Source organism: Thermobifida alba (assembly GCF_023208015.1).
Taxonomy (GTDB): Bacteria; Actinomycetota; Actinomycetes; order Streptosporangiales; family Streptosporangiaceae; genus Thermobifida; species Thermobifida alba.
This window is the reverse complement of sequence record NZ_CP051627.1, coordinates 1,708,894-2,170,266: the sequence shown is the minus strand read 5'-3', so window position 1 is coordinate 2,170,266 and position 461,373 is coordinate 1,708,894. Positions and strand designations below refer to the sequence as shown.

Below are 461,373 nucleotides of genomic sequence, written 5' to 3'. Positions count from 1 at the left end.
GCGTTGGCGGCCGCCGTCGGGCTGGACGGCCCCCTGCGGCCGCTGGACCCCGACCCCACCGACCCCGCGGGCCGCCGCGGCATCGGGCGGATCGGTGAACTCGCCGAACCGGTGACGGTGCGCGACTTCGCCGCCCGGGCGGCGCGCGGCCTGCCCGCCACCGCCACCGGGCTGCGCGTGGCCGGAGACCTGGACCGCACGGTGCGCACGGTGGCGGTCTCCGGGGGAGCGGGCGACTCCCTGCTGGGCGCGGCCCGCGCCGCGGGAGTGGACCTGTTCCTCACCGCCGACCTGCGCCACCACCCGGCGTCGGAGTTCGCCGAACACGGCGACATCGCGCTGGTCGACGCCGCCCACTGGGCCACCGAGTGGCCCTGGCTCGCCGACGGGGCGGAGCGGCTCCGCGACGCGCTGGGCCAGGCGCGGGCTAACGTGGAGATCCGCGTGTCCACGATCGTCACCGACGCCTGGCAGCAGTCGTTCGGTGCCGCCGTCCCCGCCTGACCGGGGCCGGCGCCGACACCGTCGTCTTCGAGAACAGAACAGAGGACCATTGAGAGCAGAACCCGCCCACCAGGTCCGCCTGCTCGACCTGCAGGAGGTCGACACCGAACTGGACCGGCTCAACCACCGGATGCGCGCACTGCCGGAGCACGCACAGCTCCAGCAGCTGGACGCCCGGCTGACGCAGTTGCGCGACCGGTTGGCGGTCGTCGAGACGGAACTGCGCGACCTCGACCGGGAGCAGCGCAAGGCCGAACGCGACGTCGAGCAGGTGCGCATGCGCGCCGAACGCGACACCCAGCGGCTGGAGGCCGGCCACGTCTCCTCGCCCAGGGAGCTGGAGAGCCTGCAGTCGGAGATCGCCTCGCTGGCGCGCCGCCAGAGCGAACTGGAGGACATCGTCCTGGAGGTGATGGAACGCCAGGAGAACGCCGAGGAGCGCCGCGCCGCACTCGCGCGGGAGGTGGCCGAGGCCGAAGCCGAGCGGGAGACCGCCGACAACCGCCGTTCCGAGGCGGTGCTGCAACTCAGGGACGAACTCGACTCCGCCACCCGGCGGCGCGCCCGGATCGCCGAGGAGATCCCCGACGACCTGCTCGACCTCTACCGGAGACTGCGGGAGCAGAACGCGGGCATCGGGGCGGCGGCGCTGCGCTACGGCCGCTGCGAGGGCTGCAAGCTGGAGTTGAGCACGGCCGAACTGCGGGAGATGCGCACCGCCCCGCCGGACGAGGTGACGCGCTGCGAGAACTGCCGCCGCATCCTGGTGCGCGTCGCGGACTCCGGACTGTGACCGCGGCGGAACGAGGGAGGCAGGGATGAGCCGCAGGCTCGTCGTCGAGGCGGACGGCGGATCGCGGGGCAACCCCGGTCCGGCGGGCTACGGCGCGCTGGTCCGCGACGCCGGGACCGGTGAACTCCTGGCGGAGGTCGCCGAACCGATCGGGGAGGCCACCAACAACGTCGCCGAGTACCGGGGCCTCATCGCGGGACTGGAGGCGGCGGCCGGCATCGACCCGGCCGCCTCCGTGGAGGTCCGCATGGACTCCAAGCTCGTGGTCGAGCAGATGTCCGGCCGCTGGAAGATCAAGCACCCGGCCATGCAGCCGCTGGCCCGCCGGGCACGGGAGCTCGCCGCGTCGCTGGGGCGGGTGTCCTACCGGTGGGTGCCGCGGGCGCAGAACGCGCACGCCGACCGGCTCGCCAACGAGGCGATGGACGGCGCGGCACGCGACCGCCGCACCGGGACGCACGAGCCGGTGCAGGCGGCCGAACCGGTCGAACCCCCCGTACGGAGGGAGGGGCCGGACGACTCCGCGCTGGGCTGGGGGCCGGTGGACACCGCGCCCACGCGGTTGCTGCTGCTGCGCCACGGCCAGACGCCGCTGTCGGTGGAGCGGCGCTTCGCGGGCAGCGGCGACATCCCGCTCACCGAGGTCGGCCACGAGCAGGCCAGGGCCGCGGCGCGGCGGCTCGCCGAGCGCCCCGTCGACGTGATCGTCTCCTCCCCGCTGCGCCGCACCCTCGACACCGCCCGCTACGCGGCCAAGGAGCTGGGGCTGGAGGTGGTGGTGGAGGAGGACTTCCGGGAGACCGACTTCGGCGCCTGGGAGGGCATGACCTTCGCCGAGGCGCGGCAGCACTCCCCCCGGGAACTGAACCGCTGGCTGGCCGACCCCGAGGTCGCCCCGCCCGGCGGGGAGAGCTTCGCCGCCGTGGCCCGCCGCGTCGCCGGGGCCCGGGACCGGCTGCTGGCCCGGTACCGCGGCCGCACCGTGCTGGTGGTCAGCCACGTCACCCCGATCAAGGTGCTGGTGCAGCAGGCCATGCTCGCGCCGTTGCAGGCGCTGCACCGGATGCACCTGGACGTGGCGTGCCTGTCCGAGATCCACTGCTTCAGCGACGGCCCGATGGTGGTGCGTGCTCTCAACGACACCGGACACCTGCGGCCCTGAGGCCGCCGCCGGGTGACGGCAGGAGAGGCGGGAAGGCCGTAGAATCGGGAGAAGGGGAGTCGGCCAGACGGTCGCGGCACCGCTTGCGCGGTGTCGAGGAAAGTCCGGACTCCACAGGGCAGGGTGGTCGGTAACACCGACCCGGGGCGACCCGCGGGACAGTGCCACAGAAAACAGACCGCCGCCCCCCCCGGGGGGCGGTAAGGGTGAAACGGTGGTGTAAGAGACCACCAGCGGCCGGAGTGATCCGGTCGGCTCGGTAAACCCCACCCGGAGCAAGGTCAAGAGGGGGACTCCGGTCCCCTGCACGGACGTTCGAGGGCTGCCCGTCCGAGGTCCGTGGGTAGACCGCACCGAGGCCGTTGGCAACAGCGGTCCCAGATGGATGGCCGTCCGGCCCGCACGGGCTGACAGAATCCGGCTTACCGGCCGACTCCCCCTCCCTCTCCCGGTACGGCCGCAGGGGGTCTCCCGGCGCGCTGCCGGGACGCCGACGGCCGGAGAGGCCGGTGGTCGGACCCCCGGACGCGGCCGGGGACCTCCCGACCCCTCCTTCGGCAACCGCCGTGTCCCGGACCGGACCGCTTCCCCGCGCCGTCCTCGCCTTCCGCGGCCCCGTTTTCGGCCACTGTCGGAAAAACCGATTGCGGTTACCGGAAAAGACGTCGCCCCGCGGTGGGCTGAGCGGCGGATCCGCTGGTCGTGCCGCCCGCGACGGCCCCGCGGAGCCCGCACCGCCTCCGAAGGAGCGGTGCAGCCTGCGCAACGTCGGCGCCCGCCGTTACATTGGGGAGGTCGCAGCCGCCCTCCCCGATCCGAGATGGTGAACATGAGCCCCACGGTGTATCTGCTGATGTTCGGCCTTCCCGTCGTCGCGATCGTCGTCATCATCGGACTCGCCTTCTACCAGGCCTCCCCGGTGGAGAACGACGAACGGGAACCCGGGGAGCCCCAGCAGGACCCGGGGACGGAGTAGGGGCCGCTCCCGGGCCGTCCGCGGACGCTCCCCGGGCGCGGAACGGGTGACGCCGCGAGCGCCGGACGCCCGGTCCGCTCCTCCGGGAAACGCGCCCCGGGGCGATGCGTGTCCCGACCGGCTCCGGCGTCGCCCGGTCGTGTCCCCCGAGGGGGCCGAGCCGGCGCCGTCGCGTCCCGTCGGGCGGGGACGGACCGGCCCGCCCCAGGACCGTGGAAGGTCGTGCCCCGGGCCTCGGACCGGCTCCGCGTCTCCCGTCCCTCCAGAGCCCCGTCCCCCCGGGGATCCGCGCGGTGGAGGGCGCGAATCCGGTCCTGCCCGCACCCGGCCTGCAGACAGCAGGGGGTGGCGGCGCGTACCGCGCCGCCACCCCCAGCCCGGGCCGGACTACCGGTAGCGGTAGCCGTCGGGGTTGTCGTCGGGACGGCCGCCCGCTCCCGGCGACCACTCGCCGGGCCGGTCGTACCCCGGATCCCCGTAGCCGCCGGGCGGGGCCGGGGGCTGCGGCGGGTAGTCCCCCAGCATGTCGGGGTAGGCCGCGTACGGCTGCGCGCCGCCCTGCGGTGCGGGGGGCGGGTAGTCGGCGTGGTGGTGTGCGCCGGTGTCGTAGGAGCCGAGGGGGCCGGTGGTGTAGGGGGAGGGGCCGTAGCCGCCCGGCGTGCCGTCGGCGGGGGCGGGCGGGGTTCCGAACGCGGGCGGGGTGCCCCCCGGGTCGCGGAACGACGACTGCCCCCCGCCGGGGCCGCTGTTCCAGGAGGGCTGCTCCCAGGTGTCGTGGGCGGGCCGCGGCGGCTCGGGGGCCGGCTCGCCGCCCGCCGGCCCGAAGGGCGGGGACGCGTATCCGCCGCCCTGCGGTGCGGGGGGCGGGTAGTCGGCGTGGTGGTGTGCGCCGGTGTCGTAGGAGCCGAGGGGGCCGGTGGTGTAGGGGGAGGGGCCGTAGCCGCCCGGCGTGCCGTCGGCGGGGGCGGGCGGGGTTCCGAACGCGGGCGGGGTGCCCCCCGGGTCGCGGAACGACGACTGCCCCCCGCCGGGAGCGGAGCCGGGCGGAGGAGAGGACCGCTGGTAGGACCCCGTGTCCAGGCTCGACCAGATCGGGGACCCGGTGTCGGAGTCCGCGGCGGGGGGAGTGAACGACGGGTCGGTGAGCGGGTCCGGCGACGCGGACCGCGGCGCCGGACCCGCGGACGGCGCCGTGTCGTAGAAGCTCCGGTCGTGCGAGCCGCTGTCGAAGGAGGACGGGGCGGCACCGAACCCGCTCCGACTGTGCGAGCCGGTCGTGTAGGAGGGCGACGACAGCGGGTCGGAGGCGTAGGAGCCGTCGCGGTGGTGTGCGCCGGTGTCGTGGGCGGGCGGCCGGGGGGCGCTCAGCGGGTCGTCGTCCACGCGCGCGCCGGAGGCGGCGGGACCGGTCAGGTCGTAGGAGGAGCGGTGGTGTGCGCCGGTGTCGTGGGCGGGCGGCCGGGGGGCGCTCAGCGGGTCGTCGTCCACGCGCGCGCCGGAGGCGGCGGGACCGGTCAGGTCGTAGGAGGAGCGGTGGTGTGCGCCGGTGTCGTGGGCGGGCGGCCGGGGGGCGCTCAGCGGGTCGTCGTCCACGCGCGCGCCGGAGGCGGCGGGCCGCCCGGTGTCGCCCGGCTCCTCGGCAGGCGCGAGAGCGGCGGGGGCCGCCCCCTGGCCGAGACTGGCCAGGACCGCGAGGGAGTCGTCACCCGGAGCCGGCGCGGCGGGAGCGGCGTCCGCGTCGCGGGCGCGGCGGCCACGCGCGGGCGGCTGCTCCTCGTCGAGGTCGTCGTCCTCGTCGAGGACCGCCTCCATCGCCTCCGTCGACTCGTGGCGGGTGTCACGGCGCGGCGACTCGAAGGGGGCGTCGTCCGCGTCCGCGTCGTCGCTGTCCTCGTACAGGCTGGAGAAGTAGTCGTCGTCCCAGTCGTCGTCGCGGTTCTTGCGGGAGCGCGACTTGCGGGAGGCCCGCGGTTCGGACGAGCCCCGGGAACGCCTGCGGGAGCGCGGCGCCTCCTCCGGTTCCTCGTCGAGGTCGTCGTCCACGTCGTCTGCGCGGCTGCGGGAGGTGCGGTGCGCGGAACGCCGCGGACGCTCCTCCAGCTCCTCCTCCGCGGTCTCCTCGTAGTCGTCGTAGTCGTCGGACGCGGTACTCGCCCCCAGGGCGCGCAGCCCCAGGACGATGAGGAGGAGGACGATGACGACGATGACGGCGATGAGCGCGATGATCATGGTGAATACACCACCTTGGGCCCCGTGGCCTGGTAGAGGACAGAGACGGCACCGGCGGTGGTGATGGGAGCTGCCGGCGTCGGACCGTTCCTGCCTTGGCGGACTCCGCGCCAGGGGGACGGCAGGCGATACCGGGCGTGCGACACCCCGGGGGTGGTGTCCGGACGCCGTGGCCCCCGGACACGCCAGCGCACCGGTGGACGTGGAACGGATTCGGTCATCAAGAAATCAGCGGGGTGCACGGCCCCACTTTATGCATAGATGTGCCATCCGTGCAGAGGGGAATCGATCCCCCTCCGGTGACGGCGGCCGGACCGCGGGCCTTTGGACGGGGGCGTCACGGCACACTGGTCAGTCGTCCCCGGGCCAGGGTGCGGGTGGCGATGGCGCCGAGCGCCACGTCCAGGGGGGCGGCCTCGCCCAGGCCCAACGGTTCGGACAGGGCGTAGACGGTGAACCGGAACTCGTGCTCGTCGTCCTTCCCGGGGCACAGCGGCTCGTACCCGGCCGTCTCGAAGCTGTTCATCCCCTGCTGGGCGGGGATCGGGACGGTCCCCTCGGGCAGTTCGGGGTTGTCCGGGTCGAGGCCGTAGACCACCCAGTGCACGGTGGCGGCGCCCGACTCGCGGACGTCGTCCACGACCAGCGCCAGCGACTCGGTCGCGGCGGGCAGGCCGGACCAGCGCAGCGGCGGGGACATCCCCTCGCCGCCGCAGGTGTAGCGGTCCGGGAGTTTCTCGCCTTCGCGCAGCATCGGACTGGTGACGGTGATGTCGTCGCTCACTTCGCCGTTGTTGGGGCCGATCAGCACACCGCATCCCGTGGTCAGGACGAGCAACGCGGTCGCGGCGGCGCCGGCGGCGCCACGGCGATGTCGTGCGAGGGCGGACATGGGACTCCTGTGAGGAACGGTAACGTACGGGAGCCGCGGAGTTGCGCACGCGGCGGAACCCGCGCGAGGCCGGTGGGACGCGTCAGCGGTTCCACACGAACCATACTGCTGTCGTGGCCCCTTCGTCCCTCCTGCCAGCAATGAGCTGGAAAGAATGAGGATGTCGCCGCTGCCGTGCCGCGGTGCGCGAGACGCAGAACACACTGTTTTCGGGCGCTGCGCGTAGACTCGGGCGGGTGACCACAGTCCAACTGCGCCCTCCCGGCAACCGCGTCTCTCCCAGAGCCGTGTGGCTGTGGACGGTGACGAACGCGATCGTCGCGGTGCTGAGCACCGCAGCACTGTCCCTGGGAGCCTGGACGGTGGACTCCTTCCGCTGGTCCTGGCTGCCCGGCTGGGTCGTCGACAACGTCTGGCTGGCACCGCTGCTCTTCGGGACCTACAGCCTGGTCGAGACCGTGGTCGCGCCGCAGTGGCGCTACCGGGTGCACCGCTGGGAGGTCACCGGCGACGTCGTCTACACCCTTGAGGGCTGGCTCAACCGGACCTGGCAGCTGGTGCCGGTCGCGCGTATCCAGACCGTGGACCACACCCAGGGATGGCTGGAGCGCCTCTTCGGCCTGGCCACCCTGAAGATCCAGACCGCCTCGCACGCGGGCTCCTCCACCATCGAAGGGCTGGCCGAGGACCAGGCCCGTCGGCTCGCCGAGGAACTGGCCGCCCGGGCGGGCGAACTCCGGGACGACGCCACGTGAGCGCCGACCGCGACCCGCGGCCGGACCAGGCCGGACCGGAGCCCGCCGAGGCCGCCTCGACCGTCCCGGAGCCGAGCGCCGACACCGAGCGGCGGCTCAGCCCGCTCACCGTGGCCACCACCACGATCAACCACGCCCGCTCCGCGGCCGTCCCCGTCCTGGTGGCCCTGTTCGCGGGTGATTTCAACCCCTGGGTCCTGGGCGGCACGGTCGCGACCGCCGTCCTGCTGGTCGTCTCCGGCATCGTCCGCTACCTGACCGTGCGCTACCGGGTCACCGAGGAGCGGATGGAGATCCGCTCGGGACTGGTCTCCCGTACCCGGCGCACCATCCCCCTGGAGCGCATCCGGGGCGTCGACGTCACCTCCACGCTGCTGCACCGCCTCTTCGGACTGGCCGTGGTCCGCGTCGACGCGGCGGCGGGCGGAACGACCGAACAGGAGGAGGCCAAGCTCGACGCGGTCGCCGCGGCCGACGCCGAGCGGCTCCGCGTCGAACTGCTGCGCCGCCGGTCCCTGCTGGTCGAGCGGGGCACGGCCGCCTCCGCCGGAGCCGGGGCCGAACCCTCCGAGGAGACGCGTGCCGGCCCCGGCACCGCCGACGCCGTCCACTTCCGGATGCCGCCGCGCTGGTACTCCTACGCGGTGCTGAGCCCCGGCTACCTGCTCACCCCGTTCGCGGTGCTGGCGACCCTGTTCGGTTTCCTCAGCCAGTTCGTCGACTCCACCGCCGTCGGCGGCTACCTCGTCGACCGGGCCGACACGGTCTGGCGGTTCGTTGCCTCCGGGTGGGGCGCGCTGCTGGCCGCCGCCACCGGCGCGGTGGTGCTGCTGGCGGTGGCCATGCCGCTGTTCGCGGTGGCCTCCTACGTGATCAACCAGTGGCGGTTCACGCTGCGCCGGCACGGCGACGCCCTGATCACCGAGCGGGGGCTGTTCACCCGGCACAGCGTCACCCTGGAGTACCGCCGTATCCACGGCCACGAACTGCGGGACAACCCCGTCCAGCGGCTGTGGTCGCTGGTGCGGCTGTCCGCGATCGTCACCGGGCTCGGCAGGGCCGCCACGCGGTCGGCGCTGCTGCCGTTGGGGCCGCGCGCCGAGGTGGAGCGGATCGTGGCGCAGGCGCTGCGCCCCTTCGAGGGGCGACTGGTCGCGCACCCGTCCGCGGCGCGGTCCCGCCGACTGTTCCGGGCGGTGGCGCCGCCCCTGGTGCTCGCCGTGGCGGCCGCGGCGTTGGGCTGGCTCTGGGCGGCCGGAGCGCTGCTGGCGGTGGCCCTGCTGGGGGTGCCGTTGGGCCTGGACCGCTACCGGTCGCTGGGACACGGTTACGACGGTCGGCAGGTCAGCGTCCGCTCCGGTTCACTGAGCCGGACGCAGGCGACGGTCGCGCGGTCGGCCGTCATCGGCTGGCAGTGGCGGCAGAGCCTCTTCCAGCGCCGCGCCGGGGTGGCCACCCTGAAGGTCACCGTCGGCGCGGGCAGCGGCGGCTACGACGCGGTCGACGCCGACTTCGCCGAGTCGGTCGGGTTCGCCCGCGACGTCACCCCCGAACTGGTCGCCCCGTTCCTGGTCGACCCCCGGGCCGACGGGCGGGGCAGTGCCGCGGCCGGACCCCGGCTGCACGGCCGTTCCGACGGGTAGCGCCCCGACGGGACCGGAGGCCCGGAGCCCGGCCCCGTCGCACGCGGGCTAGTCGGACTTCTTCGACCCGAACATGATCTCGTCCCAGGACGGCACCGAGGCGCGGCGGCCGCGTCCCTTGCGGCGGGGCTGCTGGGGGGAGCTGGCGGTGGCCGCGGGCAGGGGCGGCTCGGGGCGGGACGGGCGCTGGGGGGCGACCGTGCTCCGCTGCGCCGGAGATCCGGCGGACGACGGAGCGGCGTGCGGGTCCGTGGCGGGGGGCGGACCGGAGTCGGGCCGGTGGTGGAGGTCGGGCGCGGTGGCGTTGCGAACCGGGTCCTCGGCGGGGTGCGCCCGTTCCGCGGTGACGGGGGTCCGGGGGCGCGGGCGCGCCGCGGCCTCCCGGGGCGCCGCGGTGGGGGCCTCGGGGGCCTCGGGGCCCAGGGGGGTGTCCCGGATGGAGCGGCGCGGCGCGAAGGGGGTGACGGTCGCGCCGGGGGAGGCCGGCGGGGGCGGCGCGTCGTGGTCGTCGGCTGCGGAGAAGCGCACCGCCTCCTCGTCGTAGGGGGTGACCGAGCGGCGGCGCGGCTCGTAGATCCAGTGGGCGACGTGCTCCTCGCCCATCACCCGGAAGGACAGCTTCACCTGCCAGGTGTTGTCCTCGCGCTTCCAGGAGTCCCATGTGGCCTCGCCCGACTCCAGCTGGGTGGTGCCGATCCGCTCGGCCACCAGGTCGCCGAGGGACGGGCCCGGGGCGGCCTCGCCCGGACGGCGGACCGGGGCCAGCTGCGCCTGCCGTGCCATGTACTCGCGCTCCTGCAGGACCGGACTTTCGAACCAGCGCACACGTTCGACGGGGATGCCCGCGGCCTGCGCGATGGACTCGGCGGTCTCCCCCGCGCGTATCCGGGCCTGGATCTCCTTGGGGCGCAACGGATTCTCCACTTCGATCTCGTACTGGCCGAGCCGAGAGAACTGTCCGCGCACGGCGGCGCGGAGTCGGTCGTCGACGGGCAGCATGAAACGGGTTCCGCGTCCGGTGCCGGCCAGCACCAGGTAGGTTCCGTCCTCACTGACGGCGACCAGGCGAAGCTCCTGCATCGCCCTCCCTTTCGCGTCCCGTCGAGGGGGTGGGAAACCCGGTATCCCCCAGTTCACAGTCTTGTCGGCCCGGGTTCTTCGAGCCAGTACCGCACCCGGCATGTTCACAGGCGCACGCCCGGTGCGGAGCGCGCCGCACTCCCCTATCGTGCCATCCCGACACGCCGACGAGGGCACGGCGAGGACACGGATTCGGACTCCGGTCCGTTTCCGCGAGGTCATGGCGGGAGCGGCCGCGCCGGCCGGCGACCGTGCCGGGAGTAGATCGCGCCCCGGCCCGGCAGTCGAGCCGACACGCCGGAGTGCCGCGGGACCGGGGCGCCGGCCGCGGCGGGGGGTCACCGCCCCAGCACGCGGTCGAGGTAGGCGTTGGCGAAACGCCGCTGCGGGTCGACCCGCTCGCGCACCTCCAGCGCGTCGTGCAGGCGGGGGTGGACCGTCTCCAGGTAGGCCAGGTCGCGGGTGTGCATCTTGCCCCAGTGGGGCCGCCCCGACACGGCGGTGAAGACCGCCTCCAGGTCGGCGAAGTACGCCTCGTGGGGGCAGCCCTGGTAGACGTGCACGGCCACGTAGGCGCTCTCCCGGCCGTAGGCGGGGGACAGCCACACGTCGTCGGCGGGGGCGAAACGCACCTCCACGGGGAAGCTGACGCGGTGCCGGCCGCTCGCGAACACCGCCCGCATCTCGTGCAGCACGTCGGTCAGGTGCTCGACCGGGATCGCGTACTCCATCTCCACGAACCTGACCCGGCGCGGGCTGGCGAAGACCCGGTAGGAGGCATCGACGTACTCGCGCGCGGTCAACGCCCGCGCCGAGACCTGGTTGATCGCGGGGACCAACCGGGGCAGGCGCCGCGCCGCCCGGTTGACGACCTCGAACACCGAGTTCGACAGGAACTCGTCGTCCAGCCAGGCGCGGAACCGCGGCAGGGGCCGGGCCGGGCCCGGGACGCGGTTGTTGCGTTTGGTGAGGGTGAGTTCGGTGTGCGGGAACCAGAAGAACTCGAAGTGCTCGTTGCCGGTGCGCAGTTCCTCCAGCCGGTCCAGGACCTCGCCCAGCTGCATCGGGGCCTCGCGCGCGTGCAGCAGGAACGCGGGTTCGACCGTCATGGTCAGGGCGGTCACCACGCCGAACGCGCCCAGTCCCGCGCGCGCCGCGTGGAACAGGTCCGGCTCCTCCTCGGCGGAGCAGGTGCGCACCGACCCGTCGGCCAGGACCAGTTCCAGCCGCCGCACCTGCGCGGCCAGCCCCGCCGAGGCGCGGCCGGTCCCGTGGGTGCCGGTCTGGGTGGCGCCCGCCACCGTCTGCACCGCGATGTCGCCCATGTTGGTCAGGGCCGCCCCGTGCGCGGCGAGCGCGTCGTTGACGTCGCACAGCCGCATGCCCGCCTCGACGGTCGCGCTCCGCCCGGCGAGGTCCACCTCGCGGACCGAGGCCAGCGCGGTGGGGAGGAGCAGGGTGCCGTCGGTCGCCGCGATGTCGGTGAAGGAGTGGCCGGAGCCCGCCATCCGCGCCCGGGACCCGGTCTCGGCCGCGGCGCGTACCGCCGCGGCCACCTCCGCGGTGCTGTTGGGGGTGACCACCCGGGCGGGGGTCATGCGGTGGGTGTCGGCCCAGTTGCGCCAGAGTGTGCTCGTCAAGGGGTCCTCAGCAGGGGGTCGGCCCGTGCGCCGGGGGAGCGCCATCGGACGGGATTCGCAGTCTGCGGGGCGCGCGGCGGAGTGTCAAGGGAAGGGGGCGGCCTGACGCGGGGGTGGTGCGCGGTCCGCGCGGAAGGCTGGTTTGATGGGGCCATGAGGTCCTACGACGCGTTCCTGCTGATCTCCTTCGGGGGTCCGGAGAAGAGAGACGATGTCATCCCGTTCCTGGAGAACGTCACCCGCGGGCGGGGCATCCCCCGCGAGCGGTTGGCCGAGGTCGGGGAGCACTACTACCTCTTCGACGGGGTCAGCCCGATCAACCAGCAGTGCCGGGACCTGCTCGCGGCGCTGCGCGTCGACTTCGCCGCCAACGGGGTGGACCTGCCCATCTACTGGGGGAACCGCAACTGGGACCCCTACCTCGCGGACACGGTGGCCGCCATGACCCGTGACGGGGTGCGCCGCGTGGTGGCGCTGTCCACCTCGGCCTACAGCAACTACTCCAGCCACCGGCAGTACCTGGAGGACGTCGAGCGGGCCCGCGCCGCGGTCCCGGGGGCGCCCGAGATCGACCTGATCCGCCCCTACTACGACCATCCGGGGTTCGTCGACGCCTTCGTCGACCACACCCGCCAGGCCCTGGAGCGGCTGCCCGAGGAGCTGCGCGCGGACGCGCGGCTGCTGTACTCGGCCCACTCCATCCCCCTGGCGATGGCGGAGAAGTCGGGGGACCCCCGGCGCGACTACGGTCCGCTGACCGCCTACGAGGCGCAGTTGGCGGAGGTGGCCCGGCTGGTCACCGAACGCCTCGGCGGCGGCCACCGCTACGAGGTCGTCTACCAGAGCCGCAGCGGCCCGCCGTCCCAGCCGTGGCTGGAGCCCGACATCAACGACCGGTTGGAGCAGCTGGCCCAGGAGGGGGTGCGGGCGGTGGTCGTGGTCCCGCACGGGTTCGTCTCCGACCACATGGAGGTCAAGTACGACCTGGACGTGGAGGCCCGGGAGACCGCCGAGAAGCTCGGCATCCGCCTGGAGCGGGCGGCCGCCCCGGGGACGCATCCGGCGTTCGTGGCCATGGTCCGCGACCTGGTGTCCGAACGGGCCGAGGGGCGCGCCCCGCGCGGCCTGGGCTCCATCGAGCGGTCCTGCCACGACGATCCGGCGGACTGCTGCCAGTTGCGCTGACTCCTCGGGACTGGAGCCGCGGGGGACGGGCCGGGGCGGGCCTGTTCCCCGCGGCCGGGAGCGGAGGAACCGCTCAGGGCAGCAGCCGGAGGCCGGAGCCCAGGTACTCCGCCCAGCCCCCGGGCGGGGACTGGCCGACCTCCAGGCGGGCGAGTTTCGCCACGACGTCGGGGTCCTGGGCCTCGATCCAGTCGGTGAACTGCCGGAAGGAGACCATGCGGACGTCGGATTCGCCGCCGATCTCGTCCATGAACTGCTCGACCGCGTCCATGTAGATCCCGCCGTTCCACCGCTGGAAGTGGTTGCCGACGAACAGCGGGGCCCGGTTCCCGTAGTAGGCGCGTTCGAACCCCTGCAGGTAGGTGTCGCGTGCCTGGGCGCGCCACCGGCTGTACTTGCTGCGGTCGCCCCGGGGCGTCTCGGACTGGTTGACCATGATGTTGTAGTCCATCGACAGCACCTCGAAGTCCTGGCCGGCCATGGGCAGCGACTGCAGGGGGAACTCCCACAGCCCGTGCCTGCGCCGGGGCCAGACCTGCAGCCCTCCGGGAGAGCTCGCGTCGTAGCGCCATCCGAGCTTGGCCGCGGTGGGCAGGAGCTGGTCGCGGCCCTGCAGGCACGGGGTGCGGCCGCCGACCAGTTCCCTGCGGTAGTCGAAGGGCAGGGGCGGCAGGTCGGTGAAGCCGGTGTTGGTCTTCCAGCTCATGACGAACTGCACGGCCTGCTGGATCTCCGACTCCCAGTCGGCGGGGGACCAGGTCGCCACGCCCCGCGGCCCGCAGAAGTGCCCGTTGAAGTGGGTGCCGATCTCGTGGCCCTCCCGCCAGGCCAGGTCGAGCTGGGTGATGGTGCGGTGGATCGACTCCTCGCTGAGGTAGCCGATGTCGGAGGCCCCCACGGGGTGCCCCGGCGGGCGGTAGAGATGTTTGCGGTGTTCGGGGAGCAGGTAGAGGCCGCTCAGGAAGAACGTCATGTGGGCGTTGTTGCGGCGGGCCACCTCCCGGAAGCGGGTGAACAGCCGGTCGCTCAGCTCTCCGGCGCCGTCCCAGGAGATGACGACGAACTGGGGCGGCGCCGAGGTGCGGTCGAGCGGGTCCACCGGCGGTTGGTGCGGTTGTGGTCCGGTGTCGGAGGTGGAGCCGTCGCCTATGACGCGGACCCGTCGCGGTGGGTCCGCGGGGGCGGCCCCGGTCCGTTCCGTCGAGCATCCGACCGTGCTCAGGGCGGCGGTGATCGCGGTGGCGGACAGGAGTGTGCGGCGCGAAATATCTCTCACTTGATCCTGTTTCCTTCGGCACACGAACGTGGCGGAACGGTGACCAGGAGAAAATTTATCACTTTAAGTAGTTCTTCAATCACATAGAGTGCCGAGTGTTGTGTGTTGTGTTCCTCCTCGGACCAGTGGCCGCAGATAGGCTCGAACATGATCAAGAGCGACAGACGGCGGTGTCCGACGGGGACAGGGACGCCTCCTCCGCCCCGGCCGGGCGGCGCGGTCGGCCCCCCGCGGCGCCGCCGGTCCGTGCCGCCCCGTATTCCGTCGTGAGGAGACGAACCGTGACCAATCCCGATCCTCGGGAACTGCTGGACCTCGCCCTTGAGGCGGCCCGCAGGGGAGGTGAGCTGGCCGCGCGCGGCCAGCACGGAATCTCGGTGCTCGACACCAAGTCCTCGCCCACCGACGTGGTCACCGAGATGGACCGCGCCACCGAGGAGCTGATCCGCGACATCCTGCTCGGCGCCCGCCCCGACGACGCGGTCCTGGGCGAGGAGGGCGGCGCCGCCCCGGGCGCGACCGGGGTGCGCTGGCTGGTCGACCCCATCGACGGCACCGTCAACTACCTGTACGGGCGCGCCGAGTGGGCGGTGAGCATCGCCGCTGAGTTCGACGGGAGGGTCGTGGCCGGGGTGGTGGAGGTCCCCGTGCGCGGTCAGACCTACAGTGCGGTGCGTGGGCAGGGGGCCCGCCGCAACGGCGAGCCGATCTCGGCCGCGGCGCCGGTGGACCTGGACATGGCCCTGGTCGCCACCGGGTTCGGCTACGAGGCGCGGCGCCGCAGCAGGCAGGCCCGGGTGCTGAGCACGGTCCTGCCGCGGATCCGCGACATCCGCCGGGTCGGCTCCGCCGCGATCGACCTGTGTGCGGTGGCCGAGGGCAGTATCAACGCCTACTACGAACGCGGGGCCCACCCCTGGGACTGGGGTGCGGGAGCGCTGATCGCGACCGAGGCGGGGGCGCGGGTGGGCGGACTGCGCGGCACCCCGCCCAACCACGACCTGCTGCTGGCCGCGGTGCCGGGCCTGTTCGAGCAGCTGCACGACCTGCTGGAGCCGCTGGGGGCCGACAGCGACGACTGACGGGGGCCCGCCGGCCGGACGGAGCGGGGATGCGGCGCGGCGCCGTGCGGGTGGGACGCCCCGCCGTGCGGCGGAGGTCCACGGCGCGCCGCCGCGTCCTTCGCCTCAGTGGGGAGTGCCGGCGGGAACCGAAAGGCCGGAGCGCCCCGCGGGACGACCCGGCCTTGCCCAGTTGCGCCGTTGTGAGGTCACACGCCGTTCGGGTCGATCCCGTGGCGGGCGGCGATGCGGTGCAAGTCCTCCAGCTCGGACGCGTGCGCGTCGGCAAGGAACTCGTCTCCAGCGGCCTGGGCCGCTTGGAGCGACGTGTAGGTCTCGTTGATCCGAACCTGAATCTCTGCCAGGAACTCGCCCATCATCACACCCCTCTCTGACCACATGGTTGGCGGTTGCCGACCATACCCATGTCCGTCCGCGCGCCAAACCTCCCGGCGGGGCAGGATCTTCTGCGGGGCCGAAAGTTCATCTCCCGGTAAACACGACGCTGTGCTCGGCGGGTCAGTCCGCGGACGGAGAACAACGATAACCCCGGCCTCCGAGGGCTTTGCAGGGGGACCCGGAAAACGGGGCGGCCGGTTTCCGAGCGGGGCCAATACCCCAGGATGGTCACGGAAAGGCCACGCTTATTTCTTTCTTATCCGTGCTGTGTCAAATTTGAGATGTGCGGGGTGAACGTCGCGGTCGGCGGTTGGGGGATGCGCCGGCCGCGACTCCGTTTTTCCGGGCCGCTGAGTGTACGCAGCGGTACGCCCCGTGTGCCGGTCAGGTCGGACCTCCAAGTATCATCGGAGGAGTACCGGCCTCCCGCCGGAAGTCGCGCTTCCGGCTGCGTGAGGTGCCTCGGCCGGGGACGGTCCCGTTCCTCCGGGGCGTGGACAACTGCAGGGCGCAGCCGGAGACAAGCGCCGCTGCCGGTGTGTTGGGGGATGCGCCGGCAGCGGCCTTTCACTGCCTCCAGGGAAGAAACGAAGGGCACAGTGCGCGTACTCGTAGTCGAAGACGAGCAGGTTCTCGCCGACGCGGTCGCTGTGGGACTGCGTCGCGAATCGATGGCCGTGGACGTCGCCTACGACGGCGACAGCGCCCTGGAGCGCACCAGCGTCAACGACTACGACGTCGTCATCCTGGACCGGGACCTGCCCGGAACCCACGGTGACGAGGTGTGTCGGTCGCTGGCCTCCGCCAGCTACCCGGGACGGATCCTGATGCTCACCGCAGCCGGGGAACTCGACGACAAGGTGTCGGGCCTCACCCTGGGCGCCGACGACTACATGGCCAAACCCTTCGCCTTCGCCGAGCTCGTCGCTCGGGTGCGGGCCCTGGCCCGGCGCGCCACCCCGCCGCTGCCGCCCGTGCTGCGGCGCCAGGGCATCACCCTGGACCCCGCCAACCACACGGTCGAACGGGACGGGCGGCCCATCTCGCTGACCCCCAAGGAGTTCGCCGTCCTTGAGGTCCTGATGCGCGCCAACGGGACCGTGGTGAGCGCCGAGGGGCTGCTGGAGAAGGCCTGGGACGAGAACGCCGACCCGTTCACCAACGTGGTGCGGGTCACCGTGATGACCCTGCGCAAGAAGCTCGGCGACCCCCCGGTGATCCGCACCGTGCAGGGCGCGGGGTACCGGATTTGACCGCCGAGGAACGGGACGTCGTCGCGGCCCCCCTCGGCGAGGTCCCTCCCACGCCTCCCGGGGAGACCGGAACGTGGCGGCGGCTGGCCCGGCCGCTGAACCAGCCCAAGAACACGGCCGCCCCCGACCAGGGGACGGCCGGCGGGAACGGGCACGGCCTGCGGCTCACCGACAACATCAGCCTGCGGATGCGGCTGACGCTCATCTACGGGATGCTCTTCTTCGCCGCGGGCTCGCTGCTGGTCCTGCTCAACTACGTGATCCTGGTCAGCGTCCTGGACAAACCCGACTTCACCGTCCAGATCGACGGCTACAACCTGGAGTCGGAGATCGCCGACGAGATCAAGGCCGTCCTCATCGACGGCATCGCCAACCAGGTGACCCGCTACTCGGTGCTGGCGTTGATCGTGGTGGGCGTCCTGGCCGTCGGCCTGGGGTACGCGGTGGCCGGACGCGCGCTGTCGCCCCTGCACAAGATCACCCGCACCGCGCGCCGGCTCTCGGAGCGCTCACTGCACGAGCGCATAGCGATGAGCGGCCCCGACGACGAGATCCGGGAACTCGCCGACACCTTCGACGCGATGCTGGAGCGGCTGGACCGCGCGTTCGACGGACAGCGCCGCTTCGTCGCCAACGCCTCCCACGAACTGCGCACCCCCCTGGCGATCAACCGCACCCTGCTGGAGGTGGCGCTCGCCGACCCCGAGGCCTCACCCGACCTGCGGACCATCGCCCGCACCCTGCTGGAGACCAACTCCCGGCACGAGCGCCTCATCGACGGCCTGCTCTTCCTCGCCAAGAGCGACCGCGAGCTGGACGTGCGCACCGTGGTCGACCTCGGCGAGGTGACGGCGACCGTGCTCAGCCAGCTCGACGACGAGATCGAGAAGTCGGGGCTGCGGCTGCGCACCGACCTGCGGGAGGCACGCGTCACCGGGGACCCGGTGCTGCTGGAGCGCCTGGTGGGCAACCTGGTGGAGAACGCGCTGCGCTACAACGTCGCGGGAGGCGAGATCACGGTGCGCTCCGGCATCAACGAGGGCGCCCCCGCCGTCCAGGTGGAGAACTCCGGTCCGGTGATCCCCGCCTACGAGATCGAGGGACTGTTCGAGCCGTTCCGGCGCGGTTCCGGCGACCGGGTGCGCTCCAAGAAGAGCGCGGGACTGGGGCTGTCCATCGTGCGCTCGGTGGTGCGCGCGCACCAGGGAACGGTCACCGTCTGGCCCCGGGCCGGGGGCGGACTGGTGGTGACCGTCCACTTCCCGGTGACCGGCCGCCGCGGCGAGGGCGACTCCTCCTCCTGAGCGGACCACGGCGTCCGGCGTGTCGGCCGGGGATGCGGCCCCGCCGTACCGCGGCCGTGATATGCATACGTGTCCGGTGAGACGAGCACCCTGGTACGGAGCACTCCCGGGAATGGGTATGCTCACCCGGGCACCGGAAAGGCGAGAAGCGTCCCACCCGGGTGTCCACGACTCCCTCCCGACCCTACGCGGGTCCTGGCTCCCATGCCCGAGGCGGGAGGGACGGCAAACGGGGGCGGAAGCCGTTCGGCGACGGGTCGCACCGGAAAGCGGGGTGTTCGCCCGACGCGAACACGAGTGGTCAGCGGGCGGTGCTGTCCAGAAGCGGCGGCCGGTCCGGGACACGGTCTCACGACGCCGAGGAAACTTTTCGGCCTGAACGGGCACAAGAGACGTCTCTGAAGCGTTACATTCGCGCGACGAGACTAGAGAGATGGATTGAGGGGGATGGAGTAAAGCCATGGCCACCGACTACGACAGCCCGCGCAAGACCGACGAGGACCTGGGGGAGGACAGCCTGCAGGAGCTGCAGGCGCGCCGGGTCGACAAGGGAACCAGCACCATCGACGTCGACCCGGACGAGGTCGCCGAGGGGCTGGAGCTGCCGGGGGCGGACCTGTCCGGCGAGGAGCTCGCGGTGCGGGTCCTGCCGCGCCAGGCCGACGAGTTCACCTGCTCGAACTGCTTCCTGGTGCACCACCGCAGCCAGTTGGCGGAGGAGCGCAACGGACAGCTCGTCTGCAAGGAATGCGCCTCCTGACCCGTGGAGCCCTCCCTGCTCCACCGCCTCTTCCGGTCGAAGAAACGGACGCGGCCCCGGACCCGGACCGGGGCCGCGTCCGTTTTCGGGTTCCCGAGGGCGGCGAACGGGAATGCCGCAACGGGGTCCGTTTGTCCATCCAAGGGGAGCAACGCCCCCGTGCCGAGGGAATGAGGACCGTGAGCACCGTGAACGAGGAGACCGACGGCGACCGGCGACCGGGAGCCGAACTCGTGCCCGTCGACCACCGGGTGGGCGAACTCGTCGCCGTCCTGGCGTCGGAGGAGACCGACCCGAAGCGCAGGGCCCGGCTGTTGGGGCGGCTCTCCGCGGCCCTGGCCGACAGCGCCCGGAGGGCCAGGGCGACGAGCGTGGCGGGCGGCCGCTGGCTGACCGGCCTGTTCGCCGAGGAGATCGCCCCCCGTATTCCGATCCGTGACCGCGAGACCCTGATCCGCCACCACCGGGGCCTGCAGGGCGAGGACCTCGCCGACGCGCTGGAACGCGTCGCGGCCAACACCACCACCGCTGTGGGCGCGGCCGGCGGCACGCTCGCCGCGGTCCAGTTCGCCGCACCCCCGCTGCTGCTCACCGCCCCCGCGCAGCTCGTCGCCGAGACCGTTGTCGTCGCGGCCGTCGAGGTCAAGCTGATCGGTGAACTCCACGAGGTCTACGGGACGCCGGCGCGGGGGAGCACACTGCAGCGCACCTCCGGCTACCTCGCGTCGTGGGCCCGGCGCCGCGGTATCGACCCGGTCAGGGGCGCCGAGTCGCTCACGACCACCCTGGGAGCGGCCGCCCGGACCGCGTTGCGCAACCGGCTCATGAGACTGTTCGGCCGCCACCTGACCACGCTGGGCCCCTACCTGACCGGCGCGGTGGCCGGGGGAACGCTGAACCGGTCGGGAACCCGCGCCCTGGCCAGGGCGGTGCGTGCGGACCTGCGCGCCTCCACGGCTCCCGGCGTCGCCGCGGCGGCCGGGACGTCCGCGCCGCGCCGCCGGACCGCGCCGCGCGGTGACGGGAGCTGATCCCGCCGCCGCGCGGCCCGGCCGGCTCAGAGCGGCAGCTGCTCGATGTCGCGGTGGCGGCGCGGCGCGAGCTGCTTGTGCACGGCGCGCACCGCCAGTACCCGGGTCACCTCCATGCCCACGCCGGTGACCACGGCCCAGCCCAGCGCCTCGCCCAGGCTGATGTCGGGCGACTCGGGGTCGGCCGGGGGCTCCTTGCCCACCGTCTTGGTCCACAGCAGGGTGAGGGCCTTGCGGGTCACGTAGGCGGCGGCCAGGGCCGTCACCCCCCCGATGATTCGAGCGGCCAGGTCGCCATCCTTGTCGGCCATGGGAATACGTCACTTCCGTTCCGGTGTCGGTCCTGGGCAAGCCCTGCCCGAAATACTGCCATGTTCCCCCCGTCCGACGCAGGGCGGCGCGGCCGGGGTGTCGGGCGCGGGCCTCGGCGGGACGAACGGAGCGACCAGGGTCGTGGGGCCAATACCATTGGCCTATGACCAACCGCTCTCGTTCCTTCAACGTGCCTGACAAGCCTTCGCTCGATGGTATCGAGGCGAAATGGGTAGACGTCTGGGACGAGTCCGGCGTCTATCACTTCGACCGCTCCAAGAGCCGCGAAGAGATCTTCTCGATCGACACCCCGCCGCCCACCGTGTCCGGCTCGCTGCACATCGGACACGTCTTCTCCTACACCCACACCGACACCGTCGCCCGGTTCCAGCGGATGAACGGCAAGGCCGTGTTCTACCCGATGGGCTGGGACGACAACGGGCTGCCCACCGAGCGGCGCGTGCAGAACTACTACGGTGTGCGCTGCGACCCGTCGATTCCCTACGACCCGGACTTCACCCCACCCGCCAAGCCCGACCCCAAGAAGCAGGTCCCGATCTCCCGGCAGAACTTCATCGAGCTGTGCGAGCGGCTCACCGTTGAGGACGAGAAGGTCTTCGAGTCCATCTGGCGCAGACTCGGACTCAGCGTGGACTGGCGGTACACCTACGCCACCATCGACGACAACTCCCGGGCCGCGGCCCAGCGTGCCTTCCTGCGCAACCTGGCGCGGGGCGAGGCCTACATGGCGGAGGCCCCCACCCTGTGGGACGTCACCTTCCGCACCGCCGTCGCCCAGGCCGAGCTGGAGGACCGGGAGCGGCCCGGCGCCTACCACACGATCACCTTCCACCGCGACGGCGCGGACCCGGTGCGGATCGCCACCACCCGCCCCGAACTGCTGCCCGCCTGCGTGGCCCTGGTCGCCCACCCCGACGACGAGCGCTACCAGAGCCTGTTCGGGACCACCGTGCGCACCCCGGTCTTCGGCGTGGAGGTCCCGGTCGTGGCGCACCACCTGGCCGACCCGGAGAAGGGCACCGGCATCGCCATGATCTGCACCTTCGGTGACGTCACCGACGTCACCTGGTGGCGGGAGCTGCAGCTGCCCACCCGGCCGATCATCGGCTGGGACGGCCGGATCGTCGCCGAGGCCCCCGAAGGGCTGGACTCCCCGGCCGGACGCGAGGCCTACGCCAAGCTCGCCGGGGCGACCGTGCACACCGCGCGCGAGCGCGTGGTCGAACTGCTGCGCGAGTCCGGAGACCTGATCGGGGAACCGGAGAAGATCACCCACCCGGTCAAGTTCTTCGAGAAGGGCGACAAGCCCCTGGAGATCGTCACCACCCGCCAGTGGTACATCCGCAACGGCGGACGCGACCCCGAGGTGCGCGACGGGCTGCTGGCCCGCGGCCGGGAGCTGGTCTGGCACCCCGAGCACATGCGCACCCGCTTCGAACACTGGGTCGGCGGGCTCAACGGCGACTGGCTGATCAGCCGCCAGCGGTTCTTCGGTGTGCCGTTCCCCGTCTGGTACCCGCTGGACGACGAGGGCAACCCGAACTACGACGCGCCCATCCTGCCCGAGGAGTCGCAGCTGCCGGTCGACCCCAGCTCCGAGGCGCCCCGCGGCTACACCGAGGAGCAGCGCGGCAAGCCCGGCGGCTTCATCGGCGACCCCGACGTCATGGACACCTGGGCCACCTCCTCGCTGTCCCCGCAGATCGCCGGCGGCTGGGAGCGCGACCCCGACCTGTTCGACCGGGTCTTCCCGATGGACCTGCGCCCGCAGGGCCAGGACATCATCCGCACCTGGCTGTTCTCCACCGTGGTCCGCTCGCACTTCGAGCACGGCTCGCTGCCCTGGAGCACCGCGGCCATCTCCGGTTGGATCCTCGACCCCGACCGCAAGAAGATGTCCAAGTCCAAGGGCAACGTGGTCACGCCGCTGGCCATGCTGGAGAAGTACAGCTCCGACGCGGTCCGCTACTGGGCGGCCAGCGGCCGGCTGGGCACCGACACCGCGCTGGACGAGGGGCAGATGAAGGTCGGCCGGCGCCTGGCCATCAAGATCCTCAACGCCAGCAAGTTCGCGCTGTCGGTGGCCGGGGAGAACACCGCCGCCGACCCGGCCGCCGTCACCGAGCCGCTGGACCGGTCCATGCTGGCGGTCCTGGCCGACGTCGTCGCGGACGCCACCGCGGCCTTCCAGGACTACGACCACACGCGGGCGCTGGAGCGCACCGAGCGGTTCTTCTGGGACCTGTGCGACGACTACCTGGAACTGGTCAAGGCCCGCGCCTACGACGCCGAGTCGCAGGAAGGCGCCTCGGCCCGCGCCGCGCTGCTCATCGCCCTGTCGGTGCTGCACCGCCTGTTCGCCCCCTTCCTGCCCTTCGTCACCGAGGAGGTCTGGTCGTGGTGGCAGGAGGGATCGGTGCACGCGGCGGCGTGGCCGTCGGTGGAGGAGTTCCGGGCCGCCGCGGCCGCGGGCGACCCCGCGGTGCTGACCGCCACCGCCGAGGTGCTGGGGATCATCCGCAAGACCAAGTCCGAGGCGAAGCTGTCCATGCGCGCCGAGGTCGACCGGGTCACCGTGCGCGGCAAGCAGGCTGAGCAGGCGCGCCTGTGCCGGGAGGACCTCGCCGCCGCGGGCCGAGTCACCGAGCTGGCCTTCGAGACCAGCGACGACACCGAACTGCGGGTGGACGTCGCACTGCCCGAGACCGAGGAGTGACCGGCGGTGAGGACTCCGGGCGCCCCGCGTACCGCGGGGCGCCCGCGCCGGACGCGGTAGGCTCGGCCGTTGTGAGCGACTTTTCCCCCGCCTCCGGCACGGTGCGGGTCGAGATCCGGCGACTCGACCCCGACCTCCCGCTGCCCCGGTACGCCCATCCGGGAGACGCGGGAGCGGACCTGGTCACCGCCGAGGACGTCGTCCTGGCACCCGGGGAGCGCGCGACCGTGCGCACCGGAGTGGCCATCGCCCTGCCCGACGGGTACGCGGCGTTCATCCACCCGCGTTCCGGACTGGCCGCGCGCTCCGGCCTGACCGTGGTGAACGCGCCCGGAACAGTGGACGCCGGATACCGGGGCGAGATCAAGGTGACCCTGCTCAACACGGACACCGCCACGCCGGTGAAGCTGACCCGCGGGGACCGCATCGCCCAGATGGTGGTCCAGCGTGTGGAACGCGCGGCCTTCGTCGAGGTGGCCGAGCTCGGCGACTCGGCGCGGGGAACCGGCGGGTTCGGTTCCACCGGCGGGCACGCCGCGTGGTCGGAGCGGGGCTGACCGTCTCCGGTTGACTTCGGGACTCAAGGAAGAGGTGTTGCGGCGTGTTCGGACGCCGACGCAAGAAGAAGGCCGGCAGCCGAGTTGACGACGTTCCCCCCGCCGTCGCGCCCCGGCACACCCCGGTGACCGAGCCGGTCAAGGAGGACGACAAGTACCGCGCCCAGGGGCCGTGGGACGTCTCCGAGGAGGTCCCCGAGATGCAGCGGGTCGACCTGGGAGCGCTGCGCGTCCCAGTCGGCCCCGACATCGAGGTGCAGGTCAACGTCGCCAAGCAGCAGAACCAGAACCGGGTCATCGGGGTGACGATCATCAACGGCAAGACCGCGATGCAGGTCCAGCCGTTCGCCGCGCCCAAGTCCACCGGGCTGTGGTCGGAGATCCGCGAGGAGGTCACCGCCGAGATCGCCCGGTCCGGCGGCAAGAGCGAGGAGTTCGACGGCACCTTCGGACCCGAGGTGCGCGCCATCGTCCCCGTGCCCGGCAGGACCAACGAGAAGGGGCAGCAGCTCGCCCAGCCCATGCGGTTCATCGGTGTGGACGGTCCCCGCTGGTTCCTGCGCGGGGTGATCCGGGGCGAGGGCGCGGTCCGCCCCGAGGCCGCCGCCCGTATCGAGGAGATCTTCGCCGGGATCGTGGTGGTCCGCGGCCACCAGCCGATCCCGCCGCGGGACCTGCTGGAGCTGACCCTGCCCAGGCAGGCCAGGCCGGTCCCGGGCAAGGCTCCCGTGACCGGGCCCGACGGGGCCTCCGGACAGCAGTGACGCCGCGCGCGGAGCACCCGCCGTCCCCGCGGGACGGCGGGGGACGGCGGGCCGGATGCTGATCCGCCGCGAGACCCCGGCCGACGTCGACGCGATCCGGTCGGTCACGGCCGCGGCCTTCGCCCGCCCGGGCGGGGGCGAGCCGTTCGAGGCGAGGCTGGTCGACCTGCTGCGGGCGCACGACAGCTGGCTGCCGCCGCTGTCCCGGGTCGCCGTGGACGGTGCCGGCCGGATCGTCGGGCACGTGCTGTGCACCCGGGCCACCGTCGACGGGGCCGCGGTGCTGGGGCTGGGGCCGCTGAGCGTGCACCCGGACCGGCAGCGTGCGGGAGTCGGCTCGGCGCTGGTGTACTCGGTGCTCGGCGCCGCCGACGCCCTGGGCGCGACCCTGGTCGGAGTGCTGGGCGACCCCGCCTACTACCGCCGGTTCGGTTTCGTGCCGTCGGGTGTCCACGGGATCGTCCCGCAGGTGCCCGACTGGGCCCCGCACTTCCAGGTGCTGGGGCTCGCCGCGGACACGCCGCGCGGGACGTTCCGCTACCCCGAACCGTTCTTCGCCGAGGGGTGAGACGGGCCGGCACGCCCCTCAGCGGGTCGGCCCGGGGTCCTGCGGGTCGGTGACCGAGCCGAGGAACAGGAGCGTGCCGCGGCGGCGCACCGCGACGTGGAAGGGCCGGTCAACGACGAAGCGGACCGGCTGCGGCGCGGACACGGCGCTGGCCAGCACCATCATCACCGCGGTGGCCGCCGCCCCCTCGGCACCCCGCTCGTCCACGCGGAGCCTGGCCTGGTGGACGACGGTGTCCACGCGCAGCGGTACGGGGGAGACGCCGGACAGGTCGGCGGCGTCGGTGAAGAGGGTGCGCACCCCCGAGGAGACCAGGGCCGGGGTGAGCTCCTGCCGGTGGGTCAGGTCGAAGCGGGGCAGCGCCAACTCCACCCTGGTGGAGGCGGCGTCCCGGTGCAGCGCGGCGAGCAGCGCCGCGTCCGGTGGTTCCGCGGCGGGGGAGGCCGCGGGGGGAAGCAGTACGTCGACGTCGACGTCGTCGTGCGCGTGCAGGGTGACCATCCGCCAGCCGTGCGCCTCGGCGTGGGGCATGTCCCCGGTGCGGTGCATCAGCGCGGTCCGCCGCGCTCCGCCGGGGGCGTGGAAGGTCCGGTCGCGGGTGTCGTGCACCTCGAACGGCACGACCCAGCGGGCCCGCACCCACAACGCGTTGACCAGGACCGACAACAGGTCGGGGGTGACGTTCTCCGGCGTGAGCAGGTCGCGGACCATGCCCCGGGTGGCCGCGGCGACGTCGGCGTTGACCGCGGTGCGCACCCCCTCGGGGTCGCCCGCGAAGTCCGCGGTCCGCACGTCGGAGTCGGGGCGGTCGCGCAGGAGCGCCTCGAAGGAGGAGCGGACGGGCACGTCCGGGCGCACCCACAGGACGGTGCGGGAGGCCAGGTCGGGGCTGTCGGCCGCGGCGCGGTCGAGTGCGCCGAGCAGGTCGTCCGGTGCGGCGCCCAGCAGTTCGGTCAACTCGGCGCGGGTGGTCGAGCGGGCCCCCGCGGCGAGCAGGCCCAGGGCGCAGGCCACCGAGTGGGGGGACCACACCACGTCGCCGTCGAGGGCGGCCCCGGTCAGGAGTCGGTGCAGGCGCAGGGCGAACGCCAGGTGGTCGCGGCGGAGGAGGGCGGCGGACATGGGGACTCCTTCGGGGCGGACACGCCTTCGCCTCCGAGCCTAGAACGATTCCGGAGGGGTTCCCAGCCCCGTGGAGCGCGGGTCCCCGCCGCTGGCAGGGGCCCGGCCGGGGGTGTCGGGCCTGTCGCGCCGGTCGCGGCGGTGTCACGGAGCGTGCCGTCCCCCGTGCGGGCGGTGGGGGACTACCCTGGGAGGGCGGCCCGCGGGTCGCCGAGCAGCGTGTCCGCAGCTACACCGTCCGGGAGTGACATTGACCGACCAGCGTCAGGCCGGGGTCTCCGAACACACCGTCGAGGAGGTCGTGCGCGGCCAGTTGGCCAAGGCCCTGGGCGGCAAGCGCGGCATGGTCGAGGCGGCGGTGCCCACGATCCTCTTCACCTGCACCTACCTGATCGGCACCCGCTACGGCTGGCAGGTCGCTGGCCTGGACCCGCTGCGGCTGGGGCTGGCACTGGGCGGTGTCGCCGCCGTGGTCCTGGCCGTGGTCCGGCTCGTGCAGCGCTCCTCGGTGCAGTACGTGGTCAACAGCCTGTTCGGGATCGCCATCGCCGCGTTCTTCGCGTTGCGCAGCGGGCAGGCCGAGGACGCGTTCCTGCCCGGAATCATCTACAACAGCGTCTACGCACTCGTGCTGACCCTGTCGATCCTGGTGCGCTGGCCCGCGATGGGGATGCTCATCGGCGCGGTCACCGGTGACCCGACCGGGTGGCGGCGGGAGCCGGCCGTGCTCCGCCTCAGTTCCCGGCTGACCTGGCTGCTGGTGCTGCCGTGCGTGGTGCGGGTGGCGGTGCAGTACCCGCTGTGGGCGGTGGGCGCGGTCGGCTGGCTGGGCGCCGCCAAGATCCTCATGGGCTGGCCGATCCAGGTCGCCGCGTTCGCCGCCATGGTGTGGCTGCTGGCGGTGGGGCGCACCCCGCTGGAACAGGGCGCGCAGGAGGACGCACAGGACACCGGCGCCGTCGAGGACTCCGGCGCCGACACGGGGGAGGCGGCGCGCACGCGTCCGCGGGGGTGAGCCCCGGTGCGGGCGGCCCGGCCCGGCGCAGGCCGCCCCGCGGGCCCTCACAGGTCGGACAGCAGGTCCTCGAAGGGGGTCGGGGACTCGTAGGGGTCGACCCGGCGCTTCGGGGGACGGTCGGCGACCAGGGCGGCGAGTTCCCCGGCCGCGCGGTCGATCCGCTGGGCGAGCGCCCCCTCCCCGTCGTCGCCCCAGTCCTGGGAGGCCGCGTAGACCCCGGTCGGCACGGTGGCGGCGCGCAGGTGGGCGAAGAGCGGGCGCAGGGCGTGGTCGAGCACCAGGGAGTGGCGCGGTGTGCCGCCGGTGGCCGCGATCAGCACGGGGGTGCCGGTCAGCGCGTCGGGGTCCAGCACGTCGAAGAACGTCTTGAACAGGCCGCTGTAGGAGGCGGTGAAGACCGGGGAGACCGCGACCAGTCCGTCGGCGTCGGCCACCCGGTCCAGCACCTCGCGCAGACCTCCGGTGGGCACTCCGGTGAGCAGGGCGTTGGTCAGGTCGTGGGCGTGGTCGCGCAGCTCCACCACGGTGGTGTCCGCGCTGGCCCCCCGGGCCTCCAGGGAGCGCCGGGCCGCCTCGGCGAGCCGGTCGGCCAGCAGCCGGGCGGAGGAGGGCCGGCCCAGTCCGGCGGAGACCACGGCCAGGGTGCGTGCGGTCAACGGGTCACCTCTTCCCGGTGGTCGGCGGCCGCGGCGGCCGCGCGGAGGCTGGCGTGGGTGGGGGCGTCGGGGACGTGCGCGGGTCTGCGGGCGGCGAACTCCCTGCGCAGCACCGGGACGACCTCCTCGCCGAGGATGTCGAGCTGCTCCAGCACGGTCTTGAGCGGCAGGCCCGCGTGGTCCATGAGGAACAGTTGGCGCTGGTAGTCGCCGAAGTACTCGCGGAACTGCAGGGTCCGGTCGATGACCTGCTGGGGGCTGCCCACCGTCAGGGGGGTCTGGGCCATGAACTCCTCCAGGGAGGGGCCGTGGCCGTAGACGGGCGCGTTGTCGAAGTAGGGGCGGAACTCCCGCACCGCGTCCTGGGACCTGGCACGCATGAACACCTGCCCGCCCAGGCCGACGATGGCCTGGTCGGCCGAGCCGTGCCCGTAGTGCTCGTAGCGGCGGCGGTACAGGCCGATGAGCCGCTGGAAGTGTTCCTTCGGCCAGAAAATGTTATTGGCGAAGAAGCCGTCGCCGTAGTAGGCGGCCTGCTCGGCGATCTCGGGGCTGCGGATGGAGCCGTGCCACACGAACGGCGGGACGCCGTCCAGGGGCCGCGGGGTGGAGGTGAAGGACTGCAGCGGGGTGCGGAACTTGCCCTGCCAGTCCACGACGTCCTCGCGCCACAGGCGGTGCAGCAGGTGGTAGTTCTCGATGGCCAGCGGGATGCCCTGGCGGATGTCCTTGCCGAACCAGGGGTAGACGGGGCCGGTGTTGCCGCGGCCCAGCATCAGGTCGACCCGGCCGTCGGCCAGGTGCTGCAGCATGGCGAAGTCCTCGGCGATCTTCACCGGGTCGTTGGTGGTGATCAGCGTGGTGGCGGTGGACAGGATGAGGCGCTCGGTGCGGGCGGCGATGTAGCCGAGCATGGTGGTGGGGGAGGAGGGCACGAACGGCGGGTTGTGGTGCTCGCCGGTGGCGAAGACGTCCAGCCCCACCTCCTCGGCCTTCAGCGCGATCGTGACCATCGCCTTGATCCGCTCGGCCTCGGTGGGGGTGCGGCCGGTGGTCGGGTCGGTGGTGACGTCCCCGACGCTGAAGATCCCGAACTGCATGTCCGCTCCTCAAGATCTTTTCCAGGAAGAATTGGAAATTTCAACTACTATGGCGAACTCCGACGGCCGGCGGACTATTCCACGCCCACGACGTGATCCCGGACCGCGACTCAGCCGGAACCGCTGAGCACCGCGTGCAGTTCGTCGTCGCTGCGGGCACTGCTGAGCAGGACCACCACGTCCCCCGCGGAGAGCACCGTCCCCGGCAGCGGGGCGCGCGCCTGGCCCCCCTGCACCACGGCGACCAGCACCACGCCCTCGGGCAGCACGGCGCTCAGCTCCTCGGCGCCGCGTCCCGCGAACGGCGACCCCTCGGTCAGCACCGACTCCAGCAGGTCGGCCCCGCCCAACGAGGCCAGCGGCACCGCCTCACCGGACCGGCCCAGCTCGGCCTCCTCGTCGTCGTCCACCAGCGCCGCCAGCAGCCGCGGCGGCGACACCGCCACGTCCACCCCCCAGGCGTCGGTGAACAGCCACTCGTCCCGGGGGTCGTTGACCCGCGCGATCACGCGGCGCACCCCGAACTCCCGCTTGGCCAGCAGCGACACCACCAGGTTGACCTTGTCGTCAGAGGTCGCGGCGATGACCGCGTCGAACTCGTCCAACCGGGCGTTCTCCAGGGAGCTGACCTCGCAGGCGTCGGCCAGCAGCCACTCGGCCTCGGTCAGCGCGTGCACGTCGATGGCGCGTGCGTCGCGGTCGATGAGCAGCACCTCGTGGCCGCTGCCCAGCAGTTCGGCCGCGATGGACCGGCCCACCGCCCCGGCTCCCGCGATCGCCACCCGCATCACCGCTCACCCCCGTCCGCACCGATCCGAGCCACCGTCTCCTCGACCGATCCGGCCGGGGAGACCACGTGCACCACGTCGCCCGGCCACAGCCGCAGGTCGGAGCGGGCCAGGTGGATCTCCCCGCCCCGGCTCAGGTAGACCACCCGCACCCCCAGCGCGGACTCCACCTGCTCGACGCGCCGCTGCGACCACGCCGTGCCCACCACCGCGTCCACCATGACCAGCGACCCCGAAGGGTCCCGCCACAGCGGTCCGGTACCCAGGAACTCGTCCCCGGGCACCAGGTGGCGCAGGATCATGTCGGCGGTCCAGCGCACCGTGGCCACGGTGGGGATCCCCAGCCGCTGGTACACCTCGGCGCGCCGCGGGTCGTAGATGCGCGCCACCACGTTGCGCACCCCGAACGTCTCACGGGCCACCCGCGCGGCGATGATGTTGGAGTTGTCGCCGCTGCTGACCGCGGCGAACGCGCCCGCGGTCTCGATCCCCGCACGCACCAGCACCTCGCGGTCGTGGCCCAGTCCGGTGACCGCGTGCTTGGCGGTCGCCGAGCGCAGCCTGCGAAACGCCTCGGGGGCGCGGTCGATCACCGCGACGGTGTGACCCGAGTCCTCCAGTGTGTGCGCGAGGGCGGAACCCACCCGCCCGCACCCCAAGATGACGATGTGCACGTCGTGTCCGCTCCCGGTATGCCTCATGGTGGCGGCCGCGCCGGCGCCGGCGCGGCCTGGGCTGGATATACCCAACCACAGTCGCGGAGTCCGCCGCACCGGACCGCTTCCGCATCCGGACCGGGCGTGTCCGCACCCCGACTAGAGTGGTCGCAGGAGGCGGCGGTGGGACCCGCCGCGGTACCGGACCGCCCCGTCCACCCGAAAGGTCGTGTGCTCATGAGTCGGCTCGGAACCCGCGTCGAGGTGCGTCTGGACGGGGTGGCGCACGGAGGCTGGTGCGTCGGGCGCCACGAGGGCCAAGTCGTGTTCGTGCGCCACGCCCTGCCGGGAGAACTGGTGCGTGCCCTGGTCACCGAGGAGACCAAGAGGTTCCTGCGCGCCGACGCGGTGGAGGTGCTGGAGCCCTCGCCCGACCGGGTGGAGCCGCCGTGCCCCTTCTCCGGTCCGGGAAAGTGCGGGGGCTGCGACTGGCAGCACGCCTCCCTGGACGCCCAGCGGCGGATCAAGGCGCGGGTGGTCGCCGAACAGCTGAACCGGATCGCCGGCATCGACCGCGAGGTCGTGGTGGAGGAGCTGCCCGGCACCCCGGACGGACTGGGATGGCGCACCCGGGTCCGGTTCGCGGTCGACGCGGACGGGACGGCGGGACTGCGCAGGCACCGCTCCCACAGCATCGAGCCGATCGACTCCTGCCCCATCGCGCACCCGGGGGTCGACCGCCTGGAGGTGCCCCGGCGGAACTGGCGGAACGTGTCGGAGGTCGAGGCGGTGGTCTCGGCCGGGACCGGCGAGGCGGCCGTCATCGTCACCCCGACCACGGCCAGGCTGCCCGAACTGCCGAAGCCGGCGGCGCCCGCCGCGGTGCTGCGCCGCTTCCGCAACGGACGGATCCAGTCGGTCCGCGGCCGGCGCGGGGTCGCCGAGGAGGCCGCGGGACGCCGCTGGCGGGTCAGCGCGGGGGCGTTCTGGCAGGTCCACCCGGCCGCCGCCGACACTCTCACCGGGGCGGTGCTGGAGGCGCTGGAGCCCAAGCCCGGCCAGACCGCCCTGGACCTGTACTGCGGGGTCGGGCTGTTCGCCGGGGCGCTGGGCGCCGCCGTCGGCGCCGAGGGCCGGGTGTTCGGTGTCGAGAGCGGCGCCGACGCGGTCCGCGACGCCCGGCACAACCTGCGCGACCTGCCGCAGGTGCGAATCGAGCAGGGGGACGTGGCCGCGCACCTGCGCCAGTGGGTGGACCTGCGGGTCGACCTGGCCGTGGCCGACCCGCCGCGTGCGGGCCTGGGCGCGGAGGTGGTGCGGTCCCTGGCGGCGCTGCGCCCGCAGCGGATCGCCTACGTCTCCTGCGACCCCGCCACCCTCGCCCGCGATCTGGCGGTCTTCGCCGAGAGCGGCTACCGGCTGGACGGGCTGCGCGCCTTCGACGCCTTCCCCATGACCCACCACGTGGAGTGCCTGGCGGTGCTGATCCCCGCCTGAGCGCGGCCCCCGACCGGCACGCCGGAACCCGCCGGTTGTCGCAAAACCGGCAAGCCGGGCGGAAGAATGGGGGCATGCGACTGAGGATCTTCACCGAACCCCAGCAGGGCGCCAGCTACGAGACTCTCCTGGCGGTGGCCAGGGCTGCCGAGGACCTCGGGTTCGACGCCTTCTTCCGCTCCGACCACTACCTCAAGATGGGCGACGTCAGCGGCCTCCCCGGCCCCACCGACGCCTGGATCACCCTGGCCGGCCTGGCCCGCGAGACCTCCCGGCTCCGGCTGGGCACGCTCATGACCGCGGCCACGTTCCGCGCTCCGGGGCCGCTGGCGATCAGCGTCGCCCAGGTGGACCAGATGAGCGGGGGCCGGGTGGAGTTCGGCTTCGGGGCGGGGTGGTTCGAAGCCGAGCACACCGCCTACGGCCTGCCCTTCCCCACCGACGCCAAGGAGCGCTTCGACCGCTTCGAGGAGCAGTTGGCGGTCATCACCGGGCTGTGGGACACCCCGGTCGGCGAGACTTTCGACTACCAGGGCCGGTACTACCGCCTGGCGGACAGCCCGGCGCTGCCCAAGCCCGCGCAGTCGCCGCGCCCGCCCGTCCTCATCGGCGGCACCGGGCGGCGGCGCACGCCCCGGCTGGCCGCGGCCTACGCCGACGAGTACAACGTCCCCTTCAACGTGCTGGAGGACACCCGGGCGGCCTTCGACCGCGTCCGGGCCGCGGTGGAGGAGGCGGGCCGCACCGCCCCCATGATCTACTCCGCGGCCCAGGTGGTGTGCGTGGGCCGTGACGAGGCCGAGGTGGCCCGCCGCGCCGCCGCGATCGGCCGAGAGGTGGACGAGCTGCGGGTCAACGGACTGACGGGCACCCCCAACGAGGTCGTCGACAAGATCGGCCGGTTCGCCGAGATCGGCGCGGAGCGGATCTACCTGCAGGTGCTCGACCTGTCCGACCTGGACCACCTGGAGCTGATCGCCGACAAGGTGGCGTCCCAGCTGAAGTGAGCGCGGCCGGTGGGAACACCCGGTGCACCGGGTGTTCCCACCGGCCGGACGGGTAGTGGAGCGACGAGAGACAGGCATTACTGACCGGTAGCTTGATGTCGAGATACATGTTCGATACCTTGATGTCGAGATAACAGCGCGAGCGAATCACTGGGCATGTGAGGTTCACCGCCACCGGCGGCCCCACCTGCTGTCGCGGCGCGGTGGGCTCCGCACTCCCGGAGGCGGAACCCGAGCCGTCAGCGCAGGTGGGCCCCGTTGTCCCGCGCATCACGGGGGAACCGCCCCGGCTCGGGAGTGATCTTGTAAGGGAAGCCTCAGTGACGCCCCGGCTGTGCCGCTACGGCAGGATGCTTGGAAAAAAGTGGCGAGACCAGGAGGCGACAACTGTGTCGGCGAACAGCTTCGGCAGCCGTGACACGCTCCGTGTCGGCGACGAGTCGTACGAGATCTTCCGCTTGGACGCCGTGGAGGGCGCCCAGCGGCTTCCCTACAGCCTGAAGGTGCTGCTGGAGAACCTGCTGCGCACCGAGGACGGCGTGAACGTCACCGCCGACCACATCCGCGCGCTGGCCAACTGGGACCCCAAGGCCCAGCCCAACCAGGAGATCCAGTTCACCCCCGCCCGGGTGATCATGCAGGACTTCACCGGCGTGCCCTGCGTGGTCGACCTGGCCACCATGCGCGAGGCGGTCAGCGACCTGGGCGGCGACCCCGCCAAGATCAACCCGCTGGCCCCCGCGGAGCTGGTCATCGACCACTCGGTGATCGTCGACGTGTTCGGCCGCCCCGACGCCTTCGAGCGCAACGTCGAGATCGAGTACGAGCGCAACCGCGAGCGCTACCAGTTCCTGCGCTGGGGCCAGACCGCCTTCGACGAGTTCAAGGTCGTCCCGCCGGGCACCGGCATCGTGCACCAGGCCAACATCGAGCACCTGGCGCGCGTCACCATGGTCCGCAACGGACAGGCCTACCCCGACACCTGCGTGGGCACCGACTCCCACACCACCATGCAGAACGGCCTGGGCATCCTGGGCTGGGGCGTGGGCGGCATCGAGGCCGAGGCCGCCATGCTCGGCCAGCCGATCTCCATGCTCATCCCGCGGGTCGTCGGCTTCAAGCTCACCGGTGAGCTGCCCGCCGGCACCACCGCCACCGACCTGGTGCTCACCATCACCGAGATGCTGCGCAACCACGGCGTGGTCGGCAAGTTCGTCGAGTTCTACGGCGAGGGCGTGGCCTCGGTGCCGCTGGCCAACCGCGCCACCATCGGCAACATGAGCCCCGAGTTCGGCTCCACCGCCGCGATCTTCCCGATCGACGACGAGACCATCCGCTACCTGAAGCTGACCGGCCGCAGCGACGAGCAGACCGCCCTGGTCGAGGCCTACACCAAGGCCCAGGGCCTGTGGCACGACCCGTCGGTGGAGCCCGAGTACTCCGAGTACCTGGAGCTCAACCTCGCCGACGTGGTGCCGTCCATCGCCGGACCCAAGCGCCCGCAGGACCGCATCGCGCTGTCCGACGCCAAGGCGACCTGGCGCAAGAACGTCTACGACTACGTGCACACCGACGGCATCGTGACCAAGGTCGACGAGGCCTCCGCCGAGTCCTTCCCGGCCTCCGACTCCCCGGCGATCTCCAACAACGACGGCGCGGCCAGCGGCAACACCACCAACTCGGTGGGCCGCCGTCCGCACAACCCGGTCAAGGTCACCCTGGCCGACGGCACCGAGACCGAGATCGACCACGGCGCCGTCGTCATCGCGGCCATCACCTCCTGCACCAACACCTCCAACCCCTCGGTCATGCTGGGCGCCGCCCTGCTGGCCAAGAAGGCGGTGGAGAAGGGCCTGTCCCGCAAGCCGTGGGTGAAGACCTCGCTGGCCCCCGGCTCCAAGGTCGTCACCGACTACTACGAGCGCTCCGGGCTGACCCCGTACCTGGACAAGCTGGGCTTCAACCTGGTCGGCTACGGCTGCACCACCTGCATCGGCAACTCCGGCCCGCTGCCGGAGGAGATCTCCAAGGCCATCAACGACAACGACCTGGCGGTCACCGCGGTGCTGTCCGGCAACCGCAACTTCGAGGGCCGGATCAACCCCGACGTCAAGATGAACTACCTGGCCTCGCCGCCGCTGGTGGTGGCCTACGCGCTGGCCGGGACGATGGACATCGACCTGGACAACGAGCCGCTGGGCACCGACCCGGACGGCCGGCCGGTCTACCTGCGCGACATCTGGCCCTCCCCGGAGGAGATCCAGGAGGTCATCGACTCCGCGATCGCCGCGGAGATGTACGAGCAGGCCTACTCCGACGTGTTCGCCGGGGACGAGCGCTGGCGCTCGCTGCCCACGCCCACCGGCACCACCTTCTCCTGGGACCCCGACTCCACCTACGTGCGCAAGCCCCCGTACTTCGAGGGCATGTCGCTGCAGCCCGAGCCGGTCGGCGACATCGTCGGTGCCCGGGTGCTGGCCAAGCTCGGCGACTCGGTCACCACCGACCACATCTCGCCGGCGGGCGCCATCAAGCCGGGCACCCCGGCCGCCGAGTACCTCAAGGCGAACGGAGTGGAGCGCAAGGACTTCAACTCCTACGGTTCGCGCCGCGGCAACCACGAGGTGATGATCCGGGGCACCTTCGCCAACATCCGGCTGCGCAACCAGATCGCTCCGGGCACCGAGGGCGGCTACACCCGCGACTTCACCCAGGAGGGCGCGCCGGTCAGCTTCATCTACGACGCCGCGCAGAACTACGCCGCCAACAACATCCCGCTGGTGGTGCTGGGCGGCAAGGAGTACGGCTCCGGCTCCTCGCGCGACTGGGCGGCCAAGGGAACCCGCCTGCTGGGCGTGCGCGCGGTCATCGCCGAGTCCTTCGAGCGCATCCACCGCTCGAACCTCATCGGCATGGGCGTGCTGCCGCTGCAGTTCCCCGAGGGGCAGTCCGCGGACTCCCTCGGCCTGACCGGTGAGGAGACCTACTCCATCACCGGCGTGACCGAGCTGAACGAGGGCCGCATCCCCGCGACCGTCAAGGTCAGCACCGACACCGGGGTCGAGTTCGACGCCGTGGTGCGCATCGACACCCCCGGTGAGGCCGACTACTACCGCAACGGCGGCATCCTGCAGTACGTGCTGCGCCAGCTGATCAGCAAGGAGTAGTCCCACGAACCCCCCGCGGGCCCACCAGGCCCGGGGCGACCCACAGGGGCCCGCCATCGTCCAGGAGACGGTGGCGGGCCCTTGGCATCGGCGGCAAACGGCCGCGGCCCGCACCCGCGGGGCTGACCGGGCTAGGCGAGGACCGTGTCCAGGCCGAACAGGGAGACCAGGGCGAGGGGGAAACTGAGGGCGTAGCCGGCGGCGCCGAGCAGCGGCCACAGCCACTCGCGGCGGCGCCGGCGCCAGGCCACGACGAACAGGGCCAGGGCGCCGAAGACGCCGAGCAGCCAGCCGGCCCACGGCAGCACGAGGCTGAGGAGCCCCCGCAGCGAACTGAGGCAGCCGGGAACGGTCTCCACGATCCCGTCGCAGGTGCCGAGCTGCACGAGGGTCGCCAGCGACGCGGCCGGCAGCAGGAACCCGCAGAGGAAGGTCGCGGTGAGGAACAGGATGCCGACGGTCCGGCTGACGGTCCGGGCGGTGGCGCGTGCGGGGGCCGGGGAGTCCGGAGGAGGAGGCGTCACGGCAGCTCCAGGGTGAGGTCACAATCCCCGGAATGATGGCACACCCCCCGGGGCCTCCGGGGCGGGCGGAGGGGCGGGAACGGCCCCCTGCCGAAAACCGGGACCGGTTGCGGACCGAAAAGCACGGGAGGGTCCTCCGAGTTTCGGGAGAGGGCGGAGGAAACCGCGCGACCGGAGGAGAAAACGCGGTCCACCCGCCGGAGGAACGCCGTCCTCATCACCTTTTCCAAGGATTTTTCCGACCCGTTCCTGCCGGAGCGCGAGAGAATTGACGGATTCCCTGACCGGGGATTTGTGCTGCCTTGGAAAAAAGAATGGGTTTGACATCCAGCGGAACATGGACATCCTTTTCCAGGGAACCGGAAGCGGTTTCCCGGAAACGAGTGGAAGGTGACGTCCATGACGAGTGCCAAGATCCGGCGGAGCGTCTCGGCGGCGGTCGCGGCCCTGCTCGTACCAGCGGGGATGGTGGCTACGGCGCTGCCCGCCCACGCGGGGGCCTGCCCTGAGAACTACGTGTGCATGTGGGAGGACCCCGGGTACACCGGCTCCCTCTACGTCAGGCAGTACAAGACGTCCGGCTACTACGAGATCGACGGCTGGGACGGCGACAACGAGATCAGCTCGGTGAAGAACTACACCGGAAAATGCATCCGCCTCTACGCCAACGACAACCACACGGGCAATTCCTACGTGATCCACAAGAACGTCCGCGAGATCTCCAACATGAAGCACGTCGGCTTCGACAACGAGGCGGAGAGCTACCGGATCTACTCCTGCTGACCGCCGCCGGCCCCGGCGGGGCACCCCGCCGGGGTCAGCGGAAGTAGGTGGCCACCCGCTGCCCGCCCAGGTCGTGGACGTCGATGTCCATGTCGAAGACCTCACCCAGCACCGCGGGCGACATCATGGTCGCCACGTCGCCGTCGGCGACCACGCGGCCGTGCCGCATCGCCACGATCCGGTCGGAGTGGGCGGCGGCGAAGTTGATGTCGTGCACCACCAGCACGACGGTCTTGCCGGTCTCGTCGGCCATGCTCCGCAGCAGCCGCATCATCTGCACGGAGTGCCGCATGTCCAGGTTGTTCAGCGGCTCGTCGAGCAGCACGTAGTCGGTGTCCTGGCACAGCACCATCGCCACGTAGGCGCGCTGGCGCTGCCCGCCGGACAACTGGTCCAGGTGGCGGTGGGCGAAGTCGGTCAGTTCGAAGTGCTCGATGGCGCGGTCGACGTGCTCCCGGTCGACCGCGGTGAGCCTTCCGTTCGAGTGCGGGAACCGGCCGAAGGCCACCAGTTCGCGCACGGTCAGCCGCACCGGCAGGTGGTTCTCCTGGCGCAGCACCGACAGCCGCTTGGCCAGCACCGGCCCCGGGGTGGTGCGCACGTCCATGCCGTCCACCAGGACCGTTCCGGAGTCGGGCTCCAGCAGGCGGCCGATGATCGACAGCAGGGTGGACTTGCCCGCCCCGTTGGCCCCGACGAGGGAGGTGATGCCGCCGGGAGGAACGGTCAGCGAGACGTCGTCGACCACGGTGGCGGCACCGTAGGACTTGGTGACGTTGCGGATCTCGATCACGATCGCGACTCCCTGATCAGCAGCAGGATGAAGTAGCTGCCGCCGATGAAGTTGATGATCACGCTCAGGCTGGTGGTGAAGTTGAACAGCCGGGACAGGATGAGCTGACCGCCGACCAGCGCGATCACCGAGACCAGTGCGGCGGCGGGAATCGTCCAGCGGTGGCGGAAGGTGCGGGTCAGCTGCCGGGCCAGGTTCGCCACCAGCAGTCCCAGGAAGGTGATGGGCCCCACCAGCGCGGTGGACACCGACACCAGCAGGGCGACGGCCACCAGTGCCTGGTTGACCACCGCGCGGTGGTTGACCCCCAGGTTGAGCGCGTGGTCGCGGCCCAGCGCCACCACGTCGAGCCTGCGTTGCAGACGCACCCCGTAGGCCACGACCGCCGCGACGAGCACCGCCGACACCGCCAGCAGTTCCTCGTTGACCGTGTTGAACGAGGCGAACATGACGTCCTGCAGGGTGAGGTACTCGTTGGGGTCGATCAGCCGGGACACGAAGGTGGACAGCCCCGAGAACAGGGTGCCCAGCACGATGCCGACGAGCACCATGACGTACAGGTCGCGGGAGCCGCGCCGGAACAGCAGCCGGAACAGCAGCACGGAGAAGGCCACCATCACCGCGACCTCCAGACCGAACTTGAGCCTGGGGTCGGTCTGGGCGAGCATCCCCGCACCGAACAGGAACACGACGACCGTCTGGATGAGCACGAACAGCGCGTCGAAGCCCATGACCGACGGGGTCAGGATGCGGTTGCCGGTCACCGTCTGGAACAGCACGGTGGAGTAGGCGATCGCCGTCCCCACCAGGACCAGGGCGGCCACCTGCCGGGAACGCAGCTTCAGCACGAACGACCAGGAGCCGACGACGTCCACGGTGAGGTAGCCGACCACGGCCGCCATCGCGAGCAGCGCCAGCACAGCCAGGACGACACGGCGGCGGCGCAGCTGCGCGGCCTCGTGGGACGCGGCGGCGGGGGAGACGGTGGGGACGGCCATGTCAGGCGGCCTTCCGGCGGTTGGCGAGGATCAGCGCGATGAACACGACGCTGCCGACCACGCTCACCACGGTGCCCACGGGGATCTCGTAGGGGTAGCGGATGGTGCGGCCGATGACGTCGCACACCAGGACGAACGCCGCACCGCCCAGCGCGGTCACCGGAAGCACCCGGCGCAGGTTGTCGCCCAGGGCCATGGTCACGAGGTTGGGGACGATGAGGCCGAGGAAGGGGATGGAGCCGACCACGACCACCACCACGGCGGTGGTCACCGCGATGATCGCCAGGCCCGCGTTGACCACCCGGTTGTAGGACACGCCCAGGTTGAGGGCGAACTCCTCGCCCATGCCCGCCACGGTGAACCGGTCGGCGAAGACGTAGGCGACGACGAGCGAGCCCAGGACCAGGTAGAGCAGTTCGTAGCGGCCGCTCAGGATGCCGGAGAAGTCGCCGGTGGACCAGGTGTTCAGCGACTGCAGCAGTTCCATCCGGTAGGCGAAGAACGTGGTGACCGACATGATCACCCCGCCGAACATGATGCCGATGAGCGGCACCACGATCATGTCGTGGAAGGTGACGCGGCGGACCAGGTGCAGGAAGACGAACGTTCCGGCCAGCGCGAAGGCGACCGCGACGCCCATCTTGGCCAGCACCGAGTGCGAGCCGAAGAAGACGATGGCGACCAGGACGCCGAGCATGGCCGACTCCACGGTGCCCGCGGTGGACGGGGAGACGAACCGGTTGCGGGTCAGGTGCTGCATGATCAGCCCGGCGACGCTCATCGCCATCCCCGCCAGCAGGATGGCGGCCATCCGCGGCACCCGGGAGACGAGGAAGACCCGGACCTTCTCGGGGTCGCCGGTGACCAGGTCCATCGGAGTGAGGTCGCGCACTCCGACGAACAGCGAGCCCAGGGCCAGCAGGGCGAGGACGACGGCGCCGGCGGTCAGGTGCCAGACGCGGATTCCGCCCCGCGGGCGGAGCCGCCGCGCGGGGCGGGCGGACCGGCTGCTCCGCCCGCCCCGGGACGGGACGCTCTTTCCCACGAGGGGGTGGGACGGCGACTCGGTGAGCGACATGGCGGATCCGATCAGGCGATCGCTTCGCGGACGGTGTCGATCTGCGCCTCGACCGAGGACAGCGCGCCGGGCGCCAGGTACCAGGTGAACAGCTCCAGGTAGACGATCTTGTCGTTCTTGGCGGCGTTGGTGCTGTTGACCAGTTCGTTGTCGAGGACCTGGGTGGCGTTGGGGCCGCTGGTGTCGCCGACGGGCGCCTCGCGGTCCTGGACGAAGATGATGTCGGGGTCGGCCTCGGCGATGAACTCGAAGGAGACGGCGTCGCCGTGCCTGGCGTCGGTCGCGAAGTCGTCCTCCACCGCGGTCAGGCCCAGCGGGTCGTGGATGATGCCGTAGCGGGAGCCGGGACCGTAGGCGGTGACCTCGGCGCCCTCGACCCGCAGGATCAGCGCCCGGCCCGCGTCGGGGGCGTCCTCGGCGACCTCGGCGATGTCGGCCTTGATCGCGTCGATGCGCTCGGTGACCTCGTCCTCCTTGCCGAAGATCTCCGCCAGCGCCGTGGTGCGCTCCTCGAAGCTGGCGAGGAAGTCGGCGTTGTCGATCGTCAGGTCGATCGTGGGCGCGATCTCCGACAGTTCCGGGTAGACCGCCGCAGAGCGAGAGGCGACGATGATCAGGTCGGGCTCCAGCGCGTTGACAGCCTCGTAGTCGGGTTCGAAGAGGCTGCCGACCTTGGCGACGTCGTTCCCGGCGTAGTGGGACAGCTCCTCGGGCAGGTAGCCGTCCTGCATCTCGGGCACGCCCACCGGTTCGACGCCGAGTTCGTCGAGGGTGGACAGCACGCCCAGGTCGAAGACGACGACCCGCTCGGGCACGCCGTCCAGGGTGGTCTCGCCCTGGGCGTGGGACACGGTGATCTGCTCGCCAGAGCCCTGCTGCTCGGGCTCGCCGGTGTCGGAGGAGCCGCAGGCGGAGAGGGCGAGGACGGCGGGGAGGAGGGCCGCGGCCAGGAGGGTGCGGGGACGAAGCTGTGGCATGGGAGTGCTCTTTCTGAGGGGATGGTCCCACTGACTGGGGGATGCCCCCCGCTGAATGAGGTCAGGCTTTCCTAAGTGCCCCCGGGGGAAGGCAGGGGAGAGCCAGGGGTGATGATTGGATGGTGATGATGGTTGTGCCTTCGCGGGTGACTATAGGGAAGTCGTCTGGCGGAAGCAAGGTGAGCCTAGCCTAATTTTCCCCTGGTGTGAGGGAGGTCACCGCGGCACGGTGCCGTCGACCACCACGTCGGCGTACTCCCAGGGGGTGTGCACGGAGTAGAAGGCCTCCTCCTGGCGTGCCCAGTCCTCGCGGTGGGGGGCGTAGGCGGCGGCGTCCTCCCGCAGGTCCAGCCTCCGGTGACGCACCTCGTCGGGGGTCTCGACCCACACCAGGGTGGACAGGTAGGGACGGATCGCCGCCGCTCCGCAGCCGCTGCCCTCGACGATCAGGCCGTCGACCACGGGAGTGCTGTGCCACCCGGCGGAGCGGCCGCGCGCCCAGTCGTACCGCCGCCATCGCGGGTCGGCCCCGTTGAGCAGCGGCATGATCACCCACAGGGCCAACCGGTCGGCCGCGGCGGCCAGTCCGCTCCACCCGGGGTACACGTCCTCCATGTGGAACACCGGCCAGTCGGTCGCCGCGGCGAGCGCCTCGGCCAGAACCGTCTTGCCCGCCCCGGAGCGCCCCTCGATCGCCACCACCCGCACACCCCCGGCCAGCGGAGGACGGGCCCGCGCCGTCTCCGCCAGGAGCATCACCGTTTCGGCATCCAACCGCCCACCACCAGTTCCTCGTCGGAGACAGCGCTGTTCACCGTGAAGTGATACCCGATCGGCGGAGCGGATCCGAGGCCGGGACCGCACCGGCGCGGCCCCCCGCCTCGACCGTCCGCCGTCCCGGGGGTTTCACGCCCTTCGGCGGTGGTAGGGACCTGTCCGGATCCCGTCCGCCGCCGGAGTCGAGGAGTGCACCGATGACCGCTCACGCCCCCGAACCGGTCGCGGCGGCGCGCCGCCTGCTGGCCGCGATCGCGGTCGCCCTGCTGGTGACGGGCTCCCTGGCCGCCTGCGACCTCAGCTCCCTCCTCGGCGGAGGCGACTCCCAGTCGCCCGGAGGCGGTTCGGAGGAGGACGGCGGGAACGGCGGCGACGGCGGCGATGACGACGGGGACGACTGAGCCCCGGCTCCGGGGCCTGGCCGTCGAGGGAGCGGGCCGCGGGGCGTTTCCGGAGCCGCAGTCCGGGTCAGCGCGGAGCGCGACGGACCGCTCCGTCGCGGTCGCCCATGCAGGCGCGCAGCCGCAGCAGTCCGTCGCGCAGCCGCCCCTTGACCGTGCTGAGGGGGACCCCCAGCCGCTCGGCGGCCTCCCGCTGGGTGTAGCCCGTGGAGTAGACGAGGCGGACCGCCTCGCGTTGCAGTTCGGTCAGCTGTCCCAGGCAGGAGCGGAGCCTCTCGCATTCCGCGAGGTGGATCACCCGTCGACGATCCCGTCGACGGGTGAGGAGCGCTCCTCCAGGGCTGCGGCGCGGCCGACGCGGTCCGCGGCGGACCGCTCGGCGCGGACCCGGTCGACCGCGCGGCGGTGGGCGATCGTCAGCACCCAGGAGCGCAGTCGGCCGCGGTCCGGGGCGTAGCGCTCGGCCAGGCGCCACACCTCCAGGAACACCTCCTGGACCACCTCCTCTGCGTGCGCGGGGTCGCGCAGGATGCGCTTGGACCAGGCCGGACACGGGGCCCACCAGGTCGTGGTAGACGGCCTCGAAGGAGGAGTCGTCGCGGACGAGGCGTGTCGCGGGCCGGACCGCCTGGTTGCCGGGATCGGGGGGTGCTTCGGGGGAGAGCGTTGCTGACTGCACGGACCACCGTCCTCGTCCGGTTGTCGGAGGCTTTCACTGTGCCCCTCGGAAAGTGGAGCCGGGGTCACCACAGCGTTCCAAAAATGTCGTTATTAAGACGTTATGTGGGTTCTGGTCACTTTTGCGGCTTCTGTTGCGAAGTAGAGGTGCGCCCAGACGTCGTGTCGGCCGCTTCCGTGCGAACGCGAGCTGTCAGGCGGGGTGTCGTCCGTTTCGACCACCGAGCGACCCGAGGAGTTCGCAGATGACCGTTCGTACCACCGAATCCACCACCGCGGCGCGCCGCCTGGTGGCCGCCGTCGCAACCGTGCTGCTCGCTGTGGGCAGCCTGAGTGCCTGTGACTTCACCCTGTCCCTCGGCGGCACCTCCCAGACCGACGGAGGCGGCTCCGGAGGCCAGGGCGGCTCCGGCGGGGGCGGCGGCTCCACGGGCGAGGAGTACACGGACGGGGGCGAGGAGTCCATGGACGGGGAGATGGGGGAGGAGTACACGGACGACGGGATGGACGAGTACAGGGACGGGGGTGACGACTACATGGACGAAGGTGGGGAGTACACGGGCGGCGACTCCATGAGCGACTGACCGGTCCCTCCCGTCCCGGGCGCGTCGTTTCGGCGCCCCCGCCCGGGACGGGAGCAAAACCCGCTTTTCCTCTCAAGCTGGTCGAAACCGTTGTCTTCAAGCCTTGTAAGCTCCTTTGCGACGGCTTGTCCACCGCCGCCAGAACAAGGAGCGCCAGTGACGACGGACGCCCAGGTCACGCCGGGATCGCAGGCTGCCCTGCGGCAGGCCAACCGGGAACGGGTGATCGCCGCGCTGCGCAGGAGCGGAACGCTCACCCAGGCCGAGATCGCCCGCGCCACCGGCCTGTCCGCGGCGAGCGTGTCCAACATCGTGCGCGACCTGCGCTCGATGGGCACGGTGTCGGTGCGCGAGACCTCTTCCAACGGGCGCCGGGCACGGGCGGTCTCCCTGCTGCGCCCCCCGGGGGTGCTGGTGGCCGTGGACTTCACGCACTCCCGGGTCACCGCGGCCCTGGGAGACACCCAGGGCCGCGTCCTGCAGGAGGAGAGCATCGCCTACGACGTGGCCGAGGACCCGGTGCGCGGGGTGCGGCGCGCGGTCTGGCTGACCGAGACCCTGCTGACGCAGGCGCGCGTGGACCGCTCCATGGTGTCGGGCGCCGCCGCGTCGGTCCCCGGGCCGGTCGACCCCGTCAGCGGCCTCGTCGGCGACATCACCTGCATGCCGCACTGGGCGGGGTTCAACCCCGGCGCGGAACTGCGGGAGCGCCTGGGGCTGACGGTGCAGGTGGACAACGACGCCAACCTGTGCGCCCTCGCCGAGGTCGCCGAGGGCGCCGCCCGGGGACTGGAGCACGTCGTCTACGTCAACGTCTCCCAGGGAGTGGGCGCGGGCGTGGTCATCGGAGGCCGCCTGTTCAGGGGGGCCAACGGCAACGCGGGGGAGATCGGGCACATCGGGCTGGACGAGCGCGGCCCGGTGTGCCGGTGCGGCAACCGCGGCTGCCTGGAGACCCTGGTCGGCGCGCCCTACCTGCTGGACATGCTGCCGCAGCAGGGCCGGGTCGGGCACGGCGCCGCGCTGCTGGACCTGATCGAGGCCGCGCGGCAGGGGGACCCCGGATGCCGTCGGATCATCGCCGAGGCGGGCGCCGCGCTGGGGCGGGGCGTGGCGATCGTGGTCAACATGTTCAACCCGCAGATGGTCATCGTCGGCGGTGAGATCGCCGAGGCGGGAGAGCTGCTGCTGGACCCCATGCGCCGGGCGATGGAACTGGGGGCCCTGGGCAACGCGCTCGCCGAGCTGCGTCTCGTCCCCGGGGAACTGGGACGGCGGGCCGCGCTGCGCGGCGCGCTGCGCTCCGCGCTTGCCTCCACGTTCTGAATCGATCGTGAGAGTCCCCCGCGGCTTTTCACAGCCCACGGCATCTGTTCTCAAGCCCGTTGACCTGCGTTTTCTTTGGATTCAAGGCGTGAATCCAAGATTCGTAACATTTCAGTTATGTGTTCAAGGCTTGACCACAAGGTTTCCAGCGGTTTGACTTCACGGCATCGGTTCACCGAGTGACCGGCGACACACAACGGCCGGGCCATGATCCCCCGACAACGGTGGGCCCCGAGGAGGTCACAGCGATGAGCAATCGGAACAGGTTCATCCGCCGCGTCGCGGTGGGAGCCGCCGCCCTGGCGGTGCTGGCCGCCGCCGGATGCGGCGCCGCAACCACCACCGGCGGTGGAGGCGAGCAGGCCGCCGCCTCCGTCGAGGAGGGCTTCACCATCGGTCTGCTGCTGCCCGATGCCAAGACCGCCCGCTACGAGAAGTTCGACCGCCCCTACTTCGAGGAGGCGATCGCCGAACTCTGCCCCAAGTGCGAGGTCACCTACCAGAACGCCGACCAGGACGTCTCCAAGCAGCAGTCCCAGGCCGAGGCCATGCTGACCCAGGGGGTCGCCGTGCTGGTCCTGGACGCCGTGGACGCCGAGGCCGCGGGCGGCATCGTCAAGCAGGCCCACGCCCAGGGCGTCCCGGTCATCGCCTACGACCGGCTGGCCCAGGGCGGGGTGGACTACTACGTCTCCTTCGACAACAAGACCGTCGGACAGGTCCAGGCCGAGGCGCTCATCGCGGGAATGGAGAAGGCCGGAACCGCGGACGAGGGGGAGATCGTCATGATCAACGGCTCTCCCACCGACCCCAACGCCGCCAGCTTCAAGGAGGGCGCCCACGAGGTCCTCGACGGCCAGGTCGAGATCGGCGCCGAGTACGACACCCCCGACTGGTCGCCCGACAAGGCCCAGCAGCAGATGGAGCAGGCCATCACCGCCGTCGGCGCCGACAACATCAGCGGCGTCTACAGCGCCAACGACGGCCTGGCCTCCGGCATCATCGCGGCCCTCAAGAGCGCGGGTGTGGACGAGCTGCCGCCCATCACCGGTCAGGACGCCGAACTCGCCGCCATCCAGCGGATCCTCACCGGTGACCAGTACATGACGGTCTACAAGGCCATCCGCCCCGAGGCCGAGATGGCGGCCGCGATGGCCGTCGCCGCCGCCACCGGGGAGGAGTACGAGGGCACCGCCGAGCACCCGCTGACCGAGGCCACCGACGGCGAGGGCAACACCGTCCCCGCCGTGCTGCTCACCCCCGTCGCGGTGACCATCGACAACATCGAGGACACGGTCATCGCCGACGGTTTCTACACCGTCGAGGAGATCTGCACCGACCAGTACGCCGACACCGACCTGTGCAAGGAAGCCGGGGCCTGACCGGGCCCCGGCCAAGCGGGACCCGCGGCCGACGCCCCACCCGGCGCGCCGCGGACCGCCGGGGCGGCGCCGGCCACGGCCCCCCACCCCCGGGGAACAGCCGGCGCCGCCCCGCTCCGCCTCCCCCAGGAGACCCGACCGGGACCGCTCCGCGCTCCCGAGCGGGTCGCCCGACCAGAGGAACCGCGAGGAAACGTCATGACGCAACCGATCCTGGAGCTGTCCGGGATTTCCAAGAGGTTCGGCGCGGTGCAGGCGCTCAGCGACGTCCACTTCCACGTCCACCCGGGCGAGGTCGTGGCGCTGCTGGGTGACAACGGCGCTGGGAAGTCGACTCTCGTCAAGGTCATCGCCGGAGTCAATCCCGCCGACAGCGGAGTGATCCTGTGGGAGGGACGGCCCGTCAAGGTCAACCGCCCCAGCGACGCCCAGCAGCTCGGCATCGCCACCATCTACCAGGACCTCGCTCTCTGCGACAACCTGGACATCGTGGCCAACCTGTTCCTCGGCAGCGAGCGCACCGTCGCCGGGGTGATGGACGAACTGGAGATGGAGCGGCGCGCCCAGGAGCTGCTGGACTCGCTCTCCGTGCGCATCCCCAGCCTGCGCGTCCCCGTGGCCTCCCTGTCCGGCGGCCAGCGCCAGATCATCGCGATCGCCCGCTCCCTGCTGGGCGACCCCAAGGTCGTCATGCTGGACGAGCCCACCGCGGCGCTGGGCGTGGCCCAGACCGCCCAGGTCCTCGACCTCATCGAGCGGCTCCGGGACCAGGGGCTCGGGGTCATCCTCATCAGCCACAACATGGCCGACGTCCGTGCCGTCGCCGACCGCGCCGTGGTCCTGCGCCTGGGCCGCAACGCCGGCGACTTCCGGATCGAGGACACCGGTTACGAAGAGATCGTGGCGGCCATCACCGGGGCCGCCGACAACCCCGTGTCCCGACGGTCCGGCCGTGCCGCGGTGCCGGGAACGGAGGAAGCGTGATGGCTCAGCAGACCACCGGTACGGCCCAGGGGGCGCAGATCGCGCGGGACCCCCGGCTCATCGTGGACGACGGCACCCCGCGCGGCCTGGTCAGCGGCGCGCTGAGGCGGCTGCGCGGCGGTGAGCTCGGCCCGGTGCCGGTCATCGTCGGGCTCTTCGTCATCGCCCTCGTCTTCTGGTCGCTCAACGACAAGTTCCTGTCCCCGCAGAACCTGTCCAACCTGACCGTGCAGATCGTCGCCGTCGGACTGATGTCCTCCGGGGTCATCATGGTCCTGCTGCTCGGCGAGATCGACCTGTCGGTCGGCTCGGTCGCGGGCGTGTGCGGCGTGGTCGCCACGGTCCTGGCGGTCCAGTACGGCTGGAACGAGGTCGCCGCAATGGCGGCGGCGGTCGTGGTCGCCGCGCTCATCGGCGTCATCCACGGCACGATCTTCGCGAAGGTCGGAGTCCCCGCGTTCGTGGTGACCCTGGCCGGACTCATCGGCTGGCAGGGCGCCCAGCTCTACCTGCTCGGCGCCGACGGCACCATCAACGTGCCCTACGACGGACCGATCGGCTACCTCACCCAGACCTACTTCGTCCCCGCGATCGGCTGGGGCATCGCGGCCGCGGCGGTCGTCCTCTACGCCGGCTTCACCTTCTACGGCGAGTCCCGCCGCGCCGCCGCCGGGCTGTCCGCCAAGTCCCCCACGGAGATCGTCGCGCGCACCCTGCTGCTGGCGGTCCCGGTGCTCGGCGGGGTGTGGGTGCTCAACTCCTACAAGGGCGTGCCGCTGGCGTTCCTCATCTTCGTCGGGATCGTCGTCGTCTTCGACCTCGTGCTGCGCAAGACCCGCTACGGCCGGATGGTCTTCGCGGTCGGCGGCAACGCCGAGGCGGCCCGCCGCGCCGGCATCAACGTCGACATGGTCCGGATCTCGGTGTTCGCGCTGGCCTCCACCCTGTCCGGGCTCGGCGGCATCATGTTCGTCTCGCGCAGCTTCGCGGTGAACCAGTCCACCGGCGGCGGCGACGCGCTGATGATGGCCATCGCGGCCGCGGTCATCGGCGGCACCAGCCTCTTCGGCGGACGCGGCAGCGCCTACTCGGCCCTGCTGGGCGGCCTGGTGCTGGGGGCGATCTCCTCGGGGCTGTTCCTGCTGCAGATGGACTCCTCAGTGCGGTTCATGATCACCGCGGTCGTCCTGCTCGTCGCCGTCATCCTCGACGCGGTCTCCCGACGCAGCAGGAAGACCCACGCCCGGGGCTGAACAGACGGCCCGGGCGTGCCGCGGCCGCGCACCGTCGACCGATCCGCTCCTCCAGGCGGCGCGCGGCCACCCCCGGCGGGGCCCGGAGACCCCCTCCCCTCCGAGCGCCCCGCGCCGTCCGCCCGTCCCGGTGCCCGCCGGGCGCGGGCGGACGGCTAGTCTCGCCTCACGTGACCGAGTCCGATCTGGTGTTCCTCGTCGTGGCCGGGGCCGCGGTCCTGGCGGGCGCCGCGGTGCAGAGCAGTGTGGGGCTGGGACTGGGGCTGGTGGCGGCGCCGGTCGTCGCGATGCTGGACCCCACCCTGATGCCCGGCACACTGCTGGTGCTCACCGCGGTGCTGCCGCTGCTGACCATCGGCGCCGAGTGGCGCCACGCCGACCTGCGCGGCATCTCCTGGGCGCTGGCCGGCCGGCTGGTCGGCACGGTGGCCGGGGTGTGGGTGGTGGCGCTGGCCGCGCCCGAGACCCTCGGCCTGGCCGTGGGGGTGGGCGTGCTGCTCGCGGTGGCCGCCAGCCTCACCGCGGTCCGGCTGCGTCCCACACCCGCCACCCTGGGCACGGCCGGCGTGATCTCCGGCGTCATGGGTACGGCCACCTCCATCGGCGGGCCGCCCGTCGCGCTGGTGTACCAGAACGAGCAGGGGCCCCGGGTGCGCGCCACCCTGGGCTGCTACTTCCTGGCGGGAGTACTGCTCTCGCTGGCCGCACTGGCCCTGGGCGGCCAGTTGGGGCTCCGCCAGGTCGCGGCGGGCGTCGCGCTGCTCCCGTTCATGGTGGCCGGGTTCCTGCTCTCCCGTCCGCTGCGGCGGGTGCTGGACGGGGCGCGCCTGCGGACGGCCCTGCTGGCCGTCGTGTCCGTGTCGGGGGTCACACTGATCCTGCGGGCCCTGCTCTGAGCGGGCGGAGGACGACGAGGAGGAAGCCGGTGGACGGACCGCGACGCAGACGCCCCAGCGCGGCGGAGTTGGCCGCGGCGCACGGAACCGGCGTCCCCGACGTGCTCGGCCCCGACCTGGACGTGCTGTTCTGCGGCATCAACCCCGGGCTGTACTCCGCCTGGAGCGGGCACCACTTCGCCCGTCCCGGCAACCGGTTCTGGCCCGCGCTGCACGCCGCCGCCCTCACCCCCCGCCTCCTGGCCCCCGAGGAGCAGCACCTGCTGCCCGGCCTGGGCCTGGGCATCACCAACCTGGTGGACCGGGCCACCGCGCGCGCCGACGAGCTGACCGGCGCGGAGCTGCGCGAGGGAGGGCGGGCACTGGCCGCGAAACTGCGCGTCCACCGGCCGCGCGTCCTCGCCGTGCTCGGCGTCACCGCCTACCGGCAGGCGTTCTCGAAGCCGCGCGCGCGGATCGGTCCGCAGGACCCCCGCGACGCCGTCGCGGGGGTGCCGGTGTGGGTGCTGCCCAACCCCAGCGGCCTCAACGCGCACTGGACCACCCGGGGCATCGCGGCCGAACTGCGCCGGATGTGCGAGGCCCACGGGATCGGCCGGGCCGCACGGGGGACTGCCGCCCCCACCCCGCCGGGGAGTGAATCGGCATAAGCTGTGTGCCTATGGTGGAGCCGGTTGATCGTGGTTCGTCCGGTTCCCACCACCGAGCCGTCGGGAGCCGGACACCGTGTCGGCCGTGTCGACCTCCAGAACCGGTCCGTTTTCCGCCCGCACGGGAGACGCCCGTGGTCCGACGGCCGACCTGACGTCCTGCATACGAGGGGAATGACGAGAGTGACGCTGCTCGACTCGGTGCACAACCCAGACGACCTGAAGAAACTCCCCGACGCGCAGCTCCCCCAACTGGCTGCCGAGATCCGGGAGTTCCTGATCTCCCAGGTCGCCCGAACCGGTGGTCACCTCGGCCCCAACCTGGGTGTCGTCGAGCTCACCATCGCGCTGCACCGCGTGTTCGACTCACCGCGCGATCCCATCCTGTTCGACACCGGCCACCAGGCGTACGTGCACAAGATCCTGACCGGGCGGCAGGACTTCTCCAAGCTGCGGCAGGAAGGCGGCCTGTCCGGGTACCCGTCGCGAGCCGAGTCCGAGCACGACTTCATCGAGAACTCGCACGCCTCCACGGCGCTGTCCTACGCCGACGGCCTGGCCAGGGCCCACGAACTGCGCGGGATCACCGACCGCACCGTGGTCGCCCTCGTCGGCGACGGCGCGCTGACCGGCGGCATGGCCTGGGAGGCGCTCAACAACATCGCCGAGGGCAAGAACCGCCGCGTCGTGATCGTCGTCAACGACAACGGCCGCTCCTACTCGCCCACCATCGGCGGCCTGGCCGAGCACTTCGCCAACCTGCGCATGACCCGCGGCTACGAGCAGATGCTGGCGACCGCCAAGAACGCGATCAACCGCGCCCCCGTCGTCGGTCCCCCGCTGTACGACGCCCTGCACGCGTTCAAGAAGGGCCTCAAGGACGCCATCCAGCCGCAGATCATGTTCGAGGACCTGGGGCTGAAGTACGTCGGCCCCATCGACGGGCACGACATCGCGGCGGTGGAGCGGGCCCTGAGCCGCGCCCGCGACTTCGGCGGACCGGTCATCGTGCACGTGCTCACCCAGAAGGGCAAGGGGTACGCGCCCGCGGAGAACCACGACGAGGACCAGTTCCACGCCCCCGGCGCGTTCGACGTGGCCACCGGGCGCCAGCAGGCCAAACCGGGGCTGAAGTGGACCTCGGTGTTCAGCGACGAGCTGGTGCGGATCGGCGCCGAACGCGAGGACGTCGTGGCCATCACCGCGGCCATGCTGCACCCCACCGGCCTGGCGGCCTTCGCCGAGGCCTACCCCGACCGCGTCTTCGACGTGGGCATCGCCGAACAGCACGCCGCCACCTGCGCGGCGGGCCTGGCCATGGGCGGCCTGCACCCGGTCGTGGCGGTCTACGCCACCTTCCTCAACCGCTGTTTCGACCAGGTCCTCATGGACGTGGCGCTGCACCGCCAGGGCGTCACCTTCGCACTGGACCGCGCGGGGATCACCGGCGACGACGGCGCCAGCCACAACGGCATGTGGGACCTGTCCATCCTGCAGGTCGTCCCCAACCTGGGCATCGCGGTGCCGCGCGACGCGGTGCGGCTGCGGGAACTGCTGCGCGAGGCCGTCGCCGTGGACGACGGCCCCACCGTGGTGCGCTACCCCAAGGGCGCGGTGCCCCCCGCCATCCCCGCCGTCGGCCGCCTCGGCGGCATGGACGTGCTGCGCCGCCCCGCCACCGACTCCCCGGACCTGCTGCTGGTCGCGGTGGGACCCATGGCCCAGACCTGCTGCGAGGTCGCCGACCGGCTGGCCGACCAGGGCATCGGCGTCACCGTCGTGGACCCGCGCTGGGTCAAGCCCCTGGACCCGGCGCTGGTGACCGAGGCCGCCCGGCACAGTGTGGTCGCCGTCGTCGAGGACAACGGCCGGGTCGGCGCGGTGGGCGACGCCGTGGCCCGCGCCCTGCGCGACGCCGACCTCGACCTGCCGGTGCGCACCTTCGGGATCGAACAGCGCTTCCTGGAGCACGCCAAACGCGACCGGATCCTCGCCGGGATGGGCCTGGACGCCCAGGGGCTGGCGCGCAAGCTCACCGAGATCGTGGCCCGGCGCGCCGAACACTCCCTGGAGGACGAGCCGGCGTCCTGACCCGGCCGGGACGCCACCGCGGCGACCGGGGGCGCGGTCACTGACCGCGCCCCCGGCGGGTAGGGGACGGGGACGGAGGACACCCCGGACACCCGGAGGACGACGATGGCCGAACGCCCCGCGGGCCCCGACTCCGCCTACCGGCGAGGGGCCGACTACGCCGAGATCTACCTGGCCGACGACTCCCGCCACGCACCCGCGGAGGTGGAGCGGCTGCGCCGGGCCCTGGCCACCCGCAACCCGCAGGAGCTGCGGATTCCGACCATCCTCGACTGCCTCGACGCGAGCGGCCGTCCCGACCACCCGGCCGTGGTCGACCCCGAGGACGACTTCTGGAAGGGGTTCCTCGACCGCGTCGACCGGGCGCCCCGGGACTGAGCAGGCCCGGTGCTGCCAAGGGAAGCCCCGCGGTTACCGTGTGCTCCGCCAAGGGGCCACAGGACCCTCCCTGACATCGAAAACCGGGTGTCGCATCCGTCACAATGGGGCGCATGAGCACTCCCGACCCATTGCGGGTAGCCGTGATCGGCTCCGGCCCCGCAGGAATCTACACCGCCGAGGCGTTGACCCGGCAGTCCCGCGAGCCGGTGTCCGTGGACGTACTGGACCGCCTACCGACCCCCTACGGACTGGTCCGCTACGGCGTCGCCCCCGACCACACCTCCATCAAGCGGGTGGCCCACACCCTGGCCCGTGTCCTCGAACACCCCGACGTCCGCTTCCTGGGCGGTGTGGAGTACGGCACCGACCTCACCCGCGCCGACCTGGCCCGCGCCTACCACGCGGTGGTCTACGCGACCGGGGCGAGCGTGGACCGCCGCATGGGCGTTCCCGGCGAGGAACTGTCCGGCAGCGTCGCGGCCACCGACTTCGTCAACTGGTACAGCGGCCACCCCGACCTGGAGGTGTCGCGGTTCGTGCTCGACGCCGAGGAGGTCGCCGTCGTCGGCGCGGGCAACGTCGCCCTCGACGTGGCGCGCATCCTGGTCCGCAGCGTCGACGAACTGCGCCACACCGACATCCCCGAACCCGTCCTGCAGGTGCTCGCGGCCAGCCGGGTGCGCCGTGTGCACGTGGTCGCCCGGCGCGGCCCCCTGCACGCCAAGTTCTCCGCCAACGAACTGCGGGAACTCGGCCAGTTGGACGGGGTCGACGTCAGGGTGGACCCCGGCGACGTCGACATCGACCCCAACAGCGAGGAGGTGGCGGCCGCGGCCCGCGCCGCCCGCACCAACCTGCGCACCCTCACCGAGTGGGCGCAGCGCCCCGGCGGTGGCACGGGCCGCCGGGTGGAGCTGCACTTCTGGCGCAAACCCGTCGCCGTGGTGGGGGAGGAACGGGTCGAGGGCCTGGAGGTGGAGCACACCGAGCTCGACGCCGAGGGGCGGCTCGTGGGCACCGGCCGACGCGAGACCCTGCCGGCGGGCATGGTGGTGCGCTCGGTCGGCTACGCCAGCACCCCCCTGCCCGACCTGCCGTTCGACGAGGTCACGCGCACCCTGCCGCACGAGGACGGCCGCATCCTCGACGAGGAGCGCACCCCGCTGCTCGGCGAGTACGTGGCGGGCTGGCTCAAGCGGGGCGCCACCGGGGTGATCGGCACCAACAAGTCCGACGCCGCGGCCACCGTCCGCTCGCTGCTGGACGACGCCCCCCGGCTGCGCGCCTCCCGCGCCCCGCAGACCAGCCTGGAGGACCTGCTGAAGGAGAAGGGCGTGAAGGTCAGCGGCTACGCCGACTGGCTGGCCATCGACGCCGCCGAGGCGGCCCTGGCCGCCCAGCTGTCCCGCGGGGAGCGGGTCAAGCTGAGCGGTTGGGCGGAACTGCGCCGCGTCCTGGCCGAACGGGACTGACCGCACCGAACCGGTCCCGGCGGTGCACCGCCCGCCGCCGGGACTACGGGACCGGCCGCAGGTCCAGGTACCGCGGCGGCACCCCGGCCACCAGCCACACCCCGTTGCCGCTCATCCGGAACTCGTAGCCGTCGGCGTGCATCCGCGCCGCGTCCACGGTCAACACGACGGGCTCCCCGCGACGGGTGCCCACCCGGAGAGCCGTGGCCTCGTCCGGGGACAGGTGCACGTGGTGCCGTCTCATGGGACGCAGCCCTTCGGCGAGGATCGCGGCCAGGAAGCGCTCCACGGTGCCGTGGTAGAGCACCTCCGGGGGTGTGCGTGCGGGCAGGTCCAGGTCCACCTCGACCGTGTGCCCCTGCTGGGCGCGGATGCGCCGGCCGTCGGCGCTGAACGCGAACCGCCGTTTGTCGTTGCGGGCGACGACCTCCGCCAGCTCGGCCCGGGTGAGTGGCCGCCCCGCCGCCCGGCAGCCGTCGAGCAGCGCGTCCACCTCCACCCAGCCCGAGGCGTCCAGAGTCACGTTGGCCACTTCCGGCCGGTGCCGCAGCACCAGGGAGAGGAATTTCGAGGCGCGTACCAGTTCCCGTGGGTCCACGCCGCGATTATGACCTGGCCGGAGCGCTCGCAGCCAGTGGTTTTCCGACCGCCGAAACGCGACGGCAGCCCCGTGGCCTCCGGGTGCGCTCCGTGCGCATCCGCCAACAGCACGTCCGAAAAATGACAGGATGGGTGCCTGCTGAGCAAGTGGCGGGTCTGACAGGAGAAATGATGACAAGCCAGGCGGGCGTGGACGGGCAGCCCACCGAGATCGGCGGCTACCGGCTGACCACCCTCCTCGGACAGGGCGGGTTCGGATCGGTCTACCTGGGAGAGGACGCCGCGGGACGGCGGGCCGCGGTGAAACTCCTGCACGGCGCGATCACCGACGAGGTGCGCGACAGCCTGGCCCGTGAGGTGGAGGCGGCCCGCAGGGTCAAGCAGTTCTGCATCGCCCGGGTGCTGGACGCCGACCCCTACGCGCCCCGGCCGTGGATCGCCACCGAGTACCTGGAGGGGCCCACGCTCGCGGTCCGGGTGCGGGAACGGGGACCGCTGGAAGACGCGGACCTGGAACGGCTGGCGGTCGCCACCGCCACCGCCCTCACCGCCATCCACCGGTCCGGAATCCTGCACCGCGACTTCAAACCCGCCAACATCATCCTCGCCCCCGACGGCCCCCGGGTGATCGACTTCGGTATCGCCAAGACCGCCGAACAGGCCCGGGTGATGGCCAGCGGAGTGGTCGGCACCCCCGCCTACATGGCGCCCGAGCAGATCCGCGGCGGTCTGCTCGACGACAGGCTGGACGTCTTCGCCTGGGGCGCGGTCATGGTGTACGCGGCCACTGGGCGGGACGCCTTCTCCGGCCCCCACCAGCAGGCCGTCATCCACCGGGTGCTCACCGAGGAACCGGACCTGACCGGCCTCCCCGCCACGCTGCTGCCCCTGGTGCGGCGCTGCCTGGACAAGGACCCGACCCGGCGCCCCAGCGCCCACCAGGTGCTCAACCGGCTGCTCGGCCACGGCGACGACGCGGCCGACACCGACACGGCGCTGCGGGAGGGGCGCACCGCGGTGCTGGACGGGGACACCCTCCCCTACACCCGCGAGGCCGCCCACAGCGGGCAGCACGAGAGCCCCCGGCCGGACCCGCAGGCCACGGTGCCGCCGCGCAGGGCGCCGGGCCAGGCCCCGCCGTTCGAGTTCGCCGGCACGCTCTTCCACGACCCCGGCGACCTCGCCGCGCAGATGCAGCGCCGCTGGGCGGAGGGCACGGCGCTGTTCGCCTCCGACAGCGAGCGCGCCGAACTGCTGAACTGGCTGGTCGACGACCTCGGGGACACCACCGTCAACCGGGGCCTGCTGCGCAGGCGGCCGGAGGACCCCGAACTGGCCCTGGCCCGGTTCGTCGCCGAGCTGCGCCCCGACCTGCCGCCGCGCTACCGGGGCCACGACATGCGTCCCGAGGCGTTGCGCGCCGCGCTGGAGGCGCGCAGCGGAACGGCCAGGACCGCCCTGCTGGCAGCGATCTTCGGCGAGCAGCGGATCCTGTCCCACGCCTTCACGCACATTGTGGAGGTCTTGCGGGTCATGGCCTCCCACACCGCTTGCCAGGCCGAGTACCGGGACCTGCTGTCCGCCTACGAGGCCTCGGCCGAACGGTTCGCGGTCGCCCAGCAGCGGATCAACGAGGTGTTCGCCCGAAGCGGCGCGGTCCGCGTGCTCCTTCCCCAGGGCGGCACGGCTGACCCGGGCCGCACTCGGACCGGTCCGTTGCACGTCTTCGAACCGGATCGTGCCGCCGCAGCGCTGCGGATCGCGGACCACCTGCTCACCCGTGTCCGCGATGGGGCCCGGCCGCAGCTGCCCGCGGAGTCGCAGGAGCAGCGGTGGCTGGCCGCCCTGGCCGAGGCCGTCGGGCCGGTCGGCGGCCCGGGAGCGGCGGGGGCCGCGGCGCTGCTGGAGGAGTGCGTGCCGCTGGCCCGGCAGCTGGCCGAGACCGAGAACGCCCTGCGGCACCGGCACGCGGAGTACGCCCAAGCGGCCGACCGGGCGTGGCGGAAGTGGCGGCGTGGCAGAGCGACAGGCAATGGAATCCTCACGGTCGGCTGTACCGGAGCCGTGATCATCCTCTTGGCCGGAGGAGGCGGGGGGATGGTTTTTGCGGCACTCAGCGACCCTCACAAGGCCCCCTTCGGGGGAACCCTCCTCGGCGCGAGTGTGATGATAGCCCTGCTCGTGACCGGGGTCACCTTGTTGATGCGGCAGGTGGCCACGGACGGTATCGGGAAACACCAGAGTCACGCCGACTACCTGCGGTCCGTCACCGGGCAGATCGAGACCGGCATCGCCCTGCTGACCGAGGCGCACCGGCAGCTGTCGGCGGCCGACCGGGGCGACACCCTGCAGCAGACCCGGACGCTGTGAACGCCGTGGCCCGTCCGCGCCGGCGCGGACGGGCCACGGCACGGGCTAGCGGACCAGTCCGGTGTCGGCGGCGAAGGTGTTGCACGCCTCCATGGTCTCCGCGGCCGCACCGGAGTCGAACCAGTGCACGCGGTTGTCGGCGCTGCCGTGCGTGTCGCTGTCCCCGGTGCCCTCGTTGAAGGTGCGGTTGACGAACGCCACGTCACCGCCGTCGTGGACGGAGAGCCTGGCCACGCCGGTGCCCGCCAGGCACTCGGCCTGGAGTTCGATCTGCCGTCCCACCTGGAGTTCCTCGGCCTCGGAACCGGCCTTGCGCTCCAGGGTGTAGGCCCTGTCGAGCAGCCCGGTCTCCCCCTGGACGTGGTGCCCGTACTCGTGGGCGACCAGGGCGAACCAGATGCGCTTGTCGTCCATGTTCGGGTACGGCAGGAGCTTGCGCACGTTGGGCACCAGGATGGTGATGCTCAGGTCGTACTCCATGTAGTAGGCGAGGGTGACCCCCTCCTCCTCCGACTCGCCGCGCAGGTCGGGCGGGATCTCGTCGGTGACCACGTAGTGCGGTTCCTCCGGGCGCAGCCCCATCTCCTCCAGCGACGGCAGCCACATCTCGTTCAGGCAGGGGCCGACCGCGTCGGTGAAGGCCTCCCACTCCGAGACGGAGGAGGGGTCGAAGTCGGGCAGGGCGCACTCGACGGTCCGGGGGGCGGGCAGGTCGTAGAAGGGGTGGGAGACGACGTCGACCGGGATGCCCCTGGCGGTGTGGAACCAGCTGTCCTCGTAGAGGACCTCCCGGTGCGGTTTCCCGGACGCCTGGGCGATGCCGCCGCCCAGCGTGGACACCGTCAGCGCCACGCACACCACCAGGGAGACCGCGGCGACGAGGGCCGCCCCGCCCGCGGTGAGCCACAGCCCCGCGCCGCCCCGGCGCGGGGGCGGCTGCGGGGTGAAGACGGGCGGCGGGGCCCATCCCTCGGCCGCGGCACCGGGGGGCGCGCCGACCGGGAGGGACGCGGTGGGGCGGGCTGCGGTGACCATTTCGGTGGCGGGGTGCTGCTGCGCGGGCGGGGCGGCGGGAAGCGGCCCCTGGAGGGTCGGCGGGCCCTGCGGCGGCTGGAGCGGCGGGTGGGGACCGGCGAGCGGGTGCTGCTGCGCGGGCGGGGGAGCGGGCGGCCCCTGGCGGGCCGGCTGGCCCTGCGGCGGCGGCCGGAACACCGGAGCGCAGGGGCGGGCCGGAGGCGCGCTCCGCAACCCGGCCGCGTCCTCCCGCGGCGGGGCCGGAGCCGCCGCAGGGCCCCGGGCCGCAACTGCGGGCTCCGCCGCCTCCCGCGAGGCGGCGGGAGCCGTCCGCGGAGGCTCGGGAGCGGGCTCCCGAACGGAGGGAGACGGTCCGGTGCCCTCGTGCGGCGGGTTCGGGGGCGGAGGGGTCGGGTCCGGGGCGGCTGCACCACCGCGAGACGTGTCCACAGGGGGTCCTTCATGGTCGGGGGGCTGACAGCGGAGGAGAAGTCAACACTATTCGGACATCCCGCGGAGGGGGAGCGGGAACCTCCGATCGGGCACCCCAGTCAGACGCCTGCGGGGCCCGCGGGGTTCCCGTCACCGCCGCGGTGGCCGGTAGTGGACGCCGACCGACGTCAGCAGATCGCGCAGTTCGGCTTCGAACAGCGGCTCCATGTCGTCCACGACGAAGGGCATGCTGCGGAAGACCTCCATGCACACCAGCCCGTACAGCCGCACCCAGCAGGCGGTGAGCACGCGCAGCGCCCCCTCGGTGGCGTTCTCGCCGTCGAAACCGGCGCACTCGGCGAACAGTTCCAGTTGGGGACGCAGCCCGGGCGGGAAGGAGGCGGGATCCGGCAGCGGGACCCGCCCCTCCACCAGCAGCCGGTCGAACAGGGTGAGGAAGGTCGCGGCGAACCGCTGTCCCTCCCGCAGGGCCTCTCCCGCGTGCGGGACGGAGGGGGCGACGGGCCCGCGCGGGCCGAACAGCAGGGCGAACTCGGCGCGGTTGGCCAGCGCCCAGGTGCGGAAGGCGCGCAGCGAGGCCAGGAGCCGGCCGTCCACGTCGTCGTCGGGCAGTCCCGTGCTCGCGTCGGTGATGTGGTCGCTCAACTCGGCGAAGAGGTCCGCCTGGAGGGAGAGCAGCAGGTCGCCGAGGCTGGAGAAGTAGCGGTAGAGGGCGGGAGCGGTCATGCCCATCTCCCGGGCGATCGCGCGCAGCGAGACCCCGTCCGGTCCGTGCTCGACGAGGTGGCTGCGGGCGATCGCCTTGATCTCGGCGAACGTTGCCTCGCGGATCCGCATTCGGCGTGGCTGCGGGGAGGGGGCGGGCCGTGCGTCGCGAGGCGCGGAGGAAGTCGCGTCTTTGGGCACGGAAAGTCCTTAACCGTGGAGTTTGTGAATGGTCTGAGGAGCCTTGTACAGTAAGCGCCGTACTTTTGAGTTAACGGCGTTTGCTGAGATTATCGCCGTTCACCCCAAATTAACACCCGAGGGAGACGTCCATGTTCTCTGCGCTCGGCCGGTTCACCTATCGGGGTCGAGTCTGGGTGCTCCTGGCCACGGCGGTGTTCGTCGTGTTCGCGCTCACCTGGGGCACCGGACTGTTCAGCGAGGTCAGCGACGGGGGCTTCGAGGACCCTGACGCGGAGTCCACCAGAGCGGCCGAGGTGATCGAGGAGGAGCTGGGTCACGACGCGGTGGACGTCGTGGCCGTGTACCGCAGCGAGGAGCTGACGTTCGACAACCCCACGTTCGCCAAGGCGGTGCAGCGGGTCGTCGACGAACTCCCCGACGAGTACGTCAGGTCGGCCACCAGCTACCTGGACGAGGGACTCAGCGACATCGAACGCGGCATCCTCATCTCCGAGGACCGGCACGCGGTGTACGTCCCCATGACCCTCGTGGGCGAGGACCAGGTCGAGCGGATGGAGTCCTTCCAGGCGATCGCCGACGACCTGGACGCCGGACCGCTCGACACCTACCTGGGCGGTCCCGTGGCGATCCAGAGCGAACTGTCCGAGCAGGCCGAGTCCGACGTCGTCCGCGCCGAACTGGTCTCCCTGCCGCTGCTGCTGGTCCTGCTCGTCGCCATCTTCGGCGGAGTGGTCGCCGCGCTGATGCCGCTGGCCGTCGGCGGCCTGGCGATCCTCGGCGCCATGGTGCTGCTGCGCGCGCTCACCCACGTCACCGACGTGTCGGTGTTCGCCGTCAACGTCGCCTCCATCCTCGGCCTGGGACTGGCCATCGACTACGGCCTGTTCCTGGTCAGCCGGTTCCGCGAGGAGACCCGCCGCACCGGCGACGTCGCCGCGGCCCTCCCCGTCACCCTGGCCACGGCCGGACGGACCGTCGCCTTCTCCGGCGTCACCGTCCTCATCGCCTTCGCCGGACTGCTGTTCTTCCCCCAGCCGATCCTGCGCTCCATCGGCCTGGGCGGCATCGCGGTCGTGCTGTTCGACCTGGTCGCCGCGCTCGTCGTGCTCCCCGCCCTGCTGGCGGTCATCGGCCGCCGCATCGACGCGCTGCGGCTGCCGCTGTTCGGTCGGCGGCGCTCGGGCACGGACGCCGACGACCGCGTGGGCGGCTGGTCGCGGCTGGCGCACAGCGTCATGCGCCGCCCGGTGCTGTACCTGCTCACCGTCGCCGCCGTGCTCGTCGCGTTCGCCTCGGCGCTCACCTCCCTCGACGTCGGCTCCACCGACCAGCGCTACCTGCCCGTCAGCGCCGACAGCCGCCAGGCCACCGAGATGCTCCGGGAGGACTTCCCGGCGGGCGGCATCAGCCAGATCGACGTGGTGGTCACCGGGCAGGTCGAGGAGGAGGACCTGGAGTCCTTCGCCGCGGACCTGGCAGACCTGGACGGGGCGGAGGGCGCCGGGGTCGGCCGGGTCGGGGACGGCGTCGCGCACCTGACCGTCGCCTACGAGGGCGAGATCGACGACGACTCCACCGCGGACCTGGTGGCGGCGGTGCGCGGTGCCGACGCCCCCGCGGGCGCCGACGAGGTGCTGGTCGGCGGCCCGGCCGCGCAGCAGCTCGACAACATCGACGCCATCGTCGAGACCGTGCCCGCGACCCTGCTGTTCGTCACGCTGACCACCCTGGTCCTGCTGTTCCTGGCGTTCGGCTCGATCGTGCTGCCGGTCAAGGCGGTGGTCATGGGCCTGCTGTCCCTGGGCGCCTCCCTGGGCGTGGTCATCTGGGGCTTCCAGGAGGGGCACCTGGCCGACCTGCTCGGCTTCACCGCGGTCGGCACCATCGACCCGACCTTCCTGGTCCTCATCATCATCGTCGCCTTCGGCCTGGCCATGGACTACGAGCTGTTCCTGCTCAGCCGGGTCCGCGAGGAGTACCTGGCCACCGGCGACAACACCCACTCGGTGGCGGTGGGCCTGCAGCGCACCGGACGCATTATCACCAGCGCCGCGCTGCTGCTCATCGTGGTGCTGGCCGCGATGGGCGTGTCCGACCTGCTGTTCCTCAAGATCATCGGCATCGGTCTGGCGGTGGCGGTGGTCGTGGACGCCACCCTGGTGCGCGCCCTGCTGGTGCCCGCCACGATGCGCCTGCTCGGCGCCGCCAACTGGTGGCTGCCCGGCCCGCTGCGCCGGCTGCACGACCGCATCGGCATCACCGAGGGCGAGGAGGCCGTGCAGCCCCGCCGCGAGGAGAAGGCGGAGGCGGGCGTCGGCTCCTGACCCCGCGCCGAGCCCGGATTGCCGACGGTCCCGCCCCCGGAGCCGCTCACACCGCCGAATGCGGCTCCGGGGGCGGAGCCGTGCGAGAAATCCGGAGAAACCTCTCCCTTTCCTCCGGGGGTCTGGTGTTAATTTCACTTCGGGACGCAGCAGATGGGATTCTCGCTGATCCGTCCCGATCTGGTCCGCTCCAGGAGAGGAAAGGAGATTTCCGTGAACGGCGACGGCAGCAACTAGCAGCGGAAACGAAGAACATGAGGGTTGGAGGACCAGGTCTTCCAACCCTCATGGAAATCTGTGTGAATGTGTTTTCACGACGTGTCTTCGCGGGCTGTCGCCCAGAGAAGAAAAGTTTTTCTTATCGCTTCGAGTTCCTGATGCGTTCGGCCAGCACGGCCAGTTCCGCATCGTCAGCGCGGGTGTGGTCGTGGGAGGACAGGTAGCCCCGGTACCGGTCGAAGTAGACGTCCACCGAGGAGCGCACCGCCCGCCAGGCCGCGCCCTCGTTGCCCGCGGTGCCGTGCATGGGGAACAGTTTCGCGTGGGCGTGGTCCACGCCGTATCCCTCGTACATGATCCCGGTGCGTGCCACGTCCGCGAACGCGGCGTCCAGGCACCGGGCCGCCTCGCGGGCGGCCAGGTGCAGGGCGAGGTAGGCGTCGGTGTCCATCCGGACCACGTAGCTGGGCCGGTGGGCCTTGGGGATCACCACCGAGAACCCCTCGGTGTTGGGGAAGATCGACAGGAATGCCAGGTGGTCCTCGTCCTCCCAGAACGGGTGGCAGGGCTCCTCCCCGGCGGCGATCGCGCAGAAGACGCAGGAAGCAGCGGAAGGCAAAGAAACCTCCTTCGAGGTTGGTTGTGGTCGTGTAGTCAGGGCTGGAGCGGACCACAGGTTGGGCAGTCGGGATCGGGGATGCTTGGCTGCTCGTCCAGGCGCAATTCGTGGGTCCACACGCCCACTCTCCGGCCCAGTGACTGCACAAATCCGAAATCGCCCAGGTATTTCAGAGCGTCAAGACTGGCCAACGCGGAGGAGAGCATGTTGGTCGGACCGTGCGAGGGAGCCTGGTAACGGCGGTTGATGCAGGATATCAAGGCGTCGAGTTCCGCGTTTCCTGAAGGGGCCTGGGCAGTCAGTGGACGACAGGACCAGCATCCCGTCTTCCCGGGGACGATCAGCGGTCCCCATACCGCGATGTCGTTGACGTAGCACACGTTGAGCCAGGCTGTTTCGGTCGTGACGCAGTGGGCGTTGACGAGTTCGGTGATGCCCGTGGAATCGGCGGACAGCACGAGCAGGTCGGCTTCGGGAAGGGCAGCGAGATCGGAGAGGTCGGTCATCCGTCGTCTGATCGTGCACACCTCGACGTCAGGGTTGCGGGAGCGTAGCTCCCGTGCCAGGACCTCGCATTTGGCTGCACCGACGTCGGACTCGGTGAACAGGTACTGCCGGGTCAGATTGCTCTTCTCGATGTGGTCGGCGTCGACGAGGGTCACCTGGCCCACTCCGGCGGTGGCCAGGGTGACCGACATCAGATTGCCGATACCGCCGCAGCCCAAGAAGACGATGTGGCTGTCCGCCAGTCGCTTCTGGACCTCCTGCGAATCGGCACCCGAGAGCCTATAGAACAGGGAGGGGCGGCTGTAGCGGTCCTCCGGTCGGTAGGAGCCTGCCGGGATGAGGTAGTGGCCGCTACGAAAGATCTCCACGATTTCCTCAGCACGCCCAGGTGAGAGCCCGCATTCGCGCTCCAGGAAAGCAGCGGCCTCACCGTGAGTGCGGGGAGCCGAGTAGTGGTCGGCGAGACGGATCAAGGGATCCCAGAGGGACGAGTCGTCAAAGACCCGTTGAATGGAACCGAAACCGAGGAAGAGTTGACCGTCCTGAATACCGATTCGGATGTAGGGAGCGAGTGTGTGTGGTTCCTGAAGGACCTCGGCCGTGCTCTGACCCACAACTGACGCCTTTCACGGAAGTGGTCGATGACTGATGAGTTCCTGGTCCTGGACGGTAGAAGCAGCCGTTGGGTCAAGGAGCAAGGTTGCTTGAGATTGCTGACGTAGTGGTGGGAAATTTTTGAAGACTCCGCAGAGAGGCGGACAAACTGGGAGTACCTACCGAGGAGGAGAGGTATGAAGCTGCGCAAGCTTGGAACGACGTCAATTGGCGGGAAGTGCCCTACTCTGTACGAAACGGACAGCGGGGACATCGTCGTGCAGGGCTACCGACTCACCGACGCCGAGGCGCTGGCTCAGTTGGAGGATGTGCTTCCCAACGAGACGTTCGTCATCGTTCCTCGAGAACTGATGGTTCGTTTCGCGCCCAAGGAGTGGCGGTATGCGCGAATACCTGAACGATGACGACTTCACTGCTTTGTTCCGGTCTTATCGGTACACTGCGTGGCGTCTGGAGACTCGGCGCTGCTACGGCAACGTTGGTGAGGACAAGCAGTTCCAGGAGTGGTCGGCGGGGAAGGACCCCGGAGTCGAGTGGCTCAGACCGTGGCTGGGCATGGTGCGGGAGGAACTCGCCAAGGGGAAGCGGATGGAACGGGTGCGAATCGTCGATAACCCGCCCTCGGATTACCTGCGCTGGGAACTGTGGGCCACTCCCTACAACCTCGCGGTGGGTGAGGACATCCGCTACCTGTCCCGGGACCATCCTATCGTCGAGGAACTTCCCGACGAGGATTTCTGGATCTTCGACAGCCGCACCTTGGCGCGGTTCGAGTTCGATGGCGATGATGTCGCCGGCATCTGGCTTGACGACACTCCTGAAGCTGTTGTGACTGCTCTTGCCGCCCGGGACGCGGCGTGGCACCATGCGCTCACCTACACCGACTACCTGGCGGCAAGGGTGGGATGACCGACTACCAGACGGCCCGGACCTCCTTGGGGGCGCGGTTACGTGAGATCCGGATGGAGGCCGGGCTGTCAGGGCGGGCGTTGGCCCAAGCCCTGGGGTGGCATCCGTCAAAAGTGTCCAAGCTGGAGTTGGGCAGGCAGACCGCTTCTGTGGCGGACCTGAAAGCATGGGCGGCGGCCTGTGACGTGCCGGAGACCGCCGCCGAACTGCTTGCGATGCGCAGGACGCTGGAAACCCACTATGCGAGCTGGCGCCGACAGCTTGCTGGAGGCACCAGGGCCAGACAGGCGACCTTCGTCGACGTGGAGAGTCGGATGCGTCGACTCCGGGCTTTTGAGACAGCAGTGGTTCCAGGACTGATGCAAACCCCTGACTACGCCCGATACGTCCTGCGTAACGTGGTGGCCCTACACGGCGCACCGGACGATGTCGAAGCTGGTGTCCGTACCCGGATGGAACGCGCCCGCGTCCTCGAAGATCCGGGAAAGACGTTCGACATCGTCCTGTGGGAGCCGGTTCTGTATGCGCGGGTTTGCCCGGGGGAGGTCGTGGTTGGCCAGTTGGACCGTATTGCGGAGCTGACCATCCGCAAGGGTTCGATGATCGGGATTGTTCCGCTGCACATCCGGCTTCCCGCGATCCCCGAACACGGCTTCTGGATCTTCGACGACGACCGTGTGAATGTGGAGACGGTCGGCGCAGAGCTCTCCCTCACCGACAACGACGCGATCGAGCCCTACCGCCGGGTCTTTGCGAGGCTCTCCCAGGCAGCATTGCGTGGCCAGGCCGCACTGCGCCTTGTGGCACGGGCACGGCATCAGCTCGTACCTGTCTGATGACCGGGGCCGCCGCTGACTCCCCGGGCCGCGGACGGGGAACGGCCCCGCCCCCGGAGGAGAGTCGGGGGAGCGGGGCCGCGTCCGCGGGGGCGCTGCTACGGGGTCACAGCGCCTTCAGGCCGTCGGGGTGGAAACAGGCCCCGTTGACCTTCTCGGAGATGCCCGTGCGGTCCAGGTACGGGGTGATGCCGCCCAGGTGGAACGGCCAGCCCGCGCCGGTGATCATGCACAGGTCGATGTCGGCGGGCTCGGCCACCACGCCCTCGTCCAGCATGATCCGGATCTCCCGGGCCAGCGCCTCCAGGGCGCGGTTGAGGATCACCTCCTCGCTGGACGGGGAGTCGCCGCCGGTGAAGAACGCCCGCACCTCCGGGTCGATGCTGAAGTCGGGCGCGTAGATCGTGGTCTTGCCCGCCTCCACCATCGCCCTGAGCTGCTGGGAGACGCGGAACCGGTCGGGGAACGCGGCGTGCAGGGTCTCGGCCACGTGCAGCGCCACGGCCGGGCCGACCAGTTGCAGCAGCAGCAGCGGCGACATGGGCAGGCCCAGCGGCGCCACCGAGCGGTCGGCGACCTCCGGCTCGGTGCCCTCCTCGACCGAGGACAGCACCTCGCCCATGAACAGGGTGAGCAGCCGGTTGACCACGAACGCGGGCGCGTCCTTGACCAGCACCGCGGTCTTCTTCAGCTTCTTGGCGGCGGCGAACGCGGTCGCCAGCGCGGCGTCGTCGGTCCGCTCGCCGCGGATGATCTCCAGCAGCGGCAGCACTGCCACCGGGTTGAAGAAGTGGAAGCCGACCACGCGCTCGGGGTGCTTCAGGTCCGCGGCCATCTCGGTGACCGACAGCGACGAGGTGTTGGTGGCCAGCACCGCCTCGGCCGAGACGTACTCCTCGACCTTGGCGAACACCGACTTCTTGACCGACATCTCCTCGAAGACGGCCTCGATGACGAAGTCGGCGTCGGCGAACGCCTCGTACGACAGCGACCCGGTGACCAGGGCCTTGAGCCGGTTGGCCGTGTCGGCGTTGACGCGGCCCTTGGCGAGCAGCTTGTCGACCTCGCCGTGCACGTAGCCCACGCCGCGGTCCAGCCGCTCCTGGTCCAGGTCGGTCATGACCACCGGGACGCCCAGGCGGCGGGCGAACAGCAGCGCGAGCTGCCCGGCCATGAGGCCCGCGCCCACCACGCCGACCTTGGTGACCGGGCGGGCCAGCGACTTGTCGGGCGCGCCCTTGGGGCGGCGGGCGCGCTTCTGCACCAGGTCGAAGGCGTACAGTCCGGCCCGCAGTTCGTCACTGAGGATCAGGTCGGCTAGTGCCTCGTCCTCGGCGGCGAAGCCCTCGTCGCGGGTGCGGTCCTTGGCCGCGGCGACCAGGTCGAGCGCGCGCACCGCGGCGGGGGCGGCGCCGTGCAGCTTGCCCTCCACGGCCCAGCGCGTGTTGGCGACGGCCTGGTCCCAGGCCTCGCCCCGGTCGACCTCGGGGCGGTCGACGGTGATGTCGCCCTTGACGACCTTGGCCGCCCAGCGCAGCGACTCCTCCAGGAAGTCGGCGGGCTCGAAGAGCGCGTCGGCGATGCCCATCTCGAACACCTGCGGACCCTTGATGGTCTTGTTCTGGGCCAGCGGGTTGTCGATGATCAGCTTCAGCGCCTTCTCCGCGCCGATGAGGTTGGGCAGCAGGTAGGTGCCGCCCCAGCCGGGCACCAGGCCGAGGAACACCTCGGGCAGCGCGAACGCGGGGACGCCGGAGGAGACGGTGCGGTAGGTGCAGTGCAGCGCCACCTCCACGCCGCCGCCCATGGCCGCCCCGTTGACGAACGCGAAGGTCGGCACGTTCAGTTCGCCGAGCTTGCGGAACACGTCGTGGCCGAGCTTGCCGATGGCGCGCGCCTGCTCCCGGTCGGTGATCTTCGGTACGCCGTTGAGGTCGGCGCCCACGGCGAAGATGAACGGCTTGCCGGTGATCGCCACGGCGACGATGTCGGTGCGTGCGGCGGCGGCGTCGATCGCCTCGCCCAGGCTCAGCAGCCCGGCGGGGCCGAAGGTGTTGGGCTTGGTGTGGTCGTGGCCGTTGTCCAGGGTGATCAGGACGGCCTTGCCCGCGCCGTAGGGCAGTTCCACGTCGCGGGAGAGCGCCCGGGTGACGACCTCGTCGGCGAACTGCTCCCGCGCGGCCTCGATCGCGCTGCTCACTTGGCGTTCCCTTCCCAGTTGGTGTTCTCCCACAGGACCGTTCCGCCCATGCCCATGCCCACGCACATGGTGGTCAGGCCGTAGCGGACGTCGGTGCGTTCGGCGAAGAGGCGCGACAGCTGCATCATCAGGCGCACGCCGGAGGAGGCCAGCGGGTGGCCCAGCGCGATCGCGCCGCCCCACGGGTTGACCCGCGGGTCGTCGTCGGGGATGCCGAAGTGCTCCAGGAAGGCCAGCACCTGCACGGCGAAGGCCTCGTTGATCTCGATGAGGCCGATGTCGTCCATGGTCAGGCCGTTGCGGGCGAGCAGCTTCTCGGTGGCCGGGACCGGGCCGACGCCCATGACCTCGGGCTCCACGCCGGCGAAGGCGAAGTCCACCAGGCGCATCTTGGCGGTCAGGCCCAGTTCGGCGGCGACCTCCTCGGCGGCGAGGATCGCGCCGGTCGCGCCGTCGTTGAGGCCCGCGGCGTTGCCCGCGGTCACGTTGCCGTGCGGGCGGAACGGGGTCTTCAGGCCGGCCAGCGCCTCCAGGGTGGTGCCGGGGCGCGGCGGCTCGTCGACGGTGGCCAGGCCGTAGCCCTGCTCGGCGCTGCGGACGGCCATCTCCACCAGGTCGGGCTGGATCTTGCCGTCGGCGTAGGCCTTGGCGACCTTCTCCTGGCTGCGCACCGCGTAGGCGTCGGCGCGCTCCTTGGTGATGGTGGGGTAGCGGTCGTGCAGGTTCTCGGCGGTGTTGCCCATGACCAGGGCGGAGGGGTCCACCAGCTTCTCGGAGAGGAAGCGCGGGTTGGGGTCCACCCCCTCGCCCATCGGGTGGCGGCCCATGTGCTCGACGCCGCCGGCGATGACGACGTCGTAGGAGCCGAAGGAGATGCCGGCCGCGGTGGTGGTCACCGCGGTCATCGCGCCCGCGCACATGCGGTCGATGGCGTAGCCGGGCACGCTGCGGGGCAGGCCGGCGAGGATGGCGGCGCTGCGGCCGATGGTCAGACCCTGGTCGCCGATCTGGGTGGTGGCGGCGATGGCGACCTCGTCGATGCGTTCCGGGGGCAGTGCGGGGTTGCGGCGCAGCAGTTCGCGGATGACCCGGACCACCAGGTCGTCAGCGCGGGTCTCGGCGTAGAGGCCCTTGCCGGCCTTGCCGAACGGAGTGCGCACCCCGTCGACGAATACGACGTCGCGGGCAGTTCGCGGCACGATTGCCCCTCCTTCTTCAGGCGGATGGCGGAGTTGTCGCCCCCATGCTACTCGTCAGTAACTAATGGCGCGAGTGAGGAAACGCCGCATTCTCGCGCCGGGCACCGCAACGGCCCGTCCGCGACGGCGGCGCGGACGGGCCGAAGGGAGGGCGAGGGGCGGGTCAGTACAGGGCCGCGGCGTCCCGGGCGCGCCCCGCGGCGCGGTAGGCGGCGGCCAGGTCGCGGCGGATCCGCAGCGACAGCAGGCGGACGTCGGGGTCTCCGGCCGCGGCCAGGCAGCGGAGGTAGGCCTCCCGCAGCACGCGGGCCGCCTCCTCGGGGCGACCGGCGTGCGCGTAGGCCAGTCCCAGCTGGTGGTGGACGGCCAGGGTGCGGGGATGGCGCGCGCCGAGCCGGCGGCTGCGCTGAGACAGCACCGTCCGGAGCTGCTCGCGGGCCTCGTCGGCGCGGCCCGCCCGCCGCAGCGTCAGGGCCAGGCCGAGCCGCCAGGCCTCCACCTCCTCGGCGGAGAACGCCGAGTGCTGCTCCAGGACGCCGCGGTAGTGCTCGGCGGCCTCGGCCAACCGTCCGGTGCGCCGACAGGCCGCGGCCAGGCGGGCCCGGGTGAGCAGTGTGTCGGTGGCGTGCCGGCCCAGGCGTGCCGTCCGCTGGTCGAGCAGCAGCTGCCAGTGGTGCGCGGCCTCGGCGAAGCGGGCGGCGTCCTCGTGGCACAGGGCGAGGTTCTCCCGGATCACCTCGGTCAGCGGATGCTGTTCCCCCAGCACCCGGACCGCGTCGTCCAGGGCCCGCTCGAACTGGGCGAGGGCCGCGTCGCGCCGTCCGGTCGCGGCGTACCTCCCGGCGAGGTTGTTGCGTGCGGCGATGGTGTCCGGATGGTCCTGCCCCCGCTGCTCCGCGCACTCGGCGAGGGCGCGTTCCAGGGCCGCGGTCCGTTCCGGCGGGCCCGCCCCGTCCGGACCGGAGGCCTCGACCGGGAGGTCGGGGAGGAGCAGACGCGACACCGCCCGCCACGCCGCGGTGGACAGGGAGACAACCAGGGAGAGCAGCGTGTCGACAACCGTTCTTCTGTCGCGATTCCGTGCCAGAACAGCCACGGTTCAATAACACCACGAGTGCGGGGGAAGAAGAACCGGAAGCGACGCGCCCCCGCCTATGGGGTTCGTCACCTCCGGTCACACGGCGGCGGCCCTCACCGCGCCGCCGAACGCAGCGCCTCCGCCAACGCGGCCGCGGTCAGCTCGATCTGCCAGTTGCGGGCCTGATGCGCGCGCAGGTGCTCGGCCACCGAGTCGACGCTGACGGTCCGGGGCGGCGACCACGCCAGGCGGCGCACCGCGTCCGGCTGCAGCAGGTTCTCGGTCGGCATCACCACCCGCTCCGCGATCTCGGCCACCACGGAGCGCACCGCGTCGAGCCGCCGCGCCGCCGCCGGATCGCGGTCGGCCCACCGGTTGGTCGGCGGCGGCCCGTCCCCCGGAGGGCTGGGCTGGGGCAGGTCGGCCGGAGCCATGTCCCGCACCCGGTTGACCGCCTTGATCCACGCCGGGACGTAGCGGCGGGCCAACCGGACGGTGAACGCCTTGATCGCGGTCAGCTCCTGGGGGGTACGCGGCATCGCCAGCGCCGCCTCCACGATCGCCGAGTCCTGCAGCACCCGCCCCGGGGACAGGTCGCGCTCCCGGGCGATCCGGTCACGCTCCAGCCACAGCTCCCGGACCACGCCCAGCCCACGCTGGCTGCGGACCCGGTGGATGCCGGAGGTGCGCCGCCACGGGTCCGGACGCGGTTCCTTGGGGGGTGCGGCCAGCACCGCCGCGAACTCCTCGTGCGCCCACTCCAGCTTGCCGGCCTCTGCGAGCTCGGCCTCCAGCGCGTCGCGCAGCTCGATGAGGACCTCCACGTCCAGGGCGGCATAGCGCAGCCAGTCCTCCGGCAGCGGCCGCGTCGACCAGTCCACCGCCGCGTGCTCCTTGGCCAGCCGGACGCCCAGCACCCGCTCCACCATCGTGCCCAGGCCGACCCGCTGGTAGCCGAGCAGCCGCCCGGCCAGCTCGGTGTCGAACAGGCGCCGCGGCCGCAGGTTCACCTCGGTCAGGCAGGGCAGGTCCTGGTGGGCCGCGTGCAGCACCGTCTCGGCGTCGGCGACCGCCTCCCGCAGCGCCGTCAGATCGGGGCAGGCGACCGGGTCGACCAGCGCCGTCCCGGCACCGGCGCGGCGCAACTGGACCAGGTAGGCGCGCTGTCCGTAGCGGTATCCCGAGGCGCGTTCGGCGTCCACCGCGACCGGCCCGCCGGCCGCCGCGAACGCGGCGGCCACGCGTGCCAGCTCCTCCTCGTCGGCGACGACCGGCGGGATTCCGTCTCTGGGTTCGCTCAGCAGGGGGGCCGGGGACGTCTGCTCCGAGGTGCTTTCGGGGTCTTCTTCGGTCTTGGAGTTCAGCACGTTCGCCACACCCCTACGGTATGTGCTTCCCGTCGCTTTCCGGTTGCCGCCCTCGCGGGGACGGGCCTCGGCCCGCCCGGGAACGGGCCGGCTCCGCGCGGGCCGTCACGGCTCCGGGCGCGTCCTGCGGGAGATGTCCGCCACGTCCACCGGCGGCAGTCCCGCCGCCGTGGACAGCAGGTCCAGCCAGGTGGCCATGTGCGCGGACAGGTCCTGCGACTCGGTGGGCGTCCACGAGGCGCGCAGCTCCATCTCGGTCGTCGCGGGCTCCCCGGCCTTGAGACCGAACCCCTCCGTGGTGGCGCGGGTGACCGTCCCGCTCAGCGTGTGGTGCCCGGCGCCCCGGGAGGACAGGGCCTCGGTCAGCCAGCTCCAGGCGACCTGCCCGAGCAGCGGGTCACCGGACAGGTCCGGCTCCAGCTCGGCGCTGACGTAGGCCACCACCCGGAAGGGGCCCGGCCAGTCCCGGGAGCCCTCGGGGTCGTACAGCACGATCAACCGCCCGAACGCCGCGTCCCCTCCGTCGGCGTGCACCGTCGCCGACATCGCGGCCGCGTACGGGGCGAGCCGCCGCGGTGCGGGGATGTCCTCCAGTACGATCTCGGGCCGCACCGTCCGGGCGCGCAGGCTCGCGACCGCCCGCGTGAACACGGGAGGGGCCTCGTCGGCCCTACTGTGAGGGGGCATGGTGGAAGCTCAGCCTTAATCTTTTCGGGTCACCGGAAAGGGCACAGCACGACGGTGACACGAGCGCCGGCGCCGTCCGTAGAGTTTTGTCGGCGTGTCGGGGTTTCGTGATGATCCTGGGACATGCTGCGCGATCGCTTCGGGAGCATGGCACGATCGGGAGTGTGACGCTACAAGACTCTGCTTTTCTCCGTGCCTGCCGACGGCAGCCGGTCCCGCACACTCCGGTGTGGTTCATGCGCCAGGCCGGACGTTCCCTGCCCGAGTACCGCAAGCTCCGCGAGGGCGTGGCGATGCTGGACGCCTGCGCCCGGCCGGACATGATCGTCGAGATCACCCTGCAGCCGGTGCGCCGCTACAACGTCGACGCCGCGATCTTCTTCAGCGACATCATGGTCCCGCTCAAGGCCATCGGGGTGGACCTGGACATCAAGCCCGGCATCGGCCCGGTCGTGGCCCACCCGGTCCGCGACCTCGCCGGCGTGCGGCAGCTGCGCGGACTGGAACCCGACGACGTGTGGTACGTGACCGAGGCGGTCCGGGCGCTCGTCACCGAACTCGGTGACCGTCCGCTCATCGGCTTCGCCGGGGGGCCGTTCACGCTCGCCTCCTACCTGATCGAGGGCGGACCCTCCCGGCACCACGAGCACACCAAGGCCATGATGTACGGCGCGCCCGACCTGTGGGCGGAGCTGATGCAGCGGCTGTCCGCCATCACCCTGGAGTTCCTGCGCGTGCAGATCGCCGCGGGCGCCAGCGCCGTGCAGCTGTTCGACTCCTGGGTCGGCGCGCTCAGCCCCGAGGACTACCAGGCCAGCGTGCTGCCGTACTCCTCGTGGATCTTCGCCCAGCTCGCCGAGTTCGACCTGCCCCGAATCCACTTCGGAGTGGGGACCGGAGAACTGCTGGGGCTGCTCAGCCAGGCCGGGGCCGACGTGGTCGGCGTGGACTGGCGGGTGCCCCTCGACCGGGCCGTGCAGCGGGTGCGGCCCGACACCGCCCTGCAGGGCAACCTCGACCCGGCGGTGCTGTTCGCCCCGTGGAGCGTGGTCGCCGAACGCACCGACGACGTGCTGGCCCGCGCCGAGGCCGCCGACGGCCACGTGTTCAACCTCGGCCACGGGGTGCTGCCCACCACCGACCCGGCCGTGCTGGAGCGGCTCGTGGAGTACGTGCACACCCGGACCGCGGTCTGAGCCACGCGCGCCGCGCTCCGCGCACGGCTCGGGCCCGCGGGCGCGGCGTTGCCGGGTCAGTCCCGCTCGGACTCGGCCGGAGCGGCGGCGGAGGTGTCGGCACCGGCCTCGGAGGAGGGCTCGGACTCCGCCTCCGCCGCCCCGGCTCCGCCCCGTGCGCGCCGCCGGAGGCCCAGCCACACCAGCGGCGCGGCCACCACCGCGGAGGCCGCCACGAACGGCAGCAGCCAGCCGACGGCCACGACCGCCACGTCCAGCACGGTCAGCAGCGCGCGCCAGCCCGCGGCCAGACCGCCGAGGAAGCCGGGGGAGTCGTCGTCGTTCGGGGGGACCGCCGAGGAGGGCAGCGACAGCGCCAGCTCCACCGTGGCGTAGGAGGTCATCTCGGCCAGTACCCGCTGCCGCGCCTGCAGGGCCTCCAGGTCGGCCTGGCGGGAGCTGATCTGCTCCTCGATCTCCAGGATCTCGCCGACCTCGTCGGCCTCCTCCAGCAGTTCACGCAGCCGCTCCAGGGACGCCTCGGCGGAGGCCACGCGGCTGTCGACGTCGGCGACCTCCTCGGTGACGTCTTGGGCCCGCTGCTCCAGGTACTGCCGGTCGCCCAGCGCGGCGAACTCCTCCAGGGCCTCTTCGTAGGAGTCGGCCGGCACCTGCAGGCTCAGGTGCGCGGTCGGGTTCTGCCCGGCCGCCGAGTCGACCGACTCGGCGGCGACGTAGCCGCCCGCCCCGCGCACCCACTCCTTGGCGTCCGCGACGGCGGTGTCGACGTCGGCGACGGTGACGCTCATGGAGGCGGTGTGCGCCACCGCCCGTTCGCCCGGCTCGGCCACCAGGTCGGCGGCCTCCCCCGCCCGGTCCTCCGGCACGGCCTCGGCGTGCTGCTGGACGGCCCCCGCGGGCGCCTCCTGGGCCGCGTCCGCGGCGGTCAGGTCGTCGGCGGCGGCGCATCCCCCCAGCACGACGGCGGCCAGGAGCGAGGCGGAGACGATCGGCACGACGCCCGGGCGGTGCCGCGGACGCGGGGAGGAGGCGTTCATGACCGGTGCGACGCCCCCGCGGACACGGAGGTTCCCACCCGTACGTAACACAACGGTCACGGGCCGGCCGCCCGGAAACGGGGGGTGGTGCGAGAGGCCGCGGAGGATCTGGGAAGCTGACGACATGGACACCACACCACACACCGTGGTGGTCGGTGGCGGCGTGTCCGGCCTGGCCGCCGCGCACCGGCTCGCTCGCAGCGGACACCGCGTCACCGTGCTGGAGGCCGCGTCGCGGCCCGGCGGCAAACTCGCGGTGGAGAAGGTCGCGGGGGTCGCCGCCGACGTCGGAGCCGAGGCGGTGCTGGCCCGCCGTCCCGAGGCGCTCGCCCTCATCGACGAACTCGGACTGGGCGACCGGGTCACCCACCCGGGCACCGTGGCCTCGCAGCTGTACAGCCGCGGCAGGCTGCGGGACTTCCCCGAGGGCCACGTCATGGGGGTCCCCGCAGACCTCGGGGCGCTGGCCCGCAGCGGGGTGCTCTCCCCCGCGGGCGTGCTGCGGGCGGCCCGCGACCTGGTCTGGCCCGCCACCCCGGTCGGGGCGGACGTCCCGGTCGCCACCTACATCGGCATCCGGATGGGCCGCGAGGTCGTGGACCGGCTCGTGGAACCGCTCCTGGGCGGGGTGTACGCGGGCCGCGCCGACCAGCTCTCCCTGGACGCCACCCTGCCGCAGCTGGCGCAGGCCGCGCGCACCCGGCGCTCCCTGGCCGCCGCGGCGGGCGCCGCGCGGCCCCGCGCCGCCGCGTCCCCCGCAGAGCCGCCGCCCCCGCTCTTCGCCACCCTGCGCGGCGGGCTGGCCACCCTCGTCGACACCCTGGCCGCGCTGCCGGACGTGACCGTCCGGACCGCCACCCCGGTGCGGGAACTGCACCGCACCGAACAGGGGTGGCGACTGGTCGCGGGCGACGGCGACCGGTCCCGCGCCGTCGACGCCGACGCCGTCGTCGTGGCCTGCCCGGCGCCGGAGGCGGCCCGGCTGCTGCGCGCCACCGCACCGCGCGCCGCGGTGGAACTGGGCGGCGTCCGCTACGCGAGCATGGCCGTGGTCACCCTGGCCTACCCGGTCTCGGCGTTCCCCGCCCCGCCCACCGCCAGCGGGTTCCTGGTCCCCGCCGTGGAGGGGCGCACCATCAAGGCGGTGACGTTCAGCAGCGTGAAGTGGCCGTGGCTGGCCGAGGAGCTGCGCGCCGCCCACCCCGGAACCGAGCTGGTGCTGCTGCGCTGCTCCATCGGCAGGGTCGGCGACGAGGCGGTGCTGGACCGTGACGACGCCGCACTGGTGGAACTGGCCACGGCCGACCTCGCGGACCTGTGCGGGGTGGCGGGGCCGCCGGTGGACAGCCGCGTCACCCGCTGGAACGCGGGACTGCCCCAGTACACGGTGGGCCACCGCGACCGGGTCGAGCGCATCCGCGCGGCCCTGGCCGACCTGGACGGCCTCGCGGTCTGCGGTGCCGCCTACGACGGCGTGGGCATCCCCGCCTGCCTGGGAAGCGCCGAGGAGGCCGCACGCCGCATCATCCGAACAACCACACGACAAAGGAGTCACACGTGAGCACGGGCGCCAACACTCCCGATCCCGAGGAACTCAACAAGCTGATCCGCTACACCATGTGGTCGGTGTTCCGGGTCGACGACACCGCGGCCCTGGACCGCGCCGCCGCCGGAGACGAGCTGTCCGGGCTGCTGGAGGCGGCCGCGGAGAAGGGGACCGTCACCCGCGGCGTCTACGACGTGCAGGGGTTCCGCGCCGACGCCGACGTCATGTTCTGGTGGATCGCCGACACCCCGGAGCAGCTCCAGGGGATCTACGCCGACTTCCGCCGCACCGCGCTGGGCCGGGCCAGCACCCCGGTGTGGTCGGCGGTCGGCCTGCACCGCCCGGCGGAGTTCAACCGGGGCCACGTCCCGGCGTTCCTGGCGGGTGAGGAACCGCGCGACTACCTGTGCGTGTACCCCTTCGTGCGGTCCTACGAGTGGTACCTGCTGCCCGACGACGAACGGCGCCAGATGCTCGCCGAGCACGGCCGCATGGCCGCGCCCTTCCCGGACGTGCGCGCCAACACCGTGTCCACCTTCGCGCTGAGCGACTACGAGTGGCTGCTCGGTTTCGAGGCCGACGAGCTGCACCGCATCGTCGACCTGATGCGGGCGCTGCGCGCCGCGGCGGCCCGCCGCCACACCCGCCTGGAGGTCCCGTTCTACACCGGACGCCGCAGGAGCGTCGCGGAACTGGTCGAGTCGCTGCCCTGACCCCGGCCGGGACGGGACCGCGGCCCGGAAAGGGGAGGGGCTCCCCGGGAGGGGACCCACGCTCCTTTCCGGGCCGCGGTCGTGCCGCCCGTGCGGGTCAGGGGCGTCTGCGGAGCGACAGCGGCGCCAGGAGCAGCACCAGGAGCATCAGCAGCGCGCCGGAGGAGAGCAGGAGCATGCCGCCGGGCGCGTCCATCGCCCAGGCCACCAGGCAGCCCGCACCACCCGCGAGGGCGGCGAGGACCGCGTAGGCGGAGCGGCCACGCGGTTTGGGGTAGCGGACGTGGCTCACCATCAGCCAGGCCACCACCAGGATCGCGGCGCTGCCCGGGTAGACCGGGGGGTGCAGCAGCACGATGACGACGACCGCCATCGCGCCGAAGGGGCTGGGCAGCCCGGTGAAGTGGCGCTCCCCGGGGGACTGGCAGGAGAACCGGGCCAGTCGCACCACGACCGCCAGCAGTACCGCCGCCGCGACGACGAGCACCAGCACCGAACCGGCGGGGTGGGCGGAGGACCCCCAGACGACCACGAAGAACGCCGGGGCGACCCCGAAGCTGATCACGTCGGCCAGGTTGTCCAGCTCGGCGCCCATGACGCTGCCGCCGAGCCGGCGCGCCAGCCGCCCGTCGAACAGGTCGCAGGCCGCCGCCCCCAGCAGCAGGACGATCGACGTCGCCACCGCCTCGCGCGGGAGCGGGCCGGCGAGTCCCTCGGCGGTGTGCGCCAGCTGTGCGGCGACGAGCTGGCAGACCGCCATGAACCCGCACAGGGCGTTGCCCAGGGTGAGGTAGTCGGCCACGGAGAGACGGGGCGCCGGTGGGACGGCCGCGTCCGGTGGTGCGGTCACCGGATCAGTCGAGGTCGAGACGGGTCTCGCCGGCACGGACCTTCTGGCCGACCGCCACGGCAGGCGCGACGCCCGGGGGGAGATAGACGTCGACCCGAGAACCGAACCTGATGAGACCGATTCTCTCGCCCTGCTCGACCTTCGCACCGACCGGGTGATACGGGACGATGCGACGGACCATCGCCCCGGCGATCTGGATGACCGTGACTTCGCCCATTTCGGTGTCGAAGGTCCAGATGACGCGTTCATTACGTTCGCTGTCCTTGTCGAAGGCCGGGAGGAATCCGCCGGGACGGTGTTCGATCCCGGTCACCACACCGGCGAGCGGAGCCCGGTTCACGTGGACGTTCAGGGGGTTCATGAAGACCGCGATCCGGGTCCTGCCGTCGGGCAGCGGATCGACGCTCTGGACGACACCGTCGGCGGCCGAGAGGAAACGACCGCTCGCGGGGCCGCGGTCGGGGTCACGGAAGAACCAGGCCATCCCCGCGGCCAGACCCACCACGGGGACCGCGAGCGCCTTGCGCGCCCGTGATCCCCGGCTCGTGAGTACGGCGAGGCCCGCGGCGGCCAGTGCGGGGAGCAGCCAGGGGGCGGAGCCGCGGGCCATCCGCGGAACCAGCCGTCGGGGGACGGCCGGGTAACGGTCGGGGGTCATAGGGGGAAACCTTCGTCGGAGACGTTCCACAATGGAAAGGGGAGGGATGACATGAAGAAGGATGCTATTCCACAGTGTCGTCCGCTTCCAACGTCAAAGCCACTGAATTGATGCAGTATCGAGCGTCGGTGGGCGTGGGGTAGCCCTCACCGTGGAAGACGTGCCCCAGATGGGAGTCGCACCGGGCGCAGCGGACCTCGGTGCGCACCATACCGAAGGAAAGGTCTTCGTGCAGGGTCACCGCGGAACTGTCCGCGGGGTCGTAGAAACTCGGCCACCCGCAGTGGGAGTCGAACTTGTGCTCGGAGCGGAACAGCTCCGCCCCGCAGGCCCGGCAGCGGTAGACGCCCTGGGTGGTCGTCGAGACGTACTCGCCGCTCCACGGACGCTCGGTGGCGCCCTGGCGGAGGACCGCGAAGGCCTCGGGGTCGAGGATCGCCCGCCACTCCTCTTCTGACCGGTTGACCGGTGTGTTCATCTCGCTCATGGGAACGACGCTACCCGCTTCCGGGGTCTCCCGACGGGAGCGGCCGCGGGGAACACCAAGACATATCTGGGGCCTTGTGGTCTTTTGTTCGGGTTGGGGGTTCTTCGTCGTGCCGGTCGGGTAGCGGGGCGCCGAGCGAGAGCACGGAGGTGGACATGTCCGTCGCGCACCGGCAATCGATCGGCTACCGCCGCCCGTCCGCCGCCCGTCCGCGGGGGCGGCAGCGGCTGAAGCACGTCAGGCACGCGGTGGGCCGCGGCGCCGCCGAGAAACCGCGGAACCTGGTGGCATGGCTGACGTCCCTGGACTGGACGAGCCGCACCCCGATGTCCGACCGCCACCTGCTGCGCACGCTGCTGGTGGTCGAGGTGGCCGCCCTCGCCGCCGGACTGCTGGCCGCCGACGCCCTGGCCTCCTGGGCCAAGACGTCGGGGGACCTGGTGCCCGCGGTGCTGTGCGCGGTCCTGGTGGCCGGGCTCCTCGCCGCGGCGGCGGTCCCGGTACGGGGGGAACTGCGCCGGCGGCGCGGCGACACCGGCTGACCGGGAAGGCGGGCCGGAGCCGTCCTCTCCGGCCCGCCACGCGGTCGGTCCCGCCGTCCGGTGAGACGCACGCGCGGCCGGGAGGGCTCCCGAAGGTTCCCGGAGCGGGCGCAAGCCCGGTCCCGCTCAGCCCCCGGCCGGCCCCGCCACCCTTCTGAGGACCAGGAACGCCCGGTCGACCACGGTCACCCCGCCGCCTGCGGGCAGCGGGGGACGGGCCCGCACATCGGGTTCGGCCGTGTCCACAACCGTCTCCCAGGACGCGCCGTAATCCCGGTCGGGCAGGGTGAAGCGCACGTCGCTGATCCCCGCGTTCAACAGCAGCAGGAACGAGTCGTCACGGACCCGGCGGCCCAGCCGGTCCGGCTCGGTGATGGCGTCGCCGTTGAGGAACACCCCGAGCGCGCGCCCGCCCCGCCCCCAGTCGGCGTCCTCCATGAGCCCGCCGTCGGGACGCAGCCAGGCGATGTCGCGCAGCTGCCCCGGGGCGGAGGGGCGGCCCTGGAAGAACCGGCGGCGGCGGAACACCGGGTGCTCGCGGCGCAGCCGCGACAGTGTCCGCACGAACTCCAGCAGCTCCTCCTGCTCCCTGCCCAGGTCCCAGTCGACCCAGGCGATCTCGTTGTCCTGGCAGTAGGCGTTGTTGTTGCCGTGCTGGGTGCGGCCGACCTCGTCGCCGTGCGACAGCATCGGCACGCCCTGGCTGAGCATCAGCGTGGTCAGGATGTTGCGCATCTGGCGGCGGCGCAGCGTGGTGATCGCCGCGTCGTCGGTGGGGCCCTCCACGCCGTGGTTCCAGGAGCGGTTGTCGTCGGTGCCGTCGCGGTTGTCCTCCCCGTTGGCCTCGTTGTGCTTGCGGTCGTAGGAGACCAGGTCGGCCAGGGTGAAGCCGTCGTGGCAGGTGACGAAGTTGATGGAGGCCACCGGGCGGCGCCCGTCGGCCTGGTACAGGTCGGAGGAGCCCGACAGCCGGGAGGCCAGTTCGGGCAGCACCGGGTAGCCGCGCCAGAAGTCGCGGACGGTGTCGCGGTACTTGCCGTTCCACTCGGTCCACAGCGGCGGGAAGTTGCCCACCTGGTAGCCGCCCGGTCCCACGTCCCACGGTTCGGCGATCAGCTTGACCTGGGAGATCACCGGGTCCTGCTGCACGATGTCGAAGAACGTGCTGAGCCGGTCCACGTCGTGGAACTCCCGGGCCAGGGCCGAGGCCAGGTCGAAGCGGAACCCGTCGACGTGCATGTCCAGCACCCAGTAGCGCAGCGAGTCCATGATCAGCTGCAGCGAGTGCGGGTGGCGCATGTTGAGGCTGTTGCCGCAGCCGGTGTAGTCGAGGTAGTAGCGCCGGTCGTCCTCGCGCACCCGGTAGTAGGCGAGGTTGTCGATGCCGCGCAGCGACAGGGTGGGCCCCATGTGGTCGCCCTCGGCGGTGTGGTTGTAGACCACGTCGAGGATGACCTCGATGCCGGCCTCGTGCAGGGCCTTGACCATCGCCTTGAACTCCTGCACCTGCTCGCCGCGGGTGCCGGTGGCCGCGTACCCGCTGTCGGGGGCCAGGAACGCCAGCGTGTTGTAGCCCCAGTAGTTGGTCAGGCCCCGCGCGACCAGGGCGTGCTCGGGGAGGAAGTGGTGCACCGGCATCAGCTCCACGGCGGTCACGCCCAGTTTCCGCAGGTGGTCGAGGACGGCGGGGTGGGCCATGCCGGCGTAGGTGCCGCGCAGCCGTTCGGGGACCTGGGGGTGGCGTACGGTCAGTCCGCGCACGTGGGTCTCGTAGATCACCGTCTCGTGGTAGGGGACGCCGGGCCGCTTCTCGTTGCCCCAGTCGAAGAACGGGCTGACCACCACGCACTTGGGCAGGTAGGGGGCGCTGTCGTGGTTGTTGGCCCGGGAGGGGTCGGCGAAGTGGTAGTCGAACAGCGACTCGTGCCAGTCGATCCGTCCGTCGATGGCCTTGGCGTAGGGGTCGACCAGCAGCTTGTTGGGGTTGCAGCGCAGGCCGCGCGCCGGGTCGTGGGGCCCGTGCACCCGGTAGCCGTAGCGCTGCCCGGGGCCCACCGCCGGCAGGTAGCCGTGCCAGACGTGGCCGTCCCGCTCGGTCAGCGCGATCCGGGTCTCCGCGCCGTCGTCGTCGAACAGGCACAGTTCCACCCCGGTGGCGACTTCGGAGAAGAGCGAGAAGTTCGTCCCGGAGCCGTCGTAGGTCGCTCCGAGCGGGTAGGAGGTGCCGGGCCAGACTTCCACCATGGGCGTCGCTGTCCTTCTGCGCTGCGGGATCGCGGACGGAGATGTTGTTCCGCCATCACGCGCGGTCTATGCCTGCCGGAGCCGATCGACATCCGATCGTGCCGTGTGTGCCCTGGTCGGAGGGGCGACGCGGAGGCGCGCGGCCCCGCTGGGGGCGGCCGCGCGCCCGCTCAGCGTCGGGGCCGGGCCCGCTCCAGGATCGCCTCGGTGTCGGCGGACGGCGGCAGGGTGCCCGGGACGGGCCCGGCCCCGCCGTCCAGCCGCGAGGCGACGAAGGCGTCGGCCACGGCCGCCGGAGCGTGCCGCACCAGCAGGGACGCCTGCAGGCACACCGCCATCGCCGCCACCGTGGACCGGGCCCGGTACTCGGCGGACTCCGGGTCGGCCAGGTCGGCCAGCAGGCGGTGCACGGCCGCGTCCAGTCGCGGGTCGGCGCCCTCGGCCAGGGCCAGCTCGGCGCGGAACGCCTCGACGCTGTCCGGTTCGCGGCGCAGGGCGCGCAGCACGTCCAGGGCGGCGACGTTGCCCGACCCCTCCCACAGGGAGTTGAGCGGGGACTCGCGGAACAGCCGGGGCAGGCCGGACTCCTCGACGTAGCCGTTGCCGCCCAGGCACTCCAGGGCCTCGGCCACGTGCGCCACCTGGCGTTTGGTCACCCAGAACTTGCCCACGGGCACCGCCAGGCGGCGGAACGCGGCCTCGCGCGCGTCACCGCGCACGGCGCGGTCGGCCGCACCGGCCAGCCGCAGCATGAGGGCGGTGGCCGCCTCCGACTCCAGGGCCAGGTCGGCCAGCACGTTGCGCATCAGCGGCTGCTCGACGAGCCGCTTGCCGAAGGCGCGGCGCTCGGCGGCGTGGTGGACCGCCTCCGACAGCGCCGCGCGCATACCCGCGGCCGAGCCGATCACGCAGTCCAGCCGGGTGGCGTTGACCATCTCGATGATGGTGCGCACCCCCCGTCCCGGCTCCCCGACGAGCCAGGCGTGCGCGCCGTCGTACTCCAGTTCCGCCGAGGCGTTGGAGCGGTTGCCGAGCTTGTCCTTGAGCCGCTGGAGAGTCAGCGCGTTGCGGGAGCCGTCCTCCAGCACCCGGGGCACCAGGAAGCAGGTCAGCCCCTCGGCGGTCTGGGCGAGAGTGAGGAACAGGTCGTTCATGGGCGCGGAGGTGAACCACTTGTGCCCGCGCAGCCGGTAGGTGCCGTCGGGGGCGGCCACCGCGCGGGTGGTGTTGGCGCGCACGTCGGAGCCGCCCTGCTTCTCGGTCATGGACATGCCCGCCAGCAGGCCCCGCTTGGTGTGCGGGGGGCGCAGCCCGAAGTCGTAGACGCGGGCGGTCAGCAGCGGCTCGAACCGCGCGGCGAGGTCGGGGGAGTGCCGCAGGGCGGGCACCGCGGCGTAGGTCATGGAGATCGGGCAGCCGTGTCCGGCCTCGGCCTGGCTCCACACGAAGAACTTGGCGGCCCGCGCCACGTGCGCCCCGGCACGGTCGTCGGCCCACGGTGCGGCGTGCAGGCCGTGGGTGACGGCGGTGTCCATGAGCACGTGCCAGGCGGGGTGGAAGTCGACCTCGTCGATGCGGTGGCCGTAGCGGTCGTGGGTGCGCAGCACCGGGGTGTGGGTGTCGGCCTGTTCGGCCCAGGAACGGGCGCGGGCGCTGCCGGCCAGCCGCCCCAGTTCGCGCACCTCCTCGACGGCCCAGCCGCCGCCCTCGCGCTCCAGGCCCTCCAGGAGGGCGGGATCGGCGGAGACGTCGTGGTCGGCCAGCGGACTGGGCTGGTTGAACACCTCGTGCGTGTGTGCCATGACCGCGAAAGGCCCCCTTTTCTCGGTCGTGTCGCGGAACCCCCAGGCTAGTCGGACCGGGCACGGCCCCACGCCCCCGCGCCCGAGGCGGCCCCGGGCGCGGGGGCGTGGGCGCTAGAGCACCCGTTCGGCGTACGGCAGGGCCCGGACCAGGGCGGCGAGCAGCCAGCACAGCGGGATCGCGAGCACCGCCACGACCGCGAACTTCGCGACGGCGGGGGCCTCCCAGCCGCTGAACGCGTGTCCCAGGCCGACCAGGACCAGCGGGTGCAGGACGTACACCGCGAAGGCGTGGTCGGAGAGGAAGCGGGCCGGGCGGCCCTGGCGGCCGAACCGTTCGCGGAAGAGCACCAGCAGGCCCAGGACCATGCCGACGGCGAAGGTGTTCTCCCAGGCGGCGACGGCGAGGGCCGACCACGTCCCCGGGTGGCCCGCGGCCTCCCCCAGCAGCGGCCGCACCGTGAGGAAGACGGCGAGCGCGGCGGCGGCGACCGCGAACCCGGCCCAGCCCGCGGCGCGCGGGATCCGCCGGAACCAGTCGTGGCGGAAGGCCAGGACGCCGACCGTGAACAGTGCGACGTACTGCGGCAGGTAGCCCGGACTGGGCAGTCCCACGAACGGCCAGTACGGGGCCGGGGCGAGTACCCGCCACCCGTAGGTGGCCAGGGTGAGTCCGACGACAAAGGCGGCCACCGCCAGCGGCCCGGGCAGGCGGCCCGGCGCCGGGGGACGGCGGGGGGAGGGGACGGCCGCGCGGGTGCCGCGGAGGCGGTGCAGCAGCAGGTAGCCGAGGGTGAGGACGAGCAGCACCTCGACGAACCACAGCGGCCCCGGGTCCCAGGTGAGCAGGTAGTACAGCCAGTAGGGCAGCTCGACGCCCTGCTCGGCGAAGTCGGCCCGGAGCTGGGGGTAGTGCCCGGCGGTGAGGAGCGGACGCAGCAGCAGGATGAACAGCAGCAGCGGGACGCCGAGGCGTCGCAGCCGCTCGCGCAGGAACGCCCGGGAGCCCCTGCGCTCGTGGGAGCCGGGCACGAAGTAGCCGGAGATGAGGAAGAAGAACCCCATGAAGAACGCCTGGTTGGTGATGACCAGCAGGTCCAGCAGGACCCCGGTGGGGTCCTGGGCGGGTTCGGTGTAGTACCAGACGGGGATGTTGCCGTAGGTCACGGCGACGTGGTGCAGCACCACCAGCACCGTGAGCAGGATCCGCAGGTTGTCGATGTGGTGCAGGCGCGGCCGTGGCCGGACGGCCGCGTCGGGCGGGTGGGTCCGCTCGGTCATGGGGCTCCCTTCGTGGGCGGGTCGGCCGAGGTCAGGGGGGGTGTGGGCACGCGGACGGCCCGTTCGAACAGGTCGGCCAGTTCGCGGGCGTGCGCCCGGAGGTCGTGGTCGGGGTGGGCGGTCCAGTAGGCGAACATGCTGTCGACCGCGGCCTGCTGGGTGATCGCCATCACCCGCGGGTCGAAGGAGCGGAACTCGCCGGTCCGCTGGCCCTCGCGGTAGAGGTTCTCCAGCGAGGCGTACAGCTCCTCGTTGGCCGTGATCCCGTAGCGGAGCGTGCCGTCGGCGGTGCGGAAGTTGGTGAAGACCTCCCCCAGGGCCGCCAGGTGGGCGCGGTGGTCGCGCATGTACTCCGCCACGGTCAGGATGTGGGTGCGCAGCACGGCGGTCGCGGAGGGCTGCTCCAGGAGCCGGGGGAGGACGGAGTCGGCGATGTCGGTGTAGACCTGCATCACCACCTGCTCCACGAGTTCGTCCTTTCCGGCGAAGTGGTAGGAGATCACGCCCTTGCTGACGCCCGCCCGCGCGGCGATGCGGGCCAGCGACGCCTTGGCGAAGCCGACCTCGGCGATCGTGTGGATCGCGGCGTCGATGATCTGCGCCCTGCGCGCCTTCTCGATGAACGACCGGTCGGACCGGTCTTTCTGACCACTTGGATTATTTTTTGACCGCATGGCCAAATTATAGAACAAGTGGCCAAAACGCTATGGGGGTTCTCCCTGAGTCCTCCTCGGGGTGTCCCTGAGGGGAAGTGCGGGAAAACGGGGGAGCCCCGACCCGCGACAGCGGGTCGGGGCTCCCTGCGGGGCCGTCCGCGCCTCAGCGCGCGACGGGCCCCGGAACGTACTTGGCGCGCACCGCCGCGTCGTAGCGGTGCAGCACCACCTCGGCCAGTTCCGGGCTCTCGCCCAGCGCGGCGGAGACCACGTGCGCCCCCGCCTCCAGGGACCGGGCGCGCACCCGGTCGGCGAAGAAACCCGGCGCCAGCAGGTAGCTGGCGACCGCCACCCGGGCGGCGCCCGCCGCGTGCGCCGCGTGCACCGCCTCCTCCGGCCGGGGGGAGGCCGCCGACGCGAACGCGGCGCGCACCTCGCGCCACGGCCCGCGCGCGGCCAGCTCCCGCGCCGCCGCCTCGACCACCGCGTTGGCGTGCGCGTCACTGGACCCGGCCGACGCCAGCACCAGCGCCGTGTCGGGGCCGGCGACGGCACCGGCCTCGGCCAGGCGCCGCTCCACCGCGTCCAGCAGCAGCGGGTGCGGGCCGAGCGGGTCGGCGTAGCGCACCCGCAGCCACGGGAAGTCGGCGCGCACCCGCTCCAGCACCCGGGGCAGGTCGACCTTGCTGTGGTAGGCGGCCGTCAGCAGCGCCGGCAGCACCACGGCCTCACCCGCCCCCTCCGCGGCGAGCCCGGCCACGGCCGCGTGCGGATCGGGGGCGACGTGGTCGAGGTAGCTCACCCGCACGTCCAGCCCCGGACGCAGGCGCCGCACCCGGGCGAACAGCGCCTCGACGGTGGCCGCCGACCGCGGGTCGGCGCTGCCGTGCGCCACGGCGACCAGGGGAATCCCGGCCGGGAGGTGCTCCCGGCCGCCGTTCACACGTGCAGACCGCATTCGACCTTCCCCGTCCCCGCCCAGCGTCCGCTGCGCGGATCGGCGCCCTCGGCGACGCGCCGGGTGCACGGCGCGCAGCCGATGGAGGGGTACCCGTCGTACTGCAACGGGTTGACCAGCACCCCGCGCTCGGCCACGTAGGCGTCCACGTCGGCCTGCGTCCACCGGGCGATCGGATTGACCTTGACCTTCTTCTTGCGGGCGTCCCACTGCACCACGCCCACGTCGCGGCGGGTCACCGCCTCGTCGCGGCGCAGGCCGGTCAGCCACGCGTCGTACGGTTCCAGCGCCCGCTGCAGCGGCTCCACCTTGCGCAGGTGGCAGCAGAGGTTGGGGTCGCGCCCGTACAGCCGGGGCCCCAGGTCGCGGTCCTGCTCGGCCACCGTGCGCGTCGGCTGCACGGTGATCAGGTTGACCGGATAGGTCTGCGCGACCGCGTCGCGGGTGCCCAGCGTCTCGGGGAAGTGGTAGCCGGTGTCCAGGAAGATCACGTCGATGCCCGGCACCACACCGGAGACCAGGTCCACCATGAGGGCGTCGGCCATCGAGGAGGTCAGGCACAGCCGGTCGCCGAAGGTGTCGGCGGCCCACCGGATGATCTCCGTGGCGCTGGCCTCCTCCAGTTCCGCTGCGGCCGCGGCGGCGAACGCCGCGCCGTCGACCATGACGTTCAACGGTTCTCCTCCCCGCTCGGCGCGGTGGGTCGGGTGTCGGCGAAGGCGGAGGCGCGCAGGCCGACGAACTTGACGCGGAACACCCGGGCGCAGGAGCCGCAGGCCCAGGCGTATCCCTCGCCCCTGCTCCCGTCGCCCTCGTGCGGCTCCAGGTCCTCGTCCCCGCAGTAGGGGCAGTAGTAGGGGGCGGCCCGCTCGCTCATCGGCGCCCTCCTCCTCTCATGGGTCCGGTTCGGCGGCTCACCGCAGGTCCGCCTCCTCGGCACGCGCCACCCACTCCGCGAAGGTCTCGCCCTCCTGCTTCTGCTCCGTGAAGCGCCGCGCCACCCGCTCGACGTAGTCGGGCAGTTCCGCGGCGGTGGTCCTGAGACCGCGGACCTTGCGGCCGAACCCGGCCTGCAGGCCGAGCCCGCCGCCCAGGTGGATCTGGAAGCCCTCCACCTGGTTGCCGTCGGCGTCGGTGACCAGCTGGCCCTTCAGGCCGATGTCGGCGGTCTGGGTGCGGGCGCAGGCGTTCGGGCAGCCGTTGAGGTTGATGGTCAGCGGCTCGCCGAAGTCGGGCAGGCGCCGCTCCAGCTCGTCGATCAGGCTCATGGCGCGGTTCTTGGTCTCGACGATGGCGAGCTTGCAGTACTCGATGCCGGTGCAGGCCATCGTCTGGCGACGGAAGACGCTGGGGTTCACCTGCAGGTCCTCGGCCTCCAGCGCGGCCACGACCGAGTCGATCCGGTCCTCGGTGACGTCCAGCATCACCAGCTTCTGGTCGGCGGTGGTGCGGACCCGGTCGGAGCCGTGCGCCTCGGCGATGTCGGCGATGCGGCCCAGCACGGTACCGCTGACCCGGCCCACTCGGGGGGCGAAGCCCACGTAGAAGCGGCCGTCCTTCTGGCGGTGCACGCCCACGTGGTCGCGGCGGGTGCCCGGGTCGAGGACCGGCTCGGGGCCGTCGGGCAGCGAGTAGCCCAGGTACTCCTTCTCCAGCACCTCGCGGAACTTCTCCACGCCCCAGTCCTTGACCAGGAACTTGATGCGGGCGCGGTGCCGCAGGCGGCGGTAGCCGTAGTCGCGGAAGACCGAGCAGACCCCCGCCCACACCTCGCTGACCTGGTCGGGGCGGACGAACGTGCCGAGCCGCTGGGCGAACATCGGGTTGGTGGACAGGCCGCCGCCGACGAACAGGTCGTAGCCGGGCGTGCCGTCGGGGCCGATGACGCCGACGAAGGCCACGTCGTTGATCTCGTGGTTGGTGCAGTGCACCGCGCAGCCGTCCACCGCGGTCTTGAACTTGCGCGGCAGGTTGGAGAAGAGCGGGCTGCCGATGTGGTCGGCGGCGATCTGGCGCAGCTGCGGGGTGGAGTCGATGACCTCGTCCTCGGCGATCCCGGCCAGCGGACAGCCCAGCATGCCGCGCGGGGTGTCGCCGCAGGCCTCCGTGGTCGTCAGGCCCACGCTCTCCAGCCGCTCCCAGATGGCGGGGACGTCCTCGATGCGCACCCAGTGCAGCTGGATGTTCTGCCGGTCGGTGATGTCGGCGGTGTCGCGCGCGTAGGCGGTGGAGACCTCCGCCAGGGCCCGCAGCTGGGCGACGCTGAGCTGCCCGCCGTCGGTGCGCACCCGCATCATGAAGTAGCGGTCGTCGAGCTCCTCGGGCTCCAGCACCGCGGTCTTGCCGCCGTCGATGCCCGGGGCGCGCTGGGTGTAGATGCCGTACCAGCGGAAACGCCCGCGCAGGTCGGCCGGGTCGATCGAGTCGAACCCCGTCTTGGAGTAGATGTCGATGATGCGCTGGCGGACGTTCAGCCCGTCGTCGTTCTTCTTGATCTCCTCGTTCTTGTTGAGCGGCTCGCGGTAGCCGAGAGCCCACTGCCCCTCGCCTCGGCGCGGGCGCGTCGTCTTCCTGACGGGACGGCCGGTCGGTGTTGCTGCGGACGGCATCGCTGGGTCCTCCGAGTCTGTGACGTCCACCGGGGCGCGGACCGTGACTCTGCGAGTCCGGTCGGACGCGTTCGGATTGCGGTCGGGGGCGCCTCGGACCGACGTCCGTCCGGCCGGGCCTCCCACGCGGACGGCGTCGCGCGCGGCGGGAGGCGGAGGAAGGAGGGCAACGTCGGCGCCGAGCACGCCCGAAGGCGGAAAGTGCTACAAGGCGGCTGAGAGATCAGGCGACGTTGCGACAGATCGCGCTGCGGACCCGAAGGTAGTCCACGTGGCGTCGCACGCAGAGCATGGGGTCGATAACAGCGGCCATGACAACGACCATGACATGACCGCAAAACCTTTGTCTACCCGAAGGGTGGGAAAAGGGGCCGTGAGGCGTGTCACAGCAAGGGGGGAGAGGCGCCGGCCCGGTCACGATCGGCCAACGGAACGGTTCGGAAACCACGACGAAACACCCTGTTCCTGGGGGGGAGCGGGACCTCTCGACTATGTTCGGAAGAGTGCTGCCGAAGTGGGTGAACCCGGAACGGGTCCGTGAGGTGGTCGAGACCTGGCCCGACCGCCATCCCCGGTCCGGGACCGCCGCCACGCTCGTCGTGCGCACGGTGCGCTCCGCGATGCGGGTCCGCATCCTGGGCCTGGCCGCCGAGTCCGCGTTCTTCTCCCTGCTGTCCCTGCCCGCCCTGCTGCTCGGCCTGGTCGGCGCGCTGGGCCGCCTCAGCTCGGTCCTCGGCCGCCAGACGGTCCTGGAGATCCGCGCCTGGATGCTGGACCTGGCCGCCACCGTGCTGACCGCCGAGACCGTGGACGCCGCGGTCGAACCCCTGGTGGACGACTTCCTGGACGGCGCCCACGGCGGAGTGCTCTCGCTGAGCTTCCTGGTGTCGCTGTGGTCCGGGTCCCGCGCGATGAGCGTGTTCATCGAGGCCATCACCATCGCCCACGGACTGGACGGGATGCGCGGCTACCTGCGCCGCCGCCTGCTCGCCTTCGTCGCCTACCTGGGGGCGCTGCTGTTCGCGCTGGTCGTGCTGCCGGTCATCGTGGCCGGCCCGGAGGTGGTCCGCGTGCTGCTGCCCGCCGCGGCCGACTACCTGTCCCTGGCCTACTGGCCGCTGGTGGGCCTGCTCTGCCTGGTCTGCATCGTCGCCCTCTACACGCTGAGCGTGCCCGTGCGCACCTCACCGGTGCGCCAACTGCCGGGCGCGGCCGCGGCGATGCTGATCCTGCTGCTCGGCACGGTGGGGTTGCGGCTGTACCTGAACGCCTCGGTCGGACAGGCCGATCTCTACGGATCGCTCACCGCGCCCATCGTCATCCTGATCTGGCTGTACCTGATGGCCGTGGCGGTCCTGGCCGGCTCCTCCCTCAACGCCGAGATCGACGCCATCTGGCCGGTCGCCGTGACCGCCCAGGCCAGGGCCGACCTCGCCGCGCGCCGCCGGGCCAGGGCCGTGCGCCTGGTGGAGCGCCACGAGGAGGCCCTGCAGCGCCTGGCCGGCGACTTCGAACCGGACGGCGAGGTTCCCGGACCGCAGACGGGGGAAGAACACGATGGCCGGACCCCGTCCGGAACCGACCGCGCCTGCGCGGCGCGGCAGGAGCCCGCCCCCCGATCTCCCGCCGGCTCCACGGCTGCGACGGAGCAGGCCGAGCCCCCCGCAACAGAGACAGGAGACTGAGAACCGCATGCCCCCCGCACCACACAACGGCAGAGCGCGTATCCGTGTCGCGGCGGCCGCCGCGACGGCCGCCCTCGCGCTGACCGGCTGTCAGGCCCTGGAGGACGTGCTGGACGTGCTGGAGGAGATCGAGGCGGACGCGCCCTCGACGGGCGCGCCGCAGAGCCCCGGGACGGACGCGGAGGCGGCCGAGGCCAGGCAGCGGCTGGACGCGATGCCGATCGCCGAACCCGCCCCGCGCGGCGACTACGAACGCGACGAGTTCGGCAGCGGATGGATCGACACCGACGGCAACGGCTGCTCCACCCGCAACGACATCCTCGCCCGCGACCTGGAGGACGTGGAGTTCGCCCCCGACGGCTGCAAGGTCCTCTCCGGCACGCTGCACGACCCCTACACCGGCAAGACCATCGAGTTCACCTCCGAGGACCCGCAGGCCGTGCAGATCGACCACGTGGTGCCGCTGTCCCTGGCCTGGCGCATGGGCGCCGACGGCTGGGACCGCGACACGCGCGTGGAGTTCGCCAACGACCCCGGCAACCTGCTGGCCTCCGACGGCCCGGCCAACCGGGAGAAGAGCGACTCCGGCCCCGGCGAGTGGCAGCCCCACGAGGGCTTCCAGTGCACCTACGCCGTCATCTACATCGACGTGCTGTACCGCTACGACCTGCCGGTGTCCGACCAGGACCACAAGGGCCTGTCCACCATGCTCGACACCTGCGCCTGACCGGGGCACCGACCGGGGCGGCGACTCCTCGCCGCCCCGGTCGGTGCCCGTACCGGCGGTCCCGCACGAGCGGATCGGCCTGCGGCGCGAAGTCGCGGACCCGCCAGAACTCGGCGAGCCGCGGGTGCTGCAGGGCGGCCGCGTGGTCGAGTGTGCGGCCGAAGAGGGGACTGCCGGGGAAGACGGACGCTGCGGGAACGAGGGCGGCGGCGGGGGCCGGCTGCCCCGCGACCGGACCGACCCGGCAGCCGGAGGACACGTGGCCGCGCCACGTCCCGGGATCGCCGCCCCAGGTGCCGAAGACCACGCCGATCCAGACGTCGTGGTCCCGGTCGACGGGGTGGCGGCAGTTCGCGGAGTCGACGGCGTGGGTGGCGCCGCCAGCGTGGACGTACCCCCAGGCCCGCTCGATCGGGGCGGCGCGGCAGTCGCACCGGAACTCACGGGTCTGACGGTCGGGGCCGAGGCCGAGCAGCATGCGCCCAGCATGCCCCGCCCCTGCGGCACCGCGCCTCCGGTGGACCGAGGAGCCCCGCGGGCCGCGGCCGCCCCGGGTCAGGCGCGCCCGGCGGGCTGCGGCCGCAGACTCCAGGCCAGGCAGGCCCCCGCCAGCGCGGCGACCGGGATCAGGGCCAGGCCGACCCGCAGCGAGGCCGTGTCGGCGACCAGGCCCACCAGCGGCGGAAAGGCCAGGAAACCCAGGCGCGCCAGCCAGGACACCGCGGCCACCCCGTCGCCGCTGCGCACCCCCGGGATCTCGCCCGCGGCGGCCAGCGTCAGCGGGAACAGGGTGGCCACCCCCAGCCCGCACAGACCGAAGCCGACGACGGTCGTCACCGCGTTGGGCAGCAGCAGCGCGCCGGCCAGGCCCGCCGCCGACAGCAGCAGCCCCGTCCGGGCCACCGCGGCCGCGCCGAAGGCGTCGGTCAGCCGGTCGCCCGCCAGCCGTCCCAGGGTCATCGACGTCTGGCAGGCCACGAACGGCAGACCGGCCAGGAACGCCGCCGTGCCGATCTCGTCGCGCAGGTAGACCCCTCCCCACGAGGCCGCCGCGTCCTCCACCGCGGCCGCCAGCATCAGCAGCACGCCCAGCGCCGCCAGCAGGCCCAGCGCCCCGGCGGCCGGCCGCGTCCGACCGCCGTCCAGGCCGTGGCCGTCGGCGCGTTCGGCGTGCTCGGGACCGTCCAGCAGCAGCCGCGACGAGCCCACCGCGAGCGCGGTGAGCGCCAGCGCCACCCCCGCCAGGTGGACCAGCAGGGGCAGGCCCGCCCCGATCGCCACCGACCCCACCAGGCCGCCCGTCACCGCCGCCACGCTCCACACCGCGTGGAAGGTGTTGATGATGCTGCGGCCGTAACGGCGCTGCACCCGCAGCCCGTGCACGTTCATCGCCGAGTCGGACCAGGTGTCGGCGGAGCCGATCACGAACAGCGCCGCCGCCAGCACCCACCAGTTCGGCGCCAGCGCGACCACCGGCAGCGTCCACGCCGACAGCAGACTGCAGACCACCGCGGTGCGTCCGCTGCCGAACCGGGCGATGAGCGGCCCCGCGAGCATCCCGGTCAGCAGCGCGCCCAGCGGCATGGCGGCGATGGCCGTGCCCAGGGCGGCGTTGGACAGCTCCAGGTGGCTCTTGATCGCGGGCAGCCACGGCACCACGGAGGGGTAGCCGAGCCCGTTGACCGTGAACAGTCCGGCGACGCCGAGCCGCGCCCGCCGTGCTGCGGAGTCGGCCCCAGGGGACAGCGGATCATCGGACAAGGAGACCTCCGGGGCGGCGGGGCGGTGGGGAACGGGACCGGTGGGGACCCCGGGTGATCCTAGGCTCCTCCCCGGGAGTTGCGTAATCCCCCCGGGGGGCCTAGATAGGAGGTCTGCGTACCTGTGCGCGGTGAGGGGGCCTGTCCCGGTGATCGACCTGAGCGTGCTGCGGAGCAAACCGGTGCTCGTGGGGGAGCGGGTCCGGCTGGTCCCCCTGGCCCCCGAGCACGCCGACGCCCTGTACACCTCGCTCCACGACCCGGAGATCCGGCGGCTCACCGGCACCCACCGCCTCCCCGACCGGGCGGAGGTCGAGCAGTGGTGCCGCAGCCGCGCCACCGACGACGAACGCCTGGACCTGGCCATCCTCGGCAACCCCGACAACCGGTTCTACGGCGAGCTGTCCCTGATGGACATCGACCCGTACAACGAGAGCGCCGCCTACCGCATCGCGCTGTCGGCGATCGAGTTCACCGGGCGCGGCCTGGGCCAGGAGGCCACCCGGCTGGTCCTGCGCTACGCCTTCGACCGCCTCGGCCTGCACCGGGTCTGGCTGCGCGTCTACGCGTTCAACATGCGCGCCATCGCCGCCTACCGCGCCTGCGGTTTCACCGTGGAGGGCAGGCTGCGCGAGGCCCTGCTGTGGGAGGGGCGCCGCCACGACGCGCTGGTCATGTCGGTGCTGGCCGGCACAGCGCCCGCCGCGGGGGCGGTCAACGGTTCTTTACCTGCCGAGCGGGGAAAACAACCGGACCAGGGGGGTTGGTGATCGGCGCGGAACGGGTAGGGCAGTAGCGCTCCACTCACCTGACGAGTCTGCGGTGGTCGCCGTGAGTCCACTACCCGTATCGCTTCCCTTCCCCGACCGGACCGTCGCCGGACACCGGCTCGCCGAACGGGTGCGCGCCGTGGCCGGGGCCGCCCCCGTGGTCATCGCACTGCCCGGCGGCGGGGTGGCGGTCGGTGCGGAACTGGCCCGCGTCCTGCACGCCCCGCTCGACGTGGCGGTGGTCGACCGCATCACCCTGCCCGACCATCCCGACGTGGAACTGGGCGCGGTCACCGAGGACGGACACGTCTGCTACGACGACGCCGCACTGGCGCGGCTGCGGATTCCCCGCAGTCGGCTCTCCGACGCGGTGGCCGACGCACGCGCCCGGGCCGCGCACCGCCGCGAGGCCTATCGGGGGTCGCGTGCCATGCCGCAGCTGACCGACCGCGACGTGGTCGTGGTGGACGACGGCGCGGCCACCGGCGGCACCGCCCGCGCGGCGCTGCGGATGGTGCGCCGACACCGGCCGGCACGGCTGGTGCTGGCGCTTCCGGTCGCCTCGGCCGAGGCGGTGGAGAGCCTGCGCGCCGAGGCCGACCGCACCGTGACGCTGGCCGTGCCCGACCACTTCCACTCCCTGGACCGGTGGTACCGGGACTTCGGCGAGGTGGCCGAGGGGAGGGTGGCCGCGCTGCTGGCCGAACACCGGGACCTGGGGGAGAGCGGGGACTCCCGGCACCGGGCGAGCGTCTCGGCGGGCGGTGCCGAACTCGCCGGGGAGCTCGTCGTCCCCTCGGTGGTGCGCGGCACGGTGGTCCTGGCCTCGGGGCACGGCCGCCTCACCCCGCACAACCAGGCGATCGGGACGGTGCTGCGCGCCGCGGGCTACGCGACGCTCCTGCTCGACCTGCTCACCCCGACCGAGACGGGCACCGGCACCGTGGAGGTGACGCCCGGGATGCTGGGGGAGCGGCTGACGGCCGGAGTGCGCTGGGTGCGCCGCACGCCCCCGGTGGCCGACGCGCCGATCGCGCTGCTCGGCACGGGGCAGGCCGCACCGGGAGCGCTGGACGCCGCCGGACGGCAGCCCGGGGAGGTGGCGGCGGTGGTCACCCACGGGGGCCGCGTCGACCTGGCCGGCGAGGCGCTGACCAGGGTGCGCGCGCCCACCCTGATCCTGGTGCAGGGGGCCGACTCCTTCGTGCGCGAACTCGCCGAGTGGACGCTGGGGCAGCTGACCGCGCCCACCGCGCTGGAGGTGGTGGCGGGCGCCGAGCAGCTGCTGCACCGGCCCGAGGAGTGGCGGCGCGTCGGGGTCCGCGCGGCCGAGTGGTTCGACCGGCACCTGTGACCCCCGCGGCCGGAGAAGAAGCGCGGAGGAGGCGGGAAGAACACCGTGGCGCCCTCGACGTGAGACGTCGGGGCGCCACGGTGAACGACCCTTGAGGTCAGGCGATGTCGCCGGTGTGGGAGGACCGGTGAGGGAGTACTCCCAGCCGGGGCGGCAGAATCAGGCTGCGTTGGCGCGACGCATCCGGCGCCGACGCTCGGACGCGCGCTCGTCCTCGTTGAGTCCACCCCAGGTGCCGTACTTCTCGGGACGCGAGATCGCGTAGTCGAGACACTCGGTACGGACAGGGCAGTGAGCGCAGATCTCCTTGGCCTTGCGCTCGCGGATCTCCCGTTCCGGCTGGCGTTCGCCGTCAGGGCCGAAGAAGAGCACAAGGTCCTCGCCCCGGCACGCGGCGGCATCCTGCCACCCCCAGCTCGGGCGGGGGCGCAGCGCGGCCTGCCGACGTACCTGAGACATGGTTGAACCACCTCTACATGAAATCGCTGTAAGCTGTGTGCAAGCTGATGAACAAACCGGGTAAAGCTGCGTGAGGCACCCAGCACAGCAGTAACGCCGTGCTCCGCTCGGGTGTTCCCGTGAGGTTGAGAGCACTTGACACAGATTCGCCGAACCGGCGGGTGCTCACGCGAGAGGCTGCGGAGGCGGTGGAAACGCTCTCCCCGCGAACCGGTACGTAATCATGCCATCCCCGCTCCCGATTTCGCACGGGGGTGGGGAAATTACTCGCCCAACCGTTATCGAAATCGGATCTCTCCGGACCGGAGCCGTCGGAGCGTCTCCGGAGTCCGGGAAGATGTGCATGACCCAGACCACAGACCCGGGTAGGATCCATCGTATGGGGGACGCCTGGCTCCTGGCCAGAGCGCGGCTCTGATATCCGGATCACAATTCGGTCGGACCGGCCCGTGCCGCGGGGCACCGGCCGGAGTCTTCCCAGGGCCGGGGCGAGTGGACCGGCGAATCCGGAACCGCGGGCGGCCGCGCGTCGTCATACCCGTGGAAGCCCGGTCGCGCCGCGAGGGCGGCGACCGGGGAACCAGACAGGAAAAAGGTGTGACCTCGTGGCTCTGCTACGTTTCGTCCTCAACGTCATCTGGCTGTTCGTCGCAGGATTCTGGCTGGCCGTCGGCTACGCCCTCGCCGGACTGATCTGCTGTGTCCTGGTGGTGACGATCCCCTTCGGGGTGGCCTCCTTCCGCATGGCCAGCTACGCGCTCTGGCCGTTCGGGCGGGAGCTGGTGCGCAAGCCCGGGGCGGGCACCGGCAGCACCATCGGCAACGTCATCTGGATCATCGTGGCCGGGTGGTGGCTGGCCCTGGAGCACATCGCCACCGCGATCGCGCTGGCCGTCACCATCATCGGCATCCCCATGGCCTGGGCCTCGCTCAAGCTGATCCCGGTCGCGCTGGCGCCGTTCGGCAACGAGATCGTGCCCGCCGGGTCGCGGCGCAGCACCTGGGGTATCTGACGCCCCGGGGCGAACCGGCGGACAATCGGGCCGCGGAGTGCGACCATTGACGGGGCGCGTGGCCGCCGAGGAGAACGACCATCGGGAAGAGGGGATCGGGGTGCGCTGGAACTGGCCGGACGGATGGCCGTTCAGAAGGACCGCCGGACGCGGGCGGATGCCCGAGCGGGAGGTCCGCGTGGTGGTGGAGGAGGCCCCTCCGGTCCCCGAGGTCGAGGACGACCTGCTGCGCAAGGTCAGCGACGCGGCCTGGCGGCTGCTCGTCATCGGCGTGGTGGTCGCGCTGATCCTGTGGGGGGCCTCCTACATCCGGGTGGTGGTCATCCCCGTCATCCTCGCGGTCTTCGTCACCGCGCTGCTCATGCCGCCCACCGAGTGGCTGCGCAGGCGCGGGCTGGGGCGGGGGCCGTCCACGACCATCAGCGTGCTGGGCGCGGTCGTCGTCTTCGGGGGGGTCGTCACCCTCATCGTGCTGCCCGCGGTCTCCGGCTTCGACGCCATCGTCGTCAGCGTCAACGAGTCGGTCGTCGCCCTCCAGGAGCTCGCCTCCTCCTTCGGGATGGACGAGCGGATCATCAGCGACTGGGTCGCCAGCGCCCAGGAGTGGATCCAGCGCAACAGCAGCCAGTTGATCAGCGGCGCCTGGGCGGGCGCGGTCGCGGTCGGCGAGGTGCTGGTCGGGCTCATCCTGGTGATCGTGCTGACCGTCTACTTCGTGCACTCCGGCGACCACCTGATGCGGTGGGTGCGCTCGCTGTTCCCCGGCCCCACCCGAAACGCGCTGCGGGTCGCCGGGGACGTCACCTACGACGTCATGGGGCGCTACGTACGCGGCGTCGCGCTGGTCGGGCTCATCGACGCGGTCGGTATCGGCGCGGTCCTGCTCTTCGTGTTCTGGGACGACCTCTCCCTGGTCATGCCGCTGGTCATCCTCACCTTCATCGGCGCGTTCCTGCCGATCATCGGGGCGTTCCTGGCCGGGCTCGTCTCGGTGCTGGTGGCCCTGGTGGTCGAGGGGCTGTGGATGGCGCTGGTCGTGCTGGCGGGGACCCTCGCCGTGCAGCAGTTGGAGAGCCACATCATCGCGCCCCGCGTCTACGGGCGGTCCCTGGACCTGCCCGCGGCCGTGGTCCTGCTGTCCATCTCCGTGGGATCCATCATCGGCGGCATCACCGGGGCGTTCCTGGCCACGCCGGTCGCCGCGGTGCTGGCCGCGCTGCTGCGCAACCGGCCGTTCACCGTGGCCGAGGCCCGGCGCCAGGAGCGCTCGGAGGAGGCGGAGGCCGCGCGGCAGCGCTCCGGGGCCGCAACGGCCGCGCAGTCCCCGGCCGCCGCGCGGCCCGGGGGCCGCGCGGAGGGCGCCGAGGGGGCGGACGAGGCGCGCCGCAACGGCGGTGCCGGGGAATAATCGGCGCGCACGCGCCGTCGAAGCGAGAGGACCGACGGCCCCGCGCGCCGCAGCGACTAGGGTTGTCGGGTGCGACTCCCCGGACCGGGGCCCCGCGTCTTCCCCGCGGCCGGCACGTCTTCCCGGTGCCCGGCCCACCCCGCAGCCGTAGCGAGAAAGCCCTCGAAGACCCATGCTCATCGCCTCTGACCTCGAACTCCGTGTGGGCGCCCGCCTGCTGTTGGAACCCACCTCCTTCCAGGTGGGGCCCGGCGACCGGATCGGTCTGGTCGGCCGCAACGGCGCGGGCAAGACCACTCTGACCAAGGTGCTGGCCGGCGAGGGGATTCCGGCCTCGGGCAGGGTCACCACGTCGGGCACGATCGGCTACCTGCCGCAGGACCCGCGCACCGGCGACCTGGACGTGGTGGCCCGCGACCGCATCCTGGCGGCGCGCGGTATCGACGAGGTGCTGCGCAAGCTGCGCGAGGCCGAGCAGAAGATGGCCAGCGACGTGCCGAAGATCCGCGACCAGGGGGTGCGCGCCTACGCGCGACTGGAGGAGCGCCTGCATGTGCTCGGCGGTTACGCGGCCGAGGCCGAGGCCGCGTCGATCGCCTCCAGCCTGGGCCTGGAGCAGCGTGTCCTCACCCAGCCGCTGCGCACCCTCTCCGGCGGGCAGCGGCGGCGGGTGGAACTGGCCCGCATCCTGTTCAGCGGGGCCGACACGCTGCTGCTGGACGAGCCCACCAACCACCTCGACGGCGACTCCATCGTCTGGCTGCGCGACTTCCTCAGGTCGCACCAGGGCGGGCTCATCGTCATCAGCCACGACGTGGACCTGGTCGAGCACGTCGTCAACAAGGTGTTCTACCTGGACGCCAACCGCAGCGTCATCGACGTCTACAACATGGGCTGGAAGGCCTACCTGGCGCAGCGCGAGGCCGACGAGCGGCGGCGCAGGCGGGAGCGGAGCAACGCCGAGAAGCAGGCGTCGGCGCTGCAGAAGCAGGCCGAGCGGTTCCGCTCCAAGGCCACCAAGGCCCGCGCGGCCCAGCAGATGCTCCACCGGGCCGAGCGGCTGCTGGACTCGGTGCAGGGGGAGCGGACCTCCGAACGGGTCGCCAAGCTGCGCTTCCCCGATCCCGCGCCCAGCGGGCGCACCCCCCTGGCCGCCGAGGGGCTGAGCAAGTCCTACGGGTCGCTGGAGGTCTTCTCCGGGGTGGACCTGGCCGTCGACCGGGGCAGTCGGGTGGTCGTCCTCGGACTGAACGGCGCGGGCAAGACCACGCTGCTGCGGCTGCTGGCGGGGGTGGAGCAGCCCGACACCGGCCGGGTGATCCGGGGGCACGGGCTGCGGCTGGGCTACTACGCCCAGGAGCACGAGACCCTGGACACCGACCGCACGGTGCTGGAGAACATGATGAGCGCCGCACCGGACCTGCCCGAGGTGGAGGCCCGGCGGGTGCTGGGGTCCTTCCTGTTCAGCGGTGACGACGTGGACAAGCCCGCCGGGGTGCTCTCGGGCGGGGAGAAGACCCGGCTGGCGCTGGCCGCCCTCGTGGTCTCCAGCGCCAACGTGCTGCTGCTGGACGAGCCGACCAACAACCTGGACCCGGCCAGCCGGGAGGAGATCCTCGCCGCACTGCGCAACTACCGGGGCGCGATCGTCCTGGTGACCCACGACGAGGGCGCGGTGGAGGCGCTGCAGCCGGAGCGGGTCATCCTGCTGCCCGACGGGGTGGAGGACCTCTGGGACGCGGAGTTCACCGACCTCATCGCGCTGGCCTGAGCCGTTTCGGACACGGTTTCACCGCATCCGAAACACGGTCGGGCGGAGATACGCGTGGTTTTCCGGCCTCAATGGGTAGCCCACTGGAGCCACCATGTCTGATCATGGCAGCAAGCGACTTCGTTGCCGTGCCGAGAGCATCGGGAGGTACTCGTGGCCGAGACGTTGAGAAAAGGCACCCGGGTGACCGGAGACGAGCGGTCGGACCTGGCCTCCGACCTGAAGCGGCGTTACGACAACGGTGAGAGCATCCGCTCCCTGGCCGCGGCGACGGGCCGGTCCTACGGCTTCGTGCACCGACTGCTGACCGAGGCGGGGGCGACCCTGCGCGGCAGGGGAGGAGCCACCCGGCGCAGCAGGGGGTGACCTTCGGGGCAGCGGCCCGCGGACTGCTATGTTACTGATCGGTAGAAAGCGGGTGGGCCCGCGGCCCCACAGGTGAAAGGCGTGCGATGGCGCAGCAGACGACGGCCCCCACGGAAGAAGAACTGGCCGCGGCCGGTCTGGGACTGGCGATCGACGGCGAGGTCGCGCGGATCACGCTGTCGCGGCCCCGGCGGCGCAACGCCATGACCGGCCGGATGTGGACCGAGTTGGCCCGTATCGGCCACACGCTTCCGGACCGTGTCCGAATCGTCGTCGTCACCGGAGAGGGCCCGACCTTCTCCTCCGGAATCGACCTGGACATGTTCCGTTCCGGCGACGTCGACGGCGAGCCGACACCGCTCACCCTGCTGGCCCGCGACCCCGGCGACACCGCGGCCCTGGAGCGGACGATCGCCGCCTACCAGGAGGGGTTCCTGTGGCTGCGGCGCGCCGACATCGTCTCCGTCGCCGCGGTCCGCGGGCACGCCATCGGCGCCGGGTTCCAACTCGCCCTCTCCTGCGACATCCGCGTCCTGTCCGACACCGCCCGGCTGTGCATGAAGGAGCCGGCGCTGGGCCTGGTGCCCGACCTCACCGGCACCAAGCCGCTGGTGGAGCTGGTGGGGGTCAACCGCGCCGTCGAACTGTGCCTGACCGCCCGCACGGTCGACGCCGCGGAGGCCGAACGGCTCCGGCTGGCCGAGCGGGTGGTCGCCGACGCCGAACTGGAGTCGGCCGTCGACGACCTGGTGGCGCAACTGCTGGCCGTGCCCGCCGACGCGGCGCGGGCCACCAAGGAACTGCTGCTCCAGGCGGAACACAACGACCTGGAGACGCAGGCCGGGGCCGAGCGCACCGCGCAGCTCGCCAGGCTCGCCGCGATGGTCGGGACGTCCCGGTAGCCGTCCCCGCGGCCGACACGGGCGGCCGGTGCGCGCAGGGCTGGTATGTTGGGCGGAACGGCCGAGTCGTGCTGCGCGCATCCGGCGTGCCGGGCCGTTGTGAGCGCCGGGGAACCTGCACCCCGTGGCGCATTCCCGTCCGGCGCGTTTGTGTGACTTCTCGCGGCCCCTCCTCATCCCGGCCCGGAGCCCTCCCCGAAACGCGGCCGAACCTATGAGGAAGGTTGACGTCACTTGACGCACACTGCCGCACGCCCCTCCTTCGAGGCTCTCGGGCTGCCCGAGGCGATCGTCGCGAAGCTCGCGGAGAACGGGGCGACCACCCCGTTCCCGATCCAGGCCGCCACGATCCCCGACGCGGTCGCGGGCCACGACGTGCTCGGCTGCGGACGCACCGGCTCGGGCAAGACCCTGGCCTTCGGTCTGCCCGCGCTGCTGCGCGCGGCCCGCGCCCCCTCCGCGCCCCGCCGCCCCCGCTGCCTGGTCCTGGTCCCCACCCGCGAACTCGCCCACCAGGTACGCGACGCCCTGCGGCCGTACGCCCGGGTCCTGGGCGTCCGCGTGGGCGACGTGGTCGGCGGCAGCCCCTACGGCAGGCAGATCGGCGAACTGCGCCGCGGCGTCGACCTGCTGGTGGCCACCCCCGGTCGGCTCACCGACCTGGTCGACCAGGGCGCCTGCTCCCTCGGCTCGGTCGAGGCGACGGTGCTGGACGAGGCCGACCAGATGTGCGACATGGGCTTTCTGCCGCAGGTCAGCCGACTGCTCGACCAGGTCCGCCCGGACGGGCAGACCCTGCTGTTCTCCGCCACCCTGGACGGCGACGTCGACACGCTGGTCCGCCGCTACACCACCGAACCGCGCGTCCACTCCGTCGACCCGCCGGTCTCCCAGGTCGCCACCATGGAGCACCACCTGCTGCGGGTGCTGCCCCGCGACAAGGACCGGGTCGTCGCCGAGATCGCCGCGCGGGAGGGCCGCACCATCCTGTTCGTCCGCAGCAAGTACCGCGCCGACAGCCTCAGCGAGCAGCTGGTCAGCGTCGGGGTGCCCGCGGCCGCGCTGCACGGCGGCAAGAGCCAGAGCGTACGCACCCGCACCCTCGCCAAGTTCCGGGAGGGACGGGTGCGGACCCTGGTGGCCACCGACGTCGCCGCACGCGGCATCCACGTCGACGGAGTCGACCTGGTGCTGAACGTGGACCTGCCCGCGGGACACAAGGACTACCTGCACCGGGGCGGCCGCACCGCCCGCGCGGGCCAGTCCGGCCGGGTCGTCTCCATCGTCGCGCCCAACCAGCGCCACAAGGCCCGCCACCTGCTTCGGGAGGCGGGGGTGCGGGCCGCACAGCACCTGGTCAACCCGGGGGACGCGCTGCTGGGCGAACTGACCGGGGCGCAGCAGCCCTCGGGACGGCCGTGGGTGGAGCCCCCGGAGCCGCGGCGGCGCGACCACGTCCGCAGGCGCCGCGCGGAGGGAGGCCGGGCCGGCGGCCGCCGGGACGTCCGGTTCTCGGGCGAGGCCGAGGAACGGCCCCGCAGGGGCGTCGACCGGGGCGGCCCCGGAGTCCGGCGCGGCGGACGGTCCGCCCTGCCCAGGCAGAACGGGGAGCGCTTCCGCGACCGCGGCTGACGGCCGGACGCCGTCCCGCCCGGTCGGCCCTCAGGAGCTTCGGCCGCCCCGTACCTCTTCCTCCGAGCCCAGGGAGTGCTCGCCGTGCTCGGCGCTGTCGTCCTGGTAGACCTCGGGTTCCTCGGAGACCCCGGTGTCCTTGAAGATGTCGATGAAGTAGGCGATGGCCATGCCGACGACGAAGAGCGCCGCGCCGGCGAGCACGACGGTCCAGACGGGCGGTCCCAGGGTCAGACCGACCCCGCCCACCGTGAAACCGACGAGCATCAGGGCCACGGCGATCCAGGAGCTGGGACGGCCCCAGTGCGAGTAGCGCTTCTCCGAAGCACTGATGTCGGCGGTGTCGCCGGCGTGTCGCTGGCGGTCCATGGGACTCATCATGCGGGCACCTCCTGGCCTGCCCGCTGCCCGGCGGACCGGCTTCCAAACGCTGTTCGGCCGGTGCCGGGGACACCCCGGCCGTCCCGCGCCTTCGGGCGGGGCGCGGGGCCGTCCGGGCGACGGGAGCGGAGGCGGCGGCCCGGCCTTCCGGGAAGCCAGCAGGGAACGGACCGGTCCGCGGGCGGCTCCGCTCAGGCGCGGGTGTCGTACTCCTCGCGGTGGGCCAGCACGTCGTCCATGTGGGACTGGGCCCATTCCCGCAGCTGGCGGACCACCCCGAGGAGGGAGAGGCCGAGATCGGTCAGCTCGTAGGTGACGGTCACCGGGACGGTGGGGGTCACCGTGCGGGTGAGCAGGCCGTCGCGCTCCAGCGAGCGCAGGGTCTGCGTCAGCATCTTCTGGCTGACCCCCGACAGCTTTCGGGCCAGTTCCGAGTACCGCAGCGCCGTGGGGACGGCCGGCACGTCCGCAGCCCTGTCCGCGTCGCCGCCGAGAGCGCACAGCACCAGCACGACCCACTTGTTCGCGAGCCGGTCCAGGAGCAGGCGGCTGGGGCATGCGGCCAGGAACGCGTTGTAGGCCTCGCCTCCCGGTCCCGCCGTATCGGTCCGCGTCGTCATCACGCACTCACCTCGCACGATCCTCAGGGTGGGTTACGCACTTAAAAGTGCCTACTTCCCAAAGGGAAGTGTCCTCCGCAGAATCAGGAAACGCCAGTCGGCACCGGCCTGATGAGCAGAAGCGAGAGGAACACCATGAGCACGACCAGCACCCGGCTTCCCGGCGGCACCTGGACGCTGGGGGACGCGACGGTCACCCGGTTCGGCTACGGCGCCATGCAGCTCGCGGGCCGGGGGTCATGGGGCCGCCCGCCGACCGCGAGGGCGCCCTGGCCGTCCTGCGCGAGGCGGTGGACCTGGGGATCACCCACATCGACACCAGCGACGCCTACGGTCCGCACGTCACCAACGAGCTGATCCGCGAGGCGCTGCACCCCTACCCGGAGTCGCTGTTCATCGCCACCAAGGTGGGCGCGGTCCGGGACGAGAACGGCGGGTGGCCCCCGGTCCGGCGCCCCGAGGACCTGCGAAAGCAGGTTCAGGAGAACCTCGTCTCCCTCGGGGGGGACACGCTCGACCTGGTCAACCTGCGGCTGGGCGACGCGGGCGGCAGGGGCCCCGAGTCCGTCGACGAGGCGTTCGGGACCCTGGCCGAGCTGCAGAAGGAGGGGCTGATCCGCCACCTCGGCGTCAGCAACGCCACCGCCGAGCAGATCGCGCAGGCCCGCTCCGTCGCCCCGATCGTGTGCGTGCAGAACATGTACAACCTGGCCTACCGCGAGGACGGCGCCCTGGTGGCCGAGCTGGCCGCCGAGGGCATCGCCTACGTGCCGTTCTTCCCGCTGGGCGGCTTCTCCCCGCTCCGGTCCGAGACGCTGTCGAAGGTGGTGCGCAGGGTCGGGGCGTCCCCCCGGTCGGTGGCACTGGCCTGGCTGCTGCGCCGGTCGCCGAACATCCTCCTCATCCCCGGCACCTCGTCGGTCGACCACCTGCGCGAGAACGTCGCGGGGGCCGGGACCGCCCTGTCCGACGAGGACACGGCCGAGCTGGACACCATCGGCCGCTGAGGCGGGGCCGGGCCGCGGGGACGCCGTACGACCGGGACACGGGCGTCGGCCGCGCCCCGTACGCTCGGGCTGCGCAGGCGCGTCCGCCGCGGGGACGGCAGGGCCGCGGGAAACCGTGTGCCGTGGTCCCCGAGAGGGGCGGCGGTCCGCGGCACGCCCGGCCGCCCGGGCACTTCACCGGTGCGCGGCCCGCGACGCGGCGCCCGGCGGCGGAGGAGGCGCCGGGCGCCACGCCACGGGCACCGCCCTGCGGCCCCGGTCCCGTCGGGGCCCGCGGGCGGCGTCGCACCCCCGCCGCTGCGCCCCTGCCGCCGGGTATGGCAGGGTCGTGTCCGGGAACGTGGGAGGGACACCACAACCCGAAGAACACGCGAGGAGAGCCATGCCGACCACAGCACGGGAGTTCCACCTGGTCGCCCGCCCCCAGGGTGAACCCGCCGTGACGGACTTCGCCCTGGTCGAACGCACCCTGCCCGACCCCGGCCCCGGGGAACTGCTGATCCGCAACCTGGTGCTCTCCGTCGACCCCTACATGCGCGGGAAGATGGCCGGAGTGCGCACCTACACCGACCCCTACGAGCTGAACGCCCCCATGGAGGGCGGCGCCGTCGGGGTCGTCGAGGCCAGCGCGGACCCCGACTTCCCGGTGGGGACGACGGTGCTGCACACGGCGGGCTGGCGGTCGCACGCCCTGCTGCCCGCGGCCCGGACCCGCCCGGTCAACACCGACGGACCGTTGGGACCCAGCGTCTACCTGGGCGCGCTCGGCATGCCCGGGCTGACCGCCTACGTGGGCCTGCTGCACAAGGCGGGGCTGCGCGAGGGCGACACCGTGTTCGTCTCCGGCGCGGCCGGGGCGGTGGGCGGCATGGTAGGCCAGCTCGCCCGCCTGCACGGGGCAGGGCGGGTCGTCGGCAGCGCCGGCTCCCCGGAGAAGGTCGCCTACCTGGTCGACGAGCTGGGGTTCGACGCAGCCTTCGACTACCGGGCCGGGCCGGTGCGCAAGCAGCTGGCCGAGGCCGCGCCCGACGGGGTCGACGTGTACTTCGACAACGTCGGCGGCGAACACCTGGAGGCGGCCATCTGGTGCGCCAACGACTTCGCCCGGTTCGCGATGTGCGGTTCGATCTCCGGCTACAACGCGACCAGCGCGCCGTCCGCGCCGCGCAACCTGTTCCAGATCGTCACCAAGCGGCTGACCCTGCGCGGGTTCATCGTCGGCGACGACCCCGAGCTGGCCGAGGGCTTCTACCGCGACGTCGCCCCGGCGGTGGCCGACGGACGGATCAAGGTCCGCGAGACGGTCGTGGCGGGCCTGGAGAACACGCCCGAGGCGTTCATCTCGATGCTGCGCGGCGGCAACGTCGGCAAGATGGTGGTCCGCGTGTCGGACTGACCGGAGTGTCGGGCGGCCGCGGCCCCGGCCGCCCGACGCCCCCCGGAGCACGGGGCGCGCCGCGCCGGGGACCGGTTCCCGGGCCCGACGCCGGGGCTTTTCCACAGGTCCGGTGAAACACCGGTGGAGGCGGTGCGGATTTGGCTAGCATCTGCGCCGTGATGATCCGTCGACTCCCAGTGAGGACTCCCGCGTGTCGGAACGACCCTCCCCTGCCCCGGCGTCTGCTCCCTCCCTCGGCGACTCCCTGGCCCGCGGCTGGGACGAGCCCGACGACGGCCAGGAGCTCCCACCGCCGGAGTGGGGGCGTTCGGCGCGGTCGCGCAGGACGGCCACGGTCTGGCTGTTCGCGCTGTTCGTCCTGGCGCTGACGGCGGGGCAGGCGCTGCTGGCCGGGCGGTTCACCCACGGGGCGTTCCTGGCGTGGGCGACCGTCTTCACCGCCATCAGCCTCCAGGCGCTGCCGTTCCTGGTGTTCGGGGTGGCGCTGTCGGCGGCGATCACCGCCTTCGTGCCCGCCCGGTTCTGGCAGCGGGCCGTGCCGCGCCGCGCGGCCCTGGCCGTCCCGGTCGCCGGACTCTCCGGCGCGGTGCTGCCGGGCTGCGAGTGCGCCTCGGTTCCGGTGGCCGGCGGCCTGATGCGCCGCGGGGTCGCCCCGGCGGCGGCGCTCACCTTCCTGCTCGCCGCGCCCGCGATCAACCCGGTCGTGGTGGTGGCCACCGTGGTCGCCTTCCCCGGACAGCCGGAGATGGCGCTGGCGCGCTTCCTGGCATCGCTGGGGGCGGCGGTCGGGGTGGGCTGGCTGTGGGCCGCGTTCGGCCGGGCCGAGTGGCTGCGCCCGCCGCGCATCGGACACGGCGCGGAGGCGACCGGGTGGCGGGCGTTCGTCGACGCCATGCGGCACGACCTGATGCACGCCGGGGGGTTCCTGGTCCTGGGCGGGCTGGTCGCGGCCGGGATGAACGTGCTGGTTCCCCGGGAGTGGCTGGCCGCGGTCGCCGACACGCCGGTGCTGTCGGTACTGGCGCTGGCACTGCTGGCGGTGGTGCTGTCGATCTGCTCGGAGGCCGACGCGTTCATCGCGGTGAGCTTCACCGAGTTCTCCGCCACCGCCGTCCTCGCCTTCCTGGTGGTCGGACCGATGGTGGACCTGAAGCTGATCGCCCTGCAGGCGGGGTCCTTCGGCTGGGCGTTCGTGCGCCGCTTCGTGCCGCTCACCCTGGCGCTGACGCTGGCGTTCACGTTCCTGGTCGGGGGGTGGCTGCTGTGACCCGCCTCGCCCAGGGCATGGTCATGGTCCTGCTGGGCGCGGCCGCGCTGAGCGTGACCGTGACCTCCCAGGCCTACCTGAACTACGTGCGGGAGGAGTTCCGGCCGTTCCTGGTCGCGGCCGGGGTGGCGCTGGTGCTGCTCGGCGCGGTGACGACGGCCCTGGAACTGCGCGCCGCCCCCGAGGACGGGCAGGACGGGCCCCCGCACGGCCACTCCCACGGCCACGACCACGCGCGGGCCCCCGCGGTGGCGTGGTTGCTGCTGGCCCCAGTGGTGGTGATCTTCGTGGTGGCGCCCCCGGCGCTGGGCGCCTACACCGCCGCGGCGGCCGATCCGGCGGCGGTGGTCGAGAGCGCCCCGGAAGACGACGGGCTCGACGCGGAGGTGCTCGGGGACGGGCCGGTCGAGATGACGCTGCGGGAGTTCGTGGTGCGGGCCTGGACCGATGAGGAGCGCACCCTGGCCGGACACGACATCCGGCTCACCGGTTTCGCGGTGCCCGACCCGGAGGGCCGGGGCTGGTACCTGGCCCGGTTGCAGATCGCCTGCTGCGCCGCCGACGCCATCGTCAACCGGGTGCTGATCGAGAACCAGCCGGAGCCGCCCGAGGACTCCTGGTGGACGGTCACCGGCCGCTGGGTGGAGCCGGAGGGCGACATCCGCAAGGTCAGCGACCACCGGTTCGAGGTCGTGGAGATGGTCGCCGTGGACCATCCCCCCGACCCCTACGAGTAGGGGTCGGGGCGGTCGGCTCGGAACGCGGCTGCCCGCAGGGGCCCGGACCGGCCGGGCAGGCCGGGAGAACAACCGGGAGCGGCCCGCCCCGCGGCCGCCGCCCACGACGGCCGATACGTACCGTTGTTCTGCCGGCACACCGAGTCGCCGGTGGTGGCCGGGGTGGCGTGGACCCGCCGGGGCTGGGGGATCAGCGCGCAAACCGGGCGTTCGCCGAGGGTGCGGCCGTGTTCGGCCGTGCCCTCGGCGGACGGCGGGAGCGAGCGTCGAGGGCACGGCCGGGGTGGGGTGGTGCCGTCCGGTGCGGGGGTGCGGCGGCGGAGACGGGCGGGCCCGGGCCTGTGGGCGGTCGCCCGGCGGAAAACGGGGAAGTCACCCGGCGCGTCGGGGACGTTGCGTTTCGTGTGCGAATCCGCGGTGGCCTCGGGTTCTCCGTGGCGGAACCGGTGGGGTCGGAAGGGGGTGCCGGGGAGTGTTCGACGCCTGGGGCGGGGTGTCGAAGGTTTTCTTCCAATAGCGCAAGGGGTTCGGGATGTGATTACTCGAACACTTCTCCTCCATTTTTTTGTCGCAAATATCCATGAATGTCGGAATATCTCGGGTTGACGTGGGGTGCCTCATACGTTGAGACTGTCGGGCGGAAGTTAGGCAAGGTTTGCCTTAGTTCTCTGCCGTGGTGCTAGGGGGATACGTGTCCCACACCGGGATCGCAGGATCGGTCGCCGTGGTCACCGGCGCGGGCAGCGGCATCGGACGCTCCGTCGCCGCGGCCCTGGCCCGTCGCGGAGCCACAGTCGCCGCGGTCGACGTCGACCCCGCGCACGCCGCCCGGACAGCGGCCGACCTGGCCCGCTGTGGACACCGCGGCCGCGGCTACGCCTGCGACGTCACCGACCCCGCGGAGGTCGACCACCTCCTCGGCGCGGTGGAACAGGACCTCGGACCGGTGGACGTGGTGGTCAACGCCGCCGGAGTGCTGCGCACCGGCTCCGCACTCGACTGCACCGACCGGGACTGGCAGGCCCTGTTCGCGGTCAACGCCACCGGGGTCTTCACCGTCTCCCGCGCCGCCGCGCGGCGGATGCTGCCGCGCCGCCGCGGCTGCATCGTCACCGTGGCCTCCAACGCGGCGGGCGTCCCCCGCGCGGACATGGCCGCCTACGCCGCGTCCAAGGCCGCCGCGGTCGCCTTCACCAAGTCGCTGGGGCTGGAGCTGGCGCCGCACGGAATCCGCTGCAACGTGGTCTCCCCCGGCTCCACCGACACCCCTATGCTGCGCGGCATGCGCCCGGAAGGCTACGACGAGGCCGCCGTCGTCGCCGGCGACCCCGACCGCCACCGGATCGGCATCCCCCTGGGACGCGTCGCCCAGCCCGAGGACATCGCCGAGGCCGTGTGCTTCCTCGTCTCACCCGCGGCCCGGCACATCACCATGCACGACCTGTACGTCGACGGCGGCGCCTCCCTGCGCTGACCACACCACCCCCCACCGAACACGAAACGACGGGCCCGTCCGGCCCGCACCCCGGCGTGCCCGAACAGGAAAGGCCAACGATGCCCCGACAGCGCGTCGCCACCCCGGCCACGACCGCCACCGAACTGGTGAACGCCTACCGGCCCCGCGACTTCCTCCTCACCTCCGCCTCCGGTTCGCTGCTCGGCCGGGGCGTCCTGGCCACCGCGACCGGGGTCGAGGACCTGTCCGGGGTCCTGGGCGAGGTCGCCACCGACACCGGGCAGGCGGCCCTGGCGGTCGGCGCGCTGCCCTTCGACCGCGACGCCCCCGCCCACCTGGTCGTGCCCGAGACCGTGCGGCGCGGCCCCGCCGCCGCATCCGCCGCCGACGCGGCCCCGGCCCGCCCCCCGCTCCCCGGCACGTGGACGGCCACCCCCGTCCCCGACCCCGCGGAGCACACCGTCGCGGTGAAACGCGCCGTCGCCCTCATGACCGGCCCCGGCGACACGACGCTGCGCAAGGTCGTGCTGGCCCGCTGCCTGCGGCTGACCGGAACCGGCGAGGCAGACGTCATCGCGGTGCTGACCAACCTCCTCCGGGCCGACCCCGCCGGCTTCACCTTCGCCGCGGACCTGCCCGGCCGCGGCACCCGTCCGCGCACCCTCGTCGGGGCCAGCCCCGAACTGCTCGTCGCCAAACACGGCCGCTCGGTGGTGTCCCACCCGCTGGCCGGCTCCGCCCCCCGCCACCCCGACCCGGCCCAGGACCGGGAACGCGCCGCCGCCCTGCTCGCCTCCGCCAAGGAACGCGCCGAACACGCCGTGGTCGTGGAGGCCGTCGCCGAGGCGCTGCGCCCCTACTGCCGCCGCCTCGACGTGCCCCGCGAGCCCGCACCCGTCACCACCGCCACCATGTGGCACCTGGCCACCCGCGTCACCGGCGAACTGCACGACCCGCACACCCCCTCGCAGCTGCTGGCCCGGGCACTGCACCCCACCCCCGCCGTCTGCGGCCACCCCACCGGCCGGGCGTACGCGGCCATCGCCGAGATCGAACCGTTCGACCGCGGCTTCTACACCGGAGCCGTGGGCCACACCGACGCCGCCGGCGACGGCGAGTGGGTGGTGACCATCCGCTGCGCCGACCTCTGCGGCGACACCGTCGACCTGTTCGCGGGCGGCGGCATCATGCCCGACTCCGACCCCGCGGCCGAACTCGCCGAGACCACCGCCAAGTTCCGCACCCTGCTGCGCGCCCTGGGCGTCGACCAGACCAGCTGACCCCCACGAAAGGACCCCCCGATGCTCGACGGCTGCACCCCCTGGCCCGCGGAGTTCGCCGCCCGCTACCGCGCGGCGGGCTACTGGACCGGGGAGACCTTCGGCGACTTCCTGACCGACCGCGCCCGCCGCTTCGCCGACCGCGTCGCCGTGGTCGGCGCGGGACAGCGCTGGACCTACGCCGAACTGGACGCGCGCGCCGCCGCCACGGCCACCGGACTGGCCCGCCTCGGAGTGGCCGCCGGGGACCGCGTGGTCGTGCAACTGCCCAACGTCCCCGAACTGCTGGAAGTGGTCTTCGCGCTGTTCCGGCTGGGGGCGCTGCCGGTGTACGCGCTGCCCGCGCACCGCGCCGGCGAGGTCGCCCACCTGTGCACCACGACCCGGGCCAGCGCCCTGGTCGTCGCCGACCGGCACGGCGGCTTCGACTACCGGGCCATGGCCGAACAGCTGCGCGCCCGGGGCGACGCCCCCGACCTGGTGCTGGTGGCCGGAGAGGCGGGCGGACTCACCCCGCTGGCCGAGGCCCGCGCCGCCCAGGCCGACCCGTCCGTGTTCACCCGCCCCGACCCCGCCGACGTGGCCTTCTTCCAGCTGTCCGGCGGCACCACCGGGCTGCCCAAGCTCATCCCGCGCACCCATGACGACTACCTGTACTCGGTGCGCGCCAGCGCCGAGGTCTGCGCACTGGGCACCGACACCGTCTACCTGGCCGCGCTGCCCGCCGTGCACAACTTCCCGATGAGCTCCCCCGGCTTCCTCGGAGTGCTGCACGCCGGCGGCACCGTGGTGCTGGCCTCCGACCCCTCCCCAAAGACCGCGCTCGCCCTCATCGAGACCGAACGGGTCACCATCACCGCCGTCGTCCCGCCGATCGCGCTGCTGTGGCTGGACGCGGTGGAGCACGGGACGCAACACGACCGCGACCTGTCCTCGCTGCGCGTCCTGCAGGTGGGCGGTGCCAAGTTCGCCCCCGAGGCGGCCCGCCGGGTCCGCCCCGTGCTGGGCTGCACGCTGCAACAGGTGTTCGGCATGGCCGAGGGCCTGGTCAACTACACCCGCCTGGACGACCCCGAGGACATCGCCACCACCACCCAGGGCCGCCCGCTCAGCCCCGCCGACGAGATCCGCATCGTCGACGACGCGGACCGCCCCGTCCCCGACGGCGAGGTCGGCCACCTGCTCACCCGCGGCCCCTACACCATCCGCGGCTACTACCGGGCCGACGAGCACAACGCCACCGCGTTCACCGCCGACGGCTTCTACCGCACCGGCGACCTGGTGCGCCGCACCCCCACCGGCCACCTCGTCGTCGAGGGCCGCGCCAAGGACCAGATCAACCGGGGCGGGGAGAAGGTCTCCGCCGAGGAGGTGGAGAACCACATCCTGGCCCACCCCGCCGTGCACGACGCGGCCGTCGTCGGCATGAGCGACCCCTACCTGGGCGAGCGGGTCTGCGCCTACGTCATCGCGCGCACCGAACCGCCCAGCCGCGGCGAACTGCTGCGCTTCCTGCGGGAGCGGGGCCTGGCCACCTACAAGATCCCCGACCGGGTCGAGTTCGTGGAGCGCTTCCCCGCCACCGGCGTCGGCAAGGTCTCCCGGCGCGAACTCCGCCGGGAACTCGCACGCAGATTGGACACCACCCGATGAGCCTGCCCGCGATCAGCCCCTATCCGCTGCCCGGCCCCGACCGGCTGCCCGCCAACCGGGCGGCGTGGCGCGTGCACCCCGACCGCGCCGTACTGCTCGTCCACGACATGCAGCGCTACTACCTGCGGCCCTACCCGGAGGGCACCGACCCGCTGCGCGGCGCCCTCGACCACATCGCCGCACTGGTCGACGCGTGCCGCTCCGCGCGCGTCCCGGTCGTCTACACCGCCAAACCCGGCGGCATGGACCCGGCGCGGCGCGGCCTGGAACTCCACTTCTGGGGCAGCGGCATGCGCGCCTCCGCCGACCACACCGCGATCGACGCGCGCATCGCCCCCGGCGGCGACGACCTCGTGGTGACCAAGACGCGCTACAGCGCCTTCGCCGGCACCGACCTGGCCGCCCGCCTGGCCGAGTGGGGGCGCGACCAGCTCGTCGTCACCGGCGTCTACGCGCACATCGGCTGCCTGCTCACCGCGGCCGACGCGTTCATGCGCGACATCCAGCCGTTCCTCGTCGCCGACGCCACCGCGGACTTCACCGCGGAGAAGCACCACCTCGCCCTGGAGTACGCGGCCACCCGCTGCGCGGTGGTGACCAGCACGGACCAGGTGCTCGCCGCCGTGGGCACCGCACGCGTCGACGTCGAGACCGGAGGCTGACCCGTGACCACCACCCCCGGCCCCGGCCCGTCCGCACCCCGCGTCCACGACCTGGTCGGCGTCGGCTTCGGCCCCTCCAACCTGGGCCTGGCGATCGCCCTGGAAGAGCGCCGCACCGCCGGAGGCCGCGCCCCCGCCGCGCTGTTCCTGGAACGCCAGGAGAGCTTCAGCTGGCACCGGGGCATGCTGCTGGACGACGCCACCATGCAGATCTCCTTCCTCAAGGACCTGGTCACCCCCCGCAACCCGGCCAGCGACTTCAGCTTCCTGGCCTTCCTGCACCACCAGGGGCGGCTGCACGACTTCATCAACCACAAGACGCTGTTCCCACTGCGCACCGAGTTCCACGACTACCTCTCCTGGTGCGCCGAACGGGTCGGCGAGCAGGTGCGCTACGGACAGCGGGTGGTGGCGCTGCGGCCGGTCCGCGAAGCCGGGCGGATCACCTGCGTGGACGTGGTGGCCCGCGACGCCGGCGGGCACGAGGCCACCGAACGCGCCCGCAACGTGGTGCTGGCCCCCGGCCTGCGCCCCCACCTGCCCGAGGGGGTGCGCGCCTCGGCGCGGGTCTGGCACAGCGAGCACCTGCTGCACCGCCTGGCCGACCTGCCCGAGGAGCCGGTGCGCGGCTTCGCGGTGGTGGGCGCCGGGCAGAGCGCCGCCGAGGCGGTCGACCACCTGCACCGGCGCTTCCCCCGCCTGCCGGTGCACGCGGTGTTCTCCCGCTACGGCTACAGCCCCTCCGACGACACCCCGTTCGCCAACCGCATCTTCGACCCCGAAGCGGTCGACGCCTACTACGACTCCCCCCAGGAGTTCAAGGACGAACTCATGGGCTACCACCGCAACACCAACTACTCCGTGGTCGACCCCGACCTCATCACCGACCTGTACCGGCGGGTCTACGCCGAACGGGTACGCGGCGAGGCGCGGCTGCGGATCCACAACATGACCCGGGTCGTCGCACTCGACGAGACCGGCGGGGGAGTCGGCCTCACCGTCGAGGACCGCTCCACCGGCAAGCAGACGGTGCTCGACGTCGACCACGTCGTCTACGCCACCGGCTACCGCCCGGCGGACGTGCGCCCCCTGCTCGGCGGACTCGCCGACCACTGCGTGTTCGACGACTCCGGGCGCCCCGCCCTGCACCGCGACTACCGCATCGTCACCGACGACACCGTCGCCTGCGGCCTGTACCTGCAGGGCGGCACCGAGCACACGCACGGGATCTCCTCGGTGCTGCTGTCCAACGTGGCCACCCGCGCCGCGGAGATCCTCGACTCCATCGAGGCCCGCCACAGCACCCCCGCCGCCCCCTGACCCCCGTCCCGTCCCCTTCCCCGTGGAGCAGACCATGACCGCTGACGACACTCCCCGTCACGACCCCCTCACCGAGGAGCGGGTGCGCGCCGACGTCGCCCGTCTCCTCGCCGAACCCGCCGACACCATCGACGCCGACGAGAACCTCCTGGACCGGGGCCTGGACTCCATCCGGCTGATGAGCCTGGTCGAGACCTGGCGCCGCGACGGCGTCCACGTCGACTTCGCCGACCTCGCCGAGGAGCCGACCATCACGGCGTGGCTGGCCCGCCTCGCCGACCAGTCCTGACCCCCACCCCTGCCCGAAGGAGCGGTATCCGATGCCGGACACCCCCACCACCCGGCTGCCCCTCACCGGGGCGCAGGCCGGAGTCTGGTACGCCCAGCGGATCGAACCGGACAGCCCGGTCTTCAACGTCGGCCAGTACACCGACATCCCCACCGCGGTCGACACCGACCGGTTCACCCGGGCCGTGGCGGCCGTGGTCCGCGACAGCGACGCGCTGCGGTCCCGGCCGGTGGACGTCGACGGCGACGCCGTGCAGGAGGTCGCCGCCGACGGCACGGTCCCGGTGGACGTGCGCGACCTCACCGCAGCGGCCGACCCCGAGCACGCCGCCGTCGAGTGGATGCGCCGCGACATGGCGGTCCCGGCCGACCCGGGCGCGGGCGACCCGCTGGTCCGCTACGCCCTGCTGCGCGTGGGGGAGCGCCGCTGGTTCTGGTACCAGCGCTACCACCACATCCTCGTCGACGCCTACGCGGTCACCCTCCTGGCGCGGCGCGTCGCCGAGGTCTACACCGCCCTGGGCCGGGGCCAGCAGCCGCCGCCGTCCCGCTTCGGAACGCTCGCCGACGTCGTCGCGGACGAGACCGCCTACGCCGCCTCGCCGCGCTGCGCGGCCGACCGCGCCCACTGGGCGGAGCTGCTGGGCGACGGCTCCGAGCCGGCGCTGCTGTCGCAGGAGCCGCCGGCCCCCCACGCCGGGGCGCTGCGCGACCGCGCCGCCCTCGGCGCCGACGTGTTCGCCGGACTGGCGGCGCTGGGCGAACGCACCGGCGCCACCTGGGCGGAGGCGGTGATCGCCGGCTACGCCGCCTACGTGCACCGGATGACCGGCGCCGACGACGTGGTGCTGGGCTCGCCCGTGATGGGACGGCTGGGCACCGCGGCGCTGCGCACCCCGGCGATGGTGGTCAACGTGCTGCCGCTGCGGCTGCGCGTCCGCCCCGGCGACACCGTCGAGCAGGTCGTCTCCGCCACCGCGGCCGTCCTGCGCGACCTGCGCGCCCACCAGCGCTACCGCGCCGAGTGGCTCCGCCGCGACCTGGCCGCACTCGGCTCGGACCGGATGCTGTTCGGACCGGAGATCAACGTCAAGGTGTTCGACTACGCCCTCTCCTTCGACGGGACGGCCGCGACCACGGTCACCCTGTCGGAGGGACCGGTCGACGACCTGGCGCTGTCGGTCTACCGCGCCCCGGACGGCGGACTGCTGCTGGAGGCCAACGCCAACGAGCACCGCTACGACACCGCCGCCGTGCGCGCCCGACTGGCCGAGATCGTCCGCCTGCTGCGGAGCGCGGCCGCGGCCGCGCCGCACACCCCCGTGGCCGCCCTCGACCTCGCCGGAACCGACACGGGAGTGCACGCGACACCCCCGGCCGAGCACAACCCCCCGCCCGTGACCCGACTGCTGGCCCGCCTGGCCGACGACGACCCCGACGCCACCGCCGTGGTCGCCGACGGCCGCCGCGTCAGCCGCGCCGAACTCCTCGACCGCGTCGACCGGATGGCCCGGCTGCTGCGGGAGCGGGGCGTCGGACCGGAGCGGACGGTGGCGCTGGCCCTGCCGCGCTCGCTCGACCTGCTCGTGGCGCTGTTCGCGGTACTGCGCGCGGGCGGGGCGTACGTGCACCTGGACGCCGCGCACCCCGCCGAGCGGCTCGCGCACGTCGTCGCCGACACCCGGCCCACGGCCGTGCTCACCCGCCCGGACTTCGGCGCGGCACTGCCCGACCCGGGCAACGCCCGCGTCGTCGACCTCGCCGACCCGGCCGTACGGGCCCGCCTGGCGGAGCTCGCGGACGCCGACGCACCGCCGCTGCCCGAGCCCTGGCCGGACAGCGCGGCCTACGTCATCCACACCTCCGGCACCACCGGCCGCCCCAAGGGAGTGGTCGTCGAGCACCGGGCCCTGGCCAACCTCGCCGCCGCGCAGCGCCGCCTCCTGTTCGGCGGGGCCGAGGGGCGGCTGCGCCTGGCCCACACCGGCTCCTTCGGGTTCGACGCCTCCTGGGAGCCGCTGCTGGGCCTGCTGCACGGCCACGAACTGCACCTGCTGGGCGAGGAGCACGTCCACGACCACGCCCGCCTCGGCGCCTACGTCGCCGAGCACGGCATCGACCACCTCGACTCCACCCCCACCTACCTGCGCGGCCTGCTGGACTCCGGGCAGTTGCGGCACGTGCCGCAACTGCTCAGCTTCGGCGGCGAGGCCTGCCCCGACGAGCTGTGGCACACCCTGCGCTCCCTGCCCGGCACCCGCGCGCTCAACTACTACGGCCCCACCGAGAACACCGTCGACGCGCTGGCCGCCGACGTCGCCGACAGCGACACGCCCACCGTGGGCCGACCCCTGCCCGGCGTGGCGATCCGCGTCCTGGACGGCGCACTGCGCCCGGTGCCGGTGGGCGTGCCCGGCGAGCTGTACCTGGCCGGGGCGCAACTGGCGCGCGGCTACGCCGACCGCCCCGGCCTGACCGCGCAGCGGTTCGTCGCCGACCCCCACGGCGCCCCCGGCGACCGCATGTACCGCACCGGGGACCGGGTGCGGCTGCGCCCCGACGGACAGGTCGACTACCTCGGCCGCACCGACACCCAGGTGCAGGTGCGCGGCTTCCGCGTGGAGGTGGAGGAGGTCGAGGCCGCCGCCGAGACCCACCCCGACGTGGCCCGCTGCGCGGTCGCGGCGCACACCGCGGCCTCGGGCGCGGTACGGCTCACCGCCTACGCCGTGCCGCGCGACGGCCGTACCCCCAACCCCGAACAGGTCCGCGCCCACCTCGCCGAACGCCTGCCCGGGTACATGGTGCCCGCGGCCGTCGTCCTCCTCGACCACCTGCCGGTGACCACCGGCGGCAAACTCGACCGGCGCGCCCTGCCCGACCCCGGGGAGCACACCGACGCCGGCCGCGGAGCGGCGGCCACCCCCCGGCAGCGGACGCTGCTGGCGCTGTTCCGCGAGGTCCTCGGCCACGGCACGGCCGGCGTCCACGACGACTTCTTCCGCCTCGGCGGGGACAGCATCACCGCCATCCAACTGGTCAACCGGGCCCGCTCCGCGGGGCTGGCGCTGCGCGTCCGCGACGTCTTCGACCGGCCCACCGTCGCCCGGCTGGCCGCCGTCGCCGTCCCGTCCACCGGCGCCGGCGACACCGCCGACGACCCGGTCGGCGACCTGACCCCCACCCCCCTCATGGCCGACCTGCTCGACCGGGGCGCCCCCAGCCCCCGCTTCACCCAGACGCAGGTCCTGAGCGTCCCGGCCGGACTCACCGAGGACGTGCTCGCCGACGCCCTGGCCGCGCTCGTCCGCCACCACGACGCGCTGCGGCTGCGCGCCACCGGAACGGCCCTGGAGATCCTCGGCGCCGACGCCGTCCCCGACGACCTGCTGCACCGCGTCGACGCCGCCGGCCTGGACGACACCGCGGTGAGCGAGGCGGTCCACGCGCAGACCGCGGCCGCCGCCGACCGCATCGACCTGTCCCGGGGACGCACCCTGGCCGCCGTCTGGTTCGACCGCGGACCGCACCGCCCGGGCCGTCTCCTGCTGCGCGTCCACCACCTCGCCGTGGACGGCGTCTCCTGGCGCATCCTCGGCCCCGACCTGCGCGCCGCCGTCGAGGCCCGCACCCAGGACCGGCCCGTGGCGCTGGAGCCGGCGGGCACGTCGCTGCGCCGCTGGACCCGGCTGCTCGCGGAGGAGGCGCGCCGCCCCGAACGCGCCGCCGAACTCGACCACTGGCGGAGCACCGTCGACCCCGCCGCCCACCGCCCCCTCGGCCGCCGCCCGCTGGGGGACGCCGACACCGTCGCCGTGCGCCGCCGCACCGAACAGACCCTGCCCGCCGACCTGTCGGCGGCGGTCCTCACCGGGATCGGCCCGGCCCTGGGCGCCGGAGTGGAGGAGGTGCTGCTGACCGCGCTGGCCGTGGCCGCCACCCGGCTGCGGACGCGGCGCGGCGAACCCGACGGCGGCGTGCTCGTCGAGGTCGAGGGGCACGGCCGCCGCGAACTGGCCGTCCCCGCCGACGTCTCGCGCACCGTCGGCTGGTTCACCACCGCCCACCCGGTCCGCCTCGCCCCCGGACGCACGGCCGACGCCGGGCGGGCCCTCGCCCTCGTCAAGGAGACCCTGCGATCGGTGCCCGGCGACGGGCTCGGCTACGGCCTGCTGCGCCGCCTCAACCCCGACACCGCGCCTGCCCTCGCCGACGCGGCCCGCCCCGACGTCCTCTTCAACTACCTGGGACGCTTCGGCACCCCGGCGGAGACCCCGTGGGAGGTCGTCCCCGACACGGCGGACCTCGCCCTGGACGAGGACCCCGCCCAGCGGCTCACCCACGGTCTGGAGGTCGGCGTCCTCGCCCGCGAGACCCTGCGGGGCCCCGAACTGTCCGTCACCTGGCGGTGGGCCGACGGCGTCCACGACACCGACGAGGTCGCCGGTCTCGCCGAGGAGTTCACCGCGGCGCTGCGGGCCCTCGCCGAACACGCCGCCGACCCCGGCGTGTGCACCCTCACCCCCTCCGACGTGCCGCTGGTCGACCTCGACCAGGCGCGCATCGACCGGGTCGCGCGCGCCTGGGCCGAGCGCGCCGACGTCGCCCGCCCCCGCGTCGTCGACCTGTGGCCGCCCACCCCGCTCCAGGCCGGGCTCGTCTTCCACAGCCTCTACGACGGCGGCCGCGACGCCTACACCACCCAGTCCTGCACCGAGGTCAGCGGGCCGCTGGACGCGGACCGGCTGCGCGGCGCCGCCGCCGAACTGCTGCGCCGCCACCCCTCGCTGCGCGTCGGCTTCTGGAGCGACGGCGCCGACCCCGTGCAGTTCGTGCCCGAGGAGGTGGCGCTGCGCTGGCGCACCGTCGACCTGACCGGGCTCGACCCCGCCGCACAGGAGGCCCGCTGCGCGGCGGAACGCGCCGCGCAGCGGGCGGAGCGCTTCGACCTCGCCCACCCGCCGCTGATCCGCTTCGTCCTGCTGCGGCTGGCCCCCGACCGCCACCGGCTGGTCGTCACCGACCACCACACGCTGCTGGACGGCTGGTCCACCCCGCTGTTCCTGCGGGAACTGTTCACCCTGTACGCCGACCCGGCCGCCCCCCGGCCCACCGCGACCTTCCGCGACCACCTGGCGTGGCTGGCGGCCCGGGACACCGACGCCGCCGACCGCGCCTGGCGCGACGAACTCGCCGGCCTGCCCGGCCCCCTCCTGCTGGCCCCCGACGCCGACCCGCACGGCGCGGACACCCCCCAGGAGGAGCTGCTCGCCGAACTGGACGAGGCGGACAGCACCCGGCTGGCCGAAACCGCCCGGTCGCTGGGGGTGACCGTCAACACCGTCGTGCAGGCGGCGTGGGGACTGCTGCTGGCCGGCCTCACCGGACGCGACGACGTGGTGTTCGGCGCGACCGTCTCCGGCCGCCCCGCCGAACTGGACGGCGTGGAGCACATCCTCGGCCTGTTCAGCAACACCGTCGCGGTGCGCGTGCGCGCCCACCCCGCCCGCACGGTCGCCGACCTCCTCACCGACCTGCAACGCCGCCAGGCCGCACTCGCCGAGCACCACCACGTCGGCCTGACCCGGCTGCAGGAGATCGCCGGCGCCGCGCCGCTGTTCGACACGCTGCTGGTGTTCGAGAACTTCCCCCACCGCGACTCCCTGGCCGCCGAGGACTACGCGGGGGCGCGGCTGCGCGACGTCGAGGTCGAGGACGCCACCCACTACCCGGTCTCCGTCAACGTGTTCCCCGGGCAGCGGCTGCGGCTGCGGCTGTGCCACCGGCCCGACGCGGTCTCCGCCGCACAGGCCGCCGAACTGCTGGAACGCTTCCGCACCGTTCTGGTCCGCATCGGCGCTGATCCGGGTGGTCGGGTGTCGGGAGTGGAGGTGCTGTCGGGGCGGGAGCGGCGTCGGCTGCTGCGGGAGTGGAACGCCACCGGCCGGGAGGTGACCGCGTCGGAGCCGGCGGAGGCGGTGGCTGTCTGGGCGGGTCGTACGCCGGATGCGGTGGCGGTGCGGTGTGGCGGGGTCGAGTGGTCCTATGCCCGGTTGGGGGCGGAGGTCGACCGGTTGGCGCGGCTGCTGGTGACACGCCGGGTGCGTCCGGGCCAGGTGGTGGCGGTGGCGTTGCCGAGGGTGCCGGAGCTGGTGGCCGCTCTGGTGGCGGTGCAGCGGGTGGGCGGGGTGTACCTGCCGTTGGACCCGGAGTTTCCCGCCGAACGCCTCACCCACATGCTCACCGACTCCCGGGCCGTGCTCCTGGTGGCCACCGCCGAGACGGCGGCACGCCACGGCGCGGACGTGCCCGTGCTGCTGCTGGAGGACACCGCCGAGGCCCCCGACGCGGTGCTGCCCGCGGGGCTCCCCGCGGACCGGGCGGCCTACGTCCTGTACACGTCGGGGTCGACGGGGCGGCCCAAGGGCGTGGTGGTGTCGCAGCGCAACCTGGCGAACGTCCTCACCGACATGGCCGAACGGGTCCCGTTGGCGCCGGGGGACCGGTGGCTGGCGGTGACCACGGTCAGCTTCGACATCTCCGCGTTGGAGCTGTACCTGCCGCTGCTGGCCGGGGCGACCGTGGTGCTGGCCGACGCCGACACCGTCCGCGACCCCGGGAACCTCGCCGAACTGGTCCGCTCCAGCGGCGCCACCGTCATGCAGGCCACCCCCACCCTGTGGCAGCTGCTCACCGAACACGCCCCGGACGCGATCACCGGACTGCGGGTGCTGGTCGGCGGCGAGGCGGTGCCCGCCCCGCTCGCGGACCTGCTCGCCCGCCGCACCACCGCCGCCCACAACGTCTACGGCCCCACCGAGACCACCATCTGGTCCACCGCGGCCCTCCTGCGCCCGGACGAGCCCGTCACCATCGGTGGGCCGATGGCGAACACGCGGGTGTACGTGCTGGACGGGGGACTGCGTCCGGTGCCGCCGGGGGTGGCCGGGGAGCTCTACATCGCCGGTGAGGGCGTGGCCCTGGGCTACCACGGCCGGTTCGGGCTGAGTGCGGAGCGGTTCGTGGCCGACCCGTTCGGGCCTCCGGGGTCGCGTATGTACCGCACCGGTGACCTGGCACGGTGGCGGGAGGACGGGCGGCTGGACTTCCTGGGCCGCTCCGACTTCCAGGTCAAGATCCGCGGGTTCCGCGTGGAACTCGGCGAGATCGAAACCGCCCTGCTGCACCAGCCCGGCGTCGCCCAGGCGGTCGTCGCCGCCCGTGAGGACACCCCCGGCGACCAGCGGCTCGTCGGCTACGTCGTGCCCGGCCCGGACGGCGACCCCGACCCGGCCGTGCTGCGCGCCGCCCTCGCCGAGACCCTGCCCGCCTCCATGGTGCCCGCCGCCGTGGTCGTGCTCGACGCACTGCCGCTGACCGCCAACGGCAAGGTCGACCGCGCCGCGCTGCCCGCCCCCGACCCCGCCGCCGGGGCCCCCGACACCGGACGCGAACCCGCCACCGCGCACGAGGAGATCACCTGCCAGGTCTTCGCCGAAGTGCTCGGGCTGGGGAAGGTCGCCGCCGACGCTGACTTCTTCGCCCTAGGCGGCCACTCCCTGCTCGCCACCCGAGCCGTGGCCCGGCTGCGCGCCCTGCTCGGCGCCGACGTCGGCGTCCGCGACCTGTTCGAGGCGCCCACCCCGGCCGCGTTCGCGCGCCGCCTCACCACCGCGGCCGACCACCGGCCCGTCGTGACCCGGCGCGCAGCGGGGGAACCTCCCGTGCTCTCCCACGCCCAGCGGCGGCTCTGGCTCATCGAACAGGTCCACCAGACCCGCGGCGCCTACAACGTGCCGCTGGCCGTCCACGTCGCCGACCCACTCGACCTCGACGTGCTCCGCGCCGCAGTGCGCGACCTGGTCGAACGCCACGAAGTGCTGCGCACCCTCGTCAGACCGGGCGCGGACGGCCCCGAACCGGTGCTGCTGCCCGCGGCGGAGGCGCCCGTCGACGTCGCCGCCGTGCACGCCACCGGCCCCGTGGCGGACCTCCTCGCCGACCTCACCGCCGAACCCTTCGACCTGGCCGCCCAGATCCCGATCCGGGTCCGCCTGGTCACCGGCGCATCCGTCGACGGCTGCGTGCTGCACCTCGTCTGCCACCACACCGCCGCCGACGAGTGGTCGTTCGGCCCGCTGCTGCGCGACCTCGACACCGCCTACCGGGCACGCGCGGCGGGACACGCCCCCGACTGGGCCCCGCTGCCCGCCCAGTACGCCGACTACGCGGCCACGCTGCACGCCTGGCTCGGCGACGCCGAAGACCCCGACAGCCCGCTGTGCCGCCAACTCGACCACTGGCAGCAGGCCCTGCGCGACCTGCCCGACGAACTCGCCCTGCCCACCGACCGGTCCCGGCCGCCCACGGCCAGCCACCGCGGCGGACTGGTCCAGGTCGACCTCGACCCCGACCTGGCCGAAGCGGTACGCCGCCTCGCCGCCGAGCACGGCGTCACCGTCTTCATGGTGGTCCAGGCCGCCGTGGCGGTCCTGCTGCACCGGCTCGGCGCGGGCGACGACATCCCGCTGGGCAGCCCGGTCGCCGACCGCGCCGACGAGGCCGTCCACGACGCCGTCGGCTTCTTCCTCAACACGCTGGTGCTGCGCGTGGACCTGTCCGGCGACCCCGACTTCGCCGCACTGCTGGACCGGGTCCGCGCCGTGGACCTGGCGGCCTTCGCCCACGCCGACGCGCCCTTCGACGCCATGGTCGACCGGCTCAGGCCCGCCCGGTCGGTGAGCCGCCACCCGCTGTTCCAGACGATGGTCTCCCACCAGCGCCGCCCGGCCGGCACCGACCGCCTGTTCGGCTCGGCCACCCGGCTCGTGGAGACCCCGCTGGACACCGCCAAGTTCGACCTGGAGTTCGCGTTCGTCGAGGACGCGCACGGCGGCACGCGCATCGCCCTCAACTACGCGGCCGACCTGTTCGACCACGCCGGAGCCGAGCGGCTGGCCGAACGCCTGCTGCTGGTCCTGGAGCACGTCTGCGCTGATCCGGGTGGTCGGGTGTCGGGGGTGGAGGTGCTGTCGGGGCGGGAGCGGCGTCGGCTGCTGCGGGAGTGGAACGCCACCGGCCGGGAGGTGACCGCGTCGGAGCCGGCGGAGGCGGTGGCTGTCTGGGCGGGTCGTACGCCGGATGCGGTGGCGGTGCGGTGTGGCGGGGTCGAGTGGTCCTATGCCCGGTTGGGGGCGGAGGTCGACCGGTTGGCGCGGCTGCTGGTGACACGCCGGGTGCGTCCGGGCCAGGTGGTGGCGGTGGCGTTGCCGAGGGTGCCGGAGCTGGTGGCCGCTCTGGTGGCGGTGCAGCGGGTGGGCGGGGTGTACCTGCCGTTGGACCCGGAGTTTCCCGCCGAACGCCTCACCCACATGCTCACCGACTCGGACGCGGTCGTCCTGCTGACCACGCGCACCCTGGCGAAGACCCTGCCCGCGGAGACGGAGAGGCTCCTCGTCGACGACCCGGACCTGCGGCCCGACCCCGCGGCCGCACTGCCGGAGCGTCTTCCGGCCGGGCGGGCGGCCTACGTCCTGTACACGTCGGGGTCGACGGGGCGGCCCAAGGGCGTGGTGGTGTCGCAGCGCAACCTGGCGAACGTCCTCACCGACATGGCCGAACGGGTCCCCCTCACCGGAAGCGACCGGTGGCTGGCGGTGACCACGGTCAGCTTCGACATCTCCGCGTTGGAGCTGTACCTGCCGCTGCTGGCCGGGGCGACCGTGGTGCTGGCCGACGCCGACACCGTCCGCGACCCGGCCGCGCTGGCCGGCCTCATGGCGGCCGAGGATCCCACGGTCATGCAGGCCACCCCCACCCTGTGGCAGATGCTCGCCGACACCGATCCCCGGGCGCTGCGCGGCCTGCGGGTGCTGGTGGGCGGCGAGGCGCTGCCCGCCGCCCTCGCCGACACCCTGGCCGCCCACGCGGAGACGGTCACCAACGTCTACGGCCCCACCGAGACCACCATCTGGTCCACCGCAGACCGGGTGGACGCGGGTGAACCGGTCACCATCGGCGGGCCGATGGCGAACACGCGGGTGTACGTGCTGGACGGGGGACTGCGTCCGGTGCCGCCGGGGGTGGCCGGGGAGCTCTACATCGCCGGTGAGGGCGTGGCCCTGGGCTACCACGGCCGGTTCGGGCTGAGTGCGGAGCGGTTCGTGGCCGACCCGTTCGGGCCTCCGGGGTCGCGTATGTACCGCACCGGTGACCTGGCACGGTGGCGGGAGGACGGGCGGCTGGACTTCCTGGGCCGCTCCGACTTCCAGGTCAAGATCCGCGGGTTCCGCGTGGAACTCGGCGAGATCGAAACCGCGCTGTCCCGCGTCGACGGCGTCGCCCAGGCCGTGGTGGTCGCCCGCGACGACGGCTCCGGCCACCAGCGCCTCGTCGGCTACGCGGTGGCCACCCGCCCCCTCGACTCCGCCGACCTGCGCGCCGCCCTCGCCGAGACCCTGCCCGCCCACCTGGTGCCGTCCGCGTTCGTGCTGCTCGACGCACTGCCGCTGACCGCCAACGGCAAGGTCGACCGCGCCGCGCTGCCCGCCCCCGACCCCGCCGCCGGGGCCCCCGACACCGGACGCGAACCCGCCACCGAGGCCGAGGCAGCGCTGTGCGCCGTCTACGCCGAGGTGCTGGGCTTGGAGAAGGTGGGCGCCGACGCCGACTTCTTCGCCCTCGGCGGGGACAGCGTCCTGTCGCTGCGCCTGGTCAACGGCGCCCGCCGCGCCGGCTGGGAGATCACCGGACAGCAGGTCTTCCAGAACCCCGTCGTCGCCGCGCTCGCCGCACTCGCCCGACCCCTGGCCGAGGAGGAACCGCAACCGGCACCGGCCGAACCGCTGGTCTCCCTCGACGCCACCCAACTGGACCAGCTCGAATCACTGTGGAGGAGACGGCGTTGACCCAGGACCACACCGCCATCAGCGAGGTACTCCCGCTCGGCCCGCTCCAGGAGGGGCTGCTGTTCCACCACGCCATGGCCGGAACAGCCGGGGACGTCTACGCCGTCCAGTGCCGCATCACCCTGCACGGCCGGCTGGACCGCGGCCGGCTGCGCCGGGCCGCCCAGGCGCTGCTGCGCCGCCACCCCAACCTGCGCGCCGGGTTCGCCCACGAGGGACTGGACCAGCCCGTGCAGTTCGTGCCCGCCGCCGCCGACGCCGAGTGGAGCGAGACCGACGCGGACGGGGCCGATGGAGTCCCGGCCGCCGCCGTACGGGTCGCCGACCGCGAACTGGCCCGGGGGTTCGACCTGACCGCGCCGCCGCTGCTCCGCTTCGCCCTCGTCGCCGGCGACACCGAGCACGTCCTCGTGGTGACCGCCCACCACATCCTGCTGGACGGCTGGTCGCTGCCGCTGCTCGTGGACGAGCTGTGCGCACTCTACTCCCGCGGCGGCGACGAGACCCGCCTGCCGCCCGCCCCCGCCTACCGCGACCACCTGGCCTGGCTCGCCCGCCTGGACCCCGGCGCCGCCGAGGAGGCGTGGCGCGCGGCCCTGGCCGGCCTGCCCGGCCCCTGCCTGGTCGCCCCCGGACGGCCGGGCGGCACCCGGCCGCCGCGGCGCCTGACCCGCCCGCTCGGCGCGGACCTCAGCGCGCGGCTGCGCCAGACCGCCCGGACCCACCGGGTCACCCCCAACACCCTGTTCCAGGCGGCGTGGGCCCTCACCCTGGCCGCCCGCACCGGAGGCGACGACGTGGTCTTCGGCCAGCCCGTCTCCGGCCGCGCCCCCGAGGTGGCCGGCTCCGAGGCGATGATCGGCCTGTTCACCAACACCCTGCCGGTGCGGGTGCGCCTGGACACGGGCGAGACGGCGGCCGCGCTGCTGCGGCGGCTCCACGGCGAACAGGCCGCCCTGGTCGACCACCACGCGCCGGGCCTGGCCGCCGTGCAGCGCGCCGCGGGCGGCGGGGAGCTCTTCGACACCCTGCTGGTGGTGGAGAGCTTCCCGGTGGACCGCTCCCGCCACACCGCCGACCACGCGGGCCTGCGGGTCGCCGACGTCGAGGTGCGCGACGCCACCCACTACCCGCTGGCGCTGGTGGTGCTGCCGGAGCAGGAGGTGGTGCTCCGACTCGACCACGACCCCGACCGCGTCGCGGCCGAGGACGCCGAGCGGGTCCTCGACCTGGTCGTGCGTGTCCTCACGCAGCTCGCCGACGCCCCCGAGCGGCCCCTGCACGCCCTGGACCTGCTCGGGCAGCGGGAACGCGCCGCCCTCGCCGCACACAACGCCACCGCCCGCCCGGTGGCCGTCCCCACCCTCACCGCGCTGCTCGACGCCGCCGGGAGGACCCACGCCGACCGGGTGGCCGTCATCGCCGACGACGCCCGCCTCACCTACCGCGACCTGCACGAGCGGGCCGGACGCATCGCCGCGCTGCTCGACGCGCGCGGAATCGGCGCGGGCGACGTGGTGGCGGTGGCGCTGCCCCGCTCCGCGGAACTGGTGGCCGCGCTGCTGGGCGTGCTGCGCACCGGCGCCGCCTACCTGCCGCTGGACCTGGACCACCCCCCGGCACGGCTGGCCGGCATGGCCGGACGCGCCCGCGCCGCGGCCGTCCTGACCTGCCGGGAGGCGCTGCCGCACCTGGACGGGGCCCTGCCCGACCCCGTGGTGCTGGACGACCCCGGGGTCCGCGCCCGCCTGGCCGCGCTGGAGGCGGCCCCGACCGCCGGCGTCCACCCCGACCAGCTCGCCTACACCATCTTCACCTCCGGCTCCACCGGCGAGCCCAAGGGCGTGGGGGTGACGCACCGGGCCATCGCCAACCGGGTGCAGTGGATGCAGCACACCTACCGGCTCACCCCCGACGACCGGGTGGCGCAGAAGACCCCCGCCGGGTTCGACGTGTCGGTGTGGGAGTTCTTCTGGCCGCTCACCGCCGGCGCGGCCCTGGTCGTGGCCCGCCCCGGCGGGCACCGCGACCCCGCCTACCTCGCGGCCCTGTTCGCCGAGCACCGGGTGAGCGTCTGCCACTTCGTGCCGTCCCTGCTGCGCGCCTTCCTCGACGAGCCCACCGCCGGCCGCGCCGCCGGCCTGCGCCTGGTGGTCGCCAGCGGGGAGGCGCTCGACGCCGACCTGGCCCGCGCGTTCGCCCGCGTCCTGCCCGGCACCCGCCTGGACAACCTGTACGGCCCCACCGAGGCGGCCGTGGACGTCACCTGCCACCCGGTGCTCGGCGCGGACGCCGAACCGCTCGGCCGGACCGTGCCCATCGGCCGTCCGGTGTGGAACACCGAACTGCACGTGCTGGACGCGGCGCTGCGTCCGCTGCCGGCCGGCGCGGTCGGCGAACTGTACCTGGGCGGCGTGCAGCTGGCCCGCGGCTACGTCGGCCGTCCCGACCTGACCGCCGCCCGGTTCGTCGCCAACCCCGTCGGCGCGCCCGGCTCCCGCCTGTACCGCACCGGCGACCTGGTGCGCCGCCGCGCCGACGGGGCGGTGGAGTACCTGGGCCGCACCGACGACCAGGTGAAGCTCAACGGGGTGCGGCTGGAACTCGGCGAGGTCGAGGCCGCGCTGCGCGCCCGCCCCGGGGTCGCCGACGCCGCAGCGGCGGTGCGGAGCGCGCCCGCCGGGGGCGTTCGCCTGGTCGGCTACGTCGTCCCCGACGGCGCGCCTCCCGCCGCCGAGGAGCTGCGCAGCGGGCTCGCCGCCGTGCTGCCCGCCGCGCTGGTCCCCGCCGTGTTCGTGGTCCTCGACGCGCTGCCGCTGAGCGTCAGCGGCAAACTCGACCGCGCCGCGCTGCCCGACCCCGCGCCGCAGGAGCCGGACGGGGGACGCGCCCCGCGCACCCCGGCCGAGACCGCGCTGTGCACGGCCTTCGCCGAGGTGCTCGGCCTGGACCGGGTGGACGCCGACGCCGACTTCTTCGCCCTGGGCGGCGACAGCGTCTCCTCACTGCGCCTGGTCGGCCGCCTGGTGCGCGACGGCCTCGACCTGACCGTGCGCGACGTGTTCACCCACCGCACCCCCGAACGGCTGGCCGCGGCGGCACGCCCCGCCGCCCCGCCCGACCCCGCCCTCCGGGAACCGGAGGGCGACGAGTTCGCCGGTCTGATGAGCCCCGACGAGTTCGCCGACCTCGCGCAGGCCTGGCGCGAGCAGGACTGACCCGACCCCGCAGGAGGAGAGACGACCATGACCACCGCAGCCGCGGACTCCCGGGAGATCCAGGAGGTCCTCCCGCTCGCCCCCCTCCAGGAGGGGCTGCTCTACCACGCCACGGTCGACGAGTGGCAGCTCGACGTCTACACCGTGCAGAACGTCTTCACCTTCTCCCGCAGGGTGGACGCCGCCGCGCTGCGCGCCGCCGCCGACGCCCTGCTGCGCCGCCACCCCGCGCTGCGCGCCGGAATCTGGTACGAGGGCGTGGAACGCCCCGTCCAGTTCGTGCCCCGCGAACTGTCCGCGGCCTGGCGCGAGGTGGACCTGTCGCACCTGGACGCGGCCGAGGCGCACCGCCGCCTCGACCGGCTCCGCGTGGAGCAGCGGGAGCGCCGCTTCGACCTGACCCGCCCGCCGCTCCTCCGCCACGTCCTGGTGCGCCTGCCCGCCGACCGCGACGCCCTGGTGCTGACCTTCCACCACATCGTCATGGACGGCTGGTCGGGGGAGCGGTACAACGCCGAGCTGATGGAGGTGTACCGCAACGGCGGCGACCCGTCCTGCCTGCCGGAGCCCCGCCCCTACCGCGACTACCTGGTGTGGCTGTCGAAGCAGGACCACGCCGCCGCGCTGGAGGCGTGGCGGCGCGCCCTGGACGGCGTGACGGAGGGCACCCTGGTCGCGCCGTCCGCCGACGGCGGCGACGGCGCGGTCATGCCCCGCACGGTGGACGCCGTCGTCGGCACCGCCCTGCTGGACCGGGTGACCGCGCTGGCCAGGACCACCGGCGTCACCGTCAACACGGTGCTGATGACGGCGTGGAGCCTGGTGCTGCGCTCTCGCACCGGCGGCGACGACATCGTCTTCGGCAGCACCGTCTCCGGCCGCCCGCCCGAGATCGACGGCGTGGAGTCGATCGTCGGGGTGTTCTTCAACACCGTCCCGGTGCGCGTGCGGATCCGCCCCGGCGAACCGGTCGCCGACCTGCTCCGCCGCGTCCAGGCCGAACAGGCCGACCTGCTGCCCCACCACCACGTGGGCCTGGCCGACATCCAGCGGGCGCTCGGCGGCCAGCGCCTCTTCGACACCCTGTACGTGCTGCGCAACCTGCCCTACGACGACGAGGGCTACCAGCGGATCCGGGAGGCCACCGGCCTGGAGTCGGTCACCGGCGTCGACGCCACCCACTACCCGCTGACGCTGGTCGCCCAGCCCGGCGAGGAGTTCCGGCTCAGCCTCGCCTACCGCGGCGACGTCGTCGCCGAGCAGGAGGCCCGCACCCTGTTCGACCGGTTCCGGCACCTGCTGGAGCAGGTCACCGCGGCCCCGGAGCGGCCGGTGGCGGCCCTGGATGTCCTGTCGGAGGCCGAACGCGCGGCGCTGGCGGCCGCGCACGGCGACACCGCGCGCGCCCTGCCCGACCAGAGCCTGGTGGAGCTGTTCGAGGAGTCGGCGCGGAAGTGGCCGGACCGCACCGCGCTGGTGGCCCGCGACGCGACGCTCACCTTCGCCGAACTCAACGGACGCGCCAACCGGCTGGCCCGCCTGCTGCTGGAGCGCGGCGTGGGGCCGGAGGTGCCGGTGGCGATCGCCCTGCCCCGCTCCAGCGACTGGGTGGTGGCCCTGTTCGCGGTGCTCAAGGCGGGCGCCGCCTACGTGCCCCTGGACCTGGAGCACCCGCCCGGGCGGCTGCGCATGATGCTCGACGACGCCGCGCCCGCGCTCACCGTCACCGGTACGGCCGTGCGCGACCGGCTGCCCGCCGGCGGCGCTCCGCTGCTGGTGCTGGACGACCCCGCGACGCGCGCCGAGCTCGCCCGCATGGCCGGCACCGACCCCGGAGACGCCGACCGGCCCGTTCCGGCGCGCGGCGACCACCTCGCCTACACCATCTTCACCTCCGGCTCCACCGGCCGCCCCAAGGGCGTGCAGATCCCCGCCCGCGGACTGGTGAACATGCTGGTCAACCACCGCGAGACGATCTTCGGGCCGGTGGTGGAGGCGCTGGGCGGCCGGGTGCTGCGCGTGGCGCACACCGTGTCGTTCTCCTTCGACATGTCGTGGGAGGAGCTGCTGTGGCTGGTCGACGGCCACGAGGTGCACCTGCTCGACGAGGAGCTGCGCCGCGACTCCGACCGGCTGGTCGACTACTGCCGCCGCCACGCGGTCGACGTGGTCAACGTCACCCCGTCCTACTGCGGGCAGCTGGTCGAGGACGGGCTGCTCGACCCCGGACGGCACCGGCCCGCCCTGGTGCTGCTGGGCGGGGAGGCGGTCAGCGACACCGTGTGGCGGGCGCTGCGCGACGCCGACGGCGTCCTCGGCTACAACCTGTACGGGCCCACCGAGTACACCATCAACACCCTCGGCGGCGGCACCGACGACAGCGAGACCCCCACGGTGGGCGGGCCCATCGCCAACACCCGGGTGTACGTGCTGGACTCCGCGCTGCGGCCGGTCGCGCCGGGGACCCCCGGCGAGCTGTACGTGTCCGGGGTGGGGCTGGCCCGCGGGTACGCGGGGCGGGCCGGGCTGACCGCCGAACGGTTCGTCGCCGACCCGTTCGGGGAGCCGGGGGCGCGCATGTACCGCACCGGCGACCTGGTGCGGTGGGACTCCCACGGCCGCCTCGACTACCTGGGACGCGTCGACGACCAGGTCAAGATCCGCGGTGTGCGCGTGGAGCCCGCCGAGGTCGCTGCCGCCCTGGAGGAGTACCCGGAGGTGGCCCAGGCCGCGGTGGTGGTCCGCGAGGACGCCCCCGGACGCCGGCAGCTGGTCGGCTACCTGGTGCCCGCCGCGGGGGCGCGCACCGACCCCGCGGCGCTGCGCCGCGGCCTGGCGGACGTGCTGCCCGCCGCGATGGTCCCCGCCCACCTGGTGGAGCTGGAGCGGCTTCCGCTGACCGTCAACGGCAAGCTGGACCGCGCCGCGCTGCCCGCGCCCGCCGCCCCCGAACGCGGCGGCCGCGGCCCCCGCGACGACACCGACCGGCAGCTGTGCGCGCACTTCGCCGCGGTCCTGGGGGTCGACGGGGTCGGCATCGACGACGACTTCTACGAACTGGGCGGCCACTCGCTGCTGGCGATGCGGCTGGCTGGACGCCTCCGCAGGCGCATGGGGGTGCGCGTGGGCGCGGGAACGCTGCTGGCCGCGCCCACCGTGGCGCGGCTGCGCGAGTACCTGGAGACCGAGCGCCGCGACGACCTGCTGGCCACCGTGCTGCGGCTGCGCGAGGGCGGACGCAGGCCCCCGCTGTTCTGCTTCCACCCGGCCAGCGGGTTCGCCTGGTCCTACGCCGCCCTGGCGCCGTTTGTGGACCGGGAGCGCCCCCTGGTGGGCGTCCAGTTCCCCGGACTGCGCGGGGAGGAGGTGCCGCAGAGCATGGAGGAGCTGGTCGAGCTGTACGCCCGCCACGTGCGCCGGGTGCAGCCGCACGGCCCCTACCACCTGGTGGGCTGGTCGTTCGGCGGGCAGGTCGCGCACGCCCTGGCCACCCTGCTGCAGGCCGAGGGGGAGCGGGTGCCGTTCCTGGCGCTGCTGGACACCTACCCCACCGACGCGGCGGAGGTGCGCGCGGCCGGGGGCGTCCCCGACGCGCAGGAGGCCGAGCAGGAGGCGCTGGAGTTTTTGCTGTCCAGTTCCCAGCGGGAGCTGCCGAGCCGGCTGAGCAGGCCGTACCGGCGCGAGGAGGTGGTGGAGTTCCTGCGCGACAGCGACGGCGTGTGGGCCGAGTTCGACGCGGACACCATCGACCGGGTGGTGCGGGCCCGCGGGTACACGATGGAGGTCATGTACCGGGCGCGCTACCGCGTCTACGACGGGGACCTGCACTTCTTCACCGCCGCCGCGGACCGCGACCCGGACGGCGGGATCAGCGCGCGGCTGTGGCGCAGGTACGTCACCGGCGAAGTGGTCGACCACGAGGTCGACTGCGGGCACAACGACCTGACGGGGCCGGCGGCGCTGTCGGTGGTCGGGCCGCTGCTGGAGGAGGCGCTGCGGCGCGCCGAGGGCCGGTCCGCATAGGTCCCCGAGAACGTCACGATACGGACACAGCCGATCGGGAAAGTCAGGAAATCCATCAGGATCCCCTATTTTACTTAGGTAAGCCTTCCCTAAATCAAGGTTCCGGTCAGGAGGACCGGACCACGGACAGAAAGCGGTCGACCGTGCAGCAGCAGACATCCCCCCGCAGCGGTCTCGCCCCCGTGGCGGGCGCCCTCGCCCTCCTCCTCGCCCTGACCGCCTGCGGCGGCGGCCCGGCCGAGGAGGCCGACGGCGCCTCCGGGGGCGAGACCGTCACCGTGGAGACCGACTACGGCCCCGTCGACATCCCCGCCGACCCCCAGCGCATCGTCGCCCTGGAGTTCGGCACCGAGGCCGTGCTGGAGGCCGGCATCGAGCCGGTCGGCGTGATCGAACCGGTGTCCACCCTCTACACCGCCGAGGAACTCGACCAGCTCTCCGACTACCCGGTGGTGCAGTCGGCGGGCCTGGAGATCAACCTGGAGGCCATCGCCGAGGCCCGGCCCGACCTGATCATCGGCGGCGTGCGCGTGGAGAGCCACGACGAGTACGCCGCCACCCGCGAGGACCTGGAGCAGATCGCCCCCACCGTCTTCTACGACTTCGACGGGGCCGGAGCCGGGCTGCGCGACATGACCCTCGAACTGTCGCGGGCCATCGGCGACGGGGAGCGCGCCGAGGCCGAACAGGAGCGCTTCGAGACCCGTATCGAGGAGATCCGCGACAGCTACGCCGACCAGCTGGCCGACACCACCTTCGCGGTGGTCTTCGGCCTCGACGGCGAGTTCGCCGTGGTCAACACCAACGCCTGGGGCGGAGAGATCCTCGACACGCTCGGCGCGCGGCAGAGCAGCGCCCGGGAGGCCGCGGGCGAGAACTTCGCCGCCTTCTACTCCTACGAGGAACTCGACCAGCTCTTCGACGCCGACGTCGTCTTCTACGAGACCGACGCCCAGGGGAAGCCCGACCCCTTCACCGAGGCCCTGCTGGACCAGGGCCTGTGGCAGGACCTGCCCGCCGTCGAGGCGGAGCAGGCCCACCCGCTGCGCTACAGCGCCGCCCGCACCTACAGCCAGGCCAACGCCGTCCTCGACCAGATCGAAGAGGTCCTGGCAGGCCTGTGACCGCCGCGTCCGCCGCAGGAGCGGCGGACGGCCCCAGCCAGAGGAGAGGAACAAAACCCATGGTGAATCCGTTCGACGACGAGGAAGGCGTGTTCCTCGTCCTGGTCAACGACGAGGACCAGCACTCCCTGTGGCCCGAGTTCGCCGAGGTCCCGCAGGGGTGGCGCACCGTGTTCGGACCCGCCTCGCGCGCCGAGGCCCTGGAGTACGTCGACGCCCACTGGACCGACCTGCGCCCGCGCAGCCTCCGCCAGGCCCTCGAAGCCCACGGCTGACGCGGCCGCGGGACCGGTTCGCGACCGTTGACCGGGCGCGCGGCCGTGCGGCCGCGCGCCACACCGGGAACCCGCCTCACCGGCTCCGGCGAGCCGCCCCCTAACCTGGGGCGTCGAACACGGAGGAGACGGGCCGACGTCCCGTCCCGGACAACCCAGACGACCGCGAGGAGGTCCACGGTGCTGCGCACCATGCTCAACGGCAAGATCCACCGCGCCACGGTCACGCAGGCGGATCTGCACTACGTCGGCTCGATCACCATCGACGCCGACCTGATGGACGCGGCCGACCTGGTCGACGGCGAGCAGGTCCACGTGGTGGACATCGACAACGGCAACCGCCTGGTCACCTACGTGCTGACCGGGGAGCGCGGCAGCGGCGTCATCGGCATCAACGGGGCCGCCGCCCGTCTGGTCTCACCCGGCGACCTGGTCATCATCATCTCCTACGCCCAGCTCACCGAGGCCGAGCGCGCCACCCACCGCCCCAGGGTGGTGCACGTGGACGCCAACAACCGCATCGTCGCGCTCGGCGACGACCCGGCCGAGCCGGTACCCGGCAGCGACCAGAAGCCGGGAACGCTTCTCGGCTGAGAACCACGACGACGCGGCCCGGTGATGTTAAGGTGTGCCTTGCCTAAGTAACGACCCGTGGGGTTGTTGTCATCGATCCGTGAGGACGCCGTGAGACTCGCCCGCCTGATGATCGACACCGCTCCGCTGCGCATCAGCCGGGAGTTCCGGATCGTCTTCACCGCCAGGATCGTCTCGGTCTTCGGACTCGGGTTCGCCGCCGTCGCCCTGCCCACCCAGGTCTACGGGCTCACCGGCTCGTCCCTCCTCGTCGCCACGGTCCACACCGCCAACGCCGTCTCCGTACTGTGCGGCACCCTCGTCGGCGGAGTGCTCGCGGACCGGGGCGACCGGCGCCGCCTCATCGTCGTGGGCCGCGCCTCCGCCGTGGTGGGCTACACCGTGCTCGCCGCCAACAGCGTCCTACCCGAACAGCCGCTGCTGTGGGTCGTCTACGCGGCGGCCCTGTTCATCGGCTTCTTCGGCGCCTTCAGCGCGGTGGCACTGCAGGCGGCGGCACCCGGGTTCGTCCCCCGCGACAAGCTCCCCGCGGCCGGAGCGCTGCTGGCGCTCAACGGCGAACTCGGGGCGGTCCTGGCCCCCGCCCTGGGCGGCGTGCTCATCGCCACCGCCGGAATGGGCGGCAACTACGCGCTCACCGCGGCGCTGTCCCTGGTCACCACGGTGCTGGTGGGACGGCTGCCGCGCCTGGACCCCGACACCGACCAGCGCGGCGAACCGGTGCTGCGCGCGGTCGTCGACGGCGCCCGCTTCGCCACCCGCCACCGCGTAGTGGGCCCCCTGCTGCTCCTCGGCTTGGCGCAACTGCTGTTCGCCGCCCCGCACGTGCTCATCAACGAGTTCACCGACACCGTCCTGGGCGGCGGTCCCGCCGTGGTCGGCCTGCTCTACACCGCCCCGGCGCTGGGCGCTCTGGCGGGCTCCCTCACCAGCGGCTGGACCAGCCACGTGCGCCGCGCCGGGGCGGCACTGCTCGGCTCCGTCGCCGTGTGCGGCGCGGCGGTGCTCGGCCTCGGCCTCAGCCCCGTCCTCCCCCTGGCCTTCGTCTTCCTGGTGCTGCTGGGCCACGCCCAGGTCAGCGAGGAGATCCTGCGCTACGCCCTGCTGCAGTCGCACACCCCCGCCACGCTGCGCGGCCGGGTCAACAGCGTCTGGACCGCCCAGGCCACCGTCGGCGACTCTGCGGGAGCCCTCACCCTGGGCGCGCTGGCCCCCCTGCTGGGCGCGGCCGCCGCCGTCGCCGCGGGCGGCGTGCTGACCGCCCTGTCCGTCGCGGTGCTCGCCCTGGCCTTCCCGGGCCTGCGCGCCGCCCGGGTGCTCACCGACAGCACCCCCGAGGACGGCGCCGAGACGAGCGCCGCCACACCGTCACCCCGGGCACGGGCCGAATAGGCCCGCGCCCGTCACCGACCGCAACCGAACAGAGGAGTGGCCCATGACCGCCGCGGTGAGCGAACGCACCGTCGAGATGTACCCGCTGAAGCCGCGGGTGCTGGAGGCCGTCAACGTCGAGCGGATCACCCCACGCATGGTCCGCGTCGACTTCGGCGGGCCCGACATCGCCGGCCTGCGCAGCGACAACTTCGCCGACCACGTCAAGCTGTGGTTCCCCGACCCCGACACCGGCGAGCACGTGCTGCCCGTCGTCGAGGACGACCGCTGCCTCAACTTCCGCGCACCCGGCGTCATCTACCGCGACTACACGGTGCGCCGCTTCGACGCCGAGGCCGGGCTGCTCACCATCGACTTCGTCGTCCACGACCACGGCCCCGGCGGACGGTGGGCGGCCGTGGCCAAGCCCGGCGACCGCCTCGGCGTACTCGGCCCGCGCGGCACCGTCTACTACCCGGACTACTCCCACTACGTGCTGCTCGCCGACGAGACCGCGCTGCCCGCCGCCGCCCGCCGCATCGAGGAACTGCCGCGCGACGCCTCGGTCACCGCGTTCTTCGAGGTCGCCGACGCCGCCGAGGAGCAGGAACTGGACGCGCCGCGCGGGGCCGAGATCACCTGGCTGCACCGCAACGGCGCCGCCCCCGGCACCACCGACCTGCTGCTGCGCGCCCTGGAGAAGACGGAACTGCCCGCGGAGGGGGTGTTCGTCTGGGTCGGCGGCGAGGCCGACGCCCTCAAGCCGATCCGCCGCCTGCTCAAGGAGCGCGGCCTGGTGCGCGGCCGCGACTTCGAGGTCGACGGCTACTGGCGGCGCGGCGTGTCCAACCTCGACCACCACGCCGCCGACGAGGACGAGGAGTAACGGCACAACCGGGCAGAGGCCCGGCCGCGGACCCCGCGACGCGCGACGGGGGCGGGACACCGCCCCCGTCGCGCTTTCCGGAAGGAGGCCGCCGCAGCGCCCCGCAGGCGACAAAGACCGCCCGGCACCCCTGACCTAGACGTACCGACCAGTTGGACGGGAATGGGGGGAGCTGCGGAAGTATCATTCCGCGGCAGACCCGCACAGGTGGTGGGACCGCAGACATCCACCGTCCGAGAGCACCCGACAGGAACGCCTCCGCGCCTTCCGAAAGGTCCCCCCGTGCCCAGACACAGACCCCACTACTTCGTGCGCACCGGCCCCCGCGCACCTGGTACACCGTCGCCTTCCTGCTCTGGACGGTGGCCTGGATCAGCCCCGTGCTCATCCAGGTGCTGATGATCAGCCTCTGGACCTCAGGAGTCTTCCCCTCCGCCGAGACGGAGAACACGCTCAGGCAGAACGTCTTCCTGGGCCTGGTCGCCGCCTCCGTCCTGGTCGCCCTCGTCACCCGGATCCTGCGCGGGCGGGCCGAGCGCGCCCTGGCCCCGGCACCGGAACAAAACTGAGCGGGGCGCCGTGGACGAGTGGCAGAGAAACGCAGAAGAGCAGTACAGAAGACAACTGGACCAGGCCAACAGGGCCTGGGAGGAGCAGAGCCGCAAAGAGGGCGACGCCTCCTACGCCACCTGCCTCCTCTACGTCGTGTTCCCCCTGGTCGTCCTGGTCCTCACGGTCGTCGGCCTCTTCCACCTGTCGGTCCAACTGGGCCAGGTCGGCCAGTGGATCGCCGAGGAGACCCCACTGGCCCCGCTCTTCCCCGGCCCCGGCGCCAGCCTGCCCCGCCTCCTGCTCGCGACCGCCACCCTGGTGCTCGTCGGCCCCGGCAGCGCACTGCTGGCAGCCAGGGCCGTGCACGGCCCTGGCCTCGGCTGGCTGCGCCTGCTGCTCCCCGCCGCAGTGGTGCTCCTCCCCGTCGTGTGCCTGCCCGTCGCCGCCCTGTGACCCCTCGCCCCCGGAAGGCTGACCCCATGAGCACCACGGAACCGACACCCGCCCACGGCCCCGTGCCCGTGGGCGGGTGGACTGGACGGCCCCGCCCCTGCGTGCCGCGCTGCCGGCCTCCGCGGGAGCGGTACTGCTGGCCGTCGCCGGACTCGTGCTGCCCTGGGTGAGCGGACGCCACACGGACCGCGTCGTCGACGCCGGCTCACACGCCGGACGCGAGGGCGGGATCGGCGTGCTGCTGGCCCTCTACGCCCTCCTCGCCGCCCTCGTCGCGGCGGCGGTCCCGCTGACCGGACGGACCCGTCCCGCAGAACGCCCCCTCCTGATCGTCGGCGGGCTGCTCGCCCTCGCCTGGTCGGTGCTGGAGACCAGCGAGGTGGGAGCCTACGCCTACCACGCCGGTGTCTCCGGCGGCCCCTCGATCGGCGGATACGTGGCGGGCCTCGGCGCGGTCCTGGTCACCGCAGCCGGGTTCCTCGCCCCGCGCGACCGCAGAGCCGACCGCAGAGACCAAGAGAACCTGGCACTGCGCTGGGCCAGGCGCGGACGCCTGCTGCCCGCGGCAAAGGTCCTGCAGCGGCTCATCACCACCGCCACCCCGGCGGAGGACGCCGCAGGGGACACCCTGCGGTGGCGCCTGCACCTGGCCGAGATCCTCGCGGTACTGGGACGGTTCCCCCACGCCGAGGGACAGCGGGTCCTCGCCGCGGACTCCGAGCAGTGGCACGCCATCCGGGTCGGCGCCGCCTCGATCACGGGCGTCTACGACCCGCAGCGCGCCCTCGGCAGCCTTGAACAGCTCCACCAGGAGGCCCTGGCCCGCTGGGGAGCGGCAAGCCCCCGAGTCGCGGACGTCGAGAAGGCGCGCGCCTCCGTGCTGAGAGACGCCGGCACTGGAGGCTGACGCCCGGCCACGGTAAACGCGGCCGCCACCCCGGCAGCGGAGGGAAAAGGACATGTCGGCGACATGAAGGAAAGTGACCGATTTCGGTCCGTTTTCCGAAGACGGTCTTTTCTCCGGCCGCAGACCGTGTGACGCTTGACGGGGGCGGGTTCCCGCCGCCCCGGTGGAGCGTGTGAAGGGAAGCCTCCGGTTGGGCAAGCGTGCTGGGACGGGCCGTGCGGAAGGCGAGTTCTACGATCCCGACCGCCGTGACGTGGCTGCGCACATCGAGTGGCAGAAGCAGGGGGCCTGGGTGGTGATCTGGGGGCCCTACACCCGCCGCTACTGGGCGTTCGGGTGCTGGCCGCTACCCGAGGGCGGTCAGGTGGTCTCTGCACCCGACCCCGACGGGCTCTACACCGAGATGCGCCGCGTCGAACGCGAGGGCAAGTACCTCAAGTGGCGCTACGGCCGTCGCAGGAGAACCGACCCCGACCCCGCCTCCTGACATCCGTCGGACCATCCCCGCATGCGCGGGGAGCACACCGCTTCCCTGTCTCCCATGGTCATAGGGACGGAACAAGCGTCTGTTTTGTCCCTATGACCATGGTCATCAAGGCCATGCCGGTGGTCGTCCGTGGCGTCCGACAGGCCGTTGAAGGCACTCCCTGCACACGCGGGGGCCGCGATCGCCTCGCGGGCGGCGGCGGCTTCCTCGTCCACGGGGAGCCATGGGATCGTCTGCATGCTTCCTGGCGGCGTCGGGCTTCGTCTCCGCATCGCAGGCGTCGACAGGCTGGTCCTCGGTGACACTCGGTGAGCGGGCCAGGCAGACCCCTGGTTTTCAGCGACACGCCGGGGTCTGGTGCGCTACCGGGGGTCCGCTGAAAAGCCGCCGGAACCGGTGCTCGGGGTGGGGTGTGGCCGGCGACTTGCTCTCGGGTCGCCCCTACGAGGGGCAGTACGGTCAGCCGTTCCAGGTGAGGAGTCATGCCGGAGCGTTGCCGAAGCATTGTCGACGTCCACGTCATCCTGCACCGGGACGGGGAGATCCTGCTGCTGGAGCGGCAGAACACCGGATACTGCGACGGCATGCTGCACCTGCCCTCCGGCCACCTGGAGGAGGGCGAGGCGCTCCACCACGGCGCGGCCCGCGAGGTGCGGGAGGAGGTCGGCGTCACCGTCGATCCCGACACCCTGGCCCTGGCCGCGGTCGTCCACCACCGCCAGCGCCCCGACCTGGCCCGCATCGGCGTGTTCTTCACCACCCGCATCTGGCAGGGCGAACCCCGCAGCGCCGAGCCGCACAAGTGCGGCGGGCTCGTGTGGGCCGATCCCCACCTGCTGCCCCACAACACCATCGACTACCCCGCCCAGGGCATCCGCACCTGGCTCGCCGACACCGGACACACTCCCACGACTGGCCCGCCACCACCGGCTGACTCACCGGCCAGGACAGCGGTGTACCCGCTGGCTGTCGATGCCCCAGCCCGTGCCCGCAACCTGTTCCGGCAGGCCGGGGAGGTCCGCGACGGAGTGCGGGTGCGACCTGCTCGCTTCCCTCCGGGAGGGCATCGACGGTTCTGGAGGGAGGGACGAGAACGGTGCCTTGCCGCTTGCGGTGCCTGCTGGACGGGAGGGTGGTGGCCGTCGAGCCGTGTACCGGTACAGCGCCTTGACCTGTGACGGCCCGCTGCCGGATGCCCGGTGCCATCAGGTCACCCGCACCGGGGTACCGTGACCGGCCGGCCCCGGCGGGGGAGTTTGTCCCCGGGGCCGTTGGGTGAGCACTCCCGGCGGCCCCGGGGACGGGCTCGCCGGGGTCAGGGGGCCAGGGCCGGGTTGCGCAGCCACTCCTGCAGCTCGTCGCGGCGCTCGGTGTCGCACTTGAGCGGGCAGGTGGTGCAGTAGCCGTGCGCGGGGTCGCCCTTGTAGTCGAAGCAGCAGGTGCCGCGCACCGCCCAGGTGCCGCGCGGGTGGTCGGCGCGGAACGGGAACAGGCGGGGCCGGGACCGGGTGACCGCCCCGGCCGCGAGCATGGCGTCGGCCAGGCGGTCGGCGCGCTCCCAGGCGGCGCGGGCGTCGCGGCCCAGGAAGCGGGCCGGGTTGAGCATGTAGAAGTGGGTGGTGTCCAGCACCCAGCCCCACAGGGTGCGCCTGCCCACCCGGGTGTGGGCGTACAGCGCCTCCACGACCGGGGTGAACGCGGCCACCATCGCGCCCGCCGCGGCCCGGGTCACCTCGTCGGCGTTGGCGAGCACGACCGCGTCGGGATGGCCGGCGAAGGCGTCGTCGGCGGTCACCGCGACCCTCGGCCCGGTGACCAGCGGCGTGCCGACGGTGCGGTCGGCACGCACCGGGAACCACAGGTGCTCCGCGTCCAGCAGGGGCGCGCGGCCGGTCAGGTACAGGCCCGCCGCCACCAGGAAGATCGGCTCGCGCAGCAGCGCGCGCAGGAAGTGCGTGGCCGCGGGCAGCCGGTGGCCGGGCCGGGTGGCGGCGACGAAGCCGTCGTAGACCGGTCCCAGCGCGCCCTTGACGGCCAGCAGGTCGGCACGGCACCACTGCTCCACGTCCCGCTGTTCCACGGGCCGCGTCAGCGACCGGGTGCGCAGGTCCGGCAGGGGGGCGAACCTCAGCGGCGCGCAGGCGTCGACCACCGTCGCGAGGGGAGGACGCTGGTGTGCCATGTCCGAGGAGCCCTTCTGCGTGGGGTGAGTGAAGACGGCGCGACAGGTCGCGCGCGGTGCGGACGCAGAACTGAGGCTAGCCTAAATTAACTTGGGTTGGCAATTCTGACCTACTGGCACAATCCCAGGTCAGACGGGCTCACCGCAGCAGCACCAGGTGGTGCCGCACCAGGACCCGCGCCAACGCGGCGGCCGTGTCCACCGGCACGCCCGCGCGTTCGGCGAGCTCGGCCACGGTCAGCGTGCGCGCCTCGACCAGCGCCTCCAGCAGCGGCCGGGCCGTCTGCGGGAACGCGTAGCGGCGGCCCGCCACGGTCAGCGCGACCTTCTGCTCCTCCTGGCGCAGTGCCGCGGGCAGGATCGGGGTGAACTCCACCACGGTGTCCGGTCCCGGGGTGGCGCCGTCCACCGCCCACGGCAGCGAGAAGGACTGGCGGCGCGGGAACCGGGCGTCGCGGTCGGCGAGGAAGTCGTCGATGCCGTGCTGCTCGGCCAGGTCCACCAGGTGGCGCAGCAGCGCGTGCTGGTGCTTGCGCCGCTCCTCGGGGGCGGCGAACCGGGGCAGGTCGGTGCGCGCGAACTCCACGTCGTGCAGCCGCTCCACCAGCCAGCGCGCCCAGTCCACCCCGGTGGCCCGGGTGAACCCGAAGGTCAGGTGCATGCTGACGCCGCCGGTGCCGGTGACCGTGTGCCACCAGCCGCGCGGCACGTGCAGCACCTCGCCGGGGTGCACCACGCCCTCCCACACCGTGCCCTCCGGGGGGCGGTGCGCGTGGTCGGTGTCCTCCTTCATCGGGTAGGGGCGGGTGCCCTGGCCGTGCACCTGCCAGTGCTTGGTGCCGGCCAGCTGCACGATGAACGTGTCGTGGTCGTCCCAGTGGGTGTCGAACCCGTGCGAGTCCCCCCAGATCAGGTACAGGTTGACCTGCACGCGTTCGTGGACCAGGCGCATCAGGTCGTCGGCGGCGGCGCGGATCGGCGGGTGCAGCCGGTCGATGCCGTCCAGCACCAGGCTCGCGCCCCCGCGCAGCTGCTCGTACAGCGCCTCGGGGCGCACCAGGCGGCGCGTCACCCCCGAGGCCTCCCCGACCGTGGTGTAGTCGCCGAGCGGCACCGGCCTGCCCGCGCGGTGCAGCCGCAGCCGGGGCGGTTCCAACTGGTGGGTGCTGAGCAGGTCGCTGAGCGCCTCGAAGGTCAGCAACGGCGCCACGGCCGCCGCGCCCACGTCGGCGCGGACGAAGTCCTCCGACAGCCGGGTGCGCAGCAGGTCCTCGCCCACGGCGGCGAGCAGCGTCTCGGTGAACAGGCGGTCGGTCATCGGATCCTTTCCTGGGTCGGGCGGTGCGGACGGCAGAGGGGGCGCCGCCGGGACCCGCGGGTCCCGGCGGCGCGCGGATCAGATGAAGTCGGAGCTGCCGTCGGTGCCGTCCGTGTCGCCACCGGCGGTGACGTCGCGTGACGTGACTTCCGGCAGGTCCTCGACCTCGACGTCGAACAGGTTGTCGTCCATGGGCCTTCACCTCATCTCTCTGCGGTCGGGGCCGTGCCCGCCGGGGTCCGGCGGGTCGGGGACAGCCCCGTCTGCGCGGCCGCGAACGCGTGCGCGTCGGCCGCGAGCTCGATGGCGCGGGTGACCGCGCGCGGCCCGTGCCCCACGCCGCGCTCGTAGCGCAGCAGGACCGGGCGTGGGCCGGTGGCCCGCTCCAGCAGGGCCGCGCACATCTTGCGGGGGTGCGCGGCGTCGGTGCGGGTGTCGCCGTCGAAACCGGTGAGCAGCACCGCCGGGTAGCGGGTGGGCGGGGAGCGCAGCACCCGGTGGTAGGGGGAGTAGTCGAGCAGCGCCGCGAGGTCGTCGGGGTCGGTGACCGTGCCGAACTCGCGCGTCCACATCGACCCCAGGCCCAGCCGCTGGAAGCGGACCATGTCGGCCAGCGGCGCCGAGGCGATCACCGCGGCGCACAGGTCCGGTCGGCGGGCGATCGCGGCCAGCACCAGCAGTCCGCCGGTGGAGCCGCCCGACAGGCACAGTCCGTCGCGCGTGCACTCGCCCGCGCCGACGAGGAAGTCCGCGGCGGCCACCAGGTCGCGCACCGCGCGCACCTTGTGCCGGCCGGCGCCGGCCAGGTGCCAGGCGCGGCCGCGGTCGCCGCCGCCGCGCACGTGCGCCACCGCGTAGCGGCCGCCGGCGCGCAGCCAGGCCAGCACCGTGGCGGAGAACCCGAACTGGCGGGGACGGCCGAATCCGCCGTAGGCGTGCAGGATGGTGGGGCCGGGCGGGGCGCCGGGGGCCGCGAAGACCGTGACGGGCACCCGCACCCCGTCGAAGGAGACGCACGACAGGGCGCGGCGTTCGATCCGGGGGCGCTCGGGGAGCGGACCGGCGTCCGGCCAGGGGGCGACGGCGCCGTCGGGGCGGAGTTCGCACACCGTCAGCGGGGTGGCCACGTCGGCGTAGCAGAAGTGCACCGTGCCGTCCGCCTCCGCGGCCACCTGGGCGACCATGCCCTCTCCGGGCAGCGGGACCGCGCGGTCGGCGCCGGTGCGGGGGGAGCGGACGCGCAGTTCGCTGATGCCGAGCCTGGTGCGGGTGTAGACGACCTCCACCGCCGCGGCGTCGCCCGCCACCGCGAAGCCGTCCAGGGGGGCCTCGGGGTCCTCGGGCACCACCTCGCGCCAGTGCTCGGGGGCGGGCTCGGCGGGGGCGGCCGCGCAGATCCGGCGCAGCGGCGCGCCGTGGGTGGTGCGCAGGTACAGCAGCCCGTCGGGGCCGACGTCGGCCTCGGACTCGATGTCGCGGCCCACGTGCACCGGCCGCAGCACGGGCGCCTCGGGCGGAGCGGAGGCCAGGTCGGCCAGCCACAGGTCGTTGCTGTGCCCGGTGCCGTGGCTCTCGGTGACCAGCAGCCACCGGTCGCGGCGCAGCCGCACCCCGGGCACGGTGCGCGCGGCCTGGCAGGGGTGCACCAGGGTGTCCGCGCCGCCGCCGACCCGGTGCAGCCACACTCCGCGCCGTCCGTCGGAGTCGTCGCGGCGCACGAAGTAGAAGGCGGGGCCGTGGTGGGCGGGCAGCCACGCCACGTGGGCGTAGCGCACGCCGGCGATCGCGGGTTCCACGGGGCGTGCGGTGGCGGTCGACAGCACCCGCAGCGTCCCGCGCTCCACCCCGCCGCGGGAGGTCTGCACCGCCACCAGGCTCCCGTCGGGGCTGGGCTCCCAGGCGTCCAGCGTGGTGGTGCCGCCGGGGTCGTGCGCGACCGGGTCGAACAGCACGCGTTCGCGTCCGGAGGGGTCGACGACCACCAGCCGGGGGTGCTCGTCGCCGTCGTCGCGGCGGGTGGCGAACAGCAGGCCGCCGCGACGACGCGGCGGCGACCACTGGGTGGCCGAGACCAGGCGGCGGATGTCGGCGGCCAGGGCGGCGCGCAGCGGCCAGGTCGCGGCGGCGGACCGGAACTCGGCCTCCCGTTCGGCGATCCAGCGGGCGCTGCGCGGGGAGTCGCTCCGCTCCAGCCAGCGGTAGGGGTCGGGGACGGTGTCGGGGGAGGGGAGGAGCGGCGGGTTGCTGAGCACGCTTTGAAATACATCAACGCGGCCGAAAGCGGGTCAAGGCAGGAAGGGCTTACCCCGCCAGTACAGGAATGTGGCTGCGGCGGCATGTTTGACGCGCCGCCGACCGCGCCGACCTGGACATCCGATGGTCGGATGGGAGCGCGGCGCCGGGACGGCCGCTCAGGGCACGGCGGGCGGCGAACCCGGTTGCGGGGCGAACCCGTGGTGCGCTGCCTCCAGCAGGGGGGAGGCGTCGTGGACCGCCACCGTCACCGACGGGGCGGCCAGCACCGCCAGCGCGGCGCGGTAGCCGTCCCCGGCGTCCAGGTCGAACAGCCGCGCGTGGTCGGGGGCGGCGGGGCCGCTCCAGGTCAGCAGAGCCGCGTCCGTGTGCGGACCGCTGACCTCCACCGAGGTCAGCCCGCCGGACAGGCCCTGGCCGGTGGCCTTGAGCAGCGCCTCCTTGCGCGCCCAGTAGGTGAAGAAGCCCGCGGCGCGCTCGGCCGGGGCGAGGGCGTCCAGTTCGGCCCGTTCCCGTTCGGTCAGCGCGTAGCGGACCAGGCCGTCCAGGTCGCGGTCGGCGATTTGCTCCACGTCCAGTCCCACGGGCAGGCCGCGGCTCAGGGCCACGCCCACCTTCCGGCCGGAGTGGGTGACGGAGAGCTCCCAGCCCTCGGCGGGCCCCGCCGGGTGGGGCTTGCCGTGCGGTTCGGGCCGGTCGCAGTGGCCGCAGCGGAGCCGGAAGACCACCTCGCGCGGGTCGCATCCGGCGGCGCGGGCGCACAGCAGGCGGGCCAGCGCGCGGCCGACCGCGTAGCGGTCCCGGTCCGCGGGGAGCCGGAAGCGGGCGTGCCGGGCCCGCTCCGTCTCGTCCAGCAGGTCGAGCAGGGGCGGGGAGGCCAGGGCCGGGTCGGCCCACCACACGTCGCAGCGGGGGGCGGTGGGGAGGGAGGACACCCCTCCATTGTGGCCCACGCGACGGAACCGGAACGCGCTGTGCCCCGTATCACTCAACCTTGTTGATAGTTCACACACAGAAAAGCGCTAGAAACGAGCGAACGAACATGTTCTGTGTTTGAATTGAGCCGTGGACAGCGCCGAGCGGATGGACGTCATCGTGGCCCGCCTCCGAGCCGAGGGGGAGGTGAGTGTCGCGGCACTCGCCGAACTCACCGGGCACTCGGAGATGACCATCCGGCGCGACCTGGACCACCTGTCCGACAAGGGCGTGCTGCGGCGGGTGCACGGCGGCGCCGTCAGCCTCCTGCCCCGCGGGCAGGAACCGCCCTACGCCATCCGGGAGCGCATGGCCGTCGACGCCAAGAAGCGCATCGGCCGGGCGGTCGGCGAACTCGTCGACGACGGGCAGGCGGTCCTGCTGGACCGGGGCACCACCGTGGTGGAGGCGGCCCGCGCCCTCGCCGAGCGGCACGTCACCGTGATGCCGCTGTCGCTGCAGGCGGCCGCGGTGCTCAGCGAGAGCAACACGGTCCGGCTCCTCATGCCCGGAGGAGAGGTGCGCCCCGGGGAGTTGGCCATGACCGGTCCGCTGACCGAGGCCTCCCTGGCCGCGGTCCGCTTCGACACCGCCGTCCTGAGCTGCTGCGGGCTGTCCCTCACCGACGGCGTCACCGCCTACGACCTGGCCGACGTCGCCATCAAACGGGCCGCGATGCGGTCGGCACGGCAAGTCGTGCTGGTGGCCGACTCCACCAAGATCGGCCAGGTGACCATGGGGCACGTCGGCCCCGTCAGCGACGTCGACGTGCTGGTCACCGACACCGGCGCGTCCGACGACAGCATCGCCGAGATCCGGGCCGCCGGAGTGGCGGTCCACCGCGTCTGACCGGACGGCACCCCACAGGGGCCGCGCCGGTCCACCCGCCACGGCGGCCCCGAGCCGCCGTTCCCAGTCCTGCCCCGCGCCGCCGCGACCCTGCGGCCGAGGCTGTCCCTACTGCCCTACGGATTGGTGAGCCGTGGCTGAGAACCAGCACGAATCCCGTCTTCCCGTTCCCTCCGACCCCGTTCCGGCAGCGGCCTCCCGGCTGCGCCGCGCCCGCACCGCCGTGCTCGCCCACTTCTTCGTCGCGGGCATGGTCATCGCCGTGTGGGCGTCCCGCATCCCCGAGGTCAAACAGCGCGCCGGACTCAACGACGGCGAACTGAGCCTGGCCCTGCTGGGCCTGGCGGTCGGCTCGCTGGCCGCCATGCAGGTCGCCGGGCGCATGGTGGACCGCTACGGCAGCGCCGCCGTCATGCCGCCCGCGGCCCTGCTGGCCTCCCTGGCCCTCCTCGCCCCCGGATTCGCCAACTCGCTGCCTTACCTGTTCACCGCGCTGACCGCGATCGGGCTCGGCAGCGGACTGCTCGGCGTGCCGATGAACGTGCACGCCGCCCGGGTGGAGCGGCGCTACGGACGCCCCATCATGGCGTCGTTCCACGCGGCCTTCTCCGTCGGCGGCTTCACCGGTGCGGCGGTGGGCGGCGCCTCCGCCCACCTCGGGGTGAGCGCGCCGCTCACCTTCGCCGCCGTGGCGCTGGCCATGTCCGCGCTGGCCCTGGCGGTGCGGCCGTGGCTGCTGCGCGGCCGCGACCTGGACGCCGCGGCCGCGACCGGCCCCACCCCCTCCGGCAGCACCCGGGCCCGGCGGGGCGTCCCGCTGCGGATCGTCCTGTTCGGCGCGGCGGCGTTCTGCTGCATGCTGGCCGAGGGCTCGGTCACCGACTGGGCCGCCGTCTACCTGCACGACGCGCGCAACGCGTCCGGGGCGGTGGCGGCGCTGGGCTTCTCCGCCTTCTCCGCGCTCATGGCCGCGGGCCGCCTGGTCGGCGACCGGCTCACCGCCACCCTCGGCACGGTGACGATCGTGCGCGGCGGCGCGCTGCTGGCCTTCGCCGGACTGGCGCTGACCCTGGCCACCCCCTGGGCGCCCACCGGGATCGCGGGCTTCGCGATCATGGGCGCCGGACTGTCCTGCATCATCCCGCAGGTCTTCGGGGCGGCCGTGGAGTACGACCCGCGGCGCGCCGGCCGCAACCTGGGCTTCGTCTCCGCGATGGGCCAGCTGGGCCTGCTCAGCGGACCGGTCGCGATCGGGGCGGTCGCGCACACCGTCGACATCGCGGCGGCGCTGGCGGTCCCGGCCGCGCTGTGCGTGGGCATCGCCCTGGTGGCCCCGGCGCTGCGCGGGGCCGTCGCCACCCGCACCGCGCCCGCCGGAACCACCGCCTGACCACGCCGGGGACGGGGCCCGGCCGGCCCCTGTCCCCCGCGCCATCTTCCCGTGACCCGAAGCGCCGCGCGTGTAAGAAGCGGATAAAGCGGGAATGCGTCCGCTGAGGTCACGAGAGGAAGGTCGGCATGTCACCGCTGATCCTGTTCGGTATCGGCGCTCTCGCCGGTTTCGTCGTCCTCGTCATCCTGTTCCTCCTCACCCTGGTGCTGGGCGAGGTCCCCGAGAGCACGGACGAGGCCGCCGACAGCCGTGCCGACGGTGCCGACGACGAGGCCATCGAGCGGGCCTTTCACGCCCACGGGGTCCGTTTCGGCTGATGAGACGCCCCTATGATCGTCCTCAGCCCGCACCGGGCCCGAGGAGTTGAGGGGTGGAGGAGATGACGGTACAGGACCGGCCCGCGTTCGCGGACCGGCGCCGGGAGCTCATCGTGGAACTGCTGCGCGTCCACGGCACGATGGCGCTGCGTGACCTGGCCGACCGGCTGCGGGTCTCGGAGGTCACCGTGCGCAGGGACGTGCGGATCCTGGAGGCCCAGGGCGTGCTGGACCGCCGCAGGGGCGGCGCGTCCCTGCCCGGGCACCGCGGCCCGCGGCGCGACGACGACGCCCCCAGCCCGGAACTGGCGGCCATCGCCCGCACCGCGGCGACCCTGGTCGCCGAGGGCGACGCGATCGTCCTGGGCCCCGGCGAGGCGGTCGCGGCCCTGGCGGCCGAACTGGTCCACCGCACCGGACTGACCGTCGTGACGAACTCCCTGAGAGCCGCCCGGATCCTGGCGGAGGCGCCCGGCGTCGAGGTCGTCGTCACCGGCGGCACACTGCGCGGAGCCGAACTGGCCCTCGTGGGCGGGGCCGCCGAGCAGGCGCTGGAGGGGCTGCGGGTGCGCCGCGCCTTCGTCTCCGGCCACGGCGTCACCGCCGAACGGGGGGTGAGCACCGCCAACGCGGCCGTCGCCGGGGTGGACCGGGCGCTGGCCGACTGCGCCGAGGAGGTGATCGTGCTGGCCGACCACACCAGGATCGGCGTGGACGCCGTGGTGCAGACGGTCGCCCCCGAGTACATCGGACACCTGGTCACCGACAGCAACGCCGACCCCGAGGTGCTGCTGACCCTGGAGGACATGGGGACCACCGTGCACGTGGCCGTCCCCGAGACCGACCGCGGCCACTGACCCCCGCCGGGCGGCGGAGCGGCGACGGGGCGGCCGAACACGACCACCGGGGAGCAGCGACCGGATACGCTGAGCCGAGTCAGACAGTTGGAGGCCCGCTGCCATGCCCGTTCCGGTCACGCTCCCCGAACCGTGGTCCCGTTCCCGGCTGAGCGTCGTCGTCCCCACCTACAACGAGGCCGAGAACCTCCCGGTGCTCGTCGAGCAGGTCACGGCGCTGCCGCTGCCGGAGCTGCGCCTGGTGGTGGTCGACGACAACTCGCCCGACGGCACCGGCGAGGTCGCCGACAAGCTCGCCGCCGAGCACCCCGGCCGGATCACGGTGCTGCACCGCACCGCCAAGGACGGCCTGGGCCGGGCCTACGTGGCGGGCATGACCCGCGCCCTGGACGACGGCGCCGAGTTCGTCGCCCAGATGGACGCCGACCTCTCCCACCCGCCGCTCTACCTGCCGCAACTGCTGGGCACCCTGCTGTCCACCGACGCGGGCGTGGTCATCGGCAGCCGGTACGTGCCCGGCGGCAGCCTGTCCCAGGAGTGGGGACTGCGCCGCCGCCTGCTCAGCGGCTGGGCCAACGCCTACGTCAAGACGATCCTGGCGATGCCGCTGCGCGACATCACCTCCGGTTTCAAGGTGTGGCGGCGCAGCGCACTGGAGGCGCTCGACCTGCCGGGCATCCACAGCAGCGGCTACAGCTTCCAGGTGGAGATGCACTTCCGCGCCTACCGCCGCGGCCAGAAGATCGTGGAGATCCCCATCCACTTCGAGGAGCGCGCCGAGGGCAGCAGCAAGATGGACCTGGCCGTCCAGGTCGAGTCGGCGCTGCGCCCCTTCCAGCTGCTCCGCCACGAGCGGAGCCGCCGCGGCGGACGGGACTAGCGGGCCCCGCGGGCGCGGCCCCGCGGAAAGGAGCCCGCCGACGGGCCTCAACCGGCCCGGGTGGGGCCCCGCTTGGAACCGCCGCCCAGCAACTGGGAGACGCGCTGCGGCGACACCCCCAGGCAGCGGGCGATCTCCCGGCCGTTCAACCCCTGCCGGCGCAGCCGGTCGACGACGGCGCGGGTCTGCCGGGCCGCCTCCCGCTGCGCCCGCGCCGCACTGCGGGACGCCTCCCGCGCCCGGTGGATCATGTGTTCGGTCTCCGGGTCGAGAACGACCGCGACCTCCACGGCGAAGGAGTCCCCGGCCAGGCCCAGGGCCGCCGCCACGTACTCGCGCGCCACCGCCTCGGCCCGGGTCAGCCTCCCCGCCACGGCCGTCCCGACCCCCTCGACGTGGAGGTCCCAGCCCTCGTCCCCGCGTCGCGCCTGGACCCGAAACGTCCTCATCCCACCCCTCCAGCGGCCGCCCCACCAGGCAAATCTAGAGCAGACACGCCGCACACGGGCCCGTAACGCGGCAAGTGGGACAGCGGGCGGGCAGCCGCCCCGTCGGCGCGGAACGGGCGGCGGGACTGGGCCGCCAGGGGGAAAACGGCTAGGGTCCACACCCGAGAGGCTGTCCGGCCGTCCCCTCCCGAGCCGAAGGGAAGCCCATGGCGCTGCGGGTCCTGTTCATCGGCGGTACCGGCACCATCAGCTCCGCGTGTGCGCGGCACGCCGTGGCGGAGGGCATCGAACTCACCCTGGTCAACCGGGGCGCCTCCACCCTCAGACCGGCGCCCGAGGGGGTCGAGACGATCCGCGCCGACGTGCGCGACCCCGAGGCCCTGCGCGCGGCGCTGGGACGGCGCACCTTCGACGCGGTGGTCGACTTCGTCGCCTTCACCCCCGACCACGTCCGAACCGACCTTGAGGTGTTCGAGGGGCGCACCGGGCAGTACGTCTTCATCAGCTCCGCGTCGGTCTACCAGAAGCCCCCGGCGCGGCTGCCGATCACCGAGTCCACACCGCTGCGCAACCCCCACTGGGCCTACGCGCGCGCCAAGATCGCCTGCGAGGACCTGCTCACCCGCGCCTACCGGGAGCGCGGCTTCCCGGTGACGATCGTGCGCCCCTCGCACACCTACGACGCCACCGCCGTCCCGCTCAACTTCCGCTGGACCGACGTGGCGCGGATGCGCCGGGGAGCGCCGGTCGTCGTGCACGGCGACGGCACCTCGCTGTGGACGCTCACCCACCACGCCGACTTCGCCCGCACCTTCACCGGGCTGCTCGGCCACCCGCAGGCGATCGGCGACGCCTTCCACATCACCTCCGACGAACTGCTCACCTGGAACCAGATCTACGAGACGGTGGCGGCCGCCGCCGGAGCCGAGCCGCGCCTGGTGCATGTGCCCTCCACCGCGATCGCGGCGGCCGACCCGAAGGTGGGGGAGGGACTGCTGGGCGACCGCACCCACTCGGTGATCTTCGACAACAGCAAGGTCCGGGCGCTGGTCCCCGAGCACGGCGCGACCGTGCCGTTCGCGGCGGGCGCCCGCCAGATCGTCGAGTGGTACGACGCCCACCCCGAACACGCCGTCGTCGACCCCGCCCTGGAGGCGCTGTCGGACCGGCTGGTCGCGGCGGCACAGGACACCCCGTGACCCTTCGCGGGGCACGGGGTGTCCGGCGGTCGGCGAACCCTACTGGTCGGCCAGTTCCGCGGTGATCGACACGCGGGAGGCGCGGCGGGCCGGAAGCACCGAGGCGAGCAGCCCCGCCAGGACCGCCACCGCCAGCAGTCCGGCGATCTCCGCGACGGGCGGGCTGAAGACCAGCCCCACCAGCGTGGTGCTGCCCGCCGCCCAGGCGAACAGCAGGCCCAGCGCGACACCGAGCACCCCGCCCACCACCGAGATCAGCACGGCCTCCACGGCGAGCATGCGGCGCAGTTGCGGCCGGGTCAGCCCCAGCGCCCGCAGCAGCGCCGATTCGCGGCGGCGCTCCAGCACCGACAGCGCCATCGTGTTGGCCACGCCGAAGACCGCGATGAGGATCGCCAGTCCCAGCAGCGCCAGCACGGCCAGGAACAGGGAGTTGAGCATCCCCTCGAACTCCGACTTGATCTCGGCCACGCTGGACACCTGGATGGCCGGGTGGTCGGCGACCGCCGCGTTGACCGCGTCGGCCGTCTCCCGCAGCGACGCGCCCTCGGCGGCCTTGACGTAGGCGCCGGTGTCGGGGACGTCGGGGAAGAGCTGTTCGAAGTCCTCCACGGAGGTGACCACGCCGTAGATTGCGCCGCCGTCGGGCAGGATCGCGACGACGGTGGGGGACAGCTCGCCCGCCGCGGTGCGCAGCGGCAGCGGGTCGCCGAAGCCGACCCCCAGCCGGTCCGCGACGTTCTCGGTGACGGCGACCGCCCCGGAGGCCACATCGCCGGTGTCGCCCTCCTTCGCGCCGCCGCCGACGTCCACCCCCAGCTCCGCGCCAGGGTAGGCCGTGACGAACACTCCCTCCTCGTCGTTCGCGGTGCGTTCGGTGAACACGCGGTCGACGGCGGGGGAGGACTCCAGCTCCGCCGCCACCGAGGCGGGCAGGGCCGCGGCCTCGTCCGCGCTGTCCGGGTTCCATTGCGAGAACAGCATGTAGTCCACCGGGAACTGCTCGTCGAGCTGGGTCTCCAGGGTGGCGCGCATGGAGGTGCTGATCGCCGAGTAACCGGTGATGAGGGTGGCGCCCACGGTCAGCGCGATCATCGCGGCCGCCGCCCGGCGCGGGGCGCGCAGCGCGTTGTCCACGGCCAGCGAACTCGGTACGCCCGCACGGCGCAACGGCCGGCCCAGGAGCGCGACCACGCCGCGCACCAGCAGCGGGGAGAACGCCACCACGCCGACGAAGCACACCATGCCGGAGGCCACCACCAGCATCATGCTGGTCTGGCTCGCGCCCATCGTCAGCGCCGCCGCCAGCAGCGCGGCCGAGAGGAGGAGGAACAGCAGGCCCACGGCGGTGCGGACCCAGCCGACGCGCCGGTTCGGCTCCTCGGTCAGCGCGCTGGTGCGCAGCGCGGCCAGCGGCGGCACGCGGGTGGCGCGCACCGCCGGAAGCAGCGCCGACACCACGCTGGCCAGGGTGCCCACCAGCAGTCCCACCACGATCGGCGTCGCCGTGACCACCACACCCGGCGAGGCGGACGCGTCCAGGTAGCTCGCGCCGACGGTGAAACCGGCCCAGCCCAGGGCGATACCCGCCGCCACCCCGAGGGCGGAGGAGACCAGCCCGACGACCAGAGCCTCCAGCAGCACGGCGCGGAACACCTGGCCGCGGGTGGCGCCCACGCAGCGCAGCAGCGCCATCTCCCGCTGCCGCTGGGCGATGAGGATCGTGAAGGTGTTGTGGATGACCAGCACGGAGACGAATACCGCGACTGCGGCGAACAGCAGCAGCGCCGTGGTGAACACCCCGGCCTGCGCCCCGGCCGACGCGGCCAACTCCTCGCCGTACTCCTGACCGGTGGACACCTCGGCGGCGTCCCCCAGCGCCGCGGCCACCGCGGACTCCGCCTCCGCCACGGGAACGCCCTCGGCGGCGCGCACATGGATCTCGGCGTACTCCTCGACACCGGTCATCCGCTGGGCGGCGTCCAGGGTGAAGGCGACCGCGCCCCGGTAGCTGACCTGCCCGTCCAGGCCGAAGTCGACCAGCCCGGTGACGGTGAACTCGTGCTCGGCGCCGTCAGGGGCCACCACGGTGACGGTGTCGCCCACCCCGAAACCGCTCTGGTTGGCGGTGAGCGTGGCCAGCGCCACCTCGTCGCCGTTCTCGGGCAGGCGCCCCTCGGCGGCCTCGTAGCGGGCGACGTCACCGCCCACCGACACACCCAGCGTGGGGAACGAGCCCAGCGCGCGGCCGTCGGCGTCCAGCAGCGGCGCGGACGCCATGACCACCCCGGTGGCCGCGGCCACCTCGGGCAGAGCGCGGACCCCGCGCAGCGCGGCGTCGTCCAACAGCGGAGGTTCGGCGTCCTCCTCCCCCGTCTCCTCGGCGGGGAAGGCGATCACGTCCACCCGGTCCATCGAACCCATCGCCTGCACGGCGAAGCTCTCGTTCAGGGTGTCGCCGAAGACGAGGGTGCCGGTGGTGAAGACGACACCCATCACGATGGCCAGGATCGTCGCGGTCAGCCGCCCCCAGGAGGCGCGCAGACCGGCCAGTGCGGTATGCAGCACGGATCAGTCCTCCAGGGTGGCGAGTCGGTCGAGGACGACCTGGGGGGTGGGGTGGTCGATGTCGTCGACGAGGCGGCCGTCGCGCAGGAACACCACCCGGTCGGCGTAGGAGGCGGCGATCGGGTCGTGGGTGACCATCACGATGGTCTGCCCCAGGTCGCGCACCGAGTCGCGCAGGAAGGACAGCACCTCCGCGCCGGAGCGCGAGTCGAGGTTGCCGGTGGGCTCGTCGGCGTAGAGCACCTCGGGGGCGCCCACCAGGGCGCGGGCCACGGCCACGCGCTGCTGCTGGCCGCCCGACAGCTTGGCGGGCCGGTGCTCCAGGCGGTCGGCGAGCCCGGTGACCTCCACGACGTGGCGGAACCGCTCGGGGTCGACGGAGCGTCCGGCGATCTGGGCGGGCAGCAGGATGTTCTGCCGGGCGGTGAGCATCGGCAGCAGGTTGAACGACTGGAAGACGAAGCCGATGCGGTCGCGGCGCAGCAGGGTGAGCTGCTTGTCGTCCAGCGAGGTCAGTTCGGTGGAGCCCAGCCGCACCGAACCGGAGGAGGGGGTGTCCAGTCCGGCCATGCAGTGCATGAGGGTGGACTTGCCGGAGCCGGAGGGGCCCATGATCGCGGTGAACGCGCCGCGGGCGAAGGACACGTCCACGCCGTCCAGGGCGCGCACCGGGGCGCCCCCGGTCGGGTAGACCTTGGTCAGCGCCCGGACGACAACGGCGTGCGGCGTCGGCGCCCCGGGAGGGGCGGGGGGTGTGGGCACGGTGGTTCTCCTCGTCGGGATCGGATCACTTCTCGTGTCTCGACGCTAGGGCCGCCCACCCCCGTGAAACCTCGGCCGCACAGGCGATCCGCGCTTCCCCGAAGGAAGGGGGGCGGTCGGCCGGCACCGGACTTTCGGCGAGGGCCGACCACCGACTTTCGTCGGTCGGGAATCCCGCTGCCGAGGGAGGAGCGCCGCGCCTCCGGCTTCTAGACTCCCGGTCATGGTGCGGAGGTGGACGGAACGGGCACGCGCGGTGTGGCGGTGGGCGTGGCGCTACCGCTACACGCTGGCCGACGTCGGCTACGCGCTGGTGTTCTTCCCCCCGGTCGTCACGGGAATGGTCCTCGCCTTCAGCTACGGCGAACGGTTCGGCTGGGGACCGGGGGCGCTGCCGGAGCTGCTCGACGAGACCTCCCGGATCGCCGCCGTGATCGTGGCACTCCAGATCGGCCTGGTCATTCCCGGCCTGGTCGCGCTGACCGTCCTGGTGCGCCGGCGCCGCCCCGAGTGGCTGATGAGCGCGAGCCTGCTGCTCGTGGCCCTCTTCGGCAACGTCTACGCGGCGCCCATCGCCCTCTACAGCTACGCGGCGTGGTTCACCCACCGGTGGCGCCCGCTGCTGCTGTGGTCGGGCGCCCACCTCGTGGCGCTGGTGGCCGTCTACAGCTTCTGGCAGCCCGTCCTCATCCCCGTCTACGGCATGATGTTCCTCGCGTTCCCCCTGCTGTTCGGCCTGTGGGTGGGCACGCGCCGCCAGCTCGTGGAGAACCTGCGGGAACGCGCCGAACGCCTGGAACGCGAACAGCACCTGCTGGCGGAGACCGCCATCGTCGCGGAGCGCACCCGCATCGCCCGCGAGATGCACGACGTCGTGGCGCACCGGGTCAGCCTCATGGTGCTGCACGCGGGCGGACTGGAGGTCTCCGCGCCCGACGAGCGCACCGCCCAGGCCGCCGAGCTGATCCGCACCACCGGACGGGAGGCCCTGAGCGAACTGCGGGAGATCCTGGGAGTGCTGCGCGGCGGCGGGGACACGGCGCCGACCGCGCCCCAGCCGGCCCTCGGCGACCTGGAGCGGCTGGTCGACTCCGCGCGCGCCGTCGGAGTGGAGGTGGAGTTCGGCGTCACCGGAACACCGCGGGAGCTGAGCGCACAGGTGGAACGGACCGCCTACCGGGTGGTGCAGGAGGCGCTGACCAACGCGGCCCGGCACGCCCCCGGCGCGGCCGTCGACATCCGCGTCGACCACGGCAGGCACGAGCTGACGGTCACCGTCGTCAACGGCCCCGCCACGGTGGACGGCGTCGTCCCCGTGCCGGGCAGCGGATACGGTCTGGTGGGGTTGCGCGAACGGCTGGCCCTGGTGGGCGGGACGTTCGTGGCGGGCCCGCTGTCCGACGGCGGATGGTGGGTGCGCGCCGCCATTCCCGTGACCCCCGCCGAAACCCCCCGGACCGTGGAGGACAACCCGTGATCTCGGTTCTCGTGGTCGACGACGAGCAGTTGGTGCGCTCGGGGCTGCGGATGATCCTGGAGTCCGCGCCGGACGTGGAGGTCGTGGGGGAGGCCGCGGACGGGGCCGAGGCGGTGGAGCGGGCCCGGGAGCTGCGGCCCGACGTGGTGCTGCTGGACATCCGCATGCCCGGCGTCGACGGGCTGACCGCCGCCGCGCGCCTGGCCGAGCTGCCCGACCCGCCCCGGGTGGTGCTGCTCACCACCTTCGACCTGGACGAGTACGTGCACCGGGGGCTGCGCGCGAAGGCGGTGGGCTTCCTGCTCAAGGACACTCCGCCGCGCGACCTGGTCGCGGCGGTGCGCACCGTCCACGAGGGCAACGCGATGCTCGCGCCCAGCGTCACCAAGCGCATGCTGGAGCGCTTCGCGGCACCCGGCGGCGACGGCGCGGCGCAGGCGGCCCGGCAGTTGGAGGTGTTGAGCGAACGCGAACGCGCGGTGCTCCTCGGCGTGGCCCGGGGACTGTCCAACGCCGAGGTCGGCGCGGAGTTGGGCATGCGCGAGGCCACCGTGAAGGCGCACGTCAGCCGGATCCTGACCAAGCTCGGCAAGAGCAACCGGGTGCAGATCGCGATCCTCGCGCACGACGCCGGATGGGTGTGAGCCCGCTGGGCGGGGCGTAACAGGAGTGACATCCGAAAGCCACGGACTGATCACACTCGGGTCTCGGCTGCTGCTCGACCTGCCCCTATCGTGGGTGGTGGGCGGCCGCCACGGGCCGCCGCGGCCGGTGGGCCGTCCCAGGGCCGGCAGTCGTTGCCGCGCAGCCGACCGGAGTTGAGCACCATGCCGTACGAGATCCGCGACGATGTCGAGGAGCACCTGCGCGAGGTGGCCGTGGACGTCGTGGTGCGCACGCTGGCCGGCCCGGGGGAGGTCGCGGAGCCTGACCGGCGGCACTACCGTGCGCTGTTCCGGGCGCTGATCGAGCGGGGCCAGCGCGCGGGGGTCTTCGCCAGCAGGGTTTCCGGAGACGTCGTCGCCGACTTCTACCTGGGGTCGGTGCGTTCCCTGGGCCTGTGGTGCCGCCCCGCGACGGAGGACGTCTCCGTCTTCATCGGACACCACTACGCGAGCAGGCTGCTGGAGGGACTGCGTACGGGAGCCGCGTGACCGCGCGGGGCGTCGTCCGTGGGGAACGGGGTGTGGAGAGGAGCCGCCGAGCGGTTCCGAAGGGGACGGCCGAGCGTCGGGAGGGTCGCCGCCGGGGCACGATCCGGCTTCCTCCGACGGCTCCCGGTAGGCCGAACGGCCGACTGACCGGGGGCGCGTGGCGGCCCCCGAAGCTGCTCGGCTGAGGAGGCCGCCGCGGTGCTGCGACCGGGAAGGGCGTCGAGGGGCCGCGGGCCTGCCCCGAGTTCCTGCGGTGCTTCGGGCCGGGCACGGGGCACCTGCTGCGGGGAGCGGACTTCTCCCGTCCCGACCGCCCGGAGTGCGACGCCGACGCCGACGACGTCGCCCGGGAGGACGACCCGGCGCCCGTGACCGGGGCGCTTGTGCCCCGCGGTCCGCCAGGGGGGCGAGTTCTCCCTCTTCGCGCACGCGGACGGGCCGGTCTGGTGCCGGGCCGGGAACGACGGGCGGCCGCGCCCGGTGGCCCCCTCCCCGCTCCCACGGGGACCACCTGAGCGCGCAGGACAGGAGGTGAGCCGGGGCGAGGGAGCCGCCGCCTCCCCGGAGCGGGGCGGGTGCGGCTGACCGCCGGCGTCGTGGCCCGGACTCCTCCCGGAGCCGAGGGGCGGTCTCCTCCGTGCGGGAGGCGGAACCGTTGGCGCTGCCGGGGCGGGAGGGCGGAGAACACCGGTACGGCTTGCGAGGTGGATCCCGCCGCGGGCCCCGCGGGCGGGCACCGGCCGGGTTGAGCGCACGGTCCGCACCGTGGTGGGGTGTCCGGTCGTGGCCGGATGTCCCACCACGGTGGGGAACGCGGATGCGGAGGTCTTCGGATTCCATGCGCCGGAGCGCTGAGGAGGGCATCGGTCTGGAGGAGGCGGTGGTCCGCGGGTGGCGGATCTTCTGGGCCGCCCGGGACTGCCTGCTCAGGTGGGGGCTGCCCGCCGTGCTCTCCCCGGGGTTCCTGGAGCACCACCCCGGCCCGAGAGTGCTCCCCGGACCTCGCGGTCGGGCGTGGAATTCCACGAGCTCGGCTTCTGCTGCCGGCGTGCCCTCGGGATCCGGGTGGACTCCGGCCAGGTCTGGGCTCTCGCGTCCGAGGATTCCCGCCCCGAGATCCTGGTGAACTCCACACCGGAGCACTACGCGGAGTGCATGTGGCGCTGGTCCAGGGCCGTGCCGGTCTTCGTACGGCTGGTCGACCGGACGTGGGACGAGGAGCAGATCGACTTCCGGTACTCCCGCCGCCACGGGGTCCGCAGGGACGTCATCACCAGGACGGACCCGCTCACCGCGGCCCCGGAGTCCTCGCTGTGGGAGCGGAGCATCGACTACTTCCAGCTGCTTCTAGCTGCGCGGAGGAAACGGGGCGCCGCCGCCCCCGCCGAGGGCGTCCCGACCTCCGGCGACCGCGGCACCGAAGCCCCCGGCAGGACCCGGTGCGGGCGTCCGGTCCGGGCACCGGTACCGGGGGACACCTCTTCTTCTTCGCGGTCCACCGGGGACGAGTGCCGGGCGGTCGCGGACGCCTCCCGCGCGGGAGGCGGCGCGGACCGGACTGCGATGCCGGCCGTGAACAGGGTGAACCAACCAGAAGGTATGTCTTTTCCGGCCCATTGTTCTTCCGGAAAGGACCTTCGGTATATTTCCTGGTGTTCGTTCGGAGATACCGGACGGTCGGTCAATTTCGGAAGGGAAGCCGATGAGCGTGGAGAACCCGCCCGGACTGGACCTGCGGCGGCTGCGCACCCACCTGGACGAGGTGCGGCCCGGTCTGGTCACCGGTCCGTTGACCGGCGAGCTCATCGAGGGCGGCCGCTCCAACCTCACCTACTCCGTCACCGACGGCGCCACCCGCTGGGTGGTGCGCCGCCCGCCGCTGGGCCACGTGCTGCCCACCGCGCACGACATGGCCCGCGAGTACCGCGTGATCTCCGCGCTCGCCGACACCCCCGTCCCGGTGCCCGGCACGGTCACCCTGTGCGAGGACGAGACGGTCATCGGCGCGCGCTTCTACGTCATGGACTTCGTGACCGGCGTGCCCCTCCGCCGGGCCGAACAGCTCGCCCCCCGCGGCCCCGAACGCACCCGCGACATCGCGCTGCGCCTGATCGACACCCTCGCCGCACTGCACTCCGTGGACCCCGCCGACGTCGGCCTGGCCGACTTCGGCCGCCCCGAGGGCTTCCTGGAACGCCAGGTGCGCCGCTGGGGCAAGCAGTTGGACGCCTCCCGCAGCCGCGACCTGCCGGGCATCGACGAACTGCGCGCCCGCCTCGCCGAGAACGTGCCCGCCTCGGGACCGGCGGCGATCGTGCACGGCGACTACCGCCTCGACAACGCGCTGGTCGACGAGGACGACCGCATCACCGCCGTCCTGGACTGGGAGATGTCCACCCTCGGCGACCCGCTCACCGACCTGGGGCTCATGCTCGTCTACTTCAGCGAGGAGATCCTCGCCACCCCCGGCCCCGGCGACGTGCACCGCGCCCCCGGCTTCCCCGGCGGCGACGAACTGATCGCCCGCTACGCCGAGCGCTCCGGCCGCGACGTCTCCCGCCTGGACTGGTACACCGGCCTGGCGTTCTTCAAGCTGGCCGTCATCCTGGAGGGCATCCACTACCGCTACACCCAGGGCAAGACCGTCGGACGCGACTTCGACTACATCGGCGAGGTCGTGCCGGTCCTCGTCGAGGGCGGCCTCAAGCGGCTGTCCGGCTGAGGAGCGGGCCTCAGTCGATCCAGCGGAACCACGCCTGGTCGCCGTCGACGTGCAACAGGAACTCCGACACCGCGTCGCCGTCGGGGGCGACCAGCGTCAGCTCCGCGTTGACGCGCTCGTACCGCTCCTCGGAGCGGGCGAGCTGTTCACCGGTCGGCTCGCCGTCCGCCCGCAGCAGCGCCAACTCCTCGGCGAACACCGCGGCCCACGGCGCGAAGCCCGGCCGCGGCCGCAGCCGGCCCTCCAACCACGGGAAGTCGGACCCGGTGATCTCGATCTCGGCGACGGTCTGCGCGCCCTGGCGCAGGCGCCACACAGGTGAGGAATCCATGAGGGCGGAGTCTAGGCGGGCCCGGTGACAGACCGGGGACCGTCCGGACCGGGTTGGGGATACCCGCCGGTAGGTCGATACTCTGCTGTGCGTTCCACACACGTCTGTTTCCGCCCGGCAGGGCTTCGGAGGTGCCGTACATGTCTCGCTCGGTTCTGGTCACCGGTGGCAGCCGCGGGATCGGTCTGACCATCGCCAGAGAACTCAAGGAGGCGGGCGACGACGTCGCGGTGACCTACCGCACCGGCCAGCCGCCCGAGGGACTGTTCGGAGTGCAGTGCGACATCACCGACAGCGCCCAGGTGGACACCGCCTTCAAGCAGGTGGAGGAGGAGCAGGGCCCCGTCGAGGTCCTCGTCGCCAACGCCGGCATCACCAGGGACCAGCTGCTGGCCCTGATGAGCGAGGAGGACTTCAGCGCGGTGCTCGACACCAACCTGACCGGCGCGTTCCGGGTGGCCAAGCGCGCGGTGCGCGGCATGATGCGCAAGCGCACCGGCCGCATCATCCTCATCTCCTCCGTCGTCGGACTGTCCGGGTCGGCCGGGCAGGTCAACTACGCCGCCTCCAAGGCCGGCCTGGTCGGCTTCGCCCGCTCCCTCGCCCGCGAACTCGGGTCGCGCAACATCACCGTCAACGTGGTGGCCCCCGGCTTCATCGAGACCGACATGACCGCGGTGCTGTCCGAGGAGCGCCAGGAGGAGATCAAGAAGAACGTCCCGCTGCGCCGGTACGGCACCACCACCGAGGTCGCCAAGGCGGTGCGCTTCCTCGCCAGCGAGGACGCCGCCTACATCACCGGCGCGGTCATCCCCGTCGACGGCGGCCTCGGCATGGGCCACTGATCCCCCGTCCCTCCACACCAGCCACCCGTCAAGGAACGAGACAACGCATGGGAATCCTCGAAGGCAAGCGCATCCTGGTCACCGGAGTCCTCACCGACTCCTCCATCGCCTTCCACGTGGCACGGCTGTGCCAGGAGCAGGGCGCCACCGTGGTGCTCACCGGATACGGCCGGCTCAGCCTCGTCGAGCGCATCGCCAAGCGGCTGCCGCAGCCCCCGCCGGTCCTCGAACTGGACGTCACCGACGACGAGCACCTCGACAGCCTCGCCGGGCGGGTCGCCGAGCACGTCGACGGGCTCGACGGCGTCGTGCACTCCATCGGCTTCACCCCGCAGGAGGCGCTCGGCGGCAACTTCCTCAACACCCGCTGGGAGGACGTCGCCACCGCCATGCACACCTCCACCTTCTCCCTCAAGGCGCTCACCACCGCACTGCTGCCGCTGATGAAGGACGGCGGCTCGGTGGTGGCCCTGGACTTCGACAACAGCGTCTCCTACCCCATCTACGACTGGATGGGCGTGGCCAAGGCCGGGCTGGCCTCCACCGCCCGTTACCTGGCCCGCTACCTCGGCGAACAGAACATCCGGGTCAACCTGGTCTCGGCCGGGCCGCTGAGCACCATGGCCGCCCGCAGCATCCCCGGCTTCGAGGAGCTCGCCTCCTCCTGGCCGCAGCGCGCCCCGCTGGGCTGGGACGTCTCCAACCCCGAACCCGCCGCCCGCGCCGTCGTGGCCCTGCTGTCGGACTGGTTCCCCGCCACCACCGGCGAGACCGTGCATGTCGACGGAGGGTTCCACTCCACCGGCGCGTAGGCTGGTCCGCGGCCGGCCCGCGGGCGTCCGACCGGGCCCCGCGGGCCGTGTGCGCGCACGAGAGGAGACACGGATGGACCTGGGACTGCGCGGGGCCGGGGTGCTGGTGACCGGGGCGAGCCGCGGCATCGGCCGCGCCATCGCCGAGACCTTCGCCGAGGAGGGCGCCGACCTGGCGATCTGCGCCCGCTCCCGACCGCCGCTGGAAGAGACCGCCGAGCAGCTGCGCGAGCGGGGCGCGACCGTGGTCGCACGGGACCTGGACGTGGCCGACTCCGCCGCGCTGCGCGCCTTCGTCGACACCGCGGCGGCCGAACTGGGCGGTCTCGACGTCGTGGTCTCCAACGTCTCCGCCGGCAGCTCCGCGGACTGGGAGCAGGCCCTGCGCACCGACGTCCTGCCGTTCACCACCCTGGTCGAGCAGGCCCGGGAGCACCTGGCGGCCTCGCGGCGCGGCGGCGCGGTCGTGCTGATCTCCAGCACCTCGGCGGTGCACGTCACCGCGCCGTCCGGCCCCAAGCCCTACGGCGCGGTCAAGGCGGCCCTCAACCACCACGCCGCCGCCCTGGCCCGGACCCTGGCACCCCGGGGCGTGCGGGTCAACACCGTCTCCCCCGGCCCCATCGAGTTCGAGGGGGGCGGCTGGGCGCGGCGGCGCGACACCGACCCCGACTACTACGCCGGCGTCCGCTCCCGCATCCCCTACGGCCGCCTGGGCCGCCCCGAGGAGGTCGCCCGGGCCGTGGTGTTCCTGGCCAGCCCGGCCGCGAGCTTCGTCACCGGTGCCGACCTGGTCGTCGACGGCGGTTTCCTGGACCGGGTCTGAGCGGTCGGAGGCGGCGCCCCGGAAACCCCTTGCGGAGCACACCGCGTCACAGCATGATCGTGGACCGTGCCCCTCTGGTTGCTCGCGCTGCTGTTCACCGCGTTCGTCGTGCACACCGACGACCACGTCATCGCCGGGCTGCTCCCCGAGATCGCCGCCGACCTGGGGGTGAGCGAGGCGGCCGCCGGGCAGCTGGTCACCGTCTTCTCCCTGACCGTCGTCGCGGGGGCGCCCACGGCGGCCGTGGTGACCGCCACCTGGCCGCGCCGCCTGCTCTTCGCCGGGGCGCTCACCGTGTTCGTCGCGGCCAACGCCGCGGCGGCGGCCGTCCCCTCCTACGGGGCGCTGCTGGCGCTGCGGGTGCTCGCGGCGGCGTCCGCCGCCGCGGTGACCCCCGCACTGGTGGCCACGGCGGCCGCACTGGCCCCCGAGGGGGCGGCGGGGGCAGTCCATCGGCGCGGTGTCCCTGGGAATCGCCGGAGCGATCACCCTCGGCGTCCCCCTGGGCATCTGGATCGGCGGCCACCTGGGCTGGCACGCCACCTTCGCGGCGATGGCCGCGGTCGGGGCACTCGCCCTGGTCTGGCTGGTGGCGGTGCTGCCCGAGGCCGAACCCGCGCCGCCGACACCGCTGCGCGAACAGGTGCGGGTCCTGTCCTCGGGGCCGATCTCACTGGGGCTGCTCGGCAACCTGTGCGTCACCACCGGGGCGATGCTGCTGCTGGTCTACCTCGCCCCCTACCTGGCCGCCGTGGCGGACGTGGGGACGACCGTCCGGGGAGTGCTCTTCGCCGCCGCCGGAGCCGCCGGGGCGGCGGGGGTCTGGCTCGGCGGGCGGGCCACCGACCGGTGGGGCCCCGACCCGACGCTGCGGTGCGGCATCGGCGTGTTCGTGGCGCTCATGGCCGTGCTCACGGTGCTGTGGCCGCTGCGCCCGGTGCCGCTGTGGCTCGTCGGACCGGCCGCGGTCGTCTGGGGCGCCTCGGTGTTCTTCACCTCCCCGGCGATCACCGCCCGCCTGCTCCACCTCGCCGGCCCGGTCGGGACCCAGGCGCTGGCCGTCAACGCCGGCGTCGTCCACCTCGGGGCGGCGGTCGGCGGCGCGGTGGGCGGTGTGCTGCTGGCCGCCACCACGATCGCGACGCTGCCGCCCGCCGCGGGTGTGCTGTGCTCGGCCGGACTGGCGCTGTTCGCCCTGGGGGCGCGCGCCGCCCGGCCCGGCACGACACAGCGGAGCGCCCCCGCGTCCTGAACGGCCGTGCCCCGGCGGCCTCAGCCCTCCCGGAGCAGTCGCGCCAACCGGGTGCTCCGGGAGGGCCGAGCCCCGCCGCGCACCGCCTCGGCCAGCGCCCCACCGGTCGCGTCGACCACCGAGACGTGCCGCTCGCCCAGGGACAGCACGGTGCGCAGCGCCGCACGCGACAGCGCCGAATCGGGGGTGAACACCGCGACCACCGCGGGCCAGGCCCCGCCCAGCGCCGCCGCCGGCGGGATCGCCCAGCCGGGGCGCAGGTGGGCCGGGCGGGTCACGGTGACCGTCGTGCCGTCGGCCAGTTCCACCGCCGCGCCGGACCCGTCGTGCCCGCGCAGCACCCCGGTGTCGCCGGGCGCGTACCCGTCCCCGCGGCCCGCCAGCAGCACCCGGTCGCCGACGTCCAGACCGCCCACCCGGCCCGGCCCCGGGTTGAAACGGGCCTTGCAGGCGGTGTTGAGCGCGGCCGCCCCGGCCTCGCCGCCGGGCGCGGCCGTGACGATCGGGACCTGCTCGCCCGCCACGCCGAAGGTCCGCGGAACGGAGTCGGTGACCAGTTGCAGCGCGCGGTGCGCCGCCTCACCCGCCGACGCCGCCGGGACCAGCACCACCTCGTGGCCGGGGGCGTCCACCCGCTCGGGCAGCCGCCCCTCGCCGACGGCGGCGGCCAGCGCCTCGCGCGGCCCCGCGGCGGGGTCGTCCGGCAGCTTTGCCACCGCCACGGCCCGGGAGGCGACCAGGTCGGCCACCACCTGCCCCGGACCGGCCGAGGGCAGTTGCGCGGGATCGGCGAGCAGCACCAGGTGCGCCTCGGCGGGGCAGGCCGCCGCCAGCGCGGCGAACGTCTCGGTGTCCACCGCGGTGGCCTGGTCGACCACCACCAGCCCGGCCGGTACCGCCGCGGCGTCGGACAGCACGGCGGCGACCGTGCGCGCCTGCACATCCTCCCCGGCCAGGGCCCGGTTCAACGCGGCCGCCCCGCTCGCGTTCGGTGCGACCAGGGCCATCCCCACCTGGCTGTCGGCGGCGATCGCGGCGGCGTAGCGGACCGCCTCGATCCGCGCCGCGGCCGCGGCGGGACCGCACACCAGGACGGTGACCCCGCGCAACGCCACCGTGACCAGCGCGGCGACCGTCTCGGGGGCGGGGTCGCGGCCCAGCGCCCCGGCGGCCGTCCGCACCGTCTCGGTGGCGGTCGCCGAGTCCATGATCGGCTCGCTGGCGGTCAGCCGCACCAGTTCCGCGGCCAGCCGCCGCTCCGCCCCGTCCAGCGCGGCCAGGGCGAGGAAGCGCTCGGGGTCGGGCGGTTCGGGCAGGTCCCCGTCGAACTCGTCGTCGTCCTCCTCGGGCAGGTCCTCGACGAGGAGGATCCGGTCGTCCTCGGCCGCCGCCTGCAGCGCCGCGTCCGGCGCCGCCACCCCCAGGCCGCGCAGCGCCCGGGCCATCCGCCCGTACTCGACCGCGGTGTGCCCGTCGCGGGAGGCGCGCCGCAGCAGGTGCACCACCAGGGCGCGCACCCGCCGGGGGTCGTCGGGTCGGGCGGCCTCGCCCAGCAGGGTCCGCGCGCAGAAGTCGGCCTGCTCGGGGGTGACCGACCGCAGGTCCAGCAGCCGCCACGGGTCCGCGGTCAGCTGCGCGTCGGCGGTGGGGCCGAGCACGGCGACCAGGGGAGCGGCCAGCCGCTCGGGCGCGCCCATGCGGCTCAGCGCGCCGCGGGTCCGTGCGACGGCGTCGTCCGGGGCGGCGGGCGGGGACGGATCGACCACGGCGGGGAACCTCACTGGCTCGGACACGGACGGGCGGGACGGGGCCGGCCGGGCGGCCCCACCCCCGTGAGCTTAGTGCGGCCTCCGCGGCGGTTCACCGCACCGCGGGCCGCCCCCGCAAGTCCGGCCGCTCAGCCCGGTGCCGCCGACGCGTCGTTGAGCGCGTCCCGGATCTCCCGGGGCAGCACCACGCGCTCGGCGGCCAGGACCTCCGACAGCTGGGCGACCGTGCGCGGCCCCGTACAGGCCGCGGCCACCCGGGGCTGGCCCAGCACCCAGCTCAACGCCACCGCCAGCGGCGACACGCCCAGCCCCTCGGCCGCCGTGCACACCGACTCCACCACGCGGCGGCCCCGCTCGTCCAGGTAGGGCTCCACGAACGGCGCCATGTGCGCGCTCGCCCCCCGCGACTCCCGCGGCACCCCGGTACGGTACTTGCCGGTCAGCACCCCGCGGCCCAGGGGAGACCAGGCCAGGAGGCTCACCCCGCAGTTCGCGGCGGCGGGCAGCAGCTCCCGCTCGCAGTCCCGGTTCAGCAGCGAGTACTCGCTGCCCGCCGACACCACCGGAGAGCTCCCCGGCGACCGCACCGCCTGCTGCCAGGTGGCGTAGCGGGCCAACTGCCACCCGGCCAGCTGGCCCACGCCCACGTAGCGCACCTTCCCGGAGGCCACGGCCGACTCCACCGCGGCCAGGGTCTCCTCCACCGGGGTGGCGGGATCGTACACGTGCAGCTGCCACAGGTCCACGTGGTCGGTCTGCAGCCGCCGCAGCGACGCCTCCAACGCGGCCAGCAGGTGCCGCCGCGAGGTGTCGCCGGGACGCCGCCGGTCCAGACAGTGCCCCGCTTTGGTCGCTATGATCACGTCGTCGCGGCGCACCACGGTGGGCAGCAGCCGTCCCAGGATGCGCTCAGCCTGCCCGCCCTGGTAGATATCAGCGGTGTCGATGAGCGTGCCGCCCGCGTCCACAAACGTCGCGAGCAGGTCGGCCGCCTCGTCCTCCTCGGTATCCTTGCCCCAGGTCATCGTGCCCAGGGCGATCCTGGAGACCCACAGGCCCGACCCGCCCAGCTGTCGCTGTTCCATGGCGCGGAGAGTACCGCCTCACGGCAGCCGGGCGACACCGTTTCCCGCGCGTGGGCCCCTGGGAGGCGCTAAGCTTCCCGGGTCTTCCGCACCGCGCGGTGCGGTCTCTCCGCGCACCCCCCGTCATTCGCCCTTCTGCGACCAGGAGCCGAATCCGCCGTGTCCATCATCGAGGCCGTCATCCTTGGGCTGGTCCAAGGACTGACCGAGTTCCTGCCCATCTCCTCCAGTGGCCACCTGCGCATCGTCGCGGCCTTCTCCGGCTGGCCCGACCCCGGGGCGGCGTTCACCGCGGTCAGCCAGATCGGTACCGAACTGGCCGTGCTGATCTACTTCCGCAAGGACGTGTGGAACATCCTGTCGACGTGGACGCGCTCCCTGGGCAACAAGGAGCTGCGCCGGCACATCGACGCCCGGATGGGCTGGTACGTCATCATCGGCAGCATCCCCATCGGCGTGGCGGGCCTGCTGTTCGAGGAGCAGATCAGCGCCCCCTTCCGCGACCTGAGGCTGATCGCGCTGACCCTGATCGGCTTCGGCATCCTGCTGGGCGTGGTGGACCGGCTCTCCCGCAAGCACCGCGAGCTGACCGACCTCAACGTCCAGCGCGGCCTCGTCTACGGGCTGTTCCAGATGCTCGCCCTGATCCCCGGCGTCTCCCGGTCCGGCGCCACCGTCACCGGCGGCATGCTGCTGGGCTTCAAGCGCGAGGCGGCCGCCCGCTACGCCTTCCTGCTGGCCATGCCCGCGGTGTTCGCCTCGGGCCTGTACAAGCTCAAGGACATCGGCGGCGACGAGTACGCGGGCGTGGGCGCCACCATCGTCGGCACCGTGGTGGCCTTCGCCGTGGGCTACGCGGTCATCGCCTGGTTCATGCGGTTCATCTCCACCAACAGCTTCATGCCGTTCGTCTACTACCGCGTCGCCCTGGGCATCCTCATCCTCGCCCTGGTCAGCTTCGGCGTGCTGACGCCCGAGTCGGGCGCGTCGTTCGAGGGCGCCCAGGCCACCGCTCCCCCGGCCGCCGTGGCCACGCTCGACGCGACCCACTAGGGTGCGGGCCATGGCGAACACACCCAACGCCGCGTCCGTCACCCTGCTGCTGGTGCGGCACGGGCTGACCGCGGCCACCGGACACACCCTGGCCGGCTGGACGCCCGGCGTGCACCTGGACGAGCGGGGCCGGGCCCAGGCCGCCGCGCTGGGGGCCCGCCTGGCGTCGGTGCGGCTGGACGCCGTCGTGACCAGTCCGCTGGAGCGCTGCGTGGAGACCGCGCAGGCCGTCGCGGACGCCGTCGGCGTGCCGGTGACCGTCGACGAGCGGTTCGGGGAGTGTCGCTACGGGGAGTGGACCGGACGCCCCCTCGCCGAACTCGCCGAGGAGGAGCTGTGGCCGGTCGTGCAGGCCCATCCCAGCGCCGCCCGCTTCCCCGGCGGGGAGAGCCTGGCCGAGACCGCGCACCGCGCGGTCTCGGCGGTGCGCGACCACAACGCGCGACTGCTCGCCGCCCACGACGCCCCCGTCTACCTGGTGTGCAGCCACGGCGACGTGATCAAGGCGATCCTGGCCGACGCGCTCGGCCTGCACCTCGACCAGTTCCAGCGCCTCCAGGTCGACCCGTGCTCGCTGAGCGTGGTCCGCTACACCGCGCTGCGGCCGTTCGTGGTCCGCGTCAACGACGTGGGAGGAGGAACCGCGGGACTGCGGCCCGCGTCGGAGACCTCCGGGGACGCCGTGGTCGGCGGCGGGGCAGGGGAAGGCTGATAGAAAAGGAAGAGCCAGGCCAGCAGGCGCAACCACGACCCAGCCCGGAGTCCCCGTCGATGCCCCTGTACCAGTACGATCCCCCGGAACGATTCGTGGCCGGCACCGTCGGCCCGCCCGGGGAGCGCACCTTCTTCCTCCAAGCGGTGGGCAAGGGCCGCATCACCAGCGTCACCCTGGAGAAGGCGCAGGTGGCGGCGTTGGCGGAACGGGTCGGAGAACTGCTGGAGGAGGTGCGCCGGCGGTTCGGCGACGCCCCCGACCTGCACGAGACCGCCGAGAGCGACAACGACCCGCTGCAACAGCCCATCGAGGAGGAGTTCCGGGTCGGCACGTTGGCGCTGGCCTGGGACGCCCACAACCGCCGGGTCATCGTCGAGGCCCAGCAGATCCGCGCGGCCGAGCCGGGAGCGGAAGGGGAGCCCGAGCAGGTCGAGGCGTTCGCCGACGACGTCACCCACGACGTGCTCCGGGTCCACCTGACCCCCGCCGAGGCGCGTGCCTTCGCCGAGCGCGCACTGCGCGTGGTCGCGGCGGGACGCCCCAACTGCCCCCTGTGCGGCAACCCCCTCGACCCGGACGGGCACATCTGCCCCCGTCAGAACGGCTACCGGCCCGTGGGCATCGAGTAGCCGACACCCCACCGGAACGGAGGTCCATGACCGCGGTGCCGCACGGTTGCCCCACCCCCGACCACGACCTGGAACTGCTGCTGCGGGGGCGGCTCACCGTGCTCGGCCGGCTCCGCGGGGCCTCCAACGCCACCCTGTACTGCGAGGTGGCCGACGGCGGGCGGGCCGCTTTCTGCGTGTACAAGCCGGTCGCGGGTGAGCGACCGCTGTGGGACTTCCCCGACGGCACCCTGGCCGGCCGGGAGGTCGCCGCGCACGCGGTGTCGCAGGCGCTGGGATGGGGGATCGTGCCGCCCACCGTCTACCGCGAGGACGCCCCGCACGGCCCCGGAATGGTGCAGTGGTGGATCACCGCGGACACCGCGGTGGACCTGGTGGCGCTGGCCCGCGACAGCACCCACCGGCAGCTGCGGCTGATGGCGGTGTTCGACGCGGTCATCAACAACTCCGACCGCAAGATCGGCCACCTGCTGCCCACCCCCGACGGCCACCTCTACGGCTGCGACCACGGTGTGTCCTTCTCCGCGGAGTACAAGCTGCGCACGGTGCTGTGGCAGTGGGCGGGCCAGCCGCTGCCGGCGCAGGCCGTGGACCGGCTGGGCGCGCTGCGGGAGCAGCTGCTCGACGCCGACAGCGCGGTGTCGCGCGTCCTGGCCCGCCACCTGACCCCGCAGGAGCGGTACGCGACCCTGCGCCGCGTCGAGGTGCTCCACGAGCACCGGGTCCACCCCTACCCGCCGGAGGACTGGCCCGCGGTGCCGTGGCCGCCGGTCTGACCGGCCCCGCGGCCGGACCGGGACGGCCGCCGCGGCACCTCAGCGGCGACGTGCCAGGAAGCGGTCGTCGAGCACCCGGACCACGGTGATGACGGCGGCCGCCGCACCCGCCACCGCCAGGGCCGTCACCACCGCCCCGGGGTCGCTCACGTCCAACGCGAAGAACGCCTGCCCCAGCGGGGTGAGCAGCGCCGTCAGCAGCACCGCCACCATGCCCGCGACCAGGACCGCCTTCCACCACACGTACGGCCGGGCCACCAGCAGCAGCACCCACAGCGTGGTGGCGCACAGGGTGATCAGCACCGCCGTGCGGTCGGCCGGAGTGGGCACGCTCGCCCCGTCCAGCACCAGCAGGTAGGTGGTCATCGCCGCGAGCCCGCTGACCAGGCCCGCGGGCACGGCCAGGCGCAGGGTGCGCGCCACGAAACCGGGACGGGCCCGCTCCGTGTTGGGCGCCAGCGCCAGGAAGAACGACGGGATGCCGAAGGTGACGGCGTTGATGAGGGTGGCGTGCCGGGGGAAGAACGGGTAGGCGACCGCCAGCAGGCTCACCACGGTCGCCATGGTCATCGAGTACACGGTCTTGGTGAGGAAGAGGTTGGCGACCCGTTCGATGTTGCCGATGACCCGGCGCCCCTCCGCGACCACGTGCGGCAGGGTCGCGAACCGGTCGTCCAGCAGCACGACCTGCGCGACCGAGCGCGCCGCCGGACTGCCCGAGCCCATCGCCACCCCGATGTCGGCCTCCTTGAGCGCCAGCACGTCGTTGACGCCGTCCCCGGTCATGGCCACGGTGTGCCCGCCCCGGCGCAGCGCGGCGACCAGGGACCGCTTCTGCTCGGGGGAGACCCGGCCGAACACGGTGGCCTTCTCCACCGTGTCGCCGAAATGCGCCTCCCCCGGCGACAGCTCCCGGGCGTCCACCGGGCTCTCCGCGCCGTCCAGGCCCAGGTCCCGGGCGACCGCGGCCACCGAGGCCGCGTTGTCGCCGGAGACCACCTTGACGGCCACGTCCTGACGGGCGAAGTAGTCGAGGGTCGGCGCGGCGTCGGGACGCATCCGCTGCTCCAGCACCACCAGCGCCACCGGGACCACCGTGTGCGGCCCGTCCACCGCCGCGTCGGCGCGGCCCAGCAGCAGCACCCGCAGGCCCCGGGCCGCCACCGCCGAGGCCGCGGCCAGCGCCGGCGAGCCGGCCGCGGCCAGCGCCTCGGGCGCGCCCAGCACCCAGTGCCGGCTCCCCTCGGGAGTGGTGAAGCTCACCCCGCTCCACCGGCGCGCCGAGGAGAACGGCATCACCGAGGCCACCGGCCACTCGGGGGGCGTCCCGCAGCCGTCGCGGAGCGCGGCCATGCTCGGGTTGGGGCGCGGGTCCGCCGCGGCGAGGGCCGCCAGCACCTCGGTCAGCCCGGCCACGTCGTGGGAGCCGTCCAGCGGGCGCACCTCCGCCAGCCGCATGCCCGTGTCGGTCAGGGTGCCGGTCTTGTCGGTGCAGACCACGTCCACGCGGGCCAGCCCCTCGATGGCGGGCAGCTCCTGCACCAGGCAGCGCCGCCGGCCCAGCCGCACCACGCCCACCGCGAAGGCGATGCTGATCAGGAGCACCAGCCCCTCGGGAACCATCGACACCAGGGCGGCCACCATGCCGCGCAGCGCGTCGGCCAGCGGCCCCGACACCGTGCCGCCCGCCGACACCTCCTCGGTCACCTGGGCGCCCAGGAACAGCTGGCTGTACAGCAGCAGGCCGCCGATGGGAAACAGCAGCCAGGTGATGAACCGCAGGATCCGGTCCAGCCCCGACCGCAGCTCGGAGCGGACCAGGGAGAACCGGGCGGCCTCCTCGGTCAGGCGGGCCGCGTAGGCCTCCCGGCCCACGCGGGTGGCGCGGAACCGTCCGCTGCCCGCGACCACGAAACTGCCCGACATGATCGGGTCGCCGGGCTGTTTGAGCACCGGATCGGCCTCACCGGTCAGCAGCGACTCGTCCATCTCCAGGCCGGAGGCCGACACCACCACGCCGTCCACCACGGCCTGGTCCCCCGAGGCCACCTCGACCACGTCGTCCAGCACCACCTCCTGGGAGCTCAGCTCCACCACCGTGCCGTCGCGCACCACCCGCGGCCGGGCGGCGTTGACGATCGCCAGCGAGTCCAGGGTCTTCTTGGCACGCAGCTCCTGGACGGTGCCGATCAGCGTGTTGATCACGATGACGAGGGCGAACAGCCCGTCCTGGACCGGTCCGATGACCGCGATGATGCCGAACAGCACCGCCACCATCGCGTTGATGCGGGTGAACACGTTGGCCCGGATGATCTGCCCGACGGTGCGGCTGGCCCGCACCGGAACGTCGTTGCCCAGCCCCTCGGCCAGCCGCTGCGCGGCCTGCGCGGAGGTCAGCCCGGTGGGAGCCGCCTCTTCGAGCGTCGCCGCCTCTCCGTCCTGCTGGACCATCGACCACCATCCCGTCTGATACTGGAGGAAAGCGTGCTGCGACAATCGGGGCCGCGGCCGCGCAGCCAGAGCCTACGGGAGAAGCCCGCGGGCCGCGGCCGTGCCCGCCCCCGTCGTCCGGCGAAGCCGAGGAGCCGCCAAGTGTGCACCGCCATCGTGGGATTCGATCCCCTCGCCCCCGTGCCGCTCGTGGTCGCCGCGCTGCGCGACGAGATGGTCGACCGCCCCTTCGAACGGCCGGGACGGCACTGGCCGCAGTGGCCGCACCTGCTCGGCGGCCGCGACGCGCAGGCGGGCGGCACCTGGCTGGCGGCCGCACCCCCCGAGACGGGGACGCCGCGCGTCGCCGCGGTGCTCAACGGACGGCTGGAGACGCTGACCGCCTCGGGACGCCGCCCCGTGTTCGACTCCACCGTGCCGCCGGGCGTGACGCGCCGCAGCAGGGGTGAGCTGCCGCTGCGCGCCGCCGCCACCGGGAGGCTCGACCTGGACCGGACCGAACTGCGCGCCTTCGACCCCTTCCACCTGGTCGTGGCCGACCCCGCCCGGGCCGTCCTGCTCAGCTGGGACGGCGCGGAACTGACCGAACAGCGGATCGCCCCCGGGGTCGGCGTCGTGGTCAACACCGGGCTGGACGAGACCGCGCCGCGTGCCGTCCGCCACCGCCCGCGGTTCGCGGCGACCCGCCCCGCCCCGAACGCGGCGGCGCTGCGCGCGGGGCGCACGGCCGACGAGATCTGGGGGGAGTGGGTGCGGCTGCTGGACGAGGCGGCCGGCGGGGCCGCGCGCACCGACGCCACCGGCGCCGGCGCGGACGACCGCTCCTCGCTGGTGGCCCGCATCGAACTGCCCGACGGCCGGATCTGGGCGACCGGTTCGATCACCCTGCTGGCCCTCACCCCCACCGTCCTGCGCTACGCCTTCACCGACGCCCCCGGCGACCCCGGCGCCTGGTCCCTCGTCCGCTGAGCGGCGGTAAACCCTCCGACGACCCCGCACGTCCGTAACAGTGACCTGACCGGAACACGGCAACCGGAGCCGTCCGCGGCGGAGAGGGGCGAGGAGCACCGTGGGCAGACCGTGGGTGTGGGAGAACGCCGCCTACTGGTTGCTGTACGTGGTGGCGCTGGGGGCCGTGCTGTGGCACTGGGCACACGGCAACCCGGTGCTGGCGGTGCTGTGCCTGGCCGGAGTGGTGGTGAGCATGCGGCTGATCACCCGGTCGGCACGGCGGGAGGACGCGGTCGGCCCGCCCGGGCCGTGAGGTGCGGCGGGGAGGACGGGCCGTCGCCCCGCCCTCCGAGATGTCCGGTTCGGCGGATAACCTCGTGATCATGCGTTCTTGGCCTGCGCCCGAAACAGTCGCCCTGCCGAACCGCGGCGGGCCGCTCAGCGTCCACGACACCGTCACCGGATCCCTGCGCACCACCACCCCGGGTGCCACCGCGCGGATGTACGTCTGCGGGATCACCCCCTACGACGCCGCCCACCTGGGGCACGCCTTCACCTACCTCACCTTCGACCTGGTCAACCGGGTCTGGCGGGACGCCGGACACGCCGTCGACTACGTGCAGAACATCACCGACGTCGACGACCCGCTGCTGGAGCGGGCCGAGGCCACCGGCCAGGACTGGCGCGCGCTCGCCGAACGGGAGATCCAGGTGTTCCGCGAGGACATGGCGGCGCTGCGGATCCTGCCGCCGCGCGCCTTCGTCGGCGTCGTGGAGTCCATCGACCTCATCGCCGAGTTCGTCACCCGGCTGCGCGAGACGGGGGCCGCCTACGAGGTGGACGGCGACGTCTACTTCTCCGCGGCCGCGGCCCCCGGCTTCGGCAGCGTCTCCCACCTGGACCGCGGCACCATGCTGGAACTGTTCGCCGAACGCGGCGGCGACCCGGGGCGCGCGGGCAAGAAGGACCCGCTGGACTGGCTGCTGTGGCGGGCCGAGCGCCCCGGCGAACCCGCCTGGGACAGCCCCCTGGGCCGCGGCCGTCCCGGCTGGCACGTGGAGTGCAGCGCCATCTCCGTGCGCGAACTGGGCATGGGGTTCGACCTCAACGGCGGTGGCGACGACCTCGTCTTCCCGCACCACGAGATGGGCGCCGCCGAGGCCCGCTGCGCCACCGGGACCCACCCCCAGGCGCAGCACTACCTGCACGTGGCCATGGTCGGACTGGACGGCGAGAAGATGTCCAAGTCGCGCGGCAACCTGGTGTTCGTCTCCAGGCTGCGCGAGGCGGGCGCCGACCCGATGGCGATCCGGCTGGCGCTGCTGGCCCACCACTACCGCACCGCCTGGGAGTGGACCGACGAGGAGCTGCGCACCGCCGAGCGGCGGCTGGCGCGCTGGCGGGCCGCGGCCGCCCTGGAGACCGCGCCCGACGCCATGCCGCTGCTGGCCCGGGTGCGCGCCGCGCTCGCCGCCGACCTGGACACCGTCGCCGCGCTGGCCGCGGTCGACGAGTGGGTCGAGGCGGCCCTGGGCGGAGGCCCGGGCGATCCGGCCGCTCCGGCGCTCATGCGCGACACCGTCGACACCCTGCTGGGCGTGGCCCTCGACCGCTGAGCGACGGGGCCGGGGCGGCCGCGCCCCGGCCCCGCCCCGCCGACCGCGGGAAAATGTCGTCGCGGAGCGTTAAAGTGCGGTACGCCAGTTTGGTACGAGAAGGACGACGCCACAGCGGCTGGGAAGGGCGGACCGTGACCGAACGCGCGTTCCAGGTGGACCTGCGGGGGGTGGTCGACCTCCTCAGTCGCCACCTGTACTCCAGCCCCCGGGTCTACCTGCGCGAACTGCTGCAGAACGGGGTCGACGCCGTCACCGCGCGGCGCGCCGGGGAGCCCGGCGCCCCCGCCCGCATCCACGTCGAGACGCCCGAGCACACCGGGGACGGCACGCTGCGCGTCCACGACACCGGGGTGGGCCTGACCGAACCCCAGGTGCACGAACTGCTGGCCACCATCGGACGTTCCGGCAAACGCGACGAGCTCGGCTACGCCCGCCACGAGTTCCTCGGCCAGTTCGGCATCGGACTGCTCTCCGGCTTCCTCGTGGCCGACGAGATCGAGGTGCACACCCGCTCCGCGCACGGCGGCCCCACCGTCCGCTGGGTCGGCCACGCCGACGGCCGCTACCTGGTGGAGCTGGCCGCCCAGGAGCGCGGCGAGGTCGGCACCACCGTCATCCTGCGGCCCCGCCGGGACGCCGAGGAGTGGTTCGGCACGCACACCGTCACCGAACTGGCCCGCCACTACGGTGCGCTGCTGCCGGTGGAACTGCGCGTCGGCGACACCCTCCTCACCGAGGAGGGACCGCCGTGGAGCCGCCCCCATCCCACCCCGGCGCGCCGCCGCGCCGCCCTGGGCGACTACTGCCGGACCCTGTTCGGCTTCACCCCGCTCGACGTGATCGACCTGGAGGTGGCCGAGGCGGGGCTGCGCGGGGTGGCGTTCGTGCTGCCCCACCCGGCCAACCCCACGGTGCGCGCCACCCACCGGGTCTACCTCAAACGCATGCTGCTCGCCGACAACGTCGCCGACCTGCTGCCCGACTGGGCGTTCTTCGTGCGCTGCGTCGTCGACACCGAGGAACTGCGCCCCACCGCCAGCCGTGAGGCCCTCTACGAGGACGACCTGCTGGGCCACGTCCGCGAGACGCTCGGCGACCAGGTCCGCGACTGGCTGGTCACCCTCGCCCACAGCGACACCGAGGCGCTCCGCCGGTTCCTGCGGCTGCACCACGTCGGCGTCAAGGCGCTGGCCGTGCACGACGACGCCATGCTGGACCTGGTGCACCGCTGGCTGGAGTTCGAGACCAGCTCCGGGGCGATGACCCTGGCGGAGTTCTCCCGGCGGCACCCCGAGGCCCGCTACACGCCCGACGTCGACGAGTTCCGCCGCCTCTCGGCGGTCGCCGCGGCCCAGGGGGTGGGCCTGGTCAACGCGGGCTACGTCTACGACGCCGAGATCATCGCCCGCCTCGGCGACCGGGAGCCCGCCGCGGCGCTGCGCCCCCTGGACCCCGGCGAGCTGACCACCCGCTTCGGGGTGCTGGAGTCGGAGACCGAGCTGCGGCTGCGCGGCTTCCTGCGCACCGCCGAGCGCGCCCTCGACCCCCTCGGCTGCGCCGTCGCGCTGCGCAGCTACGCCCCCGCCTCCCTGCCCGCGCTGTACCTGACCAGCCGGGCCGCCGAACACCGCGCCGAACTCGCCGAGTCGCGGATCGAGGCCGACCCGCTGTGGGCCGACGTGCTGGGCGCGCTGGAGCCCGCGCTGGCCGCCGACCGCCCCCGCCTGGTGCTCAACCACGCCAACCCGCTGACCCGGCGCATCACCACCCTGACCGACCCGGACCTGGTCACCCTGGCAGTCCAGGCCCTGTACGGCCAGGCCCTGCTGCACGGCCGCCACCCGCTGCGTCCCGCCGACACCGCGGTGCTCAACCGGTCCTTCCTGGGCCTGCTGGACTGGGCCGCCCCGGCCGACCCCGAGGAGCGGAAGTGACCGGACCCGACTGGCGTGAGACGGCCGAGCAGGCCGTGGCCCTGCCCTACGGGCGGGCCCGCAGCACCGGCCTGGAAAAAGCGCTGCAGCAGGCCGTCCGCGACGGGGCGGGCGAGGAGGACCTGTTCTGGCTGCGGATGAGCCTCACCCAGGCCTACGAGTACGGCGGTGAGCCGGCCAACGCGTTCGCCACCTTCACCCGCTGCCTGAGCGCCTTCGACGCCGACCCCGCCCGCTACGGCCCCGTCGCCCGCTCCCAGCTGCTGTGGCACTTCAAGTGGGTCGTGGCCGCGCTGCTGGACTTCCCGGAGATCCCGCTGGACCGCACCCGGGCGGTGCTCGACGACATGGAGCGCCGCTACCGGGAGGGCGGCCACAGCCTGCACGCCGTGCACGGCCTGCGCTGCCGGGTGGCCCGCCACCTCGGGGACGTCGAGACCGCCGACGCGGAGTTCGAGCGGTGGCGCACCACCGCGCGCGACGAGACCTCCGACTGCGAGGGCTGCGTTCCCTCCGCGCTCGCCTCCCACCTGGTGTGGCGGGGAGCCCACGAGGAGGCGGTCGCCGTCGCCGAACCGGTGCTGTCGGGACAGCTGACCTGCACCGAGCAGCCGCAGCGGATCCTGACCACCCTCATGGAGCCCTACCTGCGCACCGGACGCCACGACGCGGCCGTGGACGCCCACCGCCGCGCCTACCGGGTGCACCGCCGCCAGGAGCGGCACTACCTGTCCAACCTCGGCGGCCACCTGTTCTTCTGCGCCCTGACCGGCAACCACGCGCGCGGCCTGGAGATCCTGGAGCGGCACCTGGGCGCGCTGGACGATCCGCCCAGCCCCATGGACGCCATGGAGTTCGCCGCCTCGGCCGCGCTGCTGCTGGACCGGCTCGCCGCCACCGGACACGGCGACCTGCCGGTGCGCCGCCCCGCCCACGGCGACCGCCCCGCGGCCGAACTCGGCGCCGCCGAACTGCGCGACCGGCTGCGCGACCACGCCCACGCCATCGCCGCCCGCTTCGACGCCCGCAACGGCACCACCGCGCAGACCGACCGGGTGCGCGACCGCCTGGCCACCGAACCGGTCGTGGACGGACTGGCGTTGAGCGAGTACGCGCCGCGGCCGCGCGGCACCGCCCCGGCCGTGCCGCGGCCGGACGTGGAGCCGTTCGCCGAGGACTGGGCCGACCTGCTGGAGCAGGCCGAGCAGTGGCGGCGCGCAGGCCGGGAGGAGCTGACCCGCGCGGCGTGGCGCCGCTTCGACGAACTCACCGCCGACGTCGACCTGCCCGCCTGGGCGCTGGGCCGCCGGGCCGAGGCCGAGGGGTGGCTGCGCGAGTCCGCCGGGGACCTCGCGGGCGCGGACGAGCAGTACCGCGCCGCCGCCGGGCACTACGCCGCCGCGCAGCGCCAGGCCGACCGCCACCGGGCGCTCAGCCGCCTGGGCCTGGTGCTGGCCGGCCGCGGCTCGGCCGAGGAGGGGCTGGCGCTGCTGGAGCAGGCCGTCGTCCACCTGGACGAGCACGGCGACCCCGACATGCGGGTCGGCGCCCGGATGCGGCTCGCCTCCTGCCTGGCCGAACGCGGTGACCTCCCGCGGGCCCGCGCCCTGCTGGAGGAGAGCGACCCGGACAAGGCCTCCGCCGACGCGCGGGCCGCGGCGTTGACGCTGCTCGCGGCCGTCCTCGCCGCGCTGGGGGCTCCGTTCGCCGAACAGGACGCGCTGCTGGGGCGGGCCCGGGAGGCCGCGCGGGAGAGCGGCGTCGCCCGGCTGGTCGTCGACGCCGCGTGCCGACACGCCGGCCTGCTGCGCGCCGGCGGGGAGGAGACCCGCGAGGCCGCCTGGCAGGCCCTGGCGGAGGCCGAGGCGCGGCTCACCGCCGACCTGCCCGGGGAGCTGTGCGCCCTCGTCGCCCTCACCCGGGGCCACTGGCTGTGCGAGGAACAGGAGTACGACCGGGCCGCCTCCCCCCTGGCCGAGGCGGTCGCGCAGGCCACGGCGGCGGGGGCCGTGCCGATGGCCACGCACGCCCGGGTCCTGCTGGCCCGCGCCTACCAGGGCAGCGGACGGCACTTCGAGGCCGCGGAGGTCGCCGAGGAGGCCCTGGCGGAGGAGGAGCACCTGGGCGACGTCGACCGCAGGATGCTGCGCGAGGTCCTCGCCCGCTCCCTCACCGAACTCGGGGAGTTCGACGACGCCCTGGCCCGCTGGGACGAACTGCTCGCCCTGGAGGACGTCGCCTCCTCCCCGGTGCCGGCGGTCTTCCTGCACGGCGAGGCCGCCCAGTTGCTGAGCCGGATGGGACGCCCCGCGCAGGCCGCCGAGCGCTACGCCGCGGCCGCCGCGCTGTGGGAGGGGCTCAACGAGCCCTACCAGGCGTTCGAACAGCACCAGCGCCGCGCGATGGCGCTGCTCGCGGCCGACGAGGTCGACGCCGCCCGGGAGGCGCACCACCTGGCCGAGCAGTGGCTGGAGCGGGCCGAGGCGGACCCCGAACTGCAGATCCCCCCGGAGCACGTGCGGTTCCGGCGCGGCACCCTGCACTACGACAAGGCCCGCATCCTGTGGCGCGACTCCTCCCCGCAGGAGTCCGCGGCCGAAGCCGAGACGGCCCTCGGACTGTTCGCCGCACTCGGTGCCGAGGAGGCGGCCGAACAGGTCCGCGCACTGCTCGACATGATCAGGGAGGACGCCGGCTAGGCAGCGGGCGGGCCGAGTTGTCGAAAACGTCAACGCCCGGTGGCGATCCGTGGTGTTATGGGGCAATGGCAACCCCCGACAACACGAGCGCCGCGGCCGCGCTCATCCGAGACTTCGTCACCACCGGTGACACCCTGGCCGACCGGGCGGACCTCGCCCGGTTCCTGCGCGACCACCGGCTGATTCCCGAAAGCGCCATCCCCATCACCCTCGCCGACTTCGACGAGGCGATCGCCCTGCGCGACGGCATGCGCGCCCAGTTGCGCGCGGCGGCGGGGGAGAGCGCCGACGCCGAGGCGATCGCGCGGGCCCAGCGGGTGCTGGACGGTCTGCGGGTGAGTGTGCGGCTCAACCCGGGCGAGGCGGCCCTGTCCCCCCTGGCGCCCGCCGTGGTCGACGAGGTCCGCCGGGGACTGGCCCGCATCGCCGGAGCCTGGGCCGCGGTCCTGGCCACCGGGGAGTGGCGGCGCATCAGCGCGGACTGAGCCCCCGTCCGCGCCGACGGCCCGCCCCGGCGAAGAGGGGCGGGCCGTCGGCGCGGCGGGGCCGGGGCGGTCAGGAACCGCCGCGCCTCCGCTTCAGGTAGCGCTCGAATTCGCGGGCGATGGCCTCACCGGAGGCCTCGGGGAGTTCGGCGGCGTCCTTGGCCTCTTCCAGGCTGCGCACGTAGCCGGCGATGTCGGAGTCCTGGGCGGCGAGTTCGTCCACCCCGCGCTCCCAGGCGCGCGCGTCCTCGGGCAGGTCACCCAGCCGCACGGTCAGGTCCAGGGTGTCCTCCACCCGGCGGACCAGGGCCAGGGTCGCCTTGGGGCTGGGCGGCTGGGCCACGTAGTGGGGGACGGCGGCCCACAGGGAGACCGTTTCCAGGCCGGCGGCACTGAACGTGTCGTGCAGCACGCCGACGATCCCGGTCGGCCCCTCGTAGGTGGTCGGTTCCAGACTCGCCGACCTGGCCAGTTCGGGGTGGGAGAACATGCCCGTGACCGGTACCGGCCGCGTGTGCGGCACGTCGGCGAGCAGCGCGCCCAGCAGGACCACCCGCCGTACGCCCAACTCCCGGACGACCGACAGCAGGTCGCTGGCGAAACCGCGCCAGCGCGTGCTGGGCTCGGCCCCTCGGACCAGCACCACGTCCTGGCCACCGGGGGAACGGCTCAGGGAGACCGTCACGGCGGGCCAGTCGATTCCCTGGCTGACGCCGTCCACCGCGGTGACCCGCGGCCGGGTGACCTGGAAGTCGTAGTAGTCCTCCGAGTCCAGGGAGACCAGCTCGGTGGCGCCCCAGACGTCGGTCAGGTGGTCGATCACGGCGCTGGCCGCCTCACCGGCGTCGTTCCAGCCCTCGAACGCGGCCACCATCACGGGCTCGACCAGCTCCGAGACGCTGTCGAGCTCAGGCACAGGCCGCCTCCTTCAATCATCGGGGTCCTGGGTGCCGGACCACCATCGGTCCGTGCACCGCTGCTGGGTCCACCATATGTTCAAACGGGGCGCCGCCGTAGGGGCAGAGCGAACAAACCGCCGAATCGCCGCTGGGGGCGCCCAAGTGGCGACGATGTGGAGCATGCCACACCCAACGGGTGCGGAGGGGCAAACCGACAGGAGGGCGCAACCACGGTGCGCTATCGTCGAACCACCCGGGTGGTGTCGTCAGGAGTGGCGCCCAGACGGGTCCGCCCGGCCGTCCCCAGCGGTCCGTGCGCGGTCCGCACCGTCGTCAACAGTGAAGTCAAAGGTCTATGAGCGCTCGACTCTCCTTCCGTGAGGCCCTCGGTTCCCGCGTCATCGTCGCCGACGGGGCGATGGGGACCATGCTGCAGGCGCACGACCTGAGCATGGACGACTTCCAGGGGCACGAGGGGTGTAACGAGATCCTCAACATCACCCGGCCCGACGTGGTGCGGTCGATCCACGAGGCCTACCTGCGGGTCGGCGTCGACTGTGTGGAGACCAACACCTTCGGCGCGAACTTCGGCAACCTCGGCGAGTACGGCATCGCCGAGCGCACCTACGAGCTGGCTGAGGCCGGAGCGCGGCTGGCCCGCGAGGCCGCCGACGCCTACACCACGTCCGACCAGGTCCGCTACGTGCTCGGCTCGGTGGGGCCCGGCACGAAGCTGCCCACGCTCGGCCACGCCCCCTACGCCCTGCTGCGCGACCACTACGAGCAGTGCGCCCGCGGGCTCATCGACGGCGGGGCCGACGCGATCGTCATCGAGACCTGCCAGGACCTGCTGCAGACCAAGGCCGCCGTGGTCGGCGCCCGGCGCGCCCGCCGTGCCGCGGGCACCGACACCCCGATCATCGTGCAGGTGACCATCGAAACCACCGGGACCATGCTGGTCGGCTCCGAGATCGGTGCGGCGCTGACCTCGCTGGAGCCGCTGGGGGTGGACGTGATCGGCCTGAACTGCGCCACCGGCCCGGCCGAGATGAGCGAGCACCTGCGCTACCTGTCCCAGCACTCCCGGATCCCCGTCTCCTGCATGCCCAACGCGGGCCTGCCCGAACTGGGGGCCGACGGAGCGGTCTACCCGCTGCTGCCGCACGAGCTGGCCGACGCCCACGACACCTTCGTCCGCGAGTTCGGCCTGGCCCTGGTGGGCGGCTGCTGCGGCACCACGCCCGAGCACATGGCCCAGGTGGTGGAGCGGGTGCAGGGCCGCGGCGTGGTCGAGCGCCGGCCGCACGTCGAACCCGCCGCCGCCTCCACCTACCAGAGCGTGCCGTTCCGGCAGGACACCAGCTACCTGGCCATCGGCGAACGCACCAACGCCAACGGCTCCAAGGCGTTCCGCGAGGCCATGCTCGCCGAGCGCTACGACGACTGCGTCGAGATCGCCCGCGACCAGATCCGCGACGGCGCGCACATGCTCGACCTGTGCGTCGACTACGTCGGCCGCGACGGCGTGCGCGACATGCGGGAGCTGGCCTCCCGGCTGGCCACCGCCTCCACCCTGCCGCTGGTGCTGGACTCCACCGAGGTCGCCGTGCTGGAGGCCGGCCTGGAGTCGCTCGGCGGCCGCGCGGTCCTCAACTCCGTCAACTACGAGGACGGCGACGGACCCGACTCCCGGTTCGCCCGGGTCGCCGCACTGGCGGTCGAGCACGGCGCGGCCCTGATGGCGCTGACCATCGACGAGGAGGGGCAGGCCCGCACCGCCGCCAAGAAGGTCGAGATCGCCGAGCGGCTCATCAACCAGCTCACCGGCGAGTACGGCATCCGCAAGCACGACATCATCATCGACTGCCTGACCTTCACCATCGCCACCGGCCAGGAGGAGTCGCGGCGCGACGCCCTGGAGACCCTGGAGGCCATCCGCGAACTCAAGCGGCGCCACCCCGACGTGCAGACCACGCTGGGCCTGTCCAACGTCTCCTTCGGCCTCAACCCGGCCGCCCGCATGGTGCTCAACTCGGTGTTCCTGCACGAGTGCGTCCAGGCCGGACTGGACTCCGCGATCGTGCACGCCTCCAAGATCCTGCCGATGAACCGCATCCCCGAGGAGCAGCGGCAGGTGGCCCTGGACATGATCTACGACCGCCGCACCGGCGACTACGACCCGCTGCAGCGCTTCCTGCAGCTGTTCGAGGGAGTCGACGCCCAGCAGCTGCGCGCCTCCCGCGCCGAGGAGCTGGCCGCGCTGCCGCTGTGGGAGCGTCTGGAGCGGCGCATCGTCGACGGCGAGGCCGCCGGGATGGAGGCCGACCTCGACGAGGCGCTCAGCCAGCGGCCCGCCCTCGACATCGTCAACGACACGCTGCTGTCGGGCATGAAGACCGTCGGCGAGCTGTTCGGCTCCGGGCAGATGCAGCTGCCGTTCGTGCTGAAGTCGGCCGAGGTGATGAAGGCCGCCGTGGCCTACCTGGAACCGCACATGGAGAAGGTGGAGGGCGACGCCGGCAAGGGGCGCATCGTGCTGGCCACCGTCAAGGGCGACGTGCACGACATCGGCAAGAACCTCGTCGACATCATCCTGTCCAACAACGGCTACGAGGTCGTCAACCTGGGCATCAAGCAGCCCATCTCGGCGATCCTGGAGGCCGCCGAGCAGCACCGCGCCGACGTCATCGGCATGTCGGGGCTGCTGGTGAAGTCCACGGTGGTCATGCGGGAGAACCTGGAGGAGATGAACGCCCGCGGCGTCGCCGACCGCTACCCGGTACTGCTGGGCGGTGCCGCGCTCACCCGCGCCTACGTGGAGCAGGACCTCGCCGAGCTCTTCAAGGGCGAGGTGCGCTACGCCCGCGACGCCTTCGAGGGGCTGCGCCTCATGGACGCGATCATGGCGGTCAAGCGCGGTGTGGAGGGGGCCGAGCTGCCCCCGCTGCGCCGCCGCCGGGTCAGGAGCGGCGCGAAGCTCACCGTCACCGAGCCCGCGGACATGCCCGCCCGCAGCGACGTGGCCACGGACAACCCGGTGCCCGTCCCGCCGTTCTGGGGGGACCGCATCAGCAAGGGGATCCCGCTCGCCGACTACGCCGCGTTCCTCGACGAACGCGCCACCTTCATGGGCCAGTGGGGGCTGCGCGGCTCCCGCGGCGACGGCCCCTCCTACGAGGAGCTGGTGGAGACCGAGGGGCGGCCGCGGCTGCGCATGTGGCTGGACCGGATCCAGACCGAGGGGCTGCTGGAGGCGGCGGTCGTCTACGGCTACTACCGCTGCTACAGCGAGGGCGACGACCTGGTGGTCCTGGACGAGGACGGCAGCGAGCGCACCCGCTTCACCTTCCCCCGGCAGCGCCGCGACCGGCACCTGTGCCTGGCCGACTTCTTCCGCCCCAAGGAGTCCGGTGAGCTGGACACGGTAGCCTTCCAGGTGGTCACCGTGGGCTCGGCGATCAGCCGGGCCACCGCCGAGCTGTTCGAGAAGAACGCCTACCGTGACTACCTGGAGCTGCACGGGCTGTCGGTGCAGCTCACCGAGGCGCTCGCGGAGTACTGGCACACCCGGGTGCGCGCCGAGCTGGGCTTCGCCGGGGAGGACCCCGACCCCGTCGACCTGGACGCCTACTTCAAGCTGGGCTACCGGGGCGCGCGCTTCTCCCTGGGCTACGGGGCCTGCCCCGACCTGGAGGACCGTGCCAAGATCGTGGAGCTGCTGCGCCCCGAACGCGTGGGCGTGACGTTGTCCGAGGAGTTCCAGCTTGTTCCAGAACAGTCCACCGACGCGATCGTCGTCCATCACCCCGAGGCGAAATACTTCAACGTATGATCTCTGATCCGCAGCTTCCGCAGGCGGTGCTGTTCGACATGGACGGCACGCTGGTCGACACCGAACCGATGTGGGTGGCCACCGAGGCGGAGGTGGCGGCCTCGTTCGGCCACACCTGGACCGTCGAGGACCAGCGGTACTGCCTCGGCGCCTCCGCGACGACGGTGGCCGCCTACATCGCCGAGCGCACCGGGACGCGGACACCGCAGGGCGAGATCATCGACATGATGTACGCCGCGGTGGCGCGGCGGATGGCCGAGGGGCCGGCGCTGCGGCCCGGCGCCAAGGAGCTGCTCGCCGAGCTGGACGCGCTGGGGGTGCCCATGGCGCTGGTCACCTCCACCTACCGGTCGCTGCTGGGCGCGGCGCTGGGCGGCATCGGCGACCACTACTTCACCGTCACGGTCGCCGGCGACGAGGTGGCCCACACCAAGCCGCACCCCGAGCCCTACCTCAAGGCCGCGCGGCTGCTGGGGGCCGACCCGCGCCGCTGCGTGGCGGTGGAGGACTCGCCCACGGGGGCGGCCTCGGCGCAGGCCGCGGGATGCACCGTGGTCGCGGTGCCGCACGCCGCGCCCGTGCCGGAGGCGGAACGGCGGTACGTGATCTCCTCCCTGGAAGAGATCGACGCGGCCTGGCTGGGGCGCGTGGCCCGGTCCTGACCCGGCCTCCGCTCGCGAAAACCGCCACAACAGGAACCAGCGGGCGGAAAACCCGCATAGGAGGCTTCCACTAGGGGACAAACCCGATGTGAAGACACCGAGCGCGGAGTGAGACTGGGACCATGCCGACACAGATGCCGTTCGAAGGTCTGCTGCTGGGCGCCGCACTCACCGTGGTGGGGCTGATCATCTCGTGGGTGGTGTGGCGTCGCAGGGGCGCCTCGGCGGGGCTGCGCGCCGTGGCGTGGTCGCTGCTGCCGCTGGCGTTCGGTCTCGTCGGACTCATGGGGCTGCTGGCCTCCCTGGCCGGCCAGCTGGTCCGGTTCTTCGCGGGGCTGGTGCTCGACCCCCTGGCCTGGGCCGGGGTGGCGGTGGCCGGCCTCGCGGCGGTGCTGTGGACCACTGGTCGGCTGCTGCGGGGACGGCGGGGCGGGGCCGGTCGGCCCGCCGAGAACGAGAAGCAGCCCAAGGCCGCGCCGGGCCGTCCGGGCTCGCCCGCCGTGGGCGGGGCCGAGCCGGGGAAGAGCACCCCCGCCGCGGGCGCCGACGACGACTTCGCCGAGATCGAGGCGCTGCTGCGCAAGCGCGGGATCAGCTGACCCGCCGCGCGGCGCCCACCGTCCACGGGGCCCCGTTCCCACCGGGAACGGGGCCCCGTCGCTGTGGGGAGGGCCCGCCGTGCCGGGGGAGGAACGGGTCCGGGACGGCTATTGCTTTCGACTCGGACGTTGCGTGAACATGAGGGCACACCCTGTCAGATCAAGGGTGAATGACAGATGGGTAGTGCTCGGATCACGATTGCGGTACTCGGGGTGGAATTGGACGATCTGCCGATTACCAGGGAGTATTTTTGGCGAAGTGTGTCACATGACGCACCCTAATTCCCGACACTGTTCGAATCCCTGCCCTGAACAGTCGAAGCGGGTGAACCTTCGGCGACGCGGATCTCCGTACCGCCGAGGAGCGGTCCGGAGGCGCGCGACACCGCGCAGCCGGACCGGCAGTCCGGTCGAATCCGCAGCCACAAGCGCGAGAAGTGGGGGAGTGGTGGCATGACCGCGCCGTTGGACGCGCCCGAGTCGGCGCAGCACGCCGAACCCGAGGCCATCGCCCGGGGAAGACGTGACGCCGCGAGCCGATCCCTCACCCAGATCGCCTGGCGGAGACTGCGCCGGGACCCGGTCGCCCTGGGCGGGGGCGTCTTCGTCGCTCTGCTGATCCTGGTCGCGGTCTTCGCGCCGCTGCTGACGCACTGGTTCGGCCACCCGCCCAACCAGTTCCACCAGGACCTCATCGACCCGGCCACCCAGGGTGTCCTCAAGGACCCCGACGACCCATGGAGCGGCATCGACCCGACCGGCGGCATGAGCGCCGAACACCTGCTGGGCCTGGAACCGGTCAACGGACGGGACCTGTTCAGCCGGATCGTCTACGGAGCGCGCATCTCCCTGCTGGTGGCCTTCCTGTCCACCCTGCTGTGCGTCGTCATCGGCACGCTCCTCGGCGTCCTCGCCGGCTACCTCGGCGGCTGGGTCGACACCGTCATCAGCCGCACCATGGACATCTTCCTGGCCTTCCCGCTGCTGCTGTTCGCGATCGCGCTGGCCGGCGTCATCCCCGACGACGCGTTCGGACTGAGCAGCAACGCCCTGCGCATCGCCGTGCTCGTGTTCATCATCGGCTTCTTCAGCTGGCCCTACATCGGCCGGATCGTGCGGGGCCAGACCCTCACGCTCCGGGAACGCGAGTTCGTCGAGGCGGCCCGCAGCATGGGGGCGGGCACCGGCCACATCCTCTTCCGCGAGATCCTGCCCAACCTAGTGGCGCCGATCCTGGTGTACGCGACCCTGCTGATCCCCACCAACATCCTGTTCGAGGCGGCGCTGTCCTTCCTCGGGGTCGGCGTCAACCCGCCCACCCCCACCTGGGGCGGCATGCTCTCCAAGTCGCTGGACTACTACCCGGTCGCGCCGCACTTCGTGATCATCCCCGGCCTCGCGATCTTCGTCACGGTCCTCGCCTTCAACCTCTTCGGCGACGGACTGCGCGACGCCTTCGACCCCCGTTCCTCCGACTGACGCGGGCCGCGGCAGCCACGCCCACCCGCACGGCGGCTCCACCGCCATCCGCAATGAGAAAGGGAACTCAGTGAACAAACGTGTCATGGGATTCGCCGCGTTCGGCGCGGCGGCCGCCCTCATGCTCACCGCCTGCGGCGGTGACAGCGGCGAGAGCGGAGGCGGCGGCAACGGCGCCGCCTTCGACCAGGGCAGCACCGAGGTCGTCAACCCCTCCGACGCCGCCGGCGGCACCCTGCGCTACGCCATCTCCGCCAACATGGAGAGCACCGACCCGGGCAACACCTACTACGGCTACGTCTGGAACTTCAGCCGCTACTACGCCCGCACCCTGCTGACCTACGCGGCGGCCCCCGGCCAGGCGGGCACCGAACTGGTTCCCGACCTGGCCGCGGATATGCCCGAGGTCAGCGACGACGGTACCGAGTGGACCGTGAAGATCCAGGAGGGCCTCAAGTACGAGGACGGCTCCGAGATCGTCGCCGAGGACATCAAGTACGCCATCGCGCGCAGCAACTTCGGCGACCAGGCGCTGCCCAACGGCCCCAAGTACTTCCAGCAGCTGCTCGACGAGGACGACTACGACGGCCCCTACGGCGGCGGCGACCCGCTGGAGGGCTTCGACGCCATCGAGACCCCCGACGACCACACCCTGGTCTTCCACCTCAAGGAGCCGTTCGCGGACTTCCTCTACGTCCTCGCCCAGCCGCAGACCGCCCCCGTCCCCGCCGACGCAGACAAGGGCGAGCAGTACCAGACCCGCGTCGTCTCCTCCGGCCCGTACAAGTTCGAGGACGACTACACGCCCGGCGACGGCCTCGTCCTGGTCCGCAACGAGGAGTGGGACGCCGGGACCGACCCCGTCCGCACCGCGCTGCCCGACCGCATCACCGTCGAGGAGGGCGTCGAGCAGAACGAGATCGACCAGCGCCTGGTCAACGGCGAACTCGACGTCGACCTGGCCGGCACCGGCCTGGGCCCGGCGATGAAGGGCCAGCTGGTCAGCGACGAGGAGGCCCGCGCCAACATCGACAACCCGACCACCGGCGCCCACTTCTACCTCAACATCAACACCAAGGTCGAGCCGCTGGACAACCTCGCCTGCCGCCAGGCCATCCAGTACGCGGTCGGCCGCGAGGGCATCCAGCGCGCCTACGGCGGCGAACTGGGCGGCGAGATCGCCACCCAGGTGCTGCCCCCGGACATCCCCGGCGCCGACCCCTCCTACGACCCCTACGAGGCCGCCTCCGGCAAGCCCAGCGTGGAGAAGGCCAAGGAGAAGATGGAGGAGTGCGGCCACCCCGACGGCTTCGACGTCAACATCGGCGTGCGCTCCGACCGTCCCGCCGAGGTCGACGCGGTCGAGGCGATCCAGCAGAGCCTGGCCGAGGCCGGCATCAACGCCGAGATCAAGGGCTACCCGTCCGACACCTACACCAACACCCAGGCCGGCTCCCCCGACTTCGTCGCCGACAACAAGCTCGGACTGACCTACTACGGCTGGATGGCGGACTGGCCCTCCGGCTACGGGTACATGAGCTCCATCCTCGACGGCGACGCCATCAAGGACGCGGGCAACTCCAACATCTCCGAGCTGGACGACCCGGAGATCAACAAGCTGTTCGACGAGGTCATCAGTGTTGAGGACCCCGAGGAGCAGGCCCAGATCTACGCCGAGATCGACCGTCTGGTCATGGAGAACGCGGCCATCCTGCCGGGCGTCTTCCAGAAGTCCGTCATCTACCGGCCGGACAACCTGACCAACGTCTTCTTCAACCCGAGCTGGCACATGTACGACTACATGACGCTCGGCACCACCGAAACCGAGTAGTCGCCACTCTCGACCAGTAGCGGGAAGGCAGGTGAAGGCGCGGGGCCGGACGGAGCACACACCGTCCGTCCGGCCCCGGCGCCGACCGCGATGCTGAGATACATCCTCCGGCGCCTGGGCGCGAGCGTGCTGCTGCTCCTCGTGGTGACCCTGATGACGTTCGTCATCTTCTACGTGGTCCCGAGGCTGGCAGGCCGGACCACGGAGCAGCTGGCCACCATGTACGTGGGCAGGGCCCCCACCGAGGCCGCCATCCAGGCCACCATCGAGCGCCTCAACCTGGACCAGCCGCTGGTCCTGCAGTTCTGGGAGTTCGTCAAGGGCATCGTCGTGGGAGCCGAGTACACCTTCGGCAACGACGTCGTGCAGTGCTCCGCGCCCTGCTTCGGCTACTCCTTCCAGACCTACCAGGAGGTCTTCCCGGCCATCCTGGACCGGCTGCCGATCACCTTCTCCCTGGGACTGGGCGCGGCCGTGCTCTGGCTCGTCGGCGGCGTCGCCGTCGGCGTCGTCTCGGCGGTCACCAAGGGCAGCATCTTCGACCGGATCTCCATGGGCCTGGCCCTGGCCGCGGTGTCCCTGCCCGTCTTCTTCACCGGCCAACTCGCCCTGGCCTTCCTGGTGCACGACTGGGACCTGTTCCCCAACGCCAGGTACACCCCCTTCACCGAGGACCCCCTCGCCTGGGCCTCCGGACTGCTGCTGCCCTGGATGACCCTGGCCTTCCTGCACGCCGCGCAGTACGCGCGCCAGACCCGCGCGGGCATGCTGGAGACGATGGGCGAGGACTACATCCGCACCGCCCGGGCCAAGGGGCTCAAGGAGAGCCGGGTCGTCCTCAAACACGGACTGCGCCCCACCCTCACCCCGATCCTGACCATCTTCGGTCTGGACGTCGGTCTGGTGCTCGGCGGCGCGGTGCTGACCGAGCAGGTGTACTCGCTCAACGGCATCGGACGCTACGCGGTCACCGCGATCGTGCAGAGCGACCTGCCGGTCATCCTCGGCGTCACCCTGTTCGGCGCGTTCTTCGTCGTCCTGTGCAACCTGGCGGTGGACCTGCTCTACCCCCTGGTCGACCCCAGGGTGCGCACAGCCCGCTGACGTCGGGAGCAGCCCGACCGTGATCCGCTGTCCGGCCCGCCGCGGCGGGACATTTGAGCCGAAGGAAGACTGGCCATGACCACTCCGGAAACCGGGAGCCGGGGCGACGGCCTTCCCGTCGTCTCCGTGCGCGACCTCTCGATCACCTTCCCCACCGCCGACGGCGACGTCCACGCGGTGCAGAACCTGTCCTTCGAGGTCCCCGAAGGCGGAGCGCTGGGCATCGTCGGCGAGTCCGGTTCCGGCAAGAGCGTCACCTCGCTGGCGCTGATGGGACTGCACCGCGGGACCCGGGCGCAGATCTCCGGGCAGATCCTCGTCGCCGGGACCGACGTGGTCGCCGCCCACGACAGGGACATCCGCGCCATGCGCGGCAACGACATCGCGATGGTCTTCCAGGATCCGATGTCCTCGCTGCACCCGCAGTACACCATCGGCGACCAGCTCGTCGAGGCCTACCTCACCCACCGCCCCAGGGCGGGCAGGGCCGAGGCCAGGAAACGCGCCGTGGAGGCGCTGGACCGGGTGGGCATCCCCGAGCCGGGACGGCGCGTCAACTCCTACCCGCACGAGTTCTCCGGCGGTATGCGCCAGCGCGTCCTCATCGCGATGGGCCTGGTCTGCGAACCGAAGGTGCTGCTGGCCGACGAGCCCACCACGGCCCTGGACGTCACCGTGCAGGCGCAGATCCTCGACCTGCTCGACGAGCTGCGCCGCGACCTGGGCATGGCGCTCATCCTGGTCAGCCACGACCTCGCGGTGGTCGCCGGATCGGTGGACGAGGTCCTGGTGATGCGCAGGGGCGTGGCCGTGGAACGCGGCGACGTGCGCCGGGTGCTCGGCGCCCCGCAGCACCCCTACACCCGGCAGCTGCTCGCCGCGGTGCCCCGGGTCGAGGTCACCCGCGCCCAACGCCGCGCCCAGCTGCGCGCCGAACGCGAGGGCAGGCCCGCCCCCGCCGCCGTCCAGGAGCCGCCCCGCGCAGCCGACCGGGACGGCGAGGAGCCGCTGCTGAGCGTGCGCGACGTGCGCCAGCGGTTCCGCATCCGCGGGGGCATGTTCGGCGGCTCCACCGACTTCTACGCCGTCGACGGCGTCTCCTTCGACCTGTACCGGGGGGAGACGCTGGGCGTGGTGGGCGAGTCCGGCTCCGGCAAGAGCACGCTGTCCCGCATGGTGATGCGCCTGCTGGAACCCACCGAGGGCTCCATCGTCTTCCAGGGGCGCGACATCACCCACCTGCCGGAACGGAAGATGCGTCCGCTGCGCCGCGACATCCAGATGGTCTTCCAGAACCCCTACTCCTCGCTGAACCCGCGCATGACGGTCGGCGAGAGCATCGGCACGCCACTGCGCGTCCAGGGCGAACGCGACGGCAAGCTGATCCGCAGCCGGGTCCAGGAGCTGCTGGAACGCGTCGGTCTGGAACCCTCCCACTACAACCGCTTCCCGCACGCCTTCTCCGGCGGCCAGCGCCAGCGCATCGCCATCGCCCGCGCGCTGATCCTCCGCCCCAAGCTGGTGATCTGCGACGAGCCGGTCTCCGCGTTGGACGTCTCCACCCAGGACCAGGTGCTGCGGCTGCTCGCGGAACTACAGGAGGACTTCGACCTGACGCTGATCTTCGTGGCGCACGACCTGGCGGTGGTCCGCCAGATCAGCGACCGCGTCCTGGTCATGCGCAAGGGGAAGGTCGTGGAGACCGGCGACAGCGACGAGGTCTACGACAACCCGCAGCACCCCTACACCCGGCAGCTGCTGGCCGCGGCCCCGGTCCTCGACCCCGACGAGGCCAGGGCGCACCGCGCCGAACGCCGTCGCCTCCGCGGTGAGCAGGGAGAACAGCCCGCGGTGGAGGTCGTCTGACCCGAAAGCCGCGGTCCGGCACGCCAGGAGGGGCGGCCCCGGACCGGGGCCGCCCCTCCCGCGTCCTGGAACGGGCCGCGGCTCAGTAGCCGCCGCGGGTGCGGCGGGCGGCCTGGCGGCCGCGCCGCCCCGCCCCCACGAGGCCGCCGCGGGAGAAGGCACGCACCAGTTCGCCGCCGAGGTTGACCCCCGCGCCCAGGGCCAGGCCGACCGCGACCGCCTCGCCGAGACTGGCCACCCCGGTCAACGGCTCCCCCGTGCTCATCTGGATGAGACCCCGGTACAGGATGCTTCCGGGCAGCAGCGGGGCGATGGAGGGGATGATGAAGGTCAGCGCGGGCCGCCGGGTACGGCGGGCCAGCCAGTGGCCGAGCACCCCCACCACGACCGCGCCCGCGGCCGTGGCCACCACCGGCGGCACCGCCAGCGCCTCGCGCAGCCCCGCGTAGCACAGCCAGATCAGCACCCCCATGAGGCCGATCGGCAGGAGCGTGCGCCCCGGCGCCACGAGGGAGACCGCGAAGGCGATCGCGATCCCGGCCGCGCCCGCCAGCACCACCGGCTCCATCGAGGTGCCGGCCGAGGGCAGGTTGTCCAGGTCGACGTAGAGGCCCAGACGCACCGCGGTGTAGGCGACGGCGCCCACGCCCGCGACGATCGCGCCCAGGGTGAAGAAGACCTCCAGCAGCCGCGCGGCCGCCGACACGAAGGCGCCGCTGACACCGTCCTGGAGACTGGAGACCAGGGGACGCCCCGGCAGCAGCGCCATGATGCTGCCGGTGATCACCGCGTTCGCACGCAGCCCCAGGTCCAGTTCACCGCTGATCCACAGCAGCGTCATGCCGGTGCTCGCGGCCAGCAGCGCGGCGACCGCCATCTGGTAGAACTCGGCGACGCCGCGCTCGGCCAACCAGACCGCGGCCCGGTCGCCCAGCACCGTGGCGGCGAACGCCGTGGCCGCCACGATCACGCCGCCGCCCACCATGACGCTGGCGCTGCTGGCGATCAGGCCGAAGCCCGCCACCATCACCCAGCGGGGGTAGGGCGGCCGGGAACGTTTGACGGCGCGCAGCCGGGCGGCCGCGCCCTCCAGTTCGAGCAGCCCCAACGCGGCGTCCTGCACCAGCGCGTGCAGCTCGTTGACCTTGTGGTAGTCGAGGGTGCGGCGGCGCACCACCCGTTCCCCGGTGACCGGGGGCTCGTCCCCACCGGGGTGGCACGACAGCGTGATCCCGGTGAAGGTCACCGAGACCTCGCTGCGCGGCAGGCCGAACGCCACCGCCAGGCTCAGCATCGCGTCGCTGACCGTCTCGGTGGCCTCCCCGCTGGCCAGCAGCAGCTCCCCCACCCGCAGGACGAGGTCCATGGCGCGCGGATCGGGACGCGGCGACTCGTCGTCGAACTCCTCGACCTCCGGGTCGGCGTCGCCGCGACCGGTGCGCCAGTCGCGCAGCCGGGTCAGCAGAGTGGGGGAGTGCGGCGCACCGGGACTCCGTCGCGACTGGTCCATCGCGGCGTTCACCTCCTTGGCGGGACTCTGCCCGGTCGGACGCACACCTCACCCTGGAAGCGAGGTATCCGGTCATGGGATGTCGGGAAACGGGCGGAGAAGGGGCCCACCCGGGGAGACGTCCGTACCGCGGCCGAGGTTGTCCCGCGGGGTCACCGATCCGCCGCAGGCCCTATGACATCGCTCACCCGGACGCGATGCCGCCGGCGCCGCCGCGCCCGGACGAACCGGGAACGACCAGGCCGTGCTCGTAGGCGTAGACGACCGCCTGGACGCGGTCGCGCAGCCCCAGCTTGCGCAGCACCCGGCCCACGTGCGTCTTGACCGTGGTCCCGCCGAGCACCAGCCGCTCGGCGATCTCCGCGTTGGTCAGCCCGCGCCCCAGCAGGTGCAGCACCTCGCGTTCCCGCTCCGTCAACCGGTCCAGGCCGGGCGGGTCGGCGGCGCCGTCCGCGGGCGGCAGGGCGGCCAGGCGGTCCAGCAGCCGGGCCGTCACCGGGGGACACAGGATGGCCTCGCCCCGGGCGACCAGGCAGATCGCGCGCAGCAGCTCCTCGGGGGAGGAGTCCCGCAGCAGCAGACCGCGGAAACCCGCACGCAGCGCCTCGACCGCGGCGCCGTCGTCGATGGCGGAGGCCACCGCCAGCAGCCGTACCGTCTGCCCCGCCCCGGCCGCCCACCCCAGCACGGCGCGGGCCAGGTCGGCGCCGCTCCCGCCGGGCAGCTCCAGGTCGCTCAGCACCACGTCGGGCAGCAGGCGGCGGACCGCCGACAACGCGGCGCGGACGTCGGCGGCCTCGCCGACCACGCTCACGTGCGGGTCGGACTCCACCACGAGCCGCAGCCCCGCGCGCACCAGCGGACGGGCGTCGACGAGCAGGACACGGACGGGCACGCGGCCCGCCCTCAGACCGCGGAGGAGGAGGCGGCGGCCCCGTCCGCGGCCCCGTCGGGCAGCGGCGGGGGTGTGCCGCCGAAGGCCGGGCACAGCGCCCGGTGGTCGCACCAGCCGCACAGCGGGGAGCGGCGCGGCAGCCAACGCCCCGTGCGGGCGGTCTCGGTGATGTCGGCCCACACCGACCGGATGTGCGCCTCGGCGTTGCGCAGCTCCTCCTCGGAGGGGTCGTACCAGCGCGCCGTGCCGTCCCCCAGGTACAGCAGCTGCAGCCGGTCGGGGACGCGGCCGGTGTCGCGCCACACCATCACGCCGTAGAAGAAGATCTGGAACCGGGCCTTGTCCTCGTACCGCTGGGCGGGGCGTTTGCCCGTCTTGTAGTCGACGATCCGCACCTGGCCGGTCGGCGCCACGTCCACGCGGTCGACGTAGCCGAGCAGCCGCGGCCCCGACTCCAGGGAGACCTCCAGACGGACCTCCCGCTGGCGGGGCTCCAGCCGCTGCGGGCTCTCCAGGTCGAAGTAGCGCCGCACCAGCGCACGCGCCTCGGCCAACCAGCTCTCCAGGGCCTCGGAGTCGGCGAACATCTCCTCGACCTCGGGCTCGCGTTCACGCATCCGCTGCCACTGCGGTTCCAGCAGCGCCACCGCGGAGTCGGGGGTGCGGGACTCCGCGGGAAGCTCGAACAGCCGCTCCAGCACCGCGTGCACCAGGGTGCCGCGCTTGGCCGCCGGACTGGGCGGCTCCGGTAGCCGGTCGATCACCCGGAACCGGAACAGCAGCGGGCACTGCATGAAGTCGGCGGCACGCGACGGCGACAGGGCACGGAGCGGCACGGGGGACGGTGCGGAACTCATGGCTCCCCACCTTAGCCGCCGAGGGCGACACCGCGCGGGGACACCGAAGCCGTAGCCTGGAAGGGTGAACCAACCAGACGGCGCCCCCTCCCGGACCGACCGCGGACGTGGCGGACTGCGGATCGGACGCCCCTTCGGCATCCCGGTGTACGTCACCCCCTCCTGGGTGGTCATCGCGGTCCTGATCACCCTGCTCTACCAGCCGGTGGTCGACGACACCCTGCACCTGGGAGCCGCCTCCTACCTGGTGGCCCTCGTCTTCGCGGTGCTGCTGTACGCCTCGGTGCTGGTGCACGAACTCGCGCACTGCGTGGCCGCCCGCCGCTACGGCCTGCCGGTGCGCAGCATCACCCTCTACATGCTCGGCGGGGTCTCCGAGATCGACCGCGAGGCCGAGCGGCCGCGCCAGGAGTTCTGGATCGCCTTCAGCGGCCCGCTGCTGTCGCTGGTCCTGGCCGTGGCCGGGTTCGCCTGCTACCTGATGGTGGCCCCCGACACCGTGGTGGGGGTCCTGGTCTGGCAGCTGTGGATGGCCAACCTGCTGGTGGGCGTCTTCAACCTGCTGCCCGGACTGCCGCTGGACGGCGGCCGGATGCTGCGCGCGGGCGTGTGGGCGGCCAGCGGCCGGCCGCTGGCCGGCACGGTCGCGGCGGCGTGGACGGGCCGCGCCCTGGCCGCCGCGGTGATCGCGCTGCCCTTCGGCTACTCCTGGCTGATGTGGCGCAGCGCCCCCAGCATCTTCGCGATCCTGTGGACGGTACTGCTGGGCGCGTTCATCTGGCGCAACGCCTCGGCCGCGCTGTACGTGGCCCGGGTCCGCGCCCGACTGCCGCGGCTGGTCGCCCGGGACCTGGCCCGCGCCGCCGTCGCGGTCACCGCGGACACCCCGCTGTCCGAGGCGCTGCGCCGCCGCGCGGCGGCCGACGCCGAGGCGATCCTCGTGGTCGACTCCGCCGGGACCCCCACCTCACTGGTCGACGACGCCGCGGCCGACGCGGTGCCCGCGCAACGGCGGCCGTGGCTGCCGGTCGCCCACGCCGCGCGGACGCTCACCCCCGAGACGGTGCTCCCGGCGGACCTGGCCGGAGAGGAGCTGCTGGACGCCATGAACGCCCGGCCGGCAGCCCAGTACCTGCTGGTCGACGCCGACGGCACGGCCGTGGGGGCGCTGCGCACCGCCGACGTCCGCCGGGCCGTGGCGGGCACCCGACGCTGAACGGCCCGGCGAGACGGTCACAGCGGCAGCAGCGTCAGCCCGTAGCGCGCGCCCACCGCGACGAACGCCACCGCGGCCAGGGCGACCAGCGTGTGGTGGATCCGCCCGGCACCACCCCACCAGCGGGCGGGCCACGCCCACACCGCGCCGGCCAGCGCCGCGACCGCCGCCGCGGCGGCGACGGTCAGCGGGACGGTCAGCAGCGGCGAGCCGGTGAGGACCAGTGTCTCCGCCAGGTGCATGTCGCTCAGCAGCACCGCCGTCAGAACGGTGAAGCCCACGCACAGCACGGCCGCTCCGCCCGCCGCCCACCGGGCGGCGCGGGCGGCGGCCGGAGCGGTCCCGGGGCGGCCGCGCAGCCTGCGCACCAGGGCGAGGACCGGCCACACCGCCACCGTCGCCAGGACCAGCAGCGCCCCCAGGGCCACCGCCAGGTGCAGGGCGGGCGAGTCGTACCAGGGGGCCCGCTCGTAGTTCTGCGACGGGATGAGGTCCACGCCCAGCCCGACGACCTCGCCGTCGCGCTCGATGAACGCCAGACGGTCGCCCTCCGCGGAGCGGAACACCCCCGGCTCGACCCGTGCCCAGTGCCGCTCGCCCAGCAGCGGGTCGGTCGTGCGCAGCCCGTCGGCGGTGACCTCCACCGAAACCGAGCTGAACAGGGCGAGCGCCGCGCTGGGCTCGCCCCGGCTGGCGCGGGTCGAGGTGTAGGAGCCCGCGTACCGCCGCAGCTGCGCGACCTCCTCGGCGGAGAGGCCGGACCCCCCGGACGGCTCGGCACCGCCCCGACCGGTTCCGGCGAACTCGGCCAGGAACTCCTTGACGATGCGGTGCCTGGCGTCGAGCAGGACGTTGCCGTCGGCGACGGAGCCGTCGCCGTTGACCGCCACGAAGAAGCCCAGGTCCTCCTCGGGCACCAGCACGTACTGGGAGTGCGCCCCGCTGAGGTCGCCGCCGTGGCCGACGACGCGCGGCCCGTCGGAGTACTCCTCCCAGACCCCGTAGCCGCTGCCCGTCAGCGCCGGATGCGCCCCGGCCTGGCGGGACGTCATCGCCGCCACGCTCTGGTCGGACAGCACGCGCCTCCCGTCGAGCTCGCCGCCGCCCAGCAGGGCGAGCATGAAGCGCGCCAGGTCGGGGGCGGTGGCGTAGGCGCCGCCCGCGGGCACCTGGTTCAGGTACACCACGGGGACCGGGACGTCGGGGGAGGGGCCGTGCAGGGCGGGCGCGTGCAGCCGCTCGGCGGCCTCGTCGGGAGTGACGAAGGCGCTGCGCTCCATGCCGAGGGGGGCGAAGACGTGCTCGGCGACGTACTGGGCGAACGGCGTGCCGGAGACCTCCTCGACGACGTACCCGGCCAGGGAGGTCCCGTAGTTGGAGTAGGCCACGAAGTCGCCGGGCGCGTAGACCCGGTCCGGCCGGTGGTCGACGACGTAGTCGGCCAGCGGCAGCTGCTCCGCGGGGTCCTCGGTGAACATGCCGACCACGGCCTCCTCGAAACCCGCGGTGTGGGTGAGCAGGTGGTGCAGGGTGACGGGCTGCCCGGGATGGGTGTCGGGCAGCTGCGCCCGCTCGGGCAGGTACTCGTTGACGTCGGCGTGCAGGTCCACGTCGCCCCGCTCCGCCAGTTGCAGCACGGCGACCGCGGTGAAGGACTTGCTCACCGAGGCCAGCGGGAAGGAGGCGCGGTCGACGTCGACCGCGGTCCCCGACGCCGCGTCGGCCAGCCCGTAGCCGCCCGCGAACACCTGCTCGCCGTCGGCGACGACGGAGACCACGGCTCCGGGCACGCCGTGCTCGGCCAGCAGCGCGGGCACCCGCTCGTCGAGGAAGTCCCGTACGGCCCCGGGGGTGGGCTCGGCGGGCGCGCCGTCGACGGCCAGCGCCGCCGGAGCGGGGGCGAGCACGAGACCGGCGGTCAGGGCCGCGGCCGCGCAGCGGGGAAGGAGGGACCTTGCTCGTGGTGGCATCACACCGGCTCCCGGGGGTCCGGGGGAGCCCGGACGGCTCCCGTACGGAACACGAACCTAGGAAACCGGCCGCGCCGCGGTCAGTGACGGCGCCACCACACTCCAGGTGGTGGTAGTGCTACCCGGGAGCCGCGACACGGTGTCCGCTCACAGCCGCAGCCGCCCGGTGACCAGGCAGGCCAACTGGTCGTCGAGGGCGTTCACGCACCGCGCCTGCGGGCCCCGGTACTCGCGGCGGAACCGCCGCACCCGGTTGACGACCTTCTCGGAACGGTAGGAGGCCCCCATGTGCAGCGCCTCGGACGCCAGCCGGAACGCCTCGTCCACGTCTCCGGCGTCGGCGTGCGCCGAGGCCAGCTCCACCATCAGGATCGACTGCTGCTTGGGAGCCGGGGACGCCGTGGCGAACGCCTCGAAGAACGCGGCCCGGGCCTCGTACGGGCGGCGCAGCCGCACCGCGGCCAGCGCCCGGTAGCCGGCGACCTTGGCCGCGTCGAACCGGAAGACCCACGGCCAGGGCGGCTCGGTGTTGTCGGAGCGTTCCGCGGCGTTCTCGGCCCGGGAGAGCTCCCGCTGGGCGGCCGAGACGTCTCCCAGAGCCGCGTGGCCGAGCGCGCACACGCACGACAGCCACGCCCGCGCGGTGGGATGGGCGCCGTCGCCGAGTTTGCGGGAGGCCTCCTGGGCCAGCCGCAGGCCCAGGGCCGGGTCCTCGGAGTCGGTCTCGAAGAGCGCCAGACTGCCGAGCATGTAGATGGCCAGCAGGGCGTCCTCGGACTGGTGGGCGTGTTCCACGGCCCGGTGGTAGAACAGCCGCGCCGACCCGGTGTCGCCCATGTCGGCGTGCAGCCAGGCGGCGAACCCCGCCGCCTCGCTGGTCACGGCGGCCACCTCCGTGGCGAACGGGGTCTTCCTGGCCCGCAGCAGAGTCCGCGAGGACAGGTCCAGGTGCGCCAGTGCGGCCTTGACCAGGTCGCGGGAGGGTGAGGAAGCATCCAGTCGGCGCTGGTTCCCGGTGATGTCGCGCAGAGCCGTCGCCGTCCCCTCGTGGACCTCCCCCACCGCCGAGGCGTTCGGCAGTGAGAGCGTCGCCAGGGCGACGGCCTTGGTGAAGTCTCGACGTCGCGTTGGACCCGCCCCCTTCGTCCGGCCCGCCGCGTCCGCGGCGGGAGGGCGTGAGGCCGTCGACGGCGCGGGAACAGGGTTCGCCGGGGCGAACCGCAGCAGGTGGATCGGAATCCCCAGCCGCTCGCAGACCTCCCTGACCTGGTCCAGGGTGAGCGACTGCTGGCCGTTGACGACTCGGGACACCCAGCTCTGGCTGTAGCCGACCGTCCGTGCCAGGTCGGCCTGGGACCACCCCCGGGCGAGCCGGACGGCTTCCACGAGGGTCGCCATGTCGCAGGTGGCCAGTGCGGCGGCCACCGCGGGGCGGTTCCAGAAGTCCACAGGCAGGGTGCCTTCACGCTGGGGCATGAGCCTAGATTAAAGAGTTGACCTGCGGTTTGTGGCTACCTGTAAAAGAAATACGGTCATGCAGGAGACGCATAAGGGTTTCCGACCGGGTGACGATGCGGGCACAGTCAAGAGTCCGAGGTCCTGTGTTGCGTGGGATCTCAGAGTGGAGGGGGAACGAGTGACCATTGAGATGCCGCCAGGAAGAACACCCGCACAGCCCCGGGCCGCGCACCGGTTCGACGGGCACCGCGCGGACGCGCCGTGGAGCCTGGCACTGTGCGCGTTGGAGTCCTCGCTGCGCCGTTCCGGGGTGGAGACGACCCTGAACGGCCAGATCGGCGCGGTCGACGCCGTACTGCGCGACACCACGGGGGCGACGCCGGCCAGGACGCAGCGCACCGTCCTGCGACCGCACCGCGGCCGGCTGTGGTGGTGGCTGCGGGTGCCGTCGGAGGACGCCCGAGCGCCCTACCTGACGCCGCTGGCGCCCGCGGCCGAGCCCGTCGCGGCGGCCCGCCGCATCCACGGCCTGCTCACCGCGCGGCGGGACTGACCGCACACCACGGCACCCGGCGACGCGGACGTCCAGGGAAGCGCGGTCCATCCCCCCGACAGGTCCGCCCCCGGCCGCAACCGCGCCCCGTCACGGCGGGGATGCCGCAGTACCCCCCGGAACGGTCATGCGGCAGCCCCCAGCCGCTCCGCGGCCAGCACCGCCGCGCCCACGATCCCCGCGGTGTTGCGCAGCTTCGCCGGTACGATCGGCGTGCGCAGCCGCAGGTGGGGCAGGAACTTGTCGGATTTGCGGCTGACCCCGCCGCCGACCACGATCAGGTCCGGCCACAGCAGGTCCTCCACCACCGAGTAGTAGCGTTGCAGCCGCTCCTCGGCCCACTGCCGGTAGGAGAGCTTCTCGCGCTCCTTGACACTGGAGGCGGCCCGCGTCTCGGCGTCGTAGCCGTCGATCTCCAGGTGACCGAACTCGGTGTTGGGCACCAGCACACCGTCGACCAGCAGCGCCGACCCGATCCCGGTCCCCAGGGTGGTCATGAGCACCACCCCCTCGACACCGGCCGCCGCGCCGTAGCGGTGCTCGGCCACCGCTGCGGCGTCGGCGTCGTTGACCACCAGGACCCGCCGTCCCGTCGCCTCGGCCAGCAGCGCCTGGACGTCGGTGCCGATCCAGGAGCGGTCCACGTTGGCGGCGCTGCGCGCCACCCCGTGCTGGATGACCGCGGGGAAGGTGACGCCCAACGGGGCGTCCCCGGCGACGTGCTCGGGGAAGGCCGCGGCGATCTCCGCCACCACCGGGGCCACCGCCTCGGGAGTGGCGGGACGGGGCGTGGCGATCTTGAGCCGGTCGACCACGAACGTTCCGCCGACCAGGTCCACCGGGGCGCCCTTGATGCCGCTGCCGCCGATGTCGATGCCGAGCCCGATCCGTGCACTGGGACGCGTCATCAGAACTCCCCGCCTCTCCGTCGCCCTGCCTGGCAGGTGTATTCAACCCTGTTCCTGCCCCCGCTTCACCGATTACGCCGCAACCGCCACTGCGGATAGGCTGGACGACCGGCCCGCAGCATCCCAGACAGACCCACGAAAGAGACGGCACCAGTGACCGGCATCCACGGCCGCCGCGGCCCTTTCGCCGAGGGCGACATCGTGCAGTTGACCGACCCCAAGGGGCGGATGCACACCATCACCCTGCGCGCCGGCGCGGCGTTCCACACGCACCGGGGACGACTCGACCACGACGACCTGATCGGCCGCCCCGAGGGCAGCGTCGTGACCGCCAGCTCCGGTATCGCCTACGTCGCCCTGCGCCCCCTGCTGGCCGACTTCACCCTGTCGATGAAACGCGGCGCCACCATCGTCTACCCCAAGGACGCCGCCCAGATCGTCGCGCAGGCCGACATCTTCCCGGGCGCCCGGGTCCTGGAGGCCGGGGTCGGCTCGGGGGCGCTGACCTGCTGGCTGCTGCGCGCCGCCGGGGAGCACGGGTACGTCTCCTCCTACGAGCGCCGCGCCGACTTCGCCGAGATCGCGCGCACCAACGTCACCCGCTTCTTCGGTGCCGCCCCCGACTCCTGGCGGCTCACCGTGGGCGACCTCGCCGAGAGCCTGGACGAGGGCGACTTCGACCGGGTGGTCCTGGACATGCTCTCGCCCTGGGAGTGCCTGGACGCGGTCGCCAAGGCCCTGATCCCCGGCGGGCTCATCTGCGTGTACGTGGCCACCACCACGCAGCTGTCCCGCGTCGTGGAGACCCTGCGCGAGCACGGCTCCTTCCACGAGCCCCACCCCTTCGAGACGCTGCTGCGCACCTGGCACGTGGAGGGCCTGGCGGTGCGCCCCGACCACCGCATGATCGGGCACACCGGCTTCCTGGTCACCGCGCGCCGGCTCGCCGACGACGCGACCGCGCCCGAACGGCGCCGCCGCCCCGCCAAGGGCGCCTACGGGCAGGACTACGTCAACGCCCGCGGGGAGGCCGCGGAGCCCTCGCAGGCAGAGGACGGACGATAAGACGACCCGACGTTACGTTCTCATTACGCCACGGCCAGAATTCCCGCTCTGACCTCGCTGTTCGCAAGTTCGAGGAGTGGCTTGGCCCACACTCGACAAGATCGGCAGGTTAGGAACCGGGCCTGGGTAGGTAGGCTCCGGAATAGATTTTTCCTCTTAACGGGAGGTGGCGGACGTGGCCGATCGCGATGACGAGCGTCATGCAGAGCGCGACCGTGACGAACTCATGGCTCAGGTCTCCTACCTGGAAAAGGAGCTCAGCGTCCTGCGGCGTAAGCTCGCCGACTCCCCTCGGCACGTGCGGCTGCTCGAAGACCGGCTCCAGGAGGCCCAGACCGCCCTGGCAGCGGCCAACGCCAAGAACGAGCGGCTGGTCACGGCCCTGAAGGAGGCCCGCGACCAGATCGTGGCCCTCAAGGAGGAGGTCGACCGCCTCTCCCAGCCTCCCTCCGGGTTCGGGGTCTTCCTGGGAGCCCGTGAGGACGACACCGTCGAGATCTTCACCAACGGCCGCAAGATGCGGGTGAACGTGAGCCCCTCGGTCGACATCGACGACCTGCGGCCCGGCCAGGAGGTGATGCTGAACGAGGCGTTCAACATCATCGAGGCGTCCTCCTACGAGACCGTCGGCGAGGTCGTCATGCTCAAGGAGATCCTTGAGGACGGCGACCGCGTCCTGGTCATCTCCAACCACGACGAGGAGCGGATCGTCCGCATCGCCGAGCCGCTGCGCGACGAGCCGCTGCGCGCGGGGGACTCCCTGCTCCTGGAGCCCCGGTCGGGATACGTCTACGAGCGCATCCCCAAGTCCGAGGTCGAGGAGCTGATCCTGGAGGAGGTGCCCGACATCTCCTACACCGACATCGGCGGCCTCAGCGGGCAGATCGAACTGATCCGCGACGCGGTCGAACTGCCCTACCTGCACAAGGAGCTGTTCCGCGAGCACAAGCTGCGCCCTCCGAAGGGCGTGCTGCTGTACGGCCCGCCCGGGTGCGGCAAGACGCTCATCGCCAAGGCGGTCGCCAACTCCCTGGCCAAGCAGGTCGCCCAGAAGACCGGCCGCGACGTCGGCAAGAGCTTCTTCCTCAACATCAAGGGCCCCGAGCTGCTCAACAAGTACGTCGGCGAGACCGAGCGGCACATCCGGCTGGTCTTCCAGCGGGCCCGGGAGAAGGCCAGCGAGGGCACCCCGGTGATCGTGTTCTTCGACGAGATGGACTCCATCTTCCGCACCCGCGGCTCGGGTGTGTCCAGCGACGTGGAGAACACCATCGTCCCGCAGCTGCTCAGCGAGATCGACGGTGTCGAGGGCCTGGAGAACGTCATCGTCATCGGCGCGTCCAACCGCGAGGACATGATCGACCCGGCGATCCTGCGCCCCGGCCGGCTGGACGTCAAGATCAAGATCGAGCGGCCCGACGCCGAGGCGGCCCGCGACATCTTCTCCAAGTACATCACCCCCGACCTGCCGCTGCACGCCGACGACCTCGCCGAGCACGGCGGCTCGCCCACCGCGACGGTCAACGCGATGATCCAGCGGGTGGTCGAGCGGATGTACGCCGAATCCGAGGAGAACCGCTTCCTCGAAGTCACCTACGCCAACGGCGACAAGGAAGTCCTCTACTTCAAGGACTTCAACTCCGGCGCGATGATCCAGAACATCGTGGACCGGGCCAAGAAGATGGCCATCAAGGACTACCTGGACAACGGGGCCAGGGGCCTGCGCGTCTCGCACCTGCTCCAGGCGTGCGTGGACGAGTTCAGCGAGAACGAGGACCTGCCCAACACCACCAACCCCGACGACTGGGCGCGCATCTCCGGCAAGAAGGGCGAGCGGATCGTCTACATCCGGACCCTGGTCTCGGGCAAGAAGGGCGCCGACTCCGGCCGCTCCATCGACACCGTGCCCAACACCGGTCAGTACCTGTAACCCCGCCGCCGCGCCACCCGGGGGTCGACCGGCAAGCCGGTCGGCCCCCGCCGCGTCCTGCCGCCCGGACTCCCGCGGGCGGGTGCGGGCGCCGCGGCCCGGCCGGGCCACTGTACGGGCGGGCCGCCTCACGGGGACGGCCAGTCCTCCTCCGCCTCCCCCGGCGGGGAGAGACGGTCGACCCACTTCTCGCCCTCGGCGCCGATGCCCTCCAGAAGCCGCATCGAGTGGCCGAACCCGGAAGCGTCGAGGTTCCCTCGGAACAGCCCTTCTGGGTCCTCCTCGGGCAAAAAGGACAACGGCTCCTCACGGGGAGCGTGGACCTCCTGGGAGGCGCCGTCCAGGAGGGTGACCTTCAGGGTGATCCCGTTCTCCTCGTGCTCCTCCACGAAGACCGAGGCGATCGCGTCGAAACGGAAGTGGTTGCGCTCCGTGAAGCTGTGCTCGGCCCGCGTGAAGTCGAGGTGGAAGGCGGCTTCCCGGACTCCTTTGTGGGTGATCAGGAACACCCGGACCACGTACTTCGAGTAGCGCCACTGCCCGTGCTTCTCGCGTTTCTGCCGGCAGGGCCTGTTCGGCGACAGCAGGAAGAAGTGGGCGATGACGTCGTGCCACCTCAACCGGTAGTGCCGGAGGGCCGCGTCGAGGATGACCGTCCGGTCGGCGTGGAGCCACGCCTCCATCTGCTTCTCGCTGGGGCGGGTCTCCTCCAGCTTCTTCGTCCAACGGCGGTGTTCGGCTCCGCGTTCCGCCAGGACACGTTCCCGTTCTGCTTTTTCCTCCTCGTACCGCCGCTTCTCGGCGGCGGTCTCCAGCCACAGCGGTACCGCGAACCACGCGCTCACCGCGATGAGGAGCGTGGTGAGCACGGTGGTGAACGGGCGCTCCGGGAACGCTGTGACGGTCAGGGCCGCCACCGCCGCGGCCGAGGCGGCGAGCGAGACCGTGCACCAGAGCTTCGTGGCGAGGGCGGTCCGGTACCGTTCCCGGTCCTCCCGCAGGGCCCCCGACAGCCAGCGGCACCGGACGTCACGCACCAGGTACCTGATCAGCCAGGCCACCCGGTCGGCCGGGACGCGCTGCTCCCGGTAGATCTCGACGATCTCGTCGCGGAGCATCCGGCGCACTCCCCGTGTTTCTTCGATCCAGGAATCCCGGGGGGCGGAAGCGGGGGAGTACTTGGTGAAGTAGTGCTCGAGCAGATGGTCCACCTGATCGGCGAATCCGCCTTTGGGGGGAGCTGTGTTCCGGGACGGGGCGGCGTACGCGCGGTCCTTCTCCCGTAGGCGTTTGCGGCAGTAGTACCACCGGAAACCGGTGACCGCGGCGGTCGGAGCGCTGACGAGGAGGAGCAGCAGGAAGAGCACCGGGAGCGGCCCCGTGGCGGTCAGCGGCAGCCAGCCGGTGCCCGCCGCCGTCAGGAGGACCGCGGACCAGAGTCCGGCGGGGAGGCGTCCGTCGAGGTCGGCTGGTACGACGTGCCGGGCCCGGGGGCCGATCGGGTCGGGCTCGAAGTAGGCCCAGACCCGGTTGGTGCGTCCGTGACGGGTCCTCTCCTGCTCAGCGGTCCGGTGGAGTTCGGCCCACAGGCTCTCCTTGGCGCCTCCGGTGAGCACCGTGTCGAGATGGCGGAGAATCCGGTGGCGCTGTCGGTCCGGCAGAGTCCGGAGGTTCTTGAGGGCGACGTCGGCGTCGCCCCCGCCTCTTTCCATGCAGTGGAGCAGGTCGAAGACCACCCCCAGGGCACGCGTCCACTCGTCGCCGGGAAGACCGGCCGCCTCGGTCTGGGACCGGTGGAGGCTCTCGCGTTCCTCCGCGGTGAGCGCGTGCAGGGAGCGTTTGCTCAGCAGGGCGATGACCCAGTGGAACCGTGCCTCCGCGTTGTCGTATCCCTCCGCGAGGGCTGCCCCGATCAGCGCGCGGGCCTGTGAGGGGACACCGTTGTCGAGGTAGCGCAGACCGACCTCGTACTTGCGCTGCGGCGGGGAGTCCGGGAAGACCTGGTAGATGGTCGAGTCGTGGATCTCCCCGGCCTGGACCCCCACGAAGGAGTTGTTCGCCGTGTTGGCGGTGTGGTCGGAGGTCACGACAGTCCCTGGACCGCAGCGATGAGGGCGGCGACTTTCGCGGCCAGTTCCGCGAAGCCGTCGAGCCTGCTGCGGAGCTGTCGGAGCGCGAGGCAGGACATACTCCTGCCCTGCGGGGTGTCCTCCGCCTGGGCCTTGTCGGCCAGGTCGAGTTCGGCCCGGGCCGCCTGGTAGGTGGACTCGTCGAGCCTGCCGGAGGAGCGCTCCCGCAGCAGGTCGTCGCGGAGCGCGGCCAGGTCCGCGGCGAGGCCGTCCTCCACCGGTCGGGCGGTGGAGACCTGTACGGAGACGGTGCTGCCGGTGATGCTGCCCGCCTGGATTCCGACCTGGCTGTTGCGGGCGGTGTTCGTCACGGGGCCGTTGCCGGGCCGGGTGTGGGTCATGAGGTGCTCCCGGTCGTGGGTGATCTCTACGGCGAGTCGGAGGGCGAAGGCTGCGGCGTTCACCGCGGCGACGGGCTGCCAGGCGCGGTCGTTCTCGGTGTCCTTGGTACCGTCGGCGCGGTCGCTGATGCCGCGGACCACCGCCACGGGGGCTCCGCTGAGGTGGCCGGCCTGGGCCACGCCCGCGGCTTCCATCTCGATGGCGAGCGCGTCGTTGTAGGTCTGGCGGATCCAGCGCGCCTCGTGGGAGATCCGGGAGTTCTGCACGATCTCCCCGGCGGCGATGGGCCCGAAGTGGACTTTGGGGTCGGGGTGGTCCGGGTGTGCCGCGGCGGTCCAGTCGGCGGTCCTGCCGAGATGGGTGCCGGTCTGGATGAGGTCGTGGGCGGTCTCCCAGACTCGGGGGCGGGCCTTGAGGCCGTCGTCCTCGCTGGTGCCGCCGTGGTAGGCGTAGACGTGGGTGGCCATGACGACGTCTCCGGGCGGGGGAGTGTCCCACAGGGCGCCGGCCACGCCGACGAACACGAGGGCGGCGGGGGAGAACTCCTCGACGGCCCGTTCGGCCAGGACCGCGGAGGTGTGGTTGCCCTTGCCGGTGAGCCCGAGCGCCACGGGGGCCCGGGTGCCCGCGACGGTGCCGAGTTCGAACCGGGTTCCCCGCGCGTGGCGGTGCGGGCGGAGGTGGCCCAGGCCGCGGCGGACGGCTTCGTATTCGAGGTTGAGGGCGGTGAGGATCACCACGGGGTGGTCGGTCACGGATCGGTCCTGTTCACAGACGGGGACGGGGGGCGGTTGAGCGGGGGGAACAGCACGGTCTGCGGTCCGCGGCGGAAGAGTTGCGCGGGGCGGCCCCCGGTGGTCCGCCGTTCCGATCCGGCCGGGACGATGAAACCGGGAATGCCCTGGATTTTGCGGTAGAAATTGCGCGGGTCGAGTCTGGTCCCCCAGACCGCCTCGTAGACCTGTTGCAGTTCCGCGATGGTGAAGGTCTCGCCGCAGAACGCGGTGGCCAGTGCGGACTTTTCGAGTTTGGTGCGGGCGCGCTCGATCCCGTCGGCGAGGATCTGTCGGTGGTCGAAGGCGAGTTCGAGACCTCCCGAGTCGACGTCGCGGACAGGCCTCCAGGCGGCTCCCGCCGCGTCGGTTCCCGCTTCCGGTTCCGGGAGCCCGGGGGCGATGGCCAGGTAGGCCACGGAGACGACCCGGCCCCGCGGATCGCGTCCGGGGGCTCCGTAGGCGCCCAACTGTTCCAGGTGCAGGTGCGTCGCGTCGAGGTTGGCCTCCTCCCGCAGTTCGCGGTGGGCTGCGGCCAGAAGGTCCTCGTCGGCGTTGTTGAGGAAACCGCCGGGGAGTGCGTGGCGGCCCTTGTGGGGGTCGATGCCCCGTTCGACGAGAAGGACGTGGAGTTGCGCGGAGCGGAGCGTCAGGATGACCAGGTCGACGGCGAGAAGAACGGGAGGGGGGCTCCACGGGATGTCGGACATGACGGTGATTCTTCCTTATTGTCATTCTGACAGGAAGGGGTTTTCGTATTTTTTCTGCTGAATGAAGGAAAGGGACATTCCTTACTGGTCTCCCTGGGGGAAGAATCCCTTTTGTCTGCCGTGTCGTACAGGGGTGGAGAACACCGGGAGGGCCGGGGGCGGATCCAACGCCTGGGAACACGTCCGGTCGCTCCGGGCCGGGCGGTGGCCCGGCACCGACCCGTCGCCGGAGGGGATCCGCCCGGCCGAGCGGCGCTCCCGCGCACCGGGCGGGGCGGAGGCGTCGACGGAGCCGCCGGACCGGACGAACATGGCTGTTCGAGCACAATTCGGCGGGTCGCGCATCAAAACATGTCCCGCTGGATACCCTTCACAACATGACTGTGCGGCGGATTATGGGCATCGAGACCGAGTACGGGATCTCCGTGCCCGGCAACCCCGGTGCCAATGCGATGGTGACCTCGACCCAGGTGGTCAACGCCTACCTGGCGGCCTCGGCGGCGCGGGCGCGCAGGGCCCGCTGGGACTTCGAGGAGGAGAACCCGCTGCGTGACGCGCGCGGCTTCGACCTGGCGCGCGAGGCCGCGGACCCGAGCCAGCTCACCGACGAGGACCTGGGCCTGGCCAACGTCATCCTGACCAACGGGGCACGGTTCTACGTCGACCACGCCCACCCCGAGTACTCCGCTCCCGAGGCCACCAACCCCCGCGACGCGGTGCTGTGGGACAAGGCGGGCGAACGGATCGTGGCGGACGCGGCCCGGCGCGCCTCGGCCCTGCCCTCCGCCGAGCCCATCCAGCTGTACAAGAACAACACCGACAGCAAGGGCGCCTCCTACGGCTGCCACGAGAACTACCTGATGCGACGGTCCACCCCGTTCGCGGAGATCGTGCAGCACCTCATCCCGTTCTTCGTCTCCCGCCAGGTGGTGTGCGGCGCGGGCCGGGTCGGCCGCGGCGTCGACTCCCGCGAGGCGGGGTACCAGATCAGCCAGCGCGCCGACTTCTTCGAGGTCGAGGTGGGGCTGGAGACCACCCTGAAGCGGCCCATCATCAACACCCGCGACGAGCCGCACGCCGACCCCGACCGGTACCGGCGGCTGCACGTCATCATCGGCGACGCCAATATGAGCGAGATCTCCACCTACCTGAAGCTGGGGACCACCTCGATCGTGCTGTCGATGATCGAGGAGGGCTTCCTCACCGCCGACCTGTCGCTGGAGACCCCGGTCGCCGACCTGCGGGCCATCTCGCACGACCCCGGCCTCACCCACCAGGTGCGGCTGCGCGACGGGCGGCGGATGACCGCGCTGCAACTGCAGGGCGAGTACCTGGAACAGGCCCGCAAGTACGTCGAGGACCGCTACGGCACCGACGTGGACGACGACACCGCCGACGTGCTCGACCGCTGGGAGACGGTCCTGACGGTGCTGGCCGACGACCCCATGCGGCTGGCCGACCAGCTCGACTGGGTGGCCAAACTCAAACTCCTGGAGGGCTACCGCTCCCGCGACGGACTGGACTGGGACCACCACCGCCTGCAGATGGTCGACCTGCAGTACTCCGACGTGCGCGAGGAACGGGGCCTGTACAACCGGCTGGTGGCGCGCGGCAGGATGCAGCGCCTCCTCGACGAGGCCGAGGTGCGGCGGGCCGTCACCGAACCGCCCGCCGACACCCGCGCCTACTTCCGGGGGCGCTGCCTGGCCAAGTACGCCGACTCCGTGGCCGCGGCGTCGTGGGACTCGGTCATCTTCGACATCCCCGGATACGACTCCCTGCAGCGCGTCCCCACCCTGGAGCCGCAGCGGGGTACCCGCGAGCACGTGGGCGCGCTGCTGGACCGCTGCGACACCGCCGCGGACCTGGTGGCCGCCCTCACCGGCCGCGGACGCTGAGCCGCGGCGCTCCCGGCCGCCCGCTCAGCGCCGGTGGCCGGGAGCGCCGTCCTGCTCCAGGGCCAGGGCCGCCCACAGCTCCAGGCGGTGGCGCGGCACGTCCAGGGAGCGTCCCATGACCCGTTCCGCGGTGCGCAGCCGGGCACGCAGCGTGTTGCGGTGCACCCCCAGCGCCCGGGCGGTCGCCTCGACGCCGGCGTTGTGGTCCAGGTAGTGGCGGAGCGTGTCCAGCAGTTCGGTGCCGTTGCGCGCGTCGTGCTCGCGCAGCGCGCCCAGGACGGCCCGCCGGAACTCCCGGGACGTCTCCTCGGGCAGTGAGTCGCGCAGCAGCGACCACGCCTCGGTGTCCGCCACGTGCCGGTAGCCGGGGCCGGCCGCGGCCGTGCGGCGGGCCCGTTGCGCGGCCTCGGCCACCTCCAGCGCGCCGCGGGCCCCGCACGCCCCCGCCGACCGGGGGCCGTCGACCCGGGACGACAACTCCGTGAACAGCAGCTCCCCCAGCCGGGGGCGGTTCCGGCCGCCGGGCAGGACCACGAGCACGCCGTCGTCCAGGGCGCACAGCGCCACCCGGTCCAGGGCCGGGCCGCCGCCCAGGACCTCGACCAGCGCGTCCACGGCCTGGTCGACCAGCGTGTCGGGCCGCTCGGTGGCCAGGTACACCACCTCCAGCGGGGGAGTGGGCAGCGGCAGCATGCGCGCCGCGGCCGCCGCGGCCGCACCGTCGGTGGCCAGCAGGGACAGCAGCGGGGAGCGGGCACGGTGGCGCAGCCGCCGGGCGTCCCGGGCCCGCAGCAGCTGCATGGTCAGCAGTGACGCGGCGTGGTTGGCGAGCATCCGGGTGTGCGTGGCGGCGGGGGAGGAGCAGCGCAGCGCCAGCCATCCCAGGCTGCTGCCGCCCGCCCGCAGGCTCTGCAGCAGCACGGTCGCCTCCCCGTCGGCGAGCACCGCCATGCCGCGCCGCCGCTCCCCGTCCAGCACCACCGCCGACCGCACCACGCCGTGCCAGGGACGCTCGCCGCCCGGCACGGCGTGCGAGGTCAGCCCGTTCTGGTCGAGCAGCAGAGCCTCCCCCTCGGCGACCTCGGACAGCTCGGCCAGCACCCCCGGCGGGCCGGTGCGCAGCGCGGCGCGGACCATGGCGTCCTGGGCGGTGAGCATCCTGCCCTGGAGGCGGAGCTGCTCGGCCGCGTAGTGGTCGGCCACCGCCTCCACGATCGCGATGAAGGGCGTGCTGCCCTCCACCGACAGCAGCGGCAGGCCGAGCCGCTCCGCCTCCTCCAGCATCGCCGGCGGGACCTCGTCCAGCCAGGTGTCGACGGCCATGCCCACCCCCGCGCACCCGGCGGCGTCCAACCGGGCCACGTAGGCGCGCTGCTCCTCCTCCGTCGTGCCGACGTTCAACCCCACCGTCAGCACCAGTTCACCGCCCCGCAGCCAGCGGACCGGGTCGGCCAGTTCGGTCACGTGCGCCCAGCGCACCGGCCGGTCCAGTCCCGCACGGCCCGCACGGACCCGGACCTCCAGGTCGGGACGGGCGGTCAGCGCGCGCACCGTGAGCGGTGCGCTCCCCGCAAACTGTGCGCGATGCACATTAGTCACGGTTCCGACTATACGAATTGTCTTTCACAGTCCATGCCCAGGGCGTCTAACGTCACATCGTTACCTGTTTGCGCAGGTCATCGCAGAGCCCGGGCGGTATTCGCCGACCGGATCGGCGACCCGGCGCACGAGAAACCCGCACGGAGCCATCCATGAGCAACCAGAGTCCCCCGACGACCGGCAGTCCGCTGCGTGCCGCGATCGCGTCGTTTGTCGGCACCACCATCGAGTGGTTCGACTTCTACATCTACGCCACCGCCGCCAGCCTGGTCTTCGCCACCGCCTTCTTCCCGGCGGGGACCGATCCGCTGGTGGGACTCATGGCCTCGTTCGCCACCTTCGCGGTGGGCTTCTTCGCCCGCCCGCTGGGCGGGATCGTCTTCGGCCACTACGGCGACCGGCTGGGCCGCAAGTCCGCACTGGTCACCACGCTGATCATGATGGGTGTGGCCACCTTCACCGTCGGTCTGCTGCCCACCTACGAGCAGATCGGCTTCTTCGCTCCGCTGCTGCTGGTGGTGCTGCGCTTCGTGCAGGGCATCGCCGTGGGCGGCGAGTGGGGCGGCGCCGTGCTGATCTCGGTGGAGCACGCCCCCGAGGACAAGAAGACCTTCTACGGGTCCTTCGCCCAGCTCGGCAACCCCGCCGGCGCCCTGCTGGCCACCGGCTCCTTCAGCCTGATCGCCGCCGTGGGCGAGGGCTTCCTCTACTCGTGGGGCTGGCGACTGCCGTTCCTGGCCTCCGCGCTGCTCGTGGTGGTGGGCCTGGTCATCCGCCTCAAGGTGGAGGAGTCCCCGGTCTTCAGCGCGGTGCAGCAGCAGGCGCCCGCGGAGATGCCGCTGCGCACGGCCCTGCGCACCTCCTGGAAGCCGCTGCTGCTCGGCATCGGCGTGCTGCCCGTCGCGGTCGGCGGCTACTACATCGTCACCACCTTCCTGCAGAGCTACGGCGTCACCGAGGCCGGCGTCAGCGAGCAGGTCATCCTCAACGGCCTGTCGGTGGCGGCCTTCGTCGAACTGGTGGCGACCCTCGGGGTCTCCTGGCTCGGCGACCGCTTCGGCACCGTCCGCATCGTGGTCATCGGCCTGGTCGGCGTCATCGTGCTGGCCGTCCCGCAGTTCCTGGTCCTGGACACCGGCAGCACCGCGCTGATCTTCCTGGCACTGGCCCTGATGCGCCTGGTCATGGCCGCGACCTACGGCCCCATCGCCCGTGTGCTGGCCCAGATGTACCCGCCGGAGGCCCGCTACACCAGCGTCTCGCTGGCCTACCAGGTGGCCGGCGCGATCTTCGGCGGCCTGTCCCCGCTGGCCTGCACCGCGCTGTACGCCGCCACCGGCAGCATCTACCCGGTCGCCGGCCTGCTCATCGTGATGGCCCTGGTCAGCATCGCCTGCCTGGCCAAGGCGCCCCGGTACCGCGACACCGAGGTGCTCACCGCCACGGCGGCCTGACCCCGACCCAGCCCACGCCGCGCCGCCGGCCGGCGGCGCGGCCCACGACCCAAGGAGTCAACGTCTCTTGTCCGCTCTGCTGATCCGCAACGCCACCGTCCTGACCATGGACGAGGACAACCCGCGCGCCTCGGCGCTGGCCATCCGCGACGGCCGGATCCTCCTCGCCGGAAGCGAGGACGCGGCCCGGGCCGCAGCCGGCCCCGACGCGGTGGAGGTCGACGCGGGCGGGCGCACGGTCCTGCCCGGCTTCATCGACCCGCACAACCACCTGCTGTCCACCGCGGAGTCGCTGGCCGCGCTGGACGCCCGCTACCCCACGGTGACCAGCGCCGCCGACCTGGTCGCCGCGGTGGCGGCCGCGGCGGAGCGGACCCCGCCCGGGCAGTGGATCCGCGCCTTCGGCATGGACGACGCCAAGTACCCCGAGGGCCGCCCCACCCGGCGCATGCTGGACGAGGCCACCACCGAGCACCCGGTGATCATCTACCACGTCTCCGGGCACCAGGCCGTGGTCAACTCCGCCGCGCTGGCCCACAGCGGCGTCGGCGAGGACGTCACCGACCCGGCGGGCGGGGCGTTCCTGCGCGACGAGGGGGGCCGCCTGACCGGCATGGTCCTGGACACGGCGATGGAGCTGCTGCTGCCGCTGGCGGTGGACGTCGGCTGCCACGGCCCGAACTTCCACACCGACCTGCCCGCCGAGCAGCTGCTGGGCTGGCTCGCCGACGCCGCCGACACCTACCTGGCCGCCGGCGTCACCACCGTGTGCGACCCGCAGGTCTCAGCGCGCGAGCTGCGGGTCTACCGCGCCGCCCGCGCGGCCGGGACGCTGCCGGTGCGCACCTTCGGACTGCCGCTGTCCCACCAGCTCGACGCGCTGGCCTCGGTGGGGCTGGCCGGGCCGTTCGGGGACGACTGGCTGCGCCTGACCGGCATGAAGTTCTACTCCGACGGCACCCTGCTGGGCGGCACCGCGCGCTTCAGCGTCCCCTACGGGGAGCACGGCGAGTTCACCGGCAGCATGTACCACGCCCCCGAGGAACTGGTGGGCCTGGTGCGGCGCGCCGCCGCGGAGGGCTGGCAGGTCGCCATCCACACCCAGGGCGACTGGGCCATGGAGCAGACGCTGGCCGCGATCGACGCGGCGGTGAAGGTCTCCGGACCCGACCCGCGCCCCAGGATCGAGCACTGCGGGTACCCCACCCCCGAGCAGGCGAAGCGGTTCACCGACTACGGGGTGATCCCGGTCAACCAGCCGAACTTCCTGTACGACAGCGGCGGCGACTTCCTGCGCCGCCTGGGCGAGCGCGCGCACCGGCTGCAGCCCATGCGGGAGGAGCTGGACCTGGGGCTGCGCCCGGTGCTGTCCAGCGACTCCTTCGTCTCCAGCCTGCGTCCGATGGACACCGTCGCCAACGCGGTCCGCCGCACCACCCGCGAGGGCGCGGCCATCGGCGCCGACCAGGCCATCAGCCTGCACGAGGCGCTGCGCGCCCACACCCGCGACGCCGCGTACGCGCTGGGCGTGGAGGACCGGCTCGGCTCGCTGAAGCCGGGATACCTCGCCGACGTGGTGGTGCTCGACCGCGACATCGAGGCCACCGAGGCGGAGCGGCTCAGCGAGGCGAGCGCGTGGCTGACCGTCCTGGACGGCCGGATCGCCCACCGCGCCGAGGACTGAGTCCGCACACGGAGGGCACCGACAGCAGCGGGGGAGCCGCCTCGGCGGCTCCCCCGTCGGCGTTCCCGGGGACCGGCTCAGCCGCGCCGGGAGCCCATGTAGGCGGTGAACTCCTCCAGGGAGATCAGCCCGTCGCCGTCGGAGTCGATGCCGCGCACGGCCTCCTCGGCCTGCTCCGCGCTGATCGGCGAGCCCAGCACCTCCATCAGCCGCTCCAGCTCGCGTGCCGAGATGCGCTGGTCGTCGTCGCTGTCGATGAGGTCGAACGTCGCCGCGTACTCGTTGCTGTCGGCCACCGCCGTCCCCTTTCCGGCCTCCCGGCCGCGCCGTGGTCGTGATGCGTGGACGATCGGTACCCTACAGCCGCTCCGCGCCGCTGCGGACCGGCCGGACGAAGCGGAAAAACCGGTCCCGTTCCTCCGTTGCCGCAGGCGGTAGCCTCCGTGTCGAGGCCGTTCAAACGTGTGTACGGGCGCCCCGGCGGGTAACGTGCGCAAAACAGACGCCCTGATCAAGATTGAGCGGGGCGCCAAATGGCCAAGATAGAGGCGAGAGCTCGACAACAGGGAGGAGCCTCCACATGGCGACCAGGGAAACCGGGGGTCAGAAGCACGCCACTCGGCACGACGAGGAGATCGAGCAGGTCGAGGCGGGGACCGAGGCCGCGGCCCGCAACGAGAAGCTGGCCGAGGACGTCGACGACATCCTCGACGAGATCGACGAGGTGCTGGAGACCAACTCCGAGGACTTCGTGCGGCAGTTCGTGCAGAAGGGCGGCCAGTAGGACGCCGACCGAAGCGGCTCCGGGCGTCCGCGCCGGTCGCGGGCGGCAGTTCGCTGAAAGAGAAGTCGTCGTCGGCGGGTACCTCCGCCTCCTGAGCTGTCAGTAGGGTCACAGCAAGGCAACCGAACAAGTCCGCGGCGCCCCGTCCGTCCTGGCGGACGGGGCGCCACCGAAGGGAGTCGCGTGTCTGAAGCGTTCATGGGCAGTGGACGACTGCCCGCCGCGTTCATGAGTCCGGGGACCTCGTCGTTCGTCGACTTCCTCAGCCAGGTCAGTCCCGACCGGCTGCCCAACCTCGCCGGTCTCCCCTCGGACGGCTCCCCCGCCCACCTGACCCCCGAAGCCACCACGATCGTGGCCCTGGTCTTCTCCGGCGGCGTCGTCCTGGCCGGTGACCGCAGGGCGACCTCCGGCAACGTGATCGCCAACCGCGACATGGACAAGCTGTTCCGCACCGACGAGTTCTCCGCGGTCGCCATCGCGGGCGCCGCCGGCATCGGCATCGAGCTGGCCAAGCTCTTCCAGGTGGAGCTGGAGCACTACGAGAAGCGCGAGGGGCGCCCCCTGTCTCTGGAGGGCAAGGCCAACCGGCTGGCCACCATGATCCGGTCCAACCTGGGGCTGGCCATGCAGGGCTTCGTGGTGGTCCCGCTGCTCGTGGGCTACGACACCGCCCGCGGCGAGGGGCGGATCTTCAGCTACGACCCGGTGGGCGGCTGCTACGAGGAGCACCGCTACCACTCCATCGGCTCCGGCTCGGTCTACGCCAAGGGGGCGCTGAAGAAGCTCTACCGCGACGACCTCACCGAGACCGACGCCGCGCTGGCCGCGCTCCAGGCGCTGTACGACGCCGCCGACGACGACTCCGCCACGGGCGGTCCCGACCTGCACCGCAAGATCTACCCGCTGGTCGACGTCATCACCGAGGACGGGCACCGCCGGATGTCCGCCGAAGAGGTCGAGTCGCTGGCGCAGACGGTCGTGGCCGGACGCGCCGAACGGCCCGACGGACCGACCGCCCCGGTGCGCTGACCCTGTCGTCCCCGCTCTTCGACCAGTAAAGGAAACCACGCCGGTGTCGATGCCGTTCTACGTCTCGCCCGAACAGATCATGAAGGACAAGGCGGACTACGCGCGAAAAGGGATCGCGCGGGGCCGCAGCGCCGTCGTGCTGCAGTACGACGGCGGCATCCTGTTCGTGGCGGACAACATGTCCCGGACGCTGCACAAGATCAGCGAACTCTACGACCGGGTGGCGTTCGCCGCGGTCGGCCGCTACAACGAGTTCGAGAACCTGCGCCTGGCCGGCGTCCGCTTCGCCGACATGCACGGCTACACCTACGACCGCAGTGACGTGACCGGCCAGATGCTGGCCAACGCCTACGCCCAGACCCTGGGCGCGGTCTTCACCGAGAGCAGCAAGCCCTGGGAGGTCGAGATCGTCGTCGGGGAGGTCGGCGACTCTCCCGACACCGACCAGATCTACCGCATCACCTTCGACGGCTCGGTGGTGGACGAGCACGACTTCCTGGCCATGGGCGGCTCCGCGGAGCGGGTCACCGCGGCGCTGCGGGAACGGTACGTCAAGAACATGTCCCTGACCGAGGCGCTGCGGGTCGCGGTGCACGGTCTGGCACACGAGAACGGTGAACGGCGCGAACTGCAGGCCGCCAGCCTGGAGGTGGCGGTGCTGGAGCGTTCGCGGCCGCACCGCAAGTTCCGTCGCATTCAGGGGGACCGCCTGGTCCGGATGCTCGAAGAGGCCGGCGCGGCCGACGAGACGGCCGCGGAACAGACCCCCGAAGACGGCGGCGCCACTGACGGAGTGTGATTCGGCAGGCGCCGCGGACCGGGTCCGCGGCGCCGCGGACGAGAAGGACGGGTGAGGCCGCGTGGAACGCCGCATCTTCGGTCTGGAGAACGAGTACGGGGTCACCTGCACCTTCCGGGGACAGCGGCGGCTGTCACCGGACGAGGTGGCCCGCTATCTGTTCCGCCGTGTGGTGTCGTGGGGACGCAGCTCCAACGTGTTCCTGCGCAACGGCGCGCGGCTCTACCTGGACGTGGGCTCCCATCCGGAGTACGCCACCCCCGAGTGCGACAGCCTGCTCGACCTGGTGGCGCACGACAAGGCCGGGGAACGCATCCTGGAGGGGCTGCAGGTCGACGCCGAGCAGCGGCTGCACGAGGAGGGCATCGCCGGCGACATCTACCTGTTCAAGAACAACACCGACTCGGCCGGCAACTCCTACGGCTGCCACGAGAACTACCTGGTGGGGCGGCACGGCGAGTTCGGGAAGCTGGCCGACGTCCTCATCCCCTTCCTCGTCACCCGCCAGATCATCTGCGGCGCGGGCAAGGTGCTGCAGACCCCGCGCGGCGCGCTGTACTGCGTGAGCCAGCGCGCCGAACACATCTGGGAGGGCGTCTCCTCGGCCACCACGCGGTCCCGCCCCATCATCAACACCCGCGACGAGCCGCACGCCGACGCCGAGCGGTTCCGGCGGCTGCACGTCATCGTGGGCGACTCCAACATGAGCGAGACCACGACGCTGCTCAAGCTCGCCTCCACCGACCTGGTGCTGCGCATGATCGAGGCGAACGTGACGATGCGCGACTATACGCTGGAGAACCCGATCCGGGCGATCCGCGAGGTCAGCCACGACATGACGGGGCGCCGCAAGGTCCGGCTGGCCAACGGGCGCGAGGCCAGCGCGCTGGAGATCCAGCGCGAGTACTTGGAGAAGGTGCAGAACTTCGTGGACCGCACCGGGGTCGACGCCACCGGCAAACGGGTGCTGGAACTGTGGCAGCGCACCCTGGAGGCGGTCGAGACCGGCAACCTGGACCTGGTGGCGCGCGAGATCGACTGGGTGGCCAAGTACCAGCTGCTGGAGCGCTACCGGGCCAAGCACGGGCTGAGCCTGTCCTCGCCCCGGGTGGCCCAGCTGGACCTGACCTACCACGACATCCACCGCGAGCGCGGCCTGTTCTACCTGCTGCAGCGGCGCGGGCAGATGGAGCGCGTGGTCAGCGACCTGAAGATCTTCGAGGCCAAGTCGGTGCCGCCGCAGACCACCCGGGCCCGGCTGCGCGGCGAGTTCATCAAGAAGGCCCAGGAGAAGCGGCGCGACTTCACGGTGGACTGGGTGCACCTCAAGCTCAACGACCAGGCCCAGCGCACCGTGCTGTGCAAGGACCCGTTCAAGGCGGTGGACGAGCGGGTGGAGAAGCTCATCGCGGGCATGTGAGCCGAGGAGCCGCGGCCGGCCCCGGGGCGGCGGTCCCCGGGGCCGGCCGCGGCGTCGGGATCATCCCTCGGGGGAGTCGGGGGGCGCCTGGTCCGCGCCGCAGGAGCCGCCGATGACGTGCCGCAGCAGGTCCTCGGTGGTCTGCTCCAGGTGGGCGTCCATCGCCTCCCGGGCCTCCTCCGGGGAGGCGGCGGAGATCCCGGCCAGGATGCGGCGGTGGTGGCTCTGGGCGCGCAGCCGGATCTGGGCGACGCCGGCGGCCCGGGCGTGCAGCCGCAGCAGGATCCGGTCCAGCGGCGCGCACATCGCCGGAACGAACACGTTGCCGCAGGAGCGCAGGATCGTCTCGTGGAAGGCGGCGTCGGCGCGGGCGAAGGCGGACGCGTCGTCGGCGGTGACGGCCTTGTCCATCTCCGCGACGTGCGCTCCCAGCAGGGCGAGGTCGGCGTCGCTGCGGCGCCGGGCGCACAGTTCGGCGGCTCCGGACTCCAGCATGCGCCGCACCTCGAACAGCCCCAGCGTCGCCGTGTTCGGCCCGATGCGGCGTCCCGCCATGCGCAGGATGAGTTCCAGGTCGGTCCAGTGGTCGGGAGCGTTGACGTAAGTGCCCCGTCCGCGTTTGACCCGGACGATGTTCTTGGTCCGTAGCACCTTGACCGCCTCACGGACGGTCAGACGACTGACGTCGGCCTGAGCGGCGATCTCGGCCTCCGACGGCAGCGCCTCGTCCACCGCGAGTTCGCCGCGCACCACCTGGTCGAGCAGTCGGTCGGCCAGGCGGTCAGCCAGGCTCTCACTCCCCATGCGCGGTTACCTCAGACAGTTCGGTTTCCGCGAAATTAACACCCCATCACTCAATGTGCAAGACGTCACACAGGGGGCAGACGGGAATAAAGGTCACCATTCAGCGAAGGAGCCGTCGGGATGGCGCCACACCGGGCCGCGCCAGTCGGGGACCGACCCGTCGGCCGCGCGCACCGCGCGCTCGTCCACGGTGATGCCCAGCCCCGGCGCGCCCGGCCGCGCCAGGTAGCCGTCGGTGACGGCGAACACCTCCGGGTCCACCAGGTAGTCCAGGACGTCCGCGCCCCGGTTGTAGTGGATGCCGATGCTCTGCTCCTGGATCAGGAAGTTGGGCACGCAGCAGGCGATCTGCAGGCTGGCCGCCAGCGCGACCGGCCCCAGCGGGCAGTGCGGGGCCAGCAGCACGTCGAAGGTCTCGGCCAGCGCGGCGATGCGGCGCACCTCGGAGATGCCGCCCGCGTGCGACAGGTCCGGCTGCAGCACCGCGATCCCGGCCTGCAGCGCGGGCAGCACCTCGGCGCGGGAGAACAGCCGCTCCCCGGTGGCGATGGGCACGGTGGTGGCGGCGACCACGTCGCCGATGCGGTGGGTGTGCTCGGGCAGCACCGGCTCCTCGACGAACAGGGGGTGCAGCGGAGCCAGGTGCTCGACGACCCGCCGCGCGTTGGCCGCGGTGAACCGGCCGTGGAAGTCCACCGCGAAGTCCCGGTCGGGGCCCAGCGCGTCCCGCGCCGCCTCCGCGCGCCGCACGATCTCCTCGACGGCGCGCGGCGTGGAGAGCGGGTCGGTGCGGCCGGCGGCGTTCATCTTCACCGCGGTGAACCCCGCCTCGACCCGTTCGGCCACCGCCTCGGTGATCTGGGCGGGCTCGTCCCCGCCCACCCAGCCGTAGGAGCGCACCCTCTCGCGCACCGGACCGCCGAGCATGACGTGCACCGGCACCCCCAGGACCTTGCCCGCGATGTCCCACAGCGCCTGGTCGAGGCCGGCCACGGCGCTGGACAGCACCGGTCCGCCGCGGTAGAAGGACGCCTTGGTCATCAGCTGCCAGTGGTCCTCGATCCGCATCGGGTCGCGGCCGAGGAGCAGTTCGGCGAGTTCGTGCACCGCGGTGCGCACGGTGGAGGCGCGTCCCTCGACGACGGGCTCGCCCCAGCCCACCACGCCGTCGTCGGTCTCCACCCGGCACAGCAGCCAGCGCGGGGGGACGGCGAAGGTCTCGACGCGGGTGATCTTCATGTGCGGTCCTTCCGGTCGGAGGGCGCCGGACCGGGGGCGGTCAGGCGGCGGACGTCGGCGTCGGAGGCGGCCAGCAGCGCGCGCATCGCGGCCTCGGCCGCGTCGGCGTCGCGGGAGCGGAGCGCGTCCAGGACCGCGCGGTGCGCGGGGACCGGATCGGCCGCGGGGTCGGCGGAGTGCACCAGGACGTCGCGTTCCACCAGCCCGGGGGCGACCAGCAGGTCCATGCGGGCCAGCAGTTCGTTTCCGGAGGCGGCCAGCAGGCGGCGGTGGAACTCCAGGTCGGCCAGCGCGTGCGCGCGGGGGTCGCCGCGGGTGCGTGCCATGCGGTCCAGCGCGTCCTCCAGCTCCGCCAGCTGGGTGCCGGTGCGGCGCCGCGCGGCGTAGCGCGCAGCCGCGGGTTCGACCAGGGCCCGCAGTTCGGCCAGGTCGGCCATGAGCCGGGCGGTGTCGTCGCCGGAGGCGCGCCAGCGCACCACGTCGGCGTCGAGCAGGTGCCACTGCGCGCGCGGCCGCACGAAGGTGCCGCGTTTCTGCCGGGAGTCCAGCAGCCCCTTGGCAGCGAGCACCCGGACGCTCTCGCGCAGCACGCTCATGCTCACCCCGAGTTCGGCGCCCAGAGCGCGCAGGTCGAGGACCGCGCCTTCGGGAAGCTCCCCGGAGGCCACGCGGCGGCCCAGCAGTTCGACGATGCGGCCGTGCACGCCCCGGCCCGCGTAGGCGCCCACGGTCACACCGAGGTCTTGTAGGAGGTCCAGCCGCCGTCGACGAGCAGTGTCGTCCCGGTGACGTAGGAGGCGTCGTCGGAGAGCAGGAAGGCGATGGCGGCGGCGACCTCGGCGGGGTCGCCGAGCCGGCCCGCGACGGTCTGCTCCACGCTCCGGCGCACGTCCTCGGCGCTGACACCGTCCCAGGCCCGGGTGCGGACGGGGCCGGGCAGGACGCTGTTGACCCGCAGCCGCGGCCCGTACTCCACCGCCAGCTGCCGGGCCAGGCCGGTCAGGCCCGCCTTGGCCGCGGCGTAGGCGGGCCGGCCGGGCAGCCCGACCAGCGCGTGCACCGAGGAGACCGCCACCACGCTGCCGCCGCGGGCCAGCAGGTCGTCCAGGCAGGCGCGCACACCCAGGAAGGTGGCGGTCAGCGTCACCGCCAGCTGGTCGTTGAAGTCGCTGAGGGAGGTGGCGTGGGCGGGGGCGACGGTGACCCGGTAGGCGTTGCTGACCAGAGCGTCCACCGGTCCGAACGCGTCGTTGGCGGCGTCCACGGCGCGCGTCCAGGAGTCCTCGTCGGAGACGTCGCAGTGCGTGAAGAGCGCCCGGTGGCCGTGGGCGCGCAGCTCGGCGGCGACCCGCTCGCCGCGTCCGGTGTCGATGTCGGTGAGTACGACGGCCGCCCCCTCGGCGGCCAGGCGGCGCGCGGTCGCCGCGCCGATCCCGCCGGCGGCTCCGGTGACCAGGGCGACACGGTCGGTGAAGCGGGAGGCGCGGACGGCTGGGGGCGCGGGTGGGGGCACGGCGTTCTCCGAGGGTCGACCGGGGACAGGCGCAGGAATAAATCTGAATTATTTTTACGCCGCAGGTCACCGCAGCGCAAGGGCCTATCGGTGAAATCACCGGTTCCCTCCGGGAACACTTCCCGGTGACCCAGGTCATAGGTAACTTGATGCTCCGCGGCGCCGTCCCCCTTCAGTCCCTCCCCGGCGCGCCGCACTCTCGACCTCGCCGCATGCCAACCGGTTGGTATGCGGCGAGGCGTGTCCCCGCGGTCCGCTCCGCGGTGGCTCCGCACTGACAGAAAGAGACCCCATGGCCCCTACCGCACCCTCCCCCCTGATGGAGGTCGAGGGGGTGACCGTCCGCTTCGGCGGCCTCGCCGCGCTCTCCGACGTCGGACTGGACATCGCCCCCAAGAGCGTGACCGGCCTCATCGGACCGAACGGAGCCGGCAAGACCACCCTGTTCAACGTGTTGACCGGAGTGGTCAGACCTCAGCGCGGCACCATCACCTTCAAGGGCCGCCCCCTGCGCAACCACCGGCCGCACCAGCTGGCGGGCCTGGGTATCGCCCGCACCTTCCAGGGCCTCAACCTCTTCGGGCTGATGACCGTGCTGGACAACGTGATCGTCGGCGCGGACCCCCTGGGCCGCTCCCGGCTGCCCGGCATGCTCACCGGCCTGGGCAGCTACCAGCGCGACGAGCGGGAGCTCACCGACCGGGCGATGGCCGTGCTGGAGGAGTTCGGCATCGCCGACGTCGCCCACGCCCTGCCCGCGACCCTGCCCTACGGGCTGCAGAAACGGGTGGCGCTGGCCCGCGCCCTGGTGGCCGAACCCGAACTGCTGCTGCTGGACGAGCCCGCCAGCGGCCTGTCCGGAGCCGACATGGCCGACCTGGCCGCCACGATCCGCCGGTGCAGCCAGACGATGGGCGTCGTCCTCGTCGAACACCACATGGACCTGGTCATGGACGTGTGCGACCACATCGTCGTCCTCAACTTCGGCCAGGTCATCTGCTCCGGTCCGCCGTCCGTCGTCCAGGCGGACCCCGCCGTCGCGGAGGCCTACCTGGGCACGCCCGTCGAGGAGGCCGCCGGTGAGTGACACGCCGATCCTGCAGATCGAGAACCTCTCCACCTACTACGGGGCGGTCCAGGCACTGCGTTCGGTGGACCTGACCGTCCGCCCCGGCGAGATCTGCGCGGTGCTGGGAGCCAACGGCGCCGGCAAGACCACCCTGCTGCGCACCGTCTCCGGACTCCAGCCCGCCGCACCGGGCAGCCGGGTCCGCGTCGACGGCGTCGACATCACCCGCCACCCCGCCGAGAGCATGGTCCGCCACGGCCTGGCGCACGTGCCCGAAGGCGGCGGCGTCATCGTCGAGCTGACCGTCGAGGAGAACCTGCGCCTAGGCGGCCTGTGGCGCGCGGACCGGCGCGACCGCGCCAAGGCGCTCGACGAGGTGTACGAACTGTTCCCGCCCCTGGTGGAGCGGAGGAACCGTCCCGCGGGAACCCTGTCCGGCGGCGAACGCCAGATGGTCGCCATCGGCCGGGCGCTGATGGCGCGGCCCAGGGTGCTGCTGCTGGACGAGCCCTCCCTGGGACTCGCCCCGCTCATCACCCGGCAGATCATGCAGCTGCTGCACGACCTGCGCGACCGCACCGGACTGACGGTGGTGCTGGTGGAGCAGAACGCCGCGAGCGCGCTGTCCATCACCGACCACGGCTTCGTGCTCTCTCAGGGAGCGGTCGTGGCCCGGGGCAGCTCCGCCGAGCTCCTCGCCGACGACCGCATGCGCCACGCCTACCTGGGCTTCTGAGGTGACCCCGTGAACCAGTTCATCAGTCTGACCTTCGAGGGCGTCGCCAACGGCGCGATCTACGCCGCCCTGGGACTGTCCCTCGTCATCATCTACCAGGCGACCCGGGTGGTGAACTTCGCCCAGCCCGCGCTCGCCCTGATCTCGGTCTACGTGGCCTACACCGTCACCCAGGAGACCGGAAGCTACTGGCTCGGCTTCGCCTCCGCCATGATCGGCGGAACGCTGCTGGGCATGCTCACCGAACGGCTGCTGGTCCGCCCCGTCCAGGGCAAGTCCCAGCTCAACGCCATCATCCTCACCCTCGGCCTGCTCCTGACGCTGCAGGGCGTGGCCGGCATGATCTGGGGCAACCTGCAGCACTCCTTCCCGCCCCCGATGAGCTTCCGGGACCTGGCGGCGGTCCCGATCTCCCCGGAGGAGATCTTCTCCCTGGCCGCGGTCGCCGTGGTCGCGGTCGCCCTGTTCCTCCTCTACCGCCTCACCCCCCTGGGGCTGCGGATGCGCGCCGCGGCCTTCCGCGCCGAGTCGGCGCGGCTCAGCGGGGTCAGGGTGGGCCTGATGCTGACCACCGGGTGGGGCATCGCCTCGGCGATCGGCGCGCTCGCCGGGATGCTGGCCGTCCCGCCGCTGCTGTCGCCCACCGTGCTCGACGCGGTCTTCGTCTACGGCATCGCCGCGGCGGTGCTCGGCGGCCTGGACAACCCGTTCGGCGCGCTGGCCGGCGGCATGGTCATGGGCGTGGGACTGTCCTACGTCTCCGGCTACGTCGGCTCCGAACTCACCACGCTCGCCGCCCTGGTGATCCTCATCGTCGTGCTCAGTCTGCGGCCCGCCGGGCTCTTCTCCCGGTCGACCGTTCGAAAGGTGTAGCTGATGGCCTCCTCCCTGCGACGAGACGACCCGCCGAAGGCGGACGCGACCGCCACCGCGGCGCGGCGGCCCGCGACGCCGCGCGGGCGCCGGCTGCCCGTCCTGGTCAGGCACCTGCTCGCGGCGGCGCTCGCCCTGGCCGTGGTCGCGGCGCTGACCTTCTTCGTCGGCCCGCTGGAACACCTGCGCATCGCCAAGGTGGGCTACCTGATGCTCGCCATCGCCGGCCTGCAACTGCTGATCGGCTACAGCGGACAGATCTCCCTGGGCCACGGCGCCTTCATGTTCGTCGGCGCCTACACCACGGCGCTGACCGTGCTGCACGCGCCGATGGTGCCGCTGGCGGCGATCATGGTGATCGCGGTGGTCATCGGCTGCCTGGCCGGAATCCTGGTCGGCGCGGCCACCGCCCGGCTGCACGGCCCCTACCTGGCCGGCGCCACCCTCGCCCTGGCGGTGGGCCTGCCCGCCCTGGCGCTGTACTTCTCCGACCTGCTCGGCGGGTCCAACGGGCTGCTGTTCGCGCTGCGCGGAGCCCCGCCCGAACTGTCCGGCCTGGTCACCGACAACCAGTGGAAGGCCCTGGTCATCTGGCTGACCGTGCTGGTGGCCCTGGTGGTGCTGGCGACACTGGGCCGGGGGCGGCTGGGCCGGCGCATGCGCGCCATCCGCGACGACGAGTCCGCCGCGGCGATGGCGGGCATCCCGGTCGGACGCACCAAGGTGACCGCGTTCGTCATCAGCGCCGGATGCGGCTCGCTGGCTGGCGCCTGCGAGGCCTACCTGCTGGGCACCGCCACCCCCAGCTCCTTCTCCCTCGCACTGTCGCTGAGCCTGCTCGCGGCCCTCGTCCTGGGCGGGCTGGGCAGCCTGTGGGGCGCGCTGTGGGGCGCGCTGGCCCTGGTCTACCTGGAGATGGCCGGCAAGGAGCTGGCGGGTCTGCTCGGCCTGAGCAGCAGCGTCGCCGACAACCTGCCGCTGGTGTTCTTCGGGGTACTGCTCATCGTCATCGTCATGGCCTGGCCGATGGGCATCCAGGGCGCGCTGCGCAGTCTGGGCGGCCTGCTGCGGCGGCGGTGAGCCCCGACCCCACGCACACGAGACCCACACCTGATTCCCCCTACATCACCAAACGGGAGCGTGAAATGAGGAAACCGATCGCCGTCGCGGCGGGCGCACTGGCCCTGTCGCTGCTGGCCACCTCCTGCGGAGGCGCCGGAGAGGTCGAGGAGGGAGCCGGAGCCGACCTGGACGTGTCCGTCGGCGTCACCGACGACACGGTCACCATCGGCACCCACCAGCCGCTCACCGGGCCGGCCTCCGCGGGCTACCTGGCGATCTCCCAGGGAGCCTCGGCGGTGTTCGAGTACATCAACGCCCAGGGCGGAGTGCACGGCCGGACGATCGAGTACCTGGTCAAGGACGACGTCTACGACCCGACCAAGACCGTCGAGGTCACCCAGGAGCTCGTGGAGGGCGAGGAGATCTTCGCCATGCTGGGCGGCCTGGGCACCCCGACCCACTCCAAGGTCATCCAGTACCTCAACGACAAGGGCGTACCGGACCTGTTCCCCTCCTCCGGCGCGCTGATGTGGAACGACCCGGAGCAGTACCCGCTGACCTACGGCTACCAGGTCGACTACACCAAGGAGGCCAAGGTCCTGGCCGAGTACATCGCGGAGAACCTCCCCGACGCCAAGGTCGGCTACTACTACCAGAACGACGACGTGGGCACCGACTCCATCGCCGGACTCGACCAGTACCTGGCCGACGCGGTCGTCGCCGACCAGAGCTACGAGTCCACCGCCCCCGAGGCGGTCGGCGGGCAGATCTCCGCGCTCAAGGAGGCCGGGGCGGACCTGATCGTCTGCGCCTGCATCCCGGCCTTCGCCGCGCTGGGAATCCTCAACGCCGCCGGACAGGGCTACCACCCGCAGTGGGTGATCAGCAGCATCGGCTCCGACACCCCCACGCTGCGCGGCCTGCTCAAGGAGTACGCCGAGGACGACGAACTGCCGGTCGACCAGATCCTCGACGGCATCATCACCAGCGGCTACCTGCCCCAGGCCAACATGACCGACGACCCGTGGACGCAGTTCTTCACCGAGATCCACGAGGAGTACGGCGAGGGTGAGCTCACCAACACCCGCATCTACGGCATGGTCCAGGCCGTGATGTTCGCCAGGGCCCTCAAGGCCGCGGGGGAGAACCCGACCCGCCAGAGCCTGGTCGACGCGGTCGAGGCGATGGACTGGAACGGCCCCGGCCTCGTCCCCTTCGCCTCCTCCGCCGACGACCACGGCGGCCACGCCGGTGTGCTCGTCCAGCAGTACAAGGCCGGTGAGGACGGCGGCACCCTGGAGCGCCTCCAGGAGCCGCGGGTGACCGACCGCGAGGGCGGCGAGATCGTCCCCGCCGAACACGAGCGGCTGACCCCCGAGGAGTACGACTTCCACGACTGACCGGTCCGGACCCCGCCGCCGCGCACGCCGCGGCGGCGGGACGGCTGAGGGGAGTGCGCGGGGCCCGGCCGACGCCGGGCCCCGCGGCGGCACCGGGCACCTGCCCGGTGCCGCCGGGAGAAGACGCAGGTCATTTACTGCGGGACGGGCGGAACGGTCAAGAGTCGACAACCCCACCGTTGACTGTGACCTACGTCTCGGTAACGTGTGTCACATGGCAGACGTACTGATGGTCCCGGCCTCCCGCACGCACGGCCGGGACACAGAGGTCGAGCACCTGGTCGGGTTGGCCTCCCTCGGCCTCGAAGGACGGGGCGGATCACTGGTCGTCGAGGGCAGTCCCGGCATCGGCAAGAGCGCGCTGCTGGAGACGGCCCTGGACCAGCTCGACGGCCACCGGGTGCTCCGCGTCAACGGCCGCCGGCCCGAGTCCGGACTCCCCCTGTCCGGACTGCACGGACTGCTGCTGCCCGTGCTGCACCACCGCGGGACGCTCCCTCCCGAACACGACCGGCTGCTGGACGACGCGCTGCGCCGCGGCCGCTACGCCGAGGACGACCGGCTGGCGCTGTCGGTGGCCGTCCTGGCCCTCGTGACCGCGCTGGCCCGCGGCCGCCCCCTGGTCTGCGTGGTCGACGACGCCCAGTGGGTCGACCCCGACTCGCTGTCCCTGCTCTCCTTCGCCGCCCACCGCCTGGGCGGGGTCGGCGCGGCGATCCTGTTCGCCAGCCGCGAGGCCGCGCCCGGGGAACTGGCCGGCCTGCCCCGGCTGCGCCTGGCGCCGCTGCCGGAGGAGACCCTCCACCAGGTGCTGGAGGAGACCGACCCCGACCTGGACCCGGCGGTGCGCAGCGAACTGGCGCGCCGCGCGCACGGCAACCCCCTGGCGGCGCGCTGCTACGCCGCGGCCCTCTCCGCGGGCCAGCGCACCGGCGCCGAGCCGCTGCCCCGCATGCTGCCGCTGCCCGCGGAGATCATGGACGCCCACGCCGAGACCCTGGACTTCCTGCCCGAGGACGTCACACGGCTGCTGCTGCTCGCCGCGCTGGAACCGGGGGTGGCGGTCCCGGTCCTGACCGCGGAGCGCGACGGCGCCTACGACCCGGTCGAGGCCCTCGACCGGGCCGAACGGGCCGGACTGCTGCGGGTGGAGGCCGAGCGGGTGGAGTTCGTCGACCCGATGATGGGCGAGGTGGTGTGTCGGCGCGCCACCAGCGCCCAGCTGACCCGGGCGCACCTGGAGATGGCGCGGCTGCTGGACGGCCGCGGCCCCCGCTACCGGGTGCTGTGGCACCGGGCGGCGGCCACCGGCGGACCCGACGAGGAGCTGGGCCACGCACTGACCTCGGCGGTGTCGGCGGGCGAGCCCGGGCTGACCGCCCAGGAGGCCTCGGTCCTGCTGGAGCGCGCCGCCGAGCTGACCAGCAAGCCCAGCCGCCGGGCCAACCGCCTGGCCGAAGCCTCCTACCAGGCGTGGGCCGCGGGCCAGTACAGCCGCAGCACCATCCTGATCAAACAGGCCGCCCCCTACGTCCCGATGGCCCGCATCCGCGGGCTGCCGGACATGGTCGACGGCTACCGCGCGGTCGGCGAGGAGGACTCGGTCCAGGGCTGCGACCAGTTGATGTCGGCGGCCCGCGAGATCGCCGGGCACAACCCCCGCCAGGCGCGGTCGCTGCTGCTGCGCGCCGCCGACGCCGCCTCCCTGGCCGGGGACCTGGACCGCTTCGCCGCGGCCGCGCGGCAGGCGCTCGCCCTGGACCTGGACGACCCGCAGCACGACTCGGGACTGGCCTACCTGGAGGGGTCGATGCTGGCCTTCCAGGGCGACTACGCGGCCGCCATCGAGCCGCTGCGCCGGTCGGTGGCCCTGGTGGAGCGCGACGACGAGCCGTTCGGACTGATCCACTCGATCGTCGCGTCGCTGCGGCTGGGCGACATCGTCGGGGCGCGCCGCCAGACCGCCCGGGCGATCGCCCGGGCGGGGGTGCGCGGCACGGTGTCGATGGTGCCCAAGGCGCTGTCGTACGCCGTCTACGGCGAGTTCCTGCACGGATCGCTGGCCACCGCGGCCGAGCACGCGGCGCTGGGGCTGCGGCTGGCGGGGGAGACCGGGCAGCGCAACTGCGCCGCGCACCATCTGGCCGCCCTGGCGATGCTGGCGGCGCTGCGCGGTGCGGCCGAGGAGTGCGCGGTGCGTGCGGCGGACGTCACCGAGCACACCGACAGCCGGCCGCTGGGGCTGCCCCGGGCGCTGACCGAGTGGGCGCTGGCCTACCTCGACCTGACCCGGGGGCGGATGCGCGAGGCGGCCACCCGCCTGGAGGAGCTGGCGCGCAGCGAGCCCTGCCAGGGCCACCGCACCATCCGCCTGCTGAGCGTCCCCCACTACGTGGAGGCCGCCGCGCACCTGGGCGAGACCGAGCGGGCCGAGGCCGCGCTGGCCGGCTACGAGCGGTGGGCCAATGCCACGCAGGGGCCCAACGAACTGGCCCTCGCCGCGCGCTGCCGGGCGCTGCTGTGCGACGGCGAGACCGCGCGCGAGTACTTCGAGGAGGCGCTGCGCCTGCACCGCCGCGGCGGCGGGGGAGGCATCGAGGAGGCGCGCACCCGGATGGCCTACGGCACGCTGCTGCGCCGCTCCCGGCTGCCCTCCGCGGCCCGCCCGCACCTGCGGGCGGCGGTGGAGGCGTTCACCCGGCTGGAGGTGCCCCTGCTGCTGCAGCAGGCCAGGGAGCAGCTGCGCGCCACCGGGGAGGCGCTCGACGCGGGCGACCCCGCGCCCACCGCGGGACTGACGCCGCAGCAGGAGCAGATCGCCCGCCTGGTCGCGGAGGGGGCCACCAACCGGGAGATCGCCCAGCGCCTCTACATCAGCCCGCGTACCGTCGAGCACCACCTGCGCAACATCTTCCGCCAGCTGCAGATCCGCTCCCGGGTGGAGCTGGCCAGACTCGTCAGCGGGCGGTAGGGAGCCGTGCTCTGAGGCGGTGCCCGGCCCCGCCCGGCAGCGGGCGGGGCGTCCGACGACCCCTCCGCGGAGCCGGACGTCCTCGGTGTTCGTCCCGGGACGGGGCCGGCGGCGGGCCCCGCGCCCCGTGGCCCGCCGCCGACCCCGTCCCGGCCAAGGAAACCCCGGGGTTCTGCGCCGACGGCGGATGCCCTAGTCTGCACGCAAGAAAAAACTAACAGCGATAGTTTTTGGGGTGCGGAAATGGATTTCACCCTCACCGAGGAGCAGACCGCGCTTCGCGCGATGGCGGCGGAGTTCGTGGACCGCGAGATCACACCGAACGTGGTGGAGTGGGACCGCGCCGAGAGCGTGCCCCGCGAACTGGTCCCGCGCCTCGGTGAACTCGGCTTCCTCGGCATGACCATCGACGAGGAGTACGGCGGGGTGGGTGGCGACCACGTCTCCTACACCCTGGTCATGGAGGAGCTCGGCCGCGGCGACTCCTCGGTCCGCGGCCTGGTCTCGGTCTCCCTCGGCCTGGTCGCCAAGTCCATCGCCGCCCACGGCACCGAGGAGCAGCGCCGGCGCTGGCTGCCCGGCCTGTGCTCCGGAGAACTGATGGGCTGCTTCGGCCTGACCGAGCCCGACACCGGGTCCGACGCCGCGTCGCTGTCGCTGAAAGCCGTCCGCGACGGGGACGACTACCTGCTCAGCGGATCCAAGATGTTCATCACCAACGGCACCTGGGCGGACGTCGCCATCATCTTCGCCCGCACCGGAGGCCCCGGCCCCAAGGGCATCACCGCCTTCCTGGTGCCCACCGACTCGCCCGGCCTGGAACGCACCACCGTCAACGGCAAGCTCGGCCTGCGCGGCCAGCCCACCGCGCAGCTGTTCCTCGACGAGGTGCGGGTCGGGGCCGACGCCATCCTCGGCGAGGAGGGCCAGGGCTTCCGCATCGCGATGTCCGCCCTGGACAAGGGACGCGTCTCGGTGGCCGCCGGAGCGGTCGGCGCCGCCCGCGGCGCTCTGGAGAGCGCCCTGGCCCACGCCAAGGAACGCGTCCAGTTCGGCCGCCCCATCGCCTCCTTCCAGCTCGTCCAGGAGATGCTCGCCGACACGGCGGTGGAGACCGACGCGGCCCGCCTGCTGGTGTGGCGGGCCGCCGACCTCATCGACCGGGGCGAGCCGTTCGCCACCGCGGCGTCCATGGCCAAGCTCTACGCCACCGAGACGGCCGTGCGCGCCGCCAACAACGCCATGCAGGTCTTCGGCGGCTACGGCTACATCGACGAGTACCCGCCCGGCAAGTACCTGCGGGACGCCCGTGTCACCACCCTGTACGAGGGCACCAGCCAGATCCAGAAACTCATCATCGGCCGCGCGCTCACCGGCGTCAGCGCCTTCGTCTGACCGACAACGCCTGGAGGCACCGTGATCACCACCGACCGAATCTACGTCGGCGGCCAGTGGACCGCACCCCAGACCAGCGACCGCATCGCGGTGGAGAACCCCTACACCCGGCAGACCATCGCCCGCATCCCGCTGTGCGGCGCCGACGACGTCGACCTCGCCGTACGCGCCGCCCACAAGGCCTTCGACGCCTGGGCCGCCACCGACGTCGCCGAACGCGTCGCCCACCTGGACGCCCTGCGCCGCGAGCTCACCGTGCGGGCCGCGGAGATGTCCGCCCTCATCACCTCGGAGATGGGCGCCCCCAAGGTGATCGCCGACCGCATCCAGGTGGGACTGCCGCTGACGGTGCTCGGCGACACCGTCGCCACCGCCGCGGACTTCGCCTGGACCGAGCGGATCGGCAACTCCCTCGTCCTGCGCGAACCCGTCGGCGTGGTCGGCGCCATCACCCCGTGGAACTACCCGCTGCACCAGGTCGTCGCCAAGGTCGCGCCCGCGCTCGCCGCGGGCTGCACCGTCGTGCTCAAACCCAGCGAGGTCGCGCCGCTGTCGGCCTTCCTGCTCGCCGAGATCATCGACTCCGTCGGCTTCCCGCCCGGCGTGTTCAACCTCGTCACCGGCACCGGACCGGAGGTGGGCGAGGCGCTGACCGCCCACCCGCTGGTGGACATGGTCTCCTTCACCGGGTCCACCCGGGCCGGCACCCGCGTCTCCGAGGTGGCCTCCGCGACCGTCAAGAGGGTCGCGCTGGAACTCGGCGGCAAGTCCGCCGGAATCGTCCTGGACGACGCCGACCTGGCCGCCGCGGTCAAGGCGGTCGTCTCCGACTGCATGCTCAACTCCGGCCAGACCTGCACCGCCCTGACCCGCCTGCTCGTCCCGCAGGACCGCTACGACGAGGCCGTCGCCCTGGCCGTCGAGGCGGCCCGCGGCAGGACGATGGGCGACCCCGCCGACCCCGCCACCCGCATCGGACCGCTGGCCTCCGGCGACGCCCACCGCCGCGTCCTGGACCACCTGGAGCAGGCCCGCAAGGACGGCGCGGTCTTCGCCACCGGCGGCCCCGACGCCGAGGTGCCCGACCAGGGCTACTTCGTGGCGCCCACCGTGCTGGCCGGCGTCGACCGCGACGCCGCCGCCGCCCGCGAGGAGATCTTCGGCCCGGTGCTCACCGTGCTCGGCTACACCGACGTCGACGACGCGGTGGCCCTCGCCAACGCCACCGACTACGGGCTCTCCGGCGGAGTCTGGTCGGCCGACACCGACCGGGCCCTGGCCGTGGCGCGCCGCATGCGCACCGGGCAGGTCGCGGTCAACGGCGGACGGTTCAACCCCTCGGCCCCCTTCGGCGGCTACCGCAAGTCCGGCAACGGACGCGAACTGGGCCGCTTCGGCCTGGAGGAGTTCTGCGAAGTCAAGGCGGTCCAACTCCCGTGACCTCTCCCGACACCGATCCCGAACCGAGGAGGACCATGTCCACCACACTCGCAGCCGTGGTACGCGCCCCCGGCGAACCGGTGCGCGTCGAAGAGGTCACCCTGCCCGACGTGGGCCCCGGGCAGGTCCGGGTGCGCATGGCCGCCGCCGGCGTGTGCCACTCGGACCTGTCGCTGGCCTCGGGCAAGCTCGCCCACCCCATGCCCGCCGCACTGGGCCACGAGGGCGCCGGAAGCGTCGTCGCCGTCGGCGAGGGCGTGACGGGCCTGTCCGTCGGGGACACGGTGCTGCTCAACTGGAACCCGCCGTGCCGCGCCTGCTGGCACTGCGGCAACGGCGAGCCCTACCTGTGCGCCAACGCCACCGACGCCTCCCGCCGCGTGTGGGGGACGCTGGCCGACGGCACCGAGCTGCACCCCTGCCTGGGGGTGGCCGCGTTCGCCCAGGAGACCGTCGTCCCGGCGGGCGCCTGCGTGGCCGTCCCCGCCGACATCCCCCCGACCGAGGCCGCGCTGCTCGGCTGCGCGGTGCTCACCGGGGTCGGCGCGGTGCGCAACGCCGCCCGCGTGCGCCCCGGCCAGTCGGTGGCCGTGATCGGCCTGGGCGGCGTGGGCCTGGCCGCGGTCCAGGGCGCGCGCATCGCGGGCGCCACCACGATCATCGCGGTCGACCCCGTCGAGGAGAAGGAGGAGCTGGCCCGCTCCCTGGGCGCGACGCACTTCCTCACCCCCGGCGACGACCTGGCCCGGCGGGTCCGCAAGCTCGCCGACGGGCGCGGCGTCGACCACGCCGTCGAGTGCGTGGGCCGGGCCGCCACCATCCGCGCCGCCTGGTCGTGCACCCGCCGCGGCGGCACCGCCACCGTGGTGGGCTTCGGCGCGGCCACCGACCAGCTGACCCTCAACGCGCTGGAGATCCCGCACTTCGCCCGCACCCTGCAGGGGTGCATGTACGGCAGCAGCGACCCCGCCGCCGACGTCCCCGAACTGCTGAAGCTCTACCGCGACGGCGAACTGGACCTGTCCTCCCTGGTCAGCCGGACCATCGGCCTGGAAGACGTGGGCGGAGCCCTCACCGACCTGCATTCCGGCCGCGGCGCGCGCAGCCTGGTGCAGTTCTGACCCCACCGCCCCGGGAAAAGACGGACGGAACACGAAGCGCCGCGGTATTCACGCGACGGAGTGATTCCCCCGACAAAAAACCGGCCGGCCCGTGGAAACAGCGGCATACGGAGCCGGCCGCGGTCGAAGACCCCGCCTTTCGGCGGGGTCTTCTTTGTGTGGCGGCCAACACACCAGGAAGGGGGTCGACCGCGGCAGGAAGAACCCGGGGAACCCGGAGAGCGAACAGGCGGGAGGCGCCCCGGAAAACCCGGGAACGCGCGGGAACCGGGACCCTGACGGGTTTTCTGAAAAATTCGCTAGTATTTTCATCTATAAAGCGAGGACAAAGGGGGGGAACCGTGGCACGGAAGACGATTGTCCAACTCATCGACGACCTCGACGGCTCCGAAGCCGACGAGACCATCACGTTCGGTATCGACGGAGTGACCTACGAGATCGACCTGTCCGCCGACCACGCCGAGGACCTGCGCGCCATCTTCGAGGCGTACGTGAAGGCCGGACGCAAGGTCACCAACCGGTCCCGCCGCAGGGGCCGGGCCGAGCGGGTCGACACCAGGGCCGTCCGGGAGTGGGCGCGGGAGCAGGGACTGGAGATCAGCGAACGGGGCCGCATCCCGCAGCACATCCTGGACGCCTACCGCAGCCGCAACCGCAGCCGGTGAGGGGCCGCGGCCCGGGGGAACGGAGCCGGACCGCCGCGGACGGACGCGGAAAGCCCGCGCGACCGGACGATCCGACGGGTTCGGCCCCCGGAGTTCTTAACGGCTTCTTACTCGGATACGGCATTCTTTCCTCTCCGATAGTGTGTCGGAGATCCTGGCCAAACTCTTGAGGTAGTGACAACATGCGTCGACGTGCGGCTGTGGCCCTTGCGGTGCCGTTGAGCGCCCTGATGCTGGGGGCGTCCGGGTGCGGGGTCATTCCCGAGGACTGGCAGACCCCCGCCCTGATGCGGACCGAGCAGGAGTACGACAGCCGCCTCCCGGTCGTCAGCGGAGCCGTCGGCGAGGAACCCGAGATCTCCTTCCCCGACACCGCCCCGCCCACCGAGCGGATCTCCGGCGTCGCCCACCGGGGCGAGGACGACAGCGTGCTGATCCGCAACAGCGACCTGCTGGTCACGCACATCGTGGAGTACCGGTGGACCGACAAGGGCGAGGGGGAGCAGACCAGCTCCACCTACGAGCACGACGCCCCCACGCTGCTGCCCCTGGCGCAGATGCCCGAGGACCTGTCGGAAGCCCTGATCAACCAGTCGGTCGGCTCCCGGGTGGTGTTCCTCTTCCCGCCGCCCAGCGAGGAGGAGCGCTCCCAGTACGAGATGATGGGCCAGGAGGCGCCCGAGGGCGCCTCGGTGTCGGTGGTCGACATCGTCGCCCGCCACGGCAAGGGCGACGTCGTCACGGGCGAGCAGGCCACCGACGGCGGCGACGGGCTGCCGACCGTGATCGACCACGGCCGGACCATTCCCGAGATCACCATCCCGGAGGACACCGAGGCCCCCGAGGAACTGCAGGCCGTCCCCCTGATCGAGGGCGACGGACCCGAGGTCACCGAAGGCCAGCAGATCGTCGTCCAGTACACCGGGGTGCGCTGGGAGGACGGGAAGGTCTTCGACTCCACCTGGAACACCGGGCTGGAGGAGCGCGCCGCGGCGGAGAACGAGGACACCGACGGCGACCCGCTCAGCTTCCAGATCGGTGTCGGCGGGGTCATCAAGGGCTGGGACGAGGGCCTGGTCGGCCAGCGGGTCGGCAGCCGCGTCCTGCTGGTCATCCCCGAGGACAAGGCGTACGGCAAGGACGCCGAGGCCAACGGCCAGCCCGCGGGCACCCTGGTCTTCGTAGTGGACCTCCTGGGCGCCTACAACTCCGCCCCCGAGGAGGAGCCGGAGGACGCCCCCGAGGAGGAGGCCGCTGCCGAGGACTCCGAGGAGGACGCCCCCGAGGAGGAGAGCGGGGAGTAACCGCTCCACGGGCGCTTTTCGAACGTGGGCGGGGCCGCACCGCCCCGCCCACGCGCTTCCGCGGCGCCGACGCGGCGGCGGCCGGGAGCGGATGCCCCCGGCGGCGGTCACTCCAGCAGCCGCGCCGCGTGGCGTCCCGCGGCCGCCGCCGCCAGGAACGCCGCCGTGTCCTCGGCCAGGCCGCGCCCCATGGTGGACAGCCGCACCGGGACCGCCTCCAGCGCCTCCAGCAGGCCCGCCACCTCCACCTCCACCAGCGTGTGCCGCTCGCCCAGCACGGCGGCCTCGGCGCGCACCAGCGCGCCGAACTCCCCGTCGAGCAGCGGCACGACCACGTCGGCGCGGGCCAGCGCCACCCGTCCGTAGGCGGTCAGGCTGTGGTGCGACACCCCCCGGTGCCGCCTGCGCGGATCGGCCTGGCTCACCCGCAGCGACCCCACCGGACGCCCCCGCAGCACCGCGGCCGCGTTGACCGCCTCCCCCACGGCCACCCCCGAGAACCCCCACGGGGTGCCCGTGCCCAGATTGCCCGGCCCCTGCGCGACCACGGCGACGTCGGCGCCCAGCACGTGCCGGGCCGCCAGCAGCCCGGTGTGCACCGTCACCGCCTCCACGTCGCCGCCGAACGCCTGCCCCACCGTGACCGACCCCACCAGGGCCCCGGCCTCCCGCAGCCGCGCCACCGTCCGGGAGAACCACAGCGGCAGCGCCCCGCCGTCCAGCATCACGTAGGCCACCCGCGCCTCCGGCCGCTCCGCCAGCACCCCCGCCACCACCGCCGGGAGCGCCGAGTGCAGGTCGGCGGTCACCACGGGCATGGCCGCCACCCCGTCGGCGTCGCGCAGCAGCGCGTGGTGCTCCGAGTCCTGCTCGTCGGCGCCCAGCACGGTGGCCTGCATCGGGGTGTAGCGGGCCTTGACCAGGTGCCCGGGGCCCTCGGGGTCGGGCGGCAGGCGGTCGGGGACGGCCACCACCAGCGCGTAGCCGCCCGTACCCAGCCCCAGGGCCAGCGCCGTGGTGTTCAGCAGCACCCGGTCGCCCGGCAGCGGACGGCCCACCAGCGCCGGATAGGCCAGCGCCCGGCAGCCGCCCCCGTCCCCGGCCAGCTCCACGTCCAACTCCACCACGCCGGGCCAGGACCGGCCCAGGCCGCGGACCCGTCCGTCACGCCATCTGATCACGCGTGTCACGGTACCGTTCGTGGTGTCGCGAATCCGGGAAACCGGCGTACTCGCGTGGAGGCAGCGTCCAGAAAGGTAGGAAATGTCGCAGGACAAGACCGAACGGCAGCTCAACCTGGTGATCTGCCTGCTGGCCACCAGACGCTTCCTCAGCGCCCAGGAGATCCGGGCGACCGTGCACGGCTACGGCGACGTCGAGAGCGACGCGGCCTTCAAGCGCATGTTCGAACGCGACAAGAGGGAACTGCGCGACGCCGGCATCCCGATCACCACCGGACGCCACGACCCGTTCAGCGACGAGGACGGCTACCGCATCTCCCGCGACGACTACGAACTGGAGCCCATCGAGCTCCTCCCCGACGAGGCCGCGGTGCTGGGCCTGGCCGCCCGCGCCTGGCGGCACGCCGTACTGGGCGAGGCCGCCGCCAACGCCCTGCTGAAACTGCGCACCGCCGGGGTGCCCGTGGACTCCGCGGCGCTGCCCGCCATCACCCCGGTACTGGGCGCCGACGAGCCCGCGTTCCCCCCGATCTGGCAGGCGGTCCGGGACCGCCGCCCGGTCACCTTCGACTACCGCAAACCCGGACAGGACACGCCGACACGCCGGGAACTGGAACCGTGGGGCGTGGCCAACGTCGCGGGACGCTGGTACGTCGCGGGCTACGACCGCGCCCGCCGCGCCCGCCGGGTCTTCCGGCTCAGCCGCATCGTCGGCGACGTGCGGGTGCACACCAGCGGCCCGGCCGTGCAGGTGCCCGCCGGAGTGGACGTGCGCTCCCTGGTCAACGCGCGCCCCCCGGAACCCGAACAGGTGGCGCTGCTGGAGGCGCGCACCGACGCCGCGCACGCGCTGCGCCGCGACGCCCGCCGCATCGTCGCGGGGGAGCGCTCCGACGGGACCGGCTGGGACCTGGTGGAGTACCCCTACACCGACGAGGCGGACCTGGCCGCGCGGGTCGCCGAGTACGGCGAGCACGTGGTGGTGCGCGAACCCGAACGGGCCCGCGCCGCCGTCGTGGAGCACCTGGCCGCGGTCGCCGCCGCGCCCGTCAAGGACGAACCGCAGGAGGAGGCGCCGCCCGCCCTGCGCCCCGCGGCGCCGCGCCGGGCCGGCACCTCCGCCGAGCAGCTGCGACGCCTGCTCATGCTGGTGCCCTACGCGCTCAGCCACGACGTGCGGGTCCCCGAGGTCGCCGAGCACTTCGGCCTGACCGAGAAGCAGGTCCTCAAGGACCTGAGCCTGCTGTGGATGTGCGGACTGCCCGGCTACACCCCCGGCGACCTGATCGACGTGGACGTGGAGGCCGCCGCCGAGACCGGGGAGATCATCATCGCCAACGCCGACACCCTCGCCGCACCGCTGCGGCTGACCGCCGACGAGGCCGCCAGCCTGGTGGTCGGACTGCGGCTGCTGCGCGACCTGCCCGGGGTGGACAGCGCCGCCCTGACCCGCGTGGAACGGAAGCTGCGCGAGGTCGCGGGCACCGCCGTGGAACTCGCCGACTCCGTGGACGTGCGCGTCGACGCCGACGGGGAGGCCGCCCGGCTGCGCGAGCGGGTCGGCGCGGCCCTGGAGTCCGGCCACCGGCTCCACCTGCGCTACCTGTCCGGCTACGCCGACCGGGTCAGCGAACGCGAGGTCGACCCGATGCGACTGGTCGTGCAGGACGGGCACGTCTTCCTGGAGGGCTGGTGCCGGCTGCGCCAGGACGTGCGGCTGTTCCGCCTGGACCGGATCCTGGAGCTGACCGTGCTGCCGGTGGCCGCCGAGGTCCCCGCCGGGGTGCGCGGACGCGACCTGAGCGGCGGGGTGCTGCAGCGCTCCGCCACCGACACCCTCGTCACCTTCGAACTGGAGCCCGCGGCGCGCTGGGTCGCCGAGGACTACGTCTGCTCGGACGTGCGGGAACTGCCGGGCGGACGGCTGCGGGCCACCCTGCGCACCCCCGAGCCCGGCTGGGCGGTGCGGCTGGCCCTGCGGCTGGGCGCCACCGGGCGCCTGGTCGCCCCCACCGGGCTGGCCGAGCGGGTCCGCGAACTGGCCGAGCGGGCGCTGCTGCGGTACCCGGACTGAGACCCGACGTTCACCTCGCGGGTGGTGGCGTTGCGTCCCGGATTGAGTAGGCTCAAGACGTGCTGTGGACCGTCGTCGCGCTGTTGGCCGCGGCCGGGGCGCTCGCCGCCGCGGCGAGCGCCCCGGCCGCGGGCGCGCTCGCGGGAACTGGCGGCCGAACTCCGGTCGGCCCGCACCGCCCTGGGCGGACGCCGGACGGTGCCGCGTGCGGCAGCCCACGACGCCGGCCGACCCCCACCCGGCGGGCAGCCGGCCGGACCAGGACGTACCATCGGTGGCGCAGGCAGCGCCGCACAGAGAGGCTGACACAACCATGAGCATCGGGCCCAGAGAAATCCTTGTCCTTCTGGTCATCGTGCTGCTGCTGTTCGGCGCCAAGAAGCTGCCCGAACTGGCGCGCTCGCTGGGCCGCAGCGCCCGCATCCTGCGCGCCGAGGCCAAGGGGCTGGCGGAGGAGGACGGAGCCCAGCAGCAGGCCCCGGAGCAGACCCACCAGGCCGAGGCCCGCCAGGAGCAGCCCGGCGCCCAGCAGCAGGCGAACGGCTACCCGCAGCTGCCGCCCGGCCAGCGGATCGTCGACGGCTCCAGCGAGCACGCCCAGCGCCCCTACGGTTCCTGACCCTCGGTCGGTCAGCCCAGCACAACCGCGTCGGCGCCGCGAGGCGGCCGCGACCGCGGTCGGTACCGGTGAGTCGGAGAGCACACAGCGATGAGGACGAGACGACAGCGCAAGGCGAACCCCGAAGCGCGCATGCCGCTGATGGACCACCTGCGGGAACTGCGCAACCGGATCATCAAGGCGCTGCTGTTCATCGGCGCGGGCGTGGCGTTCGGCTTCCTCGTCTTCGACCCGGTCTGGGAGTTCCTGCAGCGGCCCTACTGCTCGCTGCCCGCCGAGGTGCGCGGCGGGCAGGACTGCGGGCTCAACTTCACCGGCATCTTCGACGGGTTCAACCTGTACTTCAAGGTCGCCCTCATCGTCGGCCTGCTCGTCTCCAGCCCGTTCTGGCTGTACCAGCTGTGGGCGTTCGTCGCCCCCGCGCTGCGCGGCCGTGAGAAGCGCTACACCTACGTGTTCGTGGGGTTCGCGGTCCCGCTGTTCTGCGCGGGCGCGGTGCTGGCCTACTTCATCACCGCCAAGGGCATGGAGATCATGTTCTCCTTCGCCCCCGAGGGCGCCACCGCGCTGATCACCCTGCAGAACTACCTCAGCTACATCATCATGATGCTGGTGGTGTTCGGCGCCGCTTTCCTGCTGCCGCTCATCGTGGTGATGCTGAACCTCCTGGGCGTGCTGCCGCACCGGATCATCGCCAAGTGGCGGCGGCTGATCATCTTCCTGGCCTTCGTGTTCGCCGCGATCGCCACCCCCGGTGGCGATCCGTTCACTATGCTGGCGCTGGGGATTCCGGTGGTCGCGCTGTTCGAGATCGCCGAACTGATCACCTTCGTCAACGACCGGCGCCGCGGCAGGGACCGCGACCCGCTGGCCGACCTCGACGACGACGAGATCTCCCCGCTGGACGACGTCGACAGCACCGCCGGGACCACGCCGAACCGCTAGGCTCCGCACCGACACCCGGTCCGGACCACAGGCAGCAGGAGCAGGAGAGACCCATGAACGAGCAGCAACCCTCTTCCGACACGTCCCGCCGCGACCTTCCGCCCGAGGCCCGGGGCAACGAGAAGTGGCACGACACCACCAACGCGGTGTGGATGCGCTCCTCGCTGTCGCGGGAGGACTCCGAGGCCATCGTGGAGGTCGCCAAGTTCGACGACGGCTACCGCGCGGTCCGCGACGGCAAGAACCCCGACAAGGGCATCCTGTTCTTCACCCCCGCCGAGTGGGAGGCGTTCGTACTCGGCGCCAAGGACGGCGAGTTCGACATCCCCGAGGAGTACCTGACCCCCGAGGAGATCGCCATCCAGCGCGGTGAGGTCCCGGTGACCGCGGTGCCCTCGCCGCTCAACAACAACAGCGCCGAAGCCGACTAGGCCCGCCCCGCCCCCCACGACACACGAAGAGGCCAATCCCCCCGTGCCGACCGTCGCCCTGCTGGTCAACCCCGCCGCCGGACGCCGCCGAGCGGCCGTGGCCGCGGCCGCGCTGCTCGACCGGCTGCGCGCCCGGGGCGCCGAGGTGCGCGTGGCCGCGGGAGAGTCGGCCTCCGACAGCGCCCGCCTGGCCGAGCGGCTCGTCGCCGAACGCCCCGACGCGCTCGTCACCGTCGGCGGTGACGGCCTGGTCCACCTGGCGCTGCAGGCGCTGGTGGGCACCGACGTCCCGCTGGGGGTGGTCGGCGCGGGAACCGGCAACGACATCGCCCGGGAACTGGGCCTGCCGCGCGCGCCGGACGCGGCCGCCCGGGCCGTCCTGGCCGGACACACCAGGCGGATCGACACCGCCGCGGCAGCGGGCCGCCACTACCTGAGCGTGCTCGCCTGCGGGTTCGACTCCCGCGTCAACGAGCGGGTCAACGGCTTCCGGGTGCGCACCGGCCGCCTCGACTACGTCGCCGGGGTCCTCGCCGAACTGGGCTCCTTCACCCCGCTCCACTACACCCTGGACGTGGACGGGCGGCGGCTGGAGGCCGAGGGGATGCTCGTCGCGGTCGGCAACACCCGCTGCTACGGCGGCGGCATGCGCGTCTGCCCCGACGCCCGCCCCGACGACGGCCTCCTCGACGTGGTCCTGGTCCGCAGGGTGGGACGGGCCCGCTTCCTGCGCCTGTTCCCCCGGGTCTTCACCGGCTCGCACACGGGACTGCCCGAGGTCACCGTGCTGCGCGGCCGCCGCGTCGCCGTCGCGGTGGACGGCGCCGTCGACGTGGTCGCCCACGCCGACGGCGAACGCCTCGCCGCGCCGCCCCTGGTCTGCGAGGCCGTCCCCGGCTCGGTGCGGGTGCTGGCGGCCGGCCCCGGCCGCTGAACCGGCGCACCGCACCCCCGCGCCACCCCGCGGGGCGGGAAAGGAACACCGCGCGCTGCCCCCATCACCCTCTAGGCTGACCAGTATGAGCACTTATGCCGCCCGCTACGCCGAGTTCCGCAGGCGACAGCAGGAGTCCAGCCCCACCATCGAGGACTTCCAGGCGCTGTACGGATTCGAGTTCGACGACTTCCAGGTCCGGGCCTGCAAGGCGTTGGAGACCGGCCACGGAGTGCTGGTGGCCGCGCCCACCGGTTCGGGAAAGACCGTGGTGGGCGAGTTCGCCGTCCACCTGGCGCTGCGCGACGGCCGCAAGTGCTTCTACACCACCCCCATCAAGGCGCTGTCCAACCAGAAGTACACCGACCTGGTCCGCCGCTACGGAGCCGAGAAGGTCGGCCTGCTCACCGGCGACAACAGCATCAACGGAGAGGCGCCCGTGGTGGTGATGACCACCGAGGTGCTGCGCAACATGCTGTACGCGGGCTCGACCACGCTGTCGGGACTGGCCTACGTGGTCATGGACGAGGTGCACTACCTCGCCGACCGGTTCCGCGGCGCGGTGTGGGAGGAGGTCATCATCCACCTGCCCGAGTCGGTGCAGATGGTGGCGTTGAGCGCGACGGTCAGCAACGCCGAGGAGTTCGGCCAGTGGCTGCAGCAGGTGCGCGGCGACACCTCGGTGATCGTCGACGAGAAACGCCCGGTGCCGCTGTGGCAGCACATGATGGTGGGCACCCGCATCCACGACCTGTTCGTGGAACCCGACGGCGCCGGCCCCGACCAGCCCGACCAGGAGGAGGGAGGGGGGCGCGGCTCCCGCAAACGCCGCCGCAACCGCTCCGCCGCCCAGCGCACGGTGGAGATCGAGGTCGGCGGGGAGCGCCTGCTGGTCAACCCGCGGCTGGTCCGGCTGGCCGAGGAGGACGCCCGCCTCTCCCAACTGGCCTACCAGCGCCGCCACCCGCAGTCGCGGGCGCGCGGCGGCGGACCCCGGCCGCGCAGCAAGTACGCGCCGCCCAGCCGGGTGCAGATCGTGGAGGAGTTGGACCGGGAGGGCCTGCTGCCCGCCATCACCTTCATCTTCAGCCGCGCGGGCTGCGACGACGCCGTGCGCCAGTGCGTGGCCAGCGGCCTGGTGCTGACCACCCCGGACGAGGCCGCCGAGATCCGCGAGTACGCCGAACGCCAGTGCGCCGACATCCCCCCGCCGGACCTGGCGGTGCTCGGCTACTCCGACTGGCTGCGGGCGCTGGAGTGCGGTGTCGCCGCCCACCACGCCGGTCTGCTGCCCACCTTCAAGGAAGTGGTGGAGACGCTGTTCTCCCGCGGCCTGATCCGCGCGGTCTTCGCCACCGAGACCCTGGCGCTGGGCATCAACATGCCGGCCCGCACCGTCGTCATCGAGAAGCTGGACAAGTGGAACGGCGAGACCCACGCCGCACTCACCCCCGGCGAGTACACCCAGCTCACCGGCCGAGCCGGACGCCGCGGCATCGACGTGGAGGGGCACGCGGTCGTGGTGTGGCAGCCGGGCACCGACCCGGAGGCGGTCGCGGGCCTGGCCGGAACCCGCACCTACCCGCTCAACTCCAGCTTCCAGCCGTCCTACAACATGGCGGTCAACCTGGTCGCGCAGGTCGGCCGGGAACGCGGCCGGGCCATGCTGGAGTCCTCCTTCGCCCAGTTCCAGGCCGACCGCTCCGTGGTGGGCCTGGTCCGCAAGCTCCGCAGACAGCAGGAGGCGCTGGAAGGCTACGCCAAGGCCGCCGAGGACCCGCGCGGCGACTTCATGGAGTACGCGGCGCTGCGCCGCCGCCTCAGCGACCTGGAGAACGCCGCGCAACGCAACCGGCGCACCGCGCGCCGCAAGGAGGCCGAGCGCAGCCTGCGCTCCCTCAAACCCGGCGACATCATCCGCATCCCCGCGGGACGCCAGTCCGGCCACGCCGTCGTGCTGGACCCCGGCCTGGACAAGGGCCCGCTGCCCGCGCCGCTGGTGCTGACCGTCAACCGGCAGGTCAAACGGGTCAACGCCAACGACTTCCCGATCCCGGTGGAGCCGGCGGGGCGGCTGCGGTTGCCCAAGTCGTTCTCCGCGCGTTCGGCGCAGTCCCGCCGCGACCTGGCCTCGGCGCTGCGCAGCAAACTGGAGACGCTGCCGACGGCGCCGATCCGGCACCGCACCCGCGACGGGGCGGCCGAGGACCCCGAGATCGCCGAACTGCGCGCGCGCATCCGGGAGCACCCCTGCCACCACAGCGAGGGCCGGGAGGACCGGGCGCGCTGGGCGGAACGCTACTTCCGGCTCAAGAAGGAGACCGACGAGCTGGAACGCCGCATCGAGGGCCGCTCCCACGTCATCGCCCGCACCTTCGACCGGGTCTGCGGGGTGCTGCAGGAACTGGACTACCTGGAGGGCGACACCGTCACCGAGGAGGGGCGGCTGCTCGGCCGCATCTACTCCGAACTGGACCTGCTGGCCGCCGAGGCGCTGCGGCGCGGGGTGTGGGAGCAGTTGACGCCGGAGGAGCTGGCCGCGTGCGTGTCCGCGCTGGTGTACGAGTCGCGGCGGTCCGACGACGTCTTCCCCCGGGTGCCGCCCGGCCCGGTCGAGGAGGGGCTGAGCGTCATGGTGCGACTGTGGGGCGAGCTGCACGACATCGAGCACCGGCACCGCGTGTCGTTCCTGCGGGAACCGGACCTGGGGTTCGTGTGGCCCACCTACCGGTGGGCGCGCGGCGACCGGCTGGACCTCATCCTCAACGAGGCGGGCATGCCCGCGGGCGACTTCGTGCGCTCCACCAAGCAGCTCATCGACCTGCTCGGGCAGATCGCCCAGGCCGCGCCCGCCGACAGCGGGGTGCGCACCACGGCCCGCCAGGCCGCCGACGTGCTGCTGCGCGGCGTGGTCGCCTACTCCTCGGTGGGCTGAGCCCCGGGGCCGCGGCGGCGCAGCCAGGGACGTTTCCGCACTCCCCGGACGACAGCCCCGCGGCGGCCGCGGACCGCGGCCGCCGCGGGGCGGGCCCGCTCAGGCGTCCCGGCGGGACAGCGCGGCCCGGGCCGCGCCGTACAGCGGCACGAGCCAGCCGAGCAGCACCGCCGCGGCCGCCGCCGCGGGCAGACGGAACGGCGCGTCCGCGGCGGTCAGCCCGGCCAGGGAGTGCAGCGCCTCGCTCGGCAGCACCCCCAGGACGACGCCCTGCCAGGCGTCCGGACCCCAGCGCACCGGGGCCGGCAGGGCCAACAGGACCAGCGCGCCCACCACCCCTCCGGTGGTGCCGCGCAGGACCACCGCCAGGAACACCGCGGCCAGCGCGAGGAACGGGACCGTCAGCGCCGTGCCGCCCAGCGCCCGCAGCACCCAGGGCTCCAGCGGCGACACCGCGGGCAGGCCGGCCGCCGCCAGCACCAGTTGCCCGGCGGCGAACGCCGCCGCCGCGGAGAGCAGGCCCGCGCCCAGCGCCGCCGCGCCGACCGCCGCGGCCCGGGCCGCCAGGAAGCGGCCCCGGCGCGGCAGCGCGGTCAACGTCGCGCGGATCATCCCGGTGGAGTACTCGACGCCGACCGTGGCCGCGCCCACCACCAGCAGCACCACGGCCGCGGCGTCGACCCCCAGCAGACTGGTGGCCACCAGGTCGGCAGGGGAGTGCTCGGCCAGCGCCCTGCCGGTGGTGGCCGGCACGGTCGCGCACAGCAGCACGGCCACGGCCGCGCCCACCACCGGCGCGGCCAGGACCGCCCTCCGGTGGGCGCGCAGGCTCCACAGCTTGGACACCTCGGCGGCCACCGCCGCCGTCACCGGTGTACCCCCGGTCGTGGTCATCGCTCCTCCTCACGGTCGGCCGCCGCGTACACGCGGGGACTGTCCAGGTCGCGGGTGAGGTCCAGGAAGGCGTCCTCCAGCCGGGACCGGTGGGGCACCAGTTCGTGCAGGGCGATCCCGTGCCGCGCCGCCACCTCCCCGACCTCCGCGGCGTCCAGGCCGGTCACGGTGAGCCTGCCGGCGCCGTCCGCCCGGACGCTGCCGTCCGGCAGCGCCGCCGCCAACTCGGCCCAGCGCGGCGTGGCCACGGTGACGCGCCCTCCCGCCGCCCGCCGGGTCAGCTCGCCCACCCCCACGTCGGCGACGAGCCGGCCCGAGTCGATCACCAGGACGTGGTCGGCGGTGGCCTCCATCTCGTTCATCAGGTGGCTGGAGACGAACACGGTGCGTCCCCGCGCGGCCAGGTCCCGCAGGAGCACGCGCAGCCACACGATGCCTTCGGCGTCCAGCCCGTTGAGGGGCTCGTCGAGCAGCAGCACCCCGGGGTCGCCCAGCAGCGCGGCCGCCACGCCCAGGCGCTGCCGCATGCCCAGGGAGAACTCCGCGATCCTGCGGTGCCCCTCCCCGCCCAGGCCGACCAGGTCCAGCACCTCGGCGACGCGGGCGGGGGCGATCCGGCCCGCGCGGGCCAGCCAGGACAGGTGGGCGCGGGCGCTGCGGCCCGGATGCGCCGCACCCGCGTCCAGCAGTGCGCCCACCGCACGCAGCGGAGCGGCCAGCGCGGCGTACGGCACCCCGTTGACCAGTGCGGCACCCGAGTCCGGGGCGTCCAGGCCCAGGATCATCCGCAGGGTGGTGCTCTTGCCCGCCCCGTTGGGACCCAGGAAACCGGTCACCCGTCCGGGCGGCACCGTGAACGTCAGGTCCTCGACCACCGTCCGCCGCCCGTAGCTCTTGGTCAGGTTCCGTACCTCGATCATCGCCGTGCACCTCCCGGTCACGTCTCCACTGTGCGCCGGGACGCGGCGGGACGCCTGATGGCGCTGTCATGACCTGACCGTGACCGCTGTCACGGGTACGCCGCGCCGCCGCTGCCTACGATGCGAGCGTGCGTACCGGTACCGGACCCGGCGCCTCCTCGGTGCGCGGCCGGGTGCTGTCCTCGGCGGCGGGCGCGGTGATCGCCCTGCTGACCCTGCCCGAGTGGGCCGCGGCGGTCGCCGCCCTGCCCGATCCGCGCACGCGCGCGGCGGTGGCGGGCACGGCGGCGCTGTACGCCCTGGTGTGCGTGTCCGCGGTTCCGCTGGCGTCCGGGGCGCGCTTCGCGGTACGCCTGGCGGTGTGCCTGGGCGCCCTCGGCCTGGGCGCGGTCCTGGCCGCCGCGCTGGGGCCGGACGCCTCCTGGGTGCTGCTGTTCGCGCTGGCGGTGGCTGCGGCCCTGCTGCCGGCGGGTCCGCTGGCCGCCGCGGCCGTGCCGGTGGTCGCCGCCGCCTCGGTGGGGGAACTGGTGGCGGGCGGCGGCCGGAGCGCGGTCGCCACCCTGCTGGTGCTGACCACCTCCACGGCCGCGGTCGCGCTGCTGCGCGCCGTGGTGGAGGCCAACGCCGCGCTGCGGACGGCCCGCGACGAGATCGCCGTGCTGGCCGCCGAACGCGAACGCCACCGCGTGGCACGGGACCTGCACGACATCCTCGGGCACAGCCTCACCACCGTCCTGCTCAAGGCGGGCGTGGCCCGGCGGGTCCTGGAGACGACCGGCGACACCGGACGCGCCGCGGCGGAGCTCGCCGAGGTGGAGGAGCTGGCCCGCGCCGCGCTGGCGGACGTGCGCGCCACGGTCGCCGACTACCGCACGGTGACGCTCGCCGGCGAGCTGGCCGCCGCGGCCTCGGCGCTGGCCGCCGCCGGGATCGCCGCCGACCTGCCGGGCACCGTCGACGACGTCGACCCGCGGCTGCGCACGGTTTTCGGGTACGTGGTACGGGAGGCCGTCACCAACGCGGTGCGGCACTCGCGGGCGAGCACGGTGCGGGTGCGCCTGGGCCGCCGGTCCGTGGAGGTCGCCGACGACGGGCAGGCCGCGGCCGCGGTGCGGCCGGGCAGCGGACTGTACGGACTGGCGGAGCGGATGCGGGAGGCGGGCGGCGTCCTGGAGGTGGGGCTGCGCGAGGGCGGCGGGCTCCGGGTGTTCGCGTACGTGCCGGAGGAGGGGGAGCGGCGGTGATCCGGATCCTGGTGGCCGACGACCAGGCGCTGGTGCTCGGGGCCCTGGCCGCCATGCTCGACCTGGAGCCCGACCTGGAGGTGGTGGCCCGGGTCGGCGACGGCGCGCAGGTGGTCGCCGAGGCCCGGCGCACCCGCCCCGACGTGGCGCTCATCGACGTGCGGATGCCAGGGGTGGACGGGCTGACCGCGGCGGCCGACCTGGTGCGGGCGCTTCCGTCCTGCCGGGTGCTCATGTGCACCACCTTCGACCGCCCCGGGTATCTGGCACGTGCCCTGGCGGCGGGAGCCAGCGGGTTCGTGGTCAAGGACGCCACCCCGGAGTACCTGGTGGACGCGGTGCGGCGGGTGCACCGGGGGCTGCGCGTGGTCGACCCGGACCTGGCCGCGGAGTCGCTGACGCACGGCGCCAGCCCGCTGACCGGGCGGGAGAGCGAGGTGCTGGCCGCGGCCCGGTGGGGGGCGAGCGCGGCGGAGATCGCGGCCCGCCTGCACCTGGCGGAGGGCACGGTGCGCAACCACCTGTCCGCGGCGATCGGCAAGACGGGGGCGCGCAACAGGCTGGAGGCGGTGGCGATTGCGGAGCGGCGGGGCTGGATCTGAGCCGCCCAGCCCACCCCGTGTGGGCGGCCGCCGGAGCGCCGTCCCGCACCAGTCACTGAATCTACAACGTAAAGAAGGGCCTCGGTCGCACTCCTCCCGGTACCGCGCGGGACCCCCGCCACCCGCGGCCGGTCAGTCCGCGACCCGCAGCCACACCGCTGTGTTCCCCGGCAGGACCCCCGGTTCCACCTCCGCGCTGGCCAGCAGCACCTCCCCGGGCGGCACCGCCACCGGCTCGAAGCCGGTGTTGACCGCCACCAACAGGTCCGCGCCGCGCCGGAAGGCCAGCACATCACCCCCGTCGCAGCGCCCGTCCCAGGAGAAGGCGGGGTCGGACCGGAAGCCGCGGCGCAGCCGCAGCGCCCTGCGGTACAGCGTCAGGAACGAGCCCGGGTCGTCCCACTGCGCCCGCACCGACAGCTCCCCCCAGTCGTCCGGCTGCGGCAGCCAGCCCGGCGCCGCGCCGAAACCGAAGGACGGCCCGGTCCGCTCCCAGGGGATCGGCACCCGGCAGCCGTCACGGCCCTTGACGGTGCGGCCGCTGCGCTCCCAGGTGGGGTCCTGCAGCACGTCGGCGGGCAGGTCCGCGACCTCGGGCAGGCCCAGTTCCTCGCCCTGGTAGAGGTAGGCGGAGCCGGGCAGCGCGAGTTCCAGCAGCGCCGCCGCGCGGGCCCGCCGCCGCCCCAGGGCCAGGTCGGCCTTGGGATCGGCACCGTCGCTGAGCAGCCAGGCGTCCAGGTCGACGCCCCCGGGCAGCCCCAGCACCGACACCGGACGCACCACGTCGTGGTTGGACAGCACCCAGGTCGCCCGGGACCCCACGGCCGCCGCGTCGGCGAGACTGGCCGAGATGACGCGGCGGTAGGCGGCCGCGTCCCACGGGCAGCGCAGGAAACCGAAGTTGAACGCCTGGTGCAGCTCGTCGGGGCGCAGGTAGCGGGCCAGGCGCTCACTGGGCAGCCACGCCTCGGCCACGGCCATCCGCGGCGGGTCGAACTCGTCGAGGACACGCCGCCACTCCCGGTAGATCTCGTGGACCTCGGGCCGGTCCCAGTGCGGGTGGTCGGGGTTGGTGGTGAAGGGGTCCACCCCGGTGGGGTCGTGGTGCGGCAGCACCTCGCGCAGCGGCTCGGACAGGTCCTTGACGAGCGCGTTGGCCACGTCGATGCGGAACCCGTCCACGCCGCGGCGGCACCAGAAACGCAGGATGTCGCGGAACTCCGCGCGCACCCGGGGGTCGAACCAGTTCAGGTCGGGCTGCTCGCGGGCGAACAGGTGCAGGTACCACTGGCCGTCGGCGACCCGGGTCCAGGCGGGGCCGCCGAACATCGACTGCCAGTTGCTGGGCGGCCGCGACCCGTCGGGGTCGAGGCCGTCGCGGAAGACGTAGCGGTCCCGCTCCGCCGAGCCGGGCGGGGCGGCCAGCGCCTGCCGGAACCACTCGTGCCGGTCGGAGGTGTGGTTGGGGACGATGTCCACGATGACGCGCAGGCCCAGCCGGTGTGCGCGCTCCACCAGGGCGTCGAAGTCGGCCAGGGTGCCCAGGCGCGGGTCCACCTGGCAGAAGTCGGCGACGTCGTAGCCGCCGTCGGCGAGCGGGGAGGGGTAGAACGGGGAGAGCCACAGCGCGTCCACCCCCAGGTCGGCGAGGTGGTGCAGGCGGTGGACGAGGCCGGGCAGGTCGCCGAGGCCGTCGCCGTCGGAGTCGGCGAAACTGCGTGGATAGACCTGGTAGATGACCGCGTCGTGCCACCAGTTCGGGGACATGGGTCTCCTGTCGCGTCGGGCGCCGAAGAGGAAGCGCGGGGTAGTCTGCTGTCTGCTGTCCGTAGCCGGTCGGGCCGTGCCGGGGCCCGTCGGCGTTCGGGTTGGACCACGGCGCCGCCCGGGGCGACACTGACGGTGTTTCCCGAAAACGCCGGGACAGTCCGGCGGGGCTCCGCTGCCGGCTCCACAGGCCCGCGCAGGCGCGGGGCGGCAGGCGGGGGACGGAAGCGAGAGAACGGGGGCCCGTGCCGATGCCTGGGCGGACACTGCTGGTGACCAACGACTTCCCGCCGCGCCGCGGCGGGATCGAGACGTTCTGCCACGAGTTGGCCGTCCGGCTGGCCCGCCACGGCGGTGTGGTCGTCTACACCTCCGCCTCGCCGGGGGACCGGGAGTTCGACGCGGGCCTGGACTTCCCGGTGGTGCGGGACCGCACCGCCACGCTGCTGCCCACGCGGCGGGTGGCCGACCGGGCCGCCGCGCTGCTGCGGGAGCACGCCTGCGACCGGGTGCTGTTCGGGGCCGCCGCTCCGCTGGGGTTGGCGGCGCGGCGGCTGCGTGCGGCGGGGGCGCGCCGGATCGTGGCCGTCACGCACGGGCACGAGGTGTGGTGGGCACGGCTGCCCGGTTCCCGCGCGCTGCTGCGCCGGATCGGCCGCGACGTCGACGTGCTCACCCACCTGGGCGCTTTCACCCGTTCGGAGCTGGAGCGCGCCCTGGCCCCCGCCGACCGGGGCAAACTGGTCCGGCTCGCGCCGGGGGTGGACCCCGACGTGTTCCATCCCGACGTGGACGGCTCGGCGGTGCGGGAGCGCTACGGGCTGGGGGAGGCGCCGGTGGTGCTGTGCGCGGCGCGTCTGGTGCCGCGCAAGGGGGTGGACACGCTGGTCCGGGCGCTGCCCCGGGTGCGGGAGCGGGTGGCGGGGGCGCGGCTGCTGGTGGTGGGGGAGGGGCCGGACGAGCGGCGGCTGCGCGCTCTGGCCGGGCGGGTCGGGGCGGCCGGCCAGGTCGTGTTCGCGGGCGGGCACCCGCATTCGGAGCTGCCCGCCTTCTTCGCGGCCGCCGACGTGTTCGCGATGCCCTCGCGGACCCGCCGGTTCGGGCTGGAGGCCGAAGGGCTGGGCATCGTCTACCTGGAGGCGGCCGCCAGCGGACGTCCGGTGCTCGTCGGGGACTCGGGGGGAGCACCCGACGCGGTGCAACACGGCCGCACCGGTTTCGTGGTGGACGGCCGCGATCCCGGCGCGGTCGCCGCACGGCTGGTGGAGCTGCTCGCCGATCCGCGGCGGGCACGGCAGCTGGGGGCGCGGGGCCGGGAGTGGGTGCTGGCCGAGTGGACGTGGAAGCGGTCGGCGGAGCGGCTGTTCACGCTGCTGGACTGAGCGGCGGGCGCGGGGGCGGTCAAGACGCTGCGGGGCGCCCCGCGTGGTGCGGGGCGCCCCGGGGGTCGGAGCCGGCCGGCTGCTAGACGGCGGCCTTGACGTTGGCGGGGTGGCCGATGGCCAGGCCGCTGGAGGGGTCGAAGTAGTGCAGGCGGCGGGTGTCGACGGTCAGCGAGACCGGCTGGCCGGGACGGACCGAGCTGCGCGGGTTCACCCGGGCGGTGAAGAAGGTCTTGTTCCCACCCGACAGGGCCAGCGCCGTGTCCTCGCCGTCCTCCTCGCCTCCGGCTGCGTCGGCGGCGAGTGCGGCGGTGGCCTCGTGCTGCACCGGCGGGGCGTCCACGCCGAAGATCACGTTGATCTCGGTGCCCAGCTCCTCGGTGACGTCGGCGACGACGTCCATCGTGCTGCCCTTGTGCGAGGCGAACGCGGCGTCGTCGAAGTCGGAGGGGCGGACGCCCAGGATGATCTCGCGGCCGAAGTACTCCTCCAGGCCGGGGTGCTCGCGCACGCTCTCGGTGCTGACGTGCAGGACGTGGTCGGCGAAGCGCAGCACCGCGCCGCCGTTCTCGGCCTCGATGCGGGCGTTGACGAAGTTCATGGCGGGCGAGCCGATGAAGCCGGCGACGAACAGGTTGACCGGGTGGTCGAAGAGGTTCTTGGGGGTGTCGACCTGCTGCAGCTTGCCGTCCTTGAGGACCGCCACGCGGTCGCCCAGGGTCATCGCCTCGACCTGGTCGTGGGTGACGTAGATGGTGGTCACGCCCAGCCGCTCGTGCAGCTGGTGCAGGGAGGCGCGCATCTGCACGCGCAGCTTGGCGTCCAGGTTGGACAGCGGCTCGTCCATGAGGAAGGCCTGCGGTTCGCGGACGATCGCGCGTCCCATCGCCACACGCTGGCGCTGACCGCCGGAGAGGGCGGCGGGCTTGCGCTTGAGGTAGGGCTCCAGGCCGAGCATGGCCGCGGCCTCCTTGACCCGGCGTTCGATCTCGGCCTTGGGGGTCTTGCGCAGCTTCAGGCCGAACGCCAGGTTCTGCTCCACCGTCATGTGCGGGTAGAGGGCGTAGTTCTGGAAGACCATGGCGATGTCGCGGCTCTTGGGGGGCAGGTCGTTGACGATCTTGCCGCCGATGCTGAGGGTGCCCGCGCTGATCTCCTCCAGACCCGCGATCATCCGCAGCGCGGTCGACTTGCCGCAGCCGGACGGGCCGACGAGCACCATGAACTCGCCGTCCTTGATCTCCAGGTTGAGGTTGTCCACGGCTTTGACGCCGCCACTGTAGATCTTGTCGACGCCGCTGAGGACGATCTCGGCCATGAGTGCACAGCTCCTTCGTGGCTGACCGATGGTGGATCGGTGTGTCTCTCAAATCGAACACCAGGCTGATCGATTTGTCTACCCGTCTGTAAAATCTGATCGATTTGCTGATCGAAATGATCGATTTTTTCGAATCGACAAGGACTGGCGTCATCGGCGGCGTTGCGTTAGCCTGGCACGCGCCGTCAACCCGGACCGGCGGCTGCGACAGCCGTACACCGTCCACGCCACCGCGAGCCGACACACGAGCACGCACGGTGGTGGACGAGTGTGTGAGTCTGGGTAGGCTGACGGCCAGTCCAGCGCTGGACGGACCGGTCCGCGGCCTGGAGACTCGCGCGTCGGACGCCGCGCCACGCACCAGGTTCGGCGCACGGCGTGGGAGGGCCAGTACACCGCGGCCGGGCGGGGGGTTGGACCCGGAAAAGGCCCGAACATCCAGTAGACAACGGTCTCCGAGCTCGCCGCCTACGGGACGGAACCGGTCCGAAGGGTGTCCGGGCCTTTCTCCGCGCTCCCCGCACTCCCGCGCATTCCCCGACCCCTCCGCCACCCCGTAGGCTTTCCGCGTGACCCTGCTTCTCCGCGTGCTGGCCGCCGCACTGTCGGGACTGGCCCAACTCGCCGCCCTGGAACCGTACGGACTGTGGCCGCTGGCCGTCCTGGGCCCGGCCCTGCTGCTGGCCGCGGTCCACGGCGTGCGCCCCCGCAGGGCCGCCTGGCTCGGCGCGGTCTCCGGAGCCTCCCTGATGGTTCCGCTCATCCACTGGCAGAAGGTCTTCGGCCTCGACGTGTGGCTGGTCATCGCCGCGGCCGAAACCGTCTACTTCGTCCCCATGGCCGCGGGCCTCGCCCTGGCCGCCCGGCTGCCGGGCTGGCCGCTGTGGACCGCGGCGCTGTGGGTGGCCCAGGAGTTCTGCCGCGCCCGCTTCCCCCTCGGCGGCTTCCCGTGGGGCAAACTGGCCTTCAGCCAACCCGACACGCCCTTCGCCGGCTACGCCGCGCTCGGCTCCTCCGCGCTGGTCACCTTCATGGTCGCGCTGACCGGAGCAGCCCTGGTGGCCGCGGCCCGCGCGCTGTGGTCGGCGCGGACCGGCGCGACAGCACGCCGCCTGCTGCTCCCGCTCCTGGCCGGCCTGGCCGCGGCCGTGCTCGTCCCGCTCGGCGGCTCCCTGGCACTGCGCGCGACCGCACTGCAGGAGGACCACACCGCCACCGTCGCCCTCGTCCAGGGCAACGTGCCCAACGTGGGCGAGATGGACATCCTGGGCGAACGCATGCAGGTGCTGCGCAACCACGTCGAGGGCGTCCACGAACTGGCGCGCCTGGTGCGCGCGGGCGAGGTCGCCCAACCCGACCTGGTGGTGCTGCCGGAGAACGCCAGCGACATCGACGCCTACGCCGACCCGCAGGCGGCCGCCCTCATCTCCGCCGCGGCCGACGACATCGGGGTGCCGCTGCTGTTCGGCATCACCCGCTACAGCCCCGACGGCAGCCAACGGGAGATCCGCAGCGTGGTGTGGCATCCCGGGAGCGGGCCGGGCGACTACTACACCAAGCGCTACCTGGTGCCCTTCGGCGAGTACGTGCCCTTCCGGGACGTGTTCGCCACCGTCGTCACCCGCCTGCAGCAGATCGGCAGCGACGCCGTGCCCGGCACCGAACCCGGGGCACTGGACCTCAACGGCACCACCGTGGCCGCCGTCATCTGCTTCGACGTCGCCTTCGACCTGCCGGTACGCGAGTCGGTGGCCGCGGGCGGACAGGTCATCGTGGTGCCCACCAACAACGCCAACTACAACTTCACCGGCCAGTCCGCCCAGCAGCTGGCCATCACCCAGCTGCGCGCCGTGGAGCACGGCAGGCCCGCCGTGGTGGCCTCCACCAGCGGCATCAGCGCCGTGGTCGACGAACACGGACGGGTCCGCTACCGCTCCCCGGAGGCGGAGGCGGCCGTGCACGTCGCCGAGGTCCCCGCGATGCGCGGCCTGACCCCGGCCACCCGGCTCGGCGCGCTGCCCGAGACCGCGCTGACCCTGCTGGGCCTGGGCGCGGTCGCCGCCGCGCTGGTGCGCGCCCGCCGCGGCCGGGACGGCACACGGCCGGCGGAGCAGGAGGCGCACCACGGCACCGAGGCGGCCCCCGCCGGCTGAGCCCCGTCGGCCCCGGCACCGGGCCGGACACGCCGTCAGGGCCCCCGGAGGCCGGGCGGCACGCTCTCGCCCAGGGCGGCCGGCTCCCCGGCGGTGGGCTCCCGGTGCGCTGCGGCGGCGCTGGTGACCCCGGCGATGACCGACCCCACCGCGGGCCGCGCGAGCAGCGCGGAGACCGCCACGTCCCGCAGGCTCAGCGAACGCTCCGCGGCGTGGGCGGGTGAGCCGCTCCACCGCGTCGAACCGGGCGTCGGTGAGCCGGTCGCCGATCCCCCAGGCCGCGTACCGGCTGTCGGCGGGCGCGGGGTGCCGCGCCGGTACTCGCCCGTGGGCAGCCCGCCGGCCAACGGGAAGTACGGCAGCAGGCCCACCCCGAAACGCTCGGCGGCGCACCGCAGCTCGGTCTCCACCCGCCGGTCGAGCAGGCCGTACTCGTGCTGCGCGCCGACGAAGGGCACCGGTCCCCGGGACCGGGCGGGCCACGCGGCGTCGGCGACCTGCCGGGCGGCGAGGCCGGAGGAGCCGACGTGGCGGACCCTGCCCTCGCGCACCACCGGGTCGGTGCGGGCCTCCAGGGCCTCCTCGATCGGGGTGAACGGGTCGGGGCGGTGCAACTCGGTGCAGGTCGCTGTGGTCGGTGCGCAGACGGCGCAGGGACCGCTCCACGGCTCCGCGGACGGAGCGGCGGGAGCCGCGCGTCCCCCCGGTCCGGGCCGTCGGCCCCGCCGAGGCCGCTGCCGAACTCGGCGGCGAGCACGAACTCGGCGCGGCGCCCCCGCAGCACCTCGCCGAAGACCTCCTCGGAGCCGCCGAGACGGCGGTATCGCACCGATGCCGTGACAGGACCGTCATTTCGCGCGGGACCCGTCGGCCGCGGCGGGAACGCGGAAGGCGCGTGCCGCGTTGTCAGGAGGAGAGTCGTTCCCGGCCGTTGGATGGGGCACCATGCCGCTGTTGACCGTGATCGCGCTGATGGCGCTGCCGTTCCTGGAGATCTGGCTGATGATCCTGGTGGCCGGGCAGATCGGTGTCACCTGGACGATCGTGGCGCTGTGCGCGTTGAGCGTCACCGGTGTGCTGGTGGTGCGCCGGGCCGGGCGCGGCGCCTACGCCGACGCCCAGCGGTCGCTGCGGACCGGCGCCGAACCGCGCGCCGACCTGCTGGACACGCTGATGCTGCTGGCGGGCGGCGTCCTGCTGGCCGTCCCCGGGTTCCTCACCGCCCTGCTGGGCGCGTTGATGGCGCTGCCCCTCACCCGTCCCGCACTGCGCTGGGTGGTCAGCGGCTGGTTCCGGCGGCGCCTGGACCGCATGCGCGCCCAGATGGAGGCCGACCTGCTCACCCTGCACGACTACGCTTCCGGCGGCGACCCGCGGCCCGGTGCGGGCCGCGTCGTGCAGGGCCGCATCATCCACGACGAACCCGAGCAGAACGGTCCGGAGGCAAGCAGCCCGCCGGCCACCCGCGGCTGAGCCGCCCCCGCCGCCGAACACGCAGTGCGGGGCGCGCTCACAGCTCGGAGTCGGCCAGCTCCGGCAGGGACAGCACCGCGTGGACCCGTCGGGCCAGGGCGGGCTCCTCACCCACCGGCAGCACCGGGTCGACGGTGGACTCCACTCCCGGCCACACGAAGCACCACATGAGTCCCCGGGCGTCGAACGGCCGCAGGGCCACCGTCTGGGTCCTGCCGTCCATGACCCCGGTGACGGTCATGGTCGGCCCGTCGGGGACGGGGCGCACCCCCAGCCGGTCCAACTCCAGGCACAGCCGCCTGGCGGCCTCCCTGCGTTCGCTCATCCTCTCGCCCCCCTGTCGGTCGTCGGCGTCGACTCCGGGGCCCGGCCGGTAGCGGCCGAAATCCCGAAATCCCCTCTCCGACGTCCACTGTCGCGTTACAAACGTCAGGAGGGGGCGGAGCCGACCGGTCTGCCCATTCCCTTCGCGGCGGGTGGTCGGCGGTGAAATCGGGGTGGAGAGTGGTGGAACCGTGGTGAAGAGGAAGATCCGCGCTGAGGGGATCAGGTTCGGGACAGAGCTGAGGAGGATCCGGCTCAACGCCGGTCTCACCCAGGGGCAGCTGGCCCGGGCGGTGAACGTCTCCACCTCGCTGGTGAGCTGTTTCGAACGGGGGACGCACTGGCCCAGGCGGGACGTGGTCGAGGCCCTGGACCGGACCACCAGGGCGTCCGGGCAGCTGGTGCGGCTGTGGGTGGAACTGAGCAACCGGCAGGCCTACCCCGACTGGCTGGGCGAACTGGTGGAGGCCGAACCCCAGGCCACGCTGATCCGCGACTACGCGCCCCTGGCCGTTCCGGGGCTGCTGCAGACGGAGGAGTACGCGAGGACGGTGATCGAGGCGGCCAACTCCTTGGCCACCCCGCGGCAGATCGACGAACTGGTGGCCGGCCGCATGCGCCGGCAGCGGATCTGGGAGGCCGCCGAGCCCCCGGTGATGATGACCGTGATCGCCGAATCGGTGCTCACGAGTCCCATCGGTGGCCCAGTCGTTATGAACTCCCAGCTAGATCACCTGATCAGCCAGGTGGAGAAGCATAGAATCCGGTTGCAGGTGGTACCGGCGGACACCCGGCTGCACCCGGGGTTGGCGGGAATGTTCATCCTGCTGTCGATCCGGGACAGAGCGGATGTCCTGTACGTGGAGAGCGCCGTGTCGGGGACCATGATCCACGAGCCCGCCCAGGTGCAGCGCATGTCGATGCTGTTCGGGGACCTGCAGGCGGTCGCGCTCTCCCCCGAACGGTCGCTGAGCCGGCTGAACGAGATCAGGAGGCAGTTCCGTGGAACTCCGGAAGCAGTGGCGTAAGTCCAGTTACAGCGCGGGCAACGGGGGCGCGTGCGTGGAGGTCGCCGAGACGGCCTCCGGGGCGCTGGTCCGCGACACCCGACACCGGGAACTGGGGCATCTGGAGTTCCGGCACCGGGAGTGGGCCGGGCTGCTCCGTGCGCTCAAGACCGGTCAGCTCTAGGGACGGTCCCGCCCCGGGGCCGCCCGGGGCACAGGAACGGTGACCGCCGCCTCCCGGGAGGCGGCGGTTCGCCGTAGGGGAGGGCGTTGCGGCGCGGCCGTGCCGGTCGACACGGGGCACCCCTTGCCGTACCTATCGAATATCGATAGATTTCCATCGTTGTTCGATGAAGGAGGGGTGATGGGGAGGCTGACGGTGCTCGCGCTGCGCACCGTGCTCGCGATGCTGCTCGCCGGTTCGGTGTTCGTGCAGACGGTGATGGTGCCGCTGCTGGCCGTCGACCTGGAGGAGGCCGGCGCGGCCCCCGCGCTGCGCGTCCCGCTCCTCGCGATCACGGTCCTGGGCATCGTGGCGGTCCAGGTCGTCCTGGTCTGCGTGTGGCGGCTGCTGACGATGGCGCGGCGCGGAACCGTGTTCTCCCCCGCCGCCTTCCGCTACGTGCACGTCGTGGTCGGCGCGGTCACCGCGGCCGCCCTGCTGGTGTTCGCCCTCGGACTCCTCCTGGCGCCGGGCGAGGCCGTGCCCCCGGGGATCGTCCTGCTGCTGGGCGGGGCCGGCACGGCGATCGTGGGGGTCGCACTCGTCGTGCTCGTGCTGCGCGCACTGCTCGCCCAGGCCATCGCACGCGACGCCGAGGCGGAGCGGATGCGGGCCGAGCTGGCGGAGGTGATCTGATGCCGATCGTCGTCGACATCGACGTGATGCTGGCCAAACGGAAGATGTCCGTGGGCGAACTCGCCGACCGTGTCGGGATCACCCCCGCCAACCTGGCGGTGCTCAAGAACGGCCGCGCCAAGGCGGTGCGCTTCACCACGCTCGCCGCGCTGTGCGAGGCCCTCCGGTGCCAGCCGGGGGACCTGCTGCGCTGGGAGCCCGAGAACACTGCGAACGGGTGAACGGCGGCGCCCGCCGGGGCCGCCGCGTGGCACGGCGCACCCCCGTGGACAGTGATGGGACAATCAGCACGTGATGCAAGAATCCGGTTACAACTACCTGATGGACATGGACGGCGTGCTCGTGTGGGAGGAGCACCTCGTCCCCGGGGCCGACCAGTTCGTCGCGGAACTGCGCGCCAACGGCACCCGCTTCATGGTGCTGACCAACAACTCCATCTACACGCCGCGGGACCTGCGCGCCCGGCTGCTGCGCAGCGGACTGGACATCCCCGAGGAGTCCATCTGGACCTCGGCGCTGGCCACCGCACGCTTCCTCCAGGAACAGCGGCCCGGCGGGTCGGCCTACGTCATCGGGGAGTCGGGACTGACCACCGCGCTGCACAACGCCGGGTACATCCTGACCGAACGCGACCCCGACTACGTGGTGCTGGGGGAGACCCGCACCTACAGCTTCGAGGCGATCACCCGCGCCATCCGGCTGGTGGAGAGCGGCGCCCGGTTCATCGCCACCAACCCCGACGAGAAGGGACCCAGCCGCGAGGGGTCGCTCCCGGCGACCGGGGCGGTCGCCGCCCTCATCGAGAGGGCCACCGGACGCGCCCCCTACTACGTGGGCAAACCCAACCCGCTGATGATGCGTTCGGCGCTGCGCACCCTGGGCACCCACTCGGAGAACACCGTGATGATCGGCGACCGCATGGACACCGACGTGCGCTCCGGGCTGGAGGCGGGCATGCAGACCATCCTGGTGCTGAGCGGGATCTCCGACTCCACCACCGCGGAACTCTTCCCCTACCGGCCCACCGCCGTCTACGGATCAGTGGCCGACCTGGTCGGACACAGCCACGACCCCTTCACCGCGCAGCCCCCCACCGCCTGAGCCGCGGCGGGCAGGACCCCCGGAGACGACAGTGCGGGGGCGGTCGGTACCGCCCCCGCACCGTCTCCGCGGACGACTCAGGCGCTGCGCCGCTCCGAGGACAGGGAGCGCATGTGCTTCTGCTCCTCGCGGCGCCGGGCGCGCAGCAGTTCCAGCCGCTCGGCCAGAACCTCCTCCAGGTCCTCCATGCTGCGACGCTCCAGCAGCATGTCCCAGTGGGTGCGCGTCGGCTTGGTCTTCTTCTCCTCCGGTTGCTTGCCGTCGACCATCAGCGCACTCTCCCCGCAGAAACGACACTCCCAGGTCGCGGGGATCTCCGCTTCCGAGGCGAAGGTGACGGCGAAGCGATGGCCCCGAGGACAGTCGTAGGTGACCTCCTGGCGCGGAGCCAGGTCGGTGTTGCGGTCGTTCTCGTAACTGGTCGCCCCGAGTCGGGTTCCGCGAAGTGCTCGCTCGGCCATCGTGTGGGTGCCTCCAGGCGCTCTTGCGGTCTCGTGGGTATCAACGCGGCGGTCGGTCTCAAGATTCCCCGGACCGTGAGAGCCCAACCGTGCGCCGACGCCCCGTTTCACACCGGTCCCCTCACCGGTCCCGCCGCTCCCAGGATTGTGGGCCATCCCACCCGCCGCACCGAAAGCGAATCTTCGCAGTTCGGAACAGCTTGGCAGAAACTTTGCGCAATGCCCGCGCCACGCGGCGCAGCGCCGAAAACCCCGCCTGTTGCGACGAGGAAGCACACCGGAAACATTCGGCGCCTACAGTCCGGGAAGCCGACTCTCCCGAGGAGCGCCGCCATGAGCACCGGTACCAGCCGCCCCCGCCCCACGCCCGCACCCCGCCCCCTCCGCGCCCGGGCCGTCCCCCTCCACACGGGCACCCGCCGCCCTGACCACCCACTGCCGTGGGAGGAGCTGCGCGCCCGCTTCGGCGCGGTGGCCCCCGTGGAGATCACCCCGGGCGTGCCCGGCTGGCTGCTGCTCGGCTACCACGAGAACCTGGACGCGCTCCGCGACTTCGACCGCTTCGCCGCCACCCCCGACCGGTGGACCACGGCCCCGCAGCAACCACGGGAAGAGGAGAACGGCTCCGCCCCGGCGGCGGAGGGCGAACGCCACCACCGGATGCGCGCCCCCGTCGTCGAAGGACTGCGGGCCGTCGGCGGACGCCGCCTCACCGAGACCGCCAGGACGCTGGCGACCTCACTCGTCGACCGTTTCGCGCCCCGGGGCCGGGCCGACCTCGTCGCCGACTACGCCGTGCCGCTGCCCGCGATGGTGCTGAACTCCCTGTTCGGACTGGACGAACGGTACGGCGACCTGCTGGCCCGGCTGTGCGCCGCACGCGACGGAGAAGACCCCGCCACGGCCGCGCGCGCCACCGCCGACCTCCACCGCTACACCACCGCGCTGGTGGCACGCCGCCGCGCCGACCCCGGCGACGACCTCGTCTCCCAACTGCTGCGCCACCCCGTCGGACTCACCGACGCCGAGGCCGCCGCCGCACTGGACACGCTGGTGCGGACCGGGGTGGCCCCCACCGCGCACCTCGTCGGCAACGCGCTGCGGCTGCTGCTCACCCGGCCCGAGATCGCCGCGGCCCACCGGTGCGGGGCACTGCCCTGCACCGACTTCCTCGACTACGTGATGTGGGTCGACCCGCCGCTGCAGACCCTCCAGGCCCGCTGCCCCACCCGCGACGTGCGTATCGGCGGCGTCGACATCAGAAAAGGCGAGCCGCTGGTGCTGGGGTTCGCCCCCGCCCACGCCGACCCGACGGTCCGCCGCGGCCGCACCCTCGACGACCTCGCCGGAAACCGCGCCCACCTGATGTGGGGGGCCGGACCGCACCGCTGCCCCGCCCAGGAGCTGGCCTCCGGGATCGCCGTCACCGCCGTCGACACCGTCGTCGACCGCCTCGGCCCGGTCCTGGACGATCCGCCGCACAGCCTGCGCCGGCACGCCCCGCCGGCGGTACACGCACCGGCGGCGCTGCCGGTGCGCTTCTCCGCCGAACCGGCCCCCTCCGCACCGGAGCCGCCCCCCTCCCGCGCCGGGCGGCGACCGCCGCCGGTGCGGACCGGCCGCCCTCGGGCCCGGGGCGCCCGCTACGGCGCCCCCGAGGCCGCCGACGAGGCCCCCGCTCCGACGGCCGCTGTCCGCCGCGCCCGCGTCGGCGCCCCCGCACCCCGGACGGCCGGCGTGCGCTACCACGTCCCCGCCCGGCAGGAGAGGCGCCCCGACCCCCTGGAGGGACTGCTCGCCCGCTGGACGTGAGCGGCCGGACCGGGGAAGAACCCGCGGCCCGGCCCCTCAGAGCTTCTCGGGCACCCGGTTGCCCGCGGCGCGGATCGCCGCGGGAATGTCGATGACCAGCAGCAGGACGAAACCGAGGACGAAGAACACGACCATCGACAGGATCGCCAGCCGGTAGTCGCCGCCGGTGGCGTCCAGCACCACACCCAGCACGAGCGCCCCCAGGAAGGCCGACCCCTTGTCGCTGATCTCGTACAACCCGAAGTACTCCGCCTCCTTGCCCTTCGGGATGAGGTGCGAGAACAGCGAACGCGACAGCGCCTGCGTGCCGCCCAGCACGATCGCGATGAAGAAACCCAACGCGAAGAACTGCGCGGCCGCGCCCTCCTGCAGCACCGGCGCCACCGCCACCACCGCGGTCCACACCACGAGACTGCCCAGAATGGTCTTCTTCGCACCGAAGCGCCGGGCGATCGCGCCGAGCAGCAGCGCCCCGCCGAACGCCACGAACTGCACCATGAGAATGGTGCCGATCTGCACGGACTGGTCCAGCCCCAGAGCCTGGTCGGCGAAGGTCGCGGAGAACCCGATGACGGTCTGGATGCCGTCGTTGAACAGGACGTAGGCGACCAGGAACAGCAGGGTGCGAGGGTAGGCGCGCAGGCTCTTCACGGTCTGCCACAGCTGCGTGAAGCTGCGGCCCACGGAGATCCTCCGCACCGGGGCGTCCAGCGACCCCTCGCGCCGGTTGCGCAGCCGGGCCAGCGGGATCACGGTGAAGACCGCCCACCACACGCCCGCCGACACCATGCAGATACGCACCGCGTGCCCCTCCTCCAGGCCGAGGCTCTCGTGCCCGAGGAACAGCACCAGGTTGAGGGTGAGCAGCAGGGCGCCGCCCAGGTAGCCCATCGCCCACCCGCGGGAGGACACCGCGTCGCGTTCGTCCTCGGAGGCCAGGTCGGGCAGGAACGAGTTGGCGACCACGATGGAGGCGCCGAACGCGACGTTGGCGACGACGAACAGGCCCGCGCCGAGCAGGTAGCGGTCCCCGTGCACGAAGTACAGGCCCATGGTGGAGAACGCGCCGAGGTAGGCGGTCACCCCGAGCAGTTCCCGCTTGCGTCCGCTGGTGTCGGCGACGGCCCCGAGCGCGGGCAGCAGCACCAGCTGGAGCAGCACCGACAGGGACGTGGCGTAGGGGTAGAGCGAGGCGGGCGTGATCATCCAGCCGAACACGCTGATCCGGCCGTCGGCCCCGGCGCCGCCCTCGGCGAGCGCGGTCAGGTAGGGGCCGAGGAAGACCGTGATCACGGAGGTGGTGAAGACCGACTGCGCCCAGTCGTACATGTACCAGGCGCGCCGCTCGGAACGGCGGGTGCGCGCCTCGTCGGAAGGGGTGGGCACGGAGGCCGGGGTGGAGGTGGACAACGCGGTGCTTCTCTCGTGTGGGGTGAACGGACTCTGCGGGGAGGTGGGCTGCTACTGCGGGAAGGAGGTGGGGGAGGCGGGCCACAGCCCCCGGTCGGCCAGGACGCGGCGCAGGGCGGCCACGTCGTCGGTGACGATGCCGTCCACCCCCACGTCCAGCAGGCGTTCCATCAGCGCGGGGTCGTTGACGGTCCACACGTGCACCTGCAGGCCCAGACGGTGCGCGGCCGCCACCAGGTCCCGGGAGACCAGGGGGAACCCCCGGTGCCGCAACGGGATCTGCACGCAGGAGACGTCGCGGCGGGCCAGCGGCAGCAGCAGCGGGACGAGGGAGGCGGCCCGCAGCCGCAGCACGTCCACCGGACCGCTGGACAGGGCCACCGGGCGGTCGAAGGTGCGGCGTACCCGTTCCAGGCGGGCCTGGCTGAAGGAGCCGACACACACCCGGTGCCAGGCGTTGGTGCGGCGCAGCACCCGGCGCAGCGGCTCGACCGCGGAGTCGTCCTTGACGTCGATGTTGAAACGCGCCTCGGGCAGCGAACCCAGCAGGTCCTCCAGCAGCGGTATCGGCTCGCTGCCGCCGACCCGGGCCCGGGCCACCTGCGCGTAGGGCAGCTCGGCGACGGTGCCCGTGCGGTCGGTGACGCGGTCCAGGACAGGGTCGTGGAAGGCCAGCAGCACCCCGTCGGCGGTGGCGCGCGCGTCCGTCTCCAGATAGCGGTAGCCCAGGCGCACCGCGTGCTCGAAGGCCAGCGCGGTGTTCTCCAGGTCGGTGCGGACCCGCCCGCTCGGATCGGTGGGCCAGCCGCCCCGGTGGGCCAGGCCGATGGGGACGGGGGAAGCGAGATAGGCGTCACTCACCCGACCAGTATGACGAGGCCGGGATAACGGCGGGGGTACGGAAGAGGACAGATCGGGAAGCGGTGGCCGCCGCGGCCGGGCCGCAGGAGCGGGAAAACCAGATTCGGATGGTCGAACGGGGCGGGTGGCGACTCTGGAACAGATGACGGATCCCCCTGAGATCCGGTGCCGATCCGAAGGAGGCGTTATGACGATCACCGCGGACGACCACCGCCACGGGCGCCGGAAACGGCGCGTCCCCGCCTGTCCCGCCCGCCGCCGTGTCCGCCCCGAGCGGGACCTGCCGCGCTTCACCCAGCTCGTCGCCGAGGTGCTGGCCGGCCAGCGCGACCCCGAACAGCTGCGCCCGTGGCTGTCGGAGGGCGCCCACCGGAGCCTGCTGCTGCGGGCCGGCTGCTACGCGACGCGGCAGCGGCCCCGGCTGCGCGCGGTGTGGCTGGACGGCTCCCAACCGGGGGTCGCGGAGGTGAGCGGCGTCGTCGGCTACGGTGAGCGGCACCGCGCGCTGGCGCTGCGGGTGGTCTACGCCGAATACCGTTGGTTGTGCACGCACATCGAGACCGACGTGCGGTAGGGCCGTGCGGGGCGGGTCCGGGCACGGCCGCCGCGGCGGTGTCCGCCGGCGGGGGCCGCGCCCGGACCCGCCCGGAGCAGGCCGCCGGTTTCGTTACTATCGCAGACGTTGGGATGGCACGGCGCACAGCGGAGGTCAACGTGGGCCCCTTGGAGAACGGCGATCCGGAACGGATCGGCCGCTATCGGCTGATCGGACGACTGGGCGCCGGAGGCATGGGCCAGGTGTACTTCGGCCGCTCTGCGGCCGGCAGGCCGGTGGCCGTCAAGCGGATCCACCCGCACATGGCCGCCGACCAGTCGTTCCGGGAGCGGTTCGCCCGCGAGGTCACCGCGGCCCGCCGGGTCAGCGGCGCGTTCACCGCCCCGGTGATCGACGCCGACCCCGACGGCGAGGTGCCGTGGCTGGTCACCTCCTACGTCCCGTCGCTGCCGCTGGACCAGGCGGTGCGCGACCACGGCCCGCTGCCGGAGCCGAGCCTGCGGGTGCTGGCCGCGAGCCTGGCCGAGGCGCTCACCGAGATCCACCGGGTGGGGTTGATCCACCGCGACCTCAAGCCCGGCAACGTGCTGCTGGCCGAGGACGGGCCGCGGGTCATCGACTTCGGGATCGCCCGCGCCACCGAGGGCACCGCCGCCACCCAGTCGATCATCGGGACCCCCGGGTTCATGTCGCCCGAGCAGATCCAGGGCGCCCCGCTCACCCCCAAGAGCGACATGTTCGCCTACGGGGCGGTGCTGGTGTACGCGGCCGGCGGGGTCGGGCCGTTCGGCGAGGGCGCGATGCCCACCATGGTCATGCGGGTCCTGCAGCACGAACCGGACCTGTCGTCGGTGCCGGCGACGCTGCGCGGACTGGTGGCGGCCTGCCTGGCCAAGGACGAGCGGAACCGTCCGGGGCCCGGCGAGGTGCTGGACGCGCTCGGGGACGTGCCCGCGGGATCCTCCTGGCTGCCGCCGGTGTTCATGCGCGGCATCCAGGAGCGGGTCGCCCAGGTCAACGCGGCGCTGAGCGGGGCGTCGCCCACCGCCGACGGCGGCGCGACCGCCGTGCTGGGATCGCAGAGCGCCGGATACTCCGCGACGGAGGTGCTGGGCGACGACCAGCCCACCCGGGCCGTCCCCCACGGCGACGGCGTCGACCCGCAGCAGCGCACCTCGGTGCTGGGAGCGGCCCCCGGACCGGTCGACGGGCTGCCGCCGACCGCCGTCCACGGCCAGCAGACCGGGGCGCAGACCCCGCCCACCGCTGTCTACGGACAGGGCCACCAGGCGCCGCCGACCGCGGCGATGCCGCCCGCGACCCCGCCGTCCCGCGACGACGCCTACGCCGACCTGTACCGCGGCTCCCCCGCCGACGAGCAGCGCCGCCGCGAACGCGAGGAACTGCGCCGCCGCGAAGCACTGATGCGCCAGCAGGAGGAGGAGCGCCGCCGCGCCGAGGAACTGGAGCGGCAGCGCTACGAGGAGCAGCGCCGCCGCGAAGCCGAACTGGCCCACCGGGAACGGCTGCGCGCCGAACGCGAGTACGCCCGCCGCGCCCACCGCCCCTCCCGGGTCGCCGACCAGCCGAGCCTGTGGAGCTTCGTGAAACTGCTCCCGCTGCTGATCATCCCGATCATCCAGATCCCGCTGGGCTGGGGCGCCTCGATCGCCTGGGAGTGGTTCGCCACCACCGAGTTCTACACCGGCAACGGCTGGTACTACCCGGGACTGCTGACCATGGACGGGTTCTTCCAGGCGCTGTACCTCGGCTACTTCCTGCTCAACAACGTCGTGTCGGCGGAGTACCTGGTCCGCTGCCTGCGCACGGGCTTCGTGACCGGAGTGATGCTGGCCGCGGCCGCCATCCTGGGCACCAACTGCGCACTGTGGTACTTCGGGTTCTTCGGCTGACCGGGCAGCCCCCGCCCCCGGAGCGGGGCCGACCGCCGCCGGCCACCGCCCGCCGCGCGCGGAGGGCAGCCCCCGCCCCCGGAGCGGGGCCGCGCACTGGCCGCAACAGGCCAGAACCCCGGTGCGGGAGGACCGCTCCGCTAGGGTGCTGCCCCGACGCTGCCCGACACGGCGGAGGAGGCCCGGTGGCACCACGGTGGCAACCGCTGGAGACGGTGCTGGAGCGGGTCGAGGCACGCGGCCGGGCCGGACGGCTCCTCGCGCAGTTCACCCGTTTCGGCCTGGCCCAGGCGGGGGCGTGCGCGTTCGCGGGATGCGTCTTCCTCGGACTGGGCCTGTCCACGGTGCTGCCGCTGCCGCTCGCTCGCTACGACGCACTGCTGGTCTATCTGGCCGCGGTGACCGCCGTGTTCTGGGCACTGCGCCTGGAAAGCGGCCGGGAACTGCTGGCGATCCTCGGCTTCCACGCGGTCGGGCTCGCCTTCGAACTGTTCAAGGTGCAGATGGGCTCCTGGGCCTACCCCGAGCCCGCCCTCACCAAGATCGGCGGTGTCCCGCTGTACAGCGGGTTCATGTACGCGGCGGTCGGCAGCTACGTGACCCGCGCCTGGCGGCTGCTCGACCTGCGGCTCACCGGCTACCGGCGTGCCGCGACAGCGGTCGTGGCCGCCGTCGTCTACCTCAACTTCTTCGCCCACCACTGGCTGCCGGACCTGCGCGCCCTGCTCGCGGTGGCGGTGCTCGCGGTGACCTGGGGCACGTGGGTGTACTTCACGGTGGGACGGACCCGCTACCGGATGCCGCTGGCGCTGTCGTTCGTGCTCATCGGGTTCTTCCTGTGGCTCGCCGAGAACCTCGCCACCCTGCTGGGCGCCTGGCGCTACCCCGACCAGGCCGAGACCTGGACGATGGTCTCACTCAGCAAGTTCGGCTCCTGGACGCTGCTGGTGACCGTGTCGTTCGTGCTGGTGGTCGCCTGGAAACGACGGCACGCGCTGGTCGAGGACGCCCCGGCCGGTCAGTCCGCGTAGCGGCGGACCGTGGCGCGCGCCTGCGCCAGCACCCCCTCCCGCAACTCCACCGGCTCCACCACCTCGGCGTCGGGGCCGCACTGGATGAACTGCGCCACGGCCTGCTCCACGGACTCGAACGGGACGTGCGCGCACAGCCGGCCGTCGGGCTGCGGCTCGGCCGCCTCCAACGCCCCGTGCAGCACCGGCGGCAGCACGACACGCAGCAGGTCCCGGCCCCTGGGAGTGAGCAGCACCCGCGCGGTACCCGTGTAGCGGCTCGCCTCGAACTCGCGGGACCACCGCTCCCAGTAGGCGGCCAGGTCGAAACCGTCGGGACGGGCGAAGCGCTCCCCGGTGTCGGTGAGCCCGTCCACCCGCGCGGCGCGGAAAGTGCGGGGCTCGCACCCGGGGGCGGCGGGATACGGCAGGGCCACGAAGTACCACAGCCCGCTCTTGAGGACCACGCCCAGCGGAGCGAGGACCCGGTCCACCGGTTCGGAGCGCCACCTGCGGTAGCGGACCTCGACGACGCGCTGCTCCCACACCGCCGAGGCGATCGCGGCCAGGTGCGGGACCCGGTCGGGCTCGCGGAACCAGGCGGGCGCGTCCAGGTGGAACCGGTCCCGGACCCGCTGGGCGCGTTCCCGCACCCCCTCGGGCAGGGCCGCCAGGATCTTGCGGTGGGCGGCGGCCATCTCCGCGCCCAGCCCCAGCTCCGCGGCGGCCTGCGGCACCGTGGCCAGGAACACCGAGTCGGCCTCGCCGCCGCTGAGCCCGGTGAGCCGGGTGCGGTAGCCGTCCACCAGCCGATAGCCGCCGCCCGCCCCGCGCTCGGCGTAGACGGGGATGCCCGCGGCGCTGAGCGACTCCACGTCACGGTAGACGGTGCGTTCGGAGACCTCCAGTTCGGCGGCGAGCTGGGCGGCCGTCAACCGGCCGCGGTTCTGCAGCAGCAGGAGCAGGGAGAGCAGGCGACTGGCGCGCATACCCCCATTCTTCCGCCCCCTACGACCGGTGCGGCACCACGCCGGGCCCGTTTTCTCCCTGACCGGGGGTTGGAAGCGGCGGCCTCGGATAGAGGGCCCACGCGTCCTGAGACCCGCGACAAGACCACAGCGCAGGACGCGCCTGACGCGGGGCCGCGCCGCCGAGCGGTTCCGCGCCGACGCGAGGAGGAGGCGACATGAGAGCCGTGGTGTGGCACGGAGTGGGGGACATCCGGGTGGAGGACGTCGCTGAACCGACCATCCAGGACCCCCAGGACGCGATCGTCCAGATCACCACCAGCGCGATCTGCGGCACCGACCTGCACCTGCTGCGCGGCACGATGCCGGGCATGGAACCGGGCACGATCATGGGCCACGAGGGGGTGGGGGTGGTCACCGAGGTCGGCCCCGGGGTACGCAACTTCCGCCCCGGCGACCGGGTGGTGGTCCCCTCCACGATCGGCTGCGGGGTGTGCAGCTACTGCCGCGCCGGCTACTTCGCCCAGTGCGACAACGCCAACCCGGGCGGCCGCCGCGCCGGAACAGCGTTCTTCGGCGGCCCCCGGTCGACGGGCGCCTTCCAGGGGATGCAGGCCGAACGCGTCCGGGTGCCCTACGCCAACGTGGGCCTGGTGGGGCTGCCCGACCGGGTCAGCGACGAGGAGGGCATCCTGCTGTCCGACATGTTCCCCACCGGCTGGTTCGGCGCCCGACTCGCCGAGATCACCAGCGGCGACACCGTGGCGGTCTTCGGCTGCGGACCGGTGGGCCTGTTCACGATCCTGAGCGCCTGGCAGCAGGGCGCGGGCCGCGTGCTGGCCGTCGACGGAGTGCCCAGCCGCCTGGAGCAGGCACGCAGCCTGCACGCCGAGGTCATCGACTACAACTCCGAGGACCCGGTGGCCACCCTGGTGGAACTGACCGGCGGCATCGGCCCCGACCGGGTGATCGACGCGGTGGGCGTGGACGCGCAGCAGCCCGACCGCGGCACCGCGGCCGCCTCCGAGACCGACGTGCACCGCCTGGAGAAGGAGCACGCGGCCACGGTGCCCAGCGCCCGCACCGGCGACGAGCAGACCGTCGGCGGCGGGGGAGCCCAGGCCCTGCGGTGGGCCGTGGACGCGGTGGCCAAGGCCGGGACGGTGGCGGTCGTCGGGAACTACCCGCCGAACGCCGACGCCTTCCCGATCGGCATGGCCGTGACCAAGAACCTGACCCTCAACGCGGGCAGCTGCAACCACCGCAAGTACATCCCCACGCTGCTGGACATGGTCGCCTCACAGCAGATCGACATCACCTCGGTGCTCACCCAGGAGGAGCCCATCACCGGCGACGTCCTGCGCGCCTACGAGGCGTTCGACCGGCACGAGCCGGGCTGGACCAAGGTGGCGCTCACCACCGTGTGACCCCGGCGGGCCGCACCGACGACGAGGAGGACCGATGGCGCGAGTCCACCGCGACACCCTGGCCATCCCCGACTACGAGCACCTGCCGCTGGACACCCTGCAGTACCGCATCCGCTCACTGACCCGGGAACAGGTGCGCGAACTCATCGCCTACGAGGAGGCGCACGCCCAACGCGCCCGGGTACTGGAGCTGATGCACCAGCGGATCAGGGAACTGGAGGAGAGGGCGCGGTCCTCACCGGGACGGCGGGCGGCCGCCCCCGAGACACCTCCGCCCGCGGCGGGCGACTCCCCGGCGAACACCGCGGGCGGAGGCAGCGCCGACGTTCCGCCACCCGCCCGGCCCTCCCGGCCGGGCGGGACCGGCACCGGCCGGCGGACCTGACCCCCGGGGAAGGACCGCACGCCCCGGACGCGGCCCGCGCCCGGGGCGCCGCGCCCCGCCACGGCGGACGTCACCGGAGTTGGGTACGGTCGGCGGTGTCCCCGCTGTCCGCCCACACCGCCCGGGAGGTGCCCCGATGGCGTCCGGTGAACCGTTCCGCCCGTCGGTCCTGGAAGGGGTGCTGGAACGCATCACCTACGTCAACGAGGAGACCGGCTACACCGTGGCCCGCATCGACACCGGGCGCGGCGCGGACCTGGTGACCGTGGTCGGCGCCCTGCTGGGCGCCCACCCCGGCGAGTCGCTGCGCATGGAGGGCCGCTGGACCTCCCACCCCCAGTACGGACGGCAGTTCCAGGTGGAGAACTACACCACGGTGCTGCCCGCCACCGTGCAGGGCATCCGCCGCTACCTGGGCTCCGGACTGGTCAAGGGCGTGGGGCCGCGGCTGGCCGAACACATCGTCAACCACTTCGGCGACAAGGCGCTCGACGTCATCGAACACACCCCCGAACGGCTCATGGAGGTGCCCCGGCTCGGCCCCAAACGCACCAAGATCATCACCGAGGCCTGGGAGGAGCAGAAGGCCATCAAGGAGGTGATGGTGTTCCTGCAGACCGTCCGGGTCTCCACCTCCCTGGCGGTGCGCATCTACAAGAAGTACGGCGACGACTCGATCCGGGTGGTGCGCGAGGAACCCTACTCGCTGGCCGCCGACGTGTGGGGCATCGGCTTCAAGACCGCCGACGCCATCGCCCAGGCGGTCGGCATCCCCCACGACAGCCCGCAGCGGGTCAAGGCCGGCATCCAGTTCACCCTGTCGGAATCCACCGGCGACGGCCACTGCTACCTGCCGGAGGAGACGCTCATCAACGAGGCGGTCAAGATCCTCCAGGTGGACTCGGCCCTGGTCATCGACTGCCTGGCCGAACTCGTCGCCGAGGAGGGGGTGGTACGCGAGAAGCTGCCCGACCGCGACGGCGAGACCGTGATGGGCGTCTACCTGGTCCCCTTCCACCGCGCCGAGACCTCGCTGGCCGCCCAACTGCGCACACTGCTCAACGCCGAACAGGACCGGTTGGCCGCCTTCGCCGACGTGGACTGGGAGCGGGCACTGTCCTGGCTGCACAGCCGCACCGGCACCGAACTGGCCCCGGAACAGGAAAAAGCGGTCAAACTCGCGCTGACCAGCAAGGTCGCGGTCCTCACCGGCGGACCCGGCTGCGGCAAGTCCTTCACCGTGGCGTCCATCATCGCCCTGGCCGCCGCCAAACGCGCCAGGATCGTGCTGGCCGCCCCCACCGGACGCGCCGCCAAACGCCTCACCGAACTCACCGGACACGAGGCGTCCACCGTGCACCGGCTGCTGGAGCTCAAACCCGGCGGCGACGCCTCCTACGACCGCGACAACCCCCTCGACTGCGACCTGCTCGTCGTCGACGAGGCATCCATGCTCGACCTGCTGCTCGCCAACAAACTGGCCAAGGCCGTCCCACCCGGCGCGCACCTGCTCCTCGTCGGCGACGTCGACCAGCTGCCGTCGGTGGGCGCCGGACAGGTCCTGCGCGACCTGCTGGCGGAGGACTCGCCCGTACCCAGCGTCCGCCTCACCCAGGTGTTCCGCCAGGCCGCCCAGTCCGGTGTGGTCACCAACGCGCACCGCGTCAACACCGGACGCCCCATCCACCTGGACGGCATGTCCGACTTCTTCCTCTTCCCCTGCGAGGACGCCGAGGCCGCCGCCGAACTGACCGTGGACGTCGTCGCCCGCCGCATCCCGCGGCGCTTCGGCCTGGACCCGCGCCGCGACGTCCAGGTACTCGCCCCCATGCACCGCGGCCCGGCAGGCGCGGGCAACCTCAACACGCTCCTGCAGGAGGCGCTCACCCCGGCCCGCCCGGGGACGGCCGAACGACGCGTGGGCGGCCGGGTCTTCCGGGTCGGCGACAAGGTCGTGCAGATCCGCAACAACTACGACAAGGGCGCCAACGGGGTGTTCAACGGCACCCTCGGCAACGTCACCGCCATCGACCCGGTCGAACAGACACTGACGGTCGTCACCGACGAGAACGAGGAGGTCGACTACGACTTCGCGGAACTCGACGAGCTGACCCACGCCTACGCGTTGACCGTGCACCGCTCCCAGGGCAGCGAGTACCCGTGCGTGGTGGTGCCGGTGACCACCAGCGCCTGGATGATGCTGCAACGCAACCTGCTGTACACGGCCATCACCCGCGCCAAGAAACTGGTGGTCCTGGTGGGGTCGCGGCGGGCCATCGCCCAGGCGGTGCGCAACACCGCCTCCGGGCGCCGCCACACCGCACTGGACCACCGGCTGGGCCGCTGATCAGTCCTTCTCCGCGCGGGGAGCGTCAGGAGGCAGGTCCACTTCGAACCAGACCACCTTCCCGGTCGTCTTGGCGCTGGCGCCCCACCGGCGGGACAGGTGGCTGACCAGCTGCAGACCGCGTCCCCCCTCGTCGGTGGTGGACGCCTGGCGCAGCACCGGGCGGTGCTGGTCGTCGTCGGTGACCTCGCACAGCAGGATGTCGGTGCGCAGCAGCCGCAGGTCGATCGGCCGGGACGCGTAGCGCACGGCGTTGGTGATCACCTCGGTCGCCAGCAGCTCGACCAGGTCGACCAGGGAGGACAGGCCCCACTCGGTGAGCGTGGTGCGCAGCAGGCGGCGGGCCAGCGCGGGCGTGGTGGGCCGCGGCTGCAGCATCCACTGCGCGAAGTCGCGGCTGGGGATGCCGCGCAGCCGGGCCAGCAGCAGCGCCACGTCGTCCTCCTGCTCGGAGGTGCCCAACGCCTGCAGCAGCGTCTGGCACTGCTCGTCCAGGGACCGGGCGGGATCGGTGAGGTGGGCGCGCAGCTCCTCCAGCCCGGACTCCACGTCCCGGCCGCGCGTCTCCACCAGCCCGTCGGTGCACAGCACCAGCACGTCGCCGTCGGCGACGCTGAACTCGAACGACTCGAAGGCCACCCCGCCCAGGCCGATCGGCGCCCCCGTGGGCGGCCGCAGGATCTCGGTGGTGCCGTCACCGCGCAGCAGGACCGGGGGGACGTGCCCGGCGCTGGCGATCGTGCAGCGGTGGATGACCGGGTCGTAGACCGCGTACAGGCAGGTGGCCAGGTAGCCGTCGCCGAGCTGGTGGGCCAGGTCGTCCAGGTGGCGCAGCACGTGGTCGGGCGGCAGGTCCATGGCGGCCAGGGTCTGCACGGCGGTGCGGAACTGGCCCATGACCGCGGCCGACCGCAGCCCGTGCCCCATGACGTCGCCCACGACGAGCGCCACCCGGCTGCCGGGCAGCGGGATCGCGTCGAACCAGTCGCCGCCGACCTGCGCGGTGTGGCTGCTGCTGACGTACCGGTAGGCGATGTCCACGCTGGACAGGCGGGACGGCAGGGTCGGCAGCATGCTGTGCTGCAGGGAGTCGCCGACGCTGGCCCGGGCCTGGTACAGGTAGCCGTTGTCGACGCCGAGACTGGCCTGGGCGGTGAGCTGGCGCGCGGTGAGCACGTCGGTCTCGTCGAAACCGGAGCGGTGGGGATGGCGGGCCAGGACGGCGGCGCCCAGTTTCCGGCCCCGTACCATCAGCGGGATGACGAGCAGGGAGCAGCCCACCAGATCGCGGCCCGCCCCGTCGTCCAGGACGGCGGCGGTGCCGGCGTCCACGCTGGAGACGACGGGACGTCCGCCGGCCATCGCCTGGTACACCGGATGGTCGGGGCCGGGAGTCCAGGTGTCGTCCACGGGGGTCAGGGACCGCCAGCGGGAGTGGCCGTCGTGCGTGACGGAGGTCTGCCACAGGGACCGCGACGACGGGGCGGCGGGTTCGGGAGGGCCGACCTCCAGGCGGTGGGGCAGGCGCAGGGTGTCGACCAGGTGCACCGCGGCGAAGTCCGCCAGGGTCGGCACCAGCGCGTCGGCCAGCCCCCAGGCGGTCTTCTCCGGATCGAGGCTGGCGCCGATCGCCATCGTGGCGTCGTTGAGGAAACCCAGGCGTTCCCGGAGCAGGGCCCGCTGGCCGTCCGACAGCACGGCACGGCCGCCCCCTGCGGGAGTACCGGGAAGGGCATGGGAGGTGGTGCGCTGGCGTCTCGGTTCCATCGGTGTGGGTTCTCCGCGTTCGGCGAACGGGGCCTGGGACGTGCGGGTCGGGGACGGGGAAAGCGGCACAGCGTGCCCCACTAGCAAGTCTGCCCGCTTTCCACCGTTGTGACCAGGACAAACAGATCAGTCGACGCGGCGGCAGGTGAGGAAGAGCTGGACTTCCGGGTAGGCCTGGGAACTGGCGGGGGCGTAGGAGAAGGCGGTCTCGTCCTCGACGGAGAAGCCCGCGTTCTCGACCACGGCGCGCAGCTCGTCCCGCAGGTAGCCGCTCACGCGCACCTGGTTGCCGAGGAACTGGATGGGCACGTCGTCGATGTCGGCCTCGACCATCGACAGGCAGAACAGGCCGCCGGGCACCAGGGCGCGGTGGATCGCCGCCAACGCCTCGGGGATGCGTGCGCGGGGCAGGACCAGCAGGGAGAAGAAAGCGATCACGGCGTCGTAGGCCCGCTCCTCGGACAGGTCGAGGATGTCGGCGACGGCGAACTCGGCCTCGGGGACGTTGCGGCGGGCCAGTTCCACCATGGTCGGGGAGATGTCGGTGCCGGTCACCCGGAACCCGGCGTCGACGAGTTGGCGGCTGGTGGGCATCCCGGTGCCGCAGCCGAGGTCCAGCACGCGGGCGCCCTCCGGCAGACGGCCGGCGAGCCGCTGCACGCACTCGATCTGCCCCTCTTTGTGCGGGAAGGCCTCGTCGTAGTCCTGCCCGATGTTGTCGAACGCCGCCGCCAGGCTCGCCGCCCGATCCTGCCACCCCTCGACGCGGGTGCTGTCCTGTGCTTCGCCGGTCATGGTGGTTTCGCCCCTTTTGCTTTCGCCGGTTTTTCTGGCTGGCTGGACAGTACGGTTCCCGGAAATGGGATGCGATCCTATCCCGTCTGTGATCATGGGGCCACGTGCGCGGAGGAAACGGATGTCAAAGGTCCGCATAACGGGTCGACCGTTGCCATCGGGAGCACCAGCCCCGCTGCGGCCGGCGTCCGGCGGAGCACCCGGGACGCGGCGCCGGGCCGCGGACCCGGTCGGCGGGTCAGCCCTCGTAGAGCCAGTCCAGCACGACCGCGGCGGTCCAGGACTGGCTGAGACTGCCCAGCGGGGCCCCGGTGAGCGGGTGGTAGTACTCGGCGAAGGTGCCGTCGGAGGCCAGCCGCAGCGTCTCGGCGCGGATACCGGCGGCGGTGTCGTCCAGGCCGCCGCGGCGCATCGCCCAACTGAACAGCCAGCTGATGACCGGCCACTGCGGTCCCCGCCAGTACTGCTTGGGCATGAACTGGGGAGAGGAGGGGGAGACCGTGGGCGGGGTGGCGGCCACCAGGTCGGGGTGGCCCATCCAGTCGGGGCCCTCCAGGACGGCGACCATCTCCGCCTGCTGGCGCGGATCCAGCCCCCCGCACAGCAGCGGAGCGAACCCGGCGATGCTGGGAACCGACACCCACTTCCCGGCGCGCACGTCGTAGTCGCGGGCCATACCGGTGACCGGATCACGGGTGTCCAGCACCGCGGCGCGCGACCGCGCGGCCCAGTGGCGCAACAGCGCGATCTGCTCCTCGGGCTGGTTCGCCTCCTCGCCGAGTTCGGCCAGCACCTCGCAGGAGAGCACGAACAACGCGGTCAGGAACACGTCGCCGACCAGGAAGCTGCCGGTGCGCACGATCTCGTCGGCACGGTAGCCGACCCGGCGCATCTCCTCGATCAGCCAGAGGTAGCGGTCGTACTCGGCGTCGGTGGGACGCTCCCCCTCGTCGCCCACCTTGTCCAGGTCCTCGCGCACGTACGGGGGCAGGTTGCTGCCGGGCCGCACCGCCGCGTAGGCGGAGTCCCACCGGGGGGAGTTGTCCATGCCGGACTCCCAGCCGTGGGTGACCGCGATCAGGCCCGTGCCCAGCGGGTCGCGGTAGGTGGCCAGCCACCGCTGCCAGGCGAACAGCCGCGGCCAACTGGTGCGCAGCAGCGACTCGGCGCGGCGACGGTCCGCACCGGAACGCCGCCGCCCGGCGTCCACGATCTTGCGCAGCGCGATGGCGTGCACCGGCGGCTGGCAGATGCCGGAGGTGTGCGGCCGGGCGGGCGCGTGCTCGCACACCACCGCCGTCTGCCAGCGGTCGGGACCGGGAAAGTAGCCGTTCTCCTCACTGAACACGATGTGCGGGATCATGCCGTCGGCCCACTGGCCGCTCAGCAGGGTCTCCATCTCCCGGGCGGCACGGTCCACGTCCAACTGGGCCAGGCCCACCATGATGAACGCGGCGTCCCAGCTCCACATGTGCGGGTACAGGCGCGGCGAGGCCGTCACCATGACCCCGGTGTCGTTTCCCGCCAGGACCCAGGCCGCCCCCGAGGCGAGCGCGACGGTCCCCAGACGGGGGCGCTGGGGTTGGGGTGCGAACAGGCCGATGGGGCCCGTGGTCATGGAAGTCTCCAAAGGGACGAGGTGCTGCCGGGTAGAGACGGGTTCGGTCCGATGCTCGCGCCTGTTGCGGGTGCGGGAGAGGAGCAACGAGCGTGTTAATAAAATGTTACAGCCACGGTCAGGGAAGAGCCATCCTTCTGGCGAATGCCGGGCTGCCCCGAAACAGGTTTTCTGCGCGCCTTTGCGCCGACGCCCGAGCCTCGTGTGCGGACCCGTTTCCGTTATGGTTCCGCGCTTCCCGCGCGGAACCGAGCCTCCTGGTCGAATGTGTCTCGCGTCACGTCCGCCGGTAAAGTGCGGTTTGTCCGGGCGTGGGCTCCAACCGCAGGTCACCGCCGTCGCCGCGTACCACAAGCGGAGGAAAGCCGCAAAAGACGCCAGAACACCGCCACCGACAGGCCGATACCGGCACCGACCGGATCCCGTAGTTCCAGACGTCCCTTAACCGGCGGGCCGTTCGGCCCCGCACCGCCCGGCCCGCGCCTCACCGCGCCCCGTCCGACACCGCCCGACCACGCACCCCCGACGCCGCACACCCCCGCCCGACGGGCACCGCAGGAGAGGGCACCCGAAAGACCCGGGTCACCGGCACACCGCGGCCCCGCAGCAGGCGCACACACGCCCGCACCCGCTCGGCCAGGTCCGGCACCGCGGCGTCGAAGAGCACACCCGCCACGTTGCCGCTGTGCGCGACCTGCACCCCCGTGCCGCCGCTGCCGCGGGCCGCCTCCTCCACCGCGGGCAGCTCCGGCTTGGGCACGGCGCGCTGGTTGCGCCGGGCACTCTCGGTGGCGACCCGGCCCAGCAGCACCGGGCCGGCCTCGGCCACCGCCCGCCGCAGCAGCGCGCGCAGCTCCTCGAACGCCGCCAGGTCCGCCGCCCCGTAGCGGACGGGCGCCAGCCGCAGCGTGTCCACCGCACGCCCCCCCGCCGGTCAGACAGCCCACCACCACGCTCGCGGGCAGGGCCGCGCCGAACTCCTCCAGGACGCGCCCCTCGCGCTGCGCGAACAGCACCGGACGCTCCCCGAGCATGGTCGGGTCGGCCGCGGTCTCGGCGCGCACCGCGATCCGCGCCACCTCCCGCGCGGACAGCTCCACGGCGAAGCACGCCGCCACCGCGCGCACGGCCGCGATGACGTCACTGGTGGAAGAACCCATGCCCAGGCCCACCGGCGCGCCGCCGCGCCCGTCCACGTGCCCGCCCCGACGAAGGAGGTCCCCCTGACCCCGCGCGCCGACACCGAAGCGCAGCCCGCCTCCGCCCCGCCCGCCGCCCCGCGCCGCCGTCGTCGCCGTGTGCGCCGCCGTCCTGGCGTTGAGCGGCCCCGGGCAGACGGCCGGGATCTCGATCCTCATCGACCACCTCATCGCCGACCTCGACGTCAGCCGCTCCGCGGTCTCCACCGCCTACCTGGTCGGCACGCTCAGCGGCGCGCTGGTCCTGCCCTGGCTGGGCCGGGCGGTCGACCGGTTCGGCGTCCGCCCCGTCCTGGCGCTGGTCGCCGTGGCCTTCGGCGCGTTCTTGACCCTGCTGGCCGCGGTCCAGGAGCTGGTCGGCCTGACCGCGGCGTTCGTCGGTGTGCGCGCGATGGGCCAGGGCGGGATGGCGCTGGTGGCCACCACCGCCGTGGCCGTGGCGGTGGTCCGGGGGGCGGCGCCGCGCTGGGGGTGACCACCGCGGTGGGGACGGCCGGGATCTCGCTGGTCCCCCTGCTAGGCGAGCGGGTCGTCGCGGAGTACGGATGGCGCTGGACCGTGCTCGCCGAGGCGGCACTGGTCTGGGCGGTCGTGCTGCCCGTCGCCCTGTGGGGACTGCGCGGCGTGCGCCCCGCGCGGGAGGGGGCCGGTCGGGGCGCGGCGGGGGAGTCGCCCGAGCGGTCCACGCGGCCGCTGCGCGTCGTCGTGCGCACTTCGATGTTCTGGGTCGTCACCGGCGCGGTCGCCTGCAGCGGACTGGTGAGCACGGCGGTGTACTTCCACCAGATCGCGCTGCTGGGGGAGCGGGCTGAGCACCGCGCAGGCGGCCGTCGGCTTCCTGCCGCAGACCGTCGCCGGGCTCGCCGCGTCGTTCCTGTTCAGCGCCGCCGCCGACCGGTTCTCCCCCAGGCTGCTCCTGTTCGTCTCCATGGCGCTGCAGGCGGGGGCGCTGGCCATGCTGCCGCTGGTGTCGCCGGGGGTCACCGCGGTGCTCTACGGCGTCACGCTGGGCGCGGCCGCCTCCGGTGCCAAGGCGGTCGGGGCCGTCGCGTTCCCGCACTACTACGGCACCGGCGTGATCGGGTCGCTGCGCGGGCTGCCCCAGGCGGTGGCGGCGGCCTCCACCGCGGTGGCGCCGCTGCTGCTCTCGCTCGGCCGGGACCTGGCCGACTCCTACCTGCCCGCGGTGCTCGCCCTGGCAGTCCTGCCCGCGCTCGTCGCGCTCGCCGCGCCCTTCGCCCGGGTGCCGGTGCGCGCGACCGGGCGGGCGCGGCGCGTCCGCGCCGCCCCGCGCCCGGCCCACCGGCCCCGCACCGACGGCCCCCGTGACCTCCACGGGGCCGCCGGTGCGTCCGGGGCCCGTCGCGCTCGGAGTCGGCGCGCCTCCGTCGCAGGCCACGCCCCGCGACCGTGGTCCGTTTTGTGGGGAACCGTCCGGCAGGGTATTTTGAAAACGATATCCATTGTCGTAAGTACGCAACGGAAAGGCACCGGGAGTGCGCCACGCCAACCCCCCGCCCGGGACGCTTCCCCCCGCACCGGACCGCGACCGCGCGGACGACCCGGCCCACCGCCCCGCCCCCGGGCGCGCGACGACGGCGTGCAAGACCGCCGCCGCGGCCGCCGTCCTCACCGCCGTCCTGGCGGTCTCGGTGCTCGCGGCGATCGGACTGGGCGCGGCGGTCGTCCCGCCCGAGGACACGGCCCGCTACCTGTGGGCGGCGCTCAGCGGCGGAGCGATCGGAGCCGACGAGGTCCCGCGCTACCAGATCGTCTGGCAGATCCGCACCCCCCGCGTCCTGCTCGCCGCCGTCGTCGGCGCCGGACTCGGCGCGGCGGGCGTGGCCGTGCAGGCGATGGTCCGCAACGCGGTCGCCGACCCCTTCGTCCTCGGCGTCTCCTCCGGCGCCTCCGTGGGCGCGGTCGCCGTCACCGTCACCGGGGGACTCGCGGCCTTCGGGATCCATGCGGTCTCGGTGGGCGCCTTCCTCGGCGCGGCGGCGGCGACGCTGCTGGTCTACCTCGTCGCCCGCACGCGGACCGGGGTGGGTCCGCTGCGGCTGGTGCTGACCGGCGTCGCGATGTCCTTCGCCTTCCAGGCGCTCATGAGCGTCATCGTCTACCTCGCGCCCAACAGCGAGGCCACCGCCACGGTGCTGTTCTGGACGATGGGCGGCTTCGGGGCCGCCACCTGGGGCGCGCTGCCCGCGGTCACGGCCGTGGTCGTCGCCGGAGTGCTCGTCCTGCGCGGACTCGGCCGCCCGCTCGACGCCATGGCGCTGGGCGACGAGACCGCCGCGAGCCTGGGCGTGGACACCGACCGGCTGCGCCGGATCCTGTTCGTCCTCACCGCGGCCATGACCGGGGCGATGGTCGCCGTCAGCGGCGTGATCGGCTTCGTCGGACTGGTCGTCCCGCACGCCGTGCGCATCACCGCCGGGGCCGGGCACCGGCGCGTGCTCACCCTCGCCCCGCTGGTCGGCGCGGTCCTCATGGTCTGGGTGGACCTGGCCTCCCGGGTGCTCGCCGCGCCCCGGGAACTGCCCGTCGGCGTCCTCACCGCGCTGGTCGGCGTTCCCGTGTTCGTCGCGCTGATGCGCCGCAGGGCCTACCTGTTCGGAGGCCGGTAGTGGAACTGCGCATCGACGGGGTCTCCGTGGACGTCGCCGGCAGGCGGATCGTGCGCGAGCTGTCGCTGGACGTGCCCGAGGGTCAGGTGGTCGGCCTGGTGGGACCCAACGGCTCGGGCAAGTCGACGGTGCTGCGCTGCGTCTACCGGGCGCTGCGGCCCAGCGGGGGAGCGGTGTGGCTGGACGGCGCCGACCTGTCCTCCCTGAGGCTGCGGGAGAGCGCCCGGAAGGTGGCCGCGCTGACCCAGGAGAACGGCACCGACCTCGACTTCACGGTCGAGGAGGTCGTCGCCCTGGGCCGCACCCCCCACCAGCGCGGCAACCGGCCGCTCGACGCGCGCGAACGGCGGCTGTGCCGGTGGGCGATGGAACGCATGGACGTGGCCCACCTGGCCCGCCGCGGCGTCCTGGAGCTGTCCGGCGGGGAGCGCCAGCGGGTGCTGCTGGCCCGCGCGCTCGTCCAGGAGCCCGGGGTGCTCGTCCTGGACGAGCCCACCAACCACCTCGACGTCCGCCACCAGGTCGGCCTGCTGTCGCTGCTGCGCCGCACCGGGACCACCGTCCTGGTCGTGCTGCACGACCTCAACCTGGCCGCGGCGGCCTGCGACCGGATCGGGGTGCTCGCCGAGGGGCGCCTGGTCGCCTCGGGCACGCCCGGCGAGATCCTGACGCCCCCGCTGGTCCGCGAGGTCTTCGGAGTGGAGGCCGAGGTGGTCCCCCATCCGCTGACCGGCGCCCCGCAACTGCTCTACACGCTCCTGCCCGACGACACTGAGAAGAGGAACCCATGACCGCGACACCGGGAACGGACCGGCGCCCGCTGCGGGCGGCGCTGCTCCCCGCCGTCGGCGTCCTGCTGCTGAGCGGCTGCGGCGCCCGCATCGAGGCCGCCGACGAGGTGCGCACCGTCACCGTGCGGCGGTGCGGGGAGGAGGTCGAGTACACCACGCCGCAGCGCGCGGTCGTCTACGAGGGCGGCAGCGCCGACAAGATGTTCGTCCTGGGCCTGACCGACCACGTGCTCGGCTACGTCATGCCCCCGGCCAACCCGCCGGTCGAGGAGTCGCCGTGGGCCGAGGATTACGCCGCGGTGGAGTTCCTCAGCGACGACCTGCTCAACCGCGAGCTGGTGGTGGACGCCGAGGCCGACTTCGTCGTGGCCGGATGGAACTCCGGCTTCAGCGACCAGCGCGGCATCACCCCCGAGATCCTCGACAGGCTCGGCATCCAGAGCTTCATGCACACCGAGTCCTGCTACAACTACCCGGGCTTCCCCGAGCGGGTCGAGCCGTTCGAGGCCCTCTACACCGACCTGGAGCGCCTGGGCGCGATCTTCGGCGTGGAGGAGCGGGCCGACGAGGTCGTCGCCGACTTCCGGGAGCGGGTCGCGGCGGTGCGCGAGCAGGCACCCGAGGGCGACCCGGTCCCGGTGTTCCTCTACGACTCGGGCACCGACCAGCCCTTCACCGCCGGAAGCCAGGTGCCCCCCAACGACATCATCCGCTTCGCGGGCGGCGAGAACATCTTCGGCGACGTCGAGGAGCGGTGGTTCCAGGCGAGCTGGGAGGCGGTCGTCGAGGCGCGCCCCGAGGTGGTCATCATCCTCGACTACGGGGACCAGCCCGCCGAGGACAAGATCGAGTTCCTGAAGTCCTCGCCGGTCACGGCGGAACTGCCCGCGGTGGTCGACGACGCCTTCTTCGTCCTGGACTACAACGAGGGCATCAGCGGGCCGCGCAACATCGACGGCCTGGAGAAGTTCGCCGAGTACCTGCGCGACCTCCACGGCCAGCACGGGCAGTGAGGAGGACGGCGGGGCGGCCCCGCCCGCGCGGGACCGCCCCGCCCCCTAGGCGACCGGCGCCGCCCCGGGCACCTCGGCGGCGTCGCCGGGCCACCGCGCCGCCTCAGGAGCCGGGGCGCGGCCCCACTCCATCCGCGACCACGGCAGCGCGAGCTGGGACGGGTCGGCCGCCCGGTGGGGTGCGAGCGAGTCGACGTCGGCCGCCTCGCGGTGTCGGGCGAACACCGAGTCCACGTAGCGGTGCCCGGTGTCGGCCGCGACGAACACCACGGTCCGCTCCGGGGCGCGCCGCGACTCCCAGCGCGCGGCGAGGTAGGCGGCCCCGGCGGACAGCCCGGCGAAGACCGCGTGCCGCCGCAGCAGGTCCACGCTTCCGGCGAGGGCGGCCCCGAACCCCACCCAGTGGAGGGTGTCGTAGAGGGTGTGGTCGACGTTGCCGAAGGGGATCGAGCTGCCGATCCCGGCGATGATGATCTCGGGGTCGGCGACGTGCTCGCAGCCGAAGGTGACGCTGCCGAACGGCTGCACGCCGACGAGGACGGTGTCGGGGGCGTGCCCGCGCAGGTAGTGGGCGAGCGCCCCGGTGGACGACCCCGAGCCGACGCCGCCGACGACGGTCAGCCGGGCGCCGCCGAGCTGTTCGGCGACCATCTCGGCGACGGCGCGGTAGCCCAGGTAGTGGACGCGGTCGTGGTACTGGCGCATCCAGTGGTAGTCGGGGTGGTCGCGGAGGATCTCCTTGATCCTGCGGACCCGGCGGCTCTGGTCCAGCTTCAGGTCCGAGCACGGCTCCATCTGCTCCAGGTGCGCCCCCAGGACGGCCAGTTGGACGCGGAGCGTGTGGTCGACGGTCGTGGAGCCGACGATGTGGCAGCGCAGCCCGTACCGGTGGCAGGCCAGGGCGAGGGCGTAGGCGTAGATGCCGCTGGAGCTGTCGATCAGGGTGTCGCCGGGCCGCACGGCACCCGTGTCGCACAGGTGGCGCACCGCGGCCAGCGCCGACAGCGCCTTCATCGTCTCAAACCGCAGGCAGACGAGTCCGTTGCCGAGGTCCACCAGGTCCGGTCTGCCGATCGCCTCGGAGATGTGGTTGTCCATACTCACGCTCCGTCACACCAGAGGGGGTCCGAAAGATCCGGGTCACGGGGACGCCGCTGTCCCGCAGGCGGCGCACGCAGTCGCGCACGCGCTCGGTCAGGTCCGGGGCCGCGGCGTCGAAGAGCACACCGGCGACGTTGCCGCTGTGGGCGACCTGCACCCCGGCGCCGCCGCCGCGGCGGGCGGCCTCCTCCAGGAGGCCGAACTCGGGTTTGGGCACCACGCTCTGGTTGCGGCGGGCGCTCTCGGTGCTGACGCGGCCCAGCAGCACGGGGTCGGCGTCGGCGACCGCCCGCCGCAGCAGCGCGCGCAGCTCCTCGAAGGCGGCCAGGTCCGCCGCGCCGTAGCGGACCGCGGGCAGCGCGAGCGTGCTGACCGGGCGCCCGCCGCCGGTCAGGCAGCCCACGACGACGCAGGCGGGCAGGGCCGGACCGAGGTCCTCCAGGACGCGTCCCTCACGCTGCGCGAACAGCACCGGCCGCGCGTCCAGCATGGTCGGGTCGGCGGCGGTCTCGGCGCGCACCGCGATCCGCGCCACCTCCCGCGGGGACAGCGCCACGGCGAAACTCGCCGCGACCGCGCGGACGGTGGCGATGACGTCGCTGGTGGAGGAGCCCATACCCAGGCCGACGGGCACACCGCCGCTCAGCCCCAGCCGCCCCCCGCACGCCGCGAGCCCCGAGCGGCGGGCGCACTCGGCGACGGCCAGCCGGGCGGCCCGCGCGGCCTTGGCGCGCCCGGCGGGGGCGACCGCGATCCGGTGGGCGGGGGCGCCGGGCAGCGGGACGAACACGGCGCGGGTGACGGGCTCGGCCAGGGGGAGGGTGACCAGGCCCCGGCAGGGCCTGCCCTCCCCGTCGGCGAAGACGCCCTGGAGGATCTCTCCGTGGTGGCAGGGCGCCAGCCCGCTTCCGGGCGTCATGCCCCCTGCTCCGCCCGGTAGCGGTAGAGCACCGTGGGCTCCGCGCTGAACTGGGAGAAGGGGAAGGGTTCGGCGGACAGGGCGGTGACGCCCGAACCGAGGAACTCGCGGGCCGCGGCGGCGCCGCTCTGGGCGTAGACCACCAGCGGCGTCCCGCGGCGGCGGCAGCGGCGCAGGATCTCGTCGAAGGTGCCGTTGCCCAAGGTCATGCCGGTGGCGACGACGGCGTCGGCGGCGTCGAGGACCTCGTCCATGTCGGGGGTGACGGGGTCGCCCCACCGGGTGGCGCGCAGGTTGCGGTCGCAGGGCAGGCACTCGCCGCCGCGGTCGCGGATCGCCGCGACCAGGGGGTTGACGACGCCGATCAGGGCCACCTTCGCGCCCGGTGCGAGGTCGAGGAGTCCGGCGACGGCGGCGTCGCGGGCCAGGGCGCGCCGCTCGGGGGTGCCCGCGGGCAGCGGCACCGCCTCGGCGCGGGGGTCGTCGCGGTGGGGCAGGGACCGGGCCAGGCAGGCGTCGAGGGCGGCCAGGCGCAGCGGGAGCGGCCCGGTGCGCATCAGGTCGGCGAGGGGGCGGCCGGACGCCTCGGCGCACACGGCCGGGTCCACCTCGCCGGGTTCGAAGGCGCACGCGCCGAAGGAGCCGCCCGAGCGGACCAGGACGTAGTGGTTGAGGTAGGTGGTGTCCCCGCCGGCCAGCCGGGTTCCGTGGTGCAGCCAGAACACGCTGGTGGCGGTGTGTGCGGCCGGGGCGGGGGCCGTCTCGGCGAGCACGCGGTCGAACAGGTCGGCGACGGTGTTCACGCGTCCTCCCGGGTGAGGCGGAACAGCAGGGTCACCACGCCGTCGCCCCAGTCGTGCCGGTGGTGGACGTGCGGGGTGAAGCCGCGGTCGAGGGCGGCGTGGAGGATGCGGCGCAGGTCGGCGGTGTTGGAGACGATGACGAACACCTCCGCTCCGGGGGCCAGCAGGTCCCGGTCGGCGAGTTGGGCGAAGAACGTCTCCAGCAGTGCGGCTCCCACGCACACGTTGCGCACCACGTCGGGGTCGTCGCTGACGGGCTGGCTGACGGCGGGCGGGTTGAAGGTGACGACGTCCAGCCGGACGCCCTCGGGGAAGCCGTCGAAGAGGTCGGCGACGACGGGGACGAACCTGGTCGCGGGTCGGTCGCCGACGATGCGGGCGTAGTGGCGCGCGGCCGTGGCGACGCTGTCGGCGTGCACGTCGACAGCGTAGACCTCGCGGGCTCCGCGCAGTCCGGCGGCCACGGCCTCGACGCCCAGGCCGACCCCCATGGCGGCGTAGCGCCGGCCGCGGACGTCGATGTCGCCGTCGAGGACGCGCTGGTGGATCATCCGGCTGGTGGCGCCGGGCAGGAAGACGCCGGGCGGCACGTCGAAGGTCCAGCCGTGCCACGTGTAGGAGCGGTGGGATCCCAGGTCGCCCCTGGGCCGGTTGATCGCGACGACGCGGTCCGCGGGCAGGGGCGGGGGTAGTTGTGCGACCAGGGGGTGGTCCACGCGGGGTCCTTTCGGTGCTGCGGCCCGTGGGGCCGCGGGTCGGCGGGCGCGATGCTCCTCCGGGGCGGTCGACGGGAGACGCCGAACGCGCCGTCTGTCCGGGTTTGCCCGGAGGCGGTCACACTATAAATGAAAATCATTTTCATTCCTAGTCCCGGCGGCGAAGTCCCGTCCGTCTCGCCGGGTGGAGTTCGGGGTGCGACTGATAATCGTTTTCATTACAGTGGGTGGCCGTTCCTCCCTCCGCGTTCAAGGAGATGATGATCCGTGTCCTCCCCGCCCTCGCCCCCGGCCGCGCCCGCCGCGGAACGGACCGGTCTGCTGCGCGACGCCGCCTTCCTGCGCCTGTGGGCGGGCACGGTCGCCTCGGGACTGGCCACCTGGGCGCTGCCGTTTGTCCTCGGCCTGGCCGTGCTCGAAGGCTCCCTCACCGCCGCGGGCCTCGGCCTGGTGCTCGCCGTCCGCACCGCCGGCTTCCTCGCCGCCGTCCCCGTCGCCGGGGTCCTGGCCGACCGCTACTCCCGCCGCGCGGTCGTGGCCTGGGCCGGGGGAGCGGCGGCGCTGGCCTCCCCGGTCCTCGCGCTCGGCCTGGGCGGCTCCGCCGCCGTCACGGCCGCCGCCGCGGCCGTGGTGGGGATGGGGCAGGGGGCCTGCCGCCCCGCCTTCCAGGCCCTCACCCGCGAGGTCGTCGACGAGCCGCGGCGCCAGCAGGCCAACGCCGCGATGACGCTGGCCGTGCGGGTCACCACACTGCTGGGCCCCGGAGTGGCCGCGCTGCTGGCCACCGTCGCCGGGACCGCGGTCCTGGTGGTCGGCACCGGTGCGCTCTGGCTGGCCGCGGCACTGCTGCCGCCGCGCGGGGCCGCCGCCCCGACGCCGCCGCACCGGCGGGACCCCTTTCACACCGAGTTCCTCGACGGGCTGCGCGAGGCCCGCCGCCACCCCTGGTTCCTCGCCGGACTGGGCGCGCTCGCCGCCGTCATCACCACCGGCTACTCGGCGACCGGGGTCCTGCTCCCCGAAGCCAGCGGACGGCACTACGGAACCGAGGCGGTGCTGGCCGCGGCGCTGACCGGCTACACCGCCGGAGCGCTCGCCGGGGCGCTGCTCATGGCGCGCTGGAGGCCCCGCGCCCAGGGGTGGACCGCGCTCGCCGGACTCGCCTGCTACGGCTTCGCCCCGCTGAGCCTGCTGGCCCCCGTGCACCCCGCGGCGGTGGTCGCCGCCTACGTCCTCGCGGGAGTGGGCGTCGAACTGTTCAACGTCCCCTGGTTCACCGCCGCGCAGCGCGAGATCGACCCGGGGCGGCTCGCCCGCGTCTCCTCACTGGACTTCCTGCTGTCCTACGGGCTCGCCCCGGTGGGCCTGGCCCTCATCGCCCCCGCGGCCGACCTGGTGGGGGCCCCGGCGGTCCTGGCGGCCTGCGCCGCCGTGTGCTTCCTGGCGCCCGCGGCCGCCGCCCTGGTCCCCGGCTCCCGGGACTTCTCCCGCACCCCGCCCGCCCCCCGTCCCCGGGAGTGACGGCGGGAACGGCGGGAGCGCTCCGCCGGTTCGCCGGGGACGCGGCGCGGGAGCGCGCCCCCGCGCGGATCGGGAGGGCCGAGCGGCGGAAGGGGGCCGAAGCTTTCCGGCACACGCTACTATCGTCGCAAAACGAAAGATCGGATCTTTCCTCCCCCGCTCCGTCCCCGTCGGGGGACCAACACGCGTCACAGCCCGTGCCGACGATCAGACAGTGCCTACGAGACAACCGATGAGCGACTACATCCCCCCTGCGGCTCTCCCGGAACACGTCCTGCAGCGCGCCGACGTCCAGGAGGCCCTGGCCCGCAGGGACTTCGGACGGCTCTTCCACCTCGCGCGGAAGTGGGCGGGCATCAGCTACAGCAAGATCGCCGCCTCCTGCGGCATCAAACCCGAACGGGTAGGGCGGCTGGCCCGCGGCACCGGCTCCATCACCACCTACGACAAGATCGTCCAGATCTGCGACGGCATGCGCATCCCCGGCCACTTCCTCGGCCTGCTGCCCCGCCCCTGGGAGAACCAGCAGGACCCCGCCGGCAGCACCCGCCCCTGAGACCGCCCGGACCCGCCGCCGACCGGCGGACGGACGGACCGGCCCCGGGGCACCGCCCCGCGCCGGACCCGCCCGCCGGTCGGCCGACCTCACACCCGCACCGTCACGCCGCGGCCCGCTGTGCGCTCAACCGCACCGGCAGCGACGCCGGGGAGTTGATGAACACCGACCCCAGCCGCGGCACGTCCCCCTCCACCAGGGAGACCTCCGGGAACCGGATGAACAGCGCCTTCAGGGCCACCTCCAGCTCCAGGCGGGCCAGCGCCGCCCCCAGGCAGGTGTGCGGGCCGTGCCCGAAGGCCAGGTGCCGGGGACGCGACCGGGTCAGGTCGAACTCCGCGGCATCCGCACCGTAGCGGTCGGTGTCGAGGTTGGCCGCCAGGTAGGCGAGCAGCACCGGCTCCCCGGCCCGCACCGTCCGCCCGCCGATCTCCACGTCCTCGGCGGCGAACAGGAACGGCAGCGTCGCCACGCTCCCCGCCTGCCGCAGCACCTCCTCCACCGCGTCCGTCCACGCCGCCGACCCCGACCGCAGCAGCGCCAACTGCTCCGGGTGCGACAGCAGCGCCTGCACACCGTTGACCAGCGCAGACGACGTCGTCTCGAACCCGGCGGTCACCAGCAGCCACAGCGTGTCACGCAGCTCGGCGTCGCTGAGCTGGTGCTCCTCGTCGGTCGCCGACACCAGCGCCGACGTCAGGTCCTCGCCCGGCTCGCTGCGCTTGTCCGAGATCAGCTCGGTGAGGAACGCGTCCAACTGCTCACGCATGGCGCGCACCTCCTCCGGCGTGGACGGCGAGAACGCCGTGGCCACCATCTGCCGCATCCGGTCGTGGTCGCGCTCGGGAATCCCGAACAGCTCGCTGAACACCCGCATCGACAGCGGATAGGCGAACTCGGCCTTGAGGTCGACCGGGCCGTCCCGCTCGGCCAGCTCCTCCAGCAGGGAGTCCACGACCGCGCCGACCGCCGGGCGCAGCGACTCCACCCGCCGCGGGGTGAACGCCCTGGCGACCGGGCCGCGCATCCGCCGGTGCGCCTCACCGTCCACGGTGAGCATGTTGTCCAGGTACACCATCGCCGCCACCGGGTGGTCGGTGGCGACCTCCCCCTCGGCCAGGGCACGCCAGGTACGCCAGTTGCGGCGGAACCGGGGATCGGTGAGCGCCTCACGCAACTCCCGGTCGCGGGTCAGCGCCCAAACCTCCAGACCTTCGACCACCACTCGGGCAAGGGGCCCCGCCGCACGGAGTCGGAGGGCCTGCTCTCGGGCGTCGGCGGGGGTGAGGACGACGGGTTCGGGGACTGCTGCCATGGCGACTCTCCGGGTGGGGTGATGTCGACGGGGGTGAAGGTGACGGGAAGGGACTTCAGGCCGTGCGCGAACAGCGAACGCCGCCGCTCCAGCGTCCCGGCGGGCACCGCCAGCCGCACGTCGGGCAGCAGGTCCAGCAGCGCACCCACGGCGTCCACCGCGATCTGGTGGGCGGTGCGCTGAGCCGGACACGCGTGCGGACCGGTGCCCCACGCCAGGTGGCCGCGCATCCCCGACGGGTTGAGCGGGTCGATACGCGGCGCCACCACCGGGTCGGCGTGCGCCGGACCGTAGCCGATGACCAGGCAGTCGCCTTCACGCAGCTGCGCCCCCTCCAGCACGGTGTCGCGCACCGGGTAGCGTCCGGGCAGCAGCGTGATCGGCGGGGACCGCCACAGCACCGTGTCGACGACCTCCTCCACCCGCAGGTGCGCCCCGGCCACGTCGTAGCGCACCGGATGGTCGGTCAGCAGGGTGTGCACGGTGTTGGCGATCAGGTTCATCAGCGGGTCGTGCGCCGCCGAGATGAGCAGGATGAGCTGGTGCGCGATCTCCTCGTCGTCCAGCGCGTTGGGATGGGCGACCATCCGGGAGACGACGTCGCCGCCCGGCTGCTGGCGTCTGCGGGCGGTCACGGACTGGGCGTAGGAGAACAGGCCCAGCCGCGCGGCCTCGGCCCGCTCACCGCCGTCCCACACCTGCCGCATCAGCTCCACCAGGTCGGCGCCCTCCTGCGCGGACAGGCCGAAGTAGCGGTTGAGGACCAGCAGGGGGATACGGAACGCGAAGTCGGCGACCAGGTCGGCCCGGCCGGTGAGGGCCACGGGAGCAAGCAGTTCGGTGGCGATCCGCCGGACCGCCAACCGGGTGCCGTCGGCGGTGATCGCCCCCAGCGCGTCCACGATCACCGCGCGGTAGCGGCTGTGGTCGGGCTCGTCGGAGGCCAGCGCGTTGCGGAAGTACCAGAACGGCCCCGGCACCTTCTCCGGGGTGGCACGCCCCTCACGGGCCTCCCGCCAGCGCCGCGGGTCGCGGGCGAACTCGGCGGGGTCCTGCAGCACGCGGCGGTTGGCGTCGTAGCCCAGCAGGATCCACACGGCCACCCCGGGCGCCACCTCCACGGGAGCCAGGGGACCGAACCGCTGCCGCAGCCGCTCCAACACGTCGGGCAGGTCGGCGTCCAACTCCCCGTGCACGGGGACGGCCAGCCGGTGCAGCGCCTCCGGGTGGGACAGTTCGGCCGGGCAGCCGCCGGGCGGGCCCGCGGCCCGGCGGTGGGAACCGTCGAGGTCGTCGTCCGGGAAGAGCGGCCGGGTCACGAACCACCGCCTCGGCAACGGAGAAGACACGGAAGGGAAGAAGAGGGGATCATGCTCATGCCAAGATCATGAACAGCTTCCCGTCCGGTTGTCTTGCCCATGACGGATATCCCCATGATGGGGAGGGTTTGCGGCGATACCATCGGATCCGTGAGGCTCCAGGACCAGTCGGGTGCCGCGCCGCCGAGACCGACCTTCGCCCTGCCCGAGGACGTCACCTGGCGGCTGCAACTCGACCGCGCCATGTGGGTGGCGGGCGTGCGCGCCCTCATGCTGCAGGCGCTGCACCCCCTCGCCCTGCAGGGAGTGTGGCAGCGTTCGGACTTCCGCGTCGACCCCACCGGCCGACTGCTGCGCACCGCCGACTACGTCGCCGTCACCACCTACGGCAGCCCCGAGGAAGTGGAACAGGCCGCCGCCCGGGTACGGCGGGTGCACGCCGCACTGTCCTTCACCGACCCGGCCACCGGCCGCCGCCACCGGGTCGACCAGGCCGACCTGCTGCTGTGGGTGCACTGCGCCGAAGTCGTCTCCTACCTGGAGGTGGTGACCCGCGCGGGACTGCGGCTCAGCCGCGCCGAAGCCGACCGCTACATCGCCGAACAGACCCGCACCGCCGCCCTCGTCGGCCTCGACCCCGCACAGGTGCCCGCCTCGGTCGAGCAGATGCGCCGCTACCTCACCGCGGTCCGCCCCCACCTGCACGCCGGCCCTGAAGCCCGCGCCGTGGTGCGCTACCTGCTGTGGCCCGCCCTGCCCGACCGGCTCGCCTGGCTGCGCCCGCTGCGGCCGCTGTGGCTGCCCGTGGGCGCACTCGCCTACTACACGCTGCCCGACTGGGCGCGCCGCGCCTACCGGCTGCTGCCCGAACCCCCCGGCACGCAGACGGCCGCCACCACCGCGCTGGGCCTGCTGCGCACCGCACTCAACGCCCTGCCCACCACCGTGTACAACCTCGTCTTCGACGAGGCCACCGTCGCACGCGCCGAAGCCGCCAACCGCCGCCTCGCCGACGCCGGATACGACGTCAGCCGCGGCCTGCCCGGACTGCGCGACCCCGCGTCCTGGCCGCCCGCGAAGGTCCGCGCCGCCTGGACGCCCCCGACCGGCTCCCGACCCGTCGCCGCCGACCCGAGTCAGGACGGGACGCGCGGGTAGTGCCCACAACACGGGGAGTCTCGCCGGGGAGGACCGAGATGTCGTACATCAACCGGACGGACGCGGGACGGCGGCTCGCCGCGGCGGTGGCGCGGCGGCTGGGCGGCCAGGACACCGTCGTGCTCGGCCTGCCGCGCGGCGGCGTCCCCGTCGCCTTCGAGATCGCCACCGCGCTCGCCGCACCCCTGGACGTGATCGTGGTCCGCAAGATCGGCGTGCCGTTCCAACCCGAACTGGCGATGGGCGCGATCGGCGAGGACGGGGCCCGCGTCGTCGACACGCGCGTCATGTCCATGTCCGGCGCCGACGAACAGGACTTCGCCGCCGTGGAGGAACGCGAACGGGAGGAACTGCGCCGCCGGGTGCACCGGTTCCGGGGGGAGCGGCCGCGGATCCCGCTGCACGGCCGCATCGCCGTGGTCGTCGACGACGGCATCGCCACCGGCTCCACGGCGCTCGCCGCCTGCCGGGTCGCCCGCCGCCTGGGGGCGGGCCGCGTGGTGGTGGCCGCCCCGGTGGGCGCCTCCGACGCGGTCGCCCGCCTGGAAGAGGAAGCCGACGAGGTGATCTGCCCCCTGGTCCCCGAGGACTTCTCCGCGATCGGCCAGTGGTACACCGACTTCACCCAGACCGCCGACGAGGAGGTCACCGCGCTGCTGGCACGCGCCGCCGCCCGGCCCCGTACCGAACAGGCGCCGACGGGCGGCCGGGTGGACGAGGAGGTGGAGATCCAGGCCGGCCCGATCCGGCTGCCCGGCCACCTGACCGTGCCGGAGCGCGCCGTGGGCGTCGTGGTGTTCGCGCACGGCAGCGGCAGCGGACGGCACTCGCCGCGCAACCGCGAGGTCGCCGCGGAACTGCACCGGGGCGGACTGGCCACCCTGCTGTTCGACCTGCTCAGCGAAGCCGAGGCGGAGCACCGGGACAACGTGTTCGACATCGGCCTGCTGGCCGGGCGGCTCGCTGTGGCCGCCGAGTGGGTACGCGAACGCCCCGAGACCGCGGACCTGCCGATGGGCTACTTCGGCGCGAGCACCGGGGCCGCGGCCGCACTGGTCGCGGCCGCCGCACCGCACAGCGACGCCCGGGCCGTGGTGTCCCGGGGCGGCCGCCCCGACCTGGCCGGACAGGCCCTGGAGTCGGTGCGCGCCGCCACCCTGCTCATCGTCGGCGGCGACGACGCGCACGTACTGGACCTGAACCGGCAGGCCCGGGCGCGGCTGCGCTGCGAGCACCGGCTCACCGTCATCCCCGGCGCCACCCACCTGTTCGAGGAACCGGGTGCGCTGACCACCGTGGCGGAGCTGGCCCGCGACTGGTTCACCACCCACCTGGCGTCGGCCCCGCGACCCGTGCGGGGCTGAGCCGCCCGAAGGCAAGGAGATGAGAACCGTGGTCGTGCACCGCTGGGGCGGCACCGCGCTGCGGCGCTGGCGCAACCAGCCGCGCCGCATGCGGCGCTACGAGGAGCTGATGTCGGTCTGCCTGGTCCTGTTCGTGCTCTCGGCGCCGGTGGGGATGCTGTTCGGCGCGGACTGGGGCGTCGCGATGTGCGTGGTGGCGGCGATCATCCCGCCGGTGGCGGTGATCATCGCCAACTCCGCCGACCCCGACGACCCGAAGGACCACGACGCGAGGTTCGGCCCGAACGCGCCGCGCTGACCGGCCCCCGCCCGCGATCATGCCCCCAGTGCCACAACCGCGGTCGACCGTGGCACCGGGGGCATGGTCGCGGCGGGGGTCAGAGGGTGGGCCAGGCGCTTGCGGTCAGGTCGTAGTCGAGGGTGAACCAGACGCGGCGGAAGGCTTGGCGGCCGTCGTCGCCCCAGGTGGTGGCCAGGGCGTCGAGGAGGGCCAGGCCGCGGCCACCCTCGCGCTCGGGGTCGAGGGGGAGCGGGGCCAGGTGTTCGGGGTCGCGTATGGGGGTGATGCGGCCGTCGCCGGAGTCGAAGCAGGTGAGTTTCATGTGGGTGGGGGTGCGTACCACGTGCAGGGTGAAGGTGCCGCCCGCACGGCCGGAGTTGGTGTGGCGGATGGCGTTGGTGGCCAGCTCCACGCCGAGTAGGCGGAACAGGTAGGCGTAGTCGGGGTCGCGTCCGGCCGTACACGTGGCCAGGAAGGCGTGGACGAGGGGGAGGAAGGCGCGTTCGCCGCGGAACTCGAAGGAGCGGCGGGTGTAGGGGACGGGTTTGGCGGTGGGGTCGAAGTAGTGCTCTTTGCCGGGCGGGATGACCAGTCCCAACGGGACGGTGACGGAGGGTAGCGGGGGAGGGGCGAGCAGCGGCATGCGAACTCCTCGGGATGGACGTGGCTGGACAAGAGGGCGCAGGGACGGAGCCGGCGGGCAGGCCGGTACCCGTCCGCCGCCCCGGCCGGTGTGCGGCGGACGGGGCACGAGGGGCAGCCCGCGGGTTTCTCCGTTGTGCGGACGCAGGCGGCGGGCGGTCGATAGCGTTGACGGTCAGAGAGGGCGGCCTTGGAGGGGGCGCCCTTCTTGATGCCCACACTAACTCGAAATATTCGAGTTATCAATCGACTCCTCGAACATTAATCGAAGATTGGTTACGCTACTGCCATGAGAGAGCCCCGCAGTCCATCCCTCCGCCTCCGCCGTCTCGCCACCGAACTCCGCCGAGCCCGCGAAAGGGCGGGCTACAAGGTCACCCAGGTCGCGAAGGAACTCGGCTGGAGTGCCCCCAAGGTCTCCAAGATGGAAACCACCGAGACCAAACGCATCAGTGCTGCTGACCTCGACAAACTCATGAAGCTCTACAAGATAGAGGACGCCGAGACCCGGGAGGCCATGCACGCACTGGCTCGCGATGCACGCGAGCGAGGTTGGTGGGCCAAGTACAAAGGGCTGTTCGGTGACCGAGCGCTGGCAGACTTCGAGGCGGAGGCGTCAACCATCCGGACCTTTGAAGCGCTCTGCATCCCCGGCCTGCTGCAGACACCCGAGTACGCCAGGGCTCTCTTCGAAGGTGGGCGCTACACCTCAGAAGAGGAGATCGAACGCCGTGTCGAGTACCGGATGGCTCGACGCGAGATCCTCACCAGGTTTTCTCCCGCTCGGCTGCGCGCGGTGCTCGACGAGGCCGCTCTACGACGCACCATCGGCGGACCGCGCATCATGCGGGAGCAGCTTGAACACCTGCTGTACATGGCTCAGATGCCGAACATCGACGTCCAGGTTGTGCCGTTCACCGCTGGCTCACACGCAGGCCTTACGGCACCCTTCATGATTCTGGAATTCCCGGAGCCACTGGACACCCCCATCGTGTGGGTGGGCACGATGGCAGGGTCGGTCTTCTTCGAACAGCCGGAAGAGATCGAACGGTATAACGTGACATTTGGAGACCTACAGGGGTCCGCACTCAGCACGAAGCAGTCCGCCGAGTTCATCAAGGATGTAGCTGCATCCCTTAGAGAGTGACCAGTGAACGAACTCCAGTTCCGCAAGAGCAGTTACAGCGGCCACGACGAGAACTGCGTCGAGGTGGCCCCCATCCCCTCCAACTTCCGCAAGAGCAGCTACAGCGGCGCAGGGCAGGACTGCGTCGAAGTCGCCCCCCTACCTTCCACCGGCGCAGCGGTCCGGGATTCCAAGCATCCTGATGTCGGGTACCTCGCGTTTCCGGCTGCTGAGTGGGAGGCGTTCCTCGCCGCCGCGCGCCGCGGCGTCCTCTGATCCGCAGGGGAGCTGCCTGCGGGGCGGGCTACAGAAGAAGGCCGTGGTGCTGTCGGCCTTCATCGGAAAGGGGGTGTTTCGGCCGCGAGGCCCGGCAGCCTCGGCCTTTTCAGGGCTGGGGGAGGGATTTTCTCCTTTCCACCAGAGGCGGCTTGCCGGATGCGTGGGGGAGGGGCTTCCCCTGCTGGCCAGGGACGGCACCCCGAGCGCGCAGGGCCTTTGACGTCCCTCCGGGACCTGCGCTCCCTCAAGGCTGCCGCGCCTCGCGGCCGAAACACACCCCGCCGGGCGGTCGCAGACCCGCGACCCGCGACGATCTTGACGCTGTGGGGGCGCGGGGCGCGGAACACCGCCCTCCGGTGTCAAGATCATCGGAAAGTCCCCCGGCCCCGCCCTGCTCCTAGCATGGGAAGCAGAACCACCCCCGCCGGGGTTGACACCGGGTGGGACATGTGACGAGGAGGGCAGCCGTGACCGAGCAGCAGTACTCCGAGGGACAGCGGGTCCGCGACGGACAGGAGCGGGACAGGACCGCGGAACCGCAGTTCAAGGGACGCAAGAACGGCCCCTACAAGGACGTCTCCCCGGAACTCGCCGAGTGGATGCGCACCGGGTGGGCCGACACCGAGCGGCGCGACCTGGAGCCGATCGAGCAGGCCGCCTACACCGCCAAGCGGCGCGCCGCGCTCAGCGCCCGCTTCCCCGGGGAGCGGCTGGTGATCCCCGCGGGCAACCTGAAGACCCGCTCCAACGACACCGACTACCCGTTCCGCGCGGCCAGCGACTACGTGTACCTGACCGGCGACCAGTCCGAGGACGGCTGCCTGGTGCTGGAGCCGCGCGCCGGCGGCGGCCACGACGCCGCGCTGTACCTGCGGCCCCGCTCCAGCCGGGAGAACGGCGAGTTCTGGCTCGACGGGTACGGCGAACTGTGGGTGGGCCGCCGCAACAGCCTCGCCGAGGCCGCCGCGCTGTACGGGCTGCCCACCCGGGACGTGCGCACCCTGCCCGACGTGCTGCGCCAAGCCCCCGAGGCGCCCACCCGGATCGTGCGCGGCCACGACGCCACCCTGGAGGCCGTGCTCACCCTGCGCCGCTCCGCCGAGGACGCCGGGACCGCCGAGGAGGCCGCGCGGCGCGACGCCGAGCTCGCGGTGTTCCTGCACGATGCGCGCCTGGTCAAGGACGAGTGGGAGATCGGCCAGCTGCAGCGGGCCGTGGACTCCACCGTGCGCGGCTTCGAGGACGTGGTCCGCGTGCTGCCGCAGGCCCAGGCCACCTCGGAGCGCTACATCGAGGGCACGTTCTTCCTGCGCGCCCGCGTGGAGGGCAACGACGTCGGCTACGGCACCATCGCCGCGTCCGGCCCCAACGCCACCACCCTGCACTGGGTCCGCAACGACGGCCCGGTGCGCCCCGGCGACCTGCTGCTGCTGGACGCGGGCGTGGAGACCACCACCCTCTACACCGCCGACGTCACCCGCACCATCCCAGTCAGCGGCCGCTTCAGCGACGTGCAGCGGCGCGTCTACGACCTGGTGTACGCCGCCCAGGAGGCGGGCATCGCCGAGGTGCGGCCCGGGCGCCCGTTCCGCGCCTACCACGACGCCGCCCAGCGGGTGCTCGCCGAGGGCCTGGTCGAGTGGGGGCTGCTGGAGGGGTCGGTCGACCGCGTCCTGGAACTGGGCCTGCAGCGCCGCTACAGCCTGCACGGCACCGGGCACATGCTCGGCCTGGACGTGCACGACTGCGCGGTGGCGCGCACCGAGGCCTACGTGGACGGCACCCTGGAGCCCGGCATGGTGCTCACCGTGGAGCCGGGCCTGTACTTCCAGCCCGACGACCTGACCGTGCCCGAGGAGCTGCGCGGCATCGGGGTGCGCATCGAGGACGACATCCTCGTCACCCCCGAGGGCAACCGGAACCTGTCGGCGGCGCTGCCGCGCACCTCCGCCGACGTCGAGGCGTGGCTGGCCGAACTGCTGCCCCGCTCCTGACCCCGCCTCCGCTCCGTTTCCGTATGCGCCCCGGCGTCCGCGCCGGGGCGCATACGTGTGTTCCAGCGGATTTCACGGGACAACCGGGAAAAGATTATGTAATGCGGACAAGTCCGAAATCACAGAATGAGCACGCCGGAAGTCGACACCACCCACCGAGAGACAAACCTCTCAACCGGTCTGCCCTGTGCTTTCTTGGTGACGAGCCGCCGACTCGCGGCAAAATGTGCCGAAGAAGGTTCAAACCGCGATAGAAATATCCGGTGATCTATCACGTGGCACCGATCGAGAGATGGCGGTCCGAGCCTGACCGCCCGTATGCGCCCGCCTCGCTGCAGCGAGACGGATTCGTACACGGCGTGGCCGACGAGGAGATGACCCTGCGGGTGGCCAACGCCTTCTTCCGCGACCCGCCCAGTCCGGTGATCGCCCTGGTGATCGACGAGGCGGGACTCGGAGAGGAGGTGGAGGTCCGCGACGAGAAGGCCGTCCCCACCCCGCCGGGGTTCGACGACGGAGTGGTGTTCCGGCACGTCTACGGGCCGATCGACCGCTCCGCCGTGGTCGCGCTGCTCGACCTGGAGCGTGACGAGCGCGGACACTACACCGCGCTCGTGCCCCGCCGCTGACCACCGCATCCGTCGCCGGCGCGCCCGCGATCACACCCCGGACCCCGCGCCGGGGCCTCGTGAACCGGGCGCGTCCGGGATACTTTTGCGTCGGCGGGCGAAGACTTCACCTGCGGTCCAAACAGTGTTCGGGTTCGTCCGATAGGTATCTCCTGCTCCGGACGGGAACCGGAGCCGATCACGGCGGATCCCGACCCGAACGGGCGCGGTGCGAGGGCCCGTAGGGTGTCGGTCCGGGCGGAGCGTCGTGGACGCCACCGCCGACCGGCCCTCGGTATCCGAACGACCTGGACGATGGGGAGAAGATGAAAATCTCGGTGGTGGTGCCCGCCTACAACGAGGAAGCGGTGATCGGGCGCTGCCTGGACGCGCTGGTCAACCAGATCGTGCCGGTCGACGAGATCCTGGTCGTCGACAACAACTCCACCGACCGTACCGTCGAGATCGCCGAGAAGTACCGCGACCACGGGGTCCGGGTGATCCACGAGACGGTCCAGGGGCTCATCCCGGCGCGCAACCGCGGCTTCGACGAGGCCACCGGCGACATCCTGGGACGCATCGACGCCGACACCCTGGTCGAACCGGACTGGTCGCAGCGGCTCGCCGAAGCGTTCGCCGACCCGGCCGTCTCGGCCGCCACCGGCCCCTCCTGGTTCTACGACGCGCCGCTGCACCGCACCGGCCTGGCCGCGCAGCGCCTGTTCTGCCACCGGGTCAACCGGATGCTGTCGGGCCACCCGATGCTGTGGGGCTCCAACATGGCGCTGACCAAGGAGTGCTGGCGGGAACTGCGCGGCCACGCCTGCCCCGGCCCCGACATCTTCGAGGACCTGGACCTGGCCATCCACCTGCACCGGCTGGGCCGCAGGGTGCGCTACTGCGACCGGCTGCGCGCCCCGGTCTCGGCCCGCCGCATCGGCGGATCGCTGCGCGACCTCCACCGCTACCTGCGGACCTGGCACCGCACCTACGCCCTGCACGGCCAGCGCAGGGCCGCGGTGGGCGCGCGGGCGTTCAAGCTCGCCGGACTGGTCTTCCTGTTCCCGTCGGTCTCGCTGATGCTGCGCGCCTACACCCCCGACGAGGGCAGGCTGTCGCTGCGCAGACTGCTGTCCCGCACCCCGGAGGAGGCGCGGCCCATCCCCTGACCCGTGTCCGGTGGACGGCCGCGCCGCGCACCCCGGCGGCCCGCTGCCCTTGGGGCGCGCGGTCAGTCCAGGGGACGCCAGTCGGCGTTGGCGCCGCAGACCACCACGCACGGCAACTCCCCGGGAACCCGCCCGGCCAGCCAGGCGGCCAACGGCACGGCGGCGGCGGGTTCGGCCGCGATACGGAACTCCTCCCACAGCAGGTCGCGGGCGGCCAGGATCTCGGCGTCCGACACCAGCGCGCAGACCACGCGGCGGTCGCGCAGCACCCGGAACGGGACGTCGCCGACACGGGACGCGCCCAACGCGGAGGACGCCACCGAATCCACGGGGACGTCCACCGGCCCGCCCGCGGCGAACGCGGCGTGCAGGCTCGCGCAGCCGTGCGGCTCCACCGCCACCGCGACGCGCTCCTCCCCGATCCCCAGACTCACCCCGGCGACCAGGCCGCCGCCGCCCACGGCCACCGCCACCGCGTCGCAGTCGGGCGCATCAGCGGCGATCTCGTAGCCGAGGGTGCCCTGGCCCGCCACCACGTCCGGGTCGTCGTAGGCGTGCACGTAGCGCACACCGTCGGCCTCGGCGCGCGCCCGGGCCGCGGCCGCCGCCGCGGCGTACTCCGCGCCCGCACGCACCACCTCGGCCCCCGCCTCCCGCAGCCGCCGCTCCTTGACCTCCGGAACGGTCTCGGGCACGTACACGGTGGCCGACACGCCCAGCATCCGGGCCGCGGTGGCCACCCCCAGGCCGTGGTTGCCGCCCGAGGCGGTCACCACCCGCCCGCCCACGTCGCCCGCCAGCAGCGCGTTGAGCGCGCCCCGCAGCTTGAACGCGCCGGTGATCTGCAGGTGCTCCAGCTTCAGCAGCAGCGGCCGCCCCCGCAGGCGCGCCCGCAGCAGCGGGGTGCGGCGCAGGTGCGGCGCGATGCGTTCGGCGGCCAGCCGCACGTCCAGGGCGGTGGGTGTCGGACGGGGAACGGTGATGCTTGAGGTCATGGTTCCACTCTGCCCACGAGGGAAGTTAAGTTAAAGTTGGTTCTTCTAAAGATGTTTAAGCATTACTTACATCCTGGGGGTGTGGTGCTCGACGCCAACCGGCTGCGGGTCCTGGTGGAAGTGGCACGCGCGGGATCCATCACAGCAGCCGCCGAACGACTGTCCTTCACCCCGCCGGCCCTCTCCCAACAACTCGCCAAACTCGAACGGGAACTCGGCTGCGTCCTGCTGGAACGCGGCCGCACCGGGGTACGCCTCACCGAAGCCGGACGAGTACTGGTGGACCACGGCGAACGCGTCCTGGGAGAACTCCGCGACGCCGAACGGGCGGTCCGCGCCACCCTCGGCCAACACCCGCCGACCCTGGCCCTGGGCGCGTTCGCCAGCGCGGGCAAGACCCTGCTGCCCGGCGCCCTCGCCGACTTCCGCCGCGCCCACCCGCACGTGCGGCTGGCCCTCAGCGACGTGGAACCCCCCGACGGCTACGGCCTGGTCACCTCCGGAGACCTCGACCTGCTCATCACCCACCGCTACCCCGGAACCGAACTGCCGCCCGCCCCCGGACTGCACCGCGAACCGCTGCTCACCGACCCGCTGCTGCTGGTCCTGCCCGACGGCCACCCCGCCACCGAACGCTCCCGCATCACCCTGGCCGACCTCGCCGAAGAAGAGTGGATCTGCGGGGCGCCCGGCATCCACAACCGCATCGCGCTGGAAACCGCCGCCGCCGCGGCCGGAGTGGACGTGACCGTCACCTACGAGACCCGCGACTACGAGGTGACCCTCGCCCTGATCCGCGCAGGCGTGGGCGTGGGACTGGTCCCCGCCACCATCCTCCGCTCCCACGTCGAAAAAGACTGGAACGCCCACCGGCTGCACGGCACCGACCTGGCCCGGCAGATCTTCCTGGTGCACCGGCCGCGCCTGCACAGCCCGGTGTCCGCGATGGTCGCCACCCTGCGGGAGGCGGCCCGCACCGCCCTGGACTGAACCGCCCCGGCCTCACACCGCGACGGGCTGCCGGTCGGGCAGCACCTGCTCCGCCCAGATGGTCTTGCCGTTGCTGCGGTGCCTCGTCCCCCAGCGGTGGCTGAGCTGGGCGACCAGGAACAGGCCGCGCCCCCCCTCGTCGAAGGTGCGCGCCCGGCGCAGGTGCGGCGCGGTGTTGCTGGCGTCGGACACCTCGCAGATCAGCGTCCCGTTCTGGATCAACCGCAGCTGGATCGGAGCGCTGGCGTAGCGGATGGCGTTGGTGACCAGCTCACTGACGACCAGTTCGGTGGTGAACGCCATCTCCTCCAACCCCCAGTCGGCGAGCCGCTGCGTGGCCCAGGAACGGACCTCGCCGACCACCGCGGGATCGGCGGGCAGATCCCGGGTGGCCACCTTGTGGGAGTCCAGGCCGCGGGTGCGGGCCACCAGCAGCGCCGCGTCGTCGGTGGCGCCCGCCGGAAGCAGGGCGCGCACCACCGAGTCGCACACGGCCTCCAACAACCGCTCAGGCTCCGCCAACACCTCCCGCAACAGGTCGAGCCCCTGCTCCAGGCTCCGGTTGCGCGACTCCACCAGGCCGTCGGTGTAGAGCACCAGCAGGCTGTCCGGGGGCACCTCGAACTCCACCGACTCGAACGGCACCCTGCCCACCCCCAGAGGCGGACCCGCAGGCACCTCCGCGAACTCCACCGACCCGTCCGGGCCGACCACGGCGGGCGGCGGATGCCCGGCCCGCGACACCACACAGCGGCGCGACACCGGGTCGTAGATCGCGTACAGGCAGGTGGCGCCGATCTCGGACATCAGGTCGAGGCCCGCCTCCTCCACGGAGTCGGGAACGGGTTGGGCCTCCTCCTCGGCATTGAGGTGCACCACCAGGTCGTCCAGGTAGGTGAGCAGTTCATCCGGGGCCAGATCCACGTCCGACAGGGCACGCACGGCCGTGCGCAGCCGCCCCATCGTGGCCGAGGCGTGCAGACCGTGCCCGGTGACGTCCCCCACCACCAGGGCGACACGCGCCCCCGACAACTGGATCACGTCGTACCAGTCGCCGCCCACACCGAACCGGAAACCCGCGGGCAGGTAGCGGGTGGCGACCTCCACCGCGGAGTTGTGCGGCAGCCGCTGCGGCAGCAGGCTGCGCTGCAACGTCAACGCGGTGTCGCGCTCCCGCGCGTAGCGGCGCGCGTTGTCGATACGCATCGCGGCCTTGGTGGAGACGTCCTGGGCCAGCAACAGGTCGTCCTCGGTGAACGGCGCGGTGCGCCGGTGCCGCAGCAGCAGCACCAGCCCGAAGGGGCGGCCGCCCACCAGCAGCGGAATCAGCATCAGCGAACGCACCCCGTAGGCGTGCAGGGCCTCCGCGAAGACGGGCGACTGCTCCAACCACTCGACGAGGGAGGAGTCGTCGATCCGGTACCGCAGGGGACGCCGCTCGGACAGGCAGACACCCGCCGGAGAGTCCAACGGGTAGTGCAGCAGCGCACCCGGTTCGGGAACCCCCTCGCCCCACCCGCCCAGGGCCGAGTGGCGGGCCAGACAACGCAACGGGACCGGATCGGGCAGCGGCGCGAACGTCGGCTCCGCGCCCCGGTAGACCGGCTCCAAAAGTGTCACGATGACCGAATCGGCGAACAGGGGGACCAGCACCTCCGCCGCCTCCTCGGCGGTGCGGTTCACCCCCAGGGTGGTGCCGATACGGGTGCTGGCGTCGTCGAGCACGGCCAGACGGCGGCGCGCCCAGTGCTGCTCGGAGTTGTCGAACACCGTGCAGGACGCACCGTGCACCTGCCCGTCGTCATCCCTGAGCGGGGAGAAGAACACCGTCCAGACGCGTTCCTGGGTCTCCTCGCCCACCCGGCCGTGGAGGTCGTGACGCACCAGCCTCCCGGTGTTCAGCGCCTGGTCCAACAGCCGGTCGAGTTCGGCGAAGACGGGCAGCGGGGCGAGCTCCCGCGGCCGCAGCCCGACCGCGTGCTTGGTGGTGATGCCCGAGAGCCGGGCCATGGCCTGGTTGATCTCCACGACCCTCCCCTTGTGGTCGAAGATCGTCACCGGCAGCGCCGACTGGGCCAGGGTCCACTCCCGCAGCAGCGCGAGTTCGACCTCCCCCACGGGAGGGCCCGGCTTGCGGGGACCGACCCGGCCGAGGACGACCAGATGCCACTGGGTGAGCCCCCGCGCGTCGTGGAGCGGCTGGGCGTACAACTGCAGCGGCAGCGGCGCACCGTTGTGGTCGCGGGCCGACACCTCACCGACCCACGCCGCCGGATAGGAGGCGAAGTCGATCGGCGCGGACTCCTCCAGACCGAACACCTCGGCCATCGGACGGCCCACGGCCTCGGCAGGGGAGTAACCGAACAGCCACTGGGCCCCCCAGCTCCACGCCAGCACGGTGCCGCGCACGTCGACCGTGGCCGAGGCCATGCTCCCGCCGGGGACCGGACCGTAGGAGGTCCCCTCGAAGGTGCTGTCGCTGTCCATGCCTCACCTCGCTGACGTCGATCGCCGAGCACGCCGCTTCCAAGGGAACTTCCCAGTTCAGAGCAGATCCACCGGGAAGGGCCTGATCAGGAGGCCACCGCGTGCCGCCTCACACGGCCGGCGGCGTCCACGGCGGTGCGTCGACGGGGCGGACGGGCGCGGCACGGCCGCGGGCCACGGCCCGCGGCACCCCGGCGGCACCGGAAACACCGACCGGCGCGACAGCCCCCGCCGCGGGGACACCGCGGCGAAACGGCGGCGGAGCGGTCATGGGCATCGTTGTCCCCCCTGGTGGAGCGGCGGGCGTCGGCGGCGCCCCGGCCGGTGTGACACGGGCACCGCACCGGAAACGCCCGGTGGCCGCATCCGGCCGCCCGCGGCACCGATGCGGCGGCACCCGTCCTCGCGATTACCCAGCAGGCCGCGCTTCGAACCCGGCAACGCCCGCGGAAAACCCCGCCCGCCCCGGCTCAGACCCGCGCGGGCGGGCCGCTGTCCGGTTCGAACCGCACCACCACCGACTTCGACGTGGGCGTGTTGGACACCTCGGCGGTGGAGTCCAACGGCACCAGCACGTTGGTCTCCGGGTAGTAGGCGGCAGCACACCCCGGCACCGTCGGATAGTGCACCACCAGATAGTGGGCGGCGCGCCGCTCCACCCCGTCGGGCCACTCGCTGACGATGTCGGTGTAGGAGCCGTCGGCCAACCCCAGCCGCGCGGCGTCGTCGGGGTTGACCAGCACCACCCGCCGTCCGCCGCGCACCCCCCGGTACCGGTCGTCCAGACCGTAGACCGTCGTGTTGTACTGGTCGTGGGAACGCAGCGTCTGCAACAGCAGCCGCCCCTCCGGCACCTCGGGCACGGCCATCGGGTTGACCGTGAAGTTCGCCCGGCCGGTGGCGGTGGGGAAGCGGCGGTCGTCGCGGGGCGCGTGCGGCAGCGTGAACCCGCCGGGACGCCGCACCCGCGCGTTGAAGTCGTCGAATCCCGGGACGACCCGCTCGATGCGGTCGCGGACGAGGTCGTAGTCGCGGGCGAACTCCTCCCACGGCACCGGGTCGTCCCCGCCCAGCACCCGCCGCGCCAGACCCGCCACGATCGCCACCTCCGAACGCATCTGGTCCGACAGCGGCCGCACCGACCCGCGCGAGGCGTGCACCATCCCCATCGAGTCCTCCACCGTGACGAACTGCTCCACACCGCCGGACAGGTCGCGGTCGGTGCGGCCCAACGCCGGCAGGATGAGCGCGCGGGCACCGGTGACCACGTGGGACCGGTTCAGCTTGGTGGACACGTGCACCGTCAGGCGGCACCGCCGCATGGCGTCCTCGGTGACCAGGGTGTCGGGGGAGGCGGACACGAAGTTGCCGCCCATCGCGAAGAACACCCCCACCCGGCCGTCACGCATCGCGCGGATCGCGTCGACCGTGTCGTGGCCGGGCTCGCGCGGCGGTTCGAAGCCGAACTCCGCGCCCAACGCGTCGAGGAACGCCGCGTCCGGCCGTTCGACGATGCCCATCGTGCGGTCGCCCTGCACGTTGCTGTGCCCGCGCACCGGGCACACGCCCGCGCCGGGGCGGCCCACGTTGCCGCGCAGCAGCAGGAAGTTGACGATCTCGCGGATGGTGGGCACCGAGTGCCTGTGCTGGGTCAGCCCCATCGCCCAGCACACCACGATCCGCTCGCTGGCCAGGATCATGGCCAGGGCCTCGTCGATCCGGTCGCGCGGCAGGCCGGTGGCGGCGGCCACGTCCGCCCAGAACGCGTCGTCGTCACCGGAGCACAACTCCTCGGCGAAGGCGTCGAAACCGTGGGTGTGCTCGGCGATGAAGTCACGGTCCAGCACCGAACCGGGGGAGAGCCGGTCCGCCTCCAGCAGCATCCGGTTCCAGGCGCGGAACAGCGCGAGGTCCCCGCCCAGGCGGATCTGCAGGAACAGGTCGGTGAGCCGGGTACCGCCCCCGACCAGGCCGCGCGGCGTCTGCGGGTTCCGGAACCGCAGCAGCCCCGCCTCGGGCAGCGGATTGACCGTGATGATGCGGGCGCCGCCGCGTTTGGCCCGCTCCAGGGCGGTGAGCATCCGCGGGTGGTTGGTGCCCGGATTCTGCCCGGCCACGATGATCAGGTCGGCCCGGTACAGGTCCTCCAGCAGCACGCTGCCCTTGCCCACGCCGAGCGTCTCGGTGAGCGCCGCCCCGGAGGACTCGTGGCACATGTTGGAGCAGTCGGGCAGGTTGTTGGTGCCGAACCTGCGGGCGAACAACTGGTAGAGGAACGCCGCTTCGTTGCTGGTGCGGCCGGACGTGTAGAACACCGCCCCGTCCGGGGAGTCCAGCGCGGCGAGCTCCTCGGCGACCAGGTCGAAGGCGCGCTCCCAGGACACCGGCACGTAGTGGGTGGCCCCCTCGTCCAGGAAGACGGGGTGGGTCAGCCGCCCCTGCTGGCCCAGCCAGTAACCGGAACGGGCAGCCAGGTCGGCGACGGAGTGGCGGGCGAAGAACTCCGGGGTGACAGCACGGCGCGTGGCCTCCTCGGCCACGGCCTTGGCACCGTTCTCACAGAACTCCGCGGTGTGGCGGCGCTCCCCCTCGGGCCAGGCGCACCCCGGACAGTCGAAGCCCTCCTTCTGGTTGACGTCGCGCAGCGTCGCCAGCCCGCGGGCGGCACCGGCCTGGCGGCCGACCACCCGCAGACTGTTGACGACGGCGGGAAGGCCCGCGGCCGAACGGCCCGGAGCGCCGATCGCGGGCGTGTCCTGACGGGGGTCCTCCTGCGGGGCGCGTGACATGGTCGGGCTCTTTTCCGTCTCAGATCGTCCACTCGCGGCCCGGGGCGGACCCGGGCCGCGCCCCCATTCTCCCCCAGCACCACGACCCGGGAGAAGAACGAAAACCCCAAGATGAAAACGCGGATCCGGTCGGTCCGCCACCGCGGCGCGACGCGTGTGGTAGCGTGGCACACAGGTTGCAGTGTTGATTTCTCCTGATCGTTCGCGATCGCCCGCGGAGTTGTTGACCGGCGGGCGTTTTTCTTTCCGAAGAAGGTTCCGCAGCACCCGCAGACCCGCGGAGCGCGGGCCTGGAATTCGGATTCACAGAAGGAAGATCGCATGATCCAGGGGACCGTCAAGTGGTTCAACGGCGAGAAGGGCTACGGCTTCATCAGCCAGGACGCCGGTGGGCCTGACGTCTTCGTGCACTACAGCAACATCGAGGGACGCGGATTCCGCAACCTTGAGGAGAACCAGCGCGTCGAGTTCGACGTCACTGAGGGCCCCAAGGGCCCGCAGGCCGAGAACGTCCGCGCTCTCTAGACACCGAACTTCGGCGGGGCCGCCCGGGACGACCGGGCGGCCCCGCCCGCGTTCCACGCAGAAGCCGCGGCCGCTCAGCCCCGCGCCGCCAACGCCCCCGCCAGACTGGGCGCGACCGGCAGCAGCGGCAGCCGGGTCGCCTGGTAGGCGTGGTACACGTCCGGTTTGCCACTCCAGGTGCCGCCCACCGGAGGAGTGAGCTCCGGATCCAGCTCGTGGTGCCAGCTGCCGCGCACGGTGTCCACGAAATACGCGGCGGCGTGGTCCCACCACGTCCGGTACCAGCGCTCGTAGCGGCCGTCCCCGGTGCGCCGCCCCAGCACGGCCGCGGCCGAGACCGCCTCGGCCACCACCCAGTGCATGCGGGCGCGCACCACGGGCGTGTCGTCGTAGTCCAGGGTGTAGACGAAGCCCGCGGAGCCGTCCACCGACCAGCCGCGCTCCACCGCCGCGGCGAACATCGCCTCGGCGTCGGCCAGCAGCCACGCCGGAGCCTCCGGCAGCGCCGCCTCCAGGTGCACCAGCAGACGCGCCCACTCCAGCACGTGACCGACCGTCACACCGTAGGGGCGGAACGGGTGGGCGCGGTCGTCGGTGTTGTAGTCGGCCAGGACCCGCCAGTCGGCGTCGAAGTGCTCGGGCAGCCTCCAGTCACGTGCCGCGGCCACCTCGTGCACGAAGAAACGGGCCATGCGCAGCGCCCGCTCGGCCCACACCCGCTCCCCGGTGGCGTCGAAGACCGCCAGGAACGCCTCCACCAGGTGCATGTTGCTGTTGGCGCCCCGGTAGGGCTCGTCCGCACTCCAGTCCGGCGCCCAACTCTCCCGGCAGCGGCCCGCCGCCTCGTCCCAGAAACGCCGCTCCACCACGTCGGCGGCGGCGTCCAGCAGCTCCCGCGCCCCCGGACGACCGGCCAGAGCCGCGCTGGAAGCGGCCAGCAGCACGAACGCGTGCTGGTAGGCCTCCTTGCGGGGCTCGACGGGACGGCCGTGCGCGTCCAACGCGGCGAACCAGCCGTCGTGGTCGGGATCGCGCAGCGGCCCCGCCAACGCCCGCAGCCCGTGGTCGGCGAGCACCCCCGCCCCGGGCACGCCCTCCAGGTGCGCCAGGGCGGCCACATGCGTCACCCGGCAGGTGATCCAGGTCCGGACCCCCTGCTCGGCCACCGGTGCGCCGGCAGCGTCCAGCCAGGCGAAACCGTGCGCGGGGTGCGCGGCGGCGGAAACGAAGTCCAACAGGCGACGGGCCTCGGCGTCCAGCCAGGCCCGGTGTGCGGCTCGTGCGGTCCACGAGGTCATGGATGGCGTTCCCCTCGATCGTGGCGGGCTCCTCGGGACGCCGCCCTCCCTCCGTGCCGTCGGTGCGAAGCCGCGGCACGCGCACACGGCGCCGCGTGGAGGATACCCGCACCCCCGACGCCGCCCCCAAGCCGCACGGCGCCCGGCACGACCGAGGACCCCCCGACGCCGCCGGCGGGAAGCGGGGCGGGCTCACCGGGAGCGGCGGAGCAGCCGCGCATAGAGCGGAGCCAGCGGACCGTCGAGGACCCCCGGCGGCGCCGGCGGGAAGCGGGGCGGGCTCACCGGGAGCGGCGGAGCAGCCGCGCATAGAGCGGAGCCAGCGGACCGTCGAGGACCCCCGGCGGCGCCGCAGCGCCGCCGCCGGGCGGTGCGGGCAGCGCGGGAGCACACCAGAACTCCGCGGGGTCGGCGGGCAGGGGACGGGCCGCCACCCGCACCGGCGGCACCGCATCACCGCCGTCCCCCGCCTCCTCCCGTCCCGCGCGGCTGTGGGCGCGAACCGCGGCCAGCAGCGCGCCGCGGTCCAGCCCCCGCCAGGCCACCAGGACGAACGGGTCGGCGTCCACCCGCCGGGCCAGGGCCTCCAGCACCGCCGAGACGTGCCCGCACACCTCGCGCCACTCCGGGCACGAGCAGGTCGCCACCAACTCCGCCCGCCCCCGCGGCAGCAACCCCAGCCCCAGCACCTCGAAGACCCGCGCCACCTCCACCGGAAGACGGCCGGCGAGCAGGTGGGCACGGAACAGCGGCTGGCTGCCCAGCGCCGCCGCCACCGTGTCCCACTGCGCGGCGTCCAACACGGGCAGGATCAGACTCACCCGGTGCGCCCCCTCCCGGGACGCACCGACCCGGGCGAGCACCTCGCCCGAAGTGACGCGCAGGTCCAGCACGGCACCACACGACGGCGGCCCGTCACCGGGCAGCTCCAACGCCGCGGACAGCAGACGCGACCAGCGCCCCGGCGGACTCACCCGACCACCGCCTCGGCGGACAGCCGCACCACCTCGCGCAGCTCGGCGGTGGACAACTCGGTCAGCCACTCCTCCCCGCTGCCCACCACGCTCTCGGCCAGCGCCTTCTTCCGTTCGATCAGCTCGTCCACCCGCTCCTCCACCGTGCCCACACACACCAGTTTGCGGACCTGCACGTCACGGCGCTGCCCGATACGGAACGCACGGTCGGTGGCCTGGTTCTCCACGGCCGGGTTCCACCACCGGTCCACGTGCACCACGTGGTTGGCGGCGGTGAGGTTCAGCCCGGTGCCCGCGGCCTTCAACGACAGCAGGAACACCATCGGCTCCGCCGACTCCTGGAAACGGCGGGTCATCTCCTCCCGGCGGGGACGCGGCGTGCCGCCGTGCAGCCACAGCACCTCGCACCCCAGCGTCTCGGCGAGATAGGGGGCGAGCCGGTCCCCGAACGCGGTGTACTGGGTGAAGCACAGCGCCTTGTCGCCCACGGCCAGCACCTCGCCCAGCAGGTGCTCCAACCGCTCCAGCTTGCCGGAACGGCCCGCCAGCGGCGAGCCGTCACCGAGGAACTGCGCGGGATGGTTGCAGATCTGCTTCAGCTTCGACAGCGTGGCCAACACCAGGCCCTTGCGCCGCACACCGTCGGCGTCGTCGAGCCGCTCGGTCAACTCGTCCACCGCCGCCCGGTACAGCGACGCCTGCTCCGGGGTGAGCGTGCACCACGTGCGCATCTCCTGCTTGTCGGGCAGGTCGGAGATGATCGCACGGTCAGTTTTGAGGCGGCGCAGCAGGAACGGTCCGGTGCGGCGGCGCAGCAGGGCCGCGGCCCGCCCCCCGTCGTCCCGCGCCGCGGCGGCGAAGGCACGCTCGAACCCGGCGGCCGGACCCAGCAGGCCGGGATTGGCGAACTCCATGATCGACCACAGTTCGCCCAGGTTGTTCTCGACGGGAGTACCGGTCAGCGCGATGCGGGTGTCGGCGCGCAGGCCGCGCACCGCCCGGGCCTGCCGGGTCCGACTGTTCTTGATCGCCTGCGCCTCGTCGCAGACCACCCGCCGCCACGGCATGGCGGCCAACTCCTCGGCGTCGCGGGAGACCACCCCGTAGGTGGTCACCAGCAGGTCGGTCTCCCCCAGCAGACGGGCCAGGGCGTTGCCGTGCACCCGGTCGGGGCCGTGGTGCAGCCGCACCCGCAGACCGGGGGTGAAGTGGGCGGCCTCCCGCAGCCAGTTGCCGGTCAGGGAGACGGGACAGACCAGCAGGGTCGGCCCCGACACGCCGCGGGCACGCTCGTCGGCGAGCAGCGCCAGCAACTGCACGGTCTTGCCCAGCCCCATGTCGTCGGCGAGGATCGCCCCCAACCCGAGGTCGCTGAGGAAACGCAGCCAGGCCGCGCCGCGCCGCTGGTAGGGGCGGAGCTGCCCGTGGAAGCCGGGCGGGGCGTCCAGCGGGGTCAGGCGGTGTTCGCAGTCGCCGTCCAACAGCGCGCCCAACGCGCCGTCGGCGTGCACCGACCCGACCGGCGCGGGCAGGTCGGGGGCGGACCCCAACGCCAACGCCAGGGCGCGGGAGCGGCGCATCCGGCCCCGACCCCGGCGGCGCAGCAGTTCCAGGGTCTGGCGCAGCGCCGCCGGGTCCACCAGCGTCCACCGGCCCCGCAGCCGCACCAGAGGCTGTTTGAGACGCGCCAGTTCGGCCAGCTCGTCCAGGTCGACCCGCTGGCCGCCGAGCGCGGCCTCCAGGGAGAAGTCGACCAGATCGTCGGCGCCCAGACCGCCGCGCCGGGCCGGGGCCCGGTCGCGCACGGCCAGGGTCAGGGCGAGCGCGGGGTGCGTGCTCCACGCGGGCAGCAGCACGGTGATCCCGGCCGCGTCCAGGCGGGGCGCGGCGTCGCGGATGAAGGCGTGCGCCTCACGCAGGGACAGCGGCACGGTGTCAGGAGCCAGCGACCCCACAGCCCGGTCCAGCGCAGGGAAGACGCGTGCGGCGCGCGCGAGCCCGCGCAGCGCGGCCGTCTCGGCCTCGGGCCCCAGCCAGGCGCCGCCCTCACCCCGCCACAGGTCCCGCAGCGGCAGCCGCAGGCTGGGGTCGAACGCGGACTGCACCCACAGCTCCAGACGCCAGTCGTCCGCACCGGCCTCGGCGTCGGGTTCGGCCAGACGCAGCAACAGCCGGGGACGGGAGGGACGCTGGGCGGTGTCGAACCCCTCACGCAGCCGACCGGGGAGCGCCGGGTCGAGACGGGGAGCGCGCGCGTCCACCCCGGCGAGCGCGGCCGTCCACGGGGCGGCGCCCGGCGGCGCGGAGCCGAGCCGGGCACGCGCGACCTCGTCGACGAGCGCCCCCAGCACCGCGTGGACCTGCGTACTGGCGTCGGGGGGAGTGTCGGGGGCGTGGTGGGCGTACGCGGGCGGCGGCAGAGCGGCGCACAGGTCGGCGAAGTGGGCGGCGTCGGCGCCGGTCAGCAGGGGCCGCCAGCGCAGGCACGGCTCCGCGCCGACGGCGAGCGGGGCCAGCCGGGCGCGGTCGACGAGGTCTTCGGCGAAGGCGTGCACCGCGAACAGGTGGGCCAGTGCCGCGCCGACCACCGGTCCGGGGCGGCCGCGGCCGTCGCGCAGCGCGGACAGCAGGCCGGCCGCGCCCGCGCGCACCGCCAGGGCGTCCAGACACCAGCGGCGCAGCGCGGGGGAGGAGACGACGGGACTGCCGGCGGGCGGCGGCAGCGCGGGGGAGGGCAGCGGGTGCCGGGCGGAACCGGGCAGGTGCAGCATCAGACGGGTCGGCTCGACCGCGGCGGAGGGACCCAGGGCCGCGGCCAGGGCACCGCGCAGGGTCGCGGCGTCGGCCGCGTAGGGGTGCGGCGGCACGGCGGCACGCGAGGCGGTGACGGCCCGGCCGGTCGAGTCCTCCGCCCACAGGGTGAGCGCGCCGCCGGCCCAGACCGCGTGCGCCACCAGCACGGCCCACCTCCCTCGTCCGTCATCGCCTCGTGCGGCACCCAGTATGTCGGGCGGGGACGACAACGGTACGCCCCGGCCCGCACGGTCTCCGCCGCGGGGACGGCCCGGCGCGGAGCACCGTCCGACAGGGAACCGGACGGCACGGAACCGGGTCATAGGTGCACGCCACCCCCGATCGGACGAAAGCGACGGTTCGAGTGTTCGGAATCCTGCGGCCGTGCCGGCATTCCCTCCCCGGCGACCTGGCGGTGCAGTGGCTGTCCCACCTGTGCGGGCTGTGCCTGGCGTTGCGTGACGGGCACGGGCAGACGGCGCGGGTGGCCACCAACTACGACGGCCTGGTGGTCTCAGCCCTGGTGGCCGCCCAGACCGGCCCGGGCGGCACGCGTACGGCCGGGCCGTGCCCGCTACGGGGCATGCACCGCGCCGAGGTCGCCCACGGCACGGGGGCGCACCTGGCCGCGTCGGTATCGCTGCTGCTGGCCGCCGCCAAGGTCACCGACCACGTCGCCGACGGCGACGGCGTGTACGGACACGCCCCGGTGCGCGCCGTGGCGCGGACGGTCTCCACACGCTGGGCCCGGCAGGCCCGGCAGGCGGGACAGCAGCTGGGATTCGACGCGGGCGCCCTGCTGGCCGCGGCCGAACGGCAGACCGAGGTCGAGGCGGACCTGGGCCCCGGCGACGACCTGCTGGCGGCCACCGCACCCACCGAAGAGGCCACCGCCGCGGCGTTCGCGCACACCGCGCTGCTGGCCGGCAGACCCGGCAACGAGGCGGCGCTGCGTGAGGCGGGACGGCTGTTCGGCCGGGTGGCGCACCTGCTGGACGCGGTGGAGGACCAGGAGGCCGACCGCGCCGCGGGCGCGTGGAACCCGATCACCGCCACCGGCACCGACCCCGCCCGGGTACGGCAGCTGTGCGACGACGCGGTGCTGGGCGTGCGACTGGCCCTGGCCGAGGCCGAGTTCGTCGACGGCCGCCTGGTCCACGCCCTGCTGGTGCACGAACTGGACCGCGCGGTGCGGCGGAGCTTCGCCGCGGCCGGACACGCCGCCGGGCCGTCGCACCGCCCCGGCACCTCCCGGGCGGACACCCACCCCGGCGAGCACGGCGACGACCCGGCGCGAAAGACCGTGCGGCCCCGGCGGCCCCGCGTCGACCAGGGCCAGTGGTGCTGCACCGTGCCCGAGGCCGAGCACCCGCCGCGGCGCCGGGGGTTCTGGGCGGGCTGCGCGGTGGCGCTGTTCATGACCTGCACCGGACAGGTGTGCTGCCGCGACCCCTACCCCGGCCCGTGGAAGGGCCGCCCCCGCGAGGCGTGCTGCGCGTCGTGCGGCGACTGCTGCGATCCCGGCTGCTGCCGGCCCAGCGGGGACTGCTGCGGGGACTGCTGCAGCCACTGCTGCTGTTGCCCCTGCGACTGACCCGCGCCCCGGCTCAGCGCACCAGCAGGTCGAGCAGGCGTCGGGCCTCGGCCGCCGGATCGAGGGTGAGCCCGGTGTGCACGGGGCCGGGCTGCACGACGGTGCTGCGGGGGGCGGTGAGCCACCGGAACCGGCGGCCGACGTCCTCGGCCGCGGCCGGACCCGCCCCCGGAGCGGCCGCGCACACGGCCTCCACGGCGCGCAGCGCGGACCGCACCGCCTCGGCGTCGGCGCCGGGGTCCAGTGCGTGCAGGCGGTCCACGTCGAGGTGGACGTGCGCGGCCAGGAAATCGCGGGACTGGCAGTACAGGACCACTCCGGCGTTGAAGGTCTCGCCGCGGCGCAGGTCGGGAACGACACGCAGCAGCGCGTACTCGTAGGGGACGCGGGTCATCGGACGCTCTCCGGGAGCCAGGAACGGTCGGCGGCACGGGCCAGCAGGTGGCGGACGTAGGCCGCGCGTACCTCGTCGGGGGTGGCGAAGCCGGGTTCGTCGGCGAGCCACTGGTCGGGGACGAGCGCGGTGACCTCGGTGAGGAGCGCGCGGGTGATGCGGGGGGCGAGTGCGGCGTCGGCGGCGGCCAGGTCGGGGCGGGCGGTGGCCAGCACGTGGTCGGCGGCGTCGTAGGGGCGCCGGGCCGCGTTGTCGGCGCCCGGCCAGTTGTGGTGGAAGATCAGGCTGGCCCCGTGGTCGATGAGGTAGGGGCGGCCGTGCCACAACAGCAGGTTGGGGTTGCGCCAGGTGCGGTCGACGTTGCTGGTGAAGGCGTCGAACCACACGACGCGTCCGGCCAGGTCCGGGTCGAGGGAGTGCACCGCAGGGTCGTAGCCGATGGAGCCCGGCAGGTAGTCCATGGCGAGGTTGAGTCCGGCGCTGGCCCGCAGCAGTTCCTGGATCTCGGGGTCGGGTTCGGCGCGGGCGACGAGCGGGTCGAGGTGGATGAGCGCGAGGTCGGGGACGGGCAGGCCGAGACGGCGGGCCAGTTCCCCGGAGACGACCTCGGCGATGAGGGACTTGCGGCCCTGGCCCGCCCCGACGAACTTGATGACGTAGGTCCCCAGGTCGTCGGCTTCGACGACGGCGGGAAGGGAGCCGCCCTCCCGCAGGGGCGTGACGTAGCGGGTGAGGGTGATTTCCGGGAGCACGGACCGATCCTAGTGCGCGCGCTGCGGCGGGCGACCGGGCAGGTGACGGGGACGGAGCCGGCCAACGTAACGGAGATCACATCATCCGACGAGATTTTGCGGATTTTTTACGTCGGGCGGTGTGTTGGCAGCGGTTGGCGTCCCACCCGCCCCCTGTTGTCGGGTCATCCCCTGTTTTACGAAGGAGTGCAGTGGCGCACAGCGAGGCCAACCCCTCACCGGTCCCGTCGACCACGACCGGCCCGCGACAGCGCTCCACCCTGCTGCTGGCGGTGGTGCTGGGAGTGCTGGCCGCCGCGGGCCCCCTGGCCACCGACCTGTACCTGCCGGCGTTCCCGGCGATCGCCGAGGACCTGGGCACCACCGAGGCGCGGGTCCAGCTGACGCTGACCTCGTCCCTGCTGGGACTGGCCGTGGGACAGCTGGCGGTGGGACCGATGAGCGACGCGTGGGGGCGGCGCGGACCGCTGCTGGCGGGCACCGCGCTGTTCATGGCGACGTCACTGCTGTGCATGTTCGCCGGATCGGTGGAGGCCCTCGTCGCGATCCGGTTCGTGCAGGGGCTGGCCGGGGCCGCGGGAGCGGTCGTCTCGCTCGCGGTGGTGCGCGACCTGTACGAGGGGGACGAGGCGGCGCGGTTCTTCTCCCGGTTGATGCTGGTGTCGGGCATGGCGCCGATCCTGGGACCGCTGTTGGGCGGCCAACTGCTGCTGGTGGGGCCCTGGCCGCTGAGTTTCGCCCTGCTGGCCGTGGTCAACGGGCTGGGATTCCTGGCGGTGCTGTTCTTCCTGCCCGAGACCCTGCCGAGGGGCGACCGTCGGCCGCTGCGCCCCCGAGCACTGTCGGCCACGGTGGGCCGCCTGCTGCGCGATGTGCGGTTCCTCGGCCCCACGCTGGTGCTGAGCCTCAACTTCGGGATGATGTTCACCTACATCTCCTCCTTCTCCTTCGTGTCGCAGAACGAACTGGGCGCCTCGCCCCAGACGTTCGCCCTGCTGTTCGGGCTCAACGCGGTGGGGCTGATGGCGGGCACGCAGTTGAGCGGCCTGCTGATCGGGCGGATCGACACCGCGCGGCGGCTGCTCCTGGGACTGCTGCTGGGGGTGGGCTCCGTGGCGTCGATGGTCGTCATGCAGTTCACGGACACGGCCGGGCTGCTCACGATGGCGGCGGCCCTGGCCGCCATGATGTTCGGCATGGGGGTGGTCTTCCCCAGCGCGACCACGCTGGCGCTGTCGTCGCAGCCGCCGTCCGTGGCGGGAACCGCCTCGGCGCTGAACGGGTCGTCGCGGTTCGTGTTCGGCGGGCTCCTGGCCGCGGTGGCCGGCATCGCCGCGGGGGGCGAGGCGTCGCTGGCGAGCATGGTCTGGGTGATGGCGGCCACGGGGGCGCTGGCCTTGGCGGTCTTCACGGTGACCGCCTGGCTGGGACGGCGCCCAGCGGCCTGACCCGGGCGGGCCCCCTGTCCGTCCCCTTCCCCCTACGGGGCGTGTTGCGCCCCGGAGCGGAGCAGAGGGCAGGAGCAGCGGCAGAAGAACCGAGGACTAAACTCTTCGCCCCTTGTGTCCTTGACAGGGAGGCGAAGATGGCGTTTCGGCGGCTGCTGGCCGGGCTCGGCTTCGGCGGGGCCTCAGTGGAGACGGTCATGGAGGACGCCGTGGCCGTCCCCGGCGGTGTGCTGCGCGGCCAGGTGCACATCCAGGGCGGCACGGTCGACCAGCAGGTCGAGGAACTCACCGTGGGCCTGCAGACCCGGGTGGAGGTCGAGGCGGGCGACAACGAGTACACCCGGGACATGGAGTTCACCCGGCAGCGGCTCGGCGGCGCACTGCACCTGGCCCCCGGAGCCCGCTACACCGTCCCCTTCGAACTGCGAGTCCCGTTCGAAGCCCCGCTCAACTGGTACCGGGGCACCCTGCTCCACCCGATGCGGCTGGGCGTCAACACCCGGCTGAGCATCGCCGGGGCGATCGACCCCGGAGACCTCGACCCGGTCCGGGTGGCGCCGCTGCCGTCCCAGCAGGCGGTGCTGGACGCGCTCGTCTCCCTGGGATTCGTGATCGTCCACACCGACACCGAGCGGGGGCGCCTGCGCGGCACCCGCCAACGGCTGCCGTTCTACCAGGAGATCGAGTTCCGCCCCCCGTCCCGCTACCGGGGACTCAACGAACTGGAACTGTCGTTCGCCACCGACGAGCACGGCGCGGACGTGGTGCTCGAACTGGACCGCAAGTCGGGACTGCTGACCGAACGCTCCGACACCTACATCGGATTCTCCTTCGACCACGCCACCGCCACCCGCCAGGACTGGGCCGGATACCTGCACGCCCGGATCGACGCGATCGCGGGCCGGCGTGGCTGGCTGTGACACACCGTGAGCTTGCCCGAAGGTAACGATTCAGTGCACAGTAGGACACGTTCGGATGACCGGGGACAACGGGGGGAGGTTCTCCGGCCCTGCTGTGAGGAGTAGGAAAGTCATGCGCCAGTCACGGACCCCTGATTCACCGCTGCCGCGCCCCGAGGTGCTGGGCGAGTTGGTGTACCTGTGCGCCCAGCGTGACGGCGACGACACGGTCCTGCAGCGCCCCGTCGAGGACGGCTGGCGTGACGTGGGCGCCACCGAATTCCTGACCTCGGTCACCAAACTGGCCAAGGGGCTGATCGCGGCGGGGGTCTCGCGGGGCGACCGGGTGCTCGTGGCGGTCCCCGACGGCTACGAGCGGACACTGCTGGCACTCGCGGTGTGGGCCGCAGGAGGAGTGGTGGTGTGGCTGCCGCCGCGCTGCTCACCGGGACTGCTGCGGTGGGCGCTGCGGGACAGCCGCCCGGCCGTGGCCGTGCTGCGCGACCAACGCCAGGCATGGGTGGCGGCATCACTGCAACACGAACTGGTGGACCTGGGGCGGGTCTGGACCCTGGACGGGGCCGGACTGGAAGCGATCGCCAAACCCGGCGCCTACATGGACGGCACCGCGGTGCGGTTCCGCGTCGAGGAGGGCAGCGCCCAGGACACGGCACTGATCTACTACACGACCACCGCGCGGCGGCGGGTGCGAGGCGCGGTGCTGTCCCACCGCAACCTGCTGGCCGCGGCGTCAGCGGCACTGCAGCGGCTCTCCCCGCTGCTGCGGGACCTGCCGCCCGGAGAAGCCGTGACGCTGCTGGGACCGGGCACACCAGGATTCGTCGGCTGCGTCGCCGCGGTGGCGGGCATCCTGGGAGGCGTACGGATCGCCTTCGCCCAACCCGGTCAGAGCTTCGCCCACCAGGTCCGGGAGTTCGCACCGACACTGCTGGTGGCCGACGCCGCGTTCCTGACCGGCGTCTACGAGGTGGAGCGGTCCCGGGCACAGCAGCAGGGCGGCTGGGACGGAGCCCAGGGCTTCGAGACCGCCACCCGGCTGGCGGTGGACCTGGGGCAGAAGAAGCGGCGGCCGTGGCAGCGGATGTCGCGCGCCATCTACGACTGGGCGTTCGCCCGGGTCCGGGACGCGCTCGGCGGCCGGGTCCGCGCGGTGCTGTGCCCGCAGGGCGGACTGGAACCGAGAATGGCCCACTACTACGAAGGCCTGGGCATCTCCGTGCTGGAGGGCTTCGGCCTGGTGCAGACCGGGGGCCTGGTGACACTGACCGTCCCGGGCGAGTGCCGTCCTGGCACGGTGGGCCCCGCCCTCGACGGCACGGAGGTGAAGATCGCCGACGACAGCGAGGTGCTGGTGCGCGGCCCCGGCGTGTTCACCGGATACCACAACGCGGTGGGCGACAGCGAACAGGTACTGCCGGACGGATGGCTGGCCACAGGCTGGCTGGGAGACCTGGACGAGCAGGGCCACCTGAGCCTGCGGGGCAGACGCGACAGCCTCCGCCCCCGCGGCTCGGCGGAACTCCCCCCGGTGGTCGGACAAGTCGTGGAGGCCCCCGCACGGGCCGTGACGGCCGACTACGCGGCACTGGAGACACGCCTGCTGGAACACCCGCTGATCAGCCAGGTGATCGTGCTGGGGGAGGGCCGCCCCTACGCGACCGCGCTGATCACCCTCAAACGAGAGCAGCTGGAGTACTGGCGGCTGGTCAACAACCTGCCGCTGTCCGTCCCCGTGGAGCAGATCGCGTTGACCCCGGAGGTGGGCGCGGAGATCCGCCGCGCGGTGGAGGAGGTCAACAACGGGATACCGCCGGAGCTGACGATCCGCGCCTTCCACGTGCTTCCCGAGGAGTTCAGCCAGGCCAGCGGACTGCTGCTGCCCTCGGGGCGGTTGCGCCGCGACGCGGTGCTGCGGGCGTTCGCCGAGGAGATCGAGGCGCTGTACGAGCCCCCGCCCCTCGACAGGGGACGGTGACGCGGCAGCCGATGTGTGGACTTCGACGGTCCGGGTAGCGGCGGCCCCGGACCGCGCCGCCACCGCAGCGGCGCGGGTCGACACTGCCGACCAGGGAGGATGTCGCAGCATGTCGCAGGTCATCGAAACCGTCGAGGTCAACGTCCCGGTCCAGGCCGCCTACGACCAGTGGACCCGCTTCGAGACGTTCCCGCAGTTCATGGAAGGCGTGGAACGGATCGAGCAGCGCGACGACACGCACACCCACTGGGAGATCTCCATCGGAGGCCAGCGCCGCGAGTTCGACGCGGTGATCACCGAGCAGATCCCCGACGAGCGGGTGGCGTGGAAGAGCGTGGACGGCACCACGCACGCCGGCGTGGTGACCTTCCACCGGCTGGACCCCCAGCACACCCGGGTGACACTGCAGATGGACACCGCCCCCGAGGGGATGGTGGAGAAACTGGGCGACAAACTCGGCGTGGTCAAGACACGGGTCAAGGGCGACCTGAAACGCTTCAAGGAGTTCATCGAGAAGCGGGGCGCTCCCCCCGAGGGCGGCTGGCGCGGCGAGGTCCGACCGGGACAGGGCAAGGTTGCCGGAGACCGCCCCGAGTTCCCCGGAGAGACCATGTAACGGCTCCACACCTGAGGCCAGCGGGCCGGGCGCGGTCGAGGACCGCGCCCGGCCCCGTGCTGTCACGGGCCCCGAGCCCGGACCCCGCGTGTGCGGGCAGCGGGCGCCCGTGACACGGTGACACCGGTGAAGAAAACGGTGCGTCCTGCAGAAAGTGGCGGAGCGTGGACGAGCGTGTGCGCTGCGACGTCATCCGCCGGCCACACGGTGGCGACGCGCCGGAAAAAATCGGACGCTATAACGGATCGCCGGACGCGGCGTCCCCGCCGCGTCACAGAGCCGATCCAGGGGGAGGCACCGTGCTACCAGAGGTAGAGGCATGGCTCGACCGGCGCACCAGCCGCGCGCGGGACTGGGACGCCGGCGTCCTTGCCGACAACAAACAGGGGCAGCGGGTCACCGTGGTCCTTCCGGCCCGCAACGAGAGCGCAACCGTCGGCACGATCGTGTCCGGTATCCGCACCGCCCTGTGCGAACGGGTCCCCCTGGTGGACGAGATCGTGGTCATCGACTCGCGGAGCAGCGACAACACCGCCGAGGTGGCGGCACGGGCGGGAGCGACCGTCTACCACCAGGACGCGATCCGCCCCGACCTGGCCCCCGGGGAGGGCAAGGGCGAGGCGCTGTGGAAGTCGCTGTTCGTGGCGACCGGGGACATCCTCGTCTTCATCGACGCCGACCTGCTGAGCTTCACCCCCGACTACGTGACCGGACTGCTCGGCCCGCTGCTGACCGACCCACAGGTGGTCTACGCCAAGGCCTGCTACGACCGGCCGCTCAACGGCGCCCCCGGCGGCACCTACGACGGCGGAAGGGTCACCGAACTGGTGGCACGTCCCCTCCTCAACCAGTACTGGCCGCAGCTGGCGGGATTCGTGCAACCACTGGCCGGAGAGTACGCCGGCCGCGCCGACGTGCTGCGCCGCCTGCCGTTCGTGTCCCACTACGGGGTGGAACTGGGACTGCTCATCGACCTGCTGGAGACCGTGGGGCTGGACGCGCTCGCCCAGGTGGACCTGGGAGTGCGCGAACACACCCACCAGACCACCCCGGACCTGGGAGTGATGGCAGCCCAGATCCAGCACACCGCCCGCAGCCGCCTGCTGCGCTCGGGCCGTCTGGTGGAGACCGGCAGCGTCACCACCACACTCGTGCAGTACGTGCGCAGCGACACCGCAGACGGCGCGTACGTGCCCTGCCCCAGGGAGACCGCCATCACCGAACGCCCCCCGGCGGACAGCGTGGCCGAACCCGCACTGACCTGAACAGCCCCGGACACCGGGACTCGGGGTAGCACGACGAAGGAAGAACACCCCGCCCCGCCGGCCTCCCGGGGCGGGGAGAGGCCACGGCCCGAGGAGACGAAACCCCCGCGGCCTCCGCAACCGAGATGCCGCGACCGGCCGCCACAGGCGGCTTTCCGGAACGGATCCACCCGGTGTGCGCCCGTCGATTTCCGGTGACAGGGGCACAGCTGTGATGATTCAACCGTGTGGCGTTTACTGATCGGTGAGCTGTACCCCGAGGTGGAGTTCCTCGAACCGGCCAAGGAAGCCCTGTTCTGGCGGATCGAGGAGGCACTCGGCCTGCCCGTCCCCCTGGAACTGGTGGAGCTGCTGCGGGAGACCAACGGGGTGTGGAACGAGTACGGCGACGCCGTGGTGTGGTCGGCCGAGCGCATCGTCGAGGACAACCTCGCGATGCGCTCGGAACCGGACTACCGGGAACTGTACGCGCCCTTCGACAACCTGCTGTTCTTCGGAGACAGCGACATGGGCCCCCAGTTCGCCTACGTCCACACCGGCTACGGTCCCGGCATCATCTCCTGGGACCACGAGACCGACGAGCGCCGACTCGTGGTGGTGTCCCTGCGGGACTACCTGGTGCGCTGCTTCACCCAGGGCAACGACTGGTTCCGATGAGCGGCCCCGCCCCGCTCAGTACCGCCGGGGCCGGGGCACGCCGCGCCCGTCCAGCACCTGACGCATCGGCGGACGCTCACTGACCTCGACGTCCCAGTCCAGGGACTCGTAGCCGTCGGTGGTCTGCACGAACTGGGTGATCCCCCGGGAAGGAGGATGCTCCGGCGCGACGATGCCGTGCCGGTGCATCCGGGACCACGCGGTGTCGAGGATCTGCCCGGCCATACGCCCCAGGGCCGCGGTGGACTGGTGGGAGTGCTCCCGGCGGCCCAGGTCGGTCTGGGCCATGCGGTCCACCCCCACCAGGTCGGCGAGATCCACCAGCAGCGCGAACTCCACGCCGTAGCCGCACACGAAAGGCACCGCCTCCAGAGCCTCGCGCCGCCCGGCGTACTCCCCGGCCAGCGGCTGCACGAACCCCGACAGCTCAGGCCAGCACATGTTGAGCAGGGGACGCGCCAGCAGCTCGGTGACCCGCCCGCCGTCGAACGGGCTGAAGGAGTCCGCCTCGCGCAACGGACGGCTGTAACAGCCCTTGACGTAGGCCAGGTCCGGATCGGCCAGCAGCGGACCGACCAGCCCGGTGACGAAGTGCGCCCCGAAGTTGCGGATGTCGGAGTCGACGAAGACCACCACGTCCCCGCCGGTCACGGCCAGCGACTTCCACAGCGCCTCGCCCTTGCCCCACAGGCCCGGCAGGTCGGCCAGGATGTCGTCCTGGGCGTAGACGGCCGCTCCCGCGCGTGCCGCCACCTTCGCGGTGTTGTCGGTGGAACGCGAGTCGATGACGACGACCTCGTCGACGAGCGGCACCCCCTCCACGAGGGACTCCCGGATGGTCGTGACGATCGACCCCACCGTCTCCTGCTCGTCCTTGGCCGGCAGGACGACGCTGATCGTGGTGTCCCCCTTGAGAGCCCGGACGCGGGAGGCGGGCCAGTCCAGATGCGAACTCATCCGGTTCGCCAGCCACTGGCGGGTGCGGGTTGGCATCATGGGCAACTCCTCACGGTTGCGGCGGGAGTCGGACCGCCCGGAAGACCCCGGACGGGGGCGTGGAAGCCCCGGTGGCATGCGCCCTATCCCTAACCAGGATTGCCCGCTATGAACATCTCGATGCTGGTTGATTGCGGTACGCCCCGTTGTGCGGAGACGGCGACGCCCGCCCGGGAACCTCGGGGACTCCCGGACGGGCGGCGGCGCGGTGACGCGGACTCAGGCGGTACGCGGCGCCGGAACACGACGGGCGAGGAACGCCCAGCCGACGAAGACCACTCCGGCAGCGGCGGCGGTCAGCAGCATCACCACGGACATCGACAGCAGGCTCGCCTCACCGCCCTCACCCATGCCGCTGGTCGCGGCCAGACCCCCGCCGATCGCGAACTGCAACGCGCCCAGCAGCGCAGAACCGGTTCCGGCCACCGAGGAGGGCTGGCTGGCGATGGCCAGGGTCGTGGCGTTGGGTGAGATCAGACCGGTGAAGAACATCATCACGAACAGCGCGGCGGTCACCGAGACCAGCCCCGCCTGACCGGAGACGGCCAGGTAGACCAGGACCGCGACCGCGGCCAGGGCACCCAGCAGACCCGCCAGCAGCCGACGGGGGCCGTCCATCCGACCGATCAGCATGGTGTTGGCCTGGTTGCCCAGCACCATGCCCAGCGAGTTGATCCCGAAGATCAGGCTGAACTGCTGCGGGGTGGCACCGAACTCGCTTTCGGAGACGAAGGAGAACGCGGAGATGTAGGTGAAGGTCATCGCGAAGCTCAACGACATCACCAGGGTCGGACCCATGAAACGCGGGTCGAGGTGCAGCCGCAGCAGGACACCCAGGACCGAACCGCGCCGCCCGGCACGCCCGGCGTCACGCCGGGGCAGGGTCTCGGGCAGCGCGAAGTACACCAGCGCCAGGCCCACCAGGCCCACCAGGCCCAGCACGCCGAACAGCATCCGCCACGAACCGAACAGCAGCAGCTGACCGCCCAGCATCGGGGCGAGCATCGGAGCCAGACCGGTCAGCAGAGACAGCCGGGAGAAGAACCGGGCGCCGTCCTCACCGTCGAAGACGTCGCGCACCACCGCGCGGGAGATCACCGCGCCCGCCGCACCGGACAGACCCTGCAGCAGCCGCAGCACGCTCAGCGCCTCCACCGTGGGCACCACGGCACTGGCCAGCGAGGAAAGAGTGAACACGCCCGCGCCCACCAGCAGCGGCACACGCCGCCCCCAGCGGTCGCTGAGCGGGCCGAGCACCAGCTGGCCCACGGCCAGCCCCACCATGATCGCGGTCAGGGTCAGCTGCACCTGGGCCTCGGTGGCCCCCAGGTCAGCGGAGATCTCGGGGAAAGCCGGCAGGTACAGGTCGGTGGCCAGCGAACTGGTGGCGGTCAGCAGGCTCAGCACGAAGACCAGAAGGGCCGCGGCCTGCCGGGAACGGCCCCGGGGCGCGGTGCCGGCTGTCGGCTGCCGGACGACGGACGACCGAAGCGCGGCGGAGGCGGCGGACATGCGGGGACGCAGAGTGGTCAAAGACAACTGCATACTCCGAGACGCGTCGAAAGGACGTGGAAGCAAGGGAACAAGGGAGGGTGCGCCACAGAGAAAGGCGCGGGAGAGTCCGCTGGGGTCGCGCTCGGGACGCTCGTGGGCGTCCCCTCCGCCGTGTCCCCCACACGGAGGCGGTTCCGCTGCGGAACCAGGTCCCCGACGAGGTCGGACCACGACCTTCGGGATACGCGCCTGACAACAAACCCGCGAGGCGTGAATAATCCGGCGAAATCCGGTTCACGGGTGTGACCTGAGGCACCGTCCCGAACCCGCAGAACAGCAGGGAGAGCCGGGACCTGTGAGAGCCGCCACCATCGGCCCGCAGAGGATTGGCGGCAACCGGAACGGGGAAAACACGCCCGAACCGCTCCGCGAAGCATGGCCGCCGCGAATCCGGACAGAAGCCCCACAGGATCTCGATCCGGTGGAGGTGGGAATGCGGTACCACGTGCTGGCCTGCGACTACGACGAGACACTCGCCACCGGAGGCAGAGTCGACGACGCGACCGTGCACGCACTGGAACGGCTGTCCCGCTCGGGACGCCGCCTGGTCATGGTCACCGGACGCCGCCTCGACGACCTGCTCGGCGTGTTCGGCCACGTCGACCTGTTCGACCTAGTGGTCGCCGAGAACGGCGGCGTGCTCTACGACCCGCGGCAGCGCGAGCACTGGCGGCTCGCCGAGAAGCCCCCCGCCGAGTTCACGGCCCGGCTGCGCTCCCACGGCGTCGACCCGCTCGCGGCAGGCGAGGTGATCGTGGCCACCCGCCGACCCCACGACCGCACGGTCCTGGACAGCATCCGCGAACTGGGCCTGGAACTCCAGGTCATCTACAACAAGGGCGCCGTCATGGTGCTCCCCCCGGGAGTCAACAAAGCGTCGGGGCTGGCCGCCGCACTACACCGGCTGGAACGCTCCCCCCACTCCGCGGTCGCCGTCGGCGACGCCGAGAACGACCACGCCATGCTGCACACCTGCGAGTGCGCGGTCGCCGTCGCCAACGCCCTGGAGTCGGTCAAGAAGACCAGCGACCTCGCCCTGGAGCGCCCCAACGGCCGGGGAGTGGCCGAACTGGCCGACCGGATCCTCGCCGACGACCTGGCCGACGTGTCCGTCACCCGCCACGACCTGCACTTCGGCACCGCGGGCAGCACCCCTTCGGCCATCGCACCGTACGGCACGGCCGTGGCAGTGGCGGGCCCCTCCGGCAGCGGCAAGTCCACCGCCGCGACCGCACTGCTGGAGCGGCTCGGGGAGAGCGGCTACCAGTACTGCGTGATCGACCCCGAAGGCGACTACGCCGACTTCGAGGGAGTGACCGCGTTCGGCGACGCCACCCGCGCCCCGTCGATCGACGAGGTGCTGGCCGCGCTGCGCGACCCCGACACCAACGTCGCCGTCACCATGCTCGCCGTCCCGCTGCGCGACCGGCCCGCCTTCTTCGCCGGCCTGCTGCCCCGCCTGGTGGGACTACACGCCGAACTGGGCCACCCCGCCTGGCTGGTGGTCGACGAAGCCCACCACCTGATGCCCGTGGAACTGGCGCAGCTGCCCCTGCGCGTCCCCGCCGACATCGGCGGCCTGATGCTCGTCACCGTGCACCCCGAAACACTCAGCCCGCTGGCGTTGGAACTCGTCAACACCGTCGTCGCGGTCGGCGACCGGCCCGAGGACACCCTCGGCGCGTTCGCCTCGGCCACCGGCCGCCCCCCGCCGCGGCTGGCCGCGGCCCCCGCCGCCCCCGAGGAACAGCGGGAGTCGATCGTCTCCGACACCGCCGTGTGGCGGGTCGACCGAGCCGAGGCGCACCGGGTCAGACTCGCCCCCGGCGAGGCGCACCGCACCCGGCACCGCCGCAAGTACGCCGCGGGCACGCTGTCACCCGACAAGAGCTTCTACTTCGTCGGACCGCAGGAGAGACTGCGGCTGCGCGCCCGCAACCTGCACGCGTTCGTGGAACTGGCCGAGGGGGTGGACGACGACACCTGGACCCACCACCTGCGCCGCCACGACTACTCGCGGTGGCTGCACGACTCGGTGCGCGACGACGAACTCGCCGAGTCGGTACGGCAGGTGGAACAGGACGCGGATCTCACACCCGCCGACAGCCGCCGCGCGATCGCGCGACTGGTCGACGAGCACTACACCCTGCCCGCCGAACCCACCAGCTACGACCCCGACCGGGGACGCGAGACCCGCACGCCGTGACCCGCGCCCGTGAAACCCACGCTCAGACGTCCGTTATCGTCGGGAACACCGGAAGCGCGGTCCGCTGGTACCGTGCAGGAGCCGTTCCGGTCACGGAGCCCTCGGCGCGGCCGACCACCCGTCCGGAAGCCGGCACGGCCGCCCGATTCATCTGGAAAGACGAGTCAAGCGATGTCTGAGCAGCACGTGTCCGAAACCCCCGTCGACACCCGGGTACGGGTCCAGGGCCAGCCCGTGGACTCCTATCCCCAGTGGGCGCCCGAAGCCGCCCGCGGCAGGACGCTGCGGGTCACCGTCGTCGGAGAGGACGTCCTCCACCGGCGCAACGCCGAGGCCACCGAGTTCGGCACCCCCGAACTGCGTGCGCTCGTCGACGACATGTTCCGCACCATGTACGTCGCCGAGGGAGTGGGCCTGGCCGCCAACCAGGTGGGCGTGGACCTGCGGCTGTTCGTCTACGACTGCCCCGACGACGACGGGGTGCGCCACGTGGGCCACATCATCAATCCCGTACTGGAGACCTGGGGCGTGGAGGAGGAGGGCCTGGTCGTGGAGAACGAGGGCTGCCTGTCGGTCCCCGGCCCGCACGCCGAACTGCCCCGCGCCCCCTACGCCCGGGTGACCGGCTTCGACCGGGACGGCACCCCGGTGACCGTCGAAGGCAGCGGCTACTTCGCGCGCTGCCTGCAGCACGAGACCGACCACACCCTGGGCCGCCTCTACATCGACCGGCTGTCCAAACGGGAACGCAAGAAGGTCCTCAAGACCATGAACGACATGAAGGACCAGGTCTTCGCCCGCCGCGCGGAGAACGCCGAAACCATGCGTTTCGAGTAGCGTCCCGTGTCCCATCCGGCCGCAGGAGCCGGCGGCCCGTAGCATCGGGGCATGCTCAACGTCCTCAGCAGCCGTGTCCTGCTGCGTCCCACCGACCTGGAGCGCAGCCGTGCCTTCTACCGGGACGTGCTGGGGCTGGCGATCTACCGCGAGTTCGGACCGTACGAGCAGCGCGGCACGGTGTTCTTCCTGGGAGGCGGCTTCCTGGAACTGTCGGGGGGCTGCGAACGTCCCCCCGACCCCGAAGCCGTCCAGTTGTGGCTGCAGGTGCCCGACGCGGCCGCCGCGCACGCCGAACTCGCCGAACGCGGCGTCACCATCCTGCGTGAACCCCGCCGCGAGCCGTGGGGTCTGGTCGAGATATGGATCGCCGACCCCGACGGACTGCGGATCTGCGTGGTCGAGGTCCCCGAGGACCACCCGCTGCGCTACCGGCCCTGAACGCCTGTGACAGCGCTAAGCTGCACAGGATGAATGGCACACCCGTTCCCGCGGCCACGCTGGTCGCCGCCGTTCCCGTGCTCGCGCCGGTCGGCCGGACCGAGCGCGGCCGGGTCAGTTCCGCCACGGTGCCGCCCGGGCGCGCGCTGCCCGACAAGGTGGTGGTGGACTTCGGGTGGCGTTCGGCCGACGCCCACCTCGACCTGGAGATCACCGTCCGCAGCTGGGAGGCCGACACCCCGCCGCAGGAGCGGTGGCTGCGCGCGTTCTGCACCGAACGCGACGTCATGCAGCGCTGCACCGTCGGCGCGGCCGACTGGACCGCGCCCGCACCCGCCCCCGACGCCGCCTGGTCGGACCGTTGGCTCACCGTCGACGGGACCGCGCGTCCGTTCACCGTGCTGCGCACCGCGCACTCCTGGGTCGCCGCCGCGGTGCTGGACACCGACTGGATGGTGCGCCTGTTCGCCCCCGCCGAGCCCGCCGAACTCACCGCCCTGCGTCGGATCACCGACCCGGATGACCTGCGGCCCCTGCTCGGCAGGGACTGAGTACGGCAGCGGCCGCCCCCTCCGTGGCCGCTGCGCGTCGTCCCTGCCGGAGCGGGGACGGAAGCGGGGCCGGCCCCGGCGGGCGACGGGGTGCCGGGGCCGACCGGTGGACATCAGGGACTGCTGCAGGTGATGGCGCTGGGCGCAGAGGAACCACCGGTGGCGACGAAGCCGAAGGTGAGGGATCCGTTGGCCGCGATGGTGCCGTTCCACGGGGTGTTGCGTACCGTGACGGACCCGCTGGTTCCGGTGTTCTGTCCGTTCCAGAGGTTGCTGATGGACTGGCCGGGGGCCAGGGTCATGGTGACGGTCCAGCCGTTGAGCGTGCCGGTGCTGTTGTTGCGGACGGTCACCTCGCCCTGGAAACCGCCGTCCCAGCTGTTGACCGTCCGGTAGTCGGCGATGCAGGCTCCCCCCGGGGCACCGGGGTTGCCCGGACCGCCCGGGCCGCCGGGATCTCCCGGGTCTCCCGGGCCGCCGGGATCACCGGGGCCGTCGGCCAGGGTCGGGGTCTGCCAGTTCCTCCACTGGGACAGGTTGCCGGACTTGCCGGGAGCGATCCTCATCTGGCCGGGGGCGCTGCCGTTGCCCAGCAGGAACGCCTGGATGCTCTGCTGCAGGGGAGCCCGCCACTCGGACCGGTTCGCGCAGTGGGTGCCGTCCTGGACGTCGGACCAGTAGGTGATGTTGCTCTGCGCGCCCAGCGCCTCGTAGATCTCGGCGCCGGCCAGGGCCGCCACACTTCCGGAGCGGGCGCCCAGCCAGTCGATGTGGGGGTTCTCCATGATGAGCAGGCCCCGCGGCGCGATCATGCCGATGATCTGGTGGGTGTCCACCGGAAGCGCGTTCGGGTTGCCGGTGTAGGAGCCGAACGCGTCACCCAGCCACGGCTGCTCGGAGTAGGCGCTGCTCAGCGGCTGGGCACCGGACTCCTGGGCGACCGCGCGGAAGGCGGAGGCGCCGCCGGTGCCCGACTCGATCGGCATGGTCAGCGCGATGCGCTGGTCGAACGCTCCGGCCACGAAGGCGCCCTTGCCGAACCGCGAGCATCCCGTGACGCCGGTCGCGTCCGCGCGGAGGATGGAGCCGCCCGACTGCTCGATGACGTCGATGATCCGGCTCACCCCCCAGCCCCAGGCAGCCAGCAGTCCCGTACTGCTGGAGGAACCGTAGATGTCGTAGAACGCGCCCTGCTTGCTGTTGCGTGACGTGTTCTCGTTGCCGACCGCGTAGGGGTCGTAGTTGATGACGGCGGCGCCAGCGGCCTTGATGGCGGCCGTGTCCGCGCCCAGGCCGCCCAGGACGACGACGGCCGGGAAGGGACCGGAACCGCTCGGCAGGTCCACCGTCGCCGAGAAGCTGGTGCTCCTGCCCTGATGGCTCACCTGCACGGTGATACGGGAGGACGTGACCGTCCCGGTCACACTGTCGGGTTTGCCGGGTTTCTCGCCGTAGACGTACCGCTCCGCCAGTTCCCTGATCTCCGCCCGACGGCACTCCCATTCGCTCTTGCTGGTGATGCGCGTGCCGTCCAGTTTCGTGAAGGGGTCGGGGAGCAGGGAGTGGGCGGCGAAGGAACCCGGGAGGGACACCTGGCAGTGGGTGCCGTTGTCCTCGGCGGCGAGAGCGGTGCCCGCCTGCGGGGTGAAGGTGGCGGCGACCAGGCTCGCGACGGCCACGAAGGCTGTGGCCGCCCATACCCGGGGCCGGTGTCGGGGGAAGCGCATGGGACCTCCAGAAGGGGCACTCTCGACGGGAGCGGTCCCCTGGTGGACGCTGTCGGGACGTGGAGCAGTCGGTGTCCGCCAGGCGGGGGAGAGGCACCGGTCCGGCCCGGCGGGGTGCCGCCGCGAGCGCGGTGACGGAGATGGAACGGGCGCACTCCTGCTGAGGAGGGCGTTGTGGGGGGTCGCAGGCCGGGGCCAGGACCAGAGGGTGCCCTCAAGGTAATAGAAACTCTCGGTAATCTTCCAGTGTCTCAGTGAAGTTTTTTCGGTGTTTTCCGGAAGTTTTCGACGTGGGGTGGTCGGATGCGCAACGGAGGTACGGGGCTTCCCGGCCTCGCTCCAGCGACTCCGGTGGAACGAGTACAGCCCGGCTCCCCTGACCGGAAGCCCCGGCTCCGCACTCGGCACACCAGGGAAGGGAGCCGGTACGCCTCACCCCCGGCAGGAGGAAACCCGACGGCCGCGGCGCCACTCACATCAGGACCGCGCCCACCGCCGCAGACGCCCCACGGCCCAGAGCCGGCAGGGGAAGGAGTTCCCGAGCAGACCGTGCGACACCCCTCACGGCAACCCAGCCGAGCAGGGGGACCAGGCGTCCACAAGAGCGCGAGCCCCGGCACTGACGTCCGCGCAGGCCCGCTCCCGGTCCGCGGGATCCCCGACGAGGAAGACCGCACAGAAGCGGCGACCGAGCCGTCGACCGTGGCCGCTGTCCGCAAGAGCCGGGTGGAAGCAGACGCTCTCCGCGAGCTCGATGACGGTGCCGCTGTCATCGGAGGCAGGGATCGCGGATGCCGCCTCACATGCCAGAACGAGATGGGTGGTCGGTTCGTCGGGCCAGTCCACACCCAGCTCGCGCAACGCCTCGGCGAAAAGCTCCAGCGAGGGGTCGGCGGGGCCCAGGCCGGCGACCCCTCGCAGCGCCGGGGAATCGAGCCCGCGGACGGGCGCGCGGGCGGCATGCACCGGCAGGTCGGACGAGGCACACACCCCGACCCCCGTCCGCGCGGCCACCAGGATCAGCTGCTCCACGCAGCGGACCTACAGAATCTCTCCGGAAACCCGACCGGCAAGTCTCCCACCGGGCACGGAACGGACCGCCCACGGTGACCGCCGCGAGGGAGACACCGAACTCCGTGCCGTGCACACAGCAGGAACGCGGCCCCCGGCGCTGCACACCACCGCCCGCATCGCCGCCCCGGCGAAACGCACGCCACCCGAACGCTCCAGTGCCTCACACGGGCCGCGGCCCCTCCGGGACCGGGAACAGACGGTGGCCGTACACTTCGTCGCGGGCCGCCAGCCACACGGCGGGTGAGAAGACCCCCGGCGGTACGGCGCCAGCGGCAACTCCGCCGGCCGACCCCACCGGCAGAGACACCGAGGAGCAACCGCGCCGACGGTGCAACGGGCGGTTCCGTGCGCTGCGCCATCCGCAGGGCGAAAACACTTGCGGGATGCTGACGGAACACCTGCGGACCGTGACCATGACCGGAGAGTCACGTCCGCCCCGGAGCCGGGAACAGCACCGAGCAGGCCACCGACGGCAGGTGGCGCGCCGCCGTGGACATGCCCCCGCGCAGGGGCGCCCCGGCCGTATCCCCGGCACCCGGACACGTCGTCGACACCTGTCCGAAACGGTTCGCGACAAGCGGCGCCAAACCCGAAGAGAGGGGACATGACCGAGTACCTCAGGCCGGTCGACCTCGCCCGGGAGCACGGAGTGTCCACCCAGAGCATCCGCAACTACGAGGACGAGGGCCTCCTCCCCGCCAGTGAGCGCACCGACAGCGGATACCGCCGCTACACCCGCCTGCACGCCCAAGCGCTCAGGACGTTCCTCGCGCTGCGTGCCGGGCACGGCCACCGGACCGCCGTCGCGCTGATGCACGCGGCGAACAGCGGAGACCTGGCCGAACTGTTCCGACTCCTGGACCGGGCACACGCGGACGCGCAGCGGGAACGCGCAATCCACGAGGAGGTCGCCCAGACGCTCACCGAACTGTCCACGCTCCCCCGCCCCGACACCGGCCGCGGACACGCGCTGACGGTGGGGGAGCTGGCGCACCGGCTGCGGGTACACCCGGCGACCCTGCGCAAGTGGGAGGCCGCCGGCATCCTGTTCCCCCAGCGCGACCCCGCCACCGGCTACCGCCTCTACACCCGTGACGACGAGCGGGACGCCCACATCGCCCTGCGGCTGCGGCGGGGCGGAGCGCGTCTGGAACAGGTGGCCCGGTTCGTCGCCGAGGTCCGCCACACCGGCGGCACCGAAAAACTCGCGGCCTTCCTGGCGGACTGGCGGGAACGGATCGCCCACCGCAGCCGTGCCGCCCTGCGCGGGGCGGCACACCTGGACCGCTACCTGGACCTCCTCGAAGCCGCGGAGGACATCCCCGACACGGGGAACGGAAACGGCTAGGGTCACTCCCGACGGACAGACACCACCGCGAAGCACCGCGGTCCCGGGGAGGTCACGATGGTCAACGACGCTGACATACGGCACCTGCGCCGCTGCGTGGAACTGGCGGCCCAGGCCCTGGAGGAGGGCGACGAACCGTTCGGATCGGTCCTCGTCGCGGGCGACGGCACCGTGCTCGCCGAAGACCACAACCGGGTGGCCTCCGGAGACCGCACCCGCCACCCCGAATTCGCGCTGGCGCGTTGGGCGGCCGAACACCTGACCCAGGAGGAACGGGCCGCGGCGACCGTCTACACCTCCGGTGAGCACTGCCCGATGTGCGCTGCCGCACACGGCTGGGTGGGACTGGGCCGCATCGTCTACGCGAGCTCCTCCGCGCAGCTGGTGGACTGGCTGGCCGAGCTCGGGGTGCCGGCCCCTCCGGTGCGCCCTCTGTCGGTCCACGAGGTCGTCCCCGGTGTCACCGTCGAGGGACCGGTACCCGAGCTCGCCGAGCAGGTACGCGAACTGCAGCGCAGGTTCCACCGCAAGTCGGCGGAGCAGCGTTGAGGACACCCGGCCCGGTCGCCGTCGACGGTCGGCACGGCCACGGGAACCGAAGGCGTGGAGACGCAGGAGGGAAGATGTTCCTGGACCTGTCGGTGCCCGTCACCGAACGGACACCGGTCTACCCGGGCGACCCGCAGATCCGGATCGAACCCGCGGCCGACCTGACGGTCCACGGCTACCGCTGCCACCGCGTCTCGATGGGCACACACGCGGGCACACACGTGGACGCGCCCAGCCACATGCTGGCCGACGGGGCGGGACTGGACCGCTACCCGGTGGAGCGCTTCGTCGGACGGGGACGCCACGTCGACGCACGCGGCGGATTCACCCTCGACGCCGTACGGCGGGCCGGGATCGCCGCGGGCGACATCGTGCTGTTCCACACCGGTATGGGCGACCGCTACCACGAACCGTCCTACTTCACCGACCACCCGGTACTCCCCCTGGACATCGCCGAGTACCTGGTGGAGCGCCGGGTGTCCATGGTGGGGGTGGACATGTGCAGCGTCGACCACGAGCCGTTCGAGACGCACCGCACACTACTGGCAGGCGACGTGCTCATCATCGAGAACCTGACCGGTCTGGACCGGTTGGCGGGACGGGAGTTCCGGGTCTACGCGCTGCCGCTGCGCCTGGAAGCGGACGGCGCACCCGTGCGGGCGGTGGCCGAGCTGCACTGAGCCGCGCTCACACGTCACTCCTGCGTTCGATGAACACCTCGACACCGTCGAGCACACGAGCCAGGCCGAACTCGAAGGCGCGGTCGGGATCGTAGGAGGTGCGGTAGGCCTCGCCCACGGCCGTGCCGACCCGTCCGGCCACCGGGAACCGTGCCGGGTCCATGACCCTCTCCAAGAACGGCGCCTGCGCGTGCCACCACTGCTCGTCGGTGATCCCGGAATCGCGGCGGGTCCGGGCGGTGTCGATCGAGTTGCGGGCCGCGCCGTGCACGTAGTCGGTGACGAGAGTGATCACCGAGTCCATCTCCAGGTCGTTCAGGCCGATGCCGTCGATGGCACGCAGCTGGTACTCGTAGTTGAGCGAGATGTTCGGCCCCAGCGGTACGCGGTTGGTGAGTACCCGCAGCAGCCAGGGGTGACGGTGGCACAGCGCCCAGTTGTCGCGGGCGATGAGCTCCAGCCGGGCCCGCCAGCCCCCGGGGGCCTCGTGATGGCGGCCCAACTCGCCGTGGACGGTGTCGATCATGACGTCGAGCAGTTCGCTCTTACCCGGCACGTAGGTGTAGAGGGACATCGTGCCGACGCCGAGCCGTTCGGCGACCCGGCGCATCGACAGCGCGGCCACGCCCTCGGAGTCGGCCAGTTCGATCGCGGCGCGCACGATGCGCTCCACGCTCAGGTCGTGCTTCCTGCCCCTGCGTCCGCTGTGTTCCCCGGTACGCCACAGCAGTGCCAGACTGCGGGTCGGGTCGGAAGTCCCGGTGCGGTGGTCGTCGGTGGTCATCTCCCGGCCATCCTACGAGGCCGGCGGAGACGGCAGGGGCCGCGTCGGAGGATGCCGACCGGTGCCTGCGTCCCGCACGCGGCCGAAGGGAGCGGTCGAGGATCGCCGCGGAGACACGACGGCGCAGCAGCTCCGCGATCCGGGGAAGGCCGACGCGGCCGCGCGCTCCTCCCAGCAGGGCGCTGTAACGGGTGAGGACATAGCGCAGGCAGTCGGCCTCCCAACGGCACAGCGTCTCGGCAGACGAGCCGCGAGGACGTCCCCGGCGGGGGAGACCACCGTTGCGGAGTGACGGGGCCTCGTCAGGGGCCCCGCAGTGCGGGACCCTGCGACAGGGCGGGGACTGCTCGTCCGGGACCGGAGGGCGGGGCGTGGCGGCGTGGGCCTTTTCCAGGGTCTGCCTCCGGCGCTGTTCGGCCGCCCGTCGGGAGGCCGCGGACCGGCGGGCGGCCTGCTGGGCCCTGCGGACGAAACCGGCGTCGGCCTCCGCGGCCCGGACCCGTTCCACCCGGTACAGGGCCATGGGCCCGGAGGAACGGAAGTACGGGTTGGGGAGCAGCGAGTCGGGTTCACCGAGCAGGTCGCGGACCATCGCGGGAGACCAACCGCGGCGGCGCAGGTCGGAGACGGTGAGTAGGGACGGGGCGTCGGACACGGCAAGGCCTCCCGCGGATCGGTGTGAGGGCATGGGCGACCTGTGTGCTGCCCTGCGTTGGGGCGTTCTGGTCGGGGTCACTCGTTCCGCAACGGTAGGCGGCCCCGGACAGGCGGCTCCAGTGGGATCGGCCGGGGTGTGGACAACCGGTCGTGTACGGCGCGAGGAGGGACTTCCTCAATGTCGTATGGCGTACGGTACGCTGTACGTAGAAAAGAGGAACGACGTCGAGGAGAACCCGTGCACCCCACCGACCACGCCGTCACCGCCCGAGGGCTGGTCAAGCACTACCGCCACACGCGAGCCCCGGGCGGTTCGCCCCGGACCTCCCGGTCGAAACCGTCTGCGGCCTGCTCGACCCAACGGAACAGGTAAGACCACGGCCGTGCGCCTCCTCACCACCCAGCAGCGCACCGACATCGGCCAGGCCACCGTCGCCGACCACGACGTCCCCCACCCGGCCGACCGGGTACGCGCCCGCATCGGCCCGATCAGCCAGAAGACCGCACCGGACGAGGCGCTCACCGGACAGCAGATCCAGAGAAGGCCCGACCGCCAGGGCCGTCTCGCCCCACGGAACGCGTACCGGCGCACCCCGAACCACTGGAGCACTTCGATCCCACCGACACACCCGCAGTACCCCGGAGGCACGCGCCGACGCCCCGACCTGGACGTCGGACCCGCGGTGCTGTCCCCGGACAGACCCACCACCGGCCCGGCCCCGCACGACCGGACCGAGACCTGGCAGCACTGTGGTGCCCTGGTCGACCAGGGCACCACAGTGCTGCTGACCACCCGGTATCCGGATGAGGTCGAGACCGGCTCGCCACCGCATCGCGGTCGCCGACACCGTCCGCGTCACGGCGGACAGGGGCAACGCCGCACTCGCCCCGACCGCATGCTCACCTGCGGCCCGCTCATCGGCCGGCAGGTACGCAGCGGCACCGCGCCCGCACAGACCGCTGCCGCACCGCTGTTCCTCCTGCGCTCCACCCCAGCGTGCCGGCCCGCGCCCCACAGACAGCCACCGCCGTCCAGACCCCGGGGCCTCCTTTCCGCCGCCGTCGCCCCGGCGACCATGCCCGGACGGCTCGGCGCAATCACACGGCGGAACCCGATGCCGGTGACCGTCCCAGCCACCCGGGAACTGCTCGGCACCCCCGACTGGGAGTCACCGCCCGGATCGACCAGCACGCCGTCGGCATGGCCGTGAGCCGGCCGCTGCTGCTGCTCACCACCGCCTTCGCCAAACCGGCCGCGCGACGCCACCGGCCGCTCAGCCGCTGACCGGAGACCCGCGGGCGAGGGGAATCCCCACAGCCGCGGGTCTCGTTGTCCCAACGCAGCAGCCCACCGAGGAGAAGGGCACACCGGATGACCGCGATCGCACCATCCACGGCACGCCGACTGGCCCGCTACGCCGTGACCGTCGAACCGGGCGACCCGCCGCGCACCACCACCCTCGTCCTGTGGAACCCCGACGGAACCGAACCCGACGCCGACACCGGTGAACCCGACACGGTCACCGTCGCCCTGCCACACGGCGACAGCGTCCGCACCGTCACCGTGCCCGCGCTGCGCCTGGACATCACCGAGGCACTGCCGGTGCTGCTCGCAGCCCGGAGCAGCCCGCACGCCCACCCGGCCGCCGCGTTCTGGGGAACGGTCGCCGCGACGGCCCTGGGGCTCGTCGCGCGCGGCCGCCTCCTGCCCGGCCTGTCCGACACCGACCACGACGCCTGGCGGATCGGCCCGCTCGACGCCGACCACACACGTACCCTGCAGGCACTCGCCGACGCCATGCCGCCATCAGCCCGCGCCGTCCCCCTGCCCGACACCGACCCGCCCCTCCTGCCCCTCGCCGAACCACTGGTGCGCGGCCTGGCCGACGCGGTCGCCGACACCCTGGTACGCACCCCGGCCGCGCCCCGCCTCACCGGGGCCGCACCGTTCACCGCCGCCGAACCGCAACGAGTGACGCGCCTGCGCACCTGGACCGACCGGGTCACCGCCGAACTCGACACAGGGGTGCGGCTCTCGCTGCGCGTGGAACTTCCCGACGGAGCCGAGAACTGGGACGACCTCCCCGAGGACGTGGCCCTGCGCGCCGCCGTGCAGGTGCACAGCCGTACCGACCCCGGCCTCGTGGTCGACGCCGCCGACCTGTGGCGCAACGAGGAGACCGCTCTGGGACCGCGGGCCCGCCTGGACACGACACTGGCGCTGCGCCGCGCCGCCCCTGCCTGGCCGCCGCTGGAACAACTGCTGGACACGAACGTCCCCGACGCCCTCACCCTCACCGACGCCGACCTCGACGACCTGCTCGGCACAGCCGCCGAACGCCTCGCCGAGGCAGGCGTCGACGTGCACTGGCCCCGGAGCCTGACCCGCGACCTCACCGCCGCCGCCGTGGTACGCGACACCGACACGTCCCACGGCACCGGCCCCGGCCTGGGAACGGAACCGTTCGCGCTGGACTGGCGCATCACCCTCGACGGCACCGAGCTGACCGCAGCCGAACTCGACCGTGTCGCCGAGGCGCACCGCCCCCTCGTACGGCTGCGCGGCCGGTGGGCGCTTCTCCCCTCCGACCTGCTCCGCAGGGCACGTCGACGCGGCCACACGCCGCTGGCCCCCGTCGACGCACTCGCCGCCGCACTGACCGGAACCGTCGAGGTCGACGGCACACAGGTGCCCCTGACAGCCACAGGACGACTGGAGCGGTTGCGGGAACTCCTCAGCGATCCCGACAGCGGGGAGGAGCCCGTGACCCCTCCAGCAGCCCTGGCCGCCCCCCTGCGCGACTACCAACTGCGTGGACTGCGCTGGCTGGACCGCATGACCCGGCTGGGCCTGGGCTGCTGCCTGGCCGACGACATGGGGCTCGGCAAGACCGTCACCCTCATCGCGCTGCACCTGCTGCGCGCCGAACGGGCCGAGCAGCCCGGTGCCACCCTCGTGGTGTGCCCTGCGTCCCTGCTGGGCAACTGGGAACGGGAGATCCGCCGCTTCGCCCCCGCCACCCCGGTCCACCGCTTCCACGGCAGCGACCGCGAACTGGCCCCCGAACCCGGCTCAGTCACCCTCACCACCTACGGCACCCTGCGCGTCGACACCGCACGGCTCACCGGGATCGACTGGGACCTGGTCGCCGCCGACGAGGCCCAGCACGTCAAGAACCCCGCCTCGGCCACCGCACGCGCGCTGCGCCGCCTACCCTCCGCCGCGCGCGTCGCCCTCACCGGCACCCCCGTGGAGAACAACCTGACCGAACTATGGGCCATCCTCGACTGGACCACCCCCGGCCTGCTCGGCCCCCTGGGACGGTTCCGCGCCCGCTGGGCCGACGCCGTGGAGTCGGGCACCGACCCGTCCTCCGCCGCACGCCTGGCCCGACTCGTCCGCCCGTTCCTGCTGCGCCGCCGCAAGAGCGACCCGGGCATCGCCCCGGAACTGCCACCCAAGACCGAGACGGACCACCCGATCGCCCTCACCCCCGAACAGGCCGGACTGTACGAGGCACTGGTACGCGAGAGCATGGAACGTGTCCGCGCCTCCTCCGGAATGGCCCGCCGCGGCCTGGTCATGGCGCTGCTCACCGGCCTCAAGCAGATCTGCAACCACCCCGCCCAGTACCTGAAGGAGTCCGCGCCGCGCCTGCCGGGACGCTCCGGAAAACTGGACCTGCTCGACGAACTCCTCACGACGATCCTCGCCGAGGACGGCGCCGCGCTGGTGTTCACCCAGTACGTGGCCATGGCGCGGCTCATCGAACGGCACCTGCGTGACCGCGGCGTGCCCGCGCTGCTGCTGCACGGCGGCACCCCGGTGGCGCGCCGAGAAGAGCTGGTCCGCGCCTTCCAGGACGGACAGGCGCCGGTACTGCTGCTGTCACTGCGCGCCGCGGGGACCGGTCTCAACCTCACCCGCGCCGACCACGTCGTGCACTACGACCGGTGGTGGAACCCGGCCGTGGAGGAGCAGGCCACTGACCGAGCCCACCGCATCGGACAGGCCCGCCCGGTACAGGTGCACCGCCTGGTGACCGAAGGCACCGTCGAGGAGCGCATCGCCGCCATGCTGGAGGCCAAACGCGGCCTCGCCGAGGCGGTGCTCGCCTCCGGCGAGGCCGCCCTCAGCGAACTGACCGACACCGAACTCGCCGAACTGGTGGAACTGAGGAGGAACCGATGAGCGGCACGGACGCCGAGGCCCGCGGTTTTCCCGCCTTTCCCGCGGTTCGGGGGCGCGGCGGCACGGCCCGCACCTGGTGGGGCAGGGCCTGGATCGGTGCGGTGGAACAGGCCGCGCTCGACGCGGACCAGCTGCGCGCCGGCAGCGCCTACGCCCGCACCGGCAGGGTGGGCAGCATCGCCGTCAGCCCTGGACAGGTCTTCGCGACCGTCGACGAACCCGAGGGGACGCTGCGGGTGAGCGTGTCGGTGCGCACCCTCACCGACACCGAGTGGGACCGGTTCGCCGCCGAGGCCGCCGCCCGGGCCGGGCACATCGCCGCACTGCTGGACCACGACATGCCTCGCGACCTCGTCCGAGCAGCAGAGGAGGCGGGGGTGCGGCTGCTGCCCCGCGACGACGAGTTCGACTTCGCCTGCGACTGCCCCGACTGGGATCACCCCTGCCGGCACGCGGCAGCCCTGTGCCACCAGTTCGCCTGGCTGCTGGACCGCGACCCGTTCCTGCTCCTGCTCCTGCGGGGCCGCGCCGAGCACACGCTCGTCCACCAACTGCGCCGCGTCCGCACACCCGCCGTCGGCGCCGTCGAGCCCGCCGCTCCCGTTTTGGACGGGGAAGACGCCGCTCGGGCCTGGCGCCGCCCCGTCCCACCGCTGCCCGAACCCATCGCGCCACCCCAGAGCACCGGTGCCGTGCCCGCACTGCCCGAGACCGAGGAACTCGACGTCACCGCACTGCGGCGGCTCGCCGCCGACACCGCGCACCGTGCCGCGGCCCTGCTGCGCGGCGAGAAGAGCATCGACCTCGACGTGTGGCAGGACACCGTGCGGCTGGCCGCCACCTGCCCCGAGGAGCGGCTACGGCTGCGACTGGCGCGCGCCAGCGGACGCGCCGAAGACTTCGAACGCGCCGTCCGCGCCTGGCAGCACGGCGGCGCAACCGGTCTGGAGACACTGGAGCGTCCCTGGCAGCCGCCTGCGGACGAGATGGCGCGGGCACGCACCGCGCTGCGTGAGGCGTGGCCGGAGACGGAGTTCGGCGAGGCGCGGACCTGGCGCAACCGGTGGACATTGCCCGAACGCGGTGTACAGGTGCGGTACGGGCGTGACGGCCGCTGGTACCCCTACCGGCTGGAGGACGGAAAGTGGTGGCCCGCCGCGCCCAGCGCCACCGACCCTGTGGCGGCACTGGGCGCGCTGCTGGACGGGAAGCTGTGAACGCGGTGGGCGCCGGGTGCGGCCCGCACCCATCGCATCGGGTTCGGGTCAGGAGAACAGTTCTTCGGCGGTTGTGACGGTGAGGGCGCGGCGGACCCAGGTGGCGAGTTGGTCGAGGTCGGTGCAGGAGGTGATGCGGTGGCGGACGTGGTCGGGGACCGTGATGCCGCGGGTCTCCAGGATCAGCAGTACCGAATTGGCCTCGCCTTCAGCTCGACCTTCGGCCTTGCCCTCGGCGAAGACGCGGCCGAAGAGGTCGGACTTGAATTCGTAGGTGCCGGTGGTCACAGCGTCCTCCAGGTATTTCCTGGCCGCGGCGGGCAGCACCGCAAGCACGTAGTCAGCGTACAAAGTTCCCTTGGCCGGGGCGAGTGAGTCGATCGCGGGGAGCAGTGCGTCCAGGACCGCCGGGTCACTGGCGTGGTGGACGATCGCGGCCAGGATCGCCAGTTCCGGTTCGGCGCAGGCCTGCCCCGGATCGGTAACCGGGGCCAGGTCCGTCAGGGACAGCACGACCGGCCGGTGCACCAGGGAGCCCCAGCCCAGGTCGATCGGGGCGGCACACCACTGGGCCACCGCCCTGTTCGGAGAGAGGACGAGCAGGACCGTCGGACATTCCAAGCGAGCGCGCAGATTGGCCACGTAAGCGGGCCAGCTGAAGCGTTTGCGTTCGTCGGGACGGCGTTGGCATTCCACGACGATGACCAGCACCGGGACCGGGGCGCCCGCACCGGAGTCCGGAGGGCGTTCGAGGACGACGACGGAGTCGGCGCGCAGTTCCGGCGGCGCGGTGGTGGTCGCGTCCCCCGAGTCGCACCGGGCCCGGGTGAACTCCGGCAACGGTGTCGCGGACACGTGCTCCAACAGACAGGGGGCCAGGGCGGGGAAATGGCGAATGAGGTCGAGGGGAAGTTCGTGCTCCAAAGGCGGCATGAGCGGAAAGATGCGGGGAATCCGGATAACGACGGTAATTGAGATGCGAAATGCCCGAATGGTCCACCTGTAAAGCTGGCTCGCAGGAAAGAGGCGAAAAATCCGTTTTATTTGGTGTTCCCTGTTCCGTCGTTGTGTCGGTGGCCTGCGGTGACTCGGGTTCTTCGTCGGCAGGGCCAGAGCGTGTCGCTCGACACCGAGGTGCTTTGTGGTCGACCGGTGGGTTCTGTGAGATCTTTTCCGGGCGGTCCGGTTCCGGTCTTTCCTTCTCTTCCCTGCCGGAAGGTCGTCACCACGAGTTGACAGGACCGTCGAATCCGCCGGCGCGGTGCTGTGGCGAGCAGCCCCGAACACTGGGAAAACGGATTCCGCGTGTCCGGGGAAACGGACGGACGCCGCCTCGGGGGCGGTGGGGTCCGGGCTGCGCCGACGGGGACGGCGGGGGGAACGGGTGCTCGGGTGCGGTCTCGGGCGGCCCTGGGAAGAGTCCTTGGCGGAGTTTTCCGGAACACCTTGACCGCACTGTCGGCCGCCGGTGTGACTGACAGCACGAACACGGAGAAGCTGACCGGGCCCCGGTCGCCGGAGGGGAAGCTCCGGTCTTCCCGCAGGAACAGGGCGGGAAAGCGCCCGGTGCCCCGTGCCGAGGGTGGGCAGAGGCGCGGTGAGCAGCAGGAGGCCGTCGGCCGTGTGGAGGCCGAGGAGCGGGTCCCCCGCGGAGCCGACCTCGGGGAAGGGGTCCTCCAGGTGCCGGTGTGGAGCGATCGGCCCGGGGAGCCGTACCACTGCCGTTCCGGAACACCCCACCGCCTGCTCCCACCCCGGTGAGATGGGCTTCTCCGGGATCCCCACTGGCGTTCAGCGCAGGTTTGGCGTACTTTGGAAAGCGCTTTCACGAGAAAGGTGGGACGACACATGGGTGATCACGTGCTGGGTGTCGCCATGAACGGCGTCACCGGACGCATGGGATACCGCCAACACCTGACCAGATCGGTTCTGGCCATCCGCGACGACGGCGGAGTGGAGCTGCCCGACGGCTCCCGGATCATCCCCGAACCGATCCTCGTCGGACGGTCGGCGGAGAAACTGCGCGCGATCGCCGAGCGGCACGGGATCGAGCGGTGGAGCACCGACCTCGACACGGTGCTCTCCGACGACTCCGTGGAGATGTACTTCGACGCCCAGATCACACACGCCCGAGAGGCGGCGGTGCGCAGCGCCATCGCCGCGGGCAAGCACGTCTACGTCGAGAAGCCGACCGCCGACAACCTCAGTGCCGCCCTTGAACTGGCCAAACTGGCCCGCGACGCGGGGGTGAAGAACGGCGTCGTCCAGGACAAGCTGTTCCTGCCCGGACTGCTCAAGCTGCGCCGCCTCATCGACAGCGGGTTCTTCGGACGCATCCTGTCGATCCGCGGCGAGTTCGGCTACTGGGTCTTCGAGGGAGACTGGCAGCCCGCGCAACGCCCCAGCTGGAACTACCGGGCCGAGGACGGCGGCGGCATCGTGCTGGACATGTTCCCGCACTGGCACTACATCCTGGAGCAGCTGTTCGCCCCGGTGCGCTCGGTCACCGCGCGCGTGGCCACCCACATCCCCGAACGCTGGGACGAGAACGGGCAGCGCTACGACGCCACCGCCGACGACGCCGCCTACGCGGTGTTCGAACTGGAGGGCGGGATCGTCGCGCAGGTCAACTCCTCCTGGTCGGTGCGGGTGGACCGGGACGAACTGGTGGAGTTCCAGGTGGACGGCACGCACGGCAGCGCCGTCGCCGGACTCCGCAACTGCCGGGTCCAGCACCGCTCGGTCACCCCCAAGGCCGTGTGGGACCCCGACGCCGTCGACCCGGGCGGCTACCGCGAGCAGTGGGACACCGTGCCCGACAACACCGAGTTCCCCAACGGGTTCCGCGCCCAGTGGGAGCTGTTCCTCAGGCACCTGCGCACCGACGTGCCCTTCCCCCACGACCTGCTGGCGGGAGCGCGCGGGCTGCAGCTGGCCGAGGCCGGCCTGCGGTCGGCCGAGACCGGTCGCACCGTGGAACTGGAGGAGGTCTCCCTGCCGTGACGTCGCCGACCCTGCGGCTGCCCAACGCATCGGGCGCCCTGGAGACCTACACCCTGCTCGGCTCACCGGTCACGCCCACACGCACCGGTCCGGCGCGGTCGCGCACTGCTTACGCCGCCGCCCACGTCGTGGCCGACCCGCTGGGCGGCAACGGGCCCGGACGGCCCGCCCGGCTCGACTGGGACGCCACCCTGGCCTTCCGCCACCACCTGTGGGACCTGGGCCTGGGCGTCGCCGACGCGATGGACACCGCCCAGCGCGGCATGGGACTGGACTGGGCCGCCACCGCCGAACTGATCCGACGCAGCGCCGCCGAGGCCGCCACGAGGGGCGCGGCCTTGGTCTGCGGCGTCGGAACCGACCAACTGGAGGTCGGGCAGGCCACTCTGGAAAGCGTTATCAAGGCGTACGGGGAACAGTTGGAGGTCGTCCAGGGGGCGGGCGCGACCCCGGTCATCATGGCCAGTCGCGCCCTCGCGGCCATCGCCGGCGGCCCCGAGGACTACGCCAAGGTGTATGGGCGGCTGCTTGCCGAGGTCGACCGGCCCGTCGTCCTGCACTGGCTGGGCGCGGTCTTCGACCCCGCGCTCGACGGCTACTGGGGGCACGCCGACCCCGCCGACGCCATCGAGGGCGTGGCCGCACTCATCGCCGACCACGCCGAGAAGGTCGACGGCATCAAGGTGTCGCTGCTGGACGCCTCCCTGGAGGTACGGCTGCGCTCCCTGCTGCCCGCGGGGGTGCGGCTGTACACCGGCGACGACTTCAACTACCCCGACCTGATCCTGGGGGACGGCGACGGCCACTCCCACGCGCTGCTCGGCGTGTTCGCGGCCATCGCACCGGCCGCGGCCGAGGCCCTGCACGCCCTGGACGACGGCGACATCGACCGCTACCGCGCGCTGCTGGAACCCACCGTGCCCCTGGCCCGGCACCTGTTCGCCGCGCCGACCTTCTACTACAAGACCGGCATCACCTTCCTGGCCTGGCTCAACGGACACCAGAAAGGGTTCTCCATGGTAGGTGGCCTGCACAGCGCCCGCGACCTGACACACCTGGCGACCGCGTTCCGCCTCGCCGACGCCGCCGGAGTGCTCACCGACCCCGACACGGCCGCGGCCCGCATGCGCACCCTGCTCACCGTCCACGGGGTGGACCAGTGACCGAGACCGCCACAACCGCCGTCGACGTCCCGTCCGGGAAGCCCGCGGCCGTGCCCACCCCCCGACCGGGAGACCCCCGACTGGCACGCCTGTCCCTCAACCAGGCCACGGTCAAACGGTGGAGCCTGGCCGAGGCCGTCGAGGGATGCCGGCGCGCCGGCATCCCCGCGATCGGCCCGTGGCGCGAACCGGTCGCCGAAATGGGACTGGCCGCCGCCGCCCGACTGCTCCGCGACTCGGGGCTGCGCGTCTCCTCCTACTGCCGCGCCGGATTCCTGACCGACCCCGACCGGAGTGTCGCCCTGGACGACAACCGGCGAGCCATCGACGAGGCCGCCGAACTGGGAGCCCCCTCCCTTGTGATGGTCGTGGGCGGACTCCGGGAGGGCGAACGGGACCTGGCAGGCGCGCGTGCGCGGGTGGTCGACGCCCTCGCCGAACTCGTCCCCTACGCAGCCGAACGCGGCGTACGCCTCGGTTTGGAGCCGCTGCACCCCATGTTCTGCGCCGACCGCGCGGTGCTGTCCACCCTCGGCCAGGCCCTGGACATCGCCGAACGCTTCGCCCCCGACGAGGTGGGCGTGGTCGTGGACTCCTACCACGTGTGGTGGGACCCGCAGGTGTACGAGCAGATCGCCCGCGCCGGCCAACGCACCGTCATCTACCAGGCGTGCGACTGGGTGCTGCCGATCCCGGCCGACGCGCTGCTGGGCCGCGGCATGGTCGGTGACGGCTACGCCGACGTCGGCGGACTGCGCCGGGCCGTGGACGCGGCCGGCTACACCGGGGACATCGAGGTCGAGATCTTCAACGCCGACGTCTGGGCCGCCGACGGCGACGCGGTGATCGCCACCGTGGCCCGCCGCCACGTGCAGTACGTCGTCTGAACCCTGCCCACCCCACCGGTCCGGAAAACGTGTTTCCGGACCATGACCAAGGAGCCCTCATGGACTTCAACGGAATCCTGTTCTTCCCGCTCACTCCCTTCGACGAGCGGGGAGAGTTCCACGAGGCCGCGTTCGACCAGCACGTGTCCTCCGGACTCGACCACGGGGCGGGCGGCGTGTTCGCGGCCTGCGGCACCGGGGAGATCCACGCCCTGTCCGCTGCCGAGCACGCCCGCGTGGTGGAGCGCGCGATCGCCGTCACCGCGGGCCGGGTACCGGTCATCGCCGGCGCCGGCGGCAGCGTGAGCACCGCGATCGAACAGGCCGCCGCAGCCCGCGAACTGGGCGCCGACGGCGTCCTGCTGCTGCCCCCCTACCTGGTGAACGCCCCCCAGCGCGGCCTGGTCGACTACGTGCGCACCGTCGCCTCCGCCGTGGACATCCCGATCATTGTCTACCAGCGCGGCACGATGGTGTTCACCCCCGACAGCGCCGCAGAACTCGCCGAGATCCCCTCCGTGGTCGGTTTCAAGGACGGCGTGGGCGACCTGGGGCAGATGCACCAGATCGTGCTGGCCGTGCGGAAGAAGCGCGGCGACGACTTCGTCTTCTTCAACGGCCTGCCCACCGCCGAACTGACCTTCCAGGCCTACCGCGGCGTGGGTGTTCCGCTGTACTCCTCGGCCGCGTTCGCGTTCGCGCCGGAGGTCGCCACCGCGTTCTACCGGGCCGCCCACGCGGGCGAGGAACTCGCCGACACCCTGCTGCGCGAGTTCTACGACCCGCTGGTCCGGCTGCGCGACCGCGTCCCCGGATACGCGGTCTCCCTGGTCAAGGCCGGGGCGCGGCTGCGCGGAGCCGACGTGGGCGGGGTGCGGCCGCCGTTCGTCGACCCCGACGAGGCCGACCTCGCCGAACTGCGCGCGATCATCGACACCGGACTGGCCCTGGTCAAGGAGAACTGACCGGGCATGCGGATCAGCGAGATCACCGCCGAGGCCCACCGGCTGCCGCTGCACCGGGCCTGGGACGGCGGGGTGGACCGCAACGACGTGGTGGTGGTCCGGGTGGTCGCCGACACCGGGCAGGTCGGCACCGGATTCGCCTGGACCCCGCTCATCGGCGCGGGCGCGGTGCTGGCGCTGCTACGCGACGACTGCCCGGCCGCGCTGCTGGGCCGCGAGGTGAACCCGCCGGCGCGCTGGGACGAACTGCGCTGGCACCTGCGTGAGGCGGGCACCAGCGGGTTGACCCTGATGGCCGCCGCCGCGGTGGACATCGCGCTGTGGGACCTCACCGCGCGGGCGGCCGGGGTGAGTCTGGTCGACCTCGTCGGGCGGCGACGCGACCGCGTGGCCGCCTACGGCAGCGGGGTCAACCTCGACTACTCCCTGGAGGAGCTGCTGGAACAGGTGCGCGGCTGGCTGGCGGCCGGGCACCGGGCGGTCAAGATCAAGGTGGGCTCACCGGAGCTGGACCGCGACCTAGAACGGGTGGCGGCGGTGCGGGAACTGATCGGCCCCGACCGGCTGCTCATGGTCGACGCCAACCAGCGCTGGGACCTGCCCACGGCGGTCCGGGCGCTGGCCGCCCTGGAACGGTTCGACCCGTACTTCGTGGAGGAGCCGCTGCCCGCCGACGACCTGGCGGCGCACGCGCGACTGCGGGAACGCACCGCGATCCCGTTCGCGATCGGGGAGAACCTGCGCACCACCGCCGAGTTCGAGGCGGCCCTGCAGGCGGGAGTGTGCGACATCGCCCAACCCAACGCGGTACGGGTGGGCGGCATCACCCCGTTCCTGCGGATCGCGGAGCTGGCGGCGCGGCACAGCGTGCCCGTCGCACCGCACCTGCTGCCGGAACTGTCCACGCAGCTGGCACTGTGCGTGCCTCGGGCGGGGATGGTCGAGGACATCGACCGGGCCTCCTTCGCCGCGCTGGGCGCGCTCGCCCGCCCCAGCGGGGTGGAGATCACCGCCGGGTGGGCGAACGCGGCGACCGGTCCGGGCCACGGCCTGGAGTTCGCGGCGGACCTGGCCCCGATCGGCTGACCCTCCACCCCACGGCCGTGCCCTTTCCACCGCTCCGATCGCGGGGGAGGGCACGGCCTTCCCCGGGCCGCCGCGCGGGGGCGCGGCGGCCCGTTGCGCTTCTGCGCGGCCGACTCCCCGAGCCGTCCGGAAGCGAAGCCCGGTGGAGCCCTCCGCGGCGCGCTCGTCCCGGTGCCCGGAAGGGCCGTCGCCGCCGACACGGAAGGCGACCGGGAAGACGCGGACCGCCGCGTGGCGGGCGTCCTGCACCGCCCTCGTGCTCCACGGGTATTCCGACGGTTCTGCTGACCTGCGGGACAGGTCCACCGCGGCCGACCGAGGGGGCGAGGAGCCGGGTGAACCTGCGCGAACCCGCGCCACGGAGCCCCACGGGACAGGAGCCCCGAGCCCGAGGAAGGCCTGCCCGTCACGTCCACCCTGAGCACCAGGGCGTGGACAAGCCCTCGCGGAAGGCCAGTCGCGGGTCCTGCGGACCACGGGGTACCCCGTGGTCCGCAGGGGACCGGAGGAGAGCCGGGCCCACCGCTTCCGCGAGTTCTACGAGCGCAACGGGTTCCTCCCGCGGTAGCCGTTCCGCAGGAAGAGGAAGGACCTCGGCGCGGTCCGCCACACGGTCGGACACGTGCGGCCGGTCGACGAGGCGGACCAAACGGCCTCCGAGGCCGACCGCCGCGCGGCTCGGAGCGGGTCAGCGGGGCCGCTCGACGTCGACCGGCTCCAGCGGGCGGGTGGCCGGACCGTGCACGACCCGACCGTCCACACCGAAGCGGGAACCGTGGCAGGGGCACTCCCACGCCTCCTCGGCGGCGTTGAAGGCCACGATGCACCCCAGGTGGGTGCAGCGCGCCGACACCGCGTGGACGTCGCCCGAGTCGTCGCGGTAGACGGCGCAGCGCCGCCCGTGCACCCGTACCACGGCACCGCTGCCCGGCGGGATCTCGTCGACCGAGTCGACGTGCGTGGTGGCGACCCGGTCCCCGATGAAGTGCCTGGCCACCGACGCCTGGAGTTTGAAGAACGCGGGGGCGTCGCGCAGGCCCCGCAGCCGCCGCGGGTCGTACAGCTCGGCCCAGGGCGCGGAACCGCCGGTGATGAGCGAAGCGAGCAGCCTGCCCGACATGACGCCGTTGCTCATGCCCCAGGCCCCGTAGCCGGTGGCGACCCACACGTGCCGGGTCCCCGGGTGGAACAGGCCGACGTAGGGCACCCGGTCGGTGGTGTGGTTGTCCTGGGCGGCCCACCGGTGGGTGATCTCCTCGACGCCGAAACGCTCGCGGGTCCACTCGGCCAGCCGCAGATAGCTCTCCTCGGTGTCGCCGGTGCCCGGCTTGAACACCTCCCCGGTGACGATGAGCAGCCGCCGCCCCCCGTTGAGGGGGGCCGTGCGCACCGAGCGGGTGTTCTGCTCGGAGGTGAGGTAGGCGCCGCCGGGAGCCCGGTCGGCGGGCAGCGGGCCCGCCACCACGAGTTCGCGGTGCGGTTCCAGGCGGGAGAACATCAGCGCCCGGTCGAACACCGGGTAGTGGGTGGCCACGACAATGTCGCGGGCGGTGACCGTCGCCCCGTTCTCGGCGGTGACCCGGCACGGGGAACCCTCGTCCAGGCCGACCACGCGGGTACGTTCGTAGACCTGCCCGCCACGGTCGAGGAGGTCGGCGACCAGCGCCAGCAGGTACTTGCGCGGGTGGAACTGGGCCTGCCCGGTCACCCGGACCGCTCCCGCCACGTCGAAAGGCAGTCCGGTGTCGGTGGTGAAGGAGGCGGGCAGTCCGGCCTCACGCGCCGCGTCGACCTCGGCACGGACCTGGTCGACGCGGTCGGCGGACTCCACGTAGGAGTAGGCGGGCACGTGCTCCAGGTCGCAGTCGATGCCCAGCTCCGCGGAGACCTCGGCGACGTGCTCGACGGCCTCCTGCTGGGAGCGCGCGTACAGACGCGCCCCCTCCACACCGTGCGTCCTGCGCAGCCGGGCGTAGACGAGGCCGTGCAGCGCCGACAGTTTCGCCGTGGTGTAGCCGGTGGTGCCGGCAGCCACGCGGTCGGCCTCCAGGACCGCCACGGAACGCCCCTCACGGGCCAGTTCCCAGGCGGTGCAGAGGCCGGCGATACCGCCGCCGACCACCGCGACGTCGACCTCCACGTCGCCGTCGAGCGCGGGGTGCGGCGTGGGCGGGACCGTGTCCATCCAGTACGACTCGTGGGTTCCGGGCAGCGTCGTCATGGCGGGCCCACTTCCCGTGTTCCCCGTCAGCGACACATACCGGGAACGGGGCCCGGTGCGGACTGTCGCGTCTCAGCCGGTGCCGGAGCGGGCGACGCGGAACCCGACGTCGTCGGTGCGGAAGGTGGGGTGGCTGCGGCGGCGTACCGAGACCCGGCAGCTCCAGTGCTCGTCGAACCAGCCGCCGCCGCGCAGCACCCGGTAGTCGCCGTAGACCTCGGGGTCGTAGCGGTCCCAGCACCATTCCCAGACGTTGCCCAGCATGTCGTGCAGGCCCCACGCGTTGGGCCGCCGGCCGCCCACGTCGCGGATCCGCTCCCGGGAGTTGCGGCGGTACCAGGCGATCTCGTCGAGGGGGCCGTAGCGCGGGCCGCTCGTCCCGGCCCGGCAGGCGTACTCCCATTCGGCTTCGGTCGGCAGCCGGTACCCGTCGGCGGAGGTATCCCACGCGACGTCCTCGGCGTCGTCGTCCAGGCGGTAGACGGGCGTCAGCCCCTCGGCACGGGACAGGGCGTTGCAGAAGCGGACCGCGTCCCACCAGGAGACGCTCTCCACGGGCAGTCGGTCGCCCCGCGAGACGCACGGCTGTTCCCCGGTGACCTGCGCGTACCGTCGCTGGGTGACGGGGACCACGCAGATCCGGTAGGGCGCGAGTTCCACCGGCCACCTGCGCCGCGTGCGTCGGTCCGACAGCATCACCCGTCCGGCGGGGAGGGCGACCATCCTGTGCGCTGAGCCCGTGTCCACGGGGGTCGATCCTACGCGTCCGCCGGTTCCTGCCGCGCTGTCTTGTCCGGGAAGGACCCGCCGTGGCCGGTTTCGGCCGTGGCGGGCCCTTCCCGGTGGGGCCGGGGAGGGCCCGGTGAGGAGTCAGCCGATCCGGTCGCGCAGGGCCTCCAGGAAGCGCAGCACCGCCACCGAGCCGGGGTCGGGTTCGCCGACACTGCGCTGCCCCACCCAGGCGGCCCGGCCGCGGGCCGAGGCCAGGTTCCGGGTCTCGGAGACGGTGCGTTCGGCTGCGGCGACGGCGGCTTCGGCGGCCGTGCGTGCATCGGTGGTGTCGGACAGGGCCTCGGCCACCGCCAGCAGCACGTCCAGGAAGGTCTTGTCGCCGCGCCGGGCACCGCCGCGCTCCTGGACGCGGTGGGCGACGGCCTCGGTGATCCGCGCGGCGTCCGCCGCCGTGACCCCGTCGACGTCGTCGGTCTCGGCGGCGGCGTGCAGCAGCCCGGTGCCCACCAGCGCGGCGAACGTGGAGGGGTTGGCGGAGGCGAACGCCACCCCCGCCGTCCGCAGCAGGTCGGCCGCGTGCACGTCCGCGGGCAGGCCCAGCAGGGCCTCGCGGACCGCCGTGGCGCCGGTGGAGACGGTGATGCCCAGGTCACCGTCGCCCAGGCGGGCGTCCAGGGCACGCAGCTCCTCGGCGTGGGCGGGCAGCTCGGCCAGGGCGTCGACGAGCAGGGCGCGCAGAGTGCTGGTGCGGCCGGTCCGCCGCACCCGCGCCCCGCCGGAGGAGTCCGTCCGTTCCACGGGAATGTCGGCGGCGGGGACGGGCGCGACCGGTGCGACCTGCCCCTGGGCGAAGAACGGGGAGGCGGCGGGCGCGTCCAGCAGTTCGGCCAGTTCGTCGTCGAGCAGCAGCAGCGACAGGGACGCCCCCGCCATCTCCAGGCTGGTGGCGAACTCGCCGATGTAGCGGCGGTGGATGGTCACCCCGCGTTCGGTGAGGACGTGGTGGACACGCCGGTAGATGAGGTAGAGCTCCTCCAGCGGGGTGGCGCCCAGCCCGTTGACCAGGACCGCGACCCGCTGCCCCGGGGCGGGGTCCAGTTCGGCGAGGATCTCGGTGAGGAACCGGTCGGTGATCTCGTCGGCGCTTTCCAGCGGGCCCCGGTGGCTGCCCGGCTCGCCGTGGATGCCGATACCGACCTCCATCTCGCCCTCGGCGAGGGTGAAGGTGGGCTCGCCCGCGGCGGGCAGGATCGTCGGGGACAGGCCCACCCCCATGGTGCGGGTGGCGTCCACGGTGCGCTGGGCGATCTCCCGCACGCCCGCCAGGTCGTCGCCGCGGTCGGCGGCGGCGCCGGCGGTCTTGTAGGCGAAGAACAGCCCGGCCACCCCGCGCCGGGTCGACTCCTTGCCCCGCGGGGCCGAGAGGATGTCGTCGGTGCCCAGCACGGTCGCCGTGGCGATGCCCTCGGCGGCGACGATGTCGGCGGCCAGGTCGAAGTTGTAGATGTCGCCGCCGTAGTTGCCGTACAGGTAGAGCACGCCCGCCCCGCCGTGGGAGGCGCGGGTGGCCGCCGCGATCTGCTCGGCAGAGGGGGAGGAGAACACGTTGCCGACCGCGACGCCGGTGGCCAGGCCCTGACCGACGTAGCCGAGGAAGAGGGGCAGGTGGCCGGAGCCGCCACCGGTCACGATCCCGACCCGGCCAGGCACGGGCGCGTCCGCACGGACCAGCGCCCGCCGGTCCGCCGAGGCCGCACGCAGCCGGTCGGGGTGGGCCAGCAGCAGCGACTCGGTCACCTCGTCGACGAAGTCCTCCGGGTTGTTGATGATCTTCTTCAGTGCCACGTCGCTCACTCGCTATCTCGCTGGGGGCGTGGCGGACGGCGCTCCGCCCGCCACGCCGGTGGTGGTCGGTCCGTCGTGGGCGGCTCAGGCCACGGCCGCGGCGGTTGCCCGCAGTTCCGCGAGGTCGGCGGCGGAGACGGACGCGCAGCTGACCCGGGGCGGCCCCGCCGGCAGGCCCCGCACCTCCAGTCCGGCCTTGAGGTGGGCGATGTTGCCCGCCTTGACCGCGGCGACCGCCCGCTCCACGAGGGGCTGCGCCGCGGCCGCGGCCGCAGCGTCACCGGTGCGCAGGGCGTCGCGCAGGGCGATGAACGGCTCGGGGAAGACCGAGGAGACCCCCGAGACCACCCCCGTGCCGCCGGAGCGGACGAGTTCGGCGTAGGAGACGTCGTTGCCGGAGAAGAACGCGAAGCCCGCGGGCGCCTCGGCGAGGAACGCCGCGACGGACTCGTCGCTCTCCCCGCTGATCTTGACGCCGCTCACGCCGACGTCGGCGAGGCGGCGCAGCACGGGCGGCGCGGCCGGGGTGGTGGAGCGCGCCTGGAACAGGTAGGCGAACACCTGGGCGCCGTCCGCGGCGGCGACGACCCGCTCGAAGTAGCGCAGCAGCGCGTCCTCGGGGGCGGGCAGGTAGAACGGGGTGATGGCGGCAACCTTGCGGGCCCCGGCCCCGACGGCGGCGCGGGCGAGCCGCTCGGCCTGCCGCGGAGCGGCCGCGCCCACGTGCGCGTAGGTGCGGTCGGGGCCGAACACCTCCAGGGCGACGCGCAGCACGGTCAGGCGCTCGTCGTCGTCCAGGGCGGTGAACTCGCCGGTGGTGCCCGCGGCGAAGACTCCGTCGACACCGCTGTCGCAGATCCGGGTCGCCACGGCGATCAGGCCGTCGGTGTCGAGCCGTTCGTCGGCGGTGAACGGGGTGGGCAGGGCGGTGATCAGTTGTGCTTCGGACATGCGCGGTCTCCTCGGGTCGGCAGGGGATCAGGGGGAGGGGGCGGCGGTTTCGGCGGGGCGGCGGCGTTTCCACGCGGCGCGCAGCGGCGGGGCCAGGAGGGCCAGCAGGCTCACCGTCAGGATCGCCATGGCGAGCGGGCTGGTCAGGATGTTGGACACACCGCCGATCTCCAGGGCGCGGCGCAGGTTGCTCTCGGCGAGTTTGCCCAGCAGCAGGCCGAGCACGACCGGGCCGGCCGGGACGGAGAAGCGCCGCAGGAACAGGCCGACGAGACCGAAGAGCAGCATCACGCCCACGTCGAAGACGCTGTTGTTGACGGCGTAGGTGCCCACCATGCAGAAGATCAGGATGACCGTCCACAGGAAGTGGCGCGGCAGGTCGAGGAGTTTGGCGACGCCGCGCATGCGCAGCAGGCTCAGCCCCAGGGCCAGCAGCGTGGCGGTGATCATGATTCCGGCGATGCTGTAGACCAGTTCCGGTCTGTTGGTGAACAGCGACGGTCCGGGTTGGATGCCCCAGACGATCATGGAGCCGATCATCACGGCCATCACCGAGTCGCCGGGGATGCCGAGGGCCAACGAGGTGGTCGTGGAGCCGCCCAGGGTGGCGTTGGAGGCGGTGTCGGCGGCGGTGAGGCCCTCCAGGGAGCCCCTGCCGAACTTCTCCGGGTGCTTGGAGGCGCGTCGCGCCTGGTCCCAGGCGAGGATGCCGGCGATGTCGCCGCCGGTGGCGGGCACCACGCCGACCACACCGCCCACGCCGCTGCCCACGGCCAGCGGTTTGATCATGGTGCGCCAGTCGGAGCGGCTGGGGAACCACTTGCCGAACTGGGTGATCGGCGTGACGCCGCTGTCGGCGCGGTGGGTGAGGATCTGGTCGAAGACCTCGGCGATGCCGAACAGGCCGATGATGGCGGCGATGAACGGGACGCCGTCGGACAGTTCCAGGACACCGAAGGTGAAGCGGGGGTCGCCGGTGATGGGGTCGCGGCCCACCGTGCCCAGCAGTAGTCCCAGCGCGCCGGCCATGAGGCCCTTGACGATGCGGCCGCCCGAGACCCCGATCATCATGGTCAGACCGAAGACGACCAGGGCGAACATCTCGGCGGGGCCGAACTGCAGCGCCAGCCGCGACAGCGGGATGGCCGCGACCATCAGCAGCAGCAGGCCGGCGAACGTGCCGATCGCGGAGGCGAACGCCGACGCGGTCAGCGCCAGCCCGGCCCTGCCCTGTTTGGCCATCGCGTAGCCGTCGAAGGTGGTGGCGATGGACGCGGGGGTGCCCGGGGTGTTGACCAGGATCGCGGGGACCCGGTCGCCGAAGTTGGAGGACACGTAGATGGTCAGCAGCACGGCCAGGCCCGGCAGCGGGTCCATGGCCAGGGTGAAGCCGCTGGCCAGGGCCACCGCCATGGTCGCAGTGACCCCGGGGAAGGCGCCGACGAGCATGCCCAGCACGGCTCCCACCGCGATGCACAGCAGCACGGCGGGGTCCAGCAGCGAGCTGAAGCCTTCGACGAGAGGACTCATCGGATCGTCGGGGCCGCCCGGTCGGCTGTGGGCCGCGGGAACGGTCCCCTCCCTCCTCTCCGGGATGCGGGACGGGTGTGCGGGGGCGGCGACGGGCAGCGGCCCGCCGGGGCGGCCGAAGCGGTCGACGGGGCCCCACCGGAGGGCGGGGCGGGCACTCGCGGACGTGGCAGGCGCATCAGATCGGGACCCTCAGCAGTACGCCGAACAGCAGGTAGAGGACGGCGGTGACCACGGCGGGGAAGACGAGCAGCGCCTTCCAGCCGCGGCCGCCGCCCAGGTAGACCAGTGCCACGAGCAGCACGGCGGTGGAGACCCGGAAGTCCACGAAGTACCAGAGGACCCCGTAGCCGAGGATCGACAGCAGCATCGCGGTCAGGCGGAGCACCCCGGCGCGGTTGGCCGCGTCGGGGAGTTCCTCGGCGGAGCGGGGACGCAGCAGCGCCAGCGCGGCGTGCAGGACGCTCAGCCCCAGCAGCAGGTACGCCAGCGCCTCCGGCCACCAGCGTGGGCTGAAACTGGTCAGTCCGGTCTTCTCCGGGACCTGGGTCGCCAGCGCCAGGGCGCCGACGGCCACGGCGGCCCCGGCCAGCGCCGGGACCAGTTCACGCAGCGGTGTGGAGGGGCGGGCCGCCACCACGGGGGACGGCCCGCCGGTCTCGGGAACGGGTGCTGTGGACAACGCAGGTCAGCCCTGGTCGCTCAGGAGGCCCTCGAAGCGCTGGGTCTCGCTCTCCACGAACGAGGCGAACTCGTCGGCGGGGACGTTGACCGGGATGTTGCCGGAGTCGGTGATGATCGCGGTGAACTCCTCGGAGGAGGCAGCGGCGGTGAACGCCTCCTCCAGGGCCTGCTGCACCTCGGCGGGGATTCCGGCGGGAGCGCCGATGCCGCCCCAGCCGCCCATGACGACGTCCACGCCCTCCTCGGCGGCGGTGGGCACGTCGGCCAGCGACGCCGACGGTTCCTCGTCGAACACCGCCAGGACGCGGAGCTGCCCCTCGGCGTGGGCGGGCGCGGTCTCGGAGATTCCGGCGATGACCGCGTCGACCTCGCCGCCGATGGCGGCGGTCACGGCGGGCGCGCCGCCGTCGAAGGGAACCGGCTTGAACTCGGTGCCGGTGGCCTCGCCCAGGGCCGTGGTGGTGGCCTCCCAGATGGAGCCGGCGCCGGAGTTGGAGACGGTGATCGTGCCGGGGTCCTCCTCGGCGGCCTGGACCAGGTCGTCGAGGGTTTCGTAGGGGCTGTCGGCGGGGACGGCGACGGTCGCCGGGACCGACACCATCTGGCCGATCAGGTCGTAGTCGGCCGGGTCGACGTCGTAGCCCTGGAAGCCCAGCATGACCGTCTCCACCGGCAGGTAACCGATGGTGTAGCCGTCGGCGGGCGCGTTAGCCAGGTGCTGCAGCCCCACCGATCCCGCGCCGCCGGTGCGGTTCTCCACGATGATGCTGGCGTCGAGGTGCTGCTCCATCTGGTCGGCGAGGGTTCGGGCAGCCAGGTCGGAGGCGCCCCCGGCCTGGTAGGGGACGATGAGGGTGAGGTCCTTGCTGGGGTAGTCAGCGGCGTCCTCGGTGACCGCGCCGCGGTCGGCGCAGCCCGCGGTGGCCACGAGGGCGGCCAGGGCGAAGACACCGCCCACGGTGCGCAGGGTGGTGGGGCGCATGACGCCTCCTTCGGTGTGAAGAGTTGCTGTGGTCGCTGTGCGGTTGTGGGCAAAGATCGGATGATGGGAGGTGTTAGGGCGGATGTGCCCCTTGTGGGGGCGTTGTGCGGGCGGGGCCGCTACTCCTGTTCCGGAGTCGCCTCCTGCTCGGCGTAGGGCTTGCGGAGTCTGCGTCTGGCGTTGTCCAGGTGCTCGTGCAGCTCGGCGAACACGGCCTCGGTGTCCCCCTCCTCGACCAGGCGGGCCAGCAGTTCGTGCGCCCTGACCGAGGGGGTGAGATCCGTGTAGCGCTCGTTGGACGCGAGCAGCAGCATCTCGATGGTGGGCCGGTACTGCGCCCACACGTCGCCCAGCCTGCGGTGCTCGGCGGCCTCGTAGAAGACCGAGTGGAAACGCAGGTCGGCCGCTGTGAAGGCGGTGGGGTCGCGGTCCTCGGCGGCGCGGCGCATCTCATGCAGTGCACGCCGCAGTCCGTCGGTGAGGCCCGCGCGGTTCCGGCCCAGCGCGATGTCGAGGGCGAGCCGTTCCATCGCCTCACGCAGGGAGAACAGTTCGTCGATGTCGGCGCCGCTGAGTCCCACGACGGTGGCGCTGCGGCGGTTGGTGTCGACGAGCCCCTCGGCGGCCAGCGTCTTGAGAGCGTCGCGGATCGGGCCGCGGCTCAGGTTGAACTTCTCGGCCAGGTGGCTTTCCACCAGTGAGGTTCCCGGAGCGTAGCGGCCGGTGATGATCATGCGTCGAAGCTCGCTGGCGACCTGGTCTCCCAGCGCCTGCGGCCTGATGGGCAGGATCTCCGACATCGTTTCCCTTCGGTTAACCGTTGACAGTTAACAGATTGAAGCACGGGGGTGAAGCGCGTCAAATCACCGGGGTACGGTTTTCTTCGTCTGAGCGGCAGCAGAAACCGAAAACGTCGGCTGGCACGGGGAATCCGCCGGATACCGAACACGGCGGCGGGTGGCGGAGGTGACGGAGAGCGGGCCGGGAACGGTGGCCGTGACACACCACGGCCGAGGGCCCCGGTCGGTGGACCGGGGCCCTCGGCCGAGAACGGAACGAGAACGCGGAGGGTGCGGGGACATCAGCTCCGGGTCGGCGGGGCGGTGCTCTCCCTGGCGATGACCTCGCCGTCGACCGCGACCACCCGGGGTTCCTCGGGCGTCTCCTCGTCCAGGGCCAAGCGGGCCGCCTCCTCGCCCATCCGCTCCAGGGGCAGCCGCACCGTGGTCAGAGCCGGGGTGAGGTCACGCAGCGTGGGGATGTCGTCGAACCCCGCCACCGACAGGTCGCCCGGCACCCGCAGCCCCAGGTCGCGCAGGGCCGCCATCGCACCGGTGGCCATGACGTCGTTGACCGCGAACAGGCAGGTCGCGTCCGTGCCCGCGGCCATCAGCCGCCGGGTCGACTCGTACCCCCCGTCGCGGGTGAACGCGCCGTGCACCACGTTGTGGTAGGCGAGTTCGATGCCCGCGCTCGACAGGGCCGAGTGGAACCCGTCCAACCGGTCGCGCGCCGCGCACAGGTCGGTGGGGCCGGCCAGGATCGCGAACTTGCGGTGCCCCTGGTCGATGAGGTGGCGGGCCAGCGCGGCGGCGCCGTTGCGGTTGTCGGGCACCACCGTGTCCGCGGGCAGCCCCTCCTGCGACACGCAGGCGACCCGTCCACCCTGCTTGGTGAAGATCCGGATCTCGTCGGCCAGCCTGCGGGTGCTCTCCTCGTCGATCGTGCGGCTGCCCACCAGCACCACCGCGCGGGCGCGGTGCGCGCGCAGGGTCGCCAGCAGTTGTACCTCGCGCTGCGGGGCGCGTCCGGTGGTGCCCAGCACCACCACCAGGCCCTCGTCCTCGGCACGGCGGGTCACCCCGGCGGCGATGCTGGAGAAGTAGGGGTCGGCGATGTCGTGCACGATGAGCCCCACCAGCGAACTGGTGTTGCGGGCCAGCGTCTGCGCCGAGGCGTTGGCGAGGTAGCCCAGTTCACGGGCGCTGGCGGTGACCCGCTCCCGCAGTTTCTCACCGACCTGCCGGGTGCTCCCGTTGATCACGCGGGACGCGGTCGCCAGGGAGACCCCGGCATGCTTGGCCACCTGCTCCAGTGTCACGTAACCGGATCCCACCCCGTCGCCCTTTCCGCTGCGTGCCACCAGGAAAACTCTTTCCTTTCCGATCGTAGGGCAGCGGCGGCGGTTCAGGAATCCGCGCCACCGGCTTCGCCCTGTGCGTTCTGCCGCAGTTCGGTACGCCAGTGCCTCCTGGGCTGCCAGCCCAGGGCCCGGCGGGCCGCCGCCGAACTGAACGCCGCCCTGCCGTCGGACAGCACGTCGGCCAGTCCCGCGGTCGCGGGGTGGAACCGCGGCAGCAGCTCGCTCAGCGGTCGGGCGGCCAGCGCGTCCTCGGCGACGGCGTGGAAGATCTGGCCGTTCGCCACCCGCTCGGGGTGCTCCAGGATCAGCGCGAACAGTTCGGCCGCGTCGCGGGCGTCGATGTAGTTGAACAGCGAGGCCGCCGCCAGTTCCGGGTCGGCCAGGCGCTCGGCCACGGTGTGCCCCTGCTGGGTGGGGGCTCCCGCCCACTCCTCGGGGGCGATCACGTAGCCGGGGCGCACCGCCGCCAGCACACAGTCTCCGCTGGTGCGGGCCACCGCACGTACCGTCTCCTCGATGATCAGCTTACTCAACCCGTAGGCGTGCCACGGCGCCACCGGATGCTCCTCGTCCAGGGGCAGGTGGCGGGGGCGCCAGGAGGGGGTGTTGTACCCGAAGACGGTGGGGCTGGAGGCGGCCACGGCGCAGCGTGCGCCGCAGCCGACCGCGGCGGTGAGCACCGCCCAGGCCAGCCGGGTGTTGACGTCGAGGGTCTCCAGGTCGGGGCGGTCGAACGGGACCGCGATGCCCGCCAGGTGGACCACCCCCTCGGGGCGGGCCCGTTCGAAGACCTCCGCGCGGGCGTCGTCGTCGAGCAGGTCCGCGACCACGCCGCGCACTCCGTCGGGCTGCGGGCCGGGTGTGAGGTCGACGGAGGTGACGTCGTGGCCGCGTGCGGCCAGGACCGCGACGACGCTGCGGCCGAGCCGCCCCGAACCGCCGGTGACCAGGACGCGCATGGGTATCGCCTTTCTGACGAGGACTTCAGGGACGGTGCCGGGCCGCGTCCGCCAGCGCAGCCGGGTCGGGGTGGCCGTCGGCGACGACGGTGGTCACGTGGCGCGCCAGACCGCCGCCCGCCGGAACCGGGAGCCTTTCCTCCCAGGCCAGCGCCGCACCGACGCCGGGGTACTCCGCGGCACGCAGGAACCAGGGGTCGCGTTCGGGGCCGTCCTGGCAGAACACCAGGGTCCAGTCCCGTCCCTCGGGGGAGCGCCCGGCCAGCGCCAGCCAGTCGGCGCGCGAGCCGTGCAGCTCCTCCTCGGAGTCGGAACCGGGGCCGAGGACGCGCGGCGGGTCGGCGGCGACGGGGGCCCGCCAGAAGAAGCCGCCGTAGCCGGCACGGGGGCGCCCGTTGGTGGCGGGGCTGCCGATGCTCAGGTCCCGGCCGCCGGTGTTGCGCAGCCGCGTGACGACGTCCAGCGCCCACGCGCCGTCGCCGAGCGGCCGGGCCGCCCAGGTGCGCTCCTCGCGCAGCAGTTCCGTGCCGTCCGGACCGGTCCACGACAGCAGTTCCACCAGCCGCGAGTCCTCGACGGCCAGCCACTCCAGGTGCTGTTGGCGGCCGTGGTTGTCCAGCAGCACGGAGCCCCGGTCGCGGGTGAAGGTGCGTCCGCCCCAGAAGCTGACGCCCGACACGTCGGGCACGGCGACGCTCACGCCCAGGTGGTGCCGGTGGTCCTCGGGGCGGACCTCGGTGACGGCGGTCCCGCCGAGGGTGCGCACCGGGTGCAGGTGGGGGCGGGGGGAGAGCACCGGTTCGACGTCCGAGCCGTCGTGGTACCGGGCGACGACCGTGCCGTGCACCGACAGTGCCGCAGGGGAGTGGGGGGAGGGGGTCGCAGAGGTCATGAGGCCACCACCGTGGTCGGGGGCGCCCACGGGACGCCGATCTCGGAGAACAGGGCCACCCGTTCGGCGCTGCGGTGGACGAGCCCGTCGACACCGGACACCACGCGCCGAGTGCCCTCCGCGTCGACCGACACCTGCTGGGCCGATTCGGGGATGGGAGCGGGGTCGGGGGCGCGCCGCACCGCCTCCAGCACGGTCATGAAGCCGCGCGTGGCGGCGGGCGGCACCAGCAGCGGTTCGCCCCGCACGACGTGCGCCACCAGGTTCTCCAGCAGGTCGGTGCGGGAGTGCTCGGTGGTGACGGGGGCCGCGCCGTCGCGGTGGAGGGTGACGCGGTCCAGGGTGTACTCGAAGACGATCCGCCCGGTCTCGCCGTGCACCACGAGGTGCGGCGGCCGGTGTTCGGCGGCGCACAGGGTGACCGCCACCGAGATCGGGGTGCCGTCGGGGGAGTGCAGCCGCACGCACGAGGTGTCGTCGCTCTCGATGTCGTGGGCGTGGAACAGTTCCAGTTCGACGGGGCCGGACACCTCCCGGTCGGCGCCCGCGACGGCCAGGGCGGTGGCGATGGCGTGCGCGAAGGGGTTGGTCAGGGCGCCGTCGACCACGTCGCGTCCGTCCAGGCGGCGGCGGCCCGCCCAGGCGGCGCGCGCGTAGTAGGCCGAGGTGCGGATCCACGTGCCCGCACCGCCGATGCCGCGCACCGCGCCGATCGCGCCGTCGGCGAGGAGGGCGCGCACCGCCGCCACCGCGGAGGAGCCGAGGCTCTGGAAGCCGATCTGGCAGGCCAGTCCGGAGGCGGCCACGGCCGCGCACAGTTCGTCGAACTCGGCCAGGGTCGCGGTGGGGGGCTTCTCCAGCAGCAGGTGGGAGCCGTGGTCGAGGGCGGTCCGGGCCAGCGGCAGGTGGGTGTGGATCGGGGTGACGAGGATGGTGATCGCGGCACCGGTGGTCTTCAGCAGGTCGGACAGGTCGGGGGAGTAGGGCACCGGTCCCAGGCCGTCCAGGGCGGAGTCGGGGACGGGGCGGGAGTCGCACACGCCCACCAGCCTGACCAGGCCCGCCTCGCTGAGACGGCGCAGGTTGCGCAGGTGGGAGCGGCCGTGTCCGTGGACGCCGACCAGGACCACCGGGACGGGTTCGGCGGCGGGGGTCACCGCATCACCGCCCGGGGGCTGCGGCGGTCTGCTGGACTGCGGTCTGCGGCGGCGACGGTGTTCACGACATCGACCCCTTCGGCTGCTATCGTCGATGGAAAGCGCTTGCCCAATGTAGGCGGCGCCGGAACGCCATGTCAACGAGAGGACGTGCAACCGCCCATGGCAGACGTCGTCAGCATCGACCCGCGCACCGGCACGCCGGTGGAGACCGTCGCCCGCACCACCGGCGACGCCGAGGTGGACGCACTGTGCCGGGCCGCGGCCCAGGCCGCCCCCGTCCTGGCCGCCACCTCCCGTGCCGATCGGGCCGCGCTGCTGCGCGCCGTGGCCCGTGCCCTGGAAGCCGAGCGCGCGGCCGTCGTCGCTCTGGCCGACCGGGAGACCGCGCTGGGCGAGGCCCGTCTCAACGGCGAACTCACCCGCACCTGCTTCCAGTTCGAACAGTTCGCCGAGGCGCTGGAGGAGGGCTCCTACCTGGAGGCCACCATCGACCACGCCGGCGACACCCCCATGGGGCCCCGCCCCGACCTGCGGCGCATGCTCGTCCCGCTCGGACCGGTCGCGGTGTTCGGCTCCAGCAACTTCCCGCTCGCCTTCTCCGTGCCGGGCGGCGACACCGCCTCGGCCCTGGCCGCCGGATGCCCGGTCGTGGTCAAGGCGCACTCCTCCCACCCGGCCACCTCCCGGCTCTGCCACGGGATCATGGCCCGCGCCCTGCGCGAGGCCGGGGCGCCCGAGGGCGTGCTCGGGCTCGTCTACGGCCAGCAGGCCGGAGTCGCCCTGGTCCGCCACCCCGCCATCCAGGCCGTCGGCTTCACCGGCTCCCTCGGCGGCGGACGGACCCTGTTCGACCTCGCCTCATCGCGCCCCGACCCCATCCCCTTCTACGGCGAACTCGGCAGCATCAACCCGCTCGTGGTCACCCCGGCCGCCGCCGCGGCCCGCACCGAGGAGATCGCCGAGGGCGTGGTGGGCTCCTTCACCCTCGGCGCGGGACAGTTCTGCACCAAGCCGGGCCTGATCTTCGTGCCCGACGACGAGGCGGGCAAGCAGTTGGGCGAGGCCGTCGCCGCGGCCGTGGCCGAACGGGAGCCCGTCGTGCTGCTCAACGCGAACATCCAGCGCGACTACCTGGAGCGCTGGGAACGCGCCGCCGACGAGGAGGCGGTGCAGCGCCGTGCCGAGGGGGGCCCGGCCGCCCCCGAGGGGTGGAGCGTGCCGGTGCGGCTGCTGGCCACCACCGCGGACGCGTTCACCGCCGGGACCGCCGAGGAGTGCTTCGGCCCGCTGGCGGTGCTGGTGACCTACCGCGACGCCGACGACCTCGCCGAAGCCCTGGCCAAGGTGCCCCACTCGCTGGCGGCCACCCTCATCGCCGAGGACGACGAGGAGTTCGCCGACGCGGTGCTGCCGCTGCTGCGGGCCCGGGCGGGACGGCTGGTCTACAACGGCTACCCCACGGGCGTGGCCGTGGCCTGGGGCATGACCCACGGCGGGGTGTGGCCCTCGACCACCAGCGCGTTGCACACCTCGGTGGGCATGACCGCCATGCGCCGCTTCCTCAAGCCGGTGACCTGGCAGAACACTCCACAGCGGCTGCTGCCCGACGAACTGCGCGACCACCCCGAGCATCCGCTTCCCCGCCGGGTGGACGGCCGCCTGGTGCTTCCCGGGGCCTGACCCGCCGCGACGGGCTCCCCGGGCCGCCCTGCTCACCTCCGGGCGGCCCCGGGAGCCCGGAACCGACCGGGCGGTCACGGCCGGGACGCGGCCGACCGGGGAGCGGGACGATCGTGCCGACGCGGCGGCGTCGGCCGAGTTCCTCCTGTGCCCGAAACGCCTGGTCGAGCGGGTGGGTCCGGGCGATCACGGGACGGACCGGCGCTCGGCGGGCGATGTCTGCCAGCAGGTCGACGTGGGCGGGCGTGTGATGCTCGATCCGATGATCGGGGCGTTGTGGAGGGAGAGGCGGCGCACGTCGAACGCGACGGCGTGTCCGCCGAGAGCGCCGGCGACGACCCATCTGCCCCCTCGCGCAGCAGGAGAGCCCCTCGGCCACGAGGTCTCCCGCCACGACGTCGAGTACGGCGTCGACTCCGTCGGGAGCCGCCGTCCGCGCCTGCTCGACGACGCCGGGCGCGCGGTCGAGGACCTCGTGGGCGCCCGCCCGGCGTACCGCTTCGAGTGTGGAGCCGCTGCTGACCGCGAGCACCCGTGCGCCGCGGGCCCGGGCAAGCTGCACGAGGGCCAGGCCCACGCCCCCCGAGGCACCGGTCACCACGACGGTGTCGCCCGCGCGGACCCCGCCGCGCTCGGAGCATGCCCGGCGCCGTGCCGTACGCGGTGGGCAGGGCGGCGAGCCGGACGTCGGAGAGCGGCGAGCGGCGGGCCGGGGCGGTGACGTACTCGGCGTACCCGCCGTCCCGTTCGCCGCCCATCAGACCGACCGGGTGCGCGTCCGGGCGTTTCCGCGTCGTCGATCGCGGGGGCGATCACTCCCTGCGCCCAACCAGTTCCGTGCCGGTGCCCGGGCCGACTGAGACGACGACGCCCGCCACGTCGGCACCCTGGATCCGGGGGAACTCGATGGGACCGCGCCACCCCGCCAACGCGTCGGGGTCGCCGGCAGTCCCGTAGGCGCCCTGCCGGGGCCACAGGTCGGTGTTGTTGAGCACCGCCGCGCGGACCTCGACCAGCGCCTCCCCCGCTTCCGGTACCGGGACGGGGACCCGGACCGTCTCCAGTACCTGCGGGCCGCCGTGCGCCCTGATCCGCACCGCCGTCATCCACTCGGGAACACCCGTGCCGCATCCTCCGTCGCCGACCGCTCCGCGGCCCCCCTCGTGAGGGGACGCCGACCGGGGAGCGGACGCGCAGGCCGAACCGCTGCAGGGGTACGGCCGGGGTGCTTGCCCGGCCACGCGGGACGGAGCACGCGGGACGGCGGCGGGGCCGGGGAGGCGGCACGGCCCGCGGGAGATCCGGACGGCCGCTGGCCGTTCCTGTCCCTGGCAGAGCGCCCCGCCGGGACGGCGGGCACGCCGCCCGTGCCTCGGACCTTTCTGGAAGGTGCCCGTGCCCCCGGTGGCGGCCACTCCACCGGGGGCACGGGGTCCCGCACCGCAGACCGGGGAAGACGGCGCGGGACGTTGGTGGTCCGCGGCTCCCACGCAAGGCCCCGCGGGGCCGCGGAGTCGGTCGCGGCCTCAGCCGTGCAGCAGCTTCTCCACCACCACCGGCGCGCCCGACTCCATCGAGGCGTTGGCGGCCAGGCCGGTCAGCAGGGCGTAGGCGCCGTCGTTGTGGTCGGGGCGGATGCCGTCGTCGGTGCCGCCGAACAGCGCGTCGAGCATGCGGACGTCCCCGCCGCCGTGCGAGCCCTCGCCCACCGCGACGGGGATGTCCTGCGGCGGTGCCCAGTGCGGGCGCAGGGTCAGGGTGGCGGTGGTGCTCTCCTTGGGGGCGGGCATGCCGCGCACCGGGGTCGTCTCGTCCTGGTGCGGGGAGGTCCACGGGAACTCGGTGACGTCGAGCTCCAAGCGGCCCCGGCTGCCGGTGATCGCGATCCGGTAGCCCTCCCACGGCGCGTAGGCCACCAGGTGGTAGGTGAGTGTGGCGCCCGAGGCGTAGCGCACCATCACCGACATGTCGTCCTCGATGGTGATGCCGGGACCGAAGACGTTGAGGTCGCGCCGGTAGCCGTCCTCGTGTTCGGCGTCCAGGTAGAGCCGGGTCAGGTCCGGGCTGTCGGTCATGTGCAGCGCGAACGGGTCCCGTTCGGCTTCCGGGCTGTTGTGGCTGCGTTCGTAGTCGGCGGCCACGCCGTGGCGGCGGCCGCCCTGCTCGCCGTAGAAGAACAGGTCGCCCCAGGCGAAGACCTCGGTGGGATGGGAGTCGATCCACCAGTTGACCAGGTCGAAGTGGTGGCTGGCCTTGTGCACCAGCAGTCCGCCGGAGTTGCGCTTGTCGCGGTGCCAGCGGCGGAAGTAGTCGGCTCCGTGGCGCAGGTCGAGCAGCCACTCGAAGTGCACCGAGCCGATCTCCCCGATGGCGCCCGAGCGCAGCAGGTCGCGCAGTTGGCCGTGGACGGGGTTGTACCGGTAGTTGAAGCCGACGGTGACCCGGCCGCCGGTGCGCTCCTGGGCGGCGTGGATGCGGCGGCAGCCGTCCAGGTCGGCGGTCATCGGCTTTTCGGTGATGACGTCGCGGCCCGCCTCCAGCGCGGCCACGATGTAGTCGGCGTGCAGGCGGTCGACGGTGCAGACGATGACCTCGTCCACCGCCTCGGCGTCGAGCATCCGGGCGAAGTCGTCGGGGTGGTAGGTGGGCACCGGCTCGTGGCCGGCCCCGGTGACGATCTCGTTGTGGACGGCCATCCGGGTGCGGTTGGTGTCGCACAGGGCGACCAGGCGGCCCTGGTCGGCGTGGGTGGTGACCAGGGCGCGGGTGTACATCCGGGCGCGGGAGCCGGTCCCCACGATCGCGTACCGGCGCGGTGCCGGGGTGTGGTCCGGTGTTGGGCGTGGAGTGTGTTCGTTCACGCCCCTTATGGTAAACGCTTTCCGTTGTTCTGTGCAGGGGGAGACCCCCAACGGGCTGCGGAACCCGGGTCCTCCGTGGGGATGGCGCGTCTCGCGGGCGGCCGTTGGTTTTCCGGACTGCGGATACCGCTTACCTCGCCGGGAGGCGGCCGCGACCGCCCCGGAGCGGCGGCCCGGGGCCCGGGGCGACGGTTTGGCGGGTTTCCTCCACTTTGGTGCTGATCAGCACTTTTGCAGGGAGGGTTGGGAAACGAGTCCATTTCTCTGCCCGAGAAGTCGTTGACACCCCCGGAACCCGGTGCTAGAAACTGAACACCATACCTGATGGATAGCGCTTACCAAGCTCCTTGGTGCACGAGCCCAGCGTGGTCTTCTGCACTCTCTCTCCAGAGCACTGTCAGCCAGCAGATTGGCGGTCCCACGTCATGAACCCAGACCTGGTCACCGGACCCGTCACCGTGCCGGGGGCGGGTCGTCCGGACGGTGAGGCGCCATGAGCGCGCTCCTGCAGCGGCGCTCCGCCGCGCCCGCGCCCCCCGCCTCCTCCGCACCGGCCGAGGAGCCGAAGCCGAAGCGGCCCCCCAACCGCGCACGCCGGGAGACACTCGCCGCCTACGGTTTCCTCCTGCCCTGGTTCGTCGGCCTGGTCTGCATCACCATCGGCCCGATCCTGGCCTCGCTGTACTTCTCCTTCACCGACTACAGCCTCATCGGCGATCCCCAGTGGGTCGGGCTGGAGAACTACCGGAGGATGCTCGACGACGAACGGCTGCACACCTCCCTGGGAGTCACCTTCGTCTACGTCTTCGTCTCGGTGCCGCTCCAGCTCGCCCTCGCCCTCGCCCTGGCGATGGTGCTGGACCGGGGAGTGCGGGGCCTGCCGATCTACCGGTCGGTGTACTACCTGCCCTCGCTGCTGGGCGGCAGCGTCGCCATCGCGATCCTGTGGCGGCAGATCTTCGGCGCCAACGGCCTGGTCAACCAGGTCCTCGGCTTCTTCGGTATCCAGGGCGAGGGCTGGGTCTCCCATCCCGACTACGCGCTGGGCACCCTGATCGTGCTGAACGTGTGGACGTTCGGCGCTCCCATGGTGATCTTCCTCGCCGGCCTGCGGCAGATCCCCGCGATGTACTACGAGGCCGCGGCCGTCGACGGGGCCGGACCGGTACGCCGGTTCTTCACCATCACGGTCCCCCTGCTCACCCCGATCATCTTCTTCAACCTGGTGCTGCAGATGATCAACGCCTTCCAGACCTTCACCCAGGCGTTCATCGTCAGCGGCGGCACCGGGGGGCCGAGCGACTCCACCCTCTTCTACACGCTCTACCTGTACCAGAAGGGCTTCGGCGCCTTCGACATGGGCTACGCCTCGGCGATGGCCTGGCTGCTGCTGATGATCATCGGCGGGTTCACCGCGGTGAACTTCCTCGCCTCCAAGTACTGGGTCTTCTATGGTGACTAAGACGTCCGCACCCCCCGCAGAGAAGAAGACGCGCGCCGAGCACGTCCGCCGCCTGCTCATCCACGCCGGGCTGATCGCCTTCGGGCTGGTCATGCTCTACCCGCTGCTGTGGATGCTCTCCAGCTCCTTCAAACCGACCGAGGAGATCTTCCGCGACCCCAGCCTGCTGCCCGGAGACAACTTCATGCCGGGCAACTACACCGACGGCTGGACCGCGCTCCAGCACCCCTTCCACCACTACCTGCTCAACTCCGCGATCGTGGTGGCCGGGTCCATCGTCGGCAACCTGATCGGCTGCTCGATGGCGGCCTACGCCTTCGCCCGGCTGGAGTTCTTCGGCAAGAAGCTGTTCTTCGCCGTCATGCTGATGACGATCATGCTCCCCATCCACGTCGTGATCGTCCCGCAGTACATCCTGTTCGCCAACCTGGACTGGATCAACACCTTCTACCCGCTGATCGTCCCCAAACTGCTGGCCACCGACGGCTTCTTCGTCTTCCTCATGGTGCAGTTCATCCGCGGCCTGCCCAGGGACCTCGACGAGGCGGCGCGCATCGACGGCTGCGGACACGTGCGGATCTTCCTGCGGGTGATCCTGCCGCTGTCGATGCCGGCCCTGGCCACCACGGCGATCTTCACCTTCATCTGGACCTGGAACGACTTCTTCAGCCAGCTGATCTTCCTCACCGACCCGAACATGTACACCGTCCCCGTGGCGCTGCGCACGTTCGTGGACTCCACCAGCCAGACCTCCTGGGGGCCCCTGTTCGCGATGTCGATCGTCGCCCTCGGCCCGGTCTTCGGGTTCTTCCTCGCCGGTCAGCGGTACCTCGTCAAGGGCATCGCCACCACCGGAATCAAATAGTGAAGGGAACAGCAACGATGAGAGCAGAATCCCCCGGCGGACGGCTGGTCCGCGTCCGCTCCCGCGCCCTCTCCCTGACCGCGGGCCTGGCCGCCGCGGTCATGGCGCTGACCGCCTGCGGCGGCGGTGGCGAGGAGGCCGACGGCGTCGTGGAACTCCGGTTCTCCTGGTGGGGGTCGGACGAGCGCCACACGATGACCCAGGAGGTCATCGACCTGTTCGAACAGCAGAACCCCGGCATCCGGATCGTCGGCGAGTACACCGACTGGGGGTCCTACTGGGACAAGCTGGCCACCACCACCGCGGCCGGGGACGCCCCCGACATCATCACCCAGGAGGAGCGCTACCTGCGCGAGTACGGTGAACGCGGCGCGCTCGCCGACCTCTCCCAGCTGGAGGGCCTGGACCTGTCCGCGATCGACCCGCTGGTCGCCGACAGCGGCGACCTGGACGGCGCCACCTACGGCATCGCCACCGGCGTCAACGCCTACGCGATCCTCGCCGACCCGCAGGCGTTCGCCGACGCTGGTGTGGAGATGCCCGACGACGACACCTGGACCTGGGACGACTACGTCGACATCGCCACCCGGATCAGTGAGAAGAGCGGCGGCGAGATCGTCGGCACCCAGTCGATGGGCTACAACGAGACCGGCTTCGCGATCTTCGCCCGCCAGCACGGCGAGTCCCTCTACAACGAGGACGGCAGCCTCGGCTTCTCCAAGGGGACGCTGGAGAAGTGGTTCCAGTACACCGTCGACCTCCTGGAGAGCGGGGGCCAGCCGGGTGCCTCGGAGAGCGTGGAGATCGAGGCGGGCGGCCCCGACCAGTCGGTGCTGTCCACCAACACCGGAGCCATGGCGCACTTCTGGACCAACCAGCTCGGCGCGATCAGCTCCGCGTCGGGCCGCGACATCCAGCTGCTGCGCTACCCCGGTGAGACCGAGAACGACCGCACCGGCATGTACTTCAAGCCCGCGATGTTCTACTCCGTCTCCGCCGACAGCGACCACCCGGAGGAGGCCGCCAAGTTCGTCGACTTCCTGCTCAACAGCGAGGAGGCCGCCGCGGTCCTGCTGGCCGACCGGGGACTGCCCGCCAACGTCGAGGTCCGCGACTCCATCGTGGACTCCCTGCCCGAGGCCGACAAGCGCAGCGCGGAGTTCCTCGCCGAGATCGAGGGCACCATCGTCGACGGCAACCCGCCGCCGCCCATCGGCGCCGGCCAGGTCGTCGACATCATCAAGCGCATCAACGACGACCTGATGTTCGGCGAGATCACCCCGGCGGAGGCGGCCGACCGCTTCGTCAAGGAGGTCGAGGACGCCACCGGCGCCGCCTGACGCCCGAGTCCTTCTCCCCCTCGCGGACGGGCCCGCCGCGTCCTCCCCTCCCACGCGGCGGGCCCGTCCCGTCCACCGTCGGCCGTGCCCCCTCGGGCACGGCCGACGGACCTCAGAGCACGTCCTCGATCCGCTCCGCCAGGTCCTCGGCGAGCAGCCGGGAGTAGGTGGCCGTGATGTGGTGGCTGTCACGGTAGACGAGGACGTTGCCGATCACCGCCGGGCAGACGTCGTCCAGGCAGAACCGGTCGCTCAGATCGACCACGGGAGCCTCCACCCCGCTCTCCTCGGCCGCGATGACCTGCGGATCCTCCCCCTTCAGGGCGGTGTCGCGCTTGCGCACGCAGGCCTGGACGTCGGGGCTGTGCAGGTCGACGCACTCCACGATGCGGCTGCGGGTGGTGGGGGTGTCGCGCAGCACCACCACGGCGATGCCCGCCTCGTCCAGTTCGCGCCACAGCTGGGACATGCCCTCGGCCACCGCCTCGCGCGCCTCCTCCTCGTCGTCGATCCCGTAGGGCGCGGCCTGCGCCCGGGAACTGGTGAACACGACGTCCGGCTTCAGCGCGCGCAGCTCCTCCAGCACGTTGCCGGTCCACTCCTGGCACTGGGTGTAGGGCACCTCCTCGCCGGGGCGGACGAGCAGGGTCGAGGTGAAGGCGCACGAGGACTTGGTGAACGTGTGCAGCTGCCACCCGCGGTCCTCGGCGATCTCCTGCAGCGCCGGCGACCAGTGCGCGGCGTGCGAGTCGCCCACGAGCGCCACCGTGGTGCGTGCGTCCTCGGCACCGTAGACGCACGGGGAGGGGTGCGTGTCGGTCTCGGTGGACTGGCAGCCGTCGCCGTAGAGGTCGGGCAGGTCGTCCTCGGCGGTCAACACCGAGGGGTAGGGGGGAGCGGTGATCTCGTCGGGTTCGACCCCGGCGTCCAGGGCCTGCGGGCCCAGGTGCACCTGCGGGTCGAACTCGGTGGAGCGGACCTGCTGGACGTGGCTGTGCAGTCCCCACGCGGCGCCCGTCACCACCAGGATGCCCGACAGGGCGAACGCCAGCGCCGAACGCCCGGTGTCGAGCAGGCCGCGCACCCGTACCGGATCCTCCAGCACGATCTTCGTCACCCAGGCCAGGAACAGGGAGAGCGCGGCCGCCACCGCGGCGGAGAGGGGGGACAGCTCCGTCGTGTTGGACGTGCCCAGCATGATCACGATGATCGGCCAGTGCCACAGGTACAGGGCGTAGGAGAGGTCGCCGACGAAGCGCGCGGGCCGGGTGCTCAGCAGCCGTCCCGCGCTGCGGCGGCTCCTGCCCTCGCCCGCGGCGATCACCGCGGCCGCGCCCAGTACCGGCAGCGCGGCGGCGTACCCGGGGAACGCGGTGTGCTCGTCGTAGGAGACCGCGGCCGCCGCGATGGCCGCCAGACCGGCCCACCCCAGCGGGTCGCGCAGCCGGTCGGGAACATCCCACCGGGCCAGGACGACGGCCAGCAGCCCGCCCGCGGCCAGTTCCCACATCCGGGTGAAGGGCAGGAAGTAGGCGGCGGTGGGCACGGCCGCGGTCATCAGCACCGAGCAGGCCAGCGAGGCCGCGATGACCACGGCCACGGCGCCGCCCAGCACGGCGTCGGCCCGGCGCTCGGGCATCCGGGAGCGCAGCGCCGCCCAGCCCACGAACAGCAGCGGCCACACCAGGTAGAACTGCTCCTCCACGGCCAGCGACCAGAAGTGCTGGACCGGGCTGGGCGCCTCCTCGGCGGCCAGGTAGTCCACGGTCTGCCCGGCCAGCACGAAGTTCTCGATGTAGGCGGCGCTGGCGGCCAGTTCGAGCGCGGTCTGCTCCAGGCGGGTCACGGGCAGCAGGAGCACGGCGGCGATCCCGGTCGCCACCAGCACCAGTGTCGCGGCGGGCAGGATGCGGCGCACCCGGCGGACGTAGAACCGGCTGACCGAGACCCGGCCGTGGGAGCGGACCTCCCGCAGCAGCAGGGAGGTGATGAGGAAACCGGAGATCACGAAGAAGACGTCGACTCCGACATAGCCGCCGGGCAGGTAGTCGGTGTCGAGGTGGTAGACGAGGACCAGCAGCACGGCCACGGCGCGCAGTCCCTGCACCTCGGGGAGGAAGCGTCGGGGAGCGGGACGGTGCGGGCGCGCACGGGGGTGCGGGGCGGGGGCGTCCACTGACACGAGGTATCGCTCCAAGCGTCGGTCGGAAGCAGGTCAGTACCCGAGGAAGCCTTCCGCATCACGTCACGGAACGTGTGCGGAAGACAATATCTTCTCAGGGTCTGTTCAGAAAACTCTCATACTCCGCACAGAAAAGCACACCCTCGGTGGCTGTCGTGCACCGAGGGTGTGCGTAGCGGCACGCGGGTGCGCCCCCGAGCGGGCTGGGGCGCGCCCGCGCGGGCGGGGAGGGGTCAGTCCGACCGGGCGGGTCCGGTGTCGGCGCGGGCCGCGGCGTCGGCCGCGCCGCCCCTGCCCACCGGGCGGGCGCGCCGGCCGCGGGTGGCCTCCAGTCTCGGTTCCAGGCGGGCCACCTCCCGCGAGCCCATCCGTGTGACGAGGCCGGGCAGCAGGCCGCGCACCAGTTGCACGGCGGGCAGCCACCGCTGCCCGTACACGTGCGCCGAGCGGCGGGCGATCCCGGAGACGATGGCGTCGACCGCGCCCGGCAGCGGATAGGTGCGGTTGAGGGGCCAGGGCAGCCGGGCGCGCAGGTCCCGCAGCACCTCGTCCTCGTCGGCGCCCCGCACCATGTCGGTGTCGGTCCAGCTGAGGTAGGCGACGCCGACGTCGACCCCCCGGTGGGCGACCTCGACCCGCAGTGCGTGCGCGAACGCCTCCACCCCGGACTTGCTGGCGCAGTAGGCGGCCATCATGGGGGCAGGGGTCAGCGCCGCCAGCGAGGCGATCTGCAGCAGGTAGCCCCGGCTGCGCAGCAGCGCGGGCAGGAAGGCGCGCGCGGTGGCCACGCTGCCCAGCAGGTTCACCTCGATGACGCGGTCGAAGAAGACCGGGTCGGAGTCGGCGAACGGGCCGCCCACGGCGATCCCGGCGTTGGCGACCACGATGTCGACCCGCCCGTACCGCTCCTCGATGGCGCGCGCCGCGTCGCCGACCGCCTTGCGGTCGGTGACGTCGGCCGTCCAGGCGCCGGCGGCGGGGCCGCACGCCGCGGCGGTGGCAGCCAGCTCCTCCGGTTCCAGGCCGACCAGCGCCACGCGGGCCCCGCGGGCGGCGAGCCGCTGCGCCAGCAGCGCGCCCACGCCGCGGGCGGCGCCGGTGACCACCGCGACCTTGCCGTCCAGGGAGTGCTTCCGGCTCATCCGGCCTCCTTCAGCGGGGAAGCCGTCCCGTCGGCCGTGCCGGGGGCGGTCAGGTGGGCATGGACGAGTCCCCGCACCACCTCGCAGACGCGTTCGGGGGCCTCCAGCGGTGTCATGTGGCCGACGCCGGGCAGCAGGACGAGGTCCTCGCAGGAGGGCAGCTCCTCGGCGAGCCGGTGGGCGTGCAGGGGAGGGGTGAGCCGGTCGGCGGTTCCGGCCAGGACGCGGGTGGGCACGTCGAGGTGGTGCAGCGATCCGGACAGGTCGAGGGTCATCAGCACCGAGCCCCAGCGGGCGCGCGGCACCGGCCGGCAGGCGTGCACGATACGTACGCACAGGTCCACCATGTCCGCCGGGGCGTCGGCGGCCATGGTGACGTAGCGCAGTCCGGCGCGGGTGAGCGGGGTGACCGGTCCCAGCGGCAGGGGCGCGGCGAGCAAGGCCCGGTGCAGGGCCGAACGCAGCCGGGAGGGGCCGCCCATGACGCGGGCGGCGGGCACCAGTTCGCGGCTGCCGGTGCTGGCCAGCAGCGCCGCGGCGACCCGGGTGCGGAACTCGGGGCGGTCGGCGGCGGCCATGATCGTCATGCCGCCCATACTGTGGCCCGCGACGACGACCCGGGTGCCGCGGCGCACCGTCGCCCGCAGCACCGCGCACAGGTCGTCGGCCAGGGCGGTGGTGCTGTAGCCGCCGCGGCGCGGGGTCTCGCTGCGGCCGTGTCCGCGCTGGTCGTAGAGGACGACCCGGAGGTCCGGACCCAGGGCGCGCAGCACGGGCGTCCAGAACAGGGTGGAGCAGGTCCAGCCGTGGCTGAGGACCACGGTGGGGGCGTCGTCGGGGCCGTGGACCTCGGCGTGCAGCATGGTGCCGTCGGCGGAGCGCACGCGCAGCACGTCGGCGGGCCGCGGGGGGGTCAGCGTCTCGGAGTGTTTCAACGCACTGCCTCCGGTGCGGTCGTGGCGGGCAGGGAGTCGGGGGTGCGGGCGGGGACCGTGGTGTACTCGGTGAGGTCGATCCGGCGGGTGGCGGAGCGGAAGCTCAGGGTGGAGCCGGGCCACAGCGTGGTGTTGCGGCCGCGGGAGTCCAGGTACCAGCTGGCGCAGCCGCCGAGGGCCCACACGGTGCGTCGCATGCGCGCCTGGACCCGGTCGTTCCAGGCGTCCTGGGCCTCGCGGCGGGGTTCGAGTGCGGCGATGCGCGCCGAGTCGAGGTGGCGCAGCGCGTCCATGATGTAGTTCACCTGGGACTCGATCATGTAGATCATCGAGGTGTGGCCCAGGCCGGTGTTGGGGCCCACGATGAGGAAGAGGTTGGGGAACCCGGCGACCGTGGTGCCGCGCAGCGCGCTCATGCCGTCCTTCCACGCATCGGCCAGGGAGCGGCCCGCGGCGTCGTGGATGCGGGTGGCGATCGGCAGGTCGGTGACGTGGAAGCCGGTGGCGAAGACGATCGCGTCGGCGTCGCGGCGGGTGCCGTCGGAGGCGACGAGCGTGGTGCCGCGCACTTCGGCCAGGCCCGAGGCGACCACGTCGACGTTGGGGCGGGTCAGGGCCGGGTAGTAGTCGTTGGACAGCAGGATGCGCTTGCAGCCCATGACGTAGTCGGGGGTGAGCTTGGCGCGCAGGTCGGGGTCGCGCACCGCGCGGCGCAGGTGGGCGCGGGCGACGACGGTGGCGGCTCTGAGCAGGGCGGGGTGGCGCACGAACGCGCCGACGGTGGACTCGCGGGTGAGGTAGACGCCTGCGCGGGCGAGTTTCTGGACCGCCGGGACGGTGCGGAACAGCCACCGCTCCAGTCCGGTGATGGCGCGGTCGGCGCGCGGCATCACCCAGGCGGGGGTGCGTTGGAAGACGACGAGGCGCTCCACCGCGGGTTGGATGGCGGGGATGATCTGGATGGCCGAGGCGCCGGTGCCGACGACCGCCACGCGTTGTCCGGTGAGGTCGTAGTCGTGGTTCCAGCGGCTGGAGTGGAACACCTCGCCGGGGAAGCCGTCCAGGCCGGGCAGGTCGGGGATGGTGGGGTCGGCGAGGGCTCCGGCGGCGCTGACCAGGACGTCGCAGGTGAGGGTGGTGCCGCTGGTGTGGACCGTCCAGCGCAGGCGGTGGGCGTCCCAGCGGGCCTGGAGCACTTCGTGTCCGGTGCGGATGTGGGGGCGCAGCCCGAACCGGTCGGTCACGTCCTCCAGGTAGGCGCGGATGTGCGGCTGCCCGGAGAAGCTGCGCGGCCAGTGCGGGTTGGGGGCGAAGGAGAACGAGTACAGGTGGGAGGGGACGTCGCAGGCGCATCCGGGATAGGTGTTGTCACGCCAGGTTCCACCGACGTCGCCGGCGCGTTCCAGGATGACGAAGTCGGTCTGGCCCGCCTGGCGGAGGCGGACGCCCAGCCCGATCCCGCCGAATCCCGATCCGATGATCGCGATCCGCACGTGGGGCGCTGCGGGCGCTGCCGTGGAGCCCATAGCACTACCTCTCATCGTTGGCTATTGAACCAATGGCTGTTGGTAATGTTTGAGCGTAAACCATGACAATGGACATTGGAAGATTTGGATCACTCTTCCCGGAGGCCCGGGTCACAGCCGGTCGAGGAGTTCGGTCTTCTTGGCCTGGAACTCCTCCTCGGTGAGCAGGCCCTCGTCACGCAGCCGCCCCAGCTCCCGGATGCGGTCGTAGACCGTCTTCTCCGCCGCGGACGGGACCGGGGCGTCGGTCCCCGCACCGAGCTGACCGGGCCCCTCGGCCCCCGCGGTGAGCGGGGCCGGAGCCGCGGACTCCCGGGCCCACAGGTACGCCGTCACGGTCGCCGCCATCAGCAGCATGCGGCCCTCCTCCTTGCGGGAGGAGTCGGTCAGCAGGCAGTTCAGGTCCTTGCCCGGCTTGGTGACGGGGGTGCTTCCGGAGTCGTGCGTCACGACCCGCAGGTAGGCCTCGTTCCATCCGTCCGAGGGCGTCCACTCGACGCTGCGGATCGTCGGGAGGGGAAACTCCCGGCGCTGGTTCTTGCGCTTGCGGGAGCCCGCCGCCCACCCCGACCACACCAGGCGCACCGTCTCACCGTCGAAGAAGGCCGTGCCCTCGGCGACCTGGACGTGCAGCGGGAGCGGGGGGACCAGGCGCGTGGCCAGCTGCTCCGCGGGGACGGGGTCCGTGCCGCGCGCGGTTTCGGCGGCGGCGGAGAACTGGTCGGCGTAGTACTCGGCGAGCAGTTCGGTCCGGGAGTCCCCGGTCAGCACGAACGGGTGGCCCCTGCCGGTCAGGGCCGCCCCGACCGCGGAGAAGGGGTCGACGCGGTCGTGCAGCCGCAGCTGGAGCCGCCAGCTCTTCCCCCGCACCCCGCAGGGGGTGAACTCGACCTGGGAGAGGGCTGCCACGGGCAGGTGGCACTGGCCGAGAGCGGTCAGGAACGGATCGGCGCGCCACCCCGTGCGGTAGTGGATGGAGATGGTCTCCCCGTCGAACCGCCAGACTCCCTGGTGTCCCTGCAATTCGTCCATCCGGTAATTCTAAAGAACACACCAAGGAGTGCGGGCGCCGCGCGCCCCGGGCCCGCCGCCCCGGCACCGGGCCCGGAGCCGTGTCGTGTCGCCGGTCGGTGGACCGGCGACACGACACGGCGGTCAGGGGGTGGCCCCGCCGACGAGGTCGCCCGAGGGCTGCTCGAACTGGGTCCGGTACAGCTGCGCGTAACGGCCGTTGGCGGCCAGCAGTTCGGCGTGCGTGCCGCGTTCCACGATCCGCCCCGCCTCGACCACCAGGATGAGGTCGGCCGCCTGGACGGTGGACAGCCGGTGCGCGATCACCAGGGCGGTGCGCCCCTCCAGCGCCTCGGTGAGCGCCTCCTGCACCTGTGCCTCCGAGTCGGAGTCCAGGTGCGCGGTGGCCTCGTCCAGGATCACCACCCGGGGCCGCGCCAGCAGCAGCCGCGCGATGGTCAGCCGCTGGCGCTCACCGCCGGAGAAGCGGTAGCCGCGTTCGCCCACCACCGTGTCCAGTCCGTCGGGCAGGGACGCGATCAGTTCGGCGATCCGGGCCCGCCGCAGCGCCTCCCACAGCTCCTCCTCGTCGGCCTCGGGGCGGGCCAGCAGCAGGTTGCCCCGGACCGTGTCGTGGAACAGGTGCCCGTCCTGGGTGACCATGCCCAGGGTGGCGCGCAGCGAGGCGAACGACAGGTCCCGCACGTCGACCCCGGACAGCCGCACCGCGCCCTCGTCGACGTCGTACAGGCGCGGCAGCAGCTGCGCGATCGTCGACTTGCCCGCGCCCGAGGAGCCCACCAGGGCCACCAGCTGCCCCGGTTCGGCGCGGAACGACACCCCGTGCAGCACCTCCTCGCCGCCGCGCGCGTCCAGCCGCGCCACCTCCTCCAGCGAGGCCAGCGACACCTTCTCGGGCGCCGGGTAGGCGAAGCGCACCCCGTCGAACTCCACCGACACCGGACCGTCGGGCACCTCGCGGGCGTCCGCGCGCTCCCGGATCAGCGGTTGCAGGTCCAGCACCTCGAAGACCCGCTCGAAACTCACCAGCGCGCTCATCACCTCCACGCGCGCGTTGGCCAGGGCGGTCAGCGGCGCGTACAGGCGGGTCAGCAGCAGCGCCAGCGCCACCACCGAGCCCGGGTCCAGTTGGCCGCGCAGCGCGTGGAACCCGCCCAGCCCGTAGACCAGTGCCAGGGCCAGCGCGGAGACCAGCGTCAGCGCGGTGAAGAACACGTGTTGCAGCATGGCGCGGCGCACACCGATGTCGTGCACCCGCCCGGCGCGCACGGCGAACTCCGCCGACTCCTGCTCGGGACGGCCGAACAGCTTGACCAGGGTCGCCCCCGGCGCGGAGAAGCGCTCGGCCATCTGCGTGCTCATCGCGGAGTTGTGGTCGGCCGCCTCCCGCTCCAGGCGGGCCAGCCGGGAGCCCATGCGGCGCGCGGGCAGCACGAAGACCGGCAGCAGCGCCAGCGACAGCAGGGTGACCTGCCAGGACAGCCCCACCATCACCACCAGCGTCAGGGTGAGCGTCACCAGGTTGCCCACCACCCCCGACAGGGTGTCGCTGAACGCCCGCTGCGCCCCGATGACGTCGTTGTTCAGCCGGCTGACCAGGGCTCCGGTGCGGGTGCGGGTGAAGAACGCCACCGGCATGCGCTGCACGTGGTCGAACACGGCGGTGCGCAGCTGCAGGATGAGCCCCTCGCCGATACGCGCCGACAGCCACCGCGTGGCCAGGCCGACCCCCGCCTCGGCCAGGGCGATGACGGCGATGAGCACCGCCAGCCCCACGACGAGGCCGGCCTCGGCGCCGCCGACGATGCCGTCGATCACCCGGCCCGCCAGCACCGGTGTGGCCACCGCCAGCACCGAGCCGACCACGCTGCACACCAGGAACCAGACCAGCTTGGCCGTGTGGGGGCGGGCGAAGCGGCCGATGCGCCGCAGCGTGGCCGCGGACAGCGGACGCCGCTCGTCGGGGGCGTGCGCGGTGCGGTACAGCGTGTGCCAGGCGGTCATCTCCATGCTCATACGGTGGTCACCGGCCTTTCGGGGTAGGGCAGAGGAGGTGGCGCGGCCGTGCGCGGCACCCGACGGGACGGAGCCTAGGAGCTCAACTTTGGTTGAGGTCAAACTCGCGAGGAGGGCGAACCCGGGGTACAGGTTTTGCCGCCGCTTGGAATCGAACAGGTGTACGATAGCAGTGGTGGCCGGAGAGTGCCCCGTGGTCGGACCCGTCCTGTGGACAGGGGACGCGGGTGCGGTCGACGGCCACGACCGAGGACAGCGCCCCCCGTCAGAGAGGACGGAAGGAAGGCCGCCGTGTCACCGTCCCGCGCCGCCGCGACCGGCCACCGGAACCGCCGCGCGGCCGACCTGGCCGTCGAGACCTCCGGCCTGGCCAAGACCTTCGGGAGCACCCGCGCCGTCGACGGCGTCGACCTGCGGATCGCGGCCGGGGGCGTGTACGGCGTCCTGGGGCCCAACGGCGCGGGCAAGACCACCGTCATCCGCATGCTCGCCACCCTGCTGCGCCCCGACCGCGGATGGGCCCGGGTGTTCGGCCACGACGTGGTGCGCGAGGCCGACGCCGTGCGCTCCAGGGTGAGCCTGACCGGCCAGTTCGCCTCGGTGGACGAGGACCTCACCGGCACCGAGAACCTCGTCATGCTGGCCCGGCTCCTCGGCTACCCCCGGGCCGACGCCAGGGCGCGGGCTCGCGAGCTGCTGACGGCCTTCGACCTCGCCGAGGCGGCCGGAAAGCAGGTCAAGACCTACTCCGGCGGCATGCGGCGGCGCCTCGACATCGCCGCGAGCATCGTGGTCACCCCGGAGCTCCTCTTCCTCGACGAGCCCACCACCGGGTTGGACCCGCGCAGCCGCAACCAGGTCTGGGACATCGTGCGCGCCCTGGTCGCCCAGGGCACCTCGGTGCTGCTCACCACCCAGTACCTGGACGAGGCCGACCAGCTGGCCGACCGGATCGCGGTGATCGACCGCGGCCGTGTCGTCGCCGAGGGCAGCCCCGGCGAGCTCAAGGCGTCGGTGGGCACGGGCACCCTGCACGTGCGCCTGCACGACCCCGCACGGCGCGGTGACGCCCGGCAGCTGCTCGGCGCGGTGCTGGACGAGCCGGTGCACGAGGAGCCCGACCCCGCGGCGCTGTCCGCCCGGGTCTTCGACCCCGCCCTGGTGGCCCGCGCCCTGGCGGAGCTGACCGCCGCCGGGCTCGCCGTCACCCACTTCTCCCTGGGGCGGCCCAGCCTCGACGAGGTGTTCCTGGCGCTGACCGGCCGCTCCGCAGACACCCACGACACCCGTGAGGAGACGGCATGACCGCCACGACCACCCGGCCCCGCTCCGGGATCGACGAGAGGCTGCGCACCGCGCTGACGCGCCGCGCCCGGCCGCCGCGCCCCGGCCCGGTGACCGCGTCGCTGGTCTTCGGGTGGCGGGCGCTGCTGAAGATCAAGCACGTGCCCGAGCAGCTGTTCGACGTCACCGTCTTCCCGGTGCTGTTCCTGCTGATGTTCACCTTCCTGTTCGGCGGCGCGCTGGCGGGCTCCCCGCGCACCTACATCCAGACCCTGCTGCCGGGCATCCTGGTCATGAACGTCGTCATGATCACCATGTACACCGCCCTGACCCTCAATACCGACATCCAGAAGGGGATCTTCGACCGGATCCGGTCGCTGCCGCTGTGGCGGCCCGCCGCGCTGGCGGGGGCGCTGCTGGGCGACGCGGTCCGCTACACCGTCGCCTCGGCGATCGTCGTGGTGCTCGGGCTGGCCCTGGGGTTCCGCCCGCAGGGCGGCGCGGTCGGCGTGCTGGCGGCCGTGGCGGTGCTCGTGGCGTTCTGCTACAGCCTCTCCTGGCTGTGGACCGTGCTGGGCCTGGTGCTGCGCAGCCCCAACGCGGTCATGAGCGTGAGCATGATGGTGCTGTTCCCCGGGACGTTCCTGACCAACGTCTTCGTGGACCCGGCCACCATGCCCGACTGGCTGCGCGTGTTCGTCGAGGCCAACCCGATCACGCACGTGGTCACGGCGGTGCGCGGCCTGGTGCACGGCTCGGCCGCCGCGGCCCAGGTCGCCCTGGTGTTCGCCGAGTGCGCGGTGCTGGTCGGGGTGTTCGCGCCGCTCACCCTGTACCTGTACAACACCCGGAACTGAGCGGCGGGGCCGCGTTCACGCCGGGACGGCCATGATCTGCCGCACGCACCGGGACGGCAGCGCCACCCCGGTGCGGATCACGGTGCGCAGCGGCGGGGAGGCGGTGAACAGGCCCTGCTCCTCGGCGGTGGCCACCAGCAGGTCGAAGGGGCCGAAGGGGAGGTCGTAGACGGCCAGGCGGCCCCCGGGGCGCAGCACCCGCGCCAGTTCCGGGACGGCTCCGGCGGGGTCGTCCCAGTGGTGGGCGCTGAACGAGGTGACGACCAGGTCGAAGGAGTCGTCGGCGAAGGGCAGGTCGGTGACGTCGCCGAGCCGCGCGGCCACCCGGTCGCCGAAGGCCGCGGCGTTGCGCTGTGCGGCGGCGACCATGTCCGCCGACAGGTCGAGTCCGGTGACGTGCAGGTCCGGGCGGAGCCGGGCGGTCTCGACCGGCAGGACGCCGGGGCCGGTGCCCACGTCGAGCACCGCGCCGCCGCGGGGGGCCAGAGCGGCGACGTCCTCGGCGATCCGCCGGTAGCCGCCGCGCGCCAGTCCCCGGGCCGCGCGGTCGTAGAGCCGGCTGCCCCTGCCGTGGAAGAGGCGTTCCACGCTCCGGTGGATGAGGGAGTGCACGGGAATCCCACCCTTCAGAAAAGTTGTTCCATGCAACTGTTTGGATCGTAGGGAAGAAAGTTGTTTGACGCAACTGTCTGGGGGGTGGGATCCTCGTGGAGATGGAGACGACACCGGCACATCGGCTGCACCGGGCGCTGATGGACCTGCTGCGCCTGTCCGGCCTGCTCCAGAACGACCAGCAGGTCCTCGGCCACCCCGTGTCGCTGTCCCAGTCCTTCGCCCTGGACGAACTGGACCCCGCCGCCCCTCCGCCGTCGCAGCAGGAGCTGGCCGAACGGTTGGGCCTGGAGAAGAGCACCGTCAGCCGCCTGGTCGCCGACCTGGAACGCAGGGGCCTGCTGCACCGCGAACGCGACCCCGCCAACCGGCGGACCTACCGGCTGCGCCTCACCGAACGGGGCCGCCAGGTCCGCGCGCACCTCGCCGAACTGTTCCAGCAGCGCTACGACCTGTGGAGCGCGGCCATGACCCCCGACGAACGCGACGCCCTGCTGCACGGCCTGTCCGCCCTGCTGCGCGCCGTCCGCGACAACCCGCCGCCCCCGGTGAGGCCCCGCACCCCCCGAGGACCGCACACCCAGGGAGGAACACCACCGTGGAACAGCCCGACCTCCGCCCACCGCCCACCGGTCTGAGCCGCCTGCTGTTCCGACTGCCCGTCCACCTGTACCGCGCCCGCCTGGGCTGGCTGTTCGGCCGCCGACTGCTGATGCTCACCCACACCGGCCGCGTCTCCGGCCGGAAACGCCGGACGGTCATCGAGGTCGTCGAGTACGACCCCGCCACCGGCGCCCACACCGTCTGCTCCGGCTTCGGCCCCCGGGCGGACTGGTACCGCAACCTCGTCGCCACCCCCGAGGCCACCATCCAGGTGGGCGTCCGCACGATCCCGGTCACCGCCGTGCCGCTGCCGGTCGACGAGGCCCAGCAGGTGCTGACGCGCTACGCGCGCCGCCACCCCCGGGCGGCGCGGGCGCTCGGCCGCTTCCTGGGGCTGCGTCTGGACGGCTCCGAGGCCGACGGCCGCCACGCCGCCCGGCACCTGCCCCTCCTGCGCCTCGTCCCCCGGCACTGACCGCGGCGGGCGGCGGGGGAGGGGCCTGCGCGGACGGCGACGCCCCCGGGGACGGCCAGGCGGGTGCGCCGCCGGCCGGCGGCGCGGACCGAAGGCTCCCGGGCACCCCGCAGACACCGTCGGCGGGGGCGACCCCTCTCAGCGGAACCGCCAGCGGGTCTGCCCGTACTCCTCGCCCCGGCTGAACCCGAAGACGGTGGCGGGGGCGAGCCGGTAGACCACGGCCGTGCCGCCGCCGCTGCGGAAGAAGCCGTCCGCCACGTCGAAACGCCACGGGGCGCCGTACTTCGTCTCGAAGGACGCGGCGACGAACCGCAGCGCCGCGTCGTCGGCGAGCCGCACGGCCTCGCCCTCGACCACCAGGTCCAGTCCCCGGCCGAGCGAGTTGCAGCCCGTGGTCAGCACGCAGTGCGGATTGGCCGCCAGGTTGGCGGCCTTGCGCTCGGACGGGCCGGTGCAGAAGTACAGCGCGTCGTCCAACCACACCGCCAGCAGCGGAGCGACGTGCGGACGGCCGTCGGGGCGCACCGTCGACAGCCAGAACACCTCGGCCGCCACCAGCAGGCTGCGCGCCCGCTCCCAGTCGAGCGCGGCCGCGCCCTCGCTGCTGTACCTGGGGTCCAGTTCGCCCACCGGTCGCCCGCGCTCCATCGTCGCCCCCTCCGAGCAGCCGGGACGGCGTTCGGGGCGGACGCCCCGCACCGCGCCGGCCCTTCGCGGTCCGGCCCCGACACTTCCCCGCGCGCTCCCGCCGAAACCGGCGGGACCGGCGGGAGCGCGCGGCGGACCGGGTCAGTCCAGGACCGGGCCGAGCGCCGCGGCGAGCCGCCGCTTCCAGGACACGGCGTCGCCCGGCACGTCCGGGTACTCGGCGGCGAACTCCGCCCAGTCCACCTCCCAGCCCATGACGGCCTTCGCGGTCAGCCCCTCCACCGGGTACTCGGCCGCGGCCAGCACCCGCCTCAGCAGGTCGCGTGGCGGGGTGTACCGCTCGGCCAGCAGCACCGCGTCGTAGAGGTCCTTGCCCTGCGGGTACATGTCGTCGTGCAGCCACAGCAGCTTCCAGGCCAGCGACAGCTCCGGGCTCGCCGCGAGCAGCGACACCCCCTCGCCGTCGGCGGTGGGGACCCGTGTGGTGACGGCGGGCTCCGGCAGGTGCTCCCCGAACACGAAGTCGAGCTGCAGGGCGCCGTCGGGCAGCCCCGCGCAGGACCAGCGCAGCAGCAGCCGCCGTCCCGGGACGCGGTCGTAGGTCCAGATGTCCTCGACGACGGCGCCGTCCGCGTCGAGGAGGACCCCTCCGGGGGCGGCGGGGCTGTCGCGCACCGCCGCGACCAGGCCGTCGAGCAGCTCCGCGGCCCGCGGGTCGGCGATGCCCAGGTCGGGTGGGAGGACCACCCAGTCCAGGTCGCCGGGGTCGCGGGCCTCCTCACCCACCCACGTCGGCATCAGGGCGCTGCCGCGCAGCACCAGGTGCCCGGCCCACGCCGAGGCGGACACCAGCCGCAGCAGGTGCTCGCGCACCGAGCGGCGCGCCGCGTGCCACCGGGCGGCGGTGGCGGGGACGGCGAAGACCGGCTCGCCCGCCCGGAACGCACGGTCGAAGTGCTGGGTCGCCGGATCGAAGACGGGACGCTGCCGGGCCTGCTCCCCGTCGGTGACGGGCTGGTAGGTCGCCGGGAAGCCCGGGGCCCCCGCCTCGGGGACGGGGGTGTCTTCGGGGACGGCGAGTCTCGACAGAGAAGCCTCCCAGGAGGTCTGCCCCGGGGTGGACCAGCCCTCGTCCAGGGACAGCCGGTCGTCGAGGACGACGAACTCCCGTTCCACCTCCAGGACGGTGACCCCCAGTTCCGCCAGGGCGGCCAGCAGGGCGTCCAGGCGGCGGTGCGCCTTCTCGGCGCCGATCCGGTAGCCGCGCTGGGTGACGAACCGCTCGTGCCGTCCGTCGGAGCGCCGTCTGCGGGCGTTGCGGGACAGGTGTGCGTCGTGCCGCCGCGCGGTCTCCCGCACCCGTTCCAGGGCGTCGTCGTCCAGCAGCAGTTTCACGTGGTGCTCGAAGTACTGGTCGGGCCGGTTGGCCACGGCCTCGGCGTCGGTCTGCGGCACCCCCGGGTTCCACGGGGCCGCCTCGATCTTGGTGCGCACCACCGGCCAGCCGAGTCCGGCCAGTTCCGCGGCGTGGCGGGCGGCGGCCTCCCGCTGCTCGGCGAAGGAACCCGAGGCGGTGAAGGTCAGCATCGGCTGGTCGGCGGAGCGTCCCCGCTCCAGCAGGATGCGGGTGTACTTCAGTCCGCGCTCGGCCGCCCAGCGCCCCAGGTCCTCCTCACGGTCGCCGTCGACCGGGGACACGGTCAGGTGGGTTTCGAACTCCCCGGTCGGCACCGATGTCATGGACACCACTCCCCGTGCTCCGGCGCGTCCCGCGCGCTCTCGACGTTCCGGCCGAGCCAGGCTAGCCGGAAGGACCGGGCCCGTCCCACCGGTTTTCCGCGGCCCCGACGGGCGGGGCGGCGCTTCCCGAAGGCCGGGAGCACGTGGAGCACGTCGCGGGCCGTTCACCACGGGGACACACCGCTGCCCGGGCGGCCCACCGGTCTTCCGCCGTCGGGGCGCCCCCGACCACGTCGGGGAACCGGCCCGGCGGGGCGACGTCGACCCGCTCACCCCGCCCGGGCGCTGCCCGCCGCAGGACAGGGCGGCAGGAGGCGCGTCCACCAGCGCCGACCGGACCGGGCGCCCCGGCGACAGGGCCGCCGAGGTGCCCGGTGGGCCCCGCGGCGCCGTCGGCCGGCCGCGTGACGGGGAGTGTTGAGGGGCGGGGCGCCGCGCGGGACCGCGGAATTTGGCGGAGGGCCCGGTGTTTGCCCGCCCGCGGCGGGGATAGTGCGGACGCCATGACTCGGATCGCGTCGGAAGTGCTGGTCGAGCGGTTGGCCGAGTGGGACGTCGACACCGTCTTCGGGCTGCCCGGGGACGGCGTCAACGGAATCATGGAGGGGCTGCGGCGGCACCGGGACCAGGTCCGTTTCGTCCTGGTCCACCACGAGGAGGCCGCCGCCTTCATGGCCTGCGGGTACGCCAAGGCCACCGGTCGCCTGGGGGTGTGCCTGGCCACCTCCGGCCCCGGCGGCATCCACCTGCTCAACGGCCTGTACGACGCCAAACTCGACCACGCGCCCGTGCTGGCGGTCACCGGAATGCAGGAGACGTCGGTCCTGGGCACCGACTACCAGCAGGAGGTGCGCCTGGACCAGCTGTTCGCCGACGTCGCCGAGTACAACCAGGTGATCACCAACCCCGTGCAGCTGCCCGGGGTCGTCGACATCGCGGTGCGCACCGCCCTGGCGCGGCGCGGCGTGGCCCACCTGACCTTCCCCAACGACCTGCAGGTCGCCGACGCCGACGCCGACCCGTGGGCGCACGTCGCCCCGGCCCGGCCGCCGCGCTCCGCCCCCCGCTACCTGGCGCCGCCGGGACGGCCCCGGCAGGAGGACCTGGAGCGGGCCGCGGCGCTGCTCAACGCCGCCCGCAGACCCGCGCTGCTGGTGGGAGCGGGCGCGCTGGGCGCGGGGGCGGAGGTGGCCCGGGTCGCCGAACTGCTGGGCGCGCCGGTCGTCAAGACCCTGCCCGGCAAGGCCGTCATCGGCGACGACTCGCCGCTGACCACCGGTGGGCTCGGCCTGCTGGGCACCCGCCCCAGCGAGGAGCTGGTCGACGACGTCGACGTGCTCTTCATGATCGGCACCAACTTCCCCTACACCGCGCACCTGCCCGAACCCGGAACGGTGCGCGTGGTGCAGTTGGAGGCCGACCCGGTGCGGGCGGGCCGCCGCCTGCCCACCGAGGTGCCCATGATCGGCGACGCGAAGGAGGGGCTGCGGGCGCTGCTGCCGCTGCTGCGCCGCAACGGCGACCGCGACCACCTCGCCCGCTACCAGCAGGCCATGCAGCGGTGGCGTTCCGACATGCGAGCGCTGCAGACCCCGGCGCGGCACCCGGTCGCACCCCAGTACCTGATGGCGGTCGTCGACGACCTCGCCGCTGACGACGCCATCCTCACCTGCGACAGCGGCACGGTCGCCACCTGGGCGGCCCGGCACTGGACCATCCGCGGCGACCGCGGCTTCTACCTGTCGGGCAACCTCGCCAGCATGGCGGCCGGGCTGCCCTACGCCGTCGCCGTGCAGCACGCCTTCCCCGGACGCCAGGTCATCGCGTTCGTCGGGGACGGCGGGTTCGCGATGCTCATGGCGGAGTTCCTCACCGCGGCCCAGCACCGGCTGCCGGTCAAGGTCGTGGTCAACAACAACAACTCCCTCGGGCAGATCCTGTGGGAGCAGATGGTGCTCGGCTATCCCGAGCACGGGGTGCGCTATCCCGAGCCGTTCACCGACTTCTCGTCCTGGGCGAGGGCCTGCCACGGGTACGGGGCCAAGGTCACCCGGGCCGCGGACCTGCCGGGAGCGGTGCGCGCCGCCCTGGCGCACGACGGCCCGGCCCTGGTCGACGTGGACGTCAACCCCGACGAGCCGCCCATGCCCGGAAAGGTCACCCACGAGCAGGCGACCAGGTTCGCCGAGGCGTTCCTCAGGGGCCAGCCCAGACGGGTGGCGATCGCCTCGACCCTGTTCCGGGACCGCATCCAGCAGATGGAAGGGTGAGTGACGACAATGACCGCCTCAGACGTGGTGCAGCCGACCACCGCGGCGCCCCGGAAGCAGCCCAGGGGCTCGGTCCTCGCCTCGTGGCTGTCCTCCACCGACCACAAGGTCATCGGCTACCTGTACATCATCACCGCGTTCTTCTTCTTCCTGGTGGCCGGGGTCATGGCGCTGCTGATCCGGGCCGAGCTGATGTCCCCCGGGCTGCAGCTGATGAACAACGAGACCTACAACCAGTTGTTCACGGTGCACGGCGGCGCCATGCTGCTGCTGTTCGCCACCCCCATGTTCACCGGGTTCGCCAACGTCGTCATGCCGCTGCAGATCGGCGCGCCCGACGTGGCCTTCCCCCGGTTGAACATGTTCAGCTACTGGCTGTTCCTGTTCGGCGGGCTCATCGTCATCTCCGGGTTCGTCACCCCGAGCGGTGCGGCGAGCTTCGGCTGGTTCTCCTACACTCCGCTGTCGGACGCGGTGCGCTCCCCCGGCATCGGCGGCGACCTGTGGGCGATCGGGCTGGTCGTCGCCGGTCTGGGCACCATCCTGGGGTCGGTGAACTTCATCACCACCATCGCGTGCATGCGCGCGCCCGGCATGACCCTGTTCCGCATGCCGATCTTCACCTGGAACGTGCTGTTCACCGGGATCCTGGTGCTGCTGGCCTTCCCGGTGCTCACCGGTGCGCTCGCGGCACTGGTCGCCGACCGCATCCTCGGCGCGCAGGTCTTCAACCCCGCGCACGGCGGCCCGATCCTCTACCAGCACCTGTTCTGGTTCTTCGGCCACCCGGAGGTCTACGTCATCGCGCTGCCGTTCTTCGGCATCGTCACCGAGGTCGTTCCGGTGTTCAGCCGCAAGCCGCTCTTCGGCTACAAGGGCATGGTGGGGGCGACCGTCGCGATCACCGGGCTGTCGATGACGGTGTGGGCGCACCACATGTACCCCACCGGCGCGGTGCTGCTGCCGTTCTTCGCCTTCCTGTCGTTCCTCATCGCGGTGCCCACCGGGGTGAAGTTCTTCAACTGGATCGGCACCATGTGGCGCGGCCAGCTCACCTTCGAGGCGCCGATGCTGTTCGCCATCGGCTTTTTGGTGACCTTCCTGTTCGGCGGGCTGACCGGGGTGGTCCTGGCCTCTCCGCCGCTGGACTTCCACGTGCACGACTCCTACTTCGTGGTCGGCCACTTCCACTACGTGGTGTTCGGCACCGTGGTGTTCGCGATGTTCGCGGGCTTCTACTTCTGGTGGCCCAAGTTCACCGGGAAGATGCTCAACGAGACGCTGGCCAAGTGGCACTTCTGGACGCTGTTCCTCGGCTTCCACGGCACCTTCCTGGTGCAGCACTGGCTGGGGGTCATCGGCATGCCGCGGCGCTACGCCGACTACCTGCCCAGCGACGGGTTCACGCTGCTCAACCAGATCTCGTCGGTGTCCTCCTTCGTGCTGGGCGCCTCCACGCTGTTCTTCCTCTACAACGTCTGGTGGACGGCCAAGTACGGCAAGCGGGTCGAGGGCGACGACCCGTGGGGCCACGGCGCGTCCCTGGAGTGGGCGACCTCGTGTCCGCCGCCGCGGCACAACTTCACCTCGCTGCCGCGCATCCGCAGCGAGCGCCCCGCCTTCGACCTGCACCACGGTCACCGGTTGAACCCGACCAGGGAGCCGCTGATCGGCCAGCAGCGCACCGAGGAGTAGCGGTCCTCCCGGCCGGCCGGGGCCGCCGCGCCCCGGTCGGGGTACAGGAGACGGTCGGGCGTCGCGCGCTGCGCGTGCGGACGCCGCCCGGGGCACCGGCGGCGTCCGGCGTCCCGGGCGGCGCGGACTACTCCTCGGCGGGGACGGCTTCCGGGGACTGCCGTGTCCGGTCGACGGCGCAGGCACGCCGGTCGGCCAGGTGGGCGCGGACCGACCAGGCGACCGCGGCGGCCCAGAGCAGCCAGACGAGCGCGTAGACGGCCGTGCGGACCGGGTCGGAGACGGTGACCCAGTCGCTGGTGAGGATGGTGCGGGTGTTGGTGAGCAGGATCAGGCCGCCGACCGCGGAGCCGAGGACGCGCGGAGGGAAGACCCGGACGATCCAGGCGGCGACGGGGGCCGCGGCGACGCCGCCGACGAGCAGGGCGACGGCCCAGCCCGGGTTCACCCCGGCCGAGCCCAGCCCCACGAGGAAGCCGAGGCTGGCCGCGAGGGCGACGATGAACTCGCTGGTGTCGATGGAGCCGATGACCTTGCGGGGTTCCATGCGTCCGCTGGCCAACAGGGCGGGGGTGCCCACGGGGCCCCAACCGCCGCCGCCGGTCGCGTCGACGAACCCGCCGAACAGGCCGAGCGGGATGAGGAAGCGCCTGCGGACGGGCCTGCCGAGGCTGCGGGTGGACACGCCCCAGGCGGTGAAGCGGACCAGGAGGTAGAGGCCGAGGGCGAGGAGGATCGCGGACATGACCGGTTTGGCGACCTCGGTGGACAACCCGCTCAGGAAGGTCGCCCCGGCGAAGGCGCCCACCGCGCCGGGCAGGGCGATGCGTCCCACCACCTTCCAGTCGACGTTGCCCAGCCGCCAGTGCGCCACGCCCGAGGCGAGGGTGGTGCCGATCTCGGCGAGGTGGACCGTGGCCGAGGCGGCCGCGGGGTTGGTGCCGATGAGCAGCAGGAGGGTGGTGGAGGTGACGCCGTAGGCCATGCCGAGGCTGCCGTCGACGAGTTGGGCGAGGAAGCCCGCCAAGGCCAGGAGGACCAGGGTGCGCATGGGGACGGGCCTTTCGGGAGGCGAACCTGTTTCCCTATTAATTTAGTCGGCTTTGTGGGTTTTGGGAATCCGTCGGTCGCCGGATCCGTGGTGCTGTGCTGGTCGCACGCCGGACGGGGGCACCGGCTCCTCCGGCGGGGCGGCCGTGCCGCGGGGACGCGGCCCGCGGTTCCCGTCCCGCCGCGCAGGGGGCCGCGGCGGGACGGGACGCCGGGAGGTCAGACCGCGATCCCCGAGCTGTCGGAGCGCTCGAAGACACTGGCGGGCCGGTCCAGTCCGTAGTGCTCCCGCAGGGTCCGGCCGGTGTAGTCGGTGCGGAACAGGCCGCGCTCCCGGAGGACGGGCACCACGTGGTCGACGAAGTCCGACAGGCCGCCGGGCAGGTAGGGAGGCATGATGGTGAACCCGTCGGCGGCGCCCTCGGTGAACCAGGTCTGCAGTTCGTCGGCCACCTGTTCGGGGGTGCCGGCGAACGTGCGGTGGCCGCGGCCACCGCCGAGGCGGGAGATCAGCTGCCGCACGGTGAGCGACTCGCGTTCGGCCAGATCGGCCACCAGGCGGAACCGGCTCTGGTTACCGCGGATCTCGTTCGCGGGCGGCAGTGGCGGCAGGGGGGCGTCCAGGGGGTGGCCGGTCAGGTCCACGCCCAGGGTCCGGGAGAGCTGCCGCAGCGCGTGGGCGGGGGAGATGAGTTCGGTGAACTCCTGTTCGAGCTCCCTGGCCTCGGCCTCGGTGTCGGCGATGAACGGCACGATCCCGGGCAGGATCTTGATCCCGTCGGGGGAGCGCCCGTGGGCGGCGAGCCGCCCCCTGAGGGTGGAGTAGAACCGCTGCCCCTCCTCCAGGGTCTGCTGCGCGGTGAACACCGCCTCGGCCCAGCGGGCCGCGAAGGCGATGCCGTCCTTGGAGGAGCCCGCCTGGACCAGCACGGGGCGGCCCTGCGGAGGCCGCGGGCTGTTGAGCGGACCGCGGATGGTGAACCGGGGACCGGCGTGCTCGACACGGTGGACCCGGTCGGGATCGGCGAAGGTGCCGCTCCCGACGTCCAGCACGATCGCGTCGTCCTCCCAGCTGTCCCACAGCCGCACCGCCGCCTCCAGGAACTCGTGGGCGCGCGCGTAGCGCTCCCCGTGGTCGGGGATCCGGTCGAGACCGAAGTTCGCGGCCTCGTCGGCGCCGCCGGAGGTGACGATGTTCCACCCGGCCCGCCCGCCGCTGATGTGGTCCAGCGAGGCGAACGCCCGGGCCAGGGTGAACGGGTGGTGGTAGCTCGTGGAGGCGGTCGCGATGAGGCCGATCCGCTCGGTGGCCGCGGCGACTGCGGTCAGCAGGGTGACCGGTTCGAAGACGGTGGTGACGTTGTGCTCGACGCGGTGTCCCACCGCCAGGCCGTCGGCGAGGAAGACCGCGTCGAGCCTGCCGCGCTCGGCGATGCGTGCCAGGTCCTGGAAGTGCGTGGCGTCGAAGACGCGGCGTGCCTCGGTACGGGGGTGCCGCCAGGCGGCCTCGTGGTGTCCCACGCCCATGAGGAAGGCGTTGAGGTGCATCTGCCGTCGGGGGTGCGTCATGGTCTCTCCTGTTCGCACGGGTGGGGCGGACGGATCAGGCGCGAGCGGGGCGCCAGCGGGAGAAGCGCCGTTCCAGGGAGGCCAGGACCTGGTTGAGGAGCAGGCCCACCACTGCGATCGCGATGATTCCCGCGTACATGTGGGTGATCTGGAAGTTGAGCTGGGCGGCGTTGACGAGGTGACCGAGGCCGGAACGGGCCCCGACCATCTCGGCGGCGACGAGGACCAGGAGGGAGGAGGTGCCCGCCATCCGGATCCCGGTGAAGACCGAGGGGAGCGCCGCGGGCAGGACGACCCTGGCGAACACGCCCACGGGCGAGAAGCCGAGGGAGACCGCCGACTTGACCAGCAGCGGGTCCACGGTGCGCACCCCCGTGGCGGTGTTCAGCAGGATCGGAAAGGTGCAGGCGTAGATCACGAGCGCGATCTTGGAGGCCTCCCCGATGCCGAGGACGAGGACGAAGACCGGCAGCAGGGCCAGGGCGGCGGTGTTGCGGAACAGTTCCAGCAGCGGGGCGAGCAGGTCGTGGACCGGGCGGTACCAGGCGAGGAGCACGCCCAGGGGGACCGCCGCGGCCACGGCGACGAGGAACCCGGTCAGGCCCCGGCCCAGGCTCGCCGACACGTGCTCGCCCATCTGGCCGTTGCGGATCAGGACCGCCAGGGTGTCGAGCACCTCGCTCAGCGGCGGCAGGAAGACGCGGTCCACCAGGTCGAGCCGCGGGGCGGTCTCCCACAGCAGCAGGAGGGCGGCGACGGCGGCGCAGCGCCTGGCCCACCGGGCGGCGGTGTGGAGGAGCCACGCCGTCGGCGGCGGAGGGCCGGGGAGGCCCGGCGTGCGGGGAGGCGACGCGGGTGCGGGGGGAGCGAGCGTGTCAGCCATGGGGGAGGTCCTTCCGGGAGGCGGCGGTCCGTTCGAGGCGCTGGGCGGCGGTCACCTCGCCGCGCAACTCGGTCCAGACCGTGTGGCGGTACTGCCCGAACACGGGGTCGGAGCGCGGGTCCGTACCGGCGCCCCGGTCGAGGCCGATGTCGATCACGGTCTTGATCCGTCCGGGGCGCGAGGTCATCACGGCCACCCGCTGCCCCAGGTAGACCGCCTCGTCGATGCTGTGGGTGACGAACAGGACGGTCTTGCCGGTGTGCGTCCAGATCCGCAGCAGCTCGTCCTGCAGGGCTTCGCGGGTCTGGGCGTCCAGGGCGGCGAACGGTTCGTCCATCAGCAGCACCTCGGGGTCGAAGGCGAGGCTGCGGGCGATGGCGACGCGCTGCCTCATGCCGCCGGACAGTTCGTGGGGGTAGTGCTCCTCGAAGCCGGCGAGGCCGACCAGTTCCAGGTACTCGCGGGCTCGCCGGGCGCGTTCCCGGCGGGCGACCCGCTTGGCCTCCAGGCCGAACTCGACGTTGCCCCTCGCGGTGCGCCAGGGCAGCAGCGCGTACTGCTGGAAGACCAGGCCGCGGTCCAGACCGGGGCCGGTGACGGGGGAGCCGTCCAGCAGGATCCTTCCGGAGGAGGGGCGGGACAGGCCGCCCAGCAGGTCCAGCAGGGTGGACTTGCCGCAGCCGCTGGGGCCGACCAGGACCAGGAACTCCCCGGCACCGATGTCGAGGGTGACGTCCTCCAGTGCGGTGAAGCGGGCCGGGGCCCGGCGCGGGCGGTCCGGGTCGCGCACGGTGAACTCGTGCCGGACGTGCTCCAGGCGCAGTTTCGGGGTCACCGCCCGCCTCCGGCGGTTCCGTGGGGGCCGGAGGCGGCCGAGGGGGCGGCGGACACGGGTTCGCCGTCGGGGCCGGAGTTCGGCGCGTAGGTGCCGTTGGCGTAGGGGTTGAACTCGTTGGTGTAGACGTCGGCGAGGGCGATGCGGCCCTCGGCGAGCTCTCCGTTGCGCACCAGCCAGTCGTGCCAGACCGAGAACTCCCTCTCGGCGATCACCCCGCCGGGTCCGGCCACCCCGTCGCTCTTCCAGTACTGGATGGTCTCGGTGTCCTCGTTGCGGCCCCGGCGTTCGATGACGGCGACGAACCGGTCCACGACCTCCTCCCGGGGCCTGGTCTGCGTCCAGCGGATGGCGCGGGACACGCCTTCGACGAACGCGCGTGTGGCGGCGGGGTCGCGTTCGATGAAGTCGTTGCGCAGGACGATGCTGCCGTAGCTGAACGCGTGGAGGTCGGTGTCGGTGAAGAGCGGGCGCAGGCCGCCGCGTTCCAGGGCTTTTTCCCGGTGGACGCCGCTGAGGGTGGCCACGTCCACCTGGCCGCTGCGCAGCGCCTGCTCGGCGTTGACGGGTGGGACGACGGTCAGTTCGACCCGGGCGGCCTCCTCCCCGGTCAGGCCGTTGCGGGCCAGCCACTCGCGGACCACGAACTCGTGGTGCGCGCCGAGGGTGTTCATCGCGACCTTCGCGCCGACCAGGTCGCGGGCCCCGGTGAGGGGGCTGTCCTCGGGCACGTAGTAGCCGCTGTAGGTCGTCTCGTCGGAGCCGTAGTAGGCGAGGACGGCGGTGACCGGGGCCCCGGCGGCGACGAGTTTGAGGATCGCCCCGTTGAACGCCCCGCCGTACCCGGTGTCTCCGGTGGCGGCGGCCTGGATGGACTGGGGGCCGCTGGTGGTGTCGCCGACCCACTCCAGTGCGACGCCGTCGAGGTAGCCGAGGTCGACGGCGAGCTCGGGGAAGCTGACGGCTCCCGGGGAGCCCTGGTGGCGCAGGACGGTGGCCTCCCCGGCGGCGCCCGGGCTGTGCGACGGGGCGCACGCGGTCAGGAGGGGAGCGGCCGCGGCGGTCGCGGTGTACCGCAGGAAGTGTCGTCTGGTGTGCATGGCTGCTCTTTTCCGTGGCGGCCGGGCGGGTGGCACGGCCGCGGCGAGAGGCGGGAGGGAAGGCCGCCGGCGTCCGCGGCAGCGGCCGGACGTCATGAAGGTATGTCGCCCCGCATCTAAAGTCAACTAAACAAGTAGGAATTATCTGGAATCGGAGGTGGGGCCCGCAGCCGGCGGCGGGAGCGGGCCCGGCCTGCGGGGACGCGGAACCGGCGGCCGGTCCGCCGTGTAGCCGACGGCGGATCGAGGAAGAAGACCCCGCATGGACGAGCAGCGACCCGGGCTTTCCGATCCGTCCCCCGCGACACTGCGCCGGTGGCGCCGCAGGCTCGCCGACGAACGGGAGGAGGCCCGGGTCTACCGGGAGCTGGCCGAGCGCCGCCACGGGGAGGAACGGGAGATCCTGCTGGCTCTGGCCGAGGCCGAGGCGCGCCACGCCGCCCACTGGGAGCGCCTGCTGGGCGAGCGGATCGGCAGGCCGCGGCGCGGCACCCTGCGCATGCGGACACTGGCCTTCCTCGCCCGCCACCTCGGCTGGGTGTTCGTGCTGGCGCTGATGCAGCGGGCCGAGAACCGCATCCCCTACGGAGCCCCCGACGTCCCCGCGTCCATCGTGGCCGACGAGCGGATCCACGCCGAGGTGGTGCGCGGACTGGCGATGCGGGGCCGCGCGCGCCTGTCCGGCACCCTGCGCGCCGCGGTGTTCGGCGTCAACGACGGCCTGGTCAGCAACATCGCCCTGGTCCTCGGCGTGGTCGGCGGCGGCGCCACCCCCGGGACCGTCCTGCTCACCGGACTGTCCGGCCTGCTGGCCGGGGCGCTGTCGATGGCCGCGGGCGAGTACGTCTCGGTCAGCTCCCAGCGGGAGCTGTTGAGCGCCTCCGCCCCCGACGAGGCGGCCCGCGAGTCCATCCCCCGCCTCGACGTCGACGCCAACGAGCTCGCCCTGGTCTACCGGGCGCGCGGCATGTCCGCGGAGGAGGCGCGGCACCGCGCCGACACCGTGCTGCGCCGCAGCAGGACCGGCCCGCTGCCGGAACTCCCCGGCGTCGCCGACCCCGAGGTCGTGGGCACCGGGTTCGGCGCGGCCGTCTCCAGCTTCGTGTTCTTCGCCGCCGGCGCGGCACTGCCGGTGCTGCCGTTCCTCGCTGGGATGGCGGGCGGGGCCGCGGTCGCGGTGGCCGGAGCGGTCACCGGGGCGGCGCTGCTGGCCGTCGGCGCCGTCGTGGGCGTGCTCTCGGGGGCCCCGCCGCTGCGGCGCGCGCTGCGCCAACTCGCGATCGGCGCGGGCGCGGCGGCAACCACCTACCTGCTGGGACTGCTGTTCGGGGCGACGGTCGTCTGACCCCGACACCCCCGTTCCGCCCGGCCACGGCGGTGTTTGCGGGGCAGGCGCCCGGGTAGCCGCGCGGAACGACGCGACCGTCACGCACACGGGGGCAGCAGGGATGACTCAGACAGCGGGCAGCAGACAGCAGGTCCTCACCGGGCTGCTGATCGGCGGGGAGATCGAGGGAGCCGAGGACTGGTTCCCGGTCTTCGACCCGGCCGCCCCCCAACAGGTCGTCGGGCACGCCGCGGCGGCGACCCCGGAGCAGTCCCGGCAGGCGGTGGACGCCGCCGACGCCGCGTGGCCCGCCTGGAGCGCGCTGGAACCGGAACAGCGCGCCGAACTCCTCCTGGAGGCGCTGCGGAACCTGGCGGAGGACCACGACGCGCGGGTGGAGCTGCTGGTCCGGGAGAACGGCAAACCCCGTGCCGAGGCGCAGGCCGAGCTGGCGGTGTTCGCCCGGCGGTGCACGCTGGCCGCCGGAATGGCCGGGGAGCTGCGCGGGGTGCGCCGCCTGCTGCCGCAGCCCCGGCAGGAGGGCACCGTCCCGGTCGGCGCGGCGGAGAGCGGGACGGCGGCCCCGCCGCGGCTGCGCTCCGAGATCTCGGTGATGCCGCTGGGCGTGGTGACGATCATCATCCCCTACAACTGGCCGCTGGCGGTCCTCGCCGCGAGCCTCCCCTACGCCCTCGTGGCGGGCAACAGCGTGATCGTCAAACCGCCGCCCACCGCCCCCCTGACGGTGGTGAGCACGCTCCGGCTGCTCGCCGAACGGCTGCCCGCCGGGGTGCTCAACGCCGTCACCGGAAGCAACGAGGCCGTCTCCCCGCTCGTCCGGGACCCGCGGGTGCGGCGGATCGTCTTCACCGGCAGCACCGAAACCGGCAGGCACATCATGCGGGTGGCGGCCGACAACGTGACCCGGGTGACGCTGGGGCTCGGCGGCAACGACCCCGCGATCGTCCTGGACGACGCCGAACTCGGCCCGGCCACGATCGAGCGCCTGACCGTCGGCTCCTTCCTGACCGCCGGCCAGGCGTGCACGGGCGTCAAACGCGTCTACGTGCACCGGTCCCGCTACCACGAACTGGTCGAGGGCATGTCGGCGCAGCTGGCCGGCCACCGGATCGGCCACGGGCTGCACCCGGACACCACGATGGGGCCGCTCAACAACTCCCGGCGGCGCGACCACGTGCGCGACCTGGTCGACCGGGCCCGGGCCGTGGACTGCGAGGTGCGCGAGTTCGGCACGTTCGGCGACGAGGTGGAGCTGAGCGGGGGCTACTTCCTGCGTCCCGCCCTGGTCCTGGACCCGCCGCACGACGAGAGCATCGTGGTCGAGGAGCAGTTCGGCCCGGCCCTGCCGATCCTGCCCTACGACGACCTGGACCGGGTGGTCGACACGGTCAACCGGGACTGGTCGGGGCTGTGCTCGTCGGTGTGGAGCGCCGACCTGGACCGCGCCGGCGAGGTGGCCGCACGGCTGCGTACCGGCACCACCTGGATCAACGACGTCACCGCGGTGGCCGCGGACGACCGCGCGCCGTTCGGCGGGTTCCGGCAGAGCGGCATGGGCCGCGAGATGGGTTTCGAGGGCCTGATGGAGATGACCGAGACGCACACGGTGACCTACCCGCGGTGAGGCGGGACGCCACCGGTTCCCGCGGCCGGTAAACCGGTGGACCCGGCGGCCCTGCCCGTCCGACGATGGGGGCATGCGGGTTTTCCTGAAGACCGGACGCCTGGTGCTGCGCGAGTTCACCGAGGCCGACGCCGCGCACCTGGACGCGCTCGGCAACGACCCCGCCGTCATGCGTTTCATCAACGGCGGCCGCCCGGTCAGCCCGGAGACGGTGCGCACCGAGGAGCTGCCGCGCCGGATGCGCCGCCACCCGTGCACCGGGGAGTGCGGCTACTGGGCGGCCGAGGACCGCGGCGGACGCTTCCTGGGCTGGTTCGAGTTCCGTCCGCTGGACGACGGCGCGCGGACGGTGGAGCTCGGCTACCGGCTGTGCTCCGACGCCTGGGGCAGGGGGTATGCCACCGAGGGGGCGCGGGCCCTGCTGCGCACCGGGTTCACCGAGTGGGGGACGGCGCGGGTGGTCGCCTTCACCATGGCGGTCAACACCCGCTCCCGGCGGGTGATGGAGAAGGTGGGGCTGCGCCACGTCCGCACCTTCCACGGCGACTGGCCCGAGCCGATCCCGGGCGCCGAGCACGGCGAGGTGGAGTACGCCCTGACGCGGGAGGAGTGGCTGGCCGGGCGGTGAGGCCCGTGCCGCCGGGCGGTGCGGCTCATGCGCCGAGGGCGTCCAGTGCGGCCATGTCCCGGGAGGTGAGGGCGAAGTCGGCGACGGCGAAGTTGCCGCGGATGCGTTCGGGGGTGGCGGAGCGGGGGATGGCGAGGATGCCGTGCTGCAGGTGCCAGCGCAGCACGACCTGGGCGGGGGTCCTGGCGTGGGCGTCGGCGATCGCGGTGACCACGGGGTGGGTGAGCAGGGCGCCCTTGGCGAGGGGAGCCCAGGCCTGGGTGGCGATGCCGTGGCGGGCGTGGTGGGCGCGCTCGGCCACGCGGGGACGGGCGGGGTGGAGTTCGATCTGGTTGACGGCCGGCACGACGTCGCAGGCGTCGAGCAGCACGTCGAGTTGGGCGGGGGAGAAGTTCGACACGCCGATGGCGCGCACCATCCCGTCGGCGTACAGCTGTTCCAGGGCGCGCCAGGTCTCGACGTTGACGGAGTCGGAGGCGGCGGGCCAGTGGATGAGGTACAGGTCGACGACGTCGAGTCCGAGCCGGCGGCGGCTGGCGTGGAACGCGTCCAGGGTCGGCCGGCGGCCGTGGTGGTCGTTCCAGACCTTGGTGGTGACGAACACCTCCGCGCGGTCGAGCCCGGAGGCGGCGAGCGCCGCGGCGACGTCGGTCTCGTTGCGGTACATCTCGGCGGTGTCGAGACAGCGGTATCCGGTCTCCAGCGCCGTGGCGACGGCGTCGCGCCCCACCCGCCAGGTGCCGAAGCCCAACCGGGGCACGGTGACGCCGTTGTTGAGGGTGGTGGTGGGAATCGTCATGGGTGCTCGCTCCTCGGGACGGCCGGGGTCCACGCGGACGGGTACCCGCGGCGCCGCGCGTCAACCGGGCGCCGTGACGCCGTGGGGCCGCCACCGGCGGTGGCGGCCCCACGCAGGGGACGGTGCGGCGGTCAGCGCGCGCCGGGCTCGGCGACCTCGGCCAGCAGCAGCCGGTCCAGCATGTCCTGCATGGTGACCAGGCCGACCAGTTCCTCGTCCTCCTCCACCAGGGCCAGGTGGGTGCGGCTCTCCCGCATGATGCTCAGCGCCGCGTAGATGGGCGTGGTGGCGTCCAGGGTCAGCACCGGCCGCATGAGGTCGGCGGCGGTGGTGCCGGGTTTGCTGGTGAAGGTGTCGCGGACGTGCAGCACCCCGAAGGGTTCGTCGTCGCCGACCACCAGGCGCAGGTGCCCGCTCTCCACGGCGACCCTGCGGATGGCCGCCACGTCGGCGTCCGCGGTGACCTGCGCGAACTCCTCCCGGGGAGTGATGATCTCGCGCAGCGGCCGGGAGTTGACCTCCAGGGCGGTGGCCAGTTGCGCGCGCCGCTCGGGGTCCAGGGCTCCGGCCTTGGCGGAGTGCTCGACGAGTTCCCGCAGGTCCTCGGGGCTGTGGCCGGAGGCGACCTCGTCGACGGCCTCCACCCCCAGGCGGTGCAGGAACCAGTTGGCCATGCCGTTGAGCGCGACGAGCGCGGGCCGGGTGAACCACATGAACGCGCGCATGGGCAGGGCCAGCAGGATCGCCGACTTCTCCGGGTGGGAGATGGCCCAGGACTTGGGCGCCATCTCGCCGATGACGAGGTGGAAGAAGGTGACGATCACCAGGGCCACCACGAACGAGACGGTGTAGGAGACCGCGTCGGGCAGCCAGCCGTGGAACAGCGGCTCGATGAGGTCGTGCACGGCCGGCTTGGTGATGGCCCCCAGCGCCAGGGTGCACAGGGTGATGCCCAGCTGGGAGCCGGCCAGCAGCAGGGACAGGTCGCGGGCGCTGCGCAGCGCCGCGCGCGCCGAGAGGCTGGTCTCGGCGGCCTCCTCCAGCCGGTAGCGGCGGGCGGCCACCAGGGCGAACTCGACGGCGACGAAGAACGCCGACAGGCCGATGATGAGCACCGACAGGGCCAGCGCCAGCAGCGGGTTCAGCTCGCTCACGCGGTCACCTCCGTCCGGCTGCCGTGGGGGGTCTCGCGCAGTTCCAGGCGGACGGTTTCGGGAACGTGGCGGTCCACGGCCTCCACGACGAGGTTGACGACCCAGTCGGGTTCGTCGTCGTCGGCCCCGGGGTGGCGGGGCAGTTCGACGGTGATCCGGTCGGCGGGGCGGGGCAGGCGGCGCAGGTGGGTGATGACGAGGCCGCCGATGGTCTCGTAGTCGCCCGCGGGCAGGTCGTGTCCGAGGAGGCGTTCGACCTCGTCGACGTGGAGGGCGCCGGGCAGCAGCCAGTCGCCGTCCTCGATGACGCGGGCCTGCGACTCGTCCTCGGGGTCGTGTTCGTCGGCGATCTCGCCGACGAGTTCCTCGGCGATGTCCTCGGTGGTGACGAGTCCGGCCAGGCCGCCGTACTCGTCGACGACGCAGGCGAACTGCTCGTTCGCCTCGTGCAGCCGCGTCACCAGTGTCGACAGCGGGAGCGAGGTGGGGACCAGCACGGCCTCGCGGGCGATGTCGGCCACGCGGGCGGTGGACAGCCGCTCCTCGTCCAGCGCGAGGACGTCGCGCAGGCAGACCACCCCGGTGACGGTCTCGACGCCGGTGAGGACCGGGAAGCGGGAGTGGCCGGTGGTGGTCATGAGTTCCACGACGCGGCTGACCGGGTCGTCGGCCTCGACGAGGGTCACCTGGGGGCGCGGGATCATCGCGTGCTCGGCGGTGCGCTCGTGGAAGTCCAGGGTGCGGTCCAGCAGGGTGGACAGTTCCGCGGGCAGGTCGCCGCTGTCGCGGGACTCCTCGACGATGCGTTCCAGGTCGCGCGGGGTGGCGGCGTGCTGCACGTCCTCCACCGGGGTGATGCGCACCGCCTTGAGCAGCAGGATGGACGCCCGGTCGAACAGCCAGATGAGCCAGCCGAACACGCGCAGGTAGGCGCGGGTGGACAGGGCCAGTCGGCGGGCGACGGGTTCGGGGCGGGCGATGGCGAGGTTCTTGGGGAACAGTTCGCCGAAGACCATCTGCACGACGGTGGAGAGCAGCAGGGCCGCGACGGTGCCGACGGCGACCCCGGTGCCGGCGGGGACGCCGACGCCGCCGAGGAGTTCGCCGATGCCCGATCCGATCATGGGTTCGGCGACGTAGCCGACGAGCAGGCCGGTGACGGTGATGCCGAGCTGGGCGCCCGACAGCATGAAGGAGGTGCGGGCGGTGATGTCGAGGGCGCGCTGGGCCGTGGCGTCCCCGGCGGCGGCGCGGGCTTTGAGACGGGAGCGGTCAACGGCGACGAAGCCGAACTCCTGGGCGACGAAGTAGCCGGTGACCGCGGTGATCAGGAAGACCACCAGGACTCCGAGGAGGATGGTGAGGACGACGCTCATCACGCACGCACCGCCTCGGAGTCACAGCGGGGGCCGGTGGGCGCGTGGCCTGGTGAGTGGGGGTCGTCGGAGTCGGAGGAGCAGCGTCTGTGGACGCTGCTGCTACTTCGGGACGGGTCCATTGCCTCTCTCTTCGATGGTGAACCGGGTATCGGTGAAGACGAGTGTTAGGGCTGAGAAGTTCCCGTCTTCGGCGGGGTTGAACCCTGCCGGACGGGCGGGGCCGCCTGGTCAGCCGGTGATGCCGTCCTCGTCGGGAAGGGCCTCCCATTCGCGGCGCCGGGCCTCGGCGATGGCGATGGCGGTGGCGACGGCGACGTTGAGGGAGCCGACGCGCCCGGTCTGCGGGATGTAGGTGACGGCGTCGGCGGCGGCCAGCAGAGCCGGCGAGCAGCCGTGGTCCTCGGCTCCCACGGCCAGGCAGACGTCCCCGGCCAGGGGGGCGCGGTGCAGGGGGAGCGCGCCGCGGGCCAGTTCGACGGCGACGACGCGGTAGCCGTCGGCGCGCGCGGCGGCGACGGCGTCGGCCGTGACGGCGGTCTTCTCCCAGCGGACCTTGCTCTGGGTGCCCAGTGCGGTCTTGTTGACCTGGTGGTGGTCGGGGGTGACGGCGTTTCCGGTGAGCCAGACGGTGTCGACGCCGAAGGTCGCGGCGGTGCGCAGGATGGAGCCGAGGTTGAACGGCTGGGTGACCGATTCGACGATGAGGCTGATGCGGCTGTGGGTGTGCCTGCGCCAGTGGCGGTTGAGTCGTTTGACGTCGGTGGGGCGCAGTTGCGTGCTCACCTGGGGTGTGTCCTTGTGTGGGTGTCGGTTCCGGGAGTCGAGTCTAGCGGCAGGTCAGGGCTGGCGCGTGGTGCGCAGGATTCTATAGCCGGCGCGGGAGGCGACGCGTTCGGTGGGGTGGCCGGACTCCTCCAGCCAGCGGTGCAGCGAGTCGGCGCCGAGGTTCTTCTGCACCACCAGGTGGGCGTGGGCGCCCGCCTCCAGGCGGGACAGCCAGGTGGCCAGCAGGGTGTGCAGGGCCTGCTTGCCGATGCGGATGGGCGGGTTGGACCACAGGGCGGCGAAGGGGCCGCGCAGGAGCGGGTCGGGGGTCTCGCCGGGGCCGGGGGCGGGGAGGAAGCGGACGTTGGGCACGGCGTTGGCCTCGGCGTTGTGGCGGGCCAGCGCCAGGGCGCGCCGGTTGGTGTCGACGCCGACGACGGTGGCGTGGGGGGCGCGGCGGGCCAGGGTCAGGGCGATGGGGCCGTAGCCGCAGCCGAGGTCGAGCAGGGTGCCGCGGTCGGGGGGCGGGGGGACGGTCTCCAGCAGGATCCGGGTGCCCAGGTCGATCCGGTCGGGGGAGAAGACGCCGCGGTCGGTGGTCAGCGTCAGGTGCAGGTCGGGCAGGAGCAGGGGGACGGTGGCGGTGCGGCTGGGGGTGTTCGGGTCGGGGTCGAAGTAGTGCGAGGTCACGTCGGGTGAGGGTAGCAGCGGCGGCCGGGCGGGGCGGGCAGGACGCGGCAGGGCCCCACCAGGACAGACCTACCGGTCGGTATCGTGGGTGGCGTCCGTTCCTCCCCGTTGTGGCAAGGAGTTGTGTCGTGGAACGTTTCGCAGGCAAGGTCGCGGTGGTGACGGGCGCCAGCCGGGGCATCGGCTTCGCCGCGGCGCGCCGCATCGTCGACGAGGGCGGCCGGGTGGTGGTCACCGCGCGGGGGGCCGAGGCCCTCGCCGAGGCGGTCGAGCAGCTCGGCGGCCCCGACCGCGCGCTGGGAGTGGCCGGCCGCGCCCACGACGCCGCGCACCGCGCCGAGGTGGTCCGCCGGACCCTGGAGACCTTCGGACGCATCGACGTCCTGGTCAACAACACCGGCATCAACCCGGTCTTCGACGCGATCGTCAACGTCGACGAGGCCGCCATGGCCAAGATCTTCGAGGTCAACGTGATCGCCGCGGTGGGCTGGGTGCGTGAGGTCCACAACGCGTGGATGGGCGAGCACGGCGGCGCGATCGTCAACGTGGCCTCCCTGGCCGGACAGCACCCCTCCCCCGGCATCGGCATCTACGGCACCAGCAAGGCGGCGCTGATCAACCTCACCGAGCAGCTGGCCTACGAGCTGGCGCCCCGCCGCATCCGGGTCAACGCGGTCGCCCCCGCGGTGGTCAAGACCCGCTTCGCCGAGGCGCTGTACGCCGAGAACGAGGAGAAGGCCGCGGCCGGCTACCCGCTGGGGCGGCTGGGCGAGCCCGAGGACGTGGCGGCGGCCGTCGCCTACCTGGCCTCCTCCGACGCCTCCTGGGTGACCGGCCAGGTCATCACCCTGGACGGCGGCAAGACGCTGCACGCCGGAGTGGAGTAGTCCCCGCCTCCGCGGCGCCGCCCCCGCGGAGGCGGCGCCGGCGCGGCACGGGGCCCTGTTCAGCGGGGGGTGGCGGGGTCTTCACGCGAGCGTGACGTGGATGCGGCACACTCGCGACGTGGAAACCTCACTGTTTTCTGGATCCGCCGCGGCCCGGCACGGACTGGCCGGTGTCCGTGTCGTCGGGGCCGGACTGGGCGCGATGGTGGGTGCCGGAGTGTTCGCGGTCCTGGCTCCGGCGGCCCGCGCGGCCGGAGTATGGCTGCCGCTGGCGTTGCTGATCGCGGCGACGGTGGCCTACTGCAGCGCCGTCTCGGAGACGCGCCTGGCACTGCACCACCCCGGGCCGGGCGGCGCCTACGTGTACGGCCGGCGGCGCCTGGGGGAGGGGTGGGGACTGCTCGCCGGATGGGCGTTGGCGGTGGGGGCGGCGGCCGCCTGCGCCGCGGTGGCGCTGACGTTCGGCGCCCACGTCTGGCCCGACCGCCCCCGCGCGGGCGCGCTCGCGGTGCTCGCGGTGGTGGTGGCGCTCGCCTGGAGCGGGGTGCGGGCCCCCACCCGGCTGGCCGCGGGGGCCTGCGCGGCGGTGCTGGCGGTGCTGGCCGGGGTGGTGGCGCTCGCCTGGGGCGGGGGCTTCGCCGAGCCGGCGCGGATCGTGGCGGCGACGCGCTGGCACGGGCTGTCCGCGGTGCTGTCCGCGGCGGGCCTGCTGTTCTTCGCGTTCACCGGGTGGAGGCACCTCACGTCGCCGCGGCTGGGCGGTTCGGAGCGGCAGCTCGGCTGGGCGCTGGGCGTGGCGCTGGGCGTCTACGCCGCGGTGGCGGTGACGGCCGTGGCGGTGCTGGGCCCCCGGGCGCTGGCGCGTTCGGCGACGCCCCTGGTCGACGTGGTCGGCCGGGGCGGCGCCGTGGACGTGGCCGCGCCCGGGGTGGCGGCGGGCGCGGCGGTGGCCTGCCTGGGGGTGCTGGGCCCGGCGGTCGTGGCGGCGGCGCGCGCGGTGGCGGTCCTGGCGGCCGACGGGCACGTGCCCCGTTGGCTGGGCGGTGGGGCACGGCCCCTGGGCGTGCCCGAGCGGGCGCTGGTGGCGGTGGGGACCGCGGCCGCCGCCGTGGTGGCCGTCGGCACCGATCTGCGCACCGCCGCCGGGGTGGCGGCGTTCGGGAGCCTGGTCTACTCCGCGGTGGCCAACGCGTCGGCGCTGCGGCTGGGCCCCGCCGAGCACCGGCCGTGGCTGGCGCTGCCGGTGACGGGCCTGGTGGGCTGCATCGTGCTGGCGCTGTGCCTGCCGTCCAAGGCGGTGGTCTGCGGGATGGCCGCGGTGGGCGCGGGCGTGGCGGTGTTCGTGGTGCGGCGGTGGCGGCGCCGCCGGGCGGCGCAGCGGGGCTGAGGGCCGCGGCCCCGGGACCGGGAGTCCACGGGGCCGGGACGGGACGCTCCCCGCGGTGCGGGAGGCGCTTTCCCGAACGGATCAGCCGGAGGAGGACTCCAGCAGACAGGCCAGGCCGCGTCGGGCCGTGGTCGACAGGCGGAGGCGCGGCAGGTCCTCCGGCGTGACCCAGGCCGCTTCCGCGGTGGACCCGTCGGCCTCCGCCACCCGGGCGGGCGTGGGACGGCCGACGTGGGCGTGCAGGAACACCCACAGGGCGTAGATGTCGGTGTAGGGGCCCTCGGGGTGGACGCGGTGGTGGTGGGTGACGGCGATGAGGCGGCCCGGGTGCGCCCGCTGGCTGCTCTCCTCGGCGATCTCGCGGGTCAGTGCGGTGCGCACGTCCTCCCCGTGGTCGACGCCGCCGCCCGGCAGGTGCCAGGTGCCCTCGCCCGGATAGCCGGGGGCGATCCGGGACAGCAGCAGACGCCCCGCCGGCTCGGTGACCAGCCCGTAGACGGCGAAGCGGCGCAGCGCGGTGGGAGGCAGCACCTCCTCCGGGGCGAGTTCCCCGGGGGTGGGGCGGCACGGCAGGGCCAGCGCCTCCGCGAGGGTGTGGGTGGCCGGGGAGGCCGTCGGCGTGGCGTAGTAGACCCGGTCGACGTGCATGTCGAGCACTTCGCCGCGGTGGTGCACGGTGGCCGTCTCGGTGCGGACGTCGACGGCGTTCAGCGGTGCGGTCGCGGGCAGGTGCGCGGCCGCGCGCAGGCGTGCCACCGGATCGTCGCCGAAGCCGATCCGTACCGACACCAGGTCGGCGCGGGGAGCGTGGACGCCCCCGTCGGCGGTGGTCGGCAGCAGGTGCGCGGTAGTCCGGCGCGCGGACCGGACTCCGGGGCCGTTCACAGCAGTCCCGCTCCGGTGGGGCTGGCGCCCGACGGCAGTGCGGCGAGCTCGGTGAGGCTGTGGACGGTGGGCAGGTCGGTGGCGGGCAGCAGGCGGTGCCGGTCGCACAGCACCGGGTGCAGCCCCGCGTTGATCGCCCCCAGGGCGTCGGGGTACACCTGGTCCCCCACGTACCACGTCTGGTGGGGGGCCACCCCGAGCTGCTGGCAGGCCATCAGGAAGATCCGGGGGTCGGGCTTGCTGGTCCCCGCGGTGTCGGCGCACACGACCACCCCGAAGTGGCGGGCGAGGTTGAGGGCGGCGAGCTTGTCGTGCTGCCGGGCCTGCTCGCCGTTGGTGATCACGCCGAGGCGGACGTTGTGCTGCGCCAACTGGGCGAGGGCGGGGGTGACGTCGTCGAAGGCGCGCCAGGCGGAGCGGTGCGCGTCCAGGTAGCGCTGGTACAGCTCGTCGCAGTGCTGGTCGGAGATGTGCGGGTGGCCGGCCTGGGTGGCCAGGGCGCGGACGAGCTGGCGCCGCTTCTCCGCCTGGGGGATCCGCCCGGCGAGGTAGGCGCCGGTGGACAGGAGGCCCTGGACGTCCCACAGGACGCGGGCCGCGGAGAAGTTGGGGTGGCCGAGCCGTTCCATGAGGGCACGCAGCCCGTGGGAGACGGCGTTGTGGTCGTCGACCAGGGTGTCGTCCAGGCTGAACAGGACGGCGGCGGGGGGTGTCGCGGGGTGCTGAGGCATCGGTCCTTGGCTTTTTCCGTGTGTGCTGGTGAGCAAACGGAATCACGGTAGCGGGTTGCGGGGACGGACGGAGAATCGGACTCGGCGTCAGGGGAGGCGCTGCGACCACGCCAGGGAGAAGGCCGCAGCCGCCGCGGCCAGCACCAGGGCGGCGGCGACGAACTGGACGACGACCTCCTCGTGCACGGTCTCGGTGCCCAGGGAGGAGCCGATGTCGGAGTAGACGTCCTTGAGCTCGCCGGTGGACTCGGCCTCGTAGAAGCGGCCGCCGGTGGTGGCGGCGAGTTCCTCCAGGGTCTCCTTGTCGATGTTGGCGGGCACGTAGTGGCCCTCGATCTCGATGATCGACACCCCGGTGCCGAAGGCGATGGTGGAGACCGGGACGCCTGCCTCCCGGGCCTCGTCGGCGGCGGCGAACACGGGGCGTCCGCTGGTGTTCTCCCCGTCGGAGAGCAGCACGATGGCCGCGGGCGGCGGGTCGGTGGTGGCGTCCTCGTCGAAGGAGCGGATGGCCTGCAGGGAGGCGAAGACCCCCTCGCCGATGGCGGTGCCCGAGGAGATGGTCAGGTTCGCGATGGAGTCGGCGACCGCCTGGTGGTCCTGGGTGGGCGAGGACACGACGGTGGCGACCGAGGAGAAGGCCACCAGTCCCACGTTGAAGCGGGGCGGCAGGGTCTCGATGAAGCCCTGCGCGGACTCCTTGGCGGAGGTGAGCCGGTCGGGGGCGACGTCGGTGGCGGCCATGGAGGGGGAGACGTCGATGGCGACGAGGATGGTGGCGCGTTCCCGGGGCACCTGGACGTCCATGGCGGGCCGGGCCAGCGACAGCACCAGGACGGTGATGGCGAGCAGGAACAGCGCGGCCGGGACGTGGCGGCGCCAGGCGGGCACGCGCGGGGCGACCCGCTCCAGCAGGGACAGGTTGGAGAAGCGCAGCGCGTATGCGGCGCGTCTGCGCTGCACCAGCAGGTAGGCGACGAGGAGGGCTGCCACGGCCAGCAGGTAGGCGACGAGGAGGGCTGCCACGGCCAGCAGCCACCACAGCTGGGCGAGCGCCAGGAAGGTCACGGTGCGGTCCTTGTCGTGGTGGGCCGGCTCACGGTGTGCCGGGCCAGGCGGTGGGCGGTGCGCCGCTGGGCGACGACGAACTGCGCGATGTCGCGGACCCAGTCGCGGTCGGTGCGCAGCCGCAGGTGGGCCGCGCCCGAGGCGCGCAGGGCCGCGGCGATGGCGGCGCGCTGTTCGGCGGCGGCGCGGGCGTAGCGCTGACGCACCCTCTCGGTCAGGTGGACCTGGCGGGTGCGGCCGGTCTCCGGATCGGTCATCGCGACCAATCCTATGGCGGGCAGGTCGAGCTCCCGGGGATCGATGATCTCCACGGCGATGGTCTGGCAGTTGGCGCTCATCCGGCGCAGCGGCGTCTGCCAGTCGGGGACGGAGTCGGGCGGGGTGTCGAGGAAGTCGGAGACGACCACGCGCAGCCCGTGGCGGCGGCGGGTGCGCGACAGGTCGGCGATGGCGTCGGCCAGCCGCATCACGGGTTCGCCGGGGCGGGGGGCCGGGGCCCGCCCCAGGCGGCCTAGGGCGCCCGCCACGACCTGGTCGGTCGACATCCCCGGCCGGGCGTTCCACCGCAGGACGCGGCCCCGGTGCAGCAGGTGGGCGCCGCCCTGGTCGCCGACGCGCCGGGTGAGCAGGGTGACGGCGGCCAGGACGCCGATGGCGACGTCGCGCTTCTCGCTGTACGCGGTGCCGAAGTCCATGCTGGCCGACAGGTCCAGCAGGGTCCAGGTGTGCAGTTCCCGGTCGGCGACGAGGTCGCGGACGTGCGGGTGGGTGGTGCGGGCGGTGACCGCCCAGTCCATGTGCCGCACGTCGTCCTGGCCGGGCTGGTAGGCGCGGGCGTCGCCGGGTTCGCTGCCGGGGCCCGCGTGCAGGCCGAGGTGTTCGCCGTGCAGCAGGCCGTGCAGCCGCCGGGTCACGGTGAGGGTGAGGCGGCGCAGGGCCTCCTGCTGGCGGGCGTCGGGGGTCATGGGCGGGCCGGGGCGGACTCGGGGGCGTCGTCCCAGATGACGCGGGGCGGGGGGACCGCTGCCAGGACCTGGTCGACCACGGAGGCGGCGGTGACGCCGTCGGCGAGCGCGTCGAAGGTGAGGACGAGCCGGTGGGTGACGATGTCGTGGGCCAGTGCCTGGACGTCCTCGGGCAGCACGTAGCCGCGGCCGCGCAGCAGCGCCAGGACGCGTGCGGCGGCGACCAGGCCGAGGGTGGCGCGGGGGCTGGCGCCGACCTCGACGACGTGCTGCAGGGGGGCCAGGCCGTAGGCGGCGGGCTCCCGGGTGGCCATGACCAGGCGTACCACGTAGTCGGCGACGAGCTGGTCGACCTGCACCTGCTGGGCCTGCTCCCGGATCCGCACCAGGTCGTCCAGTTCCAGGACCCGTTCGGGCACCGGGGGGGTGGTGCTCATCCGGCGCAGGATCTCGAACTCCTCGTGCGCGCGCGGATGGTCCACCCGCACCCGCATCAGGAAGCGGTCGCGCTGGGCCTCGGGCAGCGGGTAGACGCCCTCCGACTCGATCGGGTTCTGGGTGGCGATGACGATGAACGGGCTGGGCAGCGGGTAGGTGGTGCCGCCCAGGGACACCTGCTTCTCCGACATGACCTCCAGCAGCGCCGACTGCACCTTGGCGGGGGCGCGGTTGATCTCGTCGGCGAGCACGAAGTTGGCGAAGACCGGTCCCAGTTCGACGTCGAACGCCTCGGCGGAGGGCCGGTAGATGCGGGTGCCGATGATGTCGGAGGGCACCAGGTCGGGGGTGAACTGGATGCGGTTGAAGGTACCGCCGACGACGGAGGCGAGGGTGGAGACGGCCAGGGTCTTGGCGACCCCCGGCACTCCCTCCAGCAGGCAGTGCCCCCCGGCGACGAGGCAGATGAGGGTGCGCTCCACCATGGCCTGCTGGCCGACGATGACGGTGGACACCTCGTGCAGCGCCCGGTGCAGCAGGGCGGTGGCCTCGGTGGGGTCCTCGGCGGTCGACGACATCGGCGGTGGCCTCCCGGACGTGGGCTGGGTCCCGCGTGCGGCGCGGGTACGTTGGACTGCTGAAGACGTGCAACGGCGAGACTACCCGCTGCACCAGCGGTGGATTCGGGAGAGGACGGCGCGGCGGTGGCGCGAGAGGCTCTGCGGGACACTGATCCGCCCCGGGTGGGCGCGTACCGGCTGCGGGAGCGGGTGGCGCGGCGCCCGGAGGGCGTGGTCTACGCGGCCCGCGACGCTTCGGACGCCCCGGTCAGCGTGGCGGTGCTGAGCGCGGGCGCCGCCACCGATCCGGCGGTGCTGGACCGGTTCCGGGCCGCGGTGGTCGACGGCGTGGGGATCGTGGGGAAACGGCCGCGCGTGCTGGCGTCGACCCTGTCGGGCGCGGTGGTGTGGGTGGCGGTGGAGGGCGGGCGGCCCGACGCCGCGGAGGCGTTCCTGGCCGCCGCGGCCGTGCCGGCCGAGGCGGCGGGCGGCGGTCCCCGCTACACGCCGCACTGGGCGTCCGCCGCCGGGCCGGCGACGTCCCGCTGGGCCTGGCCAGCCAGGGTGGCGGCGCTGCGCGGCGCGGGCGCGGGCGGCGGGTCCAACCGGGGGCTGGTGGCCGGGGTGGTGGCGCTGGCCGCGCTGGTCGCGGCGCTGCTGCTGGTGCTCTACCTGCTCCTGGCGTACATGAACCGGCAGGTCTATCCGACGCCCGAGGCCCGGCCCTCGCCCTCGCCGGCGGTGTCGCCGTCGGTGTCCTCGCCCTCGCCGCAGGACTCGCCGTCGCCGGCGCCGAGCACCTCGCCGGTCCAGCCGTCGCCGCAGGGCGGTTCGCCCTCGCCGTCGGTGTCGCCGGTGCCCTCTCCGGTTCCGTCGGTGTCGGTCGACCCCGAGGAGTACGAGAACTTTCCCGAGGGGCCGCCCGACCCGGAGGACCTGCTGTGAGGGCGGGACGCGCGCCCGCACCCTCACCAGCGGTGGTGCACCAGGGGGCGGACCATCTCGTCGTAGACCTCGCGTACCCGGGCGTGCGTGGCCTCGGGCAGCGGCGCCAGGTCGGCCGCGGCGGCGTTGCCGCGGGCCTGGGCGGCGTTGCGGGCGCCCGGGATGACCACGCTCACCCCCGGCTGGTCGAGGATCCACCGCAGGGCGAACTGCGCCATGGTCGCGCCCTCGGGGACCAGGGGGCGCAGCCGCTCCACCGCGGCCAGGCCGGTGGCGTAGTCGACGCCGGAGAACGTCTCGCCCACGTCGAAGGCCTCGCCGTTGCGGTTGAAGGCGCGGTGGTCGTCGGCGGCGAAGGCGGTGTCGGCGGAGAACTTGCCGGACAGCAGCCCGCTGGCCAGCGGGACCCGGGCGATGATGCCGACCCCGGCCCGGCGGGCGGCGGGCAGCACCTCGTCCAGCGGCTTGAGGCGGAAGGCGTTGAGGATGATCTGCACGCTGGCCACGTTGGGGCGGCTGATCGCGGCCAGGGCCTGCTCGCAGGTCTCCACGCTGACGCCGTAGGCGGCGATCCGCTGCTGTTCGACCAGGTCGTCCAGGGCGTCGAAGACGGCGTCGTCGGCGTAGACCGCCGAGGGCGGGCAGTGCAGCTGGACCAGGTCGATGGTGTCCACGCCGAGGTTGGCCCGGGAGCGGTCGTTCCAGGCGCGGAAGTTGTCCGGGTTGTAGATCTCGGGGGACTGCGGCAGGCGCCGGCCCATCTTCGTGGCCACGGTCAGGCCGTCGTACTCCTTGAGCAGGCGGCCCACCAGGCGTTCACTGCGGCCGTCCCCGTAGACGTCGGCGGTGTCGAAGAAGGTGACGCCGGAGTCCACCGCGGCGTGCAGCGCGTCCAGGGCGTCGGTCTCGCTGACCTCGCCCCAGGCGTCGCCGATCTGCCAGGCGCCGAATCCCACGACGCCGACGTTCCTGCCGGTTCTGCCGAGCACACGAGTCTCCATGACTGGCGATCCTAAGGGGGACTTAACCGGTTCGGCAAAGGTGTCGACGGGAGGGGCGGTGGCCAACCGGTCACCAAAGGTCACCAAATTTTCCCTGCTCGGTCGATTGTCCTGCACACTCCTGACTGTCCGGTCACGGAACATGCACAGAGAGTCGTAAATGTCACTCTCTGTAATGGGGTCTCGATGGTGTGCCGCACGTCACCCGCAGTCTCGCCGTCCCGACGCCGTTTCCTGGGCATCGGCGCCGCCTCGGCCGCCGCCGTGGCCCTGGGGAGTGGCCTGTTCCCCGTCCCGTCGACCCGTCCCGCCTCCGCCCGCGCCTACCCCTTCACCCTGGGCGTGGCCTCCGGCGATCCGCGCCCCGACGGAGTGGTCCTGTGGACCCGCCTGGCCCCCGACCCGCTCGCCCCCGACGGCCGGGGCGGCATGGACGACCGCGACGTCACCGTCTCCTACCAGGTCGCCGCGGACGAGCGCTTCACCACCGTGGTGCACCGGGGCGAGGCCGTGGCCTCGGCCGAACTCGGGCACTCGGTCCACCCCGAGATCACCGGCCTGGAACCGGACCGCGAGTACTTCTACCGGTTCCGGGCGATGGGCGAGATCAGCCCGGTGGGACGCACCCGCACCGCTCCGGACCCGCGCGCCGAGCCCTCGATGCTGCGGTTCGCCTTCGTCTCCTGCCAGCGGTGGGACGACGGCCACTACACCGCCTACCGCCACCTGGCCGAGGAGGGACTGGACCTGGTCGTGCACCTGGGCGACTACCTGTACGAGTACCCGGTCCACGGACGGGTCCGCCAGGTCGAGGTCCCCGACCACCTGGCCGTCGAAACCGTGACGCTGGAGCAGTACCGGGCGCGCTACGGCCTCTACAAGAGCGACCCCGACCTGCGCGAGGCGCACGCCCGCTTCCCCTGGGTCGCCGTTCTCGACGACCACGAGGTCAAGAACAACTGGGCGGGGGCCGCCGACACCGACGAGGCGGCGCTGGCCCGCCGCTCGGCCGCGTTCCAGGCCTACTACGAGAACCTGCCGCTGCGCCGCTCCGCCCTGCCGGCCGGCCCCACCATGGGACTGCACCGCAGGATCACCTGGGGCCGGCTGGCCGACCTCACCATGCTCGACACCCGCCAGTACCGTGACGACCAGCCGTGCGGCGACGGCCGGTCCGCCGACTGCCCCGAGCGGTTCGCCCCCGAGCGCACCCTGCTCGGCGCCGAGCAGCGCGAGTGGCTGCTGCAGGGGTTCGACACCTCCCCCGCCCGCTGGCACGTACTGGGCAACCAGGTGCCGATGACGCAGACCGACACCGACCCCGGACCCGACACCCGGGTGTGGCTGGACCCCTGGGACGGCTACGTCGCCGAACGCGACCGGGTGCTGGCCGAGGCCGCCTCGCGCGGGGTGCGCAACCTGGTGGTGGTGACCGGGGACCGGCACCAGAACTACGCGGCCGAACTCAGGGCCGACCACGCCGACCCCGACTCCGCGACCGTGGGCACCGAGTTCGTGGGCACCTCGATCAGCAGCAGCCGCGACGGTCAGGACCTGGGGGAGCAGGGCCGGGCGCTGCTGGAGGCCAACCCGCACCTGCGGTTCGTCAACGAGCAGCGCGGGTACGTGCGCTGCCTGGTCACCCCCGAGCACTGGTTCACCGACTTCCGGGTGGTGCCGTACGTGACCAGGCCCAACGCCCCCGTCTCCACCCGGGCCTCCTTCGTCGTCGAGGACGGCCGCCCCGGACTGCTGGAGGGGTGAGCGCCGGCGCGCGGCCCCGGGCGCCTTAACCGATTCAGTAAAGTGGGCGCCATGACGACGGACAACGGTGTGCTGCGGTGGGGTGTGCTCGGGACCGGCGGGATCGCCAACGCCTTCCTGGAGGGGCTGCGCGTGGTCGGGGGCGCCCGCGTCACCGCGGTCGGCTCGCGCAGCGAGGCCTCCGCCGCGCGCTTCGCCGACACCTGGGGCATCCCCAACCGGCACGTCGGGGCGGAGGCCCTGGCCGCCGACCCCGAGGTGGACGTCGTCTACGTCGCCACCCCCCACCCCGCCCACCACGCGGGCACCCTGACCTGCCTGGCGGCGGGCAAGCACGTCCTGTGCGAGAAGCCGCTGGCGATGAACGTCCGCGAGGCCACCGAGATGATCGAGGCGGCCCGCGCCAACGGGCGTTTCCTCATGGAGGCCATGTGGACCCGCTTCGCTCCCGCGAGCCGTCAGATCAGCCGCCTGCTCGCCGACGGCGCCATCGGCGAGCTGCGGATGCTCACCGCGAACTTCGGCAACGCCGTGCCCTACGATCCGGCCAGCCGGCTGTGGGCGCCGGAACTCGGCGGCGGCGCCCTGCTGGACCTGGGCGTCTACCCGGTGGCGCTGGCCTCGCACTTCCTGGGTGAGCTGACCGTCGTGGGCGTGAGCGGCCGCCTGGCCCCCAACGGGGTGGTCGACGCCCAGACCACCGTGCTGGTGGAGAGCCGCGACGGGGTGACCGGCCTGCTGGCCTGCTCGCTGGACGCGCCGCTGCCCAACCGGGTCGCCCTGATCGGCACCCGCGGCCGGATCGAGCTGGAGCGCTGGTGGTGCCCCACCGACTTCGTACTCCACCGCGACGGGCACGCCCCGGAGGCCTACGCCTTCCCGCACCGCGCCAACGGCTACGAGCACGAGGCCGAGGAGGTCGCCCGCCGCATCGCCGCCGGTGAACTGGAGAGCCCGCTCATGCCCTGGGCGGAGAGCCTGCGCGTCACGCGGATCATGGACGAGGTGCGCGAACGCCTGGGCGTGGTCTACCCGGCCGACACCGTCGCCGCCTGACCCGGCGCAGGAGGCGCACTCAGCGGACCGCGACCACGCGCAGGCGCCGGTAGTCCGCCCACCAGGAGCCGTCCCGGTACAGCGCCGGGCGCAGGCGCTCGTCCAGTTCGGCGAGGAACGCGTCGGGGTCGGCGACGTGCTCCAGCAGGTGGGCGGCGAACATGCGGACCCAGTGGGCCAGTCCGTCCTCGCCGGTCAGGCGGGTGGGACGGTCGAACAGCCGGATGGCGCGCACCTCGAACCCGGCGCCTCGGAGCACGCGCGCGTACTCGGCGGAGGTGGGGAAGTACCAGGGCGAGGCGGCCTCGGGCAGGCCGTGGTCGGCGCGCAGGGCGCGGGCCGCGGTGTCGATGGCGGAGATGTTGCCCGCCCCGCCGAACTCGGCGACCAGGCGCCCGCCCGGGCGCAGCGCGGTGTGCAGGCGGGCGGCGACGCGGTCGGCCTCGGGCACCCAGTGCAGCGTGGCGTTGCTCAGCACCGCGTCGAACTCCTCGCGGAACGGCAGGTCGCGCAGGTCGGCGACGCTGAAGCGCAGGCCGGGGAAGCGTGCGGCGGCCCGTCGGACCATCTCGGGGCTGGCGTCCACCCCGACCGCGTCCACGCCCGCCCCGGCCAGGCGCGCCACGTGCTCCCCGGTGCCGCACCCGGCGTCCAGGACCCGTTCGCCGGGGGCGGCGTCGAGCAGGTCGAGCAGCGCCGCCCCGTGCGCGGCGACGAAGGCGTGACGGGTGTCGTACAGTTCGGCGTCCCAGATCTGCGGGGTCATGGGGCGACCCTACGCGAGTGTCTCAGAAGAAGAAACAGTTGTCTCGAATTGTGGGACGCAGGGGTGTGTGCCCACCGACGGGGCGGCGGGACACCGGTGGTCCCGGGAGGCATCGGGGACGAGGGCCGAGGAACCGCTCCGGGGCGGCCGGGCACCACGACCGCACCGCAACCGGACACGCAACCCCCGACGGGTTCCCGACCGGGTGGCCCCGGCCGCGCCCGCGGCGGGACGACGTGCGGGCGGTCTCGCCGAGCGCCGTCCTGCCCCGGTGGCCCCGTCCCGGAACGCCGCCCCGCGCACCGCCGTACGGGACAGCGCCGACCGGTGCGCCACCGTCCACCGGTCCCACGGCGGCACCGGAGCCCTCGACGAGACGGTCCGGTGAAGTCCGCGGCAGCCACCGCCCACCACCCCGATGCCGTTGCCGACCGCGCCGCCGGGGCGGCCGGCCCCCCGTCTCCACCGTCGGCCGCGGGCGCGGAGGAAGGCCCGACACGGCCGTGGACAGCGGTCCCGCCGCCACGGAGGAACGGTGCACCCGGCCGCCCGCCGGAGCGGAGGAGCCCGCACCCACCCGATCCGGGGCCCCGACCGGGACGGACGCCCCACGGAGGCGGGCGGCCGGACGCCGAGCACGGTGGAGCACGATGGACGGCGAGGCCACCCCGGTCCGCGACCGACGCCACCGGCACGGTCGACGGCGCCCACGCGGCCGCCGCCGGCACCCCGTGTGGACGGCGGGCGCCCGCCCCCGGACGGCGCGGGCGCCGCCCCGACCGGCACCGTCAGGACCACCGTGGACGTCGCCACCACCGAGCAGGCCCGCCTGGTGGAGGTCTGCAACGTCGTCCGCGAGTACCCGGGCGGCCACGACGCCCCCGGCACCCTGCCCGGCGCCACCGTCCCGGGCTGCGACGACCGACCCGCCGAGGCCGAGGCGGTCGACCCGCCGGCCCGGCGCGGCCACCGGGACACTGGCGCGCGCGGCGGCCTCCTGGAAGGCTGGGGGCATGCGGGTGATCGTGGTGGGCGGGGGAATCGTCGGAGCGAGCGCGGCCTTCCACCTGGCCCGGCGCGGTGTGGCGACCACACTGGTCGACGCGGGCCACCGCGGCCGCGCCACCCCGGCGGGCGCCGGGGTGGTCTTCCCCTGGCCGCTCCCGTGGGACCCCGCGCCGCTGCGCGCGTTCACGCTGGCGGCGGCCGCGCACTATCCGGACCTCATGGCGGAGCTGGCCGACGACGGGCACGCCACCGGCTACCAGGTCGTGGCCGGGATGTCGGTGAGCGCCGACCCCGCCGTGGCCGACCGGGAGCACGCCCTGCTCGACCAGCTGGCCGCCCGGCCCGGCCACGCGGGCCCCGCACGGGCGCGGCGGCTCGCACGGGGCGAACCCGCGCGACGGGTCCCCGTCCTGCCCGATCACCTGGAGGGCGTGGGCTTCGACGGCATGGCGCGGCTGGACGGCCGTCTGGCCCGCGGCGCCCTCGTCGACGCCGCCGAGGAGCGCGGCCTGCGCCGTATCGGCGGCGACGCCGAACTCCTCGGCGACGGCACCCGGGTCACCGGGGTGCGCGTGGGCGGCGAGGACCTGCACGCCGACGCCGTCGTCGTCGCGGCCGGGGCGTGGACGGCGCGCCTGCTGGCCCCGTTCGGCGTGCGGGTGCCGGTGTTCCCGGTCCGCGGCCAGATCGCGCACGTCGCCCTGCCGACGACGGACACCCGCGACTGGCCCGTGGTGCGCTTCGCCGACCACGACCGGTTCATGGTCGCGTTCCCCCCGAACCGGGTCGTGCTCAACGCCACCAGCGAACCGGAGGCGGGCTTCGACCACCGGGTGACCGTGGCAGGCCTGCGGCAGGTCCTCGCCGACGCCGTCGAGACGGCCCCGGGACTGGCGGAGGCCACCGTGCTGGAGACCCGGGTCGGGTTCCGGCCGGGCAGCCGCGACGGCCTGCCGCTCCTCGGCCCGGTCGAGTCGCTGGCGGGGGTGGTCGTCGCCACCGGCCTGGGCCACTCCGGGCTCACCCTCGGCCCCTGCCAGGGCGCGCTCGCCGCCCGCCTGGCCGTGGGGGAGGAGGCGGAAGTCGACCTGGCGGCGTTCCGTCCGGACCGCCCCGGAACGCCGGCCCGGTGAGGCCGCCCCGGAGCGCAGCGGAGGCCGGTCGGCGGGCCGCGAAAAACCGTGGTCCCCACCCGGACCGGCGTGTTACGGTCCGCCCATGGAAGACCCGGACGGTTACTTCGGAGAAGCGGTCGCGGCGACCTACGACGAGTCGACGGCGGACAGGTCCACACCCGAGGCCGTGGATCCCGTGGTCGACGTGCTGGAACGCCTGGCCGGCGGCGGCCGGGCCCTGGAACTGGGCGTCGGGACGGGACGGATCGCGCTGCCGCTGGCGCGCCGCGGCGTCCCGGTCCACAGCATCGACCTGTCGCGGGCGATGGTCGCCCGGATGCGCGCCAAACCGGGCGGCGACACGGTCGGCGTGACCATCGGAGACTTCGCCACGACCCGGGTACCGGGGACGTTCTCCGTCGTCTACCTGGTCTTCAACACCATCACGAACCTGACGACGCAGGACGCGCAGGTGGACTGCTTCCGCAACGCCGCCGACCACCTGGAGCCCGGGGGATGCTTCGTCATCGAGGTGAGCGTCCCCGACCTGCGGAGGCTGCCGGAGGGGCAGAGCGTCGTGCCGTTCCACGTGAGCCCCACCCGCTGGGCGTTCGACCACTACGACGTCGCCACCCAGGCGATGAGCTCCGTCTACGTCGAGGTCGTCGACGGGCGCGGCGAGTGCCGGTCCTTCCCCTTCCGGTACGTGTGGCCCGCAGAGCTCGACCTGATGGCGCGCATCGCCGGACTGCGGCTGCGCCACCGGTGGGAGGACTGGACGGGACGACCGTTCACCAGCGACAGCCGCCAGCACGTGTCGGTCTGGGAGAAGCCCGCCGACTGACCGCGGTGGCGGGAGCCGCCCCGGGAAGGGGTCAGCCGGTCCCTGCGGCGGGGCCGCCGCCCGGCAGGGCGGCGACCTCACCGGGCGTCCACCTCTCCCGCGCGCCGGGAAGACCGGCGAGGTGGGCGGCGATCCGCCCGGCGGGCCAGCCGTGCGCCTCGGCGAGGCCCGCGCCGATCGTGCGCAGGTAGGCGGCGGCGGGCGGGACCGGCCGCACCGCGGCCATCGGCCACGGCGCGGCCAGCGTCACCAGGGGCAGGCCGTCCAGGGCCCCCAGCACCACCAGCAGCTCGTAGCGTCCCGGTCCCAACCGCAGCCGTCCCGCGGCCAGGAGCGCTCCCATGTCCACGTCGGTTCCCGGTTGCCGGTACATCTCCTGTGCGGCGATGTCACTGAACTGGGAGACGGTGACCAGGTGCGCGCGGGCGGGCGTCACCGTGGGCAGGTCCGGGTCGTACACCGCCAGTCCGCCGCCCCACATCGGCGACTCCAGCGCGAAGTACACGCCGCCGCCGATCCACACCGCGCGTCGTCGGGCGGGCGGGGTGCGGTCGCGGCAACCGGGGTTGGCTCGCGTCCCACCGGGGGGACGGCCGCCCCGCAGGTAGCGGTCGAGCCGGTGCGCGGCCATGTTCGCGCCGTAACTGGCGTACCAGACGCGCCCGGGCGACACGGTCACGCCGCGGAGGACACCAGGACCCGCTCGAAGCAGATACTCGCCGCGCAGTTCACGTAGTGTCCGAACCGTTCGATCCGCTGGTAGCCGCACCGTTCGTACAGCCGCAGCGCCTCGGGCTGCCGGGCGCCCGCCTCCAGGCGCATGCGCAGCGCCCCCCGGCTGACGGCCGCCTCCTCCAGGGCGCGCAGCAGGACCTCCCCGATGCGGCGCCCCCGCCAGGCGGGGGTGACGTACATGCGCTTGATCTCGTAGGTCACCTCGTCCAGGCGGCGCAGGGCGCCGCAGCCCACCGACACGGCCGTCTCGGCGTCGCGGGCGAGCAGGAACACGTCCACGTCCGAGGACGAGGGTTTCGGGCCGTGTTCCAGGTCGGTTCCGTACCTTCTGATGATCTCCGCTTCCTGTTCCTGGCGCAGTCTCACGCCCACGGGGTCGTCCCAGCTTGTGGCTTCTACGATCACTCCCACGCGCAGCAGGCTACCCCCAACTCCGATGCGTGCTCGGGCGTTCGGGTGGATTGGTCGTCACGGACCGTGGTCATACCGGGGCGATCCGGGTGATACGGGCGAGCGGGCTGCCGCCTGCGCCGGAACCGGGAACGCCTGCCCCGAAGGGACTGCGGGCCCGGCGGCGGGAGGCGGGCCGCCGGCGGCGCCCCTGGGCGAGTGCGGGCCGGATCTGGGCGGCGTAGCACTCGAAGAACCCGTCGGGTCGGGGCCGATGGCGCCGAGGTGGACCTCGTCGGCTCCGGGCTCGACGGACTCGGACAGCGCGGTGAGGTACTCGTCGGGGCCGCACGGCAGCCGCGCCTCGACGGGCGCGGCCGTGACGAGTCCGGCGAACCAGGCGACGTGCCGGGGCAGCGGGAGCGGCTGCCCGGCTCTGCCCGGCAGGAGGCCGTCGGGCGACCGGCTGCGGGCGTGCCCCACCGCCCGGGCGCGGTCGGGCGGTGGGGCGGCCTTCAACCCCGCCTGGACCGGTTCGGCCGCGCCGCCGTGCTCCCGGAACTCCCCGAGCACGACCGGATCGGCACTCATGGTGAGCAGGCCGTCGCCGAGGCGTCCGGCCGGGTGCGCGCAGGCGGGGCCGGACGTGGGGACGAACACCGGGGCGGCTTGGTCGGGCAGGGTGTGCAGCCGCGCGGTGTCGACCCGGTCGTGCGCTCCCCGGTGGGGGTGAGGCGGCCCCGCACAGTCCCAGCATGGGGTCCACGGCTTCGGCGGGCATCTCCCGCCGTTCGGCGGCGGGCGGCCGGCGTTCGGCCGCGACGTGCTCGTCGAGGGCACCGGGTGGACGCGCATGACGGGGCAGGCCGCGGCGGTGGTCACGGGCAGGGCGTGGCTTCGCCGAGCGCACCGACGAGCGACCACACGGACGGGCTGCGCCCCTGTTCGTCCAGCCGCGGATGGAAGCGGTCGGAGAGCCACAGGGCCGGCTGCCCGTACTCCTTGCGGGCCGGGAGGTGTCCCGGGCGGGTCATCGGCAACGCCTCCACGGCAGCGGCTGCCGTGGCCGTTCCGCTCCCCGGGAGGCGCAGCCGCCGACCCGGGTGGACCGTCGGCCGCGGAAGGACGTGGCATGCTGCCCGTATGACCGCCGACACCGGCCGGGCGGCCGAGTTCGAGAGGCACAGGGGGCGGCTCTTCGCCCTGGCCTATCGGATGCTGGGGTCGGCCGCGGAGGCCGAGGACGCGGTCCAGGACGCCTACCTGCGCTGGCACACCGCCGACCGCGATGCCGTCGCCGTGCCCGCGGCCTGGCTGACCCGGGTGCTCACCAACCTGTGCGTCAACCGGCTCGCCTCGGCCCGGGCGCGGCGGGAGAGCTATCCGGGGCCGTGGCTGCCCGAGCCCGTGCTCACCGCCGGGACGTCGGCGGCCGGTGCGGCGCCGCTGGGTCCCCTGGAGACCGTGGAGCAGCGCGAGTCCGTCTCGTTCGCGCTGCTGAGCCTGATGGAGCGGCTCACTCCCGTGGAGCGCGCGGTGTTCGTGCTGCGGGAGGCGTTCGGGCACAGCCATCGCGAGGTCGCCGGGATCCTGGGGACCACCGAGGAGGCGTGCCGCCAGGCGCACCGGCGGGCGCGGCAGCGGCTCGGCGCGAAACGACGGTTCGAGCCGCCGTCGCAGCGTTGGCGGGAGACCGTGCGGCGTTTTCTGGAGGCGGCCCGCGGCGGTGACCTCGCGGAACTGGAGCGGATGCTGGCCGAGGACGTCGTCTCCTGGAGCGACGGCGGGGGCAGGGCCACCGCGGCGCGGCGGCCCGTCCGCGGCCGGGCCGCGGTACTGCGGCTGTTCGGGGGACTGCTGCGGCAGCGCACCGCCGACCACGGGCTCCACGTGGTCGAGGTCAACGGGGAGCCCGCGCTGCTCGTGCTGTTGGCGGGCGAGCCGGCGGGGGTGCTCGTCCCCGAGGCACACGACGGCCGGATCGCGGTGGCCCGCACCGTCGTCAACCCCGACAAGCTCGCCTTTCTCGCGGCGCAACTCGCGCACACCCCACCCGCGGAAAAGTGATCTGAATCACATTCGTTTCCGCTCACGTTTCCCCGGACCGTCCGGTTCAGGACGCGAAGCCCCGCACGGGGCGCGTACCGAGAGGAGAACCGGGATGGACCGACACCGGATCGTGGTCGTCGGAGCGGGGTACGCGGGACTCGCCGCGGCCCGCACGGCGGCCGCGCGCACCCGACCCGACCAGGTCGAGGTGACCGTCGTCAACCCCCACGGCTACTTCGTCGAACGTGTCCGGATGCACCAGGTCGCCGCGGGGCAGCCCGCCCCCGTGCACCCCCTGGCCGAGACGCTGGCGGGGACGGGCGTCGGACTCGTCGTCGCCCGGGTGCACCGCCTCGACCCCGAGGCGCGGACCGTGCACGCCACCGCGGCCGACGGTCCGCTCACCCTCACCTACGACACCCTGGTCCACGCCCCGGGCAGCACCACCGACACCACGACGGTGCCCGGCGTCGCCGAGCACGCCCACACCCTCGCCGAACTGGACACGGCACGAAGGACCGCCGATCGCGTCGCCCGCTCGCGCACCCCCCGGATCGCGGTCGTCGGTGGCGGACTCACCGGGGTCGAGACGGCCGCGGAACTCGCCGAGACACACCCCGGAGCCCGGGTGCTGCTGCTCACCCGGGACCGGCTCGCCCCCGGGGTGTCCCGACGCGGCCGGGGACACCTGCGTCGCGTCCTGCACCGGATCGGCGTGGACGTGCGCGAACACACCGACGTCACCGCGGTGCACGCGCACGGCCTGGACCTGGCCGACGGCACCGCGCTGCGGACCGACGTCGTGGTGTGGGCCGCCGGGTTCCGGGCTCCCGTCCTGGCGGCCGAGGCGGGCATCGCCGTGGACGAGCGCGGCCGCGTCGTCGTCGACGCCACCCAGCGCTCGGTGTCCCACGCGGACGTCTACGCGGTCGGCGACGCCGCCCGGGCCGCGGGACCGGACGGCCGTGCGCTGCGCATGGCCTGTGCCACCGGGCTGCCCATGGGCACGGCGGCCGGACGCGCGATCGCCGCACGGCTGGCGGGGCGGCCCGCGCCGCCGCTGCGCTTCCGCTACCGCATCCGGTGTGTGAGTCTGGGGTGGCGCGACGGCCTCGTCCAGTTCGTCGACGCCGACGACGCCCCACGCGAGGTGGTGCTGACCGGACGGCCCGCCGCCCTGGTCAAGGAGGCCGTGGTGCGCGGCGCCGCGCTGACCGCGCGCCGCCTGTCCGGGCCGTCCGCGCGCCGCCGCTGCGCGCCGGGGGGTGAGCGCTCCCAGACGCGTGTGTAAAAGCCGAGACCTCGGTCAGAGGGAACGGGTACGCGACGCACGGCGGGCTGCGGTCGCGGCCGGGGCCGGGTGAGGCCCCTCGGGGAGAGCCCGGCGAGGAGCGACGGTGTCCAGAATGGCTGAGGCCCCCGGCAGCGGGGTGAGCATCGCCCACGTGGTGATGATCGCGGCGGCCGCGGCGATGGGCGGATTCCTGTTCGGATACGACAGCGCCGTCATCAACGGCGCGGTGAGCGCGATCCAGGAGACCTTCCAGGTCGGCCCCACCGTGACCGGGTTCACGGTGGCGGCGGCCCTGATCGGCTCCGCCGTGGGCGCCGCGATCGCGGGGGCCCTGGCCGACCGGATCGGCCGGATCAGGGTCATGCAGGTCGCGGCGGTGCTGTTCGCGGCCAGCGCCGTCGGCTCCGCGCTGCCCTTCACCGTCTGGGACCTGGCCTGGTGGCGGGTGGTCGGCGGGGTGGCGATCGGTATCGCCTCGGTGATCGCCCCCACCTACATCGCCGAGGTGTCCCCGCCCGCGTTCCGCGGCCGCCTCGCCTCGCTGCAGCAGTTGGCGATCGTCCTCGGCATCGCCACCTCCCAGCTGGTCAACTACGGGCTGGCCGCCATGGCCGACGGCAGCGCCCTGGGCCGCATCGGCCCGTTGCAGGCCTGGCAGTGGATGCTCGGCATCGAGGTGCTGCCCGCGCTCCTGTACTTCGTGCTGTCGCTGGTCATCCCCGAATCGCCGCGCCACCTGGTGCGCATCGGCCGCGACGAGCAGGCGCGCCGGGTGCTCGCCGAGGTCGAGGGCGGCGACGTGGCCGGACGCGTCCACGAGATCCGCCGCGCCCTCGGCCGGGAACGCCGCCCCCACCTGCGCGACCTGCGCGGCCGCTACGGACTGCTGGGCATCGTCTGGATCGGCATGGCGCTGTCGGCGTTCCAGCAGCTGGTCGGCATCAACGTGATCTTCTACTACTCGGCGTCGCTGTGGCAGTCGGTGGGCATCGCCGAGACCGACTCGCTGCTGCTGAGCCTGTTCACCTCCGTCGTCAACATCATCGGCACCTTCGTCGCCATCGGCCTGGTGGACCGGGTGGGCCGCAGGCCGCTGCTGCTGGTCGGATCAGCGGGCATGGCCGTGGCGCTGGCCGTGACCGCGTTCGCGTTCAACCACGCCCGGGGCAGCGGGGAGAACGTGGTGCTGCCGCCGGAGTGGGCGCTGACGGCCCTGGCCTCGGCCAGCACGTTCGTGCTGTTCTTCGCCCTGTCGTGGGGCGTGGTCACCTGGGTGCTGCTGGGAGAGATGTTCCCGCTGCGCATCCGTGCGGCCGCCATGGCCGTGGCCACCGCCACCCAGTGGATCGCCAACTGGCTGGTGACCATCACCTTCCCGCCGCTGAGCGACTGGAACCTGCCGGCCACCTACCTGGTCTACACGACGTTCGCGCTGCTGTCCTTCGTGTTCGTGCTCCGGTTCATCCCGGAGACGAAGGGACGCACCCTGGAGTCGATGGACGAGCTCGCGGGACGCTGAGGGCGGCGGTGCCCGGGGACTCCTCCCGTGCGGCCCCGGCCGGGGCCGCACGGGAGACGGTTCAGTGGCCTGCGACCAGTTCGCCGGTGAGGGCGCGGTGGATGCGGGCGCTGTGCGGGTTGAGGCCGACGATCTCCACGGTCGTGCCGCGGTCGGCGTACTTGGCGGCGACCGCGTCGAGCGCCGCCACGGAGGAGGCGTCCCAGATGTGCGCGCCGGACAGGTCGATGATGACGTGGCCGGGGTCGTTGGCGTAGTCGAACCGGTCGGCCAGGTCGTTGCTGGAGGCGAAGAACAGTTCGCCGGTGACCGCGTAGACGGTGTGCCGGCCGTCGGGGTCGGGCACTGAGGAGACCTCGACCAGGTGGGCGACGCGGCGGGCGAAGACGACCGTGGCGGTGACGACGCCGACGATGACGCCGACGGCGAGGTTGTGGGTGGCCACCACGACCGCCACGGTGACCGCCATGACCAGGGTCTCGCCGACCGGCATCCGGCGCAGTGTCGCCGGGGCGACGGAGTGCCAGTCGAAGGTCGAGACCGACACGGTGATCATCACGGCGACCAGGGCGGCCATGGGGATCTGGGAGACCCACGGGCCGAAGACGATGCACAGCACCATCAGGAACACTCCGGCGAGGAACGTCGACAGCCGGGTGCGGGCGCCCGAGGCCCTGACGTTGATCATGGTCTGCCCGATCATCGCGCAGCCGCCCATGCCGCCGAAGCAGCCGGTGACGATGTTGGCGATGCCCTGGCCGACGGCCTCGCGGGTCTTGTTGGAGGGGGTGTCGGTGATGTCGTCCACGAGCTTGGCCGTCATCAGCGACTCCATGAGGCCCACCAGCGCGAACGCGAGCGCGTAGGGGGCGAGGAGGGTGAGGGTGTCCAGGGTGAGCGGCACGTCGGGCAGGCCCGGCGTCGGCAGGGAGGAGGGTAGGGCCCCCTTGTCGCCGACCGTGGGGACGGCCAGGCCGGCGCCGACCGTCAGCGCGGTCAGCGCCGCGATGGACACCAGCGGGGCGGGGACGGCCCTGGTCAGCCGCGGGAAGAGGACCATGATCGCCAGCGCGGCCAGGACCAGCGGGTAGACGATCCAGGGGACGTCGCGCAGTTCGGGGACCTGGGCCAGGAAGATGAGGACGGCCAGCGAGTTGACGAAGCCGACCATGACCGACCGGGGGACGAACCGCATCAGCTTCGCCACCCCGAGCGTGCCGAGGGCGACCTGGACGATCCCGCCGAGGATGACCACGGCGACGAGGTGGCCCAGCCCGTACTCGCGGGCCAGCGGCGCCACGACCAGCGCGATCGCTCCGGTCGCCGCGGAGATCATCGCGGGACGGCCGCCCACCACGGAGATGACCACGGCCATGGTGAAGGAGGCGAACAGGCCGACGCTGGGGTCGACTCCGGCGATGATCGAGAACGAGATCGCCTCGGGGATCAGCGCGAGCGCGACGACGAGACCCGCCAGGACCTCGGTGCGTACCGTGGACAGCGGAGGAAGGGCGGGTCGCCGGCGCAGCCGGAGAACTCGTGGGAGGTTCAAGGAACGCCAATCTCGTGCTGGGCGGCCCGGACACGGGCAGCCTGAGCGGTCAGGTCGGTGCAGGGCAGCCGGAGTTCGGGGCGCGCTCCGCCGCGTCGGGCGGTGCCGGGGCGCCTCTCCCGTGGAGGTCGTCGTGCCGGGCGGGACGCGCCGGAGCATCCGGGCGCGAACGGCGCTGTTCGGAGGCCGCGGATCCGGCGCTGGTCAGAGGTCAGAGGGCTCCGGACGGTCAGTGCCCCGGAAGTCTACCCTTACGTCACTGTAGGGATGGCGGTGGTGGGGTGAGAGGGGCCTCACGGTCCCGTCGCCGACGGCGGGCGTGGCGCGGCGGCGCGGTCGTCCGCGCCGCCGCGCGAGTCCGGCGGGTACGCGTCGGAAGCGGCACCGGACTCCCGGCCAGGAACTCTACCCCTGCATGAGAGTAGCGAGGGCGTCGGGGCCGGACGGACACGGGACCGGGGACCGGCGGGGCTCCGGCCCTCACGCGCGGGGCCGGCCGACGGTGGCAGCGCGCCGCTCGCGCAGCCGGTCGCCGAACTCCTCCGCCATGGCCAGCTGCTCGCGCAGCGCGGCGCAGCGCGCCTCGACCGCCTCCTCGAACCGGTCGAGCCGCGCGGTCAGTTCGGCGCGCTCCCCCTCGTCGGCCGCACCGGATTCGAGCCGGTCGAGGGTGTCCAGCAGGTCGCGGGTCTCCTCCAGGCTGAACCCCAGCGGCTTCATCCGCTTGATCAGCAGCAGCCGCGCCACGTCGGACTCGGTGTAGAGGCGGAAACCTCCCCTGGACCGCGCGGACGGCTCGACCAGGCCCACCTCGCCGTAGTAGCGGATCGTGCGCAGCGACAGGCCCGTGCGTTCGGCCACCTCGCCGATCTGCATGTGGTCCCTGCCCACCGGACCACCTCCTCACCAAGATCTCCCCCAACGGTACAGACGGCTCCGCGTCGCCGCCGCCGCACGACTCCGGGGCCCGGGCACAGGGCCGGTCGCTCCCGGTCGGGTCGATCGCGATGCCGGAGGGCACGGTCGGTTCGCGCCGGTCGTGGACCGTCCCGGTCAGCGTGTGGGCGAGGCGGCGGGGTCGGGTTTCGCGGCCGTGGGCCGCCGGTCCGCCCGAGAGGTTCTCCGCCCGCCGGAGGTGCGGGATGCCCGCAGCCGCGTACCGGTGCGGCCCGCGTTCCCGGTCGCACACCCGCGATTCGGGGGCGGCCGCCACGACGACTTCCACCCCGTCGGGGCGGTGGGAGGGCTGCCCGGTGCTCTCGTCGGCGGCGCGGACCACCGGCAGGTCGGGCCCGGGACGCTGACGCGGCTCCGGCGCCGCGCTCGTCTCGCGTCGGACGCGCAGGGCGGGGAGGTGCCGGCGCAGTCCCGTGTCCGACAGGGACCGCACCGGCGAGCGGACGAGTGTCTGCGGGCCCACCAGGACGGGGCGTCCGTCGATCAGCTCGGTGTGCGGAGGCGGGTCGGGCCGTCAGCCGGGTCGGCGGCGGTGAACCCGTCGGGCGGGGCAGACAGCCGGTCGGGGACGGGACGGGCGTCCACCGGTCCCCTGCCGCGCCGGTCCGTGACGCGCGCGTCATACGGCGTGACCGGCGGTCGGCCCCCGGGAGGGGCGGGCGTACCCTGAAACGCTGTGGCGGCAGGGAACGGAGGGTCGGCTGTGCGGGTGCTGATCGTGGACAACCACGACTCCTACACCTACAACCTCGTCCAGTTGGTCGCCGGGGTGCTCGGCACCGAACCACTGGTCCTCACCAACGACGACCCGCGCTGGCGGGACCTGGAACCGGCCGACTTCGACGCCGCGGTGATCTCCCCCGGCCCCGGCACCCCGCGGCGCGCGGACGACCTGGGGCAGAGTCCGCGGGTGCTGGCCGCACCGGGGCTGCCGGTCCTGGGCGTGTGCCTGGGCCACCAGGCCATCGCCCACCACGCCGGGGCCGTGGTCGCCGCGGCCCCCACCCCCCGGCACGGCCACCTGAGCCGGGTGCGCCACGACGGCTCCGCGCTGTTCGCGGACATCCCGCAGGACTTCACCGCGGTGCGCTACCACTCGCTGTGCGTGGCCCCGCCGCTGCCCGAGGCCCTGGAAGCCACCGCGTGGGCTGAGGACGGCGTGGTCATGGCGCTGCGCCACCGCGTCCTGCCGCACTGGGGCGTGCAGTTCCACCCCGAGTCCGTGGCCAGCGAGCACGGCCGCACCCTCGTCGCCAACTTCGCCCGCATGGCCGCAGAGCACCGCCGACTGGCCGCCGGACGCCCCGGGGGAGCCGCCGAGCGGCGCGGCGGTGCGCGGGCCGGGGCGGGGCGCGCACCCGGCGTCCCGCCGGGACGCCGGGACACGCGGACCGCATCCGCGGGCGGGCGCCGACCGCGCCCCGGGACGCTGCGCTTCCGGGTCCTGGAGCGCGCCCTGGACACCGAGGCGGTGTTCCTGGCGTGCTACGCGCGGCGGGAGTACGCCTTCTGGCTGGACAGCAGCCTCGTCGGCGGCACCGCGCGGTTCTCGTTCCTGGGCGGCCTCGACGGCCCGCACGGCGAGGTGCTCACCTACCGGGTGGGCGACGGCGCGGTGCGGGTGCGCCGCGCCGACGGCACGGTCGGCGAGGAGGCGGGCACGGTCTTCGACGTGCTCGCCGCGCGGGTGGCCCCCGTCCCCGCCGCCCACCCCGGGCTGCCCTTCGACTTCGCCGGCGGCTACGTCGGCTACCTCGGCTACGAGCTCAAGGCCGACTGCGGCGGCGCGGCCGCGCACCGCGCCGCCACCCCCGACGCGGTGTGGCTGCGCTGCGACCGGTTCGTGGCGGTCGACCACGTCGCCGACCGCACCTACCTGGTCGCCGCCGACGGGGACGAGGAGTGGCTGGAGGCGACCGAGCGGGCCCTGGCCGACCTGCGTCCCGTGCCCGGGGTGCCCGCGGTGCGGGGGGTGGACCCGGCGGGCGCCGCGGAGCGCTCCCGCGCCGGGTACCTGGCCGACGTCAAGGAGTGCCTGGGCGAACTGGCGGCGGGGGAGAGCTACGAGATCTGCCTGACCAACCGGGTGCGGCTGCCCGCCCCCGCCGACGGCACGGCCTTCTACCGGCGGCTGCGCCGCGCCAACCCGGCCCCCTACGCGGCGCTGCTGCACCTGGGGGAGACCGCCGTGTACAGCGCCTCCCCGGAGCGCTTCCTGCGCGTGGGGTGGGACGGCAGCGCGGAGAGCCGGCCGATCAAGGGCACCGCGCCGCGCCACGGCGACCCCGGGCGCGACGCGCGCAGCAGGGAGGCGCTGCTGCGCGACCCCAAGACGCGGGCGGAGAACCTGATGATCGTGGACCTGCTCCGCAACGACCTGGGACGGGTCTGCGAGGTGGGCAGCGTCGAGGTGCCCGCGTTCCTGGCCGTCGAGTCCTACGCCACGGTGCACCAGCTGGTCTCCACCGTCCGCGGGAGGCTGCGTCCGGACCGCTCGGCGGTGGACGCGGTCACCGCGTGCTTTCCGCCCGGTTCGATGACGGGGGCGCCCAAGAAGCGCACCATGCGGATCCTGGACCGGTTGGAGACCAGCGCCCGGGGGGTGTACTCGGGGGCGCTGGGCTACCTGTCGTACTCGGGGACGGCCGACCTGAGCGTGGTGATCCGCGCGGCCGTGCGCCACGGCGGGGAGCTGACGGTGGGTGCGGGAGGCGCGGTCGTGCTCGACTCGGTGCCGGAGCGCGAGCACGACGAGATGCTGCTCAAGGCGGCCGTTCCGCTGCGGGCCCTGGAACGGCGGGAGCCCGCCCCGGCTCACCACCGGGACGGGCTCGGGGGCCGGTGACGGAGGGGAGGGGGCCCGCCGTCACCGATCCCGGGGAGGAGAACCGTCAGGCCACGGAGCAGGGGCTTCCGTTGAGCGCGAAGTTCTCGGGGGTGCCCGCGCCGTTCGGGGCGTCGGCGTTGAAGCCGAACTCCACCGAGCCGTGGTGCGGGATGGTGCTGTTCCACGAGACGTTGGTGGCGGTCACCGTGGTCCCGGACTGCTGCGCGGTGGCGTTCCACGCCTGGGCGAGGGTCTCACCGTTGGTGAAGTCCCACGTCAGCTCCCAGCCGTCGATGGACTCGTGGCCGCCGTTGTAGATGCGCACCTGCGCGGTGAATCCGCCGTACCAGGAGGTGGGGACGTCGAGCTCGACCTCGCAGGAGGTGGCGGGGGCGCTGCCGGAGTTGAAGGTCAGCGTCGGTGAGGGGCTGGAGGTGTTGCCCGCCGCGTCGCGCGCCACGACGTAGACCGAGTAGCTGGTGTCGGGGGTCAGCCCGGTCAGGGTGGCGCTGGTGTTCCGGGTGGTGGCCAGCACCGCGTCGGTGGCGGCGTCGTGGACGGTGTACTCGGTGACGCCGACGTTGTCGCTGGCGGCGGGCCAGCTGATCTGGGCGGAGGTGCCGTTCAGCGTGCCGGCGACGGGGGTGCCGGGCGCGGTGGGCGCCTCGGTGTCACCCGGGGTGCCGGGGTTGCCCGGGTTGCCGCCGTCGCTGCCGCCGGTGAAGATCACGTCGGTGCAGTCGTAGAAGGCCTCGGGGCTGTCGGAGCGCTGCCAGATCGAGTAGATGATGTGGCGGCCCGACTTGTTGGGCAGCGTGGAGTCCCAGTAGTACTCCGGGCCCTCGGGGCCGCCGGGACGGATCGGCGGGTTGGTGACCTGGTCGAACGGGACGGGCTCCAGGTCGTTCCAGCCCAGCGGGCTGTTGGGGTCCCAGCCGTCCTTGGTGACGTACAGGTACCAGGTGCCGGGGTGCGGCGCCCACGCGTTGTACTGGAAGGTGATGGTGCTTCCGGCCTGCAGCGTGGTGGTGGGCCAGTGCTCGCTGACCGCGTTCAGCCCGCTGAACTGCGGGTGGGGGCCGCACAGCTGGCCGTCGGGGATGATCTCGCGGTGCCGGCCGCCGGCGTCGCTGATCAGGTTGCCGAACCAGTTGTAGAAGGGGTAGTTGCCGTTCTCCGCGAGCAGGTTCTGGCAGGCGGGGTTGGTGGGCGCGAGGCCGCCGCCGACGCCGCCCTCGATGCCGTTGACGTAGCAGTGGTAGCTGCGGGTGGCGGGGTAGGTCATCGCGCCGTGTGCGTAGGCCTCCTCGGCCGGTACGACTGCGGCGAGGGTGGCGGTCAAGCCAGCGAGCGCGCCGAGAGCGGCGAGCCGGCTTTTCATTCTCACCGTGGAACTCCTTGAGAGACGTTGGGACTGGGATCGCCGCGGCCTGTGGGGGCTGGCCGCGGCGACCGGGTCCGGAGCGTCATGGGACGTCCGGAATCGTCTCCCCCTGCCAGGAGCGCTCCCGGGATGGGGATGGATGCGGAAAGGAACTGGGAGCGCTCCCAGAGGGGGTTGGTACTAGAATCGTGATACGGATCACGGCCAATGTCAACAGATCGTCACCCGCAAATGACGCACCGGAAGGCCCGCGGGGTTTCGGGTGGCCGGAAAGCCGCAGATCACGCCCGGGGTGGCGGGGGAGAGGTGGTGGAAAAATTAACCAAACCGGTTCAGCGGCCGGATGGGCCCCGTGGGGCCCCCGCGTGGCAACGAACCCCGGACTTTCCAGGGGGAACGCGATAGCGTGATCGTATGGCGACTGTTGCGAATCGGCCGTCGACGTCGGTCGAGGACTATGTCAAGGTCATCTACGACCTGCAGGAGCGCGGAAGCGGCCCGGTCACCATCTCCCGGGTCGCCGAACGGCTGGCGATCTCCAACTCCTCGGTCTCGGGCATGCTGCGCAAACTCGGTGAGCTGGGACTGGTCGACCACCAGCGCTACGGCGACGTGCGCCTGACCCCCACCGGGGACAAGGTCGCCCTGGCCGTGCTGCGCCGCCACCGGCTGATCGAACTGTACCTGGTCGAGGCGCTCGGATACTCCTGGGACGAGGTCCACGACGAGGCCGAGGTCCTCGAACACGTCGTCTCCGACCGCTTCGTGGAGCGCATCGCCGAACACCTGGGACACCCCACCGTCGACCCGCACGGCGACCCCATCCCCACCAGCGACGGCCGCATCCTCACCCGCGAGACCCGCCTGCTGGCCCGGCTGGAACCCGGCAGCGGAGGCGTCATCGTGCGCGTCAACGACTCCGACCCCGCCCTGCTGCGCTACCTGGCCAGCCAGCAGATCAGCATCGGCATGCGCGTCGAACTCGTGGAACGCCAGCCCTTCGGCGGCCCCCTCGTGGTGCGCCTGGACAGCGAGAACGGGCAGGACGAGCGCTCCATCGGCGTCGGCGTGGCCGAGGCCCTGTGGATCGCCGCCGACCACTGACACCGCACGCCTCCCCCGCCCCGATACCCGGCCCGGATGCGATTGACGGGCCGCTCCGGTGGTAAAAGTTAGGCGTGACCAACTTTGAAGATCGCCGAGCCTTCAGATCGGTGGTGGCCGGAGTCCTGCTCTGCGCCCTCACCGCGTGCGGCCTCTCCACCGCCGAGCAGGTCGACGACGGCCGTCCCGTGGTGCTCACCACCTTCACCGTCCTGGCCGACATGGTCCGCAACGTCGCCGGCGACCACGTCCGCGTGGAGTCCATCACCAGGGTCGGCGCCGAGATCCACGAGTACGATCCCACCCCCAGCGACCTGGTCCGCGCCCAGGCCGCCGACCTCGTCCTCGCCAACGGCATGAACCTGGAACTGTGGTTCCGGCAGTTCACCGACCCCCTGGACGTCCCCACCCGGGTGGTCACCGAGGGGGTGGAGACCATCCCGGTGGCTTCTGGCGGGTATGCGGGAAAACCCAACCCGCACGCCTGGATGTCCCCCGACGAGGCCCTGGTCTACGTCGACAACATCCGTGCGGCGCTCAGCGACCTCGACCCCGACCACGCCGCCGACTACGCGGCCAACGCCGAGGCCTACCGGGCCGAGATCACCGAGATCGGCGAGTTCCTGCGCACCGAACTGGCCACCCTGCCCGAGCACCAGCGGGTCCTGGTCACCTGCGAGGGCGCCTTCTCCTACCTGGCCCGCGACACCGGGCTGACCGAGAAGTACCTGTGGCCGATGAACTCCGACGGCGAGGGCACCCCGCAGCAGATCGCCTCGGTGGTGGAGTTCGTCCGCGAGCACGAGGTCCCCGCCGTCTTCTGCGAGAGCACCGTCAACGACGACGCCCAGCGCCAGGTGGCCCGCGAGACCGGAGCGGTCCTGGGCGAGGCCCTGTACGTGGACTCGCTGTCCGACGCCGACGGCCCGGTCCCCACCTACCTGGACCTGCTGCGCCACGACGCCCGGGCCATCGTCGCCGGACTCACCGGAGAGGGGGACCGCCCGTGACCGCCCCCGCGATCCAGGTGCACGGCGTCACCGTGCGCTACGGCGACGTCCTGGCGCTCGACGACGTCACCCTGGAGGTCGGCCACGGCGTGGTGTGCGGCCTGCTGGGCGCCAACGGCTCGGGCAAGTCCACCCTGTTCAAGACTATCGCCGAGCTGGTCATCCCGCAGAGGGGGAGCGTGCGCATCCACGGGCTGCCCCCGGAGCGGGCCCGCAGACGCGGGCTGCTGGGCTACGTCCCCCAGTCCGAACAGGTGGACTGGGCCTTCCCGGTGCGGGTGGTCGACGTGGTGATGATGGGACGCTACGGCCACATGGGCCCCACCCGCCGCCCCCGCAGAGCCGACCACGAGGCGGTGGCCGAGGCCCTGGAACGCACGGGGCTGAGCGACCTGGCCCACCGGCAGATCGGCGCGCTCTCCGGCGGCCAGCGCAAACGCGCGTTCGTGGCCCGCGGCATCGCCCAGGGGGCCAGCGTGTTCCTGCTGGACGAGCCGTTCGCGGGGGTGGACAAGCCCTCCGAGCGCACCATCATCCAGGTGCTGCGCGAGATGCGCGCCGCCGGAGCCACCCTGCTGGTGTCCACCCACGACCTGGCCGGAGTGGGCGAGCTGTGCGACGAGGCGGTGCTGCTGCACCGGCGCGTCGTGGCGCACGGCCCTCCCGAGGAGGTCCTCGCCCCCGAGATGCTGCTGCGCGCGTTCGGCCTGGAGGAGACCGCATGACGCTCGTCGACTGGCTCGTCATCCCCTTCACCTTCGAGTTCATGCAGCGGGCGCTGCTGGTCAGCGTGCTGGCCGGCGCGGTGTGCGCGGTGCTGTCGTGCTGGGTGACACTGATCGGCTGGTCGCTGATGGGCGACGCCGTCTCCCACGCGGTGCTGCCCGGCGTGGTCCTGTCCTACCTGTTGGGACTGCCCTTCGCGGTGGGGGCGCTGGTGTTCGGCGTGGGGTCGGTGGCGCTGATCGGCGCGGTCAACCGCACCTCCCGGGTCAAGGAGGACGCCGCGATCGGCATCGTGTTCACCGCGATGTTCGCGCTGGGCATCGTGGTGATCTCCCGGATCTCCAGCGACACCGACCTGCGGCACATCCTGTTCGGCGACCCGCTGGGCGTCAGCGACACCGAGATCGTGCAGATCGTGGTGATGACCGTGGTGGCGCTGACGGTGGTGGCGTTCAAGCACCGCGACCTGACCCTGTACGCCTTCGACCCCACCCACGCGCACGCCATCGGGCTGCGCCCGCGCCGCCTGGAGACGCTGCTGCTGGGCCTGCTGGCGGTGACGGTGGTCATCGCGTTGCAGGTGCTCGGCATCATCATGGTGGTCGCGATGCTGATCATCCCCGGCGCCACCGCCTACCTGCTCACCGACCGCTTCGAGCGGATGGTCCTCATCGCGGTGGCGGTGTCGGTGACCGCCTCGGTCGTGGGCGTCTACGCCAGCTTCCTGCTGGACGTGGCCCCCGGCGGCATGATCGTCCTGGTCCAGGCGCTGGCCTTCACCGCCGCCTACCTGCTGGCCCCCCGCCACGGCCTGCTCGCCCGGCGGGCGGCCCCGCGGCGGGCCGCCGGGCGGGGTGTCGGCGCCACGGACTGAGCGGGCGGGCCCCGGTCAGCCCGCGGCCGGGGCCGCGGAGCGGTCGGTGAACATCCGGACCGCCGGAGCACCCAGGACGGTCGCCGTGAACGCCTGCCGCACGCGCAGCCACACCGGACGCCCGGCGAGGAAGCGGGCGATGGCCGCGTTGCCGGGGACGGCCACGCGGATCTGCGCCGGCCCGAGGAGCAGGCTCTGCGTGGCGGCGCTGCCCAGGGCCGGGTCGACGGACTGGGGCGGCAGCGAGACGTGCAGGACCGCGGTCTTGGGGTGAGCGGACTGGTGGCCAGGCCCATGGCGGACAGCCCGCGGGGCGGCTCCGCCGGCAGCGGCCCGGGAGCGCCTGCCAGGCCAGAGAAGCAGACAGCAGCCCCGGCGAGCTTCAGCGCCGTGGAGGCGGCGGGGACCAGGGTGAACACCGCGAGCAGCCCGGCCGTGGCGGCGCCCAGGTAGACGAGGAAACCGGCGGCCACCCCCAGCAGCGAGACCAGCCCCGCGCGCGGCCCCTGCGTGATCGGCCGGGACACCAGGTAGACCATGTTGGGCCCCGGGGGAGCACCATGACCAGGGCGACGAACGCGATGCCGAGTACGGCGGGGAGGCTGACCATGAGGGCTCCGTTTGTCCGACCGCCAGCCTACGGCGGCGGAGCCCGTTCGCCACGGGCTTTTCCCGGCCCCGCGGCTCGCGGAAAGGCCCGGCTTTTGACCGAACGCCGCTTTGACCGGGAGAGGGGAGGTCCCGGACCCTCCGGTCCCCGGCGCAGAGGTGCTCCACGGTGATCCCCGTCTCCGTGGGCGGGGCGTGGACCCGCAGGATTCGCGGCGGGGCGTCGCCGACATCGTGGAACGGACGCGGAAGCGGCCGTCCGCGCGGCCGCCGAGCGCCGGGGGCGACAACGAGGAGGACGGGCAGCACCGCACGCTGGTCCACGCGGGGACCGTCCCCGCGGGTGCCGGGGCGGCGAACTGTAGGACGCCCAGCACCTCGTCGGCCGCCCCTTCCCCGGATACGGCGCGCCGGGCCCCGGACGTGCGGGGAGCGGCACGCCCTCCGAGTCCGGAGCCCTTGGCCGGTCCGTTCGCGCCCGGGCGGCGTGCGCCGCGCCGCTCCGCGGACGGCTTGACCTCAAGCAAAGCCGAGGTCCTACGTTGGTCCGCATGACGCAACGCAATGACGCAGCGCATGTCGACGAAGACGCACGCCAGACCGAGACCGAGGCGATCAGGCAGGTGGTCGCCACGGTCGAGCACTCCCAGCAGAACGAGCTCCCCGACGAGTTCGTCGGCCTGTTCCGGCACGACGCGATCTGGACGACGGCCCACGGCAGGCGCCTGACCGGCCGCGACGAGATCGCGGAGTTCACCCGGCGGGTGCTGCCCGGCGCGATGGGGGACCTGACGGCCACCTACGAGGTGGAGCACGTACTGTTCATCCGGCCCGACGTCGCGGCGGTCAAGGTGCGCCAGCGGTACCTGGCCCCCGACGGTCAGCAGGCTGGCAAGGAGGGCAGCCCGCTGTACGTCATGGCGAAGGAGGACGGCCGGTGGCGCCTGGTCGCCGGCCAGAACACGCAGGTGGTCGACTCCTGACCCGCCCGCGGGACCACCGCTCCGCCCCGGACGGCCGGGGCGGACCGTGCCTCCGATGTGCTCGGCGGCGTCGGCGTGCACCGGGCGGGCCCGCGCATTCCCGGCAGCGCCCCGCGCACCGGCCCGGTGTCCCGCGGCTCGCACCGGTAGCGAGGCCACCACGGCGTACAGCACGGGTGTCCCCCCTCAGCCTCTGGCGGATCACGCCGGCTCCACCACGCCGAGGCGGTCCCCAGCGGTGCGCGGGGCGCGAGCGACGGATGTCCTCGTCCGCGTCGGTGGGGTCGGACACGTCCACCGACGCGGACGGGCCCGTCGCACGGGTTCCCGCCCTGGCTGTCGAGCGGGTCAAGGAGATCTGCGCCGCGGCCTTCGAGTGGGCCGGGCAGCGCCGCACCGCCCACCAGTTCGTCGACGCGGTCGAGTACGGCCAGGTCGCCGTCACCACCGCCACGGGCCGCCGGGACGTGCACCATCCCTTCGGCGGCTCCGCGATTCGGGCTCGCCCTTCAAGGAAGGGGAGGGCGGAGGCGCCGCGCCTCTCCACCCGCGTCAGGACCGCCGCGATCGACTACGGTGCATGACGGCCGTCGTGCGCACACCGAACCGGGAACGGGGGACTGGAATGGCTGACGAGGTGGTGGGCGTGGTCGGTGCCGGCATCGTCGGGCTCGCGGTCGGCCGGGAGATCACCCGCAGGCGGCCGGGGACGCGCGTGGTGGTGCTGGAGAAGGAGAACCGCGTGGCCGCGCACCAGACCGGCCACAACTCCGGGGTCGTGCACGCGGGCCTCTACTACCGGCCCGGCAGCCTCAAAGCCCGGTTGTGCACGCGCGGCCGGGAGATGCTGCGCGAGTACTGCACCGACCGCGGCCTGCCCTACGAGGAGTGCGGCAAACTCGTCGTCGCCCTCACCCCCGAGGACGTCGAACGGCTCGACAACCTCTACGCCAGGGCCGACCGCAACGCCGTGCCGGGGCTGCGCCGCGTCGGCCCCGCCGAGATCCGCGGCATCGAACCGCACGCCGCGGGCCTGGCCGCCCTGCACTCGCCGCACACGGCCATCACCGACTACCCGCGCATCTGCGAGTCCTTCGCCGCCGACATCGCCGCGGCGGGCGGGGAGATCCGGTTCGACGCGCCGGTCACCCGGATCGCGGAGGCCGGCGACTCGGTCGAGGTCGTCGCCGGCGGACAGCGGGTGCGGGTGGACCGCCTCGTCGTCTGCGCCGGGCTGCACACCGACCGGGTCGCCCGCCTTGCCGGGGACGGGGCCGCTCCCCGGATCGTCCCGTTCCGGGGCGAGTACATGCTGGTCCGCCCGGAGAAGGCGCACCTGGTGCGGGGACTCGTCTACCCGGTGCCCGACCCCCGGTACCCGTTCCTCGGCGTGCACTTCACCCGCCGCGTCTCCGGAGACGTGGAGGTCGGCCCCAACGCCGTGCTCGCGTTCGCCCGCGAGGGCTACCGGTTCTTCGACGTCAACCTGGCCGACCTGGTCGGCACCGCCTCCTGGCCGGGCTCCTGGGCCATGGCGTTCCGGCACTGGGCCACCGGGGTCAAGGAGGTGTACGGGTCGCTGTCCAAACGCGCCTACATGAGGGCCGCGCAGCGGTACGTGCCCGAGATCGGCCCCGGCGACGTCGTGCGCGGCGGGTCGGGCGTGCGCGCCCAGGCGCTCGACCGCGACGGCAGCCTCGTCGACGACTTCCGCGTCCACCGGCTGGGCCGCGTCACCGCGGTCCGCAACGCGCCCTCGCCCGCGGCGACGTCGTGCCTGGCCATCGCCGAGTACGTGGTCGACGTCGTCCACGGCGGGAAGAGCCGGTAGCGTCCGGTGCGCGCGGCCGCAGTTCCACGCGCGGCGTTCCCCCGGCCACGGCCGGGAGTGCGCGCTCCCGCCGTGGGGATATGGTGCGTCGCCGAAGCGGTCCGCGAGTGGTCCCGCCGTCGAGCGGGGCCGCACCTGGCCCGTACGATCAGGTCCGTACGGGCCGGACGGCCCACAGCGTCCGGCCGGGGACCCCGCACCGTCTGTGGGGGACGCCGTCACCGGCGTCCAGGGAGGAGGGAAGATCCCATGACCGAACGTCCCGCACGTAGGAATCCGCGGGTCACGTGCGCGCGGGTGCAGCGAGTCGAACGGCTCACCCCCCACATGGTCCGCGTGGTGCTGGGCGGCCCCGGACTGGCCGACTTCACCGCGGGCCAGTACACCGACCACTACGTCAAACTGCTGTTCCCGCCCGAGAACGCCCCCTACCGGGTCCCCTTCGACCTGCAGAAGGTCCGTGAGGAACTGCCGCGCGAACTGTGGCCCGCCATGCGCACCTACACCGTGCGCCGCTGGGACGCCGAGCGGCGGGAGCTGACCCTGGACGTCGTCCACCACGGCCCCGAGGGGATCGCCGGGCCGTGGGCCGCCCGGGTCCAGGTCGGTGAGCAGGTGTGCTTCGCCGGTCCCGGCGGCGGCTACGCGCCCGACCCGGACGCGGACTGGCACCTGCTGGTCGGTGACGAGAGCGCGCTGCCCGCCGTCGCGGCCTCCCTGGAGCGGCTGCCCTACGGCGCGCTCGCCCACGTGTTCCTGGAGGTCAGCGGTCCGGAGGAGGAGCAGAAGCTGGAGACCGCCGCCGACGCGTCCGTCACCTGGCTGCACCGGGGCGGCGCCCGGGTCGGCGAGGCCCTGGTGCGCGCGGTCGGCGGCCTGGAGTTCCCGCCGGGCCGGGTGCACGCGTTCGTGCACGGCGAGGCGGGCTTCGTCAAGGAACTGCGGGCCCTGCTGCGCAAGGAGCGCGGCGTGCCCCGCGAGGACCTGTCCATCTCCGGCTACTGGCGGCTGGGCCTGAACGAGGACGGCTGGCAGTCCACCAAGCGCGAGTGGAACCGCCGGGTCGAACAGGAGCAGGAGGGCGCCTGAGGGGGCGCGGTCCCGCCCGGTGACGGCGCCCGGTCTGCCGCGCGGCGCCACCCTGGCAGGGGCGTGTCGGCGGCCCGCTGTTTCCCCGACCCGGAGAAGAAGTACGGGGCCGCTTCCTCGTGGCACATGTCCGCGCTGCCCCCGGGGAGCGGGCCCGTGGGCACGGGAGGGCGCTCATCGCTTTGCGGAGGCGACCCGCTCCGGGAACATCTCCGACAGGGCCTGGTGGAGTGCCTGCTTCCACGGACGCGGGGGCGGCGCGCCGATCTCCGACCAGCGGTCGTGGCCGAGCACGGTGTAGTCGGCCCGCGGGGCCGGTCCGACGAACGCTCCGGGGGCCGCCCGCCGGACCAGTCCCGGGTCCGCGCCCAGGGTCCGGAAGATCTCGCGGGCCAGTTCGAGCCGGGTCGCGGCGCCGGAATCGGTGGCGTGGAAGATTCCGTGTGCCCGACCGCTCCGACCGAGTACGACAAGCAGTCCCGCGGCGTCGTCGGCCCACGTCGGCTGGCCCCACTGGTCGTCGACTGCCACGGCCTCGTCATGGTGTAGCGCACGGTCGACCATGGCTTTCACGAACCCCCTTCCCCGGGTCCCGTACAGCCAGGCCGTGCGTACCACCGTGCCGGTCACGGGAAGCAGGGAGGCGACCGCTCGCTCCCCGGCGAGCTTGCTGCGTCCGTAGGCGGTCTGGGGATCGGGCGGGTGACCTTCCGGATACGGCGTACGGGCGCGCCCGGAGAAGACGTAGTCGGTCGAGACATGAAGCAGTCGGGCGCGGCTTCGGGCGCAGGCCGCGGCAAGGATCCGTGGCCCTTCACCGTTGATCCGGAGCGCTTCGGTCTCCTCGGCCTCGGCCTGCTCCACCCGCGTGTAAGCGGCGCAGTTGACCACGATGTCGGGGCGGTGGTGTTCGAAGGCGGCGGCTACCGCGTTCGGGTCGGTGATGTCGAGTTCGGCGCGCCGCAGGGCGACGACCTCGTCCCCGAACGCGGAATCAGTGTTCAACCGCTTTGTGAGGTGCCTGCCCAGGAGCCCTCCCGCTCCTGTCACCAGCCATCTCACCGGGGGCTCCGCCCGCCTGTCGCCGTGGGTGCGGTCACCGGGACGCGTGCCCGCAGCGGCTCCCACCAGTCACGGTTGTCGCGGTACCACTCGACGGTCTCAAAAAGCCCCTCCTCCAGGTCCCGCTGCGGCCGGTAGCCGAGTTCCCGCTCGGCTTTGCTGCAGTCGATGGCGTAGCGCAGGTCGTGGCCCTTGCGGTCAGCGGTGTACCGCACCGCACTCCGGTCCGCGCCGCAGAGGCGCAGCAGGCGTCCGGTGAGTTCGAGGTTGGTCAGTTCGGTGCCGCCGCCCAGGTTGTAGATCTCCCCGGGGCGGCCGCGGGTGCGCACGAGGTCGACTCCCCGGCAGTGGTCCTCCACGTGCAGCCAGTCACGGGAGTTGCGGCCGTCCCCGTACAGCGGGACGCTGAGGCCGTCGAGGAGGAGCGTCACGAAAAGCGGGATGACCTTCTCCGGGAACTGGCGTGGACCGTAGTTGTTCGACGCGCGGGTGATCCGCACGTCGAGCCCGTGGGTGCGGTGGTAGGACAACGCGACCAAATCGGAGGACGCCTTCGAGGCGGCGTAGGGGGAGGTGGGGGCGAGCACGGACTCCTCGTCGCGGCTTCCTTGGAGGACCGGACCGTAGACCTCGTCGGTGGAGACGTGGACGAACGGCTCGGTCCCGTGGCGCAGGGCGGCGTCGAGCAGCCGCTGGGAGCCCAGCACATTGGTGGTCACGAAGTCGTCGGCGCCCAGGATCGACCGGTCGACGTGCGACTCCGCCGCGAAGTGCACCACCTGGTCCGCCTCGGCCACCAACTCGTCCACGAGGTCGGCGTCACATATGTCGCCGTGGACGAACCGCAGCCGGGTGTGGGTCAGGTCGAGTCCGCTGGGGTCGGCGGCGTAGGTCAGCTTGTCCAGGACGGTGATGTCGACCTGCGGGCCGCCCGCCCGCATGTCGTCCAGCAGCATCCGGACGTAGGTGGCACCGATGAAGCCGGCTGCGCCGGTCACCAGGACTCTCGTGGCGGGGCCGTGGGAGGCGGGAGTCGGGGCGTTGGCGCTGGGTGAAAGGGGGGTCGAAACCTGTTCGGACAATGTTTCCTCCGTGCCGTTCCGTTCCTGGCAGTGGGTTCGGCCGTGGCGGGGCACGGCCGACCGGGAGCGCTTCGAGGCGGCCTTGCGATGTCCGGTACCGTGCCACTCCTCTTCGAGGCGGAATCGGAGTGGGGCGGTGGGGCGGGTGTCATCCCCGTCCCCGCGGTGTGCGGTCGCTGACCGCCTCGGCCGGCTCCAGTCGGAACACGGCGGCGGGCCGCTCGGCGAGCCGGTCGGGCAGTCGGATACGGATCCCGTTGGGCGACCCGCTCCATGGGAGTGGGCCGCTGGTGCCCAGCAGTGACGCTTGAGCGCGGGCTGTCAGGGCCACGTCGAGTTCCACCGAGTCGCCGCGGGGGGTGCCCAGCACGATCGCGTACACGGCATCGCCGTCCGTGGTGTAACGGATGTGGAGTCCCTCGTCGTTGACGCCGCCGGTGCGTGTCCATGGCCGAGTGTCGTAGATCGCGTCGGCGTTGGTCCGCACCCATTCGCCCAGTTCGAGTAGGCGCCGCTGCTGTGTCCAGGGGATCTCCCCGGTACCGGTGGGACCGACTCCGAGCAGGAGGTTGCCGCCGCGGGCAACGATGTCCGCGAAGACGTGGATCAGTTCGGTCGCGCTGATGAGGTCGCTCTCGCTCTCCTGACGGTTGTAGCCGAACCCATAGCCCAGCCCGCGGCATGCCTCCCACTTGCGTTCGGGGGTGCCGGTGGTCGTGTATTCGGGGGTCCGGAAGTCGGCGTGCAGGTCTCCGGTGGCCTGTGTGAAGTCGAAGCGGTCGTTGACGACGCCGTCGGGGACGTGTTCCCGGTACCAGCGGAACAGGTGCGCGACGTCGAGGCCCTCGGGGGACTGTCCGTAGTCGTTCCACAGGACCGAGGGGCGGTAGCGTGTGACGAGTTCCCGCCAGTGAGCCTCGACATAGCCGCGATAGGCGGGATCGCCGGGCATCATGTCCGCCAGGGACGTTCCGTGTCCGAACGTGAAGTCCCAGCCCCCGCTGTAGTAGGCGCCGAAACGCATGCCCCTGCGACGTACCGCGTCGGCAAGTTCGCCCACCACGTCCCGGTCGGACTGCCACCCCCGGCAGTGGGGGTTGGGGTGTCCGCTGGGCCACAGCAGGAAACCGTCCTCCGTCTTGGTGCACAGCACCACGTACCGGGCTCCGCAGCGGACGAACAGTTCAGCCCAGTGGTCAGGACGCAGGGACGGGACCGACCGGGTGCGGAACCGTTCCACGAAAGCCGCGAAAGAGAGGTTTCCATAGTGTTCGGTGTGGTAGCGCGCGGTCGCGCTGCCGGGAACGTTCATCATGTGGTGGTAGAACCCCGCCTCGGGCATGGTCCGCCAGGCGTGTCCGTGGACGTCCGCCTGGGGGTCGAACTCGAAGGCCTCGGGGTCGTAGGACGCGGATGCGTCGCGGTCCAGCACGGACGACTGGGGCAGCGGAGCGTAGCCCGGGATGGCTGAGGCCGTCCAGTGCACGAAGATGCCGAGCTTGGCCCGGTCGAACCAGTCCGGGGTCGGCAGTGTCTGCGGGTCGGTGGGCACCGCTGCGCTCCTCCTCGTCGGCTCTGGGAATGGGGGCTGTCGGGTGGGACGCTGCGTGGTCACCGGTGTGGGCTGTGGTCCCCGTCCAGCCCTCGGATAAGTTGGACGATTTCGGACACGACGGCATCGGGGGGCGGCATACGCAGGGTTTCGGTCCGCAGTCGTCGCGCGGCACTGGCCATCGCGGGATCCGCCACCAGGCGGGCGAGCCACCCCGCGAGTTCGTCGACGCTGGGGGAGCGGTCGGCCGGCATGTGGATGCCGGCGCCGAGTTCCTCCAGGCGCTCCGCCTTGTGCCGGGTGTCCCAGATGAGGCAGGGGAACAACATCTGCGGCACTCCGCACAGCACCGAAGCGGCCATGGAGCCCGCTCCGCCGTGGTGGACGACCCCGGAGCAGGTGGGAAGGAGCGCGTTCAACGGCACGAAGTCAACGAGGCGGACGTTGCCGGGGAGGGGGCCGAGCCGGGCCGTCTGTTCGGCGTCGAGGGTGGCGACCACCTCGATGTCCAGTTCTCCCGCGGCCGTGAGGAGATCCTGCACCGGTGTCGCCGTGTCCCCACCCAGGATCTCACGGTGCCCCAGGCCCAGGGTCAGGCACAGCCGCGGGCGCTCGGGAAGTGCGTGCAGCCACTCCGGCAGTAGCGAGCGGCCGTTGTAGGGTACCGGGCGCATCGGGACTCGGCGGGACGGAACCGGGATGTCGGGGTGGTGCAGCCAGGCTGGAACGGGGTCGATGGTGAAGTCACCGACCACCACGTCCTCCCGGAAGAGGGCTCCGATCCTGTCGAGGTGGGCGGTGAGCCAGTCGGTGAGGGGATCGTCACGCAACTCCGGGGGGCGCTGCGCGAGTCGGTCGAGGTGGGCCGCGCGCTGTGCGCCGAGGATGTCGAGACCGAAGAACAGTAGCCGTCCGCTCACCGCCCCGCACGCCCGCGCGGCGATCGGTCCGGAGAAGGTCATCGGATCCCACAACACCAGGTCGGGACGCCACCAGCGGGCAAAGGAAACGGTGTCGTCCACGGTCTGGTCGTCGCAGACGCTGCGCAGCGCGAACGGAGTGACAACGGAGAAGAGCCCGCTCAGGCTCTCCGCAGAGGCCTCACGCAGGTTCTCGGGACGCTCCTCGGCTCCCAGCCCGGAGTCCTCCACCGTGGAGTCGTCCTTCATGTTCTCCATGTGCAGGGGGGCGCCGACGGGGATGACGGTCAGTCCGGCCCGGTTGACCGCCTCGGCCATGTCCGGCTGTGTGGCGATGCGGACTTCGTGCCCCGCGCACTGGAACGCCCAGGCCAGCGTGATCTGCTGGTAGAGGTGTGTACTCGCGGCGAAGGCCGTGAACAGGACTCGCATGGGGACTCTCCTGGTTGTGCGTGCGCTGGATCACGCCGGTGCCGGGCCGGTGTCGGTGAGTTCGTCGTAGAGTGCCTCGGTGCCGGCGATCACGTCGGCCTCGCGGGTCGGCCCTGCGGCGAATCGCTCCGGAGCCCAGGCTTCGGGGGAGGCCGGTCCGCCGTGGCCGCCCGTGAGCAGGTCGACCATGACCCTCGCGAAGCCCGGGGCGTGGGTGACCCCGAGTTCGTTGTCACCGGTGAGCGCGTAGAGCCCGGCGGCTCCCGGGACCGGGCCGACCAGCGCGCGCATGTCCGGCGTATAGCAGGGCGCTCCGTGTTTGAGCCGGATGCTCGTCGGACGGCTCAGCGCGGGAAGGCACGCGGAGACGCGGGCGCTGGCCTGTTTCAGGTCCTCGACCCCGTCCAGGGGGAGTTCGTCGAATCGGTCAGGGACGTCGGAGTCCACGAGCAGGTCACGTGGATAGCCCGGATAGGGACCTCCCCACACCAGGCCACCCTCGTGCTCGCGTACCCAGAGCATCGTCCCCTCCCCCGGGGAGTCGGACTCCAGGATCAGCGCGGGAAGGTTCGCCGGGATACCGAGGGGGCCGGTGGTGAAACGCGAGGTGAGCTGGGGGGCCGAGGGCAGGAAGAGGCCGAGGGGGCGCAGCAGGCGGTTGCTCCAGGCCCCCGTTGCCAGGACGACGATTCCGCACTCCACGGTGCCGGTCGGGGTGGCAACGCCGACGACGCGGTCCCCGCGGACGACGATCCCGGTGACCGGTCTGCGCGTGTCGACAGCGACACCTAGGGCGAGGAGGCGCCGCGCGAGGACCGGGGCCAGTGACGGTACGTGGACCTGGGCTCCGGACGGGTGCCAGTGGCCGCTGACCACGTGGTCGGCACGGACAGTGCCGCCGGTGAGCCGTTCCGCCTCCGCGGGGTCGACTGGGCGGTCCCCGGGCTCGGCCGGATCGCTGCTTGCCTGCACGGTGCCGTCGGTCCGTTCCGCGGCATCGCCGGAGCGGTAGGTGACGGTCAGCAGTCCACTGCGCCGATAGCCGAACTGGCCGTCTTCCTCCTCATGCAGGCGGCGGTAGAAGTCCAGGCCGTAGCGCTGGACCGCCGCCTCCTCGGAGGAGGCTGTTCCCGCCAACGCCGCCCACACGGCGATGAACCCCGCCCCTGCCGCGCTGGTGCCCTCGAACAGGCCGTCGCGTTCGATCAGTCGCACGGTCCCCGCGCCGGCCTCGGCCAGGTGCAGGGCCAGCATGGTGCCGAGCACACCACCGCCGACGACCACGATGTCGGAACGGTCAGCCACCGTCTTCCCCTTCCTTCCGGCAAAGTCACCAGGCCGCCACCGGGAATCGGAACAGCGATCGCACGACGGGCGATCTCAGATGGTGGAGGCGCTCTCCGGCGGCGCGGAGTCGGGGCAGGCGTTCCGCGAGGACACCCACGGCCGCGGAGGCCAGCGCGCGCACCCACGGAGCCAGCGCACGGGTGCGGGGGGACGCCGACAGGGCGGTCGGGGCGACGGAGGGGCGGGTGACGTCGAAGCGGTCAGGGGCCTCGAATCTCTCGGGGTCGCGACCCACCGCGTCGAACAGGACGACGACCTCGTCTCCCGGGGCCGGTCCCGCTCCGCTCAGGTCCGAGCGGGCGGGAGCGAAGCCTTCCCCGGCGTAGAACCGTTCCATGCGGTAGGGCGGGGCGAACCGTTCGGTCTCGGCCACTGCCCCGGCTGCCAGGGACGGGTCGTCCCGCAGCCGCCCCCACTGGTCCGAGTGGTCGAGTAGGCAGGCGACCGCGGAGCCGATCAGGCCAGCTCCGAGTTCTGTTCCCGCTGCGGCGACCAGGACGGCCAGCGCCACGGGGTCCACCCTCTCGGCGGGGCCGGCCGGGGAGGGGCGTGTCGCGGCGTGGGCGGTGAGCAGGTCCCGCAGGTCGGTGATGCCCGCCCGCAGGTCGAGGGCGGCTCGGGGGAGCGGTGGGCAGAGCATCGCGTCGAGAGCGCCTCTGGTCTTGGTGCAGAGGTCGGCGTAGCCGTCCCGGACCGGCCCCTCCGAGAGGCCGAGGAGGTCGGCGGTGGCGGCTGCCGCGACGGGGCGGGCGAAGTGGTCCATGAGGTCGAAGTCGCTGCCGACCCGCTCCAGAACGTCGTGGGCCAGGTTCTCCAGGGGGCGGCCGTCGGGCTCGGCGGCGCCGAACGGCCAGGCGTCCCGCGTGCCCAGCCGTTCGTAGTCGGCGCGCCGCAGGGTGAGGGCGGCCCCGTTCAGGGGGAGGATGGCGGACAGCGGCTTGAGCTGCCAACCGTCCTCGTCGCTGCGGGTGCCGCCGTCGGCCGGGCACAGGTCCAGGCGCGGGTCGTCGAGAAGTTCCCGGGCGGCGGACCAGCGGCCGCAGACCCAGGCGCCGGTGTCGCTCTGGTAGAGGTCACCCTTGTCGCGGATGAGACTGCCGAGTTCCGCCGGATCCTCCGACTCGGCCCTCAGCAGAAGCGCGTAAGGGTCGCCCGAGGCTCCCGCGATCCACTGCATGCCGCGGAACAGCAGGAGGTCGCTGGTCAGTTCGCGCAGGTTCGGTTCACTCACCTGGCCAAGGTCTCCAAACGGCCTATCACCTCGCTTGAATCCCGCTGTATCGCCTGTCCACCCCTGCCCCGGGGCGGTCCGGGTCAGGCCGCGGCCAGTTCCTCGAGTTCGGTGACGAGGGCGGAGGGCGCCGGACGCTCGGCCAGCTCCCCGCGCAGGCGTTCGGCGGCAGACCGGTAGGACCGGTCGGACAGCAGCGCCGTCACGGAGGCGCCGATGGCGGCCGAGTCCGCGTGGTGGCCGGGCAGGTGGATCGCGGCTCCGGTCGCGGCGGTACGCGTCCCGGTCGCCGCCTGCTCCGCGGCGAAGGTGGTGACGAGTTGCGGGACCCCGGCCCAGAGCGAGGTGAGGGTGGAGCCGCTGCCGCCGTGGTGCACCACGGCGTCGCAGTGCGGAAGCAGGGCTTGGATGGGCAGGCGTGGGACGACGCGGACGTCGGGCGGGAGTTTCCCGAGAAGGGCGGCGTCGTGCTCGGTGGCGGTGACCACTACCTCGCAGTCGACGTCTCGTAGTCCCCGCAGGATCGTGGGAAGCAGGTAGGAGTCGGGGCCGGAGATCACGGTCAGGGCGGTCGACCAGGTGACGCACACGCGGGGGCGGCGGGCGGGGACCGGGGTCCATTTGGGGACGGGGGCGGTTCCGTTGTAGGGGACGTAGCGCACCCGCAGCCGCCGCGCCGAAGTCGGGGGTTCCAGGGAGGCCGGGCAGGGGTCGATGGCCAGGGTCGCACTGTCGGGGTGGTGCTCGCCCAGGCCGTAGCGCGGGAAGGACGCGCTGTGGTCGGGGAGCACGATGCTCATGTGCGCGGGTTCCCTGGTGCCGACCGGGCCCCACAGGCACAGCACGGCCGGAATGCGCGCCACCCGGGCGGCGAGTTGGCCTTCTGGGCTCGCCGGGTCGTGCAGGACGATGTCCGGTCGCCAGGCGCGGGTGAACTCCACCGCGCTGTCGAAGCTCCGGGCGGCCCGTTCCGCCAACCGCGGCGCCGTACGCTCCTGGAACTCCGCGGCGTCGAAGTCGTCGAGCGCCGTGAGGGGGTGGCCGGTCTCAGGGTGCGGTGGCAGCCAGGGGTAGGGCCACAGCCCGGCCCGCGCCTGCTCGTAGTACTGGAGTCGGAGCCAGGTCGCCACGTCCATCCCGTCCAGCACCGGAACGGGCAGTAGTCCCGCGGCGCCCACGTGGGGGGTCTGCGATCGTGCGCACAGCACGCGGACCTCGTGGCCTGCGGCCTGGAGAGCCCAACCCAGGGGGATCATCGACGCGTAGTGGGTCTGCCACGGGGAAACAGTGAACAGGACGCGCATGGGGTTCTCCGTTCTTCCGGGGGCGGGTCCGCGGCGTCATTCGCCGCGGACGATCCCGCCTTCCAGGGTGCGGATGATGGTCGAGGCAACGCCGTGGCGGGGTAGACGGCCTTCCCTGGCGACCTCGCATCCGGCGAAGACGAGGGCCCACAGGACGTTCTCGATCCAGTCCGGTTCGAGGTCGCGGGTGAAGACCCCCTCCTCCTGTCCCCGTCGGATCAGTGAGATGACGGCGTCGCCGGTGGCGTCGGGCATCTCCTCGTCCGTCTCGTCCTCGTCGCTCCGGAAGGCGCCGTAGAGGAAGAGGATGCGGTCACCCGCGTCGACGAAACCGGTGACCAGGCGCCGCAGCGCCTCGCGGGCGTCGCCGTGGTCCGGAGCGGCGTCCGCGACGGCTTCCTTGATGGTCTGGTGGCAGTCCGCCACGACCGCGCGGTGCAGTTCCGCTCGGTCGGAGAAGTAGCGGTGGAGGGTGGCGCGTCCGACCTGCGCGGCCTTGGCGATGTCGGTGAGAGGGGCGGAGGGGTCGCGGGCCAGGACCGATGTGGCCGCGGCCAGGATGGCGCGGCGGGTCCGGCCGCGGGTCCCACTCTCCTGCCGGGAGTGGGGTGTGGATGTCGGCGACAAGAAGACTCCTCATAACGAGAAAGTTGCGTCTCTAGATGAGACATGTGAGTCTCATTTAGGTGCTAGCCTGATTCTATTCAAGCATCCACCAAGGAGTTGAGGGAGGTCACGTGGACGCGCAAACGGCAGCCCGTGCCACCGACGTCGAGCCGGTCTGGCTCCGTCTGCCGAAGCACCGGGTCGAGAGCCGGGCCCGTGTGTGGTGGGCCGCGCAGGCGTTCGTCCGGTTCCTGTTCATCGCTGGCGCGATGGCGCTGCTCTACCTGTGGGTGGAGCAGCTCCGGCCGTGGCTGGGACCCCCTCTCGTGGTCGTGCTCGTCGGAGGCGTGCTCTACATCGCGGTGATGCCCTTCTGGCGCTACGCGGTGCATCGCTGGGAGTTCACCGAGGAGGCGGTGTACTCGCGCACCGGATGGTACGTCCGGGAGTGGCGGGTCGCCCCGCTCTCCCGTATCCAGACGGTCGACACCGTCCAGGGCCCGATCGAGCAACTGTTGGGCCTGGCGCGGCTGGCGGTGACCACCGCGTCGGCGCACGGCGCCATCTACATCTCCGGCCTCGACCAGGAGACCGCCGCCGAGGCCGCCAGGCGGCTGACCGAGATCACCCAACTCACCCCCGGAGACCAGACATGAACACCGGACCGATGCGTAGGAGCAGCGGTCGGCCCCCGACCGAACAGGCCGTGCGGGACACCGCGGGGGAGCCCGCGCCCCCGGTCACCGAGTCCAGCGCGCCGATCGAGACCGGAACCGCGGTGCCCTGGCGGCGGCTGGACGCCAGGATGATCCTGGTCGACGCGGTGAAGCTGGTCGTCTCCCTGAGTCCCGTGGCGGCCGCGCTCCTCCTGTTCGACGTGGAGCCGACCCTCGCGGCCACCTGGCCAGTGCTGATCGTCGCCGCGTTCGGCCTCTACAGCGCACTCAGCGACGTCCTACGCTGGATCACCACCCGCTACCGCATCACCGACGACTACGTCGAGCGGCGGACCGGGCTCTTCGTCCGCAAGTACCGGTCGATCCAGCGTGACCGCATTCGCAGTGTGGAGGCCGAGGCGCGGTTGCGGCACCGGTTGGCCCGGTTGCGCATGGTGCGGATCGGCGCCGGGCAGCAGAACACCGCCGGCGAGTCGGCGCTGGTCCTGGACGCGGTCTCCTACCGGACCGCGCTGGAACTCCGCGCCGAACTGCTGCAGCGCAGCATCGAGGACGTGGCCCGGGGACGAGAGCCCGGGGAGCGCCTCATCCAGCCGATCCGCTACTCCTGGGTCATCTTCAACATGTTCAACGGTTACGCCTACGTGCTGGCCGTCGGCATCCTTTGGGGGGCGTACTGGCTGCTGTCCACCTTCGGCGTTGACCCGCTGCCCCTGGTCAAACGAGTGGTCGACTGGGAGGCCATCGGCTGGGGCTGGACCGCCCTCATCGCAGTCCTCATCACCGGGGCTCTTGGCGTGGTCGGACTCACCTACCAGTTCTTCAACGAGAACTGGGAGTTCCGGCTCATGCGGGTCCACGGCAAGGACGGCACGCTGCTGCGCACCACCCAGGGGCTGTTCCGCACCCGAGAGGTGGACCGTGAGGAACACCGGATACGCGGCGCGGAGATCTCCGAACCGCTGCTGTGGCGCTGGATGGGCATGGCCGACACCGACGTGATCACCACGGGGCTGTCCATGTGGAGCATGGCCCCCACGATCCTCCCGCGCGGTCCGGTCAAGGTCGCGCACCGGGTTGTCGACGAGGTCCTGCGGGAGGAGCGCAGTCCGCTGAGGACACGGTTCGCCCCCCACCCCCCGGCGGCCCTGAGACGCCGCCTGTTCTGGGCGACCCTCGTCAGCGCGGCGATCGTCGTCACCACGGCTTGGGCCCTGACGAACCTCGGATGGCAGGACGCGTGGCCCTGGTGGGCGACCGCTCTGCTCACCTGGCCGACGGCGCTGCTGCTGGCCGTAGCCGGGTACCGGCACCTGGGACACGCCATCGTCGGCCGCTATGTGGTGCTGCGCCGCGGTGTCATGTCCCGCGTCACCGCGGCTGTCCAGACGCGGGCGGTGAGCGGCGTGACCGTACGCCAATCCCTTCTCCAGCAGCGCCTGGGCCTGGCCACCGTGGCGGTCACCACCGCCGCGGGGCGGGGCAAGTACTCCTCGCCCGACCTGGCGGTCGCGGAGGTTGGCGCCTTCGTCGACTCCGCGAGCCCCGGCTTCGTCACCCCCTTCCTGGAGAGGAAGCAGTTCCCGGAAGGGTGGACGACCCGCGAGCGCGGGACCCGCCTCGGCCGGAAACCACACGGAGCGGTCAAGACACCGGCCTCCGGCGCCCCCGCGCGCCTCTCGTAGCGGGGCGGCCGGACCCGTACGGAGCGGGTCCCGGCCGCCCCGCCGGACGCGGTACCACTCCCAGCCCAGCGCCCCGTGAACCGGGGATCAATCCGGAATCGAGCTGATTGCGACGCCCGCCCCCCAGCGTCGTCTGCACACGCCGGAGGCCGCTGGCCACGTACACCGCCGCTGCGGCGGAGCTGGGAGGAGGAGCGCATGATCATCCTGGTCAACCAGTTCGTCGACGTCGTCTCACCTCGGGAGTTCGAAGAGGCCTTCGCCGAGGTGGCCGCGTTCCTGGAGCGCCAACCCGGAATCATCCGCTACGACCTCCTACGTCACCTGGACCGGGAGGACAGCTACGTCAACATCGCCGTCTGGACGGACCTGGACTCGTTCCGGACGGCGACGACCGGGGAGCGGTTCGCACGGACCGCGGCGCCGCTCAGGGAGCTGTGCCGGGGCGTTCCCCAGCTCTTCCGCTCCGTGCGGTCCTTCGCGGCCGGCGCCACCGCCCCCGTCGGCGGTGCCGAGGCGGACAACGCCGTCTCCGGGCAGTTCCGGTGAACCGGCGTGTGGTCGTCACCGGTGCGGGGGTGATCGCCCCGAGGGCAACCGGAACCGAGGAGTTCTGGAACTTGATCACCAGCGGTCGTACGGCCTCGCGCACCATCAGCACGTTCGACCCCCGCCCCTTCCGCTCACAGGTCGCCGCCGAGTGCGACTTCGTCCCGCACCGGCACGGGCTGACCGCCGAGCGTGCCGAAGAACTCGACCGGGCGACCCAGTTCGCCCTCGCCGCGGCCAGCCAGGCCATCGCCGACAGCGGCCTGACTGACCGCGTGCGGCGTCCTGACCGGACGGGGGTGAGCATCGGCAACGCGGTCGGCTGCACACAGCAGATGGAGCGGCAGTATCTCGAGGTCAGCGACGGCGGCAGACGGTGGCGGGTGGACGCCGACCGGGCGAGCGAGCACTTCTACGACTACTTCGTGCCGAGCTCGATCGCGGCGGAGCTGGCCTGGAATGCGGGGGCGGAGGGACCGGCGGCCGTGATCTCGGCGGGCTGCACTTCCGGGATCGACGCCGTCGGTCACGCCTTCGAACTCGTCCGAGAGGGGAGTGCCGACACCGTCATCACCGGGGGGACCGAAGCACCCATCGCACCGATCACCGTCGCCTGCTTCGACGCGATCAGGGCGACCTCCCCGAGCAACGACGATCCGGCCGGTGCCTGCAAACCCTTCGACAGCAGACGCAACGGCTTCGTCCTAGGCGAGGGGGCTGCGGTCCTGGTCCTGGAGGAACGACAGAAGGCCTTGGCCCGAGGGGCCCGCATCCTCGGTGAGATCACCGGATACGCCTCCCGCGGCAACGCCCACCACATGACCGGGCTGCGCCCCGACGGACGGGAACTCGCCGCCGCCGTCACCGCGGCACTGGCCCAGGGACGCACCCTCCCCGAGGAGGTGGACTACGTCAACGCCCACGGGACGGCGACCAGGCAGAACGACAGACACGAGACCGCCGCCCTCAAGCGCGCTCTGGCGGATCGGGCCCGCAGCGTCCCGGTGAGCTCGATCAAGCCCGTGGTGGGCCACTCACTCGGCGCCATCGGAGCCATCGAAATCGTCGCGTGCCTGCTGGCCATCAGACACGGGGTCGTGCCGCCGACAGCCAACCTGCACGAATCCGACGCCGAACTCGACCTGGACTACGTGCCGCTCACCGCGCGTGAGCACCGGGTCCGCACCGCGCTGACCGTGGGCAGCGGCTTCGGCGGATTCCAGAGCGCGATGGTCCTCACCGACGGGAAGGGATGACCGCCGTGCCCCCGAACACAGAAGGCGGGACACGCCCCGTCATCACCGGAATCGGCGTGATAGCCCCCACCGGGATCGGCGCCAAGGCCCACTGGGAGGCGACCCTTCGGGGCGAGAACGCCATCGTCCCGGTGGACGCCTTCGGCCCCGAGGGCCGCCGGTCGCGGCTCCTCGGCGAGGTCCGCGGATTCGTCGCCGAGGACCACATTCCCGGGCGCCTGCTTCCCCAGAGCGACCGGATCACCCGCTTCGCCCTGGCAGCCGCCGAATGGGCGCTCGTGGACGCCGGCTCCCCCCAGGCCGCACTGTCCGCCGAGGACATGGCGGTGGTCACCGCCAACTCCACCGGCGGCATCGCCTTCGGCCAGCGCGAACTGGAGAAGTTGTGGGGCAGGGGGCCCCAGTACGTGAGCGCGTACATGTCTTTCGCCTGGTTCTACGCGGTGAACACCGGACAGCTCTCGATCCGGCACGACATGCGCGGTCCGATGGGTGTGGTCGTCACCGAGCAGGCTGGCGGCCTGGACGCGATCGCCCAGGCGCGGCGCGTCCTGAGAGCCGGGACCCCGCTGGCGCTCACCGGCGGAATGGACTCCGCGGTCTGTCCCTACGGCCTGGCCGCGCAGGCCGCCTCCGGCAGGCTCACCGGAAGCGACGATCCCGACCGGGCCTACCTGCCCTTCGACAGGGACGCGACCGGCCACGTCGCTGGGGAGGGGGGCGCGATGCTGGTGCTGGAGAGCGCCGATCGGGCCCGGAGCCGAGGCGTGCGCGGCTACGGCGAGATCTCCGGGTACTGCGCGACGTTCGACCCCCCTCCCGGATCAGGACGGCCGACCAACCTGCGCCGTGCCATCGAAGGGGCGTTGGAGGATGCGGGAACCGCTCCCAACGGGGTCAGCGTGGTCTTCGCCGATGCCGCCGGGGAGACCGAGGCAGACCAGGCTGAGGCCGAGGCCCTGTCCGAGGTCTTCGGTCCGAGGGGGGTGCCGGTCACCGCGCCCAAGACGATGACCGGACGCCTGTACGCGGGTGCCGGACCGCTGGACCTGGTGAGCGCCTGCCTGGCACTGCGCGAGCGGATCGCTCCCCCCACGATCAACTCCGCCACCGCCGCCGACGCGGCGGTGGACCTGGTGACCGGGGCGCCCCGGCCGCTGGCCCCTGGTGCGGCCCTGGTCGTGGCCCGAGGTACCGGCGGATTCAATTCCGCGGTCATCGTCGAGGCGGCGCAACCCCGGCCTTGAGCGGTCGACACGCCCCGGTAGAGGGGCTGAGGACAGCGAAGAGAGGACAGTGACGTGACCGAACTGACCCTGGACCACCTGATCCAGATCATGCGGGAGTGCGCCGGCGAGGACACCGACGCCGCGCTGGGAGCGGACAGCGCCCATGTCGACTTCGACGAGCTGGGCTACGACTCCCTGGCCGTCATGGAGGCCGCGGCGCGGCTGGAGCGCGACCTCGGCATCGCGCTGCCCGAGGAGGAGATCGCCGAGGTGCGCACTCTCGCGGCTTTTGTCGCCCTGGCCAACCGCAGACTCACCGAGTCTGCCGGCCTTCCTGGCTGACCCGTCCCCCGCGGGGACACGGCGGCGCCACCGGGGTGGCGGGACGGGGTCAGGGCAGTCTCACCACCTGACCCGCGAAGTTGAGACCGGCTCCGAAACCCAGGAGGAGCGCGAGCTGGCCGCTGCGGGCGCCGCCGGAGGCCAGCAGCGTCTCCATCGCCAGGGGAATGGAGGCCGCTGAGGTATTGCCTGAGGTCACCACGTCGCGGGCCACCACGGTGGTGGGGGAAAGCCCCAGACGCTCCGCCAACAGATCGATCAGGCGCTCGTTGGCCTGGTGGGGGATGAAGACCTCCAGGTCGGCCGGTTCGATTCCGGAGGCTCGTATCACTTCCCGCCCGCCCCGCACCACCGCGTCCGCCACCCACTGGAAGACCCGTCGGCCGTCCATGCGCATCCACGGCCGCTCCTCCTCCAGTGAGGCGGCGTAGCGCCCCCAGTCACCGCTCATGCGTAGGGCGTCGGTGTACCGGACGTCGGCGCGACGGACCACGGGACCGACCCCGGCCACCGCCGAGGGGCCCACGACCACCGCTCCCGCCCCGTCCGCGAACAGCACACTGACGTTGCGGTCCGCAGGGTCCACGATGTCGGTCATCCGCTCCGCGGCGACCACGACGACGTACTCGGCGCTGCCCGTCAGCACAGCGTCACGGGCCGCGGCCAACGCGTGACAGAATCCCGCGCACGCCCCCGACACGTCCACGGCCGCCGCCGCGTGCGCCCCCAGCGCGTGGGACGCGCGCGCCGCCAGCGGTGGTGTCTGGACCAGATCCGACATACTGGCGGCCAGCAGCAGGTCAACCGCCTCGGGACGCAGGCCAGCACCGGCCAGGGCCGTGGCCGAGGCCTGCGCCGCCATCATGGCCAGGGTCTCCCGCTCATCCGCGAACCGCCGCTCACGTATACCACTGCGTGACTCGATCCACTCAGGGGTGGAGTCAATTCCCGCGCACACCTCGATGTTGCTGACGACTCTGCGCGGTCGGTACCCGCCGACCCCCAGGATCGCCGCGTGGCGTCCGGTTCCGGCACCTGTCTGTCGGATCACGCCGGTCTCCTCTCGTTCCCGCCCCCGAGTCCACCGCCAGATTCCTGCGCGCGGCTCGATCACACGTCCATCCGGGGTCGAGGCCGCCGGGCCAGGCTGTGGGGAGGCCGCTGGACCCCGCGGCCGCCCCGGAAGGAGTGCACCGTGGAGACCTTCGAACTCGCCGACCTGCGGCGCATCGTCGAAGAGTGTGTCGGTGGTGCCGACACCGAACTCGACGAGGCGGCGCTGGACACCGATTTCAACGAGCTCGGTTACGACTCGCTCCTCGTCTTCGAGATCACCGTCCGGATCAAGGACGATTTCGGCGTCATGCTCCCCGACGAACGGGTGGAGGCGATCACCACGCCGCGCGCTCTGCTGGAGGAGGTCCGCGAACACCTGACCGGGCGGTCCTCGTGACAGAGGCCGACGCGGCGCGGCGGACGGTCGTGCCGGGGCACCCGGTCACCGTTCCGGCCGAGGGCCCCGCCACGGCACCGCGCGGGGACCGGCGCCCCGTGGCCCTGCTCCTGCCCGGCCAGGGCTCGCAGCATCCGCGCATGGCGGCAGGGCTCTGCCACGACGACCACGGATTCACGAACGCCCTCGATGAGGCGTTCGAAGCGATGGGCCCCCAAGGGGAGCACCTCCGAGCGGAGTGGCGCGCGGCCCGTCCCCGTTTGCCGATCGACCATGCGACACGGTCGCAGCCGCTGCTGTTCGCGGTCGACTACGCGCTGGCCCGCATGGTGGAGGGATGGGGCGTACGACCCTCCGCCCTCCTCGGGCACAGCCTGGGCGAACTGGTCGCCGCAGTGCTGGCCGGGGTGTTCGGGCTCGCGGACGCCGCCCGTGTGGTCGTGAACCGCTCCCACGAGGTGGCCCAGGCCCCGCCGGGACGGATGCTGGCCACCGCCGCCTCCCCCGCGGACATCGCTCCCCTTCTCGTCGGGGGAGCCGTCATCGGCGCCGTCAACGCGCCCCGCCAGACGGTGGTCGCGGGTACGGTGCGGGCGGTGGAAGCGACACGCGGCATGCTGGCCGGGGCGGGGATCACCCACCGTGCCGTTCCCTCCCTCACCGCGTTCCACAGCCCGGTGCTTCGGCGGACCAGGGCGCACGCGGCGCGCGCCTTCGCCTCGATCCCCGCCTCGCCCCCGCGCATCCCCCTGTACTCCTGCTACACCGCGGCGCGGCTGAGCGCCGGTGAAGCGCGGGATCCCGCTTACTGGGCCGACCACGTGACCGCTCCGGTGCGGTTCTGGGACGCCCTGTGCGCACTGCTGTCCACCAGCCCCTACCTACTGGTCGAAGCGGGGCCGGGGCAGGCGCTGTCACGGCTGGCGCGCCTGCATCCCGATGTCCGTGCCGGACGCAGCGCCGTCGTGCCCCTGCTTCCGGCCCGCTCCGGGCCGCCGTCGCGGGACCGCGAGGCGGCGCGTCGGGCACGGCGCCTCCTGGAGGCGGAGGGGATCGGGGGCCCGACGTGTGATCGGCCGCTCAGTGCCGGGGTCGGGCGGTGACGAAACGCACCGGCACGTCCATGGTGAGCGGCCGGCCCTCGGGCCGAGCGGCGTCCAGGGCGGAGATCAGCCGCGCGCGCAACGCTGCGGCCTCCTCTTCGGGAAGATGCTGCCAGAGTACGCGCATGCCCTGCGTGTGGGACCAGTCCACCCAGGCTGTGCCCGAGGGCGCGGTCAGTTCCACGGTCTCGTCCTCGACCTCCACGTCGGTGAACCCGGCGCGCCCCATGGTGGCCTCCAGGACGTCGGGATCGGCGAGCCAGGAGTGGAAGCGTTCTCGGATCCGTTCCGGGGCCCAGTCCGAGGGCAGGTGACGCAGCAGGCTCTGCGGGACCAGGCCGGTGAACATGGGCGGCAGGAAGGGGAACACGTCGTCGCTGAAGACCGGACTGGTGAAGGCGATGCGTCCGCTGCCGGACAGCAGGCGAGCGTAGGTCGTGAGGGCCGAGGGCGCGTCCGAGAAGAAGATGATGCTGTAGCCGCCCAGCACCACGTCGAAGGAGCGTTCCGGAAAGTCGGGCCGCTCGCCGTCCATCACCAGGAGTTCGACGTTGTCGAAGCCCTCCCGCTCGGCCTGCTCGGCCGCCTGCTCGATCATCGCCTCGGCGATGTCGATGCCCGTTGCGTGGCCGTGTGCTCCCACACGGGCGGCCGCGGGGAACAGCGAGGCGCCGCGTCCGCATCCGACATCCAGAATCCGCTCGCCGGGAGCCGGCGCGGCGCGCTCCACCAGGCGCCGTCCCATCGGGGTGAAGAACTCCACGCCCATCCGGTCGTAGGTGGGGGCCGCGCGGTCGAAGACCGCAGTGAGACCCGCCTTGTAGCTCGTCTCGGTTGCCGGACGCATGTACCGCTCCCATCAGGTCGGGGCCGCAGGGTTCTGGGACACTCCGCGCCGGTGCGCCGATCGGCGCACCGGCTCTGCGCCCCACCCTGCCCGGGACGGCTTGCGGGATGGGCGAGAACGGCTGGATTCCCCCACCGGGGCGGCCGCCCGCACACCCGGCTCGAAGGCTGATCATCGGGGGATTGCGGCCGAGCGGCAGGCGGGATCGAGCGTTTTGATAGCGCGTTCGGTCACGATGCCGGAGCAACCGGGGCGCCAGCCCCTCTGAGCGTCGACGAGGCATGGAGCGCATATGTCCAGTGCAGGAGGTCCGGCGGCCTTGGTCACCGGGGCCACCAGCGGTATCGGCCTAGCAGTCGCGCGCGCGCTCGCGGAGTCGGGGCACCGGCTCTTCATCTGCGCGCGTTCCGCCGCGGACGTCGCGGAGACGGTGAAGTCGCTACGCGCCGAAGGGTACGACGCGGACGGCCGCGACTGTGACGTCCGTTCGCTCGACGACGTGCGTGCGCTGGTCCGGTGCGCCGTGGACCGCTACGGGCGGGTCGACGTCCTGGTCAACAACGCCGGACGCAGCGGGGGCGGTGTCACCGCCGAACTCTCCGACGAGCTGTGGAACGACGTCATCGAGACCAACCTGGGCGGCGTCTTCCGGACGACCCGGGAGGTGCTGGCGCGCGGGGGCATCCTAGGCAGTCCCCGGGGGCGGATCGTCAACATCGCCTCCACCGCGGGCAAGCAGGGTGTCGTCCTGGGAGCGCCCTACACCGCCTCCAAGCACGGTGTCGTGGGATTCACCAAGTCACTCGGCCTGGAACTGGCGGGGACAGGGGTGACCGTGAACGCCGTGTGTCCCGGTTATGTGGAGACGCCGATGGCTCAGCGGGTGCGGCGGGGATACGCCGACCACTGGGGCGTGACCGAGGAGGACGTGCTGAAGCGGTTCCGGGCGAAGATCCCTCTCGGCCGCTACGCGGTCCCCGAGGAGGTCGCGGGGATGGTCGCCTACCTCGTCTCCGAAGCAGCCGGCGCGACGACCGCTCAGGCACTCAACGTCTGCGGCGGGCTGGGCAACTACTGAGCCTCCCGGCACACCCCTCCGCCACGGGAGCACGGTGGGGCGGTCCCGGGCAAGACACGCACGATCACGGTGCCGCACGCACGGCGGAGCGGCCTGTGCGACACCAGGACGGAGAAGCATGAACAGACCTGAGACGAAGCGGACCAGGCATCGGATCGAGGTGTCGGCCCCCG

At 73.0% G+C, this 461,373-nt stretch carries 398 protein-coding genes, 1 other RNA gene and 4 pseudogenes (2 of these 403 cut by a window edge); 233 read left to right on the top strand and 170 right to left on the bottom strand.

Features of this window, described 5'->3' with window-relative positions; all coding sequences use genetic code 11:
- The 5 genes from FOF52_RS09555 to FOF52_RS09535 all read left to right on the top strand — a co-directional run.
- A protein-coding gene (locus FOF52_RS09555) for a Nif3-like dinuclear metal center hexameric protein (protein ID WP_248593808.1) crosses the window boundary here: on the top strand, positions 1-504 show its 3' portion. 333 nt of this gene lie to the left of the window's left edge; the window shows 504 of its 837 coding nt (coding positions 334-837); the start codon falls outside the window, past its left edge; the stop codon is at positions 502-504.
- A 49-nt stretch (positions 505-553) separates the two neighbouring features.
- A complete protein-coding gene (locus FOF52_RS09550; protein ID WP_248593470.1) occupies positions 554-1,297 on the top strand; it encodes a zinc ribbon domain-containing protein in 744 nt (247 codons plus the stop codon).
- A gap of 25 nt (positions 1,298-1,322) precedes the next feature.
- A complete protein-coding gene (locus tag FOF52_RS09545; RefSeq protein ID WP_248593469.1) occupies positions 1,323-2,459 on the top strand; it encodes a bifunctional RNase H/acid phosphatase in 1,137 nt (378 codons plus the stop codon).
- Positions 2,460-2,514: 55 nt separating this feature from the next.
- Positions 2,515-2,900, top strand: an RNA gene (gene rnpB, locus FOF52_RS09540) — RNase P RNA component class A.
- A 388-nt stretch (positions 2,901-3,288) separates the two neighbouring features.
- Positions 3,289-3,435 (top strand): hypothetical protein, encoded by a 147-nt coding sequence (locus FOF52_RS09535; RefSeq protein WP_248593468.1) that lies wholly within the window; start codon positions 3,289-3,291, stop codon positions 3,433-3,435.
- Between the two features lie 387 nt (positions 3,436-3,822).
- Here the strand turns inward: FOF52_RS09535 and FOF52_RS09530 are convergent, their stop codons facing one another.
- Together FOF52_RS09530 and FOF52_RS09525 are read right to left on the bottom strand one after the other, a co-directional pair.
- On the bottom strand, positions 3,823-5,664 hold the full coding sequence (locus FOF52_RS09530) for a hypothetical protein (RefSeq protein WP_248593467.1): 1,842 nt from the start codon (positions 5,662-5,664) through the stop codon (positions 3,823-3,825).
- A 337-nt stretch (positions 5,665-6,001) separates the two neighbouring features.
- Positions 6,002-6,556 carry a YbhB/YbcL family Raf kinase inhibitor-like protein gene (locus FOF52_RS09525; RefSeq protein WP_248593466.1) on the bottom strand — a complete coding sequence of 185 codons (555 nt, stop codon included), beginning with the start codon at positions 6,554-6,556 and terminating at the stop codon, positions 6,002-6,004.
- A 236-nt stretch (positions 6,557-6,792) separates the two neighbouring features.
- Here FOF52_RS09525 and FOF52_RS09520 point away from each other — a divergent pair, with 236 nt between their 5' ends.
- Both FOF52_RS09520 and FOF52_RS09515 read left to right on the top strand, forming a co-directional pair.
- The gene (locus tag FOF52_RS09520; RefSeq protein WP_248593465.1) at positions 6,793-7,311 is read left to right on the top strand and encodes a PH domain-containing protein; all 519 of its coding nucleotides are present in this window, start codon (positions 6,793-6,795) and stop codon (positions 7,309-7,311) included.
- The gene (locus tag FOF52_RS09515) at positions 7,308-8,954 is read left to right on the top strand and encodes a PH domain-containing protein (RefSeq protein WP_248593464.1); all 1,647 of its coding nucleotides are present in this window, start codon (positions 7,308-7,310) and stop codon (positions 8,952-8,954) included. The genes FOF52_RS09520 and FOF52_RS09515 overlap by 4 nt, the downstream gene beginning before the upstream one ends.
- 48 nt (positions 8,955-9,002) lie before the next feature.
- On the opposite strand, the gene sepH is transcribed toward FOF52_RS09515, so the two are convergent.
- Complete coding sequence (sepH, locus tag FOF52_RS09510; protein WP_248593463.1) at positions 9,003-10,034, bottom strand: septation protein SepH; 1,032 nt, start codon at positions 10,032-10,034, stop codon at positions 9,003-9,005.
- A 338-nt stretch (positions 10,035-10,372) separates the two neighbouring features.
- The gene (locus FOF52_RS09505) at positions 10,373-11,674 is read right to left on the bottom strand and encodes a D-arabinono-1,4-lactone oxidase (RefSeq protein WP_248593462.1); all 1,302 of its coding nucleotides are present in this window, start codon (positions 11,672-11,674) and stop codon (positions 10,373-10,375) included.
- Positions 11,675-11,827: 153 nt separating this feature from the next.
- Between FOF52_RS09505 and FOF52_RS09500 the strand changes: the two genes are divergently transcribed.
- On the top strand, positions 11,828-12,859 hold the full coding sequence (locus FOF52_RS09500; protein ID WP_248593461.1) for a ferrochelatase: 1,032 nt from the start codon (positions 11,828-11,830) through the stop codon (positions 12,857-12,859).
- A 73-nt stretch (positions 12,860-12,932) separates the two neighbouring features.
- On the opposite strand, the gene FOF52_RS09495 is transcribed toward FOF52_RS09500, so the two are convergent.
- A complete protein-coding gene (locus tag FOF52_RS09495; protein WP_248593460.1) occupies positions 12,933-13,958 on the bottom strand; it encodes a polysaccharide deacetylase family protein in 1,026 nt (341 codons plus the stop codon).
- A gap of 458 nt (positions 13,959-14,416) precedes the next feature.
- Here FOF52_RS09495 and FOF52_RS09490 point away from each other — a divergent pair, with 458 nt between their 5' ends.
- Positions 14,417-15,217, top strand: a complete 801-nt coding sequence (locus tag FOF52_RS09490; protein WP_248593459.1) for an inositol monophosphatase family protein — start codon at positions 14,417-14,419, stop codon at positions 15,215-15,217.
- A 188-nt stretch (positions 15,218-15,405) separates the two neighbouring features.
- Here the strand turns inward: FOF52_RS09490 and FOF52_RS09485 are convergent, their stop codons facing one another.
- On the bottom strand, positions 15,406-15,576 hold the full coding sequence (locus tag FOF52_RS09485) for a hypothetical protein (RefSeq protein WP_248593991.1): 171 nt from the start codon (positions 15,574-15,576) through the stop codon (positions 15,406-15,408).
- A gap of 618 nt (positions 15,577-16,194) precedes the next feature.
- Here FOF52_RS09485 and FOF52_RS09480 point away from each other — a divergent pair.
- From FOF52_RS09480 to FOF52_RS09465, 4 genes are all read left to right on the top strand, one after another.
- Positions 16,195-16,848, top strand: coding sequence for a response regulator transcription factor (locus FOF52_RS09480; RefSeq protein ID WP_248593458.1), 654 nt, complete (start codon positions 16,195-16,197; stop codon positions 16,846-16,848).
- Complete coding sequence (locus FOF52_RS09475) at positions 16,845-18,152, top strand: sensor histidine kinase (RefSeq protein ID WP_248593457.1); 1,308 nt, start codon at positions 16,845-16,847, stop codon at positions 18,150-18,152. Before FOF52_RS09480 ends, FOF52_RS09475 begins: the two co-directional genes overlap by 4 nt.
- Positions 18,153-18,612: 460 nt before the next feature.
- Positions 18,613-18,912: a DUF4193 domain-containing protein gene (locus FOF52_RS09470; protein WP_248593456.1), complete on the top strand. Its 300-nt coding sequence runs from the start codon at positions 18,613-18,615 to the stop codon at positions 18,910-18,912.
- A 179-nt stretch (positions 18,913-19,091) separates the two neighbouring features.
- Positions 19,092-19,943: a hypothetical protein gene (locus FOF52_RS09465; RefSeq protein WP_248593455.1), complete on the top strand. Its 852-nt coding sequence runs from the start codon at positions 19,092-19,094 to the stop codon at positions 19,941-19,943.
- 26 nt (positions 19,944-19,969) lie between these two features.
- Here the strand turns inward: FOF52_RS09465 and FOF52_RS09460 are convergent, their stop codons facing one another.
- Positions 19,970-20,254, bottom strand: a complete 285-nt coding sequence (locus FOF52_RS09460; protein ID WP_248593454.1) for a DUF4235 domain-containing protein — start codon at positions 20,252-20,254, stop codon at positions 19,970-19,972.
- 164 nt (positions 20,255-20,418) lie between these two features.
- On the opposite strand from FOF52_RS09460, the gene valS reads away from it, so the two are divergent.
- The 4 genes from valS to FOF52_RS09440 all read left to right on the top strand — a co-directional run bounded on the left by valS (position 20,419) and on the right by FOF52_RS09440 (position 24,881).
- Positions 20,419-22,992: a valine--tRNA ligase gene (gene valS, locus FOF52_RS09455; RefSeq protein WP_248593453.1), complete on the top strand. Its 2,574-nt coding sequence runs from the start codon at positions 20,419-20,421 to the stop codon at positions 22,990-22,992.
- A 71-nt stretch (positions 22,993-23,063) separates the two neighbouring features.
- Positions 23,064-23,549: a dUTP diphosphatase gene (dut, locus tag FOF52_RS09450; protein ID WP_425265536.1), complete on the top strand. Its 486-nt coding sequence runs from the start codon at positions 23,064-23,066 to the stop codon at positions 23,547-23,549.
- 44 nt (positions 23,550-23,593) lie between these two features.
- Complete coding sequence (locus FOF52_RS09445; RefSeq protein ID WP_248593452.1) at positions 23,594-24,313, top strand: DUF3710 domain-containing protein; 720 nt, start codon at positions 23,594-23,596, stop codon at positions 24,311-24,313.
- Between the two features lie 55 nt (positions 24,314-24,368).
- Complete coding sequence (locus FOF52_RS09440; RefSeq protein WP_248593451.1) at positions 24,369-24,881, top strand: GNAT family N-acetyltransferase; 513 nt, start codon at positions 24,369-24,371, stop codon at positions 24,879-24,881.
- 18 nt (positions 24,882-24,899) lie between these two features.
- Here FOF52_RS09440 and FOF52_RS09435 read toward each other — a convergent pair whose 3' ends face one another.
- The gene (locus FOF52_RS09435; protein WP_248593450.1) at positions 24,900-26,003 is read right to left on the bottom strand and encodes a serpin family protein; all 1,104 of its coding nucleotides are present in this window, start codon (positions 26,001-26,003) and stop codon (positions 24,900-24,902) included.
- Positions 26,004-26,253: 250 nt separating this feature from the next.
- On the opposite strand from FOF52_RS09435, the gene FOF52_RS09430 reads away from it, so the two are divergent.
- Positions 26,254-27,018, top strand: a complete 765-nt coding sequence (locus tag FOF52_RS09430) for a DUF3159 domain-containing protein (protein ID WP_248593449.1) — start codon at positions 26,254-26,256, stop codon at positions 27,016-27,018.
- Between the two features lie 47 nt (positions 27,019-27,065).
- Here FOF52_RS09430 and FOF52_RS09425 read toward each other — a convergent pair whose 3' ends face one another.
- The 4 genes from FOF52_RS09425 to FOF52_RS09410 all read right to left on the bottom strand — a co-directional run bounded on the left by FOF52_RS09425 (position 27,066) and on the right by FOF52_RS09410 (position 30,239).
- Positions 27,066-27,677, bottom strand: a complete 612-nt coding sequence (locus FOF52_RS09425; RefSeq protein WP_248593448.1) for an FMN reductase — start codon at positions 27,675-27,677, stop codon at positions 27,066-27,068.
- Positions 27,674-28,777 (bottom strand): LLM class flavin-dependent oxidoreductase, encoded by a 1,104-nt coding sequence (locus FOF52_RS09420; RefSeq protein WP_248593447.1) that lies wholly within the window; start codon positions 28,775-28,777, stop codon positions 27,674-27,676. Before FOF52_RS09420 ends, FOF52_RS09425 begins: the two co-directional genes overlap by 4 nt.
- A gap of 110 nt (positions 28,778-28,887) precedes the next feature.
- Positions 28,888-29,565 carry a potassium channel family protein gene (locus tag FOF52_RS09415; protein WP_248593446.1) on the bottom strand — a complete coding sequence of 226 codons (678 nt, stop codon included), beginning with the start codon at positions 29,563-29,565 and terminating at the stop codon, positions 28,888-28,890.
- A complete protein-coding gene (locus FOF52_RS09410) occupies positions 29,565-30,239 on the bottom strand; it encodes a potassium channel family protein (RefSeq protein ID WP_248593445.1) in 675 nt (224 codons plus the stop codon). Before FOF52_RS09410 ends, FOF52_RS09415 begins: the two co-directional genes overlap by 1 nt.
- Before the next feature lie 219 nt (positions 30,240-30,458).
- On the opposite strand from FOF52_RS09410, the gene FOF52_RS09405 reads away from it, so the two are divergent.
- The 3 genes from FOF52_RS09405 to acnA all read left to right on the top strand — a co-directional run bounded on the left by FOF52_RS09405 (position 30,459) and on the right by acnA (position 35,892).
- Positions 30,459-31,718 (top strand): class I SAM-dependent RNA methyltransferase, encoded by a 1,260-nt coding sequence (locus tag FOF52_RS09405; RefSeq protein ID WP_248593444.1) that lies wholly within the window; start codon positions 30,459-30,461, stop codon positions 31,716-31,718.
- A 74-nt stretch (positions 31,719-31,792) separates the two neighbouring features.
- Positions 31,793-32,725 (top strand): LLM class F420-dependent oxidoreductase, encoded by a 933-nt coding sequence (locus FOF52_RS09400; RefSeq protein ID WP_248593443.1) that lies wholly within the window; start codon positions 31,793-31,795, stop codon positions 32,723-32,725.
- 350 nt (positions 32,726-33,075) lie between these two features.
- Complete coding sequence (gene acnA / locus FOF52_RS09395) at positions 33,076-35,892, top strand: aconitate hydratase AcnA (RefSeq protein WP_248593806.1); 2,817 nt, start codon at positions 33,076-33,078, stop codon at positions 35,890-35,892.
- 131 nt (positions 35,893-36,023) lie between these two features.
- On the opposite strand, the gene FOF52_RS09390 is transcribed toward acnA, so the two are convergent.
- Positions 36,024-36,416 carry a hypothetical protein gene (locus FOF52_RS09390; protein ID WP_248593442.1) on the bottom strand — a complete coding sequence of 131 codons (393 nt, stop codon included), beginning with the start codon at positions 36,414-36,416 and terminating at the stop codon, positions 36,024-36,026.
- Positions 36,417-36,815: 399 nt separating this feature from the next.
- On the opposite strand from FOF52_RS09390, the gene FOF52_RS09385 reads away from it, so the two are divergent.
- The gene (locus tag FOF52_RS09385; protein WP_248593441.1) at positions 36,816-37,199 is read left to right on the top strand and encodes a peptidase inhibitor family I36 protein; all 384 of its coding nucleotides are present in this window, start codon (positions 36,816-36,818) and stop codon (positions 37,197-37,199) included.
- A 34-nt stretch (positions 37,200-37,233) separates the two neighbouring features.
- Here the strand turns inward: FOF52_RS09385 and FOF52_RS09380 are convergent, their stop codons facing one another.
- From FOF52_RS09380 to FOF52_RS09360, 5 genes are all read right to left on the bottom strand, one after another.
- Positions 37,234-37,992 carry an iron ABC transporter ATP-binding protein gene (locus FOF52_RS09380; protein ID WP_248593440.1) on the bottom strand — a complete coding sequence of 253 codons (759 nt, stop codon included), beginning with the start codon at positions 37,990-37,992 and terminating at the stop codon, positions 37,234-37,236.
- Positions 37,989-38,990 (bottom strand): iron chelate uptake ABC transporter family permease subunit, encoded by a 1,002-nt coding sequence (locus FOF52_RS09375; protein WP_248593439.1) that lies wholly within the window; start codon positions 38,988-38,990, stop codon positions 37,989-37,991. The genes FOF52_RS09380 and FOF52_RS09375 overlap by 4 nt, the downstream gene beginning before the upstream one ends.
- A 1-nt stretch (position 38,991) precedes the next feature.
- The gene (locus FOF52_RS09370; RefSeq protein WP_248593438.1) at positions 38,992-40,068 is read right to left on the bottom strand and encodes an ABC transporter permease; all 1,077 of its coding nucleotides are present in this window, start codon (positions 40,066-40,068) and stop codon (positions 38,992-38,994) included.
- 11 nt (positions 40,069-40,079) lie between these two features.
- Positions 40,080-41,045 carry a siderophore ABC transporter substrate-binding protein gene (locus FOF52_RS09365; protein WP_248593437.1) on the bottom strand — a complete coding sequence of 322 codons (966 nt, stop codon included), beginning with the start codon at positions 41,043-41,045 and terminating at the stop codon, positions 40,080-40,082.
- 216 nt (positions 41,046-41,261) lie between these two features.
- Entirely contained in the window at positions 41,262-41,819 is a 558-nt protein-coding gene (locus tag FOF52_RS09360) for a nucleoside/nucleotide kinase family protein (protein ID WP_248593436.1), read from the bottom strand.
- 200 nt (positions 41,820-42,019) lie between these two features.
- Between FOF52_RS09360 and FOF52_RS09355 the strand changes: the two genes are divergently transcribed.
- Entirely contained in the window at positions 42,020-42,223 is a 204-nt protein-coding gene (locus FOF52_RS09355; RefSeq protein ID WP_248593435.1) for a DNA primase, read from the top strand.
- Between the two features lie 67 nt (positions 42,224-42,290).
- On the opposite strand, the gene FOF52_RS09350 is transcribed toward FOF52_RS09355, so the two are convergent.
- A complete protein-coding gene (locus FOF52_RS09350; protein WP_248593434.1) occupies positions 42,291-42,521 on the bottom strand; it encodes a sigma factor-like helix-turn-helix DNA-binding protein in 231 nt (76 codons plus the stop codon).
- Entirely contained in the window at positions 42,518-42,724 is a 207-nt protein-coding gene (locus tag FOF52_RS09345; RefSeq protein WP_248593433.1) for a sigma factor, read from the bottom strand. The genes FOF52_RS09350 and FOF52_RS09345 overlap by 4 nt, the downstream gene beginning before the upstream one ends.
- 422 nt (positions 42,725-43,146) lie before the next feature.
- On the opposite strand from FOF52_RS09345, the gene FOF52_RS09340 reads away from it, so the two are divergent.
- From FOF52_RS09340 to FOF52_RS09295, 10 genes are all read left to right on the top strand, one after another.
- A complete protein-coding gene (locus FOF52_RS09340; RefSeq protein ID WP_248593432.1) occupies positions 43,147-43,485 on the top strand; it encodes a hypothetical protein in 339 nt (112 codons plus the stop codon).
- A gap of 156 nt (positions 43,486-43,641) precedes the next feature.
- Entirely contained in the window at positions 43,642-44,811 is a 1,170-nt protein-coding gene (locus FOF52_RS09335; protein ID WP_248593431.1) for an ROK family transcriptional regulator, read from the top strand.
- Positions 44,812-45,059: 248 nt separating this feature from the next.
- The gene (locus FOF52_RS09330) at positions 45,060-46,193 is read left to right on the top strand and encodes a sugar ABC transporter substrate-binding protein (protein WP_248593430.1); all 1,134 of its coding nucleotides are present in this window, start codon (positions 45,060-45,062) and stop codon (positions 46,191-46,193) included.
- A 198-nt stretch (positions 46,194-46,391) separates the two neighbouring features.
- Complete coding sequence (locus tag FOF52_RS09325; protein ID WP_248593429.1) at positions 46,392-47,177, top strand: ATP-binding cassette domain-containing protein; 786 nt, start codon at positions 46,392-46,394, stop codon at positions 47,175-47,177.
- Complete coding sequence (locus FOF52_RS09320) at positions 47,177-48,430, top strand: sugar ABC transporter permease (RefSeq protein WP_248593428.1); 1,254 nt, start codon at positions 47,177-47,179, stop codon at positions 48,428-48,430. The genes FOF52_RS09325 and FOF52_RS09320 overlap by 1 nt, the downstream gene beginning before the upstream one ends.
- A 170-nt stretch (positions 48,431-48,600) precedes the next feature.
- Positions 48,601-49,326, top strand: coding sequence for a sulfite exporter TauE/SafE family protein (locus FOF52_RS09315; RefSeq protein ID WP_248593427.1), 726 nt, complete (start codon positions 48,601-48,603; stop codon positions 49,324-49,326).
- Positions 49,327-49,355: 29 nt separating this feature from the next.
- Complete coding sequence (gene mug, locus FOF52_RS09310; RefSeq protein WP_248593426.1) at positions 49,356-49,976, top strand: G/U mismatch-specific DNA glycosylase; 621 nt, start codon at positions 49,356-49,358, stop codon at positions 49,974-49,976.
- Positions 49,977-50,159: 183 nt separating this feature from the next.
- Positions 50,160-52,067: a 1-deoxy-D-xylulose-5-phosphate synthase gene (dxs, locus tag FOF52_RS09305; RefSeq protein ID WP_248593805.1), complete on the top strand. Its 1,908-nt coding sequence runs from the start codon at positions 50,160-50,162 to the stop codon at positions 52,065-52,067.
- Between the two features lie 105 nt (positions 52,068-52,172).
- Entirely contained in the window at positions 52,173-52,445 is a 273-nt protein-coding gene (locus FOF52_RS09300) for a hypothetical protein (protein ID WP_248593425.1), read from the top strand.
- 113 nt (positions 52,446-52,558) lie between these two features.
- Entirely contained in the window at positions 52,559-53,920 is a 1,362-nt protein-coding gene (locus tag FOF52_RS09295; protein WP_248593424.1) for an FAD-dependent oxidoreductase, read from the top strand.
- Between the two features lie 43 nt (positions 53,921-53,963).
- Here FOF52_RS09295 and FOF52_RS09290 read toward each other — a convergent pair whose 3' ends face one another.
- On the bottom strand, positions 53,964-54,518 hold the full coding sequence (locus tag FOF52_RS09290; protein WP_248593423.1) for an RNA 2'-phosphotransferase: 555 nt from the start codon (positions 54,516-54,518) through the stop codon (positions 53,964-53,966).
- Between the two features lie 170 nt (positions 54,519-54,688).
- Here FOF52_RS09290 and FOF52_RS09285 point away from each other — a divergent pair, with 170 nt between their 5' ends.
- Entirely contained in the window at positions 54,689-56,890 is a 2,202-nt protein-coding gene (locus FOF52_RS09285) for a serine/threonine-protein kinase (RefSeq protein WP_248593422.1), read from the top strand.
- A gap of 45 nt (positions 56,891-56,935) precedes the next feature.
- Here FOF52_RS09285 and FOF52_RS09280 read toward each other — a convergent pair whose 3' ends face one another.
- Positions 56,936-58,138, bottom strand: a complete 1,203-nt coding sequence (locus FOF52_RS09280) for a neutral zinc metallopeptidase (RefSeq protein WP_248593421.1) — start codon at positions 58,136-58,138, stop codon at positions 56,936-56,938.
- A gap of 348 nt (positions 58,139-58,486) precedes the next feature.
- A complete protein-coding gene (locus FOF52_RS09275) occupies positions 58,487-59,194 on the bottom strand; it encodes a TetR/AcrR family transcriptional regulator (protein WP_248593420.1) in 708 nt (235 codons plus the stop codon).
- Positions 59,195-59,394: 200 nt separating this feature from the next.
- On the opposite strand from FOF52_RS09275, the gene FOF52_RS09270 reads away from it, so the two are divergent.
- The gene (locus tag FOF52_RS09270) at positions 59,395-61,590 is read left to right on the top strand and encodes an MMPL family transporter (protein WP_248593419.1); all 2,196 of its coding nucleotides are present in this window, start codon (positions 59,395-59,397) and stop codon (positions 61,588-61,590) included.
- A 358-nt stretch (positions 61,591-61,948) separates the two neighbouring features.
- On the opposite strand, the gene FOF52_RS09265 is transcribed toward FOF52_RS09270, so the two are convergent.
- Positions 61,949-62,428: an HIT family protein gene (locus tag FOF52_RS09265; protein ID WP_157080100.1), complete on the bottom strand. Its 480-nt coding sequence runs from the start codon at positions 62,426-62,428 to the stop codon at positions 61,949-61,951.
- Between the two features lie 35 nt (positions 62,429-62,463).
- Complete coding sequence (locus tag FOF52_RS09260; protein WP_248593418.1) at positions 62,464-63,549, bottom strand: HesA/MoeB/ThiF family protein; 1,086 nt, start codon at positions 63,547-63,549, stop codon at positions 62,464-62,466.
- Positions 63,550-63,726: 177 nt separating this feature from the next.
- Between FOF52_RS09260 and FOF52_RS09255 the strand changes: the two genes are divergently transcribed.
- Genes FOF52_RS09255 through FOF52_RS09245 form a run of 3 tightly spaced genes read left to right on the top strand, consistent with a single transcriptional unit; the run spans position 63,727 to position 65,295 of the window.
- Positions 63,727-63,954: a hypothetical protein gene (locus FOF52_RS09255; protein ID WP_248593417.1), complete on the top strand. Its 228-nt coding sequence runs from the start codon at positions 63,727-63,729 to the stop codon at positions 63,952-63,954.
- Entirely contained in the window at positions 63,932-64,459 is a 528-nt protein-coding gene (locus tag FOF52_RS09250) for a DUF6879 family protein (protein WP_248593416.1), read from the top strand. The genes FOF52_RS09255 and FOF52_RS09250 overlap by 23 nt, the downstream gene beginning before the upstream one ends.
- On the top strand, positions 64,456-65,295 hold the full coding sequence (locus tag FOF52_RS09245; RefSeq protein ID WP_248593415.1) for a helix-turn-helix domain-containing protein: 840 nt from the start codon (positions 64,456-64,458) through the stop codon (positions 65,293-65,295). The genes FOF52_RS09250 and FOF52_RS09245 overlap by 4 nt, the downstream gene beginning before the upstream one ends.
- Before the next feature lie 106 nt (positions 65,296-65,401).
- On the opposite strand, the gene FOF52_RS09240 is transcribed toward FOF52_RS09245, so the two are convergent.
- The 5 genes from FOF52_RS09240 to FOF52_RS09220 form a co-directional block, all read right to left on the bottom strand.
- Positions 65,402-67,495, bottom strand: a complete 2,094-nt coding sequence (locus FOF52_RS09240) for a 3-hydroxyacyl-CoA dehydrogenase NAD-binding domain-containing protein (RefSeq protein ID WP_248593414.1) — start codon at positions 67,493-67,495, stop codon at positions 65,402-65,404.
- Positions 67,492-68,694, bottom strand: a complete 1,203-nt coding sequence (locus FOF52_RS09235) for a thiolase family protein (protein WP_248593413.1) — start codon at positions 68,692-68,694, stop codon at positions 67,492-67,494. The genes FOF52_RS09240 and FOF52_RS09235 overlap by 4 nt, the downstream gene beginning before the upstream one ends.
- 163 nt (positions 68,695-68,857) lie before the next feature.
- Complete coding sequence (locus FOF52_RS09230; protein WP_248593412.1) at positions 68,858-69,790, bottom strand: tetratricopeptide repeat-containing protein; 933 nt, start codon at positions 69,788-69,790, stop codon at positions 68,858-68,860.
- Positions 69,791-69,885: 95 nt separating this feature from the next.
- Positions 69,886-71,148, bottom strand: coding sequence for an HRDC domain-containing protein (locus FOF52_RS09225; protein ID WP_248593411.1), 1,263 nt, complete (start codon positions 71,146-71,148; stop codon positions 69,886-69,888).
- Between the two features lie 96 nt (positions 71,149-71,244).
- Positions 71,245-71,826 carry a DUF3000 domain-containing protein gene (locus tag FOF52_RS09220; protein WP_248593410.1) on the bottom strand — a complete coding sequence of 194 codons (582 nt, stop codon included), beginning with the start codon at positions 71,824-71,826 and terminating at the stop codon, positions 71,245-71,247.
- Between the two features lie 110 nt (positions 71,827-71,936).
- Here FOF52_RS09220 and hemE point away from each other — a divergent pair, with 110 nt between their 5' ends.
- Positions 71,937-73,022 (top strand): uroporphyrinogen decarboxylase, encoded by a 1,086-nt coding sequence (gene hemE, locus FOF52_RS09215; RefSeq protein WP_248593409.1) that lies wholly within the window; start codon positions 71,937-71,939, stop codon positions 73,020-73,022.
- A gap of 56 nt (positions 73,023-73,078) precedes the next feature.
- Here the strand turns inward: hemE and FOF52_RS09210 are convergent, their stop codons facing one another.
- Positions 73,079-74,059, bottom strand: a complete 981-nt coding sequence (locus tag FOF52_RS09210) for a DUF4349 domain-containing protein (protein WP_282573986.1) — start codon at positions 74,057-74,059, stop codon at positions 73,079-73,081.
- Positions 74,060-74,183: 124 nt separating this feature from the next.
- On the opposite strand from FOF52_RS09210, the gene hemG reads away from it, so the two are divergent.
- Both hemG and hemQ read left to right on the top strand, forming a co-directional pair.
- Positions 74,184-75,620 carry a protoporphyrinogen oxidase gene (gene hemG / locus FOF52_RS09205; RefSeq protein ID WP_248593408.1) on the top strand — a complete coding sequence of 479 codons (1,437 nt, stop codon included), beginning with the start codon at positions 74,184-74,186 and terminating at the stop codon, positions 75,618-75,620.
- 56 nt (positions 75,621-75,676) lie between these two features.
- Complete coding sequence (hemQ, locus tag FOF52_RS09200; RefSeq protein ID WP_248593803.1) at positions 75,677-76,318, top strand: hydrogen peroxide-dependent heme synthase; 642 nt, start codon at positions 75,677-75,679, stop codon at positions 76,316-76,318.
- Positions 76,319-76,415: 97 nt separating this feature from the next.
- Here the strand turns inward: hemQ and pssA are convergent, their stop codons facing one another.
- The 3 genes from pssA to msrB form a co-directional block, all read right to left on the bottom strand.
- Positions 76,416-77,168: a CDP-diacylglycerol--serine O-phosphatidyltransferase gene (gene pssA, locus FOF52_RS09195; protein ID WP_282573985.1), complete on the bottom strand. Its 753-nt coding sequence runs from the start codon at positions 77,166-77,168 to the stop codon at positions 76,416-76,418.
- A gap of 4 nt (positions 77,169-77,172) precedes the next feature.
- Positions 77,173-77,826, bottom strand: a complete 654-nt coding sequence (locus tag FOF52_RS09190; protein WP_248593407.1) for a phosphatidylserine decarboxylase — start codon at positions 77,824-77,826, stop codon at positions 77,173-77,175.
- Between the two features lie 64 nt (positions 77,827-77,890).
- Positions 77,891-78,313: a peptide-methionine (R)-S-oxide reductase MsrB gene (gene msrB, locus FOF52_RS09185; protein ID WP_248593406.1), complete on the bottom strand. Its 423-nt coding sequence runs from the start codon at positions 78,311-78,313 to the stop codon at positions 77,891-77,893.
- Positions 78,314-78,468: 155 nt separating this feature from the next.
- Between msrB and FOF52_RS09180 the strand changes: the two genes are divergently transcribed.
- Positions 78,469-78,855 (top strand): hypothetical protein, encoded by a 387-nt coding sequence (locus tag FOF52_RS09180; RefSeq protein WP_248593405.1) that lies wholly within the window; start codon positions 78,469-78,471, stop codon positions 78,853-78,855.
- 126 nt (positions 78,856-78,981) lie between these two features.
- Here the strand turns inward: FOF52_RS09180 and glgX are convergent, their stop codons facing one another.
- The 8 genes from glgX to FOF52_RS09140 form a co-directional block, all read right to left on the bottom strand.
- Positions 78,982-81,099: a glycogen debranching protein GlgX gene (glgX, locus tag FOF52_RS09175; protein ID WP_248593404.1), complete on the bottom strand. Its 2,118-nt coding sequence runs from the start codon at positions 81,097-81,099 to the stop codon at positions 78,982-78,984.
- Between the two features lie 170 nt (positions 81,100-81,269).
- Positions 81,270-82,901, bottom strand: a complete 1,632-nt coding sequence (locus FOF52_RS09170; RefSeq protein WP_248593403.1) for an isovaleryl-CoA dehydrogenase — start codon at positions 82,899-82,901, stop codon at positions 81,270-81,272.
- 114 nt (positions 82,902-83,015) lie between these two features.
- Positions 83,016-84,182 (bottom strand): acyltransferase family protein, encoded by a 1,167-nt coding sequence (locus FOF52_RS09165; protein WP_248593402.1) that lies wholly within the window; start codon positions 84,180-84,182, stop codon positions 83,016-83,018.
- Positions 84,179-84,856, bottom strand: a complete 678-nt coding sequence (locus FOF52_RS09160) for a TetR/AcrR family transcriptional regulator (protein ID WP_248593401.1) — start codon at positions 84,854-84,856, stop codon at positions 84,179-84,181. The genes FOF52_RS09165 and FOF52_RS09160 overlap by 4 nt, the downstream gene beginning before the upstream one ends.
- A gap of 145 nt (positions 84,857-85,001) precedes the next feature.
- Positions 85,002-85,796, bottom strand: a complete 795-nt coding sequence (locus tag FOF52_RS09155; RefSeq protein ID WP_248593400.1) for a sirohydrochlorin chelatase — start codon at positions 85,794-85,796, stop codon at positions 85,002-85,004.
- Positions 85,778-86,461, bottom strand: a complete 684-nt coding sequence (locus FOF52_RS09150) for a phosphoadenylyl-sulfate reductase (RefSeq protein WP_248593801.1) — start codon at positions 86,459-86,461, stop codon at positions 85,778-85,780. Before FOF52_RS09150 ends, FOF52_RS09155 begins: the two co-directional genes overlap by 19 nt.
- A gap of 5 nt (positions 86,462-86,466) precedes the next feature.
- The gene (locus FOF52_RS09145) at positions 86,467-86,673 is read right to left on the bottom strand and encodes a hypothetical protein (protein ID WP_248593399.1); all 207 of its coding nucleotides are present in this window, start codon (positions 86,671-86,673) and stop codon (positions 86,467-86,469) included.
- A gap of 37 nt (positions 86,674-86,710) precedes the next feature.
- Complete coding sequence (locus FOF52_RS09140; RefSeq protein ID WP_248593398.1) at positions 86,711-88,405, bottom strand: nitrite/sulfite reductase; 1,695 nt, start codon at positions 88,403-88,405, stop codon at positions 86,711-86,713.
- Positions 88,406-88,908: 503 nt separating this feature from the next.
- Between FOF52_RS09140 and FOF52_RS09135 the strand changes: the two genes are divergently transcribed.
- Positions 88,909-90,090, top strand: coding sequence for a YihY/virulence factor BrkB family protein (locus tag FOF52_RS09135; RefSeq protein ID WP_248593397.1), 1,182 nt, complete (start codon positions 88,909-88,911; stop codon positions 90,088-90,090).
- Positions 90,091-90,097: 7 nt separating this feature from the next.
- Positions 90,098-90,817 carry an HNH endonuclease family protein gene (locus FOF52_RS09130; RefSeq protein ID WP_248593396.1) on the top strand — a complete coding sequence of 240 codons (720 nt, stop codon included), beginning with the start codon at positions 90,098-90,100 and terminating at the stop codon, positions 90,815-90,817.
- Positions 90,818-91,372: 555 nt separating this feature from the next.
- Here FOF52_RS09130 and FOF52_RS09125 read toward each other — a convergent pair.
- Entirely contained in the window at positions 91,373-92,578 is a 1,206-nt protein-coding gene (locus tag FOF52_RS09125; RefSeq protein WP_248593395.1) for an MFS transporter, read from the bottom strand.
- Positions 92,579-92,726: 148 nt separating this feature from the next.
- On the opposite strand from FOF52_RS09125, the gene FOF52_RS09120 reads away from it, so the two are divergent.
- Positions 92,727-93,347 carry a GNAT family N-acetyltransferase gene (locus tag FOF52_RS09120; protein ID WP_248593394.1) on the top strand — a complete coding sequence of 207 codons (621 nt, stop codon included), beginning with the start codon at positions 92,727-92,729 and terminating at the stop codon, positions 93,345-93,347.
- A 61-nt stretch (positions 93,348-93,408) separates the two neighbouring features.
- Positions 93,409-94,701: a phosphoribosyltransferase family protein gene (locus tag FOF52_RS09115; protein ID WP_248593393.1), complete on the top strand. Its 1,293-nt coding sequence runs from the start codon at positions 93,409-93,411 to the stop codon at positions 94,699-94,701.
- A 159-nt stretch (positions 94,702-94,860) separates the two neighbouring features.
- On the opposite strand, the gene FOF52_RS09110 is transcribed toward FOF52_RS09115, so the two are convergent.
- Entirely contained in the window at positions 94,861-95,160 is a 300-nt protein-coding gene (locus FOF52_RS09110) for a WhiB family transcriptional regulator (RefSeq protein ID WP_267887221.1), read from the bottom strand.
- A 605-nt stretch (positions 95,161-95,765) separates the two neighbouring features.
- Between FOF52_RS09110 and FOF52_RS09105 the strand changes: the two genes are divergently transcribed.
- The 6 genes from FOF52_RS09105 to FOF52_RS09080 all read left to right on the top strand — a co-directional run bounded on the left by FOF52_RS09105 (position 95,766) and on the right by FOF52_RS09080 (position 102,252).
- Positions 95,766-96,173: a YccF domain-containing protein gene (locus tag FOF52_RS09105; protein WP_248593392.1), complete on the top strand. Its 408-nt coding sequence runs from the start codon at positions 95,766-95,768 to the stop codon at positions 96,171-96,173.
- Positions 96,174-96,330: 157 nt separating this feature from the next.
- Complete coding sequence (locus tag FOF52_RS09100) at positions 96,331-97,581, top strand: AI-2E family transporter (RefSeq protein WP_425265545.1); 1,251 nt, start codon at positions 96,331-96,333, stop codon at positions 97,579-97,581.
- A gap of 172 nt (positions 97,582-97,753) precedes the next feature.
- Positions 97,754-99,352, top strand: coding sequence for an ABC-F family ATP-binding cassette domain-containing protein (locus tag FOF52_RS09095; protein ID WP_248593390.1), 1,599 nt, complete (start codon positions 97,754-97,756; stop codon positions 99,350-99,352).
- A 153-nt stretch (positions 99,353-99,505) separates the two neighbouring features.
- Positions 99,506-99,718 (top strand): helix-turn-helix domain-containing protein, encoded by a 213-nt coding sequence (locus FOF52_RS09090; RefSeq protein WP_248593389.1) that lies wholly within the window; start codon positions 99,506-99,508, stop codon positions 99,716-99,718.
- 86 nt (positions 99,719-99,804) lie between these two features.
- Positions 99,805-100,620 carry an enoyl-CoA hydratase/isomerase family protein gene (locus FOF52_RS09085; RefSeq protein ID WP_248593388.1) on the top strand — a complete coding sequence of 272 codons (816 nt, stop codon included), beginning with the start codon at positions 99,805-99,807 and terminating at the stop codon, positions 100,618-100,620.
- Between the two features lie 234 nt (positions 100,621-100,854).
- Complete coding sequence (locus FOF52_RS09080) at positions 100,855-102,252, top strand: DEAD/DEAH box helicase (RefSeq protein WP_248593387.1); 1,398 nt, start codon at positions 100,855-100,857, stop codon at positions 102,250-102,252.
- Between the two features lie 30 nt (positions 102,253-102,282).
- On the opposite strand, the gene FOF52_RS09075 is transcribed toward FOF52_RS09080, so the two are convergent.
- Positions 102,283-102,621: an HGxxPAAW family protein gene (locus FOF52_RS09075; protein ID WP_248593386.1), complete on the bottom strand. Its 339-nt coding sequence runs from the start codon at positions 102,619-102,621 to the stop codon at positions 102,283-102,285.
- 203 nt (positions 102,622-102,824) lie between these two features.
- On the bottom strand, positions 102,825-103,253 hold the full coding sequence (locus tag FOF52_RS09070) for a winged helix-turn-helix transcriptional regulator (RefSeq protein WP_248593385.1): 429 nt from the start codon (positions 103,251-103,253) through the stop codon (positions 102,825-102,827).
- A 239-nt stretch (positions 103,254-103,492) separates the two neighbouring features.
- Between FOF52_RS09070 and FOF52_RS09065 the strand changes: the two genes are divergently transcribed.
- From FOF52_RS09065 to FOF52_RS08940, 23 genes are all read left to right on the top strand, one after another.
- On the top strand, positions 103,493-104,260 hold the full coding sequence (locus FOF52_RS09065) for an oxidoreductase (RefSeq protein ID WP_282573984.1): 768 nt from the start codon (positions 103,493-103,495) through the stop codon (positions 104,258-104,260).
- 382 nt (positions 104,261-104,642) lie between these two features.
- Positions 104,643-105,656: an NADP-dependent oxidoreductase gene (locus tag FOF52_RS09060; protein ID WP_248593384.1), complete on the top strand. Its 1,014-nt coding sequence runs from the start codon at positions 104,643-104,645 to the stop codon at positions 105,654-105,656.
- Positions 105,657-105,849: 193 nt separating this feature from the next.
- On the top strand, positions 105,850-106,926 hold the full coding sequence (locus FOF52_RS09055) for a permease (protein WP_248593383.1): 1,077 nt from the start codon (positions 105,850-105,852) through the stop codon (positions 106,924-106,926).
- On the top strand, positions 106,923-107,663 hold the full coding sequence (locus FOF52_RS09050; protein ID WP_248593800.1) for a TIGR03943 family putative permease subunit: 741 nt from the start codon (positions 106,923-106,925) through the stop codon (positions 107,661-107,663). The genes FOF52_RS09055 and FOF52_RS09050 overlap by 4 nt, the downstream gene beginning before the upstream one ends.
- A gap of 691 nt (positions 107,664-108,354) precedes the next feature.
- On the top strand, positions 108,355-109,137 hold the full coding sequence (locus tag FOF52_RS09045) for a 2,3-dihydro-2,3-dihydroxybenzoate dehydrogenase (protein ID WP_248593382.1): 783 nt from the start codon (positions 108,355-108,357) through the stop codon (positions 109,135-109,137).
- Between the two features lie 80 nt (positions 109,138-109,217).
- Positions 109,218-110,399, top strand: a complete 1,182-nt coding sequence (locus tag FOF52_RS09040; protein ID WP_248593381.1) for an isochorismate synthase — start codon at positions 109,218-109,220, stop codon at positions 110,397-110,399.
- Positions 110,400-110,420: 21 nt separating this feature from the next.
- Positions 110,421-112,052 (top strand): (2,3-dihydroxybenzoyl)adenylate synthase, encoded by a 1,632-nt coding sequence (locus FOF52_RS09035; RefSeq protein ID WP_248593380.1) that lies wholly within the window; start codon positions 110,421-110,423, stop codon positions 112,050-112,052.
- Entirely contained in the window at positions 112,049-112,714 is a 666-nt protein-coding gene (locus FOF52_RS09030; RefSeq protein WP_248593379.1) for an isochorismatase family protein, read from the top strand. The genes FOF52_RS09035 and FOF52_RS09030 overlap by 4 nt, the downstream gene beginning before the upstream one ends.
- 3 nt (positions 112,715-112,717) lie before the next feature.
- Positions 112,718-114,034, top strand: a complete 1,317-nt coding sequence (locus FOF52_RS09025; protein ID WP_248593378.1) for a lysine N(6)-hydroxylase/L-ornithine N(5)-oxygenase family protein — start codon at positions 112,718-112,720, stop codon at positions 114,032-114,034.
- Between the two features lie 34 nt (positions 114,035-114,068).
- Positions 114,069-114,323, top strand: coding sequence for a phosphopantetheine-binding protein (locus FOF52_RS09020; protein ID WP_248593377.1), 255 nt, complete (start codon positions 114,069-114,071; stop codon positions 114,321-114,323).
- A 31-nt stretch (positions 114,324-114,354) separates the two neighbouring features.
- A complete protein-coding gene (locus tag FOF52_RS09015) occupies positions 114,355-125,229 on the top strand; it encodes a non-ribosomal peptide synthetase (protein ID WP_282573983.1) in 10,875 nt (3,624 codons plus the stop codon).
- Positions 125,226-128,447, top strand: coding sequence for an amino acid adenylation domain-containing protein (locus FOF52_RS08995; protein WP_248593376.1), 3,222 nt, complete (start codon positions 125,226-125,228; stop codon positions 128,445-128,447). The genes FOF52_RS09015 and FOF52_RS08995 overlap by 4 nt, the downstream gene beginning before the upstream one ends.
- Positions 128,448-128,474: 27 nt before the next feature.
- The gene (locus tag FOF52_RS08990; protein WP_248593375.1) at positions 128,475-132,470 is read left to right on the top strand and encodes a non-ribosomal peptide synthetase; all 3,996 of its coding nucleotides are present in this window, start codon (positions 128,475-128,477) and stop codon (positions 132,468-132,470) included.
- A gap of 143 nt (positions 132,471-132,613) precedes the next feature.
- A complete protein-coding gene (locus FOF52_RS08985; protein WP_248593374.1) occupies positions 132,614-133,594 on the top strand; it encodes an ABC transporter substrate-binding protein in 981 nt (326 codons plus the stop codon).
- Positions 133,595-133,653: 59 nt separating this feature from the next.
- A complete protein-coding gene (locus FOF52_RS08980) occupies positions 133,654-133,869 on the top strand; it encodes an MbtH family protein (RefSeq protein ID WP_248593373.1) in 216 nt (71 codons plus the stop codon).
- 180 nt (positions 133,870-134,049) lie between these two features.
- Entirely contained in the window at positions 134,050-134,463 is a 414-nt protein-coding gene (panD, locus tag FOF52_RS08975) for an aspartate 1-decarboxylase (RefSeq protein WP_248593372.1), read from the top strand.
- Positions 134,464-134,553: 90 nt separating this feature from the next.
- Positions 134,554-135,855, top strand: coding sequence for an enterobactin transporter EntS (entS, locus tag FOF52_RS08970; RefSeq protein WP_248593371.1), 1,302 nt, complete (start codon positions 134,554-134,556; stop codon positions 135,853-135,855).
- Between the two features lie 43 nt (positions 135,856-135,898).
- Complete coding sequence (locus tag FOF52_RS08965; RefSeq protein ID WP_248593370.1) at positions 135,899-136,720, top strand: siderophore-interacting protein; 822 nt, start codon at positions 135,899-135,901, stop codon at positions 136,718-136,720.
- 362 nt (positions 136,721-137,082) lie between these two features.
- Positions 137,083-137,289: a hypothetical protein gene (locus FOF52_RS08960; protein WP_248593369.1), complete on the top strand. Its 207-nt coding sequence runs from the start codon at positions 137,083-137,085 to the stop codon at positions 137,287-137,289.
- 10 nt (positions 137,290-137,299) lie between these two features.
- The gene (locus FOF52_RS08955) at positions 137,300-137,725 is read left to right on the top strand and encodes a hypothetical protein (RefSeq protein ID WP_248593368.1); all 426 of its coding nucleotides are present in this window, start codon (positions 137,300-137,302) and stop codon (positions 137,723-137,725) included.
- A 76-nt stretch (positions 137,726-137,801) separates the two neighbouring features.
- Complete coding sequence (locus FOF52_RS08950; RefSeq protein WP_248593367.1) at positions 137,802-138,632, top strand: hypothetical protein; 831 nt, start codon at positions 137,802-137,804, stop codon at positions 138,630-138,632.
- A 190-nt stretch (positions 138,633-138,822) separates the two neighbouring features.
- Positions 138,823-139,119 (top strand): hypothetical protein, encoded by a 297-nt coding sequence (locus FOF52_RS08945; protein ID WP_248593366.1) that lies wholly within the window; start codon positions 138,823-138,825, stop codon positions 139,117-139,119.
- 482 nt (positions 139,120-139,601) lie between these two features.
- The gene (locus FOF52_RS08940; RefSeq protein ID WP_248593365.1) at positions 139,602-140,297 is read left to right on the top strand and encodes an NUDIX hydrolase; all 696 of its coding nucleotides are present in this window, start codon (positions 139,602-139,604) and stop codon (positions 140,295-140,297) included.
- A gap of 137 nt (positions 140,298-140,434) precedes the next feature.
- On the opposite strand, the gene FOF52_RS08935 is transcribed toward FOF52_RS08940, so the two are convergent.
- The 4 genes from FOF52_RS08935 to FOF52_RS08920 form a co-directional block, all read right to left on the bottom strand.
- On the bottom strand, positions 140,435-141,301 hold the full coding sequence (locus FOF52_RS08935; RefSeq protein WP_248593364.1) for a (2Fe-2S)-binding protein: 867 nt from the start codon (positions 141,299-141,301) through the stop codon (positions 140,435-140,437).
- Positions 141,302-141,440: 139 nt separating this feature from the next.
- Positions 141,441-142,619: a cupin domain-containing protein gene (locus FOF52_RS08930; RefSeq protein ID WP_248593363.1), complete on the bottom strand. Its 1,179-nt coding sequence runs from the start codon at positions 142,617-142,619 to the stop codon at positions 141,441-141,443.
- A gap of 203 nt (positions 142,620-142,822) precedes the next feature.
- Positions 142,823-144,871: a prolyl oligopeptidase family serine peptidase gene (locus tag FOF52_RS08925; protein ID WP_248593362.1), complete on the bottom strand. Its 2,049-nt coding sequence runs from the start codon at positions 144,869-144,871 to the stop codon at positions 142,823-142,825.
- 159 nt (positions 144,872-145,030) lie between these two features.
- Complete coding sequence (locus FOF52_RS08920) at positions 145,031-145,807, bottom strand: 4'-phosphopantetheinyl transferase family protein (RefSeq protein ID WP_248593361.1); 777 nt, start codon at positions 145,805-145,807, stop codon at positions 145,031-145,033.
- A 130-nt stretch (positions 145,808-145,937) separates the two neighbouring features.
- Here FOF52_RS08920 and FOF52_RS08915 point away from each other — a divergent pair, with 130 nt between their 5' ends.
- The 5 genes from FOF52_RS08915 (at position 145,938) to FOF52_RS08895 (ending at position 150,143) form a co-directional block, all read left to right on the top strand.
- Positions 145,938-146,696, top strand: coding sequence for a DeoR/GlpR family DNA-binding transcription regulator (locus FOF52_RS08915; RefSeq protein ID WP_248593360.1), 759 nt, complete (start codon positions 145,938-145,940; stop codon positions 146,694-146,696).
- A gap of 133 nt (positions 146,697-146,829) precedes the next feature.
- Positions 146,830-148,086, top strand: a complete 1,257-nt coding sequence (locus FOF52_RS08910) for an MFS transporter (RefSeq protein ID WP_248593359.1) — start codon at positions 146,830-146,832, stop codon at positions 148,084-148,086.
- A gap of 128 nt (positions 148,087-148,214) precedes the next feature.
- Positions 148,215-148,406 carry a hypothetical protein gene (locus FOF52_RS08905; RefSeq protein ID WP_248593358.1) on the top strand — a complete coding sequence of 64 codons (192 nt, stop codon included), beginning with the start codon at positions 148,215-148,217 and terminating at the stop codon, positions 148,404-148,406.
- 62 nt (positions 148,407-148,468) lie between these two features.
- The gene (locus tag FOF52_RS08900) at positions 148,469-149,263 is read left to right on the top strand and encodes a DeoR/GlpR family DNA-binding transcription regulator (protein WP_248593357.1); all 795 of its coding nucleotides are present in this window, start codon (positions 148,469-148,471) and stop codon (positions 149,261-149,263) included.
- Between the two features lie 103 nt (positions 149,264-149,366).
- On the top strand, positions 149,367-150,143 hold the full coding sequence (locus FOF52_RS08895) for a polyprenol monophosphomannose synthase (protein ID WP_248593356.1): 777 nt from the start codon (positions 149,367-149,369) through the stop codon (positions 150,141-150,143).
- A gap of 47 nt (positions 150,144-150,190) precedes the next feature.
- On the opposite strand, the gene FOF52_RS08890 is transcribed toward FOF52_RS08895, so the two are convergent.
- On the bottom strand, positions 150,191-150,592 hold the full coding sequence (locus FOF52_RS08890; RefSeq protein WP_248593355.1) for a hypothetical protein: 402 nt from the start codon (positions 150,590-150,592) through the stop codon (positions 150,191-150,193).
- A 206-nt stretch (positions 150,593-150,798) separates the two neighbouring features.
- Between FOF52_RS08890 and FOF52_RS08885 the strand changes: the two genes are divergently transcribed.
- The gene (locus tag FOF52_RS08885; RefSeq protein ID WP_248593354.1) at positions 150,799-151,791 is read left to right on the top strand and encodes an SDR family oxidoreductase; all 993 of its coding nucleotides are present in this window, start codon (positions 150,799-150,801) and stop codon (positions 151,789-151,791) included.
- Between the two features lie 39 nt (positions 151,792-151,830).
- Here FOF52_RS08885 and FOF52_RS08880 read toward each other — a convergent pair whose 3' ends face one another.
- Both FOF52_RS08880 and FOF52_RS08875 read right to left on the bottom strand, forming a co-directional pair.
- Entirely contained in the window at positions 151,831-154,359 is a 2,529-nt protein-coding gene (locus FOF52_RS08880) for an ABC transporter permease (protein ID WP_248593353.1), read from the bottom strand.
- 3 nt (positions 154,360-154,362) lie between these two features.
- The gene (locus FOF52_RS08875; protein ID WP_248593352.1) at positions 154,363-155,121 is read right to left on the bottom strand and encodes an ABC transporter ATP-binding protein; all 759 of its coding nucleotides are present in this window, start codon (positions 155,119-155,121) and stop codon (positions 154,363-154,365) included.
- A 223-nt stretch (positions 155,122-155,344) separates the two neighbouring features.
- Between FOF52_RS08875 and FOF52_RS08870 the strand changes: the two genes are divergently transcribed.
- From FOF52_RS08870 to FOF52_RS08850, 5 genes and pseudogenes are all read left to right on the top strand, one after another.
- Positions 155,345-156,598 carry a sensor histidine kinase gene (locus FOF52_RS08870; protein WP_248593351.1) on the top strand — a complete coding sequence of 418 codons (1,254 nt, stop codon included), beginning with the start codon at positions 155,345-155,347 and terminating at the stop codon, positions 156,596-156,598.
- The gene (locus FOF52_RS08865) at positions 156,595-157,242 is read left to right on the top strand and encodes a response regulator transcription factor (protein WP_248593350.1); all 648 of its coding nucleotides are present in this window, start codon (positions 156,595-156,597) and stop codon (positions 157,240-157,242) included. The genes FOF52_RS08870 and FOF52_RS08865 overlap by 4 nt, the downstream gene beginning before the upstream one ends.
- Positions 157,243-157,425: 183 nt before the next feature.
- The gene (locus tag FOF52_RS08860) at positions 157,426-157,752 is read left to right on the top strand and encodes a TetR-type transcription factor C-terminal domain-containing protein (protein WP_248593798.1); all 327 of its coding nucleotides are present in this window, start codon (positions 157,426-157,428) and stop codon (positions 157,750-157,752) included.
- Between the two features lie 891 nt (positions 157,753-158,643).
- Positions 158,644-159,021: pseudogene (locus FOF52_RS22160) on the top strand (SUKH-4 family immunity protein); the annotation flags it as partial.
- Between the two features lie 433 nt (positions 159,022-159,454).
- Complete coding sequence (locus FOF52_RS08850) at positions 159,455-160,474, top strand: phosphotransferase family protein (RefSeq protein ID WP_248593348.1); 1,020 nt, start codon at positions 159,455-159,457, stop codon at positions 160,472-160,474.
- A gap of 10 nt (positions 160,475-160,484) precedes the next feature.
- On the opposite strand, the gene FOF52_RS08845 is transcribed toward FOF52_RS08850, so the two are convergent.
- Positions 160,485-160,805 (bottom strand): hypothetical protein, encoded by a 321-nt coding sequence (locus FOF52_RS08845; RefSeq protein WP_248593347.1) that lies wholly within the window; start codon positions 160,803-160,805, stop codon positions 160,485-160,487.
- Between the two features lie 140 nt (positions 160,806-160,945).
- Between FOF52_RS08845 and fabG the strand changes: the two genes are divergently transcribed.
- From fabG to FOF52_RS08825, 5 genes and pseudogenes are all read left to right on the top strand, one after another.
- On the top strand, positions 160,946-161,650 hold the full coding sequence (gene fabG / locus FOF52_RS08840) for a 3-oxoacyl-[acyl-carrier-protein] reductase (RefSeq protein ID WP_248593346.1): 705 nt from the start codon (positions 160,946-160,948) through the stop codon (positions 161,648-161,650).
- 47 nt (positions 161,651-161,697) lie between these two features.
- The gene (fabI, locus tag FOF52_RS08835) at positions 161,698-162,462 is read left to right on the top strand and encodes an enoyl-ACP reductase FabI (RefSeq protein WP_248593345.1); all 765 of its coding nucleotides are present in this window, start codon (positions 161,698-161,700) and stop codon (positions 162,460-162,462) included.
- 73 nt (positions 162,463-162,535) lie between these two features.
- On the top strand, positions 162,536-163,288 hold the full coding sequence (locus FOF52_RS08830) for an SDR family NAD(P)-dependent oxidoreductase (protein WP_248593344.1): 753 nt from the start codon (positions 162,536-162,538) through the stop codon (positions 163,286-163,288).
- Positions 163,289-163,354: 66 nt separating this feature from the next.
- A pseudogene (locus FOF52_RS22155) lies at positions 163,355-163,666 on the top strand (MFS transporter); the annotation flags it as partial.
- A gap of 82 nt (positions 163,667-163,748) precedes the next feature.
- Positions 163,749-164,540 carry an MFS transporter gene (locus FOF52_RS08825; RefSeq protein ID WP_248593343.1) on the top strand — a complete coding sequence of 264 codons (792 nt, stop codon included), beginning with the start codon at positions 163,749-163,751 and terminating at the stop codon, positions 164,538-164,540.
- A gap of 20 nt (positions 164,541-164,560) precedes the next feature.
- Here the strand turns inward: FOF52_RS08825 and FOF52_RS08820 are convergent, their stop codons facing one another.
- Together FOF52_RS08820 and FOF52_RS08815 are read right to left on the bottom strand one after the other, a co-directional pair.
- On the bottom strand, positions 164,561-166,306 hold the full coding sequence (locus FOF52_RS08820) for a helix-hairpin-helix domain-containing protein (RefSeq protein WP_248593342.1): 1,746 nt from the start codon (positions 166,304-166,306) through the stop codon (positions 164,561-164,563).
- A 131-nt stretch (positions 166,307-166,437) separates the two neighbouring features.
- The gene (locus tag FOF52_RS08815) at positions 166,438-167,394 is read right to left on the bottom strand and encodes an aldo/keto reductase (protein WP_248593341.1); all 957 of its coding nucleotides are present in this window, start codon (positions 167,392-167,394) and stop codon (positions 166,438-166,440) included.
- Between the two features lie 159 nt (positions 167,395-167,553).
- Here FOF52_RS08815 and FOF52_RS08810 point away from each other — a divergent pair, with 159 nt between their 5' ends.
- The 4 genes from FOF52_RS08810 to FOF52_RS08795 are packed head-to-tail and all read left to right on the top strand — an operon-like array spanning position 167,554 to position 170,567.
- Positions 167,554-168,447: an undecaprenyl-diphosphate phosphatase gene (locus tag FOF52_RS08810; protein ID WP_248593340.1), complete on the top strand. Its 894-nt coding sequence runs from the start codon at positions 167,554-167,556 to the stop codon at positions 168,445-168,447.
- A 10-nt stretch (positions 168,448-168,457) separates the two neighbouring features.
- Entirely contained in the window at positions 168,458-169,159 is a 702-nt protein-coding gene (locus FOF52_RS08805) for a histidine phosphatase family protein (protein WP_248593339.1), read from the top strand.
- A gap of 59 nt (positions 169,160-169,218) precedes the next feature.
- Complete coding sequence (locus FOF52_RS08800) at positions 169,219-169,791, top strand: DUF3090 family protein (protein WP_248593338.1); 573 nt, start codon at positions 169,219-169,221, stop codon at positions 169,789-169,791.
- Positions 169,792-169,817: 26 nt separating this feature from the next.
- Positions 169,818-170,567 (top strand): SCO1664 family protein, encoded by a 750-nt coding sequence (locus FOF52_RS08795; protein ID WP_248593337.1) that lies wholly within the window; start codon positions 169,818-169,820, stop codon positions 170,565-170,567.
- Between the two features lie 39 nt (positions 170,568-170,606).
- Here the strand turns inward: FOF52_RS08795 and FOF52_RS08790 are convergent, their stop codons facing one another.
- The gene (locus tag FOF52_RS08790) at positions 170,607-173,018 is read right to left on the bottom strand and encodes an HAD-IC family P-type ATPase (protein WP_248593336.1); all 2,412 of its coding nucleotides are present in this window, start codon (positions 173,016-173,018) and stop codon (positions 170,607-170,609) included.
- Positions 173,019-173,159: 141 nt separating this feature from the next.
- On the opposite strand from FOF52_RS08790, the gene FOF52_RS08785 reads away from it, so the two are divergent.
- The 6 genes from FOF52_RS08785 to FOF52_RS08760 all read left to right on the top strand — a co-directional run bounded on the left by FOF52_RS08785 (position 173,160) and on the right by FOF52_RS08760 (position 180,706).
- Positions 173,160-173,987: an NRDE family protein gene (locus FOF52_RS08785; RefSeq protein ID WP_248593335.1), complete on the top strand. Its 828-nt coding sequence runs from the start codon at positions 173,160-173,162 to the stop codon at positions 173,985-173,987.
- Positions 173,988-174,087: 100 nt separating this feature from the next.
- Positions 174,088-174,282 carry a hypothetical protein gene (locus FOF52_RS08780; RefSeq protein WP_248593334.1) on the top strand — a complete coding sequence of 65 codons (195 nt, stop codon included), beginning with the start codon at positions 174,088-174,090 and terminating at the stop codon, positions 174,280-174,282.
- A 64-nt stretch (positions 174,283-174,346) separates the two neighbouring features.
- The gene (gene mshC / locus FOF52_RS08775; protein ID WP_248593333.1) at positions 174,347-175,585 is read left to right on the top strand and encodes a cysteine--1-D-myo-inosityl 2-amino-2-deoxy-alpha-D-glucopyranoside ligase; all 1,239 of its coding nucleotides are present in this window, start codon (positions 174,347-174,349) and stop codon (positions 175,583-175,585) included.
- 134 nt (positions 175,586-175,719) lie between these two features.
- Positions 175,720-177,522 carry an HSP90 family protein gene (locus tag FOF52_RS08770; RefSeq protein ID WP_248593332.1) on the top strand — a complete coding sequence of 601 codons (1,803 nt, stop codon included), beginning with the start codon at positions 175,720-175,722 and terminating at the stop codon, positions 177,520-177,522.
- Positions 177,519-180,221: a hypothetical protein gene (locus FOF52_RS08765; protein ID WP_248593331.1), complete on the top strand. Its 2,703-nt coding sequence runs from the start codon at positions 177,519-177,521 to the stop codon at positions 180,219-180,221. The genes FOF52_RS08770 and FOF52_RS08765 overlap by 4 nt, the downstream gene beginning before the upstream one ends.
- A gap of 65 nt (positions 180,222-180,286) precedes the next feature.
- Entirely contained in the window at positions 180,287-180,706 is a 420-nt protein-coding gene (locus tag FOF52_RS08760) for an ABATE domain-containing protein (protein WP_248593330.1), read from the top strand.
- 70 nt (positions 180,707-180,776) lie between these two features.
- On the opposite strand, the gene FOF52_RS08755 is transcribed toward FOF52_RS08760, so the two are convergent.
- Complete coding sequence (locus FOF52_RS08755) at positions 180,777-181,622, bottom strand: PAC2 family protein (protein WP_248593329.1); 846 nt, start codon at positions 181,620-181,622, stop codon at positions 180,777-180,779.
- Between the two features lie 338 nt (positions 181,623-181,960).
- Between FOF52_RS08755 and metH the strand changes: the two genes are divergently transcribed.
- The 7 genes from metH (at position 181,961) to FOF52_RS08720 (ending at position 192,978) form a co-directional block, all read left to right on the top strand.
- Positions 181,961-185,437, top strand: coding sequence for a methionine synthase (gene metH, locus FOF52_RS08750; RefSeq protein ID WP_248593328.1), 3,477 nt, complete (start codon positions 181,961-181,963; stop codon positions 185,435-185,437).
- Entirely contained in the window at positions 185,434-186,099 is a 666-nt protein-coding gene (locus FOF52_RS08745) for an HAD family hydrolase (RefSeq protein ID WP_248593327.1), read from the top strand. Before metH ends, FOF52_RS08745 begins: the two co-directional genes overlap by 4 nt.
- Before the next feature lie 122 nt (positions 186,100-186,221).
- Positions 186,222-186,698 (top strand): cellulose synthase, encoded by a 477-nt coding sequence (locus tag FOF52_RS08740; protein WP_248593326.1) that lies wholly within the window; start codon positions 186,222-186,224, stop codon positions 186,696-186,698.
- Between the two features lie 453 nt (positions 186,699-187,151).
- The gene (locus FOF52_RS08735) at positions 187,152-188,177 is read left to right on the top strand and encodes an ABC transporter permease (protein ID WP_248593325.1); all 1,026 of its coding nucleotides are present in this window, start codon (positions 187,152-187,154) and stop codon (positions 188,175-188,177) included.
- A gap of 70 nt (positions 188,178-188,247) precedes the next feature.
- Positions 188,248-190,008 (top strand): ABC transporter substrate-binding protein, encoded by a 1,761-nt coding sequence (locus FOF52_RS08730; RefSeq protein ID WP_425265535.1) that lies wholly within the window; start codon positions 188,248-188,250, stop codon positions 190,006-190,008.
- Between the two features lie 90 nt (positions 190,009-190,098).
- Positions 190,099-191,112 carry an ABC transporter permease gene (locus FOF52_RS08725; RefSeq protein ID WP_248593324.1) on the top strand — a complete coding sequence of 338 codons (1,014 nt, stop codon included), beginning with the start codon at positions 190,099-190,101 and terminating at the stop codon, positions 191,110-191,112.
- A 75-nt stretch (positions 191,113-191,187) separates the two neighbouring features.
- Complete coding sequence (locus FOF52_RS08720; protein ID WP_248593323.1) at positions 191,188-192,978, top strand: ABC transporter ATP-binding protein; 1,791 nt, start codon at positions 191,188-191,190, stop codon at positions 192,976-192,978.
- Positions 192,979-193,060: 82 nt separating this feature from the next.
- Here the strand turns inward: FOF52_RS08720 and FOF52_RS08715 are convergent, their stop codons facing one another.
- The 3 genes from FOF52_RS08715 to FOF52_RS08705 form a co-directional block, all read right to left on the bottom strand.
- Positions 193,061-194,488 carry a threonine/serine exporter family protein gene (locus FOF52_RS08715; RefSeq protein ID WP_248593322.1) on the bottom strand — a complete coding sequence of 476 codons (1,428 nt, stop codon included), beginning with the start codon at positions 194,486-194,488 and terminating at the stop codon, positions 193,061-193,063.
- A gap of 184 nt (positions 194,489-194,672) precedes the next feature.
- Positions 194,673-195,383, bottom strand: a complete 711-nt coding sequence (locus tag FOF52_RS08710; RefSeq protein ID WP_248593321.1) for a LuxR C-terminal-related transcriptional regulator — start codon at positions 195,381-195,383, stop codon at positions 194,673-194,675.
- Positions 195,384-195,394: 11 nt separating this feature from the next.
- Positions 195,395-196,240 (bottom strand): RecB family exonuclease, encoded by an 846-nt coding sequence (locus tag FOF52_RS08705; protein ID WP_248593320.1) that lies wholly within the window; start codon positions 196,238-196,240, stop codon positions 195,395-195,397.
- Positions 196,241-196,304: 64 nt separating this feature from the next.
- Between FOF52_RS08705 and FOF52_RS08700 the strand changes: the two genes are divergently transcribed.
- Complete coding sequence (locus FOF52_RS08700) at positions 196,305-197,456, top strand: site-2 protease family protein (RefSeq protein WP_248593319.1); 1,152 nt, start codon at positions 196,305-196,307, stop codon at positions 197,454-197,456.
- A gap of 17 nt (positions 197,457-197,473) precedes the next feature.
- On the opposite strand, the gene FOF52_RS08695 is transcribed toward FOF52_RS08700, so the two are convergent.
- Both FOF52_RS08695 and FOF52_RS08690 read right to left on the bottom strand, forming a co-directional pair.
- The gene (locus tag FOF52_RS08695; RefSeq protein ID WP_248593318.1) at positions 197,474-199,426 is read right to left on the bottom strand and encodes a serine hydrolase domain-containing protein; all 1,953 of its coding nucleotides are present in this window, start codon (positions 199,424-199,426) and stop codon (positions 197,474-197,476) included.
- A 147-nt stretch (positions 199,427-199,573) separates the two neighbouring features.
- Positions 199,574-200,902: a helix-turn-helix domain-containing protein gene (locus tag FOF52_RS08690; protein WP_248593317.1), complete on the bottom strand. Its 1,329-nt coding sequence runs from the start codon at positions 200,900-200,902 to the stop codon at positions 199,574-199,576.
- A gap of 160 nt (positions 200,903-201,062) precedes the next feature.
- Here FOF52_RS08690 and FOF52_RS08685 point away from each other — a divergent pair, with 160 nt between their 5' ends.
- Positions 201,063-201,437 (top strand): hypothetical protein, encoded by a 375-nt coding sequence (locus FOF52_RS08685; protein WP_248593316.1) that lies wholly within the window; start codon positions 201,063-201,065, stop codon positions 201,435-201,437.
- 125 nt (positions 201,438-201,562) lie between these two features.
- Here FOF52_RS08685 and ppgK read toward each other — a convergent pair whose 3' ends face one another.
- The gene (gene ppgK, locus FOF52_RS08680) at positions 201,563-202,345 is read right to left on the bottom strand and encodes a polyphosphate--glucose phosphotransferase (protein WP_248593315.1); all 783 of its coding nucleotides are present in this window, start codon (positions 202,343-202,345) and stop codon (positions 201,563-201,565) included.
- A 153-nt stretch (positions 202,346-202,498) separates the two neighbouring features.
- On the opposite strand from ppgK, the gene FOF52_RS08675 reads away from it, so the two are divergent.
- Positions 202,499-203,410 (top strand): tRNA (adenine-N1)-methyltransferase, encoded by a 912-nt coding sequence (locus tag FOF52_RS08675; RefSeq protein WP_248593314.1) that lies wholly within the window; start codon positions 202,499-202,501, stop codon positions 203,408-203,410.
- 166 nt (positions 203,411-203,576) lie between these two features.
- Positions 203,577-205,340 carry a proteasome ATPase gene (gene arc, locus FOF52_RS08670; RefSeq protein ID WP_248593313.1) on the top strand — a complete coding sequence of 588 codons (1,764 nt, stop codon included), beginning with the start codon at positions 203,577-203,579 and terminating at the stop codon, positions 205,338-205,340.
- Positions 205,341-205,468: 128 nt separating this feature from the next.
- Here arc and FOF52_RS08665 read toward each other — a convergent pair whose 3' ends face one another.
- The 3 genes from FOF52_RS08665 to FOF52_RS08655 are packed head-to-tail and all read right to left on the bottom strand — an operon-like array spanning position 205,469 to position 209,294.
- Positions 205,469-207,427, bottom strand: coding sequence for a hypothetical protein (locus FOF52_RS08665; protein ID WP_248593312.1), 1,959 nt, complete (start codon positions 207,425-207,427; stop codon positions 205,469-205,471).
- Positions 207,424-208,566, bottom strand: coding sequence for a 5'-methylthioadenosine/S-adenosylhomocysteine nucleosidase family protein (locus tag FOF52_RS08660; protein ID WP_248593311.1), 1,143 nt, complete (start codon positions 208,564-208,566; stop codon positions 207,424-207,426). The genes FOF52_RS08665 and FOF52_RS08660 overlap by 4 nt, the downstream gene beginning before the upstream one ends.
- Positions 208,563-209,294: an NUDIX hydrolase gene (locus FOF52_RS08655; protein WP_248593310.1), complete on the bottom strand. Its 732-nt coding sequence runs from the start codon at positions 209,292-209,294 to the stop codon at positions 208,563-208,565. The genes FOF52_RS08660 and FOF52_RS08655 overlap by 4 nt, the downstream gene beginning before the upstream one ends.
- A 377-nt stretch (positions 209,295-209,671) precedes the next feature.
- On the opposite strand from FOF52_RS08655, the gene dop reads away from it, so the two are divergent.
- Positions 209,672-211,192 (top strand): depupylase/deamidase Dop, encoded by a 1,521-nt coding sequence (gene dop, locus FOF52_RS08650; RefSeq protein WP_341849796.1) that lies wholly within the window; start codon positions 209,672-209,674, stop codon positions 211,190-211,192.
- A gap of 24 nt (positions 211,193-211,216) precedes the next feature.
- On the opposite strand, the gene FOF52_RS08645 is transcribed toward dop, so the two are convergent.
- Positions 211,217-212,743, bottom strand: a complete 1,527-nt coding sequence (locus FOF52_RS08645; RefSeq protein ID WP_248593309.1) for a PucR family transcriptional regulator — start codon at positions 212,741-212,743, stop codon at positions 211,217-211,219.
- Positions 212,744-212,943: 200 nt separating this feature from the next.
- Here FOF52_RS08645 and FOF52_RS08640 point away from each other — a divergent pair, with 200 nt between their 5' ends.
- Both FOF52_RS08640 and FOF52_RS08635 read left to right on the top strand, forming a co-directional pair.
- Positions 212,944-214,245, top strand: a complete 1,302-nt coding sequence (locus FOF52_RS08640; RefSeq protein ID WP_248593308.1) for an MFS transporter — start codon at positions 212,944-212,946, stop codon at positions 214,243-214,245.
- A gap of 67 nt (positions 214,246-214,312) precedes the next feature.
- Positions 214,313-215,929, top strand: a complete 1,617-nt coding sequence (locus FOF52_RS08635; protein WP_248593307.1) for an amidohydrolase — start codon at positions 214,313-214,315, stop codon at positions 215,927-215,929.
- 77 nt (positions 215,930-216,006) lie between these two features.
- Here FOF52_RS08635 and FOF52_RS08630 read toward each other — a convergent pair whose 3' ends face one another.
- Complete coding sequence (locus FOF52_RS08630; RefSeq protein ID WP_248593306.1) at positions 216,007-216,225, bottom strand: EF-hand domain-containing protein; 219 nt, start codon at positions 216,223-216,225, stop codon at positions 216,007-216,009.
- 284 nt (positions 216,226-216,509) lie between these two features.
- Between FOF52_RS08630 and FOF52_RS08625 the strand changes: the two genes are divergently transcribed.
- From FOF52_RS08625 to pafA, 4 genes are all read left to right on the top strand, one after another.
- On the top strand, positions 216,510-216,713 hold the full coding sequence (locus tag FOF52_RS08625) for a ubiquitin-like protein Pup (protein WP_248593305.1): 204 nt from the start codon (positions 216,510-216,512) through the stop codon (positions 216,711-216,713).
- Between the two features lie 183 nt (positions 216,714-216,896).
- Entirely contained in the window at positions 216,897-217,745 is an 849-nt protein-coding gene (gene prcB, locus FOF52_RS08620) for a proteasome subunit beta (RefSeq protein ID WP_248593304.1), read from the top strand.
- 49 nt (positions 217,746-217,794) lie between these two features.
- Positions 217,795-218,544, top strand: coding sequence for a proteasome subunit alpha (gene prcA / locus FOF52_RS08615; protein ID WP_248593795.1), 750 nt, complete (start codon positions 217,795-217,797; stop codon positions 218,542-218,544).
- Positions 218,545-218,605: 61 nt separating this feature from the next.
- Positions 218,606-219,964 (top strand): Pup--protein ligase, encoded by a 1,359-nt coding sequence (gene pafA, locus FOF52_RS08610; protein WP_248593303.1) that lies wholly within the window; start codon positions 218,606-218,608, stop codon positions 219,962-219,964.
- Positions 219,965-220,024: 60 nt separating this feature from the next.
- Here pafA and FOF52_RS08605 read toward each other — a convergent pair whose 3' ends face one another.
- From FOF52_RS08605 to FOF52_RS08590, 4 genes are all read right to left on the bottom strand, one after another.
- Positions 220,025-220,768 (bottom strand): FadR/GntR family transcriptional regulator, encoded by a 744-nt coding sequence (locus FOF52_RS08605; RefSeq protein ID WP_248593302.1) that lies wholly within the window; start codon positions 220,766-220,768, stop codon positions 220,025-220,027.
- Between the two features lie 93 nt (positions 220,769-220,861).
- On the bottom strand, positions 220,862-222,007 hold the full coding sequence (gene dgoD / locus FOF52_RS08600; protein ID WP_248593301.1) for a galactonate dehydratase: 1,146 nt from the start codon (positions 222,005-222,007) through the stop codon (positions 220,862-220,864).
- Positions 222,004-222,741, bottom strand: coding sequence for a FadR/GntR family transcriptional regulator (locus tag FOF52_RS08595; RefSeq protein ID WP_248593300.1), 738 nt, complete (start codon positions 222,739-222,741; stop codon positions 222,004-222,006). The genes dgoD and FOF52_RS08595 overlap by 4 nt, the downstream gene beginning before the upstream one ends.
- A complete protein-coding gene (locus FOF52_RS08590) occupies positions 222,738-223,520 on the bottom strand; it encodes an SDR family NAD(P)-dependent oxidoreductase (protein WP_248593299.1) in 783 nt (260 codons plus the stop codon). The genes FOF52_RS08595 and FOF52_RS08590 overlap by 4 nt, the downstream gene beginning before the upstream one ends.
- 292 nt (positions 223,521-223,812) lie before the next feature.
- Between FOF52_RS08590 and FOF52_RS08585 the strand changes: the two genes are divergently transcribed.
- From FOF52_RS08585 to FOF52_RS08530, 11 genes are all read left to right on the top strand, one after another.
- A complete protein-coding gene (locus tag FOF52_RS08585) occupies positions 223,813-224,607 on the top strand; it encodes an ABC transporter ATP-binding protein (RefSeq protein WP_248593298.1) in 795 nt (264 codons plus the stop codon).
- Entirely contained in the window at positions 224,600-225,325 is a 726-nt protein-coding gene (locus tag FOF52_RS08580) for an ABC transporter ATP-binding protein (protein WP_248593297.1), read from the top strand. Before FOF52_RS08585 ends, FOF52_RS08580 begins: the two co-directional genes overlap by 8 nt.
- Before the next feature lie 9 nt (positions 225,326-225,334).
- Complete coding sequence (locus FOF52_RS08575) at positions 225,335-226,198, top strand: branched-chain amino acid ABC transporter permease (RefSeq protein ID WP_248593296.1); 864 nt, start codon at positions 225,335-225,337, stop codon at positions 226,196-226,198.
- Positions 226,199-226,201: 3 nt separating this feature from the next.
- The gene (locus FOF52_RS08570) at positions 226,202-227,278 is read left to right on the top strand and encodes a branched-chain amino acid ABC transporter permease (RefSeq protein ID WP_248593295.1); all 1,077 of its coding nucleotides are present in this window, start codon (positions 226,202-226,204) and stop codon (positions 227,276-227,278) included.
- A gap of 65 nt (positions 227,279-227,343) precedes the next feature.
- A complete protein-coding gene (locus FOF52_RS08565; RefSeq protein ID WP_248593294.1) occupies positions 227,344-228,660 on the top strand; it encodes an ABC transporter substrate-binding protein in 1,317 nt (438 codons plus the stop codon).
- A 214-nt stretch (positions 228,661-228,874) separates the two neighbouring features.
- Positions 228,875-231,631 carry an AAA family ATPase gene (locus tag FOF52_RS21910; protein ID WP_282573977.1) on the top strand — a complete coding sequence of 919 codons (2,757 nt, stop codon included), beginning with the start codon at positions 228,875-228,877 and terminating at the stop codon, positions 231,629-231,631.
- Positions 231,632-231,874: 243 nt separating this feature from the next.
- Positions 231,875-233,026 carry an acyl-CoA dehydrogenase family protein gene (locus FOF52_RS08550; protein WP_248593293.1) on the top strand — a complete coding sequence of 384 codons (1,152 nt, stop codon included), beginning with the start codon at positions 231,875-231,877 and terminating at the stop codon, positions 233,024-233,026.
- A 21-nt stretch (positions 233,027-233,047) separates the two neighbouring features.
- Positions 233,048-234,466 (top strand): aldehyde dehydrogenase family protein, encoded by a 1,419-nt coding sequence (locus FOF52_RS08545; RefSeq protein ID WP_248593292.1) that lies wholly within the window; start codon positions 233,048-233,050, stop codon positions 234,464-234,466.
- Positions 234,467-234,501: 35 nt separating this feature from the next.
- Positions 234,502-235,587, top strand: a complete 1,086-nt coding sequence (locus FOF52_RS08540) for a Zn-dependent alcohol dehydrogenase (RefSeq protein WP_248593291.1) — start codon at positions 234,502-234,504, stop codon at positions 235,585-235,587.
- Between the two features lie 341 nt (positions 235,588-235,928).
- A complete protein-coding gene (locus FOF52_RS08535; RefSeq protein ID WP_248593290.1) occupies positions 235,929-236,252 on the top strand; it encodes a histone-like nucleoid-structuring protein Lsr2 in 324 nt (107 codons plus the stop codon).
- 182 nt (positions 236,253-236,434) lie between these two features.
- Positions 236,435-237,556 carry an FKBP-type peptidyl-prolyl cis-trans isomerase gene (locus FOF52_RS08530; protein WP_248593289.1) on the top strand — a complete coding sequence of 374 codons (1,122 nt, stop codon included), beginning with the start codon at positions 236,435-236,437 and terminating at the stop codon, positions 237,554-237,556.
- Between the two features lie 107 nt (positions 237,557-237,663).
- On the opposite strand, the gene FOF52_RS08525 is transcribed toward FOF52_RS08530, so the two are convergent.
- On the bottom strand, positions 237,664-238,737 hold the full coding sequence (locus FOF52_RS08525) for a DUF3866 family protein (protein WP_248593288.1): 1,074 nt from the start codon (positions 238,735-238,737) through the stop codon (positions 237,664-237,666).
- A gap of 82 nt (positions 238,738-238,819) precedes the next feature.
- Here FOF52_RS08525 and FOF52_RS08520 point away from each other — a divergent pair, with 82 nt between their 5' ends.
- The 6 genes from FOF52_RS08520 to FOF52_RS08495 all read left to right on the top strand — a co-directional run bounded on the left by FOF52_RS08520 (position 238,820) and on the right by FOF52_RS08495 (position 246,675).
- Positions 238,820-240,811, top strand: coding sequence for a helix-turn-helix transcriptional regulator (locus FOF52_RS08520; RefSeq protein ID WP_248593287.1), 1,992 nt, complete (start codon positions 238,820-238,822; stop codon positions 240,809-240,811).
- A gap of 313 nt (positions 240,812-241,124) precedes the next feature.
- On the top strand, positions 241,125-241,430 hold the full coding sequence (tatA, locus tag FOF52_RS08515; RefSeq protein ID WP_248593286.1) for a Sec-independent protein translocase subunit TatA: 306 nt from the start codon (positions 241,125-241,127) through the stop codon (positions 241,428-241,430).
- Positions 241,431-241,562: 132 nt separating this feature from the next.
- Positions 241,563-242,375, top strand: a complete 813-nt coding sequence (gene tatC / locus FOF52_RS08510) for a twin-arginine translocase subunit TatC (protein WP_248593793.1) — start codon at positions 241,563-241,565, stop codon at positions 242,373-242,375.
- A 53-nt stretch (positions 242,376-242,428) separates the two neighbouring features.
- Positions 242,429-242,806, top strand: a complete 378-nt coding sequence (locus FOF52_RS08505) for a DUF397 domain-containing protein (RefSeq protein ID WP_248593285.1) — start codon at positions 242,429-242,431, stop codon at positions 242,804-242,806.
- 43 nt (positions 242,807-242,849) lie between these two features.
- The gene (locus FOF52_RS08500) at positions 242,850-243,740 is read left to right on the top strand and encodes a diacylglycerol/lipid kinase family protein (protein ID WP_248593284.1); all 891 of its coding nucleotides are present in this window, start codon (positions 242,850-242,852) and stop codon (positions 243,738-243,740) included.
- 85 nt (positions 243,741-243,825) lie between these two features.
- Complete coding sequence (locus tag FOF52_RS08495) at positions 243,826-246,675, top strand: DEAD/DEAH box helicase (protein ID WP_248593283.1); 2,850 nt, start codon at positions 243,826-243,828, stop codon at positions 246,673-246,675.
- A 99-nt stretch (positions 246,676-246,774) separates the two neighbouring features.
- Here FOF52_RS08495 and FOF52_RS08490 read toward each other — a convergent pair whose 3' ends face one another.
- Both FOF52_RS08490 and FOF52_RS08485 read right to left on the bottom strand, forming a co-directional pair.
- Entirely contained in the window at positions 246,775-247,569 is a 795-nt protein-coding gene (locus tag FOF52_RS08490) for an ABC transporter (RefSeq protein WP_248593282.1), read from the bottom strand.
- Positions 247,566-248,489, bottom strand: coding sequence for an ATP-binding cassette domain-containing protein (locus tag FOF52_RS08485; protein ID WP_248593281.1), 924 nt, complete (start codon positions 248,487-248,489; stop codon positions 247,566-247,568). Before FOF52_RS08485 ends, FOF52_RS08490 begins: the two co-directional genes overlap by 4 nt.
- Before the next feature lie 128 nt (positions 248,490-248,617).
- On the opposite strand from FOF52_RS08485, the gene FOF52_RS08480 reads away from it, so the two are divergent.
- Together FOF52_RS08480 and FOF52_RS08475 are read left to right on the top strand one after the other, a co-directional pair.
- A complete protein-coding gene (locus FOF52_RS08480) occupies positions 248,618-249,733 on the top strand; it encodes a sensor histidine kinase (RefSeq protein ID WP_248593280.1) in 1,116 nt (371 codons plus the stop codon).
- Positions 249,730-250,335, top strand: coding sequence for a response regulator transcription factor (locus tag FOF52_RS08475; protein WP_248593279.1), 606 nt, complete (start codon positions 249,730-249,732; stop codon positions 250,333-250,335). Before FOF52_RS08480 ends, FOF52_RS08475 begins: the two co-directional genes overlap by 4 nt.
- 132 nt (positions 250,336-250,467) lie before the next feature.
- Here the strand turns inward: FOF52_RS08475 and FOF52_RS08470 are convergent, their stop codons facing one another.
- Positions 250,468-252,102: a glycoside hydrolase family 13 protein gene (locus FOF52_RS08470; protein WP_248593278.1), complete on the bottom strand. Its 1,635-nt coding sequence runs from the start codon at positions 252,100-252,102 to the stop codon at positions 250,468-250,470.
- A 251-nt stretch (positions 252,103-252,353) separates the two neighbouring features.
- Here FOF52_RS08470 and FOF52_RS08465 point away from each other — a divergent pair, with 251 nt between their 5' ends.
- The gene (locus tag FOF52_RS08465) at positions 252,354-253,484 is read left to right on the top strand and encodes a glycosyltransferase family 4 protein (RefSeq protein ID WP_248593277.1); all 1,131 of its coding nucleotides are present in this window, start codon (positions 252,354-252,356) and stop codon (positions 253,482-253,484) included.
- Between the two features lie 82 nt (positions 253,485-253,566).
- On the opposite strand, the gene FOF52_RS08460 is transcribed toward FOF52_RS08465, so the two are convergent.
- Positions 253,567-254,802 (bottom strand): ABC transporter ATP-binding protein, encoded by a 1,236-nt coding sequence (locus FOF52_RS08460; protein WP_248593276.1) that lies wholly within the window; start codon positions 254,800-254,802, stop codon positions 253,567-253,569.
- 569 nt (positions 254,803-255,371) lie between these two features.
- On the opposite strand from FOF52_RS08460, the gene lnt reads away from it, so the two are divergent.
- A complete protein-coding gene (lnt, locus tag FOF52_RS08455) occupies positions 255,372-256,955 on the top strand; it encodes an apolipoprotein N-acyltransferase (RefSeq protein ID WP_248593275.1) in 1,584 nt (527 codons plus the stop codon).
- Positions 256,956-256,990: 35 nt separating this feature from the next.
- On the opposite strand, the gene FOF52_RS08450 is transcribed toward lnt, so the two are convergent.
- The gene (locus FOF52_RS08450; protein WP_248593274.1) at positions 256,991-257,569 is read right to left on the bottom strand and encodes an aldo/keto reductase; all 579 of its coding nucleotides are present in this window, start codon (positions 257,567-257,569) and stop codon (positions 256,991-256,993) included.
- A gap of 331 nt (positions 257,570-257,900) precedes the next feature.
- On the opposite strand from FOF52_RS08450, the gene FOF52_RS08445 reads away from it, so the two are divergent.
- Positions 257,901-258,428, top strand: coding sequence for an FxsA family protein (locus FOF52_RS08445; protein WP_248593273.1), 528 nt, complete (start codon positions 257,901-257,903; stop codon positions 258,426-258,428).
- A gap of 37 nt (positions 258,429-258,465) precedes the next feature.
- On the opposite strand, the gene FOF52_RS08440 is transcribed toward FOF52_RS08445, so the two are convergent.
- Positions 258,466-258,753: a hypothetical protein gene (locus FOF52_RS08440; protein WP_248593272.1), complete on the bottom strand. Its 288-nt coding sequence runs from the start codon at positions 258,751-258,753 to the stop codon at positions 258,466-258,468.
- 193 nt (positions 258,754-258,946) lie between these two features.
- Here FOF52_RS08440 and FOF52_RS08435 point away from each other — a divergent pair, with 193 nt between their 5' ends.
- The 5 genes from FOF52_RS08435 to FOF52_RS08415 all read left to right on the top strand — a co-directional run bounded on the left by FOF52_RS08435 (position 258,947) and on the right by FOF52_RS08415 (position 261,719).
- Entirely contained in the window at positions 258,947-259,780 is an 834-nt protein-coding gene (locus FOF52_RS08435; protein WP_248593271.1) for a helix-turn-helix domain-containing protein, read from the top strand.
- Positions 259,755-259,943 (top strand): DUF397 domain-containing protein, encoded by a 189-nt coding sequence (locus FOF52_RS08430; protein WP_248593270.1) that lies wholly within the window; start codon positions 259,755-259,757, stop codon positions 259,941-259,943. Before FOF52_RS08435 ends, FOF52_RS08430 begins: the two co-directional genes overlap by 26 nt.
- Before the next feature lie 180 nt (positions 259,944-260,123).
- Positions 260,124-260,618, top strand: a complete 495-nt coding sequence (locus FOF52_RS08425; protein ID WP_248593269.1) for a DUF2975 domain-containing protein — start codon at positions 260,124-260,126, stop codon at positions 260,616-260,618.
- Positions 260,618-260,839, top strand: coding sequence for a helix-turn-helix domain-containing protein (locus FOF52_RS08420; protein ID WP_248593268.1), 222 nt, complete (start codon positions 260,618-260,620; stop codon positions 260,837-260,839). Before FOF52_RS08425 ends, FOF52_RS08420 begins: the two co-directional genes overlap by 1 nt.
- 100 nt (positions 260,840-260,939) lie before the next feature.
- On the top strand, positions 260,940-261,719 hold the full coding sequence (locus tag FOF52_RS08415) for an HAD-IIA family hydrolase (RefSeq protein WP_248593792.1): 780 nt from the start codon (positions 260,940-260,942) through the stop codon (positions 261,717-261,719).
- Positions 261,720-261,796: 77 nt separating this feature from the next.
- Here FOF52_RS08415 and FOF52_RS08410 read toward each other — a convergent pair whose 3' ends face one another.
- Positions 261,797-262,180 carry an RNA polymerase-binding protein RbpA gene (locus FOF52_RS08410; RefSeq protein ID WP_248593267.1) on the bottom strand — a complete coding sequence of 128 codons (384 nt, stop codon included), beginning with the start codon at positions 262,178-262,180 and terminating at the stop codon, positions 261,797-261,799.
- 333 nt (positions 262,181-262,513) lie between these two features.
- Between FOF52_RS08410 and FOF52_RS08405 the strand changes: the two genes are divergently transcribed.
- Positions 262,514-263,992 carry a cytochrome P450 family protein gene (locus FOF52_RS08405; RefSeq protein WP_248593266.1) on the top strand — a complete coding sequence of 493 codons (1,479 nt, stop codon included), beginning with the start codon at positions 262,514-262,516 and terminating at the stop codon, positions 263,990-263,992.
- A gap of 36 nt (positions 263,993-264,028) precedes the next feature.
- On the opposite strand, the gene FOF52_RS08400 is transcribed toward FOF52_RS08405, so the two are convergent.
- Both FOF52_RS08400 and FOF52_RS08395 read right to left on the bottom strand, forming a co-directional pair.
- Positions 264,029-265,402 carry an MFS transporter gene (locus tag FOF52_RS08400; protein ID WP_248593265.1) on the bottom strand — a complete coding sequence of 458 codons (1,374 nt, stop codon included), beginning with the start codon at positions 265,400-265,402 and terminating at the stop codon, positions 264,029-264,031.
- Between the two features lie 51 nt (positions 265,403-265,453).
- A complete protein-coding gene (locus FOF52_RS08395) occupies positions 265,454-266,263 on the bottom strand; it encodes a glycerophosphodiester phosphodiesterase family protein (protein WP_248593264.1) in 810 nt (269 codons plus the stop codon).
- 187 nt (positions 266,264-266,450) lie between these two features.
- Between FOF52_RS08395 and FOF52_RS08390 the strand changes: the two genes are divergently transcribed.
- From FOF52_RS08390 to FOF52_RS08380, 3 genes are all read left to right on the top strand, one after another.
- Positions 266,451-266,837 (top strand): Rv3235 family protein, encoded by a 387-nt coding sequence (locus tag FOF52_RS08390; protein WP_248593263.1) that lies wholly within the window; start codon positions 266,451-266,453, stop codon positions 266,835-266,837.
- A gap of 113 nt (positions 266,838-266,950) precedes the next feature.
- On the top strand, positions 266,951-268,732 hold the full coding sequence (locus tag FOF52_RS08385) for a serine/threonine protein kinase (protein ID WP_248593262.1): 1,782 nt from the start codon (positions 266,951-266,953) through the stop codon (positions 268,730-268,732).
- Between the two features lie 185 nt (positions 268,733-268,917).
- Positions 268,918-269,763 carry a DUF817 domain-containing protein gene (locus FOF52_RS08380; protein WP_248593261.1) on the top strand — a complete coding sequence of 282 codons (846 nt, stop codon included), beginning with the start codon at positions 268,918-268,920 and terminating at the stop codon, positions 269,761-269,763.
- Here the strand turns inward: FOF52_RS08380 and FOF52_RS08375 are convergent.
- A complete protein-coding gene (locus FOF52_RS08375) occupies positions 269,751-270,731 on the bottom strand; it encodes a helix-turn-helix transcriptional regulator (RefSeq protein WP_248593260.1) in 981 nt (326 codons plus the stop codon). The genes FOF52_RS08380 and FOF52_RS08375 overlap by 13 nt on opposite strands.
- A 197-nt stretch (positions 270,732-270,928) precedes the next feature.
- Here FOF52_RS08375 and FOF52_RS08370 point away from each other — a divergent pair, with 197 nt between their 5' ends.
- From FOF52_RS08370 to recD2, 3 genes are all read left to right on the top strand, one after another.
- Positions 270,929-272,137: a zinc-dependent alcohol dehydrogenase gene (locus tag FOF52_RS08370; protein ID WP_248593259.1), complete on the top strand. Its 1,209-nt coding sequence runs from the start codon at positions 270,929-270,931 to the stop codon at positions 272,135-272,137.
- A gap of 34 nt (positions 272,138-272,171) precedes the next feature.
- Entirely contained in the window at positions 272,172-272,522 is a 351-nt protein-coding gene (locus FOF52_RS08365; protein WP_248593258.1) for a DUF8129 domain-containing protein, read from the top strand.
- A gap of 136 nt (positions 272,523-272,658) precedes the next feature.
- Entirely contained in the window at positions 272,659-274,869 is a 2,211-nt protein-coding gene (gene recD2 / locus FOF52_RS08360) for an SF1B family DNA helicase RecD2 (protein WP_248593257.1), read from the top strand.
- Here recD2 and FOF52_RS08355 read toward each other — a convergent pair whose 3' ends face one another.
- The 5 genes and pseudogenes from FOF52_RS08355 to FOF52_RS08335 form a co-directional block, all read right to left on the bottom strand.
- Positions 274,870-276,636, bottom strand: a complete 1,767-nt coding sequence (locus FOF52_RS08355) for an ATP-binding SpoIIE family protein phosphatase (protein ID WP_248593256.1) — start codon at positions 276,634-276,636, stop codon at positions 274,870-274,872.
- Between the two features lie 126 nt (positions 276,637-276,762).
- Positions 276,763-277,431 carry a class I SAM-dependent DNA methyltransferase gene (locus tag FOF52_RS08350; RefSeq protein WP_248593255.1) on the bottom strand — a complete coding sequence of 223 codons (669 nt, stop codon included), beginning with the start codon at positions 277,429-277,431 and terminating at the stop codon, positions 276,763-276,765.
- Between the two features lie 238 nt (positions 277,432-277,669).
- Entirely contained in the window at positions 277,670-279,049 is a 1,380-nt protein-coding gene (ggh, locus tag FOF52_RS08345) for a glucosylglycerate hydrolase (RefSeq protein WP_248593254.1), read from the bottom strand.
- A 484-nt stretch (positions 279,050-279,533) separates the two neighbouring features.
- Entirely contained in the window at positions 279,534-279,965 is a 432-nt protein-coding gene (locus FOF52_RS08340; protein WP_248593990.1) for a hypothetical protein, read from the bottom strand.
- 193 nt (positions 279,966-280,158) lie between these two features.
- Positions 280,159-280,209, bottom strand: a pseudogene (locus FOF52_RS08335) (hypothetical protein); the annotation flags it as partial.
- 136 nt (positions 280,210-280,345) lie between these two features.
- On the opposite strand from FOF52_RS08335, the gene FOF52_RS08330 reads away from it, so the two are divergent.
- The 4 genes from FOF52_RS08330 (at position 280,346) to FOF52_RS08315 (ending at position 284,682) form a co-directional block, all read left to right on the top strand.
- Positions 280,346-280,723 carry an MFS transporter gene (locus FOF52_RS08330; RefSeq protein ID WP_248593253.1) on the top strand — a complete coding sequence of 126 codons (378 nt, stop codon included), beginning with the start codon at positions 280,346-280,348 and terminating at the stop codon, positions 280,721-280,723.
- Between the two features lie 1,021 nt (positions 280,724-281,744).
- Positions 281,745-282,878, top strand: coding sequence for a FecCD family ABC transporter permease (locus tag FOF52_RS08325; protein WP_425265534.1), 1,134 nt, complete (start codon positions 281,745-281,747; stop codon positions 282,876-282,878).
- A complete protein-coding gene (locus tag FOF52_RS08320) occupies positions 282,878-283,669 on the top strand; it encodes an ABC transporter ATP-binding protein (protein WP_248593252.1) in 792 nt (263 codons plus the stop codon). Before FOF52_RS08325 ends, FOF52_RS08320 begins: the two co-directional genes overlap by 1 nt.
- Positions 283,666-284,682 carry an ABC transporter substrate-binding protein gene (locus FOF52_RS08315; protein ID WP_248593251.1) on the top strand — a complete coding sequence of 339 codons (1,017 nt, stop codon included), beginning with the start codon at positions 283,666-283,668 and terminating at the stop codon, positions 284,680-284,682. Before FOF52_RS08320 ends, FOF52_RS08315 begins: the two co-directional genes overlap by 4 nt.
- A 45-nt stretch (positions 284,683-284,727) precedes the next feature.
- Here FOF52_RS08315 and FOF52_RS08310 read toward each other — a convergent pair whose 3' ends face one another.
- From FOF52_RS08310 to FOF52_RS08295, 4 genes are read right to left on the bottom strand one after another with little or no spacing between them, the layout of a single operon-like run.
- Positions 284,728-285,780 carry a pyridoxal-phosphate dependent enzyme gene (locus tag FOF52_RS08310; RefSeq protein WP_248593250.1) on the bottom strand — a complete coding sequence of 351 codons (1,053 nt, stop codon included), beginning with the start codon at positions 285,778-285,780 and terminating at the stop codon, positions 284,728-284,730.
- Positions 285,701-286,702 carry a GHMP family kinase ATP-binding protein gene (locus FOF52_RS08305; RefSeq protein ID WP_248593249.1) on the bottom strand — a complete coding sequence of 334 codons (1,002 nt, stop codon included), beginning with the start codon at positions 286,700-286,702 and terminating at the stop codon, positions 285,701-285,703. The genes FOF52_RS08310 and FOF52_RS08305 overlap by 80 nt, the downstream gene beginning before the upstream one ends.
- On the bottom strand, positions 286,699-287,487 hold the full coding sequence (locus FOF52_RS08300) for a Rossmann-like domain-containing protein (RefSeq protein WP_248593790.1): 789 nt from the start codon (positions 287,485-287,487) through the stop codon (positions 286,699-286,701). Before FOF52_RS08300 ends, FOF52_RS08305 begins: the two co-directional genes overlap by 4 nt.
- A 14-nt stretch (positions 287,488-287,501) precedes the next feature.
- Positions 287,502-288,221: a class I SAM-dependent methyltransferase gene (locus tag FOF52_RS08295; protein WP_248593248.1), complete on the bottom strand. Its 720-nt coding sequence runs from the start codon at positions 288,219-288,221 to the stop codon at positions 287,502-287,504.
- Between the two features lie 267 nt (positions 288,222-288,488).
- Here FOF52_RS08295 and FOF52_RS08290 point away from each other — a divergent pair, with 267 nt between their 5' ends.
- Together FOF52_RS08290 and FOF52_RS08285 are read left to right on the top strand one after the other, a co-directional pair.
- On the top strand, positions 288,489-289,742 hold the full coding sequence (locus FOF52_RS08290; RefSeq protein WP_425265533.1) for an MFS transporter: 1,254 nt from the start codon (positions 288,489-288,491) through the stop codon (positions 289,740-289,742).
- 232 nt (positions 289,743-289,974) lie between these two features.
- Positions 289,975-290,298, top strand: a complete 324-nt coding sequence (locus FOF52_RS08285) for a helix-turn-helix domain-containing protein (RefSeq protein ID WP_248593247.1) — start codon at positions 289,975-289,977, stop codon at positions 290,296-290,298.
- A gap of 103 nt (positions 290,299-290,401) precedes the next feature.
- Here FOF52_RS08285 and FOF52_RS08280 read toward each other — a convergent pair whose 3' ends face one another.
- Together FOF52_RS08280 and FOF52_RS08275 are read right to left on the bottom strand one after the other, a co-directional pair.
- Positions 290,402-291,523: a cytochrome P450 family protein gene (locus tag FOF52_RS08280; RefSeq protein ID WP_341849786.1), complete on the bottom strand. Its 1,122-nt coding sequence runs from the start codon at positions 291,521-291,523 to the stop codon at positions 290,402-290,404.
- Entirely contained in the window at positions 291,490-292,932 is a 1,443-nt protein-coding gene (locus FOF52_RS08275; RefSeq protein ID WP_248593246.1) for a cytochrome P450, read from the bottom strand. Before FOF52_RS08275 ends, FOF52_RS08280 begins: the two co-directional genes overlap by 34 nt.
- A 243-nt stretch (positions 292,933-293,175) precedes the next feature.
- On the opposite strand from FOF52_RS08275, the gene FOF52_RS08270 reads away from it, so the two are divergent.
- From FOF52_RS08270 to FOF52_RS08260, 3 genes are read left to right on the top strand one after another with little or no spacing between them, the layout of a single operon-like run.
- The gene (locus tag FOF52_RS08270; RefSeq protein ID WP_248593787.1) at positions 293,176-294,090 is read left to right on the top strand and encodes an oxygenase MpaB family protein; all 915 of its coding nucleotides are present in this window, start codon (positions 293,176-293,178) and stop codon (positions 294,088-294,090) included.
- Positions 294,091-294,128: 38 nt separating this feature from the next.
- Positions 294,129-295,454 carry a phosphoribosyltransferase family protein gene (locus FOF52_RS08265; RefSeq protein WP_248593245.1) on the top strand — a complete coding sequence of 442 codons (1,326 nt, stop codon included), beginning with the start codon at positions 294,129-294,131 and terminating at the stop codon, positions 295,452-295,454.
- 19 nt (positions 295,455-295,473) lie between these two features.
- The gene (locus FOF52_RS08260; RefSeq protein WP_341849785.1) at positions 295,474-295,752 is read left to right on the top strand and encodes a DUF3099 domain-containing protein; all 279 of its coding nucleotides are present in this window, start codon (positions 295,474-295,476) and stop codon (positions 295,750-295,752) included.
- A gap of 79 nt (positions 295,753-295,831) precedes the next feature.
- Here FOF52_RS08260 and FOF52_RS08255 read toward each other — a convergent pair whose 3' ends face one another.
- Complete coding sequence (locus FOF52_RS08255) at positions 295,832-296,377, bottom strand: ATP-binding protein (protein WP_248593244.1); 546 nt, start codon at positions 296,375-296,377, stop codon at positions 295,832-295,834.
- 288 nt (positions 296,378-296,665) lie between these two features.
- Here FOF52_RS08255 and FOF52_RS08250 point away from each other — a divergent pair, with 288 nt between their 5' ends.
- From FOF52_RS08250 to FOF52_RS08230, 5 genes are all read left to right on the top strand, one after another.
- Positions 296,666-297,523 carry a helix-turn-helix domain-containing protein gene (locus tag FOF52_RS08250; RefSeq protein ID WP_248593243.1) on the top strand — a complete coding sequence of 286 codons (858 nt, stop codon included), beginning with the start codon at positions 296,666-296,668 and terminating at the stop codon, positions 297,521-297,523.
- A 3-nt stretch (positions 297,524-297,526) separates the two neighbouring features.
- On the top strand, positions 297,527-297,778 hold the full coding sequence (locus tag FOF52_RS08245; RefSeq protein ID WP_248593242.1) for a DUF397 domain-containing protein: 252 nt from the start codon (positions 297,527-297,529) through the stop codon (positions 297,776-297,778).
- Between the two features lie 470 nt (positions 297,779-298,248).
- Positions 298,249-299,775 carry an aminopeptidase P family protein gene (locus FOF52_RS08240; protein WP_248593241.1) on the top strand — a complete coding sequence of 509 codons (1,527 nt, stop codon included), beginning with the start codon at positions 298,249-298,251 and terminating at the stop codon, positions 299,773-299,775.
- A gap of 263 nt (positions 299,776-300,038) precedes the next feature.
- A complete protein-coding gene (locus FOF52_RS08235; RefSeq protein WP_248593240.1) occupies positions 300,039-300,404 on the top strand; it encodes a DUF952 domain-containing protein in 366 nt (121 codons plus the stop codon).
- A gap of 305 nt (positions 300,405-300,709) precedes the next feature.
- Positions 300,710-301,552: a glycosyltransferase family 2 protein gene (locus FOF52_RS08230; RefSeq protein ID WP_248593239.1), complete on the top strand. Its 843-nt coding sequence runs from the start codon at positions 300,710-300,712 to the stop codon at positions 301,550-301,552.
- Positions 301,553-301,614: 62 nt separating this feature from the next.
- Here FOF52_RS08230 and FOF52_RS08225 read toward each other — a convergent pair whose 3' ends face one another.
- Positions 301,615-302,547 (bottom strand): threonine/serine dehydratase, encoded by a 933-nt coding sequence (locus tag FOF52_RS08225; protein ID WP_248593238.1) that lies wholly within the window; start codon positions 302,545-302,547, stop codon positions 301,615-301,617.
- A gap of 84 nt (positions 302,548-302,631) precedes the next feature.
- Between FOF52_RS08225 and FOF52_RS08220 the strand changes: the two genes are divergently transcribed.
- Complete coding sequence (locus tag FOF52_RS08220; RefSeq protein WP_248593785.1) at positions 302,632-303,537, top strand: LysR family transcriptional regulator; 906 nt, start codon at positions 302,632-302,634, stop codon at positions 303,535-303,537.
- Between the two features lie 12 nt (positions 303,538-303,549).
- Here FOF52_RS08220 and FOF52_RS08215 read toward each other — a convergent pair whose 3' ends face one another.
- Both FOF52_RS08215 and FOF52_RS08210 read right to left on the bottom strand, forming a co-directional pair.
- A complete protein-coding gene (locus FOF52_RS08215; RefSeq protein ID WP_248593237.1) occupies positions 303,550-306,024 on the bottom strand; it encodes a SpoIIE family protein phosphatase in 2,475 nt (824 codons plus the stop codon).
- A gap of 470 nt (positions 306,025-306,494) precedes the next feature.
- Positions 306,495-308,813 (bottom strand): FdhF/YdeP family oxidoreductase, encoded by a 2,319-nt coding sequence (locus FOF52_RS08210; RefSeq protein ID WP_248593236.1) that lies wholly within the window; start codon positions 308,811-308,813, stop codon positions 306,495-306,497.
- A gap of 321 nt (positions 308,814-309,134) precedes the next feature.
- Here FOF52_RS08210 and FOF52_RS08205 point away from each other — a divergent pair, with 321 nt between their 5' ends.
- Positions 309,135-309,338, top strand: a complete 204-nt coding sequence (locus FOF52_RS08205; RefSeq protein ID WP_248593235.1) for a cold-shock protein — start codon at positions 309,135-309,137, stop codon at positions 309,336-309,338.
- A 74-nt stretch (positions 309,339-309,412) separates the two neighbouring features.
- Here FOF52_RS08205 and FOF52_RS08200 read toward each other — a convergent pair whose 3' ends face one another.
- The 3 genes from FOF52_RS08200 to FOF52_RS08190 form a co-directional block, all read right to left on the bottom strand.
- Positions 309,413-310,636 (bottom strand): AGE family epimerase/isomerase, encoded by a 1,224-nt coding sequence (locus tag FOF52_RS08200; protein ID WP_248593234.1) that lies wholly within the window; start codon positions 310,634-310,636, stop codon positions 309,413-309,415.
- A 281-nt stretch (positions 310,637-310,917) separates the two neighbouring features.
- Positions 310,918-311,610, bottom strand: a complete 693-nt coding sequence (locus FOF52_RS08195; protein WP_248593233.1) for an SWIM zinc finger family protein — start codon at positions 311,608-311,610, stop codon at positions 310,918-310,920.
- Entirely contained in the window at positions 311,607-314,570 is a 2,964-nt protein-coding gene (locus FOF52_RS08190; protein ID WP_248593232.1) for a DEAD/DEAH box helicase, read from the bottom strand. The genes FOF52_RS08195 and FOF52_RS08190 overlap by 4 nt, the downstream gene beginning before the upstream one ends.
- Positions 314,571-314,767: 197 nt before the next feature.
- On the opposite strand from FOF52_RS08190, the gene FOF52_RS08185 reads away from it, so the two are divergent.
- On the top strand, positions 314,768-315,997 hold the full coding sequence (locus FOF52_RS08185) for a DUF5685 family protein (RefSeq protein WP_248593231.1): 1,230 nt from the start codon (positions 314,768-314,770) through the stop codon (positions 315,995-315,997).
- A 13-nt stretch (positions 315,998-316,010) separates the two neighbouring features.
- Here the strand turns inward: FOF52_RS08185 and FOF52_RS08180 are convergent, their stop codons facing one another.
- Both FOF52_RS08180 and FOF52_RS08175 read right to left on the bottom strand, forming a co-directional pair.
- Positions 316,011-316,391, bottom strand: coding sequence for a DUF3037 domain-containing protein (locus tag FOF52_RS08180; RefSeq protein WP_248593230.1), 381 nt, complete (start codon positions 316,389-316,391; stop codon positions 316,011-316,013).
- The gene (locus FOF52_RS08175) at positions 316,388-317,143 is read right to left on the bottom strand and encodes a HipA family kinase (RefSeq protein ID WP_248593229.1); all 756 of its coding nucleotides are present in this window, start codon (positions 317,141-317,143) and stop codon (positions 316,388-316,390) included. The genes FOF52_RS08180 and FOF52_RS08175 overlap by 4 nt, the downstream gene beginning before the upstream one ends.
- 191 nt (positions 317,144-317,334) lie before the next feature.
- Between FOF52_RS08175 and FOF52_RS08170 the strand changes: the two genes are divergently transcribed.
- The 6 genes from FOF52_RS08170 (at position 317,335) to FOF52_RS08145 (ending at position 324,024) form a co-directional block, all read left to right on the top strand.
- Positions 317,335-318,591: a multidrug effflux MFS transporter gene (locus tag FOF52_RS08170; RefSeq protein ID WP_248593228.1), complete on the top strand. Its 1,257-nt coding sequence runs from the start codon at positions 317,335-317,337 to the stop codon at positions 318,589-318,591.
- 137 nt (positions 318,592-318,728) lie between these two features.
- Positions 318,729-319,511 (top strand): sporulation protein, encoded by a 783-nt coding sequence (locus FOF52_RS08165; protein ID WP_248593227.1) that lies wholly within the window; start codon positions 318,729-318,731, stop codon positions 319,509-319,511.
- A gap of 112 nt (positions 319,512-319,623) precedes the next feature.
- Positions 319,624-321,486, top strand: a complete 1,863-nt coding sequence (locus FOF52_RS08160) for an AMP-dependent synthetase/ligase (protein ID WP_248593226.1) — start codon at positions 319,624-319,626, stop codon at positions 321,484-321,486.
- Between the two features lie 109 nt (positions 321,487-321,595).
- Positions 321,596-322,102 (top strand): SRPBCC family protein, encoded by a 507-nt coding sequence (locus FOF52_RS08155; RefSeq protein ID WP_248593225.1) that lies wholly within the window; start codon positions 321,596-321,598, stop codon positions 322,100-322,102.
- A 299-nt stretch (positions 322,103-322,401) separates the two neighbouring features.
- Entirely contained in the window at positions 322,402-323,367 is a 966-nt protein-coding gene (locus FOF52_RS08150) for a glucosyl-3-phosphoglycerate synthase (protein WP_248593224.1), read from the top strand.
- Positions 323,368-323,592: 225 nt separating this feature from the next.
- Positions 323,593-324,024: an SMI1/KNR4 family protein gene (locus FOF52_RS08145; RefSeq protein ID WP_248593223.1), complete on the top strand. Its 432-nt coding sequence runs from the start codon at positions 323,593-323,595 to the stop codon at positions 324,022-324,024.
- A 15-nt stretch (positions 324,025-324,039) separates the two neighbouring features.
- On the opposite strand, the gene FOF52_RS08140 is transcribed toward FOF52_RS08145, so the two are convergent.
- Together FOF52_RS08140 and FOF52_RS08135 are read right to left on the bottom strand one after the other, a co-directional pair.
- A complete protein-coding gene (locus FOF52_RS08140) occupies positions 324,040-325,020 on the bottom strand; it encodes a glucosyl-3-phosphoglycerate synthase (RefSeq protein ID WP_248593222.1) in 981 nt (326 codons plus the stop codon).
- Between the two features lie 219 nt (positions 325,021-325,239).
- Positions 325,240-326,559: a multidrug effflux MFS transporter gene (locus FOF52_RS08135; RefSeq protein ID WP_248593221.1), complete on the bottom strand. Its 1,320-nt coding sequence runs from the start codon at positions 326,557-326,559 to the stop codon at positions 325,240-325,242.
- A gap of 448 nt (positions 326,560-327,007) precedes the next feature.
- Here FOF52_RS08135 and FOF52_RS08130 point away from each other — a divergent pair, with 448 nt between their 5' ends.
- From FOF52_RS08130 to FOF52_RS08115, 4 genes are all read left to right on the top strand, one after another.
- Positions 327,008-328,780, top strand: coding sequence for an HAD-IIB family hydrolase (locus FOF52_RS08130; RefSeq protein ID WP_248593220.1), 1,773 nt, complete (start codon positions 327,008-327,010; stop codon positions 328,778-328,780).
- A 171-nt stretch (positions 328,781-328,951) separates the two neighbouring features.
- Positions 328,952-329,617, top strand: coding sequence for a peptide deformylase (gene def, locus FOF52_RS08125; RefSeq protein WP_248593219.1), 666 nt, complete (start codon positions 328,952-328,954; stop codon positions 329,615-329,617).
- Positions 329,618-329,668: 51 nt separating this feature from the next.
- Positions 329,669-330,058: a VOC family protein gene (locus FOF52_RS08120; protein ID WP_248593218.1), complete on the top strand. Its 390-nt coding sequence runs from the start codon at positions 329,669-329,671 to the stop codon at positions 330,056-330,058.
- Positions 330,059-330,087: 29 nt separating this feature from the next.
- The gene (locus FOF52_RS08115) at positions 330,088-330,609 is read left to right on the top strand and encodes a hypothetical protein (RefSeq protein WP_248593217.1); all 522 of its coding nucleotides are present in this window, start codon (positions 330,088-330,090) and stop codon (positions 330,607-330,609) included.
- Positions 330,610-330,722: 113 nt separating this feature from the next.
- Here the strand turns inward: FOF52_RS08115 and FOF52_RS08110 are convergent, their stop codons facing one another.
- Both FOF52_RS08110 and FOF52_RS08105 read right to left on the bottom strand, forming a co-directional pair.
- On the bottom strand, positions 330,723-332,336 hold the full coding sequence (locus FOF52_RS08110; protein ID WP_248593216.1) for a glucuronyl esterase domain-containing protein: 1,614 nt from the start codon (positions 332,334-332,336) through the stop codon (positions 330,723-330,725).
- A 561-nt stretch (positions 332,337-332,897) separates the two neighbouring features.
- Positions 332,898-333,368, bottom strand: a complete 471-nt coding sequence (locus FOF52_RS08105; protein WP_248593215.1) for a hypothetical protein — start codon at positions 333,366-333,368, stop codon at positions 332,898-332,900.
- A 646-nt stretch (positions 333,369-334,014) separates the two neighbouring features.
- On the opposite strand from FOF52_RS08105, the gene FOF52_RS08100 reads away from it, so the two are divergent.
- From FOF52_RS08100 to FOF52_RS08090, 3 genes are all read left to right on the top strand, one after another.
- Positions 334,015-334,758 carry a MerR family DNA-binding transcriptional regulator gene (locus FOF52_RS08100; RefSeq protein ID WP_248593214.1) on the top strand — a complete coding sequence of 248 codons (744 nt, stop codon included), beginning with the start codon at positions 334,015-334,017 and terminating at the stop codon, positions 334,756-334,758.
- A gap of 57 nt (positions 334,759-334,815) precedes the next feature.
- Positions 334,816-335,307: a nucleoside deaminase gene (locus tag FOF52_RS08095; protein WP_248593213.1), complete on the top strand. Its 492-nt coding sequence runs from the start codon at positions 334,816-334,818 to the stop codon at positions 335,305-335,307.
- 74 nt (positions 335,308-335,381) lie between these two features.
- Complete coding sequence (locus FOF52_RS08090; protein WP_248593212.1) at positions 335,382-335,987, top strand: cyclase family protein; 606 nt, start codon at positions 335,382-335,384, stop codon at positions 335,985-335,987.
- A 7-nt stretch (positions 335,988-335,994) separates the two neighbouring features.
- Here the strand turns inward: FOF52_RS08090 and FOF52_RS08085 are convergent, their stop codons facing one another.
- Complete coding sequence (locus FOF52_RS08085; RefSeq protein ID WP_248593211.1) at positions 335,995-336,771, bottom strand: TetR/AcrR family transcriptional regulator; 777 nt, start codon at positions 336,769-336,771, stop codon at positions 335,995-335,997.
- A 1,040-nt stretch (positions 336,772-337,811) separates the two neighbouring features.
- Here FOF52_RS08085 and FOF52_RS08080 point away from each other — a divergent pair.
- From FOF52_RS08080 to FOF52_RS08070, 3 genes are all read left to right on the top strand, one after another.
- Positions 337,812-338,639: a P-loop NTPase family protein gene (locus FOF52_RS08080; RefSeq protein ID WP_248593210.1), complete on the top strand. Its 828-nt coding sequence runs from the start codon at positions 337,812-337,814 to the stop codon at positions 338,637-338,639.
- 161 nt (positions 338,640-338,800) lie between these two features.
- The gene (locus FOF52_RS08075) at positions 338,801-341,620 is read left to right on the top strand and encodes a DEAD/DEAH box helicase (RefSeq protein ID WP_248593209.1); all 2,820 of its coding nucleotides are present in this window, start codon (positions 338,801-338,803) and stop codon (positions 341,618-341,620) included.
- Positions 341,617-342,837 (top strand): SWIM zinc finger family protein, encoded by a 1,221-nt coding sequence (locus tag FOF52_RS08070; protein ID WP_248593208.1) that lies wholly within the window; start codon positions 341,617-341,619, stop codon positions 342,835-342,837. Before FOF52_RS08075 ends, FOF52_RS08070 begins: the two co-directional genes overlap by 4 nt.
- A gap of 48 nt (positions 342,838-342,885) precedes the next feature.
- Here FOF52_RS08070 and FOF52_RS08065 read toward each other — a convergent pair whose 3' ends face one another.
- Complete coding sequence (locus tag FOF52_RS08065) at positions 342,886-343,692, bottom strand: hypothetical protein (RefSeq protein ID WP_248593207.1); 807 nt, start codon at positions 343,690-343,692, stop codon at positions 342,886-342,888.
- A gap of 993 nt (positions 343,693-344,685) precedes the next feature.
- Between FOF52_RS08065 and FOF52_RS08060 the strand changes: the two genes are divergently transcribed.
- The 5 genes from FOF52_RS08060 to FOF52_RS08040 are packed head-to-tail and all read left to right on the top strand — an operon-like array spanning position 344,686 to position 349,941.
- Positions 344,686-345,840: a Gfo/Idh/MocA family protein gene (locus tag FOF52_RS08060; RefSeq protein ID WP_248593206.1), complete on the top strand. Its 1,155-nt coding sequence runs from the start codon at positions 344,686-344,688 to the stop codon at positions 345,838-345,840.
- The gene (locus tag FOF52_RS08055; RefSeq protein WP_248593205.1) at positions 345,837-347,003 is read left to right on the top strand and encodes a dihydrodipicolinate synthase family protein; all 1,167 of its coding nucleotides are present in this window, start codon (positions 345,837-345,839) and stop codon (positions 347,001-347,003) included. The genes FOF52_RS08060 and FOF52_RS08055 overlap by 4 nt, the downstream gene beginning before the upstream one ends.
- The gene (locus FOF52_RS08050; protein ID WP_248593204.1) at positions 347,000-347,890 is read left to right on the top strand and encodes a sugar phosphate isomerase/epimerase family protein; all 891 of its coding nucleotides are present in this window, start codon (positions 347,000-347,002) and stop codon (positions 347,888-347,890) included. The genes FOF52_RS08055 and FOF52_RS08050 overlap by 4 nt, the downstream gene beginning before the upstream one ends.
- 59 nt (positions 347,891-347,949) lie before the next feature.
- Entirely contained in the window at positions 347,950-348,855 is a 906-nt protein-coding gene (locus FOF52_RS08045; protein WP_248593203.1) for a 5-dehydro-4-deoxyglucarate dehydratase, read from the top strand.
- Positions 348,856-348,861: 6 nt separating this feature from the next.
- Entirely contained in the window at positions 348,862-349,941 is a 1,080-nt protein-coding gene (locus tag FOF52_RS08040; protein WP_248593202.1) for a mandelate racemase/muconate lactonizing enzyme family protein, read from the top strand.
- A gap of 688 nt (positions 349,942-350,629) precedes the next feature.
- Here FOF52_RS08040 and FOF52_RS08035 read toward each other — a convergent pair.
- The 12 genes from FOF52_RS08035 to FOF52_RS07980 all read right to left on the bottom strand — a co-directional run bounded on the left by FOF52_RS08035 (position 350,630) and on the right by FOF52_RS07980 (position 364,037).
- Positions 350,630-352,162, bottom strand: coding sequence for an FAD-dependent oxidoreductase (locus FOF52_RS08035; protein WP_248593201.1), 1,533 nt, complete (start codon positions 352,160-352,162; stop codon positions 350,630-350,632).
- A 72-nt stretch (positions 352,163-352,234) separates the two neighbouring features.
- Positions 352,235-352,885, bottom strand: a complete 651-nt coding sequence (locus FOF52_RS08030; RefSeq protein WP_248593784.1) for a formylglycine-generating enzyme family protein — start codon at positions 352,883-352,885, stop codon at positions 352,235-352,237.
- A 147-nt stretch (positions 352,886-353,032) separates the two neighbouring features.
- Positions 353,033-354,748: a dihydroxyacetone kinase family protein gene (locus FOF52_RS08025; RefSeq protein WP_248593200.1), complete on the bottom strand. Its 1,716-nt coding sequence runs from the start codon at positions 354,746-354,748 to the stop codon at positions 353,033-353,035.
- A gap of 75 nt (positions 354,749-354,823) precedes the next feature.
- Entirely contained in the window at positions 354,824-355,690 is an 867-nt protein-coding gene (locus FOF52_RS08020) for a dihydrodipicolinate synthase family protein (protein WP_248593199.1), read from the bottom strand.
- Positions 355,691-355,717: 27 nt separating this feature from the next.
- Positions 355,718-357,220, bottom strand: coding sequence for a tripartite tricarboxylate transporter permease (locus tag FOF52_RS08015; protein ID WP_248593198.1), 1,503 nt, complete (start codon positions 357,218-357,220; stop codon positions 355,718-355,720).
- 178 nt (positions 357,221-357,398) lie between these two features.
- Positions 357,399-357,902 (bottom strand): tripartite tricarboxylate transporter TctB family protein, encoded by a 504-nt coding sequence (locus FOF52_RS08010; RefSeq protein ID WP_248593197.1) that lies wholly within the window; start codon positions 357,900-357,902, stop codon positions 357,399-357,401.
- A 6-nt stretch (positions 357,903-357,908) separates the two neighbouring features.
- Positions 357,909-358,886, bottom strand: coding sequence for a tripartite tricarboxylate transporter substrate binding protein (locus FOF52_RS08005; RefSeq protein ID WP_248593196.1), 978 nt, complete (start codon positions 358,884-358,886; stop codon positions 357,909-357,911).
- A gap of 119 nt (positions 358,887-359,005) precedes the next feature.
- On the bottom strand, positions 359,006-359,686 hold the full coding sequence (locus tag FOF52_RS08000; protein ID WP_248593195.1) for a GntR family transcriptional regulator: 681 nt from the start codon (positions 359,684-359,686) through the stop codon (positions 359,006-359,008).
- Positions 359,687-359,967: 281 nt separating this feature from the next.
- A complete protein-coding gene (locus FOF52_RS07995) occupies positions 359,968-361,002 on the bottom strand; it encodes a LacI family DNA-binding transcriptional regulator (protein WP_248593783.1) in 1,035 nt (344 codons plus the stop codon).
- A gap of 71 nt (positions 361,003-361,073) precedes the next feature.
- Positions 361,074-361,988 carry an NAD-dependent epimerase/dehydratase family protein gene (locus FOF52_RS07990; protein ID WP_248593194.1) on the bottom strand — a complete coding sequence of 305 codons (915 nt, stop codon included), beginning with the start codon at positions 361,986-361,988 and terminating at the stop codon, positions 361,074-361,076.
- A 25-nt stretch (positions 361,989-362,013) separates the two neighbouring features.
- Entirely contained in the window at positions 362,014-362,880 is an 867-nt protein-coding gene (locus FOF52_RS07985; RefSeq protein ID WP_248593193.1) for a DUF6807 domain-containing protein, read from the bottom strand.
- Positions 362,877-364,037: a Gfo/Idh/MocA family protein gene (locus FOF52_RS07980; protein WP_248593192.1), complete on the bottom strand. Its 1,161-nt coding sequence runs from the start codon at positions 364,035-364,037 to the stop codon at positions 362,877-362,879. Before FOF52_RS07980 ends, FOF52_RS07985 begins: the two co-directional genes overlap by 4 nt.
- A gap of 162 nt (positions 364,038-364,199) precedes the next feature.
- On the opposite strand from FOF52_RS07980, the gene FOF52_RS07975 reads away from it, so the two are divergent.
- Positions 364,200-365,720: an aldehyde dehydrogenase (NADP(+)) gene (locus FOF52_RS07975; RefSeq protein ID WP_248593191.1), complete on the top strand. Its 1,521-nt coding sequence runs from the start codon at positions 364,200-364,202 to the stop codon at positions 365,718-365,720.
- On the opposite strand, the gene FOF52_RS07970 is transcribed toward FOF52_RS07975, so the two are convergent.
- From FOF52_RS07970 to FOF52_RS07960, 3 genes are all read right to left on the bottom strand, one after another.
- Positions 365,602-366,252 carry a zinc-binding dehydrogenase gene (locus tag FOF52_RS07970; RefSeq protein ID WP_248593190.1) on the bottom strand — a complete coding sequence of 217 codons (651 nt, stop codon included), beginning with the start codon at positions 366,250-366,252 and terminating at the stop codon, positions 365,602-365,604. The genes FOF52_RS07975 and FOF52_RS07970 overlap by 119 nt on opposite strands.
- 280 nt (positions 366,253-366,532) lie before the next feature.
- Entirely contained in the window at positions 366,533-366,817 is a 285-nt protein-coding gene (locus tag FOF52_RS07965; protein ID WP_248593189.1) for an alcohol dehydrogenase catalytic domain-containing protein, read from the bottom strand.
- A 429-nt stretch (positions 366,818-367,246) separates the two neighbouring features.
- On the bottom strand, positions 367,247-368,581 hold the full coding sequence (locus FOF52_RS07960) for a Gfo/Idh/MocA family protein (RefSeq protein WP_282573937.1): 1,335 nt from the start codon (positions 368,579-368,581) through the stop codon (positions 367,247-367,249).
- Between the two features lie 493 nt (positions 368,582-369,074).
- Between FOF52_RS07960 and FOF52_RS07955 the strand changes: the two genes are divergently transcribed.
- The 3 genes from FOF52_RS07955 to FOF52_RS07945 are packed head-to-tail and all read left to right on the top strand — an operon-like array spanning position 369,075 to position 372,248.
- Positions 369,075-370,043 carry a carbohydrate ABC transporter permease gene (locus FOF52_RS07955; protein ID WP_248593188.1) on the top strand — a complete coding sequence of 323 codons (969 nt, stop codon included), beginning with the start codon at positions 369,075-369,077 and terminating at the stop codon, positions 370,041-370,043.
- The gene (locus FOF52_RS07950) at positions 370,033-370,908 is read left to right on the top strand and encodes a carbohydrate ABC transporter permease (protein ID WP_248593187.1); all 876 of its coding nucleotides are present in this window, start codon (positions 370,033-370,035) and stop codon (positions 370,906-370,908) included. The genes FOF52_RS07955 and FOF52_RS07950 overlap by 11 nt, the downstream gene beginning before the upstream one ends.
- 17 nt (positions 370,909-370,925) lie before the next feature.
- Positions 370,926-372,248, top strand: coding sequence for an ABC transporter substrate-binding protein (locus tag FOF52_RS07945; RefSeq protein WP_248593186.1), 1,323 nt, complete (start codon positions 370,926-370,928; stop codon positions 372,246-372,248).
- 112 nt (positions 372,249-372,360) lie between these two features.
- Here FOF52_RS07945 and FOF52_RS07940 read toward each other — a convergent pair whose 3' ends face one another.
- From FOF52_RS07940 to FOF52_RS07915, 6 genes are all read right to left on the bottom strand, one after another.
- Positions 372,361-374,430, bottom strand: a complete 2,070-nt coding sequence (locus FOF52_RS07940) for an acyltransferase family protein (RefSeq protein WP_248593185.1) — start codon at positions 374,428-374,430, stop codon at positions 372,361-372,363.
- A 233-nt stretch (positions 374,431-374,663) separates the two neighbouring features.
- A complete protein-coding gene (locus tag FOF52_RS07935; RefSeq protein ID WP_248593184.1) occupies positions 374,664-375,572 on the bottom strand; it encodes an SDR family oxidoreductase in 909 nt (302 codons plus the stop codon).
- Positions 375,569-376,435 carry an alpha/beta fold hydrolase gene (locus FOF52_RS07930; RefSeq protein WP_425265544.1) on the bottom strand — a complete coding sequence of 289 codons (867 nt, stop codon included), beginning with the start codon at positions 376,433-376,435 and terminating at the stop codon, positions 375,569-375,571. Before FOF52_RS07930 ends, FOF52_RS07935 begins: the two co-directional genes overlap by 4 nt.
- Positions 376,436-376,503: 68 nt before the next feature.
- A complete protein-coding gene (locus FOF52_RS07925) occupies positions 376,504-378,033 on the bottom strand; it encodes a flavin-containing monooxygenase (protein ID WP_425265543.1) in 1,530 nt (509 codons plus the stop codon).
- Between the two features lie 111 nt (positions 378,034-378,144).
- Complete coding sequence (locus tag FOF52_RS07920; protein ID WP_248593181.1) at positions 378,145-379,065, bottom strand: DUF4429 domain-containing protein; 921 nt, start codon at positions 379,063-379,065, stop codon at positions 378,145-378,147.
- 123 nt (positions 379,066-379,188) lie between these two features.
- Complete coding sequence (locus FOF52_RS07915) at positions 379,189-381,081, bottom strand: ABC transporter ATP-binding protein (protein ID WP_248593180.1); 1,893 nt, start codon at positions 381,079-381,081, stop codon at positions 379,189-379,191.
- A 291-nt stretch (positions 381,082-381,372) separates the two neighbouring features.
- Between FOF52_RS07915 and FOF52_RS07910 the strand changes: the two genes are divergently transcribed.
- Both FOF52_RS07910 and FOF52_RS07905 read left to right on the top strand, forming a co-directional pair.
- Entirely contained in the window at positions 381,373-382,386 is a 1,014-nt protein-coding gene (locus FOF52_RS07910; RefSeq protein ID WP_425265532.1) for an ATP-binding cassette domain-containing protein, read from the top strand.
- On the top strand, positions 382,383-383,222 hold the full coding sequence (locus tag FOF52_RS07905) for an ABC transporter permease (RefSeq protein ID WP_248593179.1): 840 nt from the start codon (positions 382,383-382,385) through the stop codon (positions 383,220-383,222). Before FOF52_RS07910 ends, FOF52_RS07905 begins: the two co-directional genes overlap by 4 nt.
- Positions 383,223-383,237: 15 nt before the next feature.
- Here the strand turns inward: FOF52_RS07905 and FOF52_RS07900 are convergent, their stop codons facing one another.
- Positions 383,238-383,834 (bottom strand): class I SAM-dependent methyltransferase, encoded by a 597-nt coding sequence (locus FOF52_RS07900; RefSeq protein WP_248593178.1) that lies wholly within the window; start codon positions 383,832-383,834, stop codon positions 383,238-383,240.
- A 101-nt stretch (positions 383,835-383,935) separates the two neighbouring features.
- Here FOF52_RS07900 and FOF52_RS07895 point away from each other — a divergent pair, with 101 nt between their 5' ends.
- Both FOF52_RS07895 and FOF52_RS07890 read left to right on the top strand, forming a co-directional pair.
- Positions 383,936-384,472 (top strand): MarR family winged helix-turn-helix transcriptional regulator, encoded by a 537-nt coding sequence (locus FOF52_RS07895; RefSeq protein ID WP_248593177.1) that lies wholly within the window; start codon positions 383,936-383,938, stop codon positions 384,470-384,472.
- Complete coding sequence (locus FOF52_RS07890; RefSeq protein ID WP_248593176.1) at positions 384,433-384,912, top strand: nitroreductase family deazaflavin-dependent oxidoreductase; 480 nt, start codon at positions 384,433-384,435, stop codon at positions 384,910-384,912. The genes FOF52_RS07895 and FOF52_RS07890 overlap by 40 nt, the downstream gene beginning before the upstream one ends.
- A 138-nt stretch (positions 384,913-385,050) precedes the next feature.
- Here FOF52_RS07890 and FOF52_RS07885 read toward each other — a convergent pair whose 3' ends face one another.
- Both FOF52_RS07885 and FOF52_RS07880 read right to left on the bottom strand, forming a co-directional pair.
- Positions 385,051-385,563 carry a pyridoxamine 5'-phosphate oxidase family protein gene (locus FOF52_RS07885; protein WP_248593175.1) on the bottom strand — a complete coding sequence of 171 codons (513 nt, stop codon included), beginning with the start codon at positions 385,561-385,563 and terminating at the stop codon, positions 385,051-385,053.
- A 141-nt stretch (positions 385,564-385,704) separates the two neighbouring features.
- Positions 385,705-387,303: a nucleotidyl transferase AbiEii/AbiGii toxin family protein gene (locus FOF52_RS07880; RefSeq protein ID WP_248593174.1), complete on the bottom strand. Its 1,599-nt coding sequence runs from the start codon at positions 387,301-387,303 to the stop codon at positions 385,705-385,707.
- A 503-nt stretch (positions 387,304-387,806) separates the two neighbouring features.
- On the opposite strand from FOF52_RS07880, the gene FOF52_RS07875 reads away from it, so the two are divergent.
- Complete coding sequence (locus FOF52_RS07875; protein WP_248593173.1) at positions 387,807-389,573, top strand: thiamine pyrophosphate-dependent enzyme; 1,767 nt, start codon at positions 387,807-387,809, stop codon at positions 389,571-389,573.
- A gap of 9 nt (positions 389,574-389,582) precedes the next feature.
- Positions 389,583-391,268 carry an aa3-type cytochrome oxidase subunit I gene (ctaD, locus tag FOF52_RS07870; RefSeq protein ID WP_248593172.1) on the top strand — a complete coding sequence of 562 codons (1,686 nt, stop codon included), beginning with the start codon at positions 389,583-389,585 and terminating at the stop codon, positions 391,266-391,268.
- Positions 391,269-391,395: 127 nt separating this feature from the next.
- Here the strand turns inward: ctaD and FOF52_RS07865 are convergent, their stop codons facing one another.
- The 5 genes from FOF52_RS07865 to FOF52_RS07845 form a co-directional block, all read right to left on the bottom strand.
- A complete protein-coding gene (locus FOF52_RS07865; RefSeq protein WP_248593171.1) occupies positions 391,396-392,319 on the bottom strand; it encodes a sulfite exporter TauE/SafE family protein in 924 nt (307 codons plus the stop codon).
- A 218-nt stretch (positions 392,320-392,537) separates the two neighbouring features.
- A complete protein-coding gene (locus FOF52_RS07860) occupies positions 392,538-393,887 on the bottom strand; it encodes an LLM class flavin-dependent oxidoreductase (protein WP_248593170.1) in 1,350 nt (449 codons plus the stop codon).
- Between the two features lie 34 nt (positions 393,888-393,921).
- A complete protein-coding gene (locus FOF52_RS07855) occupies positions 393,922-394,770 on the bottom strand; it encodes an ABC transporter permease (RefSeq protein WP_248593169.1) in 849 nt (282 codons plus the stop codon).
- The gene (locus FOF52_RS07850; RefSeq protein ID WP_248593168.1) at positions 394,763-395,605 is read right to left on the bottom strand and encodes an ABC transporter ATP-binding protein; all 843 of its coding nucleotides are present in this window, start codon (positions 395,603-395,605) and stop codon (positions 394,763-394,765) included. The genes FOF52_RS07855 and FOF52_RS07850 overlap by 8 nt, the downstream gene beginning before the upstream one ends.
- A complete protein-coding gene (locus tag FOF52_RS07845; protein ID WP_248593167.1) occupies positions 395,602-396,705 on the bottom strand; it encodes an ABC transporter substrate-binding protein in 1,104 nt (367 codons plus the stop codon). The genes FOF52_RS07850 and FOF52_RS07845 overlap by 4 nt, the downstream gene beginning before the upstream one ends.
- Positions 396,706-396,967: 262 nt before the next feature.
- Here FOF52_RS07845 and FOF52_RS07840 point away from each other — a divergent pair, with 262 nt between their 5' ends.
- The 3 genes from FOF52_RS07840 to FOF52_RS07830 all read left to right on the top strand — a co-directional run bounded on the left by FOF52_RS07840 (position 396,968) and on the right by FOF52_RS07830 (position 400,305).
- Entirely contained in the window at positions 396,968-398,050 is a 1,083-nt protein-coding gene (locus FOF52_RS07840; RefSeq protein ID WP_248593166.1) for a VIT1/CCC1 transporter family protein, read from the top strand.
- Positions 398,051-398,153: 103 nt separating this feature from the next.
- Positions 398,154-399,677 carry an aldehyde dehydrogenase family protein gene (locus FOF52_RS07835; RefSeq protein ID WP_248593165.1) on the top strand — a complete coding sequence of 508 codons (1,524 nt, stop codon included), beginning with the start codon at positions 398,154-398,156 and terminating at the stop codon, positions 399,675-399,677.
- Between the two features lie 73 nt (positions 399,678-399,750).
- Positions 399,751-400,305: a GNAT family N-acetyltransferase gene (locus tag FOF52_RS07830; protein WP_248593164.1), complete on the top strand. Its 555-nt coding sequence runs from the start codon at positions 399,751-399,753 to the stop codon at positions 400,303-400,305.
- 25 nt (positions 400,306-400,330) lie between these two features.
- Here the strand turns inward: FOF52_RS07830 and FOF52_RS07825 are convergent, their stop codons facing one another.
- From FOF52_RS07825 to FOF52_RS07805, 5 genes are all read right to left on the bottom strand, one after another.
- Positions 400,331-401,104, bottom strand: a complete 774-nt coding sequence (locus FOF52_RS07825; protein ID WP_248593163.1) for an aldo/keto reductase — start codon at positions 401,102-401,104, stop codon at positions 400,331-400,333.
- 131 nt (positions 401,105-401,235) lie between these two features.
- Positions 401,236-402,258 (bottom strand): hemolysin family protein, encoded by a 1,023-nt coding sequence (locus FOF52_RS07820; RefSeq protein ID WP_248593162.1) that lies wholly within the window; start codon positions 402,256-402,258, stop codon positions 401,236-401,238.
- Positions 402,255-403,634 (bottom strand): hemolysin family protein, encoded by a 1,380-nt coding sequence (locus FOF52_RS07815; protein WP_248593161.1) that lies wholly within the window; start codon positions 403,632-403,634, stop codon positions 402,255-402,257. Before FOF52_RS07815 ends, FOF52_RS07820 begins: the two co-directional genes overlap by 4 nt.
- A 231-nt stretch (positions 403,635-403,865) precedes the next feature.
- Entirely contained in the window at positions 403,866-404,420 is a 555-nt protein-coding gene (locus FOF52_RS07810; RefSeq protein ID WP_248593160.1) for a TrmH family RNA methyltransferase, read from the bottom strand.
- Positions 404,421-404,474: 54 nt separating this feature from the next.
- Entirely contained in the window at positions 404,475-405,092 is a 618-nt protein-coding gene (locus FOF52_RS07805) for a class I SAM-dependent methyltransferase (protein WP_248593159.1), read from the bottom strand.
- Between the two features lie 128 nt (positions 405,093-405,220).
- Between FOF52_RS07805 and FOF52_RS07800 the strand changes: the two genes are divergently transcribed.
- Positions 405,221-405,979: an SDR family oxidoreductase gene (locus FOF52_RS07800; RefSeq protein ID WP_248593158.1), complete on the top strand. Its 759-nt coding sequence runs from the start codon at positions 405,221-405,223 to the stop codon at positions 405,977-405,979.
- Positions 405,980-406,097: 118 nt separating this feature from the next.
- A complete protein-coding gene (locus FOF52_RS07795; protein WP_248593157.1) occupies positions 406,098-407,366 on the top strand; it encodes an amino acid permease in 1,269 nt (422 codons plus the stop codon).
- 81 nt (positions 407,367-407,447) lie between these two features.
- Here FOF52_RS07795 and FOF52_RS07790 read toward each other — a convergent pair whose 3' ends face one another.
- The 5 genes from FOF52_RS07790 to FOF52_RS07770 form a co-directional block, all read right to left on the bottom strand.
- Entirely contained in the window at positions 407,448-408,251 is an 804-nt protein-coding gene (locus FOF52_RS07790) for an NUDIX domain-containing protein (protein ID WP_248593156.1), read from the bottom strand.
- Positions 408,248-408,982, bottom strand: a complete 735-nt coding sequence (locus tag FOF52_RS07785; protein ID WP_248593155.1) for an HAD family hydrolase — start codon at positions 408,980-408,982, stop codon at positions 408,248-408,250. Before FOF52_RS07785 ends, FOF52_RS07790 begins: the two co-directional genes overlap by 4 nt.
- An 87-nt stretch (positions 408,983-409,069) precedes the next feature.
- Positions 409,070-410,050, bottom strand: coding sequence for a VWA domain-containing protein (locus FOF52_RS07780; RefSeq protein ID WP_248593154.1), 981 nt, complete (start codon positions 410,048-410,050; stop codon positions 409,070-409,072).
- Positions 410,047-411,015 carry a DUF58 domain-containing protein gene (locus tag FOF52_RS07775; RefSeq protein ID WP_248593153.1) on the bottom strand — a complete coding sequence of 323 codons (969 nt, stop codon included), beginning with the start codon at positions 411,013-411,015 and terminating at the stop codon, positions 410,047-410,049. Before FOF52_RS07775 ends, FOF52_RS07780 begins: the two co-directional genes overlap by 4 nt.
- The gene (locus FOF52_RS07770; protein ID WP_248593152.1) at positions 411,012-412,031 is read right to left on the bottom strand and encodes an AAA family ATPase; all 1,020 of its coding nucleotides are present in this window, start codon (positions 412,029-412,031) and stop codon (positions 411,012-411,014) included. The genes FOF52_RS07775 and FOF52_RS07770 overlap by 4 nt, the downstream gene beginning before the upstream one ends.
- A gap of 126 nt (positions 412,032-412,157) precedes the next feature.
- Between FOF52_RS07770 and FOF52_RS07765 the strand changes: the two genes are divergently transcribed.
- Positions 412,158-412,958, top strand: coding sequence for a hypothetical protein (locus tag FOF52_RS07765; protein WP_248593151.1), 801 nt, complete (start codon positions 412,158-412,160; stop codon positions 412,956-412,958).
- Positions 412,959-412,981: 23 nt separating this feature from the next.
- Here the strand turns inward: FOF52_RS07765 and FOF52_RS07760 are convergent, their stop codons facing one another.
- Positions 412,982-413,959 carry an aldo/keto reductase gene (locus FOF52_RS07760; RefSeq protein WP_248593150.1) on the bottom strand — a complete coding sequence of 326 codons (978 nt, stop codon included), beginning with the start codon at positions 413,957-413,959 and terminating at the stop codon, positions 412,982-412,984.
- Between the two features lie 186 nt (positions 413,960-414,145).
- Between FOF52_RS07760 and FOF52_RS07755 the strand changes: the two genes are divergently transcribed.
- Together FOF52_RS07755 and FOF52_RS07750 are read left to right on the top strand one after the other, a co-directional pair.
- Positions 414,146-415,723 (top strand): alkaline phosphatase D family protein, encoded by a 1,578-nt coding sequence (locus FOF52_RS07755; RefSeq protein ID WP_248593149.1) that lies wholly within the window; start codon positions 414,146-414,148, stop codon positions 415,721-415,723.
- Positions 415,724-415,774: 51 nt separating this feature from the next.
- Positions 415,775-416,779, top strand: coding sequence for a Gfo/Idh/MocA family protein (locus FOF52_RS07750; RefSeq protein WP_248593148.1), 1,005 nt, complete (start codon positions 415,775-415,777; stop codon positions 416,777-416,779).
- Positions 416,780-416,798: 19 nt separating this feature from the next.
- On the opposite strand, the gene FOF52_RS07745 is transcribed toward FOF52_RS07750, so the two are convergent.
- Positions 416,799-417,545 (bottom strand): class I SAM-dependent methyltransferase, encoded by a 747-nt coding sequence (locus FOF52_RS07745; RefSeq protein ID WP_248593147.1) that lies wholly within the window; start codon positions 417,543-417,545, stop codon positions 416,799-416,801.
- Positions 417,546-418,558: 1,013 nt separating this feature from the next.
- On the opposite strand from FOF52_RS07745, the gene FOF52_RS07740 reads away from it, so the two are divergent.
- Entirely contained in the window at positions 418,559-419,686 is a 1,128-nt protein-coding gene (locus FOF52_RS07740) for an NAD(P)/FAD-dependent oxidoreductase (RefSeq protein ID WP_248593146.1), read from the top strand.
- Positions 419,687-419,771: 85 nt separating this feature from the next.
- Positions 419,772-420,512, top strand: a complete 741-nt coding sequence (locus FOF52_RS07735) for a class I SAM-dependent DNA methyltransferase (RefSeq protein ID WP_248593145.1) — start codon at positions 419,772-419,774, stop codon at positions 420,510-420,512.
- Positions 420,513-420,543: 31 nt separating this feature from the next.
- On the opposite strand, the gene FOF52_RS07730 is transcribed toward FOF52_RS07735, so the two are convergent.
- The 4 genes from FOF52_RS07730 to FOF52_RS07715 all read right to left on the bottom strand — a co-directional run bounded on the left by FOF52_RS07730 (position 420,544) and on the right by FOF52_RS07715 (position 422,671).
- A complete protein-coding gene (locus FOF52_RS07730) occupies positions 420,544-421,191 on the bottom strand; it encodes a histone deacetylase (protein ID WP_248593144.1) in 648 nt (215 codons plus the stop codon).
- A complete protein-coding gene (locus tag FOF52_RS07725) occupies positions 421,188-421,658 on the bottom strand; it encodes a GNAT family N-acetyltransferase (protein WP_248593143.1) in 471 nt (156 codons plus the stop codon). Before FOF52_RS07725 ends, FOF52_RS07730 begins: the two co-directional genes overlap by 4 nt.
- 57 nt (positions 421,659-421,715) lie before the next feature.
- The gene (locus FOF52_RS07720; protein WP_248593142.1) at positions 421,716-422,297 is read right to left on the bottom strand and encodes an LLM class oxidoreductase; all 582 of its coding nucleotides are present in this window, start codon (positions 422,295-422,297) and stop codon (positions 421,716-421,718) included.
- Positions 422,298-422,515: 218 nt separating this feature from the next.
- A complete protein-coding gene (locus FOF52_RS07715; protein ID WP_248593141.1) occupies positions 422,516-422,671 on the bottom strand; it encodes a hypothetical protein in 156 nt (51 codons plus the stop codon).
- A 109-nt stretch (positions 422,672-422,780) separates the two neighbouring features.
- On the opposite strand from FOF52_RS07715, the gene FOF52_RS07710 reads away from it, so the two are divergent.
- The 3 genes from FOF52_RS07710 to FOF52_RS07700 all read left to right on the top strand — a co-directional run bounded on the left by FOF52_RS07710 (position 422,781) and on the right by FOF52_RS07700 (position 426,499).
- Positions 422,781-423,704 carry an RNA polymerase sigma-70 factor gene (locus tag FOF52_RS07710; protein WP_248593140.1) on the top strand — a complete coding sequence of 308 codons (924 nt, stop codon included), beginning with the start codon at positions 422,781-422,783 and terminating at the stop codon, positions 423,702-423,704.
- A 94-nt stretch (positions 423,705-423,798) separates the two neighbouring features.
- A complete protein-coding gene (locus FOF52_RS07705) occupies positions 423,799-424,977 on the top strand; it encodes an NAD(P)/FAD-dependent oxidoreductase (protein ID WP_248593139.1) in 1,179 nt (392 codons plus the stop codon).
- A gap of 115 nt (positions 424,978-425,092) precedes the next feature.
- Positions 425,093-426,499, top strand: coding sequence for a sugar porter family MFS transporter (locus FOF52_RS07700; RefSeq protein ID WP_248593780.1), 1,407 nt, complete (start codon positions 425,093-425,095; stop codon positions 426,497-426,499).
- A gap of 61 nt (positions 426,500-426,560) precedes the next feature.
- On the opposite strand, the gene FOF52_RS07695 is transcribed toward FOF52_RS07700, so the two are convergent.
- Together FOF52_RS07695 and FOF52_RS07690 are read right to left on the bottom strand one after the other, a co-directional pair.
- Complete coding sequence (locus FOF52_RS07695; protein ID WP_248593138.1) at positions 426,561-428,051, bottom strand: SulP family inorganic anion transporter; 1,491 nt, start codon at positions 428,049-428,051, stop codon at positions 426,561-426,563.
- A gap of 480 nt (positions 428,052-428,531) precedes the next feature.
- A complete protein-coding gene (locus FOF52_RS07690) occupies positions 428,532-428,927 on the bottom strand; it encodes a MerR family transcriptional regulator (protein ID WP_248593779.1) in 396 nt (131 codons plus the stop codon).
- Positions 428,928-429,711: 784 nt separating this feature from the next.
- Here FOF52_RS07690 and pabB point away from each other — a divergent pair.
- On the top strand, positions 429,712-431,853 hold the full coding sequence (pabB, locus tag FOF52_RS07685; protein ID WP_248593137.1) for an aminodeoxychorismate synthase component I: 2,142 nt from the start codon (positions 429,712-429,714) through the stop codon (positions 431,851-431,853).
- A 46-nt stretch (positions 431,854-431,899) separates the two neighbouring features.
- On the opposite strand, the gene FOF52_RS07680 is transcribed toward pabB, so the two are convergent.
- On the bottom strand, positions 431,900-433,216 hold the full coding sequence (locus FOF52_RS07680) for a lytic polysaccharide monooxygenase (RefSeq protein ID WP_248593778.1): 1,317 nt from the start codon (positions 433,214-433,216) through the stop codon (positions 431,900-431,902).
- Between the two features lie 417 nt (positions 433,217-433,633).
- On the opposite strand from FOF52_RS07680, the gene FOF52_RS07675 reads away from it, so the two are divergent.
- The 4 genes from FOF52_RS07675 (at position 433,634) to FOF52_RS07660 (ending at position 436,933) form a co-directional block, all read left to right on the top strand.
- A complete protein-coding gene (locus FOF52_RS07675; protein ID WP_248593136.1) occupies positions 433,634-434,323 on the top strand; it encodes a metal-dependent transcriptional regulator in 690 nt (229 codons plus the stop codon).
- Between the two features lie 74 nt (positions 434,324-434,397).
- Positions 434,398-435,333 carry a metal ABC transporter substrate-binding protein gene (locus FOF52_RS07670; RefSeq protein WP_248593135.1) on the top strand — a complete coding sequence of 312 codons (936 nt, stop codon included), beginning with the start codon at positions 434,398-434,400 and terminating at the stop codon, positions 435,331-435,333.
- Entirely contained in the window at positions 435,330-436,058 is a 729-nt protein-coding gene (locus FOF52_RS07665) for a metal ABC transporter ATP-binding protein (RefSeq protein ID WP_248593134.1), read from the top strand. Before FOF52_RS07670 ends, FOF52_RS07665 begins: the two co-directional genes overlap by 4 nt.
- Entirely contained in the window at positions 436,055-436,933 is an 879-nt protein-coding gene (locus FOF52_RS07660) for a metal ABC transporter permease (protein ID WP_248593133.1), read from the top strand. Before FOF52_RS07665 ends, FOF52_RS07660 begins: the two co-directional genes overlap by 4 nt.
- 15 nt (positions 436,934-436,948) lie before the next feature.
- Here the strand turns inward: FOF52_RS07660 and FOF52_RS07655 are convergent, their stop codons facing one another.
- Both FOF52_RS07655 and FOF52_RS22150 read right to left on the bottom strand, forming a co-directional pair.
- A complete protein-coding gene (locus FOF52_RS07655; protein WP_248593132.1) occupies positions 436,949-437,098 on the bottom strand; it encodes a hypothetical protein in 150 nt (49 codons plus the stop codon).
- Positions 437,099-437,355: 257 nt separating this feature from the next.
- Positions 437,356-437,472: pseudogene (locus FOF52_RS22150) on the bottom strand (LysE family translocator); the annotation flags it as partial.
- A gap of 621 nt (positions 437,473-438,093) precedes the next feature.
- Here FOF52_RS22150 and FOF52_RS07650 point away from each other — a divergent pair.
- From FOF52_RS07650 to FOF52_RS07635, 4 genes are all read left to right on the top strand, one after another.
- On the top strand, positions 438,094-438,525 hold the full coding sequence (locus FOF52_RS07650; protein WP_248593131.1) for an SgcJ/EcaC family oxidoreductase: 432 nt from the start codon (positions 438,094-438,096) through the stop codon (positions 438,523-438,525).
- 278 nt (positions 438,526-438,803) lie between these two features.
- Positions 438,804-439,109 carry an aldehyde dehydrogenase family protein gene (locus FOF52_RS07645; RefSeq protein WP_248593130.1) on the top strand — a complete coding sequence of 102 codons (306 nt, stop codon included), beginning with the start codon at positions 438,804-438,806 and terminating at the stop codon, positions 439,107-439,109.
- A 41-nt stretch (positions 439,110-439,150) separates the two neighbouring features.
- Entirely contained in the window at positions 439,151-440,356 is a 1,206-nt protein-coding gene (gene lhgO, locus FOF52_RS07640) for an L-2-hydroxyglutarate oxidase (protein WP_248593129.1), read from the top strand.
- Positions 440,357-440,605: 249 nt separating this feature from the next.
- Positions 440,606-441,445 carry a siderophore-interacting protein gene (locus FOF52_RS07635; RefSeq protein WP_248593128.1) on the top strand — a complete coding sequence of 280 codons (840 nt, stop codon included), beginning with the start codon at positions 440,606-440,608 and terminating at the stop codon, positions 441,443-441,445.
- 174 nt (positions 441,446-441,619) lie between these two features.
- Here FOF52_RS07635 and rfbD read toward each other — a convergent pair whose 3' ends face one another.
- From rfbD to FOF52_RS07595, 8 genes are all read right to left on the bottom strand, one after another.
- Positions 441,620-442,495, bottom strand: coding sequence for a dTDP-4-dehydrorhamnose reductase (rfbD, locus tag FOF52_RS07630; protein ID WP_282574047.1), 876 nt, complete (start codon positions 442,493-442,495; stop codon positions 441,620-441,622).
- 8 nt (positions 442,496-442,503) lie between these two features.
- Positions 442,504-443,505, bottom strand: coding sequence for a dTDP-glucose 4,6-dehydratase (gene rfbB, locus FOF52_RS07625; RefSeq protein WP_248593126.1), 1,002 nt, complete (start codon positions 443,503-443,505; stop codon positions 442,504-442,506).
- A 232-nt stretch (positions 443,506-443,737) separates the two neighbouring features.
- Entirely contained in the window at positions 443,738-445,141 is a 1,404-nt protein-coding gene (locus FOF52_RS07620) for an alpha-L-fucosidase (protein ID WP_248593125.1), read from the bottom strand.
- 59 nt (positions 445,142-445,200) lie between these two features.
- Positions 445,201-446,493, bottom strand: coding sequence for an activator-dependent family glycosyltransferase (locus FOF52_RS07615; protein WP_248593124.1), 1,293 nt, complete (start codon positions 446,491-446,493; stop codon positions 445,201-445,203).
- 30 nt (positions 446,494-446,523) lie between these two features.
- Positions 446,524-447,798, bottom strand: a complete 1,275-nt coding sequence (locus FOF52_RS07610) for an NAD(P)/FAD-dependent oxidoreductase (protein ID WP_248593123.1) — start codon at positions 447,796-447,798, stop codon at positions 446,524-446,526.
- Between the two features lie 25 nt (positions 447,799-447,823).
- Entirely contained in the window at positions 447,824-449,071 is a 1,248-nt protein-coding gene (locus FOF52_RS07605) for a cytochrome P450 family protein (RefSeq protein WP_248593122.1), read from the bottom strand.
- Between the two features lie 83 nt (positions 449,072-449,154).
- Positions 449,155-450,375 carry a nucleotide disphospho-sugar-binding domain-containing protein gene (locus FOF52_RS07600; protein ID WP_248593121.1) on the bottom strand — a complete coding sequence of 407 codons (1,221 nt, stop codon included), beginning with the start codon at positions 450,373-450,375 and terminating at the stop codon, positions 449,155-449,157.
- A gap of 36 nt (positions 450,376-450,411) precedes the next feature.
- Positions 450,412-451,002 (bottom strand): TetR/AcrR family transcriptional regulator, encoded by a 591-nt coding sequence (locus tag FOF52_RS07595; RefSeq protein WP_248593120.1) that lies wholly within the window; start codon positions 451,000-451,002, stop codon positions 450,412-450,414.
- Between the two features lie 110 nt (positions 451,003-451,112).
- Between FOF52_RS07595 and FOF52_RS07590 the strand changes: the two genes are divergently transcribed.
- From FOF52_RS07590 to FOF52_RS07565, 6 genes are all read left to right on the top strand, one after another.
- Positions 451,113-451,637, top strand: coding sequence for a PH domain-containing protein (locus FOF52_RS07590; protein WP_248593119.1), 525 nt, complete (start codon positions 451,113-451,115; stop codon positions 451,635-451,637).
- Positions 451,634-453,343 carry a PH domain-containing protein gene (locus FOF52_RS07585; RefSeq protein ID WP_248593118.1) on the top strand — a complete coding sequence of 570 codons (1,710 nt, stop codon included), beginning with the start codon at positions 451,634-451,636 and terminating at the stop codon, positions 453,341-453,343. The genes FOF52_RS07590 and FOF52_RS07585 overlap by 4 nt, the downstream gene beginning before the upstream one ends.
- A 198-nt stretch (positions 453,344-453,541) precedes the next feature.
- Positions 453,542-453,892 carry an antibiotic biosynthesis monooxygenase family protein gene (locus tag FOF52_RS07580; RefSeq protein WP_248593117.1) on the top strand — a complete coding sequence of 117 codons (351 nt, stop codon included), beginning with the start codon at positions 453,542-453,544 and terminating at the stop codon, positions 453,890-453,892.
- The gene (locus tag FOF52_RS07575) at positions 453,889-455,148 is read left to right on the top strand and encodes a beta-ketoacyl-[acyl-carrier-protein] synthase family protein (RefSeq protein ID WP_248593116.1); all 1,260 of its coding nucleotides are present in this window, start codon (positions 453,889-453,891) and stop codon (positions 455,146-455,148) included. Before FOF52_RS07580 ends, FOF52_RS07575 begins: the two co-directional genes overlap by 4 nt.
- Entirely contained in the window at positions 455,145-456,395 is a 1,251-nt protein-coding gene (locus tag FOF52_RS07570) for a ketosynthase chain-length factor (protein ID WP_248593115.1), read from the top strand. The genes FOF52_RS07575 and FOF52_RS07570 overlap by 4 nt, the downstream gene beginning before the upstream one ends.
- A gap of 54 nt (positions 456,396-456,449) precedes the next feature.
- The gene (locus FOF52_RS07565; RefSeq protein ID WP_248593114.1) at positions 456,450-456,719 is read left to right on the top strand and encodes an acyl carrier protein; all 270 of its coding nucleotides are present in this window, start codon (positions 456,450-456,452) and stop codon (positions 456,717-456,719) included.
- A gap of 49 nt (positions 456,720-456,768) precedes the next feature.
- On the opposite strand, the gene FOF52_RS07560 is transcribed toward FOF52_RS07565, so the two are convergent.
- The gene (locus FOF52_RS07560) at positions 456,769-457,770 is read right to left on the bottom strand and encodes a beta-ketoacyl-ACP synthase 3 (protein ID WP_248593113.1); all 1,002 of its coding nucleotides are present in this window, start codon (positions 457,768-457,770) and stop codon (positions 456,769-456,771) included.
- 144 nt (positions 457,771-457,914) lie between these two features.
- Here FOF52_RS07560 and FOF52_RS07555 point away from each other — a divergent pair, with 144 nt between their 5' ends.
- Both FOF52_RS07555 and FOF52_RS07550 read left to right on the top strand, forming a co-directional pair.
- Entirely contained in the window at positions 457,915-458,172 is a 258-nt protein-coding gene (locus FOF52_RS07555) for an acyl carrier protein (protein ID WP_248593112.1), read from the top strand.
- Positions 458,169-459,275, top strand: a complete 1,107-nt coding sequence (locus tag FOF52_RS07550) for an acyltransferase domain-containing protein (RefSeq protein ID WP_248593111.1) — start codon at positions 458,169-458,171, stop codon at positions 459,273-459,275. The genes FOF52_RS07555 and FOF52_RS07550 overlap by 4 nt, the downstream gene beginning before the upstream one ends.
- Here FOF52_RS07550 and FOF52_RS07545 read toward each other — a convergent pair.
- Positions 459,253-460,122, bottom strand: a complete 870-nt coding sequence (locus FOF52_RS07545) for a class I SAM-dependent methyltransferase (protein WP_248593110.1) — start codon at positions 460,120-460,122, stop codon at positions 459,253-459,255. The genes FOF52_RS07550 and FOF52_RS07545 overlap by 23 nt on opposite strands.
- A 292-nt stretch (positions 460,123-460,414) precedes the next feature.
- Here FOF52_RS07545 and FOF52_RS07540 point away from each other — a divergent pair, with 292 nt between their 5' ends.
- Both FOF52_RS07540 and FOF52_RS07535 read left to right on the top strand, forming a co-directional pair.
- Positions 460,415-461,200 (top strand): SDR family NAD(P)-dependent oxidoreductase, encoded by a 786-nt coding sequence (locus FOF52_RS07540; RefSeq protein ID WP_248593109.1) that lies wholly within the window; start codon positions 460,415-460,417, stop codon positions 461,198-461,200.
- Positions 461,201-461,318: 118 nt separating this feature from the next.
- Positions 461,319-461,373: the 5' portion of an aromatase/cyclase gene (locus tag FOF52_RS07535; RefSeq protein WP_248593108.1), read on the top strand. Its footprint extends 893 nt past the window's final position; the window shows 55 of its 948 coding nt (coding positions 1-55); the start codon lies at positions 461,319-461,321; the stop codon falls past the right edge of the window.

Bases quoted from the DNA above. Each gene is read 5' to 3' on its own strand.
- FOF52_RS08370 (WP_248593259.1), top strand. From the start codon at position 270,929: ATGAGAGCCGTGGTGTGGCACGGAGTGGGGGACATCCGGGTGGAGGAC.
- FOF52_RS08020 (WP_248593199.1), bottom strand. From the start codon at position 355,690: ATGTCCGAAGCACAACTGATCACCGCCCTGCCCACCCCGTTCACCGCC.
- acnA (WP_248593806.1), top strand. From the start codon at position 33,076: ATGCTTGGAAAAAAGTGGCGAGACCAGGAGGCGACAACTGTGTCGGCG.
- FOF52_RS07580 (WP_248593117.1), top strand. From the start codon at position 453,542: ATGATCATCCTGGTCAACCAGTTCGTCGACGTCGTCTCACCTCGGGAG.
- FOF52_RS08720 (WP_248593323.1), top strand. From the start codon at position 191,188: ATGACCACTCCGGAAACCGGGAGCCGGGGCGACGGCCTTCCCGTCGTC.
- FOF52_RS08200 (WP_248593234.1), bottom strand. From the start codon at position 310,636: ATGACCTCGTGGACCGCACGAGCCGCACACCGGGCCTGGCTGGACGCC.
- FOF52_RS08420 (WP_248593268.1), top strand. From the start codon at position 260,618: ATGCCGATCGTCGTCGACATCGACGTGATGCTGGCCAAACGGAAGATG.
- FOF52_RS08030 (WP_248593784.1), bottom strand. From the start codon at position 352,885: ATGGTCGCCCTCCCCGCCGGACGGGTGATGCTGTCGGACCGACGCACG.
- FOF52_RS08015 (WP_248593198.1), bottom strand. From the start codon at position 357,220: ATGAGTCCTCTCGTCGAAGGCTTCAGCTCGCTGCTGGACCCCGCCGTG.
- FOF52_RS09015 (WP_282573983.1), top strand. From the start codon at position 114,355: ATGCCGGACACCCCCACCACCCGGCTGCCCCTCACCGGGGCGCAGGCC.
- FOF52_RS08705 (WP_248593320.1), bottom strand. From the start codon at position 196,240: ATGAGTTCCGCACCGTCCCCCGTGCCGCTCCGTGCCCTGTCGCCGTCG.
- FOF52_RS08735 (WP_248593325.1), top strand. From the start codon at position 187,152: ATGACCGCGCCGTTGGACGCGCCCGAGTCGGCGCAGCACGCCGAACCC.
- hemG (WP_248593408.1), top strand. From the start codon at position 74,184: ATGGACACCACACCACACACCGTGGTGGTCGGTGGCGGCGTGTCCGGC.
- FOF52_RS08355 (WP_248593256.1), bottom strand. From the start codon at position 276,636: ATGGAACCGAGACGCCAGCGCACCACCTCCCATGCCCTTCCCGGTACT.
- FOF52_RS08040 (WP_248593202.1), top strand. From the start codon at position 348,862: ATGCGGATCAGCGAGATCACCGCCGAGGCCCACCGGCTGCCGCTGCAC.
- FOF52_RS09295 (WP_248593424.1), top strand. From the start codon at position 52,559: ATGAGCACTCCCGACCCATTGCGGGTAGCCGTGATCGGCTCCGGCCCC.
- FOF52_RS09130 (WP_248593396.1), top strand. From the start codon at position 90,098: ATGCCCCCCGCACCACACAACGGCAGAGCGCGTATCCGTGTCGCGGCG.
- FOF52_RS07825 (WP_248593163.1), bottom strand. From the start codon at position 401,104: ATGACGATTCCCACCACCACCCTCAACAACGGCGTCACCGTGCCCCGG.
- FOF52_RS08110 (WP_248593216.1), bottom strand. From the start codon at position 332,336: ATGCGCTTCCCCCGACACCGGCCCCGGGTATGGGCGGCCACAGCCTTC.
- FOF52_RS09060 (WP_248593384.1), top strand. From the start codon at position 104,643: ATGCCGACCACAGCACGGGAGTTCCACCTGGTCGCCCGCCCCCAGGGT.
- FOF52_RS07660 (WP_248593133.1), top strand. From the start codon at position 436,055: ATGACGCTCGTCGACTGGCTCGTCATCCCCTTCACCTTCGAGTTCATG.
- FOF52_RS08485 (WP_248593281.1), bottom strand. From the start codon at position 248,489: ATGATCGAGGTACGGAACCTGACCAAGAGCTACGGGCGGCGGACGGTG.
- FOF52_RS08530 (WP_248593289.1), top strand. From the start codon at position 236,435: ATGCGTCGACGTGCGGCTGTGGCCCTTGCGGTGCCGTTGAGCGCCCTG.
- FOF52_RS09030 (WP_248593379.1), top strand. From the start codon at position 112,049: ATGAGCCTGCCCGCGATCAGCCCCTATCCGCTGCCCGGCCCCGACCGG.
- FOF52_RS08415 (WP_248593792.1), top strand. From the start codon at position 260,940: ATGGACATGGACGGCGTGCTCGTGTGGGAGGAGCACCTCGTCCCCGGG.
- tatC (WP_248593793.1), top strand. From the start codon at position 241,563: ATGCCGCTGATGGACCACCTGCGGGAACTGCGCAACCGGATCATCAAG.
- FOF52_RS09245 (WP_248593415.1), top strand. From the start codon at position 64,456: ATGACCGACTACCAGACGGCCCGGACCTCCTTGGGGGCGCGGTTACGT.
- FOF52_RS09330 (WP_248593430.1), top strand. From the start codon at position 45,060: ATGAGCAATCGGAACAGGTTCATCCGCCGCGTCGCGGTGGGAGCCGCC.
- FOF52_RS07855 (WP_248593169.1), bottom strand. From the start codon at position 394,770: ATGGCTGACACGCTCGCTCCCCCCGCACCCGCGTCGCCTCCCCGCACG.
- FOF52_RS07785 (WP_248593155.1), bottom strand. From the start codon at position 408,982: ATGCCTCAGCACCCCGCGACACCCCCCGCCGCCGTCCTGTTCAGCCTG.
- FOF52_RS08100 (WP_248593214.1), top strand. From the start codon at position 334,015: ATGACCGAGTACCTCAGGCCGGTCGACCTCGCCCGGGAGCACGGAGTG.
- FOF52_RS09160 (WP_248593401.1), bottom strand. From the start codon at position 84,856: ATGCGGTCAAAAAATAATCCAAGTGGTCAGAAAGACCGGTCCGACCGG.
- FOF52_RS07700 (WP_248593780.1), top strand. From the start codon at position 425,093: ATGGCTGAGGCCCCCGGCAGCGGGGTGAGCATCGCCCACGTGGTGATG.
- FOF52_RS07710 (WP_248593140.1), top strand. From the start codon at position 422,781: ATGACCGCCGACACCGGCCGGGCGGCCGAGTTCGAGAGGCACAGGGGG.
- FOF52_RS08180 (WP_248593230.1), bottom strand. From the start codon at position 316,391: ATGACCCGCGTCCCCTACGAGTACGCGCTGCTGCGTGTCGTTCCCGAC.
- FOF52_RS08585 (WP_248593298.1), top strand. From the start codon at position 223,813: ATGGCCCCTACCGCACCCTCCCCCCTGATGGAGGTCGAGGGGGTGACC.
- FOF52_RS08205 (WP_248593235.1), top strand. From the start codon at position 309,135: ATGATCCAGGGGACCGTCAAGTGGTTCAACGGCGAGAAGGGCTACGGC.
- FOF52_RS09270 (WP_248593419.1), top strand. From the start codon at position 59,395: ATGTTCTCTGCGCTCGGCCGGTTCACCTATCGGGGTCGAGTCTGGGTG.
- fabG (WP_248593346.1), top strand. From the start codon at position 160,946: ATGTCTCGCTCGGTTCTGGTCACCGGTGGCAGCCGCGGGATCGGTCTG.
- FOF52_RS09040 (WP_248593381.1), top strand. From the start codon at position 109,218: ATGCCCCGACAGCGCGTCGCCACCCCGGCCACGACCGCCACCGAACTG.
- FOF52_RS09300 (WP_248593425.1), top strand. From the start codon at position 52,173: ATGGCCGAACGCCCCGCGGGCCCCGACTCCGCCTACCGGCGAGGGGCC.
- FOF52_RS08115 (WP_248593217.1), top strand. From the start codon at position 330,088: ATGAATGGCACACCCGTTCCCGCGGCCACGCTGGTCGCCGCCGTTCCC.
- FOF52_RS07845 (WP_248593167.1), bottom strand. From the start codon at position 396,705: ATGCACACCAGACGACACTTCCTGCGGTACACCGCGACCGCCGCGGCC.
- FOF52_RS07950 (WP_248593187.1), top strand. From the start codon at position 370,033: ATGGTGACTAAGACGTCCGCACCCCCCGCAGAGAAGAAGACGCGCGCC.
- FOF52_RS08935 (WP_248593364.1), bottom strand. From the start codon at position 141,301: ATGGCACACCAGCGTCCTCCCCTCGCGACGGTGGTCGACGCCTGCGCG.
- FOF52_RS08255 (WP_248593244.1), bottom strand. From the start codon at position 296,377: ATGCCGCTGCTCGCCCCTCCCCCGCTACCCTCCGTCACCGTCCCGTTG.
- FOF52_RS08790 (WP_248593336.1), bottom strand. From the start codon at position 173,018: ATGGTCCAGCAGGACGGAGAGGCGGCGACGCTCGAAGAGGCGGCTCCC.
- FOF52_RS07705 (WP_248593139.1), top strand. From the start codon at position 423,799: ATGGACCGACACCGGATCGTGGTCGTCGGAGCGGGGTACGCGGGACTC.
- FOF52_RS07635 (WP_248593128.1), top strand. From the start codon at position 440,606: ATGACCGAACGTCCCGCACGTAGGAATCCGCGGGTCACGTGCGCGCGG.
- FOF52_RS09275 (WP_248593420.1), bottom strand. From the start codon at position 59,194: ATGCGGATCCGCGAGGCAACGTTCGCCGAGATCAAGGCGATCGCCCGC.
- FOF52_RS09085 (WP_248593388.1), top strand. From the start codon at position 99,805: ATGGCGCAGCAGACGACGGCCCCCACGGAAGAAGAACTGGCCGCGGCC.
- FOF52_RS08905 (WP_248593358.1), top strand. From the start codon at position 148,215: ATGTCACCGCTGATCCTGTTCGGTATCGGCGCTCTCGCCGGTTTCGTC.
- FOF52_RS07750 (WP_248593148.1), top strand. From the start codon at position 415,775: ATGACGACGGACAACGGTGTGCTGCGGTGGGGTGTGCTCGGGACCGGC.
- FOF52_RS07585 (WP_248593118.1), top strand. From the start codon at position 451,634: ATGAACACCGGACCGATGCGTAGGAGCAGCGGTCGGCCCCCGACCGAA.
- FOF52_RS08470 (WP_248593278.1), bottom strand. From the start codon at position 252,102: ATGTCCCCGAACTGGTGGCACGACGCGGTCATCTACCAGGTCTATCCA.
- FOF52_RS07935 (WP_248593184.1), bottom strand. From the start codon at position 375,572: ATGAGCCGGAAGCACTCCCTGGACGGCAAGGTCGCGGTGGTCACCGGC.
- FOF52_RS08690 (WP_248593317.1), bottom strand. From the start codon at position 200,902: ATGCCCCAGCGTGAAGGCACCCTGCCTGTGGACTTCTGGAACCGCCCC.
- FOF52_RS09285 (WP_248593422.1), top strand. From the start codon at position 54,689: ATGATGACAAGCCAGGCGGGCGTGGACGGGCAGCCCACCGAGATCGGC.
- FOF52_RS09500 (WP_248593461.1), top strand. From the start codon at position 11,828: ATGAGGTCCTACGACGCGTTCCTGCTGATCTCCTTCGGGGGTCCGGAG.
- recD2 (WP_248593257.1), top strand. From the start codon at position 272,659: ATGGCGTCCGGTGAACCGTTCCGCCCGTCGGTCCTGGAAGGGGTGCTG.
- FOF52_RS07835 (WP_248593165.1), top strand. From the start codon at position 398,154: ATGACTCAGACAGCGGGCAGCAGACAGCAGGTCCTCACCGGGCTGCTG.
- FOF52_RS08285 (WP_248593247.1), top strand. From the start codon at position 289,975: ATGAGCGACTACATCCCCCCTGCGGCTCTCCCGGAACACGTCCTGCAG.
- FOF52_RS09100 (WP_425265545.1), top strand. From the start codon at position 96,331: ATGCCCGAGCGGGAGGTCCGCGTGGTGGTGGAGGAGGCCCCTCCGGTC.
- FOF52_RS09405 (WP_248593444.1), top strand. From the start codon at position 30,459: ATGAGTCGGCTCGGAACCCGCGTCGAGGTGCGTCTGGACGGGGTGGCG.
- FOF52_RS07985 (WP_248593193.1), bottom strand. From the start codon at position 362,880: ATGACCTCTGCGACCCCCTCCCCCCACTCCCCTGCGGCACTGTCGGTG.
- FOF52_RS07690 (WP_248593779.1), bottom strand. From the start codon at position 428,927: ATGCAGATCGGCGAGGTGGCCGAACGCACGGGCCTGTCGCTGCGCACG.
- def (WP_248593219.1), top strand. From the start codon at position 328,952: ATGTCTGAGCAGCACGTGTCCGAAACCCCCGTCGACACCCGGGTACGG.
- FOF52_RS08565 (WP_248593294.1), top strand. From the start codon at position 227,344: ATGAGGAAACCGATCGCCGTCGCGGCGGGCGCACTGGCCCTGTCGCTG.
- FOF52_RS08655 (WP_248593310.1), bottom strand. From the start codon at position 209,294: ATGTCCGACATCCCGTGGAGCCCCCCTCCCGTTCTTCTCGCCGTCGAC.
- FOF52_RS08495 (WP_248593283.1), top strand. From the start codon at position 243,826: ATGAGCACTTATGCCGCCCGCTACGCCGAGTTCCGCAGGCGACAGCAG.
- FOF52_RS08760 (WP_248593330.1), top strand. From the start codon at position 180,287: ATGGCAACCCCCGACAACACGAGCGCCGCGGCCGCGCTCATCCGAGAC.
- FOF52_RS07865 (WP_248593171.1), bottom strand. From the start codon at position 392,319: ATGCGCACCCTGGTCCTCCTGGCCTTGGCGGGCTTCCTCGCCCAACTC.
- FOF52_RS07540 (WP_248593109.1), top strand. From the start codon at position 460,415: ATGTCCAGTGCAGGAGGTCCGGCGGCCTTGGTCACCGGGGCCACCAGC.
- FOF52_RS09070 (WP_248593385.1), bottom strand. From the start codon at position 103,253: ATGACGACGCGGACCGATACGGCGGGACCGGGAGGCGAGGCCTACAAC.
- FOF52_RS09140 (WP_248593398.1), bottom strand. From the start codon at position 88,405: ATGCCGTCCGCAGCAACACCGACCGGCCGTCCCGTCAGGAAGACGACG.
- FOF52_RS09545 (WP_248593469.1), top strand. From the start codon at position 1,323: ATGAGCCGCAGGCTCGTCGTCGAGGCGGACGGCGGATCGCGGGGCAAC.
- FOF52_RS08270 (WP_248593787.1), top strand. From the start codon at position 293,176: ATGTGGGTGGCGGGCGTGCGCGCCCTCATGCTGCAGGCGCTGCACCCC.
- FOF52_RS09095 (WP_248593390.1), top strand. From the start codon at position 97,754: ATGCTCATCGCCTCTGACCTCGAACTCCGTGTGGGCGCCCGCCTGCTG.
- FOF52_RS07955 (WP_248593188.1), top strand. From the start codon at position 369,075: ATGAGCGCGCTCCTGCAGCGGCGCTCCGCCGCGCCCGCGCCCCCCGCC.
- FOF52_RS08800 (WP_248593338.1), top strand. From the start codon at position 169,219: ATGCCCCTGTACCAGTACGATCCCCCGGAACGATTCGTGGCCGGCACC.
- FOF52_RS09035 (WP_248593380.1), top strand. From the start codon at position 110,421: ATGCTCGACGGCTGCACCCCCTGGCCCGCGGAGTTCGCCGCCCGCTAC.
- FOF52_RS08095 (WP_248593213.1), top strand. From the start codon at position 334,816: ATGGTCAACGACGCTGACATACGGCACCTGCGCCGCTGCGTGGAACTG.
- FOF52_RS08990 (WP_248593375.1), top strand. From the start codon at position 128,475: ATGACCACCGCAGCCGCGGACTCCCGGGAGATCCAGGAGGTCCTCCCG.
- FOF52_RS08385 (WP_248593262.1), top strand. From the start codon at position 266,951: ATGGCACGGCGCACAGCGGAGGTCAACGTGGGCCCCTTGGAGAACGGC.
- FOF52_RS08725 (WP_248593324.1), top strand. From the start codon at position 190,099: ATGCTGAGATACATCCTCCGGCGCCTGGGCGCGAGCGTGCTGCTGCTC.
- FOF52_RS08305 (WP_248593249.1), bottom strand. From the start codon at position 286,702: ATGACGCCCGGAAGCGGGCTGGCGCCCTGCCACCACGGAGAGATCCTC.
- FOF52_RS09150 (WP_248593801.1), bottom strand. From the start codon at position 86,461: ATGGTCGACGGCGCGGCGTTCGCCGCCGCGGCCGCAGCGGAACTGGAG.
- FOF52_RS08540 (WP_248593291.1), top strand. From the start codon at position 234,502: ATGTCCACCACACTCGCAGCCGTGGTACGCGCCCCCGGCGAACCGGTG.
- FOF52_RS07895 (WP_248593177.1), top strand. From the start codon at position 383,936: ATGGAGACGACACCGGCACATCGGCTGCACCGGGCGCTGATGGACCTG.
- FOF52_RS08965 (WP_248593370.1), top strand. From the start codon at position 135,899: ATGACCGCCGCGGTGAGCGAACGCACCGTCGAGATGTACCCGCTGAAG.
- FOF52_RS07615 (WP_248593124.1), bottom strand. From the start codon at position 446,493: ATGCGAGTCCTGTTCACGGCCTTCGCCGCGAGTACACACCTCTACCAG.
- FOF52_RS08075 (WP_248593209.1), top strand. From the start codon at position 338,801: ATGACCGCGATCGCACCATCCACGGCACGCCGACTGGCCCGCTACGCC.
- FOF52_RS08350 (WP_248593255.1), bottom strand. From the start codon at position 277,431: ATGACCGGCGAAGCACAGGACAGCACCCGCGTCGAGGGGTGGCAGGAT.
- FOF52_RS08090 (WP_248593212.1), top strand. From the start codon at position 335,382: ATGTTCCTGGACCTGTCGGTGCCCGTCACCGAACGGACACCGGTCTAC.
- FOF52_RS08605 (WP_248593302.1), bottom strand. From the start codon at position 220,768: ATGGGGAGTGAGAGCCTGGCTGACCGCCTGGCCGACCGACTGCTCGAC.
- FOF52_RS09435 (WP_248593450.1), bottom strand. From the start codon at position 26,003: ATGTCCGCCGCCCTCCTCCGCCGCGACCACCTGGCGTTCGCCCTGCGC.
- FOF52_RS07885 (WP_248593175.1), bottom strand. From the start codon at position 385,563: ATGGAGCGCGGGCGACCGGTGGGCGAACTGGACCCCAGGTACAGCAGC.
- FOF52_RS07875 (WP_248593173.1), top strand. From the start codon at position 387,807: ATGACTCGGATCGCGTCGGAAGTGCTGGTCGAGCGGTTGGCCGAGTGG.
- FOF52_RS07715 (WP_248593141.1), bottom strand. From the start codon at position 422,671: ATGACCCGCCCGGGACACCTCCCGGCCCGCAAGGAGTACGGGCAGCCG.
- FOF52_RS09530 (WP_248593467.1), bottom strand. From the start codon at position 5,664: ATGATCATCGCGCTCATCGCCGTCATCGTCGTCATCGTCCTCCTCCTC.
- FOF52_RS09165 (WP_248593402.1), bottom strand. From the start codon at position 84,182: ATGACCGAGCGGACCCACCCGCCCGACGCGGCCGTCCGGCCACGGCCG.
- FOF52_RS09355 (WP_248593435.1), top strand. From the start codon at position 42,020: ATGACCGCTCACGCCCCCGAACCGGTCGCGGCGGCGCGCCGCCTGCTG.
- FOF52_RS08045 (WP_248593203.1), top strand. From the start codon at position 347,950: ATGGACTTCAACGGAATCCTGTTCTTCCCGCTCACTCCCTTCGACGAG.
- FOF52_RS09255 (WP_248593417.1), top strand. From the start codon at position 63,727: ATGAAGCTGCGCAAGCTTGGAACGACGTCAATTGGCGGGAAGTGCCCT.
- FOF52_RS08440 (WP_248593272.1), bottom strand. From the start codon at position 258,753: ATGAGCGAACGCAGGGAGGCCGCCAGGCGGCTGTGCCTGGAGTTGGAC.
- FOF52_RS08215 (WP_248593237.1), bottom strand. From the start codon at position 306,024: ATGGACAGCGACAGCACCTTCGAGGGGACCTCCTACGGTCCGGTCCCC.
- FOF52_RS08795 (WP_248593337.1), top strand. From the start codon at position 169,818: ATGACCGCGGTGCCGCACGGTTGCCCCACCCCCGACCACGACCTGGAA.
- prcA (WP_248593795.1), top strand. From the start codon at position 217,795: ATGCCGTTCTACGTCTCGCCCGAACAGATCATGAAGGACAAGGCGGAC.
- ggh (WP_248593254.1), bottom strand. From the start codon at position 279,049: ATGACCACGGGCCCCATCGGCCTGTTCGCACCCCAACCCCAGCGCCCC.
- FOF52_RS08085 (WP_248593211.1), bottom strand. From the start codon at position 336,771: ATGACCACCGACGACCACCGCACCGGGACTTCCGACCCGACCCGCAGT.
- FOF52_RS09525 (WP_248593466.1), bottom strand. From the start codon at position 6,556: ATGTCCGCCCTCGCACGACATCGCCGTGGCGCCGCCGGCGCCGCCGCG.
- FOF52_RS08445 (WP_248593273.1), top strand. From the start codon at position 257,901: ATGCCGCTGTTGACCGTGATCGCGCTGATGGCGCTGCCGTTCCTGGAG.
- FOF52_RS08870 (WP_248593351.1), top strand. From the start codon at position 155,345: ATGGTGCGGAGGTGGACGGAACGGGCACGCGCGGTGTGGCGGTGGGCG.
- FOF52_RS07650 (WP_248593131.1), top strand. From the start codon at position 438,094: ATGACGCAACGCAATGACGCAGCGCATGTCGACGAAGACGCACGCCAG.
- FOF52_RS08315 (WP_248593251.1), top strand. From the start codon at position 283,666: ATGACCGCGACACCGGGAACGGACCGGCGCCCGCTGCGGGCGGCGCTG.
- lhgO (WP_248593129.1), top strand. From the start codon at position 439,151: ATGGCTGACGAGGTGGTGGGCGTGGTCGGTGCCGGCATCGTCGGGCTC.
- FOF52_RS08265 (WP_248593245.1), top strand. From the start codon at position 294,129: ATGTCGTACATCAACCGGACGGACGCGGGACGGCGGCTCGCCGCGGCG.
- FOF52_RS08155 (WP_248593225.1), top strand. From the start codon at position 321,596: ATGTCGCAGGTCATCGAAACCGTCGAGGTCAACGTCCCGGTCCAGGCC.
- FOF52_RS08715 (WP_248593322.1), bottom strand. From the start codon at position 194,488: ATGGACCAGTCGCGACGGAGTCCCGGTGCGCCGCACTCCCCCACTCTG.
- FOF52_RS07735 (WP_248593145.1), top strand. From the start codon at position 419,772: ATGGAAGACCCGGACGGTTACTTCGGAGAAGCGGTCGCGGCGACCTAC.
- FOF52_RS08940 (WP_248593365.1), top strand. From the start codon at position 139,602: ATGCCGGAGCGTTGCCGAAGCATTGTCGACGTCCACGTCATCCTGCAC.
- FOF52_RS09470 (WP_248593456.1), top strand. From the start codon at position 18,613: ATGGCCACCGACTACGACAGCCCGCGCAAGACCGACGAGGACCTGGGG.
- FOF52_RS09415 (WP_248593446.1), bottom strand. From the start codon at position 29,565: ATGCGGGTGGCGATCGCGGGAGCCGGGGCGGTGGGCCGGTCCATCGCG.
- FOF52_RS08930 (WP_248593363.1), bottom strand. From the start codon at position 142,619: ATGACCGACCGCCTGTTCACCGAGACGCTGCTCGCCGCCGTGGGCGAG.
- FOF52_RS08160 (WP_248593226.1), top strand. From the start codon at position 319,624: ATGCGCCAGTCACGGACCCCTGATTCACCGCTGCCGCGCCCCGAGGTG.
- dgoD (WP_248593301.1), bottom strand. From the start codon at position 222,007: ATGAAGATCACCCGCGTCGAGACCTTCGCCGTCCCCCCGCGCTGGCTG.
- FOF52_RS09110 (WP_267887221.1), bottom strand. From the start codon at position 95,160: ATGTCTCAGGTACGTCGGCAGGCCGCGCTGCGCCCCCGCCCGAGCTGG.
- FOF52_RS08505 (WP_248593285.1), top strand. From the start codon at position 242,429: ATGAACGAGCAGCAACCCTCTTCCGACACGTCCCGCCGCGACCTTCCG.
- FOF52_RS08230 (WP_248593239.1), top strand. From the start codon at position 300,710: ATGAAAATCTCGGTGGTGGTGCCCGCCTACAACGAGGAAGCGGTGATC.
- sepH (WP_248593463.1), bottom strand. From the start codon at position 10,034: ATGCAGGAGCTTCGCCTGGTCGCCGTCAGTGAGGACGGAACCTACCTG.
- valS (WP_248593453.1), top strand. From the start codon at position 20,419: ATGACCAACCGCTCTCGTTCCTTCAACGTGCCTGACAAGCCTTCGCTC.
- FOF52_RS07760 (WP_248593150.1), bottom strand. From the start codon at position 413,959: ATGGAGACTCGTGTGCTCGGCAGAACCGGCAGGAACGTCGGCGTCGTG.
- FOF52_RS07880 (WP_248593174.1), bottom strand. From the start codon at position 387,303: ATGACATCGGTGCCGACCGGGGAGTTCGAAACCCACCTGACCGTGTCC.
- FOF52_RS07975 (WP_248593191.1), top strand. From the start codon at position 364,200: ATGGCAGACGTCGTCAGCATCGACCCGCGCACCGGCACGCCGGTGGAG.
- FOF52_RS08210 (WP_248593236.1), bottom strand. From the start codon at position 308,813: ATGTCACGCGCCCCGCAGGAGGACCCCCGTCAGGACACGCCCGCGATC.
- FOF52_RS08375 (WP_248593260.1), bottom strand. From the start codon at position 270,731: ATGCGCGCCAGTCGCCTGCTCTCCCTGCTCCTGCTGCTGCAGAACCGC.
- FOF52_RS08845 (WP_248593347.1), bottom strand. From the start codon at position 160,805: ATGGATTCCTCACCTGTGTGGCGCCTGCGCCAGGGCGCGCAGACCGTC.
- FOF52_RS08260 (WP_341849785.1), top strand. From the start codon at position 295,474: ATGAGAACCGTGGTCGTGCACCGCTGGGGCGGCACCGCGCTGCGGCGC.
- FOF52_RS07915 (WP_248593180.1), bottom strand. From the start codon at position 381,081: ATGAGCATGGAGATGACCGCCTGGCACACGCTGTACCGCACCGCGCAC.
- FOF52_RS08520 (WP_248593287.1), top strand. From the start codon at position 238,820: ATGTCGCAGGACAAGACCGAACGGCAGCTCAACCTGGTGATCTGCCTG.
- FOF52_RS08225 (WP_248593238.1), bottom strand. From the start codon at position 302,547: ATGACCTCAAGCATCACCGTTCCCCGTCCGACACCCACCGCCCTGGAC.
- FOF52_RS08465 (WP_248593277.1), top strand. From the start codon at position 252,354: ATGCCTGGGCGGACACTGCTGGTGACCAACGACTTCCCGCCGCGCCGC.
- FOF52_RS08365 (WP_248593258.1), top strand. From the start codon at position 272,172: ATGGCGCGAGTCCACCGCGACACCCTGGCCATCCCCGACTACGAGCAC.
- FOF52_RS08890 (WP_248593355.1), bottom strand. From the start codon at position 150,592: ATGAGGACGTTTCGGGTCCAGGCGCGACGCGGGGACGAGGGCTGGGAC.
- FOF52_RS08005 (WP_248593196.1), bottom strand. From the start codon at position 358,886: ATGCGCCCCACCACCCTGCGCACCGTGGGCGGTGTCTTCGCCCTGGCC.
- FOF52_RS08310 (WP_248593250.1), bottom strand. From the start codon at position 285,780: ATGGACAACCACATCTCCGAGGCGATCGGCAGACCGGACCTGGTGGAC.
- metH (WP_248593328.1), top strand. From the start codon at position 181,961: ATGAGCGCTCGACTCTCCTTCCGTGAGGCCCTCGGTTCCCGCGTCATC.
- FOF52_RS08815 (WP_248593341.1), bottom strand. From the start codon at position 167,394: ATGGAACAGCGACAGCTGGGCGGGTCGGGCCTGTGGGTCTCCAGGATC.
- FOF52_RS08120 (WP_248593218.1), top strand. From the start codon at position 329,669: ATGCTCAACGTCCTCAGCAGCCGTGTCCTGCTGCGTCCCACCGACCTG.
- FOF52_RS08625 (WP_248593305.1), top strand. From the start codon at position 216,510: ATGGCGACCAGGGAAACCGGGGGTCAGAAGCACGCCACTCGGCACGAC.
- FOF52_RS08850 (WP_248593348.1), top strand. From the start codon at position 159,455: ATGAGCGTGGAGAACCCGCCCGGACTGGACCTGCGGCGGCTGCGCACC.
- FOF52_RS07755 (WP_248593149.1), top strand. From the start codon at position 414,146: ATGGTGTGCCGCACGTCACCCGCAGTCTCGCCGTCCCGACGCCGTTTC.
- FOF52_RS09365 (WP_248593437.1), bottom strand. From the start codon at position 41,045: ATGCCACAGCTTCGTCCCCGCACCCTCCTGGCCGCGGCCCTCCTCCCC.
- FOF52_RS07830 (WP_248593164.1), top strand. From the start codon at position 399,751: ATGCGGGTTTTCCTGAAGACCGGACGCCTGGTGCTGCGCGAGTTCACC.
- FOF52_RS08035 (WP_248593201.1), bottom strand. From the start codon at position 352,162: ATGACGACGCTGCCCGGAACCCACGAGTCGTACTGGATGGACACGGTC.
- FOF52_RS09460 (WP_248593454.1), bottom strand. From the start codon at position 20,254: ATGGCCGACAAGGATGGCGACCTGGCCGCTCGAATCATCGGGGGGGTG.
- FOF52_RS09250 (WP_248593416.1), top strand. From the start codon at position 63,932: ATGCGCGAATACCTGAACGATGACGACTTCACTGCTTTGTTCCGGTCT.
- FOF52_RS07600 (WP_248593121.1), bottom strand. From the start codon at position 450,375: ATGCGCGTCCTGTTCACTGTTTCCCCGTGGCAGACCCACTACGCGTCG.
- FOF52_RS07840 (WP_248593166.1), top strand. From the start codon at position 396,968: ATGGACGAGCAGCGACCCGGGCTTTCCGATCCGTCCCCCGCGACACTG.
- hemQ (WP_248593803.1), top strand. From the start codon at position 75,677: ATGTGGTCGGTGTTCCGGGTCGACGACACCGCGGCCCTGGACCGCGCC.
- tatA (WP_248593286.1), top strand. From the start codon at position 241,125: ATGAGCATCGGGCCCAGAGAAATCCTTGTCCTTCTGGTCATCGTGCTG.
- FOF52_RS21910 (WP_282573977.1), top strand. From the start codon at position 228,875: ATGGCAGACGTACTGATGGTCCCGGCCTCCCGCACGCACGGCCGGGAC.
- FOF52_RS07920 (WP_248593181.1), bottom strand. From the start codon at position 379,065: ATGGACGAATTGCAGGGACACCAGGGAGTCTGGCGGTTCGACGGGGAG.
- FOF52_RS09340 (WP_248593432.1), top strand. From the start codon at position 43,147: ATGACCGTTCGTACCACCGAATCCACCACCGCGGCGCGCCGCCTGGTG.
- hemE (WP_248593409.1), top strand. From the start codon at position 71,937: ATGATCCTGGGACATGCTGCGCGATCGCTTCGGGAGCATGGCACGATC.
- glgX (WP_248593404.1), bottom strand. From the start codon at position 81,099: ATGGTGGAAGTCTGGCCCGGCACCTCCTACCCGCTCGGAGCGACCTAC.
- FOF52_RS09370 (WP_248593438.1), bottom strand. From the start codon at position 40,068: ATGTCGCTCACCGAGTCGCCGTCCCACCCCCTCGTGGGAAAGAGCGTC.
- FOF52_RS09190 (WP_248593407.1), bottom strand. From the start codon at position 77,826: ATGACCCCCGACCGTTACCCGGCCGTCCCCCGACGGCTGGTTCCGCGG.
- FOF52_RS09485 (WP_248593991.1), bottom strand. From the start codon at position 15,576: ATGATGGGCGAGTTCCTGGCAGAGATTCAGGTTCGGATCAACGAGACC.
- FOF52_RS08490 (WP_248593282.1), bottom strand. From the start codon at position 247,569: ATGACCACGACCGGGGGTACACCGGTGACGGCGGCGGTGGCCGCCGAG.
- FOF52_RS07770 (WP_248593152.1), bottom strand. From the start codon at position 412,031: ATGTCGTCGACCGCCGAGGACCCCACCGAGGCCACCGCCCTGCTGCAC.
- FOF52_RS09400 (WP_248593443.1), top strand. From the start codon at position 31,793: ATGCGACTGAGGATCTTCACCGAACCCCAGCAGGGCGCCAGCTACGAG.
- FOF52_RS09440 (WP_248593451.1), top strand. From the start codon at position 24,369: ATGCTGATCCGCCGCGAGACCCCGGCCGACGTCGACGCGATCCGGTCG.
- FOF52_RS07570 (WP_248593115.1), top strand. From the start codon at position 455,145: ATGACCGCCGTGCCCCCGAACACAGAAGGCGGGACACGCCCCGTCATC.
- FOF52_RS08410 (WP_248593267.1), bottom strand. From the start codon at position 262,180: ATGGCCGAGCGAGCACTTCGCGGAACCCGACTCGGGGCGACCAGTTAC.
- FOF52_RS07905 (WP_248593179.1), top strand. From the start codon at position 382,383: ATGACCGCCACGACCACCCGGCCCCGCTCCGGGATCGACGAGAGGCTG.
- FOF52_RS08830 (WP_248593344.1), top strand. From the start codon at position 162,536: ATGGACCTGGGACTGCGCGGGGCCGGGGTGCTGGTGACCGGGGCGAGC.
- FOF52_RS08570 (WP_248593295.1), top strand. From the start codon at position 226,202: ATGGCCTCCTCCCTGCGACGAGACGACCCGCCGAAGGCGGACGCGACC.
- FOF52_RS08130 (WP_248593220.1), top strand. From the start codon at position 327,008: ATGCGGTACCACGTGCTGGCCTGCGACTACGACGAGACACTCGCCACC.
- FOF52_RS08165 (WP_248593227.1), top strand. From the start codon at position 318,729: ATGGCGTTTCGGCGGCTGCTGGCCGGGCTCGGCTTCGGCGGGGCCTCA.
- FOF52_RS07925 (WP_425265543.1), bottom strand. From the start codon at position 378,033: ATGGGCTCCACGGCAGCGCCCGCAGCGCCCCACGTGCGGATCGCGATC.
- FOF52_RS07945 (WP_248593186.1), top strand. From the start codon at position 370,926: ATGAGAGCAGAATCCCCCGGCGGACGGCTGGTCCGCGTCCGCTCCCGC.
- FOF52_RS09155 (WP_248593400.1), bottom strand. From the start codon at position 85,796: ATGCGGTCTGCACGTGTGAACGGCGGCCGGGAGCACCTCCCGGCCGGG.
- fabI (WP_248593345.1), top strand. From the start codon at position 161,698: ATGGGAATCCTCGAAGGCAAGCGCATCCTGGTCACCGGAGTCCTCACC.
- FOF52_RS09320 (WP_248593428.1), top strand. From the start codon at position 47,177: ATGGCTCAGCAGACCACCGGTACGGCCCAGGGGGCGCAGATCGCGCGG.
- FOF52_RS09075 (WP_248593386.1), bottom strand. From the start codon at position 102,621: ATGGACCGCCAGCGACACGCCGGCGACACCGCCGACATCAGTGCTTCG.
- FOF52_RS08060 (WP_248593206.1), top strand. From the start codon at position 344,686: ATGGGTGATCACGTGCTGGGTGTCGCCATGAACGGCGTCACCGGACGC.
- FOF52_RS09220 (WP_248593410.1), bottom strand. From the start codon at position 71,826: ATGCCCCCTCACAGTAGGGCCGACGAGGCCCCTCCCGTGTTCACGCGG.
- FOF52_RS07815 (WP_248593161.1), bottom strand. From the start codon at position 403,634: ATGAGCGTCGTCCTCACCATCCTCCTCGGAGTCCTGGTGGTCTTCCTG.
- FOF52_RS07745 (WP_248593147.1), bottom strand. From the start codon at position 417,545: ATGACCCCGCAGATCTGGGACGCCGAACTGTACGACACCCGTCACGCC.
- FOF52_RS08070 (WP_248593208.1), top strand. From the start codon at position 341,617: ATGAGCGGCACGGACGCCGAGGCCCGCGGTTTTCCCGCCTTTCCCGCG.
- FOF52_RS09535 (WP_248593468.1), top strand. From the start codon at position 3,289: ATGAGCCCCACGGTGTATCTGCTGATGTTCGGCCTTCCCGTCGTCGCG.
- ppgK (WP_248593315.1), bottom strand. From the start codon at position 202,345: ATGACGCGTCCCAGTGCACGGATCGGGCTCGGCATCGACATCGGCGGC.
- FOF52_RS09020 (WP_248593377.1), top strand. From the start codon at position 114,069: ATGACCGCTGACGACACTCCCCGTCACGACCCCCTCACCGAGGAGCGG.
- FOF52_RS09375 (WP_248593439.1), bottom strand. From the start codon at position 38,990: ATGGCCGTCCCCACCGTCTCCCCCGCCGCCGCGTCCCACGAGGCCGCG.
- FOF52_RS08805 (WP_248593339.1), top strand. From the start codon at position 168,458: ATGGCGAACACACCCAACGCCGCGTCCGTCACCCTGCTGCTGGTGCGG.
- FOF52_RS08980 (WP_248593373.1), top strand. From the start codon at position 133,654: ATGGTGAATCCGTTCGACGACGAGGAAGGCGTGTTCCTCGTCCTGGTC.
- FOF52_RS07990 (WP_248593194.1), bottom strand. From the start codon at position 361,988: ATGCGCGTCCTGGTCACCGGCGGTTCGGGGCGGCTCGGCCGCAGCGTC.
- FOF52_RS09145 (WP_248593399.1), bottom strand. From the start codon at position 86,673: ATGAGCGAGCGGGCCGCCCCCTACTACTGCCCCTACTGCGGGGACGAG.
- FOF52_RS07740 (WP_248593146.1), top strand. From the start codon at position 418,559: ATGCGGGTGATCGTGGTGGGCGGGGGAATCGTCGGAGCGAGCGCGGCC.
- FOF52_RS07545 (WP_248593110.1), bottom strand. From the start codon at position 460,122: ATGCGTCCGGCAACCGAGACGAGCTACAAGGCGGGTCTCACTGCGGTC.
- FOF52_RS09170 (WP_248593403.1), bottom strand. From the start codon at position 82,901: ATGGCACACACGCACGAGGTGTTCAACCAGCCCAGTCCGCTGGCCGAC.
- FOF52_RS08425 (WP_248593269.1), top strand. From the start codon at position 260,124: ATGGGGAGGCTGACGGTGCTCGCGCTGCGCACCGTGCTCGCGATGCTG.
- FOF52_RS09065 (WP_282573984.1), top strand. From the start codon at position 103,493: ATGGGGCCGCCCGCCGACCGCGAGGGCGCCCTGGCCGTCCTGCGCGAG.
- FOF52_RS08745 (WP_248593327.1), top strand. From the start codon at position 185,434: ATGATCTCTGATCCGCAGCTTCCGCAGGCGGTGCTGTTCGACATGGAC.
- FOF52_RS09180 (WP_248593405.1), top strand. From the start codon at position 78,469: ATGTCCGTCGCGCACCGGCAATCGATCGGCTACCGCCGCCCGTCCGCC.
- FOF52_RS07860 (WP_248593170.1), bottom strand. From the start codon at position 393,887: ATGACGCACCCCCGACGGCAGATGCACCTCAACGCCTTCCTCATGGGC.
- FOF52_RS09210 (WP_282573986.1), bottom strand. From the start codon at position 74,059: ATGAACGCCTCCTCCCCGCGTCCGCGGCACCGCCCGGGCGTCGTGCCG.
- FOF52_RS07680 (WP_248593778.1), bottom strand. From the start codon at position 433,216: ATGAAAAGCCGGCTCGCCGCTCTCGGCGCGCTCGCTGGCTTGACCGCC.
- FOF52_RS08250 (WP_248593243.1), top strand. From the start codon at position 296,666: ATGAGAGAGCCCCGCAGTCCATCCCTCCGCCTCCGCCGTCTCGCCACC.
- FOF52_RS08695 (WP_248593318.1), bottom strand. From the start codon at position 199,426: ATGCCACCACGAGCAAGGTCCCTCCTTCCCCGCTGCGCGGCCGCGGCC.
- FOF52_RS08900 (WP_248593357.1), top strand. From the start codon at position 148,469: ATGACGGTACAGGACCGGCCCGCGTTCGCGGACCGGCGCCGGGAGCTC.
- FOF52_RS08140 (WP_248593222.1), bottom strand. From the start codon at position 325,020: ATGATGCCAACCCGCACCCGCCAGTGGCTGGCGAACCGGATGAGTTCG.
- FOF52_RS09325 (WP_248593429.1), top strand. From the start codon at position 46,392: ATGACGCAACCGATCCTGGAGCTGTCCGGGATTTCCAAGAGGTTCGGC.
- FOF52_RS07675 (WP_248593136.1), top strand. From the start codon at position 433,634: ATGGCGACTGTTGCGAATCGGCCGTCGACGTCGGTCGAGGACTATGTC.
- FOF52_RS09420 (WP_248593447.1), bottom strand. From the start codon at position 28,777: ATGCAGTTCGGGATCTTCAGCGTCGGGGACGTCACCACCGACCCGACC.
- FOF52_RS08460 (WP_248593276.1), bottom strand. From the start codon at position 254,802: ATGGCCGAGATCGTCCTCAGCGGCGTCGACAAGATCTACAGTGGCGGC.
- FOF52_RS08640 (WP_248593308.1), top strand. From the start codon at position 212,944: ATGAGCAACCAGAGTCCCCCGACGACCGGCAGTCCGCTGCGTGCCGCG.
- FOF52_RS08405 (WP_248593266.1), top strand. From the start codon at position 262,514: ATGAGCACCGGTACCAGCCGCCCCCGCCCCACGCCCGCACCCCGCCCC.
- FOF52_RS08895 (WP_248593356.1), top strand. From the start codon at position 149,367: ATGCCCGTTCCGGTCACGCTCCCCGAACCGTGGTCCCGTTCCCGGCTG.
- FOF52_RS08860 (WP_248593798.1), top strand. From the start codon at position 157,426: ATGCCGTACGAGATCCGCGACGATGTCGAGGAGCACCTGCGCGAGGTG.
- FOF52_RS08550 (WP_248593293.1), top strand. From the start codon at position 231,875: ATGGATTTCACCCTCACCGAGGAGCAGACCGCGCTTCGCGCGATGGCG.
- FOF52_RS07930 (WP_425265544.1), bottom strand. From the start codon at position 376,435: ATGCTGCACGCCGAGGTCCACGGCCCCGACGACGCCCCCACCGTGGTC.
- FOF52_RS08885 (WP_248593354.1), top strand. From the start codon at position 150,799: ATGGCGCTGCGGGTCCTGTTCATCGGCGGTACCGGCACCATCAGCTCC.
- FOF52_RS07775 (WP_248593153.1), bottom strand. From the start codon at position 411,015: ATGACCCCCGACGCCCGCCAGCAGGAGGCCCTGCGCCGCCTCACCCTC.
- msrB (WP_248593406.1), bottom strand. From the start codon at position 78,313: ATGAGCGAGATGAACACACCGGTCAACCGGTCAGAAGAGGAGTGGCGG.
- FOF52_RS09385 (WP_248593441.1), top strand. From the start codon at position 36,816: ATGACGAGTGCCAAGATCCGGCGGAGCGTCTCGGCGGCGGTCGCGGCC.
- FOF52_RS08000 (WP_248593195.1), bottom strand. From the start codon at position 359,686: ATGTCGGAGATCCTGCCCATCAGGCCGCAGGCGCTGGGAGACCAGGTC.
- ctaD (WP_248593172.1), top strand. From the start codon at position 389,583: ATGACCGCCTCAGACGTGGTGCAGCCGACCACCGCGGCGCCCCGGAAG.
- FOF52_RS08740 (WP_248593326.1), top strand. From the start codon at position 186,222: ATGCCGACACAGATGCCGTTCGAAGGTCTGCTGCTGGGCGCCGCACTC.
- dop (WP_341849796.1), top strand. From the start codon at position 209,672: ATGACTGTGCGGCGGATTATGGGCATCGAGACCGAGTACGGGATCTCC.
- FOF52_RS08390 (WP_248593263.1), top strand. From the start codon at position 266,451: ATGACGATCACCGCGGACGACCACCGCCACGGGCGCCGGAAACGGCGC.